This is a genomic window from Candidatus Nanosynbacter sp. TM7-087 (assembly GCF_022828365.1).
Taxonomy (GTDB): Bacteria; Patescibacteriota; Saccharimonadia; order Saccharimonadales; family Saccharimonadaceae; genus Nanosynbacter.
The window spans coordinates 1-461,373 of sequence record NZ_JAJQJU010000001.1 but is presented as its reverse complement, the minus strand read 5'-3'; the positions used below and the strand labels follow the sequence as shown (position 1 = coordinate 461,373).

468 protein-coding genes, 23 tRNA genes, 3 rRNA genes, 2 other RNA genes, 1 CRISPR repeat array and 1 other annotated feature are annotated in these 461,373 nt (G+C 43.9%); of the genes, 220 read left to right on the top strand and 276 right to left on the bottom strand.

What is annotated here, in order from left to right; genetic code table 11:
- Positions 1 to 89 precede the first annotated feature (89 nt).
- Genes pheT through LRM41_RS02440 form a run of 4 tightly spaced genes read left to right on the top strand, consistent with a single transcriptional unit; the run spans position 90 to position 4,797 of the window.
- Positions 90 to 2,603, top strand: coding sequence for a phenylalanine--tRNA ligase subunit beta (gene pheT, locus LRM41_RS02455; protein WP_243819310.1), 2,514 nt, complete (start codon positions 90 to 92; stop codon positions 2,601 to 2,603).
- Positions 2,604 to 2,661: 58 nt separating this feature from the next.
- On the top strand, positions 2,662 to 3,339 hold the full coding sequence (locus LRM41_RS02450) for an FKBP-type peptidyl-prolyl cis-trans isomerase (RefSeq protein WP_243819309.1): 678 nt from the start codon (positions 2,662 to 2,664) through the stop codon (positions 3,337 to 3,339).
- Complete coding sequence (locus LRM41_RS02445) at positions 3,332 to 4,264, top strand: NAD(P)/FAD-dependent oxidoreductase (RefSeq protein WP_243803729.1); 933 nt, start codon at positions 3,332 to 3,334, stop codon at positions 4,262 to 4,264. Before LRM41_RS02450 ends, LRM41_RS02445 begins: the two co-directional genes overlap by 8 nt.
- 2 nt (positions 4,265 to 4,266) lie before the next feature.
- Positions 4,267 to 4,797: an inorganic diphosphatase gene (locus LRM41_RS02440; RefSeq protein WP_243819308.1), complete on the top strand. Its 531-nt coding sequence runs from the start codon at positions 4,267 to 4,269 to the stop codon at positions 4,795 to 4,797.
- 42 nt (positions 4,798 to 4,839) lie between these two features.
- Here LRM41_RS02440 and LRM41_RS02435 read toward each other — a convergent pair whose 3' ends face one another.
- A complete protein-coding gene (locus LRM41_RS02435; protein ID WP_243819307.1) occupies positions 4,840 to 6,357 on the bottom strand; it encodes a RelA/SpoT family protein in 1,518 nt (505 codons plus the stop codon).
- A 70-nt stretch (positions 6,358 to 6,427) separates the two neighbouring features.
- On the opposite strand from LRM41_RS02435, the gene gap reads away from it, so the two are divergent.
- Complete coding sequence (gap, locus tag LRM41_RS02430) at positions 6,428 to 7,450, top strand: type I glyceraldehyde-3-phosphate dehydrogenase (protein WP_129744640.1); 1,023 nt, start codon at positions 6,428 to 6,430, stop codon at positions 7,448 to 7,450.
- 119 nt (positions 7,451 to 7,569) lie between these two features.
- Here the strand turns inward: gap and LRM41_RS02425 are convergent, their stop codons facing one another.
- Complete coding sequence (locus tag LRM41_RS02425; protein WP_243819306.1) at positions 7,570 to 8,100, bottom strand: hypothetical protein; 531 nt, start codon at positions 8,098 to 8,100, stop codon at positions 7,570 to 7,572.
- Positions 8,101 to 8,175: 75 nt separating this feature from the next.
- Here LRM41_RS02425 and LRM41_RS02420 point away from each other — a divergent pair, with 75 nt between their 5' ends.
- The 7 genes from LRM41_RS02420 to LRM41_RS02390 all read left to right on the top strand — a co-directional run bounded on the left by LRM41_RS02420 (position 8,176) and on the right by LRM41_RS02390 (position 13,851).
- Complete coding sequence (locus tag LRM41_RS02420) at positions 8,176 to 8,628, top strand: RpiB/LacA/LacB family sugar-phosphate isomerase (RefSeq protein WP_129631214.1); 453 nt, start codon at positions 8,176 to 8,178, stop codon at positions 8,626 to 8,628.
- The gene (locus LRM41_RS02415; protein ID WP_243819305.1) at positions 8,625 to 9,275 is read left to right on the top strand and encodes a ribulose-phosphate 3-epimerase; all 651 of its coding nucleotides are present in this window, start codon (positions 8,625 to 8,627) and stop codon (positions 9,273 to 9,275) included. Before LRM41_RS02420 ends, LRM41_RS02415 begins: the two co-directional genes overlap by 4 nt.
- Positions 9,275 to 10,111: a transketolase gene (locus LRM41_RS02410; protein ID WP_243819304.1), complete on the top strand. Its 837-nt coding sequence runs from the start codon at positions 9,275 to 9,277 to the stop codon at positions 10,109 to 10,111. Before LRM41_RS02415 ends, LRM41_RS02410 begins: the two co-directional genes overlap by 1 nt.
- Entirely contained in the window at positions 10,108 to 11,070 is a 963-nt protein-coding gene (locus LRM41_RS02405) for a transketolase family protein (RefSeq protein ID WP_243819303.1), read from the top strand. The genes LRM41_RS02410 and LRM41_RS02405 overlap by 4 nt, the downstream gene beginning before the upstream one ends.
- A 434-nt stretch (positions 11,071 to 11,504) precedes the next feature.
- Entirely contained in the window at positions 11,505 to 12,416 is a 912-nt protein-coding gene (locus tag LRM41_RS02400) for a class II fructose-bisphosphate aldolase (RefSeq protein ID WP_243819302.1), read from the top strand.
- A complete protein-coding gene (locus LRM41_RS02395; RefSeq protein ID WP_243819301.1) occupies positions 12,416 to 13,378 on the top strand; it encodes a carbohydrate kinase family protein in 963 nt (320 codons plus the stop codon). The genes LRM41_RS02400 and LRM41_RS02395 overlap by 1 nt, the downstream gene beginning before the upstream one ends.
- Positions 13,378 to 13,851, top strand: coding sequence for a hypothetical protein (locus LRM41_RS02390; protein ID WP_243819300.1), 474 nt, complete (start codon positions 13,378 to 13,380; stop codon positions 13,849 to 13,851). Before LRM41_RS02395 ends, LRM41_RS02390 begins: the two co-directional genes overlap by 1 nt.
- A 7-nt stretch (positions 13,852 to 13,858) precedes the next feature.
- Here LRM41_RS02390 and LRM41_RS02385 read toward each other — a convergent pair whose 3' ends face one another.
- Complete coding sequence (locus tag LRM41_RS02385) at positions 13,859 to 14,530, bottom strand: LOG family protein (RefSeq protein WP_243819299.1); 672 nt, start codon at positions 14,528 to 14,530, stop codon at positions 13,859 to 13,861.
- Between the two features lie 120 nt (positions 14,531 to 14,650).
- On the opposite strand from LRM41_RS02385, the gene LRM41_RS02380 reads away from it, so the two are divergent.
- From LRM41_RS02380 to dnaE, 11 genes are all read left to right on the top strand, one after another.
- Entirely contained in the window at positions 14,651 to 15,250 is a 600-nt protein-coding gene (locus tag LRM41_RS02380; RefSeq protein ID WP_243819298.1) for a hypothetical protein, read from the top strand.
- A gap of 27 nt (positions 15,251 to 15,277) precedes the next feature.
- Positions 15,278 to 17,248 (top strand): excinuclease ABC subunit UvrB, encoded by a 1,971-nt coding sequence (gene uvrB, locus LRM41_RS02375; RefSeq protein WP_243819297.1) that lies wholly within the window; start codon positions 15,278 to 15,280, stop codon positions 17,246 to 17,248.
- Positions 17,249 to 17,278: 30 nt separating this feature from the next.
- Complete coding sequence (locus tag LRM41_RS02370) at positions 17,279 to 18,073, top strand: hypothetical protein (protein WP_243819296.1); 795 nt, start codon at positions 17,279 to 17,281, stop codon at positions 18,071 to 18,073.
- Positions 18,074 to 18,138: 65 nt separating this feature from the next.
- Positions 18,139 to 18,426 carry an Asp-tRNA(Asn)/Glu-tRNA(Gln) amidotransferase subunit GatC gene (gene gatC / locus LRM41_RS02365; protein ID WP_146475562.1) on the top strand — a complete coding sequence of 96 codons (288 nt, stop codon included), beginning with the start codon at positions 18,139 to 18,141 and terminating at the stop codon, positions 18,424 to 18,426.
- Positions 18,426 to 19,796: an Asp-tRNA(Asn)/Glu-tRNA(Gln) amidotransferase subunit GatA gene (gene gatA, locus LRM41_RS02360; RefSeq protein ID WP_243819295.1), complete on the top strand. Its 1,371-nt coding sequence runs from the start codon at positions 18,426 to 18,428 to the stop codon at positions 19,794 to 19,796. The genes gatC and gatA overlap by 1 nt, the downstream gene beginning before the upstream one ends.
- Positions 19,796 to 20,215, top strand: coding sequence for a hypothetical protein (locus tag LRM41_RS02355; RefSeq protein WP_129636576.1), 420 nt, complete (start codon positions 19,796 to 19,798; stop codon positions 20,213 to 20,215). The genes gatA and LRM41_RS02355 overlap by 1 nt, the downstream gene beginning before the upstream one ends.
- Entirely contained in the window at positions 20,215 to 21,663 is a 1,449-nt protein-coding gene (gene gatB, locus LRM41_RS02350; RefSeq protein ID WP_243819294.1) for an Asp-tRNA(Asn)/Glu-tRNA(Gln) amidotransferase subunit GatB, read from the top strand. The genes LRM41_RS02355 and gatB overlap by 1 nt, the downstream gene beginning before the upstream one ends.
- A gap of 35 nt (positions 21,664 to 21,698) precedes the next feature.
- Positions 21,699 to 22,592, top strand: a complete 894-nt coding sequence (locus LRM41_RS02345) for a UTP--glucose-1-phosphate uridylyltransferase (RefSeq protein ID WP_243819293.1) — start codon at positions 21,699 to 21,701, stop codon at positions 22,590 to 22,592.
- Between the two features lie 15 nt (positions 22,593 to 22,607).
- Entirely contained in the window at positions 22,608 to 22,895 is a 288-nt protein-coding gene (locus LRM41_RS02340; RefSeq protein ID WP_243819292.1) for a hypothetical protein, read from the top strand.
- Positions 22,864 to 23,160 carry a DUF5665 domain-containing protein gene (locus LRM41_RS03995; protein ID WP_243819291.1) on the top strand — a complete coding sequence of 99 codons (297 nt, stop codon included), beginning with the start codon at positions 22,864 to 22,866 and terminating at the stop codon, positions 23,158 to 23,160. Before LRM41_RS02340 ends, LRM41_RS03995 begins: the two co-directional genes overlap by 32 nt.
- Before the next feature lie 19 nt (positions 23,161 to 23,179).
- On the top strand, positions 23,180 to 26,920 hold the full coding sequence (dnaE, locus tag LRM41_RS02330; RefSeq protein WP_243819290.1) for a DNA polymerase III subunit alpha: 3,741 nt from the start codon (positions 23,180 to 23,182) through the stop codon (positions 26,918 to 26,920).
- A 489-nt stretch (positions 26,921 to 27,409) separates the two neighbouring features.
- Here dnaE and LRM41_RS02325 read toward each other — a convergent pair whose 3' ends face one another.
- Positions 27,410 to 27,970 (bottom strand): TrmH family RNA methyltransferase, encoded by a 561-nt coding sequence (locus tag LRM41_RS02325; protein WP_243819289.1) that lies wholly within the window; start codon positions 27,968 to 27,970, stop codon positions 27,410 to 27,412.
- A 51-nt stretch (positions 27,971 to 28,021) separates the two neighbouring features.
- On the opposite strand from LRM41_RS02325, the gene LRM41_RS02320 reads away from it, so the two are divergent.
- On the top strand, positions 28,022 to 29,644 hold the full coding sequence (locus LRM41_RS02320) for a GspE/PulE family protein (RefSeq protein ID WP_243819288.1): 1,623 nt from the start codon (positions 28,022 to 28,024) through the stop codon (positions 29,642 to 29,644).
- A gap of 37 nt (positions 29,645 to 29,681) precedes the next feature.
- The gene (locus LRM41_RS02315) at positions 29,682 to 31,253 is read left to right on the top strand and encodes a hypothetical protein (RefSeq protein WP_243819287.1); all 1,572 of its coding nucleotides are present in this window, start codon (positions 29,682 to 29,684) and stop codon (positions 31,251 to 31,253) included.
- 2 nt (positions 31,254 to 31,255) lie between these two features.
- On the opposite strand, the gene LRM41_RS02310 is transcribed toward LRM41_RS02315, so the two are convergent.
- The gene (locus LRM41_RS02310; RefSeq protein WP_243819286.1) at positions 31,256 to 32,389 is read right to left on the bottom strand and encodes an NAD(P)-dependent malic enzyme; all 1,134 of its coding nucleotides are present in this window, start codon (positions 32,387 to 32,389) and stop codon (positions 31,256 to 31,258) included.
- Positions 32,390 to 32,552: 163 nt separating this feature from the next.
- On the opposite strand from LRM41_RS02310, the gene rplS reads away from it, so the two are divergent.
- The 3 genes from rplS (at position 32,553) to rnhB (ending at position 34,613) form a co-directional block, all read left to right on the top strand.
- Complete coding sequence (rplS, locus tag LRM41_RS04055) at positions 32,553 to 33,074, top strand: 50S ribosomal protein L19 (protein WP_129637077.1); 522 nt, start codon at positions 32,553 to 32,555, stop codon at positions 33,072 to 33,074.
- A gap of 68 nt (positions 33,075 to 33,142) precedes the next feature.
- The gene (locus LRM41_RS02300) at positions 33,143 to 33,640 is read left to right on the top strand and encodes a hypothetical protein (RefSeq protein ID WP_243819285.1); all 498 of its coding nucleotides are present in this window, start codon (positions 33,143 to 33,145) and stop codon (positions 33,638 to 33,640) included.
- The gene (gene rnhB, locus LRM41_RS02295) at positions 33,624 to 34,613 is read left to right on the top strand and encodes a ribonuclease HII (protein WP_243819284.1); all 990 of its coding nucleotides are present in this window, start codon (positions 33,624 to 33,626) and stop codon (positions 34,611 to 34,613) included. The genes LRM41_RS02300 and rnhB overlap by 17 nt, the downstream gene beginning before the upstream one ends.
- A 122-nt stretch (positions 34,614 to 34,735) precedes the next feature.
- On the opposite strand, the gene LRM41_RS02290 is transcribed toward rnhB, so the two are convergent.
- Positions 34,736 to 35,122 (bottom strand): hypothetical protein, encoded by a 387-nt coding sequence (locus tag LRM41_RS02290; RefSeq protein WP_243819283.1) that lies wholly within the window; start codon positions 35,120 to 35,122, stop codon positions 34,736 to 34,738.
- Positions 35,123 to 35,382: 260 nt separating this feature from the next.
- On the bottom strand, positions 35,383 to 37,896 hold the full coding sequence (locus LRM41_RS02285) for a M1 family metallopeptidase (protein ID WP_243819282.1): 2,514 nt from the start codon (positions 37,894 to 37,896) through the stop codon (positions 35,383 to 35,385).
- A 20-nt stretch (positions 37,897 to 37,916) separates the two neighbouring features.
- Between LRM41_RS02285 and LRM41_RS02280 the strand changes: the two genes are divergently transcribed.
- The 7 genes from LRM41_RS02280 to LRM41_RS02250 all read left to right on the top strand — a co-directional run bounded on the left by LRM41_RS02280 (position 37,917) and on the right by LRM41_RS02250 (position 45,967).
- Positions 37,917 to 38,606 (top strand): HNH endonuclease family protein, encoded by a 690-nt coding sequence (locus tag LRM41_RS02280; RefSeq protein ID WP_243819281.1) that lies wholly within the window; start codon positions 37,917 to 37,919, stop codon positions 38,604 to 38,606.
- Positions 38,607 to 38,642: 36 nt separating this feature from the next.
- Positions 38,643 to 39,101 carry a GNAT family N-acetyltransferase gene (locus LRM41_RS02275; protein WP_243819280.1) on the top strand — a complete coding sequence of 153 codons (459 nt, stop codon included), beginning with the start codon at positions 38,643 to 38,645 and terminating at the stop codon, positions 39,099 to 39,101.
- Between the two features lie 116 nt (positions 39,102 to 39,217).
- On the top strand, positions 39,218 to 40,339 hold the full coding sequence (gene nusA, locus LRM41_RS02270; protein ID WP_178142967.1) for a transcription termination factor NusA: 1,122 nt from the start codon (positions 39,218 to 39,220) through the stop codon (positions 40,337 to 40,339).
- Between the two features lie 40 nt (positions 40,340 to 40,379).
- Positions 40,380 to 42,836 (top strand): ATP-dependent Clp protease ATP-binding subunit, encoded by a 2,457-nt coding sequence (locus tag LRM41_RS02265; RefSeq protein WP_243819279.1) that lies wholly within the window; start codon positions 40,380 to 40,382, stop codon positions 42,834 to 42,836.
- Positions 42,820 to 43,800: a GumC domain-containing protein gene (locus LRM41_RS02260; protein ID WP_243819278.1), complete on the top strand. Its 981-nt coding sequence runs from the start codon at positions 42,820 to 42,822 to the stop codon at positions 43,798 to 43,800. Before LRM41_RS02265 ends, LRM41_RS02260 begins: the two co-directional genes overlap by 17 nt.
- Entirely contained in the window at positions 43,800 to 45,149 is a 1,350-nt protein-coding gene (radA, locus tag LRM41_RS02255; protein WP_243819277.1) for a DNA repair protein RadA, read from the top strand. Before LRM41_RS02260 ends, radA begins: the two co-directional genes overlap by 1 nt.
- An 11-nt stretch (positions 45,150 to 45,160) precedes the next feature.
- On the top strand, positions 45,161 to 45,967 hold the full coding sequence (locus LRM41_RS02250) for a PIN/TRAM domain-containing protein (RefSeq protein ID WP_243819276.1): 807 nt from the start codon (positions 45,161 to 45,163) through the stop codon (positions 45,965 to 45,967).
- Between the two features lie 5 nt (positions 45,968 to 45,972).
- Here LRM41_RS02250 and LRM41_RS02245 read toward each other — a convergent pair whose 3' ends face one another.
- Positions 45,973 to 48,633, bottom strand: a complete 2,661-nt coding sequence (locus tag LRM41_RS02245) for a transglycosylase domain-containing protein (RefSeq protein ID WP_243819275.1) — start codon at positions 48,631 to 48,633, stop codon at positions 45,973 to 45,975.
- Positions 48,634 to 48,706: 73 nt separating this feature from the next.
- Between LRM41_RS02245 and tyrS the strand changes: the two genes are divergently transcribed.
- The 6 genes from tyrS to LRM41_RS02215 all read left to right on the top strand — a co-directional run bounded on the left by tyrS (position 48,707) and on the right by LRM41_RS02215 (position 54,709).
- A complete protein-coding gene (gene tyrS / locus LRM41_RS02240; protein ID WP_243819274.1) occupies positions 48,707 to 49,927 on the top strand; it encodes a tyrosine--tRNA ligase in 1,221 nt (406 codons plus the stop codon).
- A complete protein-coding gene (locus LRM41_RS02235; RefSeq protein ID WP_178142960.1) occupies positions 49,927 to 50,682 on the top strand; it encodes an HAD-IIB family hydrolase in 756 nt (251 codons plus the stop codon). Before tyrS ends, LRM41_RS02235 begins: the two co-directional genes overlap by 1 nt.
- Entirely contained in the window at positions 50,683 to 52,725 is a 2,043-nt protein-coding gene (gene recG / locus LRM41_RS02230; RefSeq protein WP_243819273.1) for an ATP-dependent DNA helicase RecG, read from the top strand.
- Between the two features lies 1 nt (position 52,726).
- Entirely contained in the window at positions 52,727 to 53,545 is an 819-nt protein-coding gene (locus LRM41_RS02225) for a phospholipase C/P1 nuclease family protein (RefSeq protein ID WP_243819272.1), read from the top strand.
- Positions 53,542 to 54,084 (top strand): 16S rRNA (guanine(966)-N(2))-methyltransferase RsmD, encoded by a 543-nt coding sequence (gene rsmD / locus LRM41_RS02220; protein ID WP_243819271.1) that lies wholly within the window; start codon positions 53,542 to 53,544, stop codon positions 54,082 to 54,084. Before LRM41_RS02225 ends, rsmD begins: the two co-directional genes overlap by 4 nt.
- A 310-nt stretch (positions 54,085 to 54,394) precedes the next feature.
- Positions 54,395 to 54,709, top strand: a complete 315-nt coding sequence (locus LRM41_RS02215; RefSeq protein ID WP_243819270.1) for a hypothetical protein — start codon at positions 54,395 to 54,397, stop codon at positions 54,707 to 54,709.
- A 13-nt stretch (positions 54,710 to 54,722) separates the two neighbouring features.
- Here the strand turns inward: LRM41_RS02215 and LRM41_RS02210 are convergent, their stop codons facing one another.
- The 16 genes from LRM41_RS02210 to LRM41_RS02135 form a co-directional block, all read right to left on the bottom strand.
- Complete coding sequence (locus LRM41_RS02210; RefSeq protein ID WP_243819269.1) at positions 54,723 to 56,309, bottom strand: alpha-glucosidase; 1,587 nt, start codon at positions 56,307 to 56,309, stop codon at positions 54,723 to 54,725.
- 45 nt (positions 56,310 to 56,354) lie between these two features.
- The gene (locus tag LRM41_RS02205; protein ID WP_243819268.1) at positions 56,355 to 56,831 is read right to left on the bottom strand and encodes a DUF4396 domain-containing protein; all 477 of its coding nucleotides are present in this window, start codon (positions 56,829 to 56,831) and stop codon (positions 56,355 to 56,357) included.
- Positions 56,831 to 57,118 (bottom strand): metal-sensitive transcriptional regulator, encoded by a 288-nt coding sequence (locus LRM41_RS02200; RefSeq protein ID WP_243819267.1) that lies wholly within the window; start codon positions 57,116 to 57,118, stop codon positions 56,831 to 56,833. Before LRM41_RS02200 ends, LRM41_RS02205 begins: the two co-directional genes overlap by 1 nt.
- A gap of 102 nt (positions 57,119 to 57,220) precedes the next feature.
- Positions 57,221 to 57,296 (bottom strand) — tRNA-Gly (locus LRM41_RS02195).
- A 151-nt stretch (positions 57,297 to 57,447) separates the two neighbouring features.
- Positions 57,448 to 58,332, bottom strand: a complete 885-nt coding sequence (locus LRM41_RS02190; RefSeq protein WP_243819266.1) for a tyrosine-type recombinase/integrase — start codon at positions 58,330 to 58,332, stop codon at positions 57,448 to 57,450.
- Positions 58,333 to 58,597: 265 nt separating this feature from the next.
- Positions 58,598 to 58,987, bottom strand: a complete 390-nt coding sequence (locus tag LRM41_RS02185) for a hypothetical protein (RefSeq protein ID WP_243819265.1) — start codon at positions 58,985 to 58,987, stop codon at positions 58,598 to 58,600.
- Positions 58,988 to 59,199: 212 nt separating this feature from the next.
- Positions 59,200 to 59,529, bottom strand: coding sequence for an Acb2/Tad1 domain-containing protein (locus tag LRM41_RS02180; protein WP_243819264.1), 330 nt, complete (start codon positions 59,527 to 59,529; stop codon positions 59,200 to 59,202).
- A gap of 16 nt (positions 59,530 to 59,545) precedes the next feature.
- Positions 59,546 to 60,652: a LysM peptidoglycan-binding domain-containing protein gene (locus tag LRM41_RS02175; protein ID WP_243819263.1), complete on the bottom strand. Its 1,107-nt coding sequence runs from the start codon at positions 60,650 to 60,652 to the stop codon at positions 59,546 to 59,548.
- The gene (locus LRM41_RS02170; RefSeq protein ID WP_138077118.1) at positions 60,649 to 60,864 is read right to left on the bottom strand and encodes a hypothetical protein; all 216 of its coding nucleotides are present in this window, start codon (positions 60,862 to 60,864) and stop codon (positions 60,649 to 60,651) included. The genes LRM41_RS02175 and LRM41_RS02170 overlap by 4 nt, the downstream gene beginning before the upstream one ends.
- A gap of 91 nt (positions 60,865 to 60,955) precedes the next feature.
- Positions 60,956 to 61,360 carry a hypothetical protein gene (locus tag LRM41_RS02165; protein ID WP_138077116.1) on the bottom strand — a complete coding sequence of 135 codons (405 nt, stop codon included), beginning with the start codon at positions 61,358 to 61,360 and terminating at the stop codon, positions 60,956 to 60,958.
- 207 nt (positions 61,361 to 61,567) lie between these two features.
- Entirely contained in the window at positions 61,568 to 62,458 is an 891-nt protein-coding gene (locus LRM41_RS02160; RefSeq protein WP_243819262.1) for a hypothetical protein, read from the bottom strand.
- A 20-nt stretch (positions 62,459 to 62,478) separates the two neighbouring features.
- Positions 62,479 to 64,482 (bottom strand): hypothetical protein, encoded by a 2,004-nt coding sequence (locus tag LRM41_RS02155; protein ID WP_243819261.1) that lies wholly within the window; start codon positions 64,480 to 64,482, stop codon positions 62,479 to 62,481.
- Positions 64,482 to 65,135, bottom strand: coding sequence for a hypothetical protein (locus tag LRM41_RS02150; protein ID WP_243819260.1), 654 nt, complete (start codon positions 65,133 to 65,135; stop codon positions 64,482 to 64,484). The genes LRM41_RS02155 and LRM41_RS02150 overlap by 1 nt, the downstream gene beginning before the upstream one ends.
- A gap of 10 nt (positions 65,136 to 65,145) precedes the next feature.
- Positions 65,146 to 71,580: a hypothetical protein gene (locus tag LRM41_RS02145; RefSeq protein ID WP_243819259.1), complete on the bottom strand. Its 6,435-nt coding sequence runs from the start codon at positions 71,578 to 71,580 to the stop codon at positions 65,146 to 65,148.
- 23 nt (positions 71,581 to 71,603) lie between these two features.
- Entirely contained in the window at positions 71,604 to 72,764 is a 1,161-nt protein-coding gene (locus LRM41_RS02140) for a hypothetical protein (RefSeq protein ID WP_243819258.1), read from the bottom strand.
- Between the two features lie 273 nt (positions 72,765 to 73,037).
- Entirely contained in the window at positions 73,038 to 73,760 is a 723-nt protein-coding gene (locus LRM41_RS02135; RefSeq protein WP_243819257.1) for a CAP domain-containing protein, read from the bottom strand.
- Between the two features lie 36 nt (positions 73,761 to 73,796).
- Between LRM41_RS02135 and LRM41_RS02130 the strand changes: the two genes are divergently transcribed.
- Positions 73,797 to 74,054, top strand: coding sequence for a hypothetical protein (locus LRM41_RS02130; RefSeq protein ID WP_243819256.1), 258 nt, complete (start codon positions 73,797 to 73,799; stop codon positions 74,052 to 74,054).
- 128 nt (positions 74,055 to 74,182) lie between these two features.
- Here LRM41_RS02130 and LRM41_RS02125 read toward each other — a convergent pair whose 3' ends face one another.
- The 28 genes from LRM41_RS02125 to LRM41_RS01990 form a co-directional block, all read right to left on the bottom strand.
- Positions 74,183 to 74,599 carry a hypothetical protein gene (locus LRM41_RS02125; protein ID WP_243819255.1) on the bottom strand — a complete coding sequence of 139 codons (417 nt, stop codon included), beginning with the start codon at positions 74,597 to 74,599 and terminating at the stop codon, positions 74,183 to 74,185.
- 53 nt (positions 74,600 to 74,652) lie between these two features.
- A complete protein-coding gene (locus LRM41_RS02120) occupies positions 74,653 to 75,570 on the bottom strand; it encodes a N4-gp56 family major capsid protein (RefSeq protein ID WP_243819254.1) in 918 nt (305 codons plus the stop codon).
- A gap of 40 nt (positions 75,571 to 75,610) precedes the next feature.
- Positions 75,611 to 76,492 (bottom strand): hypothetical protein, encoded by an 882-nt coding sequence (locus LRM41_RS02115; protein WP_243819253.1) that lies wholly within the window; start codon positions 76,490 to 76,492, stop codon positions 75,611 to 75,613.
- A gap of 112 nt (positions 76,493 to 76,604) precedes the next feature.
- Entirely contained in the window at positions 76,605 to 76,856 is a 252-nt protein-coding gene (locus LRM41_RS02110) for a hypothetical protein (RefSeq protein WP_243819252.1), read from the bottom strand.
- Positions 76,840 to 77,193 (bottom strand): hypothetical protein, encoded by a 354-nt coding sequence (locus LRM41_RS02105; protein ID WP_243819251.1) that lies wholly within the window; start codon positions 77,191 to 77,193, stop codon positions 76,840 to 76,842. Before LRM41_RS02105 ends, LRM41_RS02110 begins: the two co-directional genes overlap by 17 nt.
- Before the next feature lies 1 nt (position 77,194).
- Entirely contained in the window at positions 77,195 to 79,072 is a 1,878-nt protein-coding gene (locus LRM41_RS02100; protein ID WP_243819250.1) for a hypothetical protein, read from the bottom strand.
- Between the two features lie 131 nt (positions 79,073 to 79,203).
- Complete coding sequence (locus LRM41_RS02095; RefSeq protein WP_243819249.1) at positions 79,204 to 80,088, bottom strand: KilA-N domain-containing protein; 885 nt, start codon at positions 80,086 to 80,088, stop codon at positions 79,204 to 79,206.
- Between the two features lie 36 nt (positions 80,089 to 80,124).
- Positions 80,125 to 80,463, bottom strand: a complete 339-nt coding sequence (locus tag LRM41_RS02090; protein WP_243819248.1) for a hypothetical protein — start codon at positions 80,461 to 80,463, stop codon at positions 80,125 to 80,127.
- Between the two features lie 404 nt (positions 80,464 to 80,867).
- Complete coding sequence (locus LRM41_RS02085; protein WP_243819247.1) at positions 80,868 to 81,365, bottom strand: TRM11 family methyltransferase; 498 nt, start codon at positions 81,363 to 81,365, stop codon at positions 80,868 to 80,870.
- Positions 81,362 to 81,760, bottom strand: coding sequence for a YopX family protein (locus LRM41_RS02080; RefSeq protein ID WP_243819246.1), 399 nt, complete (start codon positions 81,758 to 81,760; stop codon positions 81,362 to 81,364). The genes LRM41_RS02085 and LRM41_RS02080 overlap by 4 nt, the downstream gene beginning before the upstream one ends.
- Positions 81,761 to 81,981: 221 nt before the next feature.
- Positions 81,982 to 82,419, bottom strand: a complete 438-nt coding sequence (locus LRM41_RS02075) for a hypothetical protein (protein WP_243819245.1) — start codon at positions 82,417 to 82,419, stop codon at positions 81,982 to 81,984.
- Positions 82,420 to 82,554: 135 nt separating this feature from the next.
- Positions 82,555 to 82,719, bottom strand: coding sequence for a hypothetical protein (locus tag LRM41_RS02070; RefSeq protein WP_243819244.1), 165 nt, complete (start codon positions 82,717 to 82,719; stop codon positions 82,555 to 82,557).
- Between the two features lie 11 nt (positions 82,720 to 82,730).
- Positions 82,731 to 83,162, bottom strand: a complete 432-nt coding sequence (locus LRM41_RS02065; protein WP_243819243.1) for a hypothetical protein — start codon at positions 83,160 to 83,162, stop codon at positions 82,731 to 82,733.
- Positions 83,163 to 83,177: 15 nt separating this feature from the next.
- On the bottom strand, positions 83,178 to 83,627 hold the full coding sequence (locus LRM41_RS02060; protein WP_243819242.1) for a hypothetical protein: 450 nt from the start codon (positions 83,625 to 83,627) through the stop codon (positions 83,178 to 83,180).
- On the bottom strand, positions 83,628 to 84,215 hold the full coding sequence (locus LRM41_RS02055; RefSeq protein WP_243819241.1) for a hypothetical protein: 588 nt from the start codon (positions 84,213 to 84,215) through the stop codon (positions 83,628 to 83,630).
- 11 nt (positions 84,216 to 84,226) lie between these two features.
- On the bottom strand, positions 84,227 to 84,382 hold the full coding sequence (locus LRM41_RS02050; protein ID WP_243819240.1) for a hypothetical protein: 156 nt from the start codon (positions 84,380 to 84,382) through the stop codon (positions 84,227 to 84,229).
- Between the two features lie 11 nt (positions 84,383 to 84,393).
- Complete coding sequence (locus tag LRM41_RS02045) at positions 84,394 to 85,359, bottom strand: Kiwa anti-phage protein KwaB-like domain-containing protein (protein WP_243819239.1); 966 nt, start codon at positions 85,357 to 85,359, stop codon at positions 84,394 to 84,396.
- Between the two features lie 391 nt (positions 85,360 to 85,750).
- Positions 85,751 to 86,074: a hypothetical protein gene (locus tag LRM41_RS02040; protein WP_243819238.1), complete on the bottom strand. Its 324-nt coding sequence runs from the start codon at positions 86,072 to 86,074 to the stop codon at positions 85,751 to 85,753.
- A gap of 32 nt (positions 86,075 to 86,106) precedes the next feature.
- A complete protein-coding gene (locus LRM41_RS02035) occupies positions 86,107 to 87,495 on the bottom strand; it encodes a phage terminase large subunit (protein ID WP_243819237.1) in 1,389 nt (462 codons plus the stop codon).
- On the bottom strand, positions 87,492 to 88,100 hold the full coding sequence (locus tag LRM41_RS02030; RefSeq protein WP_243819236.1) for a DNA-packaging protein: 609 nt from the start codon (positions 88,098 to 88,100) through the stop codon (positions 87,492 to 87,494). The genes LRM41_RS02035 and LRM41_RS02030 overlap by 4 nt, the downstream gene beginning before the upstream one ends.
- Positions 88,060 to 88,296 carry a hypothetical protein gene (locus LRM41_RS02025; RefSeq protein ID WP_243819235.1) on the bottom strand — a complete coding sequence of 79 codons (237 nt, stop codon included), beginning with the start codon at positions 88,294 to 88,296 and terminating at the stop codon, positions 88,060 to 88,062. The genes LRM41_RS02030 and LRM41_RS02025 overlap by 41 nt, the downstream gene beginning before the upstream one ends.
- A gap of 108 nt (positions 88,297 to 88,404) precedes the next feature.
- Positions 88,405 to 88,668: a hypothetical protein gene (locus LRM41_RS02020; protein ID WP_243819234.1), complete on the bottom strand. Its 264-nt coding sequence runs from the start codon at positions 88,666 to 88,668 to the stop codon at positions 88,405 to 88,407.
- 81 nt (positions 88,669 to 88,749) lie between these two features.
- Positions 88,750 to 89,007, bottom strand: coding sequence for a hypothetical protein (locus LRM41_RS02015; RefSeq protein ID WP_243819233.1), 258 nt, complete (start codon positions 89,005 to 89,007; stop codon positions 88,750 to 88,752).
- Positions 89,008 to 89,021: 14 nt separating this feature from the next.
- Positions 89,022 to 89,378 (bottom strand): RusA family crossover junction endodeoxyribonuclease, encoded by a 357-nt coding sequence (locus LRM41_RS02010; RefSeq protein ID WP_275973484.1) that lies wholly within the window; start codon positions 89,376 to 89,378, stop codon positions 89,022 to 89,024.
- Positions 89,375 to 89,608, bottom strand: a complete 234-nt coding sequence (locus LRM41_RS02005; RefSeq protein ID WP_243819231.1) for a hypothetical protein — start codon at positions 89,606 to 89,608, stop codon at positions 89,375 to 89,377. The genes LRM41_RS02010 and LRM41_RS02005 overlap by 4 nt, the downstream gene beginning before the upstream one ends.
- 36 nt (positions 89,609 to 89,644) lie before the next feature.
- A complete protein-coding gene (locus LRM41_RS02000; protein ID WP_243819230.1) occupies positions 89,645 to 90,118 on the bottom strand; it encodes an aggregation-promoting factor C-terminal-like domain-containing protein in 474 nt (157 codons plus the stop codon).
- A 361-nt stretch (positions 90,119 to 90,479) separates the two neighbouring features.
- A tRNA-Gly gene (locus LRM41_RS01995) sits at positions 90,480 to 90,555 on the bottom strand.
- Positions 90,556 to 90,604: 49 nt separating this feature from the next.
- Positions 90,605 to 90,680: transfer RNA gene (locus LRM41_RS01990), tRNA-Phe, on the bottom strand.
- Positions 90,681 to 90,747: 67 nt separating this feature from the next.
- Here LRM41_RS01990 and LRM41_RS01985 point away from each other — a divergent pair.
- Positions 90,748 to 90,822, top strand: a tRNA-Gly gene (locus LRM41_RS01985).
- Between the two features lie 54 nt (positions 90,823 to 90,876).
- On the opposite strand, the gene LRM41_RS01980 is transcribed toward LRM41_RS01985, so the two are convergent.
- Positions 90,877 to 91,623 (bottom strand): slipin family protein, encoded by a 747-nt coding sequence (locus tag LRM41_RS01980; protein ID WP_243819229.1) that lies wholly within the window; start codon positions 91,621 to 91,623, stop codon positions 90,877 to 90,879.
- A 102-nt stretch (positions 91,624 to 91,725) separates the two neighbouring features.
- Between LRM41_RS01980 and LRM41_RS01975 the strand changes: the two genes are divergently transcribed.
- A complete protein-coding gene (locus tag LRM41_RS01975) occupies positions 91,726 to 92,898 on the top strand; it encodes a replication-associated recombination protein A (RefSeq protein WP_243819228.1) in 1,173 nt (390 codons plus the stop codon).
- A gap of 36 nt (positions 92,899 to 92,934) precedes the next feature.
- Entirely contained in the window at positions 92,935 to 93,504 is a 570-nt protein-coding gene (locus tag LRM41_RS01970; RefSeq protein WP_243819227.1) for a hypothetical protein, read from the top strand.
- 62 nt (positions 93,505 to 93,566) lie between these two features.
- Here the strand turns inward: LRM41_RS01970 and typA are convergent, their stop codons facing one another.
- The 3 genes from typA to LRM41_RS01955 form a co-directional block, all read right to left on the bottom strand.
- Entirely contained in the window at positions 93,567 to 95,390 is a 1,824-nt protein-coding gene (gene typA, locus LRM41_RS01965; RefSeq protein WP_248286575.1) for a translational GTPase TypA, read from the bottom strand.
- A 97-nt stretch (positions 95,391 to 95,487) separates the two neighbouring features.
- The gene (locus LRM41_RS01960; protein WP_243819225.1) at positions 95,488 to 96,009 is read right to left on the bottom strand and encodes a hypothetical protein; all 522 of its coding nucleotides are present in this window, start codon (positions 96,007 to 96,009) and stop codon (positions 95,488 to 95,490) included.
- A 19-nt stretch (positions 96,010 to 96,028) separates the two neighbouring features.
- Positions 96,029 to 96,105, bottom strand: a tRNA-Val gene (locus LRM41_RS01955).
- Positions 96,106 to 96,411: 306 nt separating this feature from the next.
- Between LRM41_RS01955 and LRM41_RS01950 the strand changes: the two genes are divergently transcribed.
- Positions 96,412 to 96,885: a hypothetical protein gene (locus LRM41_RS01950; RefSeq protein WP_243819224.1), complete on the top strand. Its 474-nt coding sequence runs from the start codon at positions 96,412 to 96,414 to the stop codon at positions 96,883 to 96,885.
- Between the two features lie 132 nt (positions 96,886 to 97,017).
- Here the strand turns inward: LRM41_RS01950 and LRM41_RS01945 are convergent.
- A tRNA-Leu gene (locus LRM41_RS01945) sits at positions 97,018 to 97,102 on the bottom strand.
- Positions 97,103 to 97,186: 84 nt separating this feature from the next.
- Here LRM41_RS01945 and LRM41_RS01940 point away from each other — a divergent pair.
- The 4 genes from LRM41_RS01940 to LRM41_RS01925 all read left to right on the top strand — a co-directional run bounded on the left by LRM41_RS01940 (position 97,187) and on the right by LRM41_RS01925 (position 100,197).
- Positions 97,187 to 98,797: an FAD-binding oxidoreductase gene (locus LRM41_RS01940; RefSeq protein ID WP_243819223.1), complete on the top strand. Its 1,611-nt coding sequence runs from the start codon at positions 97,187 to 97,189 to the stop codon at positions 98,795 to 98,797.
- 40 nt (positions 98,798 to 98,837) lie between these two features.
- Positions 98,838 to 98,924, top strand: a tRNA-Leu gene (locus LRM41_RS01935).
- Between the two features lie 324 nt (positions 98,925 to 99,248).
- Entirely contained in the window at positions 99,249 to 99,695 is a 447-nt protein-coding gene (locus tag LRM41_RS01930) for a hypothetical protein (protein ID WP_243819222.1), read from the top strand.
- 4 nt (positions 99,696 to 99,699) lie between these two features.
- Positions 99,700 to 100,197, top strand: coding sequence for a TIR domain-containing protein (locus LRM41_RS01925; RefSeq protein ID WP_243819221.1), 498 nt, complete (start codon positions 99,700 to 99,702; stop codon positions 100,195 to 100,197).
- On the opposite strand, the gene LRM41_RS01920 is transcribed toward LRM41_RS01925, so the two are convergent.
- The 5 genes from LRM41_RS01920 to LRM41_RS01900 form a co-directional block, all read right to left on the bottom strand.
- Complete coding sequence (locus LRM41_RS01920; protein WP_243819220.1) at positions 100,172 to 100,558, bottom strand: virulence RhuM family protein; 387 nt, start codon at positions 100,556 to 100,558, stop codon at positions 100,172 to 100,174. The two genes, LRM41_RS01925 and LRM41_RS01920, sit on opposite strands and share 26 nt — an antisense overlap.
- A complete protein-coding gene (locus LRM41_RS01915; RefSeq protein WP_243819219.1) occupies positions 100,559 to 101,263 on the bottom strand; it encodes a hypothetical protein in 705 nt (234 codons plus the stop codon).
- The gene (locus tag LRM41_RS01910) at positions 101,247 to 103,037 is read right to left on the bottom strand and encodes an N-6 DNA methylase family protein (protein WP_243819218.1); all 1,791 of its coding nucleotides are present in this window, start codon (positions 103,035 to 103,037) and stop codon (positions 101,247 to 101,249) included. Before LRM41_RS01910 ends, LRM41_RS01915 begins: the two co-directional genes overlap by 17 nt.
- A gap of 401 nt (positions 103,038 to 103,438) precedes the next feature.
- Positions 103,439 to 103,912, bottom strand: coding sequence for a hypothetical protein (locus LRM41_RS01905; protein ID WP_243819217.1), 474 nt, complete (start codon positions 103,910 to 103,912; stop codon positions 103,439 to 103,441).
- 301 nt (positions 103,913 to 104,213) lie between these two features.
- Entirely contained in the window at positions 104,214 to 104,444 is a 231-nt protein-coding gene (locus LRM41_RS01900) for a hypothetical protein (protein WP_243819216.1), read from the bottom strand.
- Positions 104,445 to 104,713: 269 nt separating this feature from the next.
- Between LRM41_RS01900 and LRM41_RS01895 the strand changes: the two genes are divergently transcribed.
- From LRM41_RS01895 to LRM41_RS01875, 5 genes are all read left to right on the top strand, one after another.
- Positions 104,714 to 105,241, top strand: a complete 528-nt coding sequence (locus LRM41_RS01895) for a TrmH family RNA methyltransferase (RefSeq protein ID WP_243819215.1) — start codon at positions 104,714 to 104,716, stop codon at positions 105,239 to 105,241.
- 137 nt (positions 105,242 to 105,378) lie between these two features.
- Positions 105,379 to 106,713, top strand: coding sequence for a histidine--tRNA ligase (hisS, locus tag LRM41_RS01890; RefSeq protein WP_243819214.1), 1,335 nt, complete (start codon positions 105,379 to 105,381; stop codon positions 106,711 to 106,713).
- Between the two features lie 26 nt (positions 106,714 to 106,739).
- Positions 106,740 to 108,029 carry a trigger factor gene (gene tig / locus LRM41_RS01885; protein ID WP_243819213.1) on the top strand — a complete coding sequence of 430 codons (1,290 nt, stop codon included), beginning with the start codon at positions 106,740 to 106,742 and terminating at the stop codon, positions 108,027 to 108,029.
- 7 nt (positions 108,030 to 108,036) lie between these two features.
- Positions 108,037 to 108,630 (top strand): ATP-dependent Clp protease proteolytic subunit, encoded by a 594-nt coding sequence (locus tag LRM41_RS01880; RefSeq protein ID WP_243819212.1) that lies wholly within the window; start codon positions 108,037 to 108,039, stop codon positions 108,628 to 108,630.
- Between the two features lie 91 nt (positions 108,631 to 108,721).
- Positions 108,722 to 109,660, top strand: coding sequence for a thymidylate synthase (locus LRM41_RS01875; protein ID WP_243819211.1), 939 nt, complete (start codon positions 108,722 to 108,724; stop codon positions 109,658 to 109,660).
- 34 nt (positions 109,661 to 109,694) lie between these two features.
- Here LRM41_RS01875 and LRM41_RS01870 read toward each other — a convergent pair whose 3' ends face one another.
- Both LRM41_RS01870 and LRM41_RS01865 read right to left on the bottom strand, forming a co-directional pair.
- Positions 109,695 to 109,982, bottom strand: coding sequence for a hypothetical protein (locus LRM41_RS01870; protein WP_243819210.1), 288 nt, complete (start codon positions 109,980 to 109,982; stop codon positions 109,695 to 109,697).
- 46 nt (positions 109,983 to 110,028) lie between these two features.
- Positions 110,029 to 110,523, bottom strand: coding sequence for a dihydrofolate reductase (locus tag LRM41_RS01865; protein WP_243819209.1), 495 nt, complete (start codon positions 110,521 to 110,523; stop codon positions 110,029 to 110,031).
- A gap of 104 nt (positions 110,524 to 110,627) precedes the next feature.
- Here LRM41_RS01865 and LRM41_RS01860 point away from each other — a divergent pair, with 104 nt between their 5' ends.
- From LRM41_RS01860 to fusA, 11 genes are all read left to right on the top strand, one after another.
- Entirely contained in the window at positions 110,628 to 111,347 is a 720-nt protein-coding gene (locus LRM41_RS01860) for a dCTP deaminase (protein ID WP_243819208.1), read from the top strand.
- Positions 111,347 to 111,790, top strand: coding sequence for an HIT family protein (locus tag LRM41_RS01855; RefSeq protein WP_243819207.1), 444 nt, complete (start codon positions 111,347 to 111,349; stop codon positions 111,788 to 111,790). The genes LRM41_RS01860 and LRM41_RS01855 overlap by 1 nt, the downstream gene beginning before the upstream one ends.
- Positions 111,745 to 112,437, top strand: coding sequence for a dTMP kinase (gene tmk, locus LRM41_RS01850; RefSeq protein ID WP_243819206.1), 693 nt, complete (start codon positions 111,745 to 111,747; stop codon positions 112,435 to 112,437). The genes LRM41_RS01855 and tmk overlap by 46 nt, the downstream gene beginning before the upstream one ends.
- Positions 112,438 to 112,607: 170 nt before the next feature.
- Entirely contained in the window at positions 112,608 to 115,949 is a 3,342-nt protein-coding gene (rpoB, locus tag LRM41_RS01845; protein WP_243819205.1) for a DNA-directed RNA polymerase subunit beta, read from the top strand.
- A gap of 1 nt (position 115,950) precedes the next feature.
- Positions 115,951 to 119,784, top strand: a complete 3,834-nt coding sequence (gene rpoC, locus LRM41_RS01840; RefSeq protein WP_243819204.1) for a DNA-directed RNA polymerase subunit beta' — start codon at positions 115,951 to 115,953, stop codon at positions 119,782 to 119,784.
- Between the two features lie 105 nt (positions 119,785 to 119,889).
- On the top strand, positions 119,890 to 120,201 hold the full coding sequence (locus LRM41_RS01835) for a nucleoside triphosphate pyrophosphohydrolase (protein ID WP_243819203.1): 312 nt from the start codon (positions 119,890 to 119,892) through the stop codon (positions 120,199 to 120,201).
- 272 nt (positions 120,202 to 120,473) lie between these two features.
- A complete protein-coding gene (rpsL, locus tag LRM41_RS01830) occupies positions 120,474 to 120,887 on the top strand; it encodes a 30S ribosomal protein S12 (protein ID WP_129631024.1) in 414 nt (137 codons plus the stop codon).
- A gap of 2 nt (positions 120,888 to 120,889) precedes the next feature.
- A complete protein-coding gene (rpsG, locus tag LRM41_RS01825; protein WP_146423091.1) occupies positions 120,890 to 121,369 on the top strand; it encodes a 30S ribosomal protein S7 in 480 nt (159 codons plus the stop codon).
- A gap of 80 nt (positions 121,370 to 121,449) precedes the next feature.
- Positions 121,450 to 121,944: a YajQ family cyclic di-GMP-binding protein gene (locus tag LRM41_RS01820; RefSeq protein WP_243819202.1), complete on the top strand. Its 495-nt coding sequence runs from the start codon at positions 121,450 to 121,452 to the stop codon at positions 121,942 to 121,944.
- A 12-nt stretch (positions 121,945 to 121,956) separates the two neighbouring features.
- Positions 121,957 to 124,434, top strand: coding sequence for a S1 family peptidase (locus LRM41_RS01815; protein ID WP_243819201.1), 2,478 nt, complete (start codon positions 121,957 to 121,959; stop codon positions 124,432 to 124,434).
- Positions 124,435 to 124,538: 104 nt separating this feature from the next.
- Positions 124,539 to 126,629, top strand: coding sequence for an elongation factor G (gene fusA, locus LRM41_RS01810; protein ID WP_243819200.1), 2,091 nt, complete (start codon positions 124,539 to 124,541; stop codon positions 126,627 to 126,629).
- 69 nt (positions 126,630 to 126,698) lie between these two features.
- On the opposite strand, the gene LRM41_RS01805 is transcribed toward fusA, so the two are convergent.
- The 4 genes from LRM41_RS01805 to LRM41_RS01790 all read right to left on the bottom strand — a co-directional run bounded on the left by LRM41_RS01805 (position 126,699) and on the right by LRM41_RS01790 (position 131,285).
- On the bottom strand, positions 126,699 to 128,090 hold the full coding sequence (locus tag LRM41_RS01805) for a threonine/serine exporter family protein (RefSeq protein ID WP_243819199.1): 1,392 nt from the start codon (positions 128,088 to 128,090) through the stop codon (positions 126,699 to 126,701).
- A gap of 100 nt (positions 128,091 to 128,190) precedes the next feature.
- Positions 128,191 to 128,505: a hypothetical protein gene (locus tag LRM41_RS01800; protein WP_243819198.1), complete on the bottom strand. Its 315-nt coding sequence runs from the start codon at positions 128,503 to 128,505 to the stop codon at positions 128,191 to 128,193.
- Between the two features lie 313 nt (positions 128,506 to 128,818).
- The gene (locus tag LRM41_RS01795) at positions 128,819 to 129,205 is read right to left on the bottom strand and encodes a hypothetical protein (protein WP_243819197.1); all 387 of its coding nucleotides are present in this window, start codon (positions 129,203 to 129,205) and stop codon (positions 128,819 to 128,821) included.
- A gap of 112 nt (positions 129,206 to 129,317) precedes the next feature.
- Complete coding sequence (locus LRM41_RS01790) at positions 129,318 to 131,285, bottom strand: alpha-amylase family glycosyl hydrolase (RefSeq protein WP_243819196.1); 1,968 nt, start codon at positions 131,283 to 131,285, stop codon at positions 129,318 to 129,320.
- A 72-nt stretch (positions 131,286 to 131,357) separates the two neighbouring features.
- Between LRM41_RS01790 and LRM41_RS01785 the strand changes: the two genes are divergently transcribed.
- The 3 genes from LRM41_RS01785 to tuf all read left to right on the top strand — a co-directional run bounded on the left by LRM41_RS01785 (position 131,358) and on the right by tuf (position 135,582).
- A complete protein-coding gene (locus tag LRM41_RS01785; RefSeq protein WP_243819195.1) occupies positions 131,358 to 133,055 on the top strand; it encodes a hypothetical protein in 1,698 nt (565 codons plus the stop codon).
- Between the two features lie 16 nt (positions 133,056 to 133,071).
- Positions 133,072 to 134,283 (top strand): tRNA guanosine(34) transglycosylase Tgt, encoded by a 1,212-nt coding sequence (tgt, locus tag LRM41_RS01780; RefSeq protein ID WP_243819194.1) that lies wholly within the window; start codon positions 133,072 to 133,074, stop codon positions 134,281 to 134,283.
- A gap of 114 nt (positions 134,284 to 134,397) precedes the next feature.
- Positions 134,398 to 135,582 (top strand): elongation factor Tu, encoded by a 1,185-nt coding sequence (gene tuf / locus LRM41_RS01775; protein WP_129637477.1) that lies wholly within the window; start codon positions 134,398 to 134,400, stop codon positions 135,580 to 135,582.
- Positions 135,583 to 135,655: 73 nt separating this feature from the next.
- Here the strand turns inward: tuf and LRM41_RS01770 are convergent, their stop codons facing one another.
- A complete protein-coding gene (locus LRM41_RS01770) occupies positions 135,656 to 136,426 on the bottom strand; it encodes a hypothetical protein (RefSeq protein WP_243819193.1) in 771 nt (256 codons plus the stop codon).
- A gap of 145 nt (positions 136,427 to 136,571) precedes the next feature.
- Here LRM41_RS01770 and LRM41_RS01765 point away from each other — a divergent pair, with 145 nt between their 5' ends.
- The 24 genes from LRM41_RS01765 (at position 136,572) to secY (ending at position 149,505) form a co-directional block, all read left to right on the top strand.
- Positions 136,572 to 137,513: an L-lactate dehydrogenase gene (locus LRM41_RS01765; RefSeq protein ID WP_243819192.1), complete on the top strand. Its 942-nt coding sequence runs from the start codon at positions 136,572 to 136,574 to the stop codon at positions 137,511 to 137,513.
- Between the two features lie 96 nt (positions 137,514 to 137,609).
- A complete protein-coding gene (rpsJ, locus tag LRM41_RS01760; RefSeq protein WP_129630989.1) occupies positions 137,610 to 137,927 on the top strand; it encodes a 30S ribosomal protein S10 in 318 nt (105 codons plus the stop codon).
- Between the two features lie 69 nt (positions 137,928 to 137,996).
- The gene (locus LRM41_RS01755; RefSeq protein ID WP_243819191.1) at positions 137,997 to 138,329 is read left to right on the top strand and encodes a hypothetical protein; all 333 of its coding nucleotides are present in this window, start codon (positions 137,997 to 137,999) and stop codon (positions 138,327 to 138,329) included.
- 190 nt (positions 138,330 to 138,519) lie between these two features.
- Entirely contained in the window at positions 138,520 to 139,134 is a 615-nt protein-coding gene (gene rplC, locus LRM41_RS01750; RefSeq protein WP_129630980.1) for a 50S ribosomal protein L3, read from the top strand.
- A complete protein-coding gene (rplD, locus tag LRM41_RS01745; protein WP_243819190.1) occupies positions 139,134 to 139,733 on the top strand; it encodes a 50S ribosomal protein L4 in 600 nt (199 codons plus the stop codon). Before rplC ends, rplD begins: the two co-directional genes overlap by 1 nt.
- Before the next feature lies 1 nt (position 139,734).
- A complete protein-coding gene (locus LRM41_RS01740) occupies positions 139,735 to 140,055 on the top strand; it encodes a 50S ribosomal protein L23 (RefSeq protein ID WP_129630974.1) in 321 nt (106 codons plus the stop codon).
- Positions 140,055 to 140,894, top strand: a complete 840-nt coding sequence (gene rplB / locus LRM41_RS01735) for a 50S ribosomal protein L2 (RefSeq protein WP_129630971.1) — start codon at positions 140,055 to 140,057, stop codon at positions 140,892 to 140,894. Before LRM41_RS01740 ends, rplB begins: the two co-directional genes overlap by 1 nt.
- Before the next feature lie 6 nt (positions 140,895 to 140,900).
- Positions 140,901 to 141,167, top strand: coding sequence for a 30S ribosomal protein S19 (gene rpsS, locus LRM41_RS01730; RefSeq protein ID WP_243819189.1), 267 nt, complete (start codon positions 140,901 to 140,903; stop codon positions 141,165 to 141,167).
- A 2-nt stretch (positions 141,168 to 141,169) separates the two neighbouring features.
- Positions 141,170 to 141,628, top strand: a complete 459-nt coding sequence (rplV, locus tag LRM41_RS01725; protein WP_243819188.1) for a 50S ribosomal protein L22 — start codon at positions 141,170 to 141,172, stop codon at positions 141,626 to 141,628.
- Complete coding sequence (gene rpsC / locus LRM41_RS01720; RefSeq protein WP_129743751.1) at positions 141,629 to 142,264, top strand: 30S ribosomal protein S3; 636 nt, start codon at positions 141,629 to 141,631, stop codon at positions 142,262 to 142,264. It abuts the gene before it with no gap.
- Positions 142,265 to 142,678: a 50S ribosomal protein L16 gene (gene rplP, locus LRM41_RS01715; protein WP_129635102.1), complete on the top strand. Its 414-nt coding sequence runs from the start codon at positions 142,265 to 142,267 to the stop codon at positions 142,676 to 142,678. It begins immediately after the preceding gene.
- Positions 142,679 to 142,888 carry a 50S ribosomal protein L29 gene (gene rpmC / locus LRM41_RS01710; RefSeq protein WP_129630956.1) on the top strand — a complete coding sequence of 70 codons (210 nt, stop codon included), beginning with the start codon at positions 142,679 to 142,681 and terminating at the stop codon, positions 142,886 to 142,888.
- Entirely contained in the window at positions 142,888 to 143,199 is a 312-nt protein-coding gene (gene rpsQ / locus LRM41_RS01705) for a 30S ribosomal protein S17 (protein WP_353524491.1), read from the top strand. Before rpmC ends, rpsQ begins: the two co-directional genes overlap by 1 nt.
- Complete coding sequence (gene rplN / locus LRM41_RS01700) at positions 143,196 to 143,564, top strand: 50S ribosomal protein L14 (RefSeq protein ID WP_129630950.1); 369 nt, start codon at positions 143,196 to 143,198, stop codon at positions 143,562 to 143,564. Before rpsQ ends, rplN begins: the two co-directional genes overlap by 4 nt.
- A complete protein-coding gene (gene rplX / locus LRM41_RS01695; protein WP_129637438.1) occupies positions 143,564 to 143,884 on the top strand; it encodes a 50S ribosomal protein L24 in 321 nt (106 codons plus the stop codon). The genes rplN and rplX overlap by 1 nt, the downstream gene beginning before the upstream one ends.
- Positions 143,884 to 144,468: a 50S ribosomal protein L5 gene (gene rplE / locus LRM41_RS01690; protein WP_243819187.1), complete on the top strand. Its 585-nt coding sequence runs from the start codon at positions 143,884 to 143,886 to the stop codon at positions 144,466 to 144,468. The genes rplX and rplE overlap by 1 nt, the downstream gene beginning before the upstream one ends.
- The gene (gene rpsN / locus LRM41_RS01685) at positions 144,468 to 144,737 is read left to right on the top strand and encodes a 30S ribosomal protein S14 (RefSeq protein WP_178142843.1); all 270 of its coding nucleotides are present in this window, start codon (positions 144,468 to 144,470) and stop codon (positions 144,735 to 144,737) included. The genes rplE and rpsN overlap by 1 nt, the downstream gene beginning before the upstream one ends.
- A gap of 20 nt (positions 144,738 to 144,757) precedes the next feature.
- Positions 144,758 to 145,159 (top strand): 30S ribosomal protein S8, encoded by a 402-nt coding sequence (rpsH, locus tag LRM41_RS01680; RefSeq protein ID WP_243819186.1) that lies wholly within the window; start codon positions 144,758 to 144,760, stop codon positions 145,157 to 145,159.
- 121 nt (positions 145,160 to 145,280) lie between these two features.
- Positions 145,281 to 145,808: a hypothetical protein gene (locus tag LRM41_RS01675; protein ID WP_243819185.1), complete on the top strand. Its 528-nt coding sequence runs from the start codon at positions 145,281 to 145,283 to the stop codon at positions 145,806 to 145,808.
- A 95-nt stretch (positions 145,809 to 145,903) separates the two neighbouring features.
- Positions 145,904 to 146,437, top strand: a complete 534-nt coding sequence (gene rplF / locus LRM41_RS01670) for a 50S ribosomal protein L6 (RefSeq protein WP_129632941.1) — start codon at positions 145,904 to 145,906, stop codon at positions 146,435 to 146,437.
- A 2-nt stretch (positions 146,438 to 146,439) separates the two neighbouring features.
- On the top strand, positions 146,440 to 146,790 hold the full coding sequence (rplR, locus tag LRM41_RS01665) for a 50S ribosomal protein L18 (protein WP_129745349.1): 351 nt from the start codon (positions 146,440 to 146,442) through the stop codon (positions 146,788 to 146,790).
- A 1-nt stretch (position 146,791) separates the two neighbouring features.
- The gene (gene rpsE / locus LRM41_RS01660; protein ID WP_129632920.1) at positions 146,792 to 147,382 is read left to right on the top strand and encodes a 30S ribosomal protein S5; all 591 of its coding nucleotides are present in this window, start codon (positions 146,792 to 146,794) and stop codon (positions 147,380 to 147,382) included.
- Positions 147,382 to 147,855, top strand: a complete 474-nt coding sequence (gene rplO, locus LRM41_RS01655; protein WP_243819184.1) for a 50S ribosomal protein L15 — start codon at positions 147,382 to 147,384, stop codon at positions 147,853 to 147,855. The genes rpsE and rplO overlap by 1 nt, the downstream gene beginning before the upstream one ends.
- Positions 147,856 to 148,029: 174 nt before the next feature.
- The gene (gene secY / locus LRM41_RS01650) at positions 148,030 to 149,505 is read left to right on the top strand and encodes a preprotein translocase subunit SecY (RefSeq protein WP_243819183.1); all 1,476 of its coding nucleotides are present in this window, start codon (positions 148,030 to 148,032) and stop codon (positions 149,503 to 149,505) included.
- Between the two features lie 52 nt (positions 149,506 to 149,557).
- Here secY and LRM41_RS01645 read toward each other — a convergent pair whose 3' ends face one another.
- Positions 149,558 to 150,133 (bottom strand): hypothetical protein, encoded by a 576-nt coding sequence (locus LRM41_RS01645; protein ID WP_243819182.1) that lies wholly within the window; start codon positions 150,131 to 150,133, stop codon positions 149,558 to 149,560.
- Positions 150,134 to 150,238: 105 nt separating this feature from the next.
- Between LRM41_RS01645 and infA the strand changes: the two genes are divergently transcribed.
- From infA to LRM41_RS01535, 22 genes are all read left to right on the top strand, one after another.
- A complete protein-coding gene (gene infA / locus LRM41_RS01640; protein ID WP_129635133.1) occupies positions 150,239 to 150,481 on the top strand; it encodes a translation initiation factor IF-1 in 243 nt (80 codons plus the stop codon).
- A 54-nt stretch (positions 150,482 to 150,535) separates the two neighbouring features.
- Complete coding sequence (rpmJ, locus tag LRM41_RS01635; protein ID WP_129637195.1) at positions 150,536 to 150,652, top strand: 50S ribosomal protein L36; 117 nt, start codon at positions 150,536 to 150,538, stop codon at positions 150,650 to 150,652.
- Positions 150,653 to 150,654: 2 nt separating this feature from the next.
- On the top strand, positions 150,655 to 151,041 hold the full coding sequence (gene rpsM / locus LRM41_RS01630) for a 30S ribosomal protein S13 (RefSeq protein WP_129632902.1): 387 nt from the start codon (positions 150,655 to 150,657) through the stop codon (positions 151,039 to 151,041).
- A gap of 15 nt (positions 151,042 to 151,056) precedes the next feature.
- Positions 151,057 to 151,446 carry a 30S ribosomal protein S11 gene (rpsK, locus tag LRM41_RS01625; RefSeq protein WP_129745336.1) on the top strand — a complete coding sequence of 130 codons (390 nt, stop codon included), beginning with the start codon at positions 151,057 to 151,059 and terminating at the stop codon, positions 151,444 to 151,446.
- 2 nt (positions 151,447 to 151,448) lie between these two features.
- Positions 151,449 to 152,069 (top strand): 30S ribosomal protein S4, encoded by a 621-nt coding sequence (gene rpsD, locus LRM41_RS01620; protein WP_129632896.1) that lies wholly within the window; start codon positions 151,449 to 151,451, stop codon positions 152,067 to 152,069.
- Positions 152,070 to 152,090: 21 nt separating this feature from the next.
- A complete protein-coding gene (locus LRM41_RS01615) occupies positions 152,091 to 153,014 on the top strand; it encodes a DNA-directed RNA polymerase subunit alpha (protein WP_146423081.1) in 924 nt (307 codons plus the stop codon).
- A gap of 2 nt (positions 153,015 to 153,016) precedes the next feature.
- Positions 153,017 to 153,403 carry a 50S ribosomal protein L17 gene (gene rplQ, locus LRM41_RS01610; protein ID WP_129636875.1) on the top strand — a complete coding sequence of 129 codons (387 nt, stop codon included), beginning with the start codon at positions 153,017 to 153,019 and terminating at the stop codon, positions 153,401 to 153,403.
- Position 153,404: 1 nt separating this feature from the next.
- Positions 153,405 to 153,836, top strand: a complete 432-nt coding sequence (rplM, locus tag LRM41_RS01605; RefSeq protein WP_129632888.1) for a 50S ribosomal protein L13 — start codon at positions 153,405 to 153,407, stop codon at positions 153,834 to 153,836.
- Between the two features lies 1 nt (position 153,837).
- Entirely contained in the window at positions 153,838 to 154,233 is a 396-nt protein-coding gene (rpsI, locus tag LRM41_RS01600) for a 30S ribosomal protein S9 (RefSeq protein ID WP_129636874.1), read from the top strand.
- A 70-nt stretch (positions 154,234 to 154,303) separates the two neighbouring features.
- A complete protein-coding gene (locus LRM41_RS01595; RefSeq protein WP_243819181.1) occupies positions 154,304 to 155,167 on the top strand; it encodes an alpha/beta fold hydrolase in 864 nt (287 codons plus the stop codon).
- Positions 155,164 to 155,739: a class IV adenylate cyclase gene (gene cyaB / locus LRM41_RS01590; protein ID WP_243819180.1), complete on the top strand. Its 576-nt coding sequence runs from the start codon at positions 155,164 to 155,166 to the stop codon at positions 155,737 to 155,739. The genes LRM41_RS01595 and cyaB overlap by 4 nt, the downstream gene beginning before the upstream one ends.
- A gap of 15 nt (positions 155,740 to 155,754) precedes the next feature.
- On the top strand, positions 155,755 to 156,354 hold the full coding sequence (locus tag LRM41_RS01585) for a non-canonical purine NTP pyrophosphatase (protein ID WP_243819179.1): 600 nt from the start codon (positions 155,755 to 155,757) through the stop codon (positions 156,352 to 156,354).
- Entirely contained in the window at positions 156,347 to 156,841 is a 495-nt protein-coding gene (locus tag LRM41_RS01580) for an NUDIX domain-containing protein (RefSeq protein ID WP_243819178.1), read from the top strand. The genes LRM41_RS01585 and LRM41_RS01580 overlap by 8 nt, the downstream gene beginning before the upstream one ends.
- Before the next feature lie 27 nt (positions 156,842 to 156,868).
- Complete coding sequence (gene trpS, locus LRM41_RS01575) at positions 156,869 to 157,912, top strand: tryptophan--tRNA ligase (RefSeq protein WP_243819177.1); 1,044 nt, start codon at positions 156,869 to 156,871, stop codon at positions 157,910 to 157,912.
- 12 nt (positions 157,913 to 157,924) lie between these two features.
- Positions 157,925 to 159,070 (top strand): RluA family pseudouridine synthase, encoded by a 1,146-nt coding sequence (locus LRM41_RS01570; RefSeq protein ID WP_243819176.1) that lies wholly within the window; start codon positions 157,925 to 157,927, stop codon positions 159,068 to 159,070.
- The gene (locus LRM41_RS01565) at positions 159,071 to 159,880 is read left to right on the top strand and encodes an AAA family ATPase (RefSeq protein WP_243819175.1); all 810 of its coding nucleotides are present in this window, start codon (positions 159,071 to 159,073) and stop codon (positions 159,878 to 159,880) included.
- 10 nt (positions 159,881 to 159,890) lie between these two features.
- Positions 159,891 to 160,574, top strand: coding sequence for a tetratricopeptide repeat protein (locus tag LRM41_RS01560; RefSeq protein ID WP_243819174.1), 684 nt, complete (start codon positions 159,891 to 159,893; stop codon positions 160,572 to 160,574).
- A 43-nt stretch (positions 160,575 to 160,617) separates the two neighbouring features.
- A tRNA-Thr gene (locus LRM41_RS01555) sits at positions 160,618 to 160,694 on the top strand.
- A 6-nt stretch (positions 160,695 to 160,700) separates the two neighbouring features.
- Positions 160,701 to 160,785, top strand: a tRNA-Tyr gene (locus LRM41_RS01550).
- Between the two features lie 90 nt (positions 160,786 to 160,875).
- Positions 160,876 to 161,163 carry a hypothetical protein gene (locus tag LRM41_RS01545; RefSeq protein ID WP_243819173.1) on the top strand — a complete coding sequence of 96 codons (288 nt, stop codon included), beginning with the start codon at positions 160,876 to 160,878 and terminating at the stop codon, positions 161,161 to 161,163.
- A gap of 47 nt (positions 161,164 to 161,210) precedes the next feature.
- Positions 161,211 to 161,286, top strand: a tRNA-Thr gene (locus LRM41_RS01540).
- A gap of 454 nt (positions 161,287 to 161,740) precedes the next feature.
- Positions 161,741 to 164,815: an Alw26I/Eco31I/Esp3I family type II restriction adenine-specific DNA-methyltransferase gene (locus LRM41_RS01535; RefSeq protein WP_243819172.1), complete on the top strand. Its 3,075-nt coding sequence runs from the start codon at positions 161,741 to 161,743 to the stop codon at positions 164,813 to 164,815.
- Here the strand turns inward: LRM41_RS01535 and LRM41_RS01530 are convergent.
- On the bottom strand, positions 164,796 to 166,193 hold the full coding sequence (locus LRM41_RS01530) for an Alw26I/Eco31I/Esp3I family type II restriction endonuclease (protein WP_243819171.1): 1,398 nt from the start codon (positions 166,191 to 166,193) through the stop codon (positions 164,796 to 164,798). The two genes, LRM41_RS01535 and LRM41_RS01530, sit on opposite strands and share 20 nt — an antisense overlap.
- A gap of 85 nt (positions 166,194 to 166,278) precedes the next feature.
- On the opposite strand from LRM41_RS01530, the gene LRM41_RS04050 reads away from it, so the two are divergent.
- Together LRM41_RS04050 and rpmG are read left to right on the top strand one after the other, a co-directional pair.
- On the top strand, positions 166,279 to 166,626 hold the full coding sequence (locus LRM41_RS04050) for an ADP-ribosylglycohydrolase family protein (RefSeq protein ID WP_353524510.1): 348 nt from the start codon (positions 166,279 to 166,281) through the stop codon (positions 166,624 to 166,626).
- 74 nt (positions 166,627 to 166,700) lie between these two features.
- Positions 166,701 to 166,919, top strand: a complete 219-nt coding sequence (gene rpmG, locus LRM41_RS01525; protein WP_129632843.1) for a 50S ribosomal protein L33 — start codon at positions 166,701 to 166,703, stop codon at positions 166,917 to 166,919.
- A gap of 66 nt (positions 166,920 to 166,985) precedes the next feature.
- On the opposite strand, the gene LRM41_RS01520 is transcribed toward rpmG, so the two are convergent.
- Both LRM41_RS01520 and LRM41_RS01515 read right to left on the bottom strand, forming a co-directional pair.
- Positions 166,986 to 168,188 carry a glycoside hydrolase family 57 protein gene (locus LRM41_RS01520; RefSeq protein WP_243819170.1) on the bottom strand — a complete coding sequence of 401 codons (1,203 nt, stop codon included), beginning with the start codon at positions 168,186 to 168,188 and terminating at the stop codon, positions 166,986 to 166,988.
- Entirely contained in the window at positions 168,185 to 169,387 is a 1,203-nt protein-coding gene (locus LRM41_RS01515) for a glycosyltransferase family 4 protein (RefSeq protein ID WP_243819169.1), read from the bottom strand. The genes LRM41_RS01520 and LRM41_RS01515 overlap by 4 nt, the downstream gene beginning before the upstream one ends.
- A gap of 128 nt (positions 169,388 to 169,515) precedes the next feature.
- On the opposite strand from LRM41_RS01515, the gene LRM41_RS01510 reads away from it, so the two are divergent.
- From LRM41_RS01510 to LRM41_RS01475, 8 genes are all read left to right on the top strand, one after another.
- A tRNA-Trp gene (locus LRM41_RS01510) sits at positions 169,516 to 169,592 on the top strand.
- Between the two features lie 60 nt (positions 169,593 to 169,652).
- On the top strand, positions 169,653 to 170,195 hold the full coding sequence (locus LRM41_RS01505) for a P-loop nucleotide/nucleoside kinase family protein (protein WP_129744334.1): 543 nt from the start codon (positions 169,653 to 169,655) through the stop codon (positions 170,193 to 170,195).
- 2 nt (positions 170,196 to 170,197) lie between these two features.
- A complete protein-coding gene (locus LRM41_RS01500) occupies positions 170,198 to 170,890 on the top strand; it encodes a YgjP family zinc-dependent metalloprotease (protein ID WP_243819168.1) in 693 nt (230 codons plus the stop codon).
- 30 nt (positions 170,891 to 170,920) lie between these two features.
- Positions 170,921 to 172,114 (top strand): sensor histidine kinase, encoded by a 1,194-nt coding sequence (locus tag LRM41_RS01495; protein WP_243819167.1) that lies wholly within the window; start codon positions 170,921 to 170,923, stop codon positions 172,112 to 172,114.
- Between the two features lie 89 nt (positions 172,115 to 172,203).
- A complete protein-coding gene (gene secE / locus LRM41_RS01490) occupies positions 172,204 to 172,533 on the top strand; it encodes a preprotein translocase subunit SecE (RefSeq protein WP_243819166.1) in 330 nt (109 codons plus the stop codon).
- A 10-nt stretch (positions 172,534 to 172,543) separates the two neighbouring features.
- The gene (gene nusG / locus LRM41_RS01485) at positions 172,544 to 173,089 is read left to right on the top strand and encodes a transcription termination/antitermination protein NusG (protein ID WP_129632621.1); all 546 of its coding nucleotides are present in this window, start codon (positions 172,544 to 172,546) and stop codon (positions 173,087 to 173,089) included.
- A 66-nt stretch (positions 173,090 to 173,155) separates the two neighbouring features.
- Positions 173,156 to 173,581 carry a 50S ribosomal protein L11 gene (gene rplK, locus LRM41_RS01480; RefSeq protein ID WP_129632624.1) on the top strand — a complete coding sequence of 142 codons (426 nt, stop codon included), beginning with the start codon at positions 173,156 to 173,158 and terminating at the stop codon, positions 173,579 to 173,581.
- Between the two features lie 64 nt (positions 173,582 to 173,645).
- Positions 173,646 to 174,203 carry an L-threonylcarbamoyladenylate synthase gene (locus LRM41_RS01475; RefSeq protein WP_243819165.1) on the top strand — a complete coding sequence of 186 codons (558 nt, stop codon included), beginning with the start codon at positions 173,646 to 173,648 and terminating at the stop codon, positions 174,201 to 174,203.
- A gap of 74 nt (positions 174,204 to 174,277) precedes the next feature.
- Here the strand turns inward: LRM41_RS01475 and eno are convergent, their stop codons facing one another.
- Together eno and LRM41_RS01465 are read right to left on the bottom strand one after the other, a co-directional pair.
- Complete coding sequence (gene eno, locus LRM41_RS01470) at positions 174,278 to 175,558, bottom strand: phosphopyruvate hydratase (RefSeq protein ID WP_243819164.1); 1,281 nt, start codon at positions 175,556 to 175,558, stop codon at positions 174,278 to 174,280.
- Positions 175,559 to 175,591: 33 nt separating this feature from the next.
- A complete protein-coding gene (locus tag LRM41_RS01465; protein WP_243819163.1) occupies positions 175,592 to 176,068 on the bottom strand; it encodes a hypothetical protein in 477 nt (158 codons plus the stop codon).
- A 471-nt stretch (positions 176,069 to 176,539) separates the two neighbouring features.
- On the opposite strand from LRM41_RS01465, the gene rplA reads away from it, so the two are divergent.
- The 13 genes from rplA to recR all read left to right on the top strand — a co-directional run bounded on the left by rplA (position 176,540) and on the right by recR (position 188,542).
- Positions 176,540 to 177,226: a 50S ribosomal protein L1 gene (rplA, locus tag LRM41_RS01460; protein WP_243819377.1), complete on the top strand. Its 687-nt coding sequence runs from the start codon at positions 176,540 to 176,542 to the stop codon at positions 177,224 to 177,226.
- 200 nt (positions 177,227 to 177,426) lie between these two features.
- Positions 177,427 to 179,028 carry an Ig-like domain-containing protein gene (locus LRM41_RS04045; protein ID WP_353524487.1) on the top strand — a complete coding sequence of 534 codons (1,602 nt, stop codon included), beginning with the start codon at positions 177,427 to 177,429 and terminating at the stop codon, positions 179,026 to 179,028.
- A gap of 172 nt (positions 179,029 to 179,200) precedes the next feature.
- Positions 179,201 to 179,527, top strand: a complete 327-nt coding sequence (locus LRM41_RS01455) for a WhiB family transcriptional regulator (protein ID WP_243819162.1) — start codon at positions 179,201 to 179,203, stop codon at positions 179,525 to 179,527.
- 37 nt (positions 179,528 to 179,564) lie between these two features.
- Positions 179,565 to 179,701: a sequence feature (ribosomal protein L10 leader region), on the top strand.
- A gap of 58 nt (positions 179,702 to 179,759) precedes the next feature.
- A complete protein-coding gene (rplJ, locus tag LRM41_RS01450; RefSeq protein ID WP_243819161.1) occupies positions 179,760 to 180,284 on the top strand; it encodes a 50S ribosomal protein L10 in 525 nt (174 codons plus the stop codon).
- A gap of 65 nt (positions 180,285 to 180,349) precedes the next feature.
- Positions 180,350 to 180,727, top strand: coding sequence for a 50S ribosomal protein L7/L12 (rplL, locus tag LRM41_RS01445; protein ID WP_129632638.1), 378 nt, complete (start codon positions 180,350 to 180,352; stop codon positions 180,725 to 180,727).
- A 250-nt stretch (positions 180,728 to 180,977) separates the two neighbouring features.
- Complete coding sequence (locus tag LRM41_RS01440) at positions 180,978 to 181,493, top strand: hypothetical protein (RefSeq protein WP_129637171.1); 516 nt, start codon at positions 180,978 to 180,980, stop codon at positions 181,491 to 181,493.
- 5 nt (positions 181,494 to 181,498) lie between these two features.
- Positions 181,499 to 182,374, top strand: coding sequence for a DUF2797 domain-containing protein (locus LRM41_RS01435; protein ID WP_243819160.1), 876 nt, complete (start codon positions 181,499 to 181,501; stop codon positions 182,372 to 182,374).
- Between the two features lie 140 nt (positions 182,375 to 182,514).
- Positions 182,515 to 182,973, top strand: a complete 459-nt coding sequence (locus LRM41_RS04040; RefSeq protein WP_353524485.1) for a DUF2690 domain-containing protein — start codon at positions 182,515 to 182,517, stop codon at positions 182,971 to 182,973.
- 341 nt (positions 182,974 to 183,314) lie between these two features.
- Positions 183,315 to 184,763: a DNA polymerase III subunit gamma/tau gene (gene dnaX, locus LRM41_RS01430; protein ID WP_243819159.1), complete on the top strand. Its 1,449-nt coding sequence runs from the start codon at positions 183,315 to 183,317 to the stop codon at positions 184,761 to 184,763.
- Positions 184,763 to 186,115, top strand: a complete 1,353-nt coding sequence (dnaB, locus tag LRM41_RS01425; protein ID WP_243819158.1) for a replicative DNA helicase — start codon at positions 184,763 to 184,765, stop codon at positions 186,113 to 186,115. Before dnaX ends, dnaB begins: the two co-directional genes overlap by 1 nt.
- A gap of 21 nt (positions 186,116 to 186,136) precedes the next feature.
- Positions 186,137 to 187,597 (top strand): glycosyltransferase family 39 protein, encoded by a 1,461-nt coding sequence (locus LRM41_RS01420; RefSeq protein WP_243819157.1) that lies wholly within the window; start codon positions 186,137 to 186,139, stop codon positions 187,595 to 187,597.
- Between the two features lie 32 nt (positions 187,598 to 187,629).
- Complete coding sequence (locus tag LRM41_RS01415) at positions 187,630 to 187,920, top strand: YbaB/EbfC family nucleoid-associated protein (protein ID WP_129635271.1); 291 nt, start codon at positions 187,630 to 187,632, stop codon at positions 187,918 to 187,920.
- A gap of 4 nt (positions 187,921 to 187,924) precedes the next feature.
- Positions 187,925 to 188,542 (top strand): recombination mediator RecR, encoded by a 618-nt coding sequence (gene recR / locus LRM41_RS01410; RefSeq protein ID WP_243819156.1) that lies wholly within the window; start codon positions 187,925 to 187,927, stop codon positions 188,540 to 188,542.
- 70 nt (positions 188,543 to 188,612) lie between these two features.
- On the opposite strand, the gene LRM41_RS01405 is transcribed toward recR, so the two are convergent.
- Complete coding sequence (locus tag LRM41_RS01405; RefSeq protein ID WP_243819155.1) at positions 188,613 to 189,779, bottom strand: PKD domain-containing protein; 1,167 nt, start codon at positions 189,777 to 189,779, stop codon at positions 188,613 to 188,615.
- Positions 189,780 to 189,986: 207 nt separating this feature from the next.
- Between LRM41_RS01405 and LRM41_RS01400 the strand changes: the two genes are divergently transcribed.
- The gene (locus tag LRM41_RS01400) at positions 189,987 to 190,967 is read left to right on the top strand and encodes a DHH family phosphoesterase (RefSeq protein WP_243819154.1); all 981 of its coding nucleotides are present in this window, start codon (positions 189,987 to 189,989) and stop codon (positions 190,965 to 190,967) included.
- Positions 190,968 to 190,979: 12 nt separating this feature from the next.
- On the opposite strand, the gene LRM41_RS01395 is transcribed toward LRM41_RS01400, so the two are convergent.
- On the bottom strand, positions 190,980 to 191,834 hold the full coding sequence (locus LRM41_RS01395; protein ID WP_243819153.1) for a hypothetical protein: 855 nt from the start codon (positions 191,832 to 191,834) through the stop codon (positions 190,980 to 190,982).
- Positions 191,835 to 192,141: 307 nt separating this feature from the next.
- Here LRM41_RS01395 and LRM41_RS01390 point away from each other — a divergent pair, with 307 nt between their 5' ends.
- Positions 192,142 to 192,792 carry a hypothetical protein gene (locus LRM41_RS01390; protein ID WP_243819152.1) on the top strand — a complete coding sequence of 217 codons (651 nt, stop codon included), beginning with the start codon at positions 192,142 to 192,144 and terminating at the stop codon, positions 192,790 to 192,792.
- Between the two features lie 139 nt (positions 192,793 to 192,931).
- Positions 192,932 to 194,365 carry a cysteine--tRNA ligase gene (gene cysS / locus LRM41_RS01385; protein ID WP_243819151.1) on the top strand — a complete coding sequence of 478 codons (1,434 nt, stop codon included), beginning with the start codon at positions 192,932 to 192,934 and terminating at the stop codon, positions 194,363 to 194,365.
- Between the two features lie 40 nt (positions 194,366 to 194,405).
- Here the strand turns inward: cysS and LRM41_RS01380 are convergent, their stop codons facing one another.
- From LRM41_RS01380 to LRM41_RS01370, 3 genes are read right to left on the bottom strand one after another with little or no spacing between them, the layout of a single operon-like run.
- Complete coding sequence (locus tag LRM41_RS01380) at positions 194,406 to 195,539, bottom strand: AI-2E family transporter (protein ID WP_243819150.1); 1,134 nt, start codon at positions 195,537 to 195,539, stop codon at positions 194,406 to 194,408.
- 2 nt (positions 195,540 to 195,541) lie between these two features.
- A complete protein-coding gene (locus LRM41_RS01375) occupies positions 195,542 to 196,774 on the bottom strand; it encodes an ABC transporter permease (protein WP_243819149.1) in 1,233 nt (410 codons plus the stop codon).
- Entirely contained in the window at positions 196,767 to 197,516 is a 750-nt protein-coding gene (locus LRM41_RS01370; protein WP_243819148.1) for an ABC transporter ATP-binding protein, read from the bottom strand. The genes LRM41_RS01375 and LRM41_RS01370 overlap by 8 nt, the downstream gene beginning before the upstream one ends.
- A 63-nt stretch (positions 197,517 to 197,579) precedes the next feature.
- Between LRM41_RS01370 and LRM41_RS01365 the strand changes: the two genes are divergently transcribed.
- The 3 genes from LRM41_RS01365 (at position 197,580) to LRM41_RS01355 (ending at position 199,730) form a co-directional block, all read left to right on the top strand.
- A complete protein-coding gene (locus LRM41_RS01365; protein ID WP_243819147.1) occupies positions 197,580 to 198,248 on the top strand; it encodes a response regulator transcription factor in 669 nt (222 codons plus the stop codon).
- Complete coding sequence (locus tag LRM41_RS01360) at positions 198,245 to 199,195, top strand: sensor histidine kinase (RefSeq protein ID WP_243819146.1); 951 nt, start codon at positions 198,245 to 198,247, stop codon at positions 199,193 to 199,195. Before LRM41_RS01365 ends, LRM41_RS01360 begins: the two co-directional genes overlap by 4 nt.
- Before the next feature lie 76 nt (positions 199,196 to 199,271).
- Positions 199,272 to 199,730 carry a GreA/GreB family elongation factor gene (locus tag LRM41_RS01355; protein WP_243819145.1) on the top strand — a complete coding sequence of 153 codons (459 nt, stop codon included), beginning with the start codon at positions 199,272 to 199,274 and terminating at the stop codon, positions 199,728 to 199,730.
- A 142-nt stretch (positions 199,731 to 199,872) separates the two neighbouring features.
- Here the strand turns inward: LRM41_RS01355 and LRM41_RS01350 are convergent.
- Positions 199,873 to 199,947: transfer RNA gene (locus LRM41_RS01350), tRNA-Gln, on the bottom strand.
- Between the two features lie 73 nt (positions 199,948 to 200,020).
- Here LRM41_RS01350 and LRM41_RS01345 point away from each other — a divergent pair.
- Together LRM41_RS01345 and LRM41_RS04035 are read left to right on the top strand one after the other, a co-directional pair.
- Entirely contained in the window at positions 200,021 to 201,340 is a 1,320-nt protein-coding gene (locus tag LRM41_RS01345; protein ID WP_243819144.1) for a class I SAM-dependent RNA methyltransferase, read from the top strand.
- A 2-nt stretch (positions 201,341 to 201,342) separates the two neighbouring features.
- On the top strand, positions 201,343 to 201,720 hold the full coding sequence (locus tag LRM41_RS04035; protein ID WP_353524483.1) for a DUF3021 family protein: 378 nt from the start codon (positions 201,343 to 201,345) through the stop codon (positions 201,718 to 201,720).
- A gap of 8 nt (positions 201,721 to 201,728) precedes the next feature.
- On the opposite strand, the gene LRM41_RS01340 is transcribed toward LRM41_RS04035, so the two are convergent.
- The 3 genes from LRM41_RS01340 to LRM41_RS01330 are packed head-to-tail and all read right to left on the bottom strand — an operon-like array spanning position 201,729 to position 204,902.
- Positions 201,729 to 204,041 carry an HAD-IC family P-type ATPase gene (locus LRM41_RS01340; protein ID WP_243819143.1) on the bottom strand — a complete coding sequence of 771 codons (2,313 nt, stop codon included), beginning with the start codon at positions 204,039 to 204,041 and terminating at the stop codon, positions 201,729 to 201,731.
- The gene (locus tag LRM41_RS01335) at positions 204,041 to 204,529 is read right to left on the bottom strand and encodes a hypothetical protein (protein WP_129636653.1); all 489 of its coding nucleotides are present in this window, start codon (positions 204,527 to 204,529) and stop codon (positions 204,041 to 204,043) included. The genes LRM41_RS01340 and LRM41_RS01335 overlap by 1 nt, the downstream gene beginning before the upstream one ends.
- A gap of 55 nt (positions 204,530 to 204,584) precedes the next feature.
- Positions 204,585 to 204,902, bottom strand: coding sequence for a hypothetical protein (locus LRM41_RS01330; RefSeq protein WP_243819142.1), 318 nt, complete (start codon positions 204,900 to 204,902; stop codon positions 204,585 to 204,587).
- A gap of 99 nt (positions 204,903 to 205,001) precedes the next feature.
- On the opposite strand from LRM41_RS01330, the gene LRM41_RS01325 reads away from it, so the two are divergent.
- From LRM41_RS01325 to LRM41_RS01310, 4 genes are all read left to right on the top strand, one after another.
- Positions 205,002 to 208,298, top strand: coding sequence for an ATP-dependent helicase (locus tag LRM41_RS01325; RefSeq protein WP_243819141.1), 3,297 nt, complete (start codon positions 205,002 to 205,004; stop codon positions 208,296 to 208,298).
- A gap of 438 nt (positions 208,299 to 208,736) precedes the next feature.
- A tRNA-His gene (locus LRM41_RS01320) sits at positions 208,737 to 208,807 on the top strand.
- A 173-nt stretch (positions 208,808 to 208,980) separates the two neighbouring features.
- On the top strand, positions 208,981 to 209,943 hold the full coding sequence (locus LRM41_RS01315) for a tRNA dihydrouridine synthase (protein ID WP_243819140.1): 963 nt from the start codon (positions 208,981 to 208,983) through the stop codon (positions 209,941 to 209,943).
- 13 nt (positions 209,944 to 209,956) lie between these two features.
- Positions 209,957 to 210,832 carry a protein kinase family protein gene (locus LRM41_RS01310; RefSeq protein ID WP_243819139.1) on the top strand — a complete coding sequence of 292 codons (876 nt, stop codon included), beginning with the start codon at positions 209,957 to 209,959 and terminating at the stop codon, positions 210,830 to 210,832.
- A 35-nt stretch (positions 210,833 to 210,867) separates the two neighbouring features.
- Here LRM41_RS01310 and atpC read toward each other — a convergent pair whose 3' ends face one another.
- Genes atpC through LRM41_RS01265 form a run of 9 tightly spaced genes read right to left on the bottom strand, consistent with a single transcriptional unit; the run spans position 210,868 to position 217,463 of the window.
- Positions 210,868 to 211,293: an ATP synthase F1 subunit epsilon gene (gene atpC, locus LRM41_RS01305; RefSeq protein ID WP_243819138.1), complete on the bottom strand. Its 426-nt coding sequence runs from the start codon at positions 211,291 to 211,293 to the stop codon at positions 210,868 to 210,870.
- A 2-nt stretch (positions 211,294 to 211,295) separates the two neighbouring features.
- A complete protein-coding gene (gene atpD, locus LRM41_RS01300) occupies positions 211,296 to 212,729 on the bottom strand; it encodes a F0F1 ATP synthase subunit beta (RefSeq protein ID WP_243819137.1) in 1,434 nt (477 codons plus the stop codon).
- 14 nt (positions 212,730 to 212,743) lie between these two features.
- Entirely contained in the window at positions 212,744 to 213,625 is an 882-nt protein-coding gene (gene atpG / locus LRM41_RS01295) for an ATP synthase F1 subunit gamma (protein ID WP_243819136.1), read from the bottom strand.
- A 3-nt stretch (positions 213,626 to 213,628) separates the two neighbouring features.
- Positions 213,629 to 215,155, bottom strand: a complete 1,527-nt coding sequence (atpA, locus tag LRM41_RS01290) for a F0F1 ATP synthase subunit alpha (protein WP_243819135.1) — start codon at positions 215,153 to 215,155, stop codon at positions 213,629 to 213,631.
- Positions 215,156 to 215,163: 8 nt separating this feature from the next.
- Positions 215,164 to 215,562, bottom strand: a complete 399-nt coding sequence (locus tag LRM41_RS01285; RefSeq protein WP_243819134.1) for a F0F1 ATP synthase subunit delta — start codon at positions 215,560 to 215,562, stop codon at positions 215,164 to 215,166.
- Positions 215,563 to 216,105: a F0F1 ATP synthase subunit B gene (gene atpF, locus LRM41_RS01280; RefSeq protein WP_243819133.1), complete on the bottom strand. Its 543-nt coding sequence runs from the start codon at positions 216,103 to 216,105 to the stop codon at positions 215,563 to 215,565.
- A 15-nt stretch (positions 216,106 to 216,120) separates the two neighbouring features.
- Positions 216,121 to 216,333 carry a H(+)-transporting ATPase gene (locus LRM41_RS01275; RefSeq protein WP_129637300.1) on the bottom strand — a complete coding sequence of 71 codons (213 nt, stop codon included), beginning with the start codon at positions 216,331 to 216,333 and terminating at the stop codon, positions 216,121 to 216,123.
- Between the two features lie 36 nt (positions 216,334 to 216,369).
- Positions 216,370 to 217,206, bottom strand: a complete 837-nt coding sequence (atpB, locus tag LRM41_RS01270) for a F0F1 ATP synthase subunit A (RefSeq protein ID WP_243819132.1) — start codon at positions 217,204 to 217,206, stop codon at positions 216,370 to 216,372.
- The gene (locus LRM41_RS01265) at positions 217,203 to 217,463 is read right to left on the bottom strand and encodes a hypothetical protein (protein ID WP_129743885.1); all 261 of its coding nucleotides are present in this window, start codon (positions 217,461 to 217,463) and stop codon (positions 217,203 to 217,205) included. Before LRM41_RS01265 ends, atpB begins: the two co-directional genes overlap by 4 nt.
- A 39-nt stretch (positions 217,464 to 217,502) precedes the next feature.
- Between LRM41_RS01265 and LRM41_RS01260 the strand changes: the two genes are divergently transcribed.
- Together LRM41_RS01260 and LRM41_RS01255 are read left to right on the top strand one after the other, a co-directional pair.
- The gene (locus LRM41_RS01260) at positions 217,503 to 217,727 is read left to right on the top strand and encodes a hypothetical protein (RefSeq protein WP_243819131.1); all 225 of its coding nucleotides are present in this window, start codon (positions 217,503 to 217,505) and stop codon (positions 217,725 to 217,727) included.
- Positions 217,728 to 217,775: 48 nt separating this feature from the next.
- Positions 217,776 to 218,063, top strand: a complete 288-nt coding sequence (locus LRM41_RS01255; protein ID WP_129634903.1) for a glutaredoxin family protein — start codon at positions 217,776 to 217,778, stop codon at positions 218,061 to 218,063.
- Positions 218,064 to 218,113: 50 nt separating this feature from the next.
- On the opposite strand, the gene LRM41_RS01250 is transcribed toward LRM41_RS01255, so the two are convergent.
- A complete protein-coding gene (locus LRM41_RS01250) occupies positions 218,114 to 219,772 on the bottom strand; it encodes an ABC-F family ATP-binding cassette domain-containing protein (protein ID WP_243819130.1) in 1,659 nt (552 codons plus the stop codon).
- Between the two features lie 89 nt (positions 219,773 to 219,861).
- Here LRM41_RS01250 and smpB point away from each other — a divergent pair, with 89 nt between their 5' ends.
- The gene (gene smpB / locus LRM41_RS01245) at positions 219,862 to 220,338 is read left to right on the top strand and encodes an SsrA-binding protein SmpB (RefSeq protein ID WP_129632756.1); all 477 of its coding nucleotides are present in this window, start codon (positions 219,862 to 219,864) and stop codon (positions 220,336 to 220,338) included.
- 29 nt (positions 220,339 to 220,367) lie between these two features.
- Here smpB and LRM41_RS01240 read toward each other — a convergent pair whose 3' ends face one another.
- Genes LRM41_RS01240 through LRM41_RS01230 form a run of 3 tightly spaced genes read right to left on the bottom strand, consistent with a single transcriptional unit; the run spans position 220,368 to position 223,538 of the window.
- Complete coding sequence (locus tag LRM41_RS01240; RefSeq protein WP_243819129.1) at positions 220,368 to 221,666, bottom strand: glycosyltransferase; 1,299 nt, start codon at positions 221,664 to 221,666, stop codon at positions 220,368 to 220,370.
- Positions 221,667 to 221,685: 19 nt separating this feature from the next.
- Entirely contained in the window at positions 221,686 to 222,708 is a 1,023-nt protein-coding gene (locus LRM41_RS01235) for a glycosyltransferase family 4 protein (RefSeq protein ID WP_243819128.1), read from the bottom strand.
- A gap of 20 nt (positions 222,709 to 222,728) precedes the next feature.
- Positions 222,729 to 223,538 (bottom strand): alpha/beta fold hydrolase, encoded by an 810-nt coding sequence (locus tag LRM41_RS01230; protein ID WP_243819127.1) that lies wholly within the window; start codon positions 223,536 to 223,538, stop codon positions 222,729 to 222,731.
- Between the two features lie 30 nt (positions 223,539 to 223,568).
- Between LRM41_RS01230 and LRM41_RS01225 the strand changes: the two genes are divergently transcribed.
- The 3 genes from LRM41_RS01225 to LRM41_RS01215 all read left to right on the top strand — a co-directional run bounded on the left by LRM41_RS01225 (position 223,569) and on the right by LRM41_RS01215 (position 225,506).
- Positions 223,569 to 224,369: an exodeoxyribonuclease III gene (locus tag LRM41_RS01225; protein WP_243819126.1), complete on the top strand. Its 801-nt coding sequence runs from the start codon at positions 223,569 to 223,571 to the stop codon at positions 224,367 to 224,369.
- Positions 224,370 to 224,374: 5 nt separating this feature from the next.
- Entirely contained in the window at positions 224,375 to 225,160 is a 786-nt protein-coding gene (locus tag LRM41_RS01220; protein WP_243819125.1) for a carbohydrate kinase family protein, read from the top strand.
- A gap of 133 nt (positions 225,161 to 225,293) precedes the next feature.
- The gene (locus LRM41_RS01215) at positions 225,294 to 225,506 is read left to right on the top strand and encodes a hypothetical protein (RefSeq protein ID WP_243819124.1); all 213 of its coding nucleotides are present in this window, start codon (positions 225,294 to 225,296) and stop codon (positions 225,504 to 225,506) included.
- Positions 225,507 to 225,626: 120 nt separating this feature from the next.
- Here the strand turns inward: LRM41_RS01215 and LRM41_RS01210 are convergent.
- Positions 225,627 to 225,713: transfer RNA gene (locus LRM41_RS01210), tRNA-Leu, on the bottom strand.
- A gap of 91 nt (positions 225,714 to 225,804) precedes the next feature.
- Here LRM41_RS01210 and LRM41_RS01205 point away from each other — a divergent pair.
- A complete protein-coding gene (locus LRM41_RS01205) occupies positions 225,805 to 227,220 on the top strand; it encodes a sortase (protein ID WP_243819123.1) in 1,416 nt (471 codons plus the stop codon).
- 9 nt (positions 227,221 to 227,229) lie between these two features.
- Here LRM41_RS01205 and LRM41_RS01200 read toward each other — a convergent pair whose 3' ends face one another.
- The gene (locus LRM41_RS01200) at positions 227,230 to 228,726 is read right to left on the bottom strand and encodes a PEGA domain-containing protein (RefSeq protein ID WP_243819122.1); all 1,497 of its coding nucleotides are present in this window, start codon (positions 228,724 to 228,726) and stop codon (positions 227,230 to 227,232) included.
- Between the two features lie 89 nt (positions 228,727 to 228,815).
- Between LRM41_RS01200 and LRM41_RS01195 the strand changes: the two genes are divergently transcribed.
- Genes LRM41_RS01195 through LRM41_RS01175 form a run of 5 tightly spaced genes read left to right on the top strand, consistent with a single transcriptional unit; the run spans position 228,816 to position 234,370 of the window.
- Positions 228,816 to 229,841, top strand: coding sequence for a DUF4367 domain-containing protein (locus LRM41_RS01195; RefSeq protein ID WP_243819121.1), 1,026 nt, complete (start codon positions 228,816 to 228,818; stop codon positions 229,839 to 229,841).
- Between the two features lie 29 nt (positions 229,842 to 229,870).
- The gene (gene gltX, locus LRM41_RS01190) at positions 229,871 to 231,316 is read left to right on the top strand and encodes a glutamate--tRNA ligase (RefSeq protein ID WP_243819120.1); all 1,446 of its coding nucleotides are present in this window, start codon (positions 229,871 to 229,873) and stop codon (positions 231,314 to 231,316) included.
- A 38-nt stretch (positions 231,317 to 231,354) separates the two neighbouring features.
- Positions 231,355 to 232,461, top strand: coding sequence for a DUF3048 domain-containing protein (locus LRM41_RS01185; RefSeq protein ID WP_243819119.1), 1,107 nt, complete (start codon positions 231,355 to 231,357; stop codon positions 232,459 to 232,461).
- Positions 232,452 to 233,978 (top strand): sensor histidine kinase, encoded by a 1,527-nt coding sequence (locus LRM41_RS01180; protein ID WP_243819118.1) that lies wholly within the window; start codon positions 232,452 to 232,454, stop codon positions 233,976 to 233,978. The genes LRM41_RS01185 and LRM41_RS01180 overlap by 10 nt, the downstream gene beginning before the upstream one ends.
- Positions 233,979 to 233,986: 8 nt before the next feature.
- Positions 233,987 to 234,370, top strand: coding sequence for a response regulator transcription factor (locus LRM41_RS01175; RefSeq protein WP_243819117.1), 384 nt, complete (start codon positions 233,987 to 233,989; stop codon positions 234,368 to 234,370).
- A gap of 35 nt (positions 234,371 to 234,405) precedes the next feature.
- On the opposite strand, the gene LRM41_RS01170 is transcribed toward LRM41_RS01175, so the two are convergent.
- Positions 234,406 to 234,480 (bottom strand) — tRNA-Glu (locus tag LRM41_RS01170).
- Between the two features lie 117 nt (positions 234,481 to 234,597).
- Here LRM41_RS01170 and LRM41_RS01165 point away from each other — a divergent pair.
- The 6 genes from LRM41_RS01165 (at position 234,598) to LRM41_RS01140 (ending at position 241,260) form a co-directional block, all read left to right on the top strand.
- Positions 234,598 to 236,580: an ATP-binding protein gene (locus LRM41_RS01165; protein ID WP_243819116.1), complete on the top strand. Its 1,983-nt coding sequence runs from the start codon at positions 234,598 to 234,600 to the stop codon at positions 236,578 to 236,580.
- Between the two features lie 52 nt (positions 236,581 to 236,632).
- A complete protein-coding gene (locus tag LRM41_RS01160) occupies positions 236,633 to 237,640 on the top strand; it encodes a response regulator transcription factor (protein WP_243819115.1) in 1,008 nt (335 codons plus the stop codon).
- Entirely contained in the window at positions 237,637 to 238,344 is a 708-nt protein-coding gene (locus LRM41_RS01155; RefSeq protein WP_243819114.1) for a pseudouridine synthase, read from the top strand. Before LRM41_RS01160 ends, LRM41_RS01155 begins: the two co-directional genes overlap by 4 nt.
- Positions 238,345 to 238,427: 83 nt before the next feature.
- Positions 238,428 to 238,952: a hypothetical protein gene (locus LRM41_RS01150; protein WP_243819113.1), complete on the top strand. Its 525-nt coding sequence runs from the start codon at positions 238,428 to 238,430 to the stop codon at positions 238,950 to 238,952.
- A 2-nt stretch (positions 238,953 to 238,954) separates the two neighbouring features.
- The gene (gene der / locus LRM41_RS01145) at positions 238,955 to 240,388 is read left to right on the top strand and encodes a ribosome biogenesis GTPase Der (protein ID WP_243819112.1); all 1,434 of its coding nucleotides are present in this window, start codon (positions 238,955 to 238,957) and stop codon (positions 240,386 to 240,388) included.
- 188 nt (positions 240,389 to 240,576) lie between these two features.
- On the top strand, positions 240,577 to 241,260 hold the full coding sequence (locus LRM41_RS01140) for a hypothetical protein (protein ID WP_243819111.1): 684 nt from the start codon (positions 240,577 to 240,579) through the stop codon (positions 241,258 to 241,260).
- Positions 241,261 to 241,354: 94 nt separating this feature from the next.
- Here the strand turns inward: LRM41_RS01140 and LRM41_RS01135 are convergent, their stop codons facing one another.
- A complete protein-coding gene (locus LRM41_RS01135; protein ID WP_243819110.1) occupies positions 241,355 to 242,323 on the bottom strand; it encodes a GTP-binding protein in 969 nt (322 codons plus the stop codon).
- Between the two features lie 43 nt (positions 242,324 to 242,366).
- On the opposite strand from LRM41_RS01135, the gene pth reads away from it, so the two are divergent.
- The gene (pth, locus tag LRM41_RS01130) at positions 242,367 to 242,927 is read left to right on the top strand and encodes an aminoacyl-tRNA hydrolase (protein ID WP_243819109.1); all 561 of its coding nucleotides are present in this window, start codon (positions 242,367 to 242,369) and stop codon (positions 242,925 to 242,927) included.
- 8 nt (positions 242,928 to 242,935) lie between these two features.
- Here the strand turns inward: pth and LRM41_RS01125 are convergent, their stop codons facing one another.
- A complete protein-coding gene (locus tag LRM41_RS01125; protein ID WP_243819108.1) occupies positions 242,936 to 244,057 on the bottom strand; it encodes a DUF475 domain-containing protein in 1,122 nt (373 codons plus the stop codon).
- A 41-nt stretch (positions 244,058 to 244,098) separates the two neighbouring features.
- Here LRM41_RS01125 and LRM41_RS01120 point away from each other — a divergent pair, with 41 nt between their 5' ends.
- The 8 genes from LRM41_RS01120 (at position 244,099) to LRM41_RS01085 (ending at position 254,650) form a co-directional block, all read left to right on the top strand.
- Positions 244,099 to 245,142, top strand: coding sequence for a permease (locus tag LRM41_RS01120; RefSeq protein WP_243819107.1), 1,044 nt, complete (start codon positions 244,099 to 244,101; stop codon positions 245,140 to 245,142).
- Positions 245,132 to 245,866 (top strand): TIGR03943 family putative permease subunit, encoded by a 735-nt coding sequence (locus LRM41_RS01115; RefSeq protein WP_243819106.1) that lies wholly within the window; start codon positions 245,132 to 245,134, stop codon positions 245,864 to 245,866. Before LRM41_RS01120 ends, LRM41_RS01115 begins: the two co-directional genes overlap by 11 nt.
- A gap of 47 nt (positions 245,867 to 245,913) precedes the next feature.
- On the top strand, positions 245,914 to 246,327 hold the full coding sequence (locus LRM41_RS01110) for a Fur family transcriptional regulator (protein ID WP_243819105.1): 414 nt from the start codon (positions 245,914 to 245,916) through the stop codon (positions 246,325 to 246,327).
- Positions 246,328 to 246,703: 376 nt separating this feature from the next.
- Positions 246,704 to 247,573 carry a DNA-processing protein DprA gene (gene dprA, locus LRM41_RS01105; RefSeq protein WP_243819104.1) on the top strand — a complete coding sequence of 290 codons (870 nt, stop codon included), beginning with the start codon at positions 246,704 to 246,706 and terminating at the stop codon, positions 247,571 to 247,573.
- A gap of 38 nt (positions 247,574 to 247,611) precedes the next feature.
- Positions 247,612 to 248,307 (top strand): CDP-alcohol phosphatidyltransferase family protein, encoded by a 696-nt coding sequence (locus LRM41_RS01100; RefSeq protein ID WP_243819103.1) that lies wholly within the window; start codon positions 247,612 to 247,614, stop codon positions 248,305 to 248,307.
- Positions 248,308 to 248,358: 51 nt separating this feature from the next.
- Positions 248,359 to 250,704 (top strand): type I DNA topoisomerase, encoded by a 2,346-nt coding sequence (topA, locus tag LRM41_RS01095; protein WP_243819102.1) that lies wholly within the window; start codon positions 248,359 to 248,361, stop codon positions 250,702 to 250,704.
- A gap of 200 nt (positions 250,705 to 250,904) precedes the next feature.
- A complete protein-coding gene (locus tag LRM41_RS01090; protein ID WP_129632578.1) occupies positions 250,905 to 251,957 on the top strand; it encodes a sigma factor-like helix-turn-helix DNA-binding protein in 1,053 nt (350 codons plus the stop codon).
- A gap of 44 nt (positions 251,958 to 252,001) precedes the next feature.
- The gene (locus LRM41_RS01085; protein WP_243819101.1) at positions 252,002 to 254,650 is read left to right on the top strand and encodes a type IV secretory system conjugative DNA transfer family protein; all 2,649 of its coding nucleotides are present in this window, start codon (positions 252,002 to 252,004) and stop codon (positions 254,648 to 254,650) included.
- Positions 254,651 to 254,653: 3 nt separating this feature from the next.
- On the opposite strand, the gene LRM41_RS01080 is transcribed toward LRM41_RS01085, so the two are convergent.
- From LRM41_RS01080 to LRM41_RS01070, 3 genes are read right to left on the bottom strand one after another with little or no spacing between them, the layout of a single operon-like run.
- The gene (locus LRM41_RS01080) at positions 254,654 to 256,180 is read right to left on the bottom strand and encodes a polyamine aminopropyltransferase (protein WP_243819100.1); all 1,527 of its coding nucleotides are present in this window, start codon (positions 256,178 to 256,180) and stop codon (positions 254,654 to 254,656) included.
- A gap of 11 nt (positions 256,181 to 256,191) precedes the next feature.
- Positions 256,192 to 256,878, bottom strand: a complete 687-nt coding sequence (locus LRM41_RS01075; protein WP_243819099.1) for a hypothetical protein — start codon at positions 256,876 to 256,878, stop codon at positions 256,192 to 256,194.
- 1 nt (position 256,879) lies between these two features.
- The gene (locus LRM41_RS01070; protein ID WP_243819098.1) at positions 256,880 to 257,194 is read right to left on the bottom strand and encodes an S-adenosylmethionine decarboxylase family protein; all 315 of its coding nucleotides are present in this window, start codon (positions 257,192 to 257,194) and stop codon (positions 256,880 to 256,882) included.
- Positions 257,195 to 257,534: 340 nt separating this feature from the next.
- On the opposite strand from LRM41_RS01070, the gene LRM41_RS01065 reads away from it, so the two are divergent.
- The 5 genes from LRM41_RS01065 to LRM41_RS01045 all read left to right on the top strand — a co-directional run bounded on the left by LRM41_RS01065 (position 257,535) and on the right by LRM41_RS01045 (position 264,449).
- Positions 257,535 to 258,065 (top strand): hypothetical protein, encoded by a 531-nt coding sequence (locus LRM41_RS01065; RefSeq protein ID WP_243819097.1) that lies wholly within the window; start codon positions 257,535 to 257,537, stop codon positions 258,063 to 258,065.
- Positions 258,066 to 258,228: 163 nt separating this feature from the next.
- Positions 258,229 to 261,666 (top strand): type II CRISPR RNA-guided endonuclease Cas9, encoded by a 3,438-nt coding sequence (gene cas9 / locus LRM41_RS01060; RefSeq protein WP_243819096.1) that lies wholly within the window; start codon positions 258,229 to 258,231, stop codon positions 261,664 to 261,666.
- The gene (gene cas1, locus LRM41_RS01055; RefSeq protein WP_243819095.1) at positions 261,667 to 262,560 is read left to right on the top strand and encodes a type II CRISPR-associated endonuclease Cas1; all 894 of its coding nucleotides are present in this window, start codon (positions 261,667 to 261,669) and stop codon (positions 262,558 to 262,560) included.
- Between the two features lie 20 nt (positions 262,561 to 262,580).
- On the top strand, positions 262,581 to 262,889 hold the full coding sequence (gene cas2, locus LRM41_RS01050; RefSeq protein WP_243819094.1) for a CRISPR-associated endonuclease Cas2: 309 nt from the start codon (positions 262,581 to 262,583) through the stop codon (positions 262,887 to 262,889).
- Positions 262,890 to 262,929: 40 nt separating this feature from the next.
- Positions 262,930 to 263,623: a CRISPR direct-repeat array (repeat unit 36 nt; unit sequence ATTATATCAATATCTAAATTGTTAGGGAACTATAAC).
- Between the two features lie 634 nt (positions 263,624 to 264,257).
- A complete protein-coding gene (locus LRM41_RS01045; protein ID WP_243819093.1) occupies positions 264,258 to 264,449 on the top strand; it encodes an Arc family DNA-binding protein in 192 nt (63 codons plus the stop codon).
- A gap of 51 nt (positions 264,450 to 264,500) precedes the next feature.
- On the opposite strand, the gene LRM41_RS01040 is transcribed toward LRM41_RS01045, so the two are convergent.
- Positions 264,501 to 265,058 (bottom strand): DUF6609 family protein, encoded by a 558-nt coding sequence (locus LRM41_RS01040; RefSeq protein ID WP_243819092.1) that lies wholly within the window; start codon positions 265,056 to 265,058, stop codon positions 264,501 to 264,503.
- Between the two features lie 88 nt (positions 265,059 to 265,146).
- On the opposite strand from LRM41_RS01040, the gene LRM41_RS01035 reads away from it, so the two are divergent.
- A complete protein-coding gene (locus LRM41_RS01035; protein ID WP_243819091.1) occupies positions 265,147 to 265,659 on the top strand; it encodes a DUF2726 domain-containing protein in 513 nt (170 codons plus the stop codon).
- 769 nt (positions 265,660 to 266,428) lie between these two features.
- Here LRM41_RS01035 and LRM41_RS01030 read toward each other — a convergent pair.
- The 26 genes from LRM41_RS01030 to LRM41_RS00905 form a co-directional block, all read right to left on the bottom strand.
- Positions 266,429 to 267,346: a cell division protein FtsQ/DivIB gene (locus LRM41_RS01030; RefSeq protein WP_243819090.1), complete on the bottom strand. Its 918-nt coding sequence runs from the start codon at positions 267,344 to 267,346 to the stop codon at positions 266,429 to 266,431.
- Positions 267,343 to 268,506, bottom strand: coding sequence for a UDP-N-acetylglucosamine--N-acetylmuramyl-(pentapeptide) pyrophosphoryl-undecaprenol N-acetylglucosamine transferase (locus LRM41_RS04025; protein WP_243819089.1), 1,164 nt, complete (start codon positions 268,504 to 268,506; stop codon positions 267,343 to 267,345). The genes LRM41_RS01030 and LRM41_RS04025 overlap by 4 nt, the downstream gene beginning before the upstream one ends.
- The gene (locus LRM41_RS01020; RefSeq protein WP_243819088.1) at positions 268,439 to 269,668 is read right to left on the bottom strand and encodes an FtsW/RodA/SpoVE family cell cycle protein; all 1,230 of its coding nucleotides are present in this window, start codon (positions 269,666 to 269,668) and stop codon (positions 268,439 to 268,441) included. Before LRM41_RS01020 ends, LRM41_RS04025 begins: the two co-directional genes overlap by 68 nt.
- A gap of 55 nt (positions 269,669 to 269,723) precedes the next feature.
- Complete coding sequence (gene mraY / locus LRM41_RS01015) at positions 269,724 to 270,761, bottom strand: phospho-N-acetylmuramoyl-pentapeptide-transferase (RefSeq protein WP_243819087.1); 1,038 nt, start codon at positions 270,759 to 270,761, stop codon at positions 269,724 to 269,726.
- 2 nt (positions 270,762 to 270,763) lie between these two features.
- Complete coding sequence (locus LRM41_RS01010) at positions 270,764 to 272,509, bottom strand: peptidoglycan D,D-transpeptidase FtsI family protein (RefSeq protein ID WP_243819086.1); 1,746 nt, start codon at positions 272,507 to 272,509, stop codon at positions 270,764 to 270,766.
- Positions 272,510 to 272,530: 21 nt separating this feature from the next.
- The gene (locus LRM41_RS01005; protein WP_129634729.1) at positions 272,531 to 272,872 is read right to left on the bottom strand and encodes a hypothetical protein; all 342 of its coding nucleotides are present in this window, start codon (positions 272,870 to 272,872) and stop codon (positions 272,531 to 272,533) included.
- Positions 272,873 to 273,070: 198 nt separating this feature from the next.
- Complete coding sequence (gene rsmH / locus LRM41_RS01000; RefSeq protein WP_243819085.1) at positions 273,071 to 273,991, bottom strand: 16S rRNA (cytosine(1402)-N(4))-methyltransferase RsmH; 921 nt, start codon at positions 273,989 to 273,991, stop codon at positions 273,071 to 273,073.
- Positions 273,992 to 274,284: 293 nt separating this feature from the next.
- Positions 274,285 to 274,653 carry a division/cell wall cluster transcriptional repressor MraZ gene (locus LRM41_RS00995; protein WP_052198792.1) on the bottom strand — a complete coding sequence of 123 codons (369 nt, stop codon included), beginning with the start codon at positions 274,651 to 274,653 and terminating at the stop codon, positions 274,285 to 274,287.
- A 220-nt stretch (positions 274,654 to 274,873) separates the two neighbouring features.
- Positions 274,874 to 276,124 (bottom strand): ATP-dependent DNA helicase, encoded by a 1,251-nt coding sequence (locus LRM41_RS00990; RefSeq protein ID WP_243819084.1) that lies wholly within the window; start codon positions 276,122 to 276,124, stop codon positions 274,874 to 274,876.
- Position 276,125: 1 nt separating this feature from the next.
- Entirely contained in the window at positions 276,126 to 277,103 is a 978-nt protein-coding gene (locus tag LRM41_RS00985; protein WP_243819083.1) for a Kiwa anti-phage protein KwaB-like domain-containing protein, read from the bottom strand.
- 39 nt (positions 277,104 to 277,142) lie between these two features.
- The gene (locus LRM41_RS00980) at positions 277,143 to 277,568 is read right to left on the bottom strand and encodes a ribonuclease H family protein (protein WP_243819082.1); all 426 of its coding nucleotides are present in this window, start codon (positions 277,566 to 277,568) and stop codon (positions 277,143 to 277,145) included.
- 8 nt (positions 277,569 to 277,576) lie between these two features.
- Positions 277,577 to 279,262 carry a hypothetical protein gene (locus tag LRM41_RS00975; RefSeq protein WP_243819081.1) on the bottom strand — a complete coding sequence of 562 codons (1,686 nt, stop codon included), beginning with the start codon at positions 279,260 to 279,262 and terminating at the stop codon, positions 277,577 to 277,579.
- Between the two features lie 64 nt (positions 279,263 to 279,326).
- Positions 279,327 to 280,343: a gluconeogenesis factor YvcK family protein gene (locus LRM41_RS00970; protein ID WP_243819080.1), complete on the bottom strand. Its 1,017-nt coding sequence runs from the start codon at positions 280,341 to 280,343 to the stop codon at positions 279,327 to 279,329.
- Between the two features lie 26 nt (positions 280,344 to 280,369).
- On the bottom strand, positions 280,370 to 281,038 hold the full coding sequence (locus LRM41_RS00965; RefSeq protein WP_243819079.1) for an SDR family NAD(P)-dependent oxidoreductase: 669 nt from the start codon (positions 281,036 to 281,038) through the stop codon (positions 280,370 to 280,372).
- Positions 281,039 to 281,062: 24 nt separating this feature from the next.
- Positions 281,063 to 281,548: a hypothetical protein gene (locus LRM41_RS00960; protein ID WP_243819078.1), complete on the bottom strand. Its 486-nt coding sequence runs from the start codon at positions 281,546 to 281,548 to the stop codon at positions 281,063 to 281,065.
- Positions 281,535 to 282,152, bottom strand: a complete 618-nt coding sequence (locus LRM41_RS00955; protein ID WP_243819077.1) for a hypothetical protein — start codon at positions 282,150 to 282,152, stop codon at positions 281,535 to 281,537. Before LRM41_RS00955 ends, LRM41_RS00960 begins: the two co-directional genes overlap by 14 nt.
- A 38-nt stretch (positions 282,153 to 282,190) precedes the next feature.
- On the bottom strand, positions 282,191 to 282,682 hold the full coding sequence (locus LRM41_RS00950) for an NUDIX hydrolase (protein WP_243819076.1): 492 nt from the start codon (positions 282,680 to 282,682) through the stop codon (positions 282,191 to 282,193).
- Between the two features lie 142 nt (positions 282,683 to 282,824).
- A complete protein-coding gene (locus LRM41_RS00945; RefSeq protein WP_146555028.1) occupies positions 282,825 to 283,442 on the bottom strand; it encodes an SAP domain-containing protein in 618 nt (205 codons plus the stop codon).
- 45 nt (positions 283,443 to 283,487) lie between these two features.
- Positions 283,488 to 284,831, bottom strand: a complete 1,344-nt coding sequence (locus LRM41_RS00940) for a glycine--tRNA ligase (RefSeq protein WP_243819075.1) — start codon at positions 284,829 to 284,831, stop codon at positions 283,488 to 283,490.
- Positions 284,832 to 284,906: 75 nt separating this feature from the next.
- On the bottom strand, positions 284,907 to 285,587 hold the full coding sequence (recO, locus tag LRM41_RS00935; RefSeq protein WP_243819074.1) for a DNA repair protein RecO: 681 nt from the start codon (positions 285,585 to 285,587) through the stop codon (positions 284,907 to 284,909).
- Positions 285,571 to 285,942 (bottom strand): response regulator, encoded by a 372-nt coding sequence (locus LRM41_RS00930; RefSeq protein ID WP_243819073.1) that lies wholly within the window; start codon positions 285,940 to 285,942, stop codon positions 285,571 to 285,573. Before LRM41_RS00930 ends, recO begins: the two co-directional genes overlap by 17 nt.
- Positions 285,939 to 286,655 carry a sensor histidine kinase gene (locus tag LRM41_RS00925; protein WP_243819072.1) on the bottom strand — a complete coding sequence of 239 codons (717 nt, stop codon included), beginning with the start codon at positions 286,653 to 286,655 and terminating at the stop codon, positions 285,939 to 285,941. The genes LRM41_RS00930 and LRM41_RS00925 overlap by 4 nt, the downstream gene beginning before the upstream one ends.
- Positions 286,656 to 286,690: 35 nt before the next feature.
- Positions 286,691 to 287,350 carry a hypothetical protein gene (locus LRM41_RS00920; protein WP_243819071.1) on the bottom strand — a complete coding sequence of 220 codons (660 nt, stop codon included), beginning with the start codon at positions 287,348 to 287,350 and terminating at the stop codon, positions 286,691 to 286,693.
- A 39-nt stretch (positions 287,351 to 287,389) separates the two neighbouring features.
- Entirely contained in the window at positions 287,390 to 287,599 is a 210-nt protein-coding gene (locus LRM41_RS00915) for a hypothetical protein (RefSeq protein WP_243819070.1), read from the bottom strand.
- A complete protein-coding gene (gene xseA, locus LRM41_RS00910; RefSeq protein WP_243819069.1) occupies positions 287,568 to 288,668 on the bottom strand; it encodes an exodeoxyribonuclease VII large subunit in 1,101 nt (366 codons plus the stop codon). The genes LRM41_RS00915 and xseA overlap by 32 nt, the downstream gene beginning before the upstream one ends.
- Positions 288,652 to 289,719 carry a lysylphosphatidylglycerol synthase transmembrane domain-containing protein gene (locus LRM41_RS00905; RefSeq protein WP_243819068.1) on the bottom strand — a complete coding sequence of 356 codons (1,068 nt, stop codon included), beginning with the start codon at positions 289,717 to 289,719 and terminating at the stop codon, positions 288,652 to 288,654. The genes xseA and LRM41_RS00905 overlap by 17 nt, the downstream gene beginning before the upstream one ends.
- A gap of 38 nt (positions 289,720 to 289,757) precedes the next feature.
- Between LRM41_RS00905 and LRM41_RS00900 the strand changes: the two genes are divergently transcribed.
- Positions 289,758 to 290,951: a TRM11 family SAM-dependent methyltransferase gene (locus LRM41_RS00900; protein WP_243819067.1), complete on the top strand. Its 1,194-nt coding sequence runs from the start codon at positions 289,758 to 289,760 to the stop codon at positions 290,949 to 290,951.
- A gap of 63 nt (positions 290,952 to 291,014) precedes the next feature.
- Positions 291,015 to 291,287, top strand: coding sequence for a 50S ribosomal protein L27 (locus LRM41_RS00895; protein WP_129632482.1), 273 nt, complete (start codon positions 291,015 to 291,017; stop codon positions 291,285 to 291,287).
- 58 nt (positions 291,288 to 291,345) lie between these two features.
- Here the strand turns inward: LRM41_RS00895 and LRM41_RS00890 are convergent, their stop codons facing one another.
- The 7 genes from LRM41_RS00890 to prfB form a co-directional block, all read right to left on the bottom strand.
- A complete protein-coding gene (locus LRM41_RS00890) occupies positions 291,346 to 291,783 on the bottom strand; it encodes a hypothetical protein (RefSeq protein ID WP_243819066.1) in 438 nt (145 codons plus the stop codon).
- Positions 291,780 to 292,163, bottom strand: a complete 384-nt coding sequence (locus LRM41_RS00885; protein WP_243819065.1) for a response regulator — start codon at positions 292,161 to 292,163, stop codon at positions 291,780 to 291,782. Before LRM41_RS00885 ends, LRM41_RS00890 begins: the two co-directional genes overlap by 4 nt.
- 41 nt (positions 292,164 to 292,204) lie before the next feature.
- A complete protein-coding gene (locus tag LRM41_RS00880; protein WP_243819064.1) occupies positions 292,205 to 293,380 on the bottom strand; it encodes a S41 family peptidase in 1,176 nt (391 codons plus the stop codon).
- Between the two features lie 61 nt (positions 293,381 to 293,441).
- Positions 293,442 to 294,581, bottom strand: a complete 1,140-nt coding sequence (locus LRM41_RS00875; protein ID WP_243819063.1) for a CHAP domain-containing protein — start codon at positions 294,579 to 294,581, stop codon at positions 293,442 to 293,444.
- A gap of 42 nt (positions 294,582 to 294,623) precedes the next feature.
- A complete protein-coding gene (locus LRM41_RS00870; RefSeq protein ID WP_243819062.1) occupies positions 294,624 to 295,610 on the bottom strand; it encodes a cell division protein FtsX in 987 nt (328 codons plus the stop codon).
- Positions 295,610 to 296,293, bottom strand: a complete 684-nt coding sequence (ftsE, locus tag LRM41_RS00865) for a cell division ATP-binding protein FtsE (protein ID WP_129632464.1) — start codon at positions 296,291 to 296,293, stop codon at positions 295,610 to 295,612. Before ftsE ends, LRM41_RS00870 begins: the two co-directional genes overlap by 1 nt.
- 20 nt (positions 296,294 to 296,313) lie before the next feature.
- Positions 296,314 to 297,405 (bottom strand): peptide chain release factor 2, encoded by a 1,092-nt coding sequence (gene prfB, locus LRM41_RS00860; RefSeq protein ID WP_243819061.1) that lies wholly within the window; start codon positions 297,403 to 297,405, stop codon positions 296,314 to 296,316.
- A 51-nt stretch (positions 297,406 to 297,456) separates the two neighbouring features.
- Between prfB and hpt the strand changes: the two genes are divergently transcribed.
- Positions 297,457 to 297,996, top strand: coding sequence for a hypoxanthine phosphoribosyltransferase (gene hpt, locus LRM41_RS00855; protein WP_243819060.1), 540 nt, complete (start codon positions 297,457 to 297,459; stop codon positions 297,994 to 297,996).
- On the opposite strand, the gene murD is transcribed toward hpt, so the two are convergent.
- The 20 genes from murD to frr all read right to left on the bottom strand — a co-directional run bounded on the left by murD (position 297,993) and on the right by frr (position 318,409).
- The gene (gene murD, locus LRM41_RS00850; RefSeq protein WP_243819059.1) at positions 297,993 to 299,237 is read right to left on the bottom strand and encodes a UDP-N-acetylmuramoyl-L-alanine--D-glutamate ligase; all 1,245 of its coding nucleotides are present in this window, start codon (positions 299,235 to 299,237) and stop codon (positions 297,993 to 297,995) included. The genes hpt and murD overlap by 4 nt on opposite strands.
- Positions 299,238 to 299,273: 36 nt before the next feature.
- Complete coding sequence (locus LRM41_RS00845; protein WP_243819058.1) at positions 299,274 to 300,551, bottom strand: M16 family metallopeptidase; 1,278 nt, start codon at positions 300,549 to 300,551, stop codon at positions 299,274 to 299,276.
- Between the two features lie 15 nt (positions 300,552 to 300,566).
- Complete coding sequence (secA, locus tag LRM41_RS00840) at positions 300,567 to 303,197, bottom strand: preprotein translocase subunit SecA (protein WP_243819057.1); 2,631 nt, start codon at positions 303,195 to 303,197, stop codon at positions 300,567 to 300,569.
- Positions 303,198 to 303,322: 125 nt separating this feature from the next.
- Positions 303,323 to 303,694 carry a ribosome hibernation-promoting factor, HPF/YfiA family gene (gene hpf / locus LRM41_RS00835; RefSeq protein WP_129636610.1) on the bottom strand — a complete coding sequence of 124 codons (372 nt, stop codon included), beginning with the start codon at positions 303,692 to 303,694 and terminating at the stop codon, positions 303,323 to 303,325.
- Between the two features lie 29 nt (positions 303,695 to 303,723).
- Positions 303,724 to 304,965, bottom strand: coding sequence for a serine--tRNA ligase (gene serS, locus LRM41_RS00830; protein ID WP_243819056.1), 1,242 nt, complete (start codon positions 304,963 to 304,965; stop codon positions 303,724 to 303,726).
- A 72-nt stretch (positions 304,966 to 305,037) separates the two neighbouring features.
- Positions 305,038 to 305,877 (bottom strand): undecaprenyl-diphosphate phosphatase, encoded by an 840-nt coding sequence (locus LRM41_RS00825; RefSeq protein WP_243819055.1) that lies wholly within the window; start codon positions 305,875 to 305,877, stop codon positions 305,038 to 305,040.
- Between the two features lie 65 nt (positions 305,878 to 305,942).
- Positions 305,943 to 307,220, bottom strand: a complete 1,278-nt coding sequence (locus LRM41_RS00820) for a PspC domain-containing protein (RefSeq protein ID WP_243819054.1) — start codon at positions 307,218 to 307,220, stop codon at positions 305,943 to 305,945.
- The gene (locus LRM41_RS00815) at positions 307,220 to 307,564 is read right to left on the bottom strand and encodes a PadR family transcriptional regulator (RefSeq protein ID WP_243819053.1); all 345 of its coding nucleotides are present in this window, start codon (positions 307,562 to 307,564) and stop codon (positions 307,220 to 307,222) included. Before LRM41_RS00815 ends, LRM41_RS00820 begins: the two co-directional genes overlap by 1 nt.
- Positions 307,554 to 308,258 (bottom strand): ABC transporter ATP-binding protein, encoded by a 705-nt coding sequence (locus LRM41_RS00810; RefSeq protein ID WP_353524509.1) that lies wholly within the window; start codon positions 308,256 to 308,258, stop codon positions 307,554 to 307,556. The genes LRM41_RS00815 and LRM41_RS00810 overlap by 11 nt, the downstream gene beginning before the upstream one ends.
- A 4-nt stretch (positions 308,259 to 308,262) precedes the next feature.
- Complete coding sequence (locus LRM41_RS00805) at positions 308,263 to 309,552, bottom strand: ABC transporter permease (protein ID WP_243819051.1); 1,290 nt, start codon at positions 309,550 to 309,552, stop codon at positions 308,263 to 308,265.
- Positions 309,553 to 309,671: 119 nt separating this feature from the next.
- Positions 309,672 to 310,316: a hypothetical protein gene (locus tag LRM41_RS00800; protein ID WP_243819050.1), complete on the bottom strand. Its 645-nt coding sequence runs from the start codon at positions 310,314 to 310,316 to the stop codon at positions 309,672 to 309,674.
- A 47-nt stretch (positions 310,317 to 310,363) separates the two neighbouring features.
- Entirely contained in the window at positions 310,364 to 311,317 is a 954-nt protein-coding gene (locus tag LRM41_RS00795) for a CNNM domain-containing protein (RefSeq protein WP_243819049.1), read from the bottom strand.
- Between the two features lie 89 nt (positions 311,318 to 311,406).
- Positions 311,407 to 312,909, bottom strand: coding sequence for a lysine--tRNA ligase (locus LRM41_RS00790; protein ID WP_243819048.1), 1,503 nt, complete (start codon positions 312,907 to 312,909; stop codon positions 311,407 to 311,409).
- A gap of 46 nt (positions 312,910 to 312,955) precedes the next feature.
- On the bottom strand, positions 312,956 to 313,411 hold the full coding sequence (gene greA / locus LRM41_RS00785; protein WP_243819047.1) for a transcription elongation factor GreA: 456 nt from the start codon (positions 313,409 to 313,411) through the stop codon (positions 312,956 to 312,958).
- A 132-nt stretch (positions 313,412 to 313,543) separates the two neighbouring features.
- On the bottom strand, positions 313,544 to 314,785 hold the full coding sequence (locus LRM41_RS00780; RefSeq protein WP_243819046.1) for an aminoacyl--tRNA ligase-related protein: 1,242 nt from the start codon (positions 314,783 to 314,785) through the stop codon (positions 313,544 to 313,546).
- 18 nt (positions 314,786 to 314,803) lie between these two features.
- A complete protein-coding gene (locus LRM41_RS00775; protein WP_243819045.1) occupies positions 314,804 to 315,610 on the bottom strand; it encodes a CPBP family intramembrane glutamic endopeptidase in 807 nt (268 codons plus the stop codon).
- Positions 315,591 to 316,751 (bottom strand): M50 family metallopeptidase, encoded by a 1,161-nt coding sequence (locus LRM41_RS00770; RefSeq protein WP_243819044.1) that lies wholly within the window; start codon positions 316,749 to 316,751, stop codon positions 315,591 to 315,593. The genes LRM41_RS00775 and LRM41_RS00770 overlap by 20 nt, the downstream gene beginning before the upstream one ends.
- A complete protein-coding gene (gene uppS / locus LRM41_RS00765) occupies positions 316,748 to 317,443 on the bottom strand; it encodes a polyprenyl diphosphate synthase (RefSeq protein WP_243819043.1) in 696 nt (231 codons plus the stop codon). Before uppS ends, LRM41_RS00770 begins: the two co-directional genes overlap by 4 nt.
- A complete protein-coding gene (locus tag LRM41_RS00760; RefSeq protein WP_243819042.1) occupies positions 317,436 to 317,855 on the bottom strand; it encodes a hypothetical protein in 420 nt (139 codons plus the stop codon). The genes uppS and LRM41_RS00760 overlap by 8 nt, the downstream gene beginning before the upstream one ends.
- A complete protein-coding gene (gene frr / locus LRM41_RS00755) occupies positions 317,855 to 318,409 on the bottom strand; it encodes a ribosome recycling factor (RefSeq protein ID WP_243819041.1) in 555 nt (184 codons plus the stop codon). The genes LRM41_RS00760 and frr overlap by 1 nt, the downstream gene beginning before the upstream one ends.
- A gap of 90 nt (positions 318,410 to 318,499) precedes the next feature.
- Here frr and recF point away from each other — a divergent pair, with 90 nt between their 5' ends.
- Positions 318,500 to 319,552, top strand: coding sequence for a DNA replication/repair protein RecF (gene recF / locus LRM41_RS00750; RefSeq protein WP_243819040.1), 1,053 nt, complete (start codon positions 318,500 to 318,502; stop codon positions 319,550 to 319,552).
- Between the two features lie 57 nt (positions 319,553 to 319,609).
- Here recF and tsf read toward each other — a convergent pair whose 3' ends face one another.
- The 3 genes from tsf to LRM41_RS00735 all read right to left on the bottom strand — a co-directional run bounded on the left by tsf (position 319,610) and on the right by LRM41_RS00735 (position 322,032).
- The gene (gene tsf / locus LRM41_RS00745; RefSeq protein ID WP_146555064.1) at positions 319,610 to 320,206 is read right to left on the bottom strand and encodes a translation elongation factor Ts; all 597 of its coding nucleotides are present in this window, start codon (positions 320,204 to 320,206) and stop codon (positions 319,610 to 319,612) included.
- Between the two features lies 1 nt (position 320,207).
- Positions 320,208 to 320,936: a 30S ribosomal protein S2 gene (gene rpsB, locus LRM41_RS00740; protein WP_164999874.1), complete on the bottom strand. Its 729-nt coding sequence runs from the start codon at positions 320,934 to 320,936 to the stop codon at positions 320,208 to 320,210.
- Positions 320,937 to 321,045: 109 nt separating this feature from the next.
- On the bottom strand, positions 321,046 to 322,032 hold the full coding sequence (locus LRM41_RS00735) for a hypothetical protein (RefSeq protein ID WP_243819039.1): 987 nt from the start codon (positions 322,030 to 322,032) through the stop codon (positions 321,046 to 321,048).
- A gap of 91 nt (positions 322,033 to 322,123) precedes the next feature.
- On the opposite strand from LRM41_RS00735, the gene LRM41_RS00730 reads away from it, so the two are divergent.
- Positions 322,124 to 322,468, top strand: coding sequence for a type B 50S ribosomal protein L31 (locus LRM41_RS00730; protein ID WP_129636941.1), 345 nt, complete (start codon positions 322,124 to 322,126; stop codon positions 322,466 to 322,468).
- 60 nt (positions 322,469 to 322,528) lie between these two features.
- On the opposite strand, the gene LRM41_RS00725 is transcribed toward LRM41_RS00730, so the two are convergent.
- A complete protein-coding gene (locus LRM41_RS00725; protein WP_243819038.1) occupies positions 322,529 to 323,128 on the bottom strand; it encodes a hypothetical protein in 600 nt (199 codons plus the stop codon).
- Positions 323,129 to 323,188: 60 nt separating this feature from the next.
- On the opposite strand from LRM41_RS00725, the gene prfA reads away from it, so the two are divergent.
- Complete coding sequence (prfA, locus tag LRM41_RS00720) at positions 323,189 to 324,259, top strand: peptide chain release factor 1 (protein ID WP_320414630.1); 1,071 nt, start codon at positions 323,189 to 323,191, stop codon at positions 324,257 to 324,259.
- Here the strand turns inward: prfA and LRM41_RS00715 are convergent.
- Positions 324,249 to 324,581 carry a hypothetical protein gene (locus tag LRM41_RS00715; RefSeq protein WP_243819037.1) on the bottom strand — a complete coding sequence of 111 codons (333 nt, stop codon included), beginning with the start codon at positions 324,579 to 324,581 and terminating at the stop codon, positions 324,249 to 324,251. The genes prfA and LRM41_RS00715 overlap by 11 nt on opposite strands.
- Positions 324,582 to 324,711: 130 nt before the next feature.
- On the opposite strand from LRM41_RS00715, the gene prmC reads away from it, so the two are divergent.
- The gene (gene prmC, locus LRM41_RS00710) at positions 324,712 to 325,536 is read left to right on the top strand and encodes a peptide chain release factor N(5)-glutamine methyltransferase (protein WP_243819036.1); all 825 of its coding nucleotides are present in this window, start codon (positions 324,712 to 324,714) and stop codon (positions 325,534 to 325,536) included.
- Here the strand turns inward: prmC and LRM41_RS00705 are convergent.
- Complete coding sequence (locus tag LRM41_RS00705) at positions 325,533 to 326,297, bottom strand: hypothetical protein (protein ID WP_232736374.1); 765 nt, start codon at positions 326,295 to 326,297, stop codon at positions 325,533 to 325,535. The genes prmC and LRM41_RS00705 overlap by 4 nt on opposite strands.
- Positions 326,298 to 326,318: 21 nt before the next feature.
- On the bottom strand, positions 326,319 to 327,962 hold the full coding sequence (locus tag LRM41_RS00700) for an LCP family protein (protein WP_243819035.1): 1,644 nt from the start codon (positions 327,960 to 327,962) through the stop codon (positions 326,319 to 326,321).
- Positions 327,963 to 328,003: 41 nt separating this feature from the next.
- On the opposite strand from LRM41_RS00700, the gene lepB reads away from it, so the two are divergent.
- A complete protein-coding gene (gene lepB / locus LRM41_RS00695; protein ID WP_129636950.1) occupies positions 328,004 to 328,609 on the top strand; it encodes a signal peptidase I in 606 nt (201 codons plus the stop codon).
- 6 nt (positions 328,610 to 328,615) lie between these two features.
- On the opposite strand, the gene LRM41_RS00690 is transcribed toward lepB, so the two are convergent.
- The 24 genes from LRM41_RS00690 to LRM41_RS00575 form a co-directional block, all read right to left on the bottom strand.
- Positions 328,616 to 329,494, bottom strand: a complete 879-nt coding sequence (locus LRM41_RS00690; RefSeq protein WP_129634649.1) for a ParB/RepB/Spo0J family partition protein — start codon at positions 329,492 to 329,494, stop codon at positions 328,616 to 328,618.
- Positions 329,491 to 330,255 (bottom strand): ParA family protein, encoded by a 765-nt coding sequence (locus tag LRM41_RS00685; RefSeq protein ID WP_129632346.1) that lies wholly within the window; start codon positions 330,253 to 330,255, stop codon positions 329,491 to 329,493. The genes LRM41_RS00690 and LRM41_RS00685 overlap by 4 nt, the downstream gene beginning before the upstream one ends.
- Before the next feature lie 96 nt (positions 330,256 to 330,351).
- Positions 330,352 to 330,657: a 50S ribosomal protein L21 gene (gene rplU / locus LRM41_RS00680; protein WP_129632343.1), complete on the bottom strand. Its 306-nt coding sequence runs from the start codon at positions 330,655 to 330,657 to the stop codon at positions 330,352 to 330,354.
- A gap of 69 nt (positions 330,658 to 330,726) precedes the next feature.
- Positions 330,727 to 331,554, bottom strand: coding sequence for a sugar phosphate nucleotidyltransferase (locus LRM41_RS00675; RefSeq protein WP_243819034.1), 828 nt, complete (start codon positions 331,552 to 331,554; stop codon positions 330,727 to 330,729).
- 46 nt (positions 331,555 to 331,600) lie between these two features.
- Positions 331,601 to 331,816, bottom strand: a complete 216-nt coding sequence (locus tag LRM41_RS00670; RefSeq protein WP_243819033.1) for an acyl-CoA reductase — start codon at positions 331,814 to 331,816, stop codon at positions 331,601 to 331,603.
- Positions 331,817 to 331,901: 85 nt separating this feature from the next.
- Positions 331,902 to 334,811: an isoleucine--tRNA ligase gene (ileS, locus tag LRM41_RS00665; RefSeq protein ID WP_243819032.1), complete on the bottom strand. Its 2,910-nt coding sequence runs from the start codon at positions 334,809 to 334,811 to the stop codon at positions 331,902 to 331,904.
- Entirely contained in the window at positions 334,811 to 335,470 is a 660-nt protein-coding gene (locus tag LRM41_RS00660; protein WP_243819031.1) for a DUF4145 domain-containing protein, read from the bottom strand. The genes ileS and LRM41_RS00660 overlap by 1 nt, the downstream gene beginning before the upstream one ends.
- A gap of 270 nt (positions 335,471 to 335,740) precedes the next feature.
- Positions 335,741 to 336,427 carry a LiaI-LiaF-like domain-containing protein gene (locus tag LRM41_RS00655; RefSeq protein ID WP_243819030.1) on the bottom strand — a complete coding sequence of 229 codons (687 nt, stop codon included), beginning with the start codon at positions 336,425 to 336,427 and terminating at the stop codon, positions 335,741 to 335,743.
- Positions 336,428 to 336,456: 29 nt separating this feature from the next.
- Entirely contained in the window at positions 336,457 to 337,446 is a 990-nt protein-coding gene (locus LRM41_RS00650; RefSeq protein ID WP_243819029.1) for a WxL protein peptidoglycan domain-containing protein, read from the bottom strand.
- 100 nt (positions 337,447 to 337,546) lie between these two features.
- The gene (locus LRM41_RS00645) at positions 337,547 to 338,191 is read right to left on the bottom strand and encodes a hypothetical protein (protein ID WP_129637501.1); all 645 of its coding nucleotides are present in this window, start codon (positions 338,189 to 338,191) and stop codon (positions 337,547 to 337,549) included.
- A 59-nt stretch (positions 338,192 to 338,250) separates the two neighbouring features.
- Positions 338,251 to 338,958 (bottom strand): LPXTG cell wall anchor domain-containing protein, encoded by a 708-nt coding sequence (locus LRM41_RS00640; RefSeq protein ID WP_243819028.1) that lies wholly within the window; start codon positions 338,956 to 338,958, stop codon positions 338,251 to 338,253.
- A gap of 8 nt (positions 338,959 to 338,966) precedes the next feature.
- Positions 338,967 to 341,387, bottom strand: a complete 2,421-nt coding sequence (locus LRM41_RS00635) for an RCC1 domain-containing protein (RefSeq protein WP_243819027.1) — start codon at positions 341,385 to 341,387, stop codon at positions 338,967 to 338,969.
- 72 nt (positions 341,388 to 341,459) lie between these two features.
- Entirely contained in the window at positions 341,460 to 342,068 is a 609-nt protein-coding gene (locus tag LRM41_RS00630) for a vitamin K epoxide reductase family protein (RefSeq protein WP_243819026.1), read from the bottom strand.
- Positions 342,061 to 342,318, bottom strand: coding sequence for a hypothetical protein (locus LRM41_RS00625; RefSeq protein WP_243819025.1), 258 nt, complete (start codon positions 342,316 to 342,318; stop codon positions 342,061 to 342,063). Before LRM41_RS00625 ends, LRM41_RS00630 begins: the two co-directional genes overlap by 8 nt.
- A complete protein-coding gene (gene nrdR / locus LRM41_RS00620; protein WP_129632309.1) occupies positions 342,318 to 342,773 on the bottom strand; it encodes a transcriptional regulator NrdR in 456 nt (151 codons plus the stop codon). The genes LRM41_RS00625 and nrdR overlap by 1 nt, the downstream gene beginning before the upstream one ends.
- A gap of 5 nt (positions 342,774 to 342,778) precedes the next feature.
- A complete protein-coding gene (ftsZ, locus tag LRM41_RS00615; RefSeq protein WP_243819024.1) occupies positions 342,779 to 343,972 on the bottom strand; it encodes a cell division protein FtsZ in 1,194 nt (397 codons plus the stop codon).
- Positions 343,973 to 344,009: 37 nt separating this feature from the next.
- Positions 344,010 to 345,236 (bottom strand): cell division protein FtsA, encoded by a 1,227-nt coding sequence (gene ftsA / locus LRM41_RS00610; RefSeq protein ID WP_243819023.1) that lies wholly within the window; start codon positions 345,234 to 345,236, stop codon positions 344,010 to 344,012.
- A 47-nt stretch (positions 345,237 to 345,283) separates the two neighbouring features.
- Positions 345,284 to 346,051, bottom strand: a complete 768-nt coding sequence (gene map, locus LRM41_RS00605; protein ID WP_243819022.1) for a type I methionyl aminopeptidase — start codon at positions 346,049 to 346,051, stop codon at positions 345,284 to 345,286.
- A complete protein-coding gene (locus tag LRM41_RS00600; RefSeq protein ID WP_232273042.1) occupies positions 346,048 to 346,605 on the bottom strand; it encodes an adenylate kinase family protein in 558 nt (185 codons plus the stop codon). The genes map and LRM41_RS00600 overlap by 4 nt, the downstream gene beginning before the upstream one ends.
- 7 nt (positions 346,606 to 346,612) lie before the next feature.
- Positions 346,613 to 347,071: a GatB/YqeY domain-containing protein gene (locus LRM41_RS00595; RefSeq protein ID WP_243819021.1), complete on the bottom strand. Its 459-nt coding sequence runs from the start codon at positions 347,069 to 347,071 to the stop codon at positions 346,613 to 346,615.
- The gene (locus LRM41_RS00590; RefSeq protein WP_039326918.1) at positions 347,071 to 347,286 is read right to left on the bottom strand and encodes a 30S ribosomal protein S21; all 216 of its coding nucleotides are present in this window, start codon (positions 347,284 to 347,286) and stop codon (positions 347,071 to 347,073) included. The genes LRM41_RS00595 and LRM41_RS00590 overlap by 1 nt, the downstream gene beginning before the upstream one ends.
- A 65-nt stretch (positions 347,287 to 347,351) precedes the next feature.
- Positions 347,352 to 348,986, bottom strand: coding sequence for a single-stranded-DNA-specific exonuclease RecJ (recJ, locus tag LRM41_RS00585; protein WP_243819020.1), 1,635 nt, complete (start codon positions 348,984 to 348,986; stop codon positions 347,352 to 347,354).
- Entirely contained in the window at positions 348,986 to 349,288 is a 303-nt protein-coding gene (locus tag LRM41_RS00580; RefSeq protein ID WP_129632285.1) for a helix-turn-helix domain-containing protein, read from the bottom strand. Before LRM41_RS00580 ends, recJ begins: the two co-directional genes overlap by 1 nt.
- Before the next feature lie 64 nt (positions 349,289 to 349,352).
- On the bottom strand, positions 349,353 to 350,012 hold the full coding sequence (locus LRM41_RS00575; protein ID WP_243819019.1) for a phosphoribosyltransferase: 660 nt from the start codon (positions 350,010 to 350,012) through the stop codon (positions 349,353 to 349,355).
- Between the two features lie 39 nt (positions 350,013 to 350,051).
- On the opposite strand from LRM41_RS00575, the gene priA reads away from it, so the two are divergent.
- Genes priA through fmt form a run of 3 tightly spaced genes read left to right on the top strand, consistent with a single transcriptional unit; the run spans position 350,052 to position 353,438 of the window.
- Positions 350,052 to 351,992: a replication restart helicase PriA gene (priA, locus tag LRM41_RS00570; protein WP_243819018.1), complete on the top strand. Its 1,941-nt coding sequence runs from the start codon at positions 350,052 to 350,054 to the stop codon at positions 351,990 to 351,992.
- Positions 351,993 to 352,012: 20 nt separating this feature from the next.
- Positions 352,013 to 352,588: a peptide deformylase gene (def, locus tag LRM41_RS00565; protein ID WP_232736338.1), complete on the top strand. Its 576-nt coding sequence runs from the start codon at positions 352,013 to 352,015 to the stop codon at positions 352,586 to 352,588.
- A complete protein-coding gene (gene fmt, locus LRM41_RS00560; protein WP_243819017.1) occupies positions 352,548 to 353,438 on the top strand; it encodes a methionyl-tRNA formyltransferase in 891 nt (296 codons plus the stop codon). The genes def and fmt overlap by 41 nt, the downstream gene beginning before the upstream one ends.
- 36 nt (positions 353,439 to 353,474) lie before the next feature.
- Here the strand turns inward: fmt and LRM41_RS00555 are convergent, their stop codons facing one another.
- The 6 genes from LRM41_RS00555 to LRM41_RS00530 form a co-directional block, all read right to left on the bottom strand.
- Complete coding sequence (locus LRM41_RS00555) at positions 353,475 to 353,903, bottom strand: DUF5663 domain-containing protein (protein WP_243819016.1); 429 nt, start codon at positions 353,901 to 353,903, stop codon at positions 353,475 to 353,477.
- Between the two features lie 62 nt (positions 353,904 to 353,965).
- On the bottom strand, positions 353,966 to 354,280 hold the full coding sequence (locus tag LRM41_RS00550; protein ID WP_243819015.1) for a DUF5663 domain-containing protein: 315 nt from the start codon (positions 354,278 to 354,280) through the stop codon (positions 353,966 to 353,968).
- 34 nt (positions 354,281 to 354,314) lie between these two features.
- A complete protein-coding gene (locus LRM41_RS00545) occupies positions 354,315 to 356,144 on the bottom strand; it encodes a hypothetical protein (protein ID WP_243819014.1) in 1,830 nt (609 codons plus the stop codon).
- 104 nt (positions 356,145 to 356,248) lie between these two features.
- Entirely contained in the window at positions 356,249 to 358,018 is a 1,770-nt protein-coding gene (infB, locus tag LRM41_RS00540; RefSeq protein ID WP_243819013.1) for a translation initiation factor IF-2, read from the bottom strand.
- Positions 358,019 to 358,067: 49 nt separating this feature from the next.
- A complete protein-coding gene (locus LRM41_RS00535) occupies positions 358,068 to 359,144 on the bottom strand; it encodes a 30S ribosomal protein S1 (protein WP_146422314.1) in 1,077 nt (358 codons plus the stop codon).
- 111 nt (positions 359,145 to 359,255) lie between these two features.
- Complete coding sequence (locus LRM41_RS00530) at positions 359,256 to 359,723, bottom strand: hypothetical protein (RefSeq protein WP_243819012.1); 468 nt, start codon at positions 359,721 to 359,723, stop codon at positions 359,256 to 359,258.
- Positions 359,724 to 359,799: 76 nt separating this feature from the next.
- On the opposite strand from LRM41_RS00530, the gene LRM41_RS00525 reads away from it, so the two are divergent.
- Together LRM41_RS00525 and LRM41_RS00520 are read left to right on the top strand one after the other, a co-directional pair.
- On the top strand, positions 359,800 to 360,612 hold the full coding sequence (locus tag LRM41_RS00525) for an ROK family protein (protein ID WP_243819011.1): 813 nt from the start codon (positions 359,800 to 359,802) through the stop codon (positions 360,610 to 360,612).
- Positions 360,584 to 361,048, top strand: coding sequence for a hypothetical protein (locus LRM41_RS00520; protein WP_243819010.1), 465 nt, complete (start codon positions 360,584 to 360,586; stop codon positions 361,046 to 361,048). Before LRM41_RS00525 ends, LRM41_RS00520 begins: the two co-directional genes overlap by 29 nt.
- Positions 361,049 to 361,089: 41 nt before the next feature.
- Here LRM41_RS00520 and LRM41_RS00515 read toward each other — a convergent pair whose 3' ends face one another.
- From LRM41_RS00515 to LRM41_RS00475, 9 genes are all read right to left on the bottom strand, one after another.
- On the bottom strand, positions 361,090 to 361,299 hold the full coding sequence (locus LRM41_RS00515) for a con-10 family general stress protein (protein WP_129637339.1): 210 nt from the start codon (positions 361,297 to 361,299) through the stop codon (positions 361,090 to 361,092).
- 328 nt (positions 361,300 to 361,627) lie between these two features.
- Entirely contained in the window at positions 361,628 to 362,344 is a 717-nt protein-coding gene (locus LRM41_RS00510) for a hypothetical protein (protein ID WP_243819009.1), read from the bottom strand.
- Positions 362,341 to 363,066 (bottom strand): DUF3152 domain-containing protein, encoded by a 726-nt coding sequence (locus tag LRM41_RS00505; RefSeq protein WP_243819008.1) that lies wholly within the window; start codon positions 363,064 to 363,066, stop codon positions 362,341 to 362,343. Before LRM41_RS00505 ends, LRM41_RS00510 begins: the two co-directional genes overlap by 4 nt.
- Before the next feature lie 91 nt (positions 363,067 to 363,157).
- Positions 363,158 to 363,266 (bottom strand): 5S ribosomal RNA (gene rrf / locus LRM41_RS00500).
- A gap of 181 nt (positions 363,267 to 363,447) precedes the next feature.
- Positions 363,448 to 366,565: ribosomal RNA gene (locus LRM41_RS00495) — 23S ribosomal RNA — on the bottom strand.
- Between the two features lie 270 nt (positions 366,566 to 366,835).
- Positions 366,836 to 367,975, bottom strand: coding sequence for a dihydroorotate dehydrogenase (quinone) (gene pyrD, locus LRM41_RS00490; RefSeq protein ID WP_243819007.1), 1,140 nt, complete (start codon positions 367,973 to 367,975; stop codon positions 366,836 to 366,838).
- Positions 367,976 to 368,067: 92 nt separating this feature from the next.
- A tRNA-Val gene (locus LRM41_RS00485) sits at positions 368,068 to 368,144 on the bottom strand.
- A 13-nt stretch (positions 368,145 to 368,157) separates the two neighbouring features.
- Positions 368,158 to 368,234, bottom strand: a tRNA-Ile gene (locus tag LRM41_RS00480).
- Positions 368,235 to 368,283: 49 nt separating this feature from the next.
- A tRNA-Ala gene (locus LRM41_RS00475) sits at positions 368,284 to 368,360 on the bottom strand.
- A gap of 66 nt (positions 368,361 to 368,426) precedes the next feature.
- On the opposite strand from LRM41_RS00475, the gene LRM41_RS00470 reads away from it, so the two are divergent.
- Positions 368,427 to 368,666 carry a hypothetical protein gene (locus LRM41_RS00470; protein WP_243819006.1) on the top strand — a complete coding sequence of 80 codons (240 nt, stop codon included), beginning with the start codon at positions 368,427 to 368,429 and terminating at the stop codon, positions 368,664 to 368,666.
- A gap of 295 nt (positions 368,667 to 368,961) precedes the next feature.
- Here LRM41_RS00470 and LRM41_RS00465 read toward each other — a convergent pair.
- The 4 genes from LRM41_RS00465 to LRM41_RS00450 form a co-directional block, all read right to left on the bottom strand.
- Positions 368,962 to 370,488: ribosomal RNA gene (locus LRM41_RS00465) — 16S ribosomal RNA — on the bottom strand.
- 213 nt (positions 370,489 to 370,701) lie between these two features.
- On the bottom strand, positions 370,702 to 371,133 hold the full coding sequence (locus LRM41_RS00460) for a divergent PAP2 family protein (protein WP_243819005.1): 432 nt from the start codon (positions 371,131 to 371,133) through the stop codon (positions 370,702 to 370,704).
- 2 nt (positions 371,134 to 371,135) lie between these two features.
- Positions 371,136 to 373,634, bottom strand: coding sequence for a DNA gyrase subunit A (gene gyrA, locus LRM41_RS00455; protein ID WP_243819004.1), 2,499 nt, complete (start codon positions 373,632 to 373,634; stop codon positions 371,136 to 371,138).
- A 9-nt stretch (positions 373,635 to 373,643) separates the two neighbouring features.
- Positions 373,644 to 375,632: a DNA gyrase/topoisomerase IV subunit B gene (locus LRM41_RS00450; RefSeq protein WP_129743830.1), complete on the bottom strand. Its 1,989-nt coding sequence runs from the start codon at positions 375,630 to 375,632 to the stop codon at positions 373,644 to 373,646.
- A 150-nt stretch (positions 375,633 to 375,782) separates the two neighbouring features.
- On the opposite strand from LRM41_RS00450, the gene LRM41_RS00445 reads away from it, so the two are divergent.
- Together LRM41_RS00445 and LRM41_RS00440 are read left to right on the top strand one after the other, a co-directional pair.
- Positions 375,783 to 377,387: a hypothetical protein gene (locus LRM41_RS00445; RefSeq protein ID WP_243819003.1), complete on the top strand. Its 1,605-nt coding sequence runs from the start codon at positions 375,783 to 375,785 to the stop codon at positions 377,385 to 377,387.
- A 10-nt stretch (positions 377,388 to 377,397) separates the two neighbouring features.
- A complete protein-coding gene (locus tag LRM41_RS00440) occupies positions 377,398 to 377,967 on the top strand; it encodes a hypothetical protein (protein WP_243819002.1) in 570 nt (189 codons plus the stop codon).
- A gap of 14 nt (positions 377,968 to 377,981) precedes the next feature.
- Here LRM41_RS00440 and LRM41_RS00435 read toward each other — a convergent pair whose 3' ends face one another.
- The 4 genes from LRM41_RS00435 to ssrA all read right to left on the bottom strand — a co-directional run bounded on the left by LRM41_RS00435 (position 377,982) and on the right by ssrA (position 383,514).
- Positions 377,982 to 380,888: a type IV secretory system conjugative DNA transfer family protein gene (locus LRM41_RS00435; protein ID WP_243819001.1), complete on the bottom strand. Its 2,907-nt coding sequence runs from the start codon at positions 380,886 to 380,888 to the stop codon at positions 377,982 to 377,984.
- A gap of 8 nt (positions 380,889 to 380,896) precedes the next feature.
- On the bottom strand, positions 380,897 to 381,337 hold the full coding sequence (locus LRM41_RS00430; protein WP_243819000.1) for a hypothetical protein: 441 nt from the start codon (positions 381,335 to 381,337) through the stop codon (positions 380,897 to 380,899).
- Positions 381,338 to 381,391: 54 nt separating this feature from the next.
- Positions 381,392 to 381,757: a hypothetical protein gene (locus LRM41_RS00425; protein ID WP_232736312.1), complete on the bottom strand. Its 366-nt coding sequence runs from the start codon at positions 381,755 to 381,757 to the stop codon at positions 381,392 to 381,394.
- A 1,354-nt stretch (positions 381,758 to 383,111) separates the two neighbouring features.
- Positions 383,112 to 383,514, bottom strand: a transfer-messenger RNA (tmRNA) gene (gene ssrA / locus LRM41_RS00420).
- Positions 383,515 to 383,580: 66 nt separating this feature from the next.
- Between ssrA and LRM41_RS00415 the strand changes: the two genes are divergently transcribed.
- The 4 genes from LRM41_RS00415 (at position 383,581) to rplT (ending at position 386,233) form a co-directional block, all read left to right on the top strand.
- Complete coding sequence (locus LRM41_RS00415; protein WP_243818999.1) at positions 383,581 to 385,104, top strand: YifB family Mg chelatase-like AAA ATPase; 1,524 nt, start codon at positions 383,581 to 383,583, stop codon at positions 385,102 to 385,104.
- An 84-nt stretch (positions 385,105 to 385,188) separates the two neighbouring features.
- Entirely contained in the window at positions 385,189 to 385,695 is a 507-nt protein-coding gene (gene infC, locus LRM41_RS00410) for a translation initiation factor IF-3 (RefSeq protein ID WP_320414631.1), read from the top strand.
- The gene (gene rpmI, locus LRM41_RS00405) at positions 385,695 to 385,889 is read left to right on the top strand and encodes a 50S ribosomal protein L35 (protein ID WP_129743559.1); all 195 of its coding nucleotides are present in this window, start codon (positions 385,695 to 385,697) and stop codon (positions 385,887 to 385,889) included. Before infC ends, rpmI begins: the two co-directional genes overlap by 1 nt.
- 2 nt (positions 385,890 to 385,891) lie before the next feature.
- Positions 385,892 to 386,233 carry a 50S ribosomal protein L20 gene (rplT, locus tag LRM41_RS00400; protein ID WP_129743558.1) on the top strand — a complete coding sequence of 114 codons (342 nt, stop codon included), beginning with the start codon at positions 385,892 to 385,894 and terminating at the stop codon, positions 386,231 to 386,233.
- A 50-nt stretch (positions 386,234 to 386,283) separates the two neighbouring features.
- On the opposite strand, the gene rnpB is transcribed toward rplT, so the two are convergent.
- Positions 386,284 to 386,625: RNase P RNA component class A (rnpB, locus tag LRM41_RS00395), an RNA gene on the bottom strand.
- Positions 386,626 to 386,800: 175 nt separating this feature from the next.
- Complete coding sequence (locus LRM41_RS00390) at positions 386,801 to 387,445, bottom strand: site-2 protease family protein (protein ID WP_243818998.1); 645 nt, start codon at positions 387,443 to 387,445, stop codon at positions 386,801 to 386,803.
- A gap of 98 nt (positions 387,446 to 387,543) precedes the next feature.
- Between LRM41_RS00390 and rpmB the strand changes: the two genes are divergently transcribed.
- Complete coding sequence (gene rpmB, locus LRM41_RS00385) at positions 387,544 to 387,753, top strand: 50S ribosomal protein L28 (RefSeq protein ID WP_129632249.1); 210 nt, start codon at positions 387,544 to 387,546, stop codon at positions 387,751 to 387,753.
- Positions 387,754 to 387,825: 72 nt separating this feature from the next.
- On the opposite strand, the gene LRM41_RS00380 is transcribed toward rpmB, so the two are convergent.
- From LRM41_RS00380 to thrS, 4 genes are read right to left on the bottom strand one after another with little or no spacing between them, the layout of a single operon-like run.
- Complete coding sequence (locus LRM41_RS00380; RefSeq protein ID WP_243818997.1) at positions 387,826 to 388,464, bottom strand: MBL fold metallo-hydrolase; 639 nt, start codon at positions 388,462 to 388,464, stop codon at positions 387,826 to 387,828.
- A 2-nt stretch (positions 388,465 to 388,466) separates the two neighbouring features.
- Positions 388,467 to 389,060 (bottom strand): hypothetical protein, encoded by a 594-nt coding sequence (locus tag LRM41_RS00375; protein WP_243818996.1) that lies wholly within the window; start codon positions 389,058 to 389,060, stop codon positions 388,467 to 388,469.
- A 24-nt stretch (positions 389,061 to 389,084) separates the two neighbouring features.
- Positions 389,085 to 389,987 carry a tRNA (adenosine(37)-N6)-dimethylallyltransferase MiaA gene (gene miaA / locus LRM41_RS00370; RefSeq protein ID WP_243818995.1) on the bottom strand — a complete coding sequence of 301 codons (903 nt, stop codon included), beginning with the start codon at positions 389,985 to 389,987 and terminating at the stop codon, positions 389,085 to 389,087.
- Between the two features lie 11 nt (positions 389,988 to 389,998).
- A complete protein-coding gene (gene thrS, locus LRM41_RS00365) occupies positions 389,999 to 391,810 on the bottom strand; it encodes a threonine--tRNA ligase (RefSeq protein WP_243818994.1) in 1,812 nt (603 codons plus the stop codon).
- A gap of 60 nt (positions 391,811 to 391,870) precedes the next feature.
- Between thrS and LRM41_RS00360 the strand changes: the two genes are divergently transcribed.
- The 8 genes from LRM41_RS00360 (at position 391,871) to LRM41_RS04065 (ending at position 398,937) form a co-directional block, all read left to right on the top strand.
- A tRNA-Val gene (locus LRM41_RS00360) sits at positions 391,871 to 391,947 on the top strand.
- A gap of 435 nt (positions 391,948 to 392,382) precedes the next feature.
- Positions 392,383 to 392,541, top strand: coding sequence for a major coat protein (locus LRM41_RS00355; RefSeq protein WP_178143158.1), 159 nt, complete (start codon positions 392,383 to 392,385; stop codon positions 392,539 to 392,541).
- 564 nt (positions 392,542 to 393,105) lie between these two features.
- Complete coding sequence (locus tag LRM41_RS00350; protein WP_243818993.1) at positions 393,106 to 394,758, top strand: hypothetical protein; 1,653 nt, start codon at positions 393,106 to 393,108, stop codon at positions 394,756 to 394,758.
- A gap of 266 nt (positions 394,759 to 395,024) precedes the next feature.
- On the top strand, positions 395,025 to 395,879 hold the full coding sequence (locus tag LRM41_RS00345; protein ID WP_243818992.1) for a hypothetical protein: 855 nt from the start codon (positions 395,025 to 395,027) through the stop codon (positions 395,877 to 395,879).
- A 155-nt stretch (positions 395,880 to 396,034) separates the two neighbouring features.
- A complete protein-coding gene (locus LRM41_RS00340) occupies positions 396,035 to 396,895 on the top strand; it encodes a rolling circle replication-associated protein (protein ID WP_488192358.1) in 861 nt (286 codons plus the stop codon).
- A gap of 231 nt (positions 396,896 to 397,126) precedes the next feature.
- Positions 397,127 to 397,993: a tyrosine-type recombinase/integrase gene (locus tag LRM41_RS00335; RefSeq protein WP_243818991.1), complete on the top strand. Its 867-nt coding sequence runs from the start codon at positions 397,127 to 397,129 to the stop codon at positions 397,991 to 397,993.
- Positions 397,994 to 397,995: 2 nt separating this feature from the next.
- Positions 397,996 to 398,083: transfer RNA gene (locus tag LRM41_RS00330), tRNA-Val, on the top strand.
- A gap of 368 nt (positions 398,084 to 398,451) precedes the next feature.
- The gene (locus tag LRM41_RS04065) at positions 398,452 to 398,937 is read left to right on the top strand and encodes an NrdR family transcriptional regulator (protein ID WP_488192356.1); all 486 of its coding nucleotides are present in this window, start codon (positions 398,452 to 398,454) and stop codon (positions 398,935 to 398,937) included.
- Here the strand turns inward: LRM41_RS04065 and LRM41_RS00325 are convergent.
- From LRM41_RS00325 to LRM41_RS00295, 7 genes are all read right to left on the bottom strand, one after another.
- Positions 398,855 to 400,543 (bottom strand): glycosyltransferase family 2 protein, encoded by a 1,689-nt coding sequence (locus LRM41_RS00325; RefSeq protein WP_243818990.1) that lies wholly within the window; start codon positions 400,541 to 400,543, stop codon positions 398,855 to 398,857. The two genes, LRM41_RS04065 and LRM41_RS00325, sit on opposite strands and share 83 nt — an antisense overlap.
- A 3-nt stretch (positions 400,544 to 400,546) precedes the next feature.
- The gene (locus LRM41_RS00320) at positions 400,547 to 400,924 is read right to left on the bottom strand and encodes a hypothetical protein (RefSeq protein ID WP_178143152.1); all 378 of its coding nucleotides are present in this window, start codon (positions 400,922 to 400,924) and stop codon (positions 400,547 to 400,549) included.
- Between the two features lie 4 nt (positions 400,925 to 400,928).
- A tRNA-Thr gene (locus tag LRM41_RS00315) sits at positions 400,929 to 401,004 on the bottom strand.
- 52 nt (positions 401,005 to 401,056) lie between these two features.
- The gene (locus LRM41_RS00310; protein ID WP_243818989.1) at positions 401,057 to 402,055 is read right to left on the bottom strand and encodes a SurA N-terminal domain-containing protein; all 999 of its coding nucleotides are present in this window, start codon (positions 402,053 to 402,055) and stop codon (positions 401,057 to 401,059) included.
- Entirely contained in the window at positions 402,033 to 402,563 is a 531-nt protein-coding gene (locus tag LRM41_RS00305; RefSeq protein ID WP_146554927.1) for a PH domain-containing protein, read from the bottom strand. The genes LRM41_RS00310 and LRM41_RS00305 overlap by 23 nt, the downstream gene beginning before the upstream one ends.
- 5 nt (positions 402,564 to 402,568) lie before the next feature.
- Positions 402,569 to 402,645: transfer RNA gene (locus LRM41_RS00300), tRNA-Arg, on the bottom strand.
- 41 nt (positions 402,646 to 402,686) lie between these two features.
- Positions 402,687 to 403,211, bottom strand: coding sequence for a nucleoside-diphosphate kinase (locus tag LRM41_RS00295; RefSeq protein WP_146423680.1), 525 nt, complete (start codon positions 403,209 to 403,211; stop codon positions 402,687 to 402,689).
- 86 nt (positions 403,212 to 403,297) lie between these two features.
- Here LRM41_RS00295 and xerA point away from each other — a divergent pair, with 86 nt between their 5' ends.
- Complete coding sequence (xerA, locus tag LRM41_RS00290; RefSeq protein WP_243818988.1) at positions 403,298 to 404,221, top strand: site-specific tyrosine recombinase/integron integrase; 924 nt, start codon at positions 403,298 to 403,300, stop codon at positions 404,219 to 404,221.
- A gap of 1 nt (position 404,222) precedes the next feature.
- Here xerA and LRM41_RS00285 read toward each other — a convergent pair whose 3' ends face one another.
- From LRM41_RS00285 to LRM41_RS00220, 14 genes are all read right to left on the bottom strand, one after another.
- Positions 404,223 to 405,365: a hypothetical protein gene (locus tag LRM41_RS00285; protein ID WP_243818987.1), complete on the bottom strand. Its 1,143-nt coding sequence runs from the start codon at positions 405,363 to 405,365 to the stop codon at positions 404,223 to 404,225.
- On the bottom strand, positions 405,358 to 406,056 hold the full coding sequence (locus LRM41_RS00280) for a PilW family protein (RefSeq protein WP_243818986.1): 699 nt from the start codon (positions 406,054 to 406,056) through the stop codon (positions 405,358 to 405,360). The genes LRM41_RS00285 and LRM41_RS00280 overlap by 8 nt, the downstream gene beginning before the upstream one ends.
- Positions 406,040 to 406,621, bottom strand: coding sequence for a type II secretion system protein (locus LRM41_RS00275; RefSeq protein ID WP_243818985.1), 582 nt, complete (start codon positions 406,619 to 406,621; stop codon positions 406,040 to 406,042). The genes LRM41_RS00280 and LRM41_RS00275 overlap by 17 nt, the downstream gene beginning before the upstream one ends.
- On the bottom strand, positions 406,614 to 407,354 hold the full coding sequence (locus LRM41_RS00270; protein WP_243818984.1) for a type II secretion system protein: 741 nt from the start codon (positions 407,352 to 407,354) through the stop codon (positions 406,614 to 406,616). Before LRM41_RS00270 ends, LRM41_RS00275 begins: the two co-directional genes overlap by 8 nt.
- 32 nt (positions 407,355 to 407,386) lie before the next feature.
- Complete coding sequence (locus tag LRM41_RS00265; RefSeq protein WP_243818983.1) at positions 407,387 to 408,268, bottom strand: prepilin peptidase; 882 nt, start codon at positions 408,266 to 408,268, stop codon at positions 407,387 to 407,389.
- Positions 408,269 to 408,340: 72 nt separating this feature from the next.
- Positions 408,341 to 408,820 carry a type II secretion system protein gene (locus LRM41_RS00260; RefSeq protein ID WP_243818982.1) on the bottom strand — a complete coding sequence of 160 codons (480 nt, stop codon included), beginning with the start codon at positions 408,818 to 408,820 and terminating at the stop codon, positions 408,341 to 408,343.
- Positions 408,821 to 408,900: 80 nt separating this feature from the next.
- Positions 408,901 to 410,115, bottom strand: a complete 1,215-nt coding sequence (locus tag LRM41_RS00255; protein WP_243818981.1) for a type II secretion system F family protein — start codon at positions 410,113 to 410,115, stop codon at positions 408,901 to 408,903.
- 3 nt (positions 410,116 to 410,118) lie between these two features.
- Positions 410,119 to 411,189, bottom strand: coding sequence for a type IV pilus twitching motility protein PilT (locus tag LRM41_RS00250; protein WP_243818980.1), 1,071 nt, complete (start codon positions 411,187 to 411,189; stop codon positions 410,119 to 410,121).
- Between the two features lie 10 nt (positions 411,190 to 411,199).
- A complete protein-coding gene (locus LRM41_RS00245; protein ID WP_243818979.1) occupies positions 411,200 to 412,960 on the bottom strand; it encodes a GspE/PulE family protein in 1,761 nt (586 codons plus the stop codon).
- A gap of 13 nt (positions 412,961 to 412,973) precedes the next feature.
- Positions 412,974 to 413,204 (bottom strand): hypothetical protein, encoded by a 231-nt coding sequence (locus tag LRM41_RS00240; protein WP_129636905.1) that lies wholly within the window; start codon positions 413,202 to 413,204, stop codon positions 412,974 to 412,976.
- Positions 413,201 to 413,869 carry a hypothetical protein gene (locus tag LRM41_RS00235; RefSeq protein ID WP_243818978.1) on the bottom strand — a complete coding sequence of 223 codons (669 nt, stop codon included), beginning with the start codon at positions 413,867 to 413,869 and terminating at the stop codon, positions 413,201 to 413,203. The genes LRM41_RS00240 and LRM41_RS00235 overlap by 4 nt, the downstream gene beginning before the upstream one ends.
- Positions 413,869 to 414,594, bottom strand: a complete 726-nt coding sequence (locus tag LRM41_RS00230; RefSeq protein WP_243818977.1) for a PilN domain-containing protein — start codon at positions 414,592 to 414,594, stop codon at positions 413,869 to 413,871. The genes LRM41_RS00235 and LRM41_RS00230 overlap by 1 nt, the downstream gene beginning before the upstream one ends.
- Positions 414,591 to 415,637 carry a type IV pilus assembly protein PilM gene (gene pilM, locus LRM41_RS00225; RefSeq protein ID WP_243818976.1) on the bottom strand — a complete coding sequence of 349 codons (1,047 nt, stop codon included), beginning with the start codon at positions 415,635 to 415,637 and terminating at the stop codon, positions 414,591 to 414,593. The genes LRM41_RS00230 and pilM overlap by 4 nt, the downstream gene beginning before the upstream one ends.
- A 44-nt stretch (positions 415,638 to 415,681) precedes the next feature.
- Entirely contained in the window at positions 415,682 to 418,651 is a 2,970-nt protein-coding gene (locus LRM41_RS00220; protein ID WP_243818975.1) for a hypothetical protein, read from the bottom strand.
- 44 nt (positions 418,652 to 418,695) lie between these two features.
- Between LRM41_RS00220 and ychF the strand changes: the two genes are divergently transcribed.
- Entirely contained in the window at positions 418,696 to 419,775 is a 1,080-nt protein-coding gene (gene ychF / locus LRM41_RS00215) for a redox-regulated ATPase YchF (protein WP_243818974.1), read from the top strand.
- Here the strand turns inward: ychF and LRM41_RS00210 are convergent.
- The 12 genes from LRM41_RS00210 to LRM41_RS00155 all read right to left on the bottom strand — a co-directional run bounded on the left by LRM41_RS00210 (position 419,765) and on the right by LRM41_RS00155 (position 433,200).
- On the bottom strand, positions 419,765 to 420,487 hold the full coding sequence (locus LRM41_RS00210; protein ID WP_243818973.1) for a TlyA family RNA methyltransferase: 723 nt from the start codon (positions 420,485 to 420,487) through the stop codon (positions 419,765 to 419,767). The genes ychF and LRM41_RS00210 overlap by 11 nt on opposite strands.
- Positions 420,488 to 420,496: 9 nt before the next feature.
- On the bottom strand, positions 420,497 to 421,057 hold the full coding sequence (efp, locus tag LRM41_RS00205) for an elongation factor P (protein ID WP_129632170.1): 561 nt from the start codon (positions 421,055 to 421,057) through the stop codon (positions 420,497 to 420,499).
- Positions 421,058 to 421,130: 73 nt separating this feature from the next.
- On the bottom strand, positions 421,131 to 421,328 hold the full coding sequence (rpsR, locus tag LRM41_RS00200) for a 30S ribosomal protein S18 (protein ID WP_243818972.1): 198 nt from the start codon (positions 421,326 to 421,328) through the stop codon (positions 421,131 to 421,133).
- 13 nt (positions 421,329 to 421,341) lie between these two features.
- Positions 421,342 to 421,764 (bottom strand): single-stranded DNA-binding protein, encoded by a 423-nt coding sequence (locus LRM41_RS00195; RefSeq protein ID WP_129634765.1) that lies wholly within the window; start codon positions 421,762 to 421,764, stop codon positions 421,342 to 421,344.
- Positions 421,765 to 421,799: 35 nt separating this feature from the next.
- Complete coding sequence (gene rpsF, locus LRM41_RS00190) at positions 421,800 to 422,153, bottom strand: 30S ribosomal protein S6 (protein ID WP_243818971.1); 354 nt, start codon at positions 422,151 to 422,153, stop codon at positions 421,800 to 421,802.
- A gap of 130 nt (positions 422,154 to 422,283) precedes the next feature.
- The gene (locus tag LRM41_RS00185; protein ID WP_243818970.1) at positions 422,284 to 424,497 is read right to left on the bottom strand and encodes an FtsK/SpoIIIE family DNA translocase; all 2,214 of its coding nucleotides are present in this window, start codon (positions 424,495 to 424,497) and stop codon (positions 422,284 to 422,286) included.
- 106 nt (positions 424,498 to 424,603) lie between these two features.
- A complete protein-coding gene (locus LRM41_RS00180; RefSeq protein ID WP_243818969.1) occupies positions 424,604 to 426,763 on the bottom strand; it encodes a ribonuclease J in 2,160 nt (719 codons plus the stop codon).
- A gap of 142 nt (positions 426,764 to 426,905) precedes the next feature.
- Positions 426,906 to 428,990, bottom strand: a complete 2,085-nt coding sequence (locus tag LRM41_RS00175; protein ID WP_243818968.1) for a YhgE/Pip domain-containing protein — start codon at positions 428,988 to 428,990, stop codon at positions 426,906 to 426,908.
- A complete protein-coding gene (locus LRM41_RS00170) occupies positions 428,983 to 429,417 on the bottom strand; it encodes an RrF2 family transcriptional regulator (protein WP_129632149.1) in 435 nt (144 codons plus the stop codon). The genes LRM41_RS00175 and LRM41_RS00170 overlap by 8 nt, the downstream gene beginning before the upstream one ends.
- An 84-nt stretch (positions 429,418 to 429,501) precedes the next feature.
- Positions 429,502 to 430,080, bottom strand: coding sequence for a uracil-DNA glycosylase (locus tag LRM41_RS00165; RefSeq protein ID WP_243818966.1), 579 nt, complete (start codon positions 430,078 to 430,080; stop codon positions 429,502 to 429,504).
- Between the two features lie 60 nt (positions 430,081 to 430,140).
- Positions 430,141 to 431,043 (bottom strand): hypothetical protein, encoded by a 903-nt coding sequence (locus LRM41_RS00160; RefSeq protein WP_243818965.1) that lies wholly within the window; start codon positions 431,041 to 431,043, stop codon positions 430,141 to 430,143.
- Between the two features lie 39 nt (positions 431,044 to 431,082).
- The gene (locus tag LRM41_RS00155) at positions 431,083 to 433,200 is read right to left on the bottom strand and encodes a polyribonucleotide nucleotidyltransferase (RefSeq protein ID WP_243818964.1); all 2,118 of its coding nucleotides are present in this window, start codon (positions 433,198 to 433,200) and stop codon (positions 431,083 to 431,085) included.
- A gap of 181 nt (positions 433,201 to 433,381) precedes the next feature.
- On the opposite strand from LRM41_RS00155, the gene LRM41_RS00150 reads away from it, so the two are divergent.
- Positions 433,382 to 433,990 carry a sortase gene (locus LRM41_RS00150; protein WP_243818963.1) on the top strand — a complete coding sequence of 203 codons (609 nt, stop codon included), beginning with the start codon at positions 433,382 to 433,384 and terminating at the stop codon, positions 433,988 to 433,990.
- Positions 433,991 to 434,048: 58 nt separating this feature from the next.
- Here LRM41_RS00150 and rpsO read toward each other — a convergent pair whose 3' ends face one another.
- From rpsO to LRM41_RS00135, 3 genes are read right to left on the bottom strand one after another with little or no spacing between them, the layout of a single operon-like run.
- Entirely contained in the window at positions 434,049 to 434,315 is a 267-nt protein-coding gene (gene rpsO / locus LRM41_RS00145) for a 30S ribosomal protein S15 (protein ID WP_129632131.1), read from the bottom strand.
- A gap of 38 nt (positions 434,316 to 434,353) precedes the next feature.
- Positions 434,354 to 435,010: a tRNA pseudouridine(55) synthase TruB gene (gene truB / locus LRM41_RS00140; RefSeq protein ID WP_243818962.1), complete on the bottom strand. Its 657-nt coding sequence runs from the start codon at positions 435,008 to 435,010 to the stop codon at positions 434,354 to 434,356.
- Between the two features lie 3 nt (positions 435,011 to 435,013).
- Complete coding sequence (locus LRM41_RS00135; protein ID WP_243818961.1) at positions 435,014 to 436,708, bottom strand: hypothetical protein; 1,695 nt, start codon at positions 436,706 to 436,708, stop codon at positions 435,014 to 435,016.
- A 157-nt stretch (positions 436,709 to 436,865) separates the two neighbouring features.
- Between LRM41_RS00135 and rpsT the strand changes: the two genes are divergently transcribed.
- On the top strand, positions 436,866 to 437,216 hold the full coding sequence (rpsT, locus tag LRM41_RS00130; RefSeq protein WP_275973470.1) for a 30S ribosomal protein S20: 351 nt from the start codon (positions 436,866 to 436,868) through the stop codon (positions 437,214 to 437,216).
- A gap of 56 nt (positions 437,217 to 437,272) precedes the next feature.
- Here the strand turns inward: rpsT and LRM41_RS00125 are convergent, their stop codons facing one another.
- From LRM41_RS00125 to LRM41_RS00100, 6 genes are read right to left on the bottom strand one after another with little or no spacing between them, the layout of a single operon-like run.
- Entirely contained in the window at positions 437,273 to 437,905 is a 633-nt protein-coding gene (locus LRM41_RS00125) for a DNA alkylation repair protein (protein WP_243818960.1), read from the bottom strand.
- A 17-nt stretch (positions 437,906 to 437,922) separates the two neighbouring features.
- Positions 437,923 to 438,837, bottom strand: coding sequence for a DNA polymerase III subunit delta (holA, locus tag LRM41_RS00120; RefSeq protein WP_243818959.1), 915 nt, complete (start codon positions 438,835 to 438,837; stop codon positions 437,923 to 437,925).
- Positions 438,834 to 439,712, bottom strand: coding sequence for a bifunctional DNA-formamidopyrimidine glycosylase/DNA-(apurinic or apyrimidinic site) lyase (gene mutM / locus LRM41_RS00115; RefSeq protein ID WP_243818958.1), 879 nt, complete (start codon positions 439,710 to 439,712; stop codon positions 438,834 to 438,836). Before mutM ends, holA begins: the two co-directional genes overlap by 4 nt.
- A gap of 10 nt (positions 439,713 to 439,722) precedes the next feature.
- The gene (locus LRM41_RS00110; protein WP_243818957.1) at positions 439,723 to 440,370 is read right to left on the bottom strand and encodes a hypothetical protein; all 648 of its coding nucleotides are present in this window, start codon (positions 440,368 to 440,370) and stop codon (positions 439,723 to 439,725) included.
- Positions 440,371 to 440,391: 21 nt separating this feature from the next.
- Complete coding sequence (gene polA, locus LRM41_RS00105; RefSeq protein WP_243818956.1) at positions 440,392 to 442,929, bottom strand: DNA polymerase I; 2,538 nt, start codon at positions 442,927 to 442,929, stop codon at positions 440,392 to 440,394.
- Between the two features lie 16 nt (positions 442,930 to 442,945).
- Entirely contained in the window at positions 442,946 to 443,497 is a 552-nt protein-coding gene (locus LRM41_RS00100) for a hypothetical protein (protein WP_243818955.1), read from the bottom strand.
- 62 nt (positions 443,498 to 443,559) lie between these two features.
- Between LRM41_RS00100 and LRM41_RS00095 the strand changes: the two genes are divergently transcribed.
- On the top strand, positions 443,560 to 444,147 hold the full coding sequence (locus LRM41_RS00095; RefSeq protein WP_129744938.1) for an AAA family ATPase: 588 nt from the start codon (positions 443,560 to 443,562) through the stop codon (positions 444,145 to 444,147).
- Here LRM41_RS00095 and rpoD read toward each other — a convergent pair whose 3' ends face one another.
- Positions 444,148 to 445,110, bottom strand: coding sequence for an RNA polymerase sigma factor RpoD (gene rpoD / locus LRM41_RS00090; protein WP_129636639.1), 963 nt, complete (start codon positions 445,108 to 445,110; stop codon positions 444,148 to 444,150).
- Entirely contained in the window at positions 445,107 to 446,840 is a 1,734-nt protein-coding gene (gene dnaG / locus LRM41_RS00085) for a DNA primase (protein ID WP_243818954.1), read from the bottom strand. Before dnaG ends, rpoD begins: the two co-directional genes overlap by 4 nt.
- A gap of 53 nt (positions 446,841 to 446,893) precedes the next feature.
- On the opposite strand from dnaG, the gene LRM41_RS00080 reads away from it, so the two are divergent.
- Positions 446,894 to 447,505 (top strand): hypothetical protein, encoded by a 612-nt coding sequence (locus LRM41_RS00080; protein WP_243818953.1) that lies wholly within the window; start codon positions 446,894 to 446,896, stop codon positions 447,503 to 447,505.
- Here LRM41_RS00080 and LRM41_RS00075 read toward each other — a convergent pair.
- Genes LRM41_RS00075 through LRM41_RS00065 form a run of 3 tightly spaced genes read right to left on the bottom strand, consistent with a single transcriptional unit; the run spans position 447,502 to position 450,945 of the window.
- The gene (locus LRM41_RS00075; protein WP_129635327.1) at positions 447,502 to 447,840 is read right to left on the bottom strand and encodes an MmcQ/YjbR family DNA-binding protein; all 339 of its coding nucleotides are present in this window, start codon (positions 447,838 to 447,840) and stop codon (positions 447,502 to 447,504) included. The genes LRM41_RS00080 and LRM41_RS00075 overlap by 4 nt on opposite strands.
- Positions 447,837 to 448,379: an oligoribonuclease gene (gene orn, locus LRM41_RS00070; protein WP_243818952.1), complete on the bottom strand. Its 543-nt coding sequence runs from the start codon at positions 448,377 to 448,379 to the stop codon at positions 447,837 to 447,839. Before orn ends, LRM41_RS00075 begins: the two co-directional genes overlap by 4 nt.
- Positions 448,380 to 448,398: 19 nt before the next feature.
- Positions 448,399 to 450,945, bottom strand: coding sequence for a helicase-related protein (locus LRM41_RS00065; RefSeq protein ID WP_243818951.1), 2,547 nt, complete (start codon positions 450,943 to 450,945; stop codon positions 448,399 to 448,401).
- Positions 450,946 to 451,139: 194 nt separating this feature from the next.
- On the opposite strand from LRM41_RS00065, the gene pyrH reads away from it, so the two are divergent.
- Entirely contained in the window at positions 451,140 to 451,844 is a 705-nt protein-coding gene (pyrH, locus tag LRM41_RS00060; protein WP_243818950.1) for a UMP kinase, read from the top strand.
- Positions 451,845 to 451,848: 4 nt separating this feature from the next.
- On the opposite strand, the gene LRM41_RS00055 is transcribed toward pyrH, so the two are convergent.
- From LRM41_RS00055 to LRM41_RS00010, 10 genes are all read right to left on the bottom strand, one after another.
- On the bottom strand, positions 451,849 to 452,298 hold the full coding sequence (locus tag LRM41_RS00055) for an MscL family protein (protein ID WP_243818949.1): 450 nt from the start codon (positions 452,296 to 452,298) through the stop codon (positions 451,849 to 451,851).
- Positions 452,299 to 452,325: 27 nt separating this feature from the next.
- A complete protein-coding gene (locus LRM41_RS00050) occupies positions 452,326 to 453,504 on the bottom strand; it encodes a hypothetical protein (RefSeq protein WP_243818948.1) in 1,179 nt (392 codons plus the stop codon).
- A gap of 31 nt (positions 453,505 to 453,535) precedes the next feature.
- A complete protein-coding gene (gene argS / locus LRM41_RS00045; protein ID WP_243818947.1) occupies positions 453,536 to 455,167 on the bottom strand; it encodes an arginine--tRNA ligase in 1,632 nt (543 codons plus the stop codon).
- 45 nt (positions 455,168 to 455,212) lie between these two features.
- Positions 455,213 to 455,371, bottom strand: a complete 159-nt coding sequence (locus LRM41_RS00040; protein ID WP_164999857.1) for a hypothetical protein — start codon at positions 455,369 to 455,371, stop codon at positions 455,213 to 455,215.
- An 86-nt stretch (positions 455,372 to 455,457) separates the two neighbouring features.
- Positions 455,458 to 456,417 carry a hypothetical protein gene (locus LRM41_RS00035; protein WP_243818946.1) on the bottom strand — a complete coding sequence of 320 codons (960 nt, stop codon included), beginning with the start codon at positions 456,415 to 456,417 and terminating at the stop codon, positions 455,458 to 455,460.
- 62 nt (positions 456,418 to 456,479) lie between these two features.
- On the bottom strand, positions 456,480 to 456,653 hold the full coding sequence (locus LRM41_RS00030) for a hypothetical protein (protein ID WP_165000010.1): 174 nt from the start codon (positions 456,651 to 456,653) through the stop codon (positions 456,480 to 456,482).
- 57 nt (positions 456,654 to 456,710) lie between these two features.
- Positions 456,711 to 457,106, bottom strand: coding sequence for a pyridoxamine 5'-phosphate oxidase family protein (locus tag LRM41_RS00025; protein WP_243818945.1), 396 nt, complete (start codon positions 457,104 to 457,106; stop codon positions 456,711 to 456,713).
- A 14-nt stretch (positions 457,107 to 457,120) separates the two neighbouring features.
- Entirely contained in the window at positions 457,121 to 458,098 is a 978-nt protein-coding gene (locus tag LRM41_RS00020) for a ribonucleotide-diphosphate reductase subunit beta (protein WP_039327939.1), read from the bottom strand.
- Positions 458,099 to 458,111: 13 nt separating this feature from the next.
- Positions 458,112 to 460,514, bottom strand: a complete 2,403-nt coding sequence (locus tag LRM41_RS00015; RefSeq protein ID WP_243818944.1) for a ribonucleoside-diphosphate reductase subunit alpha — start codon at positions 460,512 to 460,514, stop codon at positions 458,112 to 458,114.
- Between the two features lie 267 nt (positions 460,515 to 460,781).
- Positions 460,782 to 460,871 (bottom strand) — tRNA-Ser (locus LRM41_RS00010).
- Between the two features lie 78 nt (positions 460,872 to 460,949).
- Here LRM41_RS00010 and LRM41_RS00005 point away from each other — a divergent pair.
- The coding region (locus tag LRM41_RS00005) for an ABC transporter ATP-binding protein (RefSeq protein WP_243818943.1) at positions 460,950 to 461,373 on the top strand (424 nt) is incomplete at its 3' end.

Below are 461,373 nucleotides of genomic sequence, written 5' to 3'. Positions count from 1 at the left end.
GTATTTTATCCTAGAACAATTTTTACCTTGGTTATTTGTAGTTTTCTAAGGTCGATTACTTGCCGGTAAGATGATATAATTACATTAGTATGAAAGTTAGCTTAAATCTTATAAAACAATTGATTAATTTTGAGTTGCCGCCAGTTGATGAGTTGGTGTCGCGTGTCAATCAGCAGCTTGGTGGTGTCGAGGAAGTGATTGACCTGAAGGCCAAATATGGTGGCGCGCACATTGTGCGGGTTGTTGAGTGTGAAAAGCATCCGAATGCGGATCGTTTGAGCGTGACTAAAATTGACGATGGTGGCGTAGCGGACGTTCCAAGGGATGATAATGGTTACGTGCAAGTGGTTTGCGGTGCGCCGAATGTTCATGCTGACATGTGGGCAATTTGGTTGCCGCCAAAAAGCACCGTCCCAGCAAGTTTTGATGACGCCGAGCCGTTCGTGCTGGATGCGCGACCGCTGCGTGGAATCTTAAGCCAGGGTATGTTGGCGGCGGCTGACGAGCTGGCGATTGGTACGGATCACGAGGGAATTATTGAGATCAATGAGCGTGATATTCCGGCAGGCGTTACACTTCAGGCTGGCGCGAGCTTTGCGGAAGTGTTTGGGCTGGACGATTACGTGCTGGAAATTGAGAATAAGATGTTTACGCACAGGCCGGATTGTTTTGGGCAACTCGGTGTGGCGCGTGAAATTGCTGGGATTTTTCATCAGCAGTTTAATAGTCCTGACTGGTATAATGCTATTCAAGAATTCGCAAATAGCGATGGCTTAGAGCTTGAAGTGTTTAATGAAGCTAATGAGCTTGCGCCCGCATTCTCTGTGATTGCTATAAAAAATGTAGATATTCATTCAAGCCCGTTGTGGTTGCAATGTCAATTAGTCGCAATGGGCGGAAAGTCAATTAACAATATTGTTGACGCAACGAATTATGTAATGTTTATGACGGCACAGCCGACACACGCTTATGATTACGACAAGTTGCGCGGGCATAAACTTGGTGTGCGAATGGCGCACGATGGCGAGAAAGTCGGTTTGCTTAATGGCAAGGAATATGAATTGACGTCTGGCGATATTGTCATTGCTGATGGCGAAGGTGTGATTGGGCTAGCGGGAATTATGGGCGGCGTTGATACGGAAGTCTCGGCTGAAACGAAGAACATTGTCCTTGAATGTGCCAATTTTGACATGTACGCGCTACGTCGCACTGCTATGCGTCACGGAATTTTCACCGATGCCCTGACTAGGTTTAATAAGGGGCAGTCGCCAGCACAAATTGACCCTGTCTTAAAATGGTTAATTGGTATGGTTGGTGGTGAGCAAGCTAGTCCTGTGCTATTTAAGAACCATTCTTCATTGCGACAAGTGTTGGTCGATGGTAAGCACTGGCACGGTGGATTGTTGATTCCTAAAAGGTTTGTCGAAGAACGTCTGGGTGTTGACTTTGCTGAGAATGAGATTGAGGCACTACTAAAGAATGTTGAATTTATCGTTGACGATGGTAATAAATATGGCGAAGCTGGCGTGATGGTTTACAGTCCATTTTGGCGAACAGATATTGAGCTTCCTGAGGATATTGTTGAGGAAGTTGGGCGATTATATGGCTTTGACAGATTGCCACGTCATTTGCCAGAGCGCAGCATTAAGCCTGCGTCGAAGAATGAGCGTCGTGAATTGAAACAGAGAATTCGCCAAAGTTTGTCTAGGTCTGGAGCGAACGAAGTTTTGACGTATAGTTTTGTTCATGAGCGAGTTTTGAAAAATTCCGACCAAGATCCGATCCGTGCGTATCGCTTGAGTAACGCGCTTAGCCCAGACTTGCAATATTACCGAATTAGCATTTTGCCGAGTTTGTTAGATAAAGTTCATGCCAATATAAAATCTGGACATGACGAATTTATGCTGTTTGAAATTGGCAAAATTCACGATAAGAAATTAGGTTTTAACGATGAGAATTTGCCGATTGAAAAGACTTTCATTGACGGAGTTTATGCGAATAAAAAGCCTCAATCTGGCGCACCGTTTTACAAGGTGAGGAAAATGGTTGAAAAACTGGTGAAAGATTTGGGCGTTGAGGTTGATTTTGTGAAGATTGCGGAATCTGACAGCGACGTCCCAGCGCCATTTGATGCGAAACGTAGCGCTTGGATTGTGGCGAAGAATGGCGACAATTTGGGAATTGTTGGCGAGCTGGTTCAGTCTGCCCGACGCAACTTCAAATTGCCAGATTATACCGCGGCGTTTTCTATTGATATTGAAAAATTGCAGGAAAATCTGAGTAAAAATCAGGGCTATAATTACCAGCCGTTAAGTCGATTCCCGTCGACCGCCAGAGATATTTCATTGAAAATGGATTCGAATGTTGATTATGCGAAGGTTTATGCTTGCGCTGAAGAAGTTGCTAAAAAACACGGTGAGTTACAAATTAGCATAACGCCAATTGCGATATATCAGCCGAAAAATGACGATTCGACAAAAACTGTAACTTTGAATGTAAAATTTACGAGCGCCGAGCGGACGCTGGAAGATAAAGATATTGCGCCGATTATCGAGGAGATTGCCGCGATGGCTGCGGAAGAATTCGACGCCGCTCAGGTTTAATGTGATTTGTTGCGCTTGATAAAAATTGCTATAATTGAAAGGTAAATAAAGGAGGAATATGGCAACTACAAAAGGCCAGAGAATAGGTATTTGGGTTATTGCCGGCATGATGTTTTTAGGGACCGTTGGCGGATTTGTCGCTATGATGGTAGCGCCTGGAAATGAAGCTAAAGATCAAGCCGCGTTTAAGAAAGCTCAGGATGAATACACCAAGGCTACTGACGAGCGAAAAAAGAAAGTAGAGGCTCAAGCTAATGAATTGAGCCAAAAATATTACAGCAAGTTTTCTGAGTTTAGCTCACGAGTTGGTGCGTTTGAAGCTGGTGATGTGAAAGAGCTTGTTAAGGAAGATTTGGTTGAAGGCGAAGGTGCCGAGGTTAAGGATGACACCAAGCTGGCGGTTTACTACATTGGCTGGAATGCCAAGGGTGAGATTTTCGATCAATCAATCGCTGACGGCAAACTGAAAGCTCCGCTCAATATGAATGGCCCGGCAAATACTGCAGTCATTCAGGGTTGGAAAGAGGGCTTGATTGGTATGAAAATTGGCGGCGTGCGTGAATTAACAATTCCAGCCGACAAGGCTTATGGCGACAAAGCTCAGGGCGATAAAATTCCTGCAAATTCTCCGCTTAAGTTTGTGGTGATGGCTGTTGAAAAGCCGGCTGATATTCCAGAGCCAGAAATGCCAGAAGTGATGAAGCAATATTATCGATCGCGAGGTTTCAATGTCTAAAGATGTTATTATTGTTGGCGCTGGTCCAAGCGCGTTAACGGCGGCAATTTACTTGTCGCGCGAAGATGTCGACACGACGCTATATGAGCGTGGCGTGGTCGGCGGAATGGCGGCGATTACTGATCAAATTGACAATTATCCTGGATTTGCTGAAGGCGTTACTGGAATGAAATTGGCGTCTGAATTGCAACAACAGGCAGAGCGATTTGGTGCGAAGATTGAGTATGGCGACGTGACGGAATTGAAGCAAGTTGATGGCGAATTGGAGCTGACAATTGACGGTCAATCTGTCCGCGCGAAGTCAGTTTTGCTAGCGACTGGATCGAATCATCGCAAATTAGGCGTTCCGGGCGAAGATGAATTATATGGTCGAGGCGTGCATTACTGTGCGACTTGCGACGGTGCGTTTTATCGTGATAAGAATCTAATCGTTGTCGGCGGCGGAAACTCAGCAGTGCAAGAGGCAATATTTTTGACGCGATACGCTAGTCATATTGATCTGTTGGTTCGCAGTAAATTACGCGCCAGTGACATTCTGCAAAAAGATTTGCAGAAGTATGTCGATGATGGAAAAATTACCGTTCACATCGGTGCAACGACTGATGAAATTATTGTCAAGGACGACAAGTTTTACGGCGTTAAATCGACCCAAAACGGCGAGCAGAAAGAATTTACCGCTGACGGGTTATTCGTATTTATCGGGCTAATTCCGAACACACAATTCCTGACAAACTCGGATGTTGAGTTGGATTTGGGCGGACACATCATTACTGATGAGCATCTGCACACTAATATTCCTGGCGTTTTTGCTTCTGGCGATGTGCGCTCGGGAGCAACTATGCAAATCGCTTCGGCGGTTGGTGAAGGTGCGGTGGCAGCGCTGCAGATTCGTGAATATTTACAAGAAAAAGCCAGAGAGGAGTAAAAATGGCAGATTTTAATCAAATTTTAACACCTGGTGATGTCGATAACGGCATCGTAAATGTAGTTGTTGAGATTCCACAGGGATCAAGTCATAAAATTGAGTGGAATCGTGAGCTTGCAGTGATGCAGTTGGACCGTGTTGAGCCAGCTATTTTTGCAAAGCCAACAAACTACGGTTTCATTCCACAAACTTTGGATGAAGATGGCGACGAATTGGACGCGCTAATTATCACTGACGAACCGTTAACGACCGGTATTTTTATGGAAACAAAAGTTATCGGCGTGTTGGAATTTGTTGACGACAATGAAGTTGATGACAAGGTTATCGTTGTGCCAGCCGACGACCGAAACACAGGCAACGCAATCAACTCACTAGAAGACCTGCCTCCACAATTGTTGAAGCAAATTGAACACCATTTCAATCACTACAAGGACTTGAAGAAGCCTGGTTCAACAGTAGTCAAGGGATTCGGCGACGTAGAAAGAGCAAAGCAAATTATCCGCGAGTCAATTACTCGTTGGAACGAAAAATAAATCACGTTTGATTATTGATTAAAACTGGGAGACTGGCGAGCGTTACTTGTGTCGGAAGAACGAGGAAACGCCGCCAGTTAATTGTTGTAAGATGCCGTTTGAGCGGGATAATTGTAAGCGCAATTTGTCTTTGGCGTGTGGCGTAATTATGACGTCCCGCCAATCTGGTTTTGGACGAGCGGATTTGCTTGTTAAGACTTCAATTGTGTCGCCGTGCTGTAATTTGTAATTGAACGGTTTCATCACGCCATTGATCTTAAATCCACTTGCGCGCGCCGCGATATCGGAGTGAATTCGGTAGGCATAATCCAAGGGAAATGCCCCGCGAGGCAAATCATAAATATCGCCCTTTGGTGAGTACACGAAAATCCTATCAGAAAACAGCTTCATTCGGAATTTGTTGGAGTCGAACCGTTTTCCTTCGCTAATTAAGGCAGCAGCCTCCTGAAGCTCGCGAATCCACGATAAATCGGCTGGCATAGTTCCGATTTTTCCTTTTTTATAGGCGTCGGTCAATTTTTGCTCATTGTAATGGAAACTAGCCGCTAATCCACGCTCTGCGTATTCGTGCATTTCTTTGGTTCGGATCTGGAACTCGACAATTTGTCCGCTCGGAGTTTGCACGGTTGTGTGCAGACTTTGATAGCCATTTGGTTTTGGATTGGCAACATAATCTTTAATCCTCTCATACATCGGCTGATACATCTCGTGTAGAATTCCCAAAACCAGATAGCCGGTCGATAAATCATCAACAATTATTCTTAGGGCAATCAAATCATAAATCTTATCGATATCGCCAACTTTGTCCAATTTCTTAAACAGACTATAAACGCTCTTAACGCGTCCATCCATCTGAAAAACTAGCTTTTCCGCCTTCAGTCGCGCTTCAACTTCGCGGCGAACGTGATCCAATTTTCGTTGCGATTTTTTCAGTCGACTGTCCATCAAATTTTTGGTTTCTTGAAAAGCTTTCGGCATCAAATATCTAAAACTCAACTCTTCCAATTGAACACGAACTCGTCCCATGTTTAAGCGGTCGGCCAGCGGCGCAAAAACCTCAATCGTCTCTCTGGCAATTTTTTTCTGCTTTTCTGGCGCCATAAATTGCAGCGTTCGCATATTGTGCAGGCGGTCGGCTAGCTTGATAATTATCACACGCACATCTTCGCCCACGGCAATCATCAACTTGGTCAAATTGTCCTTGGTGTGCGGCAAATAACTATCCAAATTTCGCATCCCGGCGCGAGCTTGTGAAACTTTAGTTACGCCATCCACCAGAAACGCCACATCGCGTCCAAACAAACTCTCCAAATCGTCCAAAGTTGCGTCAGTATCTTCAACGGTGTCGTGCAGAACTCCCGCCACGACTGTATCAATATCCATGCCCCATTCAATCAGAATCCCCGCCACTGCCAATGGGTGATTGATGTAGGGTTCGCCACTTTTGCGCTTTTGTCCAGCGTGCTTTTCCGTGGCGTAATCGATTGCGCTCGCTAAAACCAATACTGGCACTTCGTCGTATTTTTGTTCAGCAATTGACAATAACTCTTCGCGCGTCATGTATATATTATACAACTTTGTAGTATAATTAAGAAAAGCTAAAGCGAAAATATCTAACAGGGAGGGCGATATGGCTGTAACGAGAATAGCAATTAACGGCTTCGGGCGAATTGGGCGCAATGCGTTTAAGATTGCTAACGAGCGAAGCGACTTGGAAATTGTCGCGATCAATGATTTGACTGACACGAAAACTTTGGCGTATTTGTTGAAGCATGATAGCAATTACGGTGAGTACGGACGTCAAGTTGATTTTACGGAAAACGAGCTGATTATTGAGGGTAAGTCGGTTAAGGTACTGGCTGAGAAAGATCCAGAAAATCTGCCGTGGCGAGATTTGAATATTGATGTGGTGATTGAATCGACAGGATTTTTCACCGATAAAGATGGCGCGGGCAAGCACTTAACGGCTGGCGCAAAGCGTGTGGTTATCAGTGGTCCGACGAAGTCTGAGGGAGTCGATACGATTGTTTTGGGAACTAACGACGATAAGGTGAAAAACGCAACGCCAATCGTGTCTAATGCTAGTTGCACGACCAATTCTTTGGGTGCGGTTATGGCGATTTTGGACGCGGAGTTTGGTGTTGAAAAGTCAATGCTAACGACGGTGCACAGTTATACGGCTAGCCAAAAACTTCAGGACGCGCCATCCAAGGATCTTAGAGAAGGTCGCAACGCCGCCGAAAACATTGTCCCGACTACGACTGGCGCCGCAATTGCTGTGACTAAAACCTTACCGCAATTAACTGGAAAATTTGATGGACTTAGCGTGCGTGTACCGACTCCAGTGGTGTCGCTTAGTGATGTGACGGCGCTTCTCAGGAAAGATGTGACTGTTGAGCAGGTAAATGACGCGTTCAAAAAAGCCGCCCAGAGTAATTTCTATCAAGGCATTTTGGGTGTTTCTGAGGAGCCTTTGGTAAGCCGCGACTTCATTGGTAATTCATATTCTGGAATTGTCGATCTTCCATTGACGAAGGTGGTTGGTGGTAATCTGATCAAGGTTATGGTTTGGTATGACAATGAATGGGGCTATTCGAACCGGCTGGTTGAACTGGTGGCGGATGTGGCGTATTATCTGAAAAAGAGTGAATAAGGCCATCTTCCAAAAAGGAAATAACCCCGCACCGTGATAGTGCGGGGACGCCGGGATTTCCGACGGTTTTGTTTTACAGAATATTTATCTTAGCGCGCCTTCTGCTGGCGCAGAGTACCTCAGTCCTTCTCAGACTCATTCTCCTCGGGCTCATTGGCCCCAAGGGAGTGCGTCAGATATTTCACCAACTTTTTTTTGGCGACCTCTCTACGGTGCTGCTGGATAGCTGCGAGTACGACGCCCGTCGTCAAAAAGACGACAGCCGCCCAGGCGGTGGCATCATACACTGCCGTCGGCAACGAGGATACTCCCGGATGCGGTACCTCCTCCGCTGCTTCCTTCCACGCACTCATGACAAGTGCGATATGGATGACACCGAATTCGGCTGCAGCGAACACGCTCGCTCTAACCAGTCGGCGACGGTGCAGCGCCTCAGTCAAAGCTGCGGACAGTCCTCCCACCAAGGCAAAAACCGTGATGGTAGTCAAAATCTCAGTAGACATGATTTCTCCTTCCAGAGAAAATTTTGAGGTACAGCCTTTCAAAGCCGCAACCTCAAGCGGAGTGAACTCTCCGCGAGTTTGCTTTTCGGCTTGAAAAGCTAAATGTATATAGCATACCAGTCGCGAAATGTCAATACTCTTTGTCAAATAGTTACACCCTACCTCTGATAAAATACCTAACTTTTCCTTGCAAAAATCACCGAAAACGCTTATACTAAAATTATGAAAATCTACCTCGGATCTGATCATCGCGGCTTTATGTTGAAAGAAAAAGTTTTTGCCTATTTGGTTAAAAATGGCTATGACGTTCAAGACGTTGGCGGTGTAGAATTAAATCCTGATGACGATTTTCCGCAATTCGCTCAGGCGGCGGCGTTAAAGGTCATTGGTGATGATAGCAAAGATCCGCGCGCGATATTAATTTGCGGTGGCGGTCAAGGAATGTGTATGGCGGCGAACCGATTCAAAGGAATTCGTGCCAGCGTGATTTGGGATGCTTTCGAGGCAAAAATGACACGCCAAGATAACGACTCGAATGTTCTATGTTTGCCAGCGCGAGTTTTGGAAGACAATGAGTCGGCGTGGAAGGGAATTGTGGAAACATGGCTAAACACTCCTTACGCAAATGCTCCGCGATTTAATAGGCGTAATGCGCAGTTGGATGAATTGTCATGAGTAATTCTGTAATCGCACCAGCAATTTTGGCAGAAAATGCCGATCAATATAAAGAGCAGGTTGATAAGATAACTGGGCTTGTTGAGCGTGTGCATATTGATATTTCTGATGGCGAATTTGCTCCGACTTTGACTGTTGGAATTCCAGAATTATGGGCGCCAGAGGGTTGGATGATTGATATTCATGCAATGGTTAATGATGTTGCTGACTATGTTCCGAAGTTGATTGCCTTAAGGCCGCATATGATTATTGTTCATGCAGAGGCTACTGGTGACGTAAAGACCGCACTCATGCAGATTCGTCAAGCTGGAATTATGGCGGGGCTGGCATTACTTAAGCCGACAGTTCCGCGAACGGTTGAGGAATTGATAAAAATAGCAGATCACGTGATGATTTTTAGCGGTGAGTTGGGGCGATTTGGCGGCACTGCTAGTTTGATGCAACTAGAAAAAATACGACTTATTAAAGCTATTAATCCTAGTGTTGAAATCGGTTGGGACGGTGGAGTGGCGGTAGACAATGCGTACAGTTTGGTCCAGGGCGGTGTTAACGTTCTGAACGTTGGCGGTGTTATTCAGAAATCGTCAGATCCTCGCGCCATTTTCTCCAGATTGCAGCAGGAGATTAATAAAACGAGCGTGCTTTAATGAATGTCGACCAAATGGCGAAATTAAAGAAAATATCGCAACAATTGCGAAAGTCTGTCATTCGTGAGCTATCCGAGGCTGGTTCGGGTCATTCTGCTGGGTGTTTGGGTTTTGCTGATGTTATGGCGGTTTTGTATTTTCATGCCATGCGACTAGATCCTGAGAATCCAGATTGGAAAGATCGGGATATTTTCGTGATGAGTAACGGTCATTATGCTCCGCTTTTATATGCGACGCTGGCGGAGCGGGGATTTTTCGATAAAAAAGAGTTGGCTAATTTGCGAAAATTTGGCTCTAAGCTTCAAGGTCATCCAGAGCGCGGCAGTTTGCCTGGAATTGAAACGACTAGCGGTCCTCTGGGCTGCGGTCTAAGTCAGGCGGCCGGCATGGCGTATTCATTGCAATATTTGGGTGGCAATTCTGAGCGGTTCGTTTACTGCAGTTTGGGCGATGGCGAGCTTGACGAAGGGAATATCTGGGAAGCGGCGATGTTTGCGAAAAAATATAATCTGGCGAATTTGATTGCGATTGTTGATAGAAATAATATTCAAATTGGTGGCGATACGGAAAAGGTGATGCCGCTAGGCGATTTGGCGGACAAATGGCGAAGTTTTGGCTGGGATGTACAGGAGATTGACGGGCATGATCATTTGGCGATAATTCAGGCGATTGATAAGGCAAAGAATTCTCGGCAGCCGAGCGTGATAATTGCGCATACAATTCCTGGTCGTGGCGTTGATTTTATGGAATACGATTACCGTTGGCATGGAAAATCTCCAAATGCTGAGGAGGCGGAGCGAGCGCTTGCTCAATTGAGTGAAGGGGTTGGTGAATGAGTTTCTTAATGGAAAATTGGCAGAATTCAGAACTTGCGGCAATTCGCGTTGGCTTTGGCGAAGGCTTGGTGGATATTGCGAAGAAAAATAATTTGGTGGTGGCGCTGAGCGCGGATTTGATGGAAAGCGTTGGCTTTGGCGGGTTTTATGAGGAAATCGGGAAACCGCGGGCAATTGAAGTTGGTGTGGCGGAGCAGAATTTGGTTACCGTAGCGTCTGGGTTGGCGGCTATGGGAAATATTCCGTTTGCGGCCAGTTATGCGGCGTTTAGTCCGGGTCGCAATTGGGAACAGATTCGAACGACTATTTGTCTGAACAATCAACCAGTTAAGTTGGTGGGTTCTCATGCGGGGTTAAATGTTGGTCCTGACGGTGCGACGCATCAAATGTTGGAAGATATTGCTTTGATGCGAAGTTTGCCAAACATGGTGGTTTTGGCGCCCGGTGATGCTAATGAAGCCAAGCTAATGGCGGCGGCAATGGCTGGAGATAAACGTCCGAATTACGTAAGATTACCGAGAGAAAAAACACCGCTATTCCTGAATCAATCTACTTTTGAGATTGGAAAAAGTTATACGTTAAGGCGCGGTAAAGATGTTGCCTTGTTTGGAACTGGCACGATGACTTATCAATTGTTGTTGGCAGCGGAAAAGCTTGCAAATGAATATGACATTCAGGCGGAAGTGATTCATTTCCCGACGATTAAACCGCTGGATGAAGAGGCCGTACTTAACGTAGCTCAAAAATGCCAGGCTGTCATTACGGCGGAAGAGGGGCAGATTGCTGGTGGATTTGGCTCAAGCGTGGCAGAAGTTCTTAGTGATAATTTACCGGTGAAGATGAAGCGAATTGGTGTCAATGACGCGTTTGGTGAGTCGGGTAAGATGTCTGAATTATGGAAAAAGCATGGTTTGGATGTCGATTCGATTGTTCGTAGTGTTGTCAATTTTCTCCAGTGAAAAACCCGCCAGGAGCTACCGCCAAGATCTAATTAAAGACCTCAAAGCAGTAGTCCTGACGGGTATGTGATTATCTACGATGATGTTTCATACCGTAGATAATTGAGAGGAGTGAGATACTCCCCAGCGCAAATGCCACTCCCTCGAGCGGTCCATAGACTGCTAGTAGACAGATAAGTGCTGCCAACCATACCGCGCACATCATCAAGATGAACAGGATAAACCCGCTAAGTGCGAATTTGGCTATCCTAACAACAGGGCTCATTTTTCTTCCTTTCTGTGAAGAAAACGCTCAAGGCTAAAGGACTCTTTCGCCCTAAGACAGAGCCTTGAGCAAAAGCTATTTTATGTTATCACCAAAACAACATGATGTCAATTCTCTTGGCATAGCGGGCGGTAATTGATATAATTACCATAAGTATTTAGGGGGCAGTATGGGATTATCGATTTCAGAGATTCGGAAAAACACGACGCGGGCGCGTCATTTAATGCAGCGAACACGGGCGCAGCGTTTTGCGGTTGGGGCGTTTAATATTGACAATCAAGAGACGCTGATTGCGGTGGCGCGGGCGGCACAAAAGCTTCAATCGCCAGTGTTGGTTGAGGTTTCTGACGCCGAAGTGAAGGCTATGGGTCTAGAGAACGTCCGTGATTTGGTGGACAATTATAAGACTGAGTACGGAATTGAAATGTATTTGAATTTGGACCACGGTCCGACGGTTGAGGGTTGTAAGCGAGCGATTGACGCTGGATATGAGTTTGTCCATATTGATATTTCTCAGGCGAATCACGACGCTTCAGATGAGGAAATTATTGCGAAGACTCGTGAAGTTGTTGAATATGCCAAGTTTACTGGTGCGCTAGTGGAATCTGAGCCGCATTATTTTGGCGGCAGCTCAAATGTTCATACGGAAGATATAAATTATGAGGAAATAAAAAAGACCTTTTCTACACCAGAAGGCGCGCGTGCGTTTGTCGAGGCGACTGGAATTGATACTTTTGCGGCGGCGATTGGTAATTTGCATGGCAAATATCCAGTTCCGAAAGTGTTGGATTTGGATTTGTTGGCTGATATTCGTGAGGCGATTCATTGTCAGATTTCGTTGCACGGTGGGTCTGGCACGCCGCTACATTATTTTGAGGACGCTGCGAAAATTGGCGTTTCTAAAATCAATATCAATTCTGATATGCGTTATGCTTTCCGAACGACTTTGGAGAAAACCTTGCGAGAAAATCCAAATGAGTATGCCATTGTTAAGTTGATGCCACCAGTTTATGCCGCTGTGCAGGAAGTGGTGGAGTCGAAGATTAAGGCGTTTAATTCCGTACGAAAGGCAGTGGTTTAATGGCAAAAATCATTACCGTTGGTGCGGCAATTCAAGACGTATTTTTAAGCCAATCAGACGCACTGACACCAGTTTGTGAAAGTCCAGAACACTGTTTTGCGCGACTGGATTTGGGGGCGAAAGCCGACGTAAACCAGATTCATTTTTCGACTGGCGGTGGCGCCACGAACGCCGCGGTAACGTTTTCCAGGCAAGGGCATTATGTTAGTTTTATGGGCGCAATTGGCCATGATCCAGCTGGGCAAGCAGTGATTGCTGACTTGGATAAGGAAAATATTGACACGCATTTGGTGAGATATTCACCAAAATACAGTACGGGATATTCAGTTTTACTATTAGCCTCAAATGGCGAGCGGACAATTTTAACATACCGTGGTGCTTCAACGCATTATCACGAGTCAGACTTTGATTTATCAGAAGAAGATGCAGATTGGCTGTACGTTTCAACATTGGCGGGAAATATGTCAATGCTTCATAAGTTATTCCAGCAAGCCAAGCGTCGCGATATGAAAATTTGCTTCAATCCTGGAAAGAAAGAATTAGCGCAAAAGGATAAATTGCTGGGGTTATTGTCTGATGTCGATGTTTTAACTCTGAACAAAGAAGAAATGCAGCAATTGGTGTCTGGCGAGGATTTGGAGGCCTTGGTTAGAAGAGGTTTGAGATTAGTTCCGGTCGTTTTGGTGACGGACGGCGTAAATGGCTCAATCGCAAGCGACGGAAAAACCATCGTGCGAGCGCTGATGTACGATGACAGGCCGTCAATTGACAGAACTGGCGCTGGAGATGCGTTTGCGTCGGGATTTTTGAGCGAATGGGCACGAGGTGGCAATTTGAAAAACTCTGTAATTATGGGCAGCGCGAACGCTAGCTCGGTGGTTATGAAAATTGGAGCAAAGGCTGGAATTTTATATGCTGGCACAGTACTTCATGCTATGCCAATTCAAGAAAGGGAATTATAATGGCGCAAAATTTGGGGAAATTGTTGGGTGGTGACGCGAAAAAACGTCGAGCATTAACCGAGCTCAGACAGATGACTAGGGATGATAGCGACGTGCGATTGATTGCGGAAATATTAGCTAGGGCGCACTCAATTATTCGTTCTTTAGGTCTGGATCCGTCAAACGCTACGGCAGAAGAAATTTATCAATCACTAATGGCTATTGCGCCGAAAGTAGACAAATGGGCGCCATTCAAGGCTTCTGAATGGGTGCTTTTGGACGTTGATGGTCAAGTGATTTCGTTTAATCCAATTGACATTATAAATAACTATCACTGCCAGTTACCTCTGGGAAAGCAGCAAACAACGTATGGCAAACGAGGCTTGGGATTTGAGATTACGCGCCGATATAAAAACCACCCGCGCACATATAATCCAGCTGTGGAGCGAGTGGTTTGTCAGGGTGGAATTTGTTGGATTGAGCCGAAAAACTAAAAAATAATTATCGGTCGCAACAAGTTCGCTGATTTTTGATCAAATTAACCACCTCTGGAATATCTTCGGTGATTGTGTAGGTTTTTTCATCGCCGTCAGATATTAGCTTGTTTGGTAGCATGTTGTCGCGAACAAAATCATCCCATTTACCCCAGAATTTTTTATCAAACAGGATAATTGGTACTGGCGCCATTTTCTTAGTTTGTGTCAATGTGATAATCTCACAAATTTCATCCATCGTACCGAATCCGCCGGGGAAACAAACGTACGCGTCAGCCAGAAGCGTCATAACGATTTTTCGTGGCGCGAAGTGAGTGAATGCGAACGAATCTGTCGTGTAGTTGTTTAAGGATTGCTCGTGTGGCAAGCGAATATTGAATCCGACTGATTTTCCGCCAGCTTCCATAGCGCCGCGGTTTGCCGCTTCCATAATTCCGCCACCGCCGCCGGTGATAATTGTGTAGTCTTCTTTAGCTAATTGGAATGCTAGGTCTTTGGCTTTTTGGTAATATCCATTATCTTCAGTTATCCTGGCTGATCCAAAAAAAGTCACGGTTTTATGATATTTTTGGAGAATTTCATAGCCAGCATGAATTTCGTCATCGACTTTTCCTAATCTGAACATCGCAGCCTGAAGTTGCAATTCGCGCGGAATACAAACATTTTTCGGTGTCATCATTATCCTTTTTATTTTATGATTTTAACTTTATTACTATATCATAAAATGTCTATGGTTACAATACGTTGACGGCAAATAATCCATCATACACAATCAAAGCACAATCTAAATGGAGGTTTTATGGAGAACAAATCAACGGCTAATAAATGGCTGATTGCGGCGGTGATTGTTATGGGCATAATCATTGTTGCTATGGCTACTTGGATAATTGCTGGTGCTATGCATAAAAATAGTGATTCTAACTCTTCGGTAAAAACCAGCCAAACAAAGAAAGATTCATCTGATTCACTGGAAAAATCTCGCGATGAAGGCGAAGAACCGTCAGATACGGCAAAGAAAGAATATAAAGATTTCCGGACTAAAGGCGACGGTACGGGCATTCGTTTAACTTCAGCAAGTGATGTTGATAAATTGGATATTGACAGTTCTTTGAAGAAGTTCTTGAAGTCTAAAGTCGGTCAGTCAATTCCGGAGCGTGAAGGTTCTGTGTATGAGCCAATCATCGACCGTGCATACGGAAAATATGCGGCAGTATATGGCTTGACGAACGCTTATATTATTATCGGACCAAAGAACGGTACTGGTGAAATTGCAATTGTTGCGGGCACGCAGCAAGGTGGCATGCCGTGCTCAGACTTGAAGTTGGCATCGGTTCCGAGTCGCTTGGTTGACGGCAAATGTGAAGTTTCTGGCTCGTCTCAAACTTATAATCAAGACTAGTTTTTGTAAATATAGTAAAATAGAGAGGTGAATAAATTTCGCCTCTCTTCTTCATATAAGCCCACAGGCGATCAGCCGCGAGCAATTGCTCAATTAGTTGATGGTTTGGAAAAAGGTCAGCGCGAGCAAACCTTGCTGGGTGTAACTGGTTCGGGGAAGACGTTTACGATGGCGAATATTATTGCCAAGCGCAATGTGCCGACGCTGGTTTTGGCTCACAATAAGACTTTGGCGGCGCAACTTTTTTCTGAGTTTAAGGAATTTTTCCCCGACAACGAAGTCCATTATTTTGTTAGCTATTTTGATTACTACCAGCCAGAAGCATACATTGCTTCAAGCGACACTTATATCGAGAAAGATTCGAAAATCAACGACGAAATTGATCGACTTAGGCACGCTGCGACTTCCGCGTTATTGACGCGCCGCGATGTAATTATTGTGGCTAGTGTAAGTTGTATTTACGGCATTGGTTCGCCAGAAACTTACGCTGACATGGCTATTAAATTGACCGTTGGTGAGCGCCGAGTCCAGGACAAGTTTATTCGCCTATTGACCGACATTCAGTATAAGCGCAATGACGTCGATTTTGCGCGCGGAACTTTTCGGGTGCGCGGCGATGTCGTGGATATTTTTCCAGCGGGTCAAGATACTGCGGTTCGCGTGGAATTCTTTGGCGATGAAATTGAGCGGCTGACGAAGATCGACCCTTTGACTGGCGAGATTTTGGATCGGCCAGACCAATTGACAATTTTCCCGTCCAGCCACTATTCGACACCACGTGAACGAATTGAAAAAGCGATTGTTGGGATTGAAAATGAGTTTAATCAGCGACTGAAATGGTTTGAAGATAATGGCAAGTTTTTAGAGGCACAAAGGCTAAGTCAGCGCACCAAATATGATTTGGAAATGCTGAAGGAAACTGGTTTTGTGAAAGGGATTGAGAATTATTCGCGCTATTTAACCGACCGAGAACCTGGTGAGCAGCCTGCGACTTTGATTGATTATTTTCCGGACGATTGGCTACTTTTGGTTGACGAATCGCACATGACATTGCCGCAAGTTCGAGGAATGTACAACGGTGATCGCGCCCGTAAGGAAGTTTTGGTTGAGCATGGTTTTCGTCTTCCAAGCGCGCTGGACAATCGCCCACTTCGATTTGACGAGTTCAATCAGCATATTCATCAGGCAATTTATGTTTCCGCTACGCCAGGAGATTATGAACTTTCTCATTCGCCAAAGCCAGCTGAGCAGCTTATTCGACCGACCGGATTGCTTGATCCGCCAATTGAAGTTCGACCAACCGACGGGCAGGTTGATGATTTGATGGAGGAAATTCGCCAGACGATTGCGAAAGGTCATCGCGTGTTGGTGACGACATTAACCAAGCGAATGGCGGAGGACTTGAGCGCTTATTTGACGGAAAACGGCGTGAAGACGGCGTATTTGCATAGTGAAATTGACACGTTGGAGCGTGGCGATATTCTGAAAGATTTGCGTCTTGGTACGTATGACGTGTTGGTTGGAATTAATCTATTGCGTGAAGGTCTGGACCTTCCAGAAGTCAGTTTGGTGGCAATTATGGACGCCGACAAGGAAGGTTTCTTACGTAGTGAGCAGGCGCTAATTCAGACGATTGGAAGGGCGGCGCGGCACGTTGATGGGCGAGTTATTATGTATGGCGACAATGTTACGGATAGTATGCGTCGAGCAATTGACGAAACGAATCGACGTCGAGCGATTCAGCAGAAATATAATGAAGAGCATAATATTACGCCGCAAACTATTCAGAAGAAAATTGACGATGGTTTGCGCTCGATTATCCCACAGAAAGAGTCTGATAAAAAGCCAAAACTTAACCTGAAGAAAATTCCAAAAGACGAATATCCGACTTTGATTAAAGATCTGACGGCGCAAATGGAATTACATAGTGCCAATCTGGAATTTGAAAAAGCGGCAGAACTGCGTGACTTAATTGCAGAAATTCGTCATACTATGTAGAATAAAAATATTATTAGATTAGGAGGGATTATGGCAGCAAAAGAACAGCCACAGCCAACAAACGTCGCGCAACCAGAAATGCCGATGCAACCAAATGCTTACCAGGCATATCCACCACAATACGCATACGAAGACCCGAATAAGGGCAAGGCAAAGATGCTAACTTTGGAATACGCTTTGGCAATGGGTTCAGCGATTATTTCAATCATGTTGCTGATTGACATCATAACTAAGGTGTTTGGTTTGTGGACAAATTCAACATCAATGTTATTAAGAAGTGTCGGCGGATTTTTCGCACCATCGATGGTAACTCAGGGAACAGGAATTATTGCAGCGTCAGTATTTGCTGTGCTTTTGGCTGTATTGTCACTAGTTCTATTCTCCCGCGTATCAAAAGCTGTTCCGGAGCGTGAAGGCTACACAAAGCGAACAGCTTACAAATTGGTAACTTACGGCGGTTTGGCTGTTTTGATTATTCCAGCCGTTGACTTGGTTGCTCGATTGGTGAGTATTTTGATCAACTCATTGCTATTTATTGGCGTTGGTGACGGCGGCGAATTCTATAAGAGTTTGTACTTGGGCGAATTCTTGCCATACGCATTAGCTCTTGCAATTGTTGCTACTGGCGCTTACTTCATTTGCCAAATTGTCAAGGGACGCAACATGTCAAAGGCTTTGTCTTTGATGCTGATTGTGGCTTCTTCTGTCGTATTATTGACTGGCGCTATCACAATCGCCGTTAAAGCACACGACACGGGTAGCTCAGTAAAGACTATTCCATCAGATTACAGTCGCTACAAGAACTACCAAGATTACTCAATGTAATAAAACTTGGAAAAATAAAGTCGCTCACTTTGATGGGCGGCTTTTTTTAGTGGTATAATATTGATATGATAACTATTTCTACCAGCGATATTCAGCACTTGGCGAGTTTGAGTAGTCTGGCATTGACTGATGACGAAACCGACGGACTGCGCCAAGATTTGGAAAATATAATTGGCTATATTGAGCAGTTGGGCGAGCTTGACGTGTCGGGTGTTGAGCCGACTTATCAAGTTACAGGACTGAGCAATGTCTGGCGCGAAGATGAAGTTCAGGCGGGGATTCCTGTTGAGGAGTTGCTTGATTTGGCGCCAGAAAAACAGAATAATCAAGTGAAAGTTCCGCAGGTATTGTAATGAGTAAGATTAGTGATTTTATTGGCAAGGGCGCGGTCGAGAACGTAAAAGAAGCATTGCGACGAGCGCGTGAAATTGAGGAATATAATGCGCTGCTTAGCTTGACAGAAGAGCGTGCGCTGGAGCGAGCAGAAAAAGTTGATGCTGGCGAGATTTCTGGACGATTGGCGGGCGTGCCATTTGTTGTGAAGGACAATTTTTTGGCGTTTGGTGCGCCAACGACTGCCGCTTCAAAAATGCTAGAAAACTTTAATGCGCCATTACAGGCGACGGCTGTTGAGAAATTGGAAGCTGAAGGTGCGATTTGCATCGGTAAGGCGAACTTGGATGCTTTTGCACACGGTGGTTCGACGGAAAACTCGGCATTTGGTCCAACCAAGAATGCTGCTGATAAAACGCGAGTTGCTGGCGGATCATCTGGTGGATCGGCGGTAGTCACGGCGCTTGACGTGGTTCCGTTTGCGCTTGGTACAGATACTGGTGGTTCGATTCGTCAGCCAGCCAGCTTTAACGGCGTAGTTGGAATTAAGCCGACTTACGGGGCGGTTAGTCGTTATGGCGTAGTAGCGATGGCATCAAGTACGGACACGATCGGCTGTTTTGCTACGAATGCTGAAGATACGGACTTGGTGATGGAAATTATGGCTGGTCGCGATGATAAGGATATGACGACTTTGCCTGATTTTTGGAATAATCAGCCAGAATTTGCAAAGAAAAAGATAGGTCTAGTCAAGCAATGTATGACCGACGACGTGGACGCGGAAGTTCGCCAAAAAACGCTTGATTATGCGGAGAAATTGAAGCAGCTTGGCTACGAAATCGAGGAAGTAGATTTGAGCATGATGCAACATTCTCTGGCGATGTACTACATAATTGTGCCAGCGGAATTGTCTTCGAATTTGGCGCGATATGACGGCGTGCGATACGGCCATCGAGCGGCGGAAGTAAAGACTTTGGCGGAACTTTATGGTCGTAGTCGAAATGAAGGTTTTATGACCGAAAATAAGCGACGAATTATGATAGGAAGTTTCGTATTGTCAAGCGGATTTTTCGATGCTTATTATATGCAGGCTCAAAAAGCCAGGACGCTATTGATTGACGAATTTAAGAAGTTATTTACCGAGTATGACGCGCTATTGATGCCGGTTGCGCCGACTCCTGCGTTTAAGATTGGGGAGAATGCTAGCGATCCGATAAAAATGTATTTGGCGGACATTATGACCGTGTCAGCAAGTTTGGCTGGACTTCCTGCAGTTTCAGCGCCGGCTGGGAATAGTGATGAAGGACTGCCAATTGGCGTGCAGCTTATTGGCGATTACAAGTCGGATAAGAACTTGCTGAAGCTAGTTTCGGAAGTGGAGAAGATTTGATGGACGGATTGATGGTTGCGATAGTTGTTGCGGCGTTGATTATCGGCGCCTTGCTGATGATTTTCATTCAATTGACTTCTCGTGGTCGCGGTCAAATTGACAAAGAAATGTACCAGAGGGTTTGGCGGCAAATTTTGCGCAATGTCGAAACCAGAAAATCGGAAAGTATGCAGATGGCGATAATGAAGGCGGACAAGTTGCTAGACAAAGCTATGCGCGACTGCGGCGTGGCTGGCGAAACGATGGGCGAACGTATGAAATCTCGCAAGGGATATTGGAGCGATGAAAATGGGCTTTGGGCGGCGCATAAATTGCGTAATCAAATTGCCCACGAAACCAACGTAACGGTAACGGCGCAGAGTTTTCGTCGAGCTATGGCGAGTTTTGAACAGGCATTAAAAGATTTGGGAGCATTATAATGAGTGTATATGACGATTATGAAATGACAATTGGTATCGAATGTCACGTTCAGCTGGCGACGAAAACCAAGCTATTTAGCCCGGCCGACAATGACGCTCGTGACGCTGAGCCGAATACTAAGACGCATCAGATTGATTTTGGTTTGCCGGGGATGTTGCCGGTTTTGAATAAACACGCTGTTGAGCTGGCAGTTCGTGCTGGAAAAGCTTTGAATTCGCCGATTGCGCACGTTAGCCGGTTTGATCGAAAGCATTATTTTTATCCAGATTTACCAAAGGGCTATCAGACTTCGCAGATGTATAATCCGATTATTTTGGCTGGATATGTCGATGCGCCGCTGGAAGATGGTTCTTTGAAACGCGTGCGAATCCATCATGCTCACATGGAGGAAGATGCTGGTAAGTTAACGCATCACGACGGCTATTCGTTGGTCGATCTTAACCGTGCTGGCACGCCGTTGATTGAGATTGTTTCTGAGCCGGATATACATTCGGCTGAGGAGGCTAAAGCTTACGTTTCGGAACTACATAAATTGATGGTTTACGCGGGTGTGACTTACGGCAATTTATATCACGGAAATATGCGATTTGACGTCAATATTTCAGTAGCAAAAAAGGGTGCGATGGAGCTTGGAAAGCGCGCTGAAATTAAGAATCTCAATTCCTTCCGTAGCGTTGAAAGGGCTGCTGAGTACGAGTTTAAGCGTCAAGTCGATATCTTGGAGCGTGGCGAAGAAGTTGTTCAGGAAACCAGAGGCTGGAATGATGACAAGCAGATAACTATTTCTCAGAGGTCAAAGGAGGACGCGCAGGATTATCGTTATATGCCAGACCCAGATATTCCGCCAGTTGTGTTGACTGACGAGGTGATTGCTGAAATTCAGTCCAAAGTGCCGATGCTTCCGGGTGAATATAGGGAAAAATGGAGCGCGCTAAACTTGGATAAATCTGTTATCAATTCGCTTTTGTCTAATCAGAATTATGCCCAGATTACATTGGAAGTTCAGAAAAAGTCTGGTGAGGCTTCCGCTAAGCGAGTCGCGCATTGGTTTGCGAGCGCATTGACGGCTTCTGACGAAAGTGACGCGCAAACGGACAATGAATCTACACGTGTGGCAGTTGACGATTTGATAGAATTGGCTGAAATGACAGAGAAGTCTGAAGTTTCCAGCACGAATGCGAAGGAGTTATTTAATGAGCTTCTGGCTGGCGCGAAAAATCCGCGTAAACTTGCCGAAGAGAAGAATTTGTTGCAGGTTTCTGATGAGTCGGCGATTACTGCAATCGTTGACGAAGTTCTGAGTGATCCAGCTTCAGCGGCGTCAATTGCAGACATCAAGGCTGGAAAAGATAAGGCTATCGGCTATTTGGTTGGGCAAGTCATGAAGAAGTCTAAGGGTCAAGCCAATCCAAGCCTTGCGCAAAAACTGATTCGCGAAAGACTTTAGAATTGCTGAAAACAATAGGGAATAGGAGCTGAAATATGAGAAAACCAACTAAAGCCATCATCGCTGCTGCCGGTTTTGGTACGCGATTTTTGCCACAAACTAAAGCCATGCCAAAGGAGATGTTGCCGCTGATTGATAAGCCGATTATTCAATACGTCGTCGAGGAATTAGTTGAGGCTGGCATTAAAGATATCATCATTATCGGTAGCGCGAATAAGCGAGCAATCGAGGACCATTTTGATGAGCCGAACGAAGAGCTTTTGGCTAATTTGCGCGCTGGCGGTCCTAAAAAACAGCCGTTCATTGACGAGGTGCAGAATTTGGCTGAGATGGCAAACTTTATTTATATCCGCCAGAAGGGCCCGTACGGCAACGCAACACCTTTGGCCTGCGCTTCGCATTTGATTCATCATGATGAGCCTGTGATTTACACATTTGCAGATGACTTTATTGCGGCTAGCCCAAGTCGTTTCAAGCAGATGATTGAGGCATCAGAAAGCTTAGATGGAGCGGTTCTGTCATGTAAGAAGATAACTGATGACACGGAATTTGATCGTTATGGAGTCATCAATGGTCAAGGAGTGAAAGACGGCGTTATAAAAATGACGAACATTGTTGAAAAGCCAGGTAAGGATAATGCGCCTTCTGATTTGGCGAGCGTTAGTAGCTATTTACTTCCGGGTGAGATTTTTGGCTATCTAGATAAAGCCAAGGAAGAATTTGACGGCAACGGCGAGTTTACAATCCAGCCAATTATGCAGCAAATGATTGACGACGGATTTGATTTTTACGGCGTAGAAATTACGAACGGCACTTATTATGATACTGGCGACAAATTGGAATATCTAAAAACGGTGATCGACTTTGGGCTGCGTGATCCTAACTTTGGTGATAAATTGCGCGCTCATCTGACGGATCGCCTAAAATAATGTATAATAAATAGCATGAACGGATTGCTTATTATATTAGTGATTTTGATGGTGATCTTTGTCATCATGATGATCGCTATGACAATTTCCATCATCAAATTAACGCGTCAAATTCGTCAAACCCAGCAGAACGTGGAGGTAATAAGTCAGCGAATTGCTAGTCTGAATGGAATTGTGAGTACGGTTTCAATTGGCGTGGAGCTAGCCAAAAGCTTCGCTTCAAAAAGTGGATTTTTCTCGAAATTTTTCTCAAAGAAGAAGGTAAGAAAGAGTGAAAAAGTCAGCCAAAGAACAGCCAAATAAGCTAACAAAAAAAGTCGTTCGCGATAATGAAAATGACGCCCGCAAGGCAATTTTGGAGGATTTGTTCTTTGATTTTCATAAATCCCGGCACCAAGTTTATTTGATGAACTTTGTTCGAGGAATTTTCTTTGGATTGGGGAGTGCTTTGGGCGCAACACTGTTGATCGCACTGTTGATTTGGATTTTAGGGCAATTCGCTGACATTTTCCCGCCGTTGGCTGATTTTATCAATCACTTAATTGAGACAATGCAGCGTCGTCAATAGCGTGCTATAATTGTTATTAATGACTGAGGGGACAAGCGAACAATCATCGTCGGCGGCTTTGAAGCCGTCAGATTTCGTGCATCTTCATAATCACACTTTTCATTCGGTGCTGGACGGATTGACTAAGATTCATGACTTGGTCGATAAGGTTAAGGAGCTCGGAATGGAGGCTGCTGCCGTAACTGATCACGGCACGATGAGTGGCATTTTGGACTATTATAAAACTGCCAAAAAAGCGGGTATTAAGCCGATTATCGGAATTGAAACTTACGTGGCGACTCGTTCTCGGTTCGATCGCGATCCAGGTAAGGATAAACAGCGTTTTCACTTGACTGTGCTTGCGATGAATAATACGGGCTTCCATAACTTGATGAAGTTGTCGACGCGCGCCAATCTGGAGGGAATGTATTACAAACCGCGAATTGACCATGATTTACTGGAGGAATTGAACGAGGGATTGATTGTTCTGAGCGGTTGTGCGAGTGGTGAAATTGGCGTGGCGCTGAAAGAAGATGATTATGATCGCGCTCGTGATATTGCCAAGTGGTATAAGTCAATTTTTGGTGATCGTTATTATTTGGAGCTACAGGATCACGGACACCCGAAGTCGAACACACACTGGGACGTGCAGGCGAAGATCAACGAGGGCTTGATTAAGCTTTCAAAAGAGCTTGATATTGAGATGGTGGTGACTTGTGATGGTCACTATTTGACGCATGAATATCAAGACGCGCACGAGATTCTGCTTTGTGTTGGGACGGGTTCGTATCTCAGTGATGAAAAGCGAATGAGCTTGAAGGATTTTGAGCTTCACTTGACGGATCCGCGTGATATTATCGATCACTGGGGTGAGGAATTTCCTGAAGTTATTCGCAACACGAAAAAAATAGCCGATCGCTGCGACGTTGAGATTGAGCTTGGGCGAATTCTTATTCCAAAATATCCATTGCCAGACGGCGAGAATGAACATTCGTATCTGCTTAGATTGACATATCAAGGTTTGTTGCAGCGTTACAATGGAGCTTCGAAGGAGGAGGCTGAGAAATTAGACCCTGACGAAATTATTCCGAAGTTGTCTGATGAGGTTCGTGAGCGCGCTAAGATGGAGCTTGGTGTGATGGGAAATATGGGCTATGAAGGTTATTTCTTGATTGTCCAGGATTTTATCAACTGGGGAAAATCTCAAGGAATTGTTTTTGGGCCTGGGCGCGGTAGTGCGGCTGGTTCAATTATTGCGTATGCGCTTAATATTACAGATCTTGATCCGCTGAAATATGGACTACTGTTTGAGCGATTTCTTAATCCTGATCGTATTTCTATGCCCGACATCGACGTTGATATTCAGGATACGCGTCGCGATGAAGTGATTGAATATTGTGCGAAAAAATATGGCGAGGATCATGTCAGTAATATCGCAACGTTTGGTAAGATGTTTGGTCGTATGGCAGTGCGTGACGTCGCCAGGGTTTTGGAAGTTCCGTACGCTGAGAGTGACCGCTTGGCGAAGTTAGTTCCGCCGCCAAACCAGGGGCGTCATATTCCGTTGTCCGTGAGTATTAAAGAAGACGCGGACCTTCGGAATGAATATGAAAATAATCCGACTGCGAAGGAAGTTCTGGACTATGCAATTCAGCTGGAGGGGACGATCCGTAGTCACGGAGTTCATGCTTGTGGTGTGGTGATCGCGCCAGATACGCTAGTCAATTACATTCCTCTTGAAATGGCACAAAAGGGTGTAGTGGCGACTCAGTTCCCGATGGGCGAGGTTGAAGAGTTGGGTCTATTGAAGATGGACTTTTTGGGGCTTTCGAACCTTACGATTATCAATAACGCTATGAGGATTATCCGAAAAGCTTACAAGAAAGAGATTAACCTTTCGGAGTTGCCACTTGATGATAAAAAGACCTACGAGCTGTTTCAGCGCGGCGACACAACTGGTGTTTTTCAGTTGGAATCTGCAGGAATGAAGCGATATTTGCGCGGACTAAAGCCGACTACGTTTGAAGATATTATTGCTATGGTGGCTCTTTATCGTCCGGGCCCAATGCAGTTTATTGACAGCTTTATTAGGCGCAAACACGGCGAAGAAGAGATAACTTATTTGCATTCTGGAATGAAAAACTCGCTGAAAAATACTTACGGAATTTTGGTCTATCAGGAGCAGTTTATGCAGATTTCTAAGGAATGGTGTGGATTTACTGGTGGTCAGGCTGACACATTGCGTAAGGCTGTTGGTAAGAAAAAAATTGACTTGATGAAAAAGGTCAAGCCTGAATTCGTCGAGGGTGCGGTTAAAGTTGGTGGCGCAACTAAGGAAATTGCGGAAACTTTCTGGACTCAGCTGGAAGAATTCGCTAACTATTGTTTCAATAAGTCGCACGCCGCTTGTTATGGTTTGATTGCCTATTGGACGGCTTATTTGAAGGCGCATTATCCCGACGCATTTATGGCGGCGCTTATGACCAGCGACCATGATGATACTGATCGTCTGGCAATTGAAATCACCGAATGTAAGCACATGGGAATTAGCGTACTTAGTCCTGACGTAAACGAGTCGTTCGTTGAGTTTGCGGTGGTGCCGAATGAGAATAAAATTCGTTTCGGAATGTCGGCAGTGAAGGGCGTTGGCGTTGGTGCGGTCGAGGAAGTTCTGCGGGCGCGCGAAGATGGGCCGTTTACGTCGGTTGAGGATTTTGCTAGGCGCGTTTCAACCAGCAAATTCAACAGAAAAGCCTGGGAGTCGCTTATTAAGTCTGGTGCGTTTGATGATATGGGCGATCGATCTGATTTGCTTTTCAATCTGGATTCCATTACGTCATTTGCGTCCAAACTCCAAAAAGAAGCCGCCAGCGGGCAGACCAATTTGTTTGGAATGTTGGGTGGCGATGATGCGGCGAGCGTCCAATCGACTCTTCATCTCCAGAAGGCTCCTGTGAAACACGACGATAAAGAGCGCTTGATGTGGGAGCGGGAACTGCTGGGGTTGTATATTTCGGCGCATCCGCTTGATAGATATGAAACATATTTGAGCGAGCAAACTCAACCATTGACACAATTAGTTCCTGAGTACGACAGTCGAATGATGACGGTCGGGGGAATTATTAGTACCGTTCGCACAATTGTCACAAAAAGCGGCTCGAAGATGGCGTTTGTGGGAATTGAGGATAAATTCGGCGAGGGTGAAATAATTGTTTTCCCAAATCTGTATGAGAAAGTTGGCGCCAAGCTAGTTCAGGACGCGGTGATTCGAGTTTCTGGTAAAAATTCAGCTCGAGATCGTGACGGAAATCTGGGCAATGAAAGTAAACTAATTGCCGATGATATCATTGTGATTACGGATAACGATATCAATGGCTATGAGTCGACTGGCCGTAAAATGGATGCGCCAAAAATTAGCTCTGCTGTGAAAAAAGAGCGCCGTGAAGCTTATCGTAATCAGAAAAATGGAGCTTCTCCGAAGTCTGCTGTGAAGAATGACGCCGCCAAACCGCAGCCAAAAACTCATTCGGCGCCTGTTAATGTTGCGCCAGAAATTCCCGCTTCAAAGTTATTTGTGTATATTAAAGACCCGAATGACCATTCGCGGTTAGTGAAAATGAAGTCTGTTTGCGGCGAGAATGCTGGCACGACTGATGTGGTTTTGGTGCTGGGCGAGAAAGAGAAATCAGCCATGCGTCTGCCGTTTAAGGTGGATGCTAATGATAACCTATTAAGCCAATTAAAAAACACTCTGGGTGAAGAGTGTGTAATTCTAAAGTGATAGTTAGCCCGCTGACAGAGGCCTAGCCGGAGCTGGTTGCTCTACGGCGGGCTAACTATACTACTGTCAGCGGGACTTATTGTCCCGCAGTTCATTCCTCACCTCTGTCTTACCCCTCTCTTGTAGGGTAGTGTAAGTGGCCGCCGTCGTGCAGTAGAACAAAGCCACCAGCACCGTGTGGTACATCGGCCGGTGTGGCGATTCTGCTACCATGAAGTAGATGAAAAAGACTGTCATCCACACGCCAGCCGCGGCGGCTAGCGTGTGCCATATGTGGCTAACCCCCGAAGGGGCCCTGTAGGCGTACCATGCAACATACATGGTTGCTAGAATTGTGAGAATAAAGAAAACGTCAAACATTTCCTCTAACCTTTCATGTAGGGGACTACTTTCTCCGGGGGATTCCAGAGAAAGCTCATACAAATATAACACATATGTTTAATAAAGTCAATAATCAGACTTGAGAAGTTTATTTATGTGTTGTTGAGATTATTTCATCTTAGGAAAAATAAGTCCGAACAGCGCAATTCCTGTTGCGACCGACACGTTGAATGATTCTTTTTGACCGAACATTGGGATTTCTACAGTGAAATCGCAGTTGTCCAAAAGCTCCGGCGTGATTCCGTGGACTTCTTCGCCGAGTAGCAGCGCAAATTTTTCAGGCGGCTGAAATTCTGATAGCATCACACTGTCTTTTGATTGCTCCAGCGCGATAATTGGCAAGTTTTCTGTTTGCTGATTCTCTTTAATCCAATCGTTAATATCTTCATAAAACTCAAACGGCACCAAACTTTCCGCGCCTAAGGCTGTTTTATGAATTTGGCTGGTGATTTTTTCGCGAATGTGCGGCAGGCGAGGATCTTCAGATCGAATTTCTCCATCAACAAGCGCACAAACAGGCGCCTTGCTGCATAAACTCAATTCTGGATACGGCGTGTAGCCACTAAGAATAATCTTCTTCACACCAAATCCTTCGGCTGTGCGAAAAATTGCCCCAACATTATGTGTTGAGCGAATATTGTGGACTAACAGAGTAATTTCTGGATTCATATCACTATTATATCACTCGTAAAACCGTAAGCTTTTTGGTATAATTTTCATATGGACGAAGATAAAATTCAGGCGCGACGCCGTGAGCAAGATGAGGAAGCGACTCGTCGTCGAGCGTCAATTTTAGGACTTCAATATCTTGATGGGCGGGAATTTGAAGATACTTTACCTTTGCTTAAGGATGTTTTAACGATAGAAGAGATGTATAAGGGTCGGCTGGTTCCGCTGGCTTTTAATGAGGAAGACCAATCTTATCGATTTGGTGTTACGTCGCAAACTTCTGAATCGTTGATGAAGCGGATGCGAGATCAGTATGTTGAAAATGGCAAGCGAATCTTCTTCTTCTTAATTTCCGGTTCGGCGTTTCGGTCAATTATGCTTAGGTTTGATCCGCCAAAAAAAGTGATTTACGATAACATCGAAATTGCCAAGGAGGGCGATAGCGATACTCTGGCGCAGGTTACTCAGACTTTGGCTTCTGTGGGTACGAATGACGTGTTTAATTATTTGATTGACCAAGCGGATCTGTTGGGCGCGTCGGATATTCATATTGAGAACCAGCGCGAATCGATTCGAATTCGGATGCGTGTTGACGGAGCTTTGCACACGGTGGCGGAGCTTAGCAGAGATAGATATCGAGTGATTATGGCGACTTTGGCGTCGCGTGCGAATATTTCTACCGCTTCAAGAGAGCCTCAGTCGGGCCATATGCAGCAGGAAATTCATAGAGATGGCGCATCGCATGTGCTGAATTTGCGTGTGGAAGCCGTGATGACGGTGTATGGTTTGGATCTGGTGCTTCGATTGTTTAATTTTGACGAGTCAATGTTGAACTTGGATCTTTTGAGTATTTCAAAGAAAGAGCGCGAGCAAATCGATGAAGTCATTTCTCATCCGCGCGGGATGCTGTTGATGGTTGGTCCAACTGGTTCGGGAAAGTCTACGACGTTATATAGCATTTTGAACGCTCTTAACACGCCAGATAGAAAGATTATCACGCTGGAAGATCCTGTAGAAAATACAATTCCCGGGATTGCTCAGATTCCAATTGATACGACAAATGGACAGAGGTTTGCTGACGGTTTGCGCAGTGTTTTGCGTCTTGACCCAGATGTGGTGATGGTTGGCGAGATTCGCGACAATGAAACTGCGAAGACTGCGATTCAGGCGTCAATTACGGGACACTTGGTGTTGTCTAGCTTTCACGCCAATTCGACTGCGGCGGCGTTTAGTCGTATGATCGATATGATTGGGCAAAACCCGATTTTTAGCTCGGCGGTTCGGCTGGTGATTGCTCAGCGACTGGTGAGGAGATTGTGGGATGATAGCAAGGAAGAATATGAGCCAGATGAGGCGACTCGCAAGTGGGTGAAAGAAGTCTTGAAGGATCTGCCAGAGAATGTTGATTGTCCAGATTTGGATACGTTTAAGCTTTGGCGTGCGGTGCCGACGGATGACGTTCCGTTTGGCTACAAGGGGCGAATTCCAGTAATGGAGCAGTTGGTTGTAAGCGAGAATATTCAGGAATTCTTGCGCGGCGATGTTGAGGATGTTCATACTGAGGCAATCGAAAAAGCCGCAAAAGAAGATGGCATGGTGACGTTACTCCAAGCTGGCGTGTTGGCAGCTCTTCGTGGTGAAACGACATTAGAAGAAGTTAATAGAGTAATATAATTGACTTTATAGCCATAAACTGATAAAATATTAGTTTATGAGCGAAATGTTGGAACATCCTCATTGCGATAATGAATCTTCAGAGTCTGAGAAAGACTCTGTCTGTGAAATTTTTGGTACTGCCATCAAATTTCTTGAATATATATATGAAGATGTGACCAAAGATTCATCTATATTTAAGGACTTGGTTGAGAAATATAAGCCTGTAATTGATAGTCTTAAGCAGGCTAAGGATATATACGGACAGTCTCCTGAATATTTGGATATCCGCTATGATTTTGACGAAGTGAGTTCTCGATTGAAAGAAGAATTTAATAAGGAGTATAAAGCCTCACTAGATGCTTTTATATCATCGTTAGATAAGATTTTTCCTGATAATATAGCGGAAGTTAATGTTCCGAAATACTGCAATCTTAAGGGGTGTAAAATTCCTAAAGTAAAGAAATTTCAGAGGAATAATAATCTCAGCCCAGATGTTGCCGACTCTGAATATATGCAACTCACACTAGAAACTAAGAGGTCCGTGATTGATAGGATTTATAGAAAAGACAGCACTTTTCCGCCTATAGAATTTGGAGTAAGTCGACCTGAATACGATCCAGTTCGCGAAAAGACACATCACTTGGTTGAGCTATTGACAAATTTTTCAATGCTTAAAGCTGATGAGCTTGAGGCGATGTCTGGGAATGAAAGTGGTGCGCGTATGGAGCGCATTGAAGCCTTCTTTAATTATGAAAGAGACTTGGAGTGGGCCAAAACCATACTCGACTGCACAGACGAGATGAGAGATCTGGACGAGGAATTGTTGGCTCGTGAATATACGGAAATTGTATTTGAGGAAAATTGTCCGAATGCACAAACTCTTGCCAAGTCTGTGGTGGAAGAAAAAATGAAGTCAATTCTAGAAAGCGAGCTAAAGGTTCTTTCTGAAAAATTCACAACTTACGAAGCGGCGGGTGAAATTGCGAGTGGGTCTTTGAAAAAAGTCGCTAAGAGAAAAAGGTCAAGCAAACCGAAGCTGACAATCGAAAAAAGCAGCTCTCAGTTGGTAGAAATTGGATTGAAGGCGGGAGATGCTGTGATACTTGATAGCGAGATGTTTCCGTGGCTCAAAGAAGATTCTATTGTGGATGTACTGCATGTTGAGCGTGGTGGTGACGGTACTGTGGTCGCAGTAGTTGACGCGCGCACTGAAGAGGCCAAAAAGGTCGAGCATAAAATGACTGGATACGAAAACGACGAGAAGAAGCGGGACATTCTGCCTATTATTAAGGATAAATTAACTATGGCTGCTAAATGTGTAGCAACTTCAGAAGATAAGTCTGTCGGTTTGCCAATTGGTTTGAATAACAGATTAAAAGAGCTTTATCCGTTTATAATTTACGCCTGGAAAGAACAAACGCATAACGCCAAGAGGGTTTATGTGTCAAAAGTCAACATTGAAGATATGCCCGATGAAAGTGAGACTAAAAAATCTCTTCAGGAAGCTGGAGTGACTGAAATGGTGCTATTTTTGGGGGCTTGCGACAAACAGAACCAGGAGTCGTTAGTGGCTTTGTTTATAGATGGAGATTCTCGTGATGCTGCTAAGTACGGTGCTGGTGCTTAGGCTTATCTAATAACATTTGCAATAGCTTCAACGACACCCTTATCAAATGCAGTTGGGACGACTTTATCAACGGTTGGATTTTCGACCAGGTTAGCTAGTGCTTCAGCAGCCGCCAATTTGTGCTGATCGGTGATTTTCTTAACTCCGTGATCTAATGCGCCGCGGAAAATTCCAGGGAAGGCCAGAGAGTTGTTGACCTGATTTGGAAAGTCGCTACGACCTGTACCGATGATTGCGACGCCAGCTTGTTTGGCGACATCTGGCATAATCTCTGGAACAGGATTTGCTAGCGCGAATACGATTGGATCTTTCGCCATTTTTTGGACTAATTCTGGAGTGAGAAGTCCTGCGCGCGATACGCCGATGAATACGTCTGCGTCGGTGATGGCGTCTTCAATTGAGCCAGATTGCGATGCGTCGACATATTCCAATAGTGCGGTTTTTTCAGCGTTCAAATCTGTGCGTGATTTTCCGACAATTCCTCGGCTATCCACCGCTACGATGTTTTTTGCTCCGTAAAGATTTAATAATTTGATGATTGCCGTGCCAGCTGCGCCTGCGCCGATGACCACGAATTTGCAATCTGCCAGGTTTCGTCCTGTCAGCTTAGCGGCGTTAATTAAGCCTGCTAATACAACGACAGCCGTGCCGTGTTGGTCATCGTGGAAGACTGGAATATCTAATTCTGCCTTCAATCGTTCTTCAATCTCAAAACATTTTGGTGCGGCAATGTCTTCGAGGTTGATGGCTCCGAAACTTGGCGCGATGGCTTTAACTGTGGCAATAATTTCTTCTGGCTCGTGAACGTCTAGCACAATTGGCACTGCGTCGACATCGGCAAAATGCTTAAATAGCAAAGCCTTTCCTTCCATGACTGGCATGGCGGCTTTTGGTCCCAAATTACCTAAGCCCAAAATTGCTGAGCCGTCTGAGATTACAGCAACTAGATTGTTTGTCCAAGTGTACTTTGGTAAATCGGCTGGATTTTCGGCAATTGCTTGGCTAACTGCGCCGACGCCAGGGCTGTAATAAGCGCTAAGCTTGTCGCGATTAAGCTCCTCTTTATCTCTGAGGCTAGTCGTAATTTTACCTTTGTATTTTTCGTGTAGTTCGAGTGCTAATTTATTGTAATCCATAACTATATTATACTCCAATTTTATTTAATTGATATTTCTTTAGATTTGTGTTATTATCTTATGTAGTTGTACGAGAGTTAAATATTCGAGCCTTGTTTGATATGGAGCCGCAGAGGTACAACTGCGTGGCCAGTCGGAGCGAGTTCGGAAGATAGGAAATATTATGAGTTTTGAGTTAATCAACAAAATCAACCAAGCACAAAAAAAGCAAGCAGTTGTCGATGCTCGCAGTGGTGACACAGTTCGCGTTTACCAGAAAATTAAGGAAGGCAACAAAGAGCGTATTCAGATGTTCGAGGGTGTTGTTATCCGCACCGATAATAAAAAGTCGCACACATCACGCATTACGGTTCGAAAGATTGCTTCAGGCGTTGGCGTTGAAAAGTCATTTTTGATGCACAGTCCACTGATTGAGAAGATTGAGATTGTTCGTCGCGCTAAGGTTCGCCGCAAGTTCTTAAGCTTCCTTCGCCAGCGTAGCGGTAAGTCAGCTCGCTTGACGGCTAAGAATTTCGATCGCGCTGCTGTTAATGACATTCATGACGTTAAGGCAGAGGCGGAAGCTGAACGCTTGAAGGAAGAAGCTGCTCAGGCTGCTGCTGCAAAGCAAGCTGAAAAAGATGCTGCTCAGGCTGAACTTGACGCCAAGGCTGCTGAAGTTGCAGCTCGCCATAAAGACGCGTAATTGTCAATTGGTTAATCATTAAAACCGTCTCTTAATCTGAGGCGGTTTTCTCATGTTATAATCTCAATATGGCAATATTCCACTATATATCCGTCCTTGTTCCGACGACTTTGGCTGTGGCGGCTCCTTATGTTTTGAAGAAAAACGGCTTTGATAGTGAGCGAAAATATCGTTGGCTACTTTACGTAGCGTGTTTGTCGTTTTTCATATCTTGGTATTTGCCATCGCCATTAATTGACGGGCAGAACACTAGTTTTACGACGCACTTTGTGGGCGGTGGACTATTTGCGGGGCTGTTCTGGGCGTATTTGGTTTCGTCGATGAAATGGCGGGCGCATTGGCTGATTATGGCATTTTCGATTTTTGCTTTAGTTTCGGCGTTGGGCTGCATTAATGAATTGGCAGAATTATTTATGGTCAAGGTGGGCTTGGCGAGCATAAAATTGGACGACACGAATTGGGATATTTTGGCGAATACATTAGGCGCGGCAACAGTTTGGATTGGCTGGATTATTGCTGATTTTATGACGAAAAAGGGAAGATTGTCGGGTGATTCTGGGAATTGATGAAGTCGGGCGCGGCGCGTGGGCTGGGCCGTTAGTGATTGGCGCGGTGGTTTTGGGCGGCGCTGAAATTGAAGGGCTTGATGATAGTAAAAAATTGACTAAAAAACGCCGTGAGTTGCTCGATGAGGAAATTCGCGAGCAAGCGTCGGCTTGGGCGTTGGGCTGGGTTTCTGCTGAGGAGCTGGATGAAATAGGAATGAGCGAGGCGCTTAAATTGGCGACGCGGCGTGCAGTTAAAGAAATCCAAGCGAAATGTCAGAAAAGTGGCTCGACGTTTGATGAGATTATTATCGATGGGACGGTCAATTTTTTGGCGGGTACACCGCTAGAAAAGTATGTAACAATTATAGCGAAAGCCGACGGTCTGATTCCGAGCGTTTCGGCGGCGTCGATTATTGCTAAGGTGGCTCGCGATAAATTCATGGCGAAGCAGGATAGTATTTATCCAGGATATGATTTTTCTTCGCACGTTGGCTATGGCGTAGCGAAGCACCGAGCGGCTATTGATAATCTGGGTGTAACTCCGCTACATCGACTAAGTTTTGCGCCGTTGGCTAAATATGCTAATACTGGGGCGAATTCTCAGAATACGTCTGACGATAGAAAATCTAAAAACCAGCAAAAAGACACAACGCGTCAAATTGGTGATAAAGGTGAGCAAGCGGCGGCGGATTGGTTGGTGGCTGATGGTCATGAGATTATAGAGCGGAATTGGCGGACGCGGTATTGTGAAATTGATATTGTTAGTAAAAAAGACGATGTTTTATATTTTACAGAGGTCAAATATCGGAAAAATGACAATTTCGGCGATGGATTGGCGGCAATTACAAATAAAAAACAGCAACAAATGCGTTTTGCTGCTGAAATATTCATTGCCAAAAATGCGCAATATGAAGGCTGTGATATGCAAATGCTGGCAATTTCTGTTGATGGAAATCCGCCTGTAGTTGAAGAGTGTGTGGTGTTGGAATAAATTGTTCGCTTTCGTCGTTTCCGACTCATCAGCATAGACACACATCTATGGAGCAAACATGACAAGTGAGAGAATCTGACGGAGAGTCTACAGACTCGCCATGTTTGCGAGGTTATTGCCTGCTACTCCTGGTTGTTGGAGAAGTAGACGACAACGCAAGGATCGGGAGTAGTTACCCATGGGTTGGATTCTACGTATCTGAATTCAACGTCACGGATCTTCTCTTCGAGGCTCTGGAGCCTCTTAAGGAGCGCCTTGCGACACGTAGGATTGCCCGCAACTGCTGAGGTGATTCGACGATCATGATCATAGATACAGATCTCGTCCGGAAGCTTACCCGTCATCAAATATGCGTCGACTGCGGCTTTCCTGGCTTCCTCGCACAGTGTGGGGATTCCCTCTTTGAGGAAACGGGAGATTTCATTTCTCCTGAGCGTCTTCAGTGTTTTCTTCCTATCATTGATGTCGGCAGCCCTCTTTGCCTTGACTTCATCGGTAATGAACGGCATTGTAGTACTCTCTCCTCATCTGGGCGAACGCCCGTGCTGGAAGCACTGATCAACGCCCGGATGGCATAGATCGAAGATGAGGCTTTGAGGTACTTATTAGAATACCGCAAAATCTCACCTTCGTCTTATAGATTCTCTTCACTTGTCAAAGTACGCTTTCGGACAAGGATTTACTCGGCTTGTCAACAAAAGCCACTTCTATTTATATCACCAATAGGATAAAATGTCAACGGATTTTGTCAAAAATGTGGCATAATATATCACAGTGCTGTTTGCAAAGCAGAGAGTACGTCCGCCTTATCTCGCTCAATCAACTCGACACGTGCTGATATTTCGGTAATTCCTAATTTAATTGTCCTGGCGAGGGCTGGAATATTTTCTATCGGTTCAAAGAATTGTCGAAAGTCGTTAAGTTCGTTGGTTGTCAGTAGCGCTGTGGCGGCATAGCGAATGAAATCGTCGTAACTTTTATCTTCGCCAAATTTCTCTTCGACCCATGCCCAGTTTTCTTTCAGCCAATTCCAAGCAATCTGGCGGCTTTCTCTGGTCCGAATCAAATATACAAACCAACGGCTAGCGTCTTGCGGGCGGATAATATTGGAATCTTTAATGTTGGCAAGAATTTTTTCTGCTGTTTTAGGGTTTTTGGTGGAAGTTAGTCCAATTGCAATATCATTCTGCAGGTCATTTGACGGCGTGTTCTTATATGCAGTAAAGAGATTTTCAGTCATCTCTGGCGTCTCGAAATGCCTCACGTTTGTACTGATAATTAAAGCTCGAATTTCTGTCGGTAAGTCTTCCAATTTATTATTGTCAAAACGCGTTTTTGCCTCGTTCAAAACTTCTTTATCTTCGCTATATATCATAAAACTCAAAGCCGTAGTGCGCCGCTCGCGGTCGTCATCCGATTCGCCAGCTTTTTCATCCCAGCCAAGCTCTTCAAATGTGGCGCGCGCAAATTCTCCAGAAATTTTCTTTAATGAATCTCTGGCAGCGTCATTATCATCGACGAATTTTCGCAGTTCCGTCAAAGCACCAGCCGCCATCCCGAAGACTTTTTCGTTGGTTTCGGTTTTTAGCGACAATGCTAATGGAAGTAGCGACGCCGAGTTTTCAAATCCAGCGCGGGCGAGTATTGTAGCATCTTGTAAGATGCAAATCTTATCCAAGGTTGGAAATTCTGTAATGTTTTTCAATAAATATTCGCGAGTGGATTCGTCATATTTGGTGATGAAGTGGGCGCTTAAGCCGCAATTTAATTGTAATGGCTTTTCAACAGAAACGGTGGTTTCTTTTTGATTTAGAACCTTTACGTCAAGTGGCTGATTTGCGAATAATGGAATCGGCCATAATGCGTCGGATGGTTGGTGTTCGCCGATGAAGAATCGTTCCTGACTTAAAATCGCCGCGTCGTGACTGTTTGAAACTGATACGACAGGAAGGCCAGGTTGGGAAATCCAAGCGTTCATTAAGTTGACAATTGGCTGACCGCTCGCTGATTCCAATTCTTGCCATAAATCATTTCCGACAGTGTTTTTATACGCGAATTTTTCAAAATATGATTTAAGTCCAGCGCGAAATGCCTCTTCGCCAATAAGCTTCCTGATCATAACTAGCAGTCGTCCACCCTTGGCGTAAACAATTGCCGGGTCGAACAAAGTGCTGATTTCGTCTGGATGATTGACGTCGGCTTGTACTGATTGAACGCCGTCCAAGCTGTCGCGCCTGAGTGCAGCCGTTACCTCATTCGTGGCAAAATCTTCCCACATGCGCCATTCGGGGTGTAACGTATCAATCGCCACGTATTCCATCATATTGGCAAAGCTTTCATTGAGCCATAAATCATTCCACCAGTTCATGGTAACGAGATTGCCAAACCATTGATGGCTAAGTTCGTGCGCGATAACCGTGGCAATGAAGCGCCTGGATGATTCTGGGGTCAACTCAGGGTCTGCCAGTAAACAACTTTCTCGGTAGGTGATTAAACCCCAGTTTTCCATAGCACCAGACGAAAAGTCAGGAAGTGCTACGTGGTCGGATTTTGGCAATGGATATTTGACGCCGAAATATTCATCATAAAAATCAATCGAACGAGCGGCTATATCTAACGCAAAATCTAATGTATTTTCATTCTGAGCAGGAGTCGCCCAGACGTTGACCTCAACTCCAGATTTGGTGTGTGCGGTTTTTTTGTGCAATTCGCCAATTACAAAAGCCAAAAGATAACTGCTCATTCGTGGAGTTTTCTCGAACATTGTTGTGAGTGAATCGCCATTTTCTTCTTCGCTTTTTACGGGCATATTTCCCAAAACTGTTATTCCTGTTCGGGTGACCAGTGTCAAATCATATTCAGCTTTGGCGGCTGGCTCGTCAACGCAAGGGAAAACTTCGCGGGCGTGATGCGATTCAAATTGAGTTGCAAAAAGCTGTTTTTTAACGCCGTCGTGGGTGAAGTAACAAGGATACAAGCCGTGCATTGCGTCGGTGATGGTTCCGGAAAAATTGATACAAACTATGTGGTTGCCGCTTTTAAGTTCAGGTTGAAATAATCTCAATTCGTCAAACTCACCAAATGAAACGTCGGCGGGCTGATTGTCAATTGTGGCTGATTGAATTGTTAAGCCTTTGGAATGTAGCGAAATTGACTCGCCAGTTGACTCGCCAGAAATGATAACTGTGCCAGAAAATTCTTTTTCCTCGGCGCGTGTTAAATCGAGAGTTAGGCTGTAATGATTTGGTGTGAATGTGTCAAGTAAGCGTGGAACTTTAGTCATAGTTTAATTATAATACAGTCATGAGGGTGAATAAAATACGACGTCGGCAAGTGGTGATTGCGCTGGTAATTTTGGTGGCTGGTGTGGCGGTTTGGGCTTCGCGAATTTCACAACCCGAACCTCAGACAATTCAAACTTCAACACAACGAGAATTATTTGGTAATTCGAATGCCAAAGCGGAATTGGAAAAGATAGAAGTTAAAGGACGTGCGCCAAAGACTGGTTATTCCAGAAAGCAATTCGGCAACGGCTGGGGCAAAATTAACGGCTGCTCTGTGCGGGAAGTGATTCTGGCGCGAGATTTGACGGATGAGAAAATTGATGAAAAATGTCGAGTTTTGTCGGGTGTGTTGAACGATCCGTACACCGGTCAAGTAATCCAATTTCAGCGCGGCGAAAAATCGAGCTCTAAGGTTCAGATTGATCACGTAGTGGCTTTGAGCGATGCTTGGCAGAAGGGTGCGCAGCAAATTTCTCCAGAAGAACGAGAGAAATTAGCGAATGATCCGTTAAATTTATTAGCGGTTGACGGCCCAGCAAATCAAGCCAAAGGTGACGGCGACGCGGCAACTTGGCTGCCGAGTAATAAACCTTTTAGGTGTCAATATATTGCGCGACAAGTGGCTGTGAAACGAAAATATCGCTTGTGGGTAACGGAAGCTGAAAAAAGCGCGATGTCGGGAATCCTGGAAAAATGTGTGGAAGTATAATATTGACAAAATACGTTTTTATGATAAAATGGTAGAATGAAATCTGAAGTATGTCTTACTAAATTGTCGGTGATTGATGATGAGGCTTTGGAACGGGCGGCTTTGGCTCACTCGGAGTCTGTTTTGGGCTGCGAGTTTACGGATAGTGCGAAAAAGGATTTAATAGAATATGTAAAAGGCATGAATAATTACTACGGTAGCGACGTTTTTGCTATCGATACTTCTGGTGAAGAGTTGTCATCTGGGCTTATGACTGTATGCTCTAATGGTGACGGCGAGATTACTATAGAAGATCTTTTTGTTAGGGAAGTTGCGCGCAAGCGAGGAATTGGTCGGGCGGCTATTGAAGCTTTGGCTAGTGAATATCCAGATGCGCGTGCTGTCAAATTGTATTCCCTGAAATCCGCTGAAGAGTTTTACCAAAGAATTGGATTTGACCAAATATCGCCATCCACTAAGAGATGTTTATCTCTTTGGCGAAAAGAATTGGATTGACAGAATAGAATCTTTCCGCTACAATAGAAAAGTACTAATCCGGCCGGCAGGTCGGAGTTTTTCGTTTATGGAAGTTTGAGACGGAAAAAGATATAATTAATAAGAAGGAGAATGTAATGGAAGACTTGAACATTAAGCAGTTGACGTTGGCAGTGCGTACGATTGCTGAGGAAAAAAACTTGCCAGAAGAAACAGTTTTGAGCGTGATTGAACAGGCGATTGCAGCGGCTTGGCGTCGTGATAATGGCACACGTGACCAATTGGTTCGTGCTAGCTTGAATGTCAATAACGGTACGGCTGTCGTGTCGGTTGTTAAAACTGTTGTTGAAGAAGTTGAGAATGACGCCAATCAAATCGACCTAGAGGAAGCTAAGGAGATAGATCCTGCGGCTGAACTTGGCGGTGAAGTTGTGATGGAAACTCATAACGTGACGACTTTTGGTCGAGTTGCGGCTCAGACTGCTAAGCAAGTGATCTTGCAGCGTTTGCGCGAAGCTGAGCGTGAAGTTGTTTTGGCGGAATTTGAGGATAAAATCGGTACGGTTGTTATCGGTACGGTTCAGCGAGTTGAGCCACGCGTTGTGCGAATTGAGCTTGGCAAGGCTGTCGGAATTATGCCTCAGAGTGAGCAAATTCCTGGCGAATATTATGGTGTTGGTCGTCGAATTAAGGTTTACATTAAGGACATTGAGCGCGAAGGTCGCGGTCCGCAATTGATTCTTAGTCGCGGCAATGAAGAGTTTGTGCGATTCTTGTTCAATCAAGAAGTCCCAGAGATGGAAACTGGTGCAGTTGAAATTAAAGCAATCGCTCGTGAAGCTGGTCGCCGAACCAAATTGGCGGTTTCTTCGGCGCTACCTGGCGTTGATCCAGTTGGTACGTTTGTTGGCGGTCACGGCGCCCGTGTTCAGGCTGTGATGAATGAAATTGGTGAGCAGGAAAAAATTGACATTATTCCATACGAGGAAGACGCGGCTGGATTTATTGCTAATGCGATGAGTCCGGCAGAGGTTTTGAGTGTGACTGTCAATGAAGATGAGAAGCGTGCGACGGTTTATGTTAGCGAAGATCAGCAATCGATAGCAATTGGTCGTGCCGGACAGAACGTTCGCTTGGCAAGTCGATTGACTGGCTATGAATTAGACATCGAAGCAAAAACTCCCGTTAAGGCAGAACCAAAACCTCGAAAGAACATTGAGGATAGTTTGATGAGCGTAGTTGAGGAGGTGGCGGAATAAGCTGCCTTCTGCGAATCGCCGAAAACGAAAGGAGGGCGATATGTCAGAAGATTTTTCTGAATTAGAACCTCGGTTGACGGAAACGGCTCGGGCCAGTTTGGGGCGGGCTGGTTTTCTGGCGCATAATGAGGGGAGTGAATATGTTGGCACGGAGCATATTTTGCTTGGTGTGTTGGCGCAGAATTCGTCATTGGGTGCGAAGATTTTGGCTGAAAATGGCGTAACTTTGGATCGTGCGGAAATGGCGTTGAATCTGACCGCGAAGCCGCTGGTGATTACGATTGTAAGTAAGGGTTTGAGCGCTGAAGTTGTTGAATTGATAAGGATTGCTTGGCAATTAGCGGTTGAATTTGGACAGGAAAAAATTGGCACGGAACACATCGTTTATGGAATGCTACAGCAGCACGAGGCGCGAGCGACTAAATTGCTGCGGGATATGAACGTTGACATTGACAATCTGCGTGGAAGTTTGGAGGATGTGTTTGATAAACAGCAATTTGAATCTCTGCAGAGTGAACGCAGTACGGCAAGTAAAAATTCTGGCGATTTACGAGTTTTGGAGAAATTCAGTGTCGATTTGACGCGGCGTGCTAGCGAAGGATTTTTGGATCCGGTGATTGGTCGAGCGTCGGAAATTCAGCGAATGATCACGATTTTGGGCCGGCGTAGTAAGAATAATCCAGCGCTAATTGGCGAACCTGGCGTCGGTAAAACTGCGGTCGTTGAGGGCTTGGCGCAGAGGATTGCTGATAATAAAGTTCCCGAATTTTTGAAAGGCAAGCGACTTTTTCAACTGGATTTGACGGCGATGATTGCTGGGACGAAATATCGCGGACAATTTGAGGAGCGATTGCAAAAAGTTCTGGCGGTCGCCAAAAAACATCAAGAAGTTATTTTGTTTATCGACGAGTTGCATCTGTTGGTCGGCGCTGGTTCGGCTGAAGGTTCGATGGACGCGGCGAATGTATTGAAGCCAGCATTGTCGCGAGGCGAGGTGCGACTAATTGGTGCGACGACGTTTGATGAATATCGAAAACACATCGAAAAAGATGCTGCGTTGTCACGGCGCTTCCAGTCGGTGACAGTCAATGAACCATCATCGGAAGAGGCGGTGGAGATGATGCGAGGATTGAGAAGAAAATTAGCTAAGCATCATCAAGTTCAAATTCCTGACGAAATGCTGACTGAGGCGGTGGATTTGAGTCAGCGTTACGTGACGGAGCGATTTTTGCCAGATAAAGCGATCGACGTGATTGACGAGGCGGCGAGTTTGTTGAAGTCTAGCTCACCAATAAAATTGTCGCGTAAAGATAAGTTGGCTCGCCAAATTAAGCGATTGGCTGGGAAAATTGACGCCGCGGTCGAGGCTGAAAATTACGAAAAGGCTGCAGAGTTTAAGATGCAAATGCGACAGCTGGAATTGCAAGCCGAAGTGCTGAAAAATGAAGCTAGTGATGAGCCGGTATTGACCGATGAATATTTGCGTCGAGCGGTTTCGGCAATGACAAATATTCCAATTGACAGATTATCGTTGAATCAGATGAAAGATCTGATTCGCCTGGAAAAACGACTGAGCCAGAGCGTTCTTGGTCAGAATGAAGCGATTGAGCAACTGGCGCGCGCGATTCGCCGCAATAAAGCTGGACTAAATCGTCAGAGCGGGCCGCTTGGGTCGTTTATCTTTCTGGGCCCGACTGGAGTTGGTAAGACGGAATTGGCGCGAGTTCTGGCGCGGGAAGTTTTTGGCGGCGAGGATAGTTTAATTAAAATTGACATGAGCGAGTTTTCTGAGCGTCATACGGCTAGTCGTCTTGTCGGTGCGCCGGCTGGTTATGTTGGCTATGAGGATGGCGGGAAATTAACGGATAAAGTTCGTCGTCGACCATATAGCGTAGTGTTGTTCGATGAGATTGAAAAAGCGCATCCTGACGTTTTGAATTTACTTTTGCAAATCCTGGAGGACGGCAAGTTGAGCGATTCTCACGGACGAACGGTGAGTTTTCGACAGACGATTGTCATATTGACGAGCAACGTCGGCGCCGAGCAAATGATTCAGGATTCGGAGCTGGGATTTGGTGTGTCTGGGCAGAAAAAGTCGGCTAGCAAAAATCGTCACGAGAAAAATTCGCGTGCCGCTCTGCGTGAGCTTGAGGAGTTTTTGCGTCCAGAATTGATTGGCAGATTTGATAACGTGATTACATTTAAGCCGCTGTCTCGTTCGGTCGTGCGAAAGATTTTTGACAATCTCACGTCTGACTTGATCAAAGCTGTTGGTCTACATGGAATGACGCTTGATATTACTTCTTCGGCGAAGCGTTGGTTGATTGATCGGGGATTTGATGAGCAACGCGGCGTGCGAGTTTTAAGACGAACAATTCAGTCGGAATTGGCGGATCCACTGAGCGATGTTTTACTGTCCAATAAAGCAAAACCTGGCGACACGCTGGAGGCTAAAATTGATAATGATAAGGTGGTGATCAATGTCAATCGTGCGTAGAATATTCAGCGTCCTCACGCCGATAATTGTACTTTCTGCTGCGGTTTTTGTGATGGCGAATCGTCAGCAAATCATTGATGAGATTACGCTGTGGCAATATAAACCAAGTGCGGAAATTGTAGCTATTGCTGACCGCGTGAAAATGTCAGACACTGGCAGAAAAATGTTCTATGTTTCTAATCCGCAGATCAAATCGGCAAATGAGTTTAATGAAGATTGTCGTCGCGTGGAAAAGGGAAACGCAATTTTGGGTTGTTACAATCCGTCGTCTAGGGATATTTATATTTATAACGTGACCAATTCTGAGCTTGATGGCGTGAAAGAAGTGACGGCAGCGCATGAGATGTTGCACGCTGCCTGGGAAAGGCTGAGTGAGTCGGAAAAATCTCATTTGAGCGAGCTTTTGGAGCAGGCCTATAATAATGTGAAAAATAAGAAATTGTCCGAGCGAATGGAGTATTATGATCGTGCGCAACCTGGAACAAGGGCTAATGAATTACATTCAATTTTAGGGACAGAATTTGCCAATTTGGGCGACGAGCTGGAAGAATATTATCGACGATATTTTACTGATAGATCCGAAGTCGTGAAATTGCACGCGCAATATCAAGAAAAATTTGAGTCCAGAGAAAATGAAGCGCAGAAATTGAGCGAGTCGTTGAAGGTTCGAAAGGAAAAATTGAATAGAGAATTATCGCAATATTCGACTGATTTGGCGGATTATAATGGTCGCGTGGCGGACTTTAATCGGCGAGCGGGCGTTAGTGGCGGATTCTTGTCACAGAGTGATTTTTATAGTCAACGTAAAGCTCTGAAGGTGGAACTCTCGGAGTTGAACGAAAGGCGTGTCAATTTGAATTCTGAGATCAATTCTTACAATTCCGATGTTTTGCGACTCAGGGAATTGGGCGTGCAGATTGATGAATTGAATAAAAGTTTGGATAGTTTGGAGGGGGCGAAATAATGGCGAAAGCTAGAAGTCAATTTGTTTGTCAGCAGTGCGGAGCTAGTTTTTCAAAGTGGGCTGGCAGGTGTGAAAATTGCGGGGAATGGAATTCGCTAGTCGAGCAGGTCGTTTCTTCTGGCGGGTCATCTGTTGTAGATAAATCGGCTGGGCGCGGCAAAGCCTTGAAAACGTCTAGCATTCGTGAAACTGCTTCTGAGTCTGGATTAGAAAGATTAAACACTGGAATTGACGATTTGGACACTGTTTTGGGCGGCGGTTTTCTGGTTGGCGGCGTGGTGTTGGTGGCGGGTCAGCCAGGAATTGGAAAAAGTACGCTTTTGGCGCAAGTTGCGGCACATATTGCCAAGTCAAAATCGGTGTTATATGTAAGTGGTGAGGAATCGGTTTCTCAAGTGAAGCTTCGTGCGGAGCGTTTGGGTGCGGCTGACTCGGAAAAAATGCAGCTGGCGTCCAGTAATAGCGCGGAAGATATTGCGGCTTCAATTCAGCAAGGCGGATATGATCTGGCGATTGTCGATTCGGTTCAGACAATTTCTCTCAGTGAAATTTCCTCGGCTCCTGGGTCTGTTAGTCAAATCACCAACTCGTCAAATGTAATTATTCGTGCCGCCAAAGCTTCGGGTACGGCGGTGATTTTGGTTGGTCACGTCACCAAAGAGGGTTCAATTGCTGGTCCGAAAATATTGGAGCATTTGGTGGACGTTGTGCTGAATTTTGAGGGTGATCGATATGGCGGTTTTCGAGTTGTTCGGGCGCAGAAGAACCGATATGGTTCGACTAATGAAGCGGCAATTTTTGAGATGGACGAGCAGGGGCTAAGAATCGTGAAGAATCCGTCGGCGGAACTTCTGGCGGAGCGTCAGAATCTGGATGGGTCAATTGTGTTGGCGACCATGGAGGGCGCACGTCCGCTTTTGGTGGAAATTCAGGCGCTGGTCAATCCGACGAATTTTGGCTATCCTAAGCGCACGGCGAGTGGTTTTGATCTGAATCGATTAAATCTGTTGGTGGCGGTCCTGGAGAAGCGAACGAAGTTGAAGTTGGCGGACAAAGATATTTATGTCAATGTGGTCGGCGGTCTGAAATTAAATGATCCAGCGGCCGATTTGGCGGTGGCGATGGCGATTGCTAGCGCTAGTGCTGGTCGAAGTCTGGACGAAGGCGCCGTGGTGTTTGGCGAGATTGGTTTGGGTGGCGAGGTCCGCTCGGCGACGAATTGGCAAGCTCGAATTAAAGAGGCGAAGAAGCTGGGCTTCACTTATGCGATTGCGCCAAAAGTTCATAAAGATAAATTTATAAAAGGCGTCAGCGATATGCGACAGGCGCTGATTGACTATTTACAATAGAAAGGGAAAAAATGGAAGATTTTTACGGATTGATAATAATTATAATGTTGCTTGGTTTGGCGACTGAGGTTTATTTCTTGGCAAAACCGCGACGAAATTCATCTGTGGGCGCGGCGCCGATTTTGGTCGACACGTCAGTACTCATGGATGGGCGAGTGACTGAGCTAGCGAAGACCGGATTTCTGCTGGGCAAAATTATCGTACCAAGGAGTGTTTTGACTGAGTTGCAATTATTAGCCGACGGCGCAGATCATGACAAGCGTGAAAGGGCGCGGTTCGGTATGGATGTTGTTAAGGGGCTTAAGGACATTTTGAAATCTTCTTTTGAGCTATATGACGATAATATTCGCGTGCCGGAAGGTGTGGATTCGCGCTTATTGAAATTGGCAAAGGAAATGGATGCGGCAGTGTTGACGCTTGATTACAATTTGAATAAGGTGGCGCAAGTTGACGGCGTTAAGGTTTTGAATATCAATGAGCTGGCGAAAAGTTTGAGGATGAGTTATTTGCCTGGCGACGAGCTGGATTTGGAACTGTCGCAGAAGGGGCAAGATTCTCATCAGGCTGTTGGATATTTGAAAGATGGAACGATGGTGGTTGTTGAGAACGCCAAGCGCTACATTGGGCAAACGAAGAAGATTGAGATTATCCGAAGCTTGCAGACCGACGCTGGAAAAATGATGTTTGCGAAGCTTGTGGTTGAACAGAAAAAACCTGTAAAGCAGAAGACTAGCGTTCCTAAAAAGCGCACAAATGGTCGCTCAAAAACATCAGCTCAACACGAGGCTGAGCTGATTAATTTGGTAAATAAGCAATAGTTTATTTAGTTAACTTGAATGCTGCCAGTTGAGGTGGCGGTGTAATATGCAGAGTCTCTGACGGTTACAGAAACCGTGTGTGTTCCTGCCGTATCAAGTTCTACTGTAGCGGTCTGCTTGCCGCTTGAAGTAATTTCTGAACTCTTAATGCTCTTTCCGTCCACGGTAATTTCGATTGCCGATAAGCCCCAAGTTCCTGCTGTAACGTCGACATTTATCGTATATTTCTTACCACTGTTGGTGTATGATATCGCTCCAATTTGCGGCTTAGTGTCGTCGCACTTGTGAACGTCATCTTCTGCGTTCGCGTCGTAGCCTGAAGGAACGGTAATTGATTCTTTCTTAGTCAAAGGATCAATAATCTTTGTTACTTCAATCTCTTCCTTTGCGCCATCCGGAGTACAGTTTGTTGCCTTTTTCTTAGAGACTTTGTCGAAGGTAATTTTCTCTGTAGATTGACTTTGTTTCTTATTCCACCATGACGGGTAGAGCTCACCGTTGACAGTCTGGATTCCGCTTGGTCGCTCATACCATTGACCTGATTTCCATTTGCCTTCCTTGGCGTAAACTTGGGTGTGGGCGAACTCCATGACGCTTCTAATTACCGGCATGCCGTAGTTGGAAGCTGATGTGCCAATCACGCTGGTGTCGGAGTTTCCGAGCCACATTCCCATGACCAGAGCTGGGCTGTAATTAACAATCCAAAGGTCTTTTGGTTGCGAACCTTTGTCCGATGTACCAGTCTTTGCAGAGGTTCGAACGCCATTAACGCCCATCCAGCCGTGAAGTCCAGGGGTTCGGTCGGACAAGATGTCGTTCACGATGTATGCTGATTGCGAGTCGACAACTTGCTTGCCTTCATCTTTCCATTTTTTCAGAGTTTCACCTTGGCTATTCTTTACCTCGATAACACTTGAAATGTCTTTTTGAACTCCCATTCGCGCTAATGTTGAATAGGCATTCACCAATTCTGTCTGCTTGGTTCCACATGCGCCAATTGCTGCACCGAGCCCATAACCGCCGGCGTTTTCTTCCTGTCGGCAATAGTTAGTGTCGCCCATTCTGCGAATTCCCTCGACGACTGGCTTAGCGGATCCGTCACCAACGATGTAAGCGGCTTTAATGGCTGGGACGTTTCGAGATAGAGCAAGCGCTCTTCTAATATTGATAGCACCCATAAACTTATTATCCCAGTTCCTTAGAGTTGCGCCGTACAGTTTATCAATATTCTCATCGGCTAAGACTGTGCCGCTACCATATGCTTGCTTGCTGTCGTGTTTGTCGAACAATTGAGCAAAGACAAGCGGCTTAATTGTGGAACCTGGCTGGATATAGGAAACTGCGGCGTTGTCCTGACCGAAGCCAGCGTAGTTAAAGTCGCGGCTACCAACAAGTGCTACGATTTGTCCAGTCTGAACGTCTTCGACTGTTGCGGCGCCGTTACTGATTCGCACAGAATCTGGTCGACCCGTTGCAAAGAACGATTTCATTTCATTTTCAAGTTTCTCCTGAATTCGCCAGTCGAGGGTGGTTTTAATCGTCAATCCACCGCGTCCAACGACCGATTCGCCAAGCTCTTTACTCAACTGATTTCGGACCATCAATAGGAAGTGAGGAGCCTTAATATTCTCCAAGTGCTCGGTCTGCGGCTTAAGTGTGCTTAAGATGTCAATCTTTTTAGCCTTTTCAGCCTCATCCTTGGTAATAACTCCTTGCTCGGCCATGTAATCCAGAACTGTATGTTGTCGGGCAATTAAAGCCTTATTTCCAGCGGTGTTATATGGATTATAGTAAGTTGGATTCTGCGGAATACCAGCAATTAGCGCCGCTTCCGCCAGCGTCAGATCTTTTGCATGCTTACCGAAGTACGTTTGAGCGGCAGACTCTGCGCCGTTACGACGGCCGCCATATGGCGACTCGTTTAAGTATAGCGACAAGATTTGATCTTTGCTGTACATTCGCTCAACTTCAATAGCCAGGATGATTTCCTTGATCTTTCGAGGAATACCGCTAATTGATCGGTCGCCAGCCTCATCTGCGAAGAAGACTTGCTTGACTAGCTGCTGCGTCAGAGTCGATCCGCCCTGAACTTGGCGTCGTGAAGCAGTTGAGAGCATTGCGCGCAACATACCGCTAATACTGATGCCGTGGTGATTATAGAAGTTTCGGTCTTCAATTGCGACAGTGGCTTTTTTCAAATAGTCGCTAATCTGGTCAGATTCAACAACCAATTGATAATTGCCCGTACCTTTATCTTCCCAAAGCAAATTATCGTTGCGGTCGTAATATTTAGTGACAGTCGTTTGAACGCGCTTAGCAAGCTCGCCAGGGCGAATTTTATCGAGGTCTTTACGGAAATAGGCGAACATTCCGCCGATAAGTAGCAACATCAACAAAATACCGACGCCAAGAATTTTCAGAGCCATCAGTCCGCCTCGCTTGGAGAACCAATATTTCGCTAGTCGCTTCGGATGTAATCGATAAAAGAATCGCTTTACGGGATGTTTCGGCAAAGTCGCCAAATATTCCGCTCGTTCGCGCGCGTCCTTGTCTTTTTTAGTCTTATGTTTCTGCGCCAAATTGGCATATAAGTTCATCCGTTTCGACGGAGATTTCTTATCGCTTGAGCCGTGTCCGGCGGTGCTTATCGTAGTCTTTTTCTTCACAATTCTATTATATCACGCATATGTTTCGCTTCAATTGTAAAATTGATATACTAATATATAGAAAAGGAGTGATATGAAATTATCAGAAGAATTACAATGGCGTGGATTCTGGAATCAGACCACATTTACTGACGACAAACTTATCGATTCGGAGAATTTCACGCTCTATTTGGGGACAGATCCTTCGGCGGACAGCTTGCATGTTGGGCATTTGGCTGTTTATATGATGGTTCGACATTTTCTGGAGCGCGGACATAAGGTGTTTTTGCTCGTTGGCGGCGGCACAGGAATGATTGGCGATATGCGTGATACGGAAGAGCGAAATCTGCTTCCGTACGAGGAAATTGAGCATAATAAACAAGCCTTAAAATCCCAAGTTTCTAGGATTTTTGCTGGACGAGATTTTACTTTGGTTGATAACGCTGACTGGCTGGCTGAGTTGGAATTGCTGCCGTTTCTTCGCGATATCGGTAAGAATTTCAATATGGCAGATTTGGTGAGCCGCGAATTTTTCAAGGCGCGCATTAACAACGGCAAAGGTTTGAGTTTTGCGGAATTCACTTACACTTTGCTTCAGGGCTATGATTTTTGGCATCTATTTAATCAATATGGCGTGAATCTGCAAATTGGTGGATCGGATCAATGGGGCAATTTATTATCCGGCGTGGATCTGATTCGTAAAAAAGAAAACGCTGAAGTCTACGCAATGACTGCGCCGCTACTTATCAATAAGTCGACTGGCCGTAAATTCGGTAAATCTGAAGGTGGCGCGGTTTGGCTTGATGAAAATAAAACCAGCGTCTATAAATTCTATCAATTCTGGCTGAACGTCGATGACGAGAGCGCGATTGAATATATGAAGATATTTACGATGTTGGATCGCGATACAATTGAGGCTATTGCTGAAAATCATGCCGTAAATCCTGGTGCTCGTTCGGCGCAGAAGGTTTTGGCTCGTGAAATTACTGATATTGTTCACGGTAGCGCGCGTCGTGAATCTGTTGAGCGTGTGAACGAAGTTTTGTTTGGTGGTGGTGATTTTAAGAAATTGTCGGATGATGATTTGAGCGCTTTGGCTGAAGAAATTCCTTGCGTTGATGCTGGAATTGATGTGATTGGAGCGTTGGTAGAATCCGGTGCAGTTGGCTCTAACGGCGAAGCAAAGCGATTGTTAAAATCTGGAGCTATTAGCCTAAACGGCGAAAAACTTGCCGAAAATAAAGTCGTCAATGACACGTCGCTACTGAAGAAGGGTAAAAACACATTTGTATTAATTATGGGGGAGAATGAATAATGAAGAAAATTATCGGTTTTGATTTGGACGATACATTAGCAATTACAAAGTCGCCAATTAGCGATCGTATGGCTGGGATTCTTAGTCGATTACTTGAGAATTATGACGTTTGCGTGATTACTGGCGGCACGTTTCAACAGATAAAGAAGCAGGTGATTGATAGGTTGAACGTTACTCCAGAGTTGCTTCAGAAGTTCCACGCGATGCCGACTTGCGGTACTCGATATTATCGATTTGACGCCGCTGATGATGAATGGAAAATTCAATACGCGAATGATTTATCTGACGAGCAAAAAACTCAGATAACTGCAGCGTTGGAAGAAGTTGCGAAGGAAATGGGCATTTGGTGTGAGAATCCTGCGGGTGAAATAATTGAAGATCGACATAGCCAGATTACTATGTCGGCTTTGGGTCAGCAGGCTACACCTGAAGATAAATATGCGTGGGCTGAAAAATATAAGGATGTCCGTCCGATATATCGCGACAAGGTGGCGGAGAAGCTGCCTGGGCTTGAGGTGCGAATTGGCGGTACGACCAGTACTGACATCACGCTTCCGGGAATTGATAAGGCCTATGGAATTGGCAGGTTGCTTGAACTGAATGGCTGGTCGAAAGAAGAAACTCTATTCTTTGGTGACAAAATTGAAGAAGGCGGCAATGATTTTCCAGTGAAGCAAATGGGCGTAGATTCAATCGGCGTGAGGGGTTGGGAAGATACAGCCTACGCTCTGGAAGGCATCAACGCCGTTTCGTAGATGAAGCTAACAACTCCTCTCGAGCAAATTAAAGGCGTCGGGCCAAAAACCGCTCAGGCTCTAGCAGTGGCCGGTCTTACGACGGTTTCTGATGCCCTGAATTTCTTACCGCGAGCATATGACGACTATTCAACTGCGGTTAATATCGCAGATCTTCAGCCGGGAAAAGTTACTGTTAAGGCGCACTGCGAGTCGGTTTCGACGCGTATTGTTCGGCGCGGACTTAGAATCACGACCGCGGTTTTGGCGGATAAATCAGGCAAAGTTAAGGCGGTTTGGTTCAATCAGCCGTACCGCGAAACGCAATTAAAATCTGATGCGGAATTTATTTTTTCTGGCCAATTTGGTATGCAATATAATCGCTATCAAATCAATAATCCGTCCGTCGAGCTGGCAAAAGAAATTGCCAAAACTACTGCGGAAAATAATTCTGGAATTCAGCCAGTTTATAAATCGATTAAAAGTATCCGCCCGAAAACCGTGCAAGATTTGATGAAAAATATTCGTCCAATTATGGATTTTTTGCCCGAGACTTTGCCGGAAAATATTATTCAGCGCCAAAAATTGGTTAGTCGTTCTGAGGCAGTTAAATTTCTTCACGCGCCAAAAACTCACGAGGAAATTTCCCGCGGTCGTGAGCGTCTGGCGTTTGAAGAGTTGTTCGAGATGATATTGGCGGCGCAATTTAACAAGCAAGAACAAACCAGATTAACAGGCTGGAAAATTCCGTTCAATAAGTCGGTCGTGAAGAGTTTCGTCGACCAATTGCCGTTTCCTTTGACGAATGCTCAGCGTCGAGCTGCGTGGCAAATTCTGCAAGATTTGGAGTCTGATCATCCGATGAATCGGTTATTACAAGGAGATGTTGGCTCGGGAAAAACTGTCGTTGCGGGATTGGTGGCGGCAGAAGTGGCTAAGGCTGGTTTTCAAACGGCAATTATGGCGCCGACGGAGATTTTGGCGCAGCAACACGCGAAGACGCTTGACGAGTTATTGTCACCATTTGGTGTGTCTGTTGCACTTCTGACGGGTCACGTGAAAGGTGCGGCGCGCAATCAACTGTTGGACAACTTGGCTAGCGGTAACATTGATGTTGTGGTCGGCACACACGCGCTAATTCAGGAAAAAGTTACGTATCATAAATTAGGTTTCGCGGTGATTGACGAACAGCATCGATTTGGTGTGAAGCAACGACAAGCTTTGTTGGAAAAGTCTGATTTTATGCCACATCTTTTAAGCATGACAGCCACGCCAATTCCGCGCAGCTTGGCGCTGACATTGTACGGAGAGTTGGATATTTCTATTTTGGATGAACTGCCCTCTGGTCGCCAGCCGATTCAGACTAAGATTTGGTCGCCGGCGTCAGCTCTGAAGCTTTACGAATCGATTGAAAATGAGCTAGCCAAAGGTCGCCAAGCTTACGTTATTTGTCCGTTGATTGATGATAATCCAGACAATGATAAGAAATCGGTGGAGGCGGAATATAATAAATTGTCCAAGACTGTTTTCAGCCATCGTCGAGTTGGGTTGTTGCACGGAAAGCTTCCTGCTGAAGAAAAAGCTGAAGTGATGCAGAAATTTGCGGACGGCGAGCTGGATATGTTGGTGAGTACGACTGTGGTTGAGGTTGGTGTGAATGTGCCAAATGCGACGGTGATGTTGATTGAAAATGCGGACAATTTCGGACTGAGTCAATTGCATCAATTGCGCGGGCGGGTTGGGCGCGGGAAGCATCAGAGTTTTTGCCATTTGATGATGAGCGGCCACGATAAGCCGAGTCAACGACTTCGGGAGATTGAGAAGTCGCAAGACGGATTTTATTTGGCGGAGGTTGATTTGAAATTGCGTGGACCTGGCGAGATTTACGGCAAAATGCAACACGGGGATTTGAACTTGAAAATTGCCTCGCTGGCGGATACGGCGTTGATTGCTCGTGCCCAAGTTGAGGCTGAGCGTTTTGTCAAAGAGGGGCAAGATTTGCTACAATATAATCATCTGGCGCACGCCGTCAGTCGCTATCAGCGATTAACTGTTTTAAATTAATATGTATGCAGGAACAACAATTAGGGATAGCTCTGGTCGATTTATTGGCGTCCACCAAAAAATAGATCGAGTCGCAAGGAGAAATATAAAACCAATTCTTCCTGATTGGTGTGATTTTCCTGACATTAAAAACATTCTTCATTTTGAGGGCAAGAATGGTCCTGATGGCGTCAAGCGAAAGAGTCCGGCTGTGGACGAGCCGTGGCATTTTATAAATCCGGACGATCCGAATGACACTGCACTTTTGGAGATGATTGACGGACATATTGGCAATTTAGCCCGAGCACTACGAACAAATAATTCCGAGCGAGCAGCGTTTGAGGCGGCTTGGATGGCACATGCGATTACCGATGGTTTGACTCCGGCTCATCATTTTCCTCTGGAACAGGCTATGGCAGAACTTCGCGGCGGTGAAGGGTTGGAGACGCGAACCTCAATTTTGAAGAAAAATCTCATGAAGGGCGATAACGGAATTGAACTGATTAAGAACAACTGGAAATTCTGGGGCGCCAAAGGTATGATGACGACACACGTGGCGTTTGAGGCTGGCGTAGCTAGCGTGGTAGCATATCCGCGTTTTAAGGACGCAATTCCGAGTAACGATGAGATATTGCAAGTGAAAAATCACGACTATCGTGAGTATTATTTGGACCAAGTTCACGCCGTGGCATCGATGAAAATGTATGACAATTTTAGCAAGAGCGGCTGGACGACGGAGCTTGCTTGGCAAACAAATCACGAGCTAATGCCGATTATTATAAAGTCGGTGATGTTGGGCTGGCTGGCGTCTATTTGGAAGCTCGAGGCAGAAAAAAAGTGAGAGTTAGGATTATCTCTGGCGAATTTGGCGGACGATTCATAAAAACTCCGCCCGGCTCAACGACACATCCTATGGGCGAGCGAGTACGCTCGGCTATGTTCAATTCTTTGGGTGAATCGATACGCGGCGCGCGGGTTTTGGATGCTTTTGCGGGGTCTGGTGCTGTTGGACTAGAAGCATTAAGTCGCGGCGCAGAATCGGCGGTTTTCGTGGAGCGAGATCGAGTCGCTCAGCGAGTAATTGCTGAAAACATAAGCATTTTGGGTGTAGAAGAAAAATCTATTGTAATAAAAACAACGATAGTAAATTGGCTGGAAAGTGCGAGTTCAACAGGGGAGTTCGATATTATTTTTGCTGATCCGCCGTACCATAATCCACAGTTTTCCACAGTTTCCAAGTTAATGAGACTACTCAAACCTGGTGGAACTATGATATTATCACATCCAGGAATAGGTGAGGTGCCGGTTCAAGACAAAACTGTTGTGGTGGACAGTCGTAGTTATGGGGAGGCGCACCTCACCAAGTTCCTACGATTGTAAAAATACAGTATGACTTAATAATCTCGTTCTGATGTTTGTCAGGACGATTTTTGTTGTATAGCAAAACCCGCTGGAAGTAGAGAGCCAGCGGGTTTTCTGTTTGAAGAGGTTGGCAATCTGAAATTGATGACCTCTTGTAGACAGAACAACTACACTGGCTGCATTGAAAGATATAGCTCAATCCGACTCAATAGCGAGAATTATAGGAGTGACGGAGATTGGTAGTGTTGTGAAGTTAACTCTACCACTACATCTGGTGGCGGTGTATAATAATTTATAGATAAAGTGAAAAAGAGGAGGAATGTAGAAAATGCCGTGTATTGATTATTTGCCAAGTGGAACAAACACAAATTCGCAACGACTAATATTGAACGATAATCTGGGTAACTTCGGCTCTTATAGAGAAGCTAATAAGGTTAGTGACGAGGAGTTAGAAAACGATACGACAGAATCTAGCCAAAACAGCTATCCAGATGTTCTTGATGATTACTATTCAGACTTGGAAGCTCTCACCGAGGCTGCCGACGATGAGAAAACTAAAAAGAAAATGGCAGATCTGGCGGCTCGATGTGCGGGCGTTTATCCTATAGAAGAGTGTGATACTGAAACTGGAGCCTTATTCTAGTTGAGTGTTTTTATTATTGGACAATAAGCAAAACCCCGCAATGTCCTGGAATTGTCATTTGGAGATTTTCTGCGGTAATTAAATTGACAGAGTGAGTCGAGGTGATAATCTTGGCGTTTTCTGGAACGGAGAAGCTTTGTTTCTCGTCTGCGAAATTGATGAAAATGTAAGCACGTTGACCAACCAGTCCTCTTTTTAATCCAAGAATAAATCCGTTGCCGGTGTTTTCTACAATACTCAAATCGCCATTTTTAAGAATCGGGAGAGTTTGGCGCAATTTTAGCAGCTTTCGGTGCATATTAAGCAGAGAATCGTTTGCGATTTTTTCGCTATCAACGTTAATCTTCGTGTGATTATTATTAACGGGAAGCCAAGGTTTTGCGCTTGAAAAGCCTGCAAATTGCGAATCATTCCATTGCATCGGCGTGCGCTCCAAATCTCGACTGTCAACAACAGAATTGGCGGGACTAAAATTATCTCGAATGTCGTCAGCGGTCAATTCTCCATTCATCATGCCAATTTCGTCGCCGTAATATATCACGCTAATTCCTGGAGTGAGGAGATTTAAGAAGCTGAGGACGCGGGCACGTTCTTCGCCCAATCTGGAGACAATTCGCGGCTGATCGTGATTTCCGATGCAGAAAAATGGCGTGGTTGAGCTTGCTGATTGTAGATAATTCTCAATTTTTTTCTCAATATTTTTAGCGTGCCATTCGTTGTCACGATATTCCATAAAAAACGCCGAGGCTTTTGGGTGAACTGTCAGGATTTGGCTGTATTGATGATAGATATCGCCCAGCTTATCGTCGGGATAAAATTCAAACACCATTTGCTTGTCGTTATATTCGTCGCAGACTGACGCCAATTCTTGCAAATATTTCTGAAAATGCGGTCCCATTTTACAGCGGTCATGAATAAATGCTCCGTAATTGTCTGGATTGCCATAAAAATCAGGATTTGTAGAGTCGTCTTTAAAATCAGGATCTTTGGAAATTCCCCAAATTGCATCGACGCGCATTCCATCAACGCCCATATCAAACCAAAATCGCACTATGTTTTTTATTTCAGCACGTACTTCAGGATTATCCCAATTCAGATCTGGCTGCGTTTTCAGGAATGAATGCAGGTAAAATTGCCCGGTGAGCTCGTCAAATTCCCACGAACTGCCGCCAGACAAACTTCGCCAATTGTTAGGCTCGCTATTATCTTTTCCGTCGCGCCAAATATAGTAATTTCGCTTGGGGTTGTCGCGTGAAGATCTGGATTCTTGAAACCACGGATGTTGATCTGAAGTGTGGCAGGGAACGAGGTCGATCATAACTTTAATGTCGAGGTTGTGAGCCTTTTTAAGTAGTGCTTGGAAATCTTCCATTTGACCAAAAGTCGGATCAATTGCTCGATAATTTGCGATATCATAACCAAAGTCAGTTAGCGGCGACACGAAGAATGGGGAAATCCAAATCGAATCGATACCCAGCCATGATAAATAATCCAGCTTCTCGGTAATGCCGTTCAAATCGCCAATTCCATCGCCATTCGTATCTAGAAAACTGCGCGGATAAATTTGATAAAGAGAGGCGACATCTTGCCAAATTTTCATAGTTTAAGTATAAGCGAGATGATAGGGAAAATCAAAACAAATAAATTACATGTGATGATAATGATGAGTCAATGCGTGACCTTTGCCTCGGCGTAACAAATATAGATTGACGGGATACGATACGGCAAACGCGGCGAACATACAAATTAGCCGGCTAACCCAATAAATCGGATGAGCTAAGTTCTTATCCATGGCGCCCGGAATGATTAGCATGATTATGTTGTCTACGACGGTCATTGACAGTATGGATAGTGTGTCGGCGGCAAAAACTAACTTTAAGGATTTCATGAGCGATAATTTGGCGCGTACTAGTGGTATGATTGACGCGGTGTAGCCGGAAATGAAAGCTAAGACTGATGCCAGAATGACCGTAGTATGTGGCGCAAATCCAGCGTGCGTGCCGATGGTAACGCCGATCATCTCACCGATCATACATCCCGCCAGGCAGTGTAAACTTGCCGATAGCGCCATACGTTTGATTGAATTTTTTGTATTGCAATGATTATTAGATTCGTGATTCATTATTTTGTCCTTATATTATTTAATTCATATAGATTGAGTAATTCTTCTATCGCTTTACTTTGTTGATCTTCGGCGCCGGACGCCATTTTATCAGCAATGTGCGTGCGGAGATGTCGCTCCAGAATAAGTTTGTTAAGTGACGCCAATGATTTTTGTATTGCTAGACTTTGAGTTAAAACATCCATACAATACGCGTCGTCGGTAATTTGTTTCTCGAGTCCGCGCATTTGTCCTAATATGATCTTTGTGCGATGCAGGGCTCGTCGTTTGATGTCTGCTGTATCCATAAAACAATCATATACCCCCTGGGGGTATTATGTCAAATGTAATTAGTTATCTAAGGATTAACATACGAAAAAACCACCCGTTCGGATGGCTAAATATCGAATTGGTGCGGGTAAGGAGACTCTAACTCCTGGCCTCTTCCATGGCAATGAAGCGCTCTAGCAGCTGAGTTATACCCGCATGTAAACAATACATGCTCTTGTAAATAGATGCTTGTTTTCTAAGCCTATCTACGTTTACGATGTAATGTTCTATCTTTCGATCATGAACTTAGTATAGCAAACAAAGCTGCTTATGTCAATAAGCAGCGGCTGTTTTATGTAATTGCCCCTTATATTTCGCCGTGGGCGCGGTCGTAGATGGCTCGTAATTGCGGATTTGTGTAGTGCGTGTAGACCTTGGTTGTATTTAGATCAGCATGTCCCATAAGGTCACCAATGTAGCGTAAATCTACGCACCTATTCAACATCTTGGTAGCAAAGCTGTGGCGTAGTGCGTGAGGTCTAATGCCGACAAATTGTCCGCCAGAACGCGCGCATGCTGCCTCAAACGCATTACGGACGTTGCCTGGTGTCATTCTCTTTTCGGTTTGGTATGAAATGAATAATGCTGGGTTATTGTCTGTACGAATATTTAGATAATCTGCGATACATTTTTCAGTCTGAGAATCAATGAAACATATCCGTGAGTCTCGGCTTTTACCAACGATAGTGAACTGGCGATTCTTAATAGAATTACGATTCAGAGAGCACACCTCACTAACGCGTATGCCTGATGAGAATATTAGTCTGCCGATGGCAACATTACGCAGCCTATTAGCATTACAGTAGCCGCGCCGCTTCATGGCTAAGATGGAAATAAACTCTTCAACTTCATCTTCGGTTGGAATGTCTAGGGTGCGTTTTTCACGCTTAGGTATCTTAATGTCTTCGGTGTCGAATAATAGCTGGCGACCCTTGCGCTGGCAGTATTTGAAAAAACACTTGAGGCAAACTATATAGCCTCTGACAGTATCTGGCTTCTGGTATGAGTAGAGCATCTCACGCCATTTTCTGGTATCTTCTAGAGATACGGAATCGATAGGTTTGTTCCCTAAGAAATTGATCAGTAGTCTGCAAAAGCACTGGTAACGCTCTATGGTTTTGCTACTCCTGTCGCATAATATGACTTCGTCTCGCAAAAAGTCACTAAAGCAATCTGAAATATTATTCATCATAAAAAACTCCACTGATCTCTTTATAAAGATCGTTATAATGAAAGATTTACTAAAATAGTTCTTTATAGAGCTGTTTATTGGCTAAAAAATATAAAAATCATGCTTAATACCCACCTTTCTTAAAAAATAATACAAGAATCGGTCAGGATTCAGTGCGACAAAGTCTTATTATTTGAAAATATAAGCATTTTGTTATATAAAAACAGAGGTCAGACAGCAAGAAACACACGGTCGTCGCCGTGTTAGAGAAGAGAATCAAACAGCTCTATAGCAGTAAATTACCAGCTGTAGACTTACGCTGCTTTTTAATTTCAGTTAGCTTCAATAGTCCAGCTGGATTTATCCGCTTCAACTGTTTAGCCACTTTGGCGTCATGAACCTCCTTAGCGTGTCTAGCTATTCGCCGTGCGATGTATTTAGCCAGCATCTTCACAGAGGCTATCATGTTTTTGCACGACCATACTTTAGCTAGCCATCGCTTTGGGTCTTTCTTGCGTGCAGCTTGAATCAGGCTCTCTTCGAACTCTTTGGGATAGCGTATCTGCCGGTTTCGAAACATAGGTAGGTACGCGTCGTTTGTTATTAAATCTGATGCTTTGCCAAGTCTCTTGCGCAGGGTCTTGACACGAGGATCAGAATCCTTATTACCGTCCACTAATTACCCTCAAAACTTTTACTATTTTAGTGTCGGGACAAATGAAAACCCCGCACCAAAATATGGTGGCGAGGTTCAACTAATGGGTTTAGCTTACTACCACCATAGCAGACGATTGCGAGAATAATCAACATTTTGTGAAAAAATGTCAAAAAACCGCCTCCGAACTTTCGAGGCGGTTTTAACTCAACTATAAAGAATCACTTTACAGTTCAACGTTTCTCAGTGCCATACACACCGCGAGCTTCACGCTCAGCTTTGCGATTAGCCAGCCACATGATAGCTTCCTCGATTTTTGTAAGAGCCACACTGTTTTCGCGGCACGGCAACTCTCGATTGTAGCCTGCTAATTTTGCGTAAGCGACAATAAGCAAATCCTCGATAAATACGCCATTACGTTCTGTAGTAGCTGTGCCGCCAGTTTGAAACTTGATTTTCAGTACCTCTTTGCCGCCGATATTAAGAGAAACTTCATCGCCTGGTGTGTCGCGATTCAGTTCGTTATGCAATTCTTCTAGCGCGTTGTATTTGGTAGTTTCCATTATTTTGACTCCTTCTTTATTTATTTATAACTTGCCCCGGATATATCAATCCGCGGTTAGCAATTCCATTTCGCTCAGCTAGCCGCTGGGTATAGCCAGAATCACCAAACAATCCGTTCGCGTCATGCCAGCCGTTCCTCAGTGCGATGTCGCCGAGCGTATCCCCGCGGCGCACGACGTAACCGCCAGTGCTTCGCTGAACGTAGCCTGTCGAAGCCGGCGCGGTTGCTCGTGGAGCTTGCGCTACTACGCGAGCATTCACCGCTGCTTGAACTTCGGCTGGATTGTAGCCAGCAGCTTGTAGCCGTGCTACGCGGTCATTGCCGCTGCCGTACACACCGCGCAAAACATCTGCGATAACTTGGTCGTTTACTGCTTTTGAGCTGGCTGCTGGAACGGCTGGCGCGCTAGCGGTGCCATTCCAGATGTTAGGGCGGTAGTAGCCGATGATAGAGTTGCGGTAACCGCCTAGATCCGCCAAATTAAAGGCGTTGCCAACGTAGATATTGCCTGAGCCTTGGTTCTGTCCGAAAAACCTACCCTGATAATACATAGCGACGTGCCCATACTGTCCACCACCGAATATTGCCCAGTCGCCATCACGCATGCCGGCTTGCCCAGAGTGCCAGGTAAAGCCGAGTGCTTGTATTTCGCCTACTTGATTTGCGTAGCCACTCGCACCGCCTGTTCTGGTCGCCACGACGCGTCCTGAGAGACTAAACATAAACTGCTTAAACCCTGCCACGCACTGTAGTCCGTAGCCCTCATTAAATCCGCGGCCATTCATAGCATTGACAAACGCCGTAGGACTGGATAGGTCGGTCTTGTAATAAACGCCAGAGCCAAGCTGTGCTAATTCTTTGTCCTTTGGTTCGCAGCCGCTGCCTTTGTCTTGTGGCGCATCGAAGCCAAGCGTGCTTGCGATAGCCGCGTCAGTCGAAGCTTTGACCTTACAGTGCGCCTGTTCAATTGCCTCGCTGTATTTTGGCGCTTTTCTGTCAAACGTGCGAGTGCCGTCGTCGTTCTGATGTGCTAGTGTTGCCATCGTGCCAATCACAGCAATTACCGCAATAACAATGACCGATGCCAAATGACGCTTAATAAATGCTATTACTCGTTTCATTTTTCGCTCCTTTCGTTCTTGATTTTTTCAGCCGTGCTACCGAAGAAATACATATTTACCAAAGAAATTGTACCCGTGATTGACGAGAAGATTTGCTTTGCTAAAGGGGAGAATCCCCATGTATCTCCTTGAAACAGCACGAACGCCGCGAAGAATGACAATATGCCCATTGCCAGTGATATTTTTTGATTGGTGGATTTGTCGAACTTCATTGTAGTCCTCCTTTGTCGTTATTGTTGCTTCGAAAAATCAGGTAGAGAATAAGCGAGATTGTGGTTAGTGATATCAGTGTGGCGATTACGGTCATTTCTTTGCCTCCGCCTCTAGCCGCGAATTGACGTAGTGATTAGTCTTATTGATCTCGTCTTGGGTCTTCTGTATTTGAGTAGTTATCTGGCTATTGTAAAGGTAGAATAATATTGCTGCGATGATAATTTTACCGATTTCCTGGACCATTGCGTCATTGAACCATCTACCGAGCTTTCCGGTGAACGTAGCAGCATTGACGTTATTTTGTCCTTCCAGAGTATTTAGACGATTATCGTAACTCTCTTTCATGGCGGAGACGAGAGTGGCTAGTTCATGGTGTTCAGAACGGCTAACATTATCTTGGCTGGCAAGCGTGCGTTTTATCTCGTCAACAGCCTCTTTGACATGCTTTACGTCTGATTTCATTTCGCCAAATTCTGTTAAGTCTATTTCTTTCATTTGCTATCCTTTGCCAAAATAAAAGACTGCCGCTGATCACCATTAGATCAAATTGGCAGTCTCTACATTGTAGCTAACTGATTGTATTATATATTGTGAGGCGTGATTTTATCAATAAAACAGACAAAATTGCGCAACATCGAAATTGTAAGAACGTACCCTTGAGGAGATTGCGGTGTGAGTATAAATATGTTTATGTTAAGTAACCTACGCTGACTTTACCTTAACTACTGAATAATTACCACGGATAGTACCAGTGCAGTCATGCAGTACAGAGACCCTATCGCCCTCGTTGACACTGATAGATGCAAAGAGAGAGATTCCGCCATAGCCACTTGAAGGCCCAATTAGGGTTTGTTCAAGTCGTTCATAATCTCGTGAACCCTTCCTCTTAATTTGGGCAAGGAGATATAGATAGGTCGACAACCCCTCTGCCATAACAGAGGCGTATACTTCAACTTCAGATATATCTTTGCCGACTATAAACTCATTGTTTTCTGTATCAACAGTAATATTACCATGTTGTTTGATTACTTTTTTGAGCCGAACACGGTTAGAGCCGCTATTGTAATAATTGCCAGTATCAGGTCTAACCGTTACGGAAGAGAATCCTAGTTTATTGAGCGTCGCTAAATTGATGTTTTCTGGAGTGAGCTTACCAGGTGCGGTCTTTCCTTCTTCTCCTACCATAAGCACACCTGTCTTGGTGCCTCCATTGATAGAATCGAGAGGTATGGATTTTTCTTTTGGCTTGCCTTCGAGAGTTAAGATTGACGACATGCCATCAATCAAATCGTTATGCAATACAGACGTTGAGATGTTGTATTCAACCACAGCACCTTGCTCGTGCGGCATAGCCGGGGCAGTACGCCCTCGAACAGCGTTAGTGCCATTGTTTCCAGATATCAGGACCGTGACGACTTCCATTTTGTCAGGAGTCTTTTCACCAGCAGCGTCAATTCTATCGATGACAATATCAATACACGTACTGGTTTCCGCACCTACGGTAGAGGATAGCGGAATCGTCGTATCTGTATCGCTAATTGACGCACTTAATGTTGTAGGCGGTATGTTTGAAGTTTTTCGTAGTTTATCCATTTCATTTTTCCTTTAGTTATTTACTTCTTCCAGCTGGCAGGGTCTGGCACTTTCTTTGGTATGACCACAGATGTGATCGTGGCTATACCATAGGAGGCGTTGCTCGATCTGCCGTCTACTCGGTAGTTATTGACCACCTTATTTATTTTCAGTGATTTTTTAGTACTTGGGTCGCTAAAAGTTACGTGCCCTCCTTCTGTATCGTTAAATGCAAAATCGTTGAATTTATCGCTGTTAAATCCGGTCGTTACCATGGCACTAGAGACCGTAATGTCTTTCAGAGTGTGCAAAACACGTTTCTTGCCGGTGCCGCTCACCGCAATGGACAATGATCCGCTCACGCGTAGTAGCTCGATGTAGGTCTTCTTCATTTTTGCCCAGCTCATATGTCCCTTATCGAAGTGGAGCAGTCCTGTCCGGAACGTAGACACAAAAGGCTCGCCGTCATCGGTTATGTACTTTTCGCTAAACTCGACAATTCGATATTTGCCGTTGTTGTCTGGTGTTGAGCGAAGTCCCATCAATCGCTCGCGTCCATCGCTCGGAGTAAAGGTAATAAGCTTCTTGATACCAATAGTCCACGGACGTATCCATGCCTTCAGCTGCAAGTCCAGTATCCAGATTTCATTATTAACCTTGGATTGGGCGGCTGGTACGGCGTCAAATATTTTTCCATCAAAGTGTACACTCGATATCCCGCGGCCATATAGCGGGTTGATACCATCAAAATCTGGGCGAATAGCTAGACTAACTTCTTCAGTACTCAATACGTTCAGCAGATCAGGTTTAGCGCCAGTGGTATTTTTGCCTCTGGAGCAGGTAAAGAATAGGTTGTTATCTGCCTCAGTAACTGAGCCGGCGGCGTATGTACCGTAAGAACCGACAACCCGGGCGATATTCGGTACAATGAACGATGTATTACCAACAGTCATCGAGGTGAGCGTAAGCTGGTTTTGAGAACCCTCACCAGATGCGGTTGTCATAAACACTACGTTTACTGGTTCACCGCGCCCATCACGATAACTGCGGACGGTGATTGGTATTTCACCAGTACCTTTGTTTATCTCGACCCAGCCGCCGCCGTAGAAGGCATTGAATGCACTGATATATTTACCAACGCCGCCCCAGTAAACCTTGTCGTCTACACCAACGCCAAATATACGGTAGCTCGATCCAGTGATATCACGAAGAACGGGACCGGACGTGGTGTCGGCTACAGGAGCCTCCACGGCTACGTTTTGTGCGGTACGCCCCAAATCTCGATACGAGTTAGTCGATACCGAGTCAATATACGTTTCATCATTCGACATGTCGCTGTAGTAGATGTTGTAGCGGGTGGCTTTTGGTACGGCATCCCAGGTTAATTCCAGATAGTCCTCAACTTCGCCTGTCTGGCGCCACTGGTTGCGGATACGGTTGGTTTTTACGGAGATCTCAGCTGATGCCATTGTTTCGCCAACCTCATTGACCGCCGAGACTTTATAAAAGTTGGAATAGCTGCCGGTTGCTAGATTCTTAGAATTGGTAACCTTGAGGTTTTTTGGCGTGTCGATACCTTCAAACTTCTTCACCTTATTGTTGGCGATGTCGTAGAACGCCAGAACATCCTTACCATTGACGATGTATACGCAATCGTCCACTTGATAGAACTTTGCTTCATATCCAGGTGTGAGCTTTTCTCCAGTTGCTTCCTGCCATGCTCCGCCGTTCGATCGCTTGACGACGCCGTCTTCCACGATGATCACCCATTCTTCTAGCCCGCTGGCCGTTGCTAGCATTTTTACGGTGAACTTATCAAAGCCGTCGGGCATTTTATCTAGAACAGGGAAAAACGTTTTTGTGCCCCAACGTGGATACAGTACACCATCCTGTCTTAGCATGTAATTTACGGCAGAACGGAGCGTGTTATTCGGTAGGCGTGCTTCGTCTAGATAGCTGTTAACACCACCGCTAAAATTCGGGATGATAATGTTCTGTGTTTTAGCGCTGCCGCCTGTCATACGTGGGGGAGTTTGTACTGCCATTACCAATCTCCTCCTATCCCAATGTCGCCCTCAAGTCCGCTAAACTGCCCATCAGGAACTAGCTCATTGCGCTGCCGCATATTTGCTAGGAGTATCATGGCGTCACTGTTATATTTCGTGTATAGGTTGGCATCGTCATTTACGAACAGTTCTGCTGTTACGTAGGCTATGGCGAAGTTTGGGTCGCTCATTTCTAGTACATCATCTAGTTTTGTTGGAATAAACGGATCGCGATAGTATTTAACGATGATAGTTTTGCCAATTTCCTGATCGCTAGATTTTGGTATCCAACCTAGCCGAAGCTTGTGTCCGATTTGTGGATTTCCCAGAATAGTAACAAACTTGCCATCTTCGCCAGTTAGCTGGCTAGGGGACTTTACATATAGAGGCTCTGAGCTGCCCTGTAGGTAGAATCCGCTAGATAGCGAATATCCTTCCGGCAGGTCATACTCGCGCTGTCCAGGTTGAATAGGACCGATATCGCCTACACTAAACAGCTCATTCCATTTAGTAGCATTATCCGTTGACCAGCGGTGTACAGCCTTCTGTAGCAGGTTTAGTCGTATTTGCCCGTCCTCATCATTGAGTGCAGGCGCATCCGCTGCTTGTTCGTATGCTACGTGGACACTCTTTAGTATCTCGTTGACTTTCATTCTGAACTCCTTATCTTACGCGCGGCGTTGGTAGCGCCGACTTACTAATTTTGAACTGTGACGGGGCTTTGATGCCGGTAACGATGCTCTTGTTTGAGCCGACGTTGCCAAGGCTTACGTTTGGATCTTTTGCAAAGCCGTACGGGCTAGAAAGCTTCATCATCTTGACGTTGTAGTCTGGTACTGAAACCCCACTGACAGTACCGCCTCGTCGTCCACCGCTACCGCTTGAGCCGCGTCTAGCACCTCCGCCACCATTTCTGGATTGCGAAGTAACATTACCGTTTTCGTCCATGATTAGGGACCGCAGGGCTTGGTACTGATCTTTGGAGATACGTCCGTCGTTGTAGAAATTCTTCAGCATAGAATCTTCTACAAAACACTTGTCGGCGATCGACTTCCTGCGTCCAGCGTATAGAGTGTTAACCAGCTGCTCATTCGACATGTCCTTGGTTGCCTCTTTGAGGTATTGCAGTTTAACATCTGCTTTATAGCTTGCCTGCGTTGCATAGGTTAGCTGTTCCTTGTCAATGCCATTTTCTGCAGCGTAGCGTTCTTTAACCCAGGCCGGCATATCGGCGTACTTCTTGTTCTTGTTCAGGTCGATAGCTTGATGGACTATTGCTTTATCGTTTGATTGAGCGGCGAGGGCAGATAGTTTATCGGTAATATCGTTTCCGGTATTGCTGCTTGTTTCACTCGAACCTCTCTGCTTTAATCCGTAGCCTAGTACGTAGTTGCGGTAGGTGGCGTCTGATTCATCTTTTGAATCTTTAGCAAGTCTCTTATGAACTTCTCGAGCAACTTCGCCGCCTTTTGTTCTGATCGTCCCATCACCGTCTTGTGTGTAGTCGCCACGAGCAATCTTGGCTTTTAGCACCACGGGCAGTCCGTCTGAGCCAGTCGCCTGAGACATTTTGCTGAGTTTATCCATTGCTGCGGTGTCGCCATTTTTAGCACGCTTCTCCAGAATATCCATCTTCCTTGAATCCTGAACGAGGCTATAATACCGCTTAGCCTCTTCAGGATTGTTGGATAGCATCTCTCTAAACGCAGCACTGTCTTTATCACTGAGCGCATGCTGCTTGGTGTCATAGAACTGCTTCTGCTCATCAAGGGCATTCTTGCCGAAGAGCATTCCTTTAACGATATTTGTTGGCGAGCGGTCAACAGGTGTCTGAATGTTGCCTTTGCTATCCTGTGTATAGCCATCTTTTAGGGCAGTAGCCCCTTGAATTGTGCGCTTTATCTGCGCACCGGTTGGGACTATATCAAGCATTGCGGTGCCAATCTTACCAGCATCACCGCTCGATAAACCCTCGCCAGCGGCAAGTCCAGCCTTAATCAACTTTGATACAGCGGGCGTGCCGTAACGGGAAATGTCTGAATCTTCGCCAAAAATGGTTTTCTTAGTTTTGTCGTCTATAAATGCTCCAACAAGTGCGGGACCACCCGGAACAAACTTGGAGGCTTCGCCTAGAAAACGCTGACCTGCTTGCGCGGTATTATTTAGAAGGTTGTCGTTAGCATCGTCCTCGTTACTGGCAAAGTCGTTATAAGTGTCTATTGTCGCCTTCAGGAAGTCTGGCAGTTGTTCTTGTCCGGTTACCATCTTCAGCCCATAGTTAGCAGCTGCTGCTGCGATGATGAATTTGGCTTTCTGGGCGGGTGTAAAGTCCTTAAAGAACTGTAGTCTCATGTTGTTTACTTCTAACCCAAACTGTGTGAACACACCGAGTACTTTCGAGTTCATGACCAATGGTCGGTCGCCAATGCCGCGCCCAGCTAGAGTAGCCTTGGCAGCTAGGTCAGCCTGCCTAATGGCTGCGTCTCCAGTCAGTCCTTTGCTGAGTGCCTCGTTATATGCGCTGCGCCAGCTCAGCTCTCCAGTAAACTTCTCAATAGCTTCCATCGGAATGGAGGCAGCATCAGTGTACTTTCGGATGATGCCGCGCCGCTGCGATGAGGCGTCGGTATAGCGGGCTTTCATGAATGAAGATTTATTCAGCGGGTCGCTTGCTTCGTCAAAGCCAGAGTGGATCATCTGCTTGACAGCTTTCATGAACGATGGCAACCCGTCTCGAGCAATTGTCTGCGGAACACTTAGGACCTGCGCTACGGCTGCCGTGGCTGAGCCTGGTATAGTGTTAGCGCCGACGATACCTTGTGCCTTGATTGAAACATCTACAGCCCTACCAAAGCCTTTATCAACGGCCAATCGGTCAATGGCGTTCGTTTTTCCAGCAAGGATATTGCCATATTCCTGCCATGCGGCGATGAGAGGGGAGCGCTCGCCTTCTTTGAAGTTCTTGTGTTTTGGCTTGCCGGTCTCGACTTGCGCCATCGCTTCGTTAAATCCGAGTTCTTCGATAGCTTTGTCTAGCTTAATCTCCTTAGCTTTCTGGAATGTTCGGAAGGCGTTTTCAACTACCCGCACGCGTGAAGCAGCAGGAGTCATGTACTGGTTGTAGAGCATTGCCTCGTAGTACCTGTCGATAGCACCGAAGAAGTCCTTGTTGGCTAGTTCGCCGCGGCGTGTCTGTGCAAATGGATTCCACTTGCGGCGTGCACCAGTGTTTTCAGTATTTCCGACTATCTCGTCAGGAACACCCCCGCGTACTCCGCTAGGGATTGCTTCACCGCTCACCGAGCCATTCATTCCGGTGATGTCCTTAATCTTCAGTCCAACCTTCTCGAAGAATGACGGGTCGCTCATGATGTGCGAGATGTAGTTCTTGCGGCGCGGTATTGGGTCATAGCCGTTTGCTTCCAGTACACGGTTAGTGTTGTTGAGGATATCGTCTGCGTGAGTACGCCACCAATCCACCGCTGGCTTCATGTAGGTGTCTACGTAGTCTTTGCCGTATTTGGCGTTCAGGTCGGCAACATCGACTTTCTTTTCTACGAGGTCGAACATATCTTCGGTTAGGTCTTTTCGCAGCTGGCGAGATGGTAGGTTGTCTAACATCTTGCTTTCTAGTTTCGTTAGTCCATCGCGGCGAGATTTCAGCTCGACTTTCATGGCTGCTTCTTGGCTGTCTTTGAATACGGAGGTAAATTCCTTGGTAGCTGCGGCCGTTGCGGCATCTGGAGCATTTGCGTCGATGATACGGTCAATGTCTGCAAGTGGGTTATTCCTGTTACCCCAGCGTTCAATATCTCCGACGACAGCACCCAGATTGACTGGTTTACCCTCAACATACGCATGCTGATTGCCGTTCTCATCGATACCGACGTAGCTGCCAACACTCTTGCCATCTTTGTCGACTACCATACCAGTACTGCTGATAGTATGTTTATTGCCGTCAAGCGGGACCAGGTCGAATATCGGCTTGCCTTGCTCGTCCACACCTTTTGCTAGAGCAAACTCTGTTAGATCAGGTTTGCGATTAGCTTCCGTACCCTTGACGTGGATTTTTTTGCTAGCGTCAATCCACTCCTGGCTGCCGACGACGCGGTTATATGCTGACTGTACGATGGTTGGATACTGTTTCATACCTCGTATGTCGTGAACGTCATAGCCGGTTTGTTTGCGGATCTCATCGCGAACTAGGCGGCGCTGTGCTGGAGTACCGGCGTTCAGTTTGTCGATAACATTATCAACGGTCGCTTGAGGGTAGGGGTTGATGTCTGCGGCTTGGCTTTGTGACGTAATATTATCGATTCTGTACCCGTCGGCTACATCGGTGGCGCTTCGGGCTGCCGCTACCGCCTGTAGGTCTGCTGTATTGTCAGGAGCGACGCGTTCGGTTGTTGTGACGCCGGTGTCCCCGTTAGTGGTGGATGTTAGCTTTGAGCCGTCGCCGAGGTCTAGCTCCTCCTTGACTTTTGGTACAGTACCCTCAACTTCGTATGTTCTCGCCGGCTGGTTTGGACCGTCGAGGCGGGCGTCACTCTCGCGTAGCACCCCCTTAATACCATACTTACCTCGCGTTATATCGTGGCTATCCATATGCTCGGCTGGCTTAATCTCCCAGACATACTCTGGACGGGTTGTTTGTAGCTTTTTCAGCTCAATCTCAGCCGCTCGTTCAGTGAATCCGTTGTAGCCTTTTCCGGTTTCTTCGACTTGGATTGGTTTTTCTAGTCCTTCAGCTAATCTCTGTGCTTCACGGCGAGCAATAGCAATGTCTGAATGTGTCGAATATCGCTGTGATGGACTGCCGTCAGCATACTCTTCAACGATTGCGTATTTGCCGCGTGGTGTCTGCTCGATTCGGTAGCGGTAATCTTCAGGAGCTGTACCAAAAAAGCCTGGTTTTGTTGGCCTGTAAACATCCTCGCCATTGACATTTACCGTGTTGTTTGATACACTGCCAGTACGAGTTCCTGATGGATTACTAATAGGACTTGTGCCTGTAGCAGATTCTAGATTGCTACCTGCCCGGGTAACACCCCGCAAGTCGTCGTCCATCAGGGGCGTACCAAGCTCGGCTTGGGCTTTTTTAATATCTGCCTCAATTCTTTCGGGGCGGATTTTTTGTACACTCTTAAGGCTTAAGCCATCGTTGAATTGACCCATTAGGACTCGACCGCTCGGTGCGTCAGTGTTTGCATAGGTAACATTCTGGAGTCCTGTATCGTTAGGGCTGCGAGTGAGTGTGCTGTTGTTGCCATAAATAGACTTTTCCGCTATATTTACATACTCCTCAGGCGTTACCCCCTCCTGAAGAATCCGTTTCTCCACGTGGGCATTATGTGCGCCCGGATACACTGTTACGTCTCTGTTGGTTACGAAGTCTTGACCAGTTTGTGCCTGAATCGCGTTGTGTTGATCTAGAGTGCTCTGGCTAACGCGCCCGTAGTTAAATGGCTCATCGATAGGATAATTCTCAATGGCTGTGCGCATTCGCTCATTTCGTCCAGCATTCGGTGTGATTTCCGTACGTGGAATATGCAGGTCGCCATCGACATACGCTTGGCGAAGTGCTGTAGCGCCGCGTCCGATAGCTGCACCAGCTCCTGCCATTCCAGCACCAAAGACAGCACCGGTCGCCGCTTCTTGCAAAGCATTTTCAGGTTTCCAGTCGGTGCCAGCTCGAAGCGACCCGCCTGCACCTAGAGCGGCGTTCGTGGCTGCCTCATGAGCAATCAGTTGGGGAACGGTTTTCTCGGCTGCTTGGCTGATGATACCTTTCTCTAGCGCGCTTTTAGCTAGCGTTGGTGCAATACCCTTGACAACTCCCTTGGCAAGAGATCCTACAGGAGCAACAGAAGAAGCGACATCAACAGCTGTACCAGCTGCGCGAAGTATACGGTCTAGAGTTCCTTTGTCTTGCATGCCTCCAGTTATGCCGTTTATCTCTTGGTCTATAGCGTTGTATCTGCGAGCATATTCTTCCTCCGAAAGCTTGCCTGCTTTGTATTCCGCAGTGAGTGCATCAAGCGGGCTATGATTAACTAAAGCTTCACCTGAACGATAAACCGTCTTGAATGGTTGTGTTATGCCGCCAACTATATTGCCGCCAATATTAATAATATCCTTGCCAACAGTCTCTACATTAGGAACTTTCTTTGTTGCTCGGTCATCGATTAGGTTGCGTAGTAACTCTGATTCAGCAACGATACGTTCGAACTTTGCTCTTTGCTCTGGATTGGTAAATCCGTAAGGGACCTTGGCGTAATCCGTTAGATTTTTGGATATCTGCTCGATAGCCTCACGCTGCCTGCCGGCATCCATATTATTAAAGTCTTCTAGGAATTGTGTCGGTGTCCTGCCACCGTAATTTATCATGGGCGATTGTCCGTATTCGCCCAAGGCAGCGTCAGCGGTTTTCTGGCGATACTGAACATTCTTTATCTTCTCGATGGTATTTTTCAACTGCTCGTCAGAGGTGATGCCTTGCTGTGCTTCATCGAGTAATTTCCGTTCGTTTGTCCAGTTGCCGCGGGTATCATTAAGCAGCGTCGTTAATTCGTCTCGACGCTTTCGGTAGTCCTCAGAGTTTAGGTTGTTGCGGCGTACAGTCTCATTCAGCTGTTGCATCTGCGGTGATTGCTGTGCTGGCTGCTGAAAAGGGGAGGGTTGCTGTGGATGTGGTAATTGTAGCTGTGACTGATTGTTTATCGAGAAGTTTTGCTGCTTGTCTTGCTGCTGCACTTTCGACTGGTTCTGTTCGATGTACTTTTTGGCGTTCTCATCGCCCAGTGCGGCATACTTTTTGGCTTTTTCTAGCTGCGATTCAATTGTCTCTACGAAGTTTGGTTGAAACATTGGCGTTTTGGGCTTCTCTGGCGAGAAGTTTTGCTGCTGCTCCTGCTGGCGCGGCTGCTGAATAGTAGACAGGCGTGTTGCGTCAAACCCCTGAAACTGCTTTGGCTGGCTTAGCGGATTATCGTTGTGCTGCTGGATTGGCTCGCGGTGGTTTTGCTGTTCGCGGCGTTTTTCTTCTTCGTCGTCTCTCCATCCGAAGAAGCTGCGTATCATTTTTCCAAAGTCAAACATTGGTATTTAGCTCCTTTCGGCTATTAGAATTGGACGTCGTCTGCGGAACGCCGTGGACGCATAAAGTAGCTGTCGTCATCGTCAGAGCGTCGGCCAAGAACTGATTCTGTTGCTTGTCCTGCGCTCAGGCTAGGCGAATTAATATTCGAGCTATCTACTGTGCCTTGAGTGATATTTTTCGCCTGGTATGCTGGAACGCTCGCCAGTGACGCTTGCGGAGCAGTGATATTTTGGTAGGTCTGTACGATTTGACCTAGCCGTCCGTTGATAGCTCTATCGACGTCCTGAATTTGAGCTGTCGATATTGCACCCGCTTGAGCGAGGGCTTGGGCGCGCTGGTTGTCGTTCATGTTCATCTTGTTGAGGATTTCGTTGCGCTGCTCGTTGAAGGTGTCGTGGATTTCTTGGTACTTGCTCTGGCGGAAGTCATTCAGCTTGCGTACTTCGTCTTCCAGCTTCCTCTGTACTTGCTGACGGTTGACTTCAATGTCAGTCTTCTGCTCGTTCAGATCGTCTAACATCTTGCCTTGTTCGCTGTTTTGCAGGTCGGCTACGCCAACACCCAGCATACCGATGGCGCTTGAGTTGCCGCCGCCCAGCATACCGATGTTGTTTGATTCGCCCTGCAGAGTATTGCGGACCATCTCACCCAGCGACTGCTTACCGCGGGCATAACTTTTTTCCAGCTTTTGGTCTTGACGGTCGAGGTTTTGAAAGGCGCTGTCGCGTTCGCCCTTCAATGAGTTGATGGATGTATCTACCTGCCTGTCAACGGCCGCTCGTGCTGCGTTGCGTCGCGGATCGATGGAGCTCAGCATATCGTTGTAGTAGCGGTTATTTTGCGCCCACTGCTTGTCGATGGCTTGGCGCTGTACTGCTGACATGCCGCCTCCGCCGCCGCTACCGCCTCTGCTATAGCCCCAGCCGCCAATGCCATTCTGCTGTTGAGGCTGTTGCTGATTTCGCTTGGCGTCCCAAGCTTGAAATTGTCGATGCAGACCGTCTACATACTGCTGAACCTTGCCGGACTGTCCTTTGTCGTAACTGATCATTCTTGTGTCGGCGCCGTTGTTATTGACCTTGTTCCAGTCAATCCTGCCGTCGTTGCCGGTGTAGGCGAGCGTGTACGGATCGTGTACCGCCAGCCACCCGCGGAAGTCTGGGTTTCCTTGATATTCTGCCATAAAAATAGCCCTTTCTTGCGCTTCGCAAAAGGGCTGTTGTTTCGCTTGGACTGTCCAGTTGCGAAGACACACTTAATACAAGTTTGTCTTTCGCCTCTGGAGTCCTGATGTCCGCCGTACGACCGGTCGTCCAAAGCCGTTGCCGAGCTTGCGGCTCACGGAGCGGTGCTTCTCGTAGTCTACTACAGGAAATACCGCATGCTTATTTATAAGGTATCATGCGTTTTTTCAAATCATCAATATTTTGGCAAATTTTGTGAAAGTTTTTCGATTCTAGTTTGTCGGACTGTAGAAATGCTCAATGAAGAACCAATGTCCATTATCGCCCAAAGTTTCGTCAGTAGTGCATTTACCAAAGCCAGTTAGTGTATATCGGGAGTCGAGGATAGCCTTAGCGTGCGGCTCGCTTTTCATCCAGCCCTCAAAAACAGTCTTGTCTGTGATGTAGCCAGAGCGTCCTTCTTCCTTTGATCCCGTATCCAAAGATAGGTTTTCGCTATGGAAGCCAGTTGTAAATCCAGTATTTCTCAGGGCTATCTCCCAGCCATGCTCGCCAGTCTTTGGATTGTCATGTCCGTAATAACTATTGGCGACCATATCGCTGCATTTCTCTTGTGCCGACTTATTCAAAGCTGGATTTAGCTGTAGGGGGGCAACGCCATGCTCGGCGCGTATCTTGTTCACTTCAGCCAGCATTGTCTCTGGCGTGATGTCGTAGACAGTGTGCTTGCTATGCGAAGCAGACTTATTCTGGCTCTGATTTTTGACTGGAGTTCGTCCTTGTAAGTCTCTCAGCTCCTGTATCTTATAGTCCAGGGTAGCTTCGGCATTTTTCCTGTCAGCTTCTAGCTTGTTGTGGTATAGAATAGGGTATGCTGTGTGACAGAATAAAAAACCGAGAAAAAAACAGATGACACCAACGATAGCTACGTCTATGAGACACTTTTTTCTGGTGACCATCGTGTCATTTTTTTCTGCTTTACCACCTTTTTTCATGGCGTCATTATAGCAAATATGGTATGATTTGTCCATATGATGAAGAAGTTGTTTCGCAATGCGAAAGAGTACTCTGGGGCACTTTTTATGTCTGCTTGCGCGATTATTTTTCCGATAGGAAACAATAATATAAACTGGGGTACTGCGGTTATTATTGTAATTATAGCTATCTGCGCAACTGTAGTGCTTCATATTCTTGATGATACAGAAGCAATATTTAGGAGCGACCTGCATATGTGGTTAATTGCTATATGGCTGTCCACTGGCGTCATAATAGGAAAATGTCTGCCATGACAAAGACACCCTTGCGAGTTGGGGTGTCTTTGAGTTCTCCGTAGCGTCCAGTAGATTGCGTGTCATACCTGCGCTATCAGTGGAGGTTTTATGTTTTGTGTGTATTTTTTGGTTTGTCTTAGTTTTTGTTAAACCTTCAGCTCGGCTGCTGGGGTGGAGACCTGGTTGTTTGCACGGAGCAGATCTGCTTCGTACTCCAGGTTAGTCTCTTCAATACGGTACAGCTCATCGGCAATTTCTTTCGGTACCGTCAGGTCTTTGCCTGCTGGATAGCCCTTGCCGTTAATCATCACCGTACGCCGCAATTTGACGTGGACATACACTGGTTTTGTGTCTGGCTCGTACTGTGCGACTTTTGGATCCGACTGCTCAAGCACTGGCTCCGCTGGAGCTTCTGGCTCTGGTTGCGATACTGGCGCTGGCGAGACTGTCGGTGTTGTGTCCGGTGCTGCTTGCACGGCATACTCAGCCTGCGGCGTGCGGGGCTGGGGAGTCGGCACATTGGTCATAGTAGGACCTAGAGTATTTGGTGCGTTACCTTCCATGATTATCCTTCCATGGCGTGGGCGGCGGCTTGTATACCTACCGCCCGGTTAATTTAGTATAGTGAGCCGGATTCCAAACGACACATAAAGTTGTTGTTTAGAATGGCAGCCTTGGCGGCAAACTTCCAACCAAGCGTCATCTTCTGATGAAGTGGGTCGGACACGCCGCCTGGACCTTCCTTGTACACCTTCAGGTGCTGCAGGTCGGTGTTGCCGTAGGCGTCTTCGCCAAAGAGCAAGCTAATGTGCACCTTCGCGTTTGATGCACCCTTGTCGGTGATTAGGTTATTACTTCGAACAACCGTTACACCAGCAAACGAGACTAATTCGCCCTTGTATAGCTCGTTGGATTTCTCCTTCGATGCTTGGCGGTAAACCGTCTGGCGGAACGCCTCGTCATCCATCAAGTCTTGCTCGACGGCTGGATCGACAACTAGGACATAGTTGCCGTCCTTAAAGGTTGGTGCGCCTGCGGTGCGCAAGCGGGAAACCTCTTTGCGAACATCTGCCCAGGTCAGCTTGTCTGCGTCAGCCAGCAAGTTGCGTGCGGTCTTTGAATTGGCGTAGCGTACAGCAGTACCGGCGATGATGACCTTGTTGATAGCACGGTCATAACTCTTCGATGACTGCTCGCTGAGCTTCTTCAGAGCGTTTTGAACAGATGAGTGTTTTGGTGTTAATTTTGCGAGGTCAGTAAGCGTCACAAAGTCGCCATACTGGTCAACAACCGCATTGATAGCAGAAGTTGTCAGCTGGCTGCCGGCTGGGGCTTGCCCTTCCGTCAGAGGGTTAGTAACGATATCCAAGTCCGAGTAACGGGTAAATTGGATAGTCTTGCTTGATGCCTCTGGCAATGTTTCTTTGTGACCGAACTGGTCAAGCACAGTCTGAAACTCCGCTCCGCGAAGGACTTTCTTCGCAAAATAGGTTTGCAGATCGTGCTGAAGCTGCGCAGTAGTAGTGTCAGTCATGTTAAACAGCCCTTTCTGTAACCACTACCACCCAAATGGATTACGATAAACTAATGTTTCCGATCCTTGCCTCTAGTTCCTCTATGGAATCTCCGCCGCCACCTGAGCCTGCTGCCGACGAAAACATGCCAGAGCTTTGTCCGTTCAGGTTCTGTAGGTTTTGCTGGGCACGCTCGCGCTCGGCTTGCGCTACAGACATGATAGGCTCTAAGTACTCATCGGCTAGCTTCCGAATCGATAGCTTCTTAAGAGCTCCGACGTTCCTTGCTAAAATGTGCGGCTCAATACGTCCTCGGACATAGCTGTCAACCGCCTTAGCTAAGGTTTCGTTGTAGCAGTTCGGATCCGTTGGGTCTAACGAAGCATTGTTTGGGTCAAGCATAGGATATGCTTTTAGTATTTCTGCCTCTTCGCGATCAAAGCGCGACGCCACCTGTTCACCGTCCAAGCGTTCCTGCATTGCCTCTACTGCAGTATTGGCAGCTTGCTGGGCTTGTTTTTGGTTATAATCCATGATGTCGCTGGCGCTGTAATTGCCATCTTCATCAGGAGTAGGGGGCTTAAGCTGGTCTTGCTGGTTTTTTCGTGCCATCTCCTGCTTAAGAGACTCGATATACTCGTCCTTCTCGTGCAATTGGCTGGTCAATGCAGCGAAACGCTGATTGAGGCGCGATTGCTTGTCTGGACGCCCGTTTTGTGTATCTGTACCGACTTCTGCTTCAGCTTTGGAATCACCATTGGACTGCTGTTGACCGTCGCCATCAGCACCCTCCGCACCAGTCGCTGTTGTTTCGTTCGTAGTTTGATTCTCACCAGCCGGCGTCTCCGGTGTGGCGGTTGCTTCTCCGCCGTCTGTTAGCGCCATATTTTCTACCGCCTCGACCTGTTCGGCCGATAGTCCGGTATCGCTAGAAGTAGACATGCTACATCCTTTCGTTTAATTTAGCCAAGACACTTACGCAGTCCGCGGCGGGAGATACGCTCCGTTTCCGGCTAGTAGGGTGGTAAAAGACCAGCCGGAAACGCAACCTACCTCAGAACCTCTTCTCAACGATAGGCATTCCTTTCTTGTCAGTTTTGCCAGTGTAGAAAGTCCCCGGCGGCAAAAATATACCGTGTTCGTTCTGGCAACTTATACACCTTAGGTTTGTGCCGTTTTGCCGCCATTCACTGTCTGGTTTGTGCTGCGGCGCGATACTACTCATGTCCAGTTCGGCATAATGCGGTTTTTCGACTAGCTCTGACTCCGTGTTTGACGTCTCATACGGGTTAGGATTGCTGTTCATCTTCAGCCTCCTTGGTTATTACTTCGACGGCTAATACCGCACCCTCAATTCTCTCTATATACTTCTCGATCCACTGTGCCATTAGTAGCCTAGACCGCACCTCTTTACCAACTTTTTCATCAGAATCATTAGGACCAAACTCTAGGTCTCTGTGGAGCCTCAGATTTAACGCGTCCTGCTTCATCTGCTCCTTGATGCGCGGCCAACCTGGGATTGAAGCAATATCGGCTACCTCAGCACGCTGGCGGGCTTCTGCTACTTTTGCCTCTAGGCTTAGCTCCTCAGCCACTGGTGTAAGTGGCAGGGAATTGATATCGCTATCTAAAATGTTCTCCATGTTATGCCGCCTCCATCGGCTGAAGTTGTTGGACTTCTTGGGACTGCTGCATACCCCGTAGCGCTTGCGACTGCTCCTCGGACTGACCTTGAAGCTGCTGCTGAAGCGCACTCATCATCTGAGGGTCATTGAGCATATCTGGGGTAAACGGCTTCGTCTTGTCGTTTTCCTGAGTGTACGGGTCAAAGATTTTATCTTTGTTTTTGATGCCACTAGCTGCGATAAGCTGGTCGAGTAGCTCTGTCCTGTTGACCTTGCGTCCATCTTCTTGCGCACCGTCCATTAGCCACGCACCAGCCTGAGATGACAGTAGCTCAACGAGATTGTAGACGCGCTCATACTCATCTTTCTGGTCATTGGCGGCAGTCGTGCCAGCATCTATTCGATACATCCACTTACCGGACAGCTTGGTATGGTCAATTTTCATTTCGGCTGTGCCGTGGGCGTTGATGTACTCAACCATACCGTTTTCGCCAGTCTCTGGGTCAGTACCTATTCGGTAACCCTTGGCTGAATCGAAGATGTCTAGCAGATCCTTGTGTCCAGATTTGATGATATCCAGGATTTCGTCGTCAAAGACATGAAACTTTATCGGAACAGATTGTTTGGTGCCAATTAGGTTTATCATGCCATCGACCAGCTCTTCATAAGCCTCCTCAAACATGTTTCTATCCCACTGATCGCGGGCGTTTTCGCGCTTTTCAAGTTTGCTCAAGGCTTCTGGTGTTCGACCAAAGCCCGGCAGACCGTCGCTTGCGGATATCGTGGTGTCAGTCGTACCGTTTTGATTGAGCAACGCACCCTTCAGGAACTGATAGGTCGCTTGGAACTCATTTGATGGGCTAGCGCCTGGATTGACGAAGCCAAAGTCAGATTGTCCATTAGCAGTACGGATTTTGCCACCTGGCTCATAACGCATTAGAGATGGGTCAACAGCATCACCCTTATACCACATTGGCGGGAATATCTTGAACTTGGAGAAGTCGAGATTTAGGTTTACGGACGTGTCGATTGCTCGCTGTAATGAAGCGCCACGCTCAACATCGCCCATACCCCAAAGAGAGTCAATAAGCGGGATAGCATATTTGAACACGACAGGAATACGTCCAGATTCGTGCGGGTTCTTAATGTTTCGAACGACAATATTCTCAAAGTCTGGCGCGAACGTAATCCAGCGCCCATTCTTGCCACGCTCATATCGAGTAACCAGAGTAATTTGCCCTTGGTGTAGGGTCGCCGCCTCGCCGCGCTCCTGTTGCAGGTTAGTAGCCGTTTCCTTGGCGTCTGATGGCTGATGCTTCTCGGTTACTTTATCGAGGATAGTCTGGACAGAGGCTCTATTCCAGTCCTTAAACTTCATACGGCTTTGCAGATAGCGTTTGCTATGGTAGGTAACGATATAGACGGCGTCGCAATCATTCAAACTAGTATTGCCAACCTGCGGAAAACACTCCGTTGGATTTATCACTCTAAAATCAGGACCGACATAATCCTCGTCAACTCGGTAATCGTACTGAACTGGCATAGCACCGTAGATAAGGGAGTAGTAATCCCACATACGGAGCTTCGTCATGAATGACCACTGGCTTTTAGCGTTAGGAATAACATATTTAGTCCATACTAAATCCATCAGCATTGCTTTACCTTGGTCGCGCCTGCTTAGCGAACGGATACGTCCGGTCGGTAACTGTGCCACCACACGGGAGGATCGTTCTAATATCAGAGAACTCAAGCTACCTTCGCGAACACGAGACTTAAAACCTTTTTCAGTAGACAGCTTGGCATAGGCAATATCGAGTAAGACACGCCATGTCTCGTGCGTGTGGATCATATTTGTCCTTGCTTCTTGATAGTCTTTACCTAAATCGCTTGCTTTCATAATTTATTTTCCAAAATAAAAAGGCCCCCAGATTTCTCTGTGAGCCTCCTGCGGCATTACCGCTCGTGGCTATTACATATTCACCATATCACGAGTTTTTCAGATTCTCCAACATTTTTTCTATTTTTTTATTAATTTTTACGACTCTCATCTAATTCACTGCGCGATGCAAGGTGATATGTTTCATTAGTCAGTTTTTTGATTGATTTAATTGGATCTACTCTGTGGAGAGATTCTCTTTGTATTTTTGCAATATTCGCCAGGCGCTCGTAACGAATCTCCTTACTTAAACCATCGCGAATAAACTGCGCATTATGAGTCTCGAGGTTTGATAGTATGATCAGCTCGTTTATACTAGCTACGTCTCTAATGTTTCTGCCTTGCCTCGCCTCGGTAGGGTTAGCCTTACGCCATTCTTTAGCTGTCATGCCGAATAATGCAAGATTTAGCAAGTCAGCCTCTCCTGCATAAGTAAAACTTTTATTCCATATCGGAGTTGTCGGTATAACTTTATCTTTGATCGCATCGGTATGTATCGTGTAGTTGGTTTTTGAAAGTATGCGCTGCACATTCCACTCTAAATTATATTGATTGCTCTCGATCTCAACGAGTCGCTGATATTCCTTAATAAGATATAGCTTGAATGCGGCACTGATCCAAGTGCCAAACTCAAAGGCGATATCTTTGTGTGCGTAGGTACCACCGTAGCGTCCACTCTTTGATATTATTCCTATTGCATTCGTGGCGTTAACCCATTTTTGAGGGGACAGAACGAATGAGTTTAAACCTGCTTGTCTTTTAAACCCGTCGAATTCGACGGGTTTAAAATTTGGATTATTAAATTGCTCCCACAAACCAAGAAATTCAACAGTCTCCCTATTTCTCATCCAGTTCCTGATATGATCATCACCCTCGATGTTCTTGACCATATCTGTCAGCGATATATAGTCGGCTCCGTCAATGTTCATAACTGCTATGGTCTGGTTGTCAATAGTAAGTTTACGCTTTAATATCATGGTTCAATAATACTATTATAGGAAGGAAATTGCCAGTTATTCGGACGCTATTTTCTCAAGTATAGTCCGCGCCTTAAAATACAGCTCATATTTTGCCTCATCTGGCGCGTTAGACAGGTCGATTAGCAAATCCATGCCGCACAGTTCGCCAATTTTTGGCGTGGAGCTTTTGCTTTTGGAGCTGCTTAATTTAGCAATCGTAGTATTGTCTAGTTTGCTCGCTAAATCTAAAGTTGCAGTGATTCGGGTGACCTCTTCTGGAGTAGGGAGGTCTGTTACAGTTTTCTTCATTTCAATTTCCTTTCTTATTCGTTTATCGGTTTCTGGATTGTACACTACGCTCGCAGAATTTAAATCGTTGGCAATATCACTCATTCCAAAAATTTGGGCATGACGATTTCGAAGGGAGTTTATAGAGAGCAGTCTTTTACGTGCAACTCTATAAATATCTTTTACACGTCCACTGCAATAGTGACTATAACCATAGTAGCGGTCGTATTTTATCCGCTTACGGCACTTGTTGCACTGGATGGATGGTTTTAGTTCACTTTTCGTCATTTCTCTTGCTCATTTTTTCCGTTAGGTAAACGATTTTTGCGCTACATAACAATATTTTATTCTCGTAGTGGAGTATCTGCTGCACAAATGGCCGAGACCTGTGGTAGCTCCGGATTCCCTTGGCACAGGCACGGTTGTAAGCATCTCTTGCACAATCAAGCCAAACTCCATTTCGTTTAATTCGCCACTTCAGCCACTTGATTCTTTTTTGATGTATAAAACTAGATATTCTCATCATCCACTCCTTTCACAAAAAACAACCACCGCGTCATTCCAGATTTGTCACCGAAAGCTGGTTTTTGAGGTAATATCTTTAGTAACTCAGTGGTTTTAATATCGCGCTCGCTCCACTTCATAGCGACGACACAGCCAGGTTTTACGACGCGTAGACATTCGCTCAAGCCTTTACTCAGCGTTTCACGCCAAGTATCTTTTTCGAGCTTGCCATATTTCTTGGCGAGCCAGCTATTCTTGCCGCAGTTGATGAGGTGGGGCGGATCGAAAACGACGAAATTAAAGCACTCATCAGGAAACTTCATGTCTGTAAAGTCCATAACAAAGTCTGGGTTGATTTCCAGCGTCCTAATCTTATCTCTATCTTTCATCTCGACAGTTTCGCTGCGACGATCTATATACAGAATATTTGGGTGGTCTTTTTCAAAGTAAAACATGCGGCCGCCGCAACAAGCGTCAAGTATGGTTGTTGGGGTAGTTTTCATTTCTCCTCCAAGAGTTCATGATTTTCGTGGATATTGCCGACGACCTCAATTTTCGAAAAACTGATAGATATATCAGTTAGTGATTCTGCAGTGTCCTTGATTGGGTTGTACAGCTCAAAGCCGCAATTTTTGAAAACCACGACGCCATATTGCCACTCAAAAACTTCGCGCTGATAGTTAGCGTTGCGATATTTTGCGATATCACCCTCCCGGATTTTATTTTTAGCGATATCAATAGCGCCAGTTTCCTGTTCTACGACATATTTTTTAGGATTATTCAAAATCTCGGCAAAGTTTTTAATCAGCTTGCCATCGCAAATTTTTTGAATATCATAAACATACTGCTTTGATTCAACTAGCCAGCAGCGAAAACGCTTTATCGAGCGCTTATCCATTTTTGTCATTTCCTACCTTTCTTGCGGCGCGCTTTAATCATAGCGCGAGTAAGTTTTCTTTTAGTGTGCGGTTTTTTGGCAGACGGATACGTCATCGGCTTGCCGTCGCAGTGAGAACCTCGGCAAAACTCATCGCTTATATTCCGTACTGGTTTACCGCATATTTGACATGCTGGCCACATATATTGACATCTCCTTTCTCTCTATGCAAAATTAGTGGTTTAGTTGACATTACCGCTTCCAATCATGAGATGCTCATCTTCCAAAAATCTATGATATAAACTCTTACCTGAGCTAGTGACTGTGTAGGGCAAAAATACTTGCGTTGTCGTTACCATCTTCGTTTCTATGATAGCCACTTGAGCGTCTACCCAATCTTTAGTAATGCGCCAGGCTGTACGACGTGCTTGTTCTTCAAGGCGACTTTTTGGTACAGCACGCTGGCGCTCTAACACTTGAGCAACTGGCCGCCAGTCGGTAGGCAGGCTAAATGCCAATTGTTGACCATTGAGCTCCAACTGAAAGCTAAGAGCGACAACATTGCCAGTATCGTCATACTCGGTCATAATACGCTTTGCGCCAACATAGGCGAGCTTGCCTTGAATCTCGCTCAGTGTTTTTTCAACAGATGTGCTAGTTGTGTAATTTTTCAATGCCATTATAATCCTCCTTATCTACACGAAATCGTGTAGTTTAGTCGTGTTGTTATGCCAAATATATGTAAAGTACATGTATGTTGTTTACATATTTTATCCGTAGAGCGTGTTTTTTAGATAAAACGTTCTACGGGGCTACTATTTTTCCTCCTTTGCGGCATAAAATCCAAGCGTGTTAATGAAAAATAGTATTAAATAGAATATTGATCCAGTGTATTGCTTAGCTATAGCAGTAAATATCACTGAAGCTGCACCGGATATCATACCGATGATACAGATTGTCATGAGTATTTTACGTTCCATTATTGAGTCTCCTAGGAAAAGATTAATATCAAATTATCGTTTAATTTATAGGGCACGACTCTAGCATCTCTGTCGTTCCAACTAATAGCCCTTTTGGATTCTAGCCAGCCAATCAAACCGGCTATTCTGTCGCCTTCGTAGTTTCTATTTATAAGCGCACCCAATAGAACTCGTCGGTCTCTCGCGTCCCGCCATTCCTTTACTCGTGTGTTTTCGTAGAAAGATTCAAGCCTCTCCTCTCTAAGCTTATGAGTGTCGAGGATAGCTTCTATTAACACATCCAATTTTTCAACAACAACTTTAGCTAAACCATCGGGACGGTCAATATAAATCGGACGTTCTTCTAAGCCGTAATACAGGCTGCAAGCCGATTCTATGTCTTTGCTGTATAACTTATAGCTATCCTCCGTTCCCTCTATGTATATAAGTACTTCACCTTTCATATCGTGTCCTTTCTATTAGCTAATTTTTACCTCGTCTTTAATAACCGGTTTGCCCAGTTGGACACAAAGTGTCGGGTTGTTCCTTACGTCCATGTTGCACATTGGATAAGTCTCTCGACGAGTGATTTTAATGGTTTTATGAAAATATATTCGTTTTACAGAGTATTTTATGGGGAATATATCGCAAAACCACATAGGCATATAGTTGTGCTTGAAATGTTGCCACGGGCCTTTCGGGAAGTGGTACGTTTGAACATCTGATACTTCGTACGAATCCTCGCATAACTTGGTAGACAACACTTCAGAAGAGAGGGTAATTACTAAATCGTCAATGATATCACGGCGTTCTCGCAACTCCATGTTTCGCAGCATATACTTGCCAAGACGACGCTCCAGAACTACTCGAGAACTCTCCAGCAGTACACTGTGAATAGTAAACAATTCTTGTGAATTTGAATCCTTCACTTAGTTGTCCTCCACGCCAAGGTAGATTAGCCATTCTTTCTTATGATTTTTGATGGATTTTTTAATGCTGTCATATGTGTCGAAGTAAATAGCTGAAGGATATTGCAGAAAGGCAGTCGCCTCAATCAACAACTCTTTATCATTATGGTTGTAATAAGATGTCCACTTATTCTGATCGTTATTGCTCCAATCAGGCTCAAAGTTTGAATCGCGCATAAGCGTGGCGATAGCCATTTGACGTTCGAGAGCTTTCTCGGCTTCGGCTTTGGTGCGCCTTATTATGCCGAGCTTGTAGCGCTGCTCATCAACATGAGTGTCGGACCAACGCGCTCGAGTAATGCGTGCAAAATCGTCTACGAAACAATAGTCTTCGCCAAACTTCGGCTTCCAATGAATACTGTTCGTCGGCTCTTCGATTTTCTCAAACCAGTCGGCAAGGATATTTGGGAATTTCTCAAGTGTTTGTCTTGTGTAAGCCATAACGCCACCATCGCCGTCATCATAAACCAAAGCACCATATTCAGATATGTAGAATAAATCGCCCGCTTTGAAGGTTGGTAAATCTTTAAGTAATTTGTATCGTTTCATAATACCTCCCATTAAAATATTCCGCTATCTTTCTTATTTCGCTTGCGGGACTTGATGATTTTGTCTTTGTACTGTCTGACCTCGCGTTCGCGTTGCCATTCTTTGTCTTCTCGCGCCACCGCAATCTCTGTAACGACGATGAATGCGATGAGCACCACGGTTGTCATAATCCAGAACATTATTTATCCTCCTTTGGCTCAAGTTCTTTCTTATTTTTGGCGATATAAGCAGTGCCGTTGGTGCCGCGAACGAAGTTATCCTCGACAATATCTAGCAGTTTCTTAGCATCGTTAGCGTCCATGATGATGAGTTTGTCGTTGGTGGCGTCGGTCATCAGATCTACGTTGTAATCGCGAATTATCTCCTCAACAACATCGCGGGTCATATTGACAGGGTCAAGCTTAGCAAGCCGTCTGACTAGTGTGCGGTTGTCTTTACAGAGAAACTCAATGCCTTGACCAACCGTCGGCGTAGCGATAGACAGCCTCTCGTCAAGTATTTTGCCATTCTTGCGAGCTTCAGCGACTGACACTGGGTCGTGTTGAAACATCGATTCAAACTTGGACTTATTGAACACAAACATCGTATCTTCAAACACTAAAACTTGATTCGACGGATCTATCTTTAATGCACACTCTGACGGCAGCTCTTCCATACGTCCGGTTGAAATGGCGTAGGAGACAGTGCCGCCGACTAATACGCTAGCTGGGCGAATGTGCTTAAAAATGTAAAAGCTTTCGTTCGTCTCTTTGTCGGTGAATCGTGCGCAAATCGCTAGTAGCTTCTTTGCCTCGATTTGATTCAAGTCGAGTAGGTCGATGTCATTTGTATACTCCAGATATTCCATGATCGTTTCAGCAACCGGTACGTCATTTACCTTGATGGCGGGTAGGGTATTCTGACAGCCATCAGATGCCGCATAATCGACAACCCTTACGCCAGTGATACTGTCAACTTGCACTCCACTAATGATGTCGTACAAAAACAGCGCGAACAGCTGATGATTGATTGCCTCGTTATGGTCAATGCGAAATATCTCAGACGATTTGGTGATTGCAAATAGCTCAACGTCTAATTTATCCTTACGTCCGTCCGTTTTGTTTGCCCAGAGAAATACGTCTGGCAATTCTGTTTCTTTAGTCATTTTTACCTCCCTTTATTTCAGTTATCGCTCGCTGTTTACGCTTTCGGCGTTGCTTCTTTCGTAAAGCCTTCTTCGTCATAGTTTGCCGTCCGTTTTCAGTCGATGATGATTACGACACAAGTACTGCAAGTTGTTGACGTCATAGCGTAAATGTGGGTGAGAGCCGCGCCCCTTAATGTGATCAACATCTAGGTTTTTAGTCTCGGTACACCCGGCGACTGCACACACATGCCCAAATTTCATGTCGAGGTATGGCTTCGCAACCTTATCTCGGAACGCTGCCCATGCTTTTGCGTGTTTGCCGCACTGCGATATTTTCTGTCGTTTTTTGAATGGACAGAACGTCTGATAGTGTCTTGTGCTACCACATTTCTTACACAGCGCTTTAGCTTTACCTGTCGTCATCTGCTTTATCCTCGATTATCGTTGTGATGTCTGATGTTGTAGTAATCTGTTTGACTCTACCGTTAGTAAATTTAACGGCAAAAACGATATCTCCAGACTTGTCGGCTGGCAGGGTCTTGATATAGTCCACCAGATATATAACTGCTTCTGCCGTAGTTTTGAATCGGATAATCTCCGACGTTTGACCGCGTATACCCACGGTCTCGCCTTTGTGTCTCATGAGATAGAACGGACCAACTTCACCAAACGGCGTATCGCGTGCGGCTCGTTCTAGGTTAATGATGTATTGTGGTAAATCTAAGCTTTCCAAAATATACCCTCCTTTAATTTTTTATCGGTAAACTACCCATAATACCCTCCATCACTGAACAGTCCCGGATCAGACTGAGGCATAGAATCCTCAACTGTCGCCTTACGCTCATTGACAAGCCCGTAGCGCAGTGCATCGTAGAGATGGTCTTCACCTGTTGTATCAACGTCCTCGGGTCGTTTAGTGTCAACCACGAGACTCGGTAGGGTACGGATAAAATGAACACAGTTACTGAATACCTGCAGGTATGGCAATCCGTCTGGTGCCAGAGACAACGCTTCATGAACAGCAGTGACTCCTTGAAGCCGGTCGTTATTGGCGGGCGTGAAGTTGATGCCTTCTTCAGTAAATCGATCAGCGATAGTTTTTCCGTCATCGGCATTAGCAATATGCTTCCACAGCGACGGGTCGGCTAGCCTAACAGGCAGTTGCTCGTTTGATTGTTCAAGCTGCTTCATCTCGCGTGCCTGAATCCTTGGACCTTTGCCGCTAGCATAATATTCGCGGTAAAGATATATCCGTTGACTAATTGGGTCACGTGCTAGCCAAACAGCACCCGCATACGTGCCTCGTCCATAGTCATACGCCATCCATCTCGGCCAGTGGTCTGGTATGTTAAACGGCTCAACGACGTGTAGATGTCGCCGCCACTCGCTAAATGCCTGACCAGCAAACAGATCCCAGTTGCCATACAGATATGCTTCGCGCTTCTTCGGGTCTGCCATTGTCAGTAGGCTACGCATGTATGACTGTCTAAATGACGCGCTCGGGTGGTCTTCTAGGGTGGCAGGGATAAACATACGCGTTGTCTCGATGTAGTCAATTGAGCCGTCTCGCTTGACGTACGGACGCTTGTCGTAAATTATCTGCTCAGGTGGTGCGGCATCAATGAATCGAGTCTTAACCCAACCATGCCCGACGCCACCTGGGTTGCCAGCTGCGAAGACGGTGAGCGGTTTGTCTGGATCGTCAGAACGAACGCGCCCAACGAGGTTGTCGTACCAGCTTTCGTAGAACTGAGTTAACTCGTCGATACCCAGCATGTGTATCTCTGAACCCTGATAGTGATTAAAATCATCTTCGTGGTTGTAGTAGCACAAGTAAATCCACGATTCAGTGGCGGTGAAGTAGTAGCCCTTTTCTTGCGACCTAAATATCATGTTGCCGTCCTTGATATATGCACGACACTGTTTATCTATTTCTCTCATGAGGGTCTTTTTTGTATCCTCGTACGTTCGCCGAAATAGATACGCTGCGTAGTGATCGTACTCAAGGCAACGTGTTACTGCTTCAGCAACTAGTGCGGCAGTCTTTCCTCCGCCGGCAGCACCACCGTAGAATCGCTCAAAAGCTGTTGATGTATGAAACAATGTCTGACGAGGCGAAGCAGTGTAATCCGGTACTTTGACTATCTCTGTCATGATTCTGGCGTCCTCGGAACAGTGTTAATGAACTTAACCTCACGGTTAGTGTTCTCGGTCTCATATTTGTCTTTGAATCCCCAGTTATTCTTCAAGCTAAATATTACGCCAGCAGTATTAGTGCCAAACAGAGACTCCTCCGCATAGGCTTTAATCTGTTCTTTCGCTTCTTTTATCGTGTTGGAAAATTCTGGATATTTCTCTGAATATGTGGTCTCATAGTCTAATAACACATCGCGTGATGTGCCTAGTGCAACAGCTAAACCAGTAACGGTGAGTGGTTTCTGTTTGGTTTTAACTTTGCGGATCACCTTGTCTTGGACGACCCTTCCGTTTTCAATGACAATCTTTCCAGATTTAGGGTCACGGCGGTCAATATACTCAGTTTGTTCTTCCCAGTGGGGCGCTGCATTCTTAAAGTACTCGAGTATCATGGCGCGCAGCTCGTCGATATCCTGAAATTTCATCGGACGACCGGGTGAGTACTCATAGACAGGCTTTGGCGGCTCAGGTGCAGGCTCGGCTTTGCGGACCACCACATCTACAATACGCTGAGCATGCGCCTCAATCGCCACTTTGTTGTTTTTCTGAGTCATCGCCATCATCTTCCTTTCCATGTTTAACTCTTACCGCCACAATCCTCGACTCTGGATCGGCGCTTTCTTCTACGCGGCGCATATGAGAAGGCGAGGAGTAACTTCGAATAGTTTGCGGACGTAGTCCAAGCCGTCGAGATAGCTCATCAGCCGTACCTATTCCTACTATCTCTTCTCCCTTGTACAGGACATACTCGACCGCCATAAACCTAGCCCTCGCTCCGTAGTCTCTTTAGCTCTTTGCGAAGTTCAACAATGGCGCGTTCAGCACGTCTTAATGTACTCTCAATCCGCTTGATCATTTCGTCTCTTGTCATAGCATCGATACCTGTTCGTCTTTCTTGATAGCATCCGGATTATGCTCCACCAGCCACGCATAAGCTTTCTCGCGAGCATCTTTCTTTAGGTCGCCAGCATATAACTGCTTAGACAGAATATCGACCTTCGCTTTGAGATAAGCATCATTACGGTTGTTAGTAATTAACGTGTCAATTTCCGCGACCGTATTACATCTATGGCAAATAAGCTTATCTGCTCGGAGACACTCCCATTTGTGTACGTGCTTGCTATCGTTCATATTTTTACCTATCTCTGGCTGCTGCTTGGCAAGGGTGGGCATCGCCAAGCCATTTAACCGGTTTCGGCACCAGTTTAGTGATTATCCGACCTCTTTCTCCTCTCGGATGAATCCGCCTTGCCAATCCCGGCGAATGATTTTTGAATGGATATGGTAAAAGCTTTTCGCTAGCAGTCTTTTATAATCGCGCGCATCAGATCGGGACCGAAAGGTTAATGACAAGTCTCTTGCTTCAAAATATGGCTTGACGTGCCACTCGGTATAGTCTTCGTCCTCACTGCGAATTTCAAGCTCAGACTCGTCATCTTTCTTTCTGGATAAAAGCTGTAAGATCCCCATTCTCGGATTCCTCCTTAAGTTTCGATAGTTATTCCGCCGTGCTCAGCCCATATCTTGGATGCACACACCTTCCAGACGTACGAATCATCCTCGCAGAGATGATCCAAAAACGCCTTAACCAGATTGTCTATATCCGGTTTCTGCTGGTGTGGGCGTCCATTCATGGCTTTACGCTTCTTGTTCGACCAACTTTTTGGCATGGGCAGAGCAAATTCAATCGTAAACGTTTCAGGCGGCTCATATCCTGGCAGTTTCAGCCTTAGCTCGTCGCCGTACGCTCGATAGTTCATTACTGACGGACGCTCATTCCACTTATCGCTTCTCGTCATGCGTGGTTTGCTAGCCGGTGTAATACTGATATGTTTTTTCATCTCTTCTTTTCACTTTGCGAGCGAAGCAGAGAATAAGCAAAGACAGTCACATCAGTAATGAGAATTGCTCCGAGGATTTGTGCAATCGGTAGAGTCCCGATTGCGGTTTCCATGTACTGGACTCCAAAGAGCTTTATTCCCGCTACTATCTCTGCGGCGCGGACCATGATAGTCCAGGCATTGTCCAAAAAGACAGTTACGTTGTTGATTGCTGTTTTAAGTTTGCCCATAGAGTTGATCTCCTTTCCGGCTGTTTTTGTTGTTTATTACCACCAATGTCCCGGGTAGGGACGCGGGTCGGTACGTTTCCAGAACGCGGCGGCTGCCTGCCAACTACCATATCGGCTGATGGCGTAATTGTGACACCAGCGTAGCTGCGTAACGGGATTTGTTATGTAGTCATCTCCCGCAGATGCCATCTTGGTCACTGGCAGGCTCTGGCACAATCCGTATGCGCCAGAGCTGCCTTTGTTCCAAACATTGTGCCGCCAAGAACTTTCGTGTTCGATGATGTAGTCTACTGATATCCAATCGCTTTCGGGAATACCAGCGGCACGCATCAAGTCGTACTTAGTGCTTGGCGGTTCTGCTTCGGACACCGCCAAAACTGTCTGAGGCTTTGGTGATATCGTCTGCTGTTTCTGAATCTCGTTATTGTGTGATAATGGTGCTGCCATTTCTTCCTGGGGCTGTTTAGCCGCTGGCATGAGTAGTGCTGCTATTGCTATCACGAGGACCATGCGTATGATACGAACGGTTTGTACCTCCATTTCTTTTTATTATCAGCCTTCCGGTATTGAGCTCTCTGTCGCCGCTTGTGATTATTATTTCGGCCGTTCGCTTAAATATCGGAAGGTAATTGTTGTTTGCAAAAGTCAAATTGTTAACGTTCTCAACATTTCCATCAGGAGTTTTGCTAACCCTGCGGAACAGCTAAACCCGTTAGTTGTCCCGGTTGGAGTAACAAAAGAGAGGCATGCCTTGCGGTGCATGCCTCTCTTTTACGAAAAATAACCCGCAAGGCGAGCTTAAAAACAAACAAAAAAGACGCCTAAACGTCTATTTAACAAAATCACGAATTGTTTACGGTACCAAATTCATTGGTGCGGGTAAGGAGACTCTAACTCCTGGCCTCTTCCATGGCAAGGAAGCGCTCTAACAACTGAGCTATACCCGCATGTTGTTCACGATTCATTGTAGCAAAGTCGTGAATGAAATGCAATATTTGGTGGCTCCTCCCAGACTTGAACTGGGGACACAAGGCTCTTCAGGCCTCTGCTCTACCAACTGAGCTAAAGAGCCACAAACTTGCTATTTAATTGTACTAAACTTGTCGCCATCTGGCAAGGGTGTTATAATTTTATCGAGCGCGGGTGTCGTATAGCGGCTATTATGTGACCTTCCCAAGGTTGAGATGGGAGTTCGACTCTCCCCATCCGCACCAGGAATTATAAAGCACCCTGTAAAATTACAGAGTGCTTATTTATTGATAAATGTTCTATTTTTTACTGCCACGAATCGCGTCGATGAGTTCGATAGGGAATAACATCATCGTCTTTTGACTTGGCTCTGTAGAGATTCGCTCTAAGGTGTTCAATGTTCGCAGATTGATAGCGCCTTGAGTTTTTGCTAGGATTTCTGCGGCTTGGGCTAATGTCTCGGCTGCGGCTTTTTCACCGTCAGCGTTGATGATGTTGGCGCGACGTTCGCGTTCTGCCTCGGCCTGTTTGGCCATGGCGCGCTTCATATCGCCAGGAAGTTCGATATTCTGAATCTTAACGTTCTCGACGTCAATGCCCCATTTGTCGGTTTCGGCATCAACAATTTCCTTGATCTGCTGGGAAATCTCTTCACGCTTGGCAAGCAAATCGTCCATATCAACATTTCCGGTGACGTCGCGCAGTGCTGCTTGGGCAAATTGACTAGTTGCGTAAATATAGTTCGTGGTTTCCAACACGGCTTTTGGTGCGTTGATGACTCGGAAATAAACTACCGCATCAACGCCGACCGTGACGTTGTCTTTGGTGATGACTTCTTGTTTTGGAACGTCAATTGGAGTTGAGCGAATATCGACCAGCATCATTGTCTGTAAGCCTGGAATGACGACTCTTAATCCTGGTTCGCGAACGCCAGTAAATCGACCAAGCGTTAAAACCACGCCGCGTTGATATTGATTGACAATTTTAATGCCACCAAGCACATAAAGCCCGATAGATACTAAGATTATTACTACAAATGCTCCCATTTTTCCTCCTATTTATATAGATCTATTGTAGCATTTTGTGTGAGGAAAGTGTAAGTGGCGGACGACTTTTTGGCTTTATGGATTTCGCGATATAATGGGAGTATGAGTGATAGTAGACAGCCGCTGGCTGAACAGATGAGACCGCAGACGCTGGATGAGGTGATAGGGCAGAGTCATTTGCTTGGCGAGGGCGAGTTATTGAGGCGAATCGTTAAGAATGGCGAGCCGGTCAGTTTGATATTGTGGGGTCCGCCGGGAACTGGAAAAACGACGTTGGCGCGGATTATTGCGCGCGAGGTGAAGGCGGAGTTTATTGAGCTGTCGGCAGTTACAAGCGGAAAAAAGGACGTTGAACAAGTGATTGGACACGCCCGTCAAAATTGGAATTTAGGACTCAGGACAATTCTATTCGTTGACGAAATCCATCGCTTTAACAAGGCACAGCAAGACGCGTTTTTGCCGCACGTTGAGAGTGGGCTAATTACGTTAATCGGTGCGACGACCGAGAATCCGAGCTTTGAAGTCATCATGCCGCTACTGTCGCGTTCGCGAGTTTTAGTTCTTCAGCGATTGACAAAAGACGAAATCATATCCGTATTAAAAAGAGCGCTGAAAGTTCTGAAAAAGTCCAAACAAGTTTCGCCCAAAGCTCTGGATTATTTGGCGGAATTATCAGATGGCGACGCAAGGGTGGCGCTGGGCAATTTGGAATTGGCGCTGAGTTTTAACGAAAAAGTAACGCCGGAAGTGGTTAAAGCGGCGGCTCAGAAGCGACTTCCAGGCTATGATAAAAAAGGCGATTCGCATTACGACGTGATTTCCGCTTTTATCAAGTCGCTAAGAGGCAGTGACGCGACGGCTGCGACGTATTATTTGGCGCGAATGATTGACGCGGGCGAGGATCCGAAGTTTATTGCTCGGCGGATGGTGATTTTTGCATCGGAAGATATCGGGCTGGCGGGTAATGGTGCGCTGAGCCTGGCAATTGCGACATTTGAGGCTGTTGAGCGCGTTGGTCTTCCGGAGGCTAAGTATAATTTGTTCCATTGCGCTATTGCGTTGGCTCGTAGCCAGAAGTCACGTGAAATTACTGATTTAATGTACAGCGCTTTTGAACTGGCGCGCAAATATCCGAATTCTCCCGTGCCGTTGCATCTCAGGAACGCTCCGACCAAATTGATGAAAGATTTGGGCTATAACAGGGACTATAAGTGGCAGGCTGGCTTTAAGCACGACAAAGGATTTTTACCAGAGGAAATTAAGGATGTGGTATAATTGGCATTACCAATATTCTTAAAAGGAGAAGTTAATATGCCAAAACAAGAACCTCAGCAGCCGCAATATGCGCCACAGCCTGATCCAAACGTACAATACGGTCCTGCACCACAACCGCAGAACACGCCGTATGAGCAGCAACCGGTCAGTCAGCAATATTTTGCACAACCTCAAGCAGCGCCTGTGCAATATGTCGTGATGGCGGAATCCCTGAAGGGTGTTAAGGGTTGGTTAATGTTCTTTGTGGTTTGTTTCGTTATCGGTAGCCTTGTCAATACAGCAGTGTTTTTCCAGGCTATAATGAATCTTAGCCAGCCAGAGAACGTCATTTCTTTGATATTTTCACCTATACTGGTAGTCTTGGCTATTTGTGCAGTTGTGTTTATAACGATGCAGAAGCGTCTTGGTAAGTGGCTAGCTGTTGCTACGATCGCCACGGCTGGATTGGGCAATGTTGCAAATGCGGTAGTTATATATGCGTCTGGAAAGTCAGAAGTAGATGCCTCAGCATTTATTACCGGAATCGTTACAATGCTAATAGTAGAAGGATTGGTAATCTTGTACTTCTTTGCTTCTCGCCGAGTCAAAGAAACTCTTGTCAACTAATTTCTTTCTGCGTATAAAAATAAACCGCTCCATTACGGGGCGGTTTTTTGTGGTTTACACGACTATTGTTTCGCGGCGCGTTTTCGTTCGTTTGCGTCCAGATATCGCTTGCGAAGTCGTAATGATTTTGGCGTAACTTCCAAAAGCTCGTCATCTTCGATAAAGTCGATACATTGCTCCAAGCTAAATTGCGTAAATGGCGTCAATTGCACAGTTCCATCCGACGATTTGGAACGCATGTTGGTCAAATGCTTGGCTTTACAAACGTTGATTTCGATATCTTCTTGGCGATTGTAAATCCCGACAATCATTCCGGCGTAAACTTCTGTTCCTGGCCCGACCAATAATTCGCCACGGGCTTCGGCTGCTTGCAGGGCGTAAGGTGTTGTTGTGCCAGCCTCGAACGCAATCAAAACTCCATTGCGGGTTTTTGGCAGTTTTCCGCCAAGCGGTTGATATCCATGAGGCAGGGAATTCATAATCACCGTACCTCTGGTGGCGGTCAATAAAATATTTCTCAAGCCAATAAGCGCCCTAGTTGGCAAAATGTAAGTCAAACGAGCAGCGCCAGAGGTGGTCGTTTCCTGGGATTTCATTTCGGCGTGTCGCGCGCCAAGCTCTTGGCTAATCGCGCCGATAAATTCGCTTCCGACTTCAATTTGCAATTCTTCAATCGGTTCTTTTTCGACGCCGTCCTCGGTAATTGTAACAACTTGCGGTCGTCCAACCTCAAACTCAAATCCTTCACGTCGCATAGTTTCAATCAAAACACTCAAGTGCAATTCGCCGCGTCCAGAAATTGTAAAGCCAATTCCATTTTCCTCAACGCGTAGCGCGACATTGGTTTCAAGCTCTCGCTTCAATCGGTCGCCAATTTGCCTGGATGTCGTGAACTCGCCTTCGCGACCTTTCGTTGGACTGGTGTTTGGGCCGAGGTACATACTCAAAGTTGGCGCTTCAATGTCAATTGTCGGTAGCGCTTCAGGCTGTTCTTTGTCGGCAATCGTATCGCCAATATGCGCGTCAGCCACGCCAACCAGCGCCACAATGTCGCCAGCAAAAGCTTCGTCAAGCTCTTCGCGATTCAAGCCCCGATAGCCAAAAACTTTCTCAATTCGTGCAGAACCCGCGACTTCGCCATTTTTCATCAAACTGACTTGCAAGCCACGCTTAACGGATCCGCGAGCAATTCGCCCAATCGCGTATTTCCCCTGGAACGTGTCGTACTGCAAGCTTGTAACTAGCAATTGAAACGCGCCATCTTCTGTCACGTCTGGCGCTGGAATATCGTTGATGATCGCGTCAAAAATTGGCGTCAAATCCGCATCTTCGTCTGTGTTTGCAGGAATTTCTTTCCATGATTTTCCGTCGCGTCCGATTGCGTAATAAATTGGATATTGCAATTGAGAATCGTCGGTTGCTAGCTCCAAAAACAGATCGCTCAACTCGTCTTCAACTTCGGCAATTCGCCTGGCTGGCTTGTCAATCTTATTGATAATCACAACAGGCTTCAGTCCCAGCTCAAGCGCCTTCGCTAATACGAATTTGGTCTGAGGCATCGGACCTTCCTGTGCGTCCACGATCAGCAGAACGCCGTCAGCCATATTCAGGGTTCGCTCAACTTCGCCAGAGAAATCGGCGTGTCCTGGCGTATCAATGATGTTTATTTTATAGTTGCCGTAAAAAATTGACGTTTGTTTGGCGGTGATGGTGATGCCGCGCTCGTGCTCTTGATCCCCGGAATCCATAATCAATTCCTGGCTCATCTCGGCTTGGTTGTCGCGGAATGTTCGCGACTGTTTTAATAGCCCGTCAACCATGGTCGTTTTGCCGTGGTCGACGTGGGCAATAATGGCAATGTTTCGAATCTTGCTAGCGTCCTTCATAAAAATATGGTCTGATATTAGCACAGACCTTCCTCTTAATATAAAATTTTACCACGACAAGGGGGAAATAAAAAGAGTGAAAGTTGTGTTTAATGCTTTAATATACTGTAATTTGCTGTTCGTCAAGTTGGTCTTTTGGAAAATTTATCAGCCGAGTTTCGCCGTCGGCTCTATGCAAAATATCTAGATCAGCCATTACTATACCGAGAGCTTGCGTCGCCAATTTAACTTGCGTCGAGTCTACTCTTAATTCTTGATGGGCTAATCTCTTCGCTTTTTTATTCTTCGTACAAGCTATTAGTAGTTCGGGGTAGTCTGGTATGCTGTCTAGCTGAGGTATGTATATTCCATAAGCAGGTTCTGTTCGGGCGAAGTAATTTACAATCTTGCCTTGATGATTTTTTACTCCCCAATGTTCACGTTCTGCTACTAAAGCTTCATTCCTTGTAAGATAATCGTAATATACATCTGTATGATGGTTCTCGGGAGATACTATTATGTGCCCAGTCGGCTCCCCGTTTGTAGATAATTCTCGCGAGAATATAACCAATCCAGAAGGGTGAGGTTCAGTCGCCATATCTATGTCAAGATGAGTTGACGTAACGTAAAAAGATTCCATATTTATACCTAACGTGAAATGGTGGGAAATACAGGGCTCGAACCTGTGACCTCACGAATGTGAATCGTGCGCTCTAGCCAACTGAGCTAATTTCCCGTAATTACATCTGTCGTTTTATTTAACGAACTCGTGATGTGAGCTAATTATAGTTCAGGTTTCAAGTCCTGACAAGCTACGTCGAGTGTATTCTATTGAGTTTTTATACAAGTGTGGTACAAATAAAAGTAGCTTTCGTTGATGAGTTGAGTAAATCCTTGTCTGAAAGTGAACATTGACAGGCAATCGAACACAAGATGAGTTTTTATTTCTTTTTTAAGAATAATTGAGAGGGATGAAATCTCATCTTGTGCTAAAGAATAGTACATATCACGTTCCCGTGAGGATGAGAAGAAAGGTAAGGCAATGGGTCTCTTCCGACGTATTTTTGGAAAGGCTGATTCTGGGCTGGTTTATGGATCGAGCGAGAATCCTCGCCCGCTCCAACTTACAGACGCGATCAGAGAGGACCTAGAGTCTACCGCAGCACATCTCTGGGGGCTAAAAGACTTCATTCCTCTCCGGATCAAGGAAGTTGAGGATAAGATGAGGGCTGCTAAAGCTCTCACATTCGATAGCTATGCAGTGTTCAGCTCTTGCCGCGACGAGATCGTCGAAAAGTCTGGAGATGACTTCTGGCTCGCCCACTGGCCCAGCCGTCCTGGCACTTTCCCTGCTGCCGAAGCGGCGTGGGCAAAGCATATGGAGGATGAACATAAGATCACGGAGCTCTACGGAGAGTTACACAAGTGGGAGGATCTGTATCGTGAAGTATACGGACGCAACTATACTTCCTCAATCTACGATGAGATGAATGTTCGTCCGTACGACCAGTGCTAGGCGAAGAAAGGGTTGATAAGTAACTGTTCTACTTATGGTTGCCTGTCAACCCCTTCTTTGAAATATGAACTTATGATATTAAAAATCACCCTGACTACGGGTGATTTTCTTATGGTGAAAAATTTCAGCTCTTGGTGCGGATGAAAGGACTTGAACCTTCACGCCGTGAGGCACATGCTCCTAAGGCATGCGTGTCTACCAATTCCACCACATCCGCATAACTCGATTATATCAAAACAAATTCTACTTATCAACTGTCCGCGCTTATGTTAAAATTGAAGTAACATGCTAAGGAGGATTGATGAATAAAGTTGCGAAATATTTGAATGAGCATCTTAGCGGCGAAGTCGCGTCGCAGGATTTTATATTGAGTCAAGTTGAAGTTGATAACGGACTTTTGGCGCGCCGACCAGAAATGATTGTTCATGCGGCTAATATGAACGACATCAGGAAAGTGATGCGATTTTGTTCTCAATTGGCAGAGAAAGGTCATGTTTTACCTGTATTTGTTCGTGGTTGTGGCAATGATGAAACTGGCGCAGCGACGAATAAAGGTATTGCAATTGATGAAAAAACGTATATGAATCGTGTGGTTGGTATTGATCCTCGCCAGCAACTGATTCATGTTCAAGCGGGAATTTCTCTTTCGGCAATCAACGCAACTTTGTCTACTCATAAAGGCTTGGGCCTGCCGCGAACTTCATATGTGGCGGAAGAAGGCACGATTGGTGGCGCAATTAACACAGCTCCGTCTGGAATGTTATCTGGCACGCATGGCCGTTTTGCTGATGCCATTCAGCAGCTTGAGATTGTCCTAAGTAACGGCGACGTGATTCAGACTGGGCGCATATCTCGACGCGAATTGAGTAAGAAAAAAGGCTTATCGACGTTTGAGGGTGAGATTTATCGAGAGATTGACAATTTAATCTCAGATAACGCCGAGCTGATTTCGCAAATGGACCCAGCTTTGCCAGATACGGTTGGTTATAGCGGGATTTCTCGAGTGAAGCAAAAAGATGGGTCGTTCGATTTGACGCCGTTGTTTATTGGTAGTCAGGGAAGTCTGGGTGTGATTTGTGAAGTTATTATGAAGGCGCAATTTATTCGTCCAGAATATTCAGTTGTTGCGGCATCGTATAAGAAATTATCAGACGCGCAATCAGCCGTGGAATTAGCGATGAAAAATAAGGCGTCGGCGGTGGAAATAATCGACGGGCGATTCTTCCGTCAGGCTGCGGTCGTCGGTAAAGCGGTTGAGTGGGCGCCGAAAGAATGCTTTAAGGGTGCGGTGGTCTTGGCTATCTTTGACGACTTTTCTGACAGAGCGCGCAATAAAGCCGCGAAGAAATTGACTCGAAAATTGGAATCATCAGAAGCGATTGACATAAAAACTCTACATTTGGAAGAGCAGGATTTGTTTAGTTTGCATTCTGTTTTGGCTTTGGCGGAAACTCCGAGCGAGCCGCATATGATTACGCCGCGCGTTTTCTCCGGGATTTTAATGGCGCCAGAAAAGATTGATAGTTTCCTTAGCGAGTTGAAGTCGTTGGAATCTAAGTACGGCGTAGATTTGCCAGTTTTTGTTGACTTTTCAAGCGATTATATTTCTCTACATCCGACGTTTGATAGTAAAAAGGTGAGTGAACGCCAGAAGATTCTTCAATTGTTGGCGGAAATTTCTCAGATTGTTAATAAGTATGAAGGCTCATTTGCAGGATTTGGTGGTGACGGAAGATTGAAGGCTAACTTTATTTATAAGAATCTGCCAGATGATGAAAAACAATTATACGCGAAGGTGAAGCAAATCTTTGATCCAGCTGGAATTTTTAATCCAGGAATTAAAACGGAGGCTCAGCCAAAGGAGCTGGCGGCGGAATTAAACGCATGGTGTAAGCTTCGCAATCAAGCTTGATACTGGGTGAGAATTGGGCTATAATTGACGCGTAGCCCATGCGGATGTGGCGGAATTGGTAGACGCGCTAGCTTCAGGTGCTAGTGTACGCAAGTACGTGAAGGTTCAAGTCCTTTCATCCGCACCAAGATACGGAGAACTTCGGAATCGTCGCCCATTCGGGCGACGATTTGGATTTTTACTCTGAAATGGTGCGATTTTACGCCCATGCTAGAACCTACTTTAGTACAAAGTTGTAAATCTAATTCAATCTATTTGGCGCGCCATAAGAGCGACAAAGTCGCTACCTACGGTTTTAAACGGTTTTTGCCACCGCCCAAAACCGCTTAAATTACCTCAGAAAACAGAAATAACTGAACAAAAGGGATTAACTTGAACAGATTAGATAAGTGGCATTTTGATGGAAATAACTTGATAAGAAATCGCGTCCTGTGTGATATAATATAATTATATGAGGAGTAAAACCACGCCAGACGACAAGCGTTCTCATTTAGAGTTCATACAAGGCGTGATAAATCGCCTGTCATCAAATACCTTTCTTTTTAAGGGTTGGTCTGTCACTATAATTGGCGCTGTCTTTACAGCAATGATTACAACTAGAAATAACGATTTGCTCTGGTTAATTTTGGGTATAGTTTTGATATTCTGGGCGATCGACGCTTATTATTTAATGCTTGAGCGAGGCTATCGTAAGCTATACAAGCAGGTTGCGGAAACGAGTTCTGAAAAAGTCGATTATGGAATGAACATTGGTCAGTTTATTAAGTTTTCTACCTGGTTGGAGGCGTTTCGCAGACCTGTTCTTCTATTGTTTTATGGCATAGTCTTGATTGTTGTCGTTGGGATTATTATCAATAACAATTTTGATATAAGTTTACTAATTAAAATAAGGAATTAAAAATATGTCAAGAAAGGTATTTTATAGTTTTCACTTCACCCCAGACAGTTGGCGTGCTTCACAAGTGAGAAACATCGGAATAGTAGAAGGAAATCAACCAGTCAGCGATAACGACTGGGAAGACGTCAAGAAGGGTGGTAACGACGCTATACAAAAATGGATTAACAATCAACTTCACGGACGTTCTTGTACAATAGTGCTTATAGGCAAAAATACAGCTGGCAGAAAATGGATAAAATACGAGATTGAAAAATCATGGAATGACGGGAAAGGCGTTGTTGGTATTTATGTACACAATCTAAAAAATGTAAATGGCGAGCAAACCAGTAAGGGAAATAATCCTTTTGATGATTTTACGATGAAGCGCAACGGTAAGAAATTATCAAGTATAGTCAAAGTGTACGATCCGCCACATTCCGATAGTACAGATGTTTATGATTATATAAAGAACAATCTGGAGAGCTGGGTAGAGGAGGCTATTTCAATTCGAGAAAATTATTAATAGATTTGTTTTTGATTTCTGGAGCAATCCATTCTTGAAATTGCTTGGCTTCGGGTGACTTTAGCATTGCGCCGATGGCAATTATCACTTGCGAATTATAGAAGGTTGTGCGATAGAGCTTACCATCACTGGCTTTGTGAGTAAGAATTGAGCTAACCTGCTTTTCATTAACTCCACTATCAGCAAACAGCTTTCTTAGCTTTTTGCATATCGTCGGCACACTTACGCCATAGAATTTAGACATTTCTTTAGTAGTCATAAGAACATCGTTGGCGATTTTTATAACCGCAATTTCTGAGCCGCTACTATTTCTGTAGGTATCGCTTGATATTTCGGAAATCAAACGCACTTCATCGGACATTTATTTTGCCTTTCGCTCAATTGTCTCTAAGATTTCTCGTGGCGGCACAAGATATTTCTCAAATTCTTTTATGTTAGTGTCTTTTATCCAAAGTTGACCCTCGCCGACATTGCCACGATATTGCCCCTTAGAAAAATACTTGTTATTTTTGACTTCATCGCTAGACAGCACCCAGTATCTGATAGTGTCTCGCCAAACACCAATCCAAACAAAAACCTTAGCACAACTAGGTTTGATTTGCTGGAAATTCATATCGAAACCATGCCTTGAATTAGAAGATAATGCCTTTTCTAGTAATGTACCGCCACCTTTACGCATAACTGCTCTCGATGCCTTCACTTCAATAGATATTCCGTTGTACCAAAAATCATATTGTCCAGTATAATTCTTATCAAAATCCTTAGATGGGCGATCTAATTCTGGTATAAGTTCATTCAAATGTCGCTGAGCCCAAGCTTCTCCAAAGGTTCGTGGCGCTGTTATTTCAAAAACATACAAGAATTTATTCCGACGCAAATAGGCGTTTCTAATTTCTAGATATTGCTCAAGACTTAAGATTTTCTCGGCGATTAAATGGCTAATGATATATTCGAATCTATTAAACGGGTAAACCGAGTATAAATTATCTAAGAATTCATCATCTAAATTGTATTTTCCATTTAATTTTACGACGTTTTGTTTCAATTCACTAATTAATACTTCCATACAACTCTCCTTTTATGTGATTAATCTGGTAGTCATCAATATCAAATAAATTATAGATATACTTTTGCAAATCAGGATAATCTTCTCGATCTGACTGCAATATGTTTTCTACTTTGCTAGAAAGCTCTTCGTCTTGCTTGGCTGTTATTTCAATGAAAGGTAGAGCTAACAGGCTACTTTTTAATATTTTGATTTCGCCAAACATTTTTTTATGTAGATATTGATAGAGCTCTGAATTTAGAAAAGCAGCAACTGAGTTTATAGACATATTGGGGACTTGTGGAATCAAGATATTGGCACTATTTAAGAATAGTTGTCCAGAGTCGTCTATGGAAAAAACTAGCTTCTTAGAAATAAACTTATAAACTAATTTTTTATCTGCTCGATAGATTTCATCTTTGGCAACTTGTTGAAAGTTTGAACGATTGTAGTGAATGTATTTCTTGGCGTCTTTCAACTTAAAAGGCATGATCTCCTTACCTGTGAATATTGGCTCAAACCCAGCTCGTGGCCCATCAAACAGTTTTTCTTTATTATTACCTGTGACTATACCTAGTGCCCATATGGAGCTGCTTAGATCGTATTTTTTCTTGGATAAGACTTTGTCTAGTATTTCTCTATCGGTACTATCAATTGTGTTTATTGCGAAGTGATTTTGTGCAGTAAGCGACTTCTTCTCTATTCTGTATTCATTTTTATTATCAATAATTGTAAAAGTACTGGCAGCCTTTTTGTTTTTCTCAGCTTCGAGTGATATGTATTGAGTCATTACACCCGAGAAAGAGCCGGGGTGCAATCTAATTTCTTTCAGATTTGTGGTTTTAAGCAAATATTTCCTGATATCTTGATGTGTTTTTACATTCAATATAGACTGGGGCAACAGGAAGCGCATATTACCACCGTCTTTTAGATTCTCAAATGATTTAACCAAAAATAGAGAGAACATTTCGCCTGACAAGATGTTTTTTGAGGAAAAGTGATTATTTGTGCTGACCGCACCCCAGGGCGGATTGGTGATAATATAATCAAAAGAATTGCTATTTATATTTTTCTGAAAATCATTTTCTTGCATATTCAGCAAACTTAACGACTCCAAAAAATCTGCTTCATAAATTTTTGGGCTATTTGTGGTTTTCGGAAATTTCAAAAAATAATTTACCCTAGAGATCATAACTGCAATTGGATCGATATCGGAGCCAAATATTTGCTTAGGTTTGATGTTCGGAATATTCAAAAGAAATGCCGAACTACCGCAGCACGGATCAAGAACTTTATCGTTCGGCTTCAGCTTGATATCAGAAACCATACTTTGTACGACTTTTTTAGGAGTATAGTAAGACCCTTTAATGTTCTTTTCTCCCTCTGTTTGTATACATTGGTATACCAAGCCTAGTAGATCTCCCTCGTTAGGTAGTCGCATGGTCATCAATTCATCAATAATCTCTAAATCGTATTCTTTTTCAAGATAAGCGAGATTGCTTGCACTGACTTTAGCTCTATTCATCAAATTTACGCCTAAAGAGAATAAGGCATTGTCTACGGCATAGCTCGAAGTTTTAATTATATTGGCTATGTTTTCGATCATCGGAATATTTGCGATGTCATCAAAACTCTCTTTTGGAATAATGGTTTTTTCAGACATCCGTTTATTCGCTCGAGTCGAGCAACGCTCTTTTTTATTATTCGCACCAAGGCGTTTCCAATTTCTCTTTGTAGCAACAGAAACGGTTTCCCTTAAGTCGAACATAAATTGTCTATCAGTAAGACTTCCCATATCGCTACTATTATAACATAAGCTCTTAAAAAATTTCATCCATTTCTTATCAAGTTATTTCCATCAAAATGCCACTTATCTAATCTGTTCAAGTTAATCCCTTTTGTTCAGTTATTTCTGTTTTCTGAGGTAATTTAAGCGGTTTTGGGCGGTGGCAAAAACCGTTTAAAACCGTAGGTAGCGACTTTGTCGCTCTTATGGCGCGCCAAATAGATTGAATTAGATTTACAACTTTGTACTAAAGTAGGTTCTAGCATTGGCGTAAAATCGCACCAAGAACTGAAATTTTTCATCATAAGAAAATCACCCGTAGTTAGGGTGATTTTTAATGTCGTAAATTCAGAGTCTACATGACAGGCAATCGTAAAAGAACAATCACCCGCCATGTAGACTATATACTGTCAGTCAATCCAGGGATTGCTGAGTACAGCCTCGTCGCGGCTGTATTGCATGGATTCTCCTGCGTACATCAAGCACAGAAGAGTATCATCAATCTCGTTCAAGACATCCTTGAACTGCTTGTCGTCTTCGTCCGTCATGGCGACGTACCTAGTGATGAAGCTTTTCAGCTCCTCTAGGGTCGACGAGATTCTCGCGGCATCGTTGTAGATGTTGACGCCTACGACCATGGATGGGGGCTGTGCGATACTGCTGTGGTGCAGTGTTTTCGCATAGACCTGGAGGTCTTGTACTCGTTGACACATGTCGCGAATCTGTTGGACGAATCGCCTGGTCTGAATTGCAGGGATATATTCGTCCTTGCAGATGACATTCATGGCGATGTGCCATTTCGTATTCAGGTCTTTCGCCGTAGCGAAGAGGTCGTCAGAGACATCGATAAACATTGTGCTATCTTCCTGTTCGTGTTCTCTCATCTGCGGAATTGCGGTTGTTCTTTAACAACACAAGATGAGATCTTATCTCTCTTGCGGTGGTTTTTAAAAAGAAATAAAAACTCATCTTGTATTCGATTGCCTGTCAAAGTTCACTTTTGGACAAGGATTTATTCAACTTGTCAACAAAAGCTGATATTATATATATCACACTTGTGTAAAAAAGTCAATAGAACACATAAAAAACAGCCTCAAATGAGACTATTCCAAAATGATTTCAGGGGATATATGACAAGCAGCCATAAAAAAGAATGTGGATCAACTCATCATATATCCCGCGTTGTTAGTCTTCTGTCTCTGTGTGGCCCAGAAGACTTTGCGCTACTTGCGCCAGCGCAGTGGCTTCTTCGCTTAGCTGGACGAGAAGTTTCCTAACTTCTACATCAGTGGCAATCGTGTGTGATATCAGACCTTCTTTCGGGATATAGTCGAGGGTCAATTTCTTCCCCTCGACAGACGCGGTTGCTCGACGAAGAAAATTCTCCAGTGCCGTCGTATTGGTCTTTTTATTCACGATCCTTCACCTTTCTGGTGTTTTCTCGCCCTCACTGTGATATATGTGCATTCTTTATGCACAAGACGAGATTTTACCCCTTAAAGCTCTTAGAAGAAATAAAAACTCGCCTTGTGTTTTGGCTGCTTGTCAATGAACGTTTTCGGATGAGGAGTAATCTCAACTCATTAACGAAAACCAATATTACTTATACCATTCTATGGTGATTAAGTCAATAGAAGGCTCTCAACTTTTGTTATTTGCTTAGGAACTTTGATAAAATAACAGAGATGGAAGATAAAAGAAATGTCATTGATAAATTTAAGGGTCGGAGCGAATCGGAGATTATAAGTGAGTTGGATTCTGAAGATCACGGTTTGGTGATTGCGCTGGAAAATACCGAGCGAGATTTTAATATGGGGACAATCGTTCGTAGTGCTAATGCGTTTGGCGTGCGGCAGATTTATGTGATTGGGCGCAGGCAATGGAATAAGCGCGGTGCGATGATGACGGATAAATATCTTCACATTACGTATTTGGCGACGACGGAAGAGTTTATTGAAAAAATGCGTAATGAAGGCAGGGAAATTATTGCTATTGATAATATCCCGGGCAGTGTTAATATGTCGCAGACGAGTTTACCGAAGCGTGCGGTTTTGGTATTTGGGCAAGAAGGGCCGGGGATTTCTGCGGAGCTGGCTGGCGCTGCGGATCAGATTGTGGCGATTGAGCAATTCGGCTCGACTCGCTCCATCAACGTCGGTGCGGCAGCAACCGTGGCGATGTATTGTTGGTTGCAGCAGAATGTGCTACAATAGTACCATGATTTTACCTAAATTCCATCATTCACACGTGTTGCCGAGGTAGGACTCTGATTTTTTGATTGTATGCGCCGAGTTCTGCCTCGGCGTTTTTGATTGCTATAAATAAGAAATAATGACATAATGGAGCTAACATGAGCAGTTTATCTACACAAAGTTACAAAGGTTCGCGAGACTATTTTCCAGAGGAAAAGCGTCTGCAGAATTATATTTTTAATGTTTGGCACAAGACGGTTGAGAGTTTTGGCTATGAAGAATACGGCGCGCCGCTACTGGAGCCGCTAGATATTTATTTGGCGAAGTCGGGTCAGGAATTGGCGGGCGAGCAAACATACGCTTTTGAAGATCGTGGCGGTCGAATGGTGGCAATTCGTCCTGAGATGACGCCGTCAATTTCTCGAATGGTGGCGGCTAAACGTCAGGAACTGGCGATGCCTGCGCGGCTGTATTCAATTGCTAATTTTATGCGCTATGAACGACCGCAACGTGGGCGTGAGCGTGAGTTTTGGCAATTGAACGCTGATTTGTTTGGCGTGGACGGCGCGGCGGCGGACGCGGAGATTATTGAGCTGAGCCACGCTAGCGTGATGAATTTTGGCGCCAAGCAGGAAATGTTTACGGTCAGGGTTAATAATCGCCAATTGATCAATCGTTTGATGAGTCAATTTTTGAAGCTTGATATTGTTGGTTCGACGATGATGATGAAGCTGCTCGATAGGAAAAATAAGATTCCTGCCGAAGAATTTAAGCGTCAGGCGATTGAGATTTTTGGAAGTCAAGCGGCTGAAGGTCTGCCTAAGTTGGCTAAGATGATCAGCATGAAATCTGTTGATGATTTGCCGAGCGAATTGATGGAAGATGAAAGCGTCAAGCAGCTTCGCGAAGTGATGAAATTGCTTAGCCAAAAAGGCATTACGAATGCAGTGTTTGATGTTACTCTGATGCGCGGACTGGACTATTACACGGGCATGGTTTTTGAGCTTTTTGATAATTCGCCAGAGAATAACCGAGCGTTGTTTGGTGGAGGACGATATGACGGATTGGTCGGGCTATTTGGCGTTGAACCGATTGCTACGGTCGGCGTTGGCATGGGTGCGACGACAATGCAACAGTTCCTGGAAGTTCACAATTTGTTGCCTAAATTGGCATCTAAAACAGATGTATATATAATTCCGGTGTCAAAAGAATCTATGGCTGGCGCGGACGATTTGGCGCGAAAATTGCGCAGCGAAGGCGTGCGAGCAGAGCTGGATATCACCGGTAGAAAGATTGACAAGCAGATAAAAGCGGCGTTGAAAAAGCAAATTCCGTTTGCGGTGTTCGTGGGCGAGGATGAAATTGCTAGCGGCACATACACGGTTCGAAACTTGGTGGAATCTGATGAGCAGAAGGTTAGCGCTGAACGAATCGTGACAATTGTCAAAGATCGTCGATACGATGGCGATGAAGACGCTCTGTTTGAGATATAGTCTGATATCTGTTATAATTAGTCTTTATGAAGACTACTGTAAAAAAACTATCAGATACTAAAGTTCAATTGACGATTTCTTTGGGTGCTAGCGAATTAGCTGACGCGGAGCAGGTTTCATTGACAAAGTTGGCGCGCGACATTAAAGTTCCAGGTTTCCGCAAAGGAAAAGTTCCCGCAAGCATAGCCGCTAAGCATGTTGATCCGAATGCGCTTCAGGAGCAGATTTTAGAGAATGCTTTGTCAAAGGCTGTGGCTGAGGCATTTTTGCAGGAAAAATTGCAAGCTTTGGATCGACCAAGTGTTGAAGTTAAGAAGTTTGTACCGGGCGCCGAATTGGAATTTACGGCTGAAGTTGAAGTTATTCCGCCGGTAAAATTGGGCGATTATAAAAAATTGACAGCGAAAAAAGAAGTAGCAAAGGTCGAAGATAAAGATGTTGACGAGGTTATTGAGCGAATCCGTAAAAACTATTCTGAAAAATCAGAGGTCAAGCGTGCCGCTAAGCTCGGCGACGAGGCTGTGATTGACTTTACGGGAAAGAAAGATGGCGTGGCGTTTGACGGCGGTTCGGCTAAGGAATATGGCTTGAAGCTTGGCGAAGGTCAATTCATTCCGGGATTTGAAGAAGGTGTTGTTGGTCATAAGGCTGGTGAAGAGTTCGATTTGAAACTGAAATTCCCAGAGGATTATCACGTTGAGAATTTGGCAGGTCAAGACGTTGTGTTTACCGTGAAACTTCACAAGGTTAATGAATTGAAATTGCCAGAACTAAATGATGAATTTGCAGCAAAATGCGGTCCATTTACAGAGATGAAAGAAGTAAAAGAAGACATCAAGCGTGAACTTACCGCACAAAAAGAGCGCGAAGCTGACGAGAAGTTTAAGGACGCGTTGGTTGGTGAATTGACTGAAAAGAGCAAGGCTGCGCTGCCAGAACTTTTGGTTGAAGACCAATTGCGATCAATCGAGCGTGATTTGACTCAGAATTTGATGTACAGCGGGCTAAGTCTGGAGAGTTATTTGAAGACTCAGGGCTTCAAGGATAAAGATGAATGGACGAAGAAAGAGGCTCGTCCAGCGGCTGAAAAGCGCGTTAAGGCTGGTCTGGTATTGGCGGAATTGTCGAAGGAATTGAAGATTGAGGCTTCTCGCGATGAAATTCAGAAACAAATTGACTTCTTCAAGCAACAATACGGCAAGGATAAGAAAATGCTGGAACAATTCGATAACCCAAATGTTCATCGCGACATTGCCAACCGAATGATTACAGATAAGACCGTTGCTAAATTGGTTGAATTAAACACGAAGAAATAGAGTAAATATGCCAAAATCATATCTCATTCCAACTGTCGTTGAAAAGTCGGCCGACGGCGAGCGTGCTTTTGATATCTATTCGAGATTGTTGAATGAGAGAATTATTTTCCTTGGCGAAGACGTTAACGAGCATACCGCGAACAGCGTAGTGGCGCAATTACTGCATTTGGCATATGTTGACTCGCAAGCTGATATATCGCTATATATCAATAGTCCAGGCGGCAGCGTTTATGACGGTATGGCAATTTATGACACGATGAATTTTATTAAGCCTGATGTGGCGACGTATGGAATTGGTTTGCAGGCAAGCATGGGGGCGTTTTTGCTCAGCTCTGGCGCTAAGGGCAAGAGGTTTTGCTTGCCGCATGCCAAGGTGATGATTCATCAGCCGTCTTCTGGAACGCACGGAAAAGTGACCGACATGGAAATTGACATGAAGGAAACTTTGGAAGTTAAGGAGATGCTAGCGAAGATTATGGCGAAAAACACCGGTCAGAAGTTGGCTAAGGTTAAATCCGATATGGAGCGTGATTATTGGATGACGCCAAACGAAGCTGTAAAGTATGGTCTAATCGATAAAGTCTTGACTAAATTGTCGTAAAAAATTGCGTGTTTGTTGTTAAAACTACTAGTGATTCTGCTTGTGGTTTTTGGAGGATATTGTCATAATTTGAAGTAGGTAAGGAGGGCTTATGAGGCAATATTTAGACGCATTGAAATACGTTCGCGATAACGGTGTGCAAAAAGGTGATCGTACGGGAACGGGGACGACAGAAGTTTTTGGTATTCAGACGCGATATAATTTGGCGGACGGATTTCCGGCGATGACCACTAAGAAGTTATATTTCAAAAGCGTTGCTCATGAGCTTCTTTGGTTTCTTAAAGGTACGGGCAATATTGAATATTTGGCACAAAACGGCGTTCATATCTGGGATGAGTGGCCATATAAAAATTATCTAGAAAAAACTGGTCAGAAAATACCAGAAATTAACGGCGACGAGTGGCGCGCTGGAATGAAGGAATTTATTGATAAGATTGCTAACGATCACGCGTTTGCTGAAGAATGGGGAAATTTGGGGCCAGTTTATGGTGTCCAATGGCGAAAATGGCCGGATGGAAAGGGTGGAACTATTGACCAGATTCAGAACGCCATTGACATGATAAAGACGAACCCGGAGTCGCGTCGGAATATCGTGAGCGCGTGGAATGTGGCGGAAATTGATGACATCGTTCAAGCTGGCGGGCTGCCTCCGTGTCATACGATGTTTCAATTTAACGTAAGACCTGGTAAAAACGGCGAGAAGGACAAGCTGGATTTGGCGCTGACTCAGAGATCGGCGGATATGTTCCTTGGGGTGCCGTTTAACATTGCCAGCTATGCGCTGCTTCTGTCAATTGTCGCTCAAGTTACCGACAAGCAACCTGGCGAGTTTATCCATACCTTAAATAGCGCACATATTTACAATAATCACCGCGCGCAAGTTGACGAGCAATTATCGCGCCGTCCGCTGCCGCTACCGAAACTGTGGCTAAATCCAGACATCAAGAATATTGACGATTTCACGATTGATGATATTCGCCTGGAGGACTATGAATGCCATCCAGCGATAAAAGCGCCGATTGCTGTGTAGTGTGATTTGCACTTATAGCCTGAGTGGCTAAGGTTTATTTTTTACGGAGATTTTTCTTTGGCAGAATTTTATATCGTCTGGTGTCGGGGTTAAACTGTATATCTCTATACGTTCCTTTTGCTGTAGAGTTGCCTTTTTCGGATATTCCTCTTTCTATTAAGAACGCTTTGCTATTGACTGTCCCATCTTCATTGCAGGTAGGATTATCGACAAGTATTGCAATGAGGGCGCGCACTGAATTCTGATATTCTGGTATATCTGTAATTTTAAGATCGCCACTCTCTTCGGGGTCTATGATACATAGATTATATTTCTCATTCATGCGCTTTATCATACCATAAATACCAAATACTGTCAACTTAAGAAGGCTATTTTCTTTTATACGTCACAAAATCAAAATCGTAATTATTTTCATTATCTGCCGAATGATGCGTGCGACTTACTTCCTCCCACGCGTCCATATCTATCTCTGGGAAAAAAGTGTCAGCATCGGGGAATTCGGCGTCAATTTCTGTGGCGTAAATGGTGTCGATCTCTGGAATGTCTAGCGCGTCTTTATAAACTCGTGAGCCACCAATAATAAAAGTCGGATATCGCGATAAAGCCAGGGCGCTTCGTAAATTCATAGCCGTAAGAACTTTTTTGACGCCAGTTGGCTTGGATGAAATGACAATATTTTCTCTGTCTGGAAGTGGTCGCGAGCCAATTGACTCAAACGTTTTTCTGCCCATAATGACATTGCTGTTTCTCGTCAAACGCTTAAAATTCACCAAGTCGGCCGGCAAACTTCGCCCCCACGGCATATCGCCATTTTGTCCGATGGCGCGGTTTTTATCGTAAGCTACAATAATGGCTTTTTCCATAATTTCAGTTTAACATGCTGTAAAATTTACCGAAAGCTTGATCGGAACGCATAAACTTGCCATAATAAGATTTGGTAGAAAAATCACGCAATGGGAGGTGTTTAGTGAGCGTGTACTCAAATAAAGATATATTAGCGGCGATTGAAGACGGGACAATTGTCTGTACGCCGTTCAACCCAAAAAACGTATCGGAAGCCAGCTTAGATTTTACGCTAGGCTTTAATTTTTATAAGCAGGAATATGACGATATTTCGCGAGTTTATAATCCGTTTGACGAGTCTGATGTCAATCGATACTTCAAGGGTCCGCTTAAGGCAATGCCGCATGCCGAATGGTGCAAGCGGCATGGTTTTCGGGAATTTAAGAATATTCCGCCAGATCATCCGATTATTGTCCTGAAGCCTGGTGAGCGAATTTTGGCGCATACGCACGAATTTGTTGGAATTCGGACGCATGGCGGCGCGGCCGAGGTGAAAAGTCGTAGCTCTTGGGGGCGAAACGGCGTGGCGGTGTGTTTTGATGCTGGCTGGGTTGATCCGGGATATATCAATCGGATTACGCTTGAGATTTACAATTTAAATAAGCATGAAAGTGTGGTTTTGCCTGTTGGTGAGAGAATTGGGCAATTGATTTTTCATCACACTGGTCAGGTTGACGGCGGATATGCTAGTGGACGCGGTGGAATGAGCGGCAAATATCAGCACACTGACGATTTGGATGAATTGATAAAAACTTGGCGACCTGAAATGATGTTGCCGCGGGCGTTTAAGGATCGTCGGCATAAACCGATGGAAATTGCGGGGCTCAGCGAGGGGATTTTATAATGATGACTGGCTCAATGTTCCGTTGGCGGACAAAAGAAAAAGAATATAAGAATCATAAGAAAAGTAATAGATCTGAAAGTTGCGACTTCTGTCAATTGGTAAAACAGCACACTAGTCAAGTCGTAGAAGAAACGCAACATTGCCTAATCATTAAAAATCGATTTGGCTATGATTTTTGGGACGGCTGCGGCGTGGACGACCATTTGATGGTGATACCGAAACGACACGTGGATTCATTGGCGAATTTGAGCGATGAGGAAAAAATTGACTATATGAATCAGATTGCGAAGTTTGAGAATAACGGCTATTCGATTTACGCTCGAGCGCAAGGCAGCAAAACCAAGTCGATGATACATCAGCATACTCACTTGATAAAAATTGATGGAAAAACGAAAAAATGGCTAGTATTTCTACAGAAGCCGCACATTGTAATTACGAGGTGATGATGGGCAACGCGGGAAAATATATAGTTATCGAGGGCAATGACGGTACAGGAAAGTCGACGCAGGTCGCTAAATTGGCGGAATATTTCCGATCAATCGGGCGAACGGTTTGCGTGATTGAAGAGCCGGGAAGTGATGATCCGGAAAAATCAACTCCGATAGCAAATGAGCTTCGAAAAGTTATAAAAAACGGCGATTTGGCTCGCTCTGCGGCGGTGAATGTGGCGCTATTTTCTGCGGCTCGGCGTGAATTATGGCGGGAAAAAATTCAGCCTGCGTTGGAACGTGGGGAAATTGTTTTGAGCGCGAGAAATTATATCTCAACGCTGGTTTATCAGGGGCGAGGCGAAGGTTATGACGAGTCGGAGATTCTGCGATTGACAGAATTGTTCACCGATGAGAAATACTTGAGGCCGGACGTTATGGTTATTTTAAGCTTGAGTCGCGATAAGCGGGAAGAGCGAATTTCTATGCGCGGTGAGTTAAAAAATCCTGACACTTTTGAGTCGCGTGGGCAAGATTTTCAGAAAAAAGTCGACGATGGATATTTGGAGATTGCCGAGGCGTATGGAATTCCGGTAGTTTCAGCGGACGGGACAATTGACGAAGTTCACGATATGTTGATTGATAATATCAAAAAACACTAGTAAAACCCCTTGATTTTATTGACGTTTTTCGTCATAATGAGTAGTTATAGAAGTAGTGTATTCATGGCGGGTGAAAATTGCGAGTAGGCAAATCGTGATTTTGGGCTATGAATTAGAGATCTTCACGGCCGTCTATTAACCACTAATTAAAGCGAGGAGTGTTTACGCCTGTGGCAAAAAAACCAACCACAAGTAGCGAGCGCGTCTATTTCACCTCTGGTGATAATGCCCTGCCGCTACCAAACTTAATCGCTCACCAAAAAGATTCTTGGCGCTGGTTCGTCGAAGAAGGTTTGAGTGAGATATTTTCAGAAATTAATCCAATTGACGACTACACTGGTCAGAAGTTGTCATTAAAGTTCGGCAAATACTATTTTGGAGAGCCAAAAAACACTGACCAATTTGCCAAAGAAAACAACTTGACATTTGAGGCTCCGCTACACGCAACGGTCGAATTGACAAACAAGACAACCGGCGTAGTTGAAGAGCAGGAAATTTACCTTGGTGAATATCCATGGATGACTGAGCGCGGTACATTCGTTATCAACGGTACGGAGCGTGTGGTTGTTAGCCAGTTGATTCGCTCTGCTGGTGTTTTCTTTACTGCTGAAACAATAGCGGGACGTAATTACTACGGCGCAAAAATTATTCCAGGACGTGGAGCTTGGATGGAATTTGAGACGGCTTCTAATGGCGCGATTTACGTAAAAATTGACCGCCGCCGCAAGATGCCAGCAACGACTTTGTTGCGCGCTTTGGGCTATCCAAAGACTAGCGAAATTAAGGAATTGTTTGCTGATATTGACACTGGTGACGTAAAATATATTGACGAAACTTTAGATAAGGACACTTCTCGTGGTGCCAATGAGGCGTTGATTGAGGTTTATCGTCGATTGCGTCCAGGCGACTTGGCAACGGTTGATAACGCTCGTCAGATGATTGAGCGAATGTTCTTTGACTTCAAGCGGTTCGATTATTCGCGGGTTGGTCGTTATAAATTGAACCAACGCTTGGGTCTGGATGTTGCAAATACAGCAGAAAATCGTACGTTGCAGATGAGCGATTTGGTGGCGATTTTGCGTGAAGTTATTCGCTTGAACAATACTCAGGAGCCAGCTGATGACATTGATGCATTGAGCAACCGCCGAGTTCGCTTGGTTGGTGAATTGATTGCTCGACAATTCCGTGTTGGTATGCTCCGAATGCAGCGCAACGCGATGGATCGTATGAGCGTGGCTGATTTGGAAAGTGTTAGCCCAAGTCAATTGATCAATGCTCGTCCAATTGTTGCAGCTGTTCGTGAATTCTTTACTTCAAGCCAGCTGTCACAGTTGCTTGACGAGGTTAACCCATTGTCAGAATTGAGCCACAAGCGACGCTTGAGCTCGACTGGTCCTGGTGGTTTGACTCGTGAGCGCGCTGGATTTGAGGTTCGCGACGCCCACCCAACTCACTATGGTCGTATCTGTTCAGTGGAAACGCCAGAAGGTGCGAATATCGGTCTGGTGCTGAACTTGGCGGCTTATGCGCGTGTTAACGAATACGGATTTATTGAAACTCCATATCTTCGCGTAAAAGATGGCAAAGTGACCGACGAACTTGTTTATTTGGATGCTTCACAAGAAATCGGTGAGGTTATCGCTGATGCTGGTGAGGCTCTTAACGAAGATGGAACTTTCCGCGACGAGCGTGTTAACGCCCGCAGTAATATGCAGCCATCACAAGTTGATGCTAGCCAAGTTACATTCATGGACGCAGCTCACCGCCAGATTTTAGGTTCGACTGCGGCATTGGTGCCATTTATTGAAAAGACTCGTGTCGACCGTGCTTTGACTGGTTCAAACATGCAACGTCAGGCTGTTCCTCTATTATGTCCAGAATCCGCAACTGTTGGTACTGGAATTGAAAAGGCTGTGGCTGAGAATAGTGGTCACTTGATTCAGGCTAGCGCCGATGGCGAAGTCGTTCGCGCTGATGCCGACGAAGTTCACGTTAAATATGCTGACGGCGTAAAGATTTATACGTTGAAGCATTTCGTAAAGAACAATGACGATCGCTGTTACAACCAAAAAGTTCGCGTTGAACGTGGCGACAAGGTGAAGAAGGGCGACATTCTGATTGAAGGCGCCTCAATTGCCGGCGGTGAAATTGCCCTAGGTAAAAACCTTCTGGTTGCCTTCATGCCATGGGGTGGCTACAACATGGAAGATGCGATTATTATGAGCCGTCGTTTGGTTGAAGATGATCGATTGACAAGCATTAACATTAAAGATTACACCGTTGAGGTTCGCGAGACGAAGCTTGGTCCAGAGATTGTGACGCGCGATATTCCAAACGTTTCCGAGGAAAGTTTGCGTCACTTGGACGAGAACGGAATTGTTCAAATCGGCTCCGAGGTTAAGGCTGGCGATGTTTTGGTTGGTAAGATTACACCAAAGGGCGAGCAGGAATTGAGCTCTGAGGAGCGCTTGCTTCGCGCAATCTTCGGTGAAAAAGCTAAGGACGTTCGTGATACATCACAGCGAATGAACAACGCAGGCGGCGGTAAAGTCGTTGGTGTTAAGATCTTTAGTCGTGAAAACGGCCACGAGTTGAAGGCTGGTGTTTTGATGCAAATTCAGATCTTCGTTGCGCAATTACGAAAGATTGGCGTTGGTGATAAGATGGCTGGACGCTTCGGTAACAAGGGTGTTGTAGCGAAGGTTCTTCCTGTCGAAGATATGCCATTCCTAGAGGACGGTACGCCGGTTGACGTAGTTTTGAACCCACTTGGTGTGCCAAGCCGTATGAACCTTGGTCAGATTTTTGAAACTCACCTTGGTATGGCAGCGCGAGCATTGGGCTACCGCGTAGCGACTCCGTCATTTAACGGTGTTCCAAGTGAGAAGATTTCTGATGAGCTAGAAAAAGCTGGTTTGGCGCGTGACGGTAAGAGTCAATTGTTTGACGGTCGTACTGGTGAACCATTTGAGGAGCGAACAACAGTTGGTGTGATGCACATGATTAAGTTGCACCACATGGTTTCTGACAAGATTCACGCTCGTTCAACTGGTCCATACACAATGGTTACTCAGCAGCCGCTTGGTGGTAAAGCGCAAAACGGTGGTCAGCGCTTCGGTGAAATGGAGGTTTGGGCATTGGAGGCTTACGGTGCCGCTGCAACCTTGCAGGAAATGTTGACGATTAAGTCTGACGACGTTTACGGTCGTGCAAAGGCTTACGAGTCAATCATTAAGGATGAGCCGATTGTTGGTCCAAAACTTCCAGAGTCTTTCAACGTGTTGGTTAAGGAGCTTCAAGGTTTGGGTCTTCGAGTTGATTTGGTTGACGACGAGGCTGCAGTTGACGCTGAGCATGTTATCGCTTCAAGTGGCCCAGAAGACAAAACCGTTGCCGCTGATGGCGAGGAAGAAGAAACATACTTGGACGAATCAGATGACATCGGTGAAATTGACGATGGCATGAGCGTGCAAGATATTGATGAAGTAGAAGAAATAAAGGAGGACGCGTAAGATGGCAAATTCTGCATTTAACGCAACGGGCATCAGCGATTTTGACGCGGTTCGTTTGGCGGTAGCTAGCCCAGAAGACATTCTGAAATGGAGCTACGGCGAAGTTTTGAAGCCAGAGACAATTAACTATCGCACACAAAAGCCAGAACGCGACGGATTGTTCTGTGAGCGAATCTTTGGTCCAGTTAAGGATATCAATCCGCACGACTCAAAGCTTAAGGGTGTCCGTTCACGCGAAGCTGCTGTCGATAAGAATGGCGAATTGGTCACTAAGTCAATCGTTCGCCGTGAGCGAATGGGACATATTCAATTGGCAGTGCCAGTTGCGCACATTTGGTTTATGCGCGGCACTCCAAGCGCCATGAGTCAGTTGCTTGGTATGACGGTTCGCAATATTGAGAAAATCGTTTACTTTGCAACTTACGTCATCTTAAACGTTGACGAAGCAACTCGCGATCAATATTTGGCAGATTTGGAAGCGGAAACTGATTTGGCTCGTAAGGCTATCAAAATCCGCTACGAAAAAATGGCTGAAGAAGATGGCGCTGATGTTAAGCAACTAGCTAAAGAGCAGAGCCGTGAAGTCGAGGAATTGGAAGAATCTTACGTTGGTAAGAAATCTCAATTGGAGAGCTTGAATTACGGCGCTTTGATTTCAGAGAGCGAATATCGCAACTTGCCAGAAGAATATGACGAATTGATCGAAGTTGGCATGGGCGCCAGCGCGGTCAAAGAACTTTTGGATAAGATTGAGTTGCCAAAGCTTATTGCTGAATTGACGGAAGAAGTTGAAACCGCAAAAGGTCAACGACAGAAGAAATTGCTGAAGCGCTTGAAGATGCTCGAAAGTATGGAATCTGCTGGCATTAAGCCATCAAGTCTATGTATGACCGTTCTGCCAGTTATTCCTCCGGATCTTCGTCCAATGGTGGCACTGTCCGGTGGTCGATTTGCGACATCTGACTTGAACGATTTGTATCGCCGAATCATCAACCGAAACAACCGCTTGAAGAAGTTGATTGAGCTTAACGCGCCAGAAGTTATTCAGCGCAATGAAAAGCGCATGCTTCAGGAAGCTGTTGACGCTTTGATTGACAATTCAGCATCACGCGGTCGTGCAGTTAGCTCGACTGGTGGTCGTCGCAGCTTGAAGAGCTTGAGTGATATGCTAAAGGGTAAGCAAGGTCGCTTCCGCCAGAACCTTCTTGGTAAGCGTGTTGACTATTCTGGTCGCTCGGTTATCGTGGTTGGTCCAAAATTGAAGATTAACCAATGTGGTTTGCCAAAGCAAATGGCGCTGGAATTATTCAAGCCGTTCGTGATTAGCTGGCTAATTAAGAATGAATTTGCGCACAATATTCGCTCGGCTTCACGTCTAATCGAAGCTGGTGAAGCGGTAGTTTGGGACGCGCTGGATTCAGCAATTGAAGGCAAGTACGTGTTGCTTAACCGCGCACCAAGTTTGCACCGTTTGTCAATTCAAGCCTTCCAGCCAGTTTTGGTTGAAGGAAAAGCTATTCAGTTGCATCCGCTAGTTTGTGCTGGATTTAACGCTGACTTCGACGGCGACCAGATGGCTGTTCACTTGCCGCTATCAAAAGAGGCTCAGGCTGAAGCTCGTGAATTGATGAGCGCAACTGCCAACTTGTTGAAGCCTGCCGATGGTGCGCCAGTGCTGCATATTTCGCAGGACATTGTGCTTGGTAACTATTACTTGACTTACGACAAGCCGCAAGCTCAGACTGATAAGATTAAGACTTACAGTTCTGTTTACGAAGCAGAAATGGCTTACGACAATGGCGTAATTCATTTGCAAACCCCAATTCGTATCTTTGCGAAAGGTAAAATGCGTGAAACAACTTTGGGTCGCGTCTTCTTCAATGAGATTCTGCCTGAAGATTTCCCATACGATAATAACGTTCAGACCAAGAAGCAGCTTAAGAAGGTGTTGGCGCAAATCTTTAACAAGTATGGCGCCGAGGAAACCGCCAAGATTGCAGACCGCATGAAGGGTCAAGCTTTCCGCTTTGCTACGGTTGCGGCTGTGTCGACTGGTATGACCGACTACGTCCACTTCGAGGAAATTCCTCAGTTTGTGGCTGAAGGTGATGCTAAGGCAGCTTTGATCTCTGAGCAATTCGACCAAGGTTTGATTACAGAAGAAGAGCGATATAACTTGACGGTTAGCGCATGGCGAAACGTCGACAATAAGATTACAGCATTCCTGAAAGACCAATTGGCACACATGGACACCAGTATTTCTATGATGGTCAACTCTGGTGCCCGTGGTGATATTTCCAACGTGAAGTTGGCGAGCGCGATGATTGGTGTTCAGATGGACGCAACCAACCATGAGATTGAGCTTCCAATCCGCAGCTCTTACACGGGCGGTTTGTCTAGCCTTGAAGCCTTTATTGCAACTCGTGGTGCACGTAAGGGTCTTATTGACACGGCTCTTAAGACTGCCGACTCGGGTTACTTGACTCGTCGTTTGGTAGACGTTGCACAAGATGTCTTTACCGTTGAGGATACTGATGGCGACGATGAAGGTTATGCAATTTACCGTTCAGAAACCGAAGAGACGATGATTGACTTCTCAAACCGTTTGGCTGGTCGTTATGCTGCTGAAACAATTCCAGGTCACGTCAATAAGAACGAATTGATCACGCGTGAAATCGCAGATTCAATTGATGACGACGAAAGTATTGAAAGTGTTAAGATTCAATCTGTATTATCGACAAATAACCTTAACGGTATTCCACAGCGAAGTTACGGTATTGATATGTCGACTGGTAAATTGGTTGGCAATCATCAGCCAGTCGGTGTTATCGCCGCTCAGTCAGTTGGTGAGCCGGGTACTCAGTTGACGCTTCGCACCTTCCACAACTCTGGTGTTGCTGGTGGTGATATTACCCAAGGTTTGCCTCGTGTTGAAGAGTTGTTTGAAGCGCGCACACCAAAGGGCCAAGCATTCATTACGGAAGTTGCTGGTTTGGTTGACGTTTGGGAAGATGGCAAGAAGTACATCGTTCAAATTACGCCAGAATCTGGCAAGGTTGAGCGTTTGCCATTGGAAGGTCGAACTGTTGTGGTTAAGGCTGGCTCTAGTGTTAAGGCTGGCGATGTCTTAGCAACAGGCGAGAGCGACACTCGACCTTTGATTGCGCCATTTGACGGTGTGATTGAGTCGGCTGAGGATACTTTGGTGATCGCGGCAGAGGCTGCTTCGCCAACTCGTTATGAAATCCCAGGCAATATGCAGTTGGTCGTTAAGGCGAACGATATTGTTGAAGCTGGTGATCGATTGACGGCTGGATCGTTGAACTTGCACGATTTGATGCGACTTAAGGGTGTTGAGGCAACTCAGCGCTACATCATCAACGAAGTTCTGCGAATCTACGCTGCTCAGGGTCAGGACGTGGCTGACAAGCACTTGGAGATTATTGTTCGCCAAATGTTTAGTCGCGTGCAAATCGAAGATGCTGGTGATAGCGAATTCGTGACTGGCGACATCGTTTCTAAGGCCGCTGTGGTCAATGCAAATAAGCAATTGGCTGCTGAAGGCAAGAACTTGATTAGCTACACACAATTGCTACTCGGTATCACAAAGGTGTCAATCTGGAGTGATTCATGGCTATCGGCTGCATCCTTCCAAGATACTACTCGCGTCTTGATCAATGCTGCCGTATCTGGTCGAGCCGATCACTTGCACGGTTTGAAGGAAAACGTCATCATCGGCCGTAAGATTCCAGTAGGAACTGGCGCTGTCGAAGAAGATGAAGAATTCGAAACACCGAGCGAAGACGAATTCGTCGAAGAAGAAGTTGCCGCTTAATAAGTAGGCTTCGCAACTACAGAAACCGCCTCAATTCCGGGGCGGTTTTCTATTGATTATTTATAGGAAAAAAATTATATAATATAAACAATTAAAGGAGGTTTTATGCCAGTATATAACAAACTTGTCCGCGATAAAATTTTGGAAATCATTAAGGCTAACGGTCAAAAGCCGACTCACAAAATACTTACAGCAGAAGAATACGTCGTGGAGCTTACAAAAAAGCTAGTCGAAGAAGTTGAGGAATATAAAAAAGATAAAAATACTGATGAGCTTGCCGATATCATGGAAGTAATCTATGCTCTCGCAAGCCTGCATAGTTGTACCGCGGAAGAATTAGAAAAAATTCGTGCAGAAAAAGCAGAAAAACGCGGCGGCTTTGAAAAGAGAATATTCCTAGTGGAAGTGATGGATTAGGGTGAGTATGTGTGATAAGTTATGTCTATTCTATGCAAGGAATTCATCTCTGACAATGAGTACCCTGTTTTTTGTATAAATAAGTGGCGATTTTACTTTTACGAAATCTGTGCTAGAATAGATGTAGAGTTTCCTCTTTTCGGAGTGCGCGGTGTTTTGAATGTGTACAGACTGCAATCTCGGCGGAAAAGGTATAGACACGGAGAGGAGTTGCTGAATCCAAACCGTAAGGCAAATTGCCATAATTAGTAAATCAACCAAGGAGAAATTGGATGCCAACAATCAACCAATTGGTGCGCAAACCGCGCCAAACGGCTAAGAAAAAGTCCAAGTCGCCAGCACTAGGTCGTATTCATAACGCCCTAAAAACACGTTATTACGACCAGAACGCACCGCTTAAGCGTGGTGTTTGTGTGCGTGTGACGACTAAGACGCCAAAGAAACCAAACTCAGCTTTGCGTAAAGTTGCTCGTGTTAAATTGAACAACGGCTATGAAGTTTGGGCGTACATCGGTGGTGAAGGTCACAACTTGCAGGAGCACGCTGTGGTCTTGATCCGCGGTGGTCGTGTACCTGACCTTCCTGGTGTGCGTTATCATATCGTACGTGGTGCGCTTGACCTTCAAGGCGTCAACAACCGTAAGAAGGGTCGCTCTAAGTACGGTACAAAGAAAGGGGATAAATAATCATGCCTCGTAAAGTTACCAAGAAGTTGCAGCGTGAACTTAAACCTGATCGCCGATATCAAAGCGTGCTAGTTCAGCGCTTGATCAACAAGTCAATGCTAGACGGTAAAAAGTTGGCGGCTGAACGCGCTGTTTACGCAGCTCTAGAAACTGCTGCTAAGAAATTGGATTCTGAAGATCCATTGGCAGTGTTTGAAAAAGCATTGAAGAACGTTAGCCCAAGCTTCGAGGTTAAATCTCGTCGTGTTGGTGGTGCTAACTACCAGATTCCATTCCCAGTTCAGGGACATCGACAATTGCACTATGCGTTCAGCTGGTTAGTTCAATCAGCTCGCGCTCGTAGTGGAATGCCATATTCACAGCGTTTGGCGTTGGAAATCGTTGACGCTTACAATGAAGCTGGTGCTGCCTTCAAGAAGAAGGAAGACACGCATAAGATGGCTGAAGCTAACCGCGCCTTTGCGCACTTTGCTCGCGGCTAATTATTGCTTGAAAGCAAAATCAGGAAATCGCTCTAAACGGGGCGATTTTTTGATATAATAGAAAAAATTAGGAGGGAGAAATGGCGAGTTTTTCGTTTGATATTGTGTCGGAAATTGACAAGGCTGAGATGAATAATGTTTTCATGCAGGCTGAAAAAGAAATCCAAGGGCGTTATGATTTTAAGGGGACGAGCGCGGCAATTGATTGGCTGGATGATAAAAAGGGTCTGAAAATTACCGGCGACAATGATTGGCAAGTTGATGCTGTTCTGGATATCGTGCGCAGGAAATTGGCGGGGCGTGGTCAGTCGAGCAAAGTTCTGGATTTATCAAAAGAGAAAGTTGTTTCGAACCTGAAAACGACTTGGGAGATTCCGTTCAAGCAAGGCCTTGATCAGCCGACGGCGAAGCAAATTGCCGCTGATATTCGTGCTAATGCGCCGAAAGCTAAGCCGCAAATTCAGGGCGACCTCGTTCGTGTTACTTCTGCGTCGAAGGATGAGCTGCAAAAAGTTATTAGTTTGTTACGAGAAAGTGATTATGACACGCCTCTACAGTTTGTAAATTATCGTTAGGATTGGAGCGGTATGAATCAGAAGTCGATGAAGAAATTAAAAATTGCAGTCATCGTTCTGGGTGTAGTTTTCTTGATTTCTGTTATAGTTGGGATGATTGTCGTTAATAATAACCGCTCTTCCGGAGTTAGTAAGACCGCAAAAAAGAAGATCCAGAAGATTTTTGCCGAAGAAGATGTTAAGAACTCGCAGAAGGTCGTTTCCAAATATGGCTATTCAATTCGATACGACAAGAGTATTTTTACTGGCGAAGGTCACGTCTTAAATAAAGACTCTAATGAAAAGCAGTATAGCGCCACCACGTATGCTGATGATGAGCTGAAAGAGAGTCGCGCTTATGCGATTTTGCGATTGTATTTCAGAAAAGGTTCAGAAAAGCCGAATGAGGAGGAAGAGAAGTTCTCGTTTAGGAAGATTATGCCAGACTTCTCAATCGTAACTTCGCGCAAAAAAGCTTATTTTGATCGATCAACGATGCCCGAGAAATACAAGGACACGAAGAAATATTCAGATTTGGATTTAATGCTTCAGGGCGATATCAACAAGCAGAAGAAGGATAATCCTAACTTAAAATATCACACCAGCGACGCGACGATTTCTGGACGTAAGTTTAAGAAGATGGTCGTTGATTACGGAAGCACTATTGACGGCAAGTGGCAGAAAACTGGTGAAAAAATAACTTACTTGACGATTCAGAATGGCAGGCCGTACTGGATGACGATTTTTGCATTGAGTAAAAATTCGTACACGCAGCCGTATATTGACCAGCTGGAAGCACTAGTTGCTAAGGTTACTTTCCAGAATCCAGATAGCAGCTACTTGGTTAGAGCTGATGGCAATAGCGAGGCGCAGGTGGCTTCCACTACGATAGCTAAGACCGAAACTAAGGCGGAAAATTTTTCGGAAGATAAAGACACTACAAATACTTTGGATGAACTGGATGAAGATTCTATTATTAAAGTGGTGGCAAGGAATCAAATTGCAACGGTTCGCGTAGGAACATATCGTTGTGCGGACATGATTTACACGGCACAAAACGGTGCAAGTATGCAGCTGAATGGCTTATGCACGGGTGGAATTGGTAGTGGATCGATTGTTTCTGATGATGGCTACATTGCTACAAACGGGCATGTTACTGAAGTTTCTAATCAGAGTATGATCATGGGTCTCAACACGCAAGAGAACATGAATAAATATATAAAGTTTGTGATAGATGCGGGCTATGTAACTCGAGAGACGCTTCGGGATTTGGCAAATAAGGCTAATGGCGGTGATCAGAGTGCGCAAGCGGCAATTCTCGGTCTTATCAACCAAGTTCCAGCCGATAATATACGCTCGCAAAACGATCGATACGATTATGTCATTCAGACCTCAAGCGAACCTATTGCGCGCGAAGATGACGGTTCGGGCAATCTTAAGTGGAAAAAGACGAAGACTAATATTCCAGCCAAGAAAATTGACGCGGAAGTTGATTTGAAGGGTCGCGGGATGGATCTGAATAGCGATAAAAGTGATGTGGCGATTCTGAAGGCTGAAGGACGATTCCCGGCGGTAGAATTGGGCGATAGTTCTATGATTTCTAGAGGCGATCGGGTGACGGCGATTGGCTATCCAGCAATTGTTGATGGTGGCACGAACACTAAGAAGAGTAAGACTGTGCCAACTGTTACGCAGGGTGATGTTTCTGGCTCGACTAGCGATGCAGGCGGCCATAAGTTGTTTTCAATGAGTGCGCAAATTGCGGCAGGCAACAGTGGCGGTCCAGCGTTTGATGACGATGGTAAGCAGATTGGACTAAACACCTACGGCGGTTCGTCCTGCGCGAATAGTAGCGAGCGCAGCAATTCTTGTTTTGGAGAGGGAATATTCCGTGATATCGCTGATCTGAAAACTATGGCGAAGAAAAATAATGTTGCGTTATCGGCAAACGGCGAATTGACTAAGCTCTGGAAAGACGGCTTGGAGGGTTTTTCTCAAGGTAAATATTCTCAGGCAAAAGCTAAATTTGAGCAATTGGATAAAAAATATCCCGACAATTATTTAGTGGCAAAGATGATCGAAGTTTCATCCAATACTCCAGATGATTCTACGGAAAGCGAGGCGTCTAGCGCAGAAGCTGGAACGAGCGAATCAGAAAATAACACTACAGTTATAATCGTGGTTGTGGTGATTCTTTCAACGGGGGCGTTATTCTTAACAGTGTCAATTATCGCAATTGCTGTTTCTGTAAGTAATCGACGTAAGATGAATGCCTATCCATATCCTGTCGCTGGACAATTCCCGCAGCAGCCTCAGTATCCACAACAGCCATATCAACAACCAATTCCGCCGCAACAACAATATCCGCAACAAAATTATTATCAGCAGCAACCTGGTCAATATCCGCCAACATACGCGCAGCCGCCTATAGAGCAGCCTCCAGTCAACTATCCGCCTGCAGCGCCAGCTCCGAACGACAACGAGTCTAAAAATCCTCCGGCTCAGAGCTAGTCAAAAACATAGATAACTGATATAATAAAACGCAAGAGTAGTTTTTTGGTGCCAAAAAATTGACCAAAAATCTCGGCAAATTAACGTAATATAAAGGAAAATTTATGGCAGAGACGCATGTTCCGCTAAAGAATTTTAGAAATATTGGTATTATTGCCCATATTGACGCCGGTAAAACGACGACAACTGAGGGTATTTTGTACCGCACTGGCTTGACGCACAAGATCGGTGTGGTTCGTGGTGAAGGTGACGGTGCTACCACCGACTGGATGGCACAGGAGAAAGAACGTGGTATTACTATTACGTCAGCTGCTGTGACTTGTTTCTGGAAAGATCATAAGATTAACATTATTGACACCCCAGGGCACATCGACTTTACCGCTGAGGTTGAGCGTAGTTTGCGCGTGCTTGACGGTGCAGTTACAGTCTTTGACGGTAAGATGGGCGTTGAAGCTCAGTCTGAAACTGTTTGGCGCCAGGCTAATAAGTACGGCGTGCCTCGTATTTGTTTCGTTAACAAGATCAACCAGACTGGTGGTGACTTCTATAAATCTCTGGAGTCAATTCACAACCGTTTGAGTAAGCAGGCTTTCCCAGTTCACTTGCCAATTGGTTTTGAAAAGACTATCAACGGTGTTGTCGACTTGATTGACATGAAGGCTTACACCTACGACGATTACACAGACCATGAGCTTAAGGTTGGCGAGATTCCAGCTGATATGCTTGAAAAAGCTAAGAACGCACGTTCTCTGTTGGTTGAAAATGCTGTTGAAGCTGACGACGAATTGATGATGAAGTTCTTGGATCAAGGCGAGGATGCTATTACCGTTGACGAGTTGAAGATGGCTTTGCGCAAGCGCGTTTTGGCTGGTGACTTTTACCTAGTTACTGGTGGTGATGGTCGCGGTGTGATCGTTGAAAAGTTGCTTGACTTGATGGTTGACTTCTTGCCAAGCCCTCTAGACGTTGATGAGATTTGGGGTAAGAATCCAAAGACTGGCGACGAAGTTAGCCGCAAGCCATCAGACAAGGAGCCTTTGTCTGCTTTGGCGTTTAAGATTGCTGCCGACCCATTTGTTGGTAAATTGATCTTCGTTCGTGTCTATTCTGGTGTTTTGACCTCAGGAAGCTACGTTCTTAATACGACAACTGGTGAAAAAGAGCGAATTGGACGAATCGTTCGTATGTTTGCTGACAAGCGTGAAGAAATTAGCAAGGTTGAAGCTGGTGACATCGCCGCTGTGGTTGGCTTAAAGTCTACTGCGACTGGTAACACGTTAGCAGACGTAGCTCATCCAATTGCTCTTGAGTCAATTGAATTCCCAGAGCCACCTGTATCAATCGCGGTTGAACCAAAGTCAAAGGCTGACCAGGAAAAAATGGCGTTGGCGTTGCAACGCTTGGCTGAAGAAGACCCAACTTTCCGAATTCACACAGACGAAGAAACAGGTCAGACAATTATGTCAGGAATGGGTGAATTGCACCTGGATATTCTTATCGACCGTATGAAGCGCGAATTTAAGGTTGAAGCCAATATTGGTGAACCTCAGGTTGCCTTCCGTGAAAGCATTAAGGGTCGTGCTGAAGTTCAAGGTAAGCACGCCAAGCAGTCTGGTGGTCGTGGTCAATATGGTGACGTATGGGTACGCTTTGAGCCAAATGAGACTGGTAAGGGCTTTGAGTTCGTTGATGAAATTAAGGGTGGTGTAGTTCCTCAGGAATATCGCCCAGCCGTAATGAAGGGTATTCGTGAAACATTGGAAGGCGGTGTTATTGCCGGTTATCCAGTTGTTGACGTTAAGGCTACATTGTACGATGGTTCATACCACGATGTCGACTCCTCGGAATTGGCCTTCTCATTGGCAGGTTCTATAGCTGCCCGTGAAGGTATTAAACAAGCTAACCCAATCTTGCTTGAGCCAGTCATGAAGGTTGAAGTTACTACACCTGAAGACTTCATGGGTGATATCATCGGCGACCTTAATTCACGTCGCGGACGTATCGACGCCATGGAAGACTTGATGGGTGGTGCTAAGCTGATTAAGGCCTTTGTGCCATTAGCAAATATGTTCGGTTACACATCGGACATTCGCTCAATGTCTCAGGGTCGCGCCGCTTCAACGATGGAATTGGCTCAATACGAGGAAGTTCCACCAAACGTTGCGCAAGAGATTATCGAAAAGCGAAATAAATAATCTCTACCTCATAAAAAATCCTCGGAGCGAATCCGGGGATTTTTATTTGGCTAAATTTCGGGTTATTTTTCACGATATCTGCGTGTTGCGACGGAATAAATTGATGAATTGTCGGCGAATTGGGCGGCCGACGATGTTGCCGAATGACGCGCCAATTGCTACCGCTACACCGATGAGGATTGCTCGCGCTAAGATAGCCAAGGCTGGCAAGAAGTTGACACTGTTCGGTGGATATAGAACGACGCCCATCAATCCATTGTAAAGCGACAATCCTGGAACTAATGGCACAATTCCCGCCGCAATAATCGCCAGAGAAGGGAATTTCCATAATCTGGAAGTCATAACCGCGACTAATCCAATTACCGCCGCCGCGATACCACTTGCGGTCACGATATCAAAACCAAAGCTCATGGCCAATCTTGAAATCCACCAGCCAAAAATTGCGATTAATGCCGAAATAATCATTCCTAAAAATCGAGAATGATTCCTCAGAACGAACGCCGCCGCGATAATTCCAGCCCCCAAATACTGAGTGTGCTTGTCTGCTAATGTCAATCGATCTGGTGTCGCTGGGAAAGTAACACCGAATTTTGTCGCAATGTATAATCCGACCATCACTCCAGCAATTACGCCGCCCGTCGCCATCACGACTTTTAATAATCTGGCGTTGGCAGTCATATAATATTCGTCGATTGCGTCCTGAAATGCGCCGACAAACATTAATCCCGCGACCAATAAGACAATTCCGCTGATAACCAACAATGTTGCGTTGACGCTTAGCCCCAGATAATTGCTACACCAAGCTGCGCCTGCCGCCACCAATGTTACGAAAATCGCCACGAGGGCTTGCGAATAAAACAACGGCGCGCCAATACGTCCCAGCCATCTCAGCAGTCCAGTCGCTGAGAATCCGAGTAGAAACGCTATCGATGCCATGAGTAAACTGCCGCCGTACAAAATAACAGAACCCGCACTCACCAGTCCGCCCGCCGCGTAAACGACTAGTCGGGAATGTTCGGTGGGTTTTTTGAGTATTTGTTGCAATCGCTCCTCGGCTTCTTCTAGGGAAAGTTGCTTGTGACGAATATCGAGGGCTAATAATTGCAATGCTTGGATAAGTTGATAATTAGGATCGTCAGGAACGATCACTCGCGCCATAGTTAGCGGTTCGTGATCAACTCCGCGGTCTTGAGAAATTGTCACCAAAGTGTAGCTCACGTCCACATGAACAGGTCTGCGGCAATATGTTCGCGTGATTCCTTGCGCCATACGAACCACATCGCGCGCCACCACGCCCATGCTCAGGAGCTGCTCGGCAATCGTCATAGCCAGGCGCAAAGCTCGCATATTCGGCGTCAAACTTTCATCAATTTTCTCCAGATGATGCTCTGGCTCAAAGCTGTAAAGATTAGCGACTCGGGCTAATGATTGTTCAATGAATTTTGGTACTTTTTTCTTCACAATATCTAGTGTAACAAATTTTATGCCAATAGAAATAGCCCGCCAAGAGAGCTCCAGCTCAAGGCTTAAACCTTAAGCGAACTATTTCTCTTGACGGGCACTAGTCCTCGTCGTCGTTACCGTAATCATCGCGCTCGGGTGGCACCGGCGCGATGACCGCAGTCACCACTGGCAACATACACATAAACAATGTGAACGCCATCGCGTCGGCCCACCCCTCTCTGTCAATGACGACGTTAAACGCCGTCGTTAGGTCACCCCAGTCAGTGATTAGGGTGTCGATATTTGAGGCTAGTAGCGCGACATATACTACCGTACCAAGTATTGCAGTCACCTTCAGCGCTACTGTTGGGATTTTACCAGTAGAACTAAAGTAGACCCAGCCGAGGGGGATAGTAAGGGCTTGTGCCGCCACCAGGAGAGCTGTGGAGCAGATAATTGCCCCAATAGTCGTGCCTAGTGTGAGCACGAAGACTGCGCACGCACTGATGGTAAAGACCATAGTCCTCAGGCTGATGCCGAGACTCGTGTTGTTGCTGTTCATGGCTTTCCTTCCACAAGAACTACCTTTGTTGACGGGGTTGTCAACAAAGACTATGTTCATTTTACAACATCTACATCAAAAAGTCAATAGGATATACGAAATAATTCCACAAACCAATAGAAATAGCCCGCCAAGAGAGCTCAAGCCAAGGCTTAAGCCTCAGCGAGCTATTTCTCGACGGGCACTAGTCCTCGTCATCGTTGTTGTCGTGCGTGGGCGACGATGGCACTATGACCGCGAGGAGAATTGCTATAGTGCTTGTAAGCGCAACAAAGCCTCCTAGGGTCGCTACCTTATCGGGTTCGATGGTAGCCCCAAGCGGGGTGCTCATGACTCCCAACTCCTTGAATGCACGTAGAGCAGGCAGTTCAGATACTGGCACCCATAGAATGAAGGGAATCCGGGAATTGTCGCCCGGAAGGAGCCATCTCCATACGAGATAACCCGCCAGTGGCAGAGCCATCGCCGTGCAGGCGATGGCAGCGGCAGCTGTAAAGTATGTGCTCCCCATAAGGACTAGAGTCAAACTAGTCAGGGCGAGGATTGCCGTCATAAGTTTGAGCTTCAACATGGGATGACTCCTTTTCGAGGCATATAAGGACTACTTTCGTTGACGGGATTGTCAATAAAAGCTCATTTAATTTAAACCACACTTGCGTAAAAAAGTCAACACTAGGAGGAGTTTAATCAACTTTCTGTAAAATAATGCCTGTTCTGGCTGGCAAGTAAACTTTAAGGTTGTGGTTATTATCAGCCGGGGAAGTGAAAAAACGGGAATTATGATCTATTCGCTCCTGTCCGCCGAAGCTCTTGTCGTCGCTACTTAACGCCAACTTATAAGAGCCAGCTTCTGCGGGTACTGCGTAATCTGAGTGGGATTTGTCGGGCGAAAAATTGATAACAAATAAAAAGTCGCCGTGCATAAAACTGACCGTGTGATCAGATTGGCGAACCGTCAAATGGTGAATATCAGGACTATCAATTTGTCGAATAATCTTTATTAGCGCCGCGTCAAAATCTCCCAGCCATTGATATTTTAAGAAGCCGTTGTCGCGTAAACTCCATTGTCGTCGAGCGTGCTTAAATGACCAATTATTACCTTCACGCGGAAAATCAATCCATTCCGGATGTCCGAATTCATTGCCCATAAAATTCAAATAACCGCCGCCATGCAGCCCAGCTGTCATTAGACGAATTAGTTTGTGTAGGGCTATTCCACGTTCGGTCTTAAGATCTGGATCAATTTTATCCATATGCCAATACATATTTTTATCAATCAATCGGAAAATCAGCGTTTTATCACCGACGAGCGCTTGATCGTGACTTTCGGCGTAATTGATGACTTTTTCCTCTGGGCGATGCGAACTCAAAGTGTAAGCCAATTGCCCCAAATCCCAATCTTCATCATTTTTCTCTTTCAGGGTTTTTATCCATAAATCCGGCGCACCCATTTGCAAGCGATAATCAAATCCCAGCCCGCCGTCCTTTGTCGATGCGCCAAGTCCAGGAAAACCGCTCATTTCTTCCGCAATGGTCGTGGCGTCGGGGCGAATGGCGTGAATGGTTTCATTTGCCAATCTTAAATAAGCGAGCGCGTCTTTGTCGACATTATCGTGGAAATAATCGTCATAACTAGTGAAACTTTTTCCGAGTCCGTGATCGTGGTAAATCATACTAGTTATGCCATCAAACCTAAATCCATCAACGTGATGTTCATCCAGCCACCATCGGCAATTGCTTGCCAAAAAATGCAAAACTTCTGGTTTGCCGTAATCGAATAATCGCGAATCCCACTCTGGATGATTTGTTGGCTTGAAATATTGTGTCGGATCGCCAGCGAAATTGCCTAAGCCTTCAACTTCATTTTTGGCGGCGTGAGCGTGAACAAGGTCAATGATGACGCGCAGTCCCATTCCGTGCGCCGTGTCGACCAATTTCTTAAAATCGTCGGGCGTGCCAAATCTTGACGAAACCGCGAAAAAGTTGCTGACGTGATAACCGAAACTGCCGTAATATGGATGCTCGGCGATTGCCATAAGTTGAATGGTGTTATAGCCAGATTCTTTAATTCGCGGCAAAACCTCCGCAGTGAATTCACTGAAACTGGCAACTTTTTCTTCCTGACTGCTCATACCAACGTGCGCTTCGTAAATCAGGGGAACTTTTGGCTTGGGCGGGGTTTTGTGTTGCCAATCATAAGGAGTTTTTGGCGACCACACGACCGCGGAGAAATCGACAGAATTTTCGTCCTGAACGACGTAATTTGCGTATGAAGGCAGTCGCCAGCCATCGCCACCAGACCAATAGACGCGCAATTTATATTTCTGTCCGTGACGAAGTGAATTTTCAGGAAGATTTATGCTCCATTCGCCGTTTTTATCGCGATTTAAGGCGAATTCCTCACGCTCTTTCCAATCTGAAAAATCGCCAATTAAAAATATCTGAGTCGCGTTCGGCGCCCATTCGCGAAATGTCCAGCCAGTATCCGTTTTATGGAGTCCGAAATGCAAAAAACCCATCGCGAATTCGGCTGGCGTCTTGCTGATCAAAACCTTTTCCAGTTTCGAGGAAATATACTTCTCGCGCGCCTGAATTGTGGATTTGTGCGGCGCTAGCCATTGATCCAAATCAACGAGGGTTTTATTGCTCATGCTTCTAGTATACAGCATACGGAAGGGGCTATGCTTGTAAATATCGATTAAAGTTGTATAATACATAGCAATATGGAGCGTTCAAAGCCTAATACGGAGTCTAATTCTCCCGAACTGTTCTCTGATGAGGACTGGAGGCGAATTGCTGGTGCGAATTTATTGCTCGACGGAGAAAACGACGAGATTGCAATTGCCGAGATAGAACAAGCTGCGCACGTTGGCGATATTGAGGGCGAGAAGGTTAGAGTTGTTGGATATAGTCAATCCGAAGATGATGATTCGTATTGTTTGCAGTCAGTTGAGGGCGTGGCGGATTTGATATCTCCCATGGAAATTGATCCTGAGATTTCAGCGCCGTTTGCGATTTACACCAAAGAGATGGCTGCTTTGTGTGTGCGAACTTCGCAGAAGGACTATTATTTTCCGCTTGACAAGCAGGCGATTGTATCAATAGAGTTGTTGCCGGATGATAGCGGCGTTCCTCGATGTGTGCGTAAATTGCGCCACTATGCTGACAAAATCGAAGAAGTTGCTGGTGCTGGCGACATTCAAGATGCGGAGTCGAGGCGGCTTTTGATAGATGAGATAAATGACGTTTTGAATGAGATTCCATATGATGGCGGAATTCAAGTGAAATGCCAGGCGTATAAGGTTAAAATTGACGGCAGGGAAAATAATGTAGAAGACGCTAATCCTGCGGTTTTATCTGGATGGCTACCGAGTTTTACGTGGCGCGACGATCGTCCTGTGTTGGAAATGTTTGATATTAAAAATCGATTTGCGACTTTTTGTGTAGATATGAAAGACGTGCTTGATATGACGTCAATTGATAAAGAGGAGATCGGGTCCTCTATTGATTTATTTGAAACGGTTTTTAATGACGATTTTCAGGAGACCGCTTGGCAGCTAGCGACGGATCTTTCTTACGTTGACGAGTCAGAGTTTGATGAGGTATCAAGAGAATATTCCCAAATACTAAATGATCATTTGTCTGAGTTTTCTGCGACAAGACTTTATGGCATTAGTACCGTTGGCTTTACTGGTTTTGCGTTGGCTCCTGACGCTACGAAAAATAATGAATTACAGTATGAATTTATGGATATTTCTGGGGCGTGTATTGATGGGATGTGTTTCGTTAGCTATCGTGATAAATTTTACGCGGCGCTTGAAGTGACGATAGATGGTGAGTCTGAAGACTTTCCGAAGAAGGTTTATGTGATACCCGACAGAGATAAGATTATTCGTTTGGAAGGATTTGATGGTGAAGCTGAAGAGCTTAAAATGGCGGTAAATGAACTTCATAAAATTGCAAATTTTGCAAGTGAAGTAGTTAATGATGAGTGTTTCTATAAATTGCCTCTTAATGAGCAGCTTGATGTATTGAGTCAGTATGAATGTGCCGCTCGTAATGTAATCCAGGATATTAGCAAAGTGCGGGAATTTAAGGGCGAATGTGTAGTTTCGGCATACCGATGCTTGCCTGGTGACTTGCTGAATGCTGTTTCGTGGAATGATGTTCCGTTAGAAGAAGTGAATAGCCGTGAATATGTTGAAGAATTTGCGCTGCGTGCGGATAATTTGGTGATATGGAATCCAGAAATTAACGATAGGCCAGATATTGACGGCCGAATATTAAGCGTGTCGGAATTGCCACTTAGCCGCGGCGAGCCTGTGCTAATAGTTAATAACGCGGAAGAGAATAAATATTACTTGGTACGATGTAGCGATGTGATTAGCTTGTCGCGAAACGATCCGTCAACCATTTCGTGATATAATCAAACAGATTATGCAGAAAAAACCTTTTTCTTTTGAAATAACTTCACGATTTAACGACACGTTGGCGCGAACGGGAATTATTCACACGCCGCATGGAGATATTAAAACACCGGCGTTTATTGTGGTTGGAACTAAGGCTAATGTTAAGGCGATGATTCCGGAGATGGTGAAGGACGTCGGTGCGCAGGCGGTGCTGGCGAACGCTTATCATTTATATCTGCAGCCGGGGCATGAGTTGATTGAAAAGGCTGGATATCTTGGCAAATTTATGCACTGGGATGGTCCGACGTTTACGGATAGCGGCGGCTTCCAGGTGCTAAGTCTGGGCTCAGGTTTTAAGAAGGTTTTGGCAATGAGCACTGATGTTGATGAAGAAATTGCGATTGCTAAAAAATCGTCGCGTCATGCTTGGGTGGACGAAAACGGCGTAATGTTTAAGTCGCATCTGGACGGCTCTTATCATAAATTCACGCCAGAATTGTCCATGCAAATCCAGGCTGGAATTGGCGCTGACATTACTTTTGCGTTTGACGAATTGACCTCTTTGATTGATCCGTACGAATATCAAGTTGAGGCGCTGGCCAGGACGCATGCTTGGGCGGAGCGAAGTTTGGCGGAAGTTAAGCGCTTAAGAGCGGCTCGTCCAGATAAGCCATATCAAGCTTTATTTGGCGTTTTGCAAGGCGCGAATTACGAGGATTTGCGGAAGCAGACTGCCGAGTTTTTGGGCGCGATGGATTTTGATGGCTATGGAATTGGTGGCGCTTTGGAAAAGGAAACGATGGCCCAGACGATTCAGTGGGTCAATCAAATTCTGCCTGAGAATAAACCGCGTCATTTACTGGGGATTTCTGAGCCTGATGATATTTTTGCGGCAATTGAGCAGGGAATTGATACCTTTGACTGCGTGAGTCCGACGCGAGTGGCTAGGAATGGCGCCGCGTATACGCCGTTTGGTCGGGTCAATGTGCGTGGCCGAAAATACCGTGAGACATTTGCGCCAATTATGGACGATTGCGATTGCTATACTTGCAAGAATTACACGGCGGCTTATCTCTGTCATCTTTTGCACGCTCGCGAGTCGTTGGCTGGAACGTTGTTGTCAATCCACAACGAGCGATTTATTGTTAAGTTGGTTGATGATATTCGAGCCAGCCTGGAGGATGGAACTTTTTACGAGTTTCGCGATTCGTTCTTGGCGAAGTATTATAGTAAGAAATAGGCTATTTACAACTGATTGGAAAATCGTTATAATTAAACTCATACGCCGTGAGGTCTTTTTTATGGACTGTACCCGCGTGAAAAATAATAATTAAATTAAGGAGAACTTCTACAAATGGCAGATGCATTTGACCGAAGCAAACCGCACGTTAACGTTGGTACAATGGGCCACGTTGACCACGGTAAGACTACGCTGACTGCTGCGATTACTGCAGTGTTGGCAAAGCGCCTACCAAGCGCAGTTAACAAACCTGTTGCGTACGACCAGATCGACAACGCACCAGAAGAGAAGCAACGTGGTATTACTATCGCGTCTTCACACCAAGAGTATGAATCAAAGAATCGTCACTATGCACACGTTGACATGCCAGGACACGCTGACTATGTTAAGAACATGATCACCGGTGCTGCTCAGGTTGACGGTGCGGTATTGGTTATCGCTGCAACTGACGGCCCAATGCCTCAGACTCGTGAGCACGTTTTGCTTGCAAAGCAGGTTGGTGTGCCAAAGATCGTTGTCTTCTTGAACAAGATGGACATGGCTGACGAAGAAATGGTTGAGCTGATCGAAGAAGAAGTTCGCGAACTTCTTGAAAAGAACGGTTTCGACAAAGACGCTCCAATCATCAAGGGTTCTGCTCTTAAGGCTCTTGAAGGTGAAGAGAAATACGAAGACGCTATTATGGAATTGGTTGACGCAATGGACAGCTACATTCCAGAGCCAGCACGTGACATGGACAAACCATTCATCATGCCAATTGAGGACGTCTTCTCAATTAAGGGTCGTGGTACAGTAGCAACTGGTCGTATCGAGCAGGGTGTTGTTAAATTGAACGACGAAGTTGAAATCGTTGGTTTGAAGCCAACTCAGAAGTCAGTTGTAACTGGTATTGAGGCCTTCAAGAAATCTCTTGATCAAGGTCAAGCAGGTGACAACGCAGGTGTCTTGCTACGCGGTATTGAGCGCAGCGACATTGAGCGCGGTCAAGTTTTGGCAAAGCCAGGCACAATTACTCCACATACTGAGTTTGAAGCTGAAGTTTACATCTTGAAGAAGGAAGAAGGCGGTCGCCACACTCCATTCTCAAAGGGCTACAAGCCACAGTTCTACTTCCGCACAACTGACGTTACTGGTGAAGTTGAATTGCCAGCTGACAAAGAAATGGTTATGCCAGGCGACACTGTAACCTTCAAGGTTAAGTTGCTTGCACCAATCGCTATGGAGCAAGGTTTGAACTTTGCTATCCGCGAAGGTGGCCGTACAGTTGGTGCTGGTGTTGTTACAAAGATTAACAAATAATCTTGATAACACAAGTCTAATTAAATCCCCCGAACTTTCGGGGGATTTTTGATGTCGCTGTGATAATGTATGTCTAATCAAGGAATCTTGTGTCAAAACATTGTTCAGAAGTACCAAGCTTATATAGAGGATAGTACGGTCCGTCATTATCTTTCTCGTCGACAGATGTAGTCTTTGTGATTTTCATGCCCACCTTTTTACCATCTATCGTGGCCATAAATTGAGGAAGGCAGAGGTATTGCTCATTTTCACCGCGCGGAAAAGATACAGGTTTAGTGAATTGTCCTACGCTGCTTTTCTTCTCTCGACATTCGGCTACATTCTTTGAGATTTCGGTTGAAACATAATCCTCGTATTGTCTTGCTAGCATGTCTGTTTTGTTCATTAGATCTGAGGGCTTGGGCGTCCTTCGTCCGTAGGTTTGTTCGGTGAAGTCGATATCGTCGAATGTGAACATAACCAAATCGTTTCCATCGCAAATATACATTGAACAGTCTGCCATTTCGGGAAATCCGTAATCGGTATGTGTTGCACAGTAAGCTGTAAATCCTTCGCGATTGTCGTATTCTGCGGAATACATTGAGTTCTTTTCTATATCTATTTTTCCCGCAGAATCATCTTTTTTATTTTGTGATGAATTCTTGGTATTGCTATTTTCTGGCTGAGATGTAGCGGTTTCAGAGTCGCCATATGGAACTGAACTTGAACTTCCAGCGTCAACTCCTTTTTCGCCTGCGCATCCAGCCAATACACACGATGGTAATAAAGCTAGCATTGCAAGTGCTCGATATACTTTTGCAGTATCGACGCGTGGCGCTTTTTCTGCAAACATTCTTTTTTCCATATATCCTCCCGTTGATAATATGTAAAAGTTAATAGATTGCCGATATTATACATGTTTTTTGCTGTAAAGTAAAGTTAATTGACAAGGCGGTAATGTTTATGGCAGAATAAAAACATCTAATATAAAACAGAAAAAGGAGATTTTGGTGAATAAACAGAAATTGCTAATTGTTGGCGGCGGTGGAATGGTTGGCGCAACGGCGGCTTATGCGTGCGCATTGCGTAGTGTCATCGAAGAGATTGTGTTGATTGACCGTAGTGAGGATTTGGCTTGGGGTCAGGCGGCTGACATCAATGACGCGATGGGAATTGACAGAAATGTCGTGGTTCATACGGGAAATTATTCTGATATCAATGACGATGATATCGTTGTGATTACTGCGGGTGCGCCGCAACTTCCTGGTCAAACTCGATTAGAGTTGATTGACGTTAATGCAAAAATTATGCGTGATATTGTGAGAAATATTATGGCGAATGGCGCGAAGCCGTATTTGGTGATTGTCAGTAATCCGGTTGATGTTCTGACTTACGTGGCGCTTAAGGAATCTGGCTTGCCGAAAAATCGCGTATTCGGGACGGGCACGACGCTTGATACTTCGCGTTTGAAATCGTATTTGGCGGACGCGTTCAATGTCGATAGTAAAGCGGTTGACGCTTATATTCTGGGCGAGCATGGCGATTCATCGTTTTCGACAATTGAAACGGCGCAAATTGGTGAAGTGCCGATTAGGGAATATCCTGGATTTACAGAGGAAATGATTGATGGAATTGAACAGAAGGTTCGCGATCGAGCTTATCGGGTGATTGAAACAAAGAAATCGACATATTTTGCGATTGGGTTTGTCGTATCTAAGATTGTTTCGGCGCTCCGAAAATCGACGCACACGGTTTATCCTGTTTGCTCTTTGGCTGAAGGTGAATATGGTTTGAATAATGTTGTACTTGGATTGCCATCAACAATCAGTAGCGACGGCGTGAAGATTTTGGCGGGCTATCCACTTACCGAACGAGAAAAAGAATCGCTGAATAAATCCGCTGGAATTATTGCGGAAATGATTTCTCATCTTGATAAAGCGGAAAATTGCTGATATAATCGCATAGTTAATAATAATTTATCTCGAGAACTCGATTGACTATAAATAGGGCAATTAGAGGTTACGAGATCGCACACAAGAGGAGGAGCTATGGCTCAAGATACAGGAATTAAAATCCGTATTCGTCTGAAGGCTTATGACCACAAAGTCATCGACCAATCAGCAAAACAAATTATCGACACTGCAATTCGCACAGGTGCTAACGTGGCTGGTCCAGTGCCTTTGCCAACTCGACGCAGCACTTACACTGTTGTAAAGAGTCCGCACGTTTACAAAACTGGTGGTGAATCTTACGAGCGCCGCGTTCATAAGCGTCTGATTGACATTACAAATGCTACACCAAAGACGATTGACAGCTTGCAGAACTTGAATTTGCCAGCTGGCGTTGACGCTGAAATTCGTATGTAATTTAACGATATATAAAATTTCCGCCTCTTGAATGGGGCGGATTTTTTATGCTATAATTCCATTCAGCTTATGACAAAACAAAAAACTCGTACTTATGCTCGCAATCGCTCAAAATCTAGTGAGCTGTTTAGCCGCAAAGGTCGCGAGCGTATTTATGATAATGACGGCTCATTTTTCTTGAAATTGGTGGTTTTTGTGGTGCTGAGTGCGCTGTGGCTTCGTCTAAAAAATCCAGTTGAAATTGGTGGTTTGGTTATCCAGGCCATTCCTGTCGGGCTATTTATTGCGTTGCTATTAGTCTTAAAGATTGAGAAATACCAATTTAATCGGAAAATTTGGTATGTCACGATAATTTTCATGGCAATTCTGACTTCGTTTACGCCGGTTGGCGTGATGATTTAGAGCCTGTCTTTTATTGACAATAATATATATAACGTGCTATAGTGAGGAAGTAATTTCTATTACGCGTAATATCAACTGTTCTCCTTGATGAATGAGCAGGTCTGGTTATGAGCGGATGTCTACATTTAACGTTCTCCCAGAATCCAGAAACCGCACGTCATCAGGAGTATTTAAGTGGGAGTGAGGAAAAGTGAAAACACTTCTCGGTACCAAACTTGGTATGACCCAGCTCTTGGCTGAAGACGGCAAAGCCATTCCGGTGACGCTGATCCAAGCCGGCCCTGTCACCGTTACTCAGGTGAAGACTGTCGAAACCGACGGTTACAATGCGGTACAGGTAGCTTTTGGAGAGGGTAAGAACCTGAGCAAGGCCGTGGCTGGACACGTTAAGCCAGCCCAAGTGACCCCGAAACATATTCGGGAATTCCGTGTCGACCAGATTCCAGAGGATCTGAAAGTTGGCAGTGAAATTAATGTTTCCGCGTTTGAGGTCGGCGATTTTGTCGATGCAACCGGAACCAGCAAAGGTAAAGGCTTCGCTGGAACCATTAAACGCCACAACTTTAAGCGTCATCGTAAGACGCACGGTGGTAAAGGTAATACTCGTAAGCCAGGTTCAATTGGCTCGATGTATCCACAAAAAGTCTTCAAGGGTAAGACGATGGCTGGCCATATGGGTCACGAGCGTGTTACTGTTAAGAACTTGGAAGTGGCATATGTTGATCCAGAGACCAATCTAATCGGGGTTAAGGGCGCTGTTCCTGGACCACGAAAGGGGCTGATTATTTTAGGAGGTAACAAGTAATGGCAGATTCAACCAAACTTCCTAAAGACATTTTTGCTGTGGAAGTGCCAAATCACGAATTGTTGAAATTGGCATACGACAGCTACTTGGCAAACGCACGCCTAGCTAGCGCTACAACCAAGCAGCGCGGCGAAGTTTCTGGTGGTGGTAAAAAACCATGGAAACAAAAGGGAACTGGTCGAGCACGTTTCGGCTCAAGCCGTAACCCAATCTGGCGCGGCGGTGGTGTAGTATTTGGCCCACGCGGTAACGAAAACTACACTAAAAAATTGTCAAAGACTGCTAAGAAAGTGGCAGTTCGCCAAGCTTTGACTGTAGCTAACGAAGCTAAGAAAATTGTCGTTAAAGATGTTAAGACTACTGGCAAAACCAAGGAAGTCGCAACATTCCTAGCCGACAACAAGTTCGAGCGCCGTGTTCTGATCGTTGTAGATGAGAAGACGCCAGAACTTATGCGTGCTACAAACAATATTCAGAACGTTTTGGTGGTTCGCGCTAATTATCTAAGCGTTTATCATATTCTGAATGCGGATACAATCGTTATGACCCCTGAAGCTCTGCCGGTAATTACTGCATGGCTAGGCAAGGAGGAAGCGTAATATGAAACAGACGATTATTATCCCACGCGTTAGTGAAAAGGCTTACGCACAGAGCGCCAACGGTGTATATGTGCTACGCGTTCCACTTAACTTGAACAAGAACGAAATCAAATCAGCTGTAGAAGCGCAATTTGGCGTTACTGTAGTTAAGGTTAAAACCTTAGTACAAGACGGCAAGGCTGTACGCTTCTCACGAGGCAAGAATCGTTATCCTGGCACAACAACGCGCAAGGATTGGAAGAAAGCTTACGTGACGCTGAAAGAAGGCGATAAGCTCGATGTGTTTGACGCAGTAGAGCAGCAGATGGAGGAGACCAAGTAATGCCAGTGAAAGCTTACAATCCAACCACTCCTGCTCGTCGCGGCATGACGAGTCAGGATTTGTCAGACATTACAACAAGAAAACCTCTTAAAAGTCTGATTAAAGCTAAAAAGCAAAATGCCGGTCGCAACAACCAAGGTCGAATTACTGTTCGTCATCGCGGAGGCGGCGTTCGTCGTCACTACCGCTTGGTGAATCACAATTTGCCAGCAGGCTTGACCTTGACGATTGAAGAAATCGAATACGATCCAAACCGCTCAGCTCGTATTGCTCGAGTTAAGGATCAGTACAATTTGTACCACTACATCTTGGCTGACACCTCAATGGTTAAGGGTAAAACTATCCGAACTGGTGAAGAAGCTCCAATTGAGGCTTCAAACCGCTTGCCATTGTCAGTTATTCCTGTTGGTACGATGATTTACGCTATTGAGTTGACCGCTGGTAAAGGTGCACAAATGGTGCGCGCCGCCGGTGCTAAGGCTCAGTTGATGGCGAAAGAAGGCAACTACGCAACTATCAAATTGCCATCTGGCGAAGTTCGTAAAGTTCGTTTGGAAGCTACCGCTGCTATCGGTGTAGTCGGTAACGTCCAGCACCAAAACGTTAAGATCGGTTCAGCTGGTCGCAAACGTCGCAAGGGTATTCGCCCAACCGTTCGTGGTGTTGTTATGAACGCCGCAGACCACCCACATGGTGGTGGTGACGGTGGTCGCCACGGTACTGGTAAAGCGCCACGTACTCCTTGGGGTCAATTGACATTAGGTTATCGAACTCGTCGCCGTAAAGGCTCGAATAAATTAATCGTACGCACGCGTCACGACGCGAAGAGGAAGAGGTAAATCACGATGAGTCGTTCATTAAAGAAAGGTCCATTCGTCGATGTAAAGCTAGCAAAGAAAATTGCTGCTCTTAGCCTTGACGATCGAACCGTTATTAAAACGTGGGCGCGCGCTTCGACTATTACACCAGAGATGGTTGGTCGAACGATTGCTGTTCACAACGGTAGGATGCACGTCCCTGTGCTGATTACCGAAAACATGGTTGGTCACAAACTCGGTGAGTTTAGTCCAACTCGTAAGTTCCGTAAGCACGGCGGAAAGGATAAGAAGTAATCATGGCTGATACAACTTATACTGTTCGCGCTTACGCAAAAGGTGTCGACCAGGCGCCACGCAAGGTTAGCTTGGTTGCTGCATTGGTACGAGGTCGTACTGTAGCTGATGCGCTAGTTATCTTAGAGCACGTCCCAAAGCGCGCTGCTATGCCAGTTAAAAAGGCTATTGATAGTGCCAAGGCAAATGCTATCAACAACCACGGCCTGGACGCTAAAAGTTTGGTAATTACTACTTTGAGCGTTACTACTGGTACACGTTTGCGTCGCTTTAAGCCTGCATCGAAGGGCCGCGCTTTGCCATTCCAGAAAAAGACTTCAAATATTTTGGTTGAAGTAACTGGCACAGAAAAGCCAAAGAAAGCGCCTGCAAAAAAGGCCGAAGCTAAGGCAGAAGCAAAAACTGCTAAGCCTGCAGCTAAAAAAGCCGCTAAACCGGCAGCAAAAAAGGAGGAGAAGTAAATGGGTCAAAAAGTGAATCCAATCAACTTCCGCCTACAGGTCAATAAGAACTGGAGCTCTCGTTGGTTTACGGCCAATAAAAAAGAGTTTGCAGAGGCGATTCGTCAGGATCACGAAATCCGCGAGTTGATTGAAAAGAAATTTGCCTCACGCCCAACAATCAATCGCATTGAGATTGAGCGTAGCGCTAACTTGATCACGATTACAATTCACACGGCAAAAGCTGGTGTTGTTATCGGTCGTGGTGGTGCTGGCGTGAACGAATTGAAAAAGCAAGTTGAGAAGATTGCTGGTCAGGCTGTTCGTATTAACATCGAAGAAGTTCGTCGTCCAGAATTGGCAGCCAAATTGGTAGCTGAGAATATTGCTCGCCAATTGGAACGCCGAATCAACTTCCGCCGTGCAACTAAAATGACCGCACAAAACACCATGAATGCTGGCGCTAAAGGTATTCGTATTGAGGTGGCTGGTCGTTTGAACGGCGCTGAAATGGCACGTCGCGAAAAGGTAATCGAAGGCTCAGTGCCTCTACACACCTTGCGCGCTGATATTGACTTCCACTGTGCTCGCGCTCAGACACCAGCTGGTATCATTGGCGTGAAAGTGTGGATTTATAAGGGAGAAAGGAGTCGCTAAATGCTGTTACCAAAGAAAACTAAGCACCGCAAAGTGCGTATTGGAAAAAACCGCGGTCAAGCAACTCGTGGCAATTACATCGCGTTCGGTGACTTTGCGTTGCAATCACAATCAAATGAGCGCATCAACTCCCGCCAAATCGAGTCTGCTCGTCAGGCGATGACTCGTTACATCAAGCGTGGCGGTAAGATTTGGATTCGAATCTTCCCTCACACTCCAGTTACCCGAAAGCCACTTGGCTTGAAGATGGGTGGCGGTAAAGGTAACCCAGAGTTCTTCGTTGCTAAGGTAAAGGCTGGCACGGTGCTATTTGAAATGCAGGGTGTTTCAGAGGAAGTTGCTCGCGAAGCAATGCGTCTGGCTAGCCACAAATTGCCAGTCAAATGTAAGTTCATCAAGCGGGAGGACGCATAAATGGCTGAAGCAAAGAAAACTGTTAAAGCAGCAGTTGTTAAGACGATTGACGATTTGAAGAAGGAATTGGCTGAAAAGCGAAACGACCTACTTCAAGCAAAACGTTCTCACGCTGCTGGTGAATTAGTTAATCCAAAAGCGTTGCGTTCACTCCGAAAGGAAATTGCACGCCTGCTGACACAAATTAATAACACAAAGGAGAGCAAGTAATGGCCCGACGAACATTGATTGGCGTCGTAACGAGTGCCAAGCGCGACAAGACCATCACTGTGACGGTCACCAGCCGCGAAACGCATCCGCTATACGGCAAGCAGTACACCGTGACTCGCAAATACACTGCTCACGATGAAACCAACGAAGCAGGTGAAGGCGACAAGGTACAAATCGAAGAGGCTCGCCCAATTTCCAAGACTAAGAGCTTTACTCTAGTTAAGGTGATTGAAAAGTCTCGCGGTTCTATCAAACTAAAGGACGAAGTTTCTGGCGAAACTAAGGAAGAGGCTAAGGAGGACGACAAATGATCCAACAAGAATCTCGCCTTAAGGTAGCCGACAACTCAGGTGCTAGGGAAGTTTTGTGTATCCGCGTTCTTGGCGGTACACGACGCCGTTACGCTCGCGTTGGCGACGTAATCGTCTGCTCGGTAAAAGACGCTAGCCCAACCGGTAACGTTAAGAAAAAATCTGTTGTTAAGGCTGTAGTTGTTCGTACTCGCGATCAAATCCATCGCAAAGACGGCTCAACAATCTGTTTTGACGACAACGCCGTAGTGATTATCAACGATGACAAGCAACCAAAAGCTACTCGTGTCTTCGGTCCAGTTCCACGCGAACTTCGCGATATGGGCTACATGAAGATCGTCAGCTTGGCTCCGGAGGTACTCTAATGGCTCGTATTCATAAAGACGATACTGTAAAAATTATTGCTGGTAAAAATAAAGGCACAACTGGTAAAGTTCTAAAAGTTAACACAAAAGACCAAACTGTTTTGGTCGAAGGTGTTGGTGTCGGACATCGCCATGTTAAGCCAAGCCAGTACAATCCAAAAGGCGGCAAAAAAGATATCCACGTACCAATGGATATCAGCAAAGTCGCTTTGGTTGTTGATGAGAAATCAGGCAAAACCAGTCGGGTTGGTTTAGTAAAGAATGCTGACGGCGGCAAAACTCGTGTTGCTCGCCAGGTAAAAAATAAGGAGATTAAATAATGGCAGAAAAGAAAACTGTCGTGCCAGCTCCTCGCTTGAAAGCCTTGTATCAAGGAACTTACCTTAAGGAACTACAAGCCGAATTGAATCTAAAGAACGTGCATGAAGTGCCAGCTTTGGAAAAGATCGTCGTGAGCGTTGGTACCGGCAAAAAGAAAGATGACAAGCGTCATTTTGAAATTGTCAAAAACACTGTCGAGAAAATTACTGGTCAAGCACCAGTAGCTCGACTAGCTAAGAAGTCAATCGCGACATTTAGCATTCGTAAAGGTATGGGTGCGCCAATTGGTGTTAGCGTAACTTTGCGCGGCGCTCGTATGTACGAGTTCATGGATCGTTTGATTAATGTTGCTTTGCCTCGCGTTCGTGACTTCCACGGCGTTGGCCTGAAGTTTGATAAAGGCGGCAATTATAATCTAGGTATCACCGAACAATCGATTTTCCCAGAATTGACATTTGAGGAAACTCAAGTTTTGCACGGTTTGCAGGTTACATTTGTTATCAAGAGCGGCAACAAGGAAGCTTCTAAGGCGTTGCTAGAAAAATTTGGCATGCCGTTTGAGAAGAAAGGAGGCGTCAAGTAATGGCTAAGAAATCAATGGTCGCTCGTGATAAGAAGCGTATAAAGATGATTGCCAAGTTTGCAGCCAAGCGTGCTGAGTTGAAAGAACTTGGCGACCTCGATGGTTTGCAGAAATTGCCTCGCAATTCTAGCCCAACCAGGCACAAGAACCGTGATAGCATCTCTGGTCGTCCACGCGGCTACATGCGCCAGTTCGGCTTGAGCCGTATCAATTTCCGCGAAAAAGCAGCCAAGGGTGAAATCCCAGGCATAACAAAGAGTAGTTGGTAAGAAGGAAAGGAGATTAGAATATGTCTATGCAAACTACAGACCCAATCGCCGACCTTCTGACTCGCATCCGCAATGCGAAATTGGTTGGCAAAACGGAAGTTCGTGTTCCGTCCAGTAAGATGAAGAGAGTCATCGCTGAACAATTAGTCAAAAACGGCTACTTGGCAGATGTCAAGCTGGAAGATGCTAAGCCTCGTGGCGTGTTGGTAGTTACTATCAATGAAAAAGGAACTAACAGCACTATCAACGAAATTACCCGTATCTCAAAACCTGGTCGTCGCGTTTACGTCGGCTCGGCAGAGATTCCAAAGGTGAAAAGCGGTCGTGGTTTGGTACTTATCTCAACATCAAAAGGTGTCATGACTGGCGCTGAAGCAGCTAAGGCTAAACTTGGTGGCGAATTGTTGTTGAAGGTTTACTAAGCCTCACACGAATCGAATAAACGTCCTCATTGCAGGGCGTTTATTTTTTTTATGCCTCAGATTAACTAGCTTCGTCTAATACAGATCTTAATGTCAATATATTTTGCTATACTGTAATCATATGCGTAGCTTCCTCCATATGACAAAAACATCAGACCAAGCAGAAATAACTGTTAAAGATGTTTTCATTGTTGATTTTTTGCCCTTCTTGTTGTCTATCGTCGTTATGATGCCCCTACTGTATGGAGTGGGTTGGCTTATTGGCAGTGCTGACCCTAGGCAGGGAGTCCCCAGTTATTATATTCAGGTACTGTTCGCGGAAAATCCTCTCGTTGAGTTGATCATGGTCGCCGCCACCTGTTTTATTGCTGTTGGACAAAAGCCACAGGCACGCTTCTGGTCGACAATGGGAGTAGCTACATTCATCGCTCTAGTTGATGCATCAAACTTTCTTTGGCATATTGATGTTAGTGGCTATTTAAGTATCTTCGCTGGCATTCTTTTAATGATCTCTGGCTGGCGGCTATGGGATTATTACGAAGTACGTAAAATCTACGATATGAAAGAGCCGTATTTGACCAAAGCCGCCCTAGTAACATATATTACTCTCGGTATCTTGGCGATTATTCTACTCATCCCGTACGGGTAGCTAGGCAGAGCGCTCAAAAAACCTTGCATTTCACCCCTAATCTATGCTAAAATACCAGGGTTAATATCAAATCACACGAAAGGTGAGTAATGAGTCTGAGTCGAATCGGAAAACTGCCGGTGATTATTCCGGCCGGTGTGACAATCACGGTTGACTCTGGTGATGTGGTCGTTAAAGGACCAAAGGGTGAATTGAAGCAATTCATCACACCAGCAGTTGAGGTGAAAGTCGAAGACGGACAAGTCACGGTACATCCTAAGGACGAGTCCAAAGTAGCCCGTAGTCAGCATGGTCTGATGCGCGCGCTAATCAACAACATGGTAATCGGTGTAACCAAAGGTTATGAAAAACGCCTAGAGGTTAACGGTGTCGGTTTCCGTGTTAGCTCAAGTAATAATGAGCTAGAAATGGCACTTGGATTTTCACATCCAGTCAAATACAAAGCCCCAGAAGGCGTAACTGTTACCAACGAAAAAATGATTATCGTTGTTAGCGGTATCAATAAACAACAAGTCGGCCAAGTTGCAGCGGAAATCCGCGCACTGAAGAAGCCTGAACCATACAAGGGCAAGGGTATCAAGTATGTCGACGAGCAGATTTTGCGTAAAGCAGGAAAGACAGGTAAGTAATCATGGCTGAAAATAAGAAGCTACTCAACCGCGCTCTTCGCAAAAACCGCGTTCGCGCTAAGGTTTCAGGTACGGCAGAGCGCCCACGCTTGACAGTTACTATTAGCAATTTGCACGTTAGCGCGCAATTGATTGACGATGTGGCTGGCAAGACATTGGCTGCAGCAACTACAGTTGGCACAAAAGCGACTGGCACGATGACTGAAAAAAGTGCTGCTATCGGTACTGAAATTGCTAAAAAAGCAAAGAAAATTAAGATTAGCGCAGTAGTGTTTGACCGCAACGGTCGTCAATACGCTGGCCGTCTAAAGGCTTTGGCTGATGCTGCGCGCCAAGAAGGATTGGAGTTTTAGTATGGCAGAGCAAGCTGCAAATACTACCCCACGCGCAGAAGGTCGTCGACCTCGAAATCCACGTGGTGGTCGCCGCGATGACCGGCGAAATGTGCGCGATGACGCACCAAAAGAGTTTGAAGAGTTGGTAATCAACATTGACCGCGTTTCTCGCGTGGTTAAAGGTGGTCGCCGTTTCCGATTTAAGGCTTTGGTGGTTGTTGGTAACCGAAAAGATAAAGTTGGTGTCGGTGTCGCTAAGGGTGCAGACGTGCAAGCTGCCGTCGCTAAGGCCACATCAGTCGCTAAAAAGCACCTAATTACATTGCCATTGAACGGCGAAACAATTCCGCACGACAGCGAAGTTAAATTCTCTGGCGCACGCGTATTGATCAAACCTGCCGCTCCTGGTACCGGTATTATCGCTGGTGGTGTAGTTCGTCAGATTATCGGCGTAACAGGTGTTCGTAACCTATTGACCAAATCTCTTGGCTCAACCAACAAGGTTAACATTGCTTACGCGACTATCGAAGCTCTAAAGTCATTAGTTCCACGCGATCAATGGCTAAGCGCTCAGCCTGTAAAAAAGGTTGCTAAAAAGGAGGCTAAATAATGAAGTACAATGATCTCCAAGTTTCAGCGAATAAGAATAAAAAGCGCGTTGGTCGTGGTATTGCTGCTGGTCAAGGTAAAACTGCTGGTCGCGGTACTAAAGGTCAGAACGCCCGAACAGGTAAGAAGCTTCGCGTAATGTTCCAAGGTGGTCAGCGTCCACTAGCTCAAGCTGTGCCAAAGGCTCGCGGATTCAAGAGCTTGCGAACTCCGGCTCAAGTTGTGTACATGGATCATTTGAACGCATTTAACGGCAAGACCGTTGACAATGCTTTGTTGTTCACTGAAGGCTACATTGCAACTCCATTCCATACGGTTAAGGTGATTGCTCGTGGTGAATTGAAGGCTAAGGTTGACTTGAAAGTACAAGCTGCCTCAGCTTCAGTTGTCGCTGCCATTGAAAAAGCTGGTGGCTCATTCGAGAAAGTAGCTACACCTCTACGCCAAAGTGCGAAAGAAGCTGAAGAGAAATAATTTTTCTCAGTAACGATAAATCCCCTTCCATTCCGAAGGGGATTTTCTTTTATTCTAAAGTCACGGTTTCATCTATAGAGCATACGCTTTTATGTTTTTAGTATGGAAATATCCGCTAAGGTAATGTATAATTAACAGAGTTAAGAATTGTTAGTGACTATGAGGGGCTAAGACATGAATTGGAGAATAATTTTCCGCTCGCTGAAAAATAAAGATATGCAAAAACGACTATTTATCGTCGTGGGAATAATCGTTGTTTATCGATTATTAGCGCACATTCCAGTACCATTGGCGGAACCAACGCAACTGCGTAACGCGATTTCGTCGGTGCTTGGGCAATCTGACCTCGGTGGTATCTTGAACTTGCTATCTGGTGGCGCGTTGTCGAGCTTCTCTCTGGTGTTGGTTGGGCTTAGTCCATTTATTACCGCTAGTATCATTATTCAGCTTCTGACCAAAGCCATTCCAAGGCTTGAGGAACTACATAAAGATGGTGAATCTGGACGTCGAAAAATTCAGCAATGGACACGTGTTATTACCGTGCCGCTTGCTATTGTCCAGTCAATCGCTTTCATCTTCATCCTAAGGCAAACAGTTCTTCAAGGCGGTAGTACGACATTAGCCGACCCTACGATGATGGAATGGATCGTTTCAATCACTTCAATGACAGCAGGCTCTGTCCTTCTGATGTGGCTTGGTGAGTTGATCACTGAGCAAGGAATTGGCAACGGTATTTCTATCGTAATCTTTGCTGGTATCATCAGCCAATTGCCACAAATGCTCGCGTCACTAATCTCATCATTGTTCAATACCTCATCTGGCAGCTTAAACGTCTTCAACTGGTTCACTCTCCCTGTAAACCCAGTTATGTTCTGGACGATATTAATCATGTCAATCGCCGGACTCATCGTCCTTTACTTCCTAGTTAAAATCAACGAAGCTCAGCGCGTCATTACAATTAATTACGCAAAGCGCGTTCATGGAAACAGTAATTATGGCGATGTAAAAAGCATTTTGCCGGTTAAATTGATTGCGGCGGGAGTTATTCCAGTCATCTTTGCGGTTGCATTCCTAAGCTTGCCGCAATTCGTCGGTCAAGTTATGAAAGCGTCTGGTAACGCCGATCTTTTGCCGACCGCCAATAAATTGATCACTTGGTTCCAAGCTCCAAACGCAGGTTCGTTTACAGGAAGCACCGCTGAAGCGTTTATTTACCCAACGCTGTATTTCATCTTAGTTATCGCCTTTACATATTTCTACACTGGAATCGTCTTTAACGCTAACGAAATTGCCGAAAATCTGCAGAAGCAGGGCGGATTTATTGAAGGCGTACGTCCGGGCGCTCAGACTGAAAAATACCTTATGAGGACTGTCAATCGCTTGATTTTGTTCGGCTCAATTGTCCTAGGAATCGTGGCTATTCTGCCATTCGTCGCGGAATATCTCACGTACAATTTGACAGGCCTGCAAGGTTTGCGTTTGTCAATCGGTGGTACTGGAATCTTGATTATCGTATCGGTTGCCCTTGAAACTCTGCGACAAGTCAACTCTCGTGCGCTGATGGTTACATATGATGACTTTGACCCAGACGAGCTACTTGATAGTGACAAAAAGAAGAGTAAGAAGCGTCGTTTGTTTAGGAAAAAATAATTGACATTAAAAATCCCCGCCGAAAAGCGGGGAATTCTTTTTTATGAATGGATTATCGTATTTTGTAATCGTAAGATAAATTGTCGCCAACTTTTTTCTCATTTTGGCAGACTGGCGCAATTTCATTACTAATATTATTTTCATCAACCATCTTGCAGCTCGGAATGTCGAACAAATTAAATTGATTGGTTGGGGAAATCGCTTTCCATCCGCCGTCTTGCTTAACTGCAAACATTCGTGCCGCAGAATTGCCGCAACCATAGCCCAATAACAATTGTTTCTCATCTTGAGAATGGGCGATTACCACAGCTACGCCGTTATTGTCCTTACAACCTAACTTCTTCACTTCTGCCTTCAGAAAATCGCGAATCTCTTGCGTGGCTGAATCGTTGCGAACAACCGCTTTGTCTCCTTCAATTCGAAAGACCAAAGACCCCAAGTTCACAGATCCATTATCAACCTTTTCCGCTGTTTGAGGTGTCTTGTCGGAAGTTTGGTTGGCGTGTAGTAAAATTACGCCAATAACTATCACTATCAAAGCCGTCACCAGACCGATTAGCACCGCGGTCATTATCTCATTCTTCGATTTTGTAACCTTAAAGTTTGCTGGTTTTTTCTTGCTTGCCATAAAAATCCTTATGTTAAATTTGATAATACAATTATAGCACTTAAATTTACGGCGAAAACCCTTGTCAAACTGTGTTTAGTACTGTATAATTGACAACTGTAACTTATGGCGAGTCAAAAGGAAGTCATCAAAATGGTAGGAAAGGTAGTGGAAGCACTGCCTAATACTCAATTTAAGGTGGAACTGGAGAATGGCCATAGTATCATCGCGCACATTTCAGGACGAATGCGCAAGCATTATATTCGTCTGGTGCCTGGTGATAAGGTTGAGGTTGAGATGACCCCTTACGATCTTACAAAGGGACGAATCAGCTTCCGCCTACGTGACGATCGACCTCAAGGTCGGTAGTTAAATATTAACGGTAATCTCGGGTTTACTCGGGAAGGGAGATTTAAGCACTTTATGAAAGTTCGTGCAGGTGTGAAAAAAATCAGTCCCGATGATAAGTTCGTTCGCCGCAAAGGCCGACTATATATCATCAACAAGAAAAAACCTAAGAATAAGCAAAGGCAGGGTTAAGCATGGCTCGAATTGCTGGGGTAGTTATCCCAACAGAGAAGCAGGTGCAAATTGCGCTCACCTATATTTACGGTATTGGGCCAAAGCACGCTTCGAGCATCCTTGCGGCGGCTAAAATTGAGCCGACCACTCGGGTGAAAGATCTCACCGAGGCTGAAGAAAACAAGATTCGCGAAATTATTGACAGCGAATACACCGTTGAAGGTGATCTCCAGCGCTTGGTGGCAAATAATATTAAGCGCTTGAAGGATATCAACGCCTATCGCGGTCTTCGCCACAAAGCAGGACTGCCAACACGCGGACAGCGGACTCGTACGAATGCACGAACTCGCAAGGGTCGCGCCATCGCCGTGGGCGGTACACAACCAAAAGCAGCAAGTAAGACCTAAAGAAAGGACTAAGAAATGGCAGACGCAAAATCTACCAAGAAGAAGCAGCGCCGATCAGTCCCAGCTGGTCAGCTGCACATTCAGGCAACATTTAACAATACTATCGTTACTTTTTCCGACAAGAAGGGTAACGTGCTAACTGCTTCATCAGCTGGTGCATGCGGTTTCCGTGGAAGTAAAAAAGGTACAGCTTACGCTTCACAGGTCGCCGCTGAAAAAGCTGCTGAAGCTGCGAAATCTCAATACGGCTTGAAGTCTGTTGACGTTTTCGTGAAAGGTGTCGGCTTGGGTCGTGATGCCGCTATTCGTGCGGTCAGCGCATTCGACATCTCAGTAGAAAGCATTAAGGACGTAACTGGCGTGCCTCACGGCGGTGTTCGTCCACGAAAGGCACGGAGGGCATAATTATGGCACGAGATAATTCACCAATTGTCAAGCAAAGCCGCCGCGAAGGTTATGCGCTTCATCCAAAAGCACATAAAATTTTGGCGAAAAAATCTGGCATTCCAGGTCAGCACGCACATGGTCGTCAGAATAAGCCAAGTCTATACGCTACGCAGCTTCGTGAAAAGCAGAAGGTTCGTCGTTTGTACGGCCTAGTTGAAAAGCAATTCGCTCGCTTGATGGACGAGGCAACACGCGCTCAAGAAGGTTTGGCGGGCGAAAACTTGTTGAAGCTATTAGAGCGCCGTTTGGATAACGTTGTTTATCGTTCTGGATTTGCCGTATCACGCCGCGCAGCTCGTCAACTAGTTAGCCACGGACATTTTGAATTGAACGGCCGACGCGTCGATATTCCATCGATTCGCGTTAAAGCTGGCGATGTCATCACGGTTCGTCCAAAGAGTACCAAGTCAGAGTACTTTACACGAATTGACGATGTAATCAACAATTCAGTCCAGGGTCCACTAAGCTGGCTAAAAGCTGATAGCAAGAAGCTGAAGATTGAAGTAACTGGTTTGCCAAAGCGCGAGGAAGCAGAAGCTGACATCAACGAGCAATTAATTGTTGAGTATTACTCACGATAAAAGAAGGGTTAGGGAAGAATTATGGCAAAAGCAATTTACAATCCAGCACTCGCGAGCGTTGATGATATTTCAGCAACCAGTGCTACTTTTCTAATCGAGCCACTTCACCCAGGCTACGGTAATACTCTTGGTAACTCATTGCGACGTGTTCTATTGTCAAGCGTTCGCGGTGGCGCAGTTGTAGCTTTCAGGATTGAGGGCGCAACTCACGAGTTTACTACTGTTGAAGGCATCAAAGAAGATGTTGTCGACATTATGTTGAACTTGAAAAACGTTCACCTACGCGTATTTACTGACGATCCAGTTGAACTACGCATTGAGAAATCTGGCGCTGGCGAAGTAACTGCCGCTGACATTAAAACTAATGCTGACGTTGAAGTTGTCAACCCAGAGCAAGTAATTGCTACAATCGACGACCCAAACAAGCATTTGGTTATGGATTTGGTAGTTGAGGCAGGTTGCGGTTACCAGACAATTGAAGAGTCAAGCGAAAAGCGTTTGCACAGCGACATGATTGCTATCGATGCAATGTACTCACCAGTTCTACGCGTTCGCTACAAAGTTGACTCAACTCGTGTTGGCCAGGAGACAAACTTGGACAAGTTGGCAATTACTGTTGAAACTAACGGCACAATCACACCTCGTGAGGCGTTCGAAGAAGCAGCAGCGATTCTTGTCAACCAATACACAGCTTTGGCTGGCAATACGATGGTAACTGGCGCGCCAGCACTTGGTGCAGCTAAGGAAGACGAAGAGTCAGAGCTAGCAATGCCAATCGAAGAGCTAAACTTAAGCGCCCGCACGACGAACGCGCTAATTAACAATGAAATCCGCACTATTCGCGATTTGGTAACTTTGACTGAGCAAGATTTGCGAGAATTGAAAGGTTTCGGTTCAAAGGCACTAGACGAAGTACGTGACAAGATGGCGGAGTTGGAGTTTTAACTATGCATAGACACGGATATCAAGGGCGCAAGTTCGGCCGCGAGCGTGATCAGCGACGAGCCCTACTCAAAGGTCTGGCTACCAGTTTGGTTGAGTACGGAAAAATCGAGACCACCTTGCCAAAGGCTAAGGAACTAAAGCGTCACATTGAAAAAATCATCACCAAGGCTAAAAAGGGTGACCTAGCAAGCCGACGTCAGGTGATTGCAGCATTAAGCACACGCGCCGCTGCTTACAAACTAGTTGATGAAATCGCACCGCAGCTAAGTGGTCGAACCAGCGGACACGTTCGCGTTGAGCGAACACGCTTGCGAGTTGGTGACGGCGCTCAAATGGCAATCATCGAGTTTGTTGACGATATTAAACCAATGCCAAAGGAAGGAAAATAAGATGAAAACTTATTCACAAAAACCATCTGAAGTTTCTCGCCGTTGGGTATTGTTTGACGCTAGCGAATTACCACTTGGACGTTTGGCTACAGAAATTGCTAAGCATTTGACTGGTAAATACAAGCCAACTTACACTCCTCATATTGACGGTGGCGACTACGTAGTTGTTATCAATGCTGCGCAAACAGTCGTTACTGGATACAAGGAAACTGATAAGTATTACTATCGCCACAGTGGTTTCCCAGGTGGAATTAAGGAAACGCAATTCAAAGAAATGCGCGAACGCCACCCAGAGCGAATTATTGAAGAAGCTGTTAAAGGTATGTTGCCAAAGAACAAATTGCAAGCAGAACGCCTAAAGCGTCTACGCATTTTTGCTGGCAGCGACCACGCTCACACAGCACAAACACCAGAGAAAGTTGAGGTGAAGTAATATGGCTGATACTTATTTCTATGGCTTAGGTCGACGCAAAAGTGCTTCAGCAAGCGTTCGATTGCTTCCTGGAAAAGGCACTATCACTATCAACGGCAAACCTGCCGCTGAGTACCTGGATGGCAACAAAACTCTTCTAGCAGAAGTAACCGATCCACTTGCAATTGTCAGCAAGCAAAAAGAATTCGACGTTACTATCCTAGTTAAGGGTGGCGGCTTAGCTGGTCAAGTTGACGCTATCAAGCTTGGTATTGCAAAAGCTTTGACAGCTGCTCACGCTGACCTGCGTCCAGTTCTGAAGAAGGCTGAGCTATTGAAACGTGACCCACGCGAGAAAGAACGCAAGAAGTACGGTCTTCGTTCTGCTCGTAAGCGCGAACAATTCTCTAAGCGTTAGTACAGAAAAGGCTATCACAAAATACTCCGTTTCACATGCAGGCGGAGTATTTTCATAGTATACTAAAAATATGTTGGACAAGATTATCCATCGCTGGTTACGGATTCCGTATTCATTGAACGTGCATTATTTTTCTCGTCCGGAAAAACCGAAAGTGACGATTTTACTTATTCATGGACTGGGAACTTCGTGGCGAACATGGACGCCGCTGGAGCCGTATTTACCAAAGGACACGCGAGTTATAGCAATTGACATGCTGGGATTTGGCAATTCGCCCAAGCCTGATTGGAAATCCTACAATGTTCACGACCAAGCCGCAAGTATTGTCGCCACTTTGCGTAGGGAATTCATAAATAACGTCGATATTGTCATCGGTCATTCTATGGGGTCGCTGGCTGCCGTAGAGCTCGCCAAGCAATATCCAAAGTTAAGCAAGTCGCTAATTCTCTGTAGTCCGCCGATATATTATCCGAGGGTTGACGAAAAAAATCATCATCCAGAGAAAATTTTGCGTGCGCTTTATGAGTTTTTCAATAGTCATCCGTGCAGTTCGAAACGCTTTTTGCAATTCGCTGATCGGCACAATATTTGGCCTGACGCGGGATTTAAGGCTGATGAAGTTACCGCCGAATCCTTCTTGACAGCCTTGAACACCGCGATTATCAATCAGACGACAATGAATGACATCACTAAGCTCACTCTTCCGATTGCTATTTTGTCGGGAAAACTTGACCCACTGATCATAGAGAGAAACCTGAAGAAATTAGCAAAAGATCGTAACAATATCACTCATACGTCAATGGCGACTCAGCGGCACGAAATAACCGATAAATATGCGAAGAAGCTGTCGGAAATTATGAAAGATTATTTGGCGGGAGAGTATTCACCAAAAACGAGTCATCCTATAACGAAGTCCAAACGAGGAAGCCTATGATTGAAATCGAATCCAAATTCAAATTAGCGTCTGATATTACTCGCGATAATCTCATCGCTATACTAAAAAGCCAATTCATCGCGCCCATCTCAAGCAAACGCCAAATTGATACAGTATTTTTATTGCCCGAGCAAGTTGACGAACCAATTGTTCCTGGCTCAAAAATTATGCGAGTACGCGATGTTCTTAATCCGGAAACTGGTGAGCTACAGCGGAGCTTGATGACACTGAAAGTTGAGGGGCAGGCAAAGCTAGTGTCTGATGAATATGAATTTGCAGTTGATGACGGAAATGCGGCGCGCCAAATGCTCACAGCGCTGGGCTGGCAAGAAATTGTCACGGTTGATAAAGTCCGCCTTGAGTCAAAAACTGAGAACTATACGATCTGCATTGATGAAGTTGCTAAGCTTGGACTATTTATTGAATTGGAAATCCTGACAGAAGACGATGCGAACGCTGGCGATATCCAACAGCAAATGCATACATTCCTCAAAAACTTAAATATTGACGGTGAATTATGGAAAATTCCGTACGACACAAGCATTAGAAATCTGCAAAATAACGTTAGTTAGCGTATACTTATTAGTATGAAACAAGAAAATAGTCCAATTTATTTTATCACTTCCAACCACAGTAAATTCACCAGTCTTCAAGAACTCCTCCAGCCGCTTGGTGTTGATTTAAGGCAGCTCGATTATGATTTTGATGAGGGGCGCGGACTAGATATTCAAACGATTGCCAAAAGTAAATTATCTCAAGCCAAGAAAGCCTTTCCGAACAAGCGCCTGGTCGTTGATGATCGCGGTTTCTTCATCCCGGCGCTGAAAGGATTTCCGGGGCCGTTTGTTAAATTGCTACTGAATAGCTTTAGCTATCCCGGCATTATCAAGTTAATGAAGGGTGAGACTGATCGTCGAGCTATTTTTTCTTTTGCGGTTGGCTATTTTGACGGCGAAAAAGATCACATTTTCGTAGCCAACGAAGAGGGATTTATCGTTGACGAGCCACGTGGCGATAATCTTCATGGCTGGACGGAATTGTTATATATTTATGGACATCCGAGCTTTCCTGGTCGCAGTTTGGCAGAGCTGAACGACGAAGAATGGCAGGAATATCTGACGATAATTGAGAAAGTTGATGGGCTAGCGATGCTGCGGGATTATTTAAGTGGAGAGAATAATGACTAAAACCGCCATCTGTAAAGACGTCTTCGGCAATCAATACACCGTTCCCGTTGACGAACTAAATATTCGCGTCGGCGTGTATGCAGTTATTATTGAGGATAATAAGATCCTTTTAACTCGGCAATGGGACGGTTATAGCCTAATTGGCGGCGGTGTCGAGAAGGGCGAAACGATCGAGGAATCAATTGTCCGTGAAGTTAAGGAGGAAACTGGACTGACCATAATGCCGGATAAAATCATTCACCAAGCAACTACTTTCTTCAAGCGCAACGCTGAGTCGCAAGCCAATCAGTCAATCCAACTGTACTTTACCCACAGTCAGCCGCACGGGCAAATCAATAACGACAAAATAACCGACAGTGAGAAAACTTATACTAACGGCACGCCAGAATGGGTTGATCTGGATAAGATTGACGATATAAACTTTCGCCACAGCGTGGATCTAAAAACAATTTTACAGGCGTATATTTCGCAATCTCGCATCCGCTAATAGTCGAATAATGTTATAATATATCTAATGAAACCATCAAAACCCGTTATCCTCACTGGCGTTCGCGCTAACAACAACATCCACATAGGTAATTACTTTGGGGCTATTTTGCCGATTATCAACATGGCGAAACGTCGTTCGGACGAATATGATATCAATCTATTCATCCCAGACCTTCACAGTTTTACGACGCCAATTGACCACAGTAAGCTATACGACAGCACCCTGAACAACGCGCGAGTTTACACCGCCGCCGGATTGCCGCTGGACAACCCTTCCGTTCATCTTTACCGCCAAAGCTACGTCCCGGCGCACAGTGAACTGGCGTGGATTCTGGATTGCTTTACTGGATTTGGCGAGATGAGTCGAATGACGCAGTTTAAGGACAAGGGGAGTAAAGGCGATGCCTCCGTTGGACTATTTAACTATCCCGTCCTGATGGCTGCCGACATTCTACTTTACGGCGCGACTTACGTGCCAGTTGGCGACGACCAGACTCAGCATTTGGAGCTCACTCGTGATATTGCCGAGCGAATGAATCGTAAGTTTGGCGATCTATTCATCGTGCCGAAACCCGTAATTCAGCAGCATCAATTCTTCGGAAAAGGCCAAGGATTGAGGATTAAAGATCTCGTGAATCCAGCGAAGAAAATGAGCAAATCTGACGAGAGTGGCAAGGGAGTTATTTTCCTTTCTGACGATCCAAAATCGGCACATAAGAAAATAATGGGCGCAACAACAGATTCAATTGGCAAAGTTCAATACGACAAGGAAAATCAGCCGGGAATTTCTAATTTGCTGGAAATTTTGACTTTGGTTCGACAAGACGCTGGCAGGGAAGTTACTCTGGAGCAGACCGCCAACGAGTACTTTGGGATGGATCGTTATGGCGATTTCAAGCGAATCGTGGCTGACGAAGTTGCGGAATTTTTGGAGAATTTCCAGAATCGGCTTGCGGCGGTTGATGAGCAAGCAATTGAAGAAAAGTTGGCTTCTAGTGAAAAAGACATGAATGTCGTCGCTAATGAAACTTTGTATCGCGTTCAAAAAGCTGTAGGGCTTCGAAAATAGGGAGCAAATCGCGTGAAAATATTACCTCGGACAGTGCTGAAAATAGCTAGATTGTACAAATTAGCGGACGACAATACCCCAGTTAAGGCACTACGTCGATTGGAAATTCAAACGGACAAATCTCATGTTTTTGCGGATTTTATTTTGAACAAGCAGCATTTTGCACTGCTTTACGGTTCGATTGTCGACGAAGAATCTATTGACGAGTTGTGGACGGAAAAGCCAGATAATGCCGAGATTTTGCCAAATCCGCTAGATCCAGAATTTATCGAAACGCCGTTCCAGGGAAAATATGTCATAATGTTCAAAATTTCACCAACTAAGGTGCGCTTGGATATTTATTTATCGACCAAATTCGACACGACAATTTCCCGAAGCCTTTGGCAAAAATACATAAAAGCTGGATACGTTTCGGTCAATAATAAAGTCGCGACAACGCCGAAGTTTGAGGTTGATGAAACTGATGAAATTGCGCTTAATTTGCCAGAAAAAGAGCAGGCGGACGTTGACTTGCCGATTTTATACGAGAATGATGATGTGATTGTCGTCAATAAGCCAAGCGGGCTATTGACGCATGCCAAGGGCGGACTTTCTGATGAGCCGACGGTTGCGGAGATAATTCGCCCCAAAACCTCATTCGCAACGGATACTGATCGTCCAGGAATTGTTCATAGGCTTGATCGCGACACCTCAGGACTACTGATTATCGCCAAAAACCCAGAATCTGCCGCACATCTACAGAGGCAATTTGCCGAGCGAACCACCAAGAAAACCTACATAGCGATAACCGACGGCAAGCCAAAGTTGAATGCCGCAAAAATTGATCTGCCAATTGGGCGTAATCCTTCAGCGCCGAGTACGTTTCGCATAGATCCGAACGGGAAACCAGCTCAGACAACTTACCATGTTTTGGCGGAAAATGATGCTCAGTCGCTTGTGGAATTGAAGCCGACCACTGGTCGAACTCATCAATTGCGCGTCCATCTGGCGCATCTGAACGCTCCGATTCTCGGCGATCGAGTTTATGGAAAATCTTCGGATTGCCGTATGATGTTGCATGCTCAGAAATTAGAAATAACTTTGCCGTCTGGTGAGAGAAAAGTTTTTGAAGCCATAGTTCCTGACGAATTCAAGAGATTCTTCCCAGAGGATTTATAGATGCCTGAAGTGATTATATCCGCTCGAGACGCTCAAAAAATCAGCCAGATTTCATCGCAATTGCCTCACGCGCTTTTGGTAATTGCGGATTACGGGCTTGATGGACTGGGCGTGGCTCAAATATTAGCAAAGAATAACGATACTTTTCACTTGAAACCGCTTCCAGAAAAGCAAACCATATCCGTTGATCAAATCCGTGAGCTCATCTCTAAACTCCGAACTTACGCCATAAATCGTCGAGTTATTATCATTGACGAAGCTGATTCGATGACCGAGCCGTCGCAAAATGCATTCCTGAAAGCACTAGAAGAACCGAATAAAAACACCAATTTTATCCTTGTCGCGAAAAACCCGAAGTTAATGCTTGATACTGTTAGATCTCGTTGTCAGACGTTGACGCTTCATAAAACGACGTCTGCTCAGGATAAAAAATTGCTTGAAAAGTACAATTTAGACCCAGCTTCTAGCCAGCAAATCCTTTTTTTGGCGGCTGGGCGACCATTACTAATTAAAGAATTGGCGGAAAATCCAGAAAAATTCGCCGAATATCGACAATTAGCCACCGACGCAAAGCAAATTTTAGCCACAAATCGAGAATACGACACATTTAAGAATCTCGTCAAATACTTTTCTGACCGCCAAAAAGCGATATTGCTGACGGATATTATAGTAAATATGATTCGTTTTCAATCTTTATCGCGCGGAATAAATCCATCAATTGAACAGCAACTAGAAAAGACTACAGCCGTTGCCAATGCGTTAAAGTCTAATGCGAATATAAAACTGGCGTTAGCGCAACTTGTGATATAATAGTATAGATATGTTTGGATTATTCCTCATTCTAATTTTAATGATTTGGGCGATTTTTTATCATCCGTCAATTAAAGAAACTGGCGATCTGCCAACTAAGATTACTAATAAACTTGATCAATTATGGGAAATTGCCCAAGAATCGATTCGCGAGAATAAGTACCTGCGCGCAGAAAAAGCTCTGCTGACAATCTTACGCGTTGATGAGAAAAATGCCACTGCATATAACCGTTTGGGAATTTTATATGCCAAGCAGCGCGCATATAAAGATGCCATTGAGTGTTTTGAGATTGCCCAGAGTTTGGAACCAAGCGCCTCCAGCCTTCATAACGTCGGCTTAATTTACTACGAAACAGAGAACTATGAAAAGGCGTCACTAGCGTTTGAGCAGGCGTTAGAGATGGAAGATGATTTGGCTGCGCGCTACATTGCCTACGCCAAGGTTCATGAAAAAATAGGGAATACGAAGAAGGTTATTAACGCCCTGGAGAAGGCTGTTGAATTAGAGCCGATTCCGCAGACTCTGAAGATTTTAGCGGAAGCATATGACAATGCTGGACAGACTGATCTGGCTGAAGAACTGCGTAAAAAAGCCACAAAAATGCTAACTCCGACAGCAGCATCAAAGAAAGTCGACGTACCGCGCCCACGCCAGCAGCGCAAAATACATCAACCACGAAAAATAGTTATGTAGGCTCTTGTCACGGAGAGAAAAAATTGATAAAATAAATTCAGTTGCCGCTTTAGCTCAGTTGGCTAGAGCAACGGTTTTGTAAACCGTAGGTCCTCGGTTCGAGCCCGAGAAGCGGCTCCACATCACGCTGGAATCGTGTAGTGGCAATCACAGGAGACTGTAAATCTCCCGCCGTAAGGCTTCGTAGGTTCGAGTCCTACTTCCAGCACCAAGATTGAATTATCGCCTTTACGGGCGATTTTTTTAGATAAGAAAAGAGTATAATATTGACTTTTATAAGCATATGTGCTATTATATAGGTATGTTTGAATTTACAAAATCTATCCTGGCATTATGGAATAGCGAAAAAAACCAACGATTGAAGTTACAATACGCTTATATTATGCTGGCTATAATTGGACTAGCTGTAGCGGGATTATTGACATTATTTAACGCTTCATCAGCACACCTGGCGGCATCAGTGTCAGGAATATTGTTCGTCACGTTCTTGGTCAATAGCATAGCGTGGGGAATAATAGAGGCATTTGTCACGCCAAAACTGCCAAAAGAAGCCGGCACGCCAGCCAAAAAATCTACTCGTAAAAAATAACCAGGTTGATTAAACATGGCTTAATATGCTAAAATTAAGCCTGTTACGCCGCGATAGCTCAGTTGGTAGAGCGCATCCATGGTAAGGATGAGGCCTCGGGTTCAAGCCCCGATCGTGGCTCCATAAATACGTAGATTCGTAGAAATGCGAGTCTTTTTTAATTAAGACCAGTATTTCATTGGTCTTTTATTTTGTCGAATGAGGCTATCTATCCTACAGATAACTTCATAGACAGAATAATCGAAAATAGAGCATTGTAGCTTAACAATTTAGAGAAAAGAGAGGTTAAATAATGGATAGCATCAACCATTTTAGCTACTCGATGGCGAAGAATATTTACTCGAAAAACTACCAAAAACTCTGACCTATAAGATTCTCGAGATTCAGCGCTGTCCAAAATGTAAAAAGGAGTTCACAGAATATCCAGCCCTCTCGCGTGAGGATAATGAAACGGAAATTTGTCCGGAGTGCGGAATTAAGGAAGCGATAGAAGAATACTACGCCGCTAAACATATGGTGAAATAATTTGTCTCAAAAATCTTGTCTCGTTTTAATATTTATGCTAAAATATAAGCATATGCAAAATGGAGTGCAAAAATCATTATTCGACCTCGATTCAACAGACGTTTCTTCTGAGGTTTGGAATGAGCTATCTAATTCTAGCTTAAAATACGAGCAATCGATAGACCCATTATTACGCAAGCGCACTGGAAGCTATTATACTTCAATGAGTCTTACGAGTATCATGATGTCCGATCTTCTCAACTCTATGGGCGACGATTATAAACGTAGTATATACAAGAAACGCTTTCTAGAGCCCTGTGTCGGTACGGGTAATTTTGTTTTTGCCTACCTAAAACATTGCGCAACCCTGGGCTTAAGTAGGAATGAGTCAATTGAGCTGATCAATAATATTTACGCATGCGATATTAATGACGAAGCTATTTCTTTGTATAAGAAGAATCTAAAAAGATACGTTAAACATCTTTTTAATATAAATTTAAATGATTCATATTTTTCTACACACGTCGGTGGCGGATTACTATTCGACGTTGACTCCGAGAATATAGACTATATATCAATTGATAGTATTTTTCCTGAAGAAGTCATACAGGATGGCTTCGATATTATTGTCACGAATCCACCATACAAAAATCTAAAAGCAGAACGATCACAGTATCTATCTGATATGGATTATGATGTGGATCGTGAAAAGTATTTCAAAATTGGAAGCATAGCAAAACAACGCTTCCTATTATCGACGACTGGGACGCTTAATCTATATAGGCTGTTTGTCGAAGAGATTTTGATGAAATACTCGTCAAACGATTGTTTCTGTTCGCTTTTAATACCGTCTTCTATTCTATCAGATAAGAGTTGCTCGGATTTAAGAACTTATATGATTAATGAAACGTCATTGAGGAATATAAGATTATATCCCGAAACTAGTGCGTATATAGACGCTTCTCAGTCTGTCTGTTCCATTCTTCTAAGAAAGGGTCAGCCGACAAAAGAGCTACTCGTTTTTGGATCCAATAGTGACTATTCTCGTCCAGGAGCTAAAGTTAGTATATTCGATATAGCCGATAAAGATACCGGTAATGCAATTCTGATTTTGAATGATCGTGAATATAGTATAAGAAACCAGATGTCTAAGCATCCAAAAATTAGAGATTTACCATATATCCATAATCTTCGAGGCGAATTAGATATTTCTTTAAATAAAAATTCTATCGTAGGAGAAGAAACGGATTTTGTTCTTTTACGTGGTAGGAATATTGCTTATTATGAGCTCACAAATATGGAATCACTAGAGCATGCTTCGCCAGTTTTTTATGAGCAAACCGCAAAAAGAACTTTTATTGAAAAGCCCCGACTCGTATGCCAACAGATAGTTAATATGGCAAAGGCAAGACGAGTTGCTTTCGCCTCTGTTCCAGAAAACGTTGTTCTCGCAAATAGCTGCAATTTTATTTCATTAGATGAAAATGACGACGACGTTGATCTATTCTTTCTTCTTGGCGTTCTTAATTCATCTGTAATTGATTGGTATTTTAAGTTAACTAGTAGTAATAATCATATAAATAATTACGAAATTGATAATTTTCCGATTCCTGTTCATTCGAACAATAAGCAAGAGATTTCGGAATGTGTTAAGAAATACCTAGATACGAAAGATGCCGAACTTCTTAACGCTATAAATTCATTAGTAAATGAAGCTTTCGGTATCGTTGATTATGATAATGAAACTAGACATAAAGGAGGAAAAATGAAGAAAGAGAAAACATTGGAAGAACCATTACCTTTAGCTAAGAAGGACTTACTTGTTGAGCGTTTTAGAAAAGACCTTTCTCACATTATAGATAATATTACTGCGGATGAATGCCGAGATATTTTATTTGGTAATACTTCTATAAAAGAAATTATCCTAGTAAAAAAACCAGATATAGACCGATTTCTGAGTAATGTTGCCTCCAGTATGGAAACAAAATATAGAGGAATCTTTGAGAGCATTGTCTTAAATCATACTACTTTCAAATTAAGTGATCTTGATCTCGAGATGATTAAGCCTATCCCTCAAGGAGGAAATTGGACGAACATTCCAGAAGAAACAGTCAAAAAATCAAAACGACTTATGCGCATATCGGAAACTGGAGGTCGCACTACATTATACGGTAGATTGGCTTATAATAAGCCAAGCTACACCATTACAACCTATTTCAATAGGCCAGGCAATGGCACGTATGTACACCCAACCCATGAACGCGTCTTGAGCGTACGCGAAGCAGCTAGACTTCAATGTTTTCCGGATAGCTATTACTTTTATGGCAACAAAAAGGATACCTTGGAGCAAATCGGAAATGCTGTTCCTACATTGCTTGCCTATGATATTGGCAAGTCAATCAAAGAAAAAATTGGTTGCTCTACATCGGTCGACTTATTTTCGGGTGCAGGAGGACTAACGTATGGTTTTAAATTGGCTGGCATAAGAGCACTTATCTCGAATGACTTTTTTGAGGCATCATGTGTTACTCTAAAAACCAACTGTCCAGAAATTGATGTCACTTGTGGTGATATTACAGACGATAATGTTAAAAAGCGCGTAATTGAAGCCGGTATTAAGGGTAAGGCTGATATTATTTGTGGTGGGCCGCCATGCCAGGGTTTCTCATTAGCTGGATATCGGAATGCTGACGATCCTAGAAACCAAATGTTTAGGCATTTTGTTGAAATAGTTTCAAAAGTTAATCCAAAGGTTGTCGTCTTCGAGAATGTTGAAGGACTTATGAGTTTCCAGGGTGGCGAAACATACCGAAATATAATTTCGCTCTTTTCCGAATTGGGTTATGAAGCAGAGGGTCGTTTACTCCACGCCGTCCAATACGGAGTACCCCAAAAGCGAAAAAGGGTAATTATTCTATGTATAAGGAAGGATCTTAAAATATCGCCATCCGACGTCTATCCTAAGCCAATTACTCCAGAAGAAGAAAATCAAATTACCGTTAAGGATACAATTTTCGATCTTGAAAATGTTGAATGTTCAGAATCGGCAAGATATGCAAGTGATTATTCTTCGCCAATAATTAAGTTCTTTAAAGGTGAGCTCGATGCTGAGAAATATTGCAAAACGATTACGCACATCTCTCAATAATGGCATTTTCCTCAGCTGTAACTAACGATTCAATTTTTGATTTGACAGAAGCATATGGATCGCCGTTGTTGATCATTTCACAAATCTCAGCTAATCTTCTAAAGTCATCTTGGTCTAACGAGCTAGTTAAATTACGGTTTTCCTTAGCATTATAGTCGTCAACGGAGTTAATTGCGATCCGAAAATACCTCTGCATTTCATCACTGTTTCTGCCTGTAAAATGCCTTGGTGATTGTTCAATAATGTTTCCTTTTTCATCAAATTCATATGCATAATCAAAATACTTGGCATTCTGTTCGAGAAAGCAATTGATTAAATAATCTTTTCCATTCTGTGTCCTATGAATAATTTGACCCAATATAAACATAAAGTTAAACATGCTTTGTTTTAACATATCACGATAAATCGTGGCCACTTTTTCTGGATGAAGTTTATAATTCTTTTTTATGTATTCCCACACAATCTTTGAATACCAAGACATTGGGTATATACCGGTCCTAGACTCGACTTCGAGGATTTTCTCCAAGTCTCCAATAGTGAGTCGATCTCGTTTCGTAGAGTTGTCGCCTTTATCCATAGGCTGTAAATATCTCGGATCATGGACGAATCCTAATGAGATTGGCCCAATATGATCTGCCGAAGTACCCTTGAAGAATGAAGAGCCCATAAACATATTTGCCGCATGAATATTGCCATCACTCCAATATTCATATGCTCTTCTGTCTTTCGTATAGCTTTTCATATTATCGGCGTGCCTGCCTGTATCCTGTGTCGATCTACAACATAAGTTATAGGTATGAAAACCATCAAAACGGTCAGGAAAATTAGACATTGCTCCTGGACTTAGGATCTTCTTATTTGAATTTCTGCTAGCATCTTCCAAGAAGTCAATTATACTCTGTTTGTCTATCTTGCCATTGTATGACTTGTCGGCGCCTACACATCCAAGGAAAAAAGAAACGAGCTCCGATTCGGTATTGCCAGACTCGATTAGATTATCCCATATTTCACTTATGTGGGTCGTATTGTAAAATCTTTTTCCAAATTTTTTCTCAATCTTATCAATGAGATGAGCGGTTGGGTAATGATAAAATATGGATATTTTTCGACCGCAAACTTGACAAACTTTTTCTCCAGTCGGGTGAATTTTGCGCATAACTTTTGCATACACCCCAGGTTTAATTTCGAAGCCAAATTCTTTTGCTTTCTCTTCGCACCATTTCATGCGGCCCTGCCTAATTGCCGAATTCTTGTTTGCGACGACCCAATTCAACGAACCATCTTGCCCTCTTTCGATAGGTAAGTTTTTGTAGTTGGGGTGGCTAGCAATAAACTCGGTGTATTTTATAAATTCTGGATGCCAATTTTTCGATGCCATAATTTTTTCCTTTTTTCTATTATAACATAAGACCATTAAAAATTGAAATAATCAAACAAATGTGTTATAATAATAGAGATGGGCGATACCTCTGCGGTATTGGGATAGCATACGGAAAGCGGAGGCGATCATTGCGGCGGCAAATCACGACGGGGATTCAGATTCAACAGCGGCAATAACTGGAAATATTGTTGGAGCGAGGGTTGGCTATAAAAACATACCGGATTATTATAAGGATAATATTGAGCTCAAGGACGTAATATTGGAGCTTGCGGATGATATGGCAAAAATATGCCGCTCAAAAAGATTGACGACAGACACCTTGAACCGACAGACGAATGGTTGGATAAATATTTATACTTGGAAAAGAAAGATTAGAGTCCGACGCGCCTTATTGATTGATGAAGTAAGCACAAAAATTAGTAAAATCTGATATGGTACTAGCATTTTCACTTCACCCATGCTATAATTAGTCAAGACGTTTTATAAAATCTAACGAGTAAAGAGATGGCAAAGAAGAATACGAAACGAAAGCTGATTGGTTTGGTGAGTAACTTGAGCAACCACCGAACTTACTATACTACTGTTAACACCCAAAACCGCACCACAAAAGGTCAGGGTAAATTGACACTACGTAAGTACGACCCAATTGCAAAGCAACACGCTACTTACACTGAGACTAAGAAAAACCTTGGTCGTAACGAAGTTAAAGCTCGTAAAAGCTAATTTAACAGGATTATGCAGAAACTCCCTCGCATTCAGAGGGAGTTTTTATTTAAGAAAGGCGTTTGACTATTTCCTCAATCGAGATTTCATATCACGAATGGTATTCATGTAGTAAAGAAAGGCGTCGTATGGCGAATCATACGGGCTAAAATAAGCGTGGACATCACCGTCGGTAAAATTCTTCGTTCCCATGTAATAGACGTGGTCTGAAGTTTGCAATTTTCGCCAATCGCTAATTAAACCTTCGTCCTTACTATTCAAGACCTCATCTTCAAGCTCATAAACATATCGCAAAGCTTCTTTCTGCAAACTATTTCCATTCCAAGCCGTCAAATCTCGCTCGGCGTCCGCCCACGTTACAGGCGACGGCATACTTATTTCACCAGCAGGCGCATTCGCGTCCAGCGCTTCGCTAACGGTATAGAAAGTATTGCCATCAGCGCTCAGCCATTTATCAACAAAGCTCTCAAAGAAGCCGAAAATCCCAGATTTCGCCCATTGATGTTCGCCGAAAGTTTCATAGTCCATAAACAAGTTAAGCAGTGGCGCGTAACGGACAGAATCTTCCACCCACGTATTAAACTTGTCCGCAGTCAACGGCCATTCATTCCATTTTCGATCACTGAACCTAAACGCCAAATCGTCGCTCAATCGATAATTCTTAAGCAGTAATCCAATTTTCTTCGTGCCTCTCGGGCGATATACATAATTCGGACTGCGCCAATTCAGAATCGGATCCCAGCCCTCAGCCAACACGCCCTTAAAGCCATCCTGCTCAGCCCATTTTGCCAAGTCATCACTATATGCCAACTCTGTATTTGCCAAAACTCGCGTTTCCGCACCAAAAATCTCGCGAATTTTCCAGCGATGAAGCTCAACTTGACGCTCGAACTCCTTGCACGAATAGAAAAACGCCAGACTGTGATGATACGGACTTGATAAGATTTCTACTTGACCAGTCTTTACCAAGCGCTTAAAGCTCTCCAAAACTTCAGGATTAAACCTTTCAGCTTGCTCTAAAAATGTTCCGCTAAAACTCAGTGAGATCTTAAAATCAGGATATTTTTTCAATAATTTTTCAAGCAAAGCATTCATCGGCAAATACGACTTTTCTGCAACTTTTTGGAATATTTTTTGATTGTCCTGGTCTGGATTTTGACCGCCAGAAAAATAATTATGCTTCCAAGCCACATCAAATATACTATACTCGCGTATTCGCCATGGTTGGTGTACGTGTAGATATAAAACTATTCCTTTATTTTTATTCATACCAGCGCTCCTTTGTATAGTTTCAGGCATTTTCTAGCGGCGTCTTGCCAGGAAATTCTCGCGTATTCATTCTTAACGTTTTTCTTCAAAGATTTCTGTAGGGCAGGCGACTCGGCGATATTAACAATTTCATCCGCCAATTTATTCACATCCCAATAGTCAAACCGCATAATATTATTCAGAACCTCACCAACGCCAGATTGACGACTAATAAGTAACGCCGTGTCATGATGCGCCGCCTCCAAGGCAGTCAATCCAAATGGCTCAGAAACCGAACTCATCACAAAAACATCAATCAAACAGTAAATATCTCGCCACTGTTTTCCGCGCACAAATCCCGTAAAAATCATCTTATCGCTAATCCCTAAATCTGCCGCTAGTTCAATCAGCTCATCTCTTTGCTCGCCATTTCCGGATAAAACAAAAACAATTTTCTCATATTTATCAAGCGCCTTCGCTGCAGCTCGCACAAAATACGTCAAACCCTTCTGAACCGTGAGTCGCGTCAACGCGCCAACAACCGTATAGCCATCCTTTTTCAACTCCTCCAAATACCTGTAGGTGCTAGCGTCATACTCATGCGGCGGCAAATCAGCCAAATCAATCGCGTTATAAACCACCTCAATTTTCTCTGGCGGAATATGATAATTCTTAACAATTATTTCTTTCGTGATCTCGCTAACGGCGATTATCCGATCAGCCATCAACAAACCTTGTTGTTCAATTTCGTGAACCAGAGGATTTCCTGACTGCTCGCCAGAACGGTCAAATTCCGTCGCGTGAACATGCACAATTAGCGGCGCGCCAGTCATTTCCTTAGCAATTATTCCAGCTTCCATCGTCAACCAATCATGCGCGTGAATTGCATCGGGCTGATGATTTTTCACAAACTTCCGAACGTATTTACCGTAACGCCTTTGTACAGCGCGCATCGGCGAAAGACCATACTCGTCCTTAGTGTTTTCACGATCTTCCTCTGAACCGTTATTATACGCACCCAAATCGTGATAATTCGGCGGCAAAGGAGTAGCTGAATAGATATTCATGTAGTCAATTCCGGGATGCTTGGCGGTGTAGGGGATAATAAAGTCAATGTCAACGCCCTCCGAAGCAAGCGCCTTCGACATCTGATAGCAAGCAACGCCAAGTCCGCCACTATTGTGCGGAGGAAGTTCCCACCCAAGCATTAAAATTTTCATCTCTGAGTTAATTGTAGAACTACGCTTATGTTTTTTCAAGGGATTTTGAGATCTTTTTCACGAGTTTTTTTATTTTTCACAATTTTAACATTTGCGACAAAGCTAATTCGTGATAAAATGGTTGCTATAGGAGTGTAGCTCAGGTGGCTAGAGCACTGGTCTCCAAAACCAGGTGTCGGGGGTTCGAGTCCCTCCACTCCTGCCAAGATTCTCGCTTGAAAGAGAATCTTTTTTATTAGTCAAAAATCTGCTATAATTTCTCAATATGAAACCTTTATCGCCTTCACTTCCGCATATTATCGCCATGGTTGGTGCGCCAGGTTCAGGGAAGACACAATTCGCTGTAGAATTTGCGAAGATTTTCAATTCTCCAGTGGTAAGTTCTCGACAATTTGAAGTTTTTACGGACAATACAAAGACCATTTCTGATGCAACATTGTCGCTTTTGGAAGAATTTTTGAAGACTAAGCAAACTGTTATTTTGGACGGATCAACCGATCAGCGCACGAATCGTATGCGTATCAATCGCCTTGCCAGGGAATATGGATATAAAGTCCTATTTGTTTGGGTGCAAACCGATCCCGCCACAGCCAAACATCGCTGGATAAAAACTTACGGCGGAAATGATGAATCTTTCGAGCGACGATTGAAGCAGTTTTCAGCACCACACAGCAGCGAATCTTACGTCGTGATCAGCGGTCGGCACACCTTAAGTAGCCAGGCTCGCACTGTTCTTAAGCAAATTGGCGCCAGCCGCCCAGAAGCTCCACGCCGCCCAATTGCCGGAAATCGTATTAACATAGGTTAACCATGACAATTATTACCGACGAAGAATTCGGAGAAATTGTCGTTAAAAAACGTAGCTTAGCGAAGACTGTTAGTTTGAAAATTGCGCCAGACGGACGAATACAAATTACAATGCCGCCATATGCGCCGCTGTTGGCTGCAAAGGCATTGATTAAAACCTCTCGAAAGCAAATCCGCGAATTAGTTTCTCAATACAGAGAAAAACTTTCTTACACGGAAAATCAGCAAATTGGCAAAAGCCATCATTTATTGATACAAACCACCATGAAACCGTCTAGCGTAAAAATCGTCGGAACGCAGATATTGGCAGAAATAAATGAAGCAGAATCGGTTGAATCGGCCACAAACCAACAACTTATCCGCAGTAAAATTCTGGCAGCTCTCAGAAAAGAAGCCAAGTCATATTTACCAAGGCGATTGTCGTTTTTAGCGAAAGAATACGGCTTTTCTTTTGCTCGGAGTAAAATCACACACTCATCAAGTCGCTGGGGAAGCTGCTCTTCATCTGGAACGATTAGCTTGAATATCGGGATGATGAACTTGCCATTTGAGCTAATTGATTACGTAATTATCCACGAATTGTGTCACACCAGGCATATGAATCACTCGACGAAATTCTGGAATGAGGTTGCCAAATTTGACCCGCATTATAAAATGCACCGAAATGAATTGAAAAAATATTCGCCATACATATAGAAACGCATATGCTTATGTTATACTTTAGCTATGTGGGCGCTAATTTTTCTATTGATCACTCTGAGTGTTGTTTTAGGTGTTATAGCTATTGTTTTACATAAAATATTGTCAGAAATTAGCGATAAGGACGATTGTAAAAATGACAAAAAAAGCCTCAGCGAGCACCAAAGAATGATCACGCTTATCAATAATATCACCGACGCAATCCTTAGTACGGACGAGCACGGAATTATCAATACGTACAATTCTGCGGCACTTAATTTGATTGATACGAACAGCGGAATTAACGGCGAACATATCAGTCAAGTGCTGAACCTTGAAACGACAGATAAAAAGCCGATTGACATTTTTAAAGAACTCACCAAATCTTCCGCAATTCGCCAGCGCGACGACATTCTGATGAAAATCGAAGATGGCGATTATATTCGCCTGGAAGTTACACTTGCGCCAGTTCAGGGCGGCGATAAGATGACGCCGGACGGATATGTACTTATCTTGCGCGACATCACGAAGACGAAGAGCCTCGAGGAGGAGCGTGATGAATTTATTAGCGTAGTTAGTCACGAATTACGCACGCCAATTGCTATTGCTGAAGGTTCGCTGAGTAACGCCAAATTGCTGGTCGAGCGTAAAATGACTAGCAAAATTCCCGAAGCCATTGACGAATCTCATAAGCAAATTTTATTCTTAGCGCGAATGATCAACGACCTCAGCACGTTATCACGCGCAGAGCGAGGTGTGGCTGATGAAACGGAAATAATTGACGTGACAGAGTTGGCGGCTCAGATAAATTCTGAATATTCACCTCAGGCGGGCGAAAAAGGTTTGGCTTTCAATTTGGATATCGGCGGGCGACTTGGCGTAGTTAAGGTTTCTCGTTTATATCTGGAGGAAATTCTACAAAACTTCATCACCAACGCCATTCGATACACACAAAAAGGTTCCATAACTTTATCAATCAAGAAAAATAAATCTGGCGAAATCACCTTCAAGGTTATTGACACGGGAATTGGCATTAGCAAAGCCGACATAGCAAAAATTTTCGACAAGTTTTACCGCGCAGAAGATTATAGAACCCGCGAGACGAAAGGTACGGGATTAGGTCTATACGTTTCCGCTAAGTTGGCGAAGAAATTGGGCTGCAAAATTGAGGTAGAAAGCCGATTAAACCACGGATCGACGTTCGGATTCAAGCTGAAAGAGTTCAAAAATAGCAGCAAATAATCTCTAGTCAACTTGTTTTTTTGGACTGGATGAATTACAATGACTATTGACAGTCTGTGAAAAACAGACTTTTTAAATTGGGAGAAAATATGGCACAGAAAGGCAAGGCAAGCAGCAAAACTACGGTTCGTCGAATCAAGGCTACCGACGACGCGCCAAAAAAAGAAAAAGCTGTAGCGAAAAAAATCAATAAACCAACAAAAATCACCACAAAAGCACCTAAAAAGTCTGGCGAAAAAGGTGGATTGATTGGATATTTCAAGGGCGCTTGGGAAGAGTTAAAGCTAGTTCGCTGGCCAACCCGCTCAGCAACTTGGGCAATGACAGCGGCGGTGCTTATCTTCACCTTTGCGTTTGTCGTTCTGATTTTATTACTTGACGCCGCATTCAACTGGGGCTTTAACCAAATTTTGAAATAGAGGAGAGATTATGAGTTCAAAACGATATGACGACAGTAAGCAATGGTATGCAATTCATACCTATTCTGGCTACGAAGAAAAAGTTGCTGAATCAATTCGCCAACGAATCAACGGCGTTGATATGGCTGATAAGATTTTTGACGTTATCGTACCAAAGGAAAAACAGATCCAGATTCGCAACGGTAAACGTAAAATTGTTGAAGCTAAGATCTTCCAGGGCTATGTCTTGGTTGAGATGAAATTGACCGACGAAACTTGGTACATTATCCGCAACACGCCGGGCGTTACAGGATTTGTGGGTGCCGACACTACGCCAACTCCAGTTTCTGAAAAAGAGATTGCGAAGATTAAGAAGCGAATGGGTGTTGAAGAGCCAAAGCATCAGATTGACTTCTCAGAAGGCGAAGTTGTTTCAATTATCGACGGTCCGTTCAAGGGCTTTGATGGCGCGGTGAGCGAAATTGACGCATCTAAGGGCACTTTGAAGGTTATGGTCAGCATGTTTGGCCGTGACACTCCAGTCGAGTTGGACGCCCTGCAGGTTAAAAAAGTTTAGCTTGCAATTTTAAGCATTTTTCGATATAATATTCGAGTTACGCACTACAAACTATAAGGAAGAACTATGGCAAAGAAAATTATTGGTAATTTGAAATTACGTATTCCAGCCGGTCGAGCAACAGCAGGTCCTCCAGTGGGATCAACGCTTGGTCAGTGGGGACTAAACATGATGGATTTCATCAATCCATTCAACGACGCTACAAAAGACATGATGGGTAAGGACGTGATCGTTCACATTCAAGTTTACGAAGATCGAACATTTACTTGGAACTCACTTGGTCAGCCAGTTGACGATATGATTCGTGAGAAAGCTGGAATCCAAAAGGGTAGTGGCAAGCCACACTCAGACAAGGTCGGTAAGATTACTCGCGCACAATTGCAAGAAATCGCTGAGGCGAAAAAAGACCAATTGAACGCAATCGACATCGAAGGCGCAATGAAAGTTATCGCCGGATCAGCACGCTCAATGGGCGTTGAAGTCGTCGACTAATCTACAGAACTTTTAGCAAATAGCCCCGAACTCCTCGGGGTTATTTTATGGTAAGATGTAATAAATGATTGTAAAGAATATTTTAGACAACAGCGTAATTTCCGCGCTTAAAGATGAGCAATTGATAATTGCCAAAACTGACACGATTTACGGAATATTAGCCGCTGCCAATTCAAAAAAAGCCGTCGAGAAATTATACGAAGTTAAGCGGCGCCCCTTGGATAAACCCGTTATTATTTTGGCTGCAAATATTGATGACATTCCTAATCTCACGCCATCAACCAAATGCAAATATCAAGAAATCTCCAAAAATAGACCAACAACAATCGTCACCAAAGTGAGCCCTAATTTTCTGCCATATCTTCCGAGAAACGGCGGAACATTGGCATTCAGAGTTGTGTCAGAATCTCCATTAGCAGAGTTAATTCAAACCGTCGGTCTTTTGGTCGCGCCCAGTGCAAATCCATCGGGAGAAGAACCGGCAAAAAACATCACCGAAGCAATAAATTACTTCCATGAATTAGTACCGATTTATGTCGATTCTGGAGAAACCGCCGACGCTCAACCGTCGCAAATTGTCCGAATCAATGAGGGCGGGGAAATTGAGTTTTTAAGAAGATAATCCTCGAATAATTGTCAAAAAATCGCCAAATAAAAAGACTTCCTCTGAATTACGGGGAAGTCTTTTTGCGCGAGTTACTTCACAAACGGATGCGCAATCTCCAAATCTGGGCGCTTTTCCGCAATTCTCAGTAGCTCGTTGTACTTAGCAATTCGCTCTGACCGCGACATCGAGCCAGTCTTAATTTGACCAGTGCCAAGCCCGACCGCCAAGTGAGAAATCGTTACGTCCTCTGTCTCACCAGATCGGTGGCTCATCACTGTATTCCAGCCAGCGTTCTTCGCCATCAAAACAGCCTGAATCGTCTCAGTCAATGTGCCAATTTGGTTCGGCTTGATTAAGATCGCATTGCCAGCCTTTTCTTCGATTCCGCGCTTCAATCGCTCGACATTCGTCACCAAAAGATCGTCGCCAACCAATTGCGCAAAATTGCCCAAATCAGCCGTCATTTTCTCCCAATCTTCCCAAGCTTCTTCGTTCAATCCATCCTCAATCGAGAGAACAGGGACGCGTTCCAACAGGGCTTTATACGTGCGAATCATTTCGTCAGCCGACAGAATTCGGTGTTCAGTCGCCAAGTTATATTTGCCGTCCTTATAAAGCTCACTCGCCGCAACATCCAGCGCAAAACCAAAGTCCACGCCTAATTTATAGCCAGCCTGCTCGATGGCGCGAGATAGCAACAAAATAGGCTCCATATTACCATTCCTGACATGAGGTGCATAGCCGCCCTCATCGCCAACCGTCGTAGGATAACCTTCGTCTTTCAGGATTTTTGCCAATGCATGGAAAACTTCCGCACTCATTCGAACCGCGTCTGCAAAAGTTGCTGCGCTAGTTGGAATAATCATATATTCCTGAAAATCAGTCGCACCGAGCGCATGCTGACCGCCGTTCATCACGTTGATCATCGGCATCGGCAGGCACATTATAGGATTTCCAGCCAAGCTATTGACATATTGATACAACTCCACGCCACGCGACTTAGCAGCAGCTTTCGCTACAGCCAGCGACACTGCCAAAATAGCATTCGCACCCAAACGTGCCTTATTCGGTGTACCGTCCAGACTCTTCATTCTCTCGTCAATTGCGGCCTGGTCAAACGGATTAGAGCCTTTCAAAGCCTGCGCAATTTCACCATTGACATTTTCGACCGCACGAAGCACGCCTTTACCGCCAAACGCCAACTCGCCGTCCCGAAGCTCAACAGCCTCGAAAGAACCAGTGCTTGCGCCAGACGGAACAGCCGCACGACCGAACGAACCGTCGCTCAAAGTCACGTCCGCCTCAACCGTCGGATTTCCACGCGAATCTAAAATTTGCCTTGCTTGTATGTTTGTAATTGTTATATCCATAATTACTATTTTATCAAAAACAGCAATTATATGTTAATCTTCATTTCTCTCCAAGTCACGTTGTATTATCACTGGTTCACCAATTTGAGTTTCACCCAACCCCGAATAAAACACCTTCGGACTATCACACATAGCGACGCGCACAACCCGAGAACCGTCAGACCCTCCAAGAGTTAAAGGTCCTTCGCACCCATTAGTTAGCGTGTAAATATCCCTCTGCGCTTTTGCAATATTTTCATCTAGCTCATCCATTCCACTGGCGGCCATTTTACAAACAATTTTAGTAGATTGATCTTTATCTAATACCTCACCTGTAGCCTTATTAACTAATGTCACCTCATCACCACTAAACGCCATTTCTAGGAGTTTATTTACTGTTTTTCTGTATTCTTCTAAGTCGTTTAACTTTTCTATTATTCTTGGGCAAGACATACATTGCTCTGGGATATAGATATCTATCGTGCCTAAAGAACCGTCTTCGTTACCTACAATTTTCGTAAACTCACTCATAATATTACATATTATACAATTCTTCTCCATAAAAGTAAATATTTGCCTCAATCTCTAAAAATATGGTATAATTTCATCACTATCAATCAATGTTGGGAGGCTGATTTGTTAAGATGACAAATTGCCGTTCGTACCACAGAAAGGATTATTATGGCAAAGAAAGCCGAGTTGCTAGAAAAAGCAGCAGAACTAAAATTAGAAGTCAGTGAGAAAAATACAATCGCTGAAATTGAAGCAGCAATTGCAGAAGCTACAGACGCAAGCAAATCTCATGACAACAAAGGCAAAGACGTTGTTGCCGAGCGCGAAGCTACTGTCGCTAAATCTGGCAAGCGTAGCCAAAAAGCTCTTGACGAAGCTGCTGAAAAAGCAGAGAAGGAAGCTCGCAAGGAAGCTGGCGACACTACTCCACAATCAGACGACGCCGAAGCTCACGTAAAGAAAGGACCGAAGCCAGTTACTCGTCCACGCTTGGAGCGCCGCGGTAAAAAATATCAAGACGCTGCAAAGAACGTTGAGAAGAACAAATTGTACAGCTTAGACGAAGCTTTGAAATTGGCTGCTGAAACCAGCCCAGTCAAATTCGACGCTAGCGTTGAAATCCACATCCGCCTAGGTGTCGACCCACGCCAAGCCGACCAAAACATTCGCTCAACCGTAGCATTGCCACACGGTACAGGTAAGGATGTTCGTGTAGCAGTTTTCGCACCAGAATCAGAACACGCTGCCGCTAAAAAAGCTGGCGCTGACATCATCGGTGACGAAGAGTTCCTAAGCCAATTAGACAAGGAAGAATTGAACTTCGACATTTTGGTCGCAACTCCACAGTACATGCCAAAGCTTGGTAAATACGCACGTTTGCTTGGCCCACGTGGTTTGATGCCAAATCCAAAGTCTGGCACCGTTGCTACCGACGTCGCAAAAGCCGTTTCTGAAGCAAAGGCCGGAAAAGTTGAATACCGCGTTGATAAGCAAGCTATCGTTCACTTATCAATCGGCAAGGTGTCATTCGGCGCTGAAAAATTGTCAGAAAACGCACGTGCATTCTTAACCAGTTTGAACTCCCAAAAGCCATCCAGCTTAAAGGGTGTTTACGTTAAGAGCATCGCAATTGCCACAACTATGGGCCCTGGCATTAAAGTAGAGAACTCTCTGTAATCTTTATATTTCAGGCAATTAAATCCCGTCGATTCTGGCGGGATTTTTGCGTTACTATTGCATTTTTCATTTTTTATGATAAAATAGTAAAGTCCGACTAGGTACTGATGTTCAAGTAAATTCTTGATTTCCAGCCTAGCTGGATAAAAGAACCTTAACATCTGTATCTTATTGTCTACAAGAGAAGGGATGATGGTGAAATGAATCACCGTAAGACCCCATTGAGGGTGCCTATCATGGCAATCCTCGCTGCATTCCTCGCTGCATTCCTCTTCGGAGGGGTGTCACGCGCCGACGAGGCACAGTCAGCAGCCGAGGCTCAGTCCTCGTCTGGTATTGTTGCCGAAGCCCAGTCGTCTGGTGTTGCTACCACAGTAGCAGATACCGGCAACGAGGCTCAGTCTTCGTCTGGTGTCGCTGGCGAGACTCAGTCGAGCAGCACTGCTAACACCGAGCAGTCGTCGTCCGGTAGTAGCGTCGCCACGGCGGCAACCACCGACAGCAACTGCATTCCTCGGCCGATTTCAGCCGAGGAAATTCAGACGGATTTCAAGACTTCGGACGGTTCGCCCGAAGTCACCGCCTACGAGGCGGTGGAGTTTTCCGTGAACCTGACCCTCAAAGAGGGTCACTGCGCAGGAGACTCAGTGACCATCAGCGTGCCGAGCGAACTCGGCACGGACACTGACTTTGCGCCAATCCCAATGACGACCCCGGAAGGAGTCACCATTGGGTACGCCACCTACTCTGCCGACCACACCGTGGTCATCAGACTGACTGACCAGGTCGAAGTATCTGGACGGCAGAATTTCCACGCGTCAGCGTGGTGGCGGGTGCATATGAGTTCTGTTCTGATTCCCGGAGAAACCCGGGAACTTGAATGGAACGTTGGTGGTGTCGTTCGCAGAACGACCATCCAAGTGGGCACCTGTGATGGGTGCTCCACAATTGGTGCAGCCCCCTCTAAGTGGGGATCTGTAGATGGCTCTCAACAAAGAGTCACGATCGTACTGCCCACCGCCACGCAGGACGCTCAAACGTTCGTTATCACGGACGTATTGACCTCACCGGGTCAGAAGTTCGTTTGCGACCAGCTTTTGGCTGGTAGGATCGGCGTATACACTGAGGCTAGTACTTGGGGGCAACCCCAGTACATCCGCTTCATGGAGGCTAATGTCGTTAGCTGTGCTAGCGACAAGGCAGTTCTCAATGTCAAGTTGGATAAGGGCGAAAAAGCCCGGTTCGAACTGAACATCAGTGTCAGTTCTACGGACCCCGGTCCGTGGACTGACAAGGCAACCATCACGTCTCAGGATAAGTCCTGGGACATGAGTGCCCGGATTGTTCGACGTGAGTCTGGTGGCGACGCGGGTTACGATACCCGCCCAACGCCGACTCCAACTCCGGAACCGACACCCACGCCGGAACCGAGCCCGTCGACACCCACACCGTCGGCAACACCGTCGACACCCACGCCAGAACCGAGCCCGTCGGTGACGCCAACTCCGACTCCAACCCCGGAACCGAGCTCAACACCGTCGACACCCACGCCGAGCACGACCCCGTCGGTGACACCGACTCCGAGCACAACGCCTACGCGTAAACCTCCGCTCCCCACTCCCGTTATTGAACGGTATGAGGAGCCTACGCCCTCGGCTACCCCCACACCAGCACCCCAGCACAAGAAGCTGGCGGTCACTGGCGCTACTGGGAGTGCGATCGCCGGCGCGATTGCGCTAGCCGCCCTCGGAGGCTTCCTCCTTTGGGCGCGCCGTCGTCAGACGGCACGCTCGGAGAGGTAACCCATCTCGTCGAGGGGTGTTAGTTTAATCGACTAGCACCCCTCGACAGAACATACAGATACAGAAAAAAGTTAGGAGGTTCTACACCCGCTCCACCACGGAGCGGGTTTTCTCTTTGATTAGACATAGAAGCCTATTGATTTTATTACGTTATTATTGTAAAATAACGAATATGTCAGAATTAAGTAACGAGAGTCTATTAGACGGCGCCGAATGCGCGAAACTAGCCCCCGAAGAAGCTGATCGCTTGTTTTTCCAAATAAACCCAAACACTCCAGACCAAGATTTAAGAGGTGCCAGAAAGACAGAAGCCGCGGAAGCTGCCATAGATATGTGCCGAAAATGCCCAGTATTAAAACAATGCTTAGAATATGCGCTCCGCCACCCAGAATCTGCCGAATATGGCGTGTGGGGAGGCACAACTGTCGCTCAACGCAGAAGAATATTACGATTAGGCGAAAATGCGATAAATAAGGCGATTGAATCGGCCGGAAAATAATTGCCACAACTCTTGTCTTTCGTTGTCATTTCTGCTACAATGGTCTGGAACATTACCAAAGACAGTGGCGACTTGACGTAAAACAAGTATAAAAATGCCACCGAGGGATGAAACTAACAGTTTTATTTGACGTCTTTGGTAGTGCGAGAATCAAAGACGTTTTTTGATTCTCCATTACCGCACGTTAACAAATTGGCACATAACAAATTAACCCAATCAAAGAAAGGATTTTATGGCAATTTCACGCGATAAAAAACAAACTTTGGTTGCTGAACTGACAGAGCTATTAAAAGACGCTAAGGGCACGGCTTTTGCTCGATATCAAACCCTTACCGTTGCCGACCTACAAGAACTACGCAAGGCTGCTCGCGAAGCGGGCGTCACCATCAAGGTTGTTAAAAACCGATTGGTACGCGTAGCTCTTCAAGGAATCGACACTTACAAAGAAACCGACACCAGCTTATTGGTTGGTCAATTGGTTTACGCTGTAAGTAGTGAAGATGAAGTTATGCCAGCAAAGGTATTGGATACGTTTGCAAAGACACATCCAGCATTACAACTTGCAGGTGGCTTCTCAGGCGAAGGCTTGGCAATTAGCGAAGCTGACGTTAAAGCATTGGCAGGCCTACCAAGCAAAGACCAGCTCGTTGCTCAAGTGGTATCACAATTGCTATCACCAGTGCACGACACAGTCAACGCGCTTGGCGGCAATTTGCACGGACTTTTGGACGGCATCGAAGCCAAAGCTACTGCTTAAGTTTAGCAATCAACACTAGTAACGTTGCATTCATCGCAACAATATAATAATAAAGGAGAATATCAATGGCTGATATTAAGAAATTGGCTGAAGAACTTGTAAAATTGACAGTTCTAGAAGTTAACGAATTGAAAAATCATCTTAAAGAAGAATACGGCATCGAGCCAGCTGCTGCAGCTGTCGCTGTTGCTGGTCCAGCTGCTGGTGGTGACGCCGCTGCTGCTGACGAAAAAACTGAGTTCACAGTTACTTTGAAAGACGCTGGTTCTCAGAAGGTTGCAGTCATCAAGGCTGTTAAGGAAATCACTGGCCTAGGTCTAGGTGAAGCAAAAGCTATCGTTGACGGCGCTCCAGCACCAGTCAAGGAAAAAGTTTCTAAAGACGAAGCTGAAGCTGCAAAGAAAACTTTGGAAGACGCTGGCGCTACTGTCGAGCTTTCATAATTTGTTATACAACGCCAATTTGTTTCGTTTAATCACCGTCCGCTCTGGGCGGTGATTTTTATGTCGCCAATCTTAATATCACGAACCACACGTCAATTTCAAGAGTAAAATTTGCAACACTTTTTCGTCCATATCTTATAGCGCTGTGGAAAATCAGAGAAAATCAAATGACACGACTTGATATAAACGTAAGGATATGCTATATATTAGTTAAGTATTATAAAAAATAGACAAAGGAATTGCGAGAACCATGTCTGAATTACCAGAAAAGCAAATTAAGCGTCTGAGGACACTTATTCAAGAGGCGGAAACCAATTTAGCTGCCGCAAAAGAATTATTGATTAGTATTATTGGCGACGATGGACAAGTTGTCACGCCAAAAAATTCGTCAGACGATGTAACAGGAAAGATTATCGAAGGCGTATTTGATGGCCAGATGATGCTTAGCCCAGACGGCAAAAATTACCCAATCCCAGCCAACTACGCTTCAAAGTCGAAGCTAGTTGAAGGCGACCTGATGAAATTGACAATCGCTGAAGACGGCAGCTTTATTTACAAGCAGATCGGTCCTGTACCACGAAAGCAAGTTATCGGAACGCTTGTTCAGCACGACGGAATTTACTACGTCGAGGCTTCTGGCCGCGAATATCGTATTTTGCTTGCTAGCGTAACTTACTTCCGAATTAACGTCGGCGACCAAGTTACAATCATCATCCCTGAAGACAATCCTGACGCAACTTGGGCTGCTGTCGAAGCTGCATTGTAAATATTATGATACCGAGCGAGTTTCTGCTCAGTTACGTCAGTTTTAACGCTGACAATAAGCCTTTTATCGAGTGCCAAGTTGGTGATAAAATTGAGTGTCATGAATTGTTCGAACAAGATTTGTCTTTTGAGTTTGATTTTTCTGTCAAATATTGTGCTGGCTGGGTAGATTTTGAAAATCGATGCAGTCAGATTTGCCCAGATTTAGCCATCGTTGATGAAAAGTATGAGAATTGCCTAAAATGCCGCGACAAAACTGGCTTTAATCCAGCATTTTACAACGCCAGTTCGGTTTCCGCCCAACAAGAAAAAATCAATCAAAATCCGCACTTTGTTTACTTGGCGTACTTCGCGCCGAACGTCATAAAAGTCGGAATCTCGCAAGAAGAGCGCGGAATTCGGAGATTATTGGAGCAGGGAGTGCGATTAGCCATAAAATTAGAAACGTTTTCTTCGGCATTGATCGCCAGGCAGTATGAGGCGAAAATTTCCAAGCTGGACGGAATAGTTGAAACTCTGCCGGTTCACAAAAAGATAGAATTGATAAAACAACCTTTTGACCGTGCGACTGGCGAAAGGGAATTGCGACAAAAATTACTTGAAATTGAGCAGAAAATTGGCGTGTCGTTTCCGAAATCCGAGCTAATTCCTTGCGAAGATTATTTTCATACCGCTAGTGTTGATCTGTCGCACGTCGTTTTAATGAAGGATTATAGTCAATTGGTCGGACATGTACGCAGCGTCATCGGCTCGATTGTCATCACTGATTACGACGGTCAGCTGCTGGCTTACAACATCAAAAAGCTTATTGGCTATCGGGCGCAAAAAGTTGACGGCGTCATTGACATAGAAATACCCAGCACGCAGCTGGCGTTGTTTTAAGAGTAATTTAACCGCGAGGCTTTTGTTAACATTATTACTTTTATTTTAGAAGAGCAGGGGTTGACTTTTTGATAGAACAGAAGTATAATTATACTCATCCGAGAATAATCTCGGTGTACGTTTCACAATCAGAGGAGTTGATGATGAACAGCAAGAAGCGATTGGCGGCATTTATTGCCATCATTTCTCTCGTGTTCTCAGCGATGACGCTAGCCACCCCACCCGCCGCTCATGCCGTCGGGTGCTACGGAGACTGGTGCTCAGGACAGGACGCAGACGCAACGGGCTGCAGTGCCGATGCCGTCACCACCCAAATCTACAACAACAAGGAATTCTCCTTGCATGTTAGGTGGTCGCCAACCTGCAAGACAAACTGGGCTCGCATTTTCATGCATAGCCCAGGCTGGATCAAGTGCACTCGTAGCGGATATCTGAAAGCTGTCCAGGATACTGGATACACACAACAGATATACTTCGATGCAATATGCGCGCCAGTCGTCACTGTACGCTATACGCCGATGATCTACTCGCCGGCACATAAAGTGCGTGCGGTGTTCGTGGACCAAAACAACTTCACATATTCAACACCATGGTCGTGAGACCAGTCCCTCGCTCTCTATTCAAGTATAGAGAGCGAGGGCAAAACACAGCAAAGGAGGCTACCAATGAGCTTAACTACAATATTATTAGATACTTCAATAGTACTGGCACGATACTTGCCATACATCTTGGGAACGATGACTCTAATTACATCAATATTTATCCTTAAGAAAGAGAAAATTAGCAAGAAGTCTAAGGCTCTGTTGTTAACTTGCATAATTACTGCCATTATCACAATAATAATCGTATTTATACGATCTCGAATACTCGGAAATCACATTTGTTAACTTCTGTCTCAAGGTATAGTTTGCTATAATTATCTCATGAGGAGCATGAGGGGATGAGTCAGGCGCTATATCGTAAATATCGCAGTCGCAGTTTGGATGAAGTTTTAGGTCAAGATCACGTGACTAGTATTTTACGTCGAGCGTTAGAGCAGGAAAAAATTGCTCATGCGTACTTGTTGACTGGACCGCGTGGCGTGGGAAAAACATCGGTGGCGCGAATTCTGGCGCACGAGATTAACCACTTGCCATATGATGACGATTCTTCAAACTTGGATATTATTGAAATTGACGCAGCCAGCAATAACGGCGTTGATGACATTCGCACCCTACGCGAAAAAGCTCAAGTCGCGCCTGTTTCTGCGCCGAAAAAAGTTTATATCATCGACGAAGTTCATATGCTGTCAAAATCAGCATTTAACGCGCTATTAAAAACCCTGGAAGAACCACCAGAACACGTGGTGTTTATCTTAGCTACAACTGACGCCGACAGACTTCCAGCCACCATTCTTAGCCGTGTCCAGCAATTTTTCTTCCGCCCAATTCCGACGGAAATTATGACGCGCCAGTTAATGAATATAGCGAAAAAAGAAGGATTTGCAATTGAAGAGGATGCCGCCAGGTTAATCGCTGAACGTTCCCGTGGCGGATTCCGTGACGGCATTAGTACGCTTGACCAATTGTCGATTTTAGCAACATCAGACCAGCCACTGACGGCGAATATGGTTACCGAATATTTGGGACTGAGCGACGCTACGATGCTCGGCAATTTGTTGGATTCATATCAATCCGACGACAACGAAAAAGTCTTAAATATCTTCCAGGAATTAGAAAATAGCGGCGCGAATTCAGTTATAGTGTCACATCAATTATTGTCGATTGCTCGCAATAGGTTACGAAAAAATCCGAATCTTGTCGGGTTGGTTCAGCAACTGATCGAGGTTGATCGGCACCCGCACCCAGACTTGAAATTATTGACGATATTTATGAATAGCAATTCTCAGCCGACAGAAAAGCCAGTCGCGCCAAAGAAAAATATAGCTCAAGCCACGACCCAAAAACCCGCCGCAAAACCAACGCCAATTAAGTCAGCAGAGTCAACCAAACCGACAGAAAAGCCGATTAAAAAAGAAGAAAAAACAGCCGAGCCAGCAAAAAAAACCACCGCAAAACCAAAGAAAACTGACGCGCCACTAGAGCTAAATTGGGAAAAAGTCATTGAAAGAGCGAAGGAAAAATCCCTCGGGTTGGCGTCATTATTGCAGAAAAGCCAATGGTCGTTTGACGGTGAAAAATTGACAATTTACGCAGGTTCCGCGTTTTATAAGAAAAAGTTGGATGACGCAAAGAATAAACCATTGATCTCGGAAATTATCTCAGAAGAAACCGCGATGGATTTGGAAATTGATATAATTGGAGAGAAGAAACCGCCAGAGGACGAAAAATTGGCGGAAATTGCAGAATTAATGGGTGGCGGCGAAGAAGTTAAGCTGGAGGATATTTAATGGCAGATAAAAGTGAAGAAGTAAAAGGGAAGATACCGCCACAAAATTTGGATGCGGAAAAGAGTTTGCTTGGGGCGGTTCTAATTGACGAGGAAGTTTTGGCGGATGCCGCAGAAATTACTCACCCTAGCGATTTTTACGACAAGAATCACGGATTGATTTTCGCTGGAATGATGCGGCTATTTGAAAAACACAAGCCCGTCGATCTATTGACCTTAACTGACGAATTGAAGCGAAAGGACGAGCTGGAATTAGTTGGCGGATCGGCATATCTGACAGAGCTAACAAACTACGTCCCAACAGCAGCGCACGCATCCGCTTACGCGGAGATGATTGCGCAAGCGGCGGTTCGCAGGCGTCTAATAAAAGCGAGCAGTGACATTTCCGAACTTGGATATGACGAATCGACGACCACGCAGGAATTACTAGAGAAGGCCGAAGCCGAGCTTTTCAGCGTGTCAGACCAATCGACCAAGCAAGACCTAGTCAGCTTAGAAAGCATTCTGACCGACAGCTTTGATCGAATTGAAGAGCTCAGTAAAAATAAAGGTTCTCTCAGAGGAGTCCGCACTGGCTATCGCGATCTGGACAATATGACCGCTGGCTTGCAAAAATCGGATTTGATTATTCTGGCGGCTCGTCCAGCCATGGGTAAGACGACGCTGGTGACGAATTTGGCTTATAACGTGGCAACGATTGAGAAAAATCCCGTTCTATTTTTCAGCCTAGAGATGAGCAAGGAACAGCTGGTCGACCGTATGTTGGCGGATGCGTCGGGAGTTGATAGCTGGAATATTCGCACCGGAAATCTGAGCGACGAAGATTTTGCAAAGCTATCTGAAGCTATGGGCGAAATGGCCGAGGCGCCGATTTACATCGACGACACTCCAGGATTATCAGTTTTGGAAATGCGCACGAAAGCTCGAAGAATTGCTCACGAAAACCAATTGGGACTAATCATCGTCGACTATTTACAGCTTATGCAGGCCAACGGAAACCATAACGGAAACCGCGTTCAGGAAGTTTCGGAAATTTCACGCGGACTGAAGCTTATTGCCCGCGAGCTGAATGTGCCGCTAATTGCCCTGAGTCAGCTAAGCCGTTCAGTTGAATCTCGCACGCCGCCAATTCCACAACTAGCCGACCTGCGTGAGTCCGGTTCCATTGAGCAGGACGCCGACATCGTGAGCTTTATTTATCGCCCTGGATATTACGAGCCTGACAACCCAGAAGTCCAGAATATTACAGACCTCATCATCGCTAAGCACCGTAACGGTCCGGTCGGTAAAGTCCAATTGTACTTCCACCCAGAGCGCCTACGCTTTATGAGCTTGGATCGCAAGCATGAATAGAATTGTGTTATAATCATACCAATGAAAAAGCAAAAAGTTACCGATATATTCCTTTACCGATGGCGCTACGTTTTCGGCTATACGTTGCTGGCGCTGTTGTATATAGGAGCTATTATAATTTCTGCATTACACGTGCCGGGAGGTTTGTCGCAAGCAGAAATCAACATGGTCAATACGACAAATCACTTGAACTTCAGCATCGAAGGGATAGCTGTCACAAATTTACCATTTCACCTTCTTCAATTGCTATTCTTCAAACTGTTTGGCGTCAGCTTATTAACAATTAAAGCGCCCGCCGTAATCCTTTCAATCGCCAGTTCCGTCGCTATCTTCTTCCTCCTAAAACGCTGGTTTAAGCCGTCCACAACGATTCTATCGTTATTAATCATGGCGACGACTGGTCAATTTTTATTCATCGGTCAAAGCGCAACTGTTGGCATTTTATACATCTTTTACACCGCGCTAACTTTACTTTTTGCCACATTGATTCTCCAGAAAGCCCAAAACGCCTCCATTTGGCGAATCAGCTTAGCCATCACCACGGCACTCAGCCTCTTCACTCCGTATTTTTGGTATATCAATCTGGGGCTTCTGATCATCGCCTTTCTACATCCGCATCCACGCTATTTCCTCATCTCCCGAAAACACCGAAAATCTTGGATTGTTCCATTTTCAATTTTATTCGTAATGGGTTGCGGAATTAGTTTCCTTTGCTATAAATCCCACGTGCTATTTTACAACCTCATCGGTATCAACGGCCTAAGTTTTGATATCGTTGCAAACCTCAGGACTTTATATTACACATACATCCGCATTTTCCCATCAGTCGTAGGGAACCAAATCACGCCAATTATGGATATCAACGCAATGGTGTTAATCGGACTAGGACTATTCCGCAGCTTCCAAAAAATCTCCAGCGCCCGCTCGTTTATGATTTGGTCGTGGCTAATCTTAGCATTGGCGCTACTCATCTTCCAGCCGAGCCTCACCCCGATAATCATCATCCCGCTATTCATTCTCTTGGCGGTCGGATTGGAATCCCTAATGAACATGTGGTACGGGCTTTTCCCGCGTAATCCATACGCTCGCGGCACAGGGCTGGTTCTTATATCAATGCTAATCATCGTTATGGTGGTGGGTGGCAGCTTCCGCTATATTGACGGTTATCGTTATTTCCCAGAAGCAGTTTCACGCTTTAATAAAGATTTATCTCTACTCCGTAAAAATACCGCGCCGACAGATTCATTCTCGCTATTAGTCAGCAGAGAAGAGTCACCAATTTACGAAGCACTTAAAAAGCACAGCTATCACCAAATATCAATTATTCACACAGCGCCAGCAAACGTCGGGCAGACTTTATATGTGAGCCATACCGCAAAATCACAAGTTCCTAAGAGCTATCAAGGCCACGTGTCGTCCATTTTGGTGAACGATCATAAAGACGGTGACCGCTTCTATATCTACACATCCGACCGCAAATAGGGTATAATTATAAGTGTTAAATAAGGAGGAATATGGCGTTTGATCAGGTGAAAATGCTGCAACAATTACGCAAAGCACAGAAACAATTAGGTAAAGAAATCATCGAAGTTGAGGCTGGCGATGGCGCTGTGATCGTACAAATCACTGGCGAATTAAAGATTAAGTCTGTAAAGATTGACCCAGAAATGGTTGACCTAGAGAATATCGAAGAGTTGGAACACTGGATTGAAATCGCAGTTCGCGACGGTATGACAAAGGCTCAGGAGGTCGCTGCTGAAACTATGAAGCCATTGATGGGCGGCTTGGGCAACTTGCCATTCTAAAGTCATGTCAATCGACATTTTACCAAAAGCTCTGACTGCTTTAATTGATGATTTTGGTAATTTACCCGGAGTTGGACCGCGTACGGCTGAAAGATATGCCTACGCGGTTTTACGCCGCAACCCCAAATCCGCAAAGCAATTAGCGCATTCATTAGACCGATTGCACGACCGCGTAAAAACCTGCCCGAAGACATTTGCGTTAATCGACTCAGATGACGATGTGTCGCCTTTATACACAGATTCGAACAGGAATAAAAAAATCGTTTGTGTAGTAGAGGAGCCGCTAGATATCGTTGCTATAGAAAGAACAGGGCAGTTCCTGGGTACATACCACGTGCTGGGCGGCGTTATCTCACCAATTGACAATATCGGGCCGGAGCAATTGCATATCCCAGAGCTAATTGAGCGTATAAAAACAGACGACGTTCAAGAGATTATTATCGCCACGAATGCTTCAGTTGAAGGCGAATCAACAGCACTGTTTTTGCAAAGATACATCCAAGAAGCTGGACTGAGTACAACCATCACACGCTTAGCTAGAGGTATTCCAGTCGGTGTTGACCTTGAGTACGCAGACCAAATTACACTGACTCACGCACTAGAAGGTCGAAAACAATTATAGACTCAACGGCTTCATCGCCAATAAAAAATACCCGCCATCTCGGCGGGTATTTCGTTGCTAGCTTGACCTATTACATTTGGCGGCGGCTAGCGATGTAAGCGATAGTAGCTGTAGTTAGTCCACCTAGGCCTAGTGCTGACATAATCGCGTCACTTGCACCAGTCTTTGGCAATTCTGGGCTAGGTGTCGGTGTTGAAGGAGTGTTTGGTGTAGGAGTTTCCTGACACTTGCTTAAGTCAGTTGTGTACTTTGACTCGTTGTACTCTTCCTTCTTGATTTCACGAATCTCTTTTTTCTCGATTACGCAGATTTTAATCTTAGCAGGAGCTTCCTTACAATCGTTTGGATTCTTCGAATGCTTGCTCTTGTCGAACTCTGATTCCTTAATCTCTACTGGATACTTATTAGTCTTAAGTTCACAAACAACAATCTTTGGCTCTGGCTTAACCGTAACGGTTTTTTGACAGTTAGGGTTTTGCCTCTTAACTTCACCAGTTTCCTTACCGTTTACAGTAATAGTAACTGTGTAGTTGCCTTCCTGTGCGTAAGTGTATTGAATTTCTGATGAGTTAGTTGTCTTAATGTTGCTGTCACCGAAGTTGTATGTGTAGCTAGTGATAGATGCACCACCCTTAGCGGTTGCCTTAACGCTGAATTTGAAGGTGTTTCGAGAAATCTCAGTTACTTGCAAAGCGTCACATGTTAGAGCAGGCTTTGCTGGAGGTGTTGTTGGGTTACCCCAAACTGGGTTACCACAGTCTTTAATCACACCAGTGATAAATGAACCGTTATTGTCAAACCATGCGTAAATATTATAGCTCTTAGGTCCGTCAACAAAGCTCTGACCAGTTGTGTATTGGTAGTAAGTATATCCGTTTGAGGTCTTGTAGCTACGTTGTGGCTGAGGCTGACGAGTACCAGCTTTAGACTGTACGGTTATAGCATTTGTAGCTACAACACGACCGTCAACTGTAATGTTGCCGTTTGCGTCAACTACACCTTCGCGCATATTTGATCCGCCCTGAACCATAGTTTCAGTAACGTACCACTCTTTGTATAGTTCTTTAATTTCTGTACGGCTATATGCTGTTTGCAATTCTGACATAGAATGTGTACCACAGTATACAACGTTAAAACTGTTACAGCCGGCAGCCTGTGAAGGTGATGCCAACCAAATTCCACCGAGCATAGCGAATCCCAAAGAGATAGCAATGCCGATTTTCTTAAATTTGTTCATAAAAACTCCTCTTTTCCAGCCCTATCTTCAGGCTTTATGTCCTCATACTAGCACAATCTTTATATTTTGTCAATAATAATTTATAAAAATGTTTATGTTTTTTGATTGCGCAGTACTTTTAATAGTCCATCACATATTATACCACTTATGTAATTAAAAACAATGTATATTATATTAGAGTAAAAATCATTTGTTATAATAAATAATATGCTAGATACAGCTAAACAATTCATTCAATCCGCAAACAATATAGTTATTATTCAAGCCGAAAATCCCGACGGCGACAGCCTGGGTTCAAGCTTGGCGCTGGAAGAAGTCTTAAGCGACCTAGGGAAGACTGTCACTTTATATTGTCCAGTAGATATACCGAAATATCTTCATTACATTCGCGGTTGGGATCGAGTGCAGAACGACTTTCCGTTTCAAGCCGACGCCGCAATAATTGTCGATACAAGCGCGGATATCCTTCTTAGCAAGGTATTAGAAACTCCTGGAGCGCGACATTTCTTAGAAACGCACCCAACTCTGGTTATCGATCATCACACAGCCGAATCGACGCTCAGCTTTGATCATATTATGTTATCAGAAACCGTCGTGGCGACCGGGGAATTACTATATAAACTGTTCAAACATTCCGACTGGAAGATAAATCCTCAGGCGGCCGAAGATTTATTGATAGCTATTATGAGCGATAGCTTGGGGCTTACTACGCAAAACACTACGGCTCAGACTTTCCATACGGCGGGAGAACTTACAGAACTGGGCGCGTCTAATGCGGAAATTGAAGAGCGACGACGTGAATTTATGAAAAAATCGCCAGAAATTTTGGCGTACAAGGGAAAATTGATCGAGCGAATCGAATATTTATTAGACGGACAATTGGCGTTGGTGCATGTGCCATTTGAAGAGATTCAGCAATATAGCGACGCCTACAATCCCGGAGCGTTGATTGGTGATGAATTGAGGTTGGTTGAAGGCGTGGCGCTCAGCTGTGTTATTAAAACTTACCCTGACGGCAAATTAACTGCGCGCTTACGAGGTAATTTACCAATCGCCGATACCGTGGCTGGATACTTCGGTGGCGGCGGTCATCCGTATGCGGCAGGATTCCGCGTATATGAAAGCTATGATGAAATCGTAAGGGAATTAGTCACAGCAACGGATCAGGCTCTACAAACAGAATATTGACCCACTACGCTATCAATATATTTTTCTCAGGCCCGCTCTATCTAGTTGCTCTATCAAATCATCATTCACATCAAATGCGCCCTCAGACCGTAGAAGACCGTTAACTTTTCTTCGTACCTCTTCTACTCGATCTTGCATACTAGAGTAACTAAATATTATTCCATCATCATATGTAAGATAATCCTGAATCACTTTTCCCACGGCATAAGCTTGCAATTCAGAACGAAGTTTTACTTGATTGGATTCAGCAGGGTTTATTTCCAAAACTGGATTAACAACACTATCATACGCATGAGACGTTTCGTGACCCAATACGGCGGTATTAACGCATGTCAGTCCACTCTGAGCCACACTAACAACAGGGCGAAGACTCATCACATAAGAGCCTGTCCAGACGCCTTCCATTTCGCAAAGACCAGTATAACAAAACCCGCCAACATTTTTTCTTTCTTCTATTTTTGTGGGCGGGTAATCCTCTAAATAACGATATATACCATCAATACGTACTCTGGTAGAGTTGTCGCCAGCGAGAGTTTTTTCTATTCTATCTTTCTGCATTGGCATAGGAGATATCTGCCTTCCAGAAACAACAAATTCATTACTCCCAATGAGCGGTATTCTATTTTTATCTGGCCAGTCTGAATCAGGATGGCTGTTTCCCAATTCTTCACCTTCAACATATTCCATAGGTTCCAACATTTGAGCCGTATTACATAGTCCTAAGGCTAGATCCCCCAGTTTATCAATTACCTCAGACCTCTCTAAAGCACCTATCAACCTATCTTTCATATACTTCAAAGAATCCAGTGTAATAGGACTATCATAGCTGGATACTGGCGGACGACGCACCTGCACTATTTCTCTCACACTTTTTATTATATATTAAATATCTTATTTTGTCAAGTACGAGGTCTTATCTGGCGACATAGCTACGACGTCTTAGACTCTGATAGGACTAGGTTAGAGTTGACGTTTTAATATAAGTGTGATATACATATACTAGCTTTTGTTGACAAGTTGAGTAAATCCCTGTCCGAAAGCGCACTTTGACAGACAGTTATATACAAGGTGAGTTTTTATTTCTTTTACAAAAAAGCAGAGAAGAGGAATGAGATCTCGCCTTGTGGCAAAACGTCACTTAACCGCCCAGGGGTGAGAAGACAGGAAAGGGATTATGTCCCGACAGAAAGATGATGTCGCGCTGGCTTGGGAGTTTTCTTTCAAAGAGAGCGACATTAAGCTCTTTTTGAACCTGAAGAGTTCCATCAATGAAGTCGAGCGAGTACTTCGGGAATCTGGTAAAATTCCAGACTCGAAGAGGAAAGACTTCACTGCCAGCATGACTGAGGGATATCTCTCAGTCATGATTGTCTTGCATGACATCTTGAGTTCTACTCTAGATGTCAAGCACCACTCTGTTCGCAGAGTAGTGAGTACTTCGCGTTCAACGGAGGAAAAGATCGTTGATGTATTTGTTGCAGCGGGAGCTGCAGCCAAGGCACAGTCCTGGCTGGCTTGGGATATCATGACGCAGTACAATTGTCTTGTATTGTGTCACACCAGGCTACAAAAGCGCCTAAACGGCGCAACCATCTCTGCCTTGAAAAAGGCGGTGCAGACCTTGGAAGAACAGAGGAAGAGCGTGCCAAATCTCGGAGACTATCTCGTAGAGATCGCTGTACCTGCACTGCAGGTGGAGGAGAATGTCCATATCTTGATCGACGATTCTGACACTCTTCAGTTGGGGGAGTACCAAATCTCCCAGCTGCACAATCTGCTCGGAAGGGTTAAGACCCTCCTAGAGTGGAAGCGTCCTCGGGACTAACCTTCCCCCAGGAGAAATGGCAGGCGGCGTTTGTAATAATACTGTCTGTCATTTCTTCCTTGAAATTATTAAGTCCCAACTGGGGCTGTTTTTTATATCAATTTTGAAAAACTGACCAGAGTAACGTACAATAGAACTAATGATAAAGCTCTATAACACGCTCACTAGACGAAAAGACGAACTGACGCCGCTTGACGGAGAAACGGTCAAGTTTTACACCTGTGGTCTAACAGTTTATTCGCAGCCGCACATCGGCAACTGGGTTGGCTATATTTACTGGGACGTGTTGGTACGATTGTTACGCTGGCAAGATATTCCCGTTATTCGAACGCAAAACATCACTGACGTTGGTCATTTGACCAGCGATGACGATAACGGCGAGGATAAAATGGAAAAAGGTGCGCGCCGCGAGGGGAAGACCGCCTGGGATGTGGCGGAAAGATATATTTCCGTCGCAAATCATGAAGCCTACGACGTGCTGAAATTGATAAAACCAGATTATTTGGTGCGGGCGACGGATTATATTCAACAGCAGATTGACTTCGCAAAAGGATTGGACGAAAAAGGATTTTTATATAAAATCGACGGCGACGGCATGTATTTTGATACGTCGCTTTTGAAGGATTACGGTAAATTAGCGCGGCTGGACATAGCTGGGCTGGAGGCTGGCGCCAGAGTGAGCGTTGAAGGAAAGCGCAATATTACCGACTTCGCCGTATGGAAGTTTTCGCCAAAAGACGCCAAGCGCGACATGGAATGGGATAGTCCGTGGGGAATTGGTTTTCCTGGCTGGCACCTGGAATGTTCGACAATTGCCCGTGAAACACTTGGGGATTCTATTGATATTCACGCGGGCGGGATTGATCATATTCCAGTTCATCACACGAATGAAATTGCTCAGAGTGAAAGTCTGACTGGAAAGCAATTTTCTCAGATTTGGCTACATAATAATCACATAAAAGTCGACGGCCGGAAGATGAGTAAATCACTGGGAAATATTATTACGCTGGACGATATTATTTCGCGAGGGTTTAGTCCGATGGCGTTTAAGCTGGCGATTCTCAGCAAACATTATCAAACGGAAGGCAATTTTACCTGGGAAATCCTGGAAGCAGCACAGGCGCGATTGAACCATTGGCGGGATTACGCGGTTCTGAGACATCAGACTCACGACACACTGGAAGATGACGACGATAAGGATGAGCAGGACGATTCGGTTTCGTTATTAGCGGGATGTCAGGCATTGATCGAGAAATTGAACGATGATTTGGATACTCCAGGCGCACTGGCGTTGATTGATGAAGTATTTTCAAAGTTGGATCATACGCCGCTTGATAAAATTCATCGACAGAGTTTAGTGCAATTTATTGATGAGATTGACGAGATTTTAGGGCTGGATTTGGCTGAGTCTACGCCCGATATTACTGACGATTTGAAGAGGTTGATTATCCAGCGACGTCAAGCACGCGCAGAGAAAAATTGGGAAGAATCCGACAGAATTCGCGATGAACTTCTTCAGGCTGGCGTTGCCGTTCGTGATACGCCAAGCGGCAGCGTTTGGACATGGAAATAGCCCGCTAGATTCAACGGGCTATATTTTTATTTCGCGCTAATTAATCTTCGTTCTTCAATTTCTTAACTAATTTATTAAGAGGTTTTTCGCTTTCAACACGCTTAGACTTGGCTTGCTCCAAGTAATTATCCAACAAAACTTTCACGACGCCAGCGGCTGGAATAGCAACCAAACCGCCCAATAGACCACCAACATACAAACCAATTGTCACTGCGACCAAGACAGTCAGAGCCGACAACTCAACCTTCTTTGATTGGATAGAAGGAGAAACAAAGTTATTCTCAATCTGTTGGTAAATCACGAAATAAATTGCGTAAATAACTCCAGCTGTCATATTGTTAAAGAATAGCAAGAGTGAAATTAAAGCACCTGCTATCGTTGCACCAAACATCGGAATTAGCGTCAACACAAATGTTACCATAACGGTGAGCATTGCCAAATTGGAATTTATGACAGGGAATGTCAAACTCAGCACAAACACCACGAAACCTGATAATATCGCATCGATTCCAGAAACCGTCAATTGTCCAGAAACATAACCCGTGACCACGTTATACATTCGGCCAACCAGCTTCTTATGACGCTCCATTTTTTCTTCGTCGTTGTACAATCCCCACAAACGCTTCACCCAAGTTGGACCCTCGAGAAGCATCAGGAATGATAGCACCAACACCAAGAACAACGATCCTAAGAACGACGCCAAAGAACCAACACTGGACAATAAATTAGTGCCGACGCTCGTAGCCCAAGACGAAGATTGCTGCTTAATGTTTTCCATCATCGAATCGACCTGCGGGCGCAAATTATTCTTATCAATAAAATCGTTGACACCACGCCACTGTGAACTTGCTTGGTCGATTATACTCGGGACGCTCTCGACAAATTTGGCAGATTGCTGGACGATTGGCGGAATAACAAACCAGATCACACAACCCAAAAGCAAAACCAGCGTCGTGTACGCCAGCGCCGTGCCGCCTAATCGACTTTTCCCAGGAAGCTTCTTAGCAATTGCCGCAACTGGACGATTCAACGCCAACGCCAAAAACAGGGAAATCCCCAGCAGAACCAGCGCGTCCTTTGCGGAATAAATTGCCAAACCAGCCAGACCAAAGCCCATCACGACCAGCCAAAATCGCACAAATGTTTTTGTGTCTATCTCTATACGTACTTTCATAATTAAACTTTACCAGCTTTTCGGCGTGTCCGCAACGCCGACAGAGATAATTTACTATCATAAGACATCGCGCCGTATCGGAAAACGCGCACCGATAGCCACATAACAAACACCGCTGTAGCGACCAAAATTGCCGTACCGAGCAAAGCTTCCCAAATTGGTAAATTGCCTATGGCGTTGCGTAGTAATAATGGAATCGGCGCAGTGAATGGAAATAGCGATAAGAACTTAACGAAGAAATAATCAGGGAAGGAGACGAACGCCGTGATTCCGTAAAATGGACCAATGAATAGCATAATCACAATTCCAAACCACTGGCTGGCTTCTTTGGCGGTCGGCATCATCGCGCCCAAAGTTACCAGCATTCCAGTAAATAAAGTGAAGCTGGCGGAGAAAATTATGATCGCCAGACCAATCCTCACAGGGTCAAACACAAGCGTACTCAAGTCTAGATTAGGCAATTGCAACTTCGAGCCAAATGCCAAATAGCCCGCCAAAACCGGCAAAACAATCACCAAAATCTGAATCAAAGCCAGAACCATCAAAGACAGAATTTTACCCGTAATCAAAGTGTCGGTTTTAACGGTCGTAAGCAACATTTCAACCGTGCGATTTTCTTTTTCCTCGGTGGTGCTAATGAGCATTTGATTGCCAAAAATACTGATGAGAATGAACAAAATAGCCAAAAACATTCCCGGCACAATCATCTCATTGATGCCGCCGTGCTCTTTTCCGTCCAGATATGTGGTTGATGACAATTGAACTTTGTCGCGTAAAATTGCGACCTGAGCCGGGCTGACATCACTTGCCACCGATTGACTTAACAAACTCTGCGCCACCGCGCCGTATTTTCCGTTTTGGAATAACCCAACATCTTTACCGTAAACTTCGACCTTTTGCTTGCTCAAATCCTTTGGAAAATAAACATACGCATCAACCTTATTATTTTTTACGTCGTCAATTCCAGATTCTTTCGATTTGGCGGTTTTGGCTTTAATTGCCGTCAGTAATTCTGGCTTCACTAACTTCGAATCGTCCGTGACTTCCAGTGAAAATTCTTGCTTTTCCAGATTTTTTGACGCTTCAATAGTCGTGCTTTGCGACCAAAACATAATGCCATACAGCACGCCAATCAACAAAGGGAATCCCAAGGCCGTCAACCAAAATGTTGGTTTCTTCAGCGTTCTAAGCGTTTCAAATTTGAAAACCGTCCCCAAATTATGCATTTTACTCATCACTCAACTCCTTCGCTTCGCCGCCGTAAACTTGAACAAAAATGTCGTCCATTGACGCGCCACCAAATTGTTTTTTCACTTCTTCCAATGTGCCGTATGCCGCCGCTTGACCGTCCTTCAATAAAATCAAGCGGTCGCACAGTCTTTCAACTTCCTCCATCTGGTGTGTAACGTAAATAATTGTCGCGCCAGCTTTTCGCTGCTCCTCAATTATATTCATCAGCAAACGGCGATTCACCGGATCAAAACCTTTGGCTGGCTCGTCCATAATCAGTAGTTCTGGATCGCCCATAATCGTTACGCCAAGCTGAATCTTCTGTTGCTGTCCGCCAGATAATTTATCAAGTTGCGTATTAGCCTTGTCGCTCAAATTGACACGCTCCAAAAACTTCATAGAAAAATCCTTAGCTTCTTTGCGACTCAAGCCTTTCAATTGACCAAAGTAAAGCATCACGTCTAAGACTTTTTCTTTTTTATACAAGCCGCGTTCCTCAGGAAGATATCCGAGGCGAATCTGGCTCTCCACCGAATATGGCTTGCCGTTTATCAATAAATCGCCCGCGGTCGGCTGGTATAGTCCCAACAATGCGCGCAACGTCGTAGTTTTTCCCGAACCATTACTTCCCAAAAAACCAAAAACTTCGCCGCGAAAAACATCGAAACTCAGATCTTTAATGACAGTTTTATCACCGAAACTCATCTTAAAATGACGAATCTCAACCATTTTTTTATTACCTGGCATACGCCTCCTTTTCTTTAAATAAAATTATAACACTTAGCGCGGGAAAAAAGATATAATATAAATATGCGACTGTTGGTTATTGAGGACGAACGAAAAATTGCGAGGGTCATAACCGAATCTTTGAAGCGCGAAAAATACGCGGTTGATGCGGCGTACGACGGAGAAGAGGGCTTTAATTTGGCGAATAGTCAGCCGTATGATTTGTTGATTGTTGATCGAATGCTGCCGGGATTAGAAGGCACAGAGATTGTTAAAAAGCTGCGAGAAAATGGGAAAAATATGCCAATTCTGTTTCTAACGGCGCTGAGCACAACCGAAGATAAAACGCTCGGGTTGGACGTGGGCGCTGATGATTATTTGACTAAGCCTTTTGCAATTGACGAGCTGTTGGCGCGAGTACGAGCTTTGCTTCGTCGCCCACCGATTAGCCAACCAGACGTTCTGCAAATTGACGATTTGAGAATTGACAAGCAACAGCAGACAGTAACTCGCGCAGGAAAAATTATCGACCTCACAAGCAAAGAGTATGCGCTGCTGGAATATTTGATGCAACATCCAAATCAGATTCTCAGTAAAGAAACGCTGATTGATCACGTTTGGGATTTTGACGCTGATATTTTGCCGAATAATGTCGAGGCATACATAAAAAATCTGCGCCAAAAAATCGATAAACCATTCAAAAAGCAATTAATAAAAACCGTGCGCGGCTTCGGTTATAGGATTGAATCATGAAAATTTTTACTTCAGCAACAATTAAGTTGGCGGGCTGGTATTTGATGATTTTGATGATTGTCAGTTTGCTGTTTAGTAGCATTATTTTTCAGGTGGCACGCTCGGAAGTTGATGCGCAAATTCATAAAATTATCGTTCAAAGGAAGGGCGATTTTCCTGCAATCAATTTGTCGGAAAGAATAGATAATTCAACTCGAAATCTTTTGATTAGTTTGGGCTATATAAATCTTATCGTTTTGCTCGCTGGCGGTTGGTGTTCATATTTATTGGCAAAAATTACTTTGCGACCGATAGAAACTGCCCACAAAGCTCAATCGCGATTTGTCGCCAATGCCAGCCATCAGCTCCGAACTCCTTTGGCAATTATGAAAGCAGAAACTGAATTTGCGTTAAAAAATCAGAAGGCGAATAAGGCGGAACTTACAGAAACTCTGGAAAGCAATTTGGAGGAAATAAATAAGTTGACTGAGCTTACAGCAATGCTTTTGGAACTGTCGCGAACGGAAAATAAGTTGGCACTGGAAGACAAAAGTTTTAACTTGACGGAATTGATATCCGAACTCATCCGCGAACGGAAAGCCGAAGCGCGAGTTAAAATGAATTGCCCAGAACACATAAATATTCCGCTTCATCACACCGCGACGCGAGAATTGTGCGCGATTTTGCTCGACAATTCATTGAAACATAGCCCAAAAAATTCTGTGGTAAAAATTTGCATCATTCCATCGAAACAAAATATTACCGTCAACTTCATCAACGACGGCACAATTTCACAACAAACTCTACCACACGTTTTTGAGCGATTTTTCCGCGGCAATCAACAGACGAAAGGCTACGGGTTAGGATTGCCATTAGCGGAGCAATTGACAAAAGCGCTAGGCGGGCAAATCTCTGTTAGCACCTCGAAAAACTCAACCATTTTCACAATTTCCTTGCCGATTCTGTAAATTTTCAGCTATTTTTCAGAATTAGATGTTGTAATAGGATTGTTGATTGGCAAATTGCCGATCCGAAAGGGGAAGTATGAGTACAACATTTTTAAGCAAAAAAGGATTTAAAGAGCTTCAGAAAGAAATTTCTGGACTAGAGATTTCAGAGAAAGCGCTTACGTTGGAATTGAAGGAAATTGGGCGCGCCAAATCACGTGATGACAAATTACGCCGCAACGATGTAATTACGCAACTGGAAAATATTCAATCAAAAATCTTTACGAAGAAGGATATTTTACGTCACGCCAAGCCGCTGACAAGAAAACGTGATCGATTGAAAATTGCTATTGGCTCAGTCGTGGATTTGGTGGATCAACAGGGAAAAATTTTCCGCTATACGCTAGTTCACAGCATGGAGGCAAACCCTCTGGACGGGCGAATTTCCGTGGATAGTCCGTTGGGAAAAAGCTTGCTAAATCACAAGAAATCCGAAACTGTTTCCTGGAAAAACGGCTTGGCGACCAAGCAGCTACAGGTTATCAACATTAGCTAATCTCAATTGTCCACCACGACAGTTTAGTCCTCACTAGCGAATGGGGACTTTTTTATTTTAATAGCATTTTATTCCGTTTCTGAAATTTAATATAAAAACAAAAAATCGCCCAAAAGAGCGACTGTTTATGTCTGTTCAAATTTGGCTGGGACGGCAGGATTCGAACCTGCGAATGCTGGGACCAAAACCCAGTGCCTTACCACTTGGCGACGTCCCACTATTGCCAGGACAATGACGATTATAGCACGCCAGACAGAAAAAATCCACACATCCTGATATAATATAACCTAATGAGAAAACAAATTTTTGAGACTTTAAGATTGGAAAAAATCGTTGGTGGCGGACAAGCCATCGGGACACTTGACGACGGCCGCAAAGCGTTCGTCTGGGGAGGGCTGCCGAAAGAACTTGTAACGATTCGCGTGACAAAGAAAAAATCACACTTCGTCGAAGGAATAGTGACGGAAATTATCGAGAAAAGTCCAGAGCGAATTACGCCGAAGGATGAAAATAGCTATTTAAGCACCAGTCCTTGGCAAATAATGCCGATGTTCAGCGAGCAATCGTACAAAGCGTCGCTAATCGAAGAGGCTTTTTCACTTCACAACGTCACTCTACCTGGGAAAATTAACATATTTTCCGACGGCGTGGAATTTAATTATCGCAATAAAGTTGAGTTCAGTTGGTTTGGCGACACAACAGAAAATAGTACAAAAGAAACTCTGGACTTGGCGTTTTTCAAGCGTGGCGGTAAGGGAAAAGTCATCGTTGACGGAACCAGCTTGGCGCATCCGAGCATAAATAAATTGGCAATTGAAATCCGCGACCTATTAAGGATAAAGCCAGTCACTGCTCGTCAATTAAAAACCCTCTTAATTCGTTCAGATCAGCAGGGAAACGCCGTCTGGCAATTGTACATAAAAGATAAGATAGAAAGCCTGATTTCCGACGATGAAGCCAAATTATTATCAGCCAAAGGTGGCGAAATAATCTATTCCGACCCCAAAAGCCCAGCCAGCAGAATCACCGAACGCTTAGAGAAATTCGGCAACACGACACTAAGCGACACGATTTTAGGCGTCGCCTTCAACTACGCTTGCGAAGGATTTTTCCAAGTCAACATTCCCGTTTACGAAAAAGCCTTGAGCGATATGAAAGCGTGGATCAATTGCAATAAAAAAATGCCGACTCTTGACCTTTATTCTGGAGTTGGGACAATTGGTTTGACAATTGGAGGCGATGACGTGACACTCGTGGAAATTAACGAACATGCCGTTACGGAGATGCAGAGGAATATTGCCAAGCTGAATCGACCGAATGCCAAGGCGATTTTGGCGCCAAGCGAAAAATCTCTGGAATATATAACTGGCGAGCAAATTGTCATCGTTGATCCGCCGCGTGCTGGACTTCACGCGGACGTTACTAATCGACTACTGGAAACTGAGCCGCCTCGGATTATTTATCTGAGTTGCAATCCAGTCACGCAAGCGCGAGACGTCAGCCTACTTCAGGAAAAATATGAAATCGTGCATCATCAAGGCTACAATTTCTTCCCGAGGACGCCGCATATTGAGCATCTTGTGGTTTTGGATAGAAAGCGTAATCTATAGCCATGAAGACTAGAATATTAAAGCAAGCTACATTTAGAGGAATTATTCCTTTTGTTATAATGTCGACATTAGCTCTCATAATGGCATATCAAAAAATTGACCCGTCACAAACTAAGGGAACATTCTTAACTGGCGTCATAATATCCATAGTTGCAGCCGCATCTGTAATATACGACATTAAAAAATGGTCACTACTTAAGCAATCTGCCATACATTTCGTCATCATGATATTGACAATTTTCCCTTGTTTATTAATAAGTGGTTGGTACGAGTTAAGCTCGTTCGCAGACTATTTGAAAGTATTCGGAATATTTTTACTATGCGGTTGCGTTTTCTGGACTATAGGATATCTCGTTTTTGGCAAATTACTGAATAGATAGACAAGTTACTACCGAACGATTCGCCGACCAGCCCAGCGAGCAATGAATAGCTGGGCTAACATCGCTACGACAATTGCGCCAGCTGCTGGCCACATTATGAACAAATTTGGCACGGTGAAATCAAAAAAGTCGCGCAGGAACCCAAAACTAAAGCTTCCAGCCGCCACAATAATCACCGACAGAAGATAAAGCAAGCGAGCGCGCTTGGCGGATTTATCGATAGCTACGTCCAGCATAATTCCCACCAAGAACACCAAATATACGCCAAACAAAGTCGCGGTGAGCACCGTCATCGTTGCGACTTCTGCAGCGCGACCAGGGAACATAACAGAAGTAATCCAATAGGTGAACGCGACAGTCACGCCAGTAATTAAAGCAATCGGCGTAACAGCCAGCAAAGTATCGTGCCAGAATCTCTTCGGATTTATTCGATGCTTCGGTACTGGCGGAAACAGCGTCCACATAAGCGTCGGCATCGTCACCAGAAAAATATTCATAAACGTAATGTGGCGCGGCGAATATGGATAATTCATATTGATGAGAATCGTCGCAAGAAGAAGCGTCACGCCGTAAATAATTTTATGGAAAAATAGAATAGCGATGACTTCGATTGCTTGCATAATTTGATTTCCCAATTTCATTCCCATCGGCAGAGAAGTGAATGAATTATTAAGCAATATAATGTCAGAAACTCGACGAGAAGCCGGCGCGCCAGCGTACATTGCCACGCCCAGGTCCGCCTTTTTTAGCGCCAAAGCGTCATTCACGCCGTCGCCAACCATACCAGTGAACTTGCCAGATTGCTGGAATCGATTGATTAAGCGCTCTTTTTGGTCCGGCAAAACTCTGGCGAAAATCGTGTAAGTATCAGCCGCTTTATTAAATTCATCTTCGCTAAGTGCCGCCAAATCTTCGCCTAAAATCGCCTTTTCTGGATGTTTAATTCCAGCTTCCTTGGCGATGTATTGAACTGTGCGCGGGTTATCGCCAGAGATTACGCGAATAGTTACGCCTTGGCGCTGCAAAAAATCCACCGTTTCAACAACGCCATGACGCAGGGAGTTGCGCAGAATAACTGCACCAATTGCCGTTCCAGAGCCGTTTTTCAAGTCTTTCAATTTGGTTTTATCATCCGAAAATTCAGCTAACATCAGCACGCGTAAGCCATTGTCAGCCCAATCATTCAGCTTCTTCTGAGCTTCCTTATCTACTGGCGCCAACTTCGACACAAACTCTGGCGCGCCCATCATTAACGTCCGAATTTCACTGTCAATATCAGCCCTCACACCCGCCATTTTACGCGCCGACGAAAACGCCATCACTTCCAGAACTTTCGTATTTTTTGGCGACGTAGCTTCCGCCAAGATTGCACGGCCAGTGATATTTCCGCCGCTGGTTTCATGAGCAATTAACGCCGCAAAACTGGCGATGTCAGAGTCTGAATAGCCAATCCTATTACTGAACGCCGCGACTTTTTCAAGCGTAACTTCATCGCTAGTCAAGGTGCCTGTTTTATCTACGGCCAGCAAATTCAGAAGTGCCATCGCTTCAATTGCTGACAATTTCTGTGGCAAGACTTTCGCCTGAGCTAGTCGCAGCGAGCCGAACGCCAAAAGCAGAGAGCTTGCCAACAATAAACCTTCCGGCACGACCGTAACCGCTGCCGAAGTGATGGTTTTTAAGATGACGACGACGTTATCGCCAGAGAAATAATAGACGATAGCAATGAGTAGCGACAGGACAATTGCGCCGTAAGTCAAGAAATAAATTGCGCGCCAAATCGCTAATTGCAGAGGCGTGAGTTCTGGTTTGTAACGCTTCAGGACTTGGCTAATCGCGCCAGCTTTCGTGTCGTCACCAATCGCAATTACTCGCGCCGCACCTTCACCAGCCAAAACCGTCGTCGCCGCTAACATGACATCGCCATTCTTCTTTTCAATCGACGCAGACTCGCCAGTCAACATACTTTCATTCAGCTCCAACCCCTTTGACTCGATAACTTTCGCGTCCGCCGGTAGTTCATCGCCAGCCTGAATAAGAATCTCATCGCCAATCTTAAGCTCGTCATAATCAACCTCGACAACATTTCCGTCTTTCAGCAATCTAGCTTTCGGCGCGCTCATCAACTCCAATTGCCGTAAAACTCGCTTAGCTCTCAGCTCCTGAATAATGCCGATCGTCGAATTCACGACAATCACCACCGAGATAAACCACGCATCACGATATTCGCGAACATAAACCAACGCGCCAGCCAACAGAAAAATCACCACGACAATAGGGGAGAGCAGATTCCGCTTAATAATGTCCAAGTAGTCGCGCATTAGCTCGTTTGAATCCTTCTGTAGCTGAACCTTGCGCCAACTCGCCAATTTCCGTACGCGTCAGAATCAAATTGATATATCTCGCCATTTTTCACTTCAGAAATCAAAACCAAGGCGGGATTATACGGCGCCAAAGTTTTATAAAAATGCAAATCTTCATCCGTAACGTGCTTTCTTCCAGGAAAAACTTCGCGGAATTTGCGCTTGCCGATGTCTTCAAAATATCGCGGCTGACCTTTTGGCGGAAGGAATAATTCCGCCCGCATACCCATTCGTGAAATTATCTTTTTAACGTCAGATAAAATCAACGGCGAAGTCGCTTCCAAATACATCATTAGCTGCTTTTTATTCGTCAAAAACACCGACGCCTTAGCCGTGCGACTAACATCGGCGTGCCACAAAATTATCGATTGAACATCAATTGGAAAACCAAATTTTTCCTTAGCAATTCGCTCCAGCGCCAGCTCGTCGTACGTCGCCTTATTCATAGATAATATTTTACCATTTTTTTATGAGGTGCGCGAGATGGCAAAGATGTAAAATCTAATAACCAGCCTGCATGGTCGATTCAACTGCTTGACGGGAAATGTCCAAGTGGCTTTTACCCTTAAACGCATCTTCTGGATGTTTTTCATTCCAATCAGCGACATTTTCTTCAGTACAATCTTTAATGGCATGATTAACACAAAACTCAAGTCGCTTAATGCTTTGGGCGTTTTCAAGATAATCGATGGAAGACTGGACTGATATTCGATATTCTTTTTCATTCAGCCAGTAAACTTGATAACTCAGAAAAATCAACGCAATCGTCAGCACAAACATATATATATGACTAAATCTTATCTTCTTTAAGTTTTTCATTTAATCCTCCTTATGCTAAATTTATAGCCTTGGGCGAATTTTGTAAATAGCAATTTTGATATTGCGCTCTGAAGCCTGCCAGCATGGTAAAATAAAACTATGGATTTCAATACTCGTTACGCTAAATTAAACGATAATCAACGTCAAGCAGTCGACTATATTCACGGATCGCTTTTGGTAATTGCTGGGCCAGGGACAGGGAAAACCGAGCTTCTGAGTATGCGCACCGCCCAAATCCTAAGGCAGACCGACACTTTGCCAAACAGTATTTTATGCTTGACGTTTACTGAAAGCGGCGCCACGAATATGCGCCAACGTCTCCGCCAGATTATCGGTGAAGATGCGTATAAAATTGCGATTCACACGTTCCACAGTTTCGGCACAGAAATCATCAATCAACATCGCGAGTATTTTTTCCGTGGCGCCGACGCTCAGCCAGTTGACGAATTGACGCAATATCAAATTATCTCTGAAATACTCGAAGAACTTGATTGGCGGAATCCATTAAGCGCGAAAAACAACGGGGAATTCGTTTATATTAAAGACCTTATTCGCATTATTTCCGAGTTCAAGCAAAGTGGCTTAACGCCGTCAGAATTACGGGCAATTATTGAAGACAATCAAAACACAATCGCCGAAATTGCGCCAGATATTCAGCAAGTATTTTCCGCCAAAATATCGAAAAAGACAATTGAAATGTTTGCGCCGATAGCTGAGAAAATTGCCAATTTAGCCGCCAAAAACCCTGACGAGAAAAACTCAAAATTGCCAGCCTCAATCACGCCATACGCCAACGTTTTGGCGCTGAGTATCGTGCACGCCACCCAAGAAGCACTTGACGAAAACTCAACCAAGCCGCTGACTGCCTGGAAAAATAAATGGTGCGAAAAAAATGCCAATGGCGAATTTGTCCTGAAAGATTTTACCGCCGCAGAAAAATTATCTGCCGCAATTGACGTTTACGAAAAATACGTAAATATTCTGTCCGAGCGTTCATTATTTGATTATGATGATATGATTTTATCCGTTATTCAAGCCTGCGAATTTCACCCAGAACTGCGCGCAAATCTCCAAGAGCAATTCCAATTCATCATGGTCGACGAGTTCCAAGACACGAACTTGGCGCAATTACGATTACTGTTCAATTTGACCAGCGAGAATGACGATAATCCAAACATCATGGCGGTCGGCGATGATGATCAAGCAATCTTCAGCTTCCAAGGTGCAGACGTGGGCAACATCCAGCGCTTCCGTCAACATTATCACGACCCAAAAATCATTGTTTTGACCGACAATTATCGTTCTGCCGAGAACATTTTATCCTCAGCGCGGGACGTCATCACCCAAGGCGCGGATCGATTGGAAAACACAATTGACGGACTATCAAAACAATTGACCGCACACGCAAATAGCGAAGGCTCAAAAGTCGAAATCCAAGAATTCTCGTCTATTAGCGAAGAGCGAGCGGGAATTGCCAAACAAATTGCCGAGCTGATAAAAAATGGCGAGAAACCAGAAAACATCACGATTATTGCGCGCCACCACAAAGAACTCATTGAAATTCTTCCACATCTTTATAAGGAAAATCTTTTCGTCAATTACGAGCGTCACGACGATATTTTGGAGCAAGATATAATTCAGATTCTGGACAAATTAGCGCGAACTGTCGTGGCGATTAGCCAGAATAATTTGGACGTTGCCAATAGTCTACTACCGGAAATTACGGCTCATCCAGCGTTTGGATTTTCTGCACTGGACATCTGGAAATTGAGCCTTCAAGCTTACAAAAATCGGCAATTATGGCTGGAAAGTATGCTGGCGAATAGCGTATTTAAGGAATTTGCGGAGTGGCTTTTGGAGCGCGCCAAAGACGTGCCGAATCTACCACTGGAAGAGCAATTGGACAATTTATTAGGCTTAACTAATGACGAAAGCGGCGACCTTCAGGTCAATTCTCTCGCCAATTTCTATTTCTCGCCAGAAAAGCTAGATAAAAACCCAGAAGCATATCTGACAATCCTGGAAAGTTTGCGTACTTTGCGTCAAAAACTTCGCGATCGAATCACCGATAAAAACCCAACTCTGGAAGATTTTTTGGAGTTTATTGACTTGCATATTTCGACAAAAACTCGCTTAACACAAATTCGCACGCACGCAAGTTCACTCAGCGGCGCCATAAATTTGATGACCGCTCATAAATCTAAAGGTCTGGAATTTCCGCACGTTTTTGTGATTGGGGCAATTGACAGCGCTTGGGGCGAGAAAGTCCGTACGCGCAGTCGAGCTATCCGATATCCCGCAAATCTCCAACTTCAGCCAGCGGGCGCTACTTACGACGAGCGGCTTCGGTTGTTTTTCGTGGCGATGACTCGCGCCAAAACCACATTGACCATGACTTATTCCCAAACCAACGATTCCGGCAGCGACACGATAATTGCCAGTTTCTTGACGAATTGCACGCCGACCATCATTCCGACCAGCGATGATCCAGCTGAACAAATTGAACTCGCTGAAACCGATTGGACGACGCGACTAACTTCACCAATCGTTCCAGAATTAAAGGATTTATTGGCGCCAGCGCTCGAAACATACAAACTTTCCGCGACGCATTTGAATAACTTCCTCGACGTTTCACGTGGCGGACCGCAAAATTTCTTATTGAACAATTTACTTCATTTTCCATCCGCCAAAAATTCCGCCGCAGCTTACGGAACCGCGATTCACAGCAGCCTTCAGCAAGCACATTGCTCATTCAGCGCCGATCATCAATTGCCAAGCACCGAACAAATCCTCCAATTTTTCCAAAAATCCCTCGAGAGCCAGCATTTGCCGGCGGACGATTTTCAATTGTACTTGGACAAAGGAAAGTCGGCTTTGACTGCGTTCTTAAACGCCAAATCTTCAGATTTTCACGACACGGACTTGGCGGAACTGGACTTTTCACACCAAGGCGTAATTATCGATAACGCCAGATTGACCGGTAAACTTGACGTCGTCGACATCGACAAGCAAAACAAAACCATATTTGTAACAGATTATAAAACTGGCAAGCCATCGCATTCTTGGAAAGGTTCGGCCGATTACGAAAAAATCAAACTTCATAAATATCGTCAGCAATTGATGTTCTATCAGCTACTGGTCGAGCATTCACGCGATTATGGCAATTTCACGTTTACCGGCGGGCGACTACAATTTGTCGAACCAGACGTGAAGACCGGCGATATTCTCAGCCTGGAAGACACATTCTCCAGAGAAGAGCTGACTGAATTTACGCAACTGATTGAGATTATTTGGCGAAAAATCACCACGTTAGATCTGCCGGATATTTCTGAGTATTCGGCGGATTATAAGGGAATGCTACAATTCGAAAAAGATCTGTTAACAGGCGAAATATAAAAATATTCTGGTATATTGTTGCATTTTTTTATAATTAGTGTTATTATAATAAACGCTTTTGTTGGTAGAGCTGATTCTATATCGTGCTCTCCAGGAGCATAGATAAGGTCAGCTCTTTTCTTTAGGAAAGAGGTGAAGGCGATGTTTGAAGATCGCTCTCGGGAGGCATACCGTAAGGCTGCCGAAGCCGTCCAGAATGGTACGGCAAACAGCAGCCAAAAGGCCATGAATGACCGAGCCGCCAAGTATGTCGGCAAGATGGGCGACGATGCTCGAGCTGCCCAGAGGGGAGAGCTCAAGTCTTCTAACTAGATTTTGAGCCATCCTAACTGACGGTCGCAGATTTTAATCTACGAAAAAGCTAACTTAGCGTTAGCACAAGAGCGTCCGTCCGCTCCTGGCGTGATTCCCCAGCCGGTAGTCCGGAAAAGAATCAAAGGACATGTTAGATCGGAATCCCTCTATCTCGCATGAGAAAGAGGATGAGGGTTCGACTCCCTCCATGTCCACCGGGAAGCAAGACAAAGGCGTTTTGCTTCCCCCCATTCTTGGGCTCGCGAGATTCACTCGTAGAGTCACCCTCAACGCAGAGGACGATTCCGAGCAGAACCGTTTGAGTCCGCCCACACCCTATCTCGATGATGAGATAGGGTTTTCTCCTTTTTGTGATAAAATAACAGAGATGACATCGTTTTGGAATGATTTACCACAGCCATTTTTCATATTGGCACCAATGGAAGCCGTCACTGACGTCGTGTTTCGTCATGTCGTGAAACAAGCTGGCGCGCCAGATATATTTTTCACCGAGTTCGCAAATGCTACCGGCTGGGTTCACGCTGGCGATAAGGCCATAGCTGGGCGACTAATTAAAACCGACGATGAACAGTCGCTGATTGCGCAAATCTGGGGCGGCGAGCCAGGGGACATGGAAGCTTTCGCGAAGCACTGCGCGGAACTTGGTTTTCACGGAATTGATATCAATATGGGTTGTCCCGCCAAATCCGCCATTAAAAGCGGTGGTGCGGCTCTGATTCGTCGACCCGACATAGCGATAGCTGCAATTGACGCCGCCAAAAAATCTGGATTGCCTGTTAGTGTAAAAACTCGGCTGGGATATACTTACGTCGATGAATGGCGCGAGTGGCTTACGGTCATTCTCAAGCAAGACATCGTGAACTTGACGATTCATCTGCGTACAAAAAAAGAGATGAGCAAAGTTGCGGCGCATTATGAATTGATTGACGAGATTGTTAAACTGCGCGATGAAATTGCCCCACAAACTCTTTTGACTATCAACGGCGACATTCGCGACCGAGAACATGGCTTGGAAATTGCCAGAAAGCATCCCGGCGTGAATGGAATTATGATTGGGCGAGGCGTTTTCAGTGATCCGTTTTGCTTCCGCGAATCGAAAACTGACACAGACGACAATCATAAAGAAGAACTATTGACGCTTCTTAATTATCACTTGGATTTATTTGATTCTTACCAGCCGATTTTAGGGCGACCTTTTGAAACTCTAAAACGTTTTTTCAAGATTTATATTCGCGATTTTGATGGTGCAAAGGAGCTTCGGGAGAAATTGATGCACACTACGACAACCGACGAAGTCCGCCTAGCTATTGCAAATATCCGTGATTTGTGATATAAAATAGTTTATGCGTCAGCTCGAAAGATATTTATCTATAACACCAATCGCTATTGATGATACGAGAGATTTGCGGAAACAAGTAGATCAACTATATCCAGGAGATATTGCATTATTTGGCACCGACCGGTTAGGTGTGCCATTAGATTATCTTTACATAGGGTTAGATCCTCGCGACGATTACTCAGAAGGTCGCCGCAATAGCATCAATGAAGTTGGGTTTTATGATGCAACATCATACTGCTCGGGCGTACCTCTCGCAACCCAACCTTGGGCAATCAAGCCATATCTTACACCGCGCGCAGCATTGAAAGATATTGATACAATGCGAGATATCAATAGCCTAGAGCACCCTCAAGCAATTCGCACCTTCGAGCCGAAAGGCGTTATCCGCCTCGAGAATGGAGAAGTGGCAGTGATTACCGATTTTATACAAGGCGTGCGGAGCTGCGACAGTCTAGTCGACGAATACCGCGAAACTATGCTACCTGAAGAAAAAGCACGGCTTATCGCTCGTACTGCATTCGCCACTATGCACTATTTTCACAGCCTAGAAAAACCGTATACAATGAATGACGCGCAAATAAAAAACTTTGCATTTACTATCAACACTGAACCGTGGTGCATTGATACTGAAACATTTCAGCAAACCAATAAAGACTCGGCAAAAATCGCTAGGTTCGTGCGAGACGTTGGGAGTTGCGCCTATTCAATGAGTGGTCAATACAATTACGACGGTCAGCGGATGTTAGACCCAGAACTTATTATCGAGCATTTTATTAAGCCATACGAAGAGGATATTCCTAATCTATATTCCTATGACACTGTCGATATTGCGCAAGTGTCAATCGAGGATCTCAAGCAAGACATAGCACGAGGAGCCTAACAATCAGGCTCCTTCGTAGCATTGCCGATATATAATTAGCGTCGTCGCTTACGTCTATGAAGATCAGCAACCTTCAATCGCACCATATGACGGTCGATAAGTTGCTTGGCTTTCTCGCGCTCAACTTGATCGCCAGCCTCATCACGCGCCTTGATAGCACGCTCCAGAGCCTTCTGAGTTTCCGCCTCGATGATGTCGTCACCGTGATCAGCTTCATCAACCAGAATTTGCACCGACGAATAATCAATTTTTACCACGCCACCAGAGATTGCGAAATATTCCAACTGATTATCGGAATCTTCTTTATGTCGACGCACAGTAATCACGCCGTCCCGTGCAATCGTCACTAGCGGCTCATGGCTTGGGAAAACGGATATTTCGCCGTCAGTAGTTGGAATTGACACCGAATAAACTTCTTCGTCAACCTTCGTACCGATAAGTGTGACTAATGACAATTTCATGACTATTTAGCTTTCTTTTCAGAATGTTTTTTAGCCTCGGCAGATTCAGCTTCAGCGTCGCGAGCAACTTGATCAGCCAGCGTACCCTGGACCATATAGAACCAACTCTCAGGTTTATCGTCATATTTACCAGCCAAGATATCGGCGGCGTCACGAATTGTATCTTCCAATTTAACGTAAACACCTGGGTTCCCGGTAAATTTCTCAGCCACGTGGAATGGTTGCGCCAAGAATCGCTGAATACGTCGAGCGCGGGCAACAATCTGCTTCTGATCGTCCGACAATTCTTCCATACCCAAAATAGCGATGATATCCTGAAGCTCTTTGTATTGCTGCAGAATTCGCTGAACCTCACGCGCCACGCGGTAATGCTCTTCGCCGACAATTTCTGGATCAAGCGAGTTTGAGCTGGAGTCCAAAACGTCAACCGCTGGATAAATACCAATTTCCGTCAATGCGCGGTTCATCACGATCGTAGCGTCAAGGTGAGCAAAGGTCGTAGCAGGAGCTGGGTCGGTCAAGTCGTCAGCTGGCACATAGACAGCCTGAACAGAGGTAATCGAACCCTTCTTTGTTGAAGTAATTCGCTCTTGCAAGGCGCCCATTTCCTGCTGGAGGTTTGGCTGATAACCAACCGCACTCGGCAAACGACCAAGCAATGCCGACACCTCAGCACCAGCCTGAGTGTAACGATAAATATTGTCGATAAACAGCAAGACATCTTTACCTTCGTCACGGAAAGCTTCAGCCATCGCCAGACCCGACAACGCCACGCGCAAACGTGCTCCAGGTGGCTCGTTCATTTGCCCAAAGACCAGCGAAGTCTTATCCAAAACGCCAGCTTCTTCCATTTCATAGTAGAGGTCGTTACCTTCACGCGTTCGCTCACCAACACCAGCAAAAACAGAGTTTCCAGAGTGAAACTTAGCGATATTGTTAATCAACTCAGTAATAAGAACCGTCTTACCAACACCAGCACCAGCAAACAAGCCAGCTTTTCCACCCTTAGCAAGCGGGGCAATCAAGTCAACAACCTTAATACCAGTTTCCAAGATTTCAGTCTTATTTGACTGCTCAGAAAGCGCTGGAGCAGGGCGGTGAATTGGGGCGGTTTTGCCCTTTGGCTGCGGCTTCTCGTCAATTGCTTCACCAACAACATTAAACATTCGCCCTTGAGTTTCTGCGCCGACTGGAACGGAAATTGGTGCTCCAGTCGCAATAACCTCTGCACCACGACTCAATCCATCCGTTGACGATAGGGCAATTGTTCGAACGGTATGCTCGTCCAAGTGCTGAGCGACCTCCAATACCAAATTCTCATCGCCGTTTTTAACGTGCAACGCGTCGTAAATCGCTGGAAGTTCAACGTCTCGCGGAAATTCCACATCGACGACCACGCCAACGATCTGAATAATTTTACCTAAATCTTTTGCCATCTTCTTCTCCTTTATCATTGTTCCATCGCCTCCACGCCACCAGAAATTTCAGCAAGCTCCTGAGTAATTGCTCCTTGACGAGCTTTGTTCATAGCTAGTGTCAAATCATCAACCAAATCACTGGCATTATCCGTAGCATTCTTCATCGCCATCATACGCATAGAATGTTCACTGGCGCGAGCGTCAAGCAACGCCTGCAACAGTCGCGCACCAACCAAGCGATACGCCACCGCGTCCAAAACTTCTGGAATACTCGGCTCATATTTGGCGTCAGAAATCGTGTTAGAAACCTCACTCGGATCAACCAAAATCTCTGTTCCTGCTGGCAATAATCTGTCCAATTCAGCAGTCTGAACCATACTGTTCACAAAACGCGTATAGACAAGTGTAACGGCGTCAACTTCGCCATTTTCAAACATATTTACTGCCGTATTCAAAATCGTATGGAACGTCAATCCAGACGGCTGATCTGGCAGATCTTCATACGTACCGATGATTTTCGTATCTTTAAGGCGCGTTGCGAATTGCGAAGCTCGCCGACCAATCGTCAAAGTCAAGTTCTCAATTCCGCGCTCGTCATCACGCTTTAACAGCTCCAAATACTTCTTCAAAACATTGGTGTTGTATGCGCCAGCCAGACCTTTGTCGCTGGCCACCACGATAATCAATCGCTTATTTATCTTTCGCCTAACGAACAGCGGGTGATTGTCGGTTGCGCCTTGGCTCGCCAAATAAGACAACAATTCTTCCGCAGCCATTGTGTACGGAGCAGAAGCTTTGTCCGCCTCTTGAGCCCGACGCATTTTACTAGCCGCCACCAATTGCATAGCCTTGGTGATCTGCTTAGTTGAGTCCACCGAACGAATGCGATTTTTCAGCGCGCGAGTGCTCGGCATGAATTACTCCTCAAATCCTTTCGCTATTTCTTTCGTAGCTTCGTCAATCAATTTCAATTGCTCATCCGAAGGCTTGTCGCCCTTGTTCAACTCACGCATAGCATCTTTAGAATTTTTCCAGAGATAAGTCAATAGAGCAGACTGTGCGTCCTTAATCCTAGAAACTGGAACTTCGTCAAACATACCACCAGTCACAGCGTGGATACTGACAAATTGCTCCCAGACGCTCATTGGCTGATATTGTGGCTGCTTCAGAAGTTCAGTGAGTCGCTGACCGCGGTCAATTTGAGCCTTTGTCGCGTCGTCAAGATCTGAGCCGAATTGAGCAAATGATGCCAATTCGCGGAACTGTGAAAGACCGAGCTTCAAGTTTCCGCCGACAGATTTAACGGCCTTCGTCTGAGCTGCGCCACCAACACGAGAAACTGATAGACCGGCTGAGATGGCTGGGCGAATACCTTGATAGAACAAGTCGGTTTCCAGGAAAATCTGACCGTCAGTAATGGAAATCACGTTGGTCGGAATGTAAGCAGAAATGTCGCCAGCCTGCGTTTCGATGATTGGCAGAGCCGTCAAGCTTCCCGCACCGAGTTTATCTGACAATTTAGCCGAGCGTTCCAACAAGCGTGAATGCAAATAGAAGACGTCACCTGGATAAGCTTCGCGTCCCGGTGGACGGCGCAACAATAGCGACATCTGTCGATAAGCCACCGCGTGCTTTGTCAAATCGTCATAAATCATCAATGCGTGACCGCCGTTATCGCGGAAATATTCCCCCATGGCGGTACCGGCGTAAGGCGCCAAGTAAAGCAGGGAGGCAGCGTCGGACGGGCTGGTTGCGACGATAATCGTCTGGTCCATCACACCTTCTTCTTTCAATCGGTCGACCAACCTGGCAATCTTCGACAATTTTTGACCAATTGCCACATAAACGTTCACCACGCCAGTCTTTTGACGAGCTTGGTTAATCATCGTATCAATAGCAATTGCCGTCTTACCAGTTTGACGGTCACCGATAATAAGCTCACGCTGACCACGACCGATTGGGAACATCGCGTCAATCGACATAATACCAGTCATCAGAGGTTCATGAACCGATTTGCGGCCCATCACGCCGATAGCAGGGCGCTCAATCAAGCCACGTTTCTTCGTTTTAATCGCTGGACCGTCGTCAAGAGGTCGACCTAGCGGGTCAACCACTCGCCCCAACAGCTCTTCGCCAACAGGAACGTCTAGCACCGAACCTTTGCGGCGAACGCTGGCGCCAGCCTTGACCTTATCCTCACCACCAAGAATCACCGCGCCAATTTCATCTTCCATCAAGTTCAGGACAAATGCTTCAACCGTGCCGCCATCAGTTTCAATCTCCAGCACTTCACTATAGCCAGCACTACTTAAGCCATGCACCCAAGCCACGCCGTCACCAACGCGAATAACCACGCCAGCATCTTCCAAACCTTCCGTCGCCTCCAGCTGCGCGATTTTTTCCCGCAGGCTTTTGGCTAATTCTGTCACATCAATCTTGCTCATTTTTCCTCCTAGATTTTCTTCGCCCGCAAGTCGTTTAACTTCTTCGAAACCGTTGCGTCCAGTGTTGCGGTCGGCGTTTGTAGCTTAAATCCGCCAATCAACGTTGGGTCAATTGATTCTCTTAGCGACACTTTTGGCTTGCTATTTTTATCGCTCGCCGCAGACGCCAGAAATTGCTCTATTTTACGCCTTGTATTGTCATCAAGCGCTCTCGCACTCTCGACCGACGCTACAATTTCACCACGCTCGGCCAACTCAGCCTCAATGTCTCGCACCAACAAATCAACTTCACGTTCGTGCTTTTCGTAAATCAAAAGACCAGCAATTTCTTCCAACACCGCATCATTGCCAGCTAAAATTTGTTCAGCTGCGTACTTTGCCAACTTCCTCCTGGACACTAATCTCATCTATTCAGCCTCCCCAAGCGCTTCCGAAATCAGCTTTGTATCTTTCTTCGCATCAATTTTCTCGCCCAAAACCTTGCCAGTCGCTTCAGCCACCAACTCTAATGTCGAATTGTGCAGGTCTTTCTTAGCGTTTTCAATTTCTTGAGCAATCGTATTATGCGCTTCTTTAATCAAAGCTTCAGATTTGGCAGTCGCTTTTTTAGCCGCTTCTTCAACGACTTCAGTCGCTTCTTCTCGAGCGGACGCCACAATGTCGCTAGCTTGCGCTCGTGCTTTTCGCATCATTTCGGCGGTCATTTCTTCGGCTCGATCGGCATTTTCCTTAGCGGATTTTGCCGCCGCGTCAGCCGCTTTCAAGTCTTTTTCTCGCTTGACGAGCATTTCTATCATTGGCGGATAGACAAACTTGCGAAGAACAAATAGCAAGATTAAAAATGCTACCGTCTGAAACGCCAACAGCACCCAATCAATACCCAGCGAATCAAACAAACCAGCTTTTTCCGATGCGCCAGAATTGGCAAATTGTGTTAATATTTTCTCCACAATTTACTCCGAAAACTACATAACTTTGCCGACGATTGCTGCGACGAAACCGATAATAGCAATAGCGTCGATGAATGAAATACCCAAGATCATCATTGTGCGTAGGTCGTTGATTTTTTCTGGGTTACGGCCAGCAGCGTTCATGGCTGCTGCGCCAACGATTGCGGCACCGATTGCAGCAAATGCAGCTGGGATTGCGTAGGTAAGTGTGAATGCTAATGCTTCCATTGTTAATATTCTCCTTTTAATTAATTATTACCTAATTTAATCACTCTCTGATGTTGCCAACTTATTAGTTTCAACAGAGGAGTGAACTTCATCAATTGGCTCATGTGAATCATGGTGAGCCAGCCCCAGGGAAATAAACACAGTCGATAGCATGAAGAAAATATAAGCCTGAATACCGCCGATAAATAACTCAAAGAAGTAGAATGGTTGCAGAGCTACGGGCGACAAAAACTTCGTCATATAAGCGATAATCGCCAAGAGAATTTCGCCAGCCAAAACGTTACCAAACAGACGAAAACTTAGCCCCAGCATTCGCGAGAACTCAGCCACCAACTCCAGAATGCCAACAAATGACATAATTGGATCGCGCAGTGGATTAACAAAATATCGCCCCAAATTGCCCTTAAAGCCCAAATACTTAAACGCGTAAATCTGCGCTGCGACAATCGTTACAATTGCCAAGCCGAAAGTCATATTAAGATCTGCCACGCCGCCGCGGAACAGCGGAGTATGATGTTCACCGATAGTAATTGGACCAACGATCGGCAAAAGCCCCAGCCAATACTGTGCAACGATAAAGAAAAACAACGTAATACAGAGCGGAGCAACCTTACGCGCCCATTTTCGGTCTGGAATGACTTGGCAAACTGTATTATAAAGTCCGTCGAACGTCCACTGAATTAGTCTTGTGATAAAATTATGCTTCTTTTTACCTAAAACCGCCGCACGAGTACGGAACATTGCCCACACCAGTACGATCAATCCCAAGAATCCCATCAAGTGTGAATTCGTAATAGATACGCCAGCGACATTGAAAACTTCGTCAACCTTTACTGAAATATGCGGACCAGCGCTTGCCATATAATCGATCATTTCTTCAACTCCTGCTGTTTAATTTTAGCAATTTGCAAAGCTACGAGAATCACTGAGATAATCGCGCCAGAAATAATTCCAGCAAGTAACCATCTCATCTTCATTCCGCTGACATTATCCAGCCACAGCCCCAGTAAAGTCAGACCAATTGTTGGCAAAAACATTCGCCACATTGTACCAATCATCGTCCTTGCCAAAATCATCATCGCGCCAGAATCGCCTGTATCATTAGCCGAAATGTCAGTTTCTTTTACCATTACTTTCCACTATATCAATCTGTTATACTATTTTGCAAGATGCCACGACGAAATTATTCAAAAAATAGCCAGAAAAGCCAAAAAACATCATTGATGTCAATTTCAGGGCTGACTAATTGCCAGAAAAAACGTCGCTTCTCAACAGAGGTAAAGGCGCGCCAAGCAGCGGAAATCCAAGAATTAGCAAACCCTAATTTGTCGATTGATATATATCACTGCGAGTGGTGTAAAAATTGGCATTTGACGTCGAAGAATTCTAAATAGACATAACCGTTATGTTATAATTGGAAGTGTTATTAAATAGGGGAATATATGAGCGAAGACACAACGAACAACCATCAAGACACAAAAGTTGTCGTGTACAACACTAGCTGGTGCGCGTTTTGCCACACGGAAATGGAATGGCTGAAGAAGCTGGGAATTGATTTTGTTTCCAAAGATATCGAGGCTGATCCTGGCGCAAAAGAGGAATTACTAAATAAAAATGGTGGCAATTTCCAAGGCGTGCCGGTAACAGATATTAACGGGGAATTAGTGCTTGGTTTTGATCGACCGAAACTACAAGATTTACTACGAAAAAACGGCTTACTAGCCGACTAATTTTCTTAAAAACGATTCAAGATTTTCCGTCAAATTCTGGCGGAAAATTTTTATTCTGCGCCAATTTGCACAACTTTGCCGCCAAGTTTTTCGCGAAAATAATTATCGTGGCTGACGTAAAGAATCGCGCCGGAATACTTGACCAACGCCGTTTCCAGCTCCTCGATGCTCGGCAAATCCAAGTGGTTCGTCGGCTCATCCAGAACTAGCAGTTGCGGGTCGTTCGCCAGCATAGCAATAATCTGAAAACGCGCCTTTTGACCGCCAGATAAGCGAGCCAGTGGTGTCATCCGATCAGCGTCTGTGAACAAATAGTCAGCCAAAAGTTGCCGAATTTTCGTATCAGAAATCGACAAATCGCGACTCATATACAATTTTTCAATCGCTTTTTCTAACGGATCAGACAGATATCGCTCGTCAATTTCTTGCTCATATACGCCAATTCGAACCTGCGGATCAAGGAAAATATCGCCAGAATAAAGAACAGGACCGCCGTCAAAGCTCTTGCCCGACGCCAAAATCATCCGAATCAACGTAGTCTTACCAGCGCCATTACGACCTCTAATTTCAATTGCTTCACCTTCACGCAAATCAATATTCACATCCTCAAACAATATCCGCTCACCAATCCCAACCGCCACATTTTCCGCACGAACCAACACATGCTGGCTGCGGCTGGACGCATCCTTCATGCTCAGGCGAATATTACGCGACTTGAACTTTCCGTAACGCTCAGCCGATTTATAATCCAATTGACTAGCAGATTCTTTGTCAATCCAAAACGTCGGCTTTTCCATTTCTGACAATTCCGCCAGCTCCGCTCGCGCCTCGTTCTCCAGCCGCTTAAATTTCTGAATCGTGCCAGGATTTCGCGACTTTTCCTTAAGCCTTTGATAGTCCAAAACTTTTTGTTTCAGGTTAACAATTCGCTTCTCAATCTGCTCAAAATTGTTCATTCCAGCCGTCGTCGCTTGCGCATTCTGCTTCAAATACGCATCGTAATTTCCACGGTAGCTAACGGCTTGACCATCCTTAATCTCAACTATTCGATCAACTTGCCCAAGCACATCGCGATCATGCGTAATGATTAGCATCGCTTGATGTGGCTGGGAATTCATCCAATCAATAAACTGCTGTTTCGCAACGTAATCCATGTGGTTGGTCGGCTCATCAATCAGCGCCAGATGCGCCTCCGAGTGCATAATTTTAACAATCTCAACTAATCTTTTTTGCCCGCCAGACAAGGAAGAAATCTTCCGATTACCATAACCGTCTAATTGAAAATTGCTCAGCTCTCGCTCAATTTTTTCTTCAACTTGATAAAATCCTTTTTGGTCAAATCGCTCCAAAGCTTGCGTATATTCTTCAATCTTTCGCATATTGTCGCCCATAGTCAGCGGATATTCATCGATGATTTTCTTTAGCTTGGAATATTCTGGAAGTCCGCTAAGAATGTACGCCATGACCGTTTGCTCACCCAAACCGTGATGCTCCTGAGCTGTAGTTGCTATTGTAATACCGCGCCGAAAAATAACCTCGCCAGTATAATCAGTATCTTTTCCGCTCAATATTCCAAACAGCGTCGACTTGCCAACACCGTTACGGCCAACCACGCCGACTTTCTCGCCATCGTCCACACTGAACTTGACGTCTTTCATCAACGTCTTATCGCCAAAACTTTTTTCAGTAATATGAATGTCGGCTATCATGCTTGAGATATTGTAACATAAGTCATATTTCAGCCGCACCAAACTAGCCTAAATATACTGTCGCGTTAAGTTTTGCTATAATATAATCCATGTCAAAGCCAAAAGCTAAAAAACCAGCTACGCAAAATATTGTCAATCGTCGCGCACGGTTCGATTATGAACTTGGCGAAGAAATCGTTGCCGGTTTGGTTTTAACTGGAATGGAAGTACGAGCCGCCAGAGAAGGTCACGTCCAGCTTAAGGGTTCATTTGTTAGCTTAAGAAACGGCGAATTGTGGCTAAATAACGCCAGCTTTTCACTGCGATTAAACGTTCGCGGAGAAGCAAATAGCCGCTCAGTCGACACTTCGGCGCGGAAATTATTGGTAAGTAAAAAACAATTGTCCAATTTTACAGAAGCCAAAAAACAGGGAATGACAATTGTCCCGACTAAATTATTGACCAACGGAAAATTCATTAAAGTTGTAATCGCGCTCGGAAAAGGTAAGAAAAATTACGATAAGCGCCAAACCATCAAACGCCGCGACCAAGATAGGGAAACCAGGCGACTCATCTCTAATAGATAATCATAATGATTACAAACTCAGCCTGAGATTTATTGATTTTCGCGCGCGTCAATTAGCTTTTGATAGAGCTTTTCAAGCTTCTTCACTTGACTTCGCTCCGTAAACTTGTTGGCTAATTTTTTACTTTCAGCACTAAATTCTGCTTGTTTTTTCGGACTTTTTAGAATTGCAATTACTTTTTCCGCTACGCTTTCTGGATTATTTTCTGCAAAATAGCCGTTAACTCCGTCTTTCACAACCTCTGAAACTTCCTTGTCAATAATAACAATCGGCTTTCCGGCATGAGCAGCCTCATGAAGCACCCAGCCTTGCGTATCTTTAAGCGAAGGAAAAGTAAACACGCTCATCACTTTATACGCCACGCCCAAATCTTCTCGTGGCATGGCGCCAGTAAAGATAATCCTATCCGCAAAATCCGTCTCAGTCGCCATTTTTTCCAAAGTTTTTCGATATTCAAAATCGCCGACAAACAATAGCTTCGATTTCGGACGAGCTTCAGCGATAAACCCACTAAACGCCTGAATCAAAATTGGCAAATTCTTTTCCTCGCCCAAACGTCCAACAAAGCCAAACACTTCATCTTTTTCGTCAAGACCCCATTGCTCGCGAAATTCTGCGACTCGTTTCGCGCTCGCCCGCGGAAGAGTATTCACGCCGTTTGGCATTAAAGTGACGTCATACGCGTAATCTTCAGTCTGCCAAGACTCCAATTGATCACGGCTTTTACGCGACAGGGCAATCACCGCATCCGCCTTGCTGTATAAAATAGTAATAACGCGCTCAATAATATCTTTATTCCATTTCGTTACGCCATTACGCGGACGGTATAATTTGGCAACTTCCAGTAAATCTTGTCCGTTCAATTTCACCGACAATGGAAAAACCACTCCCGCAAGCGCCAGAGCTCCCGGCAAAACCGCAGGATAATGATCGACGAACTCATATAAATCCGTACAATGCTGAATAACCAAAGGAATATTATTTTTCTTCGCTGCCTTCACGCCCAATAGACCAATTTGCGACGGCGTAAAAATATGAACGACGTCCAGATTCATATTAGCAATTTGACGCTGCACTACAGGAGGGAAGAATACCGACGTGTCGTAATCATCAAAAAACGCGCCTGTAATTGAACGGAAACGAATTATTCGACTATTTTCATCTTCGTGAAGAAGTTCGGCTTGCTTGGACGGACTAATAGACTTCGCTGGGCAAAAAACATAAACCTCATGCCCCAAAGCTTCCAGCTCGCGCTTTAATGATTCAACAACATAGACAATACCATTGATAGACGGTCTGTAGCTGTCCGTAAAAAGTCCTATCCTCATAATGTCCTCATTATACCATTTATATCAGCGATCGATAAAATTCGACCAATCGCTCGGCGCCAGCACTGCTGTCAAAACGTTTGGCAATTTCCTCAGCGCCAACTTGCGCCTTCTTATAAGCCTTTTTATCTTTACGCAATTTATTGACCAATTCCAAGAACTCATCGTCCGTTTTCGCCATAACAGCGTCGCCCTTAAATGTGTCGTTATATTGCGGAATGTCGCGCAGAATGATCGGCAACCCAGCGCCAGCCGCCTCCAAGACGCACATAGGGTGATTTTCCTGCATAGCCGGCAAAACAAAAACGTCGGCAGCGACATAATAGTCACGAACATTTTCCAGAGGTATCACACCAGTTACAGTGAGATTATTCGGCGCATTTTTTATCATATTTTGCATGGCGTTATAATCCGCGCCCAAATTCTTAAACGGAATTCCTCCCACCCAGAAAAACTTTGCATCTGGCATTTCTTTGGCAGCTTTTATTAAAATATCCAAACGTTTTCGCGGCTGGACTTGACCATTTCCCATAACCACAAAATCATCATCCTTCAAACCAAGCTTCTTCCGAGCCGACTTTTTCTCCGCAGCAGAATGCTTATATCTCGACATATTTATCGTATTGTAAAGAACTTTCGTCTTTGGCACGTGCATATCATTTATCAACTCATCAGCAACCATACCGGAGCAAGCTAAAACCAAATCAGCCTTTTTATAAAAGAACTTTAGCCATGCTCGACCCAAAGGCTTCCAATATTTCGCACCTTTAAGCGAGCCAATAAAACTATCCGGCACAATATGAGCAGAAACGACTTTTTTGCCACTTTTTTTCATCAAATGCCGAAACGAATACAAACCCATAGTCTGAATATGGATAATGTCAGCAGGACGATCAGAATTCACTTCAATATCAATATCTTTTCTTTTACGCAGCGCGTCCGTAATCTCCTTATAAGCCGTATGCACACCGTGACCCTGAACGGTGAATTCGCTCTCAGAAATCATATTAACAATTAGTTTTTTATCGTCTTTCTTACTCATATCTACAGTATAGCAAATAATTATTCCGCCAATATCAATTCGGCAACCAGTTCTGGGCTATCCAACACCGACAAATGTCCCGTATCAAGCTCCACAAATTTATCAATTTTTACACCATCGGCGGCGTTCACAGGAAGCGAAATCTTGTCCCGTCGCCCAACTATCAATCCCGTAAATTCACGCTCAGAAATAATATTTTTTTCACCCCATGAAATGTCCCGCGCAATTTTCGATTGCTCTAAATATTGCCGCCGCGTTACTCGCGTATTTTTCGTCAGCCACCGTATCAAATCCACGACATTTTTCCGTCTATTATTCACCAAACACAGCCCACGGAACACCGAAAAGTAATAGTTCAAATAAATATATTGATTCACCCGACGAGTGCGGTAAAAGAACGACGAGGAAATTCTCGACATAACCGAAGTTTTCACCGGAGGACTGATGTACCAAATTTTCCGGCATCGCATTTTATTTGCCGCCAAACATCCAAGCGAATGGGCAACAACCTCGTCAATTGACACGCCTTTACTGTCAAAAGCCGACATCAAATTCATCGCCCAATTTTCAACGTCGCTCATTTTCATATCTTTTATCAATTGACTTCTGCCGTGAGAAGGCAAGTCAACAAACACCAAATTCGCGTCATTTTTCAGGTGATAAGCCAGAGGAATCATCCCGTGAAAATCGCCACCAATGCCGTGAATTAGCAAAATAGTTTTATTCGAGCCGCCTTGATAAAAATAATAAGCAGTTTTCACGCCTCCGACGTCCATAAAGCCACTTGATATTTCGCCCAAAAACTTATCGTACATTGGTAGCATATTCATTAAATTATATCATCACGGTATAATAAAATTATGAAGCTTTTCTCTTGGAACGTAAACGGTATTCGTGCAGTTATAAATAAGGGTGAATTTGCGAAGTTCATCGACACGTACGATCCAGATATTTTATGCCTACAAGAAACCAAAGCCACCAGAGATCAAGTCGAAATTGACCTGCCAAATTATCACGAGCATTTCTATTCCGCCGCCAAAAAAGGCTATTCTGGCACGGCAATTTTCTCTAAAATTCCACCGCTCAATTGGCGCGACGGTTTTCCGCCGAACATCATTGAGCAATTTGACTTGACGGGCGACGAATACGGCAATCCAGCCGACGAAGGACGAATCATTACCGCTGAATTTGACGATTTTTGGATTGTCAATTGCTACACTCCGAACTCAAAAGGAGATTTAAGTCGATTGGATTTGCGATATAAAAAATGGGACAAGGCGGTGTTGGCTTATCTGGAAGAATTGGAATTGTCAAAGCCAGTCCTTTATTGTGGCGATATGAACGTGGCACATCAAGAAATTGACTTGGCAAACCCAAAGCCCAACGTTGGCAAACACGGCTTTACTGATGAAGAAAGGGAAGGTTTTCAGAATTATTTGGACGCTGGATTTACAGACACTTTTCGGGCGGCTTTCCCTGAAAAAACTGGCGCTTATAGCTGGTGGACGCACTGGGCAAATGCCAGAGCGCGAAATGTTGGCTGGCGGATTGACTATTGGCTGGCGTCGCGTGAAATTGCAAATCGCGTTACTAATCCGCAAATTCATCCAGAACAAATGGGCAGCGACCATTGTCCGGTGAGTATTGAGGTAAATTTGTAATGGATATGAAATTTTGGCAAAAACAAGAACCAGGGAAGCCACTTTTTCCAGATGTCGAATGGAATAAGCCAGAACGACGCGACCAAGCGGGAAAATTGGGAATTATCGGTGGCAATAAATTAGGCTTTTTAGCGGTCGCAGAAAGTTATCAAGAAGCGCTTAAGGCTGGTGTAGGTGAGGCTCGCGTTTTACTGCCAGACGCCCTGAAAAAAAGCGTCCCAGCTACCATGACCGACGTGCTATTCGCGCCAACAAACCAATCGGGCAGTTTGGCAAACGAAGCGCTCGCTGAAACTTTGACACTGGAAAGATGGGCAGACGTATTGCTATTATGCGGCGACGCTGGACGAAATAGTCAGACGGCAATTGTCTATGAAGAATTGATCAAAAAGTCAGAAATTCCCGTCGTGCTGACGCGAGATGCGATTGACCTTGTACAAAATAGTTTTCAGGAAATTCTGGACAATCCGCACGTGGTTTTCATAGCAAGTCTGGCGCAAGTTCAGAAAATATTCCGCGCAATTTTTTATCCAAAAATGATTACGTTCAGCATTCAATTATCGCAACTTGTCGAAGCGCTCCACAAATTCACCATCACATATCCCGTAACAATTTGCGTTTTTCATGCCGACAATTTAATAATCGCCCACAGCGGAGAAGTCGTCACCCAAAAATGGGACGCACCAATGGCAATTTGGCGGGGAACCGTCGGCGCCCGCGCCGCAAGCTACTTGATTTGGTCGCCGAAAGCGCCACTAGCAGCAATCAGTACCGCTATTTGCAAAATGTAGCTTCTTATAAATATCTACTTGACATTACGTACAATTAGTTGTATCATACTAACAAGCTTTCGCTCGTGACTTGTCAAAGGGCGAAAGTAGCCCTTGGTCGCGAGTGAAACACTTCTTAAGGAGTGATTTTATCATGCGAATTGGATCTCTGTTCATCATGATCGTGGCGATTATGACAATCGTCATAGCTCCCGCCTTGATCGGGGCGGTAGTCGGGGCGCTAATCGCGCTCATGCTCACCATGGATGTCCTCCCCGCAGCGCTCATTGGAGCACTGAGCGGAAGCTTCGTCGGCTTCGTATTCCTGCTGAATGCAAAAGCGAACGGAGGAGAGAAAGGGCTGTAAAGCCCGCAGAAAACAGCTTGCCTGTAAGGCTATAAAGCCTCGGCTAGCGCCTTTCTGCGGGCTGTTTTCTTTGCATAAAAAAATCGCCCAAAATGGACGATTATCACCTGAAGCTGCCTCTGGTACCGCGGGCCGGACTTGAACCGGCACGAGCTATTGCTCACCAGATTTTGAGTCTAGCGCGTCTACCAATTCCGCCACCGCGGCACAAGAGAACGCTCCAAGCTACCGTATGATTGTAACACAACCAGCAATTTCTCACAAGCACGACTTTTATTTGATATCAATTTGACGTATAATGAAAGAAGTTATGTATCCGACGGATGATCAATCAAACGGTCGAGTGGGCATGCCGGTATCAGATCAGCGCCGATCTATCACGCCGCCAACTCGCGACTCAGCAGCCTCACGAAATGCCGCTGCTGATGTTATTCGTGGGCAGCTTGACGCTATTTATTCCAGAACAGAAGAGCAAAATTCTGCGCCAGAAAAAGCTCAGCCGCAATCATTTTCCGCTCAATTACAATCAAAACCCGAAGTCAGGCCAGAACAGCCTAAAGCGCAAATAGCCAAACCTCAGCAAGCTTCAACAGCGCCACAGCCAGAGCCAAAAAAAGACTCTGCTAATCACGCTATGCGAACGACGCCAATTGCCCAAACCCAGATTCAACCAAAGCCACAAATTAGCAATTCCGCTCCCGTAAACCAAACCGCTCAAACTCAAAATTCAACCGTCCACACTCAAGTTTCAGCCGACCAGTGGAAGCAATACCACAGTGCTTGGCAGAAATATTATCAGATGTATTACGAGCGTTACTATGCCGGCGACATTGCGGCAAAAAACCGTGAGATTTCTCGATTGACGAAGGAAAGTCAGAATATCACGCCAGTAATCAGCGAAAACGAGCCTCTGGACCCACAAAAAGCAGCCATAAAAGAACTCCGCAGCCAAATTCAGCAAAAAGTTCGCGACTCCGCAAATAAAGTGAAAAAATCTCGGCATTTCGTTCCGGCGATTGCTGGATTATCAGTGCTATTAGTCTTCATGTTTTTGCAATATAACCGCGTTATTTTCGGCGCGGTCGCAGCCTATACAACACCTGGCGCAATTAACCCGCAAAACATCATCGTTGACGCCTCCACCGACGTAACTGTCGGACCAGAACCTAGGATTATCATCCCAAAGATTAACGTTGACGCGCCAGTTATTTACGGCGCCGCTAGTGACACAAAATCGCAATCAAAAGCCATGGAGAAGGGAGTGGCTCACTTTTCAATTCCTGGCGCCAGTGCCGTGCCAGGCGAAGTCGGAAATGCTGTATTTGCCGCACACTCCAGTAACGACGCTTTTGCTGGTGGCGATTATAAATTCGTCTTTGCTCAAAATGAAAAGTTGGTCAAGGGCGACATTATTTACATGAATTACAATGGGAAACGCTACACTTATAAAATAACATCAACAGAAGTTGTTATGCCAACCGAAGTTTCAAAAGTTCAGATTAACACAGATAAGCCAATGCTGACGCTTGTAAGCTGCGTGCCTTTAGGAACCGCAGAGAAACGACTTCTTATCTTCGCAGAACAAATCAGCCCAGACCCAAGCAAAGCTACCGCGACTTCAGAATCCAGCTCAAATCAGCAGCAAAGCAACAAATCAAATATCCCAGGAAAACCCGAGCCGACTTTGCTTGAGAAATTATTCGGCGGTCGATAAACTAGCTATTTAATTAAAGAACCCGACAGGTCCATTGTCCATATTCATTTTACTCAGGACAATTTTTCCAGAAGCGTTGGTCGTCAATCCGTAAACGTATCGCTGATTTGAGGATAAAACAGAATCCAAACCAGGCTTAACGCTTATCAACGTATGAGTGTTCGTGCCATCAAACTCACGAATTTCCATTTTTCCCGACGCAGAAACGCTACGAATATAGAAATTGTCAAGCCACTTCACTTCCTGCGCCACACCGATATTAAACACGTTCGACAATTCTTTACGCTCCAAATCATAAGTCTGCAGCATAGCGCCGTTTTGCGCCACGATAAATCGCCCAGCATTATCCATCATCACGTTCACAGTCGCATTGTCAGTTTTAATAGTCTTTGCCGTTTTTAAGAACTCTTTTTGGCGGTCCTTAGAATCCGAAATATCACCTCTGTAAATTGTCATATTTTTACCATCAGTCAATACCACGGTGTCTTTATTAAAATAACGAGAAATTCGAATTACCGGAGTAGAATCAGTAGCAAAAGTGCCGATCACAAATGGCTCTTTCCAATCTCGCTTCCAAATTCCTGCCACTTTTTTGCCGTCAATAACAGCCAGGTAGGACAAACGATCGTCGCCGTAAAGCTTGAAAGATTCGACGCCAGTCAAGATTGGGCTAGAAATTGTCGAGCTATCAAGGTCAACTCGCCTCAATTCGCCAGTTTCCTGCAAGGCGTAAGCCGTGTGCGCGCCAGTCCCCGCAAAGCCAATTTGCTTAATTCCAAAACCAGTCATCGCTGTTACGTCAATAATTTTCTCTGGATTTTCTCTATCAAAAACCAACCACTGCACGCCAGTAGTGTTATTTTCCGCTGGATACGAATGCTTCACTAACGCGTAACGAGAATCGCGGTCCCACTCCGACACGGTAAACGTATGATTGTCAGAAGACAGGGAATAGCCAGCCAAAACGCTCGTGCTTAATGCATGCTCCGTGAACTTTTCCTTATCTTTGTTCGTATCGCGAATGTCGCCAATTGTCAGAATCGGAGTTTTATCCTTAACGCCAAATCCTATCAAGAAATTACCAGCTGGCGACAGAGAAACGGATTGTAATGAATCGAACGTTTTTACTTCGGTGGTTTCGCGTTTTGTCGGAATCAGTCTGGCGTAATTCAAATTTGTCACAGTATCAGATTTGATATTTAGCGTTTTTTGCCACGGTTCGTATTTATCCAATTTCATCGAAAAAGTGTGCTTGCCAGGAAGAACAGTGCTTTTCGTCGGAGTGCGGCGTAGCTCCATATCGTCAACATAAACCAGCGCCCCGCCAGGATGTGATTCATATTGGACAAGTCCAGTCTGTTGCAATTCTTTCGTATTTGGATCAAACGTATAGCCGAGCATTCTAAACGTCAAAAACGTAAGAAGAATTATAAGTGATAATGTCATCAGCGTGTACACAAAGGTCCGCCGCGCGAGCTCTTTAGTGCGATTCTTTTTCTGGTACATAATTACGGAAATTATAACATATTTTTACACTTGAAAAAACCTTAGGCGATTTGTAATATAATATACAGGTATAAACATTAGGGGGATTAATGGCAAGTAAAAACTACGTGGTTATCAATGGACGAGCTTACAACACTATTACTGGAATGGTAATGGATGATATTAAGATTGAAAAATCTGAAATAGAAAAAGAACAATCAATCAGTAGGCGTGGTACATCTGTATCAAATATTCACGCCGCACACGTTCAGAAATCCAGCACATTGAATCGTCGGCACGTTAAAATGCCGCAGCGTACACCATTGGCTGCCAAACCCCAGAAAGCTCGCGTCGACGTGAAGCAACATATCGCCGTGAAGAAGTTTTCTACGCCAATTGTTAGCAAGCCAGCTCCTCAGAAAATTGCCATTAACCGCCCAGCCGAAGCTCACCCCGTTACTCGTCGCGCTCAGCAAAGACCTCTTAGCGTTAACACTAAATTGCGAAAAGAACGCCAGCCTCTGGCCATGAATAACAATCCGCTTGTCGCCGTCGCTCCACAAAAAATAGAAAAACCAATTGCTGCAAAAACCGCTCATCAATTGAAAAATGAAGCAATTGAGAAAGCTTTGTCAAATGAGATTATCAGCAATAAAAAAGCACGTCGACGCCAGAAAAAGGGCGGCGCCTTGCGTTGGTTGAATACGTTTTCTGTTGGTTTTGCGGTGATGCTACTCGGTGGCTATTTAACATACTTGAGCATGCCAAATATCTCCATAAAAATGGCAGCCGTTCAATCAGGAATTGACGCCAAATATCCAGGCTATAAGCCAGACGGCTACGCGCTGAATGGACCTATCAAATTCAAATCAGGTGAAGTCAGCATGAAATACGCCTACGCCGACGGAAGTTCAGAGTACACCATAACTCAGCAAAAAAGCGGCTGGAATTCGTCAGCTGTGAAAGAATTTTTCTCTGAAAAGCATAAAAACCCGAACACTACGATGATTGATGGATTGACAATTTACAGCGGCGGAAAAGAAGCGGCTTGGGTGAACGGCGGGATTTTATATCAAATCAGTGGCGACGCGAACCTCTCAAGCAGTCAAATTGAAAAAATCGCCACTAGTCTGTAACTCATCAGATAACGTGCTATAATTTACTCATGACTATTAGAACTCGTTTTGCGCCAAGTCCGACTGGCTATATTCACTTAGGCAACGTTCGTACCGCGCTATACACATACCTTGTCGCCAGGGCGCATCAGGGAGATTTTATCTTACGCATCGAAGACACAGACCAAGCTCGGTTCGTCGAAGGCGCAGAAGAAATGATTTTGGAAACCTTAAATTGGCTAGGGCTAAATTGGGACGAGGGACCAAACCTTAACAATCCAAAAGAAGAGTCTGGCGATTTTGGTCCATATCACCAAACAGATCGCCGTGATATTTACATAAAATGGGCGAAGAAAATGATTAGCGAAGGGTTAGCTTACGCCGATCCGTACACGCCTGAAGAAGTGCAAGTTTTCCGCGACAAAGCCAAGGCCGAAAAGCGAGCATTTTTATATCGCGACCATCGTCCAGAAAATCCGCCAGAGTGGCAACTTGGAATGCCGCTGCGCTTCAAAGTTCCGGAAATTAAGCGTTATTCTTGGACGGACGCCGTTATGGGCGAATTGTCAGCTGGCCCAGAAGCTTTGGACGATTTCATTCTGATCAAAGCAGACGGTCTGCCAACTTACAATTTTGCGCACATCATTGACGATTTTGAGATGCAAGTCACGCACGTGATTCGCGGCTCGGAATATATTGCCAGTACGCCTAAATATCTGTCGCTTTACGAAGCTCTTAAAATTACGCCACCAATTCTGGCGCACGTGCCACACATTATGGCGCCATCGGGAAATAAAAAACTTGGCAAGCGGGACGGCGCTAAAAGCGTAACCGAATATCGATCAGAGGGAATTTTGCCAGAAACGATGCTCAATTTCTTAGCGCAACTTGGCTGGAACGACGGCACGGAGCAGGAAATTTTTAGCAAAGCTGAGTTAATTGAAAAATTCTCACTTGATCGCGTTCAAAAATCTGGCGCGCGATTTGACGAACAACGACTCATTTGGCTTAACGGTCAATGGATTCGCTCGCTTAGTTTGGACGATCTTTATTCTCGCTGCCAATCATTCTGGGGCGAAGAAGCCAAAAACGCTGATGAATCATATAAAAAGCGCGTTCTGGAATTGGCGCAAGATCGCTTGAAGACATTGCAAGATTTGCCAAAATTAACGAGCTATTTCTTCGTCGAGCCTGAAATTGACACGGAATTGATTGACGGAAACAAGCAACTTCGCAAATTGACCGACGACGAACGACGAGAGTTATTGTCAATTGCTCGCCGAGAATTCGAGAAAATTACAGATTGGACGCCAGAAACAATTCAGAATTGCCTTAATGAATTACTGGAAACGACAGGACAGAAGCCGGGGATTTTGTTTAGTCTGGTGAGAATTGTGACGACGTGGGCGCTGTTTAGTCCGCAACTTAACGACACACTGGCGCTAATTGGCAAGGAAAAAACTCTGCAAAGAATCGATAATTATCTACAAAAATAGTTTATTCGTGCGCCGAAAATGCTATACTAAGCATAAGCATGAATGTTGAAAAAATAGATAAATCAGGACAAAAAAAGAACGCTCGCTGGGAGTCGTTCAAAGAATGGGTAAAAAAACATATTCTGGCAATCGTACTCGTGGTGAGTGCGATGGTTATTGCTGGAGTTTTCATAATTGCAATTCACTCCATAAAATACGAGCAAACCGCTAGCGTGGAACTGAAATTGCCAACTAAAAAGCCCGCGCCGAAGAAGTTTTATTCGCCGCTAACTGGCGTGGAAATCGCGAACGAAGCCGCCGCGAAGCTGCCTGTAACTGGCGTGATGATTGAAAATAGTCCAGCCGCCAGACCGCAGTCAGGACTGAAGAAGGCTGGCGTGGTTTATGAAGCCGTGGCAGAGGGCGGAATCACTAGGTTTTTGGCTCTGTACCAGGGAGAGAAACCTGCACTAATCGGTCCGGTGCGAAGCTTAAGATTGTACTATTTGAACTGGGCGGCGCCGTATCAGGCATCAATCGCACACGTCGGCGGAAGTCCCAACGCTTTATCTCAAGTCAGAAACGGCAATTATCGCGACATCGACCAGTTCTTTAACGACGGATCGTATTGGAGATCTCGCGACCGCTACGCGCCGCATAATGTCTATACTTCAGGAGAAAAACTTGACCAATTGAACAGCGCAAAAGGTTATAACAATTCCGAATTCACCAGCTTCGCGCGAGCAGACGGCAAGCCCGTCGAATCGCCAAACGCCACATCTGTAAGCATAAACCTCAGCGGCTCACTCTACAACACCTCATACGCTTACGACAAGGCGTCGAATTCTTACCTCAGGAGCATGGCTGGCGCGCCACATACAGATAGGGAAGATGGGCAAATTGCCCCAAATACTGTCGTAGCTATGGAAGTTGGCGTTGAAGCTCGGGCTCAAAATTACGATGGCTACGAAGACGTCAAAACGACAGGATCCGGCAAAGCTTACATTTTCCAAAACGGCACAGTCGCCACCGCCACTTGGTCAAAAGCGGACATAAATTCGCCACTTAAATTGACAGATGAATCCGGAAAAGACGTCGCCTTAAATCGCGGACAAACATGGATTGCAGCCTTCACGCCAGGAAGGGGAAATGTTTCATGGCAATAGATCCGACATCTAAAACCTTGCGCGAGTACAAACAATATTATTACCGAAAAGTCATATTAGTCCTATTATCAGCGAGCGCCTGCATCATATTAGGACTGGGAATAGCACTCCATTTCACGGCAATTTCCATATTTCAGCTAAATTTCTGGATTATCATTTTAATTACCGCTATCTTGCAAATCCTATTTTCAATTTCTATAGTTAAAATCATTGCTGCGCCGCTTAATAAAATTCTGGCGGCACTTTCTCATAAAATTGGCGAACTGACCACCGACACTCCGCCAAATCCTAACGATAAACGCTACGAAAAAACTGGATTTAAGACGGCGCTTCAGGCAATTTATGGCGATTATCAACCAGAGCAAAAACCAACTAGTGACAACGACAAACCAAAAATCCCGCTCACTCAAGCCCTGAATCAGGCCAGTACTGGCGTCGTGATTCTTAATTCCAATCAGAAGATTATCTTCGCCAATTCCGCCGCCCCGATTTCCAGAAACGCAAAGGGCGAGGATTTTCTGGCGCTTGATTTTCTAAACGAACCGAGTATTTCCGATTGGCTTCACGAAATCTCCAATGAGAAAATTAAAGCCGAACATCGCTGGCAACGCATTAGCACCAACCCTGACGTCATCCAAAAAACGCGGATTTTTGACATCATCGTATCGTTTGAGAAGGGTGCTGCTGCCGAAACTGTCATTTTCCTCATCGACAAGTCTAAAGGATATTTACCCGAAGAAGAGGACCTTAATTTCATTTCGTTCGCTGCCCACGAGCTTCGCGGACCGATTACAGTTATTCGTGGCTATCTGGACATTATCAACGAAGAGTTTTCTGGGCGCTTGCAGGGCGACGAAAGGCAGCTTCTTGATAGGCTGGTAGTTTCGTCCAACCGCTTATCTAGCTACATTGATAATATTCTTAACGTTGCCAGATATGATAGACACCACTTGAAGGTCTATCTGCTGGAAGACACTGTCGCTAATATTTACGCCTCGATCGCCGATGATATGCAACTTCGCGCCTCGACTCAACACAGAATGCTCAGCGTCAATATTCCAGATGATCTGCCGACAGTAGCCGCTGATCACGGAAGTATCGGGGAAGTGATTGGTAATCTAATTGACAATGCCATCAAATACAGTTTTGAGGGCGGGTCCGTAACCGTTTCCGCCGAGCAAAAAGGCGACTTCGTGGAAGTGTCTGTCGCCGATAATGGAATTGGAATGCCGGCGAATGTCGTGGACAATTTGTTCCACAAGTTCTATCGATCACACAGATCACGCGAAGCCGTGGCTGGGACGGGAATTGGGCTTTATATTTGCAAAGCTTTTGTCGAATCTCACGGCGGCTCGATAATTGCTCGATCCCGCGAAAACGAAGGCTCGGTTTTCTCGTTCACTTTGCCAATTTATGCTACAGTTAAAGACAAATTGTTAGAAGACGGGCAGCTGAATAATCAATTGATACGAAAAGGCGGCGGCTGGATAAAAAATCACGCTATGTATAAGGGCTAGGAGGAATTATGATAAAGACAATTTTATGCGTGGAAGATGACCGATTTATTGGCGAAATGTACGTCAGAAGTCTGCAAAAAGCGGGATATGACGTGACGTGGGTGGTTGATGGAAATGACGGGCTAGTGGCTGCGCGCAACCAGAACTTTGACTTGATAATCTTAGATTTGATGTTACCAGAGCAACGTGGTGACCAGATTTTAGACGCACTGAGAAACAACAATGTCGATTTGGTTCCGAATAGTAAGATTTTGATTATGACCAATTTTGAGCAGGACGAAGCTTCGCGTAGGTCTGTCATGAGTCGTGTTGACGGATATCTAATTAAGGCTGACATTACACCGCGGAATTTGATAGAAGTTGTTAAGCAGATGAATGGCGAGAAATCATAAATAAAAAAGACGGAAATAATCCGCCAGAATATTCTTGGTGACCCCACCGGGAATCGAACCCGGGTTGCCAGGATGAGAACCTGGTGTCCTAACCGCTAGACGATAGGGCCGTAACTCCATGGATTATACCACGGAAAGGGAAGGCTTGTCTACTTTTCCGCATCCATACAACCTCTACGTCATATTTATCACTTGAGATTTTTCCGAAAATTCGCCATAATAAAACTATGAAAAAGGGCGGGATTTACTTTAAGCCTCACGCAATTTCCAGATTTTGGTTAAGACGGTTGTGTGAAGTGGCATTACTGAGCTGTTTCACGATCATTCTTTTATACGCATGGGCGCGATTTATACCGACCGGTTATCAATTGCCAATCGGATTATCTGTCTCAGACTTAGCGGCTGGCGTAGCAGGAATTGGCAGCTTAATTGTGCTAATCTTATGCTTTTGGCTTCCCAGAAAACACGAAACTGGAATCGGAATTTTCGTATATTTATTAACCGTCACCGTCGCTACAACCACCATAATTACCAGCGGCGGAGTCGTTTCACCGTTTCTGGTTATGTGGATTATCGTGGCAATTTTTGCAGGATTTTTCGGCGCAATAATCTCAGGAATAATGGGACTTTTGGTTATTTTACAGATTATAGCCACCAGCGTTCAACAGGGAATAAACATGCAATTCATCATCGGCTACCTATTCTTCGGATTTTTGCCTTTAATTTTTAGCCTCGTTCTATGGATTCGCCGCCAAAAAACTGATGACAATACATCCAGCTTGAAGAATAGACTTTCCGCGGTTGAGAACAAATCTGACGTAGTGATTAATGCCATCGACGACGGCGTTCTGGCGATCTCCAAAGACGGCAACATAGAATTAATCAATCCATCCGCCCAACAAATCATCGGCTGGGACCAAGGTGACGCGCTCGGACTTAACTGGAAAAGCGTCTTAAAACTCGTTACTTCAGACGGAAAAGACGTAGAGGACCTCGAAAATCCAATAGTCCAGTCCTTATCAAAAAACCAACCAACTCATAACGATAAATTATTCCTATTAACCAGCTCCGAAAAGCGAATTTTAGTTTCAATTGTCAGCTCTCCAGTCGGCACTGAAGGCGAAGGAGTTATTGTAGTTTTCCGCGACATCACCAAAGAAAAAGCCGAGGAACGCGAGCAAGCCGAGTTCATCTCCACCGCCAGCCACGAGATGCGCACGCCGGTTGCGTCAATTGAGGGCTATTTGGGTCTGGCATTAAACCCAGCCACCGCACGTATTGACGAAAAGGCGCGAGATTTCATCACCAAAGCTCACGAGTCAGCCCAGCATTTGGGACGATTATTCCAAGATCTTCTTGATATCAGCAAAGTTGAAGACGGACGAATGAAAAATAACCCGAAGATCATCAACGTAAACGAATTTTTGAAGGATATTTTTGATGGTTTAGCGACGAAAGCTGATGAAAAGCAGCTCAATTACATCTTTATGCCAGACATAATTGATGAAGGTAAAGAGAAGTCATTGCAGCCAATTTTTTATGCCAATATTGACCCTGATCATTTTCGGGAAGTCGTCAGTAATTTAATTGAGAATGCCATCAAGTACACGCCATCGGGCGAAGTTGTCGTCAATGTTACCGGCGACGATAAACAGATTTCTGTAAGCGTGAAAGATAGCGGCATTGGCATTCCCGCCGAAGATATTCCGCATTTATTCCAGAAATTTTATCGGGTGGATAATTCTGACACGCGAGAAATTGGCGGAACTGGCTTGGGGCTATATTTGAGCCGCCGCTTGGCCGAGGCGATGTCTGGAAACTTGCGAGTTGAAAGCAAGTATAAAGAGGGAAGTACTTTCTATCTGGAAATTCCTCGCATGAGTAGTTCGGAAGCCAAGCAGCGATTAGAATCTGCGGAAGCCAAAAAGCCCGAAGATAAAACGCCGAACTCTTTGGCTTCAGAAAAAATTGGAATTGCCACAGAAGAGAAGACGGAGGATGTCGCAATTGAAAATAATAGCGAGATTGTCGATTCAAATCCAGCCGCAATCGCAACTCTAGAAAATCCAGCTCCAGCCGTACCAACGACTCCAGCAGTCCAGTCAGAAATTCCACAGCCAGCCAGAAATTCTTCCGAGCCAACGCTGGCTGAAATTGAGGAAGAATTGCGCAAAAAGCGTCAGCAATTGTCCATACCTGGTCGCGAATAATAACCATAAGAACTATGGATTTTTTGTCAAAACTTCAGTATAGTATAAACATATGACAAAAATTTTATTGGTTGAGGACGACAAAAGTTTACGCGAAATTTACGGTGTACGACTTTTGGCGGAGGGCTACGATATCGTTTCGGCGGGCGACGGAGAAGAAGCTCTAGCCATGGCAATTAAAGAACGTCCGCGATTAATTTTAAGCGACGTGATGATGCCAAAAATTTCCGGATTTGATATGTTGGACATTTTACGCTCGACGACAGAAACAAAAGACGTTAAGGTGATTATCATGACCGCACTATCATCAGAAGACCAGCGAAAACGCGGTGAGCAACTTGGTGCCGATAAATACTTGGTGAAATCTCAGGTAGGAATAGAGGATGTCGTGAGAGCAGTCCACGAAGCCCTGGGCGACCTTCCGGGAGTCGGCACAAATCCAGTGCCAGTTTCACAGCCAGCTCACACATATGAACCAGTCGCTCCAACTCCTCAGCCAACTCCAGCAGCGCCGCAGCCAGTTACTAGGCCTGACATCTCTTCATTGTCGCCGCAACCAGCTGCCCCCGTTGCAACGCCAACAACTCCTGCAGTAAATCCGCTTATGCAACAACCTCCACAACAAGCATTTGCTCCAGCACCGCAACCACTACCTCAACCAGCGCAGACTCCAGTACCGCAACCGATTCCGACGCCTCAGCCAGCAACACTACCACAACCCATGGCGCCATTTTCATCGCCTGCGCCGCGACCTTCAGGGCTTGGTGATCGCGTGATTCAACCTTTACCAGCTGATGATTCCCAGAATTCGGTAGACATCTCTAAACTTATGGCAGAAGAATTAGACAACACGCAGACTATTTCTCAACCAACCCCAGAGCCTCAACCAGTGCATACTCCAGCACCGCAACCAATTCCGACGCCTCAGCCAGCACCAAATCCTATTGAACAGGTTAACTCAATGCCTCCCGTCCAAGCACAATCTCAAGAGCAAATCATTCCACATCAATCGTCAGAAACTCAGTCACCACAATTCCCACCGATAAATCCGCAACAATGACAAACTCAGACACAAAGCAAGAATCTTGGCGCCTCAACAAATTCGTGGCGCTGTGTTTGGGCGTTTCCAGGCGGAAGGCTGACGAATTGATAGAAAAAGGGAAGATTACTATTGACGGTCAGCCCGCCAGATTGGGTCAACAGATTTCTGACGCAAATAAAATTTCCTATAACGGCAAATTGCTAGAATTACAATCCAAACAGCTCATTATCCTACACAAGCCAACTGGATATCTTTGTTCGCGCGCCTCTCAGGGCGGCGTTCCGACAATCTACAAATTGCTACCAAAAAACCTTCACCACTTAAAACCTGTTGGTCGCCTGGATAAAGACAGCTCCGGGCTGATTCTCATGACGAATGACGGCGATTTTGCTCACAGCATGACACATCCGTCATTTTATAAAATTAAGCGATATCTCGTTACAATCGACCAGCCATTGCAACCTCTACATCGCCAAATGATTAACGATTTTGGCGTGCAGCTTCCTGACGGACGCAGTCAATTGACGCTAGAAAGACAACACGAAGGCGATGATTATCGCTGGACAGTGGAAATGAGTGAGGGAAGGAATCGTCAAATTCGGCGAACTTTCGATGCGTTAGGCTACACTGTTAAAAAACTCCACAGAACAAACTTCGGCAATTATTCGCTCGGCGACCTCAATAGAGGCGAATGGCGAGAAGAGAAATTCACGAATTCATAATTTACTCCGGGGATCTTTACATTTTACGGTAAATATTGTAATATAGCTTTTATGCTAAATTTGATAGAAAGTGTAATTACAGAATGGAAACGTTAGGGTGCGAATCTGAACCTTTGCCCTCAGAAAAATTAAGAGCAGTCATAAGTAACCTTAAGGAAGAAAGATCGGATACCATAGAAAAACTGTTCTACGAAAAAGATAAGTCCGACATTTTACCAAAATTCCTAGAAAACCAGATCTACGCTTACATCGAACTTATTAAAGAGGTTGAGAAACATACTACGAAATTTGAATATCCCATATCCGTAGCGTTCAAAGATGACGACAATAACGCTTACTACTGCATAAATAACCCCGAAGAAAATTGCTACATAACACTTTACCAAAATCCAATTAACGAAGAATCTCCAAGAGCCTACATTCACGATTACGCCAGAGAATATAATAGCGACAGCAGAGAATGTACACTCGTCGTAGCCGAGCCTGAGAAGTTCACAATAGAAGATAACCCGCACTATTTTACGGATTTCCTAAAAATAATTCATCCATGCGAGGCTTACGTAAACAGTGCAATAGCCAAAATGCCCGAAAACTGCTATAATATATAATCATGTCTAAATTACCAACAGTCGCCATCATCGGGCAAGCCAACGTCGGCAAAAGCTCGCTATTTAATCGCTTGACGCGCTCTCGCACGGCCATCGTCGCCAGAGAAGCTGGAACAACTCGCGACAACGTTGTTGGTAAAGTTTCATACAAACGACGCAACGTAGATTCTACACCGTCAGATGACTATTCACAATTTTGGCTCATCGACACAGCTGGACTTAAAACCGCCGAAGACGAATTTGAAGCAACTATTCAGGACCAAATCGCTGACGCCTCCGCCGCCGCTGATGTAATCCTCGTAACAGTCGACTCCACTGTTTATCCTTCTGACGCTGATCGACAATTGGCCAAAAAAGCCCTAAAAAGCGGCAAGCCAGTCATTTTAATCGCCAATAAAGCAGACTTAAAAGGCTCTCTTTCTATCGACGAATTCAAACGACTCGGCATTAAAAACATCATAAAAACTTCCGCCGAGCACAGCATTGGCATTTCGGAGCTTCTTGACAGCATCGCCGAACTTATTCCGCCAGCCACCGAAACCGCACCTGACGACATCATTCGCGTTGCACTAATCGGCCGCCCGAACGTCGGAAAGAGTAATCTATTCAATACTTTAGCAGGCAAGCAGCAAGCCATTGTCGCCAACGTCGCCGGCACAACTCGCGACGTAAACCGCGTTCAAGTTCGTTATCACGGACAGACGATTGAGCTGCTCGACACCGCTGGAATTCGCCGCCAAGGAAAGCAAGAAACTGGAATTGAGAAGTTCTCAGTTCTTCGCACAATGCAAGCCATCAACGAAGCCGACGTTTGTCTGCTTCTTATGGACGTCAATGAGCTTAACGTTCAATTGGATCAGCGCCTAGCTGGAATTATTGACGAGGCGGGCAAAGGGCTTGTTCTGGTCGTCAGCAAATGGGACTCTGTCGAGGGGAAAGACGCTTACACACACGATGAAATCGCACCACAAATCAGCTATAACTTCAAGTTCACGCCGTACGCGCCGTTAATATTCACCTCTTCTGTTACTGGACAGAATGTCACTAAGTTATTCGATCTGGCAGTCGATATTTATAAGCGTCGTCGCCAAGAATGTAAAACTCGCGCCTTAAACGACATTTTACAGAAAGCCATCGCCGCACATCCGCCAGCTGGTCTGAAAAATTCGCACCCGAAGCTGCGCTACATTGTCCAGACGGACGTTGCTCCGCCGTGGTTCGTTATTTACGGTAGCAATCTGAAATTTGTCCACTGGAGCTATAAACGTTATCTGGAGCGAACTTTACGTGAAGCTTTCAATTTTGCGGGAACTCCGATTAAAATGTCTTTCCGCGACGAAAAGCAGTTAAAGGCTAATCGCGAACGCGTCGCCCGCGGCCTGGCGCCAGTCACGAAAGCCTACAAGCAGGCCAAGAACGCCGAAAAGCTCGCTTGATCCTATTTTTACGCCAATCTCTCTTGACTTAAACACTATTGCGTGATATAAATAACATTGGCTTTTGTTGACAAGTTGAGATTTATGCCTTGTCCGAAAGCGCACTTTGACAAGTAGAACTTTGAAAGAGGTGATGATAGATGTACCCTCCGGATCTTATAATGGTGCATCGCCCCCAAAAAGGGGTTATGGCTTGGCTCTTCAAGAAGGGTATGCCACAAGATCCTAAACCAGTATTTGTCTGGCCCAGACTCGTCACTGAGATTGAGAATGCTGGATACTTCAGCAGACGAAAGTTCAGTATTCTTGCAGTAGGGCTAATTATCATGACAATCGCCACGATAAAGATGCTCCTATTCGTCCCTGGACTGAATCAGTCCGTAGTTGGTCTTCTAACTCGCGGTCTTGAGACGTTCCTCCCCGCGGGGTGGGCAACAGGGGCTGCCTGGATTGTTGGTATGGCAGGAGTTTTCCTCATGGGAAGCTTCACGAACTACACACCATCACAGAGGCTCCTTCACAAAACCAAAGCTACCAGATGCGAGGCGTATAATATCATATTACTCTTAGCATTATGGGAAGAGCAAGCTTTCCGCTCTGGAAGCGAGAAGTGGAGCTGGCGCGAATGGGTGCGCGCCAGCGTGTGTTTTGGAATCCTGCACATCGCAAATATCTGGTACAGTTTCGCAGCAGGGATAGCTCTATCCGTGACTGGCTTCGGCTTTTTGCTGGTGTATTTGTGGTGCTACCGCAAATACCGTAGCCAGATTATAGCTACGGCGGCAGCTACGACGGTGCATGCATTGTATAATGCCATAGCCCTCAGTCTCATTGCTGTTGTATTGGCGATCGATATTGCCAAGCTGCTGTAGTCTCCTGCGAACCTCTGTCAAAGTCTCTGCTTGTCATGTTCGCTCCATAGATGTGTATCTATGCTGATGAGTCGGAAACGACGAAAGCGAACTTTTATTCAAACATCATCAATTGCGCCGACAAAACTTCACGCGTAATTTCGTCCGCACGTTCACCAATTAGCACAATTTTTGCTGGCTCTTCCGCCGCAGAATTAGCTATTTGAATCTGATTTTCCGTCGCCTCCAAATGATGCCGCGCACCATTATCATCAATAAAACAACCCTTCATTCGCCTGAGTTTATAAGCATCAAAAAGTTCCGGCCAAATTTTTTCCAGAGTCGCCGCAGCAATTTTCATACCAGAAACATCCAGCACCGCATATGTCGGATTATCCGGCACCGCCAATTCGCCATCGTACGTATCGAAAAACGTTAGTAGTCCCGACGGCGTCGTCATTTTATTGATATCAAATTTACCTCGTGGCGCGCTCAGTATTTTTCCGTAAGGCAGGGAGTTCAGCTTGGATTCATATTGCAGTCGCTCGTCGTCACCTAGCAAATCTTCTTTGGTCACTAAAATCATATCCGCCGCTTGCAACTCAATTTCATGCGCCGGCTCAATTCCATGTAAAATCTCATGTGCGTCAATAACATAAAAACTCTGCGCCAACTCATACTTATTGAATATTTGTGCATTAATCAACTTCTCAACCAAATTCATCGTTCGCGCCACACCAGTAGCTTCGATAAACACTGGGGTGGGGGAATTGCGACAAAAGTCAAGTAACATTCGTGTCAATGCGTGCTTCGACGAACAGCAGACACAATCGCCAGCCAAAGTCGTCACAATATCCGCCAGCTTTTCCAATCGATAACCGTCAACGTTTTCATTAGCATATTCATTCTCAATCACCCGAGAACCCTTATAATCACTTTGTTGCAATAAGAACTCAAGAACACTAGTTTTTCCAGCGCCCAACGAGCCATTCACCAAATACAACGGAACTTTATCGATAACCGCTCGCCCATCATCAAACGGCGCATTAATGCTAAATTCCAAATCATCGTCACGTTTTGCCATATGCTTATTATACGTCATTTTCACAAGGTGATATACTAAGTCTATGAAAGTCCTCTTAGCATTGGGAAATCCAGGCGAAAAATATACCAACACGAGGCATAATGCTGGGTTTTTGGCTATTGATAAATTTGCGTTAGAGAATAATGCAGTTTTTTGCAATAAGCCAAAATTTTCCGCAGATATTGCAGAAACAAACATTTCTGGAGAAAAAATCCTGCTAGTTAAGCCAACTACTTTTTACAACGAGGTTGGAATTTCCGCTCGAGCAATCTTAGATTTTTACAAATTGACATTGGACGATTTACTAATTATTCACGACGACACGGCGCTGGATTTTGGTAAAATTCGAACCCGCAAAGGCGGACGAGACGCGGGCAGTAATGGATTAAAGTCGCTCCACTCTCACGTCGGATCAGATTTTTGGCATATTCGTATTGGCACAGACAATTTGCTCAGACGTCAAGTCGGTGACGTAGATTTTGTCCTAGGCAAGTTCAATTCAGACGAGCAGAAAATTCTCCAAAGCTGGATATTGCCCGAATCAATTAACTTGGTCGAGAAATTTATTAACGGAACTATCGAGCCGTTCAGTATAAAATATTAAACCAGATTCTAGCGTCGTTTTCGCGGCACAATTTTTGAAGCGCCGTTCTTCAATTGCTCTTCGGCTTGATGTAATTTTGTAGCCGCGGCTTCTTGCAGATTGATCGATCGGGCTTCCAATATGCTGCTGCCGACCGCCAAACTCACGAACAATAAGCCCAAGCCACCCGTCGCCCATTCCGGCAATTCCAAGTGGAATAATTTGGCAATCATCATCACGCCGAGCGCCATAATTGCCCAGTGAGCGCCATTTTCCAGATATTTATATTTGCTAAGCGCGCCTGTTCGCAACAAATATACGGTTAGTGATCGAACCCAAATCGCTCCAGCACCCAGTCCAGCCACGATTAGTAGTACGCTGTTGGTAATAGCAAACGCACCAATCACGCCATCAAAACTAAAGCTAGCATCAAGAATTTCCAAATACAACAAGCTAGCAAACGCCGCCCAACCAGTTTTAATCTTAACGGATTTTGCGTCATCTTCGTGGAAAAATGACCCAAATAGTTCCAGCCCAATATGCAGCACAATTCCAAGAACCGCTGAAATCAACACCAAAGATTTATGCGGCGCTTCGACCGTAAAATACAAAACAGCCGCCACGCTAAGCATTATGCACACCTTAAAATTCTCAAATCGCCCAGCCTTTGCCAAAATCGGCTCAACATGTCGCATCCAGTGAACACGCTTGTTATAATCGATGAAATAGCTAAGCCCAATCATAATCAAAAACGCACCGCCAAACGCATCAATCATCGGCGACGCCTCGTGCAGGATCTTGCCGTACTCAACAGGTTTATGAAGCGCCAGATTGACAACATCCATAAATCCATGACCGCTCGCAATCATCACAATAGCAATTGGCAATATAAATCGAACGACAAACACCGCCACAAATATGCCAGCCGTCAGGAAGACTTTCTGCCAAACTTGGCTCATTCCCGCCAAAACCTTGCTATTTATCACCGCGTTGTCGAAGCTAAACGTAACTTCCAAAACCACCAAAATAGTAAATAGCCAAAGACCGCTAACGCCCATATGACTAAAAATCAAACTGCCCAAACCTAAGGTTAATAGGACTGAAAACCAGAAAATCCGAAACGGATGATGTGAATGTAAAAGATGTTTCATATTGATTTAGTATAGCATAAGCATGGAGTATAATTTTATATATGGCACAAAAATCGCCAGATGGTCGCATAAAAAAGTTTTTATCAGCCAACAGCGAATTGATCGGTTGGGTGTTTTTTGGCGTCCTTATAATTTCTATTTATCAATTCAGCTCACGATTCGGCGTCATGTTATTAAACGGAGAATTTGCAGAATGGTGCAATAAATTACTTCCGTCATTACAAGATTTCATCACGCTGACGCTAAGCGTAATTGTCGAGGCGGTCCCATTCTTAATTTTAGGAATTATCATATCCGCGCTTATCAGATACTTTTTATCATCAAAAGATGTCTTCAAAATGTTGCCAAAAAACACCTTCCTTCGACGAATTGCGCTCTCTATGATTGGGCTAATTTTACCTGTATGCGAATGTGGTAACGTGCCAATTGCACGCAGCTTAATGACAAACGGATTAAAACCTGCCGACGTTATTAGCTTTCTTTTCGCCGCACCAATCATAAACCCGATAACCATAATTTCAACCATGACCGCCTTCAGCTTTGACGCCCGAATGGTTTGGTGGCGAATTATTTTTGCGCTAATTATCGTACAGATAACCGCTTTTATAGTCAGCTTTTTTAAGGAAGATTCCATTGTCAATCCAGAATTTGAAAAACTTTGCCAATCCCATAATCACGGTTCAAAATTGTCAAACCTATTCATCTCATCACGTAATGAATTCTGGCAATTATTTACTATGTTAGTCTTAGGCGCTAGCATCGCAGCCGCCACGCAAATCTTCGTTCCGCGATTCATCATAAACGCCGTCGGCGGCGACATTTTCCTATCAGTCATATCCATGATCACACTAAGTTTCATCATCTCGATATGCTCCAACATCGACGCATTCTTCGCACTGGCTTACGTGCGAAATTTCACAACAGGCTCAATTTTATCTTTCTTGCTATTCGGACCGATGATAGACATTAAAATGATTACGCTATTAAAAACAACTTTTCGCTGGAAATTTATTGCAACAATTACCTTAACTGTATTCATCTTGTCACTAATTGTCGGGCTGGGGGTTAATTTATATGTACGCTAATCTTGCAAGATCAATTGGCGGAATTGTCGTTTGCGCATATATTTTGCTATTAGCTTGGCGCGATCAACTCGGATTTTACGTACATCCGCGCTATCACGCATTCGCGGTCATAATTAGTGTAATCGGCGTTATACTTTTGTTTATTGATATAATGTTGCAATTGAAAAATAAACCCGCAAAAGATAAATCTAGAATTGGCTTGAAAAAAATTGCCCCGATATCTTATTTTGCAATAATTATATTATCAGTCGGATATATATTGCCACCAAAACCACTCTCCCCAAGCAGCCTCGCGCAAAAAGAAAGTCCTGCGATTATTGAGCCCGAAAGTCGCTGTGAAATACCTCAGCCGAAAGAGAACTCTTCTACAATCTCAATAAACCGCTGGAAAACCGCTATAAATTCTTGCAAGGAGGTCGCTTATTTTAACGGCAAAGATATTACCATAACCGGCTTCGTTTCAAACGACCTACTAAAAAACTACGGCTATAACTACTTCAATATTGCCAGATACGTTATAAGTTGCTGCGCTGTTGACAGCGTGCCTATGAAAATCCTGGTCGAGAAAAACTTTTCGACAGACTACCCAGATGGAACATGGCTAATCGTCAAGGGTAAATTGTCGCAAAAAATCGTTAATAGTCAAGCCGAATACGTCATAACCGACGCGCATATCACAAAAATCAATCAACCCAAATATCCTTATGAATTACTCGGACTGTAAGTCTATTGCACACTTGTTGCAATAAGTTATAAACTATTGATAGTACTATGCTAAATAAAATATTTGAACGCCACAATCTTCGCCTGACAAAACCTCGCCAGCAAGTATTTGATATCCTGCGAAATTCAGATGTGCCTCTTACGGTCGGCGATATTGCGAAAAACTGCAAAAATATTAACCGTGCCAGCATTTACCGCACGCTACTAATGTTCGATAATCTGAATATTATAAACACCATAACTATTGGCTGGAAGAATTATTACGAGTTAGCGGAACCGTTTATACCGCATCATCACCATCTATACTGCATCAATTGCCAAAATGCCGAACCCATACAATCGCAAGAACTCGAAAAACTCATAGATCTCATTAGTAAAAAACATAATTTCATAGTCACAAAACACCACTTTGAGCTGGAAGGTATTTGCGAAAAGTGCCGACATATTATAGAAAATAAATAATTTTTCCCAACAAAAAAGCGCCAGGTAAGGGTGGGCATCACCTGACGCTTTTTTACCCTTCAACCCACCCGAGCTACCGTATCAGTGAAGCGTCGCGACTAAAACTCCAAAAGTCCGCGCCTGATGACTATCAATACAATTTTGTACTCACATTAACAGAGGTCGCCTTTGAAAAAGGGCAGTTAAAGGGGTTAGTATGCGCGTAACGTTGAACCGCAAAAAGTGGAGGGTAAGAATACTTAATGCCATTGCGCGCAACCTAACATATAGTTAGAATAGGGGGTATAAGGTGCGTTTGGTTAATGATTACTTAACCAATCGTCCTTGATTATAGCAAACATTTGACAAAGTGTCAATACTTTTTACCACATTTTTTATGGAAATCAATAGAATTACACCAGATGAGCATATTTTCTCCCAGAGATTAGCGCATATTGCCAATCCACCAAAAAGCTTATGTTATATGGGAAAGTTGCCGGAAACAGAGGCGCCAGTCGTATCAATCGTCGGGTCCCGTAAGCCGTCTGCCTACGGAAAAGAAGTGACCGAGCGATTAGCAACAGATCTGGCAAAAGCCGGATGTGTAATTGTGAGTGGACTGGCGCTAGGCGTGGATTGCATTGCCCAAAAAGCTGCGATTGAAGCTGGCGGAACGGTCGTGGCGGTCGTCCCAAACGAGCTTCCTGATATTTCGCCGCGGACTAATTATCAACTAGCCATGAGCATCATAGAGCGGGGCGGTGCGGTCGTTTCAGAATGGATGAAGGGAGATAATAAAATAGTCAATCGTTGGAGTTTTTTGGAGCGCAATCGTTTAGTTAGTGGGCTAGCTGACGGAATTATTATCACCGAAGCCGCCGAGCGAAGCGGCACACTAAACACCGCCTCGCACGCACTGAATCAGGGAAGAGATTTGTTTGTAGTTCCCGGAAACATAACCAGCCCACTGTCGGCGGGTTGTAATACTTTATTAAAACAAGGGGCGTATCTGGTGACAGACGCCGACGATGTTTTATCAATTATCGCGCCAGAAAAATTGCAAAAAGACAACGGTCAAGAATTAGCAGCCAGCGCAACAATTGAAGAAGGCATCATCATAAAACTCATCTCAGAAGGGCTGCGCGACGGCGACGAAATCCAACAAAAATCAGGATTATCCGCGTCAGACTTCGCCACGGCGCTCACAATGCTAGAAATCAACGGAGTGATTAAGCCTCTCGGGGCGAACAACTGGACGTTACGATAATATTGCTATTTTGACAAATTGATGTTATTATGCTGACTATGAAAAAAGCCCGAGAAGCATCTCCTACCGCCCGTAAAATCGCCAAAGACGTTTTTACCATCCCTAATTTGATAAGCGTGACTGGCGCCGCTTTGGCGATACACGGATCTGAGAAAATCGATACAGCTGAAGGGTTGGCGGAATGCGCGGTCGGGCGATTAGCTGACGTTCTGGATGGCAAAGTAGCACGCATGACGGGACAGACTAGCAATTTTGGAGCAGCCTTAGATGCCATAACAGACAAAATAGTTATGGCAAAAATCCTCTATGAAATGAATAAAAAAGGGTTGGCTCCAAAGCGTGTCCTTGGCATTGTTGCGCTACTAAACTCGATAAACGCTGCAGCTACAGGAATTGCTAATTTGCGCAGCGATGAGAAAGCCGAAACTCGACCAACTAAATCGGGGAAAGTGGGGCTAGCTATGGAAACGGCAGCCTTAGTCGCTTATGCCGCCGCCGAATTAGCCGACAAACGAACCGACAATCCAAAGCCCGCCAAGCTTCTACGCAAACTAGGAGCTGGAGCATTCGCCGCTTCACTTCCGTTCGCTACGCACGCAACATACACCTACATAAAGCGAGCAATTAACGGTAACGCGGAAAAAGAAGATCCAGAAGAGCCGCACCAAATAGCAGATGTTAATCGCAGCCTCGGGTCAATGGCGATGCTCCGTCGCCTCAGTGGTCGCTCATAATAATTCACTTTGCGGTTGTAGCCAGATAGTGATTTGTTATAATATAAAGTTATGAAAAATCTCGTTATCGTCGAGTCACCAGCCAAAGCTAAAACCATCGAGAAATATCTCGGCAAGGATTTTCACGTCTTGTCCAGCGTGGGGCACATTCGCTCGATTGTTAAAAAAACCAAAGACGGAACACCTCCGATTGACGTGGCTAACGATTTTTTCGCAATCTATGAAGTTGATCCTGAAAAAAAGAAAGTTATCACCGAACTAAAGAGAAATGTCAAGGCAGTCGGCAAGGAGAACGTCTGGCTCGCAACCGATGAAGACCGCGAAGGAGAGGCCATTGCTTGGCATTTGTGTAAGGTACTGGATCTTCCAATCGAAACAACCAAGCGAATTGTTTTTCATGAGATTACCAAAGATGCCATAACCAATGCAATTAAGAATCCGCGAACCGTGGATATGAATTTGGTTCAGGCGCAACAAGCCAGGCAGATTCTTGACCGACTGGTTGGTTTTGAGCTCAGCCCAGTCGTCTGGCAGAAAGTTCCGGGCGGCAAGTCGGCTGGTCGCGTTCAGAGTCCAGCAGTGCGATTACTGGTCGAGCGCGAACGAGAAATTATGAAGTTTGAGGGCAATTCTCAGTTCAAAGTTACTGCCGTTTTTATTCACGACAATCAAGAATTCAAGGCCGAACTTAATCAAAAATTCGATACAGAAGAAGCGGCGAACGAGTTCTTAAATAGTCTGAAACCCGCCGAATTTATTGTTAGCGATATCTCAAAAACTCCTGGGACCAGAAATCCAGCGGCACCATTTACCACGTCAACCTTACAGCAGGAAGCCAACTCTAAACTTGGCTTCAGCTCCAAAGCAACCATGGCTTCGGCGCAAAAATTATACCAAGACGGAAAGATCACCTATATGCGTACCGATTCAGTGAATTTGAGCGGTCAAGCCATCGCGGCGGCTACCGATTTCATCAAGCGTCTTTACGGTCCAGATTACTCAACGGTTCGCAAGTTTAAGACCAAATCCGCATCCGCCCAAGAAGCCCACGAAGCCATTCGCCCGACGGATATCACTCTGGAAACCGCGTCTAATAATAGCTATGACCAGAAATTATATGACCTGATTCGACGCCGAACTTTAGCGTCGCAAATGTCACCAGCGAAGCTAGAAAAGACAACTATTACAATTGACATCAAAGGCGATGAATTGCCCAAAAGTAAAAAGCCAGCTCAATTTGAAGCAAAGGGTGAAGTCATTACGTTTGACGGATTTTTGCGCGTTTACGGCGGCAATAAAGATGAGCTTCTACCGAAGTTACAGTCTGGAGATGAAGTCAATTCTCACGACATTACGGCTCGTCAAACATTCACCAGACCACCAGCTCGCTACACCGAAGGTTCGCTAGTCAAGAAACTGGAGGAGCTTGGAATCGGACGTCCATCCACATATGCCACAATTATTGACACCGTGCAGACTCGCGGCTACGTTGAAAAGGGTGACAGCGAAGGTCAGCCGCGAGATGTGATTGTCCTGAACTATAACGGCGAGGAAGTCAGTCGAAGTATTGTCCAGGAAAAAACTGGCTCGACACGCGGCAAGCTTATTCCAACGCCAAGCGGCGAACTGATTGCCGATTTCCTGACGGACCATTTTACGCAAATTGTTGATTACGATTTCACCGCCAACGTCGAAACGGAATTTGACAAAATTGCCGGTGCCAATCTGGAAAAAAGCGCAATGTTGCACGGATTTTACACGCCTTTCCATAAATTAATCGAGCAATCTGGCGGGATCGACCGAAGTAAAGTCGGCGCTAATCGCGAAGTGGGAATTGACCCGAAGACGAATAAGCCGATTATTGCGCGATTTGGGCGGTTTGGTCCAATGTTACAGCTTGGCGAAACTGAAGATGAAGATAAGCCGCGTTTTGCGCCGCTTCCAAAAGGTGCGAAGATTGAAACGGTAACCTTAGAGCAAGCATTGGAAATGTTCAAGTTGCCACGCATCGTCGGACAAACAGAGGACGGGCAAGATATTAAGGCGAATATTGGACGATTCGGTCCGTATATTCAAGTCGGCAAATTGTTCGTTTCCATTAAGCCAGAAGATCCTCACAGCATTACTTTAGAAAAGGCGCGTGAACTTTACGCCGCCAAATTAGAAGCCGAAGCCGCTAAGAATATTGCCGAATTTCCAGATGGAATTAAGGTTCTCAATGGTCGATTCGGTCCGTATATTACCAACGGCGCCAAAAACGTTAAAATCCCTAAAGCCACAGATCCGAAAACTATTACTCACGAAAAAGCTCTGGAGCTATTAAGCACTACAACAGCGAAACCAACTCGCAAACGCGTAGTTAAAAAAGCCACCAAAACATCCACTAAAAAGAAATAGCGTTTTCATACTATCCAATAATTCCGGATAATAAAAACTCTTCATATAATCTATTGCAAAAAACGTAAAATAAATGCTATAATTTATATCAGCAATTATGGCATTTACCTATTGACTTTTGTCAAATGCAATTGTATAATTAAAAATATATTTTCAATCAATATAACCTGTGGTGAGGCAGAGAGGATGTTTCTAGCAACATGAGCGAGACAGCAAAAACCGAGCAAAGCGCCAAATTAAATTCTGTCGTCGATACTATTATTTCTAAGATTCCGCAAGAGCGCGAAAAGGAAATTATTTCTCGACGATTTGGTTTGTACGACCGAAAAGAAACGTTAGAGTTAATTGGCGATATGTTCGGCATTACTCGCGAGCGCGTTCGTCAGCTAGAAAAAGCAATCTTAACGCGTCTACGTGCAGCTGTCGCCGAGGGAGAACTTCCTTCGGTTATTGCTATGGAAAAAGAAATCACTTCGAGTTTGTCTGAGATGGGACGAGTTGCGCGTATGCAAGATTTGGCGTCGCATTTCCTCGGTAAAGAAGCTACTGCAATTGACCGCGCTCGCGTGGCGTTTATTTCTGAGCTAGCAGAAAATATCACGATTGTTACAGAGAATGACGATTATTACCAAGCGGCAGCAATTGACACCCTCGGCAACGAAAAGCAAATTAGAGCACGAGTCGAAGAAGTTGTAAAAACCATCAAAAAGCACGGCGAGCCCGTTACTGCGGAAGAATTGCACAAAAAATTAGACTATGAACATCCTTCAAACATTGCGGCCTTGGCTACCGTTAGTAAAAAATTGGCCAGCTTAAACGATCAGTGGGGACTAGCCAAATGGCCGGCCGTTAACCCAAAGAACATCCGCGATAAAATCTACGTTGTTTTGGACACCAACGGCTCGCCGATGCATTTTTCCGATATCGCCAAGGGAATTCGGGACAGCGAATTTAACCGCCGAAGCGTCACGACGCAGGCAATTCACAATGAACTTATTAAAGACAAGCGCTTTGTTCTAATCGGTCGCGGCATTTACGCGCTTGCCAGCTGGGGCTACAGCCGCGGAACTGTAGCGGATATCATTACCGATATTTTGAAGAATTCCGAAACTCCGCTTCACCGTGATGAAATCGTTCGTCAAGTCCTCGACAAACGACAAGTCAAGGAAACTACTATTCTATTAAACCTTCAGTCAAAGCCACAATTCAAACGCGTCGCTAAAGCCACATACGTTTTTGAAGAAGCCGCTTAAGCTAAGTTGCAAACTTCTTTCAGAGGTGAGATAATTTACACATAATGCAGATTATTTCTTGGATCATCGGTACGTTATTGCAATGGTATATTTGGATGCCAATCGTGGCAGTCCTGATGTTTTTGACGTGGCGGAATTATCGGAAGATCGAAGATTTTACCCCAGTTGAGAGCGTGCTTTTGGTTCTGGAAATCCCACGCACCAATGACAAGCAAGAACTTGCCGCCGAGCAGTTATTCGCTTCACTGCACGGAATTCTTCGCGACAATAAAGAATTGCGATTATCTGGCGGACACCAAGAGCACATCAGCTTTGAAATCGCCTCAGTTAATGGACAAATTCGCTTTTACGTTTGGGTACCAAAAACCTTGCAAAGTTTTGTCGAAGGACAGATTTATTCTCAATATCCAACCGTTCAAATTCACCAAGCCGATGAGGATTACACTGAACACGAGCGTGATCATGAAGTTGCCTACTCGACAGAATTGACATTAACCACAGACGAATTTCTCCCAATTCGCACCTTCCAAAACTTCGAAGTCGACCCGCTGGCGGGCATTACGGGCACGTTGGCAAAATTGGAAACCACCGGTGAAGAATTGTGGATTCAGGTGCTAGTCAGACCAATCCCAGATGACTGGCAAAACGCCGCAGATCGATATATCAATAGCATAAAAAACGGACGAATGTTCTCCTTGCCAGGATTCGGCGGCAGCATGCAGTGGCTAATCGGTGTACTTGGCGCGTTATGGCAACCACCAGAGCAGGGAGCAAATCAATCGACAGCCGTTGAGTTGTCAGACCGCGATAAAACTCGCATTTCTGAAGCAGAGAAAAAAGCAACCAAGCTCGGGTATGAAGTAAAGATTCGCTTGGTTTATATGGGCGAGAGTCAGACAAACGCCAAACTTCGCATGCAGGCGCTTGTCGGCACGTTTAAGCAGTTCAACTCGACAAATCTCAACGGATTCCGCGCCGTCAAGGGTGTATTTGGTAAAGAATTTATTGATAAATATCGCAAGCGTTCGTTCATCGGCGACGGTTTTATCTTAAACATAGAAGAATTGGCGTCAGTTTTTCATTTGCCACACACCAATGTTGAAACGCCAAATATAGTTTGGGCGAGCTCCAAAACCGCAGAACCGCCGTCCAAATTGCCAGTCTTAACCGGCGAAGATGTCAACGATGACCAAATTTCTGCCTTTGGCGTCACCAACTTCCGCGGCATCAGCCACCAATTCGGCATGTTACGCTATGACCGCTCACGCCACGTTTACATAATCGGGCAAACGGGCGCCGGGAAAAGTGGACTATTAGAGCTCTTCGCCTTAAGCGACATTTTCCATAATCAAGGATATGCCATCATCGACCCACACGGCGACTTCGCAATCAACAACATGAAATTTATCCCCGGCAGCCGATTGAACGACGTGATCTATTTTAACCCAGCCGACACCGCGTATCCTCTGGGATTCAACCCACTGGAAGTCACAAACCCGAACCAAAAAACCAACATCTCATCAGAAATCATCGGCGTTTTGAAGCGTATTTTCGGCGATTCATGGGGACCGCGGCTTGAGTATATTTTGCGGTATACAATTCTGGCTTTACTGGACCGACCAGAAGCGACGATGCTTGACATTACTCGCATGCTAACAGATAAGGAATTCCGAAAAGAAACGCTGACTTATTGCCAAGACACCGTGGTTTTGCAATTCTGGAATGTTGAATTTGCCAGTTGGAATGACAAGTTTGTCGCCGAGGCGATTGCGCCAGTCTTAAATAAAGTCGGGGCTTTCACCGCCAATCCAATCATTCGCAATATTATCGGGCAGCCAAAATCCACGTTCAATATTCGACAAATTATGGACGAAGGAAAGATTCTAATCGTCAATCTGTCCAAGGGTCTTATCGGCGAAGATAATGCTGCCATCCTCGGTTCGTTTTTGGTCACAAAAATCCAGCTTGCTGCCATGTCTCGAAGCGACATTCCTGACGTCCGTGACCGCCGCCCATTCTATCTTTACGTCGACGAGTTCCAGAACTTCGCCACCGATTCGTTTGCAACCATTCTATCCGAGGCTCGAAAATATGGCCTTAATTTGACCGTTGCCAACCAGTACATTTCCCAGATGAGCGACACGGTTCGCGATGCGGTTTTCGGCAACGTCGGCACCATGATTTCTTTCCGAGTTTCTGCTGACGATGCACCGATTCTTGCCAAGCAATTCGAGCCGAACTTTGAAGCAATCGATCTACTTCAAATGCACAACCGTAATTTCGTTGTCAATATGGTTATTGGTGGTGAAAAAACTCCGGCGTTTTCTGCCCGCACATTGGAACTTCCGCCAAGCCAAGCCGACAACACGCCGCACATTATTGAACATTCGCGTCGCATGTATTCACGAAACAGGGAAGATGTCGAGAAAGAAATTGATGCCGCAATAAAACCTGTTCGCAACCAAAAAAAGCAGCCCGCCAAACCTCAACCGCAGCCTGCAAACAACGCTCCAGCGGTCAATAGCCAGCCGGAAAAGCAGCAACCCGCAGCAAACGATGGCGAAGTTGTTTTGCAAATTCGCAGCAATGATAATGCACCCACAGAAACCGCAATTAGTACAGTTACGCCACTAGCCTCAGCCACGCCAAAAAGACGACGTCGCCGACGAAAAAAGAGCACTACCGTCGCCTAAAAACTACTCGTATCGCCACTGACGCATATCAGAATTGTAAACGTCGGTAATTCGCGGAGAAACCAACGTAGAAGTCGGTCCAGACGGCACAGACACGGCGTTTTGTTTAGTCAGGAAAGTGAGTAATTTTTGGTTTTGATATCGCAGATTTTTCGGCAATGGTTGGCTAGCCACGACCTCAGCTTGCGGTGCAGACAATACAAAACCCCACTCACCAAACGAAGGCACATTCACCGAAAATGCCGTCACATATCGCCCTGGATGAGATGATTTGACGGTGTTTGCCACCATATAAAAAGCATGTGGGGAGAAAAATGAAGACGTCGCTTGCGTCACCATAACGCCACGCTCCGTTAAAATATTACCGATTTGACGATATAATTGCTCGGAATACAGCTTGGCTAATTTCTCATTCGACGGGTCCACCAAATCAATCAACACAACATCATATTTATCTGAGGTAGAGAAGGCGAATTGGAAAGCATCTTGATTGATAATGGAAACGCGCGGATCATGCAGAGAACGCTGATTTATATCGGTGAGAAGATGATTAGTCTTCGCCAGATTAGTCATCACCTCATCGATATCAACCAACGTAATATGCTCAACGCTGGGATATTTCAAAACATCCCGAGCCAGAAGACCATCGCCGCCGCCCATAATCAGCACGCGCTTCGGATTGGCGACTGAAGACAGAGCGGAAGTAGACAGTGTTTCGTGATAACGCGCTTCGTCAAGGCTGGAAAACTGCAGATTGCGGTTTAAAAACAACCTGGTGTCATTTTTATATCTAGTCAGGACAATTTTCTGATATGGCGTCTGTTGCTGCCACATCACAGGATCTTTATATGTTCGCTTGTCGATTCCATGCTCAATTTCCGTCGCATAAATAAAGAACCCCAAAAGCAACATTGTTGCAATAACGCTAATTGTCATCACTATTTTCGAAGCCTTCATTTGTTTAAGAATCAGAACCGCAACGCCAATATTCAGTGCCGCCACCAGATACGCACTACGCATTAAGCCGAGATACGGAAGCATAACGAGCGGAAATAATAGCGACGCAATTAACGCCCCAAAATAATCAAGCGCCAAAATCTTACTAAATAATTTCACCGAAGACTTGCGCCCGAACTCCTGAAACATCTTCATTAAAAGCGGAATTTCCAGCCCGATACAAATACCAATTACCAAACTTATGACAGCAAAAATTAGCCAATGCGAGCGGGTAAAAACGAATCCCAAATACATCAGCATCACCGAATTTCCGCCAATTAGCCCCAGAATAATTTCGTTCGTTGCGAAGCTGGTCGCTGGATGAAGCTTGATGTAATTGACCAGCAGCGAGCCAATTCCCATACCGAACAGCGTCACGCCAGTTGCCAGACTAAAGCTCAAAATCGAATCGCCCACCAGATATGACGCAGCTGCGCCTAAAATCAGCTCGTAAATAATTCCACCAATTGCTACCAAAATTGCCGCCGCAAATAAAGCAATTTGCTCCCGTTTTTTCGTACTTGATCGTGACATTATAACTCCTTTTATTTGCCAAGCCCGCCGCTACTGCCGCCGTAAACACTGCGCGATCCGCCGTGACCTCCGCCATTACTATTGTCGGAATTGTTGTCAAAGATGAATGCAAACAAAATAATAGCGATAAATATGACAATAAATATAATCGTCGTCCAGTCAATCGGTTTAATGGTTCTGCCGAACATTTCCTTCTGTTCTTTGTCGCTTAATTGAATCTTACGGTAGGCATCATATTCGCGATTGTTATACTTCTCAATCGTTATCAGCTGACGGTTTTTCGGCGCGCCAGTATCTCTCAAAGTAGCATACGCCATCAGTTCTTTCGGGAAAACTTGATACGTGTTTTTGCCCTTGATATTCATAATTTCACCAATTCCAACCTCGTCAACCACCACAACGTGATCCTTGCCGTCCTGCTCAGAAACGGTGAATGATTGACCCTTTTTCAATTGCGTTGGATCAATTGCCTGAGTAAAACGAATCGGCTCATACAGAGAAACGGTTTGATCGCTGTGGTCGTATTCCACCCAGCTATCATAATCAGCCAGCCCTGTAATCTCCCACTCTTCCCAGTAGTAAAATCGCTTATCTTTCTTATCCCACTCACGAAAAAGCAAACAGCCAACAACTCGTAAATTAGTTTTCTTTCCAGTCAATATTTGGTTGATTTTAAGTCGCGCCTTGGTTCGTTTCATATTACAATGCCATTTCTTTCATAACTATGTTTTTTGTACCCAGTAACCGTGCAATCAGCTCTTTTATTTGTTGCAATTTATCATCATCCAGCATTTTGCAAGTTGTCATCGCTATATACGCCACGCCGCTTTCTGGCCACGTATGAATCGCGATGTGCGACTCCGACAAAAGCAGGGCAGCGCTAATTCCTTGCGGGGAAAATTGATGCGTTACCGATTCCAAAGAATGCAAGCCCGCCAATTCCGTAACATTTCTTAACAATTTCTGCAGCTCATCCGCATCATTAAGCAAAGCAGAATCAACAACTTTGCTCACTTTTATGGTTATAGATTGGACCGCGGACGCATGCATATTATAGTAATTATATCACCTCTGGAGCGTCAGGAATAAAGGTAGAACGCAGCTCTTAGGGAATATCGATATTTAGATTGTTGGGGCATTATAACCAAATAATACAGAAAAAATCCCCGAATCCCATTACCGGGATTTAAGTGGGGATTCTTCTGGAAACATCCCCTCAGAGGATGAACCTCTTAAGGAAGGGGATATTAATAACTCCACTATAGCAAACAATCCTCAAAATGCCAACGATCAAATAGCCTGTAAATTTCTTAGAAGACAGACAATAGGGCGAAATACTCTTTATGAAGGTAATGTGCGAAGCCAAGAAAAAGGCCGCCCAGGCGAGACTGGTAGATACAATACGGCTACAATAGCTGATTTTAATGGGAATATAAGCTTAAAGAACATTTCACCAAGAAGAGAAGGAGAAATAAAAAATCTCTCCCAACAACGAGAAGAGATTTCGAAAGCTTCGGATGGGGGCGCAAATGTTGTTCCATCATCCACCAATAGCGATAGCTATGTCGGCGGCGCGCCAGTTTCCGCCGGTCGGAGCTCTGATGTGACTAATATAGCACAAGAAGTCCAAAATGTCAATGACGAGAATGATCACACCACGACAAGAAAAGCCCCTGTGTCGCCAGGGGAATTTATCGAACCTGGTTATAACACAGAGGCTTCTACTCGTAATATAGCACAAGAAGCCCAGAATGTCGACGGCGGCGGTAACCGTGCCAGTGCCGCTCAGTTGGCAGAATATGACCAAAATAATACTTGCGCGATAGCATTGATTGGAGTACACTGTAGTTACAGTCCCTTAAGTAAGGATTGTATCAATATCTAAGTTGTTTTAGGTTTCTATAATAATTTAGTAGAAATACTAAAGCAAAGCTCTAATCCGTTCACTCGTTGAGCGGATTATCTTTTTATGAGTAAAGTATTTACGCTTTCAAATATTCTATTTTGGTTGTATAATTGCATTAAATTATCTCACAAAAAGGACCATCATGACTCAAAAATATTCATATTCACCAAAAAAATATTCACTAGGTCTAGACATCGGGACATCTTCAATCGGCTGGGCAGTATTGGACTTAGATAAAGAGCGCATCCATGATTTAGGGGTGCGCATTTTTGAGCGACCAGAAGATCCACAAAACGGAGATTCGCTTGCCAAACCTCGCCGCGACGCACGGTCAGCTCGCCGTCGCTTAAAACGACGCCGTCAACGCTTGAATAACTTGAAGCAATTCTTTATTGACCAAAATATTCTCACCAGAGATCGAATCGAAGAAGTCTTAAGTGACAAATCCGAATTTAACAAACTAGACGTATATGCTCTACGTTCAAAAGCGCTCACCGAGGAATTATCCCCAGAAGAGCTGCTCAAGGTCATGTACCAAATCGCCAAACGACGTGGATTTAAGTCGAATCGTAAAGTCGAGGAAGAGTCGGAAAAAGAAGGCGGTCGCGTATCAAAAGCCTTGAAGACTAATGAAAAATTCCTCGCCGAGAACGGATATAAAACTGTCGGCGAAGCTCTGAGTCGCGATGAAAACTTTGCGTCACATAAACGCAATAAGCGTGACGATTACACTAATAGTTTTTCTCGTGGTGATTTTTTGCACGAATTAGAAAAGATCATTGAGGTCCAGAAAAGATATGCCTTAAAAAATGTTTCCGATACAGCGATCAATGAAATGCTTTACGGCTTGGACAATGACAAAAATGTCGTAAATACATCAGCAATTATGTACCAGCGCCCATTTATGACTAAAGAGCTGATTGAAAAAATGGTCGGAAACTGTACTTTTGAAGAAAATGAAAAACGAGCACCAAGAGCTAGCTACAGCTTCGAAATTTTTCGCTTGGCAAGCGACTTATCACATCTGGTGTTCATACCTCGCGACGCCAGCAAGCGCCAGGCAAAGCGAGAAAATCTAGAGATAAGATTATCTTCAGAGCAGATAAATAAAGTTATCGAAGCCGCCAAAAATCAAAAAAGCCTAACATATAAAAAAGTGCGCAGCATTGCGGGAATTAGTGAAGATTACGTTCCAAAATATACGCACGGAAAGAAAAAGGACGGCGATGAATTCGGAGAGGGAAATGCATTCGGCGGCTTAAAAGCCTACCATGATATTAAAACAGCACTGAAAAATCTGCCAGAAGATTGGGCAAAAATTGACAACGAATCAACGATCAATCAAATCGCTTATATTCTCACTACACAAAAATCTGACGAAGGAATTAAAGCCGAATTAAATGCATTGCCAATTTCTGATGACGCTAAAAACGCAATTATCAAAATTAAAGCTACTAATTTTGGATCATTCTGTCATCTGTCAATAAAAGCTTTGCAAAAAATCACACCGCATATTCTTAATGGTATGACTTACGATAAAGCCTGTGAGGCTGCTGGTTATGACTTCAAGAAACAATCAGCTAGCCTAGAACAAATCACTAATCCTGTCGTAAAACGTGCCATATCGCAAACACTGAAGGTCGTTCGCGCCATTGAACATAAGTATGGTAAGCCATATTTCATTAAAGTTGAAACTGCTCGTGACTTGGCAAAAAATTTCAAAGAACGCAACGCAATTAAAAAAGAAAATGAAGAGAATCAAGGATATAACGAAGACATTAAATCTATAATCGCTGATGGATATGAAGCATCGCCAAAAACCAAGGGCGGCAAGCAACTTCTCAGCCATCTAAAAGAACTTAGCGTACCACTGAATAAAAACGCCGATTTTAATGGTCAGCAAATTATTAAGGTTAAGCTCTATCGCGAACAAAACGGTATTTGTCCATATTCTAGAAAACCAATCGATTTCGACACGATGTTACAAGACGACAACGCATATCAGATAGACCACATCGTACCATTTTCACGCTCTAATAATGACGGGATAACTAATAAAGTACTAGTACTGACAGAAGAAAACCAGAAAAAGAGCAATAAAACTCCATTTGAATATTTTGGTGCAGATGAAAACCGCTGGAAGGAGTTCGTCGCCAGAGTAGAGTCGATATATAAGACACGCGATATTAAAACAGATGACAAGGCCACAAATGCCATCAATTACAAATATAACGGCTATGCAATGAAGAAGAAGCAAAATCTGCTTCTGCAGGATTATAAGAATGACAGCTGGAATGTGCGTGCCTTAAACGATACTAGATACATCACACGATTTATTCAGAATTATTTACGCCAAAACGTTGACTTTGCAGAAGGTGAAGAAAAACAGCGCGTAATTGCACCAAGCGGAACAACGACAGCATACCTACGCAAGCGCTGGGGTCTGGCTAAAGATCGTAGCGAGGACGTTCTGCATCATGCCAAAGATGCGGCAGTTGTAGCAGCAATTGACCAGAAGATTATAATGCAAGCGAACCTGCACGCCAAACGCCACGAAATCAAAGAGCTGCTTGCAGCCGCCAAAACGATGGAAGAAAAAACTGATAAACTCACTGGAGAAATCATCGATGAAGATGAGTTCAATAAAGCTCAGCGTCGTAAAAATGCAATGCTTGTGCTATCTTCTAAGCATTTTCCTCAGCCGTGGGACAGCTTCGGCAAAGAAGTTATGAAGCGAACCCTTAATGTCGATATCAAGACTCTGCAAAATGAGTTGCGAGGTCTTGATAACTACGACGAGGAGTTTCGATTGAGCGTAAAACCAATTTTCGTCTCACGTATGCCACGCCGTAAAGCGACTGGTTCGGCACATAAAGAAACAATTCGCTCACCAAAAGTTAAAGACGGTGACCAGAGAACCGTACGAATGCCGCTCAAAAAAGTTAAACGCAAGGATGTCGAAAATTCCACGCTTAAAGAATCGGACAAGTGGCTATACAAAAAATTACTTGAAAGACTGGACGCTTACGATGATAATCCCGAAAAAGCGTTCGCTGAACCCATATATAAAAATGACAAGAAGACTGATAAAAACGGCAATAAGCTGTCTCCAGTCTCAACTATCAAAGTATATTCGACACAACCAAGCGGATTTTATATCAATGACAATAAAGCATTTGTTAACAACGGATCTATGGTGCGACTTGACGTATATCAAAAACCAGACAAGAAAGGTAAAATTGAACACTTCTTCGTGCCAGTTTACGCCCACCAAGTTGGAAAAAATAAGCCTGCGCCAACAAAAATACTGCCAACGCCAAAAGGATTTACTGATGTAGATGAAACATTTACTAAGGTCTGTTCATTGTATCCGAATGATTATGTGAGATTTTATCTTAAAAATGAGATACGAGAGGGATATTATATAAAGTACAACATAGCTAATGGAGCTATGCAGCTATTACCAAACTATGCACCAGGAAAAAATCAAGACACTTTCGTACAAGCCTATGGCAAAAATGCTCAAGCTATAGAGCGTTACGACCTCTCCATCCTCGGTGATAACTACAGGTGGTTATAAATGGCATGGCGCGTCGTAGCTATCGAAAATCCTGCACGACTTAGCGTGCGTGATAATCAACTAGTGATTACACAGGAGATAGAATCTACTCTTCCAATTGAAGATATTGATGCCTTAATTTTAGACAATTACGGATCAACTATCACGACAAATTTGCTGACAGCATTAGCTACAAAAGGAACAACCACTGTAATATGCGACGAAAAGCATTTGCCCGCCAGTGTGCTTTTGCCATATTCACAGCATTCGCGCCAAGCCAAAGTTTCGCGTCAACAATTGTCCATGAGCCAACCCTTAAAAAAGCAACTATGGCAACAAATTATTATCAGTAAAATCACAAATCAAGCAGACGTCTTACGGTCTCGCGGGCTAGATGATTCCACTTTGCGGTCTTTAGCTAACGATGTTAAATCGGGCGACACCAGCAATCGCGAGTCAATTGCCGCCAGAATCTATTTCGACCAAATACTGGGCGACGCCACACGCCGCAAGCCAATCTGGCACAATGCCGCATTAAACTATGGCTACGCTATGGTGCGAAGTCACATTGCCAGACATATTGCTGCCCGCGGGCTAGTTGCCTCACAGGGAATCTTTCATCACAATGAGCTCAATAGCTTCAACCTAGCAGACGACTTAATCGAACCTTATCGCGCTATCGTTGATATGTACATTTTAGAAAACGTCGCGCCACACCACACTGGCGACCCGGATTCCAGCCTCACCAAACACGACAGACAACTCACTATTGACATATTAAATTATTATGTTATAATGAACGGTAAGAAGTTTACCGTGAGGCATTCGGTTGAGCGAACGGTTGAGAGCTTTATTGAATGTATAGAGACAAAGGAGGCAGATAAGCTTCTTCTACCAAAAACCGTCCTCCAGTAAAAGGGATGTCATACAAACTTATGAGGGTCGCAGTATTTTTTGATTTGCCGACCAATACCAAAACAGAGCGCAAGGCCGCCGCACAGTTCCGTAAATTCTTATTGGATGATGGCTTTGACATGCTCCAATACAGCATATATACACGGCTATGTCCAAATCGTGACGTTGCAGAAAAACATATGATGCGAATTAAGAGGCACGCCCCGGACAGCGGCTCGGTGCGATTGCTTTATTTAACAGAGCATCAATTTACACACATGCACGTTATTGTTGGCGAAAAAACCGCCCAAGAAAGGTCCGTTCCGGCTGGGCAATTAGCATTTTTCTAACCAAAAATCCCCCTCATAACAGAGGGGGATTTAAGGAAGTATTATATCAATATCTAAATTGTTAGGGAACTATAACATTTAAAGTCGTTGACTTTTGAAAATCAGATTATATCAATATCTAAATTGTTAGGGAACTATAACCCAATTCGTGAGATATGCCTTTTTCAATAAATTATATCAATATCTAAATTGTTAGGGAACTATAACACAAGCTAAGCTTATGTAAAAATTGCTGGTATTATATCAATATCTAAATTGTTAGGGAACTATAACTCAAGCAGTCAAAAATTGGCGCGATTATTTATTATATCAATATCTAAATTGTTAGGGAACTATAACGACACAGAGGGCGGCTACAAAGAGTTTATCATTATATCAATATCTAAATTGTTAGGGAACTATAACACTCTGGGACGAGAACGCTCAGCGATACGGATTATATCAATATCTAAATTGTTAGGGAACTATAACCCAGCATCTTTTGACTTGCGCAAAACCGTATTATATCAATATCTAAATTGTTAGGGAACTATAACTGGCAGAAGCACTTGTAACAATCGAAGGCGATTATATCAATATCTAAATTGTTAGGGAACTATAACCGAGAGTCCTGATTAGAGAAGTAATTTTGAATTATATCAATATCTAAATTGTTAGGGAACTATAACAATAATTTTTCAAGGCACTGGCGGAGTATTATTATATCAATATCTAAATTGTTAGGGAGCTATAACGAAAGGCGATATTATTGATTTTTCAATGACAGTTGTAGTAATATGGCAATGTAAGACAGCGGCGCCCCTCTTACGTTAGAGCAACGCGGGCTGTCTTATTTTATTTTGGCTGATGTATACACCACCAGAACTGTATAAATATCTAAATTGTTAGGGAACTATAGCCAAAGACAATATTAATAACAACCATTTATTGATTTTTCAATGGCGGCTGTAGTAACATGTCAACATAAGGTGTATGCGCCCCGGGTCCGGTCTCGGAAAGCGGTGCACCTTATTTTATTGTATATTTAGGCATATTGCGGAATCTAATAAATAGTGATAAACTGCAACCACATGGTTTGAGCATCCATGTGACCTACTTCCGCCTTCTGAAAATGGGGGCGGGTTTTATTTATGTGCGGCGCGAAGCCATATGGTAAATTATCATTTTCAGGATAAATTTTACATAAAATGCATGCAAAATGATTACATTATGAGTGCAACTTTGCTATAATAGAGGTACTCAGGCGAGGCACATTAACAATTAGAGGATACGCCATATTATAATGAATCGCAAACCCGAAAAGATAATAAAAATATAAGCTTAACGCCTCGCTTGGCACTAGGGTCCTCTAAAAAGAAAGGAAATGCTATGCCAATAGTAAATCGAATTGTAAAAAAGAATGGCAAGATTATCAAGTCTAAGGTTGAGATACCTGCGCCAGTTTATAATGTCAGAATTAAGCAGGAAGTATATGAACGGCTTGTGGTGCTTGCTGCTGAAAACGGTCGTAGTGTAACTGGTGAGATAAACTACCGGCTTGAGCAGTCGCTTAAAAAGTAGTATCATAGCTGTGCGATTGTTGTAATTTGCAGTCGTCGTTGTATAGACACCTCAAAAATGAGGTGTCTTTTTTGACGGCTTTGAAAAAAATAGTAAATATATTCCAAATACAAGCTTAATTGCCGAGTCGATATACGCTATCACCTCTAATGGAATATCAGCAAAAATATATCCTACAAAAATATTGATAGAACAAATAAGACCTAAATATATCATTGATTTTCCGTGTACAAAATAATACGGAAAGAAATGCAATACAGTTGCCATCAGCGCTCCCAGCCAAATCAATCTCCAATTTTCAGTCGCAAAGAATGGTCCACCCAATAGAACCATTAAGATAAATAATAAAATAACGGCATATAAAGATACTTTCTTTTGAAATTCACTTGAAGAGCCATCAGATAGCCTATTCAACACCTTTTTATTCATGTTGATTGAGAAAAAACTAATAACATATCCAATGCTAAATACTTGCATATTTATTATTTGCTTTCCTCCTATTAAAGTAGCTATTGAAATAATCGCCGCTATTACAATTAGCCACAATCCGCACACTCTCTTATAATTGAATTCCAACTTTTCATCTTTATTATAATTTAAAAAAGCCATAAATATCTCCGATAAAATTATCACTCTTATTATATCACCGCAACGATAAAGCCTAAAAATCGTAAGCATTTATTATCAAACTAATCTCATGGAAACAACGCTTATATTTATAGTTATAGTAGCCGCCGCAATTATTTTTCTGGCAATCAAGGCAAGGCAGGGGACTGACAGCGCCACAAGCTCAATTAAAACCCCAATAAAGAAAGAATATGTATACATTAAAAAATCTTGCGCAATGACGTCAAGTGAATTATCGTTTTACAAAACACTACACGAAGCAATAAACGGATGTGTAATTATACCTCAGGCTCATTTAAGTATGTTTTTAGACCATGAGATAAAAGGGCAAAACTGGAAGGCGGCTTTCGCGAGAATAAACGGCAAATCTGTAGATTTTCTAATTTGCACCAATGATATGAAGCCTCTCATAGCTATTGAGCTTGATGATAATACTCACAATCAGCCCGATCGAAAAACGCGCGATGATTTCGTCAATTCGATCATGACCAATACTAATATACCCCTACTGCGATTTAAGGCGGGCGAATGGAACAGTGAAATAATTAAACACAGAATCACCCAAGCTCTTTCGCAAAATTAGCAATTAAAGAACGATAGAACAAAATACGAACTAATTATTAGTTAATTTTTAAGCGCGCATAAAGCCAAATCGGCTGAGTATTTATATTGATAAATTTTGCGTGATACAAACATAAAACATAAATTATAAATCCGAGCCAATGCAGATAAACCAATATACAACATAAAACGCACCAAGCCAGCAAATAGGGCGGTTTATAAAACAATAAATGACAAGCAGGTTGATTTGGTGAAAATGAGATAAATTTATCGCGAAGAAAGACGATGGAATAGTCGTGTTTTAGATATAGTTTTAATGTCGCACAATGTATCTTTTACGCAATAATAAATGCCGTACAAAGATGAATATACATATGTCTATATATATCCGATAACACCTTATAAAACGAACTTTTTTCCGGTAATTTAGCTAGGGGATTCTCTATTATATACACCTTCATAAAACATACTGTCTTTTATAAAAATATACACCAACAAAATACGAACTTAAAAAATATTTTTAATTCCAGCACTACACATACTGGAGTGCTACATTGATATTTTTACATCAATATAGACTCTGAGTATGCGCGCCGTAAGCTCGTTAAGTTTTCCACAACGTATTTTATATTATTTGACATTTTTATATTTTTATTGCCCTACTCCCCTAGCTTATCATTTTGCGATTATTTGACTTTTGCATATTTTTATATTGTTATATATATTTTCTACGCCATACAGAAATAGAACAAAAAGAGAACTTACTATATCCAGAAGATAAGTTGACCACCCTACTTATAGAACGACCTCTGATCTACCCTAACGTCTATATACCCTGGCTTCGCGCCGTTATTATCCAAATAATTCAAAGTAGCTATCACCTGTTTAACCTGAGCTTGAGCAGATCTATCCACTGTCATACGTATCTGGGTTTCCCTGCCCTCGACCTTAAACCAAACTTGGCGTACAGTATTAGCTGGCAGAATAACCTCTGAAACATTCATTTTGTGTTGCGAAAATTCAGACACGGCTTGACCAAGGAAGCTCAAGAACTGACGATTGATAACTTCTTGACCGCCTCTAGTCGGCAGACCGCTCTCGTCACGAACAGCAACCGTAGGCGCAGCAAAATAATTCTGCTCAAAAGTAACACCGCTATCATCAACAAAATAAATCTTATCCCCGGAAGACCACTGAGCCACTGGCTGCCTAAACGTCAACTTAACGGCTGATCGCGCTAGAAAATCTCCCTCCACGCGAATGTTTTTTACCTCAGGAGCTTTCTGTAAAAATAACTGCTTTAAGAAGTCATTATTATTGAGGAAAAACCGGAACCTCTCCGCTGGATGAGCGCTGTAATACTCATTAAGAACGCCCACGTATTTATTAGCGTTACTGGAACTCTTTGCGTCGGGGGTTTGGATTGAAATATTGATTGTCAATTGAAACAAAAGGAATATCACAATAAGCAGACTTACCGCAGTCGCAAGCATTTTCCGCATTACACGGCGGCGTTTCTTCACCAATTCGTGCGTCTCAAGTCTCTCAGAAGTCTCCAAAGGAGAAGATGTTTGGCGGCTATTAAGCGTCCTGTTCCGACGATACGATTGGGCAGGCAAATCCTCATAATTCTCAGTCCGACGACGCGCCGCGATTTCTCGACGACTTAGATTCTCGTCCGATTTTTTCTTAGAAAAGGGGAATTTCACTTTCGCCTACCCTGCCTTCGCACTGTAGTAAGAATAATCTTCGCCATATCTTTAGCCGCGTTTGGCTTGGCAAATTTACCGAAGTTATCGCCCAGACCTTTAAGAATTTTCTTAGATTTTAATACGCCAATTATTTTTCGCGCCAAGATTTGGTTGTCCTTATCCAATTCGTCTTCGGAAACTATCAACGCCGCCAATGCGTCCTGGTAAACCTTAGCGTTTTTCAATTGATGCCCACCTGTCAAATGGCCGTTAGGGATGATGATTGTTGGTTTATGTAGCGCCGCTAATTCCAGAAGAGTGGTCGCCCCTGCCCTGGTCACAACTATATCCGCCGCCGCCAAAACTTCCGCCATTCCGTTGTGAACAAACGCCTGCAATCGCCAACCCTCCCGCTCGTCGGTTTGCTTGAGAATTTCTTCATATTGCTGATTTCCCGATATCAAAAATACCGAAGCCTCAGAAAGCAGGTTTTCCCTAATTGCTACAATCGCGGAATTAATTCGCCCAGCTCCGAGTCCACCGCCAGTAATAACAACTAGCGGTTTATTGACATTAAAGCCTAATTTTTCCTTCAGTTCTTTCCTCTCAGCCTCAGAATATGGATGGAATTCTGGCGCAACTGGAATGCCAACATATGAAGCTTTTTCTGGTGGATAATTGTAATATTCAAGCGGCGCGCCCGTGCCAATAGCTTTCGCGAAAGGACTCAGCAAGCGATTCGTCAAACCTGGATGTGCGTCAGAATCATGCAAAACCAACGGAATTCTTAATAACCGAGCCGCATAACCAACCGGCAAACAAACATATCCGCCCTTAATGAAAATAACGTCTGGACGCCACTTCATAAGCTTAAATAAACTCTGGAAAAATCCAACCATCACCTTAAAACCGTCGCGCAAATTTGGGAATAAAATTGACGGATGTAGATGAAATGAGATGCTTTTTCCGTGATATCGGCGTAATTTCCCAGCAATAATCAAATCGACCGGAATGCTTTCGTCGAACTTAGCAAAAATCCCGCGTGCGCTGGCACCAAATTTTTTATCGCACCAAAAACGAAGCTCGTGATCATCAGTTTTCTGTAATTCTCTAAATACGGCTACCACTGGCGTAACGTGTCCGCCTGAGCCGCCGCCGACCGCTAAGATCTTGGCCACTTTCACCCTCCTCTAATGCTTTATGTGACGTATATTTGGAAATTTGGAAAACTAAACCGAGCGCTGCCGCGATAAATAACATACTTGTACCGCCATAACTTAATAATGGCAATGGGATTCCAGTAAGCGGCGCCAACCCTGTCATTGCGGCAATATTCAATATTACATGCGACGCTATCCAGCCAAAAATTCCCGCCACAATTAGCCGCAACGTTACGTTCGGAAGCCTCGCGGCTACGTGCAAAATTGACAAGAGTAGCGCCGTAAACAGCGCCAATATGGCCATTAAGCCAACAAATCCAAACGTTTCTCCCATGACGGCAAAAATAGAGTCATTAGTCGCCTCTGGGAGGTATCCTGTCGCCTGAACGCTTTTTCCAATTCCAAGCCCCAGAAGCCCGCCAGAACCAATTGCAATTCTGGCCTGCTGAATGTGATAATTCTTATTTTCTTGACTACTATTACCCTTATGGCTGTCGCCCTGAATAAATGTCATCACACGCTCAATTCGGTGTGGCGACGTAAAAATCATCACCAAACCACAAAGTGCAACAATCGCCAGAATCTTCTTGAAAATCTTCCAATCAATTCCAGCCACTAAAATCATTGATAAGATAATCGCTATCAACGAAATTCCCGTTCCCAAGTCTTTTTGCAAAAACACAATCATCAGCAGCGATAATCCGGAAATAATGCCCAGCGGAATGATAGTTTCTTGGATGTCGTTCAATTTTCCCTGTTGCGAGCGACGCCCTAAAAATCCCGCCAAAAACAATAGCACGCCATATTTGAGCAATTCTGCCGGCTGGAAACTTCCTAATCCTCCCAGATAAAACCATCGATACGCGCCGTTAGTTTCTTGTGCAAATGATAAATGGAGTACCGCACCCGAGAGAAATAATAAAATACATAGCGCAAATCCAGCGTAAAGAATGTATTTTGATCTCTCACCAGTAAACCATTTGTACGGTGTAAAATAAAACGCAGAAAAAGCCACGACAGCAATAAGCACACTCGTCAGCTGCTTGCCAAAGAAATACGTATCGCTATAATTCGTGCCGTAAGCATAATTCATCACGTTGGCGCGTTGCGGCCCCAGCGCATACATAACAATCAGCCCAAGTAGCAACAAAAGCCCCATATAAAGCACAATCTGATACATCGGCCGGTGACTTCGAACCGGCTGAGTGATAGATTGACGATTTTTGGCGATCGAATTACGCAATATGACCTCCAGCGAGCGCCAGCATCACGCCGATAAATGCCATCACGCAGCCAATAACCCAGAAGCGCATCGTCACTTTAGTTTCTGGCCAACCAATCGCCTCCAAGTGATGATGAATCGGCGCGGATAAGAAAATCTTTCTCTTAAACAGCTTCTTGCTGACGATTTGGGTCAAGCTTGATCCCGCCTCAATTACAAATAGCAAGCCAATCACAGGAAGCAGAAGTAGAGAGTCGGTTAACATTGCCACAACGCCCAAACACGCGCCATAAGCAAAACTGCCAACATCGCCCATGAAGAATCGAGCTGGGTAAATATTGAACCACAAATAGCTCAAGAGTACTCCGACAACCGTAAAGCAGAATCCCGCCAATATAACATGTTGTTGCAATAAGGCAATCACACCAAACGCCCCAAAGCTAATACTGAGCAGCCCACCCGCCAGTCCGTCCATTCCGTCAGAAATATTAACAGCGTTACCAGTAGCCACCACCGCAAATGCGAACAAAGGAACTATTAACCAACCAATATTCACCTCGCCCACAAACGGAACGTGAAAACTCGCCACGCCCAATTTAGCAAAGAAAAACCAACCAAGCACCACGCCAATCAACGTAATTAGCGCAAACTTCACTGGACTACGAAGCCCAGCCGCGCCGCCACCCAAACCACGCAGATTGATGATATCGTCAATTAGCCCAACAATTCCGCCACCAACCAACGCCGCCAGAGGGAGCCAAGTCTGCGCTCGGTCTAAATTGAAGAAAATCGTCACCACAAAGATTGAAATTACGCCAATCACTCCAGCCATCGTCGGGATGTTTCGCCGCAATTTTGCCGCTTGGAATTTGGCGAAAATCTTCAGCTTTTTCCCGTCAGTACTCTCCGACCTTTGGCGCTTCCAGAAGCGATATCGATAAGCGAAAAACGTATAAATTGGCGTTAAAAACATCGCTAGCAAAAACGCGCCGACGCTCAGCAAAAATACGTGCGTTAATTCATTAGTTACTGTCTGCAGAGCTATTCCCATATTTATTCCTTTGGTGCTATTTTCATATAATCAATCATCCAGTTGGATATATCCGTAAAAATTGGTCCGGCATGAAGATTTCCCTGTAGGTTAATCCCTTTTCCCGGAGCCGCTACACGTACCATTATGACATATTCGGCGCCATTTTTTCCACCACCATAACCAATATATGTAGCAATCGTTTCCTTCTGCGTGTAAGCGCCATTAACCACCGCTTCAGAAGTACCAGTTTTTCCGCCGATTTCATAACCAGACTTGTCGCTCTTTGACAGGAATGAAGATCGGCGCGCCGTCGTTAACATCGTTCGCATCTGCGATGACGTGCCGCCGCTTACCGTTTGACGAACAACTTTATTTTCCGACGATTTCAGATTGCCAGATTCGTCAATTGTACCAACGAGAATGGTTGGCTTGTAATATTGACCACCGTTAACTAGCGACGAAAATCCAGCCGCGACTTGAACCATAGTCAAGTTCATACTCTGCCCGTAAGTCATGGCCGAATAGCGAACCTCATTTCCTTCAGCGCTATCTGGCGGGTAAATATAGCCCGAAGCCTCGCCCAGCTCAATTCCAGTTTTAGCCCCAAAGCCAAATTTATCATGATAATATTCATACAAAGTCTGGCGAGCCGGCAAATTAATCTGAGAGCCATTTCCTAATTTTCGAATCGCGGTAATCGTACCAACGTTGAGCGAATTGTTAAACGCACCTTGAATCGTCATCGTGCCACCCAAACCCCTCAAGACATTACACATCGTGCGGTCGGCAACCTTTATACAATCGGTATTATTATACGTGCTGGACGGCGTAATAACGCCCTTGTCAATTGCCGTAGCGAAACTAAATGATTTTATAATCGAACCCGGCTCAAACGGAACCATGGATGCGCTATCCACAAACACAGACCCGTTTTTCTGCTTGGCAAAATTCGCTGGATTATAAGTCGGATAATTCGCCATTGCCAGAACTTGACCGTTTTTCGGATTCATAACAATCACACTTCCCTCAGTGGCGCCAGCCGCTTCAACTCCCTTTTTCAGTGCCAATTCAGTCTGGCTTTGGATGTTCCTATCCACCGTCAGCGCCAAATTGTCACCAGATTTCGCCTCGATTCGCATATTATTTTTTCCAACCGTCAAAGGTATGTTTCTAACGTCAGTTACAGATTGCAATAGCCCGTCCCGACCCTTAAGCTGCTTATTCAAAGAGCCTTCGACGCCATATTGACCTTCGCCAGCCGCATTCACAAATCCAAGCACGTGCGCGCCCAGTTCGCCCTCAGGATAATTTCGAATAGAACTTTGCTGATATAGCACGCCCGCAAAGTTTTTCTTTTTCAATTTTTCCGCTTGAGTTCTGGTAATATTTTTCGCCAAAACTTCATAGCGCGACTTTTTATTATTAAGCCGTTCAGATACATTTTCCGTCATTTCGCCGCCAGCAATTTCCCTCAGACTATCAACAAGCTGACCCCGCTCTTTATCGTCAATCGACTGCGGATCCGCAATCACCGTATAAACCGCCTGATTAAGCACCACAGGAACTGGCGTTTTCCCGTCCATCATATAAATTTTCCCGCGCTCCGCAGGAATGATAAATTGACGCTGCTGACTTGCTCGCGCTAATTCCGTATATTTGCCATATTGCAAAATCTGCAATTGAAATAATCGCAACACAAAAGCCGCCATCACTACTAGTAAAGCGATGGCCAACCAACCAGTTCTTGAACGAATAAGCCGTTGCATATTGCTTATCCTATTATATCACTATTGTGCGTAATGCGTTTCAGTTGTCGTCATAGCTGAAGCGACATTGCTATTCTTCACCTTCTCTAACGCCGTCAGACGCGCATTCTGCACTTCCAATTCTGACTTTTTTGCGCTTAGTTCGGTGATTTTTGTATCCAGACTCTGAGCTTCATAGCCGTAAGCTGTAAGTCTAGTTGCCTGAGTAAGATAAATCAAGCCCAGTACTGTAATCATCAATGCAACTAGCACTGTATGAGCAACAGGACCAAGTTTGACCTGAGACTGAAAACGTGTAGAATTCTGATTTCGGCGCAATTGACCGTGTGAACGTCGTGAAGTAAATGTGGTGGTGTTTGTCATTTGTCTCTATCTTTTATGTTTATATTTGTGTTTAGCATAACAAACCAGCCCGCCCGTTAAAGACAGGCTGGTTTCTCTAAGGTATATTCCGGAATACGCTTTAGTTTAGCCGCGGCGTACTGAAACAGCCTCTGCCTTGTCTGTATTCTGGAATTCTACTTTGATGTGGATTGGCATAATAGCCTCCTTCTTTTTGTTTTATTTTTTCACGGCGTATCGAAACTTTGCACTTCGACTACGCGGATTGTGAACATCTTCAGTTCCAGACACCGGTTTTTTCTCTGGAACAATCAGCTCAGCCTCATAGCCAGCCGTTGCTTGCTCCGAAAAGTAACGCTTGATCAATCTGTCTTCCAAGCTATGAAAACTAATTATTCCCACTCGCCCGCCCTTATTAAGTAAGCGTGGCAAAAGTGGCAATAGTTCTTCAATCAGCTTAAGTTCTCGATTGACTTCAATGCGTAGCGCCTGAAAGGTACGAGTCGCGGGATGATGCTTCATGCTACCACGACCAACGGTTTGCTTAATCAGATCAGCCAGCTCAGTTGTTTCCTGAATTGGTCGAGCTTTTGCAATTGCCTGTGCAATTCGCCTTGCTCGTCCGGGATTTTCCTCGCCGTAACGAATAATCAGCTGCGTCAAATCATCAACCGAATATGAATTGACAATATCCGCTGCTGTGATTTCCGTCCGATTGTCCATCCGCATATCTAGCGGACCGTCAAATCTGAACGAAAAACCTCTCTCTGCTCTGTCAAGCTGTGGTGACGACACCCCCAAATCAGCCAAAATCACGTCAAACTTACGCCCCTGCTTGACCAAATCTTGCGCTGCGCTCACAAAATCTTTGTGAATTAAAGTTACGCCTTTTTCAGCCAAATCACCCAATGTCTTAATCGCGTTTTCGTCGCGATCTACTAACACTGAGTTCAAGTAATTATCCGTCCTATTTAAGAATGCCCTGGCATGGCCGCCATAGCCAGCCGTCAAGTCGAGATACGACTCGCCTTCGACTGGCTGCAGCTTGCTAAGGGTTATCTCCAAAAGTACGGGAACATGAATCGGTTCGCTCGCTTGGAGTTCTTCCGACTGTGGTGGATGTTCTTTAATACTCATCATTATTCCATTATACAGAAATAATGCTCGAGATCACCTAACTGGATATTTAATTCTGGCTTTTTTGTATTTGTGTTTTGTTTGTTTTTGTTGTCTTAGAGTGGAAATTTGTTGATTGTCAGTAACAACCATGTTTTCCAAAGAGACTTATGTGTGAGGTGGAGTTTTTTTTGGGAGGTGTTTGAGGAAGGTACGTTGCCTTTTTTAATGTGGAGCAAATTGCCACATGCCATTTTCAAATACCCAGATAGTTGATCTCGAGAGGTTTCTAATTGTTAAGGTGCCTAGCTAATCTACTATTCCGCATTCTCGGCCGCTATTAGCCGAAAATATTCCCCTGCTCGCACAGCAACGACTTCTCTGTCAATTCCAGCGTAGTCGAGCAAATGCTGCTCAATCGTCACTCGTCCTTGTTTTTGGTCGAGCGCCGATGCGGTTTTACCTCGTCGGAATTTAACGTTCAGGTCGGCAACTCGCTCATCCAGAATACTTCCCGTTAGAGCGCTTTCCACTTCCCGATCCCAGATTTGCTGTGGATACAAGTGGAGATATTTACCAAACCCGCGAGTTAGCACGACGCCTGATGCAAATTCTGCCCTGAGCTCAGCCGGAATTGTCAAGCGTCGCTTGTCATCCAACTTACGCTCAAAGTAATCTGTCTGCACGTCGTCCTTCCTTCGTGGTAGATTAGTTGTTTTTTGTAGTGGATGTTTGTTTTTGTTGGTGATTTTCCATCAACTTTCGTTCCACTGACTCCACTATACTACCCACACCTACCCACTTGCAAGCCCTTTTTTTGACTTTTTACCCATTTTTGCATCAAATAAAAACTTTTCCACACTTTTGTGGAAAAGCCTAGTGTTGGGTTGGTATAAGCCGACGCTATTAATATCTCTCAACAGACTCCCTACTTGCCTGCCTCAAGACCTCGTCAATTGCTAGCGCGTCAGGAGAAACTTCCAGCGCCCTACGGTTAATTCCGTATAGATATAAATTGTCCAAATCTCGCACGCGACTCAAAGCCACATAACCCATACCTTCAACAAACGCCTTTCTCAGATCAATCTTAGCCGCATCCAGTGTCATTCCCTGACTTTTATGAACTGTTATAGCCCACGCCAAACGCAGCGGAACTTGAGAAATGCTCGCTCGTTTGCGCTCTCCGTCTCGCAATTCCCAAACATCCGGTACCATCGTCACTCGACGACCATCTCGAAACTCAACAACCGGATATTCCGTCAGCGGCTCAAAATCCACGACCGTGCCGATGCTTCCATTGGCATACAATTTTTGCGGCGAATTTTTAACCGCCATCACCAACGCGCCCAGCTTAATTACCAGATTTTCTGGAGCCAAAACTGACCTTTGCAGATTCTCTACATAAATTTTCGAGCCTGTCGTCGTTTGCTGATACGAACGCTCTTCTCCTGGCAATTCCGCCAATTTTTGAATATTGATATCATCGACATCAACGTTTACAGTGTGTAGTTCTGTGATATCACCATCTGGCGACTCAATTTCCGTGCGCGCCAGCAACGCCTCGACGTGACGTCGCCTAACATCGCCAGTTCTTAGAGCGGTCAAAATCTCCAAAAGCCGCTCATCATTCTGGCGATATTGTCGCTCCAAATATAAAACCGCCGGCTGAAGTTCTTGCCAAGCATCAGAATAAACCACAAATCCGCCGCCCTGCTCATTTGGGCGATTCACTGGCGGCAATTGGAAAAAATCGCCACTCATCACCAACTGAATGCCACCAAATGGCTGATCATTTTCCCTGACGGTTCGTAAAACTTTATCAATCATATCCAGCCGAAAATCGTGAAGCATTGAAATCTCGTCAATGATCAACACGTCAGTTTTAGAAATCACATCACGCCGCGTTTTTGACAATCGTTCAAAAAAATTGTTCGGCAAATGATCATTCACACCAATGCCACCCCAGCTGTGAATTGTATTGCCACCAAGGTGCGTCGCCGCCAGACCAGTTGTCGCCGTTACCGACACCTTTTTACCCCGTTTTCGCGCCCGCGCAATAAAAGTATTCAACAGGTAAGTTTTGCCCGTTCCAGCCGCACCAGTCAGCAACGCCGACCGACCACTCAGCAGAATAGCCAGCGCCAATTCTTGATCCATTTTAGCCCCGTGGCGGTTCGCCTTCTGGCTCGCCGAGCAGCTTCTTCGACTTAATTTCGTAACGCTTGCCCGTGATTTTACTCTCGATATAATCCTCGTTAATGAGATTTACGAACATATCCAAATCATTGCCGTCCATGATAATAATCGCGCCGTTATCATCGCTCATCAACTCCAATTGCATCTCATCAGCATAGTCCAAAACATCTTCCTGCTTAACTGCGCCAATTTCCAACTTCTGCAATTTATTGACTGTCTTTTTGCGCTCTTTCACCAGAGTATTAAGATCCATTCCCTCCGGAAAACTCAGTTTATATTCCTTCTCAATTTCAGCCACTTTTTTATCAGCAATCACCTGCTTTTTATACTCATAGCCAAACATGCGCTCAAACTTTCCAGGATTAAACGCAAAAATATCTTTACCGACAATCAAAACTTGATTATCATCCGGAACCTTAAAGCCAATTTCCGCATTAAACGAACCAAATTTGCCGTCAGAAAACTCCCAAGCCAACGCACTCTTCAGTGTCTGACCTTGCTGGATTAGCTTAACAGTATAAAATACTGCATCAGGATTATTCTGATCGGTAAATCGCGCCACGATCCCCTTCATGCGCTTGAATTCGTGTTCAGTTTCCGAAAACTCCACGATGTCATGACGCTCATGCTCAATCAAATGAATCAGCGTTTCAGCTCGCCCAACCTTTTCCAGATCAGTCCTCAACAGAACATTATCTTCCGATTCACTCAATTCATAATCGCGAACACTCAGTCCAGTGCCCGCACCCAAATTGACCTGATTGATATAATCAAACAAGAACAGCGGTCTGAGTTGCTGCTCAACATCGCCTTTTATCGGCATAAAATATGGCGTGTAATTTTTGCTAAATAAGAACAGCTCTATCTGTAAATCATTCTTTTTTGCGTCATTTTGATTTGCCCACAAAAAAATATCAGTCGTTTCCCTCACTTCTTCCATTTTTCTAGTATAGCAATTTTTATCAGATGTCGCTAGCTGTTATTTTGTCAATCTTTCGCCTTCACGCGCCCGATTGGCCCATTCATCAGCTAATTCATTCCCTTCATCGCCTTCATGGCCGCGCACCCAACGGAGATCCGCCTGCGAATTTGAATATAATTCGTACAATTCTCGTACAATATCCAGATTTTTAATATCGCCGCCTTTTTTCGTCCAGCCGCGCTTTTCCCAACCCGGCGCCCACTTGGTAACCACGTTAATCCAAAACTCACTATCAGAATAAATCACACACGGCGCACCGTCAGCATCTTTCAGTGCTGCGATTAAAGCCTTGCCTTCCATGCGAATATTCGTCGTCTCACCGTCCTCTGAGCCCAAAATCCACGGTTGAAGATCGCGAATAACCGCAAAACCCCCCGGACCAGGATTTGGTGAAGCAGAGCCGTCAGTATAGTAAGTTGTCATTAGTATGATTATACACTAATTATAGCTCGCCTGGCTATCTTACGAGACGTACTGTTCATCTTATTATAGACTTTATAAAATTCACTAACGCGATCACGACTTTGTTTTGTTAAATGAGATTCCTTCTCCCCATCAGCACAGTTTGTAAAGAAGTCTTGCTTACGCTGCCAAATATCAATTATCTTCTCTGCTGTTTCATCACTCATATTGACCAAATCGCCGTAAATTTTCCGCAGCTTAAAGAAAAAGTGTGCCGCCTTTTTACCAGTACGAGCCACCAGACGAGCATCTGGCGTAGAAAACTGCATCTCAAACGGCGCATACGGAATTCTTCCATCGTCAGTTTCATAGAATCCCGTAATCTTCGCATCAGTAAATCCGCTACCACTATCCTTAAAACTGAACATTTTCATATCAACGCCTGGTATCTTATCGATAATTTTCTGGCGGATCTTCTCCTGGAAATCCGAAGAACCCTTAATAACAAAACACTCGCTTTTCCGTCCTGGAGCTGGATATGGAGTAATCTTACCGCCATTAACAGCTTTAATCACAGCATCAGCATAGGCATCAGCTAATTGCTCGTTGTCTTGACAAATTACCGTCATACCATATAAGTCGATCGGATGGAATTCTCCCGAATCTTTCAGAGGTTGAGAACGTTTATCATAATAACCTATGGTCTGCAGTAATTTTTTACAATACGAGCCGCGACCTTTACCTCGAGCCCTTACTTCCAATTCTGCCCCATTAGGGGTTTTTACAGTACCAGATCCAAAAAATGTGCTATGCGAGGAATTGGTATTTACAGCAGGCTTCAGATCTGACTCCCCTAGCAACTCAGAGAACACACCATTAAAGTTACCCATAGCAAAATCAAATCGTGTAGGATCGGTCGAATACCTGCTACCAAAATGCAACGACACAACCCTGTCCACCTCATTCATGATCGAATCGATATCATTACTCAAGGCATCTTTGCGATATAAAGCATCACCAATATTACGACCCGTCATAACACCAATTTCATCTTTTAGCTCAGATTCCAAGTTATCTAGCCCAATAATACTACACACCGGAATTAAGAAATTTTCAGCAAACACTGCACATTTATACGCGAACGCGCTATGATAAGGGGCGATTTTTAAGTTAGATAAGGTTATAGCTCCAGCAATCATTGCAGTTTCTAGACCTACGCCCTCAGCCCCCTCGCCTTTTGTTGAGAATATCTTTATCAAGTTATCAAGATGCGGTGCTGGAATTGACGGATTTTCAGCCCATGGACTCTTACCCTGATCGTCACCGTCCACATCTAAATCGTCAGGAATCATTTGATTGTCCTTAAGCTTTAGCGCTTTTCCTGCTAGCGAACCCTCATCAATATCTTCCATGTACGACGAAAAAGCCTCTTGTAAGACCTTATAATCCTCAACTATACCTATAACAGTATCCTTGCTAATCTCTTCAGAGGCGCCATCTAGCGACCTTGTAATATAATCAATGCGTCGCCTATCACTTAAACCTTCCGGCATCCCGATAATAATCTCTGCAGCCAGTTTACGCGACGGAGTTAAGTGATCTCCGCTAAATGTCTCCACCAATCCCATGACCAATTCTCTCCTTTCAAGAGAAAAGTCAACTTCGCCTTGATTTTGAAGATTGGTGATATTGTCTAATGATTCTTTACTTTTCATAATATAGCTTGTAAATTATATCACAAACTATAAATTTTTGCAATAGCTAGACGATAGTGGCTGTCTACGCAAAATAAATCCGCATCAATTCGCGCGCTACCCTGTCGGCATCGTGACGAATCAAGCTGCGCTGAGCCGCTAACGGATCGCTACTGGAGTTCGTGTTGACCCATACGTCATCAGCAATCAAACGCTTGCCCGACGCATAATAATGCTTTTTCTTCAGCAATTCCTTATCCCACTCGACCAAATATTCGCCGTCGTGAGCATATTTCTTTATCAATTCCTCTGGCGGGCGATGGTTATTGTAAAGCACATAATCCATATTCACCCCTGAAAATCGCTCAATTTCATCCGCAAAATCCGCCACGGTAAATCCATCAGTTTGCGTTGGCTTAGTAACCAAATTGCAGACATAGACTTTCTTCGCCTTCGTTTCAGCAAGCGCTCGAGTAACGCCTCGAACCAACAGCGCTGGCGCCAAACTACCATATAAAAGCCCCGGCGCAATCACCACCAAATCGGCATCCAAAATCGCTTGACGGGCTCGCGGGTTAATCGTAGCTGGCGGTTTAAGCTCTAGCCACGGACGCTCGCCGCGCGGAATCTTTAGCGACTCAGCCGCGTGTTGACCATCAACCACTGTGCCGTCCTTCAGTTTAATCGACATCGTTGTATCGTCCAGAGTAATCGGATAAACTCGGCCATTGACGCCCAAAACTTCGCTAGCCAATTCCACCGCATCAGCAAAACTTCCTGTCATCTTTTCCAGCGCCGCCATGAATAAATTGCCAAACGCGTGACCTTTCATACTGCCCTCGCCGAACCGGTAATTGAACAAATCGCGAACTTTCGGCGAAGTGCTTAACGCCACCAGGCATTGCCTGACGTCGCCCGCCGGCAACACGCCCAATTCATCGCGCAACACGCCAGTTGAGCCGCCATCGTCAACCATATTGACCAACGCTGTAATGCTGTGTGTATATTTTTTCAATCCAGAAAGCAGCGTGAAACTTCCCGTTCCGCCACCAATAACTACAACTTTTACCCCAAAATAATCATTATTCGAACTATCCGTCATGCCTGAATTATAGCACTTAATAAGCTCTAAACCAACGTACCTTTTGGCAACGCCCATTCCAAAAAGGGCTGCTGCTGACAATCAATCGCGTTAATAATATGAGTAGCAATTTTTGCTGGATCGTTGAAAAACATATAATCAGCCGGAAGATCGCGCCCATTCCAAAACGGAGTTTTCATAGCACCAGGCAAAAATAGTGCAACTTTAACTGGAAGTTTTTGCTCATCTGCCTGCATTCCCAAACTTCGCGCCAAACCCGCTTGAGCGTGCTTCGTGGCAACGTACACAGCTTCATCCGGGCGCGCTTTAACGCTACTTGTCGACCCGATAATTGTCAGTACAGACTTGCGATTCTGCGTTGACATCTTACGCCAAGCCCATTGGACCAGCGGCAACGCGCCCGAAAAATTAACTTCCGCCATACTGCGAACACTCGGCTGATCTTCAAAATTGCCGCGCCAGCCATATCCAGCCGCCCACACAAATTGATCAATATCATCGCCGTTTAAAATCTGCTCAATTCGCGCCGACGCCGACTCCACTTGATCTGAATAATAAACATCCAGAGGAAAACCCTCGCCGTGTTTTTGCGGATTATGAGTCTTTCCCAGCACCAACACACGCTCGCCACGTTTCCGTAGCTGCTTCGCCATTTCCAAACCAAGCCCACTCGTCCCACCAAGAATAATATGCATATGGTTATTATAGCAATGGCAATATTAAATGTAAATTCCGTATCTAAGCCTCGGCCAAGCTTCTGCCAGCTCCTCGGCTGAAAATTCCTTGACAGAATCCAGCTCCCGTAAAGGCGTTTCCAAGCAAAGCCCAACAGCCACGGCAGCCACTCGCTTTATGAGATATTCCGCATTATCTGAAGAAAAATAAGCATTCTTCCTGAATCCTCCTCTTATCCCTCCAACAGAATGTACACCCCGCCCATCCCGCCAGCTTCGCAGCTCAGTTTTACCATACGGAAACTGAAATGGCGATTGTATGAACGTAGACCGACCAGGAAGGCGCTTCTCTGCTAACATGATATGTCCCGAATACTCACGACAGCGACTAGCCAACATTACATCCATATCGAGAACCTCGTCCTTAACAACTAATCTAGTCAATAAAGCAAATAACAAATCCTCGTCGACTTCGCCCTCCATAATATTCTCGATTTTAACCCTGGCGCCGTAATTATCAGTTTTCATCATACGTTAAATCTTTGGCTATTTTCTTATACTCTCTCCACTTGCTACCAAAATCCACATTGCCATGGAAACGAGAAACAAGCTCATCCACTTTATCCGGAGAGAAACTCTCAGTAGGCGATTCCTTAAGCTCTTCTAATGACAATCCTGCACAATGCAAAGCCACAGCTCCGACGCGCAAAGCAAGCCTGACGATCTCTAGCTTCTGATCGTCGTCAGGGTTATTCTCAATGAAATCAGGAACAACAAGCTCGGTTGGTATTACTTTGCGCAAGAAAGAAATTCCACTATGCGACATAGGATCAGCTAATAGCCAGCCACTTACCTTCACCTCATCTTCAACTCCCAGACACTCTGAAATAGACACTCGCGCCATATTCTCACCAATTCCACGAACCTTTTCTATTAAATCCTCATGACTACGAATATCACCCACTCTTCTGGCAAACACCATGGACGCATTCACCGTCCCATCTTCTTCCAAAGACCAATCGCCATCATAGATTCCAATCAAGCGCCGACTTTCAACAGAGGAATAATTCTCTGAGCCATCACCAGAGTCAATAAATCTAATACCAAAAGATACGCCGCCTGTACTTTTTTCCATGCGTTATATTCTATACTATTTTATGGAAAAAGTCAATACTATTCTGTCGGCAAACTATTTGCGCCACACAATTTCTGCCACTTCAAATGCACGTTATATCGAAGCGGCGCACCCGACTCGCTCTCTTGGAGTCGCAACTCTTCAGGATCAATAAACATCACTTCGTCTGCATCAACGCCCGCTGAAAAATCAAAATTTTCCATCCACACACGACAGGAAAAACAAATTTGATTAGCATCAATTCGCTCAATATAAATTTCGTCCGACGCATCAAAAAGCTGATAGCGAAGATTGCCCTTATATCCAACTTCTTCATACAATTCCCGCTTCAAAGCCGACTCAAAAGTTTCACCATAATCCATTCCGCCGCCAGGAAGATCCCAAAGCGGCCGTCCATCCTCTTTGACAACCAAAATCTGCCCAGCGTCGTTGTAAATCAGAGCTTTTATGGAAACGCGATACAGACAATCCAGATGGTCCGTTCCATCTAAATTCTGTGTAATGATACGTCCGTTGGTGATTTTTGTCATGAAAGTCATTATACTACACCCGAGCGCTAGATAGCTAATACCATTTCACCTACAGTATACTCTGTCTTTCCAATATCTCTTTCCAATATCCATTTACTAACTACTCATTGGGTGTTAATAAGTTAGGAATTACCTAAATTACCTAATTGTGATACTCTTTTATTTTTCCTGCATATTCAGTCAAAAGATTCTTTGAATAAATTTTTTCATTTCTTGAATCTCTAACTTCTTTCCAAAGAATAGCAGCTACTTTTAACTTATTCGAATAGTTGCGACTATTTTCGTCTGCACAGAAATCCTTTAAAAATTGATTCCATTGACAAACCGAATTATCATATTTAGCATAATCCGATTTTCCATAATAAACTTTCAGCATATCTTGAATCGTAAAACTCAAATCATTTTCACTTTTTACTTTTCTCCAAGCAGTAGCCATATCAGCAGTAAATTTAAAAGGTGCAATACCTGTTACGGCAGAGAAATATTCTCTAAATTTTGTATTAAAGGAAAACCCACATTCAAGTAATGGCATATATAGAGTAATATTTTCAACTTGCTTTGTTTCGTTTTTTATTGATGATTTTTTAATTAAATTACCCTTAAAGTACTGCTCAATAATATAATTAAGTTCTTGTTTTGTACCTCTATGTTCTAATGCTAGCGACCTGCATATCTGTGAAAGTTCTTCACGATACCAATAGTATTGATTAAACTCATCAAACGATGTGATTTTATCAAACTCAGGTCTACTTTTTGTCAATCTTTTATCTCCTCAAAACCAATTTGCTTTTTTCACGTCCAATATCTACAACTCCTCAACCTTCACTCGCCTCTGTTCCGTCGTATCTCGCTCACGAACAGTAACAGTGTCATCATCCAGCGTCTGAAAATCGACAACCACGCAGTGCGGCGTACCAATTTCATCCTGACGGCGATAGCGCTTACCGATGTTTCCATTGTCATCCCACATAACACGTCCAGGATTTTTCTTAGATAGGTTGGCGTAGATTTCACGCGCCTTCTCCACCAATTCTGGCTTATTCTTAAGTAGCGGCGAAACGGCAAATTTAACCGGCGCCAAATGTTCTGGAAGTGCCAGATAAACACGTTTACTGCCGTTCTGTTCGTCCTCACGATACGCACTCGACAACACCGCCATCAGCGCCCGCTCAACACCAAAACTCGGCTCAATCACATGCGGCACAAACTTTTCATTCGTCCCCTTGATTGTATACTCCATACTCTTGCCGCTGACACGCTGAATGTTCATCAAGTCAAAATCAGTCCGATACGCAATTCCCATCAACTCTTCCTTGCCAATTGGAAAATCGTATTCAATGTCAATCGTTTTCTTACTGTAATGCGCCCTGTCTTCCGCCGGAACGTCCAACTCGTGAATATTATCAGGATTTAATCCCAATGCCTCCAAAAACTCATGCGTCGACTTCAATAATTCATCAAACGCTTCCTGCCATTTTTCTGGATTGACAAAATACTCAATCTCCATTTGCTCAAACTCCCGAGAACGGAAAACAAAATCTCGCGGCGCAATTTCATTGCGAAACGCTTTGCCCTGCTGAGCAATTCCAAACGGCAAGTCTGGATAAAAACTATCAACAACGTTCTTAAAATTGGTAAAAATTCCCTGAGCGGTTTCTGGACGAAGATATGCAACGCTGTCTTCACTTTCAGTGGCGCCGACGCTCGTCTTAAACATCATATTAAACGTGCGAGATTTACTCAGTAGATTTCCGTCTGGGCTTTTAATTCCCTTTTCTGCAATCACTTCATCCATTTGCTCCATCGTCAAGCCGTCCGCATCAACCCCATTGTCTTTAAGGATATGATCCGTACGATAACGCCGATGATTAACCGTATCTTCACACAATGGATCAACAAACGTATCGACATGCCCACTCGCCTTCCAGACTTTCGGATTCATCAGAATCGCCGCATCGACGCCATATATATCATCACGCTCGTCAACAAACATTCGCCACCACAAATTCATGATGTTGCGCTTCAATTGAACGCCAAGCGGACCATAATCCCACGTTCCAGACAAACCGCCGTAAACATCAGAACCCTGATAAATAAAACCTCGACGCTTACACAGGCTAATAATATCTTCCATTTTCGCTTGACTCATTGAAAAAACCTTTCTCCATGTTGGCAACATGGCGATTCACATTATTTCCTAAATTATACCATTTTACGAGCAATTTTACACCGCGGCGTGCTGTCTGGCGGTCAGCCAACAATCGTTTATAACCTCAGTTATTCCGCCAATTTGCGCCACGTTTGCCAGAGGCTTGGCCTGGATTAACCTTAACAATTTGATAGCGTCTGCGCCCAAATCGCCCTGCTCCGCCAATCTCAAGCCTTTCTCTGCATTGTCATACATATATTTTTTATCAGAGAGCAACGGTGCTGTCGTCACATCTGTGCGAAGATTCAATTCATCACCCAGCAAACTCGCGTATTGCAAATAAAACCACGTTTCAATCAATTTTTGGTTTATTGCAGGATTATTCAATTGCTCCAAAACTTGACTCAGCACATAATACCATTCTGGTTCGTCAATATTTTCACTCGCCGCAGAAACCAATTTCATTACCGAATAAGCAAACTGCATCCGATCGTAATCTTCCAAAATATGCCGATAAAAAGCCGATAATCGAGCGGAAGTTAATAGCCCCAAATCGCCCCGACCAGAACGAATAACCACGTCGCAAATCGCGAATAATTCGATTCCGCCCGCCAATTTACTGCGCTCGCGTCGCACGCCTTTTGCGATTACGCTACGTCGACCTTTTGGGGTTAATAATTGCAAAACTCGGTCAGCTTCGGCGTAATTCGTTCGCCTCAAAACAATTGCTTTTACTCGTTCACTCTGCCCCGTCATTTAAAACCTCGCGAAAAATCGCCCGCGCCTCATTCGGACGCATCGATGTTTTATTCAAAATCGCCTTCACGCCAAGCGGACGCAAATCATCCATTTTAGCGTCGATATTCGTGCAAACCACAATCGGCAGACTCGCCAAATCCGCGTACGATCGCAGCTCATTCAACAGAGCAATCGCCGTTTCTCCCGCCAGCAACATATCCAAAATCACCGCATCAGGCCTCCAATCATCAATAATTTCAATTGCCTGAGCTCCAGAAACTGCCACTTGGTACTCTACCCCAACATCCGCAGCAAACTTGCCCAGGATATCCGCCCAATTCTTATCATCCTCAACGATTAACAGTTTTTTCATATCAAACTCAACTGCCTGCTAACTGGCATTTCTACATAAAAAGTCAATCCATCACGGTGACGAATCAGACCAATCCGCCCGTTCATCGCCCGCGCAAATTGATTCGCCACGTAAATCCCCAGCCCGCTACTTTCCGGCCTTGTTCGCACGGTTTTTCGCGTTTCCATTTCATCAAGCAAAAGCCGATATTCCTTCAAGCTCATCATCGGTCCAAAATCCCGCACGCTCATTCTCACGGCATCTTTTGTCGCCTTAACCGAAACCTTAATCTCCGATCCGTCCTCCGTATACACCAACGCGTTATTCAAAAAGTTCGTTAAAATTCGCCCCAAAAGCGTTCGGTTCGCTAATATTAATTGACTATTTCGACTGCTCTTAGGCCAGCTAACTTTTCGCCCATAAAGTATTGCGTTGAACTTTGTTTCCATCGCTACTTGCTGACATAAAGCCAACGGATTGACCGGCTCAAGCGGAAATAACGACGGCGTTAAATTAGCTGAATTTGCCAAATCGATCGTAAGCTGCAACGCCTGCTCAGAAGTCCGAATAATTCGTTGCTGGATCTGAGTTTTATCGGCAGAACTGGTTAAGTCGTCGTCCAATAGTAGCGCCAGTTGCCTAATCAAAGCCAGCGGCGTTTTTAGCTCATGTGCCGCAACCAAAACGCTCGGCAATCCCCCAAAATCAGCATCACTCCACTCTTTACCTGCCATACAATTCTAGTATAGCAAATATATCTCGGGTTTTTCTATTCAGAGATTTTTACAGTGCTCAATATAGTCTGAAAATCTGGCTTGAACGTGTCTGCGTCGGTTGAAAAACGAATAGTTTTATCGCGAACTTTCATCAAAACCACAGAGCCGCGCAATTCTTTCTCAAATGTACCGTCAATCCGAGTTGCTGAAATTCCGTTAAACTCAGTACTACTTGAGGTCAATTCACCCTTCTTTAGTCGTGATTGATAATCATTTAGCACCGTATCCATATTCTTGTTGATAATCTCCAGCCTTAATGCAAACCGACTATTTTTATTAGTTGTCGAAGGAACTGAAACAGGATGAAGATAAGCTTTGTAATCACCCCTGTCACTGCCGTCATTCCCTATATATACACTCCAAGTTTTTGGATACATGAACGATACTCGACCGTATTCAGCAGGACCAACAAATTCAATACGCGGGTTTTTTGCTTCTTCAGAAAATTTCTTCTGGTCTGATTCGGCTTGTTCGCTCTTTCCCTTAGCGACTTCAATTGCCACTTTACTATCAACGCTACTTTTTTCTCGGGAGTATTGCATATACGCCCAAATTGCCAAAGATCCAGCAATCAAAAACAATATCAGACAGCCGATTGTGCCGACCATCCAGCCATTAACTGAGCCGCGCTCACTTCTATTTCTCGTAATCATAATTAGAGTATAGCTTATGCTTTAATTGATGTAAAGATTCTACTCAGCATTAAAATCCTCGCTAAGAACCTCGATATCATGTCGCATATCTTCCAGCGTGGCAGTAATTTTTTTTGACAATTCTCTCGCCTCAATAAACCTCTGTTTCGCCTCATCCAAATTAAAATCATCGCCTTGAAACCACGCGATTCGCTCGTTCAATTCAGTCATCATTTGCTCAATTGTCATATCGTTGTTCACTATTCTCAATCCTCGCTTTCATAATTATATCTTTTGTTGTAATCTCTACAATATTACCAATCTGTAAATCGCCCTTGATCATTGCATAGCCACGACGCAGCGCCATTTCTGGATCATACTCAGCGATGACTTTTTGTTGCGACAATGTTGCATTTGCAGCCACATCCACACGGCTTGACCACTGTTTTAGCGCTTCTTTTTGCAACATTGTTGCATTAAGCGATTGTTCTTCGATAGCTCTACAAATTGAATCTTTCGCGTCAATTAGCCTGTAATGCAAATGCCTAACCACTTCTCGCTTATCAGGAAACAGCAATTGCGCGGCGTTGCTCGGCGTGGCTGCGCGAACGTCCGCCGCCAAATCGCATAAACTCTCATCAATTTCATGACCAATTCCAGTCATTGTTGGAATGCGACTACTCGCCACCGTCCGTACTAGTTTCTCATCATTAAAACTCGCCAAATCTTCCGCACTGCCACCGCCACGAATCAAAACAATCACATCTGGAGATTCTGGCATTTGATTAAAATATGAAATCGCTCGCACAGCTTGATCTGCAGCATTCGCACCCTGCACACTAACATCGGCGACTACGAATTTCACACCACCCCAACGCTCACTGGAAATCTTCATAAAGTCCGCATACCCCGCTGCTTTCGTACTGGAAATAACAGCCACTCGCTGGGGATATTGCGGTAATGGACGCTTTCTTTCAGAATTAAACAAACCCTCAACTGTCAATTTTTGCTTCAAAAGATCAAAACTTCGCTTCAAACTTCCCTTGCCTAATGGGCGAATCTCTTGAACATTCAAACTAAAAGCGCCTTTATCTCTAAGTATTGGCATCGCCCGAACGACAACTTTCATTCCATCTTCAATTGGCGTACGTAAATTGCTAAAACCAACAAAACACCGAACCAGCCCGTCGTCATCTTTTAAATCGAAAAAGGCGTATTTCGGAGGATAAGACTTGAAACTAGAAACCTCGCCCTCAACTTCAACCATTCCAGCAAAAGCCACGTCAAAAGTTTGATTGACAATTGCTATGAAATTGCTAACGCTAAACCTGGGAATCATCTGGCTTGCCGTATTTAATCAGTGCGTGTTGATAGAAAATATAACCAAAGATAATCGTGCCAGTAAGTAAAATTGCTCGCGTCAAAATTATTCCAGCAATCGCCAAATCCGGCGGAGTGCCTGCCATACTTAAGAAAATAATCATAATAGTTTCATAAACTCCCGCCCCTCCAGGCGTAAACACGACAATCGCTGCCAATCCCGCCACGCCGTATCCAACCATCAAAATCGCCGGATTAACAAAAACGCCCAGCGACAGAAACGCCACAGCAAACATCGCCACGTCAAAAACAGTGTAGACAGTTCCCCAAATCATCGGTTTTATCAGAAGTTTCGGATGATTGGACAAATCTTGAAAATCGTCCTGCATATCAACAAAAAACTCTTCGACTTTCTTCGACTTCATTACTCGTCGCTTCTTACCCAAGGTCACAATTTTCACCAATGCATTGATAAACTTAGACAATTTAGCGGCAGTCATCTGCATACGACGCTTTGACGAAAACACGAAAATCAGACCAAACGTCAGCGCCAAAACCACGATAATCAGCAAGAAACTAGCGGCAACGATATAACGATTAACCTTGCCATCGATAGCAAGCGCCAGCACAGCAATCACCAACAAAACCAAAAGCGACAAAAATCCCGTAACGTAACGAATCACCTGCGCAAATGTCGAACGCGCCGAACTCACGCCGAGCTTGTGCATTCGCCAAGTCGTATACGAAATTCCACTAACTCCGCCCGACGGAAAAATGTGATTGACCAAATTAAGCTCCAGCGCAATCCTCGTCTGCTCCAGCCTGGAAATATGATGAATCAGATTCTTCTCTCTCAGATACGAAAAAATCATCTCGCCGCCAGCGAAGTACACGATAATCTGAAACGGTAATAGTAAGAATAATAGCCATAAATCCGCGTGCAAAAACAGATTCCACGCCTTCACGAGCTCATGCCGAGATAGAAAAATTATTATTGCCAAAACCACCAACGTCAAAACGCTCATAATAGCTCGTGGCGATTTTAACAGTTGCAACACCTTCGGTAACATAACCTTCATTATACCACGATAAATGTTATAATTACGATATGTTTATAGCTATTCTTGGCCGTCAATCAGAAATCTCTATCGCTGAATTAGAGGCGGTTTACGGTACTAAAAATGTCCAAAAAATCTCCAACCAAGCCGCCACGGTTAATTGCGACAATTTTTCAATTGACAATGTCGGTGGAACGATTAAATGCGGACAAGTCATCACGAAAATAAAGTCGCAAAAATCAGATCACAACACCCTGCTTCAAGCCTCAAAAATTATTGTTGAAAAATACACGAAAAAACTTTCACATAGCCAGAAAAAAATAACGCTTGGAATAAGTTTTTATGGCAATAAAACAGATCCGAGAAACGTCCAAAAAATCGGAATTATCTTAAAAAATAACCTGAAAAAATCTAGTGTCAGTTTGCGTCTAATTCCTAATAAAACTGCCGCTCTGTCCACTGCGACCTCTCACAATAATAAACTCGGCAGGTCTGAGGCGAAAATTGAAATTATCATAGCTAAGAACGTGTATGGAGATTTGATAATCGCTGAAAGTCGTGGTGCTCAAAATATCAATTCGTATACTCAGCGCGACCGCGGACGACCAAAGCGCGATGCCTTCGTGGGAATGCTTCCGCCCAAGCTTGCACAAATTATGATTAACCTATCTGGCGCAAAACCTAACGATTACCTCTGGGATCCGTTCTGTGGCACAGGAACGGTACTACAAGAAGCTGCGCTTATCGGCGTGAATGCTTATGGCAGCGATTTGAGCGATAAGATGATATCTTACACGACTGAAAATATGAACTGGGTGGAAAAAACTTTTTCGACAAACACTTTCTGGCAAGCACATCAGGCCGACGCCACCTCTGTAAAATTAACAGACGAGCAGAAGAAGCGAATTTCTCAAGTTGTTTGCGAAACATATTTAGGTCAGCCGTTTTCCGCTCCGCCAAGCCCAGAAAAACTTCACGAAGTAGTCGGAAATTGTAATCACATAATTAGCGATTTTCTACAAAATATCCATTCGCAAATCCGCCCAGACACGATGCTTTGTATAGCCGTTCCAGCGTGGCAAAATCACGAAGGTAAATTCACCCACCTACCTCTGATAAAAAATCTTAAAAAACTTGGATATCAGCAAATTATCGATAAAAACCTCTTATATTACCGCGAAGATCAAGTTGTTGCCAGAGAAATATTGGCATTAAAACCCGCAGATATAGCCAAAACCGCTTGACAACTGGCTTTATTTTCGATAAACTAGAACAGATTGTTTTATAGAAACTATAAGGAGTAAAGAATGTCAAAGGTTAAAGCTGGTGGTTCTAGTAAGAATATCCACAACAATGCTGGTCAACGTCTTGGCGTTAAGCGATTTGGCGGTCAAAAAGTTTCCGCTGGAGAAGTTCTAGTTCGCCAAACTGGTGCCACAAAGATCGCTGGTGACGGCACATACGTTAGCCGCAATTTCACCATCCACGCTGCAAAAGATGGCGTAGTTGGCTTTAAGTCAGTTAAGAAAACCAAGTTTACTGGCAAATCAGAACGCCGAACGCAAGTTGTTGTTCTTTAATCGGTAAAAACTTTTTATTAAAATAGCTCCGGCAAATACGGAGTTATTTTAATACCAATTACCTTTTTTGATAATATCCTTCACGCTTAATTCCCTCAACATCACCTACGATGTCCCGACGGCGCTTACTAGCTATCGACAAATCATTAACAATTTCATCAATCACCTGAGATATGCTACTTTTGTAGTAGTCTATTCCCCATCTACTGTTCTGTGATTCCGTAATATAACTTCTTATTCTTATTAATTTATCCAACAAGCCACTAGTTGCCTCACTCAGAACCGTATTATTCACACCCATCTGATCTACGTGCTCAGTTAACTTAACTAGAGGCCTACGCTTCTCGTCTTCATTTTCAATCTCACTTTTTAGACCCTCCAGAAGACTATTTATATCATTCTTAAATTTATTCACAGACTCAGCCCTAGAAGCCTCAAGATCTCTAATTCTACCTGACTCAGATGTTATCATCTCTGAGATCGCAGGATTATTCACTGAATACCCAAATGATGCTTTACGCGAGCCACAACGTCACCAATTACAACCTGAGATTTCACCAAATAATCATCAACACCCAAGCTCTCAGCGCGCTCCTTGTCCTTTGGCTGACTAAGCGCCGTCAGCATAATAATCCTCACGTTAGCAGTTTCTGGCGTATTACGAAGAATATCCAAAACATCAAAACCGCTAATCTTTGGCATCATCACATCCAAAAGAATCAAATCTGGATGATATTCAACAGTAGCAGACAGAGCGTCTTCTCCATTGTTAGCCTCTCTGACGTCAAATCCTTCAATCTCCAGCCGCGACCTATAAACCGCAGACAGAGCCATGTCATCCTCAACTAGTAAAATCTTCTTTTTTTGTCCGTTCATACTATCTCCATTTTATGTTGTCCAGCCCAAAAACACAAGCTTTATAACAACTTCGCTTTATCCATCTGCGGATCTACGTTATTATTGACATCATCCGACGAAAGATCAACTTTTACATCAGGTTCTATACCAGTTTTATCTATATTTTTGCCCTTTGGTGTGTACCATCTAGCTTCCGTAACCTTCATTTGCGACCCGCCAGGCAGCCCAAGCACGATCTGCACACTTCCCTTACCGTAACTCTTCTGCCCAACCAGCGTGGCTTTTCCGTATTCACGAAGCGCCCCAGCCGTAATTTCGCTAGCACTGGCACTGTTACCGTTAATAAGCACCACCGTTTTCATATTGCCCAGAATTGGCGTTCCAGTTGTACGCAGCGTTTTAACAATTTCAGAACCCCGTCGCTCGGTCATAGCTATTTGATTGTCTAGCCAAATACCCAATAGCCCTTGAGCAGCTCCAACCGTTCCGCCAGGATTATTCCGTAAGTCCAAAATCACCTTTTTAACACCTTTCTCAACAAACTCCGAAGCGTATTTCCTGGCCAAGCTCACTGTATCATCGCCAAATCGGTTAACTTTCAAAATACCAATTTCTCCATCAATTTCCGACTCTACTGCCGGAGAAACTATATTCTGACGCACTACCGACACCTCATGCGTTTGACCACCGCTTAATAACGTCAATTTAACGGACGTACCAACTTCTCCGCGAATTTTACTCACAACTTTTTCCACTGACCAGTCAGAAGAAGCCTCATCATTCACCTTAACAATCACCTCACCAGCCTTAATTCCCGCCTTCTGAGCTGGACTGTTTTCCAGAGGTTTTATGATAGTTGGCTTATTATTCCTAAGACCAATCTCCGCACCAATTCCACCACCAATTTGACCACTTAATGACTTGTCAAATTCCTTCGTTTCATCAGGATCCATATATACTGTGTGTGGATCGCCAGCCGCTTCGACTAATCCACGATTGGCACCGTAAATTAGCTTTTGAGTATCCAATTTTCCGTCATAATTAGCAATCAGTTCTTGATATGTTTTTTGAACACTAGATAAGTCAATCGTCTTATTTGAAGTTCTAACGCCAAATACCGACGCTACGTTAGCAAACAGTGCATCAGATCGAGCTCCCGCCACAAAACTAACAATAGCCACAATAACAAGCGTCAAAAACCAACTTAATTGCTGTCTTTTTTCTCCCGTAACCATATGCTTATTATACTACAAAACGCCCGTTTAACACGAGCGTTTTTGTGTATCACTATGCTGATTAGAAGTAAACGTATGTCAATCCTGAAGCTGAGCGTGTGTAATGCCTATATAAACCATCCCAGGCAAAGTTATAATCGCTAACGGTAATAGTTCCGTCGCCATTGACGGACTCAACATACATAACGTGTCCATAATATCCAATATTCATCACAGCAGCCGCACCAGCTTTTGGCGTTGAGCCGCTAGAAATACCATAGCGCGCTGCAGTTGACGGCCATTGATTCGCGTTGCCTGCGCCACCAAAATGCGGAACATATCGTCCAGTGCTATGAATTTTCCAAGCCACGTAGCTCACGCATTCACGCGTGTATAGCCCCCATGGATCGACATAAGCGTCGAGTGGAGCACTCGCCCAAGCGCCAGGATAGCCACCGCCGCCAGGTACGCCGCCCGGAATCGAAACATTACTGCCACCAAGAGCTCGTCGGTTAGCAGCAGCCTGTTCTTCTCGCAACTTCGCTACCTCAGAATTACGCTTCTGAGCCAGAGCTGCGTAGTTATTCTGATCGTTTTTCGTATCAGTAATCAGCTTTGCTTTTTCAGATTGCTTAGCTGCCATCGCATTACGCTGCAATTCTTGGTCGCGAAGTGTATTCTCGACAGATTTCTTATTTTCTTCCAGCTTTTTTTGCAAAGATTTAATTTCTTTGATCTTATCATTCAATGAAGTTTTCAAAGAATTACGCTGTTCCTGCTTGTCAATGTAATCGCTAATATTTTTTGAGCTAGCAAGCATCTCCAGTGGCGAAATCTGATCATCAACATACAAATCCGCCAAAATTCGCCCCATTGCTTTACGATTGTGCTTAATTAGCTCTTCGTTCTTTTTTATCTGATCATTAAGACTATTAATCTTCTTTTGGCTATCAGAAATCTGTGTCTGAATAGCTGATATTTGTCCGTTTATCTTATCAAGTTCCGCCTGTAAACTATCAGCCATCTCACCCAAGCGCGAAGCCTCAGAATTATAGTTGTCTGCTTCTTGTTGTTTTGCCTGAATTTCGGCGTTATAGTCGCGAGCTAATACGTGTGATGCCAAGCCAAAAATGCCCGATCCAGCGAGCAATGCAGACATCGCCACCAGAGACGCTCTGCTGACTAATGATGCCGAAACTGGTGTGGTGGACCGTAGTTTCATACGTCTATGTTAGCATAAGCATAATCAGCATGTCAAGGACTTTTACAGCTTAAGATATTTGCGAGTTGCTACCCAAGAAGATGCCACGCCAATTGCCGCGCCGACCAGAATCATACTCAAGAAAACCAGCACGCCGTACATTTTTAGATGATTCAAAAGATTATCGATAGGAATTCCGTATTTTACCATCGGATCATGTGCAAAAATTAACAGCCCATACCCAACCACCGTTGCGATAATTGCCGCGATAAATCCATACATTATGGCCTCAACGATAAACGGACCTCTGATGAAGCTGCGTTCCGCGCCAATCAACTTCATCATCTCAATCTCGTCCTTGCGGTTGAAAATTGCCATACGAATAGTGTTAAAGACCACAAGCGATGAAATCACCACGAAAACAACTGTAGCGATTGAACCGCCGATACTCGCCAATCTCACCCAACTACCAACTGTTTTAATAGCTTGCTGGCGCTCGCCCGAGAATGATGGTTCCCTGTTAGGATCTTTATATTTTTTATACAAATCATCAGTTTTCACAAAATTATTTAATGATTGCTGGTTATTCAGTTCCTTCACAGAAACACGAAGCGTCGCCGACATTTCATTACTAGACTCACGAATCGCCTCGAGCGTGTCTGGATTGTCCTTATATTGCTCAGCTTGCTTTTCGCGCGCTTCTTCTGCGGAAATATACTTAACACTATCGACATTATCTAATTTTTCAATTCGAGATTTAATCGTTTTAATCGTTTTTTCTGGCGTATCACCCTTTAAGTAAATTGACATATCGGCACGCTTGGAGACATTTGAAACAGTGTCAACCAAAACCTGACGCGCTGATAATGTTATAAACACGATAATCAACGTGACGCTCATCACCGCGGTCGCAGCAATCGTTAGCCAGGCATTACGACTAAAGTTATTGATACCATATCGGCACATTCTGACAAACGTCAACCAACCTCTTCGACGCTGACGTATACGGATAGTTTCTTTGTTCTTGTTGGATTTACTAGCTGATTTCATTACTGTTTATAACTCCCTCTCGCCTGATCAGAGGTGATTTTACCATGATCAATTGTAATAACACGTCGCTTCAACTTGTTAACAATCTCCACATTGTGAGTCGTCAAAATAACCGTCGTGCCATACTTGTTAATCTTTTCCAGCAAGCGAACAATATCCCAGCTGTGCTTCGGGTCCAAGTTTCCAGTCGGCTCATCTGCAATCAGAATCTTCGGCTGACGCACCACCGCACGCGCAATCGCTACACGTTGACGTTCACCACCAGAAAGCTGATGAGGAAAATGCTTTTCCTTCCCCTTAAGACCAACCAACTCAATAACCTTCGGCACAGTTGCCTTAATTTCTCGATTTGTCATTCCAGCAATTTCCAGCGCAAACGCCACATTTTCAAACACCGTTCGATTCGGAAGTAACTTAAAATCCTGAAAGACCACGCCAATTTTCCGACGCAACAGCGGAATATGTTTGTCCTTCAAATTGTCATAATCAATTCCGCCAACCACAATTTTTCCAGAGCTTGGCTTTTCTTCGCGAGTCAAAAGCTTTAAAAGTGTCGATTTGCCAGCACCCGACGTGCCAACAATAATCACAAATTCACCAGCGCCAACATGAATGCTTGCTCGGTTCAGCGCCGGCTTGTTACTTTTTCCGTAGTTCTTCGTTACCCTATCTAACAGAATCATTACTAGTATTATAACATAAGCTAAATATTTTTAGAATTAGCATTTTGTTCTAAATACGCCGTGATAAATTCGTCAATATCACCGTCCAAAACACCTTGAGCATTGCGGTTTTCGTGCTTTGTGCGCGTATCTTTAACTAGCGTATATGGATGCAAAACGTAATTTCTAATTTGGCTACCCCAGTTTGCCGATTCGCCAGCCCTAAGATCCGACAAAGTTTCGGCGTGTTGCTCTAATTTCATCGCTAGCAATTTTGACCGCAAAATCTTCAACGCCGTTTCTTTATTCTGAATCTGCGAGCGCTCATTCTGAATAGCCACCGTAATTCCCGTCAGCTCATGCGTCACCCGAACCGCCGAATCCGTCGTATTTACACCTTGACCGCCCTTGCCGCCCGAACGATAGACGTCAATTCTTAAGTCATTCGGGTCAATTGATATTTCATCGGGCGCGTCAATTTTCGGCAAAACCTCGACAAGCGCAAAACTAGTCTGCCGCAAGTTGTCCGCATTAAACGGACTTAATCGCACCAAACGATGCACGCCATTTTCCGACCGCAGTTTTCCATAAGCAAAAGATCCAGAAATCTCCAAAACGACCGTTTTAATTCCAGCGTCGTCATTTGTTGAGCGTTCCAGCATATCAACCTTCATTCCAGATTTTTCCGCCCAGCGCAAATACATTCGCTCCAACATTGCCGCAAAATCCTGAGCGTCCAGTCCGCCAACTCCAGCAGAAATACGCATAATTGCCGAGCGATTGTCATATTCGCCAGAGAATAACAAATCGGTTTTATGGCTCTCAAAACTCTTCTCAATCGCTTCAACTTGCGCTTGGAATTCTGGCAACAAATCGTCATCGCCAAGCTCCATCAGCTCCACCATATCACCAACCTGCACCGTCAAAGTCTGCCAAGGCTCGACGGTCTGACGAAGGCTGGCGGCCTGTTTCGTTAATTCTTGGGCGTAATCAGGATTATTCCAAATTTCTGGCTGGTTTAATTGATCGTCCAGTTCCGCCAATTTCTGCTCCAAATCAGAAAACTTCAGCGCTTTTTTAGCCTGTTCAATTTCTTTTTCTAATTCACCAATTTTCTTTTTTAGCGGTTGCATATATTTTATTGTACCATTTTTCAGCGCTCAATTCTCTGTTAAAATAAAAAGATGGATAAAGATATTGAGAAAATTCTATTTACAAACGAAGAAATAAAAACGGCAGTTCAGAAACTTGGGAAAAAATTGACCGAGGATTATCACGATAAAAATCCTGTTGTCGTGGGCATTTTACGCGGCGCAGCGCCGTTTATGATCGACTTGATACAAGCGATGGATTGCTATATGGAAATTGACTTCATGGCAGTCTCCAGCTACGGCGACGACACAAAATCTTCTGGATCTGTAAAAATTATCAAAGATTTGGACACCGACGTAACGGATAGGCATGTGTTGATAGTTGAGGACATAATTGACAGCGGTCGAACCGCCCAAGCGCTAAGAGATTTATTTGCCGCAAAAAATGCTGCGTCGGTAAAAATATGCTCGCTATTAGACAAACCAGCACGGCGCGAAGTTGATGCAAAAGCCGACTATGTAGGTATTGACACGCCGAATGAATTTGTCGTTGGCTACGGTCTGGATTTTCGCCAGCAATATCGCAACTTACCATACATCGGCGTCTTAAAACCAGAAGTTTATCAAGATTAAAGTTCTTCTACGGCGGCGACAAATTGCTCACCACGATCAGAATAGCCCTTAAACATATCAAAGCTGGCAGCGGCCGGGCTAAGAATCACCACGTCGCCAGATTGCGCTTTATTTTTGGCTAATTTGGCAACTTCTTTCATTCCTGTCATATTCAATTGGACAATTTCGCAATCAATTTTTTCTTCCCTTAAAACTTCCCTAATTTCATCCGCGTTAGCGCCATTGATAATTATCAGTCGCACGTTTTGCCCGGCAATTTCTTTTGCTAGTTCAGAATAGTCCGCGCCTTTATCCGAACCGCCCAAAATCAAAATTTTCGGCTCCATAAAAGCTTTTAATGCCGCAATCGCACTGCCTGGAGTTGTCGAAATACTGTCATCGTAATATTTCACGCCGTATTTTTCAGCAACAAACTTCAGCCGATGTGGTAACCCCGTAAACTCGCTAAGCCCCCTCTTTATCTCATCATCCGACACGTTCGGCAAAATCGATTTCACTGCCGCTATCGCCGCGCACGCATTGTCAATATTATGTTTCCCCGGCAAGTGAATCGCAGAAGTTATATCGTCCGAGAGAACAAATGGATATTCCTTTTTCTGCGCCAAACTCGCATCTGCAATCGACGAACTAAACTCATTTTGAGAATTATAGACAACATAATCGTCAGCGGTTTGAGACTTAGTAATATTCGCTTTTGCCGCCAAATAGTCATTAAAATCAGCGTGAACATTCAAGTGATCAGGCTCAATCATCAGCACCACGGCAACGTGCGGAGATTTCTGCAAATCCCACAATTGAAAACTGGACAATTCGTAAACAACGATGTCGTTTTTCTCAATTTTCGGCAAAATATCCAAAGCTGGCACGCCAATATTCCCCACCAAATGAACGGTTTTACCTGTCGCGCGCAAAATCGACGAGATAAAACTACACGTCGTTCCCTTGCCTTTTGTGCCAGTCACGCCAATTATAGTCGCTGGGCAATTGGCGAAAAACTCATTTGTCGCCGACCAGATTCGACCGCTAGTCTTTATCTTTTTTGGCGGAAGACTTGGCGACCTAACGATTAAATCTGCATCTTCCAGTCCCGAAAATTCCGCCTGATAAGCCACATTTTCCGGCAAATTATCTACTTTTTCACGCTCGTCCGCCACTAAAAAATCAGCTTCCGGAAACTTCTCTCGAAAATAACGCAAATTAGATTGACCTTCAACACCAAAACCAGCAATGACAATTTTCATAACCTGATTATATCACGGGCAATTTACGATTACACCCTAGAACAACTTGTCGAGCTTATCGTACAGCTTTGTTAATAGCTCTTTTTCTTCCGAAGTAACTGCCGCCAACGTCCATGTGTTGGATGCAAAAAATTGACGAGCCGTTTCAATCAACTGGTCAGGAGTTACCGCCAAAATAGAATCTGGAACGGCGGCATAATCTCTCACGAAATCATCAGCAAAATATCGTCCTATGTAGAAATTGCTTACTTGTCCGACAGTTTGAGCGCCCATTTGATAACGACCCAACGAATACGATTTCACACTCTCCAAATCTTCTTCAGAAATAGATCCAGCCAAAACCTTCTTCAACTCTCTCACGATAATATCAAAGAGCTTTTCTGCGGTTTCGACATTTACTTGTCCGCCAAAATCCCAAGCCGAATCGTAAAAACCAATCGACGTATCACTAAAAATGCCATACGCCAGGCCTTTTTTACGAGCTGCGCCAAAAATCCTCGAGCTCATCGTTCCAGTCAGAATGTGGTTCAATGCGTTCATAGCCGTGACTTCTTCATCACTTAACTCGCGCGGAATCATCATTGACCAGCCAAACGTCAAATTCGTCGCCTCTTTTCGTCTGACTAAAACCGGATTAGCCCTGCGCGGCTCATCACGCGGAATAACGAATCGCTCGCCCGTCTCTAATTGCCAGCCCTCAAGGTGTTCTTTAATAGCCGCTTTTCGTCCAGCCATTTTTCCAGCCACCACAAACCGCATATTCTTCAAAGTATGCGTTCGCTTGTGATGATTTTTAATGTCTTTCAGTTCAATATTAGCAATTGTTTTTAGACGCTGATTATATGTCAAAATATCTTCACCCAGCGCCTGCTGAATACGCGGCCACATCACGCGATTGTGATTGTTAAGATAACCAGTCAATTCAGAGCGAACATTTCCCTTTTCCGCCTCAAGCTCATCAGCGTTGAATCGTGGCGTTGTAATAGCCAACCTCTGAAGCTCCAAAATCCTATCCCACTCAAAATCCGCACAAATCGCTTCATAAACCATTGAATAGTCAGAAGTGTAAGCGTTGTGATAAGCGCCGTTCTTAGTAAATTCTTGCTCGTAATTGTGCTCCGAACGAAACTTTTCATTCGCACCAAACGCCATATGCTCCATAATGTGAGCTGTTTCGTAAATATCTTTATTCAGAACATAGCGATTGCCAGCCCTGAACTGCACCTGAAAACTCATTACCGTAGCATCTGGAACGTCAATCAACAAGCCGCGCGCACCATTCTTCAGTCTAATTTCCTCAACTGTATGTTTCATTGCCTAATTCTCTGATTATTTACGATTTTTCTTACGGTTCTGTCGCTGAGTCTTTTTCTTCTTTCGAGCTTGATTCTTCGCACGATTTGATTCCGCGCTAGTCTTGCCCTTTTTCACAGAGAAGTCATCGTCGCGATTTTCCTCGCCCGAACCAATTTCATTTACGCCACGCTCAACGGCATTTTCCGCCAACCTAGTTAGCTCGGTGTCATATTCGTCATCTTGAGATTGACGGACTGTAGCGTCGGCTTTATGAATATTAAATATCGTTGCCAGAACTTCATCGCGGAGATTAGCCTGTAAACTCTCAAACAACTTCTGGGATTCTGATCGATATTCCACCAAAGGATCCCGCTGCCCAACACTTCGCCAGTGAATTCCCTCGCGCAAATGTTGCATATTTTCCAAGTGCTGCATCCACAATGTATCCAGCACCGCCATGTAAACTTCGCGCTCAACTCCACGCAAATTATCAGCGCCAATCTCACGTTCTTTCTCTGCGTAAGCTTCTTCAGCCAACTCCAGCGCCTTCTCATAGCGCAAACGATCTTTCTTTTCCTTACCAACCTTTTCAATTTTTTCCTCATCAACCGGGAAAATAACCGAGAAATCCTCGACAAACTTTGGATTATTCTTTGATGGAAGAGTTGTCAATTCGTGAACTTTAGCTCGCAACAATCGCTCAATTTCTGGCTTAATATTATCGCCTTCCAAAATCCTACGTCGCATTACATAAACAACTCGACGATGGCGATTAATGACATTATCGTATTGAACAACATTTTTGCGCGTATCAAAATTGTAGCCTTCAACTCGCTTCTGCGCCGCTTCCAATGTTTTCGATACGGCGCGAGTTCTGATTGGTGTGTCATCATCAACGCCCAGCCTATCCATCAACGACGCAATTCGCTCACCCTGAAAAATTCGCATCAAATCATCTTCGGTCGAAACGTAAAACTGAGTCTCGCCTGGATCGCCCTGGCGTCCGCCACGACCGCGCAACTGATTGTCAATTCGGCGTGATTCATGTCGCTCTGAACCGATAACAACCAAGCCACCAAGCTCCTTTACTCCCTCACCCAACTTAATGTCGGTACCACGGCCGGCAATATTTGTAGCCAAAGTAATTGCGCCTTTTTCACCGGCTTTCGCAACAATCGCAGCCTCACGCTCATTGTTCTTAGCGTTCAGAATCTCAAATTTAATACCTTCTTTTTCCAAATATTTGGCAATTTGCTCGTTCTTTTCAATAGAACCAGAGCCAACCAGAACAGGACGACCTTGCTTGTGGTAATCCTTAATCGCCTCAGCGACAGCTTTCAGTTTGGCCTTTTCAGTCTTGAAAATCAGATCTTCCTTATCCTCGCGAATAACTGGCTTGTTCGGTGGAATTTGGATAACATCAAGTGAATAAATTTGTTGAAACTCTTCGGCTTCAGTGAACGCCGTACCAGTCATACCGCTCAATTTATTGTACAGACGGAAATAATTCTGGAAGGAAATTGTCGCCAAGGTCATACTCTCTTCCAGCACAGGAACACCTTCTTTTGCCTCAATTGCCTGATGTAAGCCTTCGTTGTAACGGCGGCCCTGCATCAAACGACCAGTATGCTCGTCAACAATAATCACTTCACCGTCGTTGGTTACAACATAATCCTTGTCGCGCTTGAACAATGTCTGTGCTCTTAATGCTTGGTCCATGTGATAAACACTGCGCACGTGATCTGGTGTGTACAAGTTTTTTATTCCCAACAATTTCTGAACTTTTTCAACACCTTCATCAGTCAAAGCAACACTTCGGCGCTTCTCATCCAAAACGTAATCTTCCGGAACCAACTTCGCGGCGATTTTAGCAAACGTGTAATAATTGTCAGGATTTTCAGCCGCTGGAGCAGAGATAATAAGTGGCGTACGAGCTTCGTCGATCAGGATTGAGTCAACCTCGTCAACGATTGCAAAGTTCAATTCACGCTGCCTGAGCAAATCGACATCATTAACCATGTTATCGCGCAAATAGTCAAAGCCAAACTCGTTGTTAGTTCCGTACGTAATGTCCGCAGCATAAGCTTCCTTACGCGAAACTGGACGAAGCTTGCGCATTCGAGGATCGTCGTGATGCTCATTGTCGTAATCTTTATCATAAACAAATGACGCCTCATTGATAATCACACCAGTAGTCAGACCTAGGAAATCATATACTTGACCCATCCAACCAGCGTCGCGCTGCGCCAAATAGTCGTTAACCGTCACCACGTGAACACCCTTGCCCTCCAAAGCATTCAAGTAAGTTGGCAGCGTCGCCACAAGAGTCTTACCTTCACCAGTTTTCATCTCGGCAACGTTACCCTCATGAAGAACCATACCGCCAATTAGCTGCACGTCATACGGACGCTCGCCAATCACACGCTTAGCAGCTTCCCTTGCCACGGCAAACGCATCCGGCAAAATCGTATCAAGCGTCACATTCTTCTTCGACAAACGCTTTTTAAGCTCATCAGTTTGCGCCCGAAGCTCCTTGTCGGACATTTTTTCATATTTGTCATTCAGACCGTTAATAACGTCAACTTGCTTACGCAATCGTTTCAAAATCTTCTTCTGTGGATCGCCAAAAATCTTACTCAGCGCTTTTTGTTGTGTAATTGCCATAAACCTTAAAACTCCCTCACTTTCAGGCATTTTCAAAAACTTCTTTTATTATAACTTTTTTCAGACAATTTGAAAAGAAAAAGCGCCCAGAATCTGAACGCTTTTCTGCTAATTTCATCTATCAATTATTTTCGACCGAAAGTTTGCTTCAGCTTCGCCAAAATTCCGCGACTTCCGCCAACGTGAGCCAACACATCGTCTTTATACTTACGAACTTGACCATTCAACCTAGCTTCAACGATATCCACCGCAGCCAAAACGTTCATGGTTGAATCCTTAGCTACAATTTTCTTATCTGGCACATTGATAATTACTTCAACTTCATACTTGTTGCCGCCAGGATTGTCAATCTGCCTAATCTTAACGTCTGCAGATGCACTCTTTCGGGCATGTCGCGGCAAGTATTTACCTAACGAACCAATTTTCCTTTCAACATATTTTTTTGTTGTAGCGTTCAGCTCATATTTAACGCCAGTAATTGTAATATCCTTAATCATTTTTCCTCCTACTAACTAATACGCTCTTATTATATCACGTCACGACCATTCATATATGGACGCAGTACCTCTGGGACGGTCAAAGTTCCATCTGGATTCTGGAAATTCTCCAAAATCACTACCAGTGAGCGAGCCAACGATACCGCAGTTCCATTCAACGTATGAACAGATTCAATTGTACCGTTTTCTCGGCGGATTCGAATATTTAAACCACGAGCTTGATAATCAGTACAGTTCGAACAACTCGTCAGTTCACGATAAGTTTGATCAACTGGCGACCAATATTCAATGTCGTACTTCTTCGCAGCCGGCGCACCCAAATCGCCCGCCGCAATATTAACCACGTGATAAGAAATCCCAATTTGCTGCCAAAGCGCCTCTTCAACGCTAAGAATTTTCTCATGAATTTCTTTAGATTGCTCAGGCAAACAAAACGCATACATTTCCAGTTTATTAAATTGGTGAACCCGGAACAGACCACGCGTGTGCTTGCCGTACGTTCCCGCCTCTTTTCGATAGCAAGGACTATATCCAGCATACAGCAATGGCAGATCTTTTTCGTCCAAAATTTCGTCCGCGTGGTAGCCAGTTAATGGCATTTCCGCCGTACCAATTAGCGTCAAATCTTCACCGTCAACTACATATTCGTTGCTGCCCTCGCCCTTCGGAGTAAAACCTGCGCCCTCAGCTGTTCGCAAATTGACCATATGCGGCACGGTCATAAATGTGAAGCCCTGCTTTGTTACGTAATCCAAAGCAAATTGAGTTACGGCATTTTCCAATAAAGCCAAATCGCCCTTCAAATAATAAAACTTCGCGCCAGCCACCTTAGCGCCACGCTCAAAGTCCACCCAGCCGCGACTTACAGCGTAATCCAAATGGTCTTTTGCGCCAGTTTTACAATCGCCATAAACTTTTACTTCAACGGAATCTTCTTCGCCACCCAGAGGCACGTCGTCAAAAGTGATGTTTGGGACGTTTTTAAGAATTGCCGCAACTTTTTCCTCGGTCGACTTCAAATAGCTCTCACGCTCTGCCAGCTCAACTTTCAATTGCTTGCCCTGATCAATCAACTCTTGGTCTGGTCGGCCGCCTTTCATTTTCGCTGAAATAACATTGCGCTGTTCGCGTAGCGCTTCAACCTGCTTCTGCAAATCGCGGCGCTCATCATCTAATTGCAACAATGCCGCAATATCAACTTTATAGCCTTTATCGTTTGCCGACTTTTGCACCAAATCGACATTTTCTCGGATGAACTTAATGTCTAACATATCTTCATTATATAACAATTCTGAATAAAAATAGCCTCAAGAGCAGTTGAAATACTGCTAAATTTATCTCTTTTAAACGTGAGAAATCACTCCAACACCAAGCATAGCCAATAACACCAAACCTAATGCGAATCGATAAATTATGAATGGTCGGAAATTATTACTCTGAATAAACTTCAATAACCACGACACGGCCAAATAGCCGACACCGAATGAGATTACCGTGGCAACTATAGTTGGAGTCCAGCCAACGCCGCCAGAAATGTGTTTATATTCGGTAGCGACTTCCAATAGTCCTGCTGCGACTAGTGCTGGAATACCCAAGAAGAAACTTAATTTCGTAACCGACACGCGGTCAAATCCACGGAATAAACCGACTGAAATTGTTGCGCCAGAACGGCTAACTCCTGGAATGAGCGATAAGCACTGCCCCGCGCCAATAGCCAGAGTGTCTTTCCAGCTCGTCTCGGCTTCGCCACGCTTGTTATTTACCGCGCGATTGTCAGCTAGCCACATAACAACACTCCAGCCAATCAACCCGAACGCCACAAACCACAAACTGCGCAGAACCGTTTCAACTTCGTGCTTAAATAATAATCCGACAATCGCAATAGGAATTGAGCCGACAATAATTGCCCAACCATATTTATAATCAAACTTTCGACGCGCCCGCTTCCACCATAAACCACGCCACCAAGCCTGCAGGATTCGCCAGATGTCGCTCCAGAAATAAATCACCGCCGCCAAAATTGCTCCGATCTGGATTATCGCCGTAAAAGCCACGACGCTCGGGTCGTCAATTCGCATTCCCATCATTTTCTCGGCAATCGTCAAATGTCCAGTCGAAGAAATTGGTAAGAATTCCGTAATTCCCTCAATTACGCCGAGAATAATTGCTTGCCACCAAGCCACGTCTAAAAATTACCTTTCATCCTTCAAGTGTAGCATTAGCGGTAAAATCATTCAAATGCGTGAGCTTAAGATTCGGGGTTTTCCACTTCAATCGAGTTGTGATAGAACAAGCCGCTAACGTTCACGCTCGCAGGAGCATAAATTTTCAAGCCAGTTATCGGCTTATAAAAATTCAAGCAACCGTCAAAGAATATCGCGTTACACTTCTCAGAAACGGACAGCACAATTTTATCGCCATCGCGACGCACGTTAATTTCTGGCTTATTCGCCTTTGGCAAATCCACAAACTCCGCTTCCACCTTAAATTTGTCAGAATTTATTCGCGAAACATTCCCCACTGGCATATCGATAAAAATTGAATTAGCGTTTGTCGTATCTGGAATATCGATATTTACTTTCTTCGTGAGCTGCTGCGATTCACGTGCATATTCCAAGCCAGCGTGCGCGCTAAATATTGCGGCGCTTGCCAAACTCATAAAAACAACGGATGCCGCTACGATCATTGTGATTACAGACAATCGATTGATCTTCCAAGCGAATATGCTACGCGTTACAATTGCGCCAAATATTACCGTCGCAATTCCGCCAATTGCCAAGGAAATCCATACTCCCCACGCCCACATTTGCATACTCAAACCGCCAAGCATATTAACCACGGAAACATCAAGCGCCCCGCCAACAATCAGCCCAAACAGTATCGCTAGCGTCGTAAACAGCACCATAACGCCGACAAAATATTGGAAAAATTTCGCAATTGGAGTTTTTCTGGCAGACACAGTTGAACTTCCATCAGCGGAAGCCTCCTTAAGCGCAGCCAAAGTTACCGGCTTCCCGCGCATTCGTAATTTGTCCGACGCGGTTTTTGCTGGCGGCATTGACACCCACATCGCGAGGTAAACCAACACCATCGTACCGAATGTTACGAACGGCGAGACAATTGCAATCAGTCGCACCCACAACTGATTGATATTAAAGTATGCCGCTATTCCCGCACACACGCCACCAATGACAGCTCTATCTGTATCGCGCATCAATTGCTTTTCTGGCTTTTCGCCAGCGTCCGCCAATTCATCCGTTAAATCATCGCTATCATCCGAAAAATCGCGCGGCTCGCCCATTTGATTTTTAATCGCCAAAACGTCATCGTCGCTAATAATACCTTCTTTCATCACGCCACGCTCGGCTAGAATTTCAACCATTCGCGCCTCAATTTCCTTCATCGCTTCCGCGTCGGCGTGCATATTTTTCTGAATCGAATTAAGATATTTTTCTAGCGATTTCTTAGCGTCAATTTCCACACTAAACGCCGTTTTTGCCAGATGAATCCTGGTTATTTCCTTCATTATTTCATTCCTTTCTCTAAGTTATCAAGCGAATTATTTAACATATTTATGCGATCTTTAAGTTCGTGAATCAACTGATCGCCGTGATCTGTCAATGAATAATATTTTCGCGGCGGACCTTGCTCGCTTTCCTGCCATTCGTGTTGCAAATATCCATCCTTCTGCAATCTATTCAGCAGCGGATAAATCGTACCTTCGACCACGGTTAAATCCGAATTGTTCAACTGCTTAACAATGTCGCCGGCGTACTGCGCTTTATTAGAGCAAACCAGTAAAACGCAGTAAACCAAAAATCCTTTTCGCAATTGGACCGCCAAACTTTCCGCATAGCTATCAACGTCCACTTTTACCTTCTTTCGGTATGTTAGAGCCCTTAATTTTGCCGTCTTTGATCAGGATTTGATAATCGCATTTTTTAGCCAAATCAACGTCGTGCGTCACGATAATCAGCGTTGCGCCTTCTTGCTTGTTGTAATTGAACAGCAATTCTTCCACCTTCGCGCCAGTTTCACTATCCAAGTTTCCCGTCGGTTCGTCCGCAAAAATAATCTGCGGATCACCAACAATCGCCCGCGCAATCGCCAAACGCTGCTTTTGTCCTCCCGACAAATCCTTCGCACGATTTTTGCGCTTTTCATACAAATCTACCGCCTTCAATGCCGCGTTAATCTTGCTTTCCCTCAAGCCCCTTGGCATTTTCACAATTTCCAGTGGCAAACTCACATTATCCGCCACGCTTTCATTACCCTGAACAAAGAAACTCTGGAAAATAAAACCTATTTTTCTCGCGCGGAACTCGTCAACTTGCTTTTGTTTCAATTTCAGAATGTCCTGACCGTCAATAATCACCTCACCTTGCTGCGGTCGATCCAGGCCAGAAATTGCGTGCATTAGCGTCGATTTTCCTGAACCAGATTTGCCCAAGATTGCCACGCTCACACCCGTCGGAATTCGCAAACTCACATCATTTAGCGCCACAAATTGGTTCTTCTTTTTGCCGTAAATTTTCGTCACATTTTTAAGCTCAATCATAACAATTCTCCTATTCCGTTCTTAACGCCTCAATTGGATCTAATTTTGTCGCCTTGCGGCTCGGCAGCCAGCCCGATAGTACCGCCATAACCATTAGTCCGATTATCAACAGTGCCATTTGCAAAGGATTAATGACTAGCAAATTCGTACCTTGTTCCAATTTCAGGAAACTAGCAATCATAGGATTAAGTAGCGACATCAAACTTGCCAAGCCAACACCAATTAAGCCACCAAGAAGTCCAACCCACGCCGCTTCATACCTGAACATTTTACCAATATCGCGACCTCTCATTCCTAAAGCTTTCATCAGCCCAATCTGACTAGTTCGCTCCAAAACCGAAATGTACATTGTGTTAATAATCCCAAAAACACTCGCCAAAAGCGCCAAGCCGCCAAACCCAATCAGCGCCATTTGAGCCACATTCACAAAAGTTAAAATAACTTTTTGCGTGTCCTGAATCGAATACGACTCATAATCCTTGCCAAGCTCATTCTTCACTGCCTCAACATTTTTCTCATCATCAACTGACGCAATTACGTAAGAATATTCATTAGGCAAATCTTTAGGGTGACTAAAGTCGTAAATATCCTTAGCGTCGTCCACAGAAACGCGCACAGTCGGCTGGTAAAACAGGATCGTATCCGAAGGTTTATCGACTGCTGCGACTTTCAGAGATATTTCCTTGTCAGCACCCTTGCTTGATGAAGTTCCTTTTTGCAATCCTAGTGTAATCGTTTGCCCAATTGCTGATTTTGCATCACTGAATCCCATTTTTTTCACGTAAGATTCTGAAATAACAACTTCACCCTTTTTCGGCATAAAATTATCCAAACTACCAGCCGCAAGTTCCATTCGGGTTTTATCAAACTTCACGGTTACATTAGGCACAAATTTCTTGTCGCTTGCCGAACTTTTGACATATAAAACTCCTGACATGGAATAAGCTGGCGTCACTTTTTCCACGTGCGGGATTTTCTGTATTTTTTTCACGTCGTTATCAGTCATCGAATATTTTTCTATCGCCTTAGATTGACTATTTTCCGTATCTTCCGAGTCGCTATATTCTGGGAGATTACTATCAGGCCCTGATGAGGTCACTTTTTTATAGACCGAAACAGATTTTTTATCGCCAGCCGCGTCGACCATACTATTTGTATACAGCCGACCGCCTTCTCCAGCCATCAGCGCCAGACCAATCGTAAACGCTCCAACTGAAATTGCCAGCGCGGTTAAAATCGTGCGACCTTTTGATCGCCCCAAATTTCGACCGGCGCGTTTAATAATGTCAATTCTTTTCACATTAAACTCCTTGTTAATTTACTATACATAGTACTATGTTATACAAGGTACCTTAAATTGTCAAGGTATTTTTGAAAATAATATTCAAAAAATCGCAGGCTCTGTCAACTTAGGGATCGCTATTTTCGTCTAGCTTTAACTATCTTCGCCAAGCCATTAAGCGCGCGCTTATAAAAAGAATCAGAAGAAGTGATGCCATTACCATTCACACACTCTCGCGACTCGCCGTCGCTCACACTGTCCTGAATCTCGCGACTGCCCGCAACAACCTCGTCCTTCTCTATCGACTCATTATCCACCAAACCAGCCATATATCTAGCGGCATCAAAAAACGTCGGATCTCCCCAAATCTTGACTTTTCCATCATCTCCGTAATCAACTACTGCAGAAATAACCTGCTCGTCGTCCTTATTGTAGATTTCATCATCAATTCCATCGTAATCATCAATCTCTTCGTCGCCATATTCAGCGTCAAAGCGTCCGCTATAAAATCGACAATCGGCGACAATACCACGACACAAATCCCCTTGGTCATTTCTCTGCCATACGCTCATCAATATCACCAGATCAGAAGTAGACAGATCAGCCTCCTCAAGCAGCTTAACAGACTGTCCTTTACTGATAATTAGACGACCACTTCCCTCCGCCCTAGACTCATCAATATATATCACATCCTGCGGCGATACGTCCGAATAGGTGTCGAGTGTATATAGCACTTCGGGAGACATTGTCTCGGCTGTAACTTGTCGTAATCTATCAGGCACTCCATTATTATATTCTTCAAACATTTTATAACCTCCTCAATTTAATCTTATTCCTCATCATACTCATCTTCAATCTCTTGATCCAGAATCTCTTCAATCACGTCTTCTAGCGTAATAATTCCCAGCTCCGTCTCATCGTCCATCACCACAAACAAATGATTGTGCGTTTGAATGAATCGACTTAAGACCGTATCCAGGCGTGACCTCTTGTCAATACCGTAAATTTTATCGCGGTACAATTGGCTAATTGGCAACGGCAAATCTCGTCCAACGACATCCTTCACATATAAAACTCCGACTAGTTCCCCGTCAGATTGAACCGGAATTCGCGAATGTCCAGCGTGCTTAATCTGAGCTAGTAAAGTCGCGTCCAGCTCGTCATCCAAATCCACGACAAAAACCTCGCTCATCGGCGTAACCAAATCGCCAGCCGTCTTTTTACTAAACTGTAATGCACCCGCCGCGATTCGACTTTCGTCATAATCAACTGGACTATCCGACCTAACGGCGTGCTCATGAATAATCTCCTCCAGCTCCTGATGAGAATATAATTGCGGCGTTTCCTTACCCAGCCAACGATTCAACAATTTTGACATCGGCTGAGCAAGCGGCCAAAATAGCACGTAAATTACATCAAGTAACCAAAAGAAATATCGCACAAATCGATATCCACGCTGCGAGAAAATCGCCTGCGGCAAAATCTCGCCAAACATCGTAATGAGAAGCGTCGCAATCAAACCGCCAACCACACCATTAGTCATATTTCCCAGCAAAATTGACATCGCAGTATTCACGCCGACATTGCCAAGCAAAATACAGAAAATCAAATAATAGCCGTCTTTTCGATATCGATATACTCGTGCCGCAATTTTGTCACCCTGTCTGGCCTTTCGCCTCAAGTCATCAGGTCGCGCCATCATTAAACCAATATTCAGCCCAGAAAATAACCCAGAAAGTGCCAATAAAACAGCTGCTGCCAGCCATAATAAAATATCAGACATAATTACAACCTCTACTCTTAATTACAGCTAAAAACATCCTGCCAGAAAATAACTCCAATAAAAAATCCATATCCTTAATTATAGCAAAATTATAAGTTGACTTGCGGATAAATCGCCCGAGTTGTTTCGTCAATTTCACTCTTAAGCTGCGGGAACGGCACACCTTCACGCGCCGTAACGCCCTCGAAAATCCAGAATACCCTTTCAGAATAGCCCCAACCACAAGCTGGCGGCATTCCATATTCCAACATCTCGACGTAATCAATATCAAGCATCATCGCCTCTTCGTCACCAGCGTCACGCATTTGTTGCTGCTCAAGAAAACGATTCAATTGGTCAATCGGATCATTCAGTTCAGAGAATCCATTGCCCAATTCCGAACCAGCGATCACCGGCTGAAAACGCTCCACCGTCTCTGGATTTTCCGGATTAGTCTTTGACAACGGACTAATAAACTTCGGCGTGTTCACCAACCAAACTGGACCAGCAACATCTTTGCGAATATTCTTCCATAATTTATCAATACTGCGTGGGATAGAGTCAGTTTTTTCAACTTCCAAATTGTTTTCTTTCAATTTAGCGGCAACTTCTTCAATCGTCGTGCTGTAAACGTCAATTCCATAGTGCTTGCGAATAACCTCAGCATAATCCCAAACTTCCCACTCGCCACTCATATCGACGTTGAACTTGCCCAATTGGAATTGCAGGGTACCAAAAGTCTTCTGAAGCACATCTTTATACATCGACTCCATGAAACGCATTCCCTGTTTCCAGTCCCAGTAAGCCGCATACCACTCCATGGCAATATGTTCTGGCAGATGCTCGTCCGAATAATTTTCATTGCGAAAACGAGGACCGAGGTCGTAAACTTTCTCAAATCCAGCACCAATCAATCGCTTCAATGGTAATTCGTGGCTAATTCGCAAATAAAACTGCTGATCGCCCAGCGCATCCATATGCGTCACAAATGGGTTCGCGTCAGCACCACCAGTGGTGTGTTCCAAAACAGGAACATTAATCTCAATGAATCCATGACTATTCAAATAATCTCGCGTTGCCTGCCAAAACTTACTTCGGCGAATAAATCGCTCACGAACTTCAGGATTGACATTCATATCAACATAACGCCGACGCAAGCGCTCTTCCTTATTCTCTAATTTTTCCGGCATTGGCCTCAACGATTTAGTCAACAATCTAAGTTCGCGTACGCCAACGGATTTTTCGCCCGTTTGTGTCGTGGTCATCACGCCCTTCGCCTCAATAAAATCGCCCGTATCCAGCAATTTAAGCTGCTTCATTCCAAGCACACCGCGCGCAGCATCTAATTCCGCCACGTCATCACGCTGTAGGTAAAGCTGCACATCACCAGATTGATCGCGTAATTTAATAAACGCCAATTTACCAAAACTGCGAATAGACGCCACACGACCCGCAACAACAACTTCCTTACCAGCTAGCTCATCATACTTAGACAAAACCTCAGCACAAGTGTGAGTTCGTTCTGATTTTGCTGGATATGGTTCAACACCTAATTGACGCAATGTTTCCAGTTTTCGTAGTCGTTCGTTTCGATAATCTTGTAATGTGGCCATAACAGAGATAATTATAGCACATTATACGCAGTAAATCCCGTCAGACTTAAGATATCGACTTAATAATGTAGGTAATTTCGGCTTTTGGAGTTTTAATTGTAACTTCATCGCCGATTTTCTTACCAATCAATTCTTTACCAATTGGCGACTGATCTGAGATTCTGCCCGCCAGCGGATCAGCCTCAACTGGACCAACCACTGTGTAAGATACGGTTCTTTCTGGACATTGCAATTCAACTGTACTACCCAAGCCAACACTTGAGCTGCCGCTGGATTTAATAATTTCGGCGTTCTGCAGAATATCTTCAATTTCCAAAATTCGCGTTTCCACCAAGCCTTGCTCTTCGCGTGCAGCGTCATATTCTGCATTTTCGCTTAAGTCGCCAAAATCTCGTGCTGCCGCAATTTTTTCAGCAATTTCGCCACGTCGGCCTTTTAATTCTGCCAATTCTTTTTCTAAATCAGCTTTACCAGATTCTGTAATTTGATAAGTTTTTTTCATAAAAATCTCCTCCTCTACTGTATGTAGTGGTATTAGCCCTACGATCTACACTAAATATAGTGTTTTTAGTTAGTCTTGATTAAGTCTATCTGAGTATATCAATCGCTATTTATTATGTCAATATAATCAGCATTACCGACTAAGGCAAAAATCCATCAATTGTTGATAATCCATTTTTCGCGTTTCGCCAGTTGCTCGTTCCGTCAATTCAAACAAGCCATCACCGTCAATCGCTCGATCGCCAATCGTTATCCGCCACGGCAAACCCATGAGCTCAGCATCAGCAAATTTCACGCCTGGACGCTCGTCGCGATCATCAAGCAGCGCATCGACGCCGTTATTAGCTAGCTCGTCATAAAACTTGCCGGCTAGTTCTCGCCCCTTTTCGCCAATTGCAACAATATGAACCTTAAACGGCGCAACATTTTCTGACCAAACCAAACCTTTATCGTCAGCGAACTTCTCAACAATCACGCCCATAACTCGCGTAATTCCAATACCATAACTTCCCATGTAAGCGTATTGTTCTTTACCTTCGGCGTCAGTAAATACCAACTTCATTTCTTCGGATTTCTGCGTTCCGAAATTAAAGATATTGCCAACTTCGGCAGTTTTCACCTTTTCCAACTCACTACGATCGACGCCGAGCTCCTCAATTGCCTCGTCCAAAACTTCCTCATTAACAGCAATATTTTTGCCACGATGCAAATAAATATAATCCTCACCAGCATCACAAATCGTCTGAAACTCATGACTAAACTTCGTGAAAGCGCCACCAGAAGCAAACGTTACATACGTTTCATCGCCAATTCCAAATCGGTCATAACAACGCTTATACGCCTCAATGACTGAATTGTAATAACTATCCAAACTCTCTTTACTATCGTGAATCGAATACATATCCTTCATCACAAATTCACGACCACGCATAATTCCACTCTTAGCGCGAAGTTCATTTCGCAATTTATTCTGGAATTGATAAACGCTAATTGGCAAATCTTTGTAGCTCTTTAAGTAATTGCGAAGAAGATCAACAATCGGCTCCTCGTGCGTCCAACCAAAGCCAATGTCCGTGCCGTCTTGCAACTTAGCTTTAAACCAAACGTCGACCAATTCATCACTCCAGCGGCCAGTTTCTTCCCATAAATCCTTTCGCTGCAAAGTACTCATCACCAATTCCTGGCTATTAACCTTGTCCATTTCCTCGCGAACAATTTGCTTGATATTCTCAAGAACCCTTAAACCAAGCGGCAAAAACGAATACACGCCAGCCATAGTCTTATGCACGTAGCCAGCACGAATCAAAAGCTGAGCATTTCGCGCAACCTCGCCAGCTGGTGCCTGCTTCAAAGTTCTAGTAAAAAGTTGTGTCATTCGCATATTTTTTCTCCTTTACATAAATATAAATGGCAATAACGATTCCGTCTGATTAATTGCGCCCGTATTGATAAACAAGAAATAAAAAGCTATTCCGTTTTTCATCATATGCATCATAATAGGCACCCAAATTGCGCCAGTATATTCCCTAGTTGCGCACATAACCAGGCTTAAAGTAAATGTATCAACTGCCACCGCCCATTGCAATGGCGAATTCGGACCAACCCAAAGATGTGCCGCGCCAAACGCCATGCTTGTTACGATAATTGATAGCCAAATCGAGAAAGAATTACGCAACTTACCATAAAGATATCCGCGATACAAAAGTTCCTCAACAATCGGCGCCAGCACCACCAGCACAACAAACGCCATGATAAATTGCCAATGAGTCGCCAGCATACTCTGACTAAATGGTATGACCTGCTTTTGCTGCATATCCACCGAGAAAACACCACTAGCGATGCTCATCGCAACCATTGTTAGTAAAAAGTAAGCTACGAAAGCAAACGGAGAAATGAATATTTCCAAAAACGTTGGCCAGTCATTCACGCCCAAATTGCTCAAAGTTGTTCGGCGCTTCTTAACCAAAAACGGCACAGAAATCACGACAATTAGTGACAAAATATATACGACAACCGAAAGCACCGTGTTAAAAATAACTGAATTCACAGAATTGAGAGGTATGCCAATTTTTATCAAAGCGCCGATCGCCAATGAAGCAATAACTTCCACCGCCAAAAACACGCCATAAACCCAAGCTGGGAGCGCCAAAATCAGCCACCATTTGCGGTTTTTTATTTTCTTAGAAGAGCTTTCCAACATCACTGATCGTCACCAAAATTGTTAAGATTAATAGAATCAACATACCGGTTGCCTGAATATTTTCTTCACGCTCTTTCGTCAGATCTTTCTTAAATAAGCGAAAAATTGTCATCGTGAACCAGCGACCGCCGTCAAGCGCTGGAATTGGTAAAATGTTCATAACTGCCAGCGTCAGCGAGATTAACGCCGCCACGAAAATGATTTGCTCAATTCCAGAATTAACGACTGACGGGAATAATACACCCAGTATGCCAATTGGTCCTGCTACGCTCCCACTGACAGAGGCCAAATCAGCTCGTGCAGACTCTTTTGATTCTGCAGAACCGAATATTTGTCCAATTGATCCGTGCACGGTTTTTACCAACAGTACGCCAACGCCTTTAATCGTTTCATATGACAATTGCCCAGTAGTCGCCACACCCATAATAGGTGCCGACCACGTGCTATACATTTTCTCCGTCTGTCCCGAAATAACACCCAGATATCCGCTTTCCTTCGCGGACTTTTCATCATTCAACTGGACGTCAACAGCTAGCTCTTTGCCGTCACGTCTATACTCAACCCTGACTTTCTTACCAGCGTTTTGCTTAGTTATAACTGGCAATTTTTCCGCCTCCGTAAGCGGCTGACCGTTTATCTCAATCAGTTCATCATTAACCTTAAGTCCAGCTTTATCAGCAGGCGAACCTGGCGTAACTTTCGCTATCGCCACTGGCGAACGCCTAACCTCTGTATCAAACGGCAATTGGACTTGGTTCGACAGGATTTTCGGCATGCCAATTACCACAAGAATCGTGAACAAAACAATCGCAGTTATCCAGTTCATTATAACGCCAGCCAGCAAGATTTTCGTCTTCACCCAAAACGTCGATCCGCCATATGTGCCCTCGCCTTTTGCGGAATCATATTCACCTTTCAATCTAACAAATCCACCAAGCGGCAGCCAATTCAGACTAAACGTTACGTTTTCACCCAAGAAACTTCGCTTTACTTTCCATTTTTTTGCAGCGGGCGGAAATCCGATTCCGAACTCCTCAACCTTAACGCCGTTTCTCTTGGCGACAATAGCATGACCTAATTCATGCAAAACCACCAATAAAATGAGAACAAATAACCCTAAAAGTACTCCCCAAATAATCATTTTCCAAACCGCCTATTCCGATTAGCATATTCTTCTAAAATCACCGACACGTCTTCCACCGTCATGTCTGGCCAATTCTTCTCAATAAACATCAGCTCGCTGTACGCTGATCGCCACAACATAAAGTTGCTGAGCCGCTGTTCATTAGAAGTTCTAACAATCAAATCACACGGTGGCACCTCTGGCGCGTATATATTTTGAGCAATCAACTCGGGCGTAATTTCCTCAGGAGAAACTCCAGATTGAACAATTTTTTTAACCGCATCAGCAATCTCCAAATGTCCGCCATAATTCAAGCATAAGACCAATTCTCCGTTTTTCAAATCGGCAGTTTTCTTCTCAGCCTCGTCAATCGCTTTGATCAATTGATCCGACAAGCCTTCCCTGGACCCAACAACCCTCAAGCGAACCTCGTTTTCAATAAATATCGGAAGATCAGCCTTCAGTATATTCAATAGCAATTTCATCAAATGTCGGACTTCTTCCTCTGACCGCTTCCAGTTTTCTGTACTAAAAACGTAAGCGCTCGCATATTTCACACCTCGATGAAGAACTTCCAACGCCACGTCTTTTAGCGCGTTATAGCCCGCCAGATGTCCTTCATATGTCGGCAAGCCATGCTGCTTTGCCCATCGCCGATTTCCATCAACAATAAACCCGATATGTCGCGGCAAACTCACATTTTCACTCATTATTCGCCCTCCATTCATCAATTAGCTCAACATCTCGTACGTCTTTTTCACGTCCACGCCAGCTCTTCCATTTGCGCAGAAATTTCAAATCAACGAACCTCACGCCATCATATTTCACTGCATAATCAAGCAAATCATCATAACTAACAGCCTGCCCATCAAACTCCCAGCCGTCCCAAACTTCAGCCGAACCGTCATCTTTTACAAAATAAAAACGCTGATTATCGTCAAACTTTTTAAGCCAATCGCTACTTTCCTCGGAGAGCTTTTTCATTAAATCAGAACTCACCGCAAGATCAATATCACTAGCTGGACGAATCCCCAATTGATCCAAAATCCCGCTACCAATAACAATAATTTGATCCAACGGCAAATTCAACGCCTTCACTTTGTCGGCAAAAGTTTCGCTCATTAAACAGTCAAGACGTCCTTTTCTTTCGCCTTAAACGCCTCGTCAATTTGCGTTTGCATCTTACCCATTAAGCCGTCAATTTCTTTCTCTACACGCTTCAAATCGTCTTCGCTCAGCTCTTTATTGTCCTTCATTCGCTTAGCATCCTTTAATGCATCTTGACGAATATTTCGCATCGCAATTCGAGCCTCCTCAACCTTTTCGCTAACCTGTTTCACCAGTTGGTGGCGGCGCTCCTCCGTCAAAGCTGGAACTGGAACGCGAACCACTCGCCCATCGTCAGATGGATTAAAGCCCAGGCTTTGATTGTCGCGAATTGCAGAAGAAATTGCCGTAATATTGCCTGGGTCAAATGGCGTAACTAACAACATCTGTGCCTCTGGAGCGGTTACGTTTGCAACCTGATTAAGCGGCATTTTTGTGCCGTAAGCTTCAACCATAACACCGTCAAGCATTCCAGCGTGCGCCCTGCCTGTTCGCACCTTCTTCAATTCATCTTGAAAAAAGCTAAACGCTGCATTCATTTTTTCTTCATAAGGGTTTGTGTCGAACATATTTCCTCCAATTTATCTATCCGTTATTATATCAAACTTCAAGCGTCTTGTCTGCTAATTTTGCCTTACGCCCCGTGCTATAATAACAGAGTGATTTCTAAGATTAAGCTATACAATTTCCGGTCTTATCATCTGCACGAAGCGACTTTTAGCGATTCTGGGACGGTAATCGTTGGACCAAATGGCACCGGCAAGACGAATCTGCTCGAGGCGGTTTATGTAGCGCTACGCGGCAGTAGTTTTCGGGGCAGTCTTAGCGATTGTATGACACTGAACGCTCCGCAAACAATTGTTCATTTGGAGGGCGATTTCGGAGAGCGACGTATTAAGCTAGACTCAATTTCCGGAAAAATCAACAAAGAATTCATCATCAATGACAATAAATCAAAGGTCTTAACTAGAAAAAACCGCTTGCCTGTCGTTTTATTTGAACCAAGCGAACTAAGATTAATTTCCTCTTCGCCGTCCCGACGACGCGACTTTTTGGATGGCTTAATTGCCCGACTTGACCCCAAATACGACACAGATTTAAGAGCTTTCAATCGCACTCTTTTACAGCGCAACGAACTCTTAAAATCCCACCAAGAAGACTCATCAATTTGGCGAGATAATCTGTTTGCTTGGGACATAAAATTTGTCCAATACGCAACCAACATTGCCCAAAAACGAGCCAAGTTTCTCCAGATAAACGAGCCCTGCATAAAAAATTTATACGAATCTTTGGCGGGAAAAGATACGCAACTGTCCATTGAATATGGCGCTATTGTACCTCTGGAAAATTACGACCAAGCCCTGCTTAATCGCTTAGGAAAATCCCGCGAATATGAAATGGCTACGGGCTTCACTTCGGCTGGACCACACCGTGAAGATTTCACAATTTTCCTCCATAATCAGCCCGCTATTAAAGTTGCTTCACGCGGTGAAATGCGAACCATTATGCTGGCGTTCAAGTTGCTAGAGCTTGAAATGCAGACGGAGATTAGTCAATCTCGACCGCTAATTCTACTGGATGACGTTTTCTCGGAGCTAGACGCCACTCGCGAAAAACTCCTCCAAGAAACCATTCAAAATCACCAATTTATCGTCACCACAACAGATGCGCGTCACCAAAAAGACGGCTGCTCAATAATTTCCACACAATAAAAATCGGCCGCATTATTACAGCCGATTTCTTTCCAGAGCAATTTTCTAAACTAGGAATTATTCGCTTACACCCAGCTCAATTCGCTTGAATTGACGAATAACGATGTTCTCACCCAATTTAGCGATAGCTTCTTTAACGTGTTGCTCAACAGTCTTAGAATCGTCCAAGATGTAAGCCTGGCTCATAAGAACCTGCTCAGCAAAGTGCTTCTTCAATTGACCTTCAACGATCTTTTCGCGCATTTCTTCAGGCTTGCTTGCCAAAGATTCGCTCGCCATAAGCTCAGCTTTAACGCGCTCCATTTCCTCTGCTGGAATGTCAGCTTCAGAAACATACTTTGGGCTCATCGCTGCAATCTGCATAGCAATTTCGTGTGCCAACGTCTTAAAGTCGTCAAGTCGAGCCACAAAGTCGGTTTCACAGTTAACCTCGACAACAACGCCGATTCGGCCAGAGTGAACATAGCTTTCGATCAAACCTTCACGAGCTTCGCGATCACCCTTCTTTTCAGCTTTCGTCAAGCCTTTTTTGCGCATAGCTTCCAAAGCTTTATCGAAATCGCCCTCAGCTTCAACCAAAGCTTTCTTAGCGTCAGTCAAGCCTACGCCGGTCAATTCACGCAATTTTTTGATATCGTCAACAGAAACACCCATCCTATTTCTCCTCTTTTTTAGCTGGTTTTTCTTCAGCCTTTACGCTACCTGCACCTTCAGCAACAGCCGCAGTGAAGTAGTCTAATAGCAATTGAATACCCTTAACAGCGTCGTCATTACCTGGAATTACGTAATCAATCCCTGTTGGGTTAACGTTGGTGTCAACGATCGCAAATACTGGCACGCCTAAAGTTTGAGCCTCGCGAACTGCATTTGCGTCGGTCAATGCGTCAACTACAACAACAGCACCTGGCTTGCCCATCAAATCCTTGATGCCGCCATATTTCATATTCAAGCTGTCGATTTCCTCTTGGAAACGCTGCACTTCAAGTTTGTTATAACGCTTTTCCAAATCACCTGAAGCCATTCGCTTTTCAAGATTCTTCAGCTTCTTAATTTGCTGAGCAATAGTTGAACCGTTAGTCAACATACCACCAATCCAGCGCTCAACTACGTACGGCTGGTTGATCTTTTCAGCTGCTTCACGAACAACGTCTTTAGCTTGCTTTTTAGTACCAACGAACAAAACCTTGCGGCCTGATGCAGCGATTTTTGTCAATTCTGGCAAAGCCTTATCCAAAGCTTCAACGGTCTTAGTCAAGTCGATAATGTGACTATCCTGACGCTTACTGTGAATATATGGCGCCATCTTTGGGTGCCAGCGGCTGGTTTTGTGTCCAAAATGAACACCTGACTCCAGCAAAGCCTTAATGTCTACCTTTACAGACATCCTCTTCTCCTTTTGCCTCATCCGCCCACGATTTGGAGTGTGAAACGGATTGTGTCATTAAAATTAGTTACCCAGCAATTATACCAAATAGTCAATAAATCTGCAAATATTACTCTCTTTCTAACAATTGCCTAAATCGCGATAAACCATCAAAATCTTCACCGTTTCGATACGGTCGTACTATATTTGCCAATGCCGGCAGACTTAGCTCGTCAATTCCCTCTCCTTTGAGAATTCCTCTTTCAATAGCACAGTACGCTATACCGTCAACTTCATAGCCAAATGTGTTATCGGTCGAAGAATGTATGCCCGTTACTCTGCTCATACCTCCAGCATCAGGACTATTCTTGAGTCTGTAGCAAGCCTCTACAGAATATATCGTTCCTCCATACTGAGAGTACGCACTTATGCCGTTATCAAGATAATCTCTACTAGCCGCCATAACCAAAACGCTTGCCTCATGGCTCTCAGGATCATTATCTACTTCAAATCCTGCAATTCGTTCCTTTACATGATCGCCACTAACAATCCAATCATCAAGAAATAAAATCTTAGAACTCTTGTCGATCTCACCCCTGCCGCCATACACTTTCAGTCTACCTTCATATTCTTCGAATTCATCGTCTGGAAATTTAGACAAGACCAGACTTAAAATATACTGACTACTTTTCATCTTGTTTTTAGCACGGCACTGACTTAGCGAATTTCCTACGTCAATATAGACTGGCTTATTATCAACCTCCAAATGATGCCTCAATCTTTTTGCTAACGCATTTGCTGCAAAATTTAGTTCCGGCACGCCCAAAAACGCCAATTCATCTATTAATTCTTTAGCGCAATTCTCCATATAATCAGGTAAATAATGCTTTGTCGTCTCTATAAATTGCACAAAATCATTTATCGCTTCGTATTCAGTCGTTTCACATCGACTTTTCATGAACGAAGGGCCGCTCGTTTCCGTGCCCAGATAATTATCCGCTTTTACATAGACCATAAGATTATCTCGACTAGCGTCTTGAGCCTGCGATAATAACTTTGGCGGCGCCACTGGACTTAACTCACTCAAAGCATCAGGACTAGTCGGTAACTCAATCATACCTATATTATGTCATAATTTCACCAAAATAGCAAAGTTAAGGTTACGGGCTTTTGACATTTTCCGATAAATTATGTACAATTGAACAGTTATGAAAAGCAGTATTCACCCACAGAACTATCGCCCTGTCGTATTTAGCGACGAACAAGCGGGCTTCGCGTTCTTGACTCAGTCAACAGCGCAAACAACCGAAACCATCAAATGGGAAGACGGCAACGAATATCCATTAGTTAAGGTTCACATTTCATCAGCTTCACACCCATTCTTTACTGGTGAGGAAAAGATTATCGACACCGAAGGTCGTGTTGATCGCTTTAAGGCTCGTCAAGCAGCCGCTGAAGCTCGTAAAGCAGCTTTGGCAAACAAAGCAAAGAAAGCTAACGCTAAAAAAGCAGCTAAAACTGATTCTCCAAAATCAGACAAAAAGACTAAATAATCTAACAAATTAGTCCGACAACTCAAAAACCGCTCAATCACTGGGCGGTTTTATTTTACACTATTTCAATCTGACAATACTTATCTCGCGACATAATATTTCACGGTCTCCCCGCATCTTTGCAGCACATAAGCGGTGAGCGCCGTCACCTTGCAAGGCCAAAAATACTCTGCTGTCAGAATCCACAATAATGTCTACGCTGCGTATTGGAGGACTGGTTTTCGGGTTCATTTCTGCGTATTGTCTAATAATATCGCGGCTACTTTTTCCACCTTTCGATTCCGATGCTCGCCCTTCTCGCCAATCTTTAATCATCGGTGCAGCCACAAATAATTCAACCGGCAACGGAATATCAGATCCTGGAATCGCTTTCATATCAGGCCACTCACCCTCATATATAGATATTTTCGTTTCACCAGCAATATTACTTTTAATTGACTCATTCAAATCACGCAGCGAAACTGGCTTCTCTATTGGATGAGCGTCAATCTTAAACAAACTCTTCACAATCAAATCAACTCTCGGATCGTTTGCTGGGATATACCCTGGAAGGTCTTCAATGCACTGCACCAGCTCAGATGACTTTCCAACATCGCAAAGCGCCAACTTATCAGTATTTTCGTAAGCCAAATCACGCGAATTAACCTTGCACTCTCTCATTATGTTCATATAATACAATACCGATAAACATTTGTCAATGTATGATATAATTTTATAGATATGGCAAAGATTTCTTTAGATATGGATTCTCTGAAAAATGAACGAGCTGATTTGAGCAATTTTTTAGCGCAACCTGATGCTTACAGCTCACCAGATTTTACGGTAAAAAACAAACGATTTTCAGAATTAGAAACGCTTATCTCCAAAGGCGAAGAGCGAGAAAACCTGGAAAAAAACTTAGTAGAAGCCAAGGAATTAGCAAACGAAGGTGGCGAGCTGGCTGCCCTGGCGAAACTTGAGATTACTGAAACCGAAGCTCGATTGACCGAATTAGAAGAAGAATTATTCATCCTACTTACCCCGAAAGACCCCAATGACGAGAAAAATATCATCATGGAAATCCGCGCCGGAGCTGGCGGTGATGAAGCGTCGTTGTTTGCAGCGGAACTATACCGCATGTATTTACGTTGGTGCGAATCTAACGGCTATAAAGTAGAACTAATTAGCGAATCAGCCAATGATTCTGGCGGCTATAAAGAAGTTATTTTCATGATCAAGGGCGATGCACCGTATGCTAAATTGAAGTTCGAAGGTGGCGTTCACCGAGTCCAGCGCATACCAGTAACTGAAAGCCAAGGCCGCGTCCATACCTCAACTGTAACAGTGGCGGTTTTGCCAGAAGCAGAAGAGGCTGACATTGAGATAAATCCAAACGATTTGCGAGTTGATATTTACCGCTCCAGCGGACACGGCGGACAGAGCGTGAATACCACAGACTCAGCAGTGCGAATCACCCACTTGCCGACTGGAATGATAGTTACAAACCAAGACGAAAAATCGCAAATTAAAAACCGCGAAAAAGCCATGAGCGTGCTTCGTTCACGATTGTTACAGATGAAAATTGACGAGGAAAACGCCAAATTAAGCGCCGAGCGACGCTCGTTGGTTGGAACTGGCGACCGCTCGGAAAAAATCCGAACGTACAACTTCCCGCAAGACCGAATCACCGACCACCGCATTCACTACAGCCGCAGCAATATCCCCGCTGCAATGAACGGGGATATCGACGATTTGATTGAAAATCTACAGAGATATGAGCGTGAGCTGAAAGCTCAGAATGCTAATCATTAAAGAGGTCTGGATTCCTAAATTCTAAATCAAGCGCAGCCTCACTCCACTTATCACGGTCGTCAAGACTTAGAGATTTGTCACTAGCACGTCGTTTATATTTTCCATATAAACTCTTAATTGCCGCTTCATCAGCTGCTTTCTGCTCCTCGGGAGTCATCTCTCGACGCTCTTCCTCTCGTTGGTTCAACAACACATCAGTATCACTCTCTACTGTTGCAACTGGAGTCTCTTTAGTCTTATTCCATCCATAATCAGCTCCCACTTCAAGACCTATTCCCATAACCACGTTAGTGACAGGAAGCTCGTACTTTCTTTTTGTCATATTATCTAATATAATCCTTTTCTTCCGCTTAATAATATATCTATATATTACTATCTTTTTCTTTATTTGTCAATATCATCTATCTTCCCTCGCTTTTTACATTCCATAGATATATGTTATAATTAGCAATATGATTATCTCTGAATGGCTAAAAATTGCCACAAAATCCTTAAAAACAGCAAACATCCCGTCCGCCAGATTAGACGCCGAATTGATATTAGCCAACACTTTACGAAAAAACCGCACTTACCTACACGCTCACCTGGACGAAGAAATTGACCCCAGAAGGTTCGATATCGCAAATGCCAGACTAGACCTAAGATTAGACCGCGTACCGATCGCCTACATTCTGGGCTATAAAGAATTTTACGGGCGTAGATTTACCGTATCTCCTTCCGTTTTAATTCCCCGTCCTGAATCCGAAGATCTAATTTCATTGTTCTTAGAGCTGACCGCCAGTGAAATTGCCGAAAAAGTTTTAATTGACATTGGAACAGGATCTGGCTGTCTGGGAATTACTGCCAAATTAGAGAGGAGCAACTTGTCGGTAATTTTATCCGATATCAGCAAACCAGCCTTAAACATTGCAGAAAAAAATGCGAATTCCTTAAATGCGGACGTCCATATTCAACAGCAATCATTACTTAATGGTCAGCTCAAACCAGTCGACTATATATTTGCCAATTTGCCTTACGTTGACAAAAATTGGGACGTATCTCCAGAACTTCAATACGAACCAAAAATTGCACTTTTCGCCGAAGATGAAGGATTGAAATTGATATTGCAATTGATCTCACAAGCACCACGATATCTCACCTCAGAAGGCTTACTATTTATCGAGGCGGACCCCCAGCAGCACAATAGAATAATTGACGAAGCCGTGAAAAATGGTTTTGTAAAAGAGAGAGTTCTCAATTACATCCTAGTCCTGCGTTTCACTGGCGCCCAAGATTAAATTACTACAGAATTTAAGAACACTAGCATCACTAAGATAATTCCGATAGTAAGAATCACCGGAGCGGATATGTCTGAAAATCGAATAGCTTTGTGCTTGTTGTAAGATTGGTAAGCTTTACTGGCGACGAGCGAGAATAGCAATAAGATTATTGTAACTTGTGAAACGCCGCCAAATAATGACTTTCCGTAGCTATAAGTCCAATAGTACGACAGCCAGCCCAGTTCAGCAAAGACAAGTCCCCAGATTGCCGAAAGTAAAACCGTTTGTTCTTCGTCATAGCTGTGCAAGAAGTGACGCGCAGAACTATAACCGATCAAGAACATCAGAATAACAACTACAGAAACTGGCCATTCGTACGACACCACCATCAGCGCAGTTACACCGACGAAAATAGCGATCAACGACTGCATAGCAACCTGCCAGCGCTTAGACATCGGCTTAATCACAACCAGCCAAATTGCATATAGTATCGCCAAGGCTACGCGGAAATAAAACACTGACGTAGGTAGATACATCAGACCAACAACACCAATTCCGACCGTTAAATCAACCAAGTTAGCCTGAATGTTTGCCCACCAAAAACGCGGACGGACAGCAATTATGCGCCATTTGCTCAGCACAACAAGAGCTAACGCTGGAAATGGAGTCTGAAACGCTTGAGCAATGACAAGCAATGCAGCCGCCAAGCCAATATTTAAGACATAGTAAACTAATTCGCTCCAAAACGTTCTTCGCTTAACAGTTTTCAGTAACTCCATAACTTACTCTATTATACCAAATTATGAGCCAGTTCCCACAACAACGATAAATTGTACATCAACATTCAAATTATACTTTGAAGAATCTGATGAAACCGAGCCGTACAACTCCTTAAATTTATCTTTCGTGGCAGTTTTTTCTTTACCAGCTGGCAATTGATAAACTTGAGTCTTCCCCAGCTTTTCATTACCTGGAGCATTGCCGACATGAACAACTTTCATTCCTAATTCTGTCAATTTGTCCGCTTCTTTCTGCGCTGCACCAGCCACGCCGGAACCATTCAAGACAGCAACTGTGGCTTTTTCCTTAGATAACGGCGTTGCGTAAATCTCAGACTTTATATAAGCGCGAATGTCGTTATAATCATACAATCCCGCAGCTGGCTGAACTATACTTGCGCCACCTACCGTGCCAGTAGTCATAAGTACGTTGTTTTCATCCACAAAACTCAATCTATGAATGTCAGATTCTTTTATCTCTGAGCCAAGATTCATAATTGTACGGATTTCTTTCGTGTCAATGTTTGTACGCAAGTTTTTGCCCATGGCATCCATCAGAGACGTCACCTTACCAAAATCAGTCAGCGTTCCTGTGGAAGTAGCTTTGCTTTTCAGTGCCATAAGCACCAGTTGCTGGTTTTTCTCTCGGTCAAAGTTGGATTGTTCCAATCCGTAAGTTGGTGCCACCAAACCACGCGCTCGAGAGAACCACATCGCTTTTTCGCCATCCATTTCGTGCTTACCGTTAGTTAATTGCATATAGTGACCTGTTGGACATCGTTCACGACGTTGCTGATAATTCAACTCCTTCGCTCGACACATCCAGTCCATACTTGGATCAAGAATTCCTCGTGGATCACGACTCTGCACATCAACGGTAACTCCGCCGACCGCATTGACAGCATCACGAATCACCGCAGTATTAATATGCGCCACGTATTGAATATCCATACCGAATATATCGCCGATGAATTTCTTAGTTTTATCCATTCGTTCGGCTTCCGCCTGCGCGCTATCTCCACTGTTTACGCAACCAAAATATTCATTGATTTTACCAGCGTAGCCAGAATTACACGCCATGCCGAATTTTACATACAAATCACGCGGAATACTAAACATATACGCATCCTTCTTTGTCTGATTGACACTAAGAATCATCATTGAGTCGGTCAATGTTGCACCTGGATGATCCGGATCGTCATCTGTTGTACCTAAAATCAGCACATTACTTCTGCCATAAGCATCCTCTTTCAGCTTCTGCTGCGAAAATAGTCCTAAGATTCCACCGTTATGGAACACTGAGTTCATCGTCTGCCATAATTTTAATAGCAGCCAGCCCGCCACAATTGCGATAATAATTCCGATAATCGCAAGAATAATCCTGGTGATTAGCTTTTTCTTACGTTTTTGCTTGCGCTCCTGCCGATGAGAAGGCTTGGTATTTTCATCAATCGCCGCCAACGATTCGCTAATATTCTGCTTTAATTTATTAGCAGAAGTTGGTTGCTGAATATTCCTTGTCGCATTATTCGATACTTGCGGACTATCTTCGTTACTACGAGGATGCCCGAGCGTAGTCGTTTTTTTGCTAGTAATTTCCCCCAACGAAGTTCGCTGTGGTCGCTTGGCGACAAATCCGTCCATCGACTGTTTGCGTGGTTTCATATCTATTGATTATAACACACAAAACGCTTATAATTGAAGCAATGGACGCTACTTTTATGGATCGTCATCCGAAATTACAAGATGGCCTGGGAATGGTCATTTTCGTTGTTGGCGTGGTGATTGGTACACTTTTATTGAACACTTTTGTATTTCAAACTTTCAATGTTGAAGGCGCCAGTATGGAAACAACAATGTACACCGGTGATCGCCTGATCGTCAATCGATTGCCCGTCACTAGCTCAAAATTGCAAAATAAAAATTACACCCCAAAGCGCGGACAAGTAATTGTGTTTAAGAATCCAAATTTCAATGCATCTACAGGTAAAGATGAGTACATTGTTAAGCGCGTAATTGCCTTTGCTGGTGAGCGAGTTACTGTGAAAAACGGCACCGTAACTGTTTACAACACAGAAAATCCCGACGGATTTAACCCTGACACCTCAGTCAATAAAAATGAGCCAGGACAGCCTACTTCTGGAGATGTCGATACGACCGTACCAGAAGGCACAATATTCGTTATGGGCGATCACCGCCAAGGAAGCTATTCTTGTGACTCTCGAAACTGCATGGGACCAATCCCCCTTTACGACATCGTCGGACCAGTTAGTCTACGAATATTCCCGTTCAATAAAATTCGCTCGTTCTAATAAAAATTACTTTTCGAGCAATTCTCTTATTCGTTCAAATTCAAGATTATCCTTAAACTTGATGCTAATCTGACCAGCTCCACGGCCGTTTGTACGAATTTTTACCCCTGTTCCAAATCGCTTTGAAAGACTTTCAACAGCATCCGCGTGAGGCATATCTGCTGGGCGGCGTTTGTTCTCGATTGGACTAGCCTTCGCCTGCTTCCACAAAGTAACAACCTGCTCAATCCGTCGCGCAGACCACTCCTCGCGAATAGCTCGCTCCATAATATCTTCCGCAGCGTCATCAGGCAAACCGATTAGAGGCCTTGCCTGCCCTTCATTTAATCGCCCCTCGAACAACGCCTGTTGCACAGACTTCGGCAATTTCAGTAGCCTCAACGTATTACTGACCGCGCTTATAGATTTGCCACCCAAACGCTTACCTATTTCCTCCAGCGTCATATTGAATTGATCGCGCAATTTTTGATAAGCAGTCGCAGTTTCAAGCGCATTCAAATCGTGTCGTTGCAAGTTTTCAATCAAAGAAGTCTCCAGGCGATTTTGGTCGCTCATGCTCCTGACAATACACGGCACCTCTGTTAAATTCGCCCTATTCGCCGCACGCCAACGTCGCTCACCCGCCACGATCAGATATTTATCTCCTTTTGGCGTCACAACAATTGGCTGAACCACACCATGCTCGCGCACCGACTCCGTCAACTCATTCAAAGCGTTCTCATCAAAAAAGCGACGCGGCTGATCTGGATCTGGGACAACTTGGTCAATAGCAATATCTCTCAAATGAGAAACTTTCACATCTTGTTGTGCGGTTGGGTCGAACGTTTCATCAATCAAATTGGTTGGAATCAATGACCCAAAACCTCTACCTAAACCTTTTTTCATCGTTCCACCCTCTCTATAATTTCTTTCGTTAGCGCCTTATAAGCCCGAGAACCTTTTGAAAAACGATCGTATGCCCCAACTGGCGCGCCATGACTAGGGGCTTCAGCCAAGCGAATGTTTCTCGGAATGCTATTCTTAAAAATCTTATCTGGAAAATACTTTTTAACCTCAGCATGAACTTGCCCAGATAATGTAGTCCTGGAGTCCATCATCGTCAGCAAAACACCCAATAATTCCAGAGGTGGATTAAGCCCCTTCTTTATCAATTTCATACTTTCCAAAAGCTGTCCCAATCCTTCCAATGCGTAAAATTCTGCCTGAACTGGAAGCAATACGTAATTAGCGGCAATCATACCGTTGACTGTCAACAAACTCAAGCTCGGCGGGCTATCAATAATAATATAATCGTAATCCGTCGCCTTTTGCAAAGCCTCCCGCAAGCGAACAAACCTTCCCTGTGCCTGCGCCAATTCCACTTCCGTATTCGCCAAATGAGGTGTAGCTGGGGCAATTGATAAGTTTTTATATTCCGTTGGCAATATGATATTCGCTAGGTCAATTTGTCGCATAATCACCTCTGATATTGTTGCGCCCAAATTCTGCTTATCTATTCCAAGTCCGCTAGTAGCATTACCCTGCGGATCAAAATCCACCAACAATGTTTTCTTGCCAGCTTTTGCCAAAAAATATGCTACGTTAATTGACGTCGTTGTTTTACCGACGCCACCTTTTTGATTTGTCACCGCAATGATTTTTGTCATTCGTTCCCCTTTTTACCTGCCTTAATTATAGCATGAGCAGAACATAAATAACAGACATCAAAAAAACCGCTTCCTTTACGAAAGCGGCTCTTCAGATTATTTGATTGACGTAATTTCAATCTTCGTGTACTTCTGGCGATGACCAGTTTCTTTGTGTACACGCTTCTTACTCTTGTAGCGGATAACGCGAAGCTTATCACCCTTAACTTCCGCTTCTACGACCTTAGCCTTAACGCTAGAGCCTTTTACAGTTGGCGTACCAACCTTGATTTTATCACCATCAATCACTAAAAGTGCGTCGAGAGTGAGTTCTTTTGTGCCTTCAGGGAGGAGATCCACCAAGAGGGACTCTTTTTCACTGACAAGATATTGTTTGCCAGAGATTTTTACGACTGCTTTCATTTCGTTCCTTAATTATTATGAATTAACTCTAATAATTCTATCAAAAACTAGCAATAAAATCAAGTACAGTTAGCGAGTAACGTTTTTCGCCATAGCATTATTCGCCTTCAGCCAACCGCTCGGCGAGCCGCATTCCATATATTCACCCTTAGCCTCACCAACAGCAATCACGCCGCCGCCATCGATGTACGCATTAATCGCGTCCGTTAGCTCAAACTCGCCTCTCTTAGGGTTTGCCGGCAAGGTTCGCGCCAGCTCAAAAATCTCTTTATTTAGAACGTAAAAACTTGAATTGCTGAGATTGCTTGGAGCTTCTTCCAGTTTTGGCTTTTCAATTATTCGCACAAAATTGCCCTGATTGTCAGTTTCAATAATCCCTGTTTGCGGAATAAATTCCTCTTCGACAGGATTTCCTAATAGCCCAGCCGACAATCCACGCGATTCCACCAACTCCGCCAAATCTGCCGCGTTTGAGCCGCCGTCGCTACGCCAAAAGAATTGATCGCCCATAATCACAAAGGCCGACTCGCCCTGTTCGATGAATTCACTCGCCAAACCAACTGGAATGCTTGTGCCGTAACCACCAGTTCCCGGCTGAGTTAAAAAATGTATTCGGACGTCGCGAAGTGGCGCCACCAGAGGTAATTTATCTTCTTTTCCCGCACGGCGTAGATAATCGTTTAATTGAATATTCGAACGATAATAGCTCTGCACTTGAGTGCTTTGTTCACCAACCACAAAGTAAATATCCTTCACGCCAGCGCGCACGACGTCTTGCACGATATAATCAATCACTGGCCTTGTACCGACCGGCAGCATACACTTTTCAATAGATTTGGTAATCGGCAACATTCGCGTACCCCAACCAGCGACCGGAATAATGGCTTTAGTAATCATAATACCTCCTACATTTTCAGCTCTTTGTGAGAGTAATTATACATCATCAATCGTCAAAGCTGCCATCCGCACGAGACCAAAATTTGCGAATATCCTCTATATCGTCGGCATCCAGACGAATCGCCTGCGGCTCTCGCTGCTCTTTAATAATTTCCTCAGCAAGCCCATCCGCCAGCGGGTCGATTGGCGAAAACCCTATTTTACTACCAAATAATTTGTTGAATAAATTTTGCATAACTTTTTTATTTTTATCAATTAACAATTATATATTAGCATAAGTATGGTTAAAAGTCAATAGAATATCCTCCCCATGAAGAGGAGGGTATTCTCATTTCACTTACTGGCCTTTAAGCTTTTTTCAGGGAAATTTCTACCAATTTACCCTCGATTTTGGCATCATATTTTTCTGATTCATCAGCTGCAGAATTCAATTCCACAGCGAGCGTTTCAGCTTTAATGACGTCAGCGAAAGCGTCAACAGCTTGAGATATTTCAGAATCGTCGCTAGAAATACTCAATACAATTCGATCATCTATCTGCAGACCGGCCTGCTTGCGCGCGCTTTGAACGTGGCGAACGATTTCACGCATCAAACCTTCGCGCTTTAGCTCAGGAGTGATTGTTAAGTCATAAACAACACTCGGTTGCGCCGACTCAGACTCTGAATCTGTAACAATTTCAACCGATTTCACATTCAATTCATCTTTAGCGATATCAATCAAGAACTGCGCAACTTCCGCCGGCGTATCCTGAGAAATAGTATTGACAAGTTTCACAGACGCCAACGGCTGACGCACCTTAATTCCCTCCGATGCGCGCTTCGACAGGCCGTCATTCACCGCAGTACGTAGTGCATTCATGTCGCGTAGCATTGAATTGTCTATTTCACCAGCTGGCAACCAATCTTTAAGATGAATCGACTCGTTGTCGCCTGTCAAATTATGATACAATTCTTCCGCTAAGAATGGCGTAAACGGCGCTAGCATATAACTGAGTCGCACCAAAACGTAATGGAGCGTGCGGTAAGCGTCATTTTTATCGCCATCATCTTCAGATTTCCAGAAGCGGCGGCGACTGCGTCGGACATACCAGTTACTTGCATCGTCTAAGAATGGCAAGATCGGCTTAGTTGCATCCTGAAGATTGTAATTATCAAGACCTCGCTCGACCTCTGTTATCAATTGATGCAACCTCGACACAATCCAAATATCCAACGGATTTGTTAAATCATGAAGCGGATCCGAAAGATCGCCATTAAACTCCCAGCCATCAACTTCAGCGTACATCGTAAAGAAATCGTACATATTCCAAATCATGCCAAGCTTACGCGCTACATCCATCACGTCCTTATCCGCTAAGGCGAAGTTTTCGCCATTTGTTAGCGGACTTGAAAGCATCAAGAATCGGAAACTGTCGGCCGAAGTCTTATTCATCAATTCCATCGGATCGGTATAATTCTTTAGCTTCTTGCTCATTTTTTTGCCATCGGCAGCATTGATAAATCCAGTACAAATCAAATTCTTCCACGGAGATTTACCAAATAAAGCCACATTAACCGCTGTTAAGCTATAAAACCAACCGCGAGTTTGATCAATCGCTTCAATGATGAAATCAGCAGGAAAACTTGCTTCAAATTTTTCCTTGTTCTCAAATGGATAATGGAATTGAGCGAATGGCATCGAGCCAGACTCAAACCAACAGTCCAAAACTTTACCAATATGATGCATTTCTGCGCCGTCGCACTCAAACGTAACGTCCATAACTTGCGGCAAGTGATAATCGTCCAACTTGCGGCCCGTAACTTCTTCAAATTCCGCAAAGCTACCAATCACCTTCACCACTTCTGTGCCATCATTTTTCACACCCTTCCACACTGGGATTGGTGTTGCCCAATAACGATCGCGGCTCAAATTCCAATCCGGCGCCTGCTCGATGATGTTGTGAAATCGTCCAGTCCTCAGATTGTCTGGCGTCCAGCTTGTCTGCTCGTTCGCCTCCAACATTTCCTTTTTCTGACTCTGAATATCCATAAACCAACTTGGGTGAGCACGGTACATCAATTTCGTGCCACATCGATGACAATGCGGATATTCGTGGCGAATATATTCAATTTTCAGCGCCCGACCTTCTTCCAATAAAGTCTTCGCTATCTCTTTATTTACTTCCCAAATATTGCGACCTAACCATCTACCTTCTGTGTAATTTCCATCGCCATCAACCAACGACAACATCGGAACGTCATTTTTTCGACACAATTCATAGTCATCCTCACCGTAAGCTGGCGCAATATGAACAATTCCCGTACCATCATCAGTCGTCACGAAATCAGCGTGAAGAATCTTATGCGCAGCTGGCCCACGATTTTCGAATAGCGGCTCAAATCGCTTGCCTACCAATTCAGAACCCTTAATCGTCTTAACAATTGAATATTCCAACGGCTGATGCTTTTCGTCCGTCATAACTTTCTCAACGCGGTCGCTTGCAACGTAAAACTTTTTATCGCCGTACGCCACCAAAGAATAATCGACATCCTGATTTACCGCCAAAACCATATTCGCCGGCAAAGTCCATGGCGTCGTCGTCCACGCAAGCAAATATTCATCCTCATCTTCCAGCTTAAAGTAAACGAACAAGCTCGGATCAGTGTCCATTTGATAACTATTTTCCATAGCCACTTCACTCTTAGAAATTGGCGTCGCGTCCTTCGTACAATAGACCAAAATCTTTTCGCCTTCGTAGATTTTGCCTTCTTCGTAAAGCCTCTTGAACGCCCACCAAACAGATTCCATGTAATTATTATCCATGGTTTTATAAGCGCCCTTAAACTCGACCCAACGACCAATTCGCTCAATCGTGTCTTCCCATTCGGTGCCAGTTCGAACCATAGCCGCTCGACATTCCTTCACGTAATCTGAAACGCTAATCTTCGTGCCAATCTCTTTTTTGTTAGAAATGCCTAGCGTTTTTTCAACGTAAACCTCTGCCGGCAGTCCGTGACAATCCCAACCCCAACGGCGCTCAACTCGCTGACCTTTCATCGTGTGAAATCGTCCCATCGTGTCCTTCACCGTGCTAACCAACAAATGTCCGTGATGTGGCGTTCCCGTCAAAAACGGAGGACCGTCATAAAAAACCCAAGAATTATCAGCAGGACGCTGCGCGACCGACTTGTTAAATGTGTCATCGTCTTTCCATCGCTGCACCCAATCTTTCTCATATTCCGCAGCTCGACGACGTGTTCCATGTTTGAATTTCATTACAATTTCTCCTCATTCTTATTTTTACCATCTCGTGATTCAATCTGATTTTTAATTCCCTCTGGCAAACCTTCAAATAATTCATTTATCTGATTCTTCTGGGTGATAAGCCTATCGGTAACATAGTTCATTAGCCCATACATTTTGTGCACCAGGCCAGGATCTTCATCAAGCTTAATCTCCCCAGGGTGAGCTCCACTATTACCAAACACCCTTAGAATATCTAGAGCCTTTTGTGTTTCAGATTCAACACCCGACGCAACTATTTTCTTTATATCATTATTTATATTTTTGCCATCTCCCCCCACAGCGCCGAGAAGTATTTGCAATCCTAGTCTCAACAATGCTGCAGCCGCACGGGGTGAAATAGGCAAAATTTGAGCTGATTCTCTATATAGTTTTTTAACTTCATCTGGCATGTCATCGTTCGGATCTTCTACTGTAATTTGTGCCGGATAAACTAAAGACCCCTCAATCCAGATAGACAGCTCGTAACAATGTCTGCATTTTGATACAGTAAGGAAATCTGATGGCAAGGATGAGTTAAGCAGATTGCTAGACAAACTACCACCCCATGATTGATGCGCAAACACCTTACAATGTGCGCAATTAAACTCATCTTTCCCGTATTCCGGTGGATAATACGTTATTTTCGTCATAATTCTCCTAAATTAAAAATCACCTCTTTTGACTTCGAGAATCCGCTTAGGTGTTTTATGCGGACGGTACCATCTCGATTCCAAAAGAAGTGATTCTTTCAGCTCTTTATTTGCTATTTACGCAAGCTCACGGCAGGTTCTAATCTCGACTTTATGCCGATTTCTTCCCGCAGACTTCACGGCTGATAACCGCTCATTTCACGCCAATTCAACATACGCGAAAACGCCCTACTGTTATTGTAGCGCGTTTTCATCAAAATCCCAAGAACTTTATTTAATTTCCAGACCGCCTAAAATACACTCGCCCTTCAGATGTAGAGTCTTTTTGGCGGAATCTTTAGGTAAAGTTTTATCATCAGTTCCACCCAAAAATCCGCGCACTTCGTTCTTAACAATCACATCGTCTGGCAAAGTAATGTTAACGCCACCGCAAAATGTAAAAATTTCAATTACAGAACCGTCTTTAATCTTTGCTTGACGCAAATCCAAATCCACGCCACCAAATATCGCAACCAACGAACCGCCAGTATAATCACCCTTTACAGCGTCTTCTTCGCCCCAAAAACAAGCAATTTTCTCATTACCTGCGCCGTCTTTATCCAACTTTTTAGAACGCTTAACACCCTTAGGGCTAGTATTAAACATCATTGCCAAACCAGCAGCAATCAAAACTACAGGCCAGAATACCTTCCAGATACTAACGTCAACTATTCCGTAAGAATTTAAGCCAATCAGAATGCCAATCGCAACCAGCAATAACCCCCAAATCCATGCCGTTTTATTTCGATAATTGAATATATTCACCAGCCCAGACAATACAAATCCTGCAGCCCAAACCGTACCCCAGAAAATATCCCAGCTAATGTTAATAACTTCGAGATTCTTCAACAGTAAAACCCCACCGAGCGCCACGATTACAATGCTCAAAAACGCTCTAATCAGAGAACTTTTCTTCATACATCTATTCTATCACTTTTTTTATAAACTCAACGTTTTTTAAATTGAACAGTTTTTTTGTTCCGTTTTGATTTTATGACAATTATCACTATCAAAATAATGAACAAAAGTATTCCACCGCCAATCATCATTAGCGCTGTAGTTGATGGCCAGAAGAATAATTCTTTTGGCTCGGCAGTTTTGGTGATTAGCTCATTTTTGTCCTGACTAATTCCCCACTCGCCAGCCTTCTTTTTATAGGAAATCGACAGCTCTACCTTATATTTTCCGCCCCAAAACGGCGCCAAATTACTATCATAATTAAACTGCCGCGTTTCATTCGCAATCGTTGCATTCACGCCACCGTTTTTATAGACAACATTCCCCATCGGGTCTTTCACGACCAGCTTTACGTCAACATCAGCCGACACATTGCCAGAATTTTTTAAGGCAATTTCATACAATTGACTACTGTTAGAATTCTTAACATTAAACTTCTCAATCGTCACATCGCGGTGAATATCGCCAGGAACGGTTATCGCCATACGGATAGCCTGACGAGTCTGAACTTGAATGCCACCAGCATTATTTGACGCCTGATTAACCTTCCGCTGAACAACCATGCATGCATTATGCTCGCCAACATCTGCTTTACTTGGAACATTTACCGTAAAATCAATAAGCGCGTTCTCGTTTGCACCAAGAGTCACCTCTTTCTTAGAGACAGAAACCCATTTGCCCGCACCAACTTTATCCTCTGACTTCTCCTTGCAAGTCATATCGCCAGTCGTCGTAACCGTACCATCGACCGAATAAACTTCAATCGTTTCTTCTTTATCGGACCCGTTTTGAACATACAATTGGTCAGATTTCGAAGCGCCACCAGAAAGATTATAGATGAAAATTGAGCTTGTCCTGGGATTATTCGGATCAGGATTTGCTGGTCGACCACCAATACCATTAGCAGACACCGACACAGGCAAAATCAGTCCTGCAATCATCGCCACTCCAATAACCTTACTCCACAACAAACTCTTCATATCCCTCCTTAAAAACCTATTATGCTTATTATATCAATGTTACACATAAAAGAATAGACACTCATCAGAATGTCTATTCTCGCTTAATAATTTAAGTCCGCTAAAGAGCCGTAATCGTTTGAACCATTGGCAATACGTATGTACCTGCCGCCTGACCAGCTGGGATGGTTTGGGCTAATGAGGTGTTAGTTATATATCCAGCCCATATTTTACTAGCAGTTGCTGAAGCGCTCATTAGTGTTACAGGACTAGTACCAGAAAAGGTCGTAGAAGCACCCTTGGTAATACCTGCAGCTGCACCAATTACAGGGGTAACTGTACCGCCAGATGGATTAACTGTTAGGCGACCTTCGTTAATGGTTCCGTTGTATTTATACTGCTTTCCGCCGCCTGCAGACCAAACACCAGTTCCTGGGGTTACTACGTTTAGTGTCAACGTCCAGCCATTATCTGCGGCACCTGGGTTTTCGACATAAATTCGATTGTCGTTATCCCCAAAAACACCAGTTCCCGATCCTAATGAGGATGACACTGTCGTAGCGCCCATAGCGAATGTTGGATTATTAACTAAGGAATTCGTTGAATCACGGATATCAGTACTCAAAACTCCAGGATTAATTGTCTGAGAGAGTTTAGAGTTAGCAGTAGTTGCGGCATTAGCAACAGAGGAATTCACCATATTATACAATCCCAATAGACCAACCACGCCTACGCTCGCAACGATCAATAGTGTTAACTTTTTCATTTTTTCTCCTTACTTAATTGATTTAATTTATTACATTATAACTTATTATGCTTATTTTTTCATTTATCCCTCTTTTTCTGTTTTTTAACAATAAATAACATAATGAACGCCGCAACAATTACACCAATACCAGCAGCCATAATCATCCATAAATTAATTCCCGTATTAGCCAAAGCCTTACTTATCTCTTTAACAATCTTTGGAATAACAATAACATCTTCAATGGTCTTTTCCACGGTCTTTTTCGGAGTAGTAAATGAAAAATCAGCAAACCGCACTATTTCCAGGGATGTTGCATTAGCCTTCAGTTTAGCTGTAACACGACCGTTATGAGTGTATTCTGGAGTTGACGGTATAAAATTGTCGCCTGGATGATTATTCTGCCAATTTGAAAAATCCAGCATCCATATATTTCCCTTAACTTTAAGCTCACGATTCCGCCCTAAAACAAAAGTCCTACCACCAAATTCAACCTTCAAATCGTGCTGACCTGTAGCAGGATTAACCACCGTATGGACCGCATCATAAACGCCATATACCAACAGGTCTTTCCCATTTACCAAATCAAACTTAGAGAATTTTGACGGAAAAATCGGACAAATTGACTCATTCATCTGGCTACCTGTTTCCAGAGAATCGCGAGCGCAATCAGTAATCACTTGCGACAAATTAGAATTAGCCGACGAGTCCGCAAAAGCCGAATAAGGGCTGCTCAAAGTAGCTAGTAATGTTATGGCAATGAATAATTTTTTTACTCTATTTTTCATACTCAACCCTATTGCGCTGTTACCGTTAACGTCATTGGCAATTCATAAGTTCCTGGTTTTTGATATGCTGGAATAGTCTGGTTTAATCGAACGTTCTGTAGCAAAAATGCGCACCCCAATTGACCAGTTGACCCGCCACTGCTCATCAATGTAACACCGTTAGCCGTGGCAGTCCCTACCTTAAATTGAGAGTCAACGCCCTTTGATATTCCTGATGTCTGGCAAGTTGACCCGCTCAATGAACTACCCGAAGCTAAGACAGATGATGCGCCAAAATTGACAGACAGAAATCCCTGATCGCCATTAGTGCCGTTGAACATATACGATTCTGTGCCGGCAGTTCGCTTCCACTTGGCGGTCGCGCCGTCAGATGCCGACAACACAACGCTCCACCCAGAACTGGTCTGTGTATTCGTCACTTCAATTTGCTTCGAGCTTGAGTTGGACAAGAGGGCGCTGGTGGCTACACTGCTATTACTTATAGTCGAGTTGCCAAACTTCGTACCAGTATCCGTAATTGTAGCGCCAGCATTATCTCTAAAACGAATATCTAACGACCCAGGAGCAGTCTTAAATTCTGGATACATTGTGTAGCTATCAATACTAGATCCAGGAGCGGCAGTCGTGTCAGTTGCTACACGGACGCAATAATTTTCGTTCCTATCAAGCCCTTTATCGACAAGCGCCAAATCCCACACACCCACTTCGCCAGCAGATATTTTTTGCGCATTCGTGAACGTTCCAGCCACTCCGCTTTTTCTCACCAGACTTTGAGGTCGAGAAGCGATAGCTCCCGCCGGCAGCTCTGGATCAGACGAGTTGCTACTGATATTAGTGCCGTCAGCGGGACCGCTCGCAGAATAAGCAAGTTTTGACACTCCGGTCACGACTTGCCAATCTGAACTACTTACCGCCGAACAAGTTGCCGTGCTACCCTTTTTTGCATATTCGACGCGCAGCTTCATTGATGAAGACTCAACAGCTCCCCCTGGAGGTGCTATTAGCGCAGGGCGCATGACAGGACTATTACTCGACTGGCCATTCCCTATCTGACCCTTGTTATTATTACCCCAACAATACATCTCACCTGTACGTAAAGCGCATAAAAAGTCTTTACCTATATACATGGAAGTTTCACTAGAACTCGTAAATGGAACATTCACTTTTACAGGAGCGGGCAAATATCCCGTAATAGACCCGTTGCCCATTTGACCCTTAGAATTAGCACCCCAACAATAAATTTCGCCAGTGTTTAATACCATACACGTAAATTCGCCACCAGCGTAAACATTTTTAACAGTCTTCCCTCCAGAAAGGATACTACTATCAAAAGAAACTCTTGAAGCAATATTGCTATAGCCCATTGCCGTAACACCCAACTGACCCTTGGTATTTTTTCCCCAACAATATACTTCTTGACCACCAGAAATAACAGCACAGGCATGTGAATCACCAGCAGATATTGACTCAACTTTTTTTCCATTTAAACCTTTGACTGCAGTGGGATATTGAGTTCTACCAGCAGCAAGTCCTACCCCAGTCCTTCCCGTAACATTAGACCCCCAGCAGAATGCTGTGCCTTCAACCGTCGAAGCGCACGTAAATTTATCTCCTGCAACAACCTGTTTAACCGATTCCGTCCCAAAGTTATTCATATTAACTGCTGTTGGCGTGGTTGAACCTAAGAGTACGTCACGACCTAATTCTCCATTTACACCTCTACCCCAACAGTACAATTTTCTCTCCGAGTTAAGCGAACAAGTATGCTCATTACCTGCCGCAATTTGAGAGACGACTGTGGTTGCGAATTCCCTAACTGGATATGGAGCATTCCTCTGAACTATACCATTATCCCCTAGTCTTCCAGCCAACCCATAACCCCAGCAATAATCTTTATCGTCAGAAGCAATTACGCAAGTGTGATAATAACCAGTAGTAATCTGTTTTATAGTCTTACCGTTGAGTACGTCTTGTGTATATACAGGTACTGGAGCCGTTGATGAGGTGGTTGAATTAGTACCAAGAACTCCATATTGACCATTACCCCAACAATAAACACTATCATCCGACATAATGGCGCAGTTATGCTCATACCCGCTTCCGTACTCAGCTAATTTTTTAAAATATACACTCTTATTTTGCAGACCAACCCTCAGCCTAAAATCAGCGCCGACTTTTGGTAATGTGGCAACGGTGTTGGTATTTGCCAACGGACTGCCTGGATTAATACCATTAGACGATTCGTATAACCGATAAGAAACTTGCCCCACTTCAACCTGCTTGCCGCCGCTAGGAATAGTCGCACGACTTTGCTGAGAACTCAAAAACATAAACCCTAAAGCTGCGCTAACGACAATAAAACCGCCAAGGATAAAAAATCTCTTGGCTTTACGGTCTTTTATTATTGATAACGTTCTATTATGTTCCATAGTGGTGGTATAGATTGAGCATAAATATACATCATAAATATACCATAAGCACTTTACATAAAGCAAGCAAAGCTAAAACAATTGGCTGCCGAATTTGGCGATTATCGCGACAATTACCGCGACAACCAGCGACACCACGGCAAGCACATCATATCCACCGCCAACAATCTTCTGCATATATCGACAAGAAATATTTTTCTGTAGAACATTGTAACGCGTCAAACCGAACATAATCATCAGCATTCCAAGATCCAAGGTCAAGCACCACGGACAAAGCACACCAATTTCGACGTAGCTCATATAAAACATCCAAATAGCAAATATCATTCCGATGATAGCACCAGCCTGCGCCGCCTGCATAAACCACTTCGGGAACTTTGCTCCCGCCAACAATGCCACTGCAATTGTCACCATAACAGGCAAAGTCATCACGCCGATGAAACTGTTTGGAAATCCTAAAACAGCCGCCGACCAATGATTCGCCACCGCCGAACAGCTTAGAGCCGAGCTAAAATCGCAACTCAATACAGCGTGAGAGTTTTTTGCTAATTCCAAAGCTTCAATAGATAATACGAATGACGCCAATAACCCCAATCCACTACCGAGAAGCATTATAAATGCCGCCAAATTTTGCTTTTTCAAATCCTCGTGAAATAGCCAGTTTTTGATTTTGCTAAACATAAAAACTCACTTCGCTAATTGTTGGTAGTGGCAAGCCACACCAAAGGTTTTGCAGTTGACCACTGTCGCTCAGCGCAATAATTGTTGGATATTCCACAATATCATACACTTCGCAAAAATTATTACCTTCTACAGAATCAGGACTCATCTCCTCTAAAACATGACCAGTTTGTCGGCTAAAATCACGCAAAAAGTCTGCAACTTGGCGCGCATAATCGCTTTCCGAACGATAAATCACAACTACTCGCATTACAATTCCCGCTCGCCCTTACTGCGTCGCTTCGCTAAAATCTCCACAAAATCGTCCAACGTCTTAAACTCGTAAAAAACGCTAGCAAAACGAACATATGCCACTTCGTTGCGTTTTTCTAGCTCGTCCAAAACTTGATCACCAATCTGTTTTGACGTAACTTCCGATTCGCCCAACGCATATAAAGAGTCTTCAACCGCCGTAATGATATTATCAACTTCTTCGTCAGACTTAAAGAATTTTCCGACCGAACGGCGCGTTGAATTTGCCAATTTCACCCGGTCAAACAGCTCACGATCGCCATTTTTCTTTATCACCGCCAGGTTTGGTTTTTCAACCCGCTCATACGTAGTAAATCGCTTGCCATCTGGAGTTTCTCTACGACGTCGAATTGCGGCACCGTCAGAAACCTCGCGTGATTCAATAACGCGACTATTGCCGATATTAAACACCATTTTATCTACTCCTTGTTCTTCTTTCGTCGCCTCAGAAATGCCGGCGTATCATCCTCATCGTCGTCAGCTTCAACGGTTGGATTTTCCCAAATATTAGTCTCTGGCTCAGCCGCAAAACTTTCGGCAGATTCTTCCTTGTCCAACTCTAGGTCAATATTTTTAACCATTTCGTCATCAACTTCTGTTTCGGCAGATTTTGTATCGTCACCCACAGTCAAGCTAACTTCCTGCTGACGGAACGTATCGCTATCAAATCCTGTCGCAATCACCGTAATAACCAGCTCGTCTTCCATTTCCGGCTTCAAAGTCGCACCAAAAATAATGTTGGCGTTCGGACTAACAGCGCTAGTAATAATTTCTGCAGCCTCCTGAATTTCTGCCATACTCATGTCGTAGCCACCAGTTACATTGAATAGCACACCCTTGGCGCCATCAATCGACACCTCAATCAGAGGACTTTCAATAGCTTGTTGCGCCGCCTGAACCGCTCGGTCATCACCGCTCGCTCGCCCAATTCCCATCAATGCTGAACCGGCATTGCTCATAATTGCCTTAACGTCAGCAAAGTCAAGGTTAATCAAACCATGCTCAGTAATCAGCTCAGAAATACCCTGAACACCCTGCCGCAAAACATCATCAGCAATCTTAAATGTTTCTAGTAGCGGCGTTCGGCGATCAATCGTCTGCAATAATCTGTCATTTGGAATAGTAATCAAGGTATCAACCTCGCGTCCCAAGTGAGAAATCGCCCAATCCGCATTAACTCGACGCTTTTCACCCTCAAAGCTAAACGGTCGAGTTGCCACGCCAACTACCAAAATACCAAGCTCGCGCGCCACTTCTGCCACAACATAACCAGCACCAGAACCAGTTCCGCCACCAGCACCAATTGTTACGAATACCATATCTGCACCCTCTAAGGCTTCTCTGATTTCATCACGAGATTCATTAGCTGCAGCCTCACCAACAGTAGGGTCAGCACCAGCGCCCAAGCCATTAGTTGCGTCACGACCAAGATGAATTTTTACGTCAGCCTTCGAATTATGCAACGCCTGAGCGTCCGTATTCATAGCGATAAATTGAACACCAGTCAGACCAGCGTCTTTCATTCGGTTAATAGCTGAACCACCAGCACCGCCGACACCGACGACTTTTATGCTGGCAAATGTTTGAACTTCACTTGGTTGTATTTGCGGCATATATTCCCTCTCTTAATCCTTACATAAAGTATATCATTTATTTAAATCTAGCGAAAATATTTTTGAGTAAACCGCCAGCTTTTTTAGTGACATCGTTTGCGCCAACTATCGGTTTTATCTGCTGCGAAATACCCATAGAGTCGATCAACATCAGACCAACCGCAGCCGAAAATTCCGCGCCTTTCACTTCATCGCTAACTCCGCTATAGCCAGCCGGAACACCCAAGCGTGCCGCCACACTCAATTGATCTTTCGTAAACTCTACCATACCCTTGACTTTCGCCGCACCACCAACCAGCACAACGCCGCTCGGTAGCTTTCCTAATCGCCCAGCTCGCTTTAGCTCTTTAGCAATCGCCTCAAAAATCTCTTCATATCGCGCTTGAACAATCTCGTCAATTTCCTCTTGGTTAAACTTATATGTCTGCTTTTCAACCTTCGTTTCAACTTCGCCCAGAGCCTCGCCGTCAAATCTCGCATGCGCCAATTTCACAACTTCCGCAATTTCCGGATCCGTCCTAAGTCCAATAGCCAAATCGTTCGTTACATTCTGACCGCCCATTGGGATAACCGCCAGATGTTGCAAATCGCCCTCTTCGTAAATGGCAATTCCTGTAGTTGCTGCACCAAAATCAATCACCGCAACGCCATTTTCACGCTGACTTTCCGTAAGAACGGATTGAGCTGCCGCCAAAACCGATGGAACAACAGACACAGTCTCAACCTTAGCCATTTCTGCCGACTTCTGTAAATTAGTAATATGTGGAACCAAACCAGACACGACATTCGCCCTAATTTCCAGACGCGCGCCAGTCATACCAATTGGATCTTTAATATTATCCTGACCATCCAGCCTATACGCGTGCGCAATAATATCTAAAATCTCTCTATTCTGCGGCACTTTTCCAGTTGTAGCGACTTCCTCCAGCCTCAATATGTCATCGTGCGTGACTTCATTATTAACGGTTCCAACGGTAATCATTCCGTCGGCTTTTGTACTCAATAAATGAGATCCGTTAATACTCAATGTGGCTGCGTTAATCTGATGACCGCTCATTCGCTCAGCTGGTTCCAAAGCCTTATCAATAGCTTCGGCTGGGCCGCTCAAATTCGTTACAGTTCCCTTTCGCATTCCGCTATTCGGCGCTTCACCGACGCCAACAATTTTTGGCGCACCATTTTCTGCGTCAATATAACCAACGACACAGCGCACGTTTTTCGTGCCAATATCAATTCCTACCACATATCGAGATTGCTCCTGCATAAGTTCTATTATACAGGTTATGTCTATAATTTGGCAAGCGAATTAGCCTAAAGCTTCGTCAGAATTTCAGCACCAGTTTCGGTAATCAATACTGTATGTTCAAAATGCGCACCCAGACTGCCGTCTTTCATACTAATTGTCCAGCCGTCGCTGTCAGTAATAATTTTCTCACCGCCCAAGCTCGCCATCGGTTCAATTGCAATTGTGTCGCCAGCGTGCAACATCGGACCAGTTCCTCGCCTGCCGTAATTCGGAATTTCTGGCTCCATATGCATACTCAGCCCCACGCCATGACCAACTAGTTCACGGATTATACCAAGTTTAGCCTTCTTCAACACAGCCTCCACTCCCGCTGAAATATCGCCAACTCGCGTTCCATCGCCAGTTATCGCGTCAATTCCCGCATATAAACTCTGTTCTGTTGCGTGCAATAAATGTTTCTTCGCACCCTTAGGCTCTTCATCGACAACCATAGTAAAAGCACTATCCGTCTTCATTCCACGATAGCCAATCACCAAATCGAAACTGACCACGTCGCCCTTTTCAAAAACATATTCGGTTGGCAAAGAATGCACCAATTGCTCGTTCGTCGATATACAAATCACTCCCGGGAACTTCACTTCGTCCGTAAGATAAGTCGCCTCTGCGCCAAAATCTTTAATTCGCTTGGCTACAAAATCATTAGCGTCCAATTCACTCATTCCAGCCGTTACGAATTTTTTCAATTCATCATAAATTGTCGCAAGCATTTTGCCGCACTCGCGCATATCTTTCATCTGTTGCGGCGTTTTTTCTCCGGTGATCAATTGGCTCATTTTACACCCTCAACGATTCCGCGACTGACCAGCTCTCTCTCGATTTCATCATGAACTTGGCCGACAGTTCCAACACCGCTCATATGTACAATTGGGACACCGTTTTCATTTAGATAATCCAGAATTGGGTAAATTTCACCTCGATAAATACTGAGTCGCTTGTCGATTGCTTCAGGCGTGTCGTCAACTCGACCGCGAACCCTCAAACGTTCCAGAATTTCGTCACGCGGAACTTCCAGCACAATCACCAACTTAACATCTTTTCCGTGATGCGAACGCGACTCAATCAGCCATTTAGCTTGCTCCAGCTGTCGTGGATAGCCATCCAGAATTACGCCATTAATATCCTTAGCTTTATTAAGAGCCTCACCCATCAAACCGTTGATAGTTTCTACTGGTACCAGTTCGCCAGATTGCATGCGATGAATCAATTCACCATCATGTGTGTCACGAAGCAGCTGTCCGGCACTAAGCCAACGCCAACCATGACGCGCCGCTAAAATTTGCCCCTGCACACTCTTACCAGCACCCGCTGGCCCAAAAAATACGATCATTTTCCTCCTATTTTGTGAGTTTTTCTTTAACAATTTTTGCCACCAACGCGCCGTCTGCAGCATTGCCGGCTTTACTTTTTACCGCGCCAATAACTTGCCCCATTTTCTGAATTGAGACATCGTCCATATCCGCAATAACTTCTTCTATAATCTTTGAGATTTCCGCCTCGCCAAGTTGCTCTGGCAAAAATTCTCGTAAAATTTCCGCTTCTTTTTCTTCAGGTTCCGCCAACTCCGCACGGTCATTCTTTCGATATAAATCCGCACTTTCGACGCGCTTTTTCACTTCTCGAGCAACGACTTTCTCAATTTCAGCATCATCCAGGCCGTCTTCTCGCTTACCCAAAGAAACTTCTTCGTTTAAGATTGCCGCCTTTAGATTACGCAAAACATCACCACGAAAACGATCGCCGCTCAATAGAGCGGCTTTCATTTCACTAGTAATGCGCTCTTTTAGCGCAGACATTAACGCACCCCTAGGCGCATTTTTGCCGTTTTTTCAGCTCGTCGCTCGCGGCGAATAATAGCTTTTTTACGACGCTCGGTCTTTGAAATTGGTTTTTCAAAACGCATAACGCTCTTAGCGCGAGCCAAAACACCGCTTTGCAAAACCCTGCGGTTGAAACGACGAATGATATTTTCGTTCGCTTCCTTCTGATCTTTACGTGTTACTTGTACCATACTGCAAACATTATAACAGATAAGAAAGTATTTGCCAACTAGATTATTATAAAATAGCGCAACACCTACACCCCAGAAATATGCAGCAACCGCCCCTCAACAGACTTCATTCCCTGCCATTCATTTACGGTCGGCTGGAACCAAGCAGACGCTTCGTCGCCCACTTCACGGAAAAATTCTTCTGGCGCGTTAAAAGCCAACATCTGCAGCGCAACGTTATTTTTATCACGCAAGGTCAACTTCACGTGTTGCCCATCCGCACCCATTCTCCTCACATTTAAAACCGCCGCTTCAGTTATTTTCAATATAGGCTCCGCGTTACCATTGCCAAACGGTTCCATTTTCGCCAAGTTATCAATCAACTCCTCATTAATTTCCGAAAAATCGTCAATCTCAACGTCAGCCCTCGGCAACAAATATAATTCCTGATTTTTCAATTGCAGCGAATCGTAAAACTCATTCACTCGTCGTCTAAAATCGTCAATTCTCTCGGTCGCCAGCGTCACGCCCGCCGCCGCTCCGTGACCACCACCTTTAATAATGATGTCGTCAGCTGCACGAACCGCGTCAGCCGCGGAAAAATCACCAAAACTTCGCGCCGAACCCGTAGCTTCATCACCACGCTCGCCAATTATAAAAACCGGCTTCTTATATTTCTCAACCAACTTTGACGCCACAATTCCGATAACTCCGTGATTCCAATTACCGCTATTCACCACCAAAACTCGATCATCAGTCATATTGTCCGCCTGCTGGCAAGCTTCGTCAAAAATCTCATCCTGAATACTGCGACGCTTAATATTTAATTCTTCCAATTTTTCACTAGCCTCCAATGCTTCCAAACCATCACTCGCCGTCAGCATGTCCAGCGCATATTGCGCCGTTTCCAGCCTGCCCGCCGCATTCATTCGTGGACCCAAGCCAAATCCCAGATGCCTAGCGTTAACCTTCTCCGGCTCAATTCCCGCCACTGACATCAATGCCTTCAAACCAGGACGCCTCTGCTTTTTCAAAACCTCCAAACCCCAATAGACATTCGCCCTATTTTCATCCGCCAGCGTAACTATGTCGCAAACCGTCCCCAGCGCCACCAGATCTAATAGCCACTTCTCGTAACCATCTGGCAACCCGTCCAGTTCAGTTTGCAGAGCCTGAACCAATTTAAACGCCACACCAGCACCACACAAATCGCGGAACGGATATTTATGACCAGGAAACTTCGGATTAACCGCAGCAACGCTCGGCGGTGGAGTATCGGCAACATTATGGTGATCAGTCACCACCGTATCAATCCCCAAACTCGACGCATATTCAATTTCCGCATGACATAAACTTCCCGTATCAACCGTGACAATCAAATCCGCACCCATATTCTGCACTTTATCAACAGCGCCCATCGTCATTCCGTAACCCTCGACAAACCGATTCGGAATAAATGCGCCAACTTCCTTAAAGCCAAACTTGCCAAACGCATCCAGCAAAATTGCCGTTGCACTCAGCCCGTCAATATCGTAATCGCCGTAAATAACAATTTTCTCACCTTCAGCGTGCGCCTTTTTCAGGCGGTCCACCGCTTTTTTCATATCTGGCAATAAAAACGGATCATGCTTTACTGACGCATAATTCGGATGCAAAAATTCCTCACGCGCCGCACGCGTAGTCAAACCTCGAGCCGCTAAAATTTTATCAAATAATGTCATTAGTCTTTATCAGCCATGCCGCGCTTTGATCGCGCTGAATATTGCTGAGATTTAATCACCATACTTTGCAATTCCTTAAAAATTGGGAATTGTTTATTAGTGAAATACGTACGTGAGTTACCTTGCTTTTCACTCTGCAAAAATCCAACCTTTTCTAGTCGCTTCAATTCTCGTTGAATATTTCCAGGATCTTCCTTAATTAGCTTTGCTAATCCGCGAACATGTGTGTGAAAATCAGGATACTTAGCGTATACTACTACAATTTTTCGCCGCACCCTAGATGTAATAAAAACGTCTAACATAACCTCCCTAACGCATCTTTCTTAATTAAAGTTTATCACAATTTTACAACACCCGACAAGTTTTTTACTTCCAATTCAAAATAACCTGATTAATTTTCGCTATCGTTTCCTCTTTGGACGGCAATGTATTATCCTCATAATAATGATTTAATCCCATAAAATTCTCCTTCACGTCCAAGATATGCATTTCATCAACTGTCATGTGCAATTTATCCACCGCCGCCACACCACAAAACGGCACCGCAATCACTAATTTCTCAATCCGAACTGACTTCAGAAAACTCAAAGCCACATCCAAAACCGACAAATCATCACCAAAACCATCACTCGCTAAAATCACCACCCGATCTTTTAGCATATCCTTATCGATGATTCCACCATCGCCCAAAAGTCTATTCATTTTCTGGTGAACCTCGCGTTTTTTCTCTTCCAGATAACCGTGGAATTCACTGGTGTATTCGTTAATTTCTCCGTCAGAAAATTGGCTATTGTATGTAAATTGTCCAGATTGCGACATCGCACCGATACTTAAGCTTTCTCCAGGAATTTCAATACCCTCACTCAACAACATCATCAAAACACAGTGTAGTTTCACCGCAATTTGCTCGCCGATCAGCACGCCACCTTCGCCAATTGCAACCACTGCGCAGTTTTCATAGCGATACTTTTCCAGTACTTGATCAGCCAGAATTGCCCCAGCCTGCGAACGACTCTCAAAATACATATGCTTATTTTAGCATTTTTTTCGCGATATAATATAAACATGCATTACTATTTGGTTTCGCCAACAAGAATCGTCCGCGCCGACGCAAGTTCGTTTACGTATTCTTCAGAGGAAAGACTGCCAACCGGAACGATTGTTGCTATAGAAATCGGCAAAATCAATGCTATTGGCATAGTTTTACAAGAAGTTCGCCAACCAGATTTTGAAGTCAAGCCAATTAGTAAAATCGTTGAAGAATATCCCTTACCAATAGAACTCATTCAAACCGCCATATGGATGAGTAAATATTACTCTACACACCAAGCAACCGTATGGCAAACAATTTTACCCAGCGGATTATCCAAAAAACGTCGCTCAATTAACCAGTCCACCCCAGTTAATACAGCAGAAAATCGAACAAAAAATGTATTCACTAATGAGCAAAAAGCAGCCCTCCAGGCCATCGAAAATCTCCATTCCGGAACAGTACTTTTACACGGCGTAACTGGCTCAGGAAAAACTTTAGTGTACATAGAAGCCGTAAAACAAGTCTTAGAAGAAGAGCGATCGTCAATAATTTTAGTCCCCGAAATCGCCCTGACCTCGCAGCTGGTTGCCGAATTTTCCGCTCATCTGCCAAATGTTATAGTTACTCATTCCAAGCAAACCGAAGCTCAACGATGTGCAATCTGGAAAAGAGTCATCAGCTCAAACAATCCGGTAGTAATCATCGGCCCGCGATCTGCTCTTTTCATGCCCGTGCAACAGCTCGGACTTGTGGTGATTGATGAGTGTCACGAACCAAGTTTCAAGCAGGAGCAGTCCCCTCGATATTCAGCCCTTCGCGTCGCCTCAGTTCTTACGAATCAACATCGCGGCAAGCTAATTCTAGGTAGTGCTACTCCAGCAGTTGCCGACTATTACGTTGCAAAAAAATCAAACACGCCAATCATTACAATGACAAAACCAGCAAGACCAGACACCGTTCGCCCCAACGTGACACTGGTCGACATGACAAAGCGCAATAATTTTGCTCAACATCAATTCCTCTCTGACCCACTTCTGAAATCTATAAACACGGCATTATCAAAAAATGAACAAGTTCTTATTTTTCACAATCGACGCGGCACAGCATCAATCACATTATGCGATAACTGCGGCTGGCAGGCTGGCTGCCCACGCTGTTTTATTCCGCTCACACTACATGCAGATAGTCATAAATTGTCATGCCACATTTGCGGTTTTTCGACCAAAGTTCCTACTAGTTGCCCTGAATGTAAAAACGCCGACATCATTCATAAAGGTATCGGAACTAAGCGAATTGAAGACGAATTACAGAGGTTATTCCCGAACAAAAAAATTGCTCGATTTGATAAAGACACCGATTTGAAGGCTACCGTAGACGAGCGTTACGATGAACTGAAAAATGGCGAAATAGATATAATTATCGGCACGCAGGTTATTGCTAAAGGACTAGATTTGCCACATTTAACAGTCGTCGGAGTCATTCAAGCTGACACCGGACTTTCCCTCCCTGACTATTCATCACCCGAACGAACGTTTCAATTGCTAGCCCAAGTCGTCGGCCGCGTCGGCAGGTCAAGCACACCAACAGAAGTTGTCGTCCAGTCGTATCAACCAAATCACCCGTCCATCACAAACGGATTGTCTCAAAACTATACAGAATTTTATCAAAGAACCATATCTCAACGACAAAAAACCAACTTTCCACCCTTCACTTACTTATTAAAACTAACTTGCGTTTATAAAACCGAAGCTGCCGCCATAAGGAACGCTAAAAAATTGTCCGAACTATTAAAATCCAATTTTGATAACATTGAAGTTTTTGGACCAACGCCCGCTTTTTATGAGCGCGTCCGCGATACATATCGATGGCAAATCGTAGTAAAAAGTTCCAAACGACAAGAGCTTCTTGATGTCTTGAATTTCCTGCCGCCATCACACTGGCAGTACGAGCTTGACCCTGTAAGTCTACTGTAATTTCTGGTACAATTATAGCAATGACAAAAGACGATATTATCACATTACCAAATCCACATCTTCGCCAAAAATCATCGAAAATCCACGTTGTTACTAATGACGTTGTAAAACTGGCAGACGAAATGACCGCAGCCGCACTGGACTGGGAAGATTCCAGACCTCACGAAATTAGCGCTGCCCTCGCTGCTGTGCAAGTCGATAAATTAGAGCGTGTCGTGATTGTTCGAGCTGACTTTGAAAGAAAATCAACTCGCGAATTCATCACTCTTATCAATCCAGAAATAGTGAAATATGAAGGCGAAATTGTTGAAGACTTCGAAGGATGCTTAAGTGTTAAAAGCATTTACGGAAAAGTTCCCCGCTACAGTAAAATTCGCGTAAAAGCCATGAATTTAGATGGCGAAGAAGTGCGAATTAAAGCCGAAGGATTTTTGGCGCGCGTATTGCAGCATGAGATAGACCACTGTAACGGATTAGTTTTCATAGACCATATTAAGGATAAAAAAGACGCTTTTTATACACTCGACAAGAAGGGCGAGTTGCAACCGTTAGATTATGACAAAGATATCGCCGAAAATAGTATTCTTTGGGACTGAAAACTACAGCCTAATTACCCTAGAAGCTCTCGTTAAAGAGGGATTTAACGTTGTTTGCGTTATTACCAAACCTGACACCAAGCGCGGTCGCGGACACAAGCTTACCGAACCTCCAGTAAAAACATTCGCTAAATCTCACAATATTCCAGTTTTACAGCCAAGCAAAGTCAGTGAAATTACTGACTACATAAAACAACTTCAGCCAGTAACAGGCGTTTTGGTTGCGTACGGAAAAATTATTCCCCAGTCAATTATCGACTTATTTACACCAGGAATTATCAATGTTCACCCCTCTCTACTACCAAAATATCGAGGGCCTTCACCTATTGAATCAGCTGTAGCCAACAGAGATACCGAAACTGGCGTATCAATAATGCAACTTGATAGTAAAATGGATGCCGGCCCCATATACACCCAAACTCGACAAGCCCTCACTGGAAAAGAAACAAAGTTCGAATTATACGACAAATTATTTCACGACGGCACTTCTCTGCTGATAAAAAACTTGCCAAACATCATCAATGGGAGTCTTCAGCCAGCACCACAGGACGATTCTCTGGCTTCATATTGCCAATTATTAAGCAAGGACAATTCATGGCTCAATGCTGAGTGTATGACCGCGGCCGAAGCCGAAGCTCACGTCCGCGCACACCTCGGATTTCCGCGCAGCCGAATGACAATTGACGATCGAGATATCATCATCACGAAATCTCATTGCGACAAAACTCCGAATTCTCATCTTGATAAAAAATTTGCCGACGGCAACTATTTAATCATTGACGAGCTCATCGCGCCTAGCGGAAAAACAATGACCGCTGAAAATTACCTAAGAGGCTACAATAAAAAATAACCCCACATAAGGGGTTATTTTATTGTCCGCATAAAATTACGCTTGGACTGAACCCAAGATAGCGTCTTTATTCGCTATAATTTCCTTTTTCAAGTCAGCCATCACTGCAGCCACAACGTCACGATAATCTGGGCGGTTAACCTCTAACCACTTAGTAGCCGCAAATTCGTCCTTCAAGCGCGGATCATCAATAGGCAGACCTGAAGCTTGCGACATTCTCTGAAGCATTGGCTCCTGTTGATAATTAGGCGCGTATTTCATCAGAAAATCATCCACAGCATCAGGTGTTTTATCAATAATTCCCGCAAACTCCTCCAGCTGAGCATCGCTCATTCCTTGACTTAATCGTTCGCCAACTCGAAGCTCTAACTCGCTATAAATATGTTGCAACAACGATTTTTGCTGATCTTCCGGCAACTGGTCCAGTCCTAATTCTTTAAGAAATTCTTCATTCAGTTGGAACATAGTCCTCCTTTTCTTTCGTCTATATGATTAAGTTAAATTATACCAGTAACTGTTTAATATTACTATCCACGCATCATATTCAGCGCGTCATTGTATAATTTTTGTAGCTCGACCATAGTCTCATTCATCGAGGTTTGAACAATTTCCGTTAAATTAACGCCATTATTTGCGCACCAGTTCAATACTGCAGAAGCATCATCGCCATCCAGTAATTTCATAAACTCATCCAGCTTCGCTTCGCCAACAGCCAGCAAGATCTTTCCTGTAATCTTATCCTGTACACTGTTAGCGACGTCTTCCCTCATCTGTTCTTTTTTATCCGCAGGCAATGATCCAAAACCAGCCTGTGCTAAGAATTCGTCAGTAATTTCAAACATTTTTTATCTCCTTGTTTATTTTATATTTTATCTATTAAGCGTATTTATTCAATACCTTCAATACGTCCGCAGTAGCGCTAGATCCGTCGATTTTCATCCATGCTGTTCCATCAGGGTTGTTAAACCATTCCACGGTGTGACCGTTAGCCATGGCTTTATCGGCCAGACTATGAAGTTGATCCATTGCGTTTGCGTTACCAAACTTCTCAGCAGCCCAGTCCCAAGGATAGTCGTAAGAATTGAAGTTTGATGTATCTGGATTAGCACTATTTACAATGTTGTCCATAGAAGATGTACTGCCAGATTGCTGTGGTATTTGCTCACTACCAGACTGTGGAGGTGTTGTAGTAGTGTTGTGGTTCTCAGCTCCAGTAGCGTGTGTAGAGTTAGCCCAGTCGCCAACAAATTTACCAGCAAAACCACCCAAGGCAAAACCAACACCATACTTACCTAATGACGATCGCACCTTCTTACGCAGGGCATCCTGCCTCTCTATACTCACATCCTTAAGATTGTCAACTGATACATTGACTGCACGCTCCATAACATCGTCAATTTTCATGTTAGCCACAGTATCCTTAAATGAAGGATCTATAGTTTCAAGACGGGCATCAGCGTCTATGCGATCTTCGCCACGATGCTCCTCCAGAACAGCTTGCTTTGTTGCTCCAGCAACTCCTAATCCCGTTACAATACCGACAGCCGTCGTAATAGGCCATGTAGCAACAGACCCTACTATAGCACCGCCCACAAAACCAGCACCACCCAACTTCAGCCACTGAGCAACCTTACCACCCTTATTAAACCATTTACCAACTTTAGCGGCAGCTTTCTTAAATTTACCACGATCATCAAGCATGTTGTCATACTTATCTGTCGTCATTTTTGAGGTTTCTCGCATATTTGCAAACGCTGCTTGACCCATTTCCGCTGCTAATTCAGCCTGCTTTTCTGGATCCTGTTTTGCTGCTTCGATTTTATCAGCAAACTTAAGACGCATATATTCCAATTCGCTCTGCTTCAATTCTTCTGTAGCAGCATCCAACTCTTCTTGTCGTTTATTTCCGCCAAAGAACTTCTTAAAGAAGTGCGATTCAACAGCGATACTTGCCTTAGCAAACCTCTCCCTGGCGATTTTAAGGTTAGCAGCAACTTCATGTTCTTCTACGCTCATCTCGGTTTTTTCAGCATCATCATACTCATCACCAAGATACTTATCTCGCATAGCTTGTTCGTACGGTGTTAAGCCTTCTGGATTATCATCCACGTTAGGGATCGTCGTTCTAAACATCTCTTTGTCTATTACGTTTTCACCTTTATACCTAGAAACCTCTTCTGGACTAACTGAGCTTGAGTCAATATCTACCCCAAAACTCTCAAGTTCCCTTAGATCCTCTTCAGTCGTCGGATGAACAAGAACAAAACGTTTAGCAGCCGCATCCCTCATCTCGTCATTCCACTTAATTCTAGCTAGTTCATCAGGTGTAGGTTCAGGCGGCTCAGAAACAGGAATGTTCTTTTCCGCAGAGCTTCTCGAAGCGTCTTCAGTACTGTCGCTAGCCTGTTCTTCTGGGGTTGAAATAACTACTACCCTAGCATCCCTCTTCAACGCCTCTACCTCTTCAGGCGTCAAACCATTAGAACTGCCTTTTCTGGAATCTTTTTCACTATCCCCAGTGCTATTTTCTGTGTTTATACCCAAGCGCTCGGCGGATCCGTTTCTATTTGTTACTGTACGAACAATATCTTTTACTGCTCCTGCCGCTTTCGTTGCAACCTGACCCAATTTTCCAAGCACAGGCAACTTCTCGGAATTGTTTTTGACGTCTGCACTGGACGGACGTCCTTCGGGTGTTTTGCTCATTTTGTGGTGGTTTCCTTTCGCCTTCTGCATGCAGAACGGCAATAAACTTATGTATATCTAAGATACTATCATAAATACACAAAAAAGTCAATACTTAGAACAGTCTACCCCAGTGTCTTCTTCACTAATTCCCTAGTAAAGAACTCCAGCTTGTCACCAATTTCTAAGGTAATCTTTTTCTTCGTCCTGAGGCTCAATCCACACATTTCGCCTTCAAAGACCTCTTTTGCTTCTTGTTGCTGACGTTGTACGGAAGAAACTTCCACTTCAGCAATTTGCTCTCCGCCACGTTTTACGCGCGCCAGCAAGTCCTTAGCGACTTTACCGTGCTTCACTTCACCGCCAGCAATCACTTCTTCGCGCATCGTCCTAAATACGCCCTTTATTTCCAACTCACCAATTTCAGTTTCAACGATTTCTGGCGCTAGCAAAGCCTCCATTGAAGCCTTAGCGTCATCCAACAGCTCATAAATTACCTTAAAGATCCGCACTTCTACGTGTTCACGCGCTGCTAATCGCTTAACTGCTGGTGGTAAATCGACATTAAAGCCATAAATCACCGTATTTTCACCGACCGCCAAATGAATATCGTTCTCAGAAATATTACCAACACCAGTTCCAACAACATGAAGCTCAACTTCGCCATTCGTATCAATCAGCTTCAAACTATCAACCACAGACGTTACCGAACCCTGAACATCAGCCTTAACGATTACGTTAAATTCTTCCGCATCAAGCTTTCGATTCATCATCTTAAGAATATCTGCGCCAGTAACATTAGTTGTGGCTGCCATTTTCTCCTGTTCAATTTTAGCCTTTTGCGCCAAATTGCGAGCTTCTTTTTCGCTCTTCGCAATCTCAAATCCATCACCGAATTGTGGCAATTCCTTAAATCCGGTCATATTCACTGGCATACTTGGACCGGCATCTTTAACAGTTTTACCGCGGAAATCTTGAAGCGTTCGGACTCGCCCGTAAGCCGTCCCAGCAACCAGATAATGACCAGGTTTCAAATGACCATTCTCCACCAATAGTCCAACAACAGCGCCACGACCAGTTTCCATGTGCGCCTCAATAACCAAACCTTCAGCCGGAACATCTTCATCTGCGCGCAAATCTTCCATATCCGCCACTAATAAAACCATATCCAAAAGCTTGTCTAAGTTCTGACCAGTTTTTGCACTAACTTCAACCATCACAGTGTCGCCGCCCCATTCTTCAGGGTTCAAACCATGCTCAGATGCCAATTGAGTTTTTACTAGTTGCGGATTAGCTGCTTCTTTATCAATCTTATTAATTGCCACCACAATTTTAGCGTTAGCCGACCTAGCAAATCGAATAGCTTCAACAGTCTGAGGTTTAACTCCATCATCCGCCGCCACCACGATAATCACCACATCAGTCAGTGTAGCTCCGTGCTGCCTTAGCGCCGCAAAAGCTTCGTGCCCTGGAGTATCCAAAAGAGTGATAGTTCGTCCGTTGCGCTGTGCTTGATAAGCGCTAATATGCTGAGTAATTCCTCCGGCTTCACTAGCCGCTGTTTTCTTATCAAGAATCGCGTCTAGTAAACTCGTTTTACCGTGGTCAACATGCCCCATCACAGCCACAATTGGCGGACGAGGAACTGCCTTGTCTGATAATTTGTGCGCATGATGATGAATTTCCGCAGAAACCGTCTTCCGTTTCAGCTGCACATCCAGCCCCAATTCTTCAACAATAATCTGTGCGGTCTCAAAATCTAGTCGCTGATTAATTGTCGCAGCGATTCCGTTCTTAAACAATTCACCAATCAGCGTAGTTACTGACAATCCCAGAGTTTCGGCCAACTCGCCAACCGTTACCGAATCCGCAATATTGACGATTTTTTCTGCCATAATAAGCTCCTCTCACCTCTGGGCGTAACTACGCTTCAGGGGATTTGTATTATTTTTTCTTTGATGATTTGCCGAGTGAAAGAGAAATCTTACGATTTTCCTTATCGATATCCAAAACTGTAAATTCTTTACGCTCGTTCAATGTAAATACTTTTTCAGGATCAGTACCGTCACCGCCAAGCTCTGACACATGAACCAAAGCTTCAACCGCTGGACTCAACTGTACAAATGCGCCAAATGGAGTAATTCGAGTTACAGTTCCCTCAACTTTCTCGCCAGGCTTAAATTGCTCAACTTCATCCAACCATGGATCTTTAGTCAATTGCTTCATACTCAAACTCAAGCGTTCTTTGTCGATTGCAATAATCTTAGCTTCGATAGTTTGGCCAACTTTTACGTAGTCAGATGGATTGTTAACACGCTCCCAGCTAATTTCTGAGATGTGAATCAAACCTTCAATACCTTCAACGTTAACGAATACACCGAAGTCAACAACACCTGTAACAACACCTGTAACTGTGTCGCCAATTGCCAACTTCTGGAATCGCTCTGCCAAGCCTTCTTTAACTGCCTCTTTTTCAGAGAAGATCAATTTGTTAGCTTTTCGGTCAGCGTCCAAGATTCGCGCTTTAATATCCTTCTTTACCAAGCTGTTCAATCGTTGCAAGATTTCGTCCTTGTCGCTAGAACCTACGCGAGGATAGTGTTCGGCTGACAATTGCGATACTGGCAAGAATCCACGAATGCCTTCGTATTCAACTAGTAGTCCACCGCGGTTAGCGTCGTATGGTACAACGGTGATGATCTCACCAGATTCCAATTTAGCCATAACTTCATCCCAACCACGATCTTTCGCAGCCTTGCGCAATGAAAGTAGCGAATAACCATCTTCCAATTCGGTATCAATTACGCTAGCAATTACTGAATCGCCAACATTGTAGTTCTTTGAAAGGCTAACTTCGCGGCGTGGAACCAAGCCAACGCCCAAAGGTCCTAAATCGATTAAAATTTCGTGCTTCTTTACTGATAAAACAGTACCGTCAACTGTTTCACCGACAGTAAGTTGTTTAACATTATCGCCTGCTTGAGCCAGCAGGTCATCCATTGTAATTTTGGCATCTGCCATAAGTCTTCTAAAGACCCCTTCCTTAAAATTGATATTATTCTTCAGGGACATAATAAAAATATCCCCACAGATTATCACAATTATATCACAACAGATAGATAGAAGTCAAAGCTAGATAAGATAGCGAGATCGCTGATAAGCTACCGTCAAAAACGCCAAAATACCAAAAGCCACTGCAGAAACAGCTACATCTTCTGGCCCAGTTTTTGGCAATCCTTTATCAGATTGCTTAGAAGAAGTAGAAGGAGTTGGCGTTGTAGATGATGGCGATTGTTGAGACCGAGAAGATTCAGGTGTAGGAGTTGTCTTTTTTGACTCTTCAGTCTTCACGTCGGTTCGCGCCTCACCTCTTCCACTCGGCTGACCATTCGTTTTTTGATCTGCAGACTGCTGAGATGTGCCGTTTTGTGAATTCTTATTGCTATTCTCTGATGCTACCAAATCGCTAGAGATCGGCGATTCATCTTGCGACAAATTATTTTGCCTAATCCCGTAAAGAACAGCCAAAGATATAGCCACTAAAATAGCACCTACTATTACAAAAACTCCAATTGATCCAGCCTGATTTACTCGCCTCATATTATATCTCCACTCAAATTTTCTTTATTATATCATAATGACCTCTTATAGGTAAAGCTGGTGATATAATAAATATATGATTATTACGGTTGACACAGGCGGGACCAAAACATTAGTAGCCAGCTTTGACGAGGAAAAAAATCCTAAGCACATCATTAAGTTCCCCACCCCTAAAAACGTAGACCAATACATTCAACGCGTCGCCGATCAAATTCACCTGATTGCGAATGATAAGCCAATTGACGCAATTTCCGTGGCTCTGCCAGGTGTAGTTAAAGACGGTGTGGCAGTGTGGTGTCAAAACCTCGGCTGGAAAAATCAACCTATCCGTGAGCTACTTTCCCGATATTTTCCCAATATACCAATATTCATTGCAAATGATGCCAATATGGCAGGACTGGCAAGTATGCTCAGATTGCCCAAAACTCCCAGATGCGGTCTATATATCACCCTAGGGACCGGCGTTGGCACTTCCCTGATTCTGGATGGAAATCTGCATAAAGAGCTTAGCGACTGCGAGGGCGGACATATGTCTTTGAATTACAATGGCAAGATTACCACCTGGGAAGAGATTGCTGCAGGTAGGGTTTTCCAGGGAATTTTTGGCGAATTGTCATCAGACACACCCCTGGAAGTCTGGGAAGAGGTCGCCAATAGGATAAAAGCTGGATTGCAACCCCTCATCGCCTTTACACAACCAGATGTCGTTGTTATTGGCGGGAGCGTGGGAGTGTTCACATCCTATTTTTCAGATATTTTAAGCGGTCTTCTGGCAGAAAACTTACCCGCCGCCATATCAGTACCAAAAATAATCAGCGCCCCTAGCCCAGAAGAAATTGTATTATACGGATGCTACGACAATGCCATCAGTCAGCTTGCTTCAAATTGAACACGACTTTCCAGAACTGCAATTCAATAAGGGTGAAGTATTTTCCTGGAACCCTAATTCGCAAACAGTCTATTACGAAAAATTAGATTCACAAGAAGACTTAGTGCAACTTTTACACGAAATCGCCCATGCTAAACTTGGTCATAAAAATTATCAATATGATATCCAGTTAATCGAGATGGAAAGATCCGCCTGGGAATGTGCCGTTGATACTTTGGCGCCAAAATACGGCTTAACACTCAGCATGGACGACGATAATGTTCAAGATTCTTTGGATAGCTACAGGGACTGGCTACATAAACGTAGTCTTTGCCCTCAGTGTGGCGCAGTTGGATTACAGGCTACTTCCTCATCTTACAAGTGTATTAATTGCCACTCGGAATGGCGCGTAAATCAGGCGAAATCCTGCCAACTTAAAAGATATCAAATAAAATAAGCCTCTCATACGGAGGCTAATTTTAAGAGATTGGAGCGGTCTTATTCTGCAATTTTTTGTACTGTCTTTTTAGTACGGCGTGAAATGCGTCCGCCCTTAGCACCAGCGATACGAGCCAAAGCTGGATTTGCAGCAAAGCCACCAGTTCGACCGTTTTTACCGCCCTTACGTCCGATTTTTGCGTAAAAATCTGGATCGCGAGCTAGATTTTTTTGAGCAGCCTTTAAGCCGCCAGCCTTTGTTCCTGCCATAGGAAGGTTTTCCTCCGTTTTTAAAAAAGATTTCCACATAAATTTAAATGGAAACCCTCACCTTTATATATCACACATGATATGTGTTATGTTTATATACTAGCATATAACTAACGCTTTGTCAATATTTACATAAGTAGTTTTTTATTGTGAATAAAATATTGCATTTTACTGACGCGTTAGCTATACTAATAAAGTCAGTTACTGACGGCACCTGTTGGAGCTTTAGAAATCATGAGTTCCACCACAAAAAATTCTCGTTTTCTGCGAGATTCGAGAAGAAAAATATCCCATCACATAGAGGGATATTTTTTATTGCAGATTTATTCTAAAACTCTCTTAATAGATTATCTATCCTAAGCTGAGATTCTTGTGTCAACTCATTTTGTAAACCAATCCAAGCGTTAATAGCCACAGTAAATTTATCCCTGGCTATAGTAAACTGATCGCTGTCTTTCTTTTCGTTAGCCGACCTCAAATCGCGCACAGCCAATAAAATAGCGTCTACTCTCTTCATCACTAACTTACGTAAGCCAACCTCGCCCTCTCTAGATTCCAACCTCTTCTTTGCACCAGTCCATATTTTCTCCATAGCAATAAAGTCATTTTGCCTGGTCTTCGATAGATTATCTGACACCGTACGTATTTCGCCGCTCAACTCCTTATCAAACTCCATAAAGCTGACAATCTTATCTATACTCTGTATAGTTCGGTTCATCTTCTCTACTGATTTATTGCATTCTTCCGAATACTTTTTAAATCTAGCATTAATGTTCTTCTGCCAAGATATAAAAAATATCACATCACAACTTTGGCGTTTATTTTTTAAATCAACCAAATATTCGTTCAATTTTTCAGCGGATAATTTGTCTTTTTGCAAGTTAATAAACAGCGAACTTTCTGCTTCATTAGTGTTTTTTGTTACGCTTTGAACGTTTTCCCAAGATTTCCAACTCACAAATCCATATGCCAATATCATTATCAGCGTTATAAAACTTATGACAATAGCTAATTTAAGTGCGTGACGATCTTTTATTAATTTCATAGTTCTATCCCCAGCGTAGTTGACCACAATTCACTATCAAGCGGCCAAGGATTAAAAGCACACCCCTGTAAATCAATCGATTGCTGCTGCATAACCGCCGCTGGATTATTAACCCCAGAACAATTCAAATGCCCATGTCCCAACCAATGCCCAACTTCATGATTAATTACCATATGTCGATAATTACGAATATCGCCACCCGCTTTATTCCACGCCGTAGTCGCACCAGACCATCTATTATCATTGATAATGACAGAAGACCCGACTCGACAACTCCAATCCGCGTCACAACCTGACGAGAATGAGGACATCAATTCAGCTTGCGACAGAACTAAATTGAAGCTCCCGCCCTCTTTCACTTCTTTAAAGACAATTCCCATACGCGCCCAGCCTCGATTATCATTTAAGGTTTCATTTACTAGCTTCGAGAATTCAGACAAGTTTGATCGGACATTGCCCTTTGTTGATATTGTATATGTGACTTCTTTTTTCGCTCCAGAATTTGATTTTTTTGACGATTGAGATGTGGAGTGCCAATCTGGAATCTGAATATCTGACGCCTTAAAGCTGGATAGCGACGACGGAGATTTTATTTCAGAGAAAATTTTAGCACTAATTACCTTCTTCGCATCACTCTTATTCTCATTGGGTGCTGTTATACTAACCGTTGGCGTTAAAGCAACAGCAATTGCCATACCACCAGAAGCCACCCTACATACCATACACATGTAACCATTTTATCACCGACCAAAACATACCACAAACGTTTTAAGACAAAGAAGAAAGCCACCCTATTAGGATGGCTTTCTTATAATTCGGCACCGTGCTAGTTTCCCACTTTCGCAGTATAATCGCCGCTGGGGAGCTTAACTTCTGTGTTCGGAATGAGAACAGGTGTTTCCTCCTCGCCATGGGCACCGAAGGAGGGGGTTACGACGCTTGGTTCCGTATATATTCCACGGTGGGCCAAACCCCTTTCTTCGATGTCCAACATCAGCACGGAATTGATTTTTAATTGACTGGTACTTTTGAAAAGCACCAATTACTAGTTAAGTCTACCTTATCCGCAATGTTTATGCAAGCATAAACTCCACGGACAAGGACATAAAAAGGCAATGGGACTATTAGTACGCTTTAGCTCCATACATTACTGTACTTCCACCTTGCGCCTATCAAACAGATAGTCTTTCTGTGTCCTCATAGGGAAACCTTATCTTGAGGTTAGTTTCGCGCTTAATATGCTTTCAGCGCTTATCTAGTCCGCACATAGCTACTCGACAATGCAGCAGGTGGCCACAATCGATACACCAGAGGTGCGTCCGCCCCGGTCCTCTCGTACTAGGGGTAGATCCTCTCAAGTTTCCTATCGTCCATACCGGATATAAACCGAACTGTCTCACGACGTTCTGAACCCAGCTCGCGTACCACTTTAATCGGCGAACAGCCGAACCCTTGGAAGGTGCTCCCCCTCCAGGATGTGATGAGCCGACATCGAGGTGCCAAACAGCGCCGTCTATGTGAACTATTGGGCGCTATAAGCCTGTTATCCCCAGGGTAACTTTTATCCGTTTGCGCTGTCGATCCCACATTCATGTACAAATGTACGTACAGCGGATCACTTGCTCCGACTTTCGTCTCTGATTGGAATGTACTCCTCACAGTCAAGCTGGCTTATGCGCATACACTATCACTTCGATTTCCATCCGAAGTTAGCCAACCTTTGAACGCCTCCGCTACTCTTTAGGAGGCAACCGCCCCAGTTAAACTACCCACCATACACGGTCCGCTAACCGGATAACGGTCAGCGTGAGAACACAATCACAACAAGGGTGGTATTTCACTTGGTGACTCCACAAATACTGGCGTATCTGCTTCAAAGTCTCCCACCTATGCTACACATGTTGAAACCATATTCAATGTAAAGCTGTAGTAAAGCTCCATGGGGTCTTTTCGTCCTGGTACGGACAGACGGCATCTTTACCGCCAATGCACTTTCACCGAGTCCTTCGCTGAGACAGTGCCCACATGATTACTCCATTCGTGCGGGTCAGAACTTACCTGACAAGGAATTTCGCTACCTTAGGACGGTTATAGTTACCGCCGCCATTGACTAGGGCTTCAGTTCGCACCGTGAAGCGCTCCCCTTAACCTTCCAGCATTGGGCAGGAGTCAGCCCCTATACATCCACTTTCGTGTTAGCAGAGACCTGTGTTTTTGATAAACAGTTCCGTGGGCTCTTTTGCTGCGGCCCCCACATCGTTAGATGTCAGAGGTTCGCGTTCAAAAGAACAATTCGTTTGCTCTATCTCAGAAAATTCGTTTTGTGATTAAAAATGTACTCTTTAACCTAATATTCACTGAGTGAACGCGGCTGATATCCACCGAAGTGGGGGCAGACCTTATCCCGAAGTTACGGTCGCTGTATTGCCGAGTTCCTTAGCGAAGGTTCGCTCGTAAGCCTGAGTCTACTCGACTCGAGCACCTGTGTTGGTTTGCGGTACGGGCGGCTAAGTCCACGCGTACACCTGCTTTTCTAGCCAGGGCTTTCACCAAAATCGCGACTCCGAAGAATCACTTTCACTCCCTTTGCGTTCCCGCTCGGTTGGACGGATAAACCATGAATCCGCTTCGATTACTTCCCCGTGAACAGTGTACAAAACTTAACCGGTTCAGGAATATTAACCTGATGTCCATCGCCTACGCTCTGCGCCTCGGCTTAGGCCCGACTAACCCTGAGATGATTACCATGGCTCAGGAAACCTTGCTCTTACGGCCGAGAGGATTCTCACCTCTCTTATGGTTACTCATTCCAGCATTCTCACTTCCTAACGCTCCACCGAACCTTCCGATTCGACTTCACTGCTGATAGGAACGCTCCTCTACCACGCCAGATAAATCTGACATCCATATCTTCGGTATAACGTTTTAGCCCCGTTACATTTTCCACGCAAGATCTCTTGACTAGTGAGCTGTTACGCACTCTTTAAATGAATGGCTGCTTCTAAGCCAACATCCTAGCTGTTTAAGAAATCTCACCTTGTTTCCCACTGAACGTTAATTTAGGGACCTTAGATGATGGTCTGGGCTGTTTCCCTTTTGAGCACCGATCTTAGCACCGATGTTCTAACTGCCGTGATTACACACATGGTATTCGTAGTTTGTTAAGGGTGGGTACAGTTGCCCGCCCCAGTCCTTTACAGAGCTCTACCCCCATGTGCTACTAACACGACGCTAGCCCTAAAGCTATTTCGAGGAGAACCAGCTATCTCCGAGTTCGATTGGCATTTCACCGCTAACCACAAGTCATCCAAACACTTTGCTGCGTATCCTGGTTCGGTCCTCCACCACCTGTTACAGTGGCTTCAACCTGCTCATGGTTAGGTCACCCGGTTTCGGGTCTAATCCTTACAACTTAATCGCCCTGTTCAGGCTCGCTTTCACTGTGGCTCCGTCAATTGACTTAACCTCGCTGTAAAAATTAACTCGCTGGATCGTTCTACAAAAAGCACGCCGTCACCGGACAAGCCGGCTCCGACTCCTTGTAGGCACTAAATTTCAGGATCTATTTCACTCCCCTCCCGGGGTTCTTTTCACCTTTCCATCACTGTACTAGTTCACTATCGATCGTATATTATATTTAGCCTTGGCTGGTGGTCCAGCCAGATTCAAACAGGGTTTCTCGTGCCCCGTCCTACTCGATAAAACATACATAAGGTCAGCGTCGTTTTCATATACACGGCTTTCACGTTCTTTGGCTAGTCATTCAAACTATTCTACTAACCACGCCGATTTCTTACCTTACTAACTGTTGATAGCCAGTTATCGCAAATCAGATTATTTGAATGAATCAAATTCTCTGACTTGGTCATATGTAATATCACAACCCCTTATAAGTATTCGTCTATCAACTTATTTGCCTAAATTAATAGGCAAAAACTTAAAAGGTTTGGGCTGTTGCGATTTCGCTCGCCACTACTTTCGCAATCGTTATTTACTTTCTCTTCCTCATCCTACTAAGATGTTTCAGTTCAGATGGTTCCCGCTCGCTTGCCTATGTGTTCAGCAAGTGGCAACATGACATGACTCATGCTGGGTTTCCCCATTCGGAGATCTCCGGATCAAAGCTTGTTGACAGCTTCCCGAAGCTTATCGCAGTCTTCCACGTCCTTCATCGGTAATATACGTCTAGGCATCCATTTAGCGCCCTTGAGTACCTTTTTATGCATTGACTTAACTAGTAGTTGCTACTTTGCAATTACTACTACCGTCAATTAAAAACTCAATTTCTTTTACTCTCAAATTGTTAATGATCAGTGCCTCACACATTTGAGTGCACAATTGACAAGTCAATAAATTGACAAATCTATCTACACTCAGATGTTTTATCACTGCCCTCGCACGTTTTGCAGTGTATTGCCAGAGGTTCGTTTGAACATTCGCTTAACTAGTAATTAACTATACAGCAGCTGAGATTCTTTTGCAAGGGTTTTTTCAAAGTTTTTTCGACTTTTTTTGCTTTTTATTAAAATCAGCGCCAATCGCCTCAGAAATACTAGAAAAACCATCATTTTTTAGCAACCGAGACAGCTCGCGATTCATTCGCCCAATTAGCTGCGGACCTTCAAAAAACAGCCCAGTGATAAGCCCAACTAGACTAGCCCCTGCCTTAATCTTAGCGTATGCATCTTCGGCCGAAAAAACCCCACCAACACCAATAATAGTCAGTTTATCTCCATAATTTTTATATGCATGCTTAATCAATTCTAAGCTATGTGCGCGAGTAGGTTCGCCGCTTAATCCTCCCCTAATACCATCAGTCAAAGGATCTTTAAGATCTACCTTCTCGCGATCCTTTATTAAATTAGCGACCGTTACACCCTGAATATTATGCTCAACAATAACCTTTAATAGCGAGTCGAATTGCTTCAGATCATACAAATGCGGCATTTTAACCCAGAAAGGAACATTTCTCTCTACAGAATCTAATTCGCTCAATAAAGTCTCTAGCGTATCGGCATAGATAAACGGCTCCTTGCCAGCATTCGGACAAGAAATATTAATCTCTATAACACTAGCCAGATTGTTGTCTACGATATAACTAACCGCTTTTTTTACGTCCCGAATTATATATTCCTCCGGAACAACTGGCCCAAATTTGTCTTTCGTGGATTTATCAGCAATAACAGCCACAGACACAACTGTCGGCATTGATTTAACTTTAGGTCTATTTAATTCAATATAGTCACTAATCTTCTCTAATCCATAATTTGGCATACCGGCGTACACAACTACAGATTTGGTGTTCGGCAATCGATGAAACCATGGTCGCAGATTTCCCCTTCTCGGCTCCATAGTCACAGATCCGCCAGAAGCAAAGCCAAATCCAACGTCTTCCATTAAGGGCGACAGTTGTACGTTTTTATCAAATCCCGCCGACAAGCCTATTGGGTTATTAAATACGACTCCATCAATTTCCTGCCGTAGCGACTTGTCCTGGAAGCTCCATAATTTACGAATAGCCCATCTAATAGGAGAAAATGCTTGTGCTACGCGTCCACAAAAAATAATTAATTTATGAGTAAAATCTGGTGTTAATAAAAATAATATCGGCTTAATAATATGCTTATACATATTCTAAGAGTATAACTATCTATGCTTTATTAAGCAAGGTTACTTGTAAACAAAAAATCGCCTACTCGGCGATAATCCTGACTATCTATGATTGGTGGGCGCTGAGGGACTCGAACCCCCGACCCTCTCGGTGTAAACGAGATGCTCTAGCCAACTGAGCTAAGCGCCCATATTAAAAAATATGGTGGGCGATGAGGGACTTGAACCTCCGACCTCGTCATTATCAGTGACGCGCTCTAACCAGCTGAGCTAATCGCCCTCATTCGTCTTGGTGGAGTGTCGTGGACGTAAGCCCACTTCACCCCATATGGTGGAGACACAGGGACTCGAACCCTGGACCCCCTGCTTGCAAAGCAGGTGCTCTAGCCAACTGAGCTATGTCCCCATAAATTGCCAAGACCTTTTAATTGTACAGTATCTTTTTAATTCTGACAAGTGTATAATTAATAATATGTTATATCAATTTAGTTTTGGCTCATTATTTTTTGGGATTTTAGTCTTAATTGCTGGTGGAATCGTCGTCGTTTTTCATCAAAAATTAGCCGACAATCTGGGAAGCGGCGTAAGTAGCTATGACCGTTTCAAATTTTGGGGACTTGTTACATGTGGAGCAGGATTCGCTATTATGCTCAGCCTACACACTATCCCATTAAACTGGCTACTAAACTCCCTTTTTGGCGGCGGACTATAATAGGCGCCCACAAAAAAACATAAATAGCCAAACATTATTGGCTATTTTTTATAATCGCAATTCTACCAAAATATCAGATTTGATTAAATATACCATATAAAAAGCCCCTCATAGAGGGACTTTCTCGTTTAACAACTTGATTGTGCAATTCATCAATCGGTTTATCGTAGAGAAGGTTTTGAACTTTTGTCTCGTCCTCGAGAGGACTATTGTAAATATGTAAGCTCGACACATTTACGAGACCGACCTAGCTCAATCTGTGATTGCTCGACAGACTGGCATTGTTACTCCCTAGAAAGGAGGTAATCCATCCGCACCTTCCGGTACGGATACCTTGTTACGACTTAACCCCAATCATGCCCCCCACCTTAGGCCGACGAATCGGACTTCGGGTGTTGGTCACTTTCATGGTTTGACGGGCGGTGTGTACAAGACCCGGGAACGTATTCACCGCAACTTGCTGATTTGCGATTACTAGCGATTCCGACTTCATGCAGGCGAGTTTCAGCCTACAATCCGAACTGGGACTAGCTTTGATGCGATTTGCTTCACCTCGCGGCTTCGCTGCGCATTGTACTAGCCATTGTATTACGTTTCTAGCCCAGGACGTAAGGGAAATACTGACCTGACATCATCCCCTCCTTCCTCCCCGTTACCGGGGCAGTCTGAATAGAAAAATACAACTATTCACAAGGGTTGCGCTCGTTGAAGGACTTAACCTAACATCTCACGACACGAGCTGACGACGGCCATGCATCACCTGTCACAGGGTTCCAAAAGGCACAGTCTACTTTCGCAGACCTTCCCTGGATGTCAAGCCCTGGTAAGGTTCTTCGGTTATCATCGAATTAAAGAACATAATCCACCGCTTGTGCGGGTCCCCGTCAATTCCTTTATGTTTTAGCCTTGCGGCCGTACTCCACAGGCGGGATACTTAACGCGTTAGCTTCGCTACTGAAGGGGTCGATACCTCCAACAGCTAGTATCCATCGTTTACGGCGTGGACTACCCGGGTATCTAATCCGGTTCGCTCCCCACGCTTTCGTGCCTTAGCGTCAGAAATGGCCCAGTAACCTGCCTACGCCATCGGTGTTCCTTCTAATATCTACGGATTTCACTCCTACACTAGAAATTCCAGTTACCTCTACCATTCTCGAGTTTAACAGTTTGAATAATAGTCTGTATGGTTGAGCCACCAGGTTTCACTATTCACTTATTAAACCGCCTACGCAACTCTTTACGCCCAGTCACTCCGGATAATGCTTGCACCCTACGTATGACCGCGGCTGCTGGCACGTAGTTAGCCGGTGCTTATTCATGAGTTACCGTCATATTCTTCACTCATAAAAGAAGTTTACAACCCGAAGGCCTTCATCCTTCACGCGGCGTTGCTCCATCAGGCTTTCGCCCATTGTGGAAGATTCCTCACTGCTGCCTCCCGTAGGAGTCTGGACCGTGTCTCAGTTCCAGTCTGGCTGATCATCCTCTCAGACCAGCTATGGATCGTCGGCTTGGTAGGCCATTACCCTACCAACTACCTAATCCAACGCAGGCTTCTCCCAAAGCACCCGAAGGCTTTAATCCGAAGACCATATGCGGCATTAGCTACCCTTTCGGGCAGTTATTCCTCACTTTGGGGCAAATTCCTACGCGTTACTCAGCCGTCCGCCGCTCGCCGACATTTTACACAAAATTCTTGAATAGATCTTCTATATTACCCAGAAGCTTCCAGAATTCAGTGTAAAACTCGCTGCCGCTCGACTTGCATGTGTTAGGCACGCCGCCAGCATTCATCCTGAGCCAGGATCAAACTCTCCGTTAAAATCTACTTTGTATCAAAGTATTAAGGCTCTACAAAAATATAAACTGACGATGATATTGCACAATCAAATTGTTAAAGTTCATCTTAAGTCAGACTGAAGTATGATTTACCTCACTTTACAGATTGTAAATCGTTGCTTAACTCGCACTCCAGCAACCAGACTTGTTACTAATCTTACAGTATATAATTGCCTAGGTCAATAGATTTTTACAATTATTTTGTTGCGAAAAATACAACGGCAGCTACAACCATACCAATAGCCGCCCCAGCCGCCACTTCTACAGGGGTGTGACCATGAGCAACGCGAAGTTTTTTCAGCTTGCTACCCTGCTCCGAAATTAACTTATTAAGCGTTTCACCCTGCATTCCAGACGAATAACGAACCATCATAGCATCATACATCACTATAATAGCCAACCAAGTAGCTAGTCCAAATACAGAACTGCCCCAGCCGTCTTGTAGCCCCAGAAATACCGCCAACGACACGACAATCGCACTATGAGCGCTTGGCATACCTCCAGATAGAAGTATTTTTGGGTTTGTGTCGCCACTAAATACTCGACGATTACGCCCCATGAGATGAAACACTTGCTTCAACCCTTGGGATATCGCCCATGCAATTACTGGGACTATCAAGACCTTCATTATTAATTAACCTCATCCTGCGGGCGATCCGCCATCAAGCCAATTGATGAAACAGCATCACCGTCAGATAGGCGCATAATCGTCACGCCCTGAGTCGTCCTACCGAGCAATTTAATATCACTCAAGCCTAGTCGGATAGTCTGACCATTCTGAGAAACCAATAACGCCTCTGTTATTTCTGGGTCAATAGTCTGCACAGAGATAATCGGACCAGTTTTTGCAGTTACAACTGCGGCTTTTATACCAACTCCGCCACGTTTATGGCTTGGGAAATTCGACACCTTTGTGCGTTTACCGAAGCCTTTCTCGCTAACCACCAGCAAGGTTTGGTCGTCACCCGTAACGATATCCATACCAACAACAGAGTCATTTGGACGTAATCTGACACCACGGACACCACGAGCTGATCTACCCATTGGGCGCGTATCTTTCTCATTAAAGCGAATGGCTTGTCCTGCAGACGTAGAGATAATTACGTCATTTTCGCCAGTCGTCCTCTTTATCCAGCGAAGTTCATCGCCTTCATCCAATTTAATAGCAATCAATCCATTCGTACGAACATTGGCGTAATCTTTCACAGGAGTCTTCTTAACTGTACCCTTCTTTGTCGCCATAAACAGATAGCCGTCTTCGTTGGCGTTCTTTTCGTGCTTGATAATTGCCGTTATCTTCTCTTCTGGCTGAAGTTGTAATAAGTTAACGGCCGCAACACCCTTCGCACTCAAACTGGCGGCTGGCACTTCGTAAGCCTTCAAGCGGAAGATTCTACCCATATTAGTGAAGAATAATAGATAATCGTGCGAGCTTGCCTGGACAACTTGATCAATGACATCTTCCTCCTTAGTTGTCATTCCGCGCTTGCCCTTACCACCACGATTTTGCCTACGATAGTCACTTACTAAGGTTCGCTTAATGTAATTTTCGCTTGTAAGCAGAATTACCGACTCTTCCTCTGGAATCAATTCCTCGTCAGAGAACTTTCCTAATTCGTGATTAATGATCTTACTGCGCCGTTCATCGCCATACTTTTCTTTCATAGCAAGCAATTCTTCCTTAACGACACGCAAAATCTCGTTCTCGTCAGCCAAAATTGCCTCCAGCTTCTTAATCAGTTCATGAAGTTGCTTCAATTCTTCTTCAATCTTGTCGCGCTCCAGCCCTTGCAATCGTCGTAGTTGCATCGCCAAAATTGCGACCGCTTGAATTTCCGACAGACCAAATCTCTCCATCAAACGCTTATCGGCATCATCATAACTTTCGCGAATCGTCTTAATCACCTCGTCAATATGATCAAGCGCAATCTTCAAACCCTCTAATATATGAGCTCGTTCCTTAGCTTTTCGAAGTTCAAACTCAGTCCTGCGTCGAATAACGCCTTGACGATGCTTAATGAATTCCGCCAAAATCTCTTTCAAGCCCATGACCTTAGGCTGAATACCATTGACCAAAGCCAGGACATTATAATGGAATGATGTTTGTAATCCAGTCAATTTATACAATTGGTTAAGAATCTTCTTTGGATAAGCATCTTTCTTCAGTTCAACGACAACTCGAACCTTACCGCGAGCACTTTCATCTCGCGCATCGGCAATGTGCGTTATTTTTTTGGCAAGGACAAGTTCTCGAACCTTATCAACAAAACCTTCCTTGCTCATACCATACGGAACTTCGGTGATTATAATATTGTAACGGCCATTTTTGCGCTCTTCAATCGACGCAACCGCACGAATCGTAACTGAGCCACGCCCAGTTTCATATGCTTGACGCATTGGCGCACCACCATAAACTTCCGCACCTGTAGGAAAATCAGGACCCTTAATATGTGTCAATAGTTCGTCTAATGTAATTTCAGGATTATCTATTTGAGCGACTGTAGCGTCAACCACCTCGCCAAGGTTGTGCGGTGGAATATTTGTTGCCATACCAACAGCAATACCCATCTGACCGTTCAATAGAATATTTGGGACAGCTGACGGCAAAACCACTGGCTCTTTCTCTGTTCCGTCGAAGTTATCACGAAAGTCAACGGTTTCTTTATCGATATCAGACAGCAACTCACCGCCAATTTTATCCATTCGCGCCTCAGTATAACGAGAAGCCGCTGGCTCGTCACCGTCCATAGAACCGAAGTTACCCTGACCTTCGACCAGCGTATAGCGCATCTTCCATGGTTGAGCCAAGTTCACCATAGCGTCATAAATTGATGAGTCACCGTGCGGGTGATAGTTACCCATAACTTCACCGACAATCTTCGCCGACTTCACTGTAGCATGAGGAGCGCGCCAACCATTCTTATTCATCGCATACAAAATACGACGATTAACAGGCTTCAGCCCGTCACGAACGTCCGGCAAAGCACGGTCAATAATAACCGACATGGAGTATTTAAGGAAGGAATCTTCCATAACGCGCTCAACTGTCGACTTTTCAATACCGCGAACTTCTGGTTCTTCGTTCAGAATTTCCGGTTCTACTATATTTTTATTGTCATTGTCCGCCATATCTCCTCCTTAAAAGTCCAAATCTTCCACATTAACCTTAGCGGCATTTGTTTGAATAAAATTTTTCCTCAATTCTACGCTATCACCCATAAGCTTCGTAAATATCGCATCTGCCCGTTCTGCGTCCTCAATATTAACCTTCACTAATGTTCGATTTTCTGGATTCATAGTCGTTTCCCATAATTGAGCGGCATCCATCTCGCCAAGACCCTTAAATCGCTGCTGTGCCGTGTAGCCTGCCTGCTTAAATTTCTCAGCATTTTCATCAATCTTTACACCAGCAGCCTTGCGCTCATTGATCTTTTCGTTTAATTTTTGCTCGAGGGCTACTTCATCATAGACGTAATCTATCTTACGATTACTGCCAGTTCCTCTACTCAACCCGAACAGAGGCGGCTTCGCCAAATATACGTGACCTGCTTCAATCACTTCAGACATATATCGGAAGAAGAACGTCATCAAAAGCGTAGAAATGTGCGCACCATCAACATCGGCATCTGTCATAAATATAATCTTGTCGTAACGAATACCACTAATGTCAAATTGGTCGCCAATTCCAACGCCCATAGCCTTAATCAACGAAACAATTTCAGCATTAGCAAACATCTTATCAAACCTTGCGCGCTCCGTATTCAACACCTTACCGCGAAGAGGAAGAACAGCCTGAATAGTTGAATCGCGACCATCCTTAGCTGAACCCGCAGCCGAATTACCCTCGACAATAAATAATTCACAATCTTTTCGGTTACGAGATGAGCAATCCGTCAATTTAGATGGCAAGTTTAGGCCTTCAAATGCTCCCTTACGAATAACGTTGTCGCGCGCAGCCCTTGCCGCCTTACGAGCTCGTGCCGCCAATGTAGCCTTGCCGACAACCTTCTTAGCTGTAGCTGGATTTTCCTCCAAGTAATACGCAAAATATTCGCTCATCACCTGATCAACATAGCGACGCATCTCTGGATTACCAAGTTTATTCTTGGTCTGACCTTCAAACTGAGGATCCGGCAACTTCACCAAAATAACTGCCGTCAAACCTTCGCGGATATCATCACCAGTCAGATTATCTTCTTTTTCTTTCAGCAGACTATTCTTGCGAGCATAATCATTAATTACACGCGTGAGGGCTGTTCGGAAACCAACCAAATGAGTACCACCATCAGGAGTTAAGACGTTATTAGCAAATGGCTTTACCACTTCAGCGTAAGTGTCGTTATACTGAACCGCAATTTCCACCATACAATCTTCGACCTGCTTCTCGACATAAAATATATCGTCCGATAAAACATCCTTGCCAATATTCAGGTTTTTTACATAGCTCTGAATACCGCCCTCAAAGTAGAAAGCTTTTCGTTCACCAGTTCGCTCATCAATAACCGACGTGTGAATGCCTTTTGTAAGGTACGCCTGATGACGAAGATAATTAACGACCCATTTATAGTCAAAATTAACCGTTTCCTTAAAGATGGTTGGGTCTGGATAAAATGTAATTGTCGTTCCAGAATCATCAGACTTTCCGACTACTTCTAATTCTGTCTGAGGCACACCTGTTGCGTATTCTTGGCGATAGATTTTACCGTTCTTCCTAACTTCAGCAATCATCCGCGTAGACAATGCATTCACAACACTAGAACCAACACCATGAAGTCCAGATGAAACTTTATAGCCACCGCCACCAAACTTACCGCCGGCGTGTAAGATTGTTAATACCGTCTCCAATGTACTCTTACCTGTCTTTGGATGCTTATCGACAGGAATACCACGACCGTCATCAGATACTCGAACACCACCATCCTTTAACAAAGTTACTTCGACCTTTGTAGCATAGCCAGCGATTGCCTCGTCAATTGAATTATCGGCGATCTCCTTAATCAAGTGATGCACACCCTCATACCCCGTACTACCGATGTACATCCCTGGACGCTTACGAACCGGCTCAAGGCCCTCTAGGACCTGGATTTGTGAGCCATCATAAGATTGTTCATTTGTTTGTTTAGCCATATCTCCCTCACTATTATCTGAATTATCAGCTCTTTTCAACAACTTTATTATACATCAAAATAGATATATTCTCAAACTATTTACTTTTTCAGCATGCTTATGCTAAAGTTAGATTAAAGTTATATAACAACAAAAATAAAAGAGGTCAAAATGTTCAAAAAAATTATCTCGCGCCTACCATACAGCCCTTCAATGATCCACAGTTTGGGCTTTTACGCGAAACGCTTACGTAAAGAAGAAGCCACTCGAAAGATCGGGCTTATCTTAACCGCTCTAGCGCTTATTGTGCAATCTTTCACTGTTTTTTCACCGCCAGAATCAGCCAATGCAGCAGATTCCAGCGACTTAATTTACGGCGGCATCTCTAGCGGCCAACAACTAATGGCTCATTATGATGCGAACACAAATAATATTCACGACCTCTACGATCATCTTGGTATTAGCCGCTCTGATTTGGTAGCGGCGACTGGTAATCTTCAGACATTGAACAGTAACATGGGAACTTATTCATGGGGACTTACACCTCACTTTGGCGCAGCAAGAGGTGAAGGATCTTACGTAGTTCGTACGTCGCAAGGCAGTGCTCGCACCTTCTACTATCGACCTCACAACCTCTGGGGCAGCTTCTCATATAGAGCATTCGTTGGATATTCAGCTGGAACCGGATGGTTTGCAATTATGCTTAACTGTGGCAACTTAATTCTTAAAATCGCACCACCGAGCCATCAATGTCCGACTGGTCAAGTTGGCACATACCCAAACTGCTCTACTCCGCCACAGCCAGTAGCTACGTGTAACGCCTTAGACATAAAGAAGAATGGCGATACATATCAATTTACTGCTAACGCCAGTGCGGCCAATGGTGCGACAATCCAAAAATATGTATACAGCATTTACCGAGGAAATACTCTAGTTAAGACTATCGAAGGTAACGATAAAATCGTAACTTATACAGAGAAAACACCGGGATCATACAAAGTTGTTCTAACGGTAAAAAGCTCGCTGGGCGATAAGACCTCAGACGCCTGCGTAAAGACATTTACTATACCAGAGCCAGCAAGATGTCCTCAAAACCCTAAATTGTTAAAGGACGACCCTCAGTGCCAACCATGCCCAGGCGATTCTACGATATGGATTAACGATAGTCGATGTTCTGCCTCGTTCGTGCAGACAAAAACCGCAGTTAATCTCACCCAGAATAACGCTGACGCAACAACTACGGTTGCGAAATCTGGAGATCGAATTACCTACACTCTTTCAGTAAAAAACAAGGGTCTAAAAGAGGAAGAGTTTACATTCAAAGATCAAGTCAGCGACCTATTAGAATATGCAGACATATTCGACGCTGGCGGCGGAACATTGACAGATGATAAAGATGCTAGCGCTGGCAGCGGCAACGCAAAAGTACTAGTATGGAACCCTATTAAGATCAAGCCAGGAGAAACCCAGAAGCGCAGCTTTACCGTCCAAATAAAGAACAGCATCCCGGCGATGGCTAGCGGTAAAAGTAATCCAATGTCTTATGACTGTAGGATTGATAATACATTTGGCAATACTGTCAGCACAAAAATTGACTGCCCTGCACCGAAAGTTATTGAACAAACCACTTCGCAACTACCAAAAACTGGTGCCAGCGAGAATATGATGTTCGCAGGAATTATTGCAGCCGTGGTCGTATACTTCTACGCTAGATCACGTCAATTAAATAAAGAAGTTAGAATCATTCGGCGAGACATGTCCGCAGGAACTTTATAGGAGGTGAAAAATGAGTGAAAAATTAAAGTCTACCGTAGAGAATGCTGTCGACACCAGAGAATTAGCAGATTTAAGCAGAGAAAAAGCTGCTGAAATCGAAAGATCCCTAGAAAAGGCGGTTGAAAAAGAAAAATCAAATGCCGAAAATGAAAATAGCATTAAACATGAGGCTATAGAAATTGCCACCCGGCACGAAGAACAGCAAGAGAAAAAAGAATCTAAAGAGATAAAAGAAGATAAGCCTCTTACAAAAAAAGATATTGAAGCTTCATATAAGAAGACTTTGGAGAATGTACAAGACCAACTATCAGCTCCATCCAGAGCTTTCAGCAAGGTCATTCATAATCCAGTCATCGAAAAGACTAGTGATGCAATCGGCAATACCGTTGCCCGCCCTAACTTAATCATTTCTGGCGCCTTAGGAGCGATAGCTTCTGTCGTTGTGTATTTTATCGCCAAACGATACGGATATCTATTATCAGGATCAGAAACTATTATCTTGTTTGTAGCTGGCTGGTCTATCGGCGCTGTTATCGAATACGCTCGAGTAGGGTTTATCAACAACAGGAAAAATAACTAGATAGATGTTGAATCCTATCTCAAGCTAATCATCACTTCGCCATCGTCATCATCACCATTACGTAAATCGAGCCGATTCTTAACCACAGGTTGGCTCGATTTTACTTTTACAGAAGAGACAGGGTTATTATTTGTAGCCATAGACACATTTGTCCTATTAATGACAGCACTATCTATCGCAGAAGGTTGGCTTTGCTGTTTGCTGTCAAGATTAGAAGCCATAGCATTTACACTATTTATATTAGAAGGCGCATTATTAACCACCCCTGGGCGACCTTGCGGATTCTGTATTTGTGAGGAAGTCTGTGGGGCTTGCGAATTTACTGGTCTTACGGTTGTTGAGTTAGAAGCGGGCTTTCCTCCTAGCTGTTGTCTCTTCGCTAGCCATTCATCCAAGAACGATGATCCACCGCCCGACGATTTTTGACCAACAGAAGGCGCCAATTGAGAAGGACCCGTCTTTGGTTGTACACTACCTCTAATCCTGTCAAATATCTCCTTTTCAACAACAGCTCGTGGTCTACCGTATTTAGCAGCAGATAGCCTTACTAACGCGTCCCTCAGCTGATTATTAACTTGCCCCATCGGAGGAATCCAATTCATACTAAACGGCGCAGATGGCACGTTATTAATCATCACAGAGGTTATAGATTGGAAGTTTGGCAATTTAGCCAAGTCGTCGACATCGAAGGTCGGCTGGAACTTCTTAACCATCAATTCGGCGTCAGTCACACCGATACGTCCAGAAATAACCGTACCGACGTTACCAATAATAGCTTCTCGTATCTTATCTGTTAACTGCGTCATAAACTGGTTACCCATAATAAGACTCAACTTATACTTACGAGCCTCAGACAAAATAGATTCAAAGCTGTCAGTGGCGAAGTTCTGAAACTCGTCAACATACAATGAGAAATCAACTCGCTGATCCTCTGGAATGTCCGCTCGAGACATCGCTGCTGCCTGGAACTTCATCACAAAAATAATACCCAGAAGCTTCGAATTAAGTTCACCCATCTTACCTTTCGACAAGTTAACCAGCAAAATCTTATTGTTATCCATAATTTCACGCAAATTAAATCCAGACTTGGTCTGACCAATGATATTGCGCATTGCATCGTTGGAAATAAATGGACCAAACTTTGATACAACCCATGAGATAACCTCACCCGCCTCATTTGACCTCTGTGACGCAGGAAATTCCTTTGTCCAGAAATCAATAACTTGCTGATCTTTCACATACTTAAGCTTGCTTTTTACAAATTCAGGATCAATAAGACACTTCGGCACGTCAATAAACGTTCCACCAGCAGGATCCGACATCAATAATAAAGCACAGTTTCTAAAAATATGCTCCAGGCGAGGACCAACAATTCCCGTATGGCCTGGATCGTAAAGACCATACAGCATATTAATTGCCTCTTGAACCAAAAAGTCTTTTTGGTCTGGAGTGTCGAACTCAAACATATTCAACCCAATTGGATTAGTCATATCGGCAGGATTAAAGTAGATAATATCCTCAACGCGTTCTTTTGGAACCTTACCCAATAAAGATTCAACCAAATCACCGTGCGGATCAATAAAGGCAAATCCCCGACCATCCATCATATCCTGATAAGCCATATTTTCCTGCAAGACAGATTTACCAACGCCTGTTTGACCAATAATATATACGTGGCGGCGACGGTCTTTTGTCCCGATTCGAATAGGTTTTTTGACTCCTCGAAATTCGTTATACCCAATCAGCAAACCCTCATCCAAAACGTCTGTTGGTCCATCAACCTGCTTGGACATCTGTCGCTTAACTTGTGAAGTCGGAATCGCGTTAGCTCCAGGCAAATGGAATAACGTTGCCATTTCTACACTGTTGAGAATATTACTACGAGTTTCCTGAGGGAAAAACCTCATAATATATGCTGTTGTCATTTCCTCAACATTCCTAGTTAAAGAGAACTTAAACCCATTATTGCGAGGTGAGTCAAACAACGAGAAGGCTGCTATTATATTTTTTAACAACACTTGAGAGCGCGCCGCAGTGTTTGACGAAATTACAACACGCACTAAGACTTCATATGCAGGATAGCGAGCTTTTTCACTGATAGCATCCACTTCCGCCTGCTCTAAAGATGTTAGCTGCTTGTCCTCAGAATTAGAGCCACCGTCTTTTTCATTATTCTCTGGCGGTTTCCACAGAGCCTCCATAATATCCATAGGAGCAACGCCTCCAAAGCCTTTCTTCTTGCCCTTATTTTTCTTCATGCCGTCAATATGAGACTCTGAAGCCTTGGACCAACCGTCATACGCCGGACGTAGTAAAAATTGCACACCCATTCCATCTTCTCTGGACGCCGAAGATAAAGCATTTAATAATGCCCTGGAAGCATCTCTTTTCGACTCCTGATAGGTCGATATTGGATAAACAAAGGACTTTTTCAGGGTGAATTCGCCGCCGATAGTTCCGCTCATCTTGCCGACCTTGCTGAATATATTAGTATCAGATACCTCTTCTAGCCTAGCAGAAGGATATGCCGCCGCTACAGCTTGACGAATAACATCAACTAACACTAGCGGAACAACAGCATAATAGTGAACTAACCCACCATGTGCAACAATCTCAAACGATATATGACGTTGGCCGTAGACTTTACTTTTGAATCCTTTAGTTGCCGTACTTGAGATAATATTGTACATCACCTGGGCTTGCGACAGCACCTCTTCAGTTAAATCTCGCTCATCTCGATTTGAACTATTGACGTCTTCACTTGTCGGAGGCAAATGTATAAGCAACGGCACCATCTTCAAGCCTCGTTCATAATTTTTGGCTTCCCTCAGCATGTTACGATACAACACAAAAGCTACCGCAGAACCAGCGGCTATAATAACAATCGCGATAAAACTAACTATCAAAGGACCCGCACCCATATAAAACCCTACTTACTACCGTCGTCATTTTGACCTAAAGTCTTATTATATCGTTTTTTTAAATAATCAGCCTGCAGCTGTGCAATAACTCTATTCCTCTCATAAGGATTATCTTTTGTTAAAGCTATAATCTTTTTAACTTTATCCACCCATTCTCTTTCTATCAGATCTTCATCCGCTGCCACCAGAGGAGTATCATCATCAGCTACTATCTCCGGCTGATTCGTACTTTGAGCGTCGTTTTGAGATAAAGGAGCTGTTGTAGTATTATCAACAGGCAAAGCCACAGGGATATTGTTATATTGTTCAACCCTAGCACCAAGTGACTGCTCGGACTCCCTTCCGATCTCAGGATTTAATGATGTATTTTCTACATTATACTCACCGCCACCTATATTTTGTGGCTGTACCTCAGGAGTCCTATTAACTTGTGGCAGTTCGGGATTCATAAATATATTGTACCACGTAGCTACTTAAAATACACGACTACATTCAGGACGAGATTAGTATCTTTTATGTATAAAAAAACACGCCAGCAACTCAAACACACCAAGTAATAATATCTCAAAAATCCCAACATCTCCCATCGATTGCATACCCACATAAATAACTGGAGCAAGAGAGATTACAGTAGAGTAATAATACGTCTTATATTTAGATTCATTGCGACTATTCTTGAAATTAAAAAATTTCGCAGCTATTCGCTCCGATGTTAAAAATACTACATAAGTTAGACAGATAAATAGCACATACAAACATACAAAAAACGCTAAAATCCCAAACGGACCAGCAGAACTCGGGTTTGTCGCGTTCAAAATAACCGCAGTCAAAATCAATGCAACCAACGCTATAAAACTAATTATCTTCATCCCTATACTCACATCATACTATACACAAGAAGCCTGAGCGATAATACTATAGCATATAGACACAAACCATCCGCCGATAAAAAATAACTATTAGGCGCGGGTGCTACTTGCCTATTACCGCTCGAGGCAATTTGACCGCTCCTTAATTAAGGAGCATCCTTGCAGTTTTCCTCTGCATACATCCAGGACTCTCACCGCTAGTTCTTTAACGAGGATTAACTGGATGTATGCGGTACTAGCCGCGCGCTCAACGCTTTTACAATTTACGAAGTAAAGGCGGAGCATTGGCTGCGTCATTATAAAAATCATGCAGCCAACTATCCGTCGATTTATACGTAAAAACGCGGCTTTATATAAATTTTATTGTTAATGTATTTTTGCTTTTTTGTTTTTCTAAAAGCTTAACCTTATACTAGCATAGCCCTATTTATATGTCAACTATTACTCGGCCAAAAATATTGTAATTTTCACCTATTTTTTAATGTTGTTAAAATTATCATCTGTTAATTATTCTCTTATTACTTTATAGTCATCTGTGTATTTTACAACAATCTTGTCATTTTTGAGTATTATCTAGCACAGATTACATACCATTCAATGAAGATATCGTCGACTTATCAACCGCCCAATTACACAACTAGCCTATGATTACCTATCATCCAAACATTGCCACAAAAATAGGTTTGTACAGTCAATATCAGACTGACACCTAACTCTCAAATCCGCAATAAAAAATAATCTCTATTCCCCGCTTTATAAAACTCTGTTCACTTTTATTGTCACACTACAGCAAATTTAACAAAATTATTTTTTTATATTACTACAAGAACATCCAAACGTTAGTATGCATATTAAATTCTATACACCAAAGATGTTATACAGTTTTAATTAAAAATTACAAAACGAAAGTATAAAGTTCATTCATAGTATACAAAGCCACTTTTTACACTTCAATAAAAGAGTCCTAGAAAATGTGCGATAATTTAATTTGTCGCACACATAAAAGACATAAAAAGCAATCAAACAAACGCCAGTCTCTGACATATAACTTCATAGTAAAAGCCATTAGAAAAAATAGTTGCGAAAATTAGAAAGAAGATTATAAAATGTGTGGTATTTTTTACTAAACTTTTTACAAAAATATTGTTGACATAAGCATTTATATAGCTTATTATAGGGGTAGCTTCTGAATAAAAAAGTTATACAGAGGCCAAAAATAAAAAGAAATTGTAAAACTCCACTTTTTTGAAAACAACCACTACTCGCAGGTGGTTGTTTTTCTATATTAAAGATAAATTCTACTCTTTAATATAAATAAAGCCAGCGACAAGGCTGACTTTTAGTTTAATCTATCTGGTGGAGCTGCCGGGTACTGCCCCCGGGTCCAACTGGTATCACAACATCCGTCTACGAGCATAGGCTTATCTAAATTTGTTTAATAACGCTACTCGGATTTAAAATAAACCAAGAAAACCGAGTTCCGTTACGTAGTAAAAGTCCTATATATCCGCTACTTCCAAATATATAGCTAGCAACATAGATATAACACCCTTAGATATTGACTGTTGCCACAATACAAGGATGATCGCTAAAAATTAGGCAGCGATTGGCGCAAAGGCCATCTTAGGAGCGAAAGCGCTCGCTACGAATGACTTTGCTTTTGCAACAAAGTTTGCATCTAAAAACATACGTTACGCGTATCGTCGGCTCGCAGAATGTCGTGATAAGGTCCAATTGTCGAAAGCTATATCAGCCCCACATATCGGTTCATATTATACCCTGATCTCATTCAAAAATCTACATGCTTATGTTTTAATAGATTCATGATTAGTAGAGTTATTTCAGCTACACCTTATGGATTTAGCGGGCAAATCATCGAAGTTGAGGGAGATATGTCAAAAGGACTTCCTAGCCTGCAAATTGTCGGAATGGGTAATAAAGCCATCGACGAGTCCAGAGATCGAGTACGTAGTGCAATAAAAAACTCTTCCCTGGATTTTCCGAAAGGAAAAATAATCATCAACTTAGCACCGGCAGAGTTACCAAAAGACGGATCTCACTTTGATCTTCCTATCGCCTTATCTATCTTATGCATCAACGGCGTACTCAACCAAAGCGACGTAAGTAATGCGGTTTTTGCAGGAGAACTAGCGCTAGACGGCAGCCTACGTCCAATACGATCAGCAATTATCACAGCCGAAGTGGCTAAAAACCAAAAAATTAAATCAGTATACGTACCAGCCCAAAACGCCAAACAAGCGGCGCTAGTGACTGGAATTGATGTATTTCCAGTAGAAAACTTAAAATCACTCTTCTTACATCTCAAAAAAGAAAAGATTATTAAGCCAATAGACAGATCATCAATAAAAAATATATCTCACAATCATAAAAACGTGCCAACCATCGACGACATCTACGGACAAGAACAAGCAAAGAGAGCTATCCAGATAGCCGTTGCCGGAAGACATAATATTTTATTGTCCGGCCCTCCGGGATCAGGAAAAACTATGTTGGCAAAATCTTTGAAAAATCTATTACCAGCCCTATCAGAGGATGAGATAGTAGAGGTGACAAAACTTCACAGTCTTGGAGAACACACTATAATAAATAATCCCATAGTAGATAGACCATTCAGGTCGCCACACCACACCGCAAGTAGGGCATCTATTATTGGCGGAGGATCGAAAGTGCAGCCGGGAGAAATCAGTTTGGCTCATAGGGGTGTCCTATTTCTTGATGAGCTACTCGAATATCCACGCACTGTGCTTGAATCACTTCGTCAACCCTTAGAGGATCACGAAATTACCGTCAGTCGTACAAATGGTAAATTCAACTTCCCTGCCAATTTCTTATTAGTAGCCACAATGAATCCTTGTCCTTGTGGATTTCTTGGAGATCCAGAAAAAACTTGCATATGCTCACAAAATCAGATTCTAAATTACCAAAAAAGATTATCGGGACCGCTACTCGATCGAATAGACCTAACGGTATCGGTTTCACAAGTCCCCCATGAAAAATTATTAAATAATAAAATGTCGACAAAATCACAACAAGAGATATTTTTATCTGAGATACATAAAGCCTACTCTGTTCAAAGAGACAGATATAAGTGTAGCTATAGATACAACAATGACATTTCAAGCAATAGTGTTGATAAAATCACATCAATCTCAGAATCTGCAAAAACCTTCTTGACGAACGCAGCCAAAAAACTAGATTTAAGCACTCGCAGCTACTTTAAGGTTATAAAAGTTTCTCGCACTATCGCAGATTTAGAAGGATCTACATCCATAGAAATTACACATATAGCAGAAAGTCTACAATACAGACAGATTAACATAGGTTAATTATTATCCTTGAAAATAACAGACATCTCTGTTACAATAGCAACTGAGTTAATCTAAAATTGCTTCAAAAAAGGAGAGCCAGAGATTAATAAATCAATCCGTATCAACGGAGCAATCCGTGCAAGAGAACTGCGGATAATTGGTCCTGATGGCGAGCAGCTAGGAATCATGTCCCTTAAAGAGGCTTTAAGTAAGGCCAACGACATGAATCTTGACCTAGTTGAAATATCACCGGGAGCCAATCCGCCAGTTGCTAAAATCATTGACTGGGGTAAGTACCAGTACCAAAAAATGAAGGATCAACAGAAGAATCGGCGCCAAGCCAAATCTGGAGACCTAAAGCAGATGCGCTTTGGTCTAAAGATAGGAGCTGGAGACCTAGAGGTTAAACTAAAGAAGATCCGTAATTTTTTAGAGGGCGGACATAAAGTTCGCATACAAGTGGTCTACAAAGGTCGCGAAATGGCCCATAAAGAGATCGGCTACGAATTGATCGACAAAATCATGGAACACCTTAGTGAGGACGCAATATTAGAGCAAAAACCTCAGATGGCTGGTCGCAATCTGAGCGTAGTAATAAGGAGTAAATAATGCCAAAGCTAAAGACCCACAAAGGCACTGCGAAGCGTATCAAGCTGACCAGCACCGGAAAATTGACCCGCCAGCGCGCATTTGGCGGCCACTTGTTGGCTAAAAAGTCAAAAAGTCGTAAGCGCGCAATCAACACAACAGCAACAGTAACTGGTTCGATGGCCAAGAACGCCCGTCGAGCAATGGGAGTATAGTTATGCGAGTAAAACGAGGAGTTGCCGCACGCGCTAAGCACAAAAAAATCTTAAAAGCAGCTGAGGGAATGCAACATAATCGCACCAGAAGTTTTCGTCTTGCAAAACAAGGTGTTATTAGAGCTCTACAGTACGCCTACCGCGATCGCCGAAACAAGAAGCGCGATCTACGCGGTCTATGGATTACCCGAATTAATGCAGCCGCTCGACAAGAAGGTACAACTTACGGCAAACTTATAGCTTCTATGAAATCTAAAAACATTGAGATTGATAGAAAAATATTAGCAGAATTGGCAGTTAACGAGCCAAAAGCTTTCGCTGAAATAGTAAAAGCGAGTCTATAGTAGGACAAATCTACCAATATAAAACACCCTGACACTATGCAGGGTGTTTTGTTCATAGTCTGCCTATAAGCCGGGTTCTGTCTAGGGCAATCATCTATCTAGTTTGCTTGTTGCCAAACAAATCAAGCGGTTATCGATCTGCGGACGGATAATCCTATTTGCAAATCTCCTTGCAGCCGACAGGGTTTACCTCTCGTCTATGTCGCCATAGACGACTGTGGGCTCTTACCCCACTCGTTTCACCTTTTCCCTCGTATATAAAATACGAAGGTAGTTTCGTTTCTGTGGCACTTTCCCTAGAGTTGCCTCCGGTCGCCGTTAACGACTGTCGTATCCTTCGCTGCCCGGACTTTCCTCTTAAGTATAACTTAAGCGATTACCTAACAGACTACATGATATATTATAGCACTAAACCCTAGACTTGTCTGTGGGCGCTAGATATTCCCCGCATAAATGCAAGGTGGGTGCTCGCAACTTATTGCCACGACAATAAATCATTAAAGCTCCCTATCATATGATGTTAGGAAAATCATACGCGCCCACGGATAAATCCAGGGTATACTCCTATTATACACCAAATATGTTCATAAATACACGCAAAATTGCCTGAATACAGCCCGACATAACCTGCCCGATTACATCAGAAAACAACACAACTACAATCATCACTAAAAGAACGCCGTTTTGCTCAATTTTTTGCATAGCACTCCTGACGCTATTTGGCGCTACGGCATATAATATTCTAGATCCGTCCAGAGGCGGAATTGGTAGCATATTAAAAACAAAAAAACCCAGATTCACCGATACAGCAGTAGAAATAATCAGTCCAAATATCGTAGACTGTACTGCCCCAGCACTGTTAATAGCGCCACTGAACACTCCGACGCCAAACGCAATAAAGGCGATTACTAAATTAGTAATTGGGCCAGAAAGAGCAACAAGAGCCGCCCCCCAATCGCCAAAACGGACTCTATTTGGATTAAACGGAACAGGCTTAGCCCCTCCGAAAACTGGAGCATGCAACACTACCATAATAAAAGGAAGCAAAATAGTCATCACCGGATCGATATGTCTTATGGGATTAAGCGTCAATCTTCCCTCTTCTTTTGCAGTATTATCGCCCAGTGCATATCCCATAAAAGCGTGCACAGCCTCGTGAATGGTCATAGACAGCAATATGACAGTCAAAACTATTATTATTTCTAAAATCATAAGTGTTATTATAGCATCAATACGTAATCTTGACTAATTGCACAAATGTCGCTACAATAATAAGGATTGTTATTAATAATAAAGTAAAGAGAGTGGAAATGGCATCACGATGTGATTTAACAGGCAAAGGCAAGCAGTATGGCAACAACGTCAGCTTCTCCCTGCGCCGCACTAAGCGTGTTTTCAAACCAAACCTTCAGAAGAAGACTTTTGTTGTTGACGGTCAAAAAATTACCATGACTTTAAGCACAAAAGCTATTCGCACCCTGAAGAAAAAAGGTATTTTGGGCGCAACTGCCGATAAGTAATCGCTAAATCAAATTTTAATAAAATAACTCCGATTGTATTATCGGAGTTATTTTTAATTCAACGAGAAGACCCTAGCTTTTCAATATCTGAACAACCGTTAAATTATCTGGCAGATCTGTTATTTTCTTTAGCTTCCACTTTGGACCAGCCTCAACAACTGGAGCTCCTAGATTTTTTACAAACTCATCCACACCATCCTGTGGAACTTCATAATGCAAAGTAGCGTCATTGTAATGTACCGGAATCACCACCTTAGGATCCAATTGACGAATTATTGAAGCTGCTCCTATTGCGTCTAACGTATATCCATTTCCACCGACAGGTAGTATTGCAAAATCAACAACACCTATATTTTCGAGCTGATCATCAGTTAGTTTATTCTCAATATTACCAACAACCACTCCCTTAACTTCACCAACCGTAATTTTATATATTGTAGATTTTTTAACATCATCTGCAGTGTCGATATGTCGGCGCGCTGGAATTCCTAGCAATGAGATGTCTCCGACTTCATATTCACCTGGACCCGAGAATAGCAATCTTGGCGTAGAATCCACAACAGCAAACCGATCCTCCGTAACCACTTCTACGTCATTATTCACAGAAACATTTTTTCCTCCGACAATCTCTAAATTCGGATCAAATACCACACGAAGTTTCTTTGTGGTAATAATAACAGCATTTGCTCCTTTATACTCTATTTCAAACATGTCTACTCCTTCCTCATTATATTTTCCGTATCTACCAATACAGAGTGCTTGTTTCTTACAATATCCATTATAAACCTATCTTTGACACTCATCCTATAATAGAAATCATCATAAGATATTACGGCATAATTTATCTCTATTTTTCTATCTTTTTCGATTTTTTTAACAAGATTTTTTATAGTTACGGCAGACATATCATCACCAACTAATAGCAGGTCAACAGAAGAGCTTGATCCGACCACTAATTTTCCCGAAATAATAGCCAACCTTAAACCCCTCATTCTTCCTAAAGAATCTTTCCAGGAAACGCCACTCGCAGTACCCATGCCGCTTTCTGTATTTTTATCTGAGAATATAGCCGCAAGCGGCTTGATATACGGATAATCCTCATTTACGCTATAGTATAACTTATTATCAATAGCATCCTGCTGTACTATACCCACAGACACCATATTAGCTAGCTCTCGACGAACAGAATTTATTTGCTCATCGATCATCCTAGTAATTTCCCTCACATAAAATGATTTTTCTGGATTATTCAGAAAAAGATGTAATAATTTTACCCTAGTTTTTGAACCAAATAATGAATCAATCATTGTACTATAATTGTAACATATTTTTTACTTACTATCTAATACTCGAGATAAATATTGTTCACACGAGTGAACATCTCCCCATTCAATAAATGGGTTTCGTCTAAACCACGTCAACTGACGTTTCACTAAGTTTACATCACTAACGATAAACTCCCGAATAGCCTGACCTTCATCTATTTCTTTCTCAATTAATTTCTTAATAATAGGATAAACATTACCCGTCATAGCCTCATTACACCACCCGGCATTATTGGCTAATCCTATTGTTTCTTCTACAACACCATCCTTGAACATTTTTTTTGCTCTATCTGTAATCCTCTGTTTTAATAGCTGTTTATCTGTAGTAATTCCGACAACGATGGTATTACTCAACGGTACTTCCAATCCAGATGACTTTTTACCGGCTCGCTCAATAGCCCTAACTAGATATCTTTTATTTTTACTATTCTCTGGCAAAGATATATCATGATTAGTACAATACTGCCGAAGTTCAGATATCGTCATTTCTTGTAAGTTAGCTCTCTTTTCTTTGCTAGATTTACCCCCAAATTGAAAATCAAATATAACAGAATTAATATACAACCCTGTTCCACCAACAAGAAATGGAATATTTCCTCGACTTCGTATTTCTTTAATCTTTTGACGAGCATAGCCCTTAAATTGCGACGCACTAAAAGAATCTCCTGGATCCACTAAGTCAAGGCCCCAATGAGAAACCTTCTGCTGCTCTTCCAAAGAAGGCTTAGCTGTCCCGATATTCATACCACGATAGACAGTTCTACTGTCAGCACAAATTATCTCTCCTCTATACTTCTTTGCCAATTGTATGGCTAATGATGTTTTGCCGCTAGCAGTAGGACCAACAATTACAATTAGTGGTAGGCGACCTTCATCAACGCCGTTATCTAATTTTATAAACCTATCCAATTAACTCAACCCTACAAAGATTTTATATATTCAGCAAGCTGCTCCAACGATATTTTTTCTTCGCCAGATTGTGTGCGAACACTAACCTCGTTAGCTTCCATATCCTTTGGTCCTACGATAAGTTGAACAGGTATCTTCATAGAGGTAGCTTCCCTAATCTTCTTACCTAATGATTCATTTCTAGAATCTATTGTAAATCTTACATCGTTATATCTAACTGGCTTCATGAGGGTAATGTCTGATAATATGGTTGTTATTTTATCAACATACTCTAGCACTGTGTCGTTAATCGTCAAAACACGAACCTGTTCTGGAGCCGCCCAAAACGGGAACCATCCGCCAGTATGCTCTATAAACACACTTAAGAATCGCTCAATTGAACCCAATAAGGCACAGTGAATCATAACTGGTGTTGTAAAATTACCATCAGCATCCGCATATTCCAAGCCGAACCTTTGTGGTTGCACGAAATCTAGCTGCACAGTTGCAACTTGATGTTCGCGGCCGATTGCATCTGTCGCCATGAAGTCAATCTTTGGACCATAAAATGCCGCCTCGCCCTCTTGCTCAAAATAATCCAAGCCTACTTTCTCAACAGCAGATTTTAACTGGTTCTGTGCGGAATCCCATAAGCCAAGGTCGCCTAAATACGAATCAGACTCGTCACGATAGCTTAATCTAACCCTGAGCTTCATATCGATCGATCCATACAGCTCACGAGCGGCAGATAACAAATTATTAATCTCATCCTCAATCTGATCAGTACGACAAAATATATGGCTATCATCCTGAGTTAATGAGCGCACACGATTTAACCCGCCCAGCTCGCCAGTTTTTTCGTCACGATAATCTGTTGTCGTCTCCAAGTATCTTACCGGCATATCACGATAACTTCGCGGTCGTGAAGCAAAAATTTGCGTATGATGCGGACAGTTCATAGGTTTAAGAGCCATCTCATCACTAGTTTCTTGGCTTTTAACTAAAAATAGCTCTTCTCCGAACTTAGCCCAATGCCCCGATGTTTCATATAAATCTTTTTTCGTAATATGAGGCGTCCATACTTTTTCAAAGCCAAACTTCTGTCTCAGCTGGTTCGAATATTGAGCCACTATATCTCGTAAAATCGTACCGCGAGGAGTAAATAAAGGCAAACCAATCCCTACCAGAGGAGATGTCGTATATAGATCAAGCTCCTTGCCTAACTTGCGATGATCTCGCTGTTTTGCAATTTCCAACCTATTAAGATATTCATCCAGCTCTTCCTGCGTAGCAAACGCTACACCATATATTCGCTGCATTTGTGGATTATTCTCATTGCCTCGCCAATATGCTCCAGCCGTCTTAGTAAGTTTAAATGCGCCAACTTTTCCAGTACTATCCACATGTCCACCCCTACACAAATCAGTGTAATCACCTTGAGAATACAAAGAAACAGTCTCGACTTTACTATCGCCATCAGACACAGATCCCATTTTTTCTCCAGCCAATTCACTAGCAACCGTAGTACCAGATCTCTTAAGATCGTTCAGTAATTCCACCTTAAATGACTGATCTCCACTCATAGCCCAATCAATGGCCTCTTCTACCGACACATCGCGCCTCTCAAACGGATAATTAGCCGCTACGATCTTTCGCATCTCCTCTTCTATCTTCGGAAGGTCAGCTTCAGAAATTGTCCCGTTGTCGAGATAAATATCATAGTAAAAACCATTGTCGATAGCTGGTCCCACACCAAACTTCGCCTGAGGCCATAAATGCCGAATAGCCTGTGCCATAATGTGCGCTAGGCTGTGTCTCATAGATTTTAGTTCTTCTTCACTCATATCAATATTATACCATGCTCCTTGATAGTAGGCATCTGTTATGATAATATTATTATATCTGGGCGATTAGCTCATTTGGCTAGAGCGCTTCATTGACGTTGAAGAGGTGAGAGGTTCGAATCCTCTATTGCCCACCAGATGCGACAATTGTATAACTCTTTATCAGTTACTGATGAAGAGTTTTTTTAATGTCGTAAAGGAGTATAGAAAATGACAGCTACAAACTCAGATAACATCATATCTCACATTTCTCGTGCATATGTAGAGGAGCGTATTTCAAAAAAAGACAATAGACCATATAGTGTATTGACTATTGAATGGATTATGCCTAATGAGAAGATTTATAAACAATCAGTATTTCTCTCTTCTGAACAATTGTCTCTTATAGAGTCGTCAGTCGCTAAGGAGTCCCTGCTTTAATTGTAGGGCTTATATATTTTAGTTTTTGGTGCTTACGCTTAAAAGTAAGTCAAATGTCAAGATAGAAGCAGCCAGAGTTGCCATTGTAGCGGGCTGGTGACTCATTGTTATATTGAACAATTAAAAGCTACAAGAAAGGATTAAAGCAAGTTATGAAGCTTATTGAAGCAGCTGACGCTACTAGCATCATTACGACAGTTATTGGTTACTTTACCCAAAACTGGCCTGCTCTTGCGATTCTGATTGGCTTCGGTGTTGGTCTGAAGTTGTTCCGCAGCTTTGGCAATCGTGGCTTAAAGGGGCGTTTCTAGTAGTTTGTGAGATGTACGACCTCCACCACGCGTGCATCTCACTCCTTGCTTATTGAATATATGAAGACTATAGAGATTGTACAATTGATCACCCAGACTCTATCCGCTAATTTTTCTTCACTTCTGGCGATTGTTGCTGTAGGTGCTGGGGTCAAGATAGTTTTAGATATTGTTTTCAAATCGTTGTATTCGGTTACTAATTCTAGATAGGAGTTTTTTATGTCATCAATGGAGTTACAAACAATTTTAGATAAGTTTCTTGTAAAGTTTTTTGTCATTCTGTTTTCTGCTTTTATTTGTTGGTACCTTATACGACGAATTAGCTATTCGGGAGGTGATAAGTAAATGAGTTCTAGCGATATTGTCAGTCTAATTTATAATTCTATTACTTTTTTTGCATTAGGTTTTTGTATTTATTTTATTTATATTGACTTGTTTAAGAATAGGAATAATAAAAAATGATGATGTTATTCGCTTTATTCTCTATTTTTTTGTTGTTTATAGTGGTTTTTTCGATCGATGAAGAAAAAGAATATCAGACTTATTTAAGAAAGAAGCTTGAAGATGAAAATAAATAAGAGAGTTTTTTATGCTTTGTCTTCTTTTTTGATTTTTGGATATTCTGTTTTATCTCCCTTTAATTCAGTTTTTGCTCAGGGTTCTACTCCTCAGATTCCTGATTTTCGTATTACTAAGAAACTACTATTACAGTACGACAAGTCTTCTGTTGATGTAAGTACTCTTTTTTATTCATATTTCTTCACTAGAAAAGATGTCGAGTGGACTTATTCTTGTGGTCGATTTATTTCTCGAGCTGATGCTGAGAAGTCTTATAAGAAAGCTGTTTACGGTAATGGTGATTGGATTGTTCTTAATCATTATTATGGTGGTAATGGCCATGATGAGCGTTATGTTCGTCTTTATTGGACTGAATCCAAAGCTCCGAAACAGATTCTTCGTTATGATGAATATTACGGATATCATTTTTCTGAGTCTGGTTTTAAACTCATTAACTTGATTATGTCTTCTTCTAATTCTTTTAAGGTTACTTGTTCTGCTTCTTTGGTACAAGATAGTACTCCTTTGGTCCTTTCTGCTTCTTATTCAAAACCACCAGGTCTTATTGAAACTTTCTTGTCTACTCCTGATTATGAACTAAGCTCTATTCTTAAAGATCGTAATATTAGACTTCCTAAGTCTTTACAAGATGAGATTTTACCTGATTTTGAATATGATGTTGTTGATAAGAAAATTTCAATAAAACATTTAAAAGACCGTGATCGGATAACTCTTGACGCTTTTTCTGATTACACTAAGGGTGGTTGGCGTTTGGTCGATAATACTTATCAATTGGTCTTTACTGTACAGAAACGTCGCGGTGGCGATGTTGTCCATCAACGAGTTATTAATCCTGGTGATAGTTTCTCTGTTGATTTGCCTAGTTATGATGAATATACTATTTCTGCTGGTTATTCTGCTAGGGCTTGTTATTCTTATGGTGAAGGCTCTGCGACTCCTGATTATTGTATAAATGCACTTCCGCAGGATAGTGAGTATGTAAAGTATAAGCAACGTTATATGTATATTAATATTGACGGTCAGAAGCATTCTGGCTCTACTGTCGATTCTGTCTGTCTTGAGGGTTTTTGTGATGAGAAGCGAGAGAAGCCGAAATATGAAGATTGTTCTCAGTATGACTATAATTTTAATGGTCTGAAAATACCTTCGTTTGGTAGTATTGCTTGTGCTATACGTAATTCCTTTGTTTGGTTTTTTACAGATTTTATTTTTAGTATAATTTTTCCAAAAATTGAAGATCTCCAATCGCTATGGAATGATTTATTGAATACTATTATTGATCGATTAGGTTTTTTGGCCTTGCCGTTTACTTTTATAAAAGGTGTCTTTACTACCGTTGAAGCTATGAACTCTAATAATAGTACTTGTGCTGTTTCACTTACTATTTTTGGCTCCACTGCTAACCTTGAGATGTGTAGATGGCGATATCAATTACCTGCCGTTTGGTCATTTATGCAGATATTTCTTCAGGGTGGTATAGCTATTGGTTTTTTGTGGACTTGTTATAGGTTGGCTAATCGGTTCTTTGGTATTTATGTTGAGGATTATGAAGAGGAAGATCACGAAACTCAGTCTGTGCGTTGGCTTGATGAACGCACTGGAGAGCACGGTGATTGGGAGGAGAGAAGGAAGGATTAGTTTATGATAGTAATGTTTATTTTATCGTTTATCGTCGTTATCATTAAGTTTATTCTATCTCTTGTCCTTATTCCTGCTGCCCCACTAGTTTTTCTTAATGCTATCAATAATGTTGTTCCTTACTTTGCTTTTCCGATCGTTGTTCTGAGAAATTATATAGGTGATACGTTCTTCGCTACAATGCTCGTTATGATTGTTACTAGTATTACTGTCTTTATAGCAATACGTCCTGTTCTTTGGTTTTATAACAAAGTGAGGGGTCATTAATGCCTAATATTTTATCATTTGTTTCTAAGTCTTTGTCTTTCGATAAAGAAGCTATTAGAGAAAATAAACGTAATCTTAAGGATCCGGATTACTTTCGTCCCTCAGGTATTCAGACCTTTTTCGGTGAACAAGGCGACGGTAAGACTATAACTCTAATTCATTTTTATAAGAAAATTGCAAAACGTTATCCGAAAGCTATTGTTGTTTCTAACATCATATTAAAAGATCGTACCGCCCTTAAGTTTGATGGATCTTTGGATAGATTAAAGTCTATTCTCTCTCGTGAGATCGATACTGTTTCTAGCTATATCTATTATTCTTCTTTAGAAGAATACGCTCTTGTCAATCAGTGTGTACGTAATGGCAAATATGGCGTAATAATAATTACTGATGAATATCAGAATTATTTTTCCAATCAAGATTCCCGTAATGTTCCGCCTTGGGTCATTCATCAAGCGGCCCAGAATCGTAAACAGAAACGGATCCACCTCGTTACTTCTCAAGATTACGATCAGTTAGTTAAGGCTGTGCGTCGTCGATCGGATATTGCTTTTAAATGCAAGTCTTTCGCTCTTCCATTCGGCTTGTCTGCTGGCCCTATTTTTACGGTTTATTGGGCGTTTATCGCCAAGAAGCTGGAGTTTGATAACAATGGCAAGCGTGTTGATGGATCGCGTCCTCTTAAAATGGGATTCTTCTTCCAGTCGCAAGCGTTGCGCGATTCATACGATACCAATCAGGTCGTCTTTACTGGCTCTCAGGCTGACGGCGTCTATCTTGCCTCACAACCCACTGTCACGATAAAGAAACTTGCTGTTCCCCTTAGAAGGAGAAAGGGGGTGTTTTCCAGGTAGAAGCGACTCTCTGATCGGCGCGAAAAGTTACGCTTTTCGCGTCCGGGCGGCGTCTATAGGTTCCCGCCCGTAGGGCTACTTGATAACCCAACACTTAACAAGCGTTTATAGAGGTAAACAACACATAAAAAATAACATATTGGGGGTATGTTTTTATGAATCAATCTTTAACTGTAATTGAACACATTACAAAGGAATACCCTAATAATATGTATAAAGTCACTATTTTTAACAATCCCTTAGTTATTCCACGACCCAGATTGGGTCATAAGCCTAACAGGAATTCGGATCAACCGTCGGATAAAGCTATTGAAGAGTCACTTCGCCGTACCCGTACTACTATTTTCGATTATGCTTTATCTAATAATTTTTCCTATTTTGTTACTTTTACTTTCAATCCTAAGAAGGTCGATAGGTACTCTATAGAATCTACATCTAATATTATGAAGTACTGGCTCAATCGTCAGAAGAAGCACTCTCCTAATTTTGCATACGTGATTGTTCCCGAATTCCATAAAGACGGTGCTATCCACTTTCACGCTTTGATTCGTGATTATAATGCCGAATTGAAGTCTACTAATGTTTTTCAGAATGGTAAACGCGTCTATAACCTTACAGGTTTTACTGCTGGTTTTACTAACGCTCAGAAGCTCGATGATGATCAAACTAAGGCCGCAGCGTATCTTACTAAGTATATTACTAAGGATATGATCAATCGATTCAATAAACGTCGCTACTGGGCCTCTAAGAATCTATACAAGCCTGTAAAGCGTTATGAATCATTATCTGAATTAGGTTTGGATTCGTATATTTTTGATGACAATTTAGTCTTCTCTTCTGATAAGTATGATATATCTGTTTATCAGTTTAAACGTGATTCAGCTATTGACTCTATTTATGATCTATTGATCGATAGAGATGTACCTACTTCGTCATCTGTTATTCCTGTTAGCGTCAGACTTCGTCAAGCATCATTACCTACAATATTCAAACAGACTCGCCCTCTTCCGCCTTAATTTTTTGTTTTTAGATAGTCTTCTATAATTTTCTTTATCTCTATAGTTTTATTGTAGATTCCTACTGTACAGAATGAAGCTATTATCATAATTATCATACATAAGAATACGATGAATATTACTATTATAGTTTCTAGCGGTAATTGTGTTAGATCCATTTTTTTCCTTTTTATTTAGTTTTATCTATAGGTGCATTATATAACATAAATTGGAGGGTAGAAAGTGTTTTTTATGAAGATATCTGAAGCTTTTAAGCTTTATATTTGCGATTATGTATTAAGGGCTGGTAAGTCTATTAATACTGAATCTAGTTATTTAAATATCAGTAAGTCCTTGGTCTCATTCTTTGGAGATGTAGATATTGAAAGTTTATCTTTTTCGGATTTTAGAGATTGGCATAACTTTGTTTCATCTCGATGGAGATCTAATACCGTTCGTAATGCTATCTCTTGCATTCGTATGGTTTTAAAGATGGCCGCAAGGAGAGGATTTGATGTTATGGATTATGAAGAATTAGTTGTTCCTAAGCGCGAGAAGTACATTATTCAATACTTATTACCAGAGGAGATTGAGGATTTTATTTCTGTTGCCTCTCGTCAATGTAGAGGATATGGATCTATGAATCGATTGCGCAACATTGCAATATTGCGTTTGTTGGCCGCATCGGGTATTCGTGTTTCTGAGTTAGTATCCTTGAATCGCAATAGTATTCGTCATCGTAAATTTACGGTTATTGGAAAGAGTAAGAACCCTCGTGTCGTTTTTATTGATGAAGCTACTGAAGACGCTATAAATAATTATTTAGCTTGTCGCACTGATGACAACTCTGCCCTCTTTATTTCTCATCAAGGCGCTCGATCTCGTCTTACTACTGGTGGCGTTCGTCGTATATTTGAATCTATTTGCGATAATTCAGACTTTATTAATGTAACCCCTCATACTATTCGCCATTCGTTTGCTACAATGCTTTTAGATAAAGGTATTGAATTATGCTATATTTCGGATTTGCTGGGTCATCAGAGTCTAGATACAACACGTATTTATACACATTATACTAATACAAAATTACAACATATTTATGATTCAGTTATGACTTAAATGTGTTATTATATATGTAGTTAGTAACTTTTACAGAGTATTCCATTGACGTTGAAGAGGTGAGAGGTTCGAATCCTCTATTGCCCACCAGATACGACACATAAGCCTCGTCGATAGTAGACGGGGCTTTTTATAAATAGAATTAGTTAATGCAACGAAAAATAATCAAGCCTACATGTTTTCCGTGTGTACCTTGACTTTATTCAATAAGTATGTTAGAATTTAAAGCATGAGTAAGCATGACTCACCTCGTTTAGACACAAAAAAGCCACAACATTGTTCTTTATTGAGCAAGGCAAAAATTCACTACGAATATAACAAGAAAATCAACGAAGAAAGATCTATACTTAATTAAGTTTCCAGACCCACAGAGAAATCGCCTCTATAATGAGGCGATTTTTATTTTACACAGCACTTTTCCACTGGATTTTTTTATAGTTGTATGTCAATATATTGATATGATATGCATAAAATGTTTTCACGAAAAAACCCACGTAACAAATTCTCGTCAAAATAAAAAATACCCAATAACCTGGCGTAGACATATGTGCGACCAATGCGGTTATTCTTTTACAACCTACGAAAAGCCTGCGATTTCCCTCGTTGTCACATCACAAGATGGCAAGAAAAATAATTTTTCTATAGGAAAACTAATACTTAGCATTGCACGAAGTTTTAATCATAACGAAAAATTAGCAGGCTCATATAGCTACGACTTGGCCAATACTATACAAGATAAGTTGATACTTTTACAAAACAAACCCACTATATCATCACAACACATCGCCGAAATAACCCACTTAACATTACAGAATTTCGACCAAATAGCCGCACTGCAATACGCAGCACAACATGATCTTATTACTCCCCAGAGGAAAAAGCGTCGCGGTCGTCCCTCTTTTTCTTATTCTGAGCACGGCTCTGATCATTCATCTCTACAGTAGTCTTCTCTGTCACGTCAAACTTATCAAGATATTTACCAAACAAAAGATGAGTCTGGGCATTATACGAGGCCATTGAACTGTATACTATAGCAATTACAGGCATCAGAGCCCATTGCAGGACCATTAATACATTCCTACTCTTTTTATATCTTTCTGGGCGCGGAGGCAGAAGTTTAAATGATACGAAAATTGAAACCAGAATACCCACCATAGCTATCTGTTGTATTAAGCTAACCGTATCCGGCAGTTGATGTGCGGCAACACTACGAGCAGCCTCACCATTCAGCACAAGCGGCGCCCACCCGCCAAAAGCAACAATTAGGGCAATACAAGCCTGTGTTACATGTCCATCTAACAACCTTATAAACCTGGCTAGACTAGGCCAAAATTTTACTGTTCTATTTTTACTGAATACGTTATTGCCAACGTATGCCACATCTGAAGCCCCGTAGCTCCAACGACGCAACTGAACAAACTGAGCCTTCAGTGTCTTTTTATATCCATTAGACAATACCGCATCCTGATAAATTGGTACAAAAATTGGAACAACCTCATAATTACCATCGAAATAGAAATAGCTCCTCCAATACTGATGACCATCTTCAACAATTGTTCGCGTACTCCAAAAGTTCATCTCAACGAGAGCATTCATTGGTTGCGAATGTGACGCAAAGTTACGCAAAGAATATGGGCGCATGGAGCTAATAATATTCCAGAATGAGTTCCCTGTTGCCACTACTCGCATCGGTGCAGGAACATCCCATATATTATTAGTAAACAAACATATTGGCTGAAACGATAAGTGCTTTCTATCTTCGTGAACAATATATTCGTACGTCACATAGTCAAAGTAATACTTATGCGGCTTATTATCACAGTCCATCGTTGTAACAATAACATCAGAAAAGGCTATTTCTTCCTGTTGTAAATATTGCTCCAGCCACTTGCCTGCATACGTGATGTTTCCGCCCTTACCAACTACCTCATTTGGTAGGTCTTTCGGATGTTTTACAATATGGAAAGAATGAAAGTACTTGCCGTATTTCTTTTTCAGTATTTTAGCTGTTGTATCAATATCAACACCACCACGCTCTTCGTATGCAAAAACCACAATCAGACGCTTCTTATCATATGTTGTATCTAAAACTGATTTGAGAGCAGGCTCAATCACCTCTATACTCTCGTTATACGCAGGCATAATAAGAGCATTGTAAATATTACTCGGTTTAGGATAGTACCCATCTTCCGCAGCAGACATAAATCTTAGCCTGTCTACATGTTGTTGATATAACAACTCCTTAGATTGGTTATCTCTCAGTCTAGAGTATGCTTCTTTCGGATCTTCCAAATCAGACAATCGACCATTCCAGTCGACTCTCGACGCTTTTTCCATATTACTATAACCACTAATTACCCTATAGCTAATTGCTATGGCTTTCACAAACGCGGCTAGGATTATAGACAGTAAATAAATTGACGCCAGAACAGGACTTAAAATAGACAAAATAACCAAAAGAATAATAGCTCCGTAGCTCAATATCCCAGGAAGCATCTCAAGAAAACGATATTTTTTTGTTCGTTTACCAAGTGGGATTTCAATGTCCATATATTATCCTATCGATGCAATTTTAATTATAGAATAGGCTAAAATAGCTAAAATAGCTAAAATACCCAACGTCAACCATAAAATAAATATAGCCAAGCTTCGTTTCTCTAGTGAAATTAACTTGACACTTAGTGCAGAGTGACCAAAAACTATCATAAACGCCAAAGCAAAATAGCTAAATAGACTAGACCAGTGGCTCCTATAAAAATTCGCATCACCATACGTAGTGTAGCGCGTAATAACCTGAGCCTCGCTATGTTTTATTGATGATCCTAAAAATATAGATATAACAATAGCAACAACAACGTTAACGATCAAAAGAGTTGCCACAGTCCTGTCGCTAAAAACAATTTTTATCGATTTCTTTATAGTGTCTTTCATAAAATGGAGCCGTTGACTGGGCTTGAACCAGCGACCTGCTCGTTACGAATGAGCTGCTCTACCAGCTGAGCTACAACGGCAAACTCCTTAGGAAATTATAGCAAAAATAGGAGTTTTTTCAAACTAGAACGACTATTTATCAATTGAAATGAAATATTTTACTTTATTGTTATTTTTTAAGTAGTTAAACTGGTTATTAAATTCAGTCAATGGAACTTTTACATAAGAGTAATTTACGGTGTTGCCTTCAATATTATTAAGCGTCACAAAGTAATATCCGTCACCTGAAAGAGTCTTTATAGGACCTGAAATTTTACCCTTTGTTAATGACATGGCTGCTTTCGTTAGACCTCCGTCAGAATTATCCGTAGAGACGGACAGATCAAATACCGGCTGCACTTTGTCGCCCATTTCCGTAGCAATATCCTTTAAGGATTTACCCTCTTGCAGCCTCTTCTTAATGTCAGACACTAGATTATTAGCTGTTTTATCAATCTTAAAAGACACTTCCTGCTTTAACAAAGTATATTTCATAGCAGTTTTTAGCTCATCCATTGACCAATGAAGATTGTCTTTCACTACAGACTCATAAGCGGACTGCGATAGCTTGCTAGATTCCTGCTGTTTTTTGATAAGATCTTGAACCTTTTTATCATCTACCGTAATATTATTTTCTCTCGCAAGTTTTTTGGCATATGCTACCTCCAATGCCTTATTTATAGACTGGTTTTGATAGAACTTAACTTTGTCCTTTTGATCTGCTTGCCCCTGAGACTGCAATACTGCCAACGAACTACGATGATACAGAAGATAATCACTATACTCAGCATTTTCTCCGTCAATATTAGCAACAGGAAGAGGTAAAATCTTAGTTATCCTATATGCGATATCACTCGTATCTTTCCAGACGTATAACTGTGCCCAACCAAGAGCAATGAAAACAATCAGAATAACAACACTAACGAGCATCGTTATCCATACCAATCGACGTTTGGTATATTGGATGGGATATTTATGCTTACGACCAGCCGCCAAGACTTTCTCGCGGTGCTGAGCTACTGTATCGTTTGTAATCCTCTTAGGTAGCTCCTTTGGCTGTTTTTTATCTTTACGGTTCAATAGATTCTTCATTGATATCCTCCTTCTTTGTCGAAATTTCCACTGCGTCTTGTAGTTTATTATAGATCTTATCTGGATGTTCTACGTTTTTTATAACAAGATCTCCAACAAAAGTTTGAATAACTATTGTACCAAACTTAAACATTTCTCCACTAAACCCCGGGATACTATAACTAATATTCTGAATTTTTGACAATTTCAGCTCAATGACGTCTTTGCCGAAAAATCCATGTTGAGTAATCTGACGGATTCTCTGATCAGTAACAATATAGTAAGTATAAAACCACATTAGAAAATGATAGAAAAAGAGCATCAAGCCAAAAATAAATCCACCAACAAATACCCATAAAAGATTCAAATTATCTTGCCAAATTAAAAAAGGCAATGAACCAAGCGTCATTGATCCGAGAAGCAGATAAAATCCTTTTCTCATAGCAATTATATGACGACGAAACACAAACAGCAGTCGCTCTCCGTCACGCTGCCCATCAAATTGCTTATCTTTAATTTGCTCTGTCATATATATGGTACCCCGGGCAGGAGTCGAACCTACAACCTTATCCTTAGGACGGATCTGCTCTATCCAGTTGAGCTACCGAGGCATACAACCATTATACCACGGTAGCTCTCAGGAAAGACTAGCTTAGCGAGTAAACTTTTCACTTAATGTGTGATAATTTACCAATTCTTCCGGCTTGAACCAGTGCTCGATCTCACGAACAGCCTCATCTGAATCGCCGGATGCGTGAATCAAATTTGGAACTCCCTTTTGGCACTCATCTGCATAGCCAAAACTAATGTGTGAGTAATCACCGCGAATTGTTCCCATGTCAGCTGACTTAGGTTCTGTTGGACCAACAATCTTCCTAACAACAGCAACAGCTTCAACGCCCTCTAGTACCATTGCTATGACCGGACCATCCATCATCATATCTAATGTTATATTCAAAGTTCCCTCACCTCGACGAGTAGCCAATTTACCAATGTCTTCGTAATGAGCATAGTAATGGTCTCTGGATGGTGATGTCATTTTTACACCAACTATTTTCAAGCCAACTCGCTCAAAACGTTGTAAAATTTCCCCAACTATACCTCGTTGAACTGCGTCAGGCTTAAAGACAATCAATGTCCTTTCAACACCACAGTAGTTTTTTTCGCTTTCTGCCATAGATACTCCTCTGCTTATTATTTTCTAATATAGTAACAGAAATAAATAATTTGATAAACATATTCATTAGCGATAGAATAAATATTATGTTTATGTCAGAAGCTTTAACTGATTTCTTAGAGCACCTAGAGGTTGAAGGTGGGCGTAGTCAAAAAACCATCATAAATTATCAACTATATCTGGAGAGATTCATTGATTTTGCTGGCGATATAAATGTTGATAAAATTACATCAGAACTAATACGTCAGTATCGCCTCTGGTTAAACCGTTATAAAAATGACAACACCGGCGAAGAGCTGTCTTTAATTACCCAAAGTTATCATCTTATTGCACTGCGAGGTCTATTAACCTACCTTTCTCGTCGTAATATCAAAAGCCTAGCAGCCGACAGAATTATATTACCCAAAGTAGTCCGTAAACAAGTGACTTTTTTACAATATGACGAGATTTTACGTATGATCGATCAAATACCAACCGATACAGAATCTGGACTGAGAGATCGAGCAATCGTTGAGTTGCTATTTTCCAGCGGACTGCGTGTTTCAGAATTGGTCAATTTAAACCGAGATCATATAAACCTAAAGAGGCGCGAATTTATGGTGCGAGGAAAAGGACAAAAGGATCGCCCTGTTTTTATTTCAAAAAGTGCTGCCGAGCACATATCGGCATACCTGGAAACTAGAACAGATAATCTACCCGCTCTATTTTTAAGCTATAGCAAACGCCACGCAACTCCCAACACCTCCGGAGACTATCGTAGGTTAAGCGCGCGCAGCATTCAGAGAATGGTTGGTCAATATGCTAGATTAGCTGGTATCACAAAACATGTAAGCCCACACACTATGCGCCATAGCTTTGCCACCGACCTACTTATGAACGGTGCAGACTTGCGTTCAGTCCAATCAATGCTGGGACATAGCAATATATCAACAACACAGGTATATACGCATGTTACCGACCAACACCTGAAAGATATTCACGACCGATTCCATAGCGATACAGAAGCTTAGCTTATGGCTTACATCGACCTGCGGTAGCAGATCCGCCGCCAGATACAGAGAAATCTTTACATAAACTATTCTTTAATTCAACCGCATTATTAGGATATGCGAAATCATCTCCTATTTGCAATCGAGCTTCAACTCTTCTAAACAAATCACTTGCTCGCCCCGTGGAATCGACAATTGGCTGAACTCCATCAAAATTGACAATTGTTCCGTCGGTTTTTTGAAGAGAAATCTTCACGCTACCACCTTTATATATAGGCAATAACCTTAAGAGTGCTGTTTCGCTACCAGCTGGAATCTCATCAACATCAATCACCGCTTTACACGAATATTCGCCAGAAAACTTGAATGTCTTACTGCAAGAAACCACACTTGTTCCATTATTATGTTCATTCCCGTCAGTTGCGCGTGGATGGTCAGAAATCTTACCAGAAACAGCAGTACCATTCTGACTTGCTACGTCTGACCTTAAAACGTTCGGTCGTAAGAAAGAAGTGACACCAGTTGAATCTAAAGCCGCTAAATTAAAGGTGGATCCTGGATTAATAAGCTGCACGCGCATCAATTGTGGCGAATTAGCATTCCAGCTGTTTTTTACCGGCAAATCTCCAGAAGTGGATATTTCAGTGTTGGCGGCGTTGGCGCCATTCAAATTACTCTCATCATCGCGCCTATACCATTCGATAGATATCTTGTTGAATGAACCAGTTGCGCGTAGTGGCACAATTTGAGATTTTTCCTCAATAGACTTATATATAAAATCTTGAGATTTCATAGTGATTTTTACACAAGTATACGCTTGATCAAATTTTTTACCCGCATCTGTACCAGTTTTAATAATAGTTTCACCAGAAGAGCTACCTCCAACAACACCAGATGCCGCGACCATATTACAATTAATTGGACCATTCAGCACTCCCGCCGCTTGAATATTGCCCGTCTGGGCGGCACGAACCGCACGCTTAGCGTCCTCAACCCCAGCCAAAGCCGCGTCATAAGCACTCTGCGACAGATCATTATTCGAGGACTGTCGCTGATCCATAATCATCAACTTGATAAACCCAATAGTAACAATAGTCAGCAACATCGCGCCAAATATGACCGCAAAAAGAGATACAGCACCTGATTGTCGCGCATTTTTACCCATTTGTCCTCACAATCATCTCAAATTTATTTATAGCACAGAACTCAAAATTGCTATCATCTTCAGTCGGAGCTTTACAGGAAGAATTCCTTATTTCACTCATCTTGCTCGTCCCTAATGTAAAAGTCAATTTATACAGCGCCTCCCTTGAATCATCTGAGGTAACCTTTTCTAACGTAACTTCGTGCACGCCAATTGAGCCATCGCCGCTATTGATAGCCCTGAGCAAATTGGATGATTTTGCAAGATCGACGGTTTCTGGATATTTGCCAGAAGCATCTTTTTTACATAATCCGCTATCCGCATCAACTACACGCACCAAATTCACTGGATTACCATTAACCTTAAACAGACTATTTCCGCCCAACAGGCTAGGATCATCCAAATACTTCGGATTATTCCACACGTAAGAATGAGAGCCAAGGCAAAGTCGACCAGTTGACCAATTGCTATTATTCGGCACCCTCAATCCCGTACTGTCAATCTTTTCAGCATTCGCCTGAAGAAAATCACGTCGAATAGTATCTGAAATATCTCGCCCCGCTTGATTAACATCACGAAGCACAATACCTCTGCTATACATTTTTCCCGCTTGAATACCCACCATCGCAATCGACAACAAAAGAACGGAAATAAAACTCATGGCGAGCATCAATTCGATAAGTGTAAATCCTTTTTTATAGCCCCGAATCATACAACCTCACAATCGTACCAATAGTCGCCGGCATTTTGCTACCAACAGGCATCCAGCACGCTTTTATGTACGCATCATATTTGTTACTATCCCTGCTTCCAGTGACCGTACTCGGCTTAACCAATCTAACTGATATTCCATACGTTTTTTTAGTATCGCTATCAACCCGCGCGTATGTTTCTGCCGCTTTATAATCTCCAGGATTGTTCAATATACTAATCTTCGAAGCGAGCGAAGGCGTCGCAGCCAAAGCAAACTCTTTCGTAGAAAAATCATCAGGACATTTTTCAACACCCAAGTTTCCTTCATTGTCATTAACAGCAGAAACGCTCACCGAATTATTGTCTACCAATTTCTTCCAAGTATCATTTTTCATATCGTGAGCATATCTTATCATTTCAGCCTGAGCGTCAACCTGTTGACGAACCAACGTCGTCTCTAAAGAATACTGAGCAATAGCCATCCCGCGGTTCATGGTTTCTAATGCAATAACGGCGACTAGGCTAAAAATGGTTACTCCAAGTAACACTTCGACAAGTGTGTCACCTCTGTTAAACTTACGCATCAGCGCAACCTCCTGTCGCATTACCCATAACTACAGCATCAGCAGAACCTGCGTGTGATCGTAGAAAAATAGATAATCTCTCCCCCGGTAGCCAGCCGTCATCATAAACACAAATTTCCCTCTGTTGACGCTGCTCGCCAGCAGATTGCACAACTCCAGCACTATTTTTATTATTGACGAAATCAGTCAAATTGTCACCGAATCGACTCGTGTCAGTTCTAATATCCAACTGCCCCGTATCTGGATGGCGGTACATCAAAATAGAAATATACGCATTATCCTTAGCTTGGTTAGAGAACCTAGTTTTTGCTTGCCAATTAACAATATATTTATCAGACTCAGCGCCCCGCCTATAAGTCCACGCGCTACCCTTATCTGATCTATAGGCATAAACTGGATAAGTTTTGTACAGATTGCCGTTCGTCGAACCCAGAGAACCTTCAGTAGCAATATAGCGACCGACAATCACGCAATCGGATTGTCCACGTAGAGTTTCAGCTCGACCATCAGAGCCCTCAATTGGGCAAGTACCCTTAGATCGCTCATTCTCAACATTAACCACCTTCGAGTACTCATTTCGCAAAAAACCAGCATAAGACTGCACTGAATCGCGATATTGCTGACGATTAATTGACATACTTACGCCAACCATCAGCATAGAGGTCAGCAAACCAGAAATAGCCACAAACAAAATCACTTCAATTATAGTAAAACCTTTTTGTTTATTGCCCATCACTTCTCCATTATAACATAAGCGCTTTTTACTTAGACAATAAGAAAGCCCCACTCTAAAATTTGTCGGCTAAAGAACCAAGCGAGCAAAAAACCTACAATAAGTAGTGGGCCAAAGCAAATTCGTGAAGTTGCTTGCAATTTTCCTCGCATCATTGATGGCAAGACAAGAAGCGTGCCGATAAGATTTGCGATAAACAACGCAGCAAACGCCAAAAGCCAGTTTACTAAGAACAAACCCAATCCAAGTCCAAGCTTAACATCACCAAAACCGATCCAAGTTTTATCTTCCCCGTAACGATATTTCGAGAATAAATATAGCACCATATATATTCCGCTCAGAATCGCAATCGACCCAAATAACGTCATCAAGCTTTTTGAGAAATCGCCAGCTAGACACACCTTTATTCCCGCAAAAATAGCGCCAAGAATGATAAACGGAATATTAATCACGTCTGGAAGAAGTAGCCATCTGAGGTCATAGACAAATAAAATCGCCAGCAGCACCAAACTTGCCAACCATAAGACCAGCAACGCGACTTGCCAGATATCCGTCAATGATCCAGGCCAAAAAGCCACGGATGCAACGAATAATCCAGCCATCACTAGTTCTAGCAAGATTTCCGTCCAACCGATAAATGCTTTGCAATATCTGCACCGTCCCAATCCAGCAACCCAACTTACCACAGGAATCAAATCGTACCACTTAAGCTCATGTCCGCAAGATAAACAGTGAGATCTATCTTTGGAAATTTTTTTTATCAATGGAGACAATTTCTTTAATTCTTTTTGGTCAACTTTTTCTCCAGCTTTTTTATCTTCCATCAATTGACGAGCCCGCAAGCGCCAAATTTGCGCTCCGGCGAAACTACCTAAAATAGCCCCTAAAAATCCCACTAGTACAAACTTAATCATACTTCTTATGGTAACAAAAAACCATAAAAAAATCAGCCCCATACCGAGGCTGATTCGTAATTTATCTATGGATTATACATCCTGGCAATACAATTGCTTTTGAGAACCGTTGTTCTCCAGTAGAACTACGACTGCTGCATTGCGTGAAGATCCGTTTTGCAAAGTTATGTTTGCTGGATCGTCAGCAGATGGAGCTGGCGTGCTTGTAGGACATTTTTTGCCGCGCATAACCTTAATTTCATTACCGGCAACCGACATTGATGATCCAGTCGCAGCAACCTTCAGCTCTGAATCTTTATCATACTGATCAAGCTTATCGACATACTTGCGTAGAGATTCTTCATTAAACGTGCCGCCGTTACGATTAGCTGAATTCCAATTGGTAATAGCTGCAGCAACCGTTGAAGCGTCGTTCTTCCTTGACTGGTCACGCTGACTGCGCCGCAAAGCTGGCAATGCGATAAATACCATCGCAAAGATAAGTCCAGCAATAGCCAAGACTAGAACAACCTCGATGATTGTAAATCCTTTTTTATTATCTTTTTTTGTCATTAGATTTCCCACCTTTCTATGGTTACCTATATTTACGCAAAAATGCTTACGTTTATAATACACTAAAAATATAAGTCAGTCTAGCGAATATTGATGTTGCCAACCAAGCTATAGATTGGAAGCAAGATAGCCGACACCATCGTACCAGCAACTATAGCTAAGAAGACCATTAGGACTGGTTCTATCGCCGTCGACAAAGCGTGAATTTCCTCATCAAGCTCATCTTCATAAACTTGAGCGGTCTTGCCCATCATCTCATCAATTTTACCCGATTGTTCACCGATTTTAATCATCTGCGGCACCATTGCTAGGAAATAATCTTCATTAGATAAAGAAGCTGAGAGCGCCTTACCGCCTTTAACCTTATCCGATGCGCGAAGTATGCTTTCACTAATAATCACGTTATTAACAGCGTCAGCCGTAATACGAAGCATATCAAGCATTGGCACGCCAGTTCTCAGAAGAACTTGACCAGTCCTGGCAAATCGAGCCATGTACATTTTCCTAAACATTCCTTTAAATAGCGGGACATTGAGCTTAAAGATGTCTTTAGTCCTAATTCCCTGTTCAGTTTTCAGATATTGTGCTAGGAAATAACCGCCGATAATCATTGCCAATATAACAAGCCACCAAAGACTACTAAAAAAGTTCGCCGTTTTAATCATCATAAGAGTTACAAATGGCAACCCCTTATTTAAGTCACGATACAGACCCTCAACTTGCGGAACAACTGTGAACAACATAAATCCGATAACCAAGATAATCACCACCAAGACAATTGACGGATACATCATAGCGCCTCTAATTTTACTCATCATAGCAGCTTCTTTTTCCTGCTGAACAGCTAACCTCTTAAGCGAATCATCCATCGTACCTGACGTCTCACCGGCCGAAACCAAAGCTACATAAACTTTATTGAAAGCTTCTGGATGCTTTGCGAACGAATCAGACAAGGATTTGCCGCCTTCAACGTCAGAGATAATTTCCTGGACTATTTCCTGCATACGCTTATTCGTAGTCTGCTCTTGAACTGTTCGAAGGCTTTGCGCCAAAGGTAGTCCTGCCCCAATAAGGGTCGCTAGCTGACGAGTAAACACAACCTTGTCCTTAGCGGTGATTCTACCAGAAAACCTCGCAAAGAAATTTGTTTTATCGTCTTGTAATTCAATTTTTAACGGCACAAAGCCCTGAGCCGTCAAGAGCTTTGCAGCAGCGTTTTCACTATCAGCCTGAACAACTGATTTAACGATTTTGTTACTTGCGCTATCTCTGGCTTCATAATTGTATTTTTTCATTTATTACCCCCTCATCAACCTCTCAAATTCCGTCAAATCGACAGCAAATTCACGAGCACTATCATACGTAATCGTACCGTTCTGCACCAAATTAGCCAAAGTTCGATCCATCGTCTGCATTCCCTGGTCAGCACCAGTCTGAATCACGGCATCCAATTGGTGAGATTTACCTTCGCGAATAATGTTGCGCACCGCTGGATTAGCAATCAAAACCTCTGCCGCCACAACTCGTCCACCGCCGATAGCTGGGACTAGTCGCTGCGAACAAATTGCCATCAAAATATTACTGAGCTGAGCGCGAATCTGTGGTTGTTGGTGTGGCGGGAACACGTCAATCATACGGTCAATTGATTGTGCGGCGGAGTTCGTGTGTAGCGTTGCAAACACCAAGTGTCCAGTTTCGGCAATTGTAATCGCTGCTGAAATCGTCTCGAGGTCGCGCATCTCACCAATCAACACAACATCTGGGTCTTGGCGAAGACTCGAACGCAAAGCCGCAGAGAACGAATAGGTATCGTAGTGAACTTCCCGCTGAACTACCACTGATTTTTTCGACTTGTGAGTAAACTCGATAGGGTCTTCAATGGTAATAATATGCTGTGAGCGCTCAGAATTAATTTTATCAACCAATGCCGCCAAAGTCGTTGACTTACCGGAACCAGTTGGACCAGTGACCAACACTAAACCGCGAGGAAAATCCGCAAACGTATTAACAACTGGTGGCATACCCAGTTCAGACGCCGACTTAATTTCATTTGGAATCAAACGTAGGGCTGCAGCCAAATTGCCACGCTCATGGAAGGCGTTAACTCGGAATCGTCCCAGTGTACCAAACGCAAACGAAAAGTCGAATTCCTTATCTTTTAGCAAAATCTGTCGCTGATCTTCATCAAGAATCTGGAACACTAATCTCTCAACAGCGGGCTCGTCCAATGGCTGAGTTCCGGCAGCCGGCATAAGTGCGCCATCAATTCGCAACATTGGCGGCAAACCAACTTGAATATGAAGGTCCGAAGCTCGCTTCTTAACGACTTCTTCCAGCAAAATCTCAATTCGCAATTCTTGATTATTCATGTTTCCTCCTTTACGCGGTATCCGCCGCTACCCTATTAACTTCTTCTATTGTCGTTATTCCGTTCAACGCCTTCAGATAACCATCTTGACGCATCGTGATCATACCTTGTTGAATTGCCGTTCGCTGGATTTCCGCTGAGGTTGCGCGCTTAACAATCAAATTCTGAATTTCTTCAGTAATATCCATGACCTCATACAAACCAGCTCGACCAGCATAACCGCGAGGAGTTTGCGGCGTATCTTTTCCTTTTGCCAAGGCAAACGACGCCTGCGTCGCTAGTGGCAAACTTTCATATCCCAAATCTTGCGCGTATTGAGCAACCTGTTCCCTTGTTTGCGGCAATAATCCACCAACCGCTTCACGAATTGCCTGCGTTTCCAGCGGTGATGATTGATAAATATCTCGACGGCGAGCCACTCGCCTCACCAAACGCTGACCGATAATTGTGTTAACCGTACTGGCGATAAGAAACGGCTCAATTCCCATATCCAACAAACGCGGCAGCACACCAGCGGCGGAATTTGTGTGAAGTGTCGAGAAAACCAAGTGCCCCGTTAAAGCCGCCTGAATAGCCAAATTTGCTGTTTCATTATCACGAATCTCACCAACCATCACAATGTCTGGGTCTTGACGCAAAATTGAGCGCAGCCCAGAAGCAAACGTCAAGCCAACTTCCGCGTTCACCTGAATCTGATTGACACCATCCATCTTATACTCAACCGGATCTTCGAGCGTCACAATATTTACAGTGTCATCCTTAATCTCCTTGATCAACGCATACAAACTCGTTGACTTACCAGAACCAGTTGGGCCCGACGTTAAGATCATTCCATTTGGCCGCTTAATCCCCTTACGGATCGTTCTTAATGCACGCCCAGCGTAGCCCATATCTTCCAAATTGAAAGAACTTCCACTCTTATCAAGCAGACGAATAACCACCTGTTCACCCCAAACAACAGGAGAGATAGCGATACGAAGATCAACTTCTTTGCCTGCGACGTTAACCGCAAATTGACCATCCTGAGGAATTCGATGCTCGTCAATTTTCAGATTGGAAAGAATCTTAATTCGACTAACTAACGCCGGCTCAATACTCTTTGGGAGCTGTATAATCTCACGCAAAACACCGTCAACACGACAACGAATCTTCAAAGCCTTCTCTAATGGCTCAATATGCACATCGGATGCGTGACTCTTTACCGCGTATTCCAAAATTGTCGACAATGCTCGCGATATCGGTGAATCTTGGACAATCGTTTTAATATTGCCAGCTTCCGACAAAGATTCTTCCTGCGAAGCCTGTGCAGCCACATTAACAGATGACAAGTCAGTCTTATATTGATCCAAGACGTGACGAACACTCTCTTCTGAGGCCATGAAAACTTTTATCGGACGCTGGATGCGATTCGACAAATAGTCCACCGCTTGAACATTATTCGCGTCGATCATCGCTACCGCTAATCGGTTCTGAACTTCGGCCAGCGGCACGGCCATAAATCTCTCAGCAACATCGGACGGTAATAGAGATAAAATATCCTGACTAATAACACTATTCGACAGATTGACATACGGCACGCCCGAAACTTGAGCCACACCATGAACCAGTAGTTCATTATCAAGCAGCCCCTCTTCGCTAAGCAAACTAAATAACGGCTTGCCACTCTCAGAGGCGCGCTTTAAGGCATCATCAATGACAGACTTCTCAATAAGCCCCTCGTTTACGAGCAGCTCGATCAACTTATCTTGGATGTCGTCCGTCAGTAAAGCCATTTACACCCCTTCTCTATTTGGCTGCATCTTGACCTACGAATATTTCAACAGTTGGATTTATCGCATTATTATTAAAAATCGCTGGGTTTGGTTTTTCGACGTCAGGTGATATTTCTCGAATAGTCTGTACTTTTGTGCCAGATTCTGGGACTTTTAAGAACGAGATGTTAGAGGCGACAATATAGCCGATTGCCACACCTACACCCGCGATCAATATTACCATTGCTATGTCTGTTTTCTTCATGGCTTAACCACCTTATTCTCTAATTGTATTGTTTGTGCTGGCTCGTAATAAGCGACACCTCGAACCACCAAACTCAATCTATCCTCATTTCGCTGGATTTCCACGGTCTTTAGGTCAATAACTCGAATAGACGCCTCTAACTTAGTTAACAATTCTTTTAATTTTTCAGCCGGACCGCTCACTTCCATAGTAAATGATATGGCGTTTTCAGATGCTGACTCAGAGCTTTCACTATCAGATCCAGATTGAGCAACGGTCAGGTTTTGAATAGTCACACCGGTAGTTGTGTCGATAAATTTATTCTTCAATGAAGCACCAAGAGCGTCGGCGTTCGCATTATCCGGCAATGCATCCAGTATCGTCTGAAGAGCATTACTTTCGCTACTTGATTTTATAGAGTTAAGAGCAGTGTTCGTGTCTAAAACTCGGATATTCTTCTTTAATTCATCAACTGATGACAAGTTTTTATCTAGACGAGAAATCGTATTTTGCTTCTCCAAAAGAATCTTCGAATGAAATACAATTTGCTGCACCAAAAATATACTCACAACAAGCGCAATTCCAGCCAAAAATGCCGCAGAAGCCACAAAAATAAACATAGTCTTTTTCGATGAGTCAATCTGTTGCCGCTTGCGTATTGCAACTTCTTTATTATCGGTCGCCATTATTTCTTCTCCTGTTTTTTCGAGTTACTCTTAAACAAGCTATCCGGGATTCCCTGACGTGAGTCCGTAACATCAACCTTACCAGTCGGCGTCAATACGGAAACTGTACCATTATTTGCAGGCGCTAGTAATTCTTCTGCGTATTCAAACGAGAACGAGAATTGTAACACTTTTTTACCTTCTGAATTCTCTCCAAAACTAGTATCGCCATCTTTTATCTCCTTAGTCAGACTAACCTCGGAACTTTTATCGCCATCAGTAGTCTGAACTTTCGTATTCAAGATGGTTTTCTTTAAAGTCTCTAACGCACTATAGCCATTAACCGCGCTACCCTCCAGAGTAATAGTTTTTGACCCAGGATTAACTTTTATATCCGAAAAACTAACATTATTTGGTGCAACTGGATTAACCGCCGTTACAACATCAAAGATCCTTGAATTAAGCTTCTTTCCAGAATGCTGCTCATTGATCTTTGTTAATTGATGTTGAATCGTTACAACCTTATTTAGATCTTCGACCGCCATCAATTTATCGTTTCTATCTTTAATAACTCCGTTCTGGACCGCCTCGGCTGCAATTTGGCTGCCCAAAATCAACGCCAAAACAACTACTGCCGCAATCGAAGCACCGCCCACTAAGAACGATATCGAAATAACCCGATTGCGCATAACCCGAGTCTTCAATAGCTCGCGCTTAACGTTTGGGAGAAGATTTATCTCAATCATGACATATTACTCCTTTGTGCCAGACCTACGGCAATAGCGAATTCTGAAGCAATCGGCGCCAATTGCTGTTGATCTGACTGAGAAACTTGAACACGCTGCCACGGATCTGCGGCAATTGACTGAACTCCAGTTTTATTCATCACATATCCATCAAGTTGCGGAATAGCTGAACCAAACCCTGATAACAAAATTCCAGAAACTGCTACGCTTGGATATCGAGTTTGGAAAAACTTTATAGATTTCACCAGCTCTGAAGAAAAATTGTCGAGAGTTGAATCAATAGCCCTTAACACTTGACCATCTAACTTATCCGGCGCCAAACCAAATTTCAAAATAAATTGACGAGCTTGATCTTCCTGGACGCTAAGATTCTGAACCGCCGATCGAACCAAAGATGAAAGCCCAGTTGGAATCATACGAATAAGTCGCGGCGCTCCGTTGTAGACAACCGCCAAATCCGTTGAATTTTCGCCCATATTGATAATCAAACGCGCATCCTGAGAATCGGTAGCTGATAAAGAGCGAACCATAGCAATAGCGTTTGGCTCTTCGGCAATCACATTGAAGCCAAGATTTTCAACTAATTCCAGACGCTCTTCCGCATAAGACTTCGCTGTACTTGTCAGCAAAATCTCATACTGATTCTGAGCATGCAAACTATCACCCAATAAAGCCCAGTCAACTTCTGCCTCATCCAAAGACATTGGAATATATTGGTCAATTTGATACTTCATCATCGCCTTTAGTTCTTGCTCAGGAACTTTCGGCACATCAATAATAGTAGAAAACGTCTTATTTGACGGCAAACCAACAGCCACATTTGACGTCTTAATTCCGGCTTGACCAACGGCGGTCATAATAGCCTCACCCAAGCGTCGCTTAGACTCTGGAGAATCGCCGCTCGTTATCTTAGAATCAACTGGTGTATAACCGTAATGAGACAAACTCCATCCCGCGCCAGTACGAGACAATTGAACCACCCGCACCGCATTCGTATCGATGTCTAGTCCGAAGAATTCGCCCAACCCTTTTGCTAATTTCATAACTAATAACAATTATATACATTAGCGTTTTAATTTGCAAACTTTTAATATCTTGGCGGCAATTCACGAACATTCATCGTGCTAATCGCGCCAGTGTTTCGATAATTATTGTAAGCCCAAATATAAGTGTCAGCTCTCAAATTGATGATTTCTGCTGGAGTTCCAGGGTGCATATTCGGATCATTCTTTGCAGATGAAGCATGCTTTCCGCCGTACGTTCGTCGCAAGAACAAGCGTCCAGTTTTAATTGGCCCGTTAACCTTCAGCTGTTTACCGCAAGAAGATTCAGAAACTCCACTCAGCCAACTTCCGGCGCTAATTACTACGCCACAAGTACTAACATATCCGTCTTTCTGAGTAATCAACCAAGCATTCACTTCCCCAACCGAAGGCTCTATAATAATATTCTTCGCGTAGATAATTAGTTGTGGCAATTGGCGCACATCATTCGTGTCTGTGTATAGCAAATCGCCCGAAATTCTAACTACGCCCGAGGACTTTATGACTATACTCTTGCCTACGCTTAATTTTGACCCTGTTAAGGTTACGTTTCCAGCGTTATATTCACCCGTAGCTAAGCTGTTGACATCCACGTTACCAGAAACACTGCCCTTGACGCCACCAACCGACGGTAAAGTAAAATTATCTGGAACTGAACTGGTGCTGCTAAAATTACCAAACTTTGGAATATTGGCGAAAGTTAGCTTATTATAGTCACGTGGAGTTACTCCCGAGCGACCATTAAACGACGATGACAATCCAGCCCCCGAAGCCGAATCCGCCTTACCATTAGCAATAATTCCATATTCACCCCAAGAACCGTACACATTCTGATTTGTATAAGCCATCTTATAAGCCAATGATATATCCTCGATCAGTAGCCCCATATGTGACGGATTAGATTTTATGTAAATATCAATGAAGTTATTATTCTCATATAAAACAGTACCTGGTTGCGTTTCAGCAGTAAACCGGGAATTTCCAGCATAACCCGGAAAACCCCAACCGGAATACTGGGTTCCCTCAGGTCTTGCGCCGTTTTCATTACCCAACACCTTCATTTCATGACCATTAATTTTCACTCGAACATAGTTATCTACGGCTCCACTAAAACCAATCTCCAGCTTCTTAGCATCTTTTAGCTCTCCTAAATTAACACCTTTTAACCTAAAGACATACGTATTCGAGCACGAGATAACTTCTGCTATAGGGCGAGTATCATCCCGACAGTTTAGATTCGCTGGATCTGGTTTACTATTAGAATGCGTATGCCGACCAAAACTATTCATACTAATCCACTTCGCAGAGTCAGATGTTCTCCAAACGCCCCTCTTGCAATAACCAGGATTATAAACGAGCGATGCGTCACCAACTATATCGTGATACATAGAATCGGGTGTACATGTAATATAACCATCTCGCAATACATCGCCTCCACTAGGATTGCGCCACTGTGTCGTTACGACCGTTCTGGCTTGATAGTCGTCTTTTAGATTAGTTGCATCGCCATGGCAGCTCGGAAGATAATCTGGCTGTCCAGTAGACTTCTTATATGCTCTCTGGTTTCCATTGCCGCCATACTGATCCTCAGCACATACTATAGACCAGTGCGGATCAGCGTCGTTGCCACCCTTAAAGCCGTATTCGCCAGGGCTAAAGTGAACATCGCCTCCAATTTTATTACCATCTTTGTCTAAACCTGTACCCCACAGCCCCTTTGCTCGTATGGAGGTCTTATCTAGCTCAATACGGCTAAGATTCTCATCAGGAACATTCACATTATTTGATGTCTTGCTGGTAATAACCTCTTTATCTGTCTTAATATCACCGCCCCAAACTTGAACCTTTGGTCTTTTTGACGATCTGATACACTTAACCGCGTACCTAAAATCCGTCGAAGGCGCCGAACCGTTGTAATTACTGACCATAACCACATAACATAGGCTGTCGTTAGCACTTAGCTTAACCCTATCCAGATTATCTATCTGATTTGTAGCCACTGGAGTCTGACCGGTGTTTAATTGACTGCCAGTGTTTTGAACAATTTTTCCACACGCGCCACTATCAATATTTAAGCTATCTCTATATTGTCCTTTAATCAGTCGCACGACTGCACACGGCCAATCATTATCAGCAGTACCTCCAGGCAACGAAACCACATTACTCTTGCCCGTAAGCCCCGATACTTCAGCCCCTCTGACAACAAATCGCGCAAGTGCATACGAAGAATTTTGAGTTTTTGATGTGCCCTTATTATTCAACCCAGCATTTATTCCCTCAATTTTCGTGGCATTTTCTGCGTCAATGTAATCCGAGTTAACACTGACCGAGGGCTCTACGTCATAATCATATGGAACCTCTACGCATGCATACTGCGAATAGCCCCATCCCGAAACTGGCAAAGAATTCCGCTTGCTCCAATAGATTCGCTGACAGATACGCTTACCCATATCCTCTCTTTTAATGACTCGTGTATACATGAATTTATTTTTTCCAAGCTCGCCATGAAGATCCTCAAGCCGAGATTTACCGTTCAACACCTCCATAGAAGTAGTGCTATAATCCGCTGGATTGTTCATTCGCTTCCAAGCATAATCCTTCCAATCCGTCATAACGTTAAACCATCGAGGATCTTCATTATGCCAAGCCCCCCTGTCGTTCAGACTCGCGTCATTGTCCGACGGCTGATTTGAGCTTAAATCGAACACATCTTGCTGAACTCCAGTCACGACATTGTCAGTGGCTCCTCCGCTAACAAAAAGACTATGCCACCAATCAACCGTATCTCCGGGCTTCACATTCTTTAATCTCCCCGGAGCAACAGTCCAGTTAGATCCATAATTAGTGGTATCTGACGGATTAAATTGCTTAGTAACCCAAGATTTACCAGTTATCGTCCAATTTGGCGAGCTTGGCGCCGCGTACGTATAGATAAAAAAAGCCGTTACCGAAATAACTAAAGCCACTACTATTGCCAGCATGCCCACCTTAGGCAATGAGTATTTTCTTCTCATGCTTATAATTATATCAAAGATTACGCAGATGATATAATAAATATATGAGTTTATCTATTGGAATCGTTGGCTTACCGAACGTCGGCAAATCGACACTTTTTAACGCTTTAACAAATAATGATATTTTGGCGGCTAATTATCCGTTTGCGACAATTGAGCCGAACACAGGAATTGTTCCCGTACCAGATAATCGCCTGCAAATTTTAGCCGATCTTTATCACGCGCAAAAAATTATTCCAGCTACCGTCACTTTCGTCGATATCGCTGGGCTAGTTGCTGGCGCATCCAAAGGTGAAGGTTTGGGCAATAAGTTTCTACACAACATCAGAGAGTGTGACGCGATTATTCATGTTGTTCGTGCATTTGAGAATTCAAAGATTCTGCGCCATGATGAAGCACCGATTAACCCTAAGAAAGACATTGAGGTTATAAATACCGAGCTGATTCTGGCCGATCTACAAACTCTTGAAAAACGCCTGCCTCAACTTCAAAAAGAAGCCAAAGCAAACCCAAAAGCTCGCCAAAAAGTTGAATATCTACAATCTTTAATCGACAATTTACAAAAAGGCGTACCAATTTCCGCCCTGTCAGATGTGGATTTTGAGGCAATTTCCGACCTACACCTTCTTACCGCCAAACCCGTCATTTACGCGTTTAATGTCGACGAGGAAGGATTGAACAATTCCGATCTACAGAGTCAATTGACCGAACTCGTAAGTCCCGCAAAAACCGTTTTTGTCTGCGCAAAACTGGAAGAAGAATTGAAGGGATTATCTGAAAATGACGCCAAAGAGTTATTAGAAAGCTACGGCGTCAAGGAAACTGGACTCGCCAAACTTATTCACGCGGCCTACGATACGCTCGGGCTACAAAGCTACTTAACTGCGGGCGAAAAAGAAGTCCGGGCTTGGACAATTCACAAGGGCTGGACTGCACCGCAAGCCGCGGGCGTTATTCATTCGGATTTTGAGCGCGGATTTATTGCCGCACAGATTGTTGATTTTAACGATTTAGTCGCAGCGGGATCGGAAGTTAAGGCTCGTGAAAACGGTAAAATTCGCACCGAAGGAAAAACCTACGTCATGCAACCGAATGACGTTGTTGAGTTTAGGTTTAACGTTTAGCTAATTTCAATTTGTAAAATCGCTCAAGATTGCCCTTACTGCCAGCCACTTCACTATCTTTTTTATCTAAGATAACAAAATACTTTTTCGCCCAATCTTCAAAATCGGATAAAATCTGTCGACGAACTTTATCGTTTTTAATAATTCCCTTATTAACCTGATGCCGCCCCGCTTCGAATTGAGGCTTCACCATAGCAACCAATATTGTATTTGTATTCATCAAATTTTCTGCCACGTGCGGCAAAATTTCCCTCAGAGATATAAACGACACGTCGCCCACAATAATATCAATTGCTTCATCAGCATAAAAATCACGAATATCGGTCTTTTCGTGGAGAGCAATTTTTGGATTCGGCCTCAAACTTGGATGGAGCTGATCCGTTCCAACATCAACAGCAAATACCTTTTTGGCGCCATGACGCAGTGAATAGTCAGTAAATCCGCCTGTACTCGAGCCGATGTCCAGAACGATTTTATCCTGAAAATTAAGATGAAAATACTCTGCCACGCTTGCTAGTTTTAAGCCAGCTCGCGAAACGTAAGTTTCCTTCTTCTCGAGCTTTATCTCGTCCGAATCAGATACCATAGTCCCTGATTTCTGGACAATTTTCTTATTCAAAAAAACATAGCCCAGGCGAATAAAATTATCCGCCTGAGACCTTGTTGTTGCCAAACCGCGCTCAACCAGAGCTTTATCTAATCGCTGTTTCATTAAATAGAGCTATTTCTTTCGTTCGCGATATTCACCAGTTGAAGTGTCAACGCTAATAATATCACCCTGCTTGATAAATGCTGGAACTTTGACAACTAGCCCTGTCTCCAAAGTAGCGTCTTTTAACACAGATGAAGTCGTATCGCCCTTAACCACATCTTCCGTGTAGGTAACTTCCAGATATTTATTCTTTGGTAGTTCAACGTTAATCACTCGACCGTCGAAGAATTGGAGGCTTAATTCGTCGCCTTCTTTCAGGTATTTACTAGCGTCGTCCACGATTTCCGCAGCCAGCTCAAATTGCTCAAAGCTAGTCGGGTCCATGAAATAGAACTTGTCACCATCGTTATACAAATATTGCGCAGTTTTGTTATTTACTTCCGCAGCTTCGATTCGCTCTTGACCCTTGAAAGTCTTTGGAATAACACTTCCGTCAATTAGGTTTTTCAATTTCACGTTAACAATCGAACCGCCACGACCCATAACTTTTTGGCCGTATTCTACGACGCGATATGGCTTGCCGTCAATTTGACAAACTACGCCTTTTTTCAAATCAGTTGGCTGATACATATTTTCTCCTTTTCAATAAAATATCTCGCTGCCAAATATGTAATAGCAACGAGATATTGCGCATTAAACGTTCCTAGTTGCTGCTGACAAATGGTAACAAAGCCAAGTGGCGAGCACGCTTAATTGCTACTGCCAAGCTTCGCTGTTGCTTTTCGCTCAAACCAGTCTTGCTGATTGGCTCGATTTGACCGTAAACATTGATGTAACGTTGCAAAGTTTTTACATCTTTATAGTCAAAAATAATCGGTAGATTTTTCTTCAATTGTGCCATTTTAATCTCCTTATTAGAATGGAATTTCGCTTAGGTCAATTGGCTTATCGTCAATTTCCGTTACGACTTCCTCTTTTTTAGTAGTCTTTGGTGCTGCAGAACCTGAATTGTCGCCGCTTGGACCGTCTAAGAACGTTACATCTGAAGCAGTGACTTCAATTCGACTCTGTCTTTTACCGGTATCCTTATCTTCCCAGCTATCCTGTCGCAGTCGTCCTTGGATTAAAACCCGACGACCTTTACTTAGATATTGCATTACCAAATCACCAAGTTTATCCCAGGCTGTGATATTGAAAAAGTCAGCCTGATCGTCTTGAGATTGTCGATCAACAGCAATACTGAAGCTAACCACGTTCTTGCCAGAAGCGGTTGTTCGCTGTTCTGGATCGCGTGTCAATCTACCCAACAAAATCACTTGATTGATACTTCGTGCCATATTCTATCCCCTCTTTTACCTTACGGCAGTTAGGCTTATTTACTTGATTCGCTTGAATCAGCTTCTTCGTTGCGTGCTTTTTGCTCGCTTAATGCTTGACGAGTTTTTTCATCAGTTTTTACCAATAGGTAGCGCAAGACTTCGTCAGTAATATTAAGCGTATTTGAAATCTTCAACAAAGCTGGTGCTGGCAATTTAACCTCAAAACAAACGTAAACTGCAAAATCTTCACGCTTGATTGTGTAGGCCAATTTTTTCTTGCCCCAGTTATCTTCTTTGATAATTTCACCACCGTTAGCAGTGATTAAACCACGTACCTTATCCAACGCTGAATCTAGATTAGCCTCTAAATCCGGGTGAATAAGAACAGTTAGTTCGTATTCGTTCATGTTTCCTCCTCTGGAATCCATTTACGGATGCTTACGCTGTCTCACGTAAGCTTAGGTTAATATTCAATTGCTATTATATCACTAAACAGCCAATATTGCCAATCTCACTACTGATAAGTCGCAACAATTACTATTCCGCCAGCAATTCATCAAGCTCTTCTGGACTAGAAATCAAAACTTCGCGCGGCTTAGAACCATTCTGCGGACCAATGATTCCCCGCTCTTCCATCTCTTCGATGATTCGAGCGGCTCGTTGATAACCAATTCCCAGGCGCGTCTGCAGCATACTCGTCGAGGCCTTGCGTCGTTCAACCACCACACGAACCGCGTCCTTAAACTTATCGTCGCCGCCTTCCGATAAGTCCATCACGACGCCACCCTTGCCATCCAATTGAACTGGCTGAGCCACCACTTCGTCGTTGTACTGCGGAGCCATCTGCATACGCAAATGATCGGCAATTTTATTCACCTCGTCATCTGTCACCCAGGCGCCCTGAATACGTTTTGGTTTACTCATGCTTGTTACGTAAAATAGCATATCTCCTTGACCTAATAGTTTTTCAGCACCAGATTGGTCTAAGATCGTAATACTGTCAACTTGACTAGCCACCGTAAAGGCAATTCGCGCTGGAACGTTCGCCTTAATCAAACCAGTAATCACGTTTACGCTAGGACGCTGCGTCGCCAATACCAAATGAATACCAACCGCTCGCGATTTCTGCGCCAATCGAACAATTAACGTCTCAACATCCTTTTTAGCCATCATCATGAGATCAGACATCTCGTCCACCACAATCACGATATACGGCATCGATCCATCTTCATGCTCCTGAACATTGCCATTTTCATCAGCAATCGCAATCTTCTTAGCGCGCGACTGCAGCCTCTTGTTGTATTCTTTAATATTACGGATTTTCTCGCCCGCCAACAATTTGTAGCGTCGCTCCATCTCATTCACCGCCCACTTCAAGGCTGAAATGGTCTTCTCTGGTTCATTAATAACTGGCGTAAGAAGGTGCGGAATATCAGCATACGGCGCCATTTCAACTTGTTTCGGGTCAACCAAAATCAACTTCATGTCACTCGGACTATTGCGGTACAGCAAGCTACACAGCAAGGTGTTAATCATCACAGACTTACCAGAACCCGTTTGTCCAGCAATCAACAAATGCGGCATCTTTCCCAGTTCACCCACAACAACTTGACCAGATATATCTTTACCAATTCCAAAACTCAAAGGATCACGAGCAGCAGCCCACTGTTTTGATGACAGCGTACTTCGCAGCCGCACCTCAGCAGCCTTACGGTTAGGCACTTCAATACCAACCGCTCGCTGACCAGGAATTGGCGCCTCAATCCTTAAACTTTGTGCCGCCAAATTAAGCGCAATATTAGTTTCCAGCGCCGTAATTCGCGTCAATTTAACCCCACTTGGTGGTCTTAGGGTGTATTGCGTGACTTTTGGACCAACATTAATGTCGCCCATCGCCGCCTCAATATTAAATTCAGCCAGCGTATCATGAATTATTTGAGCGTTCTGGCGCGTATCTCCAGCATCAGCACCGCTTTCGTTCTTCTCTAATAGATCCAAGCTTGGCGCTTCCCAATTAGGATCACGAGCTGCCACCAAAGCCTGTTCTTCATTGACCTTTTCTGGCTTCTCTACTTTCTTCAATAGACTCTTTTTCTCTTTGGCTGTATCAATTATTGGCACACCAGCGTTTAGCTTAATTTCTCCCAGGTCGGTCTTTTTCTCTTCTTCTGCTGGCTGAGCAATTGATGCCTTCTTCATAACAGAACGATTATCATCGTCCTCCTTGGTATTGCTCTTAATCATCTCCCAAAGTTTACTGAAAACTGTAAACGGTGACGTCTGGGTGATAAATAGAACCGTTATAAACGCCAAAACCAGATAAATAATCACCGCAATTGCCGAATCTACCATTTTCAAGGTTGCCGTGTTTAATATGTCGCCCACAAATCCACCAGAATTCGGATGCGAAGCCGTCTTCATTAGTCCAAACAATCCAGAAAACCACACAATTTCCAGAATTGCCGCAAATTTCACCACTGCAGGTAATTGATTCTCTTCTGCTCGGAAAGTCTCAACCGCCAAATAAATCAGCAATATCGGCAAGGCGTACGCAGTGTAACCAATAGTTTTTACAGTCGCCATATCAATCCATTGTAAAACTGGACCACCGACGCCAAACCACGATACGACGAGTAGTAGCGACAAAAGAATAAGCATCACCGCGCCAACTTGTGACCAAAAACCCACCGGCAAACTATGCTGCGGCTTGGTTGGTGCAGATTTTTTCGTACTCTTTCGTTTTTTTGCCATAATCGTTTTTATTATACACTGATTTTACACTTATTAACAGATGTAAAAATCAATTTATCACGCTTAGTATTATAGCACAATCCACCATTAAAATCAATCTAGAACCCTAGTACGGGCGAGCATTCTGTCGCTCCCTGGCTTTTGTGTCATTGGCTTCAGTATCTGGCACTTGGCGCTGCGGGAAACGGCGACGCGGCGCAGTTGGAAGAGTCATTTTTGACTCGCCCGAGGTGGGTTTCTTACCGCGCGCTGGCGATTTTGAAACAGAATGAGCTGGCGCACCTTCCGACTTTACAGACTTCAATCCACCAACTTCGTTTATCACCGGAATAACAATTGGTGTTCGGCGAGTCTGATCGTACAATATATGTGTAATCTCATCTTTAATTTCTTTTTTGATCACATCCAAATCATATTTGCCAGAAAAACTACGTGCCGCTTTTTGCTTCAAGTATTGGCGAATCATATTCATCAATTCTTCAGAGTCGCGCAAGTAAATAAATCCACGAGAAATAATGTCTGGGCTAGTCAATAATCGTCCTGTGCCGCGCTGTACGGTCAACACCACAACAAACATTCCCTCTTGCGACATGTGAATGCGGTCTTTCAGCACAACCTCAGAAACAATCGCACCAGTGTCATCATACATCACACCGCCAACATGAATTCGCCCAGCCTTCTTTGCCTGCCTTTCAATATCAATCTCAATAATATCTCCAGCATCACACACAAAAATATTCTTACGAGGAATTCCACATTCCTTTTCCGCCAATCTGGCATTATGCACCAACATATGGAATTCACCGTGAATTGGCATGTAGTAAGTCGGATTAAGTGCGTTGATCAACTTGACATGATCGTCATAATATCCATGACCCGACAAGTGCAATGGACCAACTCCCGTCAAGTGGGTTTTACCATTCTGAATAACATCAGAACCCTCACGCATCAGACCGTCAACCGTTCGCACCACGCTTTTTTCATTGCCAGGAATTGGGTTTGAGCTAAACACCACAACGTCCGAGCCCTTAATTTTCATATATTTATGAGCGCCCGTCGCCATGCGATTTAAGACGGCGTTAAATTCGCCCTGCGAGCCAGTACAAACTACGGCAATTTGATTATCTGGTAATTTAACAATATCTTCCATCTTCATGATGGTGTCTTTAGGAATCTTAATCGTCCCCGAACGCAGCGCCACTTCCAGGTTTTGAATCATCGAGAATCCAGCAAACGCCACCTTGCGTCCATGCTTATGTGCCTCTTCCAAAATTAATTGCAAGCGATGCACCTGCGACGAAAAACAACTTAAAATTACTCGACTATTACTAAACTTGTCCATCACCTGACCGATGGAATACTGAATATCAAACTCTGTGTGCGTGTGTGTGCCAGCCGACTCACAGTTGGTCGACTCGTTCATAAACATCAAAATGCCTTCTTTTGAAGCCACTTCCGTAAGTCGCTCAAGATCAAACTTTTGACCGTCAACTGGACTTTCCTCGAATCGCCAGTCACCAGAATCGACAATCACACCCATTGGAGTTCGAATAATCACCGCCGTAGAATCAGGAATCGAGTGGTTAACTCGCACCAACTCGATTGAAAAATGCTTAGAAACTTGAACAATTTCGTGACTCAGCGGATCCATCACTCGATAATCTGGCTTGAAATCCACTTCTGAATCGTCCATCGTTCGATCAAGCATGCCAATCGTAAACTTAGAGCCATAAACTGGCGCTGGAATACGATGAATAAAGTGACGGAACGAACCAATGTGGTCAAGGTGTCCGTGCGTAAATACGTGTGCCTTAATTTTATGCTTATTCTCTTCCAGCCAAGTAATATCCGGAGTGATGTAATTGATACCGGGATAATCGCTACCTGGGAACAGAAATCCCATATCTACGATGATAATCTCATCATCATATTCGATGGCGTTCATATTCTTACCAATTCCCATTTCGCCCACGCCACCAATCGGAATAATCCGAAGCTTCGGCTGACCGCCGCGAACGGGTTTTGGTTGCATTTTGGCGCTAAACTGCTCACCGCCATATCCGTTATAAACCGACTTATTTACAGGAATATCAATCAAGTGCTGTGAAGCCCTGAGATTAACGTTCTCGCTCGTTCGTCGCTGAGCTCTAAAAACCTCACCCTTACGAGTAGTTGTGCTATTCAAAACTGCATTGTTACTTTTCTTTGACTGCGGACGCTTGTTGGCGTCGTCTTTTTGCGGTGTTGCTAGTCGCCGCTGACCCATATTGTTATACTCCTTTTTTATTACAATATAATTCAAAAACCAGGTATAGAGGTGAACTGATGTAAATTCCTCTAGTTAGTACTCTTATATTAGCAAACCGCTCATTTTTTGTCAAAGTACAATGTTTTATAACAGAGGTCAATTAATCGTCGCCATCAACCGACGTGTGTGCGAATTTACGCTTGCCACGATAAGTGAAGAAGCCGATTGTCAATAAATTAGCCATCAACAAGAATCCAACCAAAACCCACATACTGCCGCCGTAAAATGCGTTATCTAGCCCACCAGAAATAGCCTGGCGCAATGCGCGAATCGAGTAAGTCATCGGCACTAGCGGATTAATTGCTTGGAAAAATCCGTTGGCAGTTTGAATTGGGAACGTTCCCTCGCTGGAACCCAATTGAAGCACCAAAAGAACCATCGCTAGGAATCGCCCTGGATTATCCAAAACAATCACCAAAAGCGACACAATCGACATATACGCAAACGACGTCAGATAAATTGCCCCGATGAAATGCGCTGGATGCTCTGGAGTTAGTCCTAAGAAAAACACCATCACCAACATCAAAATTGTTGCTTGCATAAAGGCCGCCACGCCAGCCACCGAAGCTTTAGATAGCCACCAACGAATCGCACTTTCCTGCTCAGAAAAAGTTTTGCGAATCGGATAAATAACATTCAGGACAATTGCTCCAACGAACAAACTTAGCGACAAAACATACGGCGACAAAGCATAGCCATAATTCGGAACATTGCCCTTTTCGGTCATTTCCGACTTCACTGGATTTGCAATTTGCTGCTGAGTCGTAGCGCCAGTTGGTTGAATTTTTATGCGATTAGAAGCGTCCGCCAATTTATTCGCCAGCGTATCTGCACCGCTTGCCAGCTGCGAAGTTCCATCAATTAACGCGCCCGAACGACTTTCTAATAAACTCGCGCCATTCGCCAATTTTTGACTGCCCGATTTTGCTTCGTTTAAGCCGTTTGTTAAGCTTGCTGAGCCTGCCAATAATTGATTATTTGCAAATCGCACGCTGTTATAGCCGTTAAATGCGGTGATTGCGTTTGGGGTCAATTGATTCACGCCGTTATTCAATGTAGAAACTCCAGCCTGAAGCTGCGTCTGTTGCGCCGATAGTTGCTGTTTTAGCGCTTGAAGGTCGTCACGTAGCGTCCCCATCTGCGCGATAATCGTCTGAGTTTTTGTGAATGCTTGATAAATATTGCTGATTTGCGGCAAACTTATCGTCGTAGAATCGCTACCAGAAGCGGCTGCTTGCGTGCCCAAAGTCCGCAAAGTATCGCCCGCCGCCGACAAGTCGGACTCCGAAGCTCGCATTGTTTGCGCCAAAGTTTGCATGCCCGTTTCTACCTTGTTTTGTTGAGCCACGAGCGCTGGCGATGGATTCCTCACGCTGGCGTTTAACTGATTTATGCCAGATTGCAATTGTTTCATTCCGTCAGATAATTGTGACAATTGAGATTCGGTCGGCAAATTGTTCGACAATTGCCCTAATCCCGCCTGCAATTTACGAGAACCGTCACTAAGTTGCGCCAATCCGCCAGTCAAGGATTGCTGATTTACCGCTAATTGCTTAACACCGCCAACGTATGTTTGTGTGCCAGATTGCAATCGCCCTAATCCATCGTGCAAAGTTGACGCGCCGTTAGCTGCCGTATCCAGTCCTATGCCAAGCTTGTCCAAATTCTCCAAAACCCCCTTAGCGTACGCCTGGGTGATTTGTTCAGACACCGAAGATTTAACCTTGGCGGCAGCTTGATTACTGACTAGCGAACCAATATAGTTTTTCGCTGGCGTGGTCGTAAAATTAATAACCGCTTGTTGAGGCTCAGATTCGGTAATTGACGCCGCTTTCTGCGAAAAGTCGGACGGAATAGTTACCACTGCATAAAAATGCCCGCTATTCACGCCTTCGTCTGCTTGTTGTTTGCTGACAAACTCCCAGCCCAAATCGTGATTATCTTTCAGTTTTTTCTCGACAGATTCGCCGACATTCAGTGATTTGCCATTTAAGCTGGCGCCCTTATCTTCGTTCACAAACGCCACCGGCAAGTTTTTTGTTTGTCCGTACGGATCCCAAATTGAGCCTAGGAAAAATCCACTATACAAAATTGGGATAAACGAAATCACAGCCATAGATATCAGCAATATTTTATTATTAAACAAATGCTTCCATTCGGCTCGTAACATCTTATTTTTAATCATGTGCAACCTCCTTTGCCACATCTTCCAGCGTCACAGTTTTCAAATATTCACTCCACTTTTCCTGCGCTTCAGAAAAAACCTTTTCTATCATATTCATGCCAATTTCCACCTGACGAGGACGCGATTGAAAAACTCTCTCAACAATTCCCTGAGGTTGGAAAAATGGCGATTCTCCCTCAATTGCAAGGACAACATCATGCAACGTAACTTCGTTCATTTTTCTTGCTAAAATAAATCCGCCGCCAGTTCCCTGCGTTGAAGTGATTAGCTTTGCTATTACCAATTTCCGACTAATTTTCTTCAAGTACGTCGGCGAAACCAGCATCTTTTCTGCCAGCGCATCATTAGTTACCGGCGTCGTCCTTTTCGGATCCGCCAGAATTGCCATAATGCAACACGCCTGTTCAACGGCTCCCGATAATCTCATACAAATCCTTTCTCGACTTAGATATAATAGATATCGACTATCCACTATACTACGCCTGGGAAACTTTTGCAAGCAATCGCCTGATTAAGCGTCGCTATTCTTTACGAACTCCACAGCCTGAATAAAATCGTCAATTAAAGTCTGACGCATACCGCCGTTATAAAGCGCGGCTGCTGGATGGTATAGAGGGATGACCACAAACTCTAGATCATGCAGACGCACTTTACGTGGACGACCGTGTTCTTTACTGATCTGCAATCCCGGAATAAATCCGCCGCCACTGTGCCGCCCTAAGGTCAAAATGGCCTTTGGCTGAATGATTTCTAATTGCCTGAGTAAATATGGCCAAAATTGTCGCTTTTCCTCCGGCAGTGGGTCGCGATTATTCGGTGGACGATATTTAACAATGTTGGTAATATACACATCTGAACGTTGCAGATCAGCAGACTTCAGCATTTCATCAAGGAATTTTCCCGCAGCACCAACGAACGGCTTACCCTGCAAATCTTCATTCTTCCCCGGCGCCTCGCCAATAAAAACGATACCGGCATCAGGATTTCCATCGCCCATAACTAATTGCGTCGCCTGATCCGCCAAATCCGGGCAAACCTTCTCTTTTACAATTTCTTCCGCCAACGTATCCAATTTAGCCTGCTTGTCCATATATTTATTCTATCAAAAAACGCCCCGCAAGAAACGAGGCGCTTCTGATATTTAGCAGAACTATTTATTTACCTTGTTTACCAGTATAGTTCCTAGATTATTTAATTCATCGCGAATTTCACCCTCTTCTGCTATTTTTTGTAGTCCTGAAGACCATTCGCGAGCAGTCTTCTGTATTGCGGTAAGAGTGTCGTAAAAATCACTGATATAGTTAGAGTCGTATTTTTTGTAATCAGATTTCATCTCAGCAACTTTTGGCAACATTTCTTCAAGTTTTTCCAATTGAGCAGTAAAATCCTTGACGAATTTCTTGTTATGCTCGTTCTTGATATCGGCATTTTTAAGATCCTGTCTAGCTTTCTTAACCGCACTCTCTAAGGTAGATATATTAGAGCTGTTGCTACTATCAGAAAAATCAGCTACTGCTGGAAGTATCTTTCCGTAAACTTCATCAAAAGCATCCACTGCAGAATCAAACTTACCTAGCTTATTTTTCAAAGCATCATACTTTTCACGAACCTCTTTGTCGCCAGTAATAGCCTTCATCTTGCCTAGCTCGCTTAATTTACCGTCAACTTCATCCTTTGTCGAGGCAAGTTTTTTACGAGTAGATTCTAGTGACGTCTTAGTTTCTGAAGTAGAAACATATGAAAGTGACGTCGAAGCTTTATTGTAAATTTCGATTGTATCGTTCACTTTGTCTACAGCAGCTTTATAATCCGCCTTGCTTGGACCACTTAGTAGCAAGACGGCTAGGACTACACCAACGATAATTACGACTAGTCCAACTATTCCGCCGATGATTCCCCACATGGCACCTTTGCTCATTTTCTTTTTTGGTGGCATCTGGTATGGAGTTCCCATGACTGGTTGTTGTGGGAATTGTTGTTGTGGCTGTTGTGGAGCCTGCTGGAATTGTGGCTGAGGCGGCACTTGAGGTTTATTATTGTTACTATTGTCCATAAAATTCCCTCCTAAAATTACGCTTTCGCTATTATATATTTACAAACCAATCATCGTCAAATTGATCTTACCGCGCTCGTCAATTCCAGTAATTTTCACGCGAACAGTTTGCCCTTCTTTCACAACATCAGTCACTTTTTCAACTCGATGTTCTGCCAATTTCGAAATATGAACCATTCCGTCAATGCCAGGAAGTATATTCACAAACGCGCCAAAATCTTTAATGCCAACAACTTTACCTTCGTAAATCTTGCCGACTTCTGGCTCCTCAACCAGACTCTTAATCCAGTTCATAGCCTTTTCAATCGACGCGCCGTCTGGGCTAGCCACAGTAATCAAACCATCTTCCTTAATATCAATTTCAGCGCCAGTTTCCGAAGTAATCTTATTGATCGTCTCACCACCCTTACCGATAATTACGCCAATCTTATCTGGGTCAATCTTAATCTTCTCAATTCGTGGCGCATACGGACTGAGCGACTTACGAGGCTCTGGAAGAACGCTGAGCATATGCTCCAAAATGTGTGCACGTCCCGCTTTGCTCTGCTCAATCGCTTGACGTAAAACCGCCACCGGTAGTCCATGAACCTTCATGTCCATTTGAAGAGCTGTAATACCTTTTGAAGTACCAGTAACCTTAAAGTCCATATCTCCAGCAAAGTCCTCAGCGTCAGCGATATCGCTCAGCACATACGGAGTATCGCCGTCCATCATTAGACCCATCGCAATTCCACTCACGGGGGCTGAGATTGGTACGCCAGCATCCATCAACGCCAAGCAGCTAGAACAAGTCGCCGCCATCGAAGTTGAACCGTTCTGGCTCATAATCTCGGTAACTGAGCGAATAGCGTATGGAAAATCTTCTTCAGTTGGCAAAACTGGAAGCAAAGCACGTTCCGCCAAATATCCGTGACCAATTTCACGTCGACCCGGACTGCCCATTCGCTTAACTTCGCCAACCGTATAGCCCGGCGCATTGTAATGATGCATATAACGTCGCTCACCGTCGGTAATTTCCATAGTGTCAATCAATTGCGAATAACTAAGCGGCGCCAAAGTAACAATGTTCATTCCTTGAGTCACACCACGCGTAAACAAACTGGAACCGTGAGCGCGCGGCAAGAATCCAACTTCTGAGCTAAGCGGACGAATCTCGGTCAGTTGTCGACCGTCAGGACGAACTCGCTCAGCAACAATTCCCCGGCGAACATCTTTATGTAAAGCCAAAGTAAACGCTTCGTCATAATCACCACGAACTTCGCTATATCCTTCCTCGTCCAGTCCCAATTTTTCCGCCATCGCCTCATGGAACTCAGCGCGAATTTCGCTTATCATTTCATTGCGCTCTGGATATGGACGACGGATTTTCTCACCAAATTTCCCATCAGCCCACGCGTTAACCGTTTGCTGAATTGATTCATCTGGCAAAATTAGATCATATTCCTGCTGTGCTGGCGCAACTTTTTCCGCCAATTCGCGTTGCAAGGCAATCGCTGGCTGCATCATCTGGTGAGCCCACGCCATCGCATCAACGATAACGTCCTCCGAAACTTCTTTAGCGCCAGCCTCGACCATTGTTATACCGCTTTCAATACCAGCTACAACCAAATCAAGATCCGACTTTTCGCGCTCTTCTGAAGTTAAGAACGCCTTAAATTCACCATTCACTCGACCCACGCGCAGACCAGCCACTGGACCGTCAAACGGCGTACCGGTTAACATTAACGCACTAGACGCTGCGATCATTGCAATCACATCTGGGCGGAAACTCGGATCCATGCTCAAAACAGTTGCAACAACTTGCACTTCTTGGCGATAACCCTTCGGGAAAAGCGGACGGATCGGACGATCAATCAATCGACCAATCAACACAGCTTCATCGCTTGGGCGACCTTCACGCTTGATAAATCGGCTGCCAGAAATCTTACCTGCAGCATAAAACTTTTCTTCATAATCAATCGACAATGGAAAATAATCCAATTGCACTGGACGCGGACTAACCTGAGCGCTACCCAAAACTACAGTGTCGCCGTAACGCACCAAAACGCTACCAGTCGTCCTAAAGCCGACGCGATTCACTTCTAAAGTCAGCGGCCGACCACAAAAATCAGTGGTAACACTAAAAATCTCCTTGCCGCTTGGATTGATAATACTCATAAAGAGCTCCTTTCTTGCGGTAGTAACAGGGATGAAATTACTTGGCAATTTAGTCGTCTCATCTCTATCACTTCCGCGTTACAAATTGCTCCTTATATTATACTAAAACCTCAACCCAAACGCCAGCCGCGAGCGCACTTAACATAACCCTATTAACAGATGAGTGTGCTATAATTTATTCATGTCACTTCAGCTAGATTCAGTAAAAAATCGCCAGAAAAGCTGGAAAAGCTATATCTTAACTATAATCGCAATCTTAATGATTCTTGGCGGAGTTTATTTGCTTGCTCTCATCAGCACGCCCCTTATTTTGTCGCAAAACATTAACCCAAAAGACAACCACACCACTCAGCTCATCACTAAAACTGAGAATAAAATTACCGAAAATCGACTTTATATACCGAAAATCGACATAAATTTGCCTTATAGTACTGGCGGCGCCGAAACAATGGAGCGTGGCGCATGGTGGCGTAAACCAGAAAATGGCAGTCCAAAGGATGGTGGCAATTTTGTCTTATCTGCACACCGTTTTATTATGGGATTAACTCCTCAGCAGACGCTCAGAAAATCACCTTTTTATAATATCGATAAATTAACTGTCGGCGATGAAATTATCATTGACTATAACGGCGTGCGTTACAATTACGTCATCAGCGAAAAACAAAGCGTTAAACCAGATGCCGTAGAAATCGAACAACGCACAGATCAGCCACAATTAACTCTTTATTCCTGTACTTTGGGTGGCGCAAACGACGGACGAGATGTGATTATCGCCAAATTGAAAAAATAGCCAGAACAACAAAAATCCCCTTTTCGTCAAAGGGGATTTAAGCAGTTTTTAACGTAAACTATTTACGCAAACCTAATTTGGCAACAACTGCTTTGTAAGACTCAAAATCAGTTCGCTCCAAATATTTCAGCAAACGCTTGCGCTTACCAACCATTTGGATCAAGCCGCGACGAGCCATGAAGTCGTGCTTATTCGCCTTCAAATGCTCCGTGACTTCTTTGATACGAGCCGTCAAAACTGACACCTGAGCTTGTGGGCTACCGACGTCGTTTTTATTGACCTGAGTCAAAGCAATTGCTTTCGCTTTATTCTCTTTGCTAATCATAGCCCTGTAATTATACCAAGCTTCTCTGTTTTTTGCAATTAGCTAGTAATTCCAAAGTCCGCCAGAGTCTTTGCTTCGTCGATAGAATAGTCGGCAATTTTTGTGCGACGCAAATTCTCACAATACGCGCCCGTCCCTAGTTTCTCGCCAATATCCACCGCCAACGTTCGAATATAAGTTCCGCTTGAAACGTGAGTTCTGATCTTTAATTTGGGATATTCGTATGTCAATAACTCTAACGAATAAATTTCTATCACACGCTTAGGAATCTCAACTTGTTTACCTTCGCGCGCCAATTTATACGCTCTTTCACCGTTAATTTTTATCGCGCTAAAAATCGGCGGCGTCTGCTCAATTTTTCCCATAAATTGACCGATTACCCGCTGAACTTCTTTTAAACTCGGCTCACAATCAGACACATCAGTAATTTCGCCTTCTGGGTCGCCCGTCGAACTATTCTTGCCCAGAATAATTTCCGCCTCGTACCACTTATCTAACTTAGTGAAAGCTTCAGCTTCGCGGCATTTCTTTCCAGTCACAATAATCATTAGCCCAGTAGCAAACGGATCAAGCGTACCTGTGTGACCAACCTTCACCTTCTTTCCCGCCCGATTAGATAAAACTCGTCGCAAGCGCGCTACTACCCCAAAGCTAGTCATTCCCTGAGGTTTGTCTATGAGAATCACTTCGTCCATCAATTATTGTCCTGGAATGTGGAATTGCGCTGGATTGAAGTCTGCGTTTTGAGCTGGCTGAGTTGGCATCGCAGTGATCGGCGCAGGCGCTGGAGCTTGCGGAGCGGCTACCGGCTCAGGAGCCACCCCTAATGGTGCAATCTGTGGCAATCCATTTACATCAACACCCGTAGGCGCTGGCGGCATTGGTGGCAAAGCGCCGAAATCTGGCATTGCTGGTGGCATTGGTAAATCGAAACCTGGAATGCTATTCTCAGGATTTGTTATTGCTGGCTCAATTGGCGCAATCGGCTGACTCGGAGCTGGCGCTACTGGATTATTCAATTGATTTGTGTCGTTGGTAATTGCCGAAATAATCGACTCTTCAGATTGCGGCGCAACAGGTATCGTCGACAATTTTTGCTCAGCGGCGTTAGTTGTCGCGAACGGATCAATCTTTGGCGGTTCATCAGACTCACCCATAGCTGCATTTAACGGAGTATCGCCAAACGACGGCGTACTATCACCCACATATTTACCGTGCGTTAAGATGGTTTTATTTTGATCGCCAGCCAATTCCCTAATCTTATCCTCGGCAGCCTGTGTAGTCGTTGCATTCAGAGTGCCACCCATCAGCGGAGTTTCCTCAAAAGAAAGTTCGCCCTTTGAAACTATTTTTTCACTCGGCTTTTCTTCCTCAGTTTGTGGCTCTTCCTTTATCGGCTCAATTTTAGCCAATTTCTCTTCAGCAATCCTAGCAGACTCTTCTTGCTTTTCCTTCGCCGTTTGTTCAGCTACTTCATCAACATCGCCCTTCTTCTCATGGCTAATTGACAAAGTTCCGTCCGCGTGTACAGTTTCCTCATCTTTCTCCGCCTCTTCAGTTTTATCCTCTGAAGCTTCCTCTTTTTCTGGAGATTTTTCTTCGATCTCTTCAATCTTCTGCGGCTCATCCTCTACTTCACTCTCTGCAATCTTTGAAACCACCAATTGCTGATTTGCGCCAGCCGCCATAAGTTCTGCGGCCGTAGTCATAACCTTTGATGATGTATTTCCATTACTAAATCGGTCAGTCACTGCAACAATTCCCGTAAGTAGCGCCGTCGCCATCTGCTCGTCCAGAGTTACCTTCGGCGTTTTCAGGTCGTCAAGCAATTCCACAACCATTTCGCTCACGCCACTCGCGTTAGATTCGTGCCAATCAACAGAGCCCAGACCACTCTTTACGTCGCCCGCTGTTATAGACACAACCGTAGCATCGTGCAAAATCTTACCGTGCGCAGTCAAAGCCGTATCAATACTCTCGCTATTTTCAACATTTAGCGCCAAAACCAGCTCAACGTTATAATCACCCTGTGAAAATTCCAAATCTTTATCGGTAATTGTCGTACGATATGGCGTAATAAAAATCTTCACCGCGTCATCAACAACTTTATAGCGTAAATGATCAGCCTTCTCTTTATCTAAAGCAATAATAAAATCACGTAAAGAATCTGCGGTCTGCTCAAACGTCTTATCAGGATTCAAGAACGTAATTGCTGGCGGAATGTCACCACTAAACACAGCCGTAGCGTGCTTCCCTAGTTTATTGAGGAAAATCGTCAATCCTAATGCTGCCGACAATTCGTCGACTGACGGGCTAGAACTCACCGTCACTAAAATATTAGTTACATCCTTGATACTCTGGATTACTTTTTGCTTTGCTGATCCGTTTGACATGATTTTTCCTATGTTTGTTTTGTAATTACGCTTGGCATCACTATACCATAAGCAGCACCATAAAGTCAATATCTAAGCCACCTCTTTACAATTTATGCTATTTTCTGTATAATTCTTCCTGATTAGCGATACAAATCTATAGAGGTAAAGGAGAAACATGCCAATCATCAAATCCGCCATCAAGCGTGCTAAACAAACCCTAAAGCGCCGCGAGCGAAACATCAGCATTAAAAAAGACATTAAGACTGCTGTTAAAGCTTTCTCTGCAGAACCAAGCGCAAAAACTCTTGCTGCAGCACAAAGCGAAATCGACACCGCCGTTAAAAAAGGCTTGATTAAGAAAAACACCGCTGCTCGCCGAAAGAGCGCATTAAGCAAAATTGCTAAAAAAGCAGGTGTTGCATTAGAAGCTGCTAAAAAACCAGCCGCAAAGCCAGCAACAGCTAAGAAAACTGCCGCTAAAAAAGCTCCAGCGAAGAAGCTAGCTGCTAAGAAAGCTGAAAAATAATCTATAAAGATTACCAGAAAATATCCCGGAATTAACTGGGGTATTTTTATTTAACATCAGTCGACTAATCGACTCGCCAATTTATATACCTGTTTGATTTCTCTGCTCTCTAATTTCCAGCTACTGAGTTCCATTTTAATCAATTCTGGAAACTTTTTACTTATATCCCTTAAAGCATTTCCTACAGATTTTCTAACATATTCACTAGAATCTTCTTTTAATGTTGCGATTCGTTTAATAGCTTCATCTGGATTGTCCTTGAAATATGGCCTACTCGTCCATATTCTCAAACCTTCTGTAACAGCTCTTCTAACGTTTGGATTAGTGTTTTGTAACCACTCGTCAATAACCGGAAGAGATTTTTCATAACCTGTTTTCTTACAAAATTCATCAAAAGCCTTCGCCAATACTTCCTGAACTCTCCAATTATCATCTTTTGAAACTTCATCTCGCATAAATGCTAAAATATCATCTTGTTCTGATAAGTATCCAAAAAGAAATACACTATACATTCTAACTTGATATACATTGGATTTAAAGGCTAGAAATGCTAATTCTTTGATATACGCATTATCGTTTGATAGATAGTCAGCAAGAGCTCTTTTCTCTTCTTCTTTAAATCCATTTTCAATTAAAGAAAATTCTTTTTCTAAATTTGCGATATATTCTTTTGCACAAGTATCATCCATAAGACCCAGCTACTTCTCTATTCCTTGGTATATTTTCCAATTCCAACCAGTGCCACCTCCATAAGCAGCCACGGATTTACAGAAGTTGTTTTCATTTGCAAGTCTGCCCGAAGTAGCGCGTCATCTATCCTTTTCAGTTTTTCCTTATCGATACCTTTTGTCGAAGACGTCAATTTTCGTAAAACATACGGATTAGCCGAAAAATCCGAAGCCACCAACTTACTGTCGCCGTCAGCCAAAACCAACGCCGTCAAGTTAGTTGCCTGCGAGGCAAGCAATCCCATTGTCTGATAAGCGCCATCAGCACCACTTTCTGACTCCAAATAGCTAATTATATCGTGAACCTTATCATAATCACCCGCCAGCGCCGAAATAAACAAATCAAACACATTTTCCGTCCTCGCCAAAGGTATAAAGTTGTCAATTAAATCATCCGTCACTTTTTCCGCCAGCGCCAATTGGTCCAAAAAATTACTCAGTCGCAACTGATCAAATCCCAAACGATCGACAATTATCTCTGCTTGACGATTCGTTAATTCACACTCGCGAACCTTCGCCTCCGCCACGCACCACTTTAAAAGCTGCGGTTTTTGACGATCACTAAGCGGTGAAAACTCCTGAACTTTGGCATTTTTCTGCAACCACTTATACGTTTTCGTTCGCTTATCAATTTTATCTTCCACCAGAATAATCATCCTGTCATCATCAAACTTTATGTCTGGAATTTGCGACCAAATCTCAGAATTTTCGCTCAATCTTGAAATCAAATACACCGACGAGTTCATAAACAGCGTCTGCCCAATTGCTATTTCCTGCATTCCAGCCAGCGTCAAATCTTCGCCATCATGTCGCGCCGCTTTTTCATTGCCGATCAGCTTAGCAATTGATTGCCGTTTCTCGAATTCGTTTTCGCCGTAAAAAAGGTAAATCACTTCGCCTCCACTTGGCAAACTGGGCAAATATGCGTACCGCGTCCAGAAACCTTCATCTTTACAATCTCTTGATCAGGATGTCGATGGCACGGCTGACCTTCCCGACGAAATACATGCGCAAACGACAGATAATTGCCTTTTCTACCTTCAGCGTCAACATAATTTTTATCCGTCGAACCTCCCTGATCAATGCTCAATTGCAAAATCTGACGCAGTTCGTTAAACAAATCTTCCAATTGGTCATCACTAACATTTTTGACGCGCGTCTGAGGGTGGATTTTTGCAGCCCACAGAGCTTCATCGGCATAAATATTACCAACTCCAGCAATCACCGACTGATCAAGAAACGCTGGCTTTATCATCGAATTTTGCCGACGACGAATTCGCTTAATAAAGTCACCCGCCTCAGTTTTTTTATCGAGCGGTTCCGGACCAACTTTCTGCATAAATGGCAAATTTTCTATCTCATCGGTCGGCATCAATTTCATCCAACCAAACTTACGCTGATCATTAAAAAACAGGCGCGAACCATCCATAAAATCAATTTGCACTCGTGTCGATCTATCAGGCAATTCACCAATCAAACTATCATTCGGATGACCGCCAGCAAAACTATTAGCCCCACGAAAAATCAATTGCCCAGTCATCTTAAGATGTATCACCAGCGAATAACGCGTATCAAGGTCAATCATCAGCACTTTTGCGCGACGTCGCACCGCCGTTACATACACACCATATAAAAATTGCTGAACGTCTGTGGGTGAATTCGGAAAACTCTTTGGCGAATCAAATACCGTCGCTCGCACAACAGCCTGACCTGGCAGCAAATCCGCCAAACCGCGACGAACTGTCTCAACTTCGGGTAGTTCTGGCATTCGGCAAGTCCTACAGCTTAAACAAAGCTTCTTCTTGACTTAAGCCAATTCCAGCCGCCATTTTCTTGCCGTCAGGAATTTGCTTCAAAAACATATCCAAAATCTCGTTTACATTAGCTTGCGCCGAGCCCTTAGAGCCGCTACAATCCGACGTCCACAAACTCTTCACAACGGAATTATCCTTCAAAGTTTCGAATTTGTAAATTTTACCGCTAGCACAAATTCCCCGCAAATCGTTTTGTTGCTCGGTTAGCGGCGTGCCGTCCATCATTTTTCGCTTATCAAGCGCATAAACCAGCTCCGTATAAGCCTTGCTGTTATTGTCCAATTTTTTCTGCGCAATTGGCTTGTCTAAATATCCCTCGTACGTCGTCATTTCGCGAGATTCTGGCGAAATAGTGATGCTGTATGAGCGGAAATTCTCATTCGCTACAATCGGCCCACGCACCGTCAATCGAACCGCACTTCCCACGTCCGTCGACAACAAAGCAACTTGCCCTACGTTAACATTCTGATCTGTTGTTTGACCTGAATCATTTTTACCAAATAATGCTCGACCAATCGCAATAACCGCTGCTACCGCCACGACCGTGATAACAATAACCAGCAAAATTGGTACAAATCGAGAAAATGAATTTCGTCGTTGAGTGTATTTCATGGCATAATTATACCATATTTTCTATACTTCACCCCAATTTGCGCCCGTACCGACATCTACTTTCAACTTAATCGGCAATTCTGGACAAACGCCTTCCATTTCCGCTTTCATAATCTCGCTGACTTTCTGGACGTCTTCAGGTTTGCATTCCACCAAAATCGAATCATGAACCTGTAAAATCGCATCAGCCAAGCCCGACAATTTATCCTCCAGACGAATCATCGCCATTTTCATCAAATCCGCTTCTGTGCCTTGAATTGGCATATTTATCGCAGCTCTTTCCGCCGAAGATCGCACCATAAAATTGCTCGATTTTACATCAGGCGTTGGTCGTCGCCTGCCGAAATACGTTTCAACAAATCCCTGTTCCCGCGCTTGAGTCAGAATTTTATCCAAGTACTGACGAATCGGCTTTCGCACCTCAAAATAATGATCAATAAACTTTTTCGCCTCTGTAAATGACATTCCTGTAGCCGCCGCCAAACCGTGCGGACTCATTCCGTAAAGTACACCAAAATTGATCACTTTCGCTGCTCGACGCTGAGATTTGCTTACTTCATCAATTGATATTCCGTATGTTTCCGCCGCCGTTTTTGCGTGAATATCAACATCGCTATTAAAGTCTTCAATCAACTTCTCATCGCCAGCCAACACAGCCGCCAGCCTCAATTCAAATTGCGAATAATCCGCGCCGACAAAAACCTTGCCATCACTCGGAACAAACGCCTGGCGAATTTTCCTACCCAGTTCAGTCCGCACCGGAATATTCTGTAAATTCGGATTTGTACTGCTCAGTCGCCCCGTGCTGGTTACGTCCTGATTGAATGTAGTGTGAATTCGCCCATCAGTCGCCATCAATTTTGGTAACGCCTCAATGTACGTGCTGATCAATTTGGTCAATTCTCGATATCGCTCAATCAACTCGATAATCGGATGTTGTCCGCGTAATTTATCCAGCTCTTTCTGACCTGTTGAATATCCAGTTTTTCCCTTTTTTATGCCCGCGGTTGGTAATTGCAATTTGGTAAACAAAACCTCAGAAAGTTGCGCTGGACTAGACGCATTAAACTCGTATCCAGCCATGGAATACATTTGTTGTTCAAGCTCGCTAACTTCCGCCGCCAGCTCATCGCCCATCTGTTTTAATAGCGTATCGTCCAACTTCATCCCGCGTTTTTCCATCTGGAATAGCGCCCAAATTACCGGAAAATCAAACTCGTAAGCCACACGCGCAATTTGCGAATTGTTCGACATGTAAACTTTTTGTTCACGATAAATTTTATGCAAGCGAGCCAATTGATAAGGCGCGGAATTGTCATCAGAAAAATCACCAGACAGCGCATTCAAACTACGGTCGCGCTTCAGCGGATCAATCAAAAACGCCGCCTGCTCAACATCCCAAACCTCATGAAAACGCACCGCCACGCCATAACTATCCAACGCGTGATACAACTGCTTAACATCCGCCGCGATCACAATTCCCTGTGCCAGTAATTGCCACATAGATTGACTAATTTCATCAATTTTCGCCGTCCACGCTGACTCAGGATTCGAGCTTATGTAAACTACATCAGGCTCCGACAAATCGATATATATTATGTTTTCCGCCTCAAACATCGGCATGTCGGGCAATTTTTCAATTCGCGGAATATCCAACTTCGGTTCTTCTTTTTTCTCATTTTCCGCCACTTGCATCGTTCGCGGCAACCGTCCAATCAGCGAATTAAACTCCAACTTCTGCAGAATTTCCGTTACTCGCGCAAAGTCGCAATCATTAACATCCGCCACATCCCAGTCCAGCTCAATCGGCGCGTCCGTCCAAATTTCCGCCACTTGCTTGGTCAAATATGCCGACTCGCGACCATTTTCCAACTTCGTTCGCAACGCGCCTTTTTGCTCGTCCAGATGTTCATAAACTCCATCCAGCGTTTCATATTCTTGCAATAATTTCACCGCCGTTTTCTCACCAATTCCCGGCACTCCCGGCAAATTGTCACTTGAATCGCCCTTTAGCGCCTTCAAATCTAAGAATTGCTCCGTCCGAATTCCATATTTTTGTTCAAAATGTTCCGCCGTAAATTCCTCGATATTCCTTAAACCATTTTTCATGGCGTAAACTTTGGTCATTGGTGATATCAATTGCAATGCGTCCAAATCCGACGTTATCAAGCACGTTTCAATTCCGCGAGATTCCGCCTGCCTGGCAAACGCGCCCATAATATCGTCCGCCTCGTAATCATCAATTTCATAAAGCGGCCAACCAAATGCGTCGAGCAGTTCGTGTAAAATCGGAATTTGCTGGTAAAAGTCATCTGGCGCTGGCTTGCGACCAGCTTTATACTCTGGATATAATTCTCGCCGCTTGCGAATATTTGTGCCTCGTTTATCCCAAGCTACCGCCATGTAATCCGGCTCCAATTTCTTAATTAACTCAATTGCCAAACTTACAAATCCATACACACCACCAGTCGGAGTTCCGTCAGCCATCGACAGTCCCGGCATGGCATAATAACCTCGGTAAAACACCGACTTTCCATCAATAACCACTAGACGCTTCATACTTCTATTGTAGCATTTAAGCGGCTATCGTCAGAGAATTGATTATTGACGCCTCAGCAAGTTTCTTCTGCGCTCTTTCGTACTTCTCGTACAACCTCTTGCGCTCCTCCAGATAGCTATAACAATGGACATACTCAATCACTCCATCGTCGTTAAAGAACACAGTTATGGTTTCATCTCTACCGTCATCAGGACCAACAAAAAACTCATAAGAGGTTTTATGGTACCCAGGGTAGCGATCAACCTCAAGCTCTTTTATGAAAGCATATCTAAACTCATCTTCATCATTGAGTATCTTATATATTTGATATCGATCTTTCGGAATAGATGATGAAGCGGCAGGATTTTCCCAAATCATCCAAATCTGCCCATACTGATCCCGAACTGGACTATCAACGAATCTCCCCCATCTATCGCTACCATCTGGATTACGATCAAATTTCGACTCCAATTTCTCAATCTGAGCGGCTATATGTTCATTTTCTGTTAGATTTTCTTGACCCTCAGTATCAAAGTCAGAAGGAGAATTCTGAGGTAACTCTTCAACATGTTCATGAAGTGTTTCCATAGTGTGTAGCTTAAAGATACTCTCTATTTGGAAGAATGTCAACAAATTGTTAAAATTAGTACATGACACAACCATACGCAAAAATTATCGCCCTGGTTGGATTGGCGGGCAGCGGCAAAAGCTCAGCTGTCGAATATTTGACAGAAAAAGGATTTCCAAAAATTTACTTCGGTGGCGTTATTTATAAAGCCATGGACGAGGCTGGAATTGAAAAAACTTGGGACAATCAACAACAGTTTCGCGAAGAAATTCGTCGCCGTGAAGGCAAAGATTTCGTAATCAAACGCGTCATAAAAAACATCCACGATTTAATAAACGCCGGGCAAAATAAAATCGTTTTGGATGGATTATACACTTGGAGCGAATATAAATTCCTTAAGCACGAATTTCCTGGACAAGTTGTCGTTATTGCTATTGTTACACCGAAATACCTCCGTTATCAACGAATGGCTAAGCGCATAGAGCGCCCAATGCAACCACACGAAGTCGATCAGCGCGACTGGTCAGAAATCGAGAATTTGGAAAAAGGTGGACCAATTGCTATTGCTGATTATTTCATCATTAACGACGGCAGCCTCGAGCAATTACATCAAAAAATAGACGCCGCAACTCACGACGCCCATTTTTGTAAATCGCCCGAACAGTGCTAATTAGTCCAGATATTCGTAAAGTTTTTTCGCGTCTTTGTGCTTGCGAAGTTTTGCTAGCGCCTTAGCTTCAATCTGGCGGATTCGCTCACGCGTAACCGCAAATTCCTGACCAACTTCTTCCAAAGTGTGATTTTTCCCATTGTCCAAACCAAAACGCATTCGAACAATTTTCTGCTCGCGATCGCTCAAACTTGATAGAATTTCCTGAACTTGCTCTTTTAGCAATTGATTTGAGGCAGAATCTTCTGGTGAAACCGTATCTTCGTCAACGATAAAATCTTGCAAAACTGAATCGTCATCTTCACCGTCACGACCAACACCGGCATCCAAAGAAGAAATGTCTTGCTTGATCTTAATGACGTATTCGATTTTCTCTGGCTCCATATCCAACTCTTTAGACAATTCTTCAATTGTCGGCTCACGGTTCAATTCCTGCGTCATTCGTCGCTGAGTACGCAACAATTTATTGATCGTTTCCACCATGTGAACTGGAATACGAATCGTTCGTGCTTGATCAGCAATCGCACGCGTAATTGCCTGACGAATCCACCAAGTTGCATAAGTCGAAAACTTAAATCCCTTATCTGGATCAAACTTCTCAACCGCACGCAAAAGTCCAGTATTTCCCTCTTGAATCAAATCCAAAAAGTCCAAACCACGACCAGAATAACGCTTAGCAATTGACACCACCAAACGCATATTCGCCTCAGCCATCTTATCCTTAGCCTTTTTATCGCCTTCAACAATTCGGCGCGCCAAGTCCATTTCTTCTTCAGAACTAAGTAGTGGAATTTTACCAATTTCCCTCAGATACAAACGAACAGAGTCGTCTGACACATCATCCAAATATTGCCCAGTTGTTAACGAATCCAAATCTTCCGATTCTTCTTCATCTATAAGCGTTGGATCAAAATCATCATCTTCATTTAAGTTTACTGGCTTCGTCGTGATATCGTCGCTCACATTTTCTCCTTAATCAGATTATTTAAGCTCTGGCGTAAATTCTGAGACAAAACCTCATCACCCGACGCCTCGGCCTCTCTAAGCTGCGTTAATAGTTGATTCTTTTTGTTTTCGCGATGTTTGATTGTTATCTGTCTGACTAGCCGAGCCATCTCTTCGTCCAAGCTTTTTTGCTCCCAATTGGCGTAACGACTTTCACTTTTCAACTGTACTATTTTCACATACTGTTCGATTTTTTGCAAGTCCAGCGGAACTTCACCCAAATCCGCGTCTGGATTCTTCCGCAAATAGCCAATTAGCTGCCGCGCGTTGTCATCATCCAGCATTTCTCCAGAAACCGCCGCCAACCAACGCCGCACGGATTTTTCACTCGCCGCCAGCCCCGCCAGCATATCCTCAGTTTCATCCTGAACTGGAGTCGGTTTTTCTTTCTCAATTTTCGCCTTTTTCAATTGATGTTCAGCAACTTTTTCATTCGACAATTTTGCCTTCAGCGCGGTAATTGACGCGCCAGTTTTTTCAGAAATTACCGACAAATAATGCTCTTGTTCTACCGGATCTTTCAAGCCTCGGACAATCCTCAGCGCAATGGTCGAAAATCTTCGCTTGCCTTCCGCCGACTTCAAATTCTCCATTTCCGCGTATCTAGCAATCACCCAATCCACCGCTGGCTGAGATTGGTCAATCGCCGCTTGCCAAAGCGCTGGATCTTTTTGGATCAATTCGTCTGGATCTTTGACGCCATCAGGCAAGCTCACCACTTCCAACTCCACGCCGACTTCCTGCGCCAAATTGATTGCCCGTTCCGTTGCGTTAACTCCCGCTCGATCGCCATCAAACGCCAAGCGAATCCGCCCTGCCAATCGACTAAGCGACTTCAAATGTTGCGTCGTCATCGCCGTTCCAGAGGTCGCAACCACGTTTTTGACGCCCGCTTGATGACTGCTAATTACATCCAAATTACCCTCAACAATAACCGCTATATCGCTTTTTCGAATCGCTTCCTTGGCTTGATGCAAACCAAAAATATGTCGCGATTTATCGAATAACAGCGTTTGCGGCGTGTTCAAGTATTTTGGCGCGCGCGGATCGTCACGAATAATTCTGCCCGTAAATCCCACAACTTCGCCATTGCCGTCACTCAGCGCCACCATCATTCGCCCACGAAATAAATCACCGCCAAACCGATTCGACAAGCCAGCGTCCGCCAATTCCTGCCTAGAAAATCCTCTTTTTTCCAACGCTTTCGTCAATGTGTCGCCATTCTCCGGCGCATAGCCAATCAAAAAATCACCAATCGTCTGACGATTTAATCGCCGTTTTTTAACCACATAATCCAGAGCTAATGAATTTTTTACCAAATTCTGCTGATAAAAATTGGCTGCTAATTTAAGCGCTTCTCTGGCTCTGGCGCGACGCTTGGCTGTTCGTCCGTCGCCGTTAGAAAACAAAGTCAGATCAACGCCTGCCTTCCGAGCCAAATGCTCCAGTGATTGACGAAAATCCATTCCTTCCACCATCATCACAAACGTAAAAATATCGCCACCTTTTCCAGAAGAAAAATCGTGCCAAATCTGCTTTTCTGGGCTAACCATAAAGCTTGGAGTTCGCTCGTCGGTAAACGGACTTAAACCCTTCAAATTGCGCCCAGCTCGCTTCAACTGAACATACTCACCAATCACATCCTCGATGTTCAATCGCGCCCGCACTTCTTCTTTGGCATCATTCATATTTTTATTATATCACTCTTTACCTCTGTTATTGTTTGTGGTTAAATAGAAATATGTATCCTGACAATTTGAACAACCAACCTCAAGGTATCGATTATCTGAATCAAATTGCCACACCTCCGCCAGCGGAAGGTTTTGATAAAAAAACCAAAATCATCATCGCTATTTTGAGCTTTATCGGCTTGATAACCCTAATTGCGATATTCGTTTTTTCACAAGATTCTATGCCAAGCGCTAGTCCGTCACAAGTTGCATCACGCGTTAATAAATTACTCACCATTTCCAAAAAATACAATAATAAGTTCCGCTCAACCAGTCTACAGACCACCAATAGTTCTCTGGTTGCAGTGCTAACCACTGCGGATGCCTCAATGAGCGAAGCGCTTCAAGCGACCGGCATCAATTATAAGGAAAAACAGAAGGACATCCTCGCTCTAGATCCGTCAGAAAAATTAGAGAAAAAATTGGACGAAGCTCTTTTGAACACGCAATTGGATATTACCTATGCCCATGAGATGAATGTGCAAATAACAGATACAATCAACATGATGAAAAAGGTGTACAAATCCACCAAGTCAAAAAAGATGCGCGAATGGCTAGTAAAAACTGCTGGCGATTTAGAGAATATCCAGAAGCAGATCAATCAAATCATTAAAGCAGATTAGGCTTCCGAGACTAATCGATAGCTCAGCCTCGCCAAATCAAAAACCTCTTCGTCAGTCAATTGACCTGAACAAATAATTGTATTCCAGTGCTTTTTATTCAAATGATAACCTGGCAAAACTGTTTCGTATTTTTCTCGTAAATTCTGCGCCAACAACGGATCACATTTTAGGCTTACTCTGAGAGGCTTTGAGCCTTCCGTCACCAATGCTACCATTTTCCCTGCGCCATCATTATCTCGACCAAATTTATATACCGCGACATCCTCGCCAAATGGATAATCCAGCCATACGCCCGGCAAGCTTAGGATAAATTCTTCAAATTGTTTATGTGTCATACCTTTACCTTTTTCAAATAATATTCAAGTTCCATAATGCTGCCGCGGATGTCTTCCAGTGCTCGATGATCTTCTGGCTTGGCGAATTTCTTACCGTATTTACCCTCAAACACCACCTTCCACGCGCTCACATCAAGCATTCGATAATGCAGCCTTTTTGATAGCACTGGCCACCATTGATCAATAAATCGCCTATCTTGATGAATTGAATTACCTGCTAACAGAATCTTCGTTTCACCCGCAAAATGCTCATCACAAAACGCTAACAATTCGCGTTCTATTTCCGCCAAAGGTTTGCCCGATTCATTCTGCTCCTCCAGCCCGCGTCGCGCTTCCGGATGCTCATTCCAAAAACCAGCATTTCGGTCCAACAACTTAGCCAACTTTTCCGAATCGTGGCGCACAATTCCTTCATACGTCGCAATTTCCTTAAAATCCCAATCAGTCACAATTGCCGCCACTTCCAAAATCTCATCACGCACTGGATCCAATCCAGTCATCTCCAAATCCACCCATAAAATCTTTTTCGCCTTACTCATACTATCTATTATACACTCGTTATCTGTTTATCTGACCATAAAAAGCTTCTTGCTGCTCGCTCGTTAACACATTCTGCACTTCAGCCCAAACCTTAGCCTCCGCCTCATGGACATTGTGACTATTTACCGCAGACCCGTCTAGGACCTGATGCAATTGGCCCTTGGTGATAACTCGCTGATGTTGTAAATCAAACAATACTCTTACTTGTTTATTAGCCTTGTTTTTCATTGCGTCCACTATCAGCGCGATTTGCTCATCTGTTATGGCGGGGATTTTTTGCTGCCGCTTTGGACCGAGTATCAGCGAGCCGACTTTCGGCCGCGTCACACGAACCAAGTCACCATTAGGAGCAACTCTATCACCAAGGGATTCAGACACAGCGCTGCTACTCAAGGCTTGAGCAACTTGATTCTTGGTTACTGGTAAAATTGTGTTGAGTGTGTATCGACGACCATCATGCGCATCATACCACCACGGTAAAGCCAGCACTAACGTCAACGCCTCCGAGCCCATACGTCGCACTAAGCTGTGCGAACTAATTTCATACTCAGAAATACCACGTTCGCCAGTATGAACATTCTTGTATTGATTAACCGTTGTTCGTCCAATGCGCCGACTACCAGTTTTGGCATACAATAATTCCTGAAACCCGCGCACCAAAGCCACCGATATATTGTGTTTTTCCTCGCTGTTTAGTTCACCCATGTCGATATCGTTTGGATTAACCGACAGGCGCCGACATATTTTACTAAATTGATAGTGAATATTATCCGCCTTATTGGGATCAATACCATTAGTCAGGTAGACGTCATTGTCAGTACGACAGCCGTCATAAATCTCTCTGGTTTTCAAAAAAGCATCGTATTCGGCAAAAAAGTCATCTGTTGTATCGGGGCTGACAAATTCCTGGAACAATTCCTTTGGTTGATGCCAGGCGGCAAAGCCACCACCCGAGACGGAGGCTGCCATGGCCGATAATGCCAACACTTCACGTAAGCTTCCCCCATTCTTAATCATTTCTGCTAATGACCGAGAAAGTTCTGGCGACAATGGTAAACTATCCATAAACTCACCAATTTTTGTGATCTGCCCCTCTCCATCAATTGCTTCCAGGGTTTCCAGCAAATCGTACGACTCTTGAATAACTTTTTTACTAGCAACAGGATGCATCAGGTATCGGTTCAGATCCTCAAAATCACCATTCAGATGGATAGCCGACAAAACGTTGCGCACAATATTCGTGTGATATATCTCCGGTGGAATATGCTGTTCGCGGGACGCAATATCATAAAATCCTTTCAGCTCATCTGGCAAATAAATCTTATCGTAAGATATCGGACGAGCCAATACAAACTTAGCGCCATCAATATCACGACCGCCCCGCCCCGCCTGCTGCATCAGCTCTGCTTGAGTACACAATCGAGGTGGCAACCCCTCCGTGCCCTCTTCACCAATTTCTTTACTCTTCGTCAGTCCATTTGACAGCACCAAATCAACCTCGGGGATGGTAATACCAGACTGTCCAGCCGAGGTCGAAACGATGACAAACGACTCATCTTCTGCTGGTTTGGCGGTAAAAATCTCTCGGCGCGCAGCTTCTGATATGCCAGAATGTAGTTTGAAAAATCGTATTTTCCCGGATTGATGGCGAGTATGACGTTTGATTGACGCAATGGTCTCATCAATACTCCTCACACCTTCAACAAAGATTAGTGATTTTTTCGAGTCCTTACCATATTCAAGGTAGGCTTCAGATACGGTATTCACCTTATCTTCTTCAATATCAATATCATGCGGCCGACCCTTAATGGTTACGACTGGTAGTTCTGACCCATTAATATCTTCGTACATCGCCTGAGAAACTTCTGTATCAGGCGTGGCACTAGAAAAAGCCATATGCCATTTGCCGGTATTCTCTATCGATTTTGCCGCCAGAGCGGTAGCAAATTCCATCTCCAAATTGGCTTCATGTATTTCATCAACCAGGATAAGCGTCTTTTCGTCCTGCCAGTCGCCAGAAAATTGTTCCAGCTTTTTCGTAAACGTTGCTGGAGTCATGAAACAGAGTCTAGTGTCCGGCGTCGCTTCAGTGGCACGTCCGTGAATCTTACCCACCAAGTGATTAGGATATTGTTCGCCAAGCTGTTCACGCAAACTCTTCTCGACATATTCAGTAACGTTATCGACGATAACCCGCCGCGGCATCAACACCACGACATGATCAAACCGCTCCAGTGCATACTGAGCGGTTTGCGTCGTTTTACCACTACCCGTCGGTCCGCACAGCCAGGATATTTTACTTTTCGATAATGTGTCTAATATCTCTGCTTTGTGCTTATATGCAGGTAGTTTTTTGTCACCAAGATCATAGTCAGCAAAAGGAGTTTCCGGTAGTTTACTGTACCGTTCCCGCAATTCTTTTAAACGCTGTCGCCTCTGTTCGGGCGGTTCACCATAACTATACGACGGTTGACTGAGTCTTTCAATATTTCGACTCAATAAATGGCTACTGCTAGATTCTTGCGATCTACGTAAATAGCCCGGCCGCCGAACTCCATCTTTCACACTACTCTCTCCTTTATACTCACATTGTAGACAGGAGAAAGTAAAATAGCAAACGTAAGCGTCTTAGCTTTTTCTTGTCTAGTTTGTCTAACTTAAAAAACGAATATTTGTATAGCAAATCGCAATTTGTATTACACTGCCGCTTCCCTTTTGCATTTATGTTATTTTCAAGCGCGCTATGATACACTGGTGTCATGACCAAACGTATTCTCCTCAAACTCTCCGGCGAACAACTTCAGGGCGATTTCGCCAGCGGCTTTGATCCAAAACGCGCCCGCTGGATTGCTGAACAAATTCGACCAGCGCTGGACGACGGGGCTGAAATTGTTATTATGGTTGGCGGTGGCAATTACGTTCGCGGTAATCAAATCATCGGTCACGGAATTCAACCTGTTTCCGCACATAATATCGGCATGCTTTCTACGCTAATGAATGCAATTGCTCTAGCTGACGTATTAAATGACGCAGGACTGCCAACTCGCGCATTATCTACGGTTGAAGTCAATCAATTTATCGATCACTATACTTTCCGACGCGCAATTAGCCATATTAAGAAAAACCGCATCGTTATTGTGGCTTGCGGCACTGGCAGACCGTTTCTGACTACTGACACTGCGGCGTTAAACTTAGCACTGGAAATGCAGTGTGACGCCGTGGTTAAAACAACGAAAGTCGACGGAGTTTATGATAAAGATCCTATGAAATTCCCTGACGCCGTAAAAATTGATCATTTATCTTACCAGGAAGCCCTAACAAATCCTAACATTGCCGTTATGGATAAGGCGGCAATTGGGTTAGCTATGGACGAGCACATTCCAGTTGTAATTTGTGATTTGCTTACAGACGGAAATATTCTCCGCGCAACCCGCGGAGAATCAGTAGGCACGCTTATTAGTTAAGGTTTTAATCCTTTTTCTTATCTAATTTATCGAGTTTCAAGAAGTGAATGATTGCATATACAACAAATGCAACGGCTATCAACGTGATTAACGAGCTAACAAATGCGCCGTATAAAAACTCACCTTTACGTCCAGCAACTTCAACTGTAAATGAGGCTGATTGCAACCCTTGCTGAGAACCGACAACCAGCTGTACTAGCGGATCAATAAATGCTGTTACCAATTTTTTCACAGTATCACCAGCTGCGGTACCGATTGCCAAACCAACCGCCATACCGACAACACCCTGTTCGCGAATAAAATTAACAAATCCAGCCATATGAGTGTCTTTTATAGCCGTGCCTACAATTTTCTTTTCCTTAATAGCGACAACTTTCGCAGCAGCTTTTACGCTCTTAGAAGCTAATTTCTTAGCTGACACTTTTGAACCTTTAGTTGATTCTGAAGATTTCATAGCTATAAAACTCCTTTTATTAGATATTTATTCACTAATTTTACCACACGTGGCATCGCACGCAATTTCACCAGTAGTCTTAATAGACCTCAGCAACTTTTCAGCAGTCCTTAACTTCCCCACAGCCAAGCTATCATACTTAGGTTTACTATTGATAATTTCCTTGTACAACCTAATCGCCTCATTTAATAAGTTAATATCTCTATCATGTTTAGCTACCTTACGCATAACATCAGGAAGAAACAGTCTGTTCTTTGAAGAATCTCCCGACAACAAACTATCATTTACCACGGACGCTACTTGAATGGCTAAATCCCCACTGCCTTGTTCTATTAATCCTCTACATAATTTATCCGCCTCTTTCAAATCATTCCGAGGGTCAATATCCAAATATATACCAGACAAGTCTACTATTTTATCTGCAGCCTCTTTATATCGCCCATTCAATTGATCAATTCGAGCATTATATTCATCTAGCAATAATAATCTACCTGGAATGGACGGCAGAGTAAGCATCTGTAGTCGTGCATTTCTTCCGTAGCCATCTCGATATTTCATACCATCTGAGAACATCAACCATTCCCGTCGAGCTACAAAATTACTTCTATTAACAGATGAAGGCAATTTCTGTAATAATAAATCTGTATATAAAGTACTATTAGCCCTGAGTTCACCATAATACAACTGCTCAACTGGATCTATTCCATCAAAGCCAATGGCGTCAGTCATCTCACAGCGCAACTCCTCTGTTAAAACATCTATTATAAACGACCTATCACTACTACGATCAAATAGTGTGATGAACGTATGCTGATTTGCGTAACTAATAAAATGTTCAATTCCTAATTTTTCTAAACATTCTGACGCAACAATTGTATGCCCATAACAATTAGCAGCTTCGTCTTTGGCGATATTTACCGCTTCAAGCGGACTTGAAAAATTACCCGTTGATCTAAAATTAAGCGTTTCACGAACAAGCTCTGCAACAGATTTAGCCGCTTCCGCTATATCATCAAACGTCTTATCTGACTTTTCGTACACATTTTTTATGTCACAAAGCTTCTCTGACTCTAACAAGAGTTCTCGCTTAACGCCTCTTTTCTCTGCTATATCACTTCTCGGAGTTAATAGCTGAGTAGATAAATATCGATCATAAAATGATGTATATGGTTGCTCGTCTAATTGTTTACTCGGTCGTTCATTCACGAATTTATATTATATACTAATATAGTATATTTTACAAGCGATCTGGCGCCACGATTCCCAAAATAGCCAGTCCAGCCTTAAGAATATCGGCGTAAATTGCCACGATTCCTACACGATGCGCCTCTTTGTCACTGCCAATAACCTGATTTTTCTCGTAATATCGATTAAATTCTTGCGCCAATTCAAACAAATACGTACAGATGTGATGAGGCTCCAAACTTTCCTTAGCGCGGTCAACCACGTCCACGTACTCACTCAATTTTCTGACCAGCATCTTATCTTCGTCAAACAACTCTGTCGGAAAGGCAATCTCTTTATCGGATTTAGCTAAAATACCTCGTGCCCGGGCATGCGCATACTGCAAGTAGCTTCCCGTATTACCAGTCAAACTTACCGCGTCATTAATATCAAATATGACGTCGCCGCCGATCTTCACTTTCAAGAATTGATAACGGAGTGCGCCAGCAATCACGTCATCAGTCGGCTCGCCACCAGCTTGTTCAATTGCTTTCTTAAACTCATCAAACAGCCAGCCAATTGTAACAACCTCACCCGTTCGCGAACTCATTTTCCCAGTTGTCAATTTGACCAAGCCAGTTGCGTAATTAAACAATTTTCCTTTCAAAGCCGGAATCGACAATTCACTAGCCGCAATCACGCCACGGAAGTATGCTGCTTGCTCCTCGCCGTTTACTGTAATCGATAAGTCCAAATTCGGATAATCCTTATACTTCAACTGAATCAATCCCATATCATGCGCCCCATAAAGACCATTGCCATGAGATCCAATAAACACGTTATCGAACGCGCCGTATTTGCTACCCTTAAAAACATACGCACCGTCAGATTTGGTAAACACCTCTGGAGTTTTCTCTTTAATCAGAGATTTGCCCAATTCTTCAGTTTCGCTCTCAACGTAACGTCGCTCAATCGGCACGTTTCCAAGTCGCCCAACATTAGAGTCAATTTCGTCAAAACTCCAACTTTTACAGATTTCGTAAACTTGTTTATATAGCGGATCATCCAGGACGAATGATTGCTTAGCTAGTTCATCAATTTCTGCTTTCGCCTCTGGAGATTCTTTCGCCGCACGCGCACCTTCAACGTACATGCGACTCATAAATTCATTTCGCTTATCAGCTGGGATTTCGTTCAATTTATTTACATCGCCGTCAATCTCACGCAAAATCGCCCACATACTTTTACCAACATGCGTTCCGACATCGCCGTGATAACTCACTCGATGCACAATTGCGCCATCAACCGCCAACAAATTAGCCATCGTGTCCGCCAAAATCGCGTTCAAAGCGTGTCCGATGTGCATAGCCTTAAATGGATTCGGACAATTGGTTTCAATCACAACCGTCTGACCGGCGCGTTTCGTCGTTGGCTCTTTTTTCAAAGAATTTAGAACGGATTGATCGCTCAGTTTTACATTGATAAAACCTGGACCAGCCACGCTTACTTCGCTAAACTCCTCTTCCTTGCGCAGATTTTCAGCAATCATCTCCGCAATTTCACGCGGATTCTTCCCTAGCGGCTTAGCCAATTGCAACGCCACATTTGTAGCAAAGTCACCAAATTTCGGATCAGGACGCGTCAATTGTAACGATACATCTTGATCAAAAAGTTGCTTCACTACTTGAGAAATAATCTGTTCCATACTGTCCAGTATACAACAGAGGTGGATTATTATCTAGCTAAATCCCTACGCAGTTTCGTCAAGCTCTTCCAGTTCCAGACTTAATTTCGTCGCCGAACTTGGGCTAGAGCCTTTCACGTGTTGCAATACATATGTCAACGCCGACATATCATCTCGACTCAATACGCCTTCGGTAAGTCCGTGAATATCTTTTTCTTCAGCCATTTTATTCCTTTTTGTTTTAATTTTTTATACAGTAAAATGATATCACATTATTTTTGATTTGTCAATAACTAGAGCCTTGCGACCACTTACTTGGCTTTATTTTTGTCTGATCGCCATTTATATTCTTCTGCTATAACCCTACCTATTTCGCTGTCTTTTAAGTACTCTTTGCATGATAACAATAGGCGCTCAGAAGCATCAGAACCTTCCATTTCTAATGCTTTTCTGTATGAATTGCTAAACGCCGCAAGCATACCATCCTCATCTTCCATGATTCTAATAGTAAGCTTTTTATCTTCTGACGACACATAAACGAATACCAAGTCTGCACCAGATTTCAATGTCGTATGAATCGCCGCAAAGCCCATTTCACTGCGAGGCTTTGAGCCTACTGAGTCGTCTGCTGAATATCCAGCCAAAACCAAAGATCCACCATCCTCAACAAATTTAACCGCTTCTTCGTAATGGTCTATTGAAAAGTGAACCGGTTTTTTACTCTTTTTATCTACCCATTCATATGGCACACCAAAAAAGTTTTTAGCGCCAAACGCAAGATACTGTATAGCCTCTAGGTTGATTCCGCCAACGCCCTTCTTAATCCAATCTCTATTAGTCGACGCTACGCCAATATTAATTTTGTTCAACAAAGACGCCAAATAACTAGCCGTAGGAACATCTTCTCCATTGAAATGTGTTGGCGCTATAACACTTCCTTTGCCTTCTTCTTTGGCCTTTTTGGCGGCTTCAATTAAGATATCTTCGCCAATTATTTCAACTTCCTTTTTGCCATGCATTAAGCCCATCAACAGCTTAAGTCCAGAGGAAAGTCGAACGTCTGTTTCTGGCAGTTCCAACTCTTCTCCAGCTGCCTCAAGTTTTTCTACCGCCGAATTGTTAGTTAGTCCAAAAGGTTTGCCGTGCTTTTCTCGTCTACCACACACCCATTTCTTAAGAGAACCAAGCGCAACCGACAGAGAAAAACCCTCTCTCTGTGGCTCAATTTCTTTCATAGCCTCAGATCCTGAAAAAGTCTCAATTGTTTTCATGATACTCTTAATTATACAACATAATTGGCTATTCTGTCAATAGTAAAACGCTGCTCGAAACTCTATTCGCAACCGTCACAAATAGTCAAACTTGCTGGGTCAACTGGTGCCGCAACAGTGCCGTTCGACTTTGCTTGATCATCAGCCGCTTCTTGCGCCGCTTTAAGAGCTGCGTCAATGGCACTCAATTTTTCTTCCAAAGTCATGTCGTCAGTAATAATTTGATTCGCATTCATTTTCATTTTCCCCTATATTTAGTAGTTACTTAACTAATTTTACGCTAGATATAGTGCTTATGCAATAAAATGCAGCCAATTGCCCGTTGTAGTTTTTTCATCAAGTTCACCAATTGGCGCAACGTATATTTGCGGATTTTGGCAACGCGGCATAAAATCAGCCAACTTCTCTTTATAAGCCGCCATTGCCGCCTCTTTCTCAGATTCTGGAAGTTCAATCACGTTAGTTTTTAAGAAAACTGCTCGCTTTTTGTCGTCCCAAACCACAAATTCCGCCTTACCGTTTCGGAACGCATTTTCTGAATGACGCGCAGTCGGCTCTGATATCCAAATTATAGAATTACCAAAACGCGCAAAGTGCAGCGGCGTTACCAGAGGTGTCCTATCAGTATTCACCGTCGCCAACGCACCAACTTCGACTGTATCTAATATTTCTTTCGCTAATTCGTTCATATCATCAACTCCCATTACTTCGTGGTATTAACTTCGTAACTAGTGTTTGTGCTTTCAAAGAAATTCACCAATTCCAGAGTATCGTTGGCGGCTGCCATCCATTTAGCTGGATTTGGCACGTTATATTCAGGTTCAAAACCTAATTCTTGCAAACGACGATCCGTCATATGCATAACGTATTGGTTCACATAATCAGCATTCAATCCCAAAATTCCCTTTGGCAACATATCCTTATTGTAAGCCTTCTCAAGTTCCACTGCTTGTAAAATCAAGCCACGGATTTCCTCGGCAAATTCTTGAGTCTGCAGTTCCGGATTTTCATCCAAAATTGTCAAAAGCAAATTGATACCAAACGTCAAATGAAGATTTTCATCGCGAGTAATCCAGTCCAGCAGTGAGCCAACATTGCGCAACAAATTACGCTGACGGAAGCTCATGCCAACCATAAAGCCTGAATAGAACCAAATTCCCTCCAGCACAATGTTATATGCTACCAATGAACGAACAAAATCTTTCTTACCTTCCAGCGAATAAATATCCAAATTCGGATCAAGCATCACATCCAAATGCTTATTCTGGAAGTCAGCCTTGTCGGCTAATGACTTTTTACCAAATCCCGCAGCATAAATTTCCTCACGATCAAACGGAAATGTCTCAATAATGTATTCAAACGTCATAAAATGGTTTGCTTCTTCCCACATCTGTTTTGACAGATACAATTGAGCTTCCGCCGCGTTCACGTATGGATAAATACCGAACGCCAACGATTTATTAATCAATAACTCGTTTGGGTTCAAATAGCTAATAACCGTTTTCAATGCGTGTTTTTCATCGTCTGACAATTTTTCAAAATCTGCCAAATCCTGCACTAATTGAACTTCGTTTGGAAACCACGTGTTAGCCACTGCTTGATTATAAAGATCATACGCCCAAGGGTAACGAATTGGGTGAAGCGACAATCCATCGCGTAATCCTGAACCTAAAATTCCCATCTTAATTTCCTCCTTATTTATTAATTTTCGCAAATCCAAATCCGCGCACTTTGCTATTTGTGCGGACTTTTTGTTCTGCAATTTTATCAACTGAAACCGTCGTTTGCTCCGACTGATGACGCGGCTTAACGTGCAGATAATATGTCGTCTTTAATCCACGCTTCCACGCTTCCGAATAAATCTTCACATATTCGTCAATATCACGCGTCTCCAGGTACATATTTCGAGAAATCGCTTGATCGACCCACTTCTGAGCCCTGGCTGCCACCTCAATAAACGCGTACGGACTGAGCTGGAAGCTTGTCTTATAAACATCCTTGATGTTTTGCGGAATGCCGTCAATATCTTGAATATCGCCTTGAGCTGCAAAAATCTCATCTTTCAAATTGTCCCACAATCCAAGTTTCTTCAAATCTCGAACTAAATTATGGTTCACTTCCAAAAACTTACCATTCAAAGTAGAGCGACTGAAAATCTGTGCGAATTGCGGATCAATTCCAGGAGTCGTTCCCGCCACATGCCCAATATTAGCCGTCGGCGCAATTGCCATAAGAGTCGCATTTCGCATTCCCTTCTTCACCTTCTTTCGCAAACTGTCCCAGTCCAGTCGCGTCTTTTGGTCTATTTTCACCTTCACGCCGCGATCTTTCGACAATTTATCAACCGTATCAATCGGAAGAAGGCCCTTGCTCCAGCCGCTACCCGCGAATGTTGGATAACTACCCAATTCCTTTGCCAAATCAGCCGATTGATCAATGGCGTGATAGCTAATGAACTCTGTCAATTGATCAACCAAATCGTAAGATTCTTTTGACTCGTAGCAATAACCCAATTTTTCCAAAACGTCAGAAAGACCCATAATTCCCAGGCCAATCGCTCGAGTTTGCTGATTCGAATGCATCGCTTCTGGAATTGGCGTTTGAGTGATGTCGCACAAATTGTCCAATTGTCGCACCGCCGCACGAGCCGCCTCTTTCAATCTATCCCAATCCCAAGTTTTATCCTCACTGAGAAATACCGACAAATTAATGCTCACCAAGTTACACGTCGCAATGTTGTTTTTATCCTGCGGTAATGTAATTTCCGTACACAAGTTACTGAGGTGAATCGTACCCGTATTGTTATTCAATGCTCGCACGTTAATTGTGTCTTTCCAAGTCAGCCACGGATGTGAAGTTGCTTGCAAGCTAGTCAAAATGCGCTTAAATTGCTGACGAGCTGGAACTTTATCAAACGTACGCAACTTCCCAGCTTCCGCCATCTTGATATATTCTTTATATCGCGCCGAAAACGCCTCACCATATAATTCCGTCAAATCTGGAGTTTCTGCTGGATCAAACAAATACCAATCTTGATCTTTTTCTACTCGCTTCATAAATTCGTCAGAGATAAATACCGCGGTATTCGCAAATCTGGTTCTTAGATATGGGTCGCCAGAGTTTTGGCGAAGATCAACAAATTGATCAAAATTCAGGTGCCAGTTTTCCATGTAAATTGCGGCCGCACCAGCCTTTTTACCCTTACGAGAAACCGCAAAAAGCGCCGTATCAATCATCTTCATAAATGGAATCGGTCCAGTCGATTCAGTGTTGGTGGTTTTAACTGGACTGCCAGCTGCGCGTAGCTTTGTAAAACCAATGCCAATTCCGCCCGTGCCTTTAGCAATCCACATTGTGTCGCGAACAGCCTTAGCAATCGACTCCATATCATCATCGACATTAAGCAAGAAACAGTTACTGAGCTGCGGGAAAGAGCCGCCAGCATTAACTCGCGTTGAGCCACCCGGAACGTATTCCAAATTACTCATGTGATTATAAAACTCAATTGCTGCAGTCGTTGGGTCAGCTTCGTTATAACTAAGCCCCATAGCAATTCGCATATGTGTAAACTGAGGTGTTTCAATTGGTGAGCCGTTTTGCTTGCGAAGAGCATAGCGATTTTTATTGGTCACCACACCCAAGTATTTACTCAAATCATCACGCGCTGGATCAAGTTCCGCCGCCAGCTTTTTCAAGTCAAATCGACCGTCAGCCATGCGCTTATCTAGCAAACCTTCTTTTACCGCCGCCTTAACGAACTTCGGAAATTCGCGCGCATGAAGCTTTTTCAATTCTTCCGCCGTTTCATAATCGCCCAAAATCTGCTTATAGACAGTTTTCAGTAGCAATCGTGCCGCGATTTTATCATAGTCTGGGTCGTCCTTAACGTTTTGCAAAACTGTTTGAATGACAGCCTCGTCTAGTTGTTCGGTCGTAATTCCATCAAATAATGTCAATTGCAATTCAGTCGCAACTTGAACGACCTTAGAAATTTGGTCCGGCAAACCTTCGCACGCCTTTAAAATAGCCGTGTTAATTTTATTTGCATCAAACGGCTCTTTCGTTCCGTCGCGTTTGACTACGTTAATTTCTTTCACATACCCTCCTTAATTTCCCCTCTTAAAAACAAACCACCAGCACCTCATCTGGTGGCTTATCTTCGTAGCTTGTGTTTTTGTTTATTTATGGGCTCGCTATATATATAGCGTACAATAATAACTATAGCCGCTATATCTAGTGTTTTGCAAGCTATTTAGTAAAAATTACAACCTATTTATTTCGTGACCAGATAAGCCACCCCTGTCTACGACTTTTTAACAAAAAAATACCGACAAGCTCTAAGTTCTGTCGGTTTATTGTTCTCTTGGCGGAAGGAGAGGGATTCGAACCCTCGAACAGATTGCTCCGTTACACGCGTTCCAGGCGTGCCAGTTCAACCACTCCTGCACCCTTCCTTGTTGATAATTATACCACAACTTTATTGTCCCTTATGGTTGCACTTAATAACATTCATTCTCTATAATAAGTCAAAGATGAAAGAAACTATTCCACCACGCATTAGGCTTGTTAATGTCACCAAAAAATTTGGCTTTGGTGATGCTGAGATTCGTGCCTTAGATAACGTCGATTTAACCGTTAAAAAGGGTGAATTTATTGCTATTATGGGCCCCAGCGGTTGCGGAAAAACTACTTTATTAAACACCCTTGGACTATTAGACCAGCCGTCAGAAGGTGAGTATTATCTGGACGACGTCGCTGTCGACAATCTCAGCTCACGACGACGCGCCAAAATTCGCTCCAAACACATCGGTTTCGTTTTCCAGAATTTCAATCTTATTCCTCGCCTGACTGTAATTGAAAACGTGGCGCTGCCGTTAACGTATAAAGGACTCGGGAAAGTCAAACGACTCCAAGAAGCTAGCCGCATTCTGAAAACTTTTCATCTGGGACAGCGTG

What these genes read in the sequence shown, in the direction of transcription:
- LRM41_RS01110 (WP_243819105.1), top strand. Translation starts at nt 245,914, where the DNA reads ATGCTAAATAAAATATTTGAACGCCACAATCTTCGCCTGACAAAACCT.
- ftsA (WP_243819023.1), bottom strand. Translation starts at nt 345,236, where the DNA reads ATGCAGGAGCAATCTCGATATGTGGTAGGAATTGATATTGGCACGAAA.
- LRM41_RS01240 (WP_243819129.1), bottom strand. Translation starts at nt 221,666, where the DNA reads ATGAGGATAGGACTTTTTACGGACAGCTACAGACCGTCTATCAATGGT.
- LRM41_RS02320 (WP_243819288.1), top strand. Translation starts at nt 28,022, where the DNA reads ATGGACGAAGATAAAATTCAGGCGCGACGCCGTGAGCAAGATGAGGAA.
- LRM41_RS02050 (WP_243819240.1), bottom strand. Translation starts at nt 84,382, where the DNA reads ATGACAACCGTGGTGCTCATCGCATTCATCGTCGTTACAGAGATTGCG.
- LRM41_RS00295 (WP_146423680.1), bottom strand. Translation starts at nt 403,211, where the DNA reads ATGGCAGAAAGCGAAAAAAACTACTGTGGTGTTGAAAGGACATTGATT.
- LRM41_RS00795 (WP_243819049.1), bottom strand. Translation starts at nt 311,317, where the DNA reads ATGTCTGATATTTTATTATGGCTGGCAGCAGCTGTTTTATTGGCACTT.
- LRM41_RS01595 (WP_243819181.1), top strand. Translation starts at nt 154,304, where the DNA reads ATGTTGGACAAGATTATCCATCGCTGGTTACGGATTCCGTATTCATTG.
- rplS (WP_129637077.1), top strand. Translation starts at nt 32,553, where the DNA reads ATGAGTTTTGAGTTAATCAACAAAATCAACCAAGCACAAAAAAAGCAA.
- rpsN (WP_178142843.1), top strand. Translation starts at nt 144,468, where the DNA reads ATGGCTAAGAAATCAATGGTCGCTCGTGATAAGAAGCGTATAAAGATG.
- greA (WP_243819047.1), bottom strand. Translation starts at nt 313,411, where the DNA reads ATGAAAAAAACTTATCAAATTACAGAATCTGGTAAAGCTGATTTAGAA.
- recO (WP_243819074.1), bottom strand. Translation starts at nt 285,587, where the DNA reads ATGACGGGGCAGAGTGAACGAGTAAAAGCAATTGTTTTGAGGCGAACG.
- LRM41_RS01045 (WP_243819093.1), top strand. Translation starts at nt 264,258, where the DNA reads ATGCCAATAGTAAATCGAATTGTAAAAAAGAATGGCAAGATTATCAAG.
- secE (WP_243819166.1), top strand. Translation starts at nt 172,204, where the DNA reads ATGGCACAGAAAGGCAAGGCAAGCAGCAAAACTACGGTTCGTCGAATC.
- LRM41_RS02025 (WP_243819235.1), bottom strand. Translation starts at nt 88,296, where the DNA reads ATGGCGGTCGAGTATGTCCTGTACAAGGGAGAAGAGATAGTAGGAATA.
- LRM41_RS01785 (WP_243819195.1), top strand. Translation starts at nt 131,358, where the DNA reads ATGGAGCGTTCAAAGCCTAATACGGAGTCTAATTCTCCCGAACTGTTC.
- LRM41_RS01080 (WP_243819100.1), bottom strand. Translation starts at nt 256,180, where the DNA reads ATGTCACGATCAAGTACGAAAAAACGGGAGCAAATTGCTTTATTTGCG.
- LRM41_RS02120 (WP_243819254.1), bottom strand. Translation starts at nt 75,570, where the DNA reads ATGACTGACACTACTACTGCGCAGCTTCAGCACGATCTGCAAACCTAT.
- LRM41_RS00845 (WP_243819058.1), bottom strand. Translation starts at nt 300,551, where the DNA reads ATGAAACATACAGTTGAGGAAATTAGACTGAAGAATGGTGCGCGCGGC.
- LRM41_RS01790 (WP_243819196.1), bottom strand. Translation starts at nt 131,285, where the DNA reads ATGAGCAATAAAACCCTCGTTGATTTGGATCAATGGCTAGCGCCGCAC.
- LRM41_RS00525 (WP_243819011.1), top strand. Translation starts at nt 359,800, where the DNA reads ATGATTATTACGGTTGACACAGGCGGGACCAAAACATTAGTAGCCAGC.
- LRM41_RS00760 (WP_243819042.1), bottom strand. Translation starts at nt 317,855, where the DNA reads ATGAGCGAAACTTTTGCCGACAAAGTGAAGGCGTTGAATTTGCCGTTG.
- LRM41_RS01020 (WP_243819088.1), bottom strand. Translation starts at nt 269,668, where the DNA reads ATGTATCAGATTGTGCTTTATATGGGGCTTTTGTTGCTACTTGGGCTG.
- LRM41_RS01835 (WP_243819203.1), top strand. Translation starts at nt 119,890, where the DNA reads ATGCCAGTATATAACAAACTTGTCCGCGATAAAATTTTGGAAATCATT.
- LRM41_RS00040 (WP_164999857.1), bottom strand. Translation starts at nt 455,371, where the DNA reads ATGGCTGAAGAAAAAGATATTCACGGACTTACCGAAGGCGTATTGAGT.
- LRM41_RS00350 (WP_243818993.1), top strand. Translation starts at nt 393,106, where the DNA reads ATGAAAATAAATAAGAGAGTTTTTTATGCTTTGTCTTCTTTTTTGATT.
- LRM41_RS00415 (WP_243818999.1), top strand. Translation starts at nt 383,581, where the DNA reads ATGATTAGTAGAGTTATTTCAGCTACACCTTATGGATTTAGCGGGCAA.
- LRM41_RS02085 (WP_243819247.1), bottom strand. Translation starts at nt 81,365, where the DNA reads ATGAAAACTACCCCAACAACCATACTTGACGCTTGTTGCGGCGGCCGC.
- LRM41_RS01390 (WP_243819152.1), top strand. Translation starts at nt 192,142, where the DNA reads ATGTCCCGACAGAAAGATGATGTCGCGCTGGCTTGGGAGTTTTCTTTC.
- LRM41_RS00030 (WP_165000010.1), bottom strand. Translation starts at nt 456,653, where the DNA reads ATGAATGCGAATCAAATTATTACTGACGACATGACTTTGGAAGAAAAA.
- LRM41_RS00150 (WP_243818963.1), top strand. Translation starts at nt 433,382, where the DNA reads ATGTCACTTCAGCTAGATTCAGTAAAAAATCGCCAGAAAAGCTGGAAA.
- LRM41_RS01895 (WP_243819215.1), top strand. Translation starts at nt 104,714, where the DNA reads ATGGAAGATAAAAGAAATGTCATTGATAAATTTAAGGGTCGGAGCGAA.
- LRM41_RS00775 (WP_243819045.1), bottom strand. Translation starts at nt 315,610, where the DNA reads ATGTTGGAAAGCTCTTCTAAGAAAATAAAAAACCGCAAATGGTGGCTG.
- pth (WP_243819109.1), top strand. Translation starts at nt 242,367, where the DNA reads ATGAAAGTCCTCTTAGCATTGGGAAATCCAGGCGAAAAATATACCAAC.
- LRM41_RS01285 (WP_243819134.1), bottom strand. Translation starts at nt 215,562, where the DNA reads ATGAGATTAGTGTCCAGGAGGAAGTTGGCAAAGTACGCAGCTGAACAA.
- LRM41_RS00450 (WP_129743830.1), bottom strand. Translation starts at nt 375,632, where the DNA reads ATGGCTAAACAAACAAATGAACAATCTTATGATGGCTCACAAATCCAG.
- LRM41_RS02450 (WP_243819309.1), top strand. Translation starts at nt 2,662, where the DNA reads ATGGCAACTACAAAAGGCCAGAGAATAGGTATTTGGGTTATTGCCGGC.
- LRM41_RS00175 (WP_243818968.1), bottom strand. Translation starts at nt 428,990, where the DNA reads ATGATTAAAAATAAGATGTTACGAGCCGAATGGAAGCATTTGTTTAAT.
- LRM41_RS00505 (WP_243819008.1), bottom strand. Translation starts at nt 363,066, where the DNA reads ATGGTATGTAGGGTGGCTTCTGGTGGTATGGCAATTGCTGTTGCTTTA.
- LRM41_RS00390 (WP_243818998.1), bottom strand. Translation starts at nt 387,445, where the DNA reads ATGATTTTAGAAATAATAATAGTTTTGACTGTCATATTGCTGTCTATG.
- recJ (WP_243819020.1), bottom strand. Translation starts at nt 348,986, where the DNA reads ATGACATTATTTGATAAAATTTTAGCGGCTCGAGGTTTGACTACGCGT.
- LRM41_RS02440 (WP_243819308.1), top strand. Translation starts at nt 4,267, where the DNA reads ATGGCAGATTTTAATCAAATTTTAACACCTGGTGATGTCGATAACGGC.
- LRM41_RS00155 (WP_243818964.1), bottom strand. Translation starts at nt 433,200, where the DNA reads ATGAGTATTATCAATCCAAGCGGCAAGGAGATTTTTAGTGTTACCACT.
- LRM41_RS02080 (WP_243819246.1), bottom strand. Translation starts at nt 81,760, where the DNA reads ATGGATAAGCGCTCGATAAAGCGTTTTCGCTGCTGGCTAGTTGAATCA.
- hpf (WP_129636610.1), bottom strand. Translation starts at nt 303,694, where the DNA reads ATGATTAAGGATATTACAATTACTGGCGTTAAATATGAGCTGAACGCT.
- atpC (WP_243819138.1), bottom strand. Translation starts at nt 211,293, where the DNA reads ATGAAATTGTCATTAGTCACACTTATCGGTACGAAGGTTGACGAAGAA.
- LRM41_RS02385 (WP_243819299.1), bottom strand. Translation starts at nt 14,530, where the DNA reads ATGATGACACCGAAAAATGTTTGTATTCCGCGCGAATTGCAACTTCAG.
- priA (WP_243819018.1), top strand. Translation starts at nt 350,052, where the DNA reads ATGCATTACTATTTGGTTTCGCCAACAAGAATCGTCCGCGCCGACGCA.
- LRM41_RS01120 (WP_243819107.1), top strand. Translation starts at nt 244,099, where the DNA reads ATGGCACAAAAATCGCCAGATGGTCGCATAAAAAAGTTTTTATCAGCC.
- LRM41_RS00590 (WP_039326918.1), bottom strand. Translation starts at nt 347,286, where the DNA reads ATGGTACAAGTAACACGTAAAGATCAGAAGGAAGCGAACGAAAATATC.
- rpsE (WP_129632920.1), top strand. Translation starts at nt 146,792, where the DNA reads ATGGCAGAGCAAGCTGCAAATACTACCCCACGCGCAGAAGGTCGTCGA.
- der (WP_243819112.1), top strand. Translation starts at nt 238,955, where the DNA reads ATGTCTAAATTACCAACAGTCGCCATCATCGGGCAAGCCAACGTCGGC.
- LRM41_RS02055 (WP_243819241.1), bottom strand. Translation starts at nt 84,215, where the DNA reads ATGAAACGATACAAATTACTTAAAGATTTACCAACCTTCAAAGCGGGC.
- LRM41_RS00250 (WP_243818980.1), bottom strand. Translation starts at nt 411,189, where the DNA reads ATGAATAATCAAGAATTGCGAATTGAGATTTTGCTGGAAGAAGTCGTT.
- LRM41_RS00880 (WP_243819064.1), bottom strand. Translation starts at nt 293,380, where the DNA reads ATGGTTACGGGAGAAAAAAGACAGCAATTAAGTTGGTTTTTGACGCTT.
- LRM41_RS02070 (WP_243819244.1), bottom strand. Translation starts at nt 82,719, where the DNA reads ATGGAACGTAAAATACTCATGACAATCTGTATCATCGGTATGATATCC.
- LRM41_RS00980 (WP_243819082.1), bottom strand. Translation starts at nt 277,568, where the DNA reads ATGACAACTTACTATACTGACGGCTCTGCTTCACCAAATCCTGGTCCG.
- LRM41_RS00020 (WP_039327939.1), bottom strand. Translation starts at nt 458,098, where the DNA reads ATGGGAATTTTAGGTTCAGGATTACGCGATGGATTGTCGCTTCACCCA.
- rpsM (WP_129632902.1), top strand. Translation starts at nt 150,655, where the DNA reads ATGGCTCGAATTGCTGGGGTAGTTATCCCAACAGAGAAGCAGGTGCAA.
- LRM41_RS00430 (WP_243819000.1), bottom strand. Translation starts at nt 381,337, where the DNA reads ATGAATCCCGAACTGCCACAAGTTAATAGGACTCCTGAGGTACAGCCA.
- LRM41_RS01580 (WP_243819178.1), top strand. Translation starts at nt 156,347, where the DNA reads ATGACTAAAACCGCCATCTGTAAAGACGTCTTCGGCAATCAATACACC.
- LRM41_RS02180 (WP_243819264.1), bottom strand. Translation starts at nt 59,529, where the DNA reads ATGGAAACTACCAAATACAACGCGCTAGAAGAATTGCATAACGAACTG.
- LRM41_RS00550 (WP_243819015.1), bottom strand. Translation starts at nt 354,280, where the DNA reads ATGTTTGAAATTACTGACGAATTCTTAGCACAGGCTGGTTTTGGATCA.
- LRM41_RS01205 (WP_243819123.1), top strand. Translation starts at nt 225,805, where the DNA reads ATGAAAGAAGTTATGTATCCGACGGATGATCAATCAAACGGTCGAGTG.
- LRM41_RS02410 (WP_243819304.1), top strand. Translation starts at nt 9,275, where the DNA reads ATGAATGTCGACCAAATGGCGAAATTAAAGAAAATATCGCAACAATTG.
- infB (WP_243819013.1), bottom strand. Translation starts at nt 358,018, where the DNA reads ATGGCAGAAAAAATCGTCAATATTGCGGATTCGGTAACGGTTGGCGAG.
- LRM41_RS01645 (WP_243819182.1), bottom strand. Translation starts at nt 150,133, where the DNA reads ATGGCAAGCAAGAAAAAACCAGCAAACTTTAAGGTTACAAAATCGAAG.
- pyrD (WP_243819007.1), bottom strand. Translation starts at nt 367,975, where the DNA reads ATGTATAAGCATATTATTAAGCCGATATTATTTTTATTAACACCAGAT.
- LRM41_RS01930 (WP_243819222.1), top strand. Translation starts at nt 99,249, where the DNA reads ATGAGGAGTAAAACCACGCCAGACGACAAGCGTTCTCATTTAGAGTTC.
- rpsI (WP_129636874.1), top strand. Translation starts at nt 153,838, where the DNA reads ATGGCTGATACTTATTTCTATGGCTTAGGTCGACGCAAAAGTGCTTCA.
- LRM41_RS01185 (WP_243819119.1), top strand. Translation starts at nt 231,355, where the DNA reads ATGAATGTTGAAAAAATAGATAAATCAGGACAAAAAAAGAACGCTCGC.
- LRM41_RS01855 (WP_243819207.1), top strand. Translation starts at nt 111,347, where the DNA reads ATGATGACTGGCTCAATGTTCCGTTGGCGGACAAAAGAAAAAGAATAT.
- LRM41_RS01675 (WP_243819185.1), top strand. Translation starts at nt 145,281, where the DNA reads ATGCGTAGCTTCCTCCATATGACAAAAACATCAGACCAAGCAGAAATA.
- LRM41_RS00195 (WP_129634765.1), bottom strand. Translation starts at nt 421,764, where the DNA reads ATGGCACGAAGTATCAATCAAGTGATTTTGTTGGGTAGATTGACACGC.
- rpsC (WP_129743751.1), top strand. Translation starts at nt 141,629, where the DNA reads ATGGGTCAAAAAGTGAATCCAATCAACTTCCGCCTACAGGTCAATAAG.
- LRM41_RS02015 (WP_243819233.1), bottom strand. Translation starts at nt 89,007, where the DNA reads ATGGGGATCTTACAGCTTTTATCCAGAAAGAAAGATGACGAGTCTGAG.
- rpsQ (WP_353524491.1), top strand. Translation starts at nt 142,888, where the DNA reads ATGGCCCGACGAACATTGATTGGCGTCGTAACGAGTGCCAAGCGCGAC.
- LRM41_RS01200 (WP_243819122.1), bottom strand. Translation starts at nt 228,726, where the DNA reads ATGTACCAGAAAAAGAATCGCACTAAAGAGCTCGCGCGGCGGACCTTT.
- LRM41_RS01330 (WP_243819142.1), bottom strand. Translation starts at nt 204,902, where the DNA reads ATGAAAAACTTAAAGAAGATAAGATTTAGTCATATATATATGTTTGTG.
- LRM41_RS00260 (WP_243818982.1), bottom strand. Translation starts at nt 408,820, where the DNA reads ATGACAAAAAAAGATAATAAAAAAGGATTTACAATCATCGAGGTTGTT.
- pilM (WP_243818976.1), bottom strand. Translation starts at nt 415,637, where the DNA reads ATGAAATTAGCAAAAGGGTTGGGCGAATTCTTCGGACTAGACATCGAT.
- rplM (WP_129632888.1), top strand. Translation starts at nt 153,405, where the DNA reads ATGAAAACTTATTCACAAAAACCATCTGAAGTTTCTCGCCGTTGGGTA.
- LRM41_RS01115 (WP_243819106.1), top strand. Translation starts at nt 245,132, where the DNA reads ATGTACGCTAATCTTGCAAGATCAATTGGCGGAATTGTCGTTTGCGCA.
- LRM41_RS02210 (WP_243819269.1), bottom strand. Translation starts at nt 56,309, where the DNA reads ATGAAAATTTGGCAAGATGTCGCCTCTCTTTATCAAATTTATCCGCGC.
- LRM41_RS01090 (WP_129632578.1), top strand. Translation starts at nt 250,905, where the DNA reads ATGAGCGAGACAGCAAAAACCGAGCAAAGCGCCAAATTAAATTCTGTC.
- LRM41_RS00655 (WP_243819030.1), bottom strand. Translation starts at nt 336,427, where the DNA reads ATGAAGAAAAGTTCTCTGATTAGAGCGTTTTTGAGCATTGTAATCGTG.
- LRM41_RS01950 (WP_243819224.1), top strand. Translation starts at nt 96,412, where the DNA reads ATGGGTCTCTTCCGACGTATTTTTGGAAAGGCTGATTCTGGGCTGGTT.
- ftsZ (WP_243819024.1), bottom strand. Translation starts at nt 343,972, where the DNA reads ATGCCGCAAATACAACCAAGTGAAGTTCAAACATTTGCCAGCATAAAA.
- LRM41_RS01980 (WP_243819229.1), bottom strand. Translation starts at nt 91,623, where the DNA reads ATGGGAGCATTTGTAGTAATAATCTTAGTATCTATCGGGCTTTATGTG.
- LRM41_RS01315 (WP_243819140.1), top strand. Translation starts at nt 208,981, where the DNA reads ATGACATCGTTTTGGAATGATTTACCACAGCCATTTTTCATATTGGCA.
- rpsK (WP_129745336.1), top strand. Translation starts at nt 151,057, where the DNA reads ATGGCAGACGCAAAATCTACCAAGAAGAAGCAGCGCCGATCAGTCCCA.
- LRM41_RS02415 (WP_243819305.1), top strand. Translation starts at nt 8,625, where the DNA reads ATGAGTAATTCTGTAATCGCACCAGCAATTTTGGCAGAAAATGCCGAT.
- LRM41_RS00990 (WP_243819084.1), bottom strand. Translation starts at nt 276,124, where the DNA reads ATGGATCAAGAATTGGCGCTGGCTATTCTGCTGAGTGGTCGGTCGGCG.
- LRM41_RS00700 (WP_243819035.1), bottom strand. Translation starts at nt 327,962, where the DNA reads ATGAAACCACGCAAACAGTCGATGGACGGATTTGTCGCCAAGCGACCA.
- murD (WP_243819059.1), bottom strand. Translation starts at nt 299,237, where the DNA reads ATGAAAATTGTCATTGCTGGTTTTGGTGTTGAAGGTCAATCTAATTTG.
- prmC (WP_243819036.1), top strand. Translation starts at nt 324,712, where the DNA reads ATGATTATCTCTGAATGGCTAAAAATTGCCACAAAATCCTTAAAAACA.
- LRM41_RS02420 (WP_129631214.1), top strand. Translation starts at nt 8,176, where the DNA reads ATGAAAATCTACCTCGGATCTGATCATCGCGGCTTTATGTTGAAAGAA.
- LRM41_RS00435 (WP_243819001.1), bottom strand. Translation starts at nt 380,888, where the DNA reads ATGGGTGCGGGTCCTTTGATAGTTAGTTTTATCGCGATTGTTATTATA.
- LRM41_RS00275 (WP_243818985.1), bottom strand. Translation starts at nt 406,621, where the DNA reads ATGCGTAAGTTTAACAGAGGTGACACACTTGTCGAAGTGTTACTTGGA.
- atpD (WP_243819137.1), bottom strand. Translation starts at nt 212,729, where the DNA reads ATGGCAAAAGATTTAGGTAAAATTATTCAGATCGTTGGCGTGGTCGTC.
- LRM41_RS02200 (WP_243819267.1), bottom strand. Translation starts at nt 57,118, where the DNA reads ATGGATACAGCAGACATCAAACGACGAGCCCTGCATCGCACAAAGATC.
- rplN (WP_129630950.1), top strand. Translation starts at nt 143,196, where the DNA reads ATGATCCAACAAGAATCTCGCCTTAAGGTAGCCGACAACTCAGGTGCT.
- LRM41_RS00730 (WP_129636941.1), top strand. Translation starts at nt 322,124, where the DNA reads ATGAAAAGCAGTATTCACCCACAGAACTATCGCCCTGTCGTATTTAGC.
- LRM41_RS01260 (WP_243819131.1), top strand. Translation starts at nt 217,503, where the DNA reads ATGCCACGACGAAATTATTCAAAAAATAGCCAGAAAAGCCAAAAAACA.
- prfB (WP_243819061.1), bottom strand. Translation starts at nt 297,405, where the DNA reads ATGCAACCGCTAAAAAAGAAAATTGGTGAATTAGAAAAAGAAATTGAA.
- LRM41_RS01155 (WP_243819114.1), top strand. Translation starts at nt 237,637, where the DNA reads ATGACAAACTCAGACACAAAGCAAGAATCTTGGCGCCTCAACAAATTC.
- LRM41_RS01520 (WP_243819170.1), bottom strand. Translation starts at nt 168,188, where the DNA reads ATGAATAAAAATAAAGGAATAGTTTTATATCTACACGTACACCAACCA.
- LRM41_RS01255 (WP_129634903.1), top strand. Translation starts at nt 217,776, where the DNA reads ATGAGCGAAGACACAACGAACAACCATCAAGACACAAAAGTTGTCGTG.
- nusG (WP_129632621.1), top strand. Translation starts at nt 172,544, where the DNA reads ATGAGTTCAAAACGATATGACGACAGTAAGCAATGGTATGCAATTCAT.
- serS (WP_243819056.1), bottom strand. Translation starts at nt 304,965, where the DNA reads ATGTTAGACATTAAGTTCATCCGAGAAAATGTCGATTTGGTGCAAAAG.
- eno (WP_243819164.1), bottom strand. Translation starts at nt 175,558, where the DNA reads ATGGATATAACAATTACAAACATACAAGCAAGGCAAATTTTAGATTCG.
- LRM41_RS01195 (WP_243819121.1), top strand. Translation starts at nt 228,816, where the DNA reads ATGGCAAGTAAAAACTACGTGGTTATCAATGGACGAGCTTACAACACT.
- LRM41_RS01870 (WP_243819210.1), bottom strand. Translation starts at nt 109,982, where the DNA reads ATGAATGAGAAATATAATCTATGTATCATAGACCCCGAAGAGAGTGGC.
- LRM41_RS00955 (WP_243819077.1), bottom strand. Translation starts at nt 282,152, where the DNA reads ATGGAAAAAAGTACAGGCGGCGTATCTTTTGGTATTAGATTTATTGAC.
- LRM41_RS02280 (WP_243819281.1), top strand. Translation starts at nt 37,917, where the DNA reads ATGAGGGTGAATAAAATACGACGTCGGCAAGTGGTGATTGCGCTGGTA.
- rplR (WP_129745349.1), top strand. Translation starts at nt 146,440, where the DNA reads ATGGCTGAAAATAAGAAGCTACTCAACCGCGCTCTTCGCAAAAACCGC.
- LRM41_RS00930 (WP_243819073.1), bottom strand. Translation starts at nt 285,942, where the DNA reads ATGAAAAAACTGTTAATCGTTGAGGATGATAAGAATTGGGCGGATATC.
- smpB (WP_129632756.1), top strand. Translation starts at nt 219,862, where the DNA reads ATGTCAAAGCCAAAAGCTAAAAAACCAGCTACGCAAAATATTGTCAAT.
- typA (WP_248286575.1), bottom strand. Translation starts at nt 95,390, where the DNA reads ATGAAGGACGCTAGCAAGATTCGAAACATTGCCATTATTGCCCACGTC.
- LRM41_RS01355 (WP_243819145.1), top strand. Translation starts at nt 199,272, where the DNA reads ATGAGTACAACATTTTTAAGCAAAAAAGGATTTAAAGAGCTTCAGAAA.
- LRM41_RS00735 (WP_243819039.1), bottom strand. Translation starts at nt 322,032, where the DNA reads ATGATTGAGTTACCGACTAGTCCTGATGCTTTGAGTGAGTTAAGTCCA.
- LRM41_RS02265 (WP_243819279.1), top strand. Translation starts at nt 40,380, where the DNA reads ATGTCAGAAGATTTTTCTGAATTAGAACCTCGGTTGACGGAAACGGCT.
- gap (WP_129744640.1), top strand. Translation starts at nt 6,428, where the DNA reads ATGGCTGTAACGAGAATAGCAATTAACGGCTTCGGGCGAATTGGGCGC.
- tyrS (WP_243819274.1), top strand. Translation starts at nt 48,707, where the DNA reads ATGAAATTATCAGAAGAATTACAATGGCGTGGATTCTGGAATCAGACC.
- rpsS (WP_243819189.1), top strand. Translation starts at nt 140,901, where the DNA reads ATGAGTCGTTCATTAAAGAAAGGTCCATTCGTCGATGTAAAGCTAGCA.
- LRM41_RS00920 (WP_243819071.1), bottom strand. Translation starts at nt 287,350, where the DNA reads ATGATTACGAGAAATAGAAGTGAGCGCGGCTCAGTTAATGGCTGGATG.
- gyrA (WP_243819004.1), bottom strand. Translation starts at nt 373,634, where the DNA reads ATGGCGGACAATGACAATAAAAATATAGTAGAACCGGAAATTCTGAAC.
- LRM41_RS00135 (WP_243818961.1), bottom strand. Translation starts at nt 436,708, where the DNA reads ATGTCAAACGGATCAGCAAAGCAAAAAGTAATCCAGAGTATCAAGGAT.
- LRM41_RS02395 (WP_243819301.1), top strand. Translation starts at nt 12,416, where the DNA reads ATGGCAAAAATCATTACCGTTGGTGCGGCAATTCAAGACGTATTTTTA.
- LRM41_RS00025 (WP_243818945.1), bottom strand. Translation starts at nt 457,106, where the DNA reads ATGAACGAATTAGCGAAAGAAATATTAGATACAGTCGAAGTTGGTGCG.
- LRM41_RS01040 (WP_243819092.1), bottom strand. Translation starts at nt 265,058, where the DNA reads ATGGCTTTTTTAAATTATAATAAAGATGAAAAGTTGGAATTCAATTAT.
- dprA (WP_243819104.1), top strand. Translation starts at nt 246,704, where the DNA reads ATGGAAATCAATAGAATTACACCAGATGAGCATATTTTCTCCCAGAGA.
- nusA (WP_178142967.1), top strand. Translation starts at nt 39,218, where the DNA reads ATGGAAGACTTGAACATTAAGCAGTTGACGTTGGCAGTGCGTACGATT.
- cysS (WP_243819151.1), top strand. Translation starts at nt 192,932, where the DNA reads ATGATAAAGCTCTATAACACGCTCACTAGACGAAAAGACGAACTGACG.
- LRM41_RS01380 (WP_243819150.1), bottom strand. Translation starts at nt 195,539, where the DNA reads ATGAAAGTACGTATAGAGATAGACACAAAAACATTTGTGCGATTTTGG.
- LRM41_RS00055 (WP_243818949.1), bottom strand. Translation starts at nt 452,298, where the DNA reads ATGAAATCTTCAGAATCAACTAAAGGTTCAAAAGTGTCAGCTAAGAAA.
- rsmH (WP_243819085.1), bottom strand. Translation starts at nt 273,991, where the DNA reads ATGATGAGTATTAAAGAACATCCACCACAGTCGGAAGAACTCCAAGCG.
- efp (WP_129632170.1), bottom strand. Translation starts at nt 421,057, where the DNA reads ATGTATCAGCCAACTGATTTGAAAAAAGGCGTAGTTTGTCAAATTGAC.
- LRM41_RS02310 (WP_243819286.1), bottom strand. Translation starts at nt 32,389, where the DNA reads ATGGATTACAATAAATTAGCACTCGAACTACACGAAAAATACAAAGGT.
- rpmJ (WP_129637195.1), top strand. Translation starts at nt 150,536, where the DNA reads ATGAAAGTTCGTGCAGGTGTGAAAAAAATCAGTCCCGATGATAAGTTC.
- mraY (WP_243819087.1), bottom strand. Translation starts at nt 270,761, where the DNA reads ATGGGAATAGCTCTGCAGACAGTAACTAATGAATTAACGCACGTATTT.
- LRM41_RS02215 (WP_243819270.1), top strand. Translation starts at nt 54,395, where the DNA reads ATGCCGTGTATTGATTATTTGCCAAGTGGAACAAACACAAATTCGCAA.
- LRM41_RS00340 (WP_488192358.1), top strand. Translation starts at nt 396,035, where the DNA reads ATGAATCAATCTTTAACTGTAATTGAACACATTACAAAGGAATACCCT.
- LRM41_RS00310 (WP_243818989.1), bottom strand. Translation starts at nt 402,055, where the DNA reads ATGAAGAATCTATTGAACCGTAAAGATAAAAAACAGCCAAAGGAGCTA.
- LRM41_RS01150 (WP_243819113.1), top strand. Translation starts at nt 238,428, where the DNA reads ATGGAAACGTTAGGGTGCGAATCTGAACCTTTGCCCTCAGAAAAATTA.
- hisS (WP_243819214.1), top strand. Translation starts at nt 105,379, where the DNA reads ATGAGCAGTTTATCTACACAAAGTTACAAAGGTTCGCGAGACTATTTT.
- rplT (WP_129743558.1), top strand. Translation starts at nt 385,892, where the DNA reads ATGCGAGTAAAACGAGGAGTTGCCGCACGCGCTAAGCACAAAAAAATC.
- rpsF (WP_243818971.1), bottom strand. Translation starts at nt 422,153, where the DNA reads ATGAACGAATACGAACTAACTGTTCTTATTCACCCGGATTTAGAGGCT.
- lepB (WP_129636950.1), top strand. Translation starts at nt 328,004, where the DNA reads ATGGACGCTACTTTTATGGATCGTCATCCGAAATTACAAGATGGCCTG.
- LRM41_RS01865 (WP_243819209.1), bottom strand. Translation starts at nt 110,523, where the DNA reads ATGGAAAAAGCCATTATTGTAGCTTACGATAAAAACCGCGCCATCGGA.
- LRM41_RS00185 (WP_243818970.1), bottom strand. Translation starts at nt 424,497, where the DNA reads ATGGCAAAAAAACGAAAGAGTACGAAAAAATCTGCACCAACCAAGCCG.
- fusA (WP_243819200.1), top strand. Translation starts at nt 124,539, where the DNA reads ATGGCAGAGACGCATGTTCCGCTAAAGAATTTTAGAAATATTGGTATT.
- map (WP_243819022.1), bottom strand. Translation starts at nt 346,051, where the DNA reads ATGAGCCAATTGATCACCGGAGAAAAAACGCCGCAACAGATGAAAGAT.
- LRM41_RS00690 (WP_129634649.1), bottom strand. Translation starts at nt 329,494, where the DNA reads ATGAAAAAAGGTTTAGGTAGAGGTTTTGGGTCATTGATTCCAACCAAT.
- LRM41_RS00375 (WP_243818996.1), bottom strand. Translation starts at nt 389,060, where the DNA reads ATGATTGATTCATTATTTGGTTCAAAAACTAGGGTAAAATTATTACAT.
- LRM41_RS01465 (WP_243819163.1), bottom strand. Translation starts at nt 176,068, where the DNA reads ATGAGTGAGTTTACGAAAATTGTAGGTAACGAAGACGGTTCTTTAGGC.
- LRM41_RS01815 (WP_243819201.1), top strand. Translation starts at nt 121,957, where the DNA reads ATGAATCAGAAGTCGATGAAGAAATTAAAAATTGCAGTCATCGTTCTG.
- LRM41_RS00110 (WP_243818957.1), bottom strand. Translation starts at nt 440,370, where the DNA reads ATGAAATACACTCAACGACGAAATTCATTTTCTCGATTTGTACCAATT.
- LRM41_RS00530 (WP_243819012.1), bottom strand. Translation starts at nt 359,723, where the DNA reads ATGAGGCGAGTAAATCAGGCTGGATCAATTGGAGTTTTTGTAATAGTA.
- LRM41_RS01160 (WP_243819115.1), top strand. Translation starts at nt 236,633, where the DNA reads ATGACAAAAATTTTATTGGTTGAGGACGACAAAAGTTTACGCGAAATT.
- LRM41_RS00280 (WP_243818986.1), bottom strand. Translation starts at nt 406,056, where the DNA reads ATGATTCGGGGCTATAAAAAAGGATTTACACTTATCGAATTGATGCTC.
- LRM41_RS01565 (WP_243819175.1), top strand. Translation starts at nt 159,071, where the DNA reads ATGCCTGAAGTGATTATATCCGCTCGAGACGCTCAAAAAATCAGCCAG.
- LRM41_RS02405 (WP_243819303.1), top strand. Translation starts at nt 10,108, where the DNA reads ATGAGTTTCTTAATGGAAAATTGGCAGAATTCAGAACTTGCGGCAATT.
- ychF (WP_243818974.1), top strand. Translation starts at nt 418,696, where the DNA reads ATGAGTTTATCTATTGGAATCGTTGGCTTACCGAACGTCGGCAAATCG.
- LRM41_RS00510 (WP_243819009.1), bottom strand. Translation starts at nt 362,344, where the DNA reads ATGAAATTAATAAAAGATCGTCACGCACTTAAATTAGCTATTGTCATA.
- rpsO (WP_129632131.1), bottom strand. Translation starts at nt 434,315, where the DNA reads ATGATTAGCAAAGAGAATAAAGCGAAAGCAATTGCTTTGACTCAGGTC.
- LRM41_RS01770 (WP_243819193.1), bottom strand. Translation starts at nt 136,426, where the DNA reads ATGGAAAAAAGAATGTTTGCAGAAAAAGCGCCACGCGTCGATACTGCA.
- dnaB (WP_243819158.1), top strand. Translation starts at nt 184,763, where the DNA reads ATGGCAGATAAAAGTGAAGAAGTAAAAGGGAAGATACCGCCACAAAAT.
- cas9 (WP_243819096.1), top strand. Translation starts at nt 258,229, where the DNA reads ATGACTCAAAAATATTCATATTCACCAAAAAAATATTCACTAGGTCTA.
- LRM41_RS00660 (WP_243819031.1), bottom strand. Translation starts at nt 335,470, where the DNA reads ATGACGAAAATAACGTATTATCCACCGGAATACGGGAAAGATGAGTTT.
- LRM41_RS02150 (WP_243819260.1), bottom strand. Translation starts at nt 65,135, where the DNA reads ATGAAAGTCAACGAGATACTAAAGAGTGTCCACGTAGCATACGAACAA.
- LRM41_RS01135 (WP_243819110.1), bottom strand. Translation starts at nt 242,323, where the DNA reads ATGGCAAAACGTGACGATGATTTGGAATTTAGCATTAATGCGCCGTTT.
- rplU (WP_129632343.1), bottom strand. Translation starts at nt 330,657, where the DNA reads ATGAAAGCAGTCGTAAAAATCTCTGGCAAACAATATCTTGTCAGTGAA.
- tmk (WP_243819206.1), top strand. Translation starts at nt 111,745, where the DNA reads ATGGCTAGTATTTCTACAGAAGCCGCACATTGTAATTACGAGGTGATG.
- rpsT (WP_275973470.1), top strand. Translation starts at nt 436,866, where the DNA reads ATGCCAATCATCAAATCCGCCATCAAGCGTGCTAAACAAACCCTAAAG.
- LRM41_RS01740 (WP_129630974.1), top strand. Translation starts at nt 139,735, where the DNA reads ATGAAACAGACGATTATTATCCCACGCGTTAGTGAAAAGGCTTACGCA.
- rpoC (WP_243819204.1), top strand. Translation starts at nt 115,951, where the DNA reads ATGGCAAATTCTGCATTTAACGCAACGGGCATCAGCGATTTTGACGCG.
- LRM41_RS01910 (WP_243819218.1), bottom strand. Translation starts at nt 103,037, where the DNA reads ATGGGAAGTCTTACTGATAGACAATTTATGTTCGACTTAAGGGAAACC.
- LRM41_RS02260 (WP_243819278.1), top strand. Translation starts at nt 42,820, where the DNA reads ATGTCAATCGTGCGTAGAATATTCAGCGTCCTCACGCCGATAATTGTA.
- LRM41_RS00160 (WP_243818965.1), bottom strand. Translation starts at nt 431,043, where the DNA reads ATGGACAATAGTAACAATAATAAACCTCAAGTGCCGCCTCAGCCACAA.
- LRM41_RS01165 (WP_243819116.1), top strand. Translation starts at nt 234,598, where the DNA reads ATGAAAAAGGGCGGGATTTACTTTAAGCCTCACGCAATTTCCAGATTT.
- LRM41_RS02075 (WP_243819245.1), bottom strand. Translation starts at nt 82,419, where the DNA reads ATGGCATTGAAAAATTACACAACTAGCACATCTGTTGAAAAAACACTG.
- atpA (WP_243819135.1), bottom strand. Translation starts at nt 215,155, where the DNA reads ATGAGCAAGATTGATGTGACAGAATTAGCCAAAAGCCTGCGGGAAAAA.
- LRM41_RS00075 (WP_129635327.1), bottom strand. Translation starts at nt 447,840, where the DNA reads ATGACACATAAACAATTTGAAGAATTTATCCTAAGCTTGCCGGGCGTA.
- LRM41_RS01440 (WP_129637171.1), top strand. Translation starts at nt 180,978, where the DNA reads ATGTCTGAATTACCAGAAAAGCAAATTAAGCGTCTGAGGACACTTATT.
- LRM41_RS04045 (WP_353524487.1), top strand. Translation starts at nt 177,427, where the DNA reads ATGAATCACCGTAAGACCCCATTGAGGGTGCCTATCATGGCAATCCTC.
- LRM41_RS00545 (WP_243819014.1), bottom strand. Translation starts at nt 356,144, where the DNA reads ATGAGCAAAACACCCGAAGGACGTCCGTCCAGTGCAGACGTCAAAAAC.
- LRM41_RS02140 (WP_243819258.1), bottom strand. Translation starts at nt 72,764, where the DNA reads ATGGCAGAATATCAAGGAAACCCAGACTTCCGCGGGTGGCTGGCGGTA.
- LRM41_RS00885 (WP_243819065.1), bottom strand. Translation starts at nt 292,163, where the DNA reads ATGAACGGACAAAAAAAGAAGATTTTACTAGTTGAGGATGACATGGCT.
- LRM41_RS01085 (WP_243819101.1), top strand. Translation starts at nt 252,002, where the DNA reads ATGCAGATTATTTCTTGGATCATCGGTACGTTATTGCAATGGTATATT.
- tgt (WP_243819194.1), top strand. Translation starts at nt 133,072, where the DNA reads ATGCAGAAAAAACCTTTTTCTTTTGAAATAACTTCACGATTTAACGAC.
- LRM41_RS01795 (WP_243819197.1), bottom strand. Translation starts at nt 129,205, where the DNA reads ATGTTGAAGCTCAAACTTATGACGGCAATCCTCGCCCTGACTAGTTTG.
- LRM41_RS01325 (WP_243819141.1), top strand. Translation starts at nt 205,002, where the DNA reads ATGGATTTCAATACTCGTTACGCTAAATTAAACGATAATCAACGTCAA.
- secA (WP_243819057.1), bottom strand. Translation starts at nt 303,197, where the DNA reads ATGGCAATTACACAACAAAAAGCGCTGAGTAAGATTTTTGGCGATCCA.
- LRM41_RS01310 (WP_243819139.1), top strand. Translation starts at nt 209,957, where the DNA reads ATGCGTCAGCTCGAAAGATATTTATCTATAACACCAATCGCTATTGAT.
- LRM41_RS01405 (WP_243819155.1), bottom strand. Translation starts at nt 189,779, where the DNA reads ATGAACAAATTTAAGAAAATCGGCATTGCTATCTCTTTGGGATTCGCT.
- LRM41_RS00240 (WP_129636905.1), bottom strand. Translation starts at nt 413,204, where the DNA reads ATGAAGAAAACAGACATAGCAATGGTAATATTGATCGCGGGTGTAGGT.
- rplK (WP_129632624.1), top strand. Translation starts at nt 173,156, where the DNA reads ATGGCAAAGAAAATTATTGGTAATTTGAAATTACGTATTCCAGCCGGT.
- LRM41_RS02000 (WP_243819230.1), bottom strand. Translation starts at nt 90,118, where the DNA reads ATGGTCCTCGTGATAGCAATAGCAGCACTACTCATGCCAGCGGCTAAA.
- LRM41_RS01975 (WP_243819228.1), top strand. Translation starts at nt 91,726, where the DNA reads ATGAGTGATAGTAGACAGCCGCTGGCTGAACAGATGAGACCGCAGACG.
- LRM41_RS01500 (WP_243819168.1), top strand. Translation starts at nt 170,198, where the DNA reads ATGACAATTATTACCGACGAAGAATTCGGAGAAATTGTCGTTAAAAAA.
- polA (WP_243818956.1), bottom strand. Translation starts at nt 442,929, where the DNA reads ATGAAGCGTCTAGTGGTTATTGATGGAAAGTCGGTGTTTTACCGAGGT.
- def (WP_232736338.1), top strand. Translation starts at nt 352,013, where the DNA reads ATGACAAAAGACGATATTATCACATTACCAAATCCACATCTTCGCCAA.
- LRM41_RS02290 (WP_243819283.1), bottom strand. Translation starts at nt 35,122, where the DNA reads ATGCCGTTCATTACCGATGAAGTCAAGGCAAAGAGGGCTGCCGACATC.
- hpt (WP_243819060.1), top strand. Translation starts at nt 297,457, where the DNA reads ATGGATAAAGATATTGAGAAAATTCTATTTACAAACGAAGAAATAAAA.
- atpB (WP_243819132.1), bottom strand. Translation starts at nt 217,206, where the DNA reads ATGATCGATTATATGGCAAGCGCTGGTCCGCATATTTCAGTAAAGGTT.
- LRM41_RS00285 (WP_243818987.1), bottom strand. Translation starts at nt 405,365, where the DNA reads ATGGGTAAAAATGCGCGACAATCAGGTGCTGTATCTCTTTTTGCGGTC.
- LRM41_RS01530 (WP_243819171.1), bottom strand. Translation starts at nt 166,193, where the DNA reads ATGGCATCGAAAAATTGGCATCCAGAATTTATAAAATACACCGAGTTT.
- LRM41_RS01515 (WP_243819169.1), bottom strand. Translation starts at nt 169,387, where the DNA reads ATGAAAATTTTAATGCTTGGGTGGGAACTTCCTCCGCACAATAGTGGC.
- LRM41_RS01915 (WP_243819219.1), bottom strand. Translation starts at nt 101,263, where the DNA reads ATGGAAGTATTAATTAGTGAATTGAAACAAAACGTCGTAAAATTAAAT.
- rplV (WP_243819188.1), top strand. Translation starts at nt 141,170, where the DNA reads ATGGCTGATACAACTTATACTGTTCGCGCTTACGCAAAAGGTGTCGAC.
- LRM41_RS00555 (WP_243819016.1), bottom strand. Translation starts at nt 353,903, where the DNA reads ATGTTCCAACTGAATGAAGAATTTCTTAAAGAATTAGGACTGGACCAG.
- LRM41_RS02090 (WP_243819248.1), bottom strand. Translation starts at nt 80,463, where the DNA reads ATGAGTGATATTGCCAACGATTTAAATTCTGCGAGCGTAGTGTACAAT.
- LRM41_RS01495 (WP_243819167.1), top strand. Translation starts at nt 170,921, where the DNA reads ATGTGGGCGCTAATTTTTCTATTGATCACTCTGAGTGTTGTTTTAGGT.
- LRM41_RS00165 (WP_243818966.1), bottom strand. Translation starts at nt 430,080, where the DNA reads ATGGACAAGCAGGCTAAATTGGATACGTTGGCGGAAGAAATTGTAAAA.
- LRM41_RS00440 (WP_243819002.1), top strand. Translation starts at nt 377,398, where the DNA reads ATGAGTGAAAAATTAAAGTCTACCGTAGAGAATGCTGTCGACACCAGA.
- LRM41_RS02275 (WP_243819280.1), top strand. Translation starts at nt 38,643, where the DNA reads ATGAAATCTGAAGTATGTCTTACTAAATTGTCGGTGATTGATGATGAG.
- rpmC (WP_129630956.1), top strand. Translation starts at nt 142,679, where the DNA reads ATGGCTGAAGCAAAGAAAACTGTTAAAGCAGCAGTTGTTAAGACGATT.
- LRM41_RS02160 (WP_243819262.1), bottom strand. Translation starts at nt 62,458, where the DNA reads ATGGATAAACTACGAAAAACTTCAAACATACCGCCTACAACATTAAGT.
- LRM41_RS00230 (WP_243818977.1), bottom strand. Translation starts at nt 414,594, where the DNA reads ATGATTGAGATAAATCTTCTCCCAAACGTTAAGCGCGAGCTATTGAAG.
- LRM41_RS00080 (WP_243818953.1), top strand. Translation starts at nt 446,894, where the DNA reads ATGTATCCTGACAATTTGAACAACCAACCTCAAGGTATCGATTATCTG.
- LRM41_RS01010 (WP_243819086.1), bottom strand. Translation starts at nt 272,509, where the DNA reads ATGCAACGGCTTATTCGTTCAAGAACTGGTTGGTTGGCCATCGCTTTA.
- recG (WP_243819273.1), top strand. Translation starts at nt 50,683, where the DNA reads ATGAAGCTAACAACTCCTCTCGAGCAAATTAAAGGCGTCGGGCCAAAA.
- tig (WP_243819213.1), top strand. Translation starts at nt 106,740, where the DNA reads ATGAAGACTACTGTAAAAAAACTATCAGATACTAAAGTTCAATTGACG.
- thrS (WP_243818994.1), bottom strand. Translation starts at nt 391,810, where the DNA reads ATGAGTGAAGAAGAACTAAAATCTATGAGACACAGCCTAGCGCACATT.
- LRM41_RS01375 (WP_243819149.1), bottom strand. Translation starts at nt 196,774, where the DNA reads ATGAGTAAAATGCATAATTTGGGGACGGTTTTCAAATTTGAAACGCTT.
- LRM41_RS00870 (WP_243819062.1), bottom strand. Translation starts at nt 295,610, where the DNA reads ATGAAATCAGCTAGTAAATCCAACAAGAACAAAGAAACTATCCGTATA.
- LRM41_RS00320 (WP_178143152.1), bottom strand. Translation starts at nt 400,924, where the DNA reads ATGAAAGACACTATAAAGAAATCGATAAAAATTGTTTTTAGCGACAGG.
- LRM41_RS00580 (WP_129632285.1), bottom strand. Translation starts at nt 349,288, where the DNA reads ATGTTAGACGTTTTTATTACATCTAGGGTGCGGCGAAAAATTGTAGTA.
- LRM41_RS01920 (WP_243819220.1), bottom strand. Translation starts at nt 100,558, where the DNA reads ATGTCCGATGAAGTGCGTTTGATTTCCGAAATATCAAGCGATACCTAC.
- dnaX (WP_243819159.1), top strand. Translation starts at nt 183,315, where the DNA reads ATGAGTCAGGCGCTATATCGTAAATATCGCAGTCGCAGTTTGGATGAA.
- secY (WP_243819183.1), top strand. Translation starts at nt 148,030, where the DNA reads ATGAATTGGAGAATAATTTTCCGCTCGCTGAAAAATAAAGATATGCAA.
- LRM41_RS04040 (WP_353524485.1), top strand. Translation starts at nt 182,515, where the DNA reads ATGATGAACAGCAAGAAGCGATTGGCGGCATTTATTGCCATCATTTCT.
- LRM41_RS02105 (WP_243819251.1), bottom strand. Translation starts at nt 77,193, where the DNA reads ATGGAGAACATTTTAGATAGCGATATCAATTCCCTGCCACTTACACCA.
- LRM41_RS02355 (WP_129636576.1), top strand. Translation starts at nt 19,796, where the DNA reads ATGGACGGATTGATGGTTGCGATAGTTGTTGCGGCGTTGATTATCGGC.
- LRM41_RS02345 (WP_243819293.1), top strand. Translation starts at nt 21,699, where the DNA reads ATGAGAAAACCAACTAAAGCCATCATCGCTGCTGCCGGTTTTGGTACG.
- uppS (WP_243819043.1), bottom strand. Translation starts at nt 317,443, where the DNA reads ATGAGTGAAAATGTGAGTTTGCCGCGACATATCGGGTTTATTGTTGAT.
- LRM41_RS01100 (WP_243819103.1), top strand. Translation starts at nt 247,612, where the DNA reads ATGAAAAAAGCCCGAGAAGCATCTCCTACCGCCCGTAAAATCGCCAAA.
- LRM41_RS02115 (WP_243819253.1), bottom strand. Translation starts at nt 76,492, where the DNA reads ATGTCTACTTCTAGCGATACCGGACTATCGGCCGAACAGGTCGAGGCG.
- LRM41_RS00970 (WP_243819080.1), bottom strand. Translation starts at nt 280,343, where the DNA reads ATGACGGATAGTTCGAATAATGATTATTTTGGGGTAAAAGTTGTAGTT.
- LRM41_RS01820 (WP_243819202.1), top strand. Translation starts at nt 121,450, where the DNA reads ATGGCGAGTTTTTCGTTTGATATTGTGTCGGAAATTGACAAGGCTGAG.
- LRM41_RS01475 (WP_243819165.1), top strand. Translation starts at nt 173,646, where the DNA reads ATGATTGTAAAGAATATTTTAGACAACAGCGTAATTTCCGCGCTTAAA.
- LRM41_RS02130 (WP_243819256.1), top strand. Translation starts at nt 73,797, where the DNA reads ATGATGAAGAAGTTGTTTCGCAATGCGAAAGAGTACTCTGGGGCACTT.
- atpG (WP_243819136.1), bottom strand. Translation starts at nt 213,625, where the DNA reads ATGCCGAGCACTCGCGCGCTGAAAAATCGCATTCGTTCGGTGGACTCA.
- LRM41_RS01250 (WP_243819130.1), bottom strand. Translation starts at nt 219,772, where the DNA reads ATGATAGCCGACATTCATATTACTGAAAAAAGTTTTGGCGATAAGACG.
- LRM41_RS02235 (WP_178142960.1), top strand. Translation starts at nt 49,927, where the DNA reads ATGAAGAAAATTATCGGTTTTGATTTGGACGATACATTAGCAATTACA.
- LRM41_RS02325 (WP_243819289.1), bottom strand. Translation starts at nt 27,970, where the DNA reads ATGAATCCAGAAATTACTCTGTTAGTCCACAATATTCGCTCAACACAT.
- LRM41_RS00100 (WP_243818955.1), bottom strand. Translation starts at nt 443,497, where the DNA reads ATGGAAACACTTCATGAACATGTTGAAGAGTTACCTCAGAATTCTCCT.
- LRM41_RS02390 (WP_243819300.1), top strand. Translation starts at nt 13,378, where the DNA reads ATGGCGCAAAATTTGGGGAAATTGTTGGGTGGTGACGCGAAAAAACGT.
- tsf (WP_146555064.1), bottom strand. Translation starts at nt 320,206, where the DNA reads ATGGGTGTTTCTGTTGACGATATCAAAAAATTGCGTGAATTGACCGGC.
- LRM41_RS00715 (WP_243819037.1), bottom strand. Translation starts at nt 324,581, where the DNA reads ATGACAAAAAGAAAGTACGAGCTTCCTGTCACTAACGTGGTTATGGGA.
- LRM41_RS00985 (WP_243819083.1), bottom strand. Translation starts at nt 277,103, where the DNA reads ATGGAAGAAGTGAGGGAAACGACTGATATTTTTTTGTGGGCAAATCAA.
- fmt (WP_243819017.1), top strand. Translation starts at nt 352,548, where the DNA reads ATGACAAAGATATCGCCGAAAATAGTATTCTTTGGGACTGAAAACTAC.
- LRM41_RS01505 (WP_129744334.1), top strand. Translation starts at nt 169,653, where the DNA reads ATGAAACCTTTATCGCCTTCACTTCCGCATATTATCGCCATGGTTGGT.
- LRM41_RS01345 (WP_243819144.1), top strand. Translation starts at nt 200,021, where the DNA reads ATGAGAAAACAAATTTTTGAGACTTTAAGATTGGAAAAAATCGTTGGT.
- nrdR (WP_129632309.1), bottom strand. Translation starts at nt 342,773, where the DNA reads ATGGTGTTTAATATCGGCAATAGTCGCGTTATTGAATCACGCGAGGTT.
- LRM41_RS01365 (WP_243819147.1), top strand. Translation starts at nt 197,580, where the DNA reads ATGCGACTGTTGGTTATTGAGGACGAACGAAAAATTGCGAGGGTCATA.
- LRM41_RS01960 (WP_243819225.1), bottom strand. Translation starts at nt 96,009, where the DNA reads ATGGAATCTTTTTACGTTACGTCAACTCATCTTGACATAGATATGGCG.
- LRM41_RS01075 (WP_243819099.1), bottom strand. Translation starts at nt 256,878, where the DNA reads ATGAAACGAACCAAGGCGCGACTTAAAATCAACCAAATATTGACTGGA.
- LRM41_RS00820 (WP_243819054.1), bottom strand. Translation starts at nt 307,220, where the DNA reads ATGAAGGAAATAACCAGGATTCATCTGGCAAAAACGGCGTTTAGTGTG.
- LRM41_RS00170 (WP_129632149.1), bottom strand. Translation starts at nt 429,417, where the DNA reads ATGAGATTATCGGGAGCCGTTGAACAGGCGTGTTGCATTATGGCAATT.
- LRM41_RS02165 (WP_138077116.1), bottom strand. Translation starts at nt 61,360, where the DNA reads ATGAAAGAAATAGACTTAACAGAATTTGGCGAAATGAAATCAGACGTA.
- LRM41_RS00520 (WP_243819010.1), top strand. Translation starts at nt 360,584, where the DNA reads ATGCCATCAGTCAGCTTGCTTCAAATTGAACACGACTTTCCAGAACTG.
- LRM41_RS01035 (WP_243819091.1), top strand. Translation starts at nt 265,147, where the DNA reads ATGGAAACAACGCTTATATTTATAGTTATAGTAGCCGCCGCAATTATT.
- LRM41_RS01140 (WP_243819111.1), top strand. Translation starts at nt 240,577, where the DNA reads ATGGCTTGGCTCTTCAAGAAGGGTATGCCACAAGATCCTAAACCAGTA.
- LRM41_RS01560 (WP_243819174.1), top strand. Translation starts at nt 159,891, where the DNA reads ATGTTTGGATTATTCCTCATTCTAATTTTAATGATTTGGGCGATTTTT.
- rplE (WP_243819187.1), top strand. Translation starts at nt 143,884, where the DNA reads ATGGCAGAAAAGAAAACTGTCGTGCCAGCTCCTCGCTTGAAAGCCTTG.
- LRM41_RS00645 (WP_129637501.1), bottom strand. Translation starts at nt 338,191, where the DNA reads ATGAAAAAGTTAACACTATTGATCGTTGCGAGCGTAGGCGTGGTTGGT.
- xseA (WP_243819069.1), bottom strand. Translation starts at nt 288,668, where the DNA reads ATGATTCCCAGGTTTAGCGTTAGCAATTTCATAGCAATTGTCAATCAA.
- frr (WP_243819041.1), bottom strand. Translation starts at nt 318,409, where the DNA reads ATGTTCGACACAAACCCTTATGAAGAAAAAATGAATGCAGCGTTTAGC.
- rpsH (WP_243819186.1), top strand. Translation starts at nt 144,758, where the DNA reads ATGTCTATGCAAACTACAGACCCAATCGCCGACCTTCTGACTCGCATC.
- prfA (WP_320414630.1), top strand. Translation starts at nt 323,189, where the DNA reads ATGGCAAAGATTTCTTTAGATATGGATTCTCTGAAAAATGAACGAGCT.
- LRM41_RS00470 (WP_243819006.1), top strand. Translation starts at nt 368,427, where the DNA reads ATGTTATATCAATTTAGTTTTGGCTCATTATTTTTTGGGATTTTAGTC.
- truB (WP_243818962.1), bottom strand. Translation starts at nt 435,010, where the DNA reads ATGGACGAAGTGATTCTCATAGACAAACCTCAGGGAATGACTAGCTTT.
- LRM41_RS00675 (WP_243819034.1), bottom strand. Translation starts at nt 331,554, where the DNA reads ATGATTACTAAAGCCATTATTCCGGTCGCTGGTTGGGGTACGCGAATG.
- dnaE (WP_243819290.1), top strand. Translation starts at nt 23,180, where the DNA reads ATGACTGAGGGGACAAGCGAACAATCATCGTCGGCGGCTTTGAAGCCG.
- LRM41_RS00515 (WP_129637339.1), bottom strand. Translation starts at nt 361,299, where the DNA reads ATGGCAGGAACAAAGGCTGGCGGCTTAAAGGCTGCTCAAAAAAATCTA.
- LRM41_RS02145 (WP_243819259.1), bottom strand. Translation starts at nt 71,580, where the DNA reads ATGTTTGACTTTGGAAAAATGATACGCAGCTTCTTCGGATGGAGAGAC.
- argS (WP_243818947.1), bottom strand. Translation starts at nt 455,167, where the DNA reads ATGGAACAGATTATTTCTCAAGTAGTGAAGCAACTTTTTGATCAAGAT.
- LRM41_RS00630 (WP_243819026.1), bottom strand. Translation starts at nt 342,068, where the DNA reads ATGTTTAGCAAAATCAAAAACTGGCTATTTCACGAGGATTTGAAAAAG.
- LRM41_RS04065 (WP_488192356.1), top strand. Translation starts at nt 398,452, where the DNA reads ATGATATGCATAAAATGTTTTCACGAAAAAACCCACGTAACAAATTCT.
- LRM41_RS02005 (WP_243819231.1), bottom strand. Translation starts at nt 89,608, where the DNA reads ATGGGCAAACTTAAAACAGCAATCAACAACGTAACTGTCTTTTTGGAC.
- LRM41_RS02020 (WP_243819234.1), bottom strand. Translation starts at nt 88,668, where the DNA reads ATGAACGATAGCAAGCACGTACACAAATGGGAGTGTCTCCGAGCAGAT.
- LRM41_RS00210 (WP_243818973.1), bottom strand. Translation starts at nt 420,487, where the DNA reads ATGAAACAGCGATTAGATAAAGCTCTGGTTGAGCGCGGTTTGGCAACA.
- LRM41_RS00705 (WP_232736374.1), bottom strand. Translation starts at nt 326,297, where the DNA reads ATGGAGTTACTGAAAACTGTTAAGCGAAGAACGTTTTGGAGCGAATTA.
- LRM41_RS00895 (WP_129632482.1), top strand. Translation starts at nt 291,015, where the DNA reads ATGTCAAAGGTTAAAGCTGGTGGTTCTAGTAAGAATATCCACAACAAT.
- rplD (WP_243819190.1), top strand. Translation starts at nt 139,134, where the DNA reads ATGGCAGATTCAACCAAACTTCCTAAAGACATTTTTGCTGTGGAAGTG.
- rplO (WP_243819184.1), top strand. Translation starts at nt 147,382, where the DNA reads ATGAAGTACAATGATCTCCAAGTTTCAGCGAATAAGAATAAAAAGCGC.
- rplQ (WP_129636875.1), top strand. Translation starts at nt 153,017, where the DNA reads ATGCATAGACACGGATATCAAGGGCGCAAGTTCGGCCGCGAGCGTGAT.
- infA (WP_129635133.1), top strand. Translation starts at nt 150,239, where the DNA reads ATGGCGAGTCAAAAGGAAGTCATCAAAATGGTAGGAAAGGTAGTGGAA.
- LRM41_RS02435 (WP_243819307.1), bottom strand. Translation starts at nt 6,357, where the DNA reads ATGACGCGCGAAGAGTTATTGTCAATTGCTGAACAAAAATACGACGAA.
- LRM41_RS02190 (WP_243819266.1), bottom strand. Translation starts at nt 58,332, where the DNA reads ATGATGAATAATATTTCAGATTGCTTTAGTGACTTTTTGCGAGACGAA.
- LRM41_RS02065 (WP_243819243.1), bottom strand. Translation starts at nt 83,162, where the DNA reads ATGAAAGGTGAAGTACTTATATACATAGAGGGAACGGAGGATAGCTAT.
- LRM41_RS01545 (WP_243819173.1), top strand. Translation starts at nt 160,876, where the DNA reads ATGTTTGAATTTACAAAATCTATCCTGGCATTATGGAATAGCGAAAAA.
- trpS (WP_243819177.1), top strand. Translation starts at nt 156,869, where the DNA reads ATGAAACCATCAAAACCCGTTATCCTCACTGGCGTTCGCGCTAACAAC.
- LRM41_RS00965 (WP_243819079.1), bottom strand. Translation starts at nt 281,038, where the DNA reads ATGCATATTATTCTTGGTGGGACGAGTGGGCTTGGTTTGGAAATGGCG.
- LRM41_RS00255 (WP_243818981.1), bottom strand. Translation starts at nt 410,115, where the DNA reads ATGAAAAAATACAATTATGAAGCCAGAGATAGCGCAAGTAACAAAATC.
- LRM41_RS00600 (WP_232273042.1), bottom strand. Translation starts at nt 346,605, where the DNA reads ATGATCGTATTTTTTGGGCCAGCGGGTGCTGGTAAGAGTGTGCAGGGG.
- xerA (WP_243818988.1), top strand. Translation starts at nt 403,298, where the DNA reads ATGTTTATGTCAGAAGCTTTAACTGATTTCTTAGAGCACCTAGAGGTT.
- pheT (WP_243819310.1), top strand. Translation starts at nt 90, where the DNA reads ATGAAAGTTAGCTTAAATCTTATAAAACAATTGATTAATTTTGAGTTG.
- LRM41_RS01925 (WP_243819221.1), top strand. Translation starts at nt 99,700, where the DNA reads ATGTCAAGAAAGGTATTTTATAGTTTTCACTTCACCCCAGACAGTTGG.
- LRM41_RS01875 (WP_243819211.1), top strand. Translation starts at nt 108,722, where the DNA reads ATGAGGCAATATTTAGACGCATTGAAATACGTTCGCGATAACGGTGTG.
- LRM41_RS02340 (WP_243819292.1), top strand. Translation starts at nt 22,608, where the DNA reads ATGAACGGATTGCTTATTATATTAGTGATTTTGATGGTGATCTTTGTC.
- LRM41_RS01905 (WP_243819217.1), bottom strand. Translation starts at nt 103,912, where the DNA reads ATGAGAGAACACGAACAGGAAGATAGCACAATGTTTATCGATGTCTCT.
- rpmB (WP_129632249.1), top strand. Translation starts at nt 387,544, where the DNA reads ATGGCATCACGATGTGATTTAACAGGCAAAGGCAAGCAGTATGGCAAC.
- rplX (WP_129637438.1), top strand. Translation starts at nt 143,564, where the DNA reads ATGGCTCGTATTCATAAAGACGATACTGTAAAAATTATTGCTGGTAAA.
- LRM41_RS00780 (WP_243819046.1), bottom strand. Translation starts at nt 314,785, where the DNA reads ATGACACAACTTTTTACTAGAACTTTGAAGCAGGCACCAGCTGGCGAG.
- rplP (WP_129635102.1), top strand. Translation starts at nt 142,265, where the DNA reads ATGCTGTTACCAAAGAAAACTAAGCACCGCAAAGTGCGTATTGGAAAA.
- rpsL (WP_129631024.1), top strand. Translation starts at nt 120,474, where the DNA reads ATGCCAACAATCAACCAATTGGTGCGCAAACCGCGCCAAACGGCTAAG.
- LRM41_RS02205 (WP_243819268.1), bottom strand. Translation starts at nt 56,831, where the DNA reads ATGAATCACGAATCTAATAATCATTGCAATACAAAAAATTCAATCAAA.
- LRM41_RS00625 (WP_243819025.1), bottom strand. Translation starts at nt 342,318, where the DNA reads ATGCGAGTAGTTGTGATTTATCGTTCGGAAAGCGATTATGCGCGCCAA.
- LRM41_RS00950 (WP_243819076.1), bottom strand. Translation starts at nt 282,682, where the DNA reads ATGACAAAAATCACCAACGGACGTATCATTACACAGAATTTAGATGGA.
- recR (WP_243819156.1), top strand. Translation starts at nt 187,925, where the DNA reads ATGTCAATCGACATTTTACCAAAAGCTCTGACTGCTTTAATTGATGAT.
- LRM41_RS02095 (WP_243819249.1), bottom strand. Translation starts at nt 80,088, where the DNA reads ATGATATTAAAGCGTAAACTTACTATTGACAACCAGACCATAGCAGTT.
- rpsR (WP_243818972.1), bottom strand. Translation starts at nt 421,328, where the DNA reads ATGGCACAATTGAAGAAAAATCTACCGATTATTTTTGACTATAAAGAT.
- cyaB (WP_243819180.1), top strand. Translation starts at nt 155,164, where the DNA reads ATGATTGAAATCGAATCCAAATTCAAATTAGCGTCTGATATTACTCGC.
- LRM41_RS01275 (WP_129637300.1), bottom strand. Translation starts at nt 216,333, where the DNA reads ATGGAAGCATTAGCATTCACACTTACCTACGCAATCCCAGCTGCATTT.
- LRM41_RS02125 (WP_243819255.1), bottom strand. Translation starts at nt 74,599, where the DNA reads ATGGAAGGTAACGCACCAAATACTCTAGGTCCTACTATGACCAATGTG.
- LRM41_RS01970 (WP_243819227.1), top strand. Translation starts at nt 92,935, where the DNA reads ATGCCAAAACAAGAACCTCAGCAGCCGCAATATGCGCCACAGCCTGAT.
- radA (WP_243819277.1), top strand. Translation starts at nt 43,800, where the DNA reads ATGGCGAAAGCTAGAAGTCAATTTGTTTGTCAGCAGTGCGGAGCTAGT.
- LRM41_RS02045 (WP_243819239.1), bottom strand. Translation starts at nt 85,359, where the DNA reads ATGACTAAAGAAACAGAATTGCCAGACGTATTTCTCTGGGCAAACAAA.
- rpmG (WP_129632843.1), top strand. Translation starts at nt 166,701, where the DNA reads ATGGCAAAGAAGAATACGAAACGAAAGCTGATTGGTTTGGTGAGTAAC.
- LRM41_RS01880 (WP_243819212.1), top strand. Translation starts at nt 108,037, where the DNA reads ATGCCAAAATCATATCTCATTCCAACTGTCGTTGAAAAGTCGGCCGAC.
- LRM41_RS00095 (WP_129744938.1), top strand. Translation starts at nt 443,560, where the DNA reads ATGACACAACCATACGCAAAAATTATCGCCCTGGTTGGATTGGCGGGC.
- LRM41_RS00925 (WP_243819072.1), bottom strand. Translation starts at nt 286,655, where the DNA reads ATGGCAGGTAAAGAGTGGAGTGATGCTGATTTTGGGGGATTGCCGAGC.
- LRM41_RS00640 (WP_243819028.1), bottom strand. Translation starts at nt 338,958, where the DNA reads ATGAAAAATAGAGTAAAAAAATTATTCATTGCCATAACATTACTAGCT.
- LRM41_RS00770 (WP_243819044.1), bottom strand. Translation starts at nt 316,751, where the DNA reads ATGATTATTTGGGGAGTACTTTTAGGGTTATTTGTTCTCATTTTATTG.
- LRM41_RS01225 (WP_243819126.1), top strand. Translation starts at nt 223,569, where the DNA reads ATGAAGCTTTTCTCTTGGAACGTAAACGGTATTCGTGCAGTTATAAAT.
- LRM41_RS00900 (WP_243819067.1), top strand. Translation starts at nt 289,758, where the DNA reads ATGTTTATAGCTATTCTTGGCCGTCAATCAGAAATCTCTATCGCTGAA.
- LRM41_RS00235 (WP_243818978.1), bottom strand. Translation starts at nt 413,869, where the DNA reads ATGGCGACCGATAATAAAGAAGTTGCAATACGCAAGCGGCAACAGATT.
- LRM41_RS00575 (WP_243819019.1), bottom strand. Translation starts at nt 350,012, where the DNA reads ATGTATTTTGAGAGTCGTTCGCAGGCTGGGGCAATTCTGGCTGATCAA.
- LRM41_RS00790 (WP_243819048.1), bottom strand. Translation starts at nt 312,909, where the DNA reads ATGGCCACATTACAAGATTATCGAAACGAACGACTACGAAAACTGGAA.
- LRM41_RS02035 (WP_243819237.1), bottom strand. Translation starts at nt 87,495, where the DNA reads ATGACAGAGATAGTCAAAGTACCGGATTACACTGCTTCGCCTCGTCAG.
- LRM41_RS01585 (WP_243819179.1), top strand. Translation starts at nt 155,755, where the DNA reads ATGAAACAAGAAAATAGTCCAATTTATTTTATCACTTCCAACCACAGT.
- topA (WP_243819102.1), top strand. Translation starts at nt 248,359, where the DNA reads ATGAAAAATCTCGTTATCGTCGAGTCACCAGCCAAAGCTAAAACCATC.
- LRM41_RS01175 (WP_243819117.1), top strand. Translation starts at nt 233,987, where the DNA reads ATGATAAAGACAATTTTATGCGTGGAAGATGACCGATTTATTGGCGAA.
- LRM41_RS00425 (WP_232736312.1), bottom strand. Translation starts at nt 381,757, where the DNA reads ATGAAGATAATTAGTTTTATAGCGTTGGTTGCATTGATTTTGACTGCG.
- rpsB (WP_164999874.1), bottom strand. Translation starts at nt 320,936, where the DNA reads ATGTCTGTAAAGGTAGACATTAAGGCTTTGCTGGAGTCAGGTGTTCAT.
- LRM41_RS01220 (WP_243819125.1), top strand. Translation starts at nt 224,375, where the DNA reads ATGAAATTTTGGCAAAAACAAGAACCAGGGAAGCCACTTTTTCCAGAT.
- gltX (WP_243819120.1), top strand. Translation starts at nt 229,871, where the DNA reads ATGACTATTAGAACTCGTTTTGCGCCAAGTCCGACTGGCTATATTCAC.
- LRM41_RS02135 (WP_243819257.1), bottom strand. Translation starts at nt 73,760, where the DNA reads ATGAAAAAAGGTGGTAAAGCAGAAAAAAATGACACGATGGTCACCAGA.
- LRM41_RS01370 (WP_243819148.1), bottom strand. Translation starts at nt 197,516, where the DNA reads ATGCCAGGTAATAAAAAAATGGTTGAGATTCGTCATTTTAAGATGAGT.
- LRM41_RS00650 (WP_243819029.1), bottom strand. Translation starts at nt 337,446, where the DNA reads ATGAAGAGTTTGTTGTGGAGTAAGGTTATTGGAGTGGCGATGATTGCA.
- pyrH (WP_243818950.1), top strand. Translation starts at nt 451,140, where the DNA reads ATGACCAAACGTATTCTCCTCAAACTCTCCGGCGAACAACTTCAGGGC.
- LRM41_RS02250 (WP_243819276.1), top strand. Translation starts at nt 45,161, where the DNA reads ATGGAAGATTTTTACGGATTGATAATAATTATAATGTTGCTTGGTTTG.
- LRM41_RS02300 (WP_243819285.1), top strand. Translation starts at nt 33,143, where the DNA reads ATGGCAATATTCCACTATATATCCGTCCTTGTTCCGACGACTTTGGCT.
- LRM41_RS02010 (WP_275973484.1), bottom strand. Translation starts at nt 89,378, where the DNA reads ATGAAAAAACATATCAGTATTACACCGGCTAGCAAACCACGCATGACG.
- LRM41_RS00905 (WP_243819068.1), bottom strand. Translation starts at nt 289,719, where the DNA reads ATGTTACCGAAGGTGTTGCAACTGTTAAAATCGCCACGAGCTATTATG.
- LRM41_RS04035 (WP_353524483.1), top strand. Translation starts at nt 201,343, where the DNA reads ATGAAGACTAGAATATTAAAGCAAGCTACATTTAGAGGAATTATTCCT.
- LRM41_RS01180 (WP_243819118.1), top strand. Translation starts at nt 232,452, where the DNA reads ATGGCAATAGATCCGACATCTAAAACCTTGCGCGAGTACAAACAATAT.
- LRM41_RS00685 (WP_129632346.1), bottom strand. Translation starts at nt 330,255, where the DNA reads ATGACAAAAATCATTGCGGTGACAAATCAAAAAGGTGGCGTCGGTAAA.
- LRM41_RS02110 (WP_243819252.1), bottom strand. Translation starts at nt 76,856, where the DNA reads ATGAACAGCAATCCTAACCCGTATGAGACGTCAAACACGGAGTCAGAG.
- rpsD (WP_129632896.1), top strand. Translation starts at nt 151,449, where the DNA reads ATGGCACGAGATAATTCACCAATTGTCAAGCAAAGCCGCCGCGAAGGT.
- LRM41_RS01125 (WP_243819108.1), bottom strand. Translation starts at nt 244,057, where the DNA reads ATGAAACATCTTTTACATTCACATCATCCGTTTCGGATTTTCTGGTTT.
- LRM41_RS00265 (WP_243818983.1), bottom strand. Translation starts at nt 408,268, where the DNA reads ATGATTAAGTTTGTACTAGTGGGATTTTTAGGGGCTATTTTAGGTAGT.
- LRM41_RS01340 (WP_243819143.1), bottom strand. Translation starts at nt 204,041, where the DNA reads ATGCGCGACTACTTGGACATTATTAAGCGGAATCTGCTCTCCCCTATT.
- tuf (WP_129637477.1), top strand. Translation starts at nt 134,398, where the DNA reads ATGGCAGATGCATTTGACCGAAGCAAACCGCACGTTAACGTTGGTACA.
- LRM41_RS02030 (WP_243819236.1), bottom strand. Translation starts at nt 88,100, where the DNA reads ATGATGGCGATGACTCAGAAAAACAACAAAGTGGCGATTGAGGCGCAT.
- cas1 (WP_243819095.1), top strand. Translation starts at nt 261,667, where the DNA reads ATGGCATGGCGCGTCGTAGCTATCGAAAATCCTGCACGACTTAGCGTG.
- LRM41_RS00245 (WP_243818979.1), bottom strand. Translation starts at nt 412,960, where the DNA reads ATGGCTTTACTGACGGACGACATCCAAGATAAGTTGATCGAGCTGCTC.
- LRM41_RS02285 (WP_243819282.1), bottom strand. Translation starts at nt 37,896, where the DNA reads ATGACTAAAGTTCCACGCTTACTTGACACATTCACACCAAATCATTAC.
- gatC (WP_146475562.1), top strand. Translation starts at nt 18,139, where the DNA reads ATGATAACTATTTCTACCAGCGATATTCAGCACTTGGCGAGTTTGAGT.
- LRM41_RS01400 (WP_243819154.1), top strand. Translation starts at nt 189,987, where the DNA reads ATGCTAGATACAGCTAAACAATTCATTCAATCCGCAAACAATATAGTT.
- LRM41_RS02315 (WP_243819287.1), top strand. Translation starts at nt 29,682, where the DNA reads ATGAGCGAAATGTTGGAACATCCTCATTGCGATAATGAATCTTCAGAG.
- LRM41_RS00595 (WP_243819021.1), bottom strand. Translation starts at nt 347,071, where the DNA reads ATGTCTGCGCTAAAAGAGCGCATTACTAGTGAAATGAAAGCCGCTCTA.
- LRM41_RS00125 (WP_243818960.1), bottom strand. Translation starts at nt 437,905, where the DNA reads ATGGATGATACTTGTGCAAAAGAATATATCGCAAATTTAGAAAAAGAA.
- orn (WP_243818952.1), bottom strand. Translation starts at nt 448,379, where the DNA reads ATGAGTAAGGCGAAAAAGATTTTATGGGTGGATTTGGAGATGACTGGA.
- LRM41_RS01335 (WP_129636653.1), bottom strand. Translation starts at nt 204,529, where the DNA reads ATGAATAAGGCGACGTACGACGAGCTGGCGCTGGAGCGAATTGCTAAG.
- LRM41_RS01265 (WP_129743885.1), bottom strand. Translation starts at nt 217,463, where the DNA reads ATGGTAAAAGAAACTGACATTTCGGCTAATGATACAGGCGATTCTGGC.
- dnaG (WP_243818954.1), bottom strand. Translation starts at nt 446,840, where the DNA reads ATGAATGATGCCAAAGAAGAAGTGCGGGCGCGATTGAACATCGAGGAT.
- LRM41_RS02400 (WP_243819302.1), top strand. Translation starts at nt 11,505, where the DNA reads ATGGGATTATCGATTTCAGAGATTCGGAAAAACACGACGCGGGCGCGT.
- LRM41_RS02170 (WP_138077118.1), bottom strand. Translation starts at nt 60,864, where the DNA reads ATGAAGTTCGACAAATCCACCAATCAAAAAATATCACTGGCAATGGGC.
- LRM41_RS02370 (WP_243819296.1), top strand. Translation starts at nt 17,279, where the DNA reads ATGGCAGCAAAAGAACAGCCACAGCCAACAAACGTCGCGCAACCAGAA.
- cas2 (WP_243819094.1), top strand. Translation starts at nt 262,581, where the DNA reads ATGAGGGTCGCAGTATTTTTTGATTTGCCGACCAATACCAAAACAGAG.
- LRM41_RS00635 (WP_243819027.1), bottom strand. Translation starts at nt 341,387, where the DNA reads ATGGAACATAATAGAACGTTATCAATAATAAAAGACCGTAAAGCCAAG.
- LRM41_RS02155 (WP_243819261.1), bottom strand. Translation starts at nt 64,482, where the DNA reads ATGGCAGTACAAACTCCCCCACGTATGACAGGCGGCAGCGCTAAAACA.
- ftsE (WP_129632464.1), bottom strand. Translation starts at nt 296,293, where the DNA reads ATGATTCTGTTAGATAGGGTAACGAAGAACTACGGAAAAAGTAACAAG.
- mutM (WP_243818958.1), bottom strand. Translation starts at nt 439,712, where the DNA reads ATGCCAGAACTACCCGAAGTTGAGACAGTTCGTCGCGGTTTGGCGGAT.
- LRM41_RS01535 (WP_243819172.1), top strand. Translation starts at nt 161,741, where the DNA reads ATGCAAAATGGAGTGCAAAAATCATTATTCGACCTCGATTCAACAGAC.
- LRM41_RS02225 (WP_243819272.1), top strand. Translation starts at nt 52,727, where the DNA reads ATGTATGCAGGAACAACAATTAGGGATAGCTCTGGTCGATTTATTGGC.
- LRM41_RS01615 (WP_146423081.1), top strand. Translation starts at nt 152,091, where the DNA reads ATGGCAAAAGCAATTTACAATCCAGCACTCGCGAGCGTTGATGATATT.
- LRM41_RS00875 (WP_243819063.1), bottom strand. Translation starts at nt 294,581, where the DNA reads ATGAAACTACGGTCCACCACACCAGTTTCGGCATCATTAGTCAGCAGA.
- LRM41_RS00305 (WP_146554927.1), bottom strand. Translation starts at nt 402,563, where the DNA reads ATGACAGAGCAAATTAAAGATAAGCAATTTGATGGGCAGCGTGACGGA.
- gatB (WP_243819294.1), top strand. Translation starts at nt 20,215, where the DNA reads ATGAGTGTATATGACGATTATGAAATGACAATTGGTATCGAATGTCAC.
- rpsJ (WP_129630989.1), top strand. Translation starts at nt 137,610, where the DNA reads ATGGCTCAAGATACAGGAATTAAAATCCGTATTCGTCTGAAGGCTTAT.
- LRM41_RS02380 (WP_243819298.1), top strand. Translation starts at nt 14,651, where the DNA reads ATGGAGAACAAATCAACGGCTAATAAATGGCTGATTGCGGCGGTGATT.
- rplB (WP_129630971.1), top strand. Translation starts at nt 140,055, where the DNA reads ATGCCAGTGAAAGCTTACAATCCAACCACTCCTGCTCGTCGCGGCATG.
- LRM41_RS00035 (WP_243818946.1), bottom strand. Translation starts at nt 456,417, where the DNA reads ATGAAAACAATTGAGACTTTTTCAGGATCTGAGGCTATGAAAGAAATT.
- LRM41_RS01755 (WP_243819191.1), top strand. Translation starts at nt 137,997, where the DNA reads ATGACAAAACAAAAAACTCGTACTTATGCTCGCAATCGCTCAAAATCT.
- LRM41_RS01005 (WP_129634729.1), bottom strand. Translation starts at nt 272,872, where the DNA reads ATGACAAACACCACCACATTTACTTCACGACGTTCACACGGTCAATTG.
- LRM41_RS01420 (WP_243819157.1), top strand. Translation starts at nt 186,137, where the DNA reads ATGAAAAAGCAAAAAGTTACCGATATATTCCTTTACCGATGGCGCTAC.
- LRM41_RS00940 (WP_243819075.1), bottom strand. Translation starts at nt 284,831, where the DNA reads ATGAGTCAAGCGAAAATGGAAGATATTATTAGCCTGTGTAAGCGTCGA.
- LRM41_RS01940 (WP_243819223.1), top strand. Translation starts at nt 97,187, where the DNA reads ATGAATAAAGTTGCGAAATATTTGAATGAGCATCTTAGCGGCGAAGTC.
- rplL (WP_129632638.1), top strand. Translation starts at nt 180,350, where the DNA reads ATGGCTGATATTAAGAAATTGGCTGAAGAACTTGTAAAATTGACAGTT.
- LRM41_RS00220 (WP_243818975.1), bottom strand. Translation starts at nt 418,651, where the DNA reads ATGAGAAGAAAATACTCATTGCCTAAGGTGGGCATGCTGGCAATAGTA.
- LRM41_RS00380 (WP_243818997.1), bottom strand. Translation starts at nt 388,464, where the DNA reads ATGTTTGAAATAGAGTATAAAGGAGCAAATGCTGTTATTATTACCACA.
- gatA (WP_243819295.1), top strand. Translation starts at nt 18,426, where the DNA reads ATGAGTAAGATTAGTGATTTTATTGGCAAGGGCGCGGTCGAGAACGTA.
- LRM41_RS01415 (WP_129635271.1), top strand. Translation starts at nt 187,630, where the DNA reads ATGGCGTTTGATCAGGTGAAAATGCTGCAACAATTACGCAAAGCACAG.
- LRM41_RS00725 (WP_243819038.1), bottom strand. Translation starts at nt 323,128, where the DNA reads ATGAGAGAGTGCAAGGTTAATTCGCGTGATTTGGCTTACGAAAATACT.
- LRM41_RS01360 (WP_243819146.1), top strand. Translation starts at nt 198,245, where the DNA reads ATGAAAATTTTTACTTCAGCAACAATTAAGTTGGCGGGCTGGTATTTG.
- LRM41_RS00355 (WP_178143158.1), top strand. Translation starts at nt 392,383, where the DNA reads ATGAAGCTTATTGAAGCAGCTGACGCTACTAGCATCATTACGACAGTT.
- LRM41_RS00270 (WP_243818984.1), bottom strand. Translation starts at nt 407,354, where the DNA reads ATGGGCAATAAACAAAAAGGTTTTACTATAATTGAAGTGATTTTGTTT.
- LRM41_RS01235 (WP_243819128.1), bottom strand. Translation starts at nt 222,708, where the DNA reads ATGAGTAAGAAAGACGATAAAAAACTAATTGTTAATATGATTTCTGAG.
- rpmI (WP_129743559.1), top strand. Translation starts at nt 385,695, where the DNA reads ATGCCAAAGCTAAAGACCCACAAAGGCACTGCGAAGCGTATCAAGCTG.
- LRM41_RS00960 (WP_243819078.1), bottom strand. Translation starts at nt 281,548, where the DNA reads ATGATGAAAACTGATAATTACGGCGCCAGGGTTAAAATCGAGAATATT.
- LRM41_RS00460 (WP_243819005.1), bottom strand. Translation starts at nt 371,133, where the DNA reads ATGAAGGTCTTGATAGTCCCAGTAATTGCATGGGCGATATCCCAAGGG.
- LRM41_RS00325 (WP_243818990.1), bottom strand. Translation starts at nt 400,543, where the DNA reads ATGGACATTGAAATCCCACTTGGTAAACGAACAAAAAAATATCGTTTT.
- LRM41_RS00345 (WP_243818992.1), top strand. Translation starts at nt 395,025, where the DNA reads ATGCCTAATATTTTATCATTTGTTTCTAAGTCTTTGTCTTTCGATAAA.
- LRM41_RS02445 (WP_243803729.1), top strand. Translation starts at nt 3,332, where the DNA reads ATGTCTAAAGATGTTATTATTGTTGGCGCTGGTCCAAGCGCGTTAACG.
- rplJ (WP_243819161.1), top strand. Translation starts at nt 179,760, where the DNA reads ATGGCAATTTCACGCGATAAAAAACAAACTTTGGTTGCTGAACTGACA.
- LRM41_RS00535 (WP_146422314.1), bottom strand. Translation starts at nt 359,144, where the DNA reads ATGGCAGATGCCAAAATTACAATGGATGACCTGCTGGCTCAAGCAGGC.
- LRM41_RS01435 (WP_243819160.1), top strand. Translation starts at nt 181,499, where the DNA reads ATGATACCGAGCGAGTTTCTGCTCAGTTACGTCAGTTTTAACGCTGAC.
- LRM41_RS01230 (WP_243819127.1), bottom strand. Translation starts at nt 223,538, where the DNA reads ATGAATATGCTACCAATGTACGATAAGTTTTTGGGCGAAATATCAAGT.
- LRM41_RS00975 (WP_243819081.1), bottom strand. Translation starts at nt 279,262, where the DNA reads ATGAAAAGTAAAGAATCATTAGACAATATCACCAATCTTCAAAATCAA.
- LRM41_RS01455 (WP_243819162.1), top strand. Translation starts at nt 179,201, where the DNA reads ATGTCAGAATTAAGTAACGAGAGTCTATTAGACGGCGCCGAATGCGCG.
- LRM41_RS02100 (WP_243819250.1), bottom strand. Translation starts at nt 79,072, where the DNA reads ATGAAAGCAAGCGATTTAGGTAAAGACTATCAAGAAGCAAGGACAAAT.
- rpsG (WP_146423091.1), top strand. Translation starts at nt 120,890, where the DNA reads ATGCCTCGTAAAGTTACCAAGAAGTTGCAGCGTGAACTTAAACCTGAT.
- LRM41_RS01215 (WP_243819124.1), top strand. Translation starts at nt 225,294, where the DNA reads ATGCGAATTGGATCTCTGTTCATCATGATCGTGGCGATTATGACAATC.
- LRM41_RS00335 (WP_243818991.1), top strand. Translation starts at nt 397,127, where the DNA reads ATGAAGATATCTGAAGCTTTTAAGCTTTATATTTGCGATTATGTATTA.
- LRM41_RS02175 (WP_243819263.1), bottom strand. Translation starts at nt 60,652, where the DNA reads ATGAAACGAGTAATAGCATTTATTAAGCGTCATTTGGCATCGGTCATT.
- LRM41_RS00180 (WP_243818969.1), bottom strand. Translation starts at nt 426,763, where the DNA reads ATGGGTCAGCGGCGACTAGCAACACCGCAAAAAGACGACGCCAACAAG.
- ileS (WP_243819032.1), bottom strand. Translation starts at nt 334,811, where the DNA reads ATGAAATTCAAACATGGAACACGTCGTCGAGCTGCGGAATATGAGAAA.
- LRM41_RS00445 (WP_243819003.1), top strand. Translation starts at nt 375,783, where the DNA reads ATGTTCAAAAAAATTATCTCGCGCCTACCATACAGCCCTTCAATGATC.